Below are 448725 nucleotides of genomic sequence, written 5' to 3'. Positions count from 1 at the left end.
CTGACCAAGCCGAAGGCGCAGCCGCTGTTGACGAGCCCGGTAAACGCTTGACGGCGCAGCATGCGTCCCGCACATATCCGCGCGCCAGTTGACCGGGTGACCGCTGGCGGGTGGGTAACTGCCCGTTGGAGGAAAGTCCGGGCTCCATCGAAACACGGTGGCGGCTAACAGCCGCCGGGGGCGACCCCAGGGAAAGTGCCACAGAAAGCAAACCTCTCCGGCATGCCGGAGGAAGGATGAAAGGGTGCGGTAAGAGCGCACCGGGCTTCTGGCAACAGCGGCCGCACGGTAAACCCCACCGGGAGCAAGACCAAATAGGGATGACGCGGGCTTCATGCCCAGCCTGTTTCGAGGCCAGATCATCCGGGTTGGTTGCACGAGCGCCCTGGCGACAGGCGCCTCAGATGAATGGTCACCACGTCGCGGCAACGCGGCCCTACAGAACCCGGCTTATAGGTCAACTGGCGTTTTCCTCTAAAGCCCCACCGCCTTCTTGAGAATCTCATCGATGCGGGTCTGCCAGCCTGGTCCCTGAGCCTTGAACCGTTCGATCACTTCGGGGCTAAGACGTATCGATACTGGTATTTTCTTCGGCAGACGCTGAACCCCTCTTGTCTTGGGGAAAGATTTCAAGACTTCTTCGGGCAGCACGTCATGGGCCGGTTTGGCTCGGGCGAAGTCCGCTTCAGTCCATTCGGGATTATCGTCGTCAAAGCTCGGGTTTGAAGACATAGCGGTTCATCTCCTTTTCATGGGCACGACGCAGGCTGATTGCACGAACCTCACCACCGCGGGATGTGAAGACGAGGCAGTAGGTCTCACCATCGATTAGACCCCAAGCTCGATATCGGACTTCACCATAATCGAAGCGATTGTCTTCCAAGACCGTCAGGATTTCGAGTTCACCAGCGCGTGCCAGGGAAATCTGATGCTTGACGATGTTTGTCCGATCTTTCTCTTCGTCAAACTCGATTGCCATATTGATTGTATATACAATTTGGCTGAGGGCGTTGCAAGTCTACTGTGGTTGACCGCGGTGCAACTTTCAGGCCGGAAAACCCTTGGGTGGCCACGTCTGTTGTGGAGAGAGAAATGACCGACAAGGAAAAGGATGTTGCCTTTTTGGCGGATGAGTTTGGGCTGACGGCTCGCCGTGCCGCGGCGCTGGTTTCCGGGACGCCGGAGGAGGCGAGCGCCTTGGCCCAGGCGCAGCTCGAGGCGGAGCGGAACAAGGACCCTTATGGCGATGTGCCGGCGCCTGTGTCGCCTGAGGAGCACGAAGTTGAGGGCAATGGCGGCTTGCAGAAGACGGTGGTCCGAAGGCCGAACAAGGCCAGCCGGACCGGGCCCTAAGCCTCGAAGCTGACGAGAACCTGCGTTCCGGGGCCGCTACCGTAGCCAACCTGGGCGCCCAGGCTGATCGCCATGGCCTTTACGATGCGACTGCCGAGGCCCGTGCCCTGGGGTTTGTCGGTGCCGGAAAAGCCAATGCCGTCGTCTTCGACGATCAATTGCACCTGGGTGCCGTCGCGGAACATGCGCACACGGACCTCGCCGGGTTCACTGCCAGTGTAGGCATATTTCATCGCGTTGGTGACGAGTTCGGTGACGATGACGCCCAGTGATGCGACCTTTTCGGTGGGCATGGGAAAGCCCTGGACATCGACGCGCAGGCGGGCCGTTTGCCCTTCGGCCTGGAGCGTGTTTTCCAGTTCGCCGATAAGGCCGTTGAGGTAGTCGCCGGTGTGGACGCTGCGCACGTCCTCTGAGGTATAAAGGTGGCGATGGACGCCGGCTATGGCCTGGATGCGAACCTGGGTCTCGGAAAGGGCGCGCTTGGCTTCGGGGTCTTCGACGGCGTTGCTCTGAAGACCCACCAGGGCCGCCACCATGGCCAAGCTGTTGGCAACGCGGTGGTTGACCTCGCCAAGCAGCAATTCGGCGTGTTCGCGGGCTTCGCGGACTTCCCGCTCGGCCTTGGCTTTGGCGCGGTTGAGGCGGACGTGGTCGATGGCGTGGTCGATGGAGGCGACAAGGAGCTCCATGAACTCTTCGGCGCCCGATTTCGGCACGAAGTCGGTGGCGCCGGATTTGAGCGCCGCCACGGCGATCGCCATTTCCGCAGAGCCGGTGACGTAGACAACGGCCGGCCGATCTTCCAGTGTTTCCATGCCCTTGAGCACGTCGAGGCCGGTGCCGGTGGGGAGGTAATGATCGAGGGCGACGACGTCGAAGGTGGTCGAGCGGATCATTTCGAGGCCAGCTTCGCCGGTTTCGGCATGCGCGAAATCGTAGCCGCGCCGTGCCATGGCCTTTTGCACCAGGCGGGTCAGGCCTGGGTCATCATCGATGTAAAGGACATGGGGCGTGCTGGTGGGCATCGATCTTATTCGGCTTCGGGGATCTGCATCACTGAGAAGAACAGGCCCAACTGCTTGATCGCATTGGCAAAACCGTCATAGTCGACGGGCTTGGTGATATAGACGTTGGCGCCCAGGTCGTAGCAGCGCTGGATCTCGCGCTGGTCGTCGGTGGTGGTGAGGACCACGACCGGCGAGCGCTTGGTGTGCTCGTTGCCTTTGACCTTTTCGAGGATGTCGATGCCGGTCATGTCGGGCAGGTTGAGGTCCAGCAGCACCAGCAGCTGGCGTCCCTTGTTGACCAGACCCGTGCCATCGGGACCAAGCAAGAACGACAGCGCATCGGTGCCGTTGGTGAAGGATACGATCTCGTTGGCGACGCCGGCGCGACGAATGTTCTTTTCGATGAGGCGCGCATGGCCCTCATCGTCTTCGACCATGATGATGGTCACAGGACGGGCGTTGTTCATGCTGCATTTCCCAGATAGCCGCGAAGGTCGCGCGGCAGATTGACGATGAAGGTGGTGCCTTGGCCCAGAGTCGATGTCAACGTAACATCACCGCCCAGACTGCGCACCATTGTGCGCACATGGGCAAGGCCGATGCCTTCGCCCGGGTGATTTTGCGTGCCGGAGCGGCGGAAGAGTTCGAAGACGCGCTCGTGATCCATTTCGGCAATGCCGCGGCCGTTGTCTGCGACTTCGATGACGACGCGATTGCCGGGCAGGTGGCGCGCGCTGATCGAGACGCGTAGGGGACGCGATGGGTCCTGGTACTTGATGGCATTGTCAAGGAGGTTGCCGAGCACCTGTTCGATGGAGAGGCGATCGGTAAAGACCTGGCCGACGCGGATGTCGGTATCGATCTCCCCCTGGCTGTCGGCGACCTGGTGGTGGACGGCGGCGGCGCTGGCTTCGGCGAGTTGCTGAAGGTTGACCGGCTCGGGCTTGAGCTGGCGGCGGCCTTCGCGAGAAATCTTGAGGATGGCGTTGATCAGGCCATCCATCTTGCGCGTGGCGGCGCGGATGAAGGACACCGCTTCCGGCAGATCGGTCAGCGCCGCTTCGCGCGCTTCCACCGCTGTCGGTGTAGCGTCTTCCTTGGGCTGGGCCTCGATATAGGTCTTGACCGCCTGGACGCCGGTTTCGAGCTCGCTGGTAAAGCCCATGATGTTGACCAGCGGCGCGCGCAGGTCGTGGGTCACGATATAGGCGAAACGCTGGATTTCCTCGTTGGCCTTGCCGAGGTCGGCGGTGCGTTCCTTGACCCGTTCTTCGAGCCCGGTGTTGAGCTCTTCCACGGTGCTGCGGGCGCGGGCCAGTTCGCGGGTATAGCTGATGACCGCCCAGAAGGCGCCGGCGACAACGGCGAGGATGACGAGGCCGCCGGCGATCGAGACCCAGCGCAGAAGGTTGAAGGTGCTGCGCTGATTGGCGACGCCCTCGGTCAGCCTCTGGTCGACGGCTTCGATGAACTGATCGAGGAAGCCGCGTATCGCGTCCTGCGTCGCCTTGCCCTCATTGGTATCGACAATGGCGTTGGCCGCGGCAGAATTGCCTTCACGCACGAGATCGATGGTGCGTGCCATCTCGCCGAGTTTTAAGGCCACATCGGTCTTGAGCGTTTCGATATAGGGCTTGGCCTGGGGATAGGGCGCCAGAACCTGATCGAGGGCGATAAGCTGCTCGTCCACCTTGGGCAGGGCACCATTGTAGAGGTCGAGATAGTCCTCGTTCTGCGTCAGCAGAAAGCCGCGCTGGCTGGATTCGATGTCCTGAAGCGTGACGCGTAGATCGACGGCCGCGCGGCGGGCGATGCGGCCCTGGATGACTTCGTCGAAATAGCCCTGGCTGCGCTCGACCAGATAAACATTTGTGCCGATGATGCCGAGAAGAGCCAAAAGCCCGACCAGAAGCAGGAGCGCGGTGGCGCGCACGAAAGTCTGGTTCGTAATCGGCATCAGAGTCCCCGGATTTATTGCCTTCATATCCGATCGGGGCGGCAGGGCAATATCCCATGCGAAAGCCAGCGCACTATTGCTGATGAACAGCGTGGAAACGCATATGGGAAACAGATTCTTAAGCGTCGGCGTGCAGAATCCGGATCGAGTTTAGTAGACCGGTCGGCGGGCCGGGTGGAGTGTTGGCAGATATGGGCAAGTCATCGCTGCCCGAGATGGAGACGCCCGGCGGCCCGCATGTGCCTGTCCTTTTGGACGAGGTGCTCGCCGCCCTTGCGCCCGTGGCCGGCAAGCGCATCGTCGATGGGACCTTTGGGGCGGGTGGCTATTCGCGCGCGCTGCTTGAGGCAGGTGCCCATGTCATCGGCATCGACCGCGATCCGTCGGTGCAGCCGCATGTCGCGGCGCTGTCGGCCGAGTTCGGCGATCGCTTCACCTTTGTTCAGGGTACGTTTTCGGAACTGGATACGCTTGCGTCCGGCCTTGGGCCGATCGATGCGGTAGTGCTCGATATCGGCGTTTCGTCGATGCAGCTGGATCAGGCGGAGCGCGGCTTTTCGTTCATGCGCGACGGGCCGCTCGACATGCGGATGAGCCAGTCGGGGGAAAGTGCCGCCGATCTGGTCAATGGGCTCGAGACGGAAGAGCTCGCCAACCTGCTTTATGCCTTTGGCGAAGAGCGCAAGTCGCGGCGCATTGCCCAGTTCATCGTGGCGGCGCGGGAAACGGCGCCCATAACCACGACGCTGGGCCTCGCGCGGATCATCGAAAAGGCCATCGGGCGCAAGCCAGGCGATGCGCATCCGGCAACGCGGTCGTTCCAGGCCTTGCGCATCGCGGTCAATGGCGAGTTCGACCAACTGGTCGAAGGATTGTTTGCGGCCGAACGGCTGCTGCCTGAAGGCGGAACTCTGGCCGTAGTGAGCTTTCATTCGCTCGAGGACCGGATCGTCAAACGGTTCTTCGATCCCGACAAGGGTGGGCCGGCCGCCTCGCGCCACCTGCCGCAGGCGGTTGTCGAACCGTTGCGGTGGCAAAGAGTGTCGAAGGCAGTCAAATCCGGCGAGGCCGAATTGGCGCGCAACCCACGGGCCCGGTCGGCAGTGTTGCGCAGCGGTGTTCGGACGGCGGAGCCGGCGCGGACCGTTTCCATGCAGGGACTTGGCGTGCCGCAGATCAGGGGCGTTGCATGATCCGCACCATCAATATCGTTCTGGTCTTCGTTTCGGTCGCGATGCTGGCCGGCGTCTATGGGCTCAAGTTCACGATCGAGGGCACGGCTGCGGAGCGCACGGCGCTTTCCGCCAAGATCCACGAACAGGAAGGCGAGCTTTCGCTGCTGCAGGCCGACTGGGCGGTGCTGAACCAGCCCGGCCATGTTGAGCCGATCGTGCGGCGCCATGAGGTGGAGCTTGCCGTCGGGCCGGTGAAGCAGGAGCAGTTCGCCGCCTTCACCGCCATCCCGATGCGCCCGGCGCGCCCGGACACCGCCGCAATGGACGCTCTGTTCCAGGCCGTGGCGGAAGGCATCGATCCGATCGACGCGATCCTTGAACTGGAAGGCATCGAGTAATGGCTATCACCGCCGACGACTTTTCGCCCGCCATCGCGCTCGACGGGGCCCGCAAGCAGCGCGTCAACCTGACCCAGGCGCGCATCCGCTGGATGATCCTGGCACTGTTTCTGGCCTTCGGCCTGATCTGCGGGCGCCTTGTCATGCTCGGGATGGTCGAGACCGACCAGAGCATCGAAGGGCAGACCCGCGACGTCATCCAGGCCAGCCGTCCGCCGATCCTTGATCGCAACGGGCTCGAAATGGCGGTCGATATCCGAGTGCCGTCGCTTTACGCCGAGCCCCGTCGCATCGTCGATGTCGAGGAAGCGGTGCGCAAGCTGCGCACGGTGCTGCCGGACCTCAAGGAAGACTGGCTGCGCAATCGCCTTTCCGGCGACAAGGGGTTCGTCTGGGTGCAACGCGAGCTGACGCCGGCGATCGAAGACGCCGTGATGCAGCTGGGCATTCCCGGCGTCGACTTCATCACCGAGTCCAAGCGCTTCTATCCGGGCATGCGCGAGGCTTCGCATATTTTGGGCTCCACCAACGTGGACAACCAGGGCATTTCCGGCATCGAGCGGCATATGGACACCGAATCCATTGCCCTCTTGCAGGAGCTTGGTCTTGCCCGGGGCGCGGCGCTGACGCCGGTCGAACTTTCGATCGACATGCGCGCGCAGCATGTGATGCATGACCAGGTCGTCGATGCGATGACGCGCTACCAGGCCATCGCGGCGGCGGGCGTGATGATGGATATCCATACCGGCGAGATCATTGCGCTGGCGTCGGTTCCTGATTTCGACCCCAACGATCCTTCCAGCGCCCTGGTCAAGGATACGTTTAATCGCGTGACCTCGGGTATTTTCGAGCCCGGCTCGACCTTCAAGACGGTAACCCTTGCCGGCGCCCTCGACAGCGGCATGGTCAAGCTCACCGATCAGTTCGATGCGCGCTATGGCGTCCGCTTCGGCCGGTTCACCATCGACGATTTCCACGGCAAGCACCGCATCCTCAGCCTGCCAGAAGTGTATAAATACTCGTCCAATATCGGCACCATCCGCGTGATGCAGGCCATGGGCAAGGAAGCGTTTCGCGATTTCCTGAGCACGATGAAGTTCGACAAGCGCGTCGACTTCGAGCTGCCGGAAATGCGCGTGCCAACCGTGCCGGGCAGCTTTTCGGAAGTGGGCGCCGCCACGGCTTCGTTCGGCCACGGCCTTTCCGTATCGCCACTGCATCTGGTCACCGCCTATGCGGCTTTTGCCAATGGCGGCAATTACATCTCGCCCACGCTCTACAAGCGCAGCGTGACCGAGGCGGAGCCGCTTTATGAGCGCGTCATTTCGGAAGATACCAGCGCCTCAATGCGCTACCTGATGCGGCTCAATGCCATTTCCTCGGGTGGTTCGGGGTCGCAGATGAACAAGGCGGCCCTTGGCTACCGCGCAGGCGGCAAGACCGGCACGGCGGAAAAGGTGGTGGATGGCCGCTATTCGTCGAGCAAGGTCACCAACTTCTTCGCCTCGGCCTTCCCGCTCGATAATCCAAAATATGCCATGGTCATCATGGTGGATGAGCCCAAGGCCGAAAACCCGCAGTCGGGCACGACGGCTGGCTGGAATGCCGGCGCAATTACCGGCCGCGTCATCCAGCGGGTTGCGCCCATGCTTGGCATTGCGCCAGATTTCAGCGAAGCGCTGGACCAGCAGATCGTTCCGGCCTCCGTCCGTCAGCTTTATCCAGAAGGATTCTGACTTTCATGTCTATCAGCGTCACTCAGCTGCTCGAAGGCTCCGGCGCCCGTCCGAAAAAGGGACTGGGCGCGGTTTTCGGGCTGAACTCGGACAGCCGGCGGATCGAGCCGGGCGATATCTTCTTCGCGCTGCCCGGCAACAAGGTGCATGGCAACCAGTTCGTGCAAAGCGCGGTGGATCGGGGTGCCTTGGCGGTGGTGACCGACATCGCGCCGCCCGGCGATCCTGGTGTGCCGGTTATCATCGTCAAGGATGTGCGCGCCGCCTATGCGCGGGCAGCAAGCCGGGTGTTTGAGCCGCAGCCGGAAATCCTCGTTGCCGTGACGGGTACCAATGGCAAGACGTCGGTGGCGTCCTTCGTGCGCCAGATCTGGGACCATGCGGGGGTTCCCGGCGCCAGCATCGGTACGCTTGGGATCGAGACCAGCAAGCGCACGATCGAGGGCGCGCTGACGACGCCGGATTCACGCACGTTGCACCAGGCGATGCGGGCGCTGAAGGCCCAGGGCATCGACCATGTGGCGCTGGAAGCCTCGAGCCACGGGCTCGACCAAAGACGCCTCGATGGCACGCATTTCGAGGCCGTGGCCTTTACCAATCTCAGCCGCGACCACCTCGATTACCACAAGGACATGGACGAGTATCGCAGCGCCAAGCTCCGGCTTTTCACCGATCTGCTGGTCGATGGCGGCGCCGCGATCGTCAATGTCGACGATCCCGAGCACGAGCAGTTCATGTTTGCGGCGCTCGGCGCCAGCGCGACGCTGCTGACGGTGGGACGTGAGGGCGCCTATATCGAGATCCTCTCGATCAAGCCGGAAGGCTATGGCCAGCGCGTCGAGGTGCGGCATATCGGCGAGAAGGTCAATTTCCACCTGCCGATCCCGGGCGAGTTCCAGGTTTCGAACGCGCTGATCGCGGCGGCTCTGGCGATGTCGGCGGGCGTGGACAAGGCGGATGCATTCGCTGCGCTGCCCGAGCTCGTGGGCGCACGGGGACGGTTGGAGCTGGTGGCCGAGCACAACGGCGCGGCGATTTTCGTGGACTATTCGCACAAGCCCGAAGCGCTGCGCATGGCCTTGCAGACGCTGCGGCCCTATGTCACCGGCGAGCTCAAGGTCGTGTTCGGTTGCGGCGGTGATCGCGACAAGGGCAAGCGGCCGCAGATGGGCGAGATCGCAAGCGATCTGGCCGATGTGGTGATCGTCACCGACGATAATCCGCGCACCGAAGATGCGGCGACGATCCGTGCCGAGGTGATGGCCGGCGCTAAGGGTGCGCAGGAGATCGGCGATCGCAAGACCGCCATCCGTGAGGCCGTGCGGTCGCTCAAGAAGGGCGATGTGCTGCTGGTCGCGGGCAAGGGTCACGAGACGTACCAGATCATCGGCACGACGAAGTCGCATTTCTCCGACCATGAGGAAGTGCTAGCGGCGGTGAAGGGGTAAGTAGCCCCCACGCGGCCTCCCCGTTAGGCGGGGAGGAGTCTGGCCGGTGCTTGTTCCAAGATCGCGGACAAAATCGATGCGCTCCTCCCCCTTCTGCAGGGGAGGTTGGGTGGGGTTGCCGCCGCACGCTCGAGCGACGTATTGCATCGCATTGCTTCGCGGTCGGACCCCAGCCATGACAAAGCCCCTCTATACGATCGACGACGTTCTTGCGGCTACCGGTGGACGCGCCGAGGGCGTCGTCGCGACGGAGATCAACTCGATCTCGATCGACTCGCGCGAATTGGGGCCCGATGCGTTTCGTCGCCATCAAGGGTGATCGCTTCGATGGGCATGATTTCGTCGACACGGCGCTGGGCAATGGTGCGGTTGCGGCGCTGGTGAGCGAGGGGCGAAGCGCGGGGCCGGGGCGAATTGTTGTCGCCGATGCGCTGGGTGGTCTTCGTGACTTGGCCATTGCGGCACGGGCGCGTAGCCGGGCTTTTATTGTCGGGGTGACGGGAAGTGTCGGCAAGACCACGACCAAGGAGGCGCTGCGAGTGGTCTTCGAGGCTGCGGGCGCGACGCATGCCTCGATCAAGAGCTTCAATAATCACTGGGGCGTGCCGCTGATGCTGGCGCGGCTGCCGCAAGAGGCGCAGTTCGGCGTCTTCGAAATGGGCATGAATGCGCCCGATGAGATCCGGCCGCTCAGCAAACTCGTGCGTCCGCATGTGGCGGTGATCACCAATATCGCGCCGGCGCATCTGGAAAAGCTCGGGAGCCTCGAAGCCATTGCTGCGGCCAAGGCCGAGATCTTCGAGGGGCTGGAGCCGGGAGGCACGGCGGTGCTCAATGCCGATCATCCGCAGATCCAGTTGCTGCTCGACGCGGCCCAGGCGGCCGGCGTCGGCAAGGTCGTGACCTATGGCTTTTCGCGGGGCGTCGATTGGCAGATCGTCGATCCGCAGACGGCGGCGGAGCAGAGTTTTGCGACCGTGCTGCATGAGGGGCAGAGCCACGCCCTGGCGCTGGGTGTGTCCGGGCGGCACATGCTCGCAAATGCCACGGCGGCCCTGGCAGTCGCCAGCATTGCGGGCATCGAACCGGCGGTGGCGCTCAAGGCCTTGGCGGGGTTCGGGGCGCAGCCGGGCAGGGGGCAGCGGACGCTTCTGGGTCCGGCGGACACGCCGCTGCTGCTGATCGACGAGAGTTATAATGCCAATACGGCGTCGATGACGGCGGCATTGGAAGTGTTTGGCAGCATTGCACCATCGGGCAAGAAAGTGCTGGTGCTGGGCGACATGCGCGAACTTGGCGACGAGGCCGATCGACTGCATGCCAGCCTTGCCGGTGCGGTTCAGAGCTCAGGTGCGACGAGCGTGCACCTGGTCGGCAGCCACGTCGCGGCGCTGGCGGAGTCGCTGCCAGCCGGGCTTGTTGCAAGCCGGTCGCAGGGTGTCGAACAAGCTATCGACACGATCATTGCCGACCTTGCTTATGGCGACGCTGTTATGATCAAAGGGTCCAATGGTGTCGGGCTGGCGCGCGTCGTCAGCGCAGTGACCGCCCGGTTCAAAGACAGCTAAGCCCACGAGAGACAAAAGAACAGCATGCTCTATTTTCTCAGCACCCTGGGCGAATCCCTCGCGGCTTTCAACGTCTTCCGCTACATCACCTTCCGCACTGCCGGTGCGGTGGTGACGGCGCTGTTCTTCGTCTTTCTGTTCGGCCCCGGCATGATCGCGCTGTTGCGCGTCAAGCAGGGCCGCGGCCAGCCGATCCGCGAAGACGGTCCGGCGGGTCACCTGCTGACCAAGAAGGGCACGCCGACTATGGGCGGGCTGATGATCCTTTCGGGCACGCTGATCTCGTCGTTGCTCTGGGCCAACCTGTCCAACGGCTATGTCTGGGTCGTGCTGTTCGTTACCGTGAGTTTTGGTGCGATCGGCTTTTATGACGACTATCTCAAGGTCAAGCGCATGAGCCATGCCGGCTTCGGCTCGAGGCAGCGGCTGTTCCTCGAAGCGCTGATCGGTGGCATTGCGGCTTTTGCGATTTCGCAATTGGCGCAAGGGGCTTACGGCACTTCGTTGCTGTTTCCCTTCGTCAAGGACCTGGCGCTCAACCTTGGCTATTTCTACATCCTGTTCGGCGGCTTCGTTGTGGTTGCTGCGGGCAATTCAGTGAACCTTACCGATGGTCTCGATGGCCTTGCCATCGTTCCTGTGATGGTTGCCGCAGCATGTTTCGGCTTCATCGCCTATCTCGTCGGCTCGCAGAATTATGCGGACTACCTGCTGCTGAACTCGGTTCCAGGTACGGCAGAGCTCGCGGTGGTTTGCGGCGCCTTGATCGGCGCGGGTCTCGGCTTTTTGTGGTTTAATGCCCCGCCGGCGCAGATCTTCATGGGCGATACGGGCTCTCTGGCTCTTGGCGGTGCCTTGGGCACCATTGCGGTCGCGACCAAGCATGAGCTGGTGCTGGCGATCATCGGCGGGCTTTTCGTGCTCGAAGCGGTCTCGGTGATCGTCCAGGTCACGTCGTTCCGCCTAACCGGCAAACGGGTGTTCCGAATGGCGCCGATCCACCACCATTTCGAGCATTTGGGGTGGACGGAGTCGCAAGTGGTGATCCGCTTCTGGATCATTTCCTTTGTGCTGGCGCTGATCGGCCTTTCGAGCCTCAAGCTCCGCTAGAGCGGGGTCTTCGCAAAGCCCTTCACGAGGATCGGTCCGGTGGGCCGGCCTGTGGGCGAACCACCGGTGGGCTCCAGCGTGATCTCGTAAAGCTGCCCGCTTTGCGGTGCAGGGAGGTTAGGCCCGGCGAGGCGCATGGTCTGCGGATCCTCGAATATGCCCATCGATATCGGCCCGGTCTCGGGGTCAGGAAGTGTCCAGACCTGATAGACGCGGTCGTCCGGTTTTTGTGCCAGTTCGAGCGGCACAAGGCGAATGCTGTCATCAGCAAAGGCCTCGACGAGAACGGCCGGTTCGGCGCTGCCCTCGGTCAACAGCACGGCGACCATGAGCGGCTGGGGCGCCTGGCCAAAATTGGACCCGGCCAGGTAGCCGATGCTCAAAGCGACGAGCAGGCTGGCGGCGATGCCGGCAAAGCCGCGCCAGCGGTTGTCGTTCGCAGCGCGTGGAGGTGCTGCGGTTACGACGGGAGTGTCCAGCTCGGACGCGATGCGGGCCCAAAGCGCCGGATTGGCGGGCAGGGGCTCTACCGTGTCGTCGAGCTTTCCCAGATGCCCGCGCAGCCGCTCGACGGCCATGCGCAATTCGGGGTCGCTTGCGAGCTGTTGTTCGAAGGCGGCGAGGTCTGCGCCTTCCAGAAGACCCAGCACATAGTCGCCGATGCGTTCGCGATCGCCCTCGGTCATGACAGGCACTCCTGAAGGGCAACGGTGCCGCGGCGAACCCAGGATTTTACCGTGCCGAGCGGCACGTTCATGAACGCGGCGGCTTCGCCATGGTTGAGGCCGGTGACGTAGCACAGGAGCACGGCTTCACGCTTCGACGCATCCAGCATGCCAAGGCAATGACGGAGGGCGTCCTTGATCGAAAGCGCTTCATAGGCCGCACGCGCGTCGGCCTGACGGTCACCGAGTTCGGTCAGTTTCTCGCTGTCCTCGAAATCCATGCGGGCACTGTCGCGCAGAAGGTTCAGGGCCCGGTTTCTGACGATAGTGGTCAGCCAACCGCGGGCCGAACCTTTGCTGCCGTCAAAGCTTGCCGCCTGCCGCCAGACGGTGATGAAGGCTTCCTGTACCACTTCCTCAGCGAGGTCGCGCCGTCTCAGCAAGCGCTGGGCGATGGCGACGAGCCGGCCTGACTCCCCTTCGAACAGGGCAGCAAGCGCCGACCGATTTCCGGTGGCGATTTGGGCAATCAGCTGTTCGGCAGTTTTGGGGTCGGTCATGAGGTGGAACATGGCGGCAATCGTCCTTCATGTCGATTACCCGCGAACGGCCCCGCTCGGATGCGGGGCGAAAATAATTTTGTACCCCCTGCATCCAGACGCATCGGCCCGTGGGTAACCCCTTTGTAAACGCGCCCCGGAGGCGCCCTTCAGAGGAGACGACACATGACTTCTTCTTCCTTGCTCGCGCTGCGTGCTGCCCTGGTTCTCGGCGTTGCCGGCCTTGCTACATCCGCCTATGCCGCGCCGGCGGTTGGCCTTGTCGGCGGCACGACGCTCGTGATGTTCGATACCGAAAGCCTTGAAGTGTCCGGCACGATGGATGTGACCGGCGTTGACGGCCTGGCCGGCATCGACGTTCGCCCTGCCGACAAGCTGCTCTACGGCGTTTCGCTGGCTGGCGAAGTCGTGACCATCGACACTGCAACCGGCGCGGCAACGGTGAAGTCGACGCTTTCGGAAGCGCTGCCCAGCTATGAAGGCGCGATCGTCGACTTCAACCCGATGGCCGACCGTCTGCGCCTGATGGCGACCGACGGCACCAACCACCGCGTCAATGTCGATGACGGCATGGTCACGGTCGATGGTTCGCTCGCCTATGAAGCTGGCGACATGCATGAGGGCGAAGAGCCGGCCATCGTTGCCGCCGCCTACACCAATTCGATCGGCAAGCCCGAGGCCACCAAGATGTTCGACATCGACGCGACCATCGTCGCGCTGATCCAGCAGACCGCTCCCAATGACGGCACGCTTGCCGCCATCGGCAAGCTCGGCATCGATGGCGCGGACAACTATGCCTTCGATATCTCGTCCACCGAAGATCTGACCAACACCGCTTACCTCGTTGCCGGAACGACGCTTTATACCGTTGACCTCGACACCGGCGCTGCCACTTCGGTCGGTGAGATCTCGGGCGTCGACGACGGGCCATCAGCGACATCGCCATCCTGCAGTAATCTCCTCCCTGGTACTGCAGTGCGTCCCCGGGCCAAGCGCCCGGGGATTTTTGTTTTCCACTGGGCGATTCGCAAAACGCAAGCCGGTTGGGAAATCGGTAACCATCGGTCCGGTACAATTCGATCTTGTTTGTATCGAGTTGCCGGGCCGTTTCCGATGATGTTTTCTCGCGCCGAAAAAACGCCTCTGGCTGAATGGTGGTGGTCGATCGACCGCGAACTGCTCGGCGGGCTGATCTTGCTGCTCTGCGCAGGCATGGTGCTGAGCTTTGGCGCAAGCCCGGCGGTGGCCGAGCGTATCGGCGTTGACGAATGGCATTTCGTCATCCGCCACGCCATGTTCTGCGCGCTGGCAGTGCCGGTGATGCTTGCCGCATCGATGCTCAACCACCGGCAAGCGCGATTTGCGGCGCTCGGCACGCTGATCGTCATGGTGGCGCTGCTGTGGGCGACGCTGCGCTTCGGTACCGAGGTCAAGGGTGCCCGCCGCTGGATGAGCTTTGGGGGCCAATCGGTCCAGCCGTCCGAATTCGTCAAGCCTGCCTTTGCGGTGATCGGCGCTTGGCTGTTTTCCGAATACATGATCCATCGCAACGTGCCTGGCCGGCTGATCGCCACTGCCATCATGGGGCTGATCGTTGCAGCGCTTCTGCTGCAGCCCGACCTTGGACAAACGGCGCTGGTGATGGCGACCTGGGCAGTGCTGCTGTTTTTGTCGGGCATTTCTTGGTGGATCATCTTCGGCCTTGCCGGGTCGGCAGGCGGGCTGCTGTTTGGCGCCTATTTCTTCTTTCCGCACTTTGCGCGCCGCATCGATACGTTTCTCAACCCCGATGGCGGCGGCAATACCTACCAGATCGATCGGGCGCTGGATTCGCTCTATGAGGGCGGCTGGTTCGGCCGGGGTCCGGGCGAATCCATTGCCAAGAAGCTTATCCCCGACGCCCATGCCGACTATGTGTTTTCGGCAGCCGCGGGCGAATTCGGCGTCATCTTCTGCATGGGCCTGGTCGGGCTTATCGGCTTTATCGTCATCCGCGCCATGATCTCGGCGCAGCGGCAATCGAGCCTTTTTGCCCGTCTTGCGGCTTCCACCATCGCCGTGCAGTTCGCCATGCAGTCGGGCATCAATCTTGCGGTGAACCTTAACCTCATTCCGCCCAAGGGCATGACCTTGCCGTTCGTTTCGTATGGCGGCACGTCGATGCTCGCCGTGGCCTTCGGGATGGGGCTGATGCTGGCCTTTACCCGCACCAAGCCGGAAGAGCGTTTGACCACCGGCCTTCCCTCGTACCGCAGCGCCGTGGTAGCCCCCGCCGAATGAAAACCTTTGTTTTAATGGCAGGCGGCACGGGGGCATCTCTTCCCGGCCATGGCACTGGCCCAAGAATTGATCCGCCGCGGCCACGCGGTCGAGCTGATGACCGATCATCGCGTCGAAAGCTACGGTGCCGATTTTCCGGCGCGGCAGATCCATATCGTGCCGGCGGCAACGCCTTCGGGCGGCAATCCGCTGAAGATGGCGAGCGCAGGCTTCACTATCCTGCGCGGCGTTGCCAAGGCTCATGGCTTGCTGGGCAAGGTGCGGCCGGATGCGGTGATCGGCTTTGGCGGCTACCCGACCTTTCCGCCATTCATCGCGGCGAGCCTGCGCGGCATTCCGGGCATCCTGCATGAGCAGAATGCGGTGATGGGGCGCGCCAATCGCGCTTTGGCACGGTTCGCCGACATTTTGGCGATGAGTTTTCCCGCGACGCGGTTTGCCGATGGGCAAAACCTCGAAAAGATCGTCACCGGCAATCCGGTACGCGATCGGGTGCGGGCCGTAACGGGCCGGGCCTATCCGGCGCTTGATGACGCAAGTCCCATTCGCCTCGTGGTCACCGGCGGCAGCCAGGGTGCGCGGGCGCTGTCCGACATCGTGCCGGCGGCAATCGCGCTCTTGCCGGATGCGCTGCGGCATCGCCTACAGATCGTGCAGCAGGCGCGTGAAGAGGATATCGACCGGGTGGCCGAGAGCTATCGGCAGTCGCGCACCAATGTTGAGCTGGCGCGCTTTATTCCGGATCTGCCCGAACGCATCGCCGATGCGCATCTGGTGATCGGGCGGGCAGGGGCCTCGACCGTCGCCGAACTGACCGTGCTCGGACGGCCCGCCATCCTGATCCCGCTGCCGGGCTCGCTCGACAGCGACCAGAAGTATAATGCGCTCAATCTCGAACAGGGCGGCGGCGGCTGGGTGGCCGAACAGGCCTCGCTTTCACCGCAATCGCTCGCCACTCGCCTCCATGAGTTGTTGAGTGATCCGGCCGGTCTGAGGCGCGCTGCCGATGCGGCCCGCGCCATGGGCCAGCCCCGCGCCGTCGAAAAACTCGCCGACCTCGCCGAAATGCTTTCGGGCAAAAACACCACTATCGAAGGACGCCCCACAACATGAAGATGCCCCGCAATATCGGCCCGGTCCATTTTATCGGCATCGGCGGCATCGGCATGTCCGGTATTGCCGAAATTCTTCACAACCAGGGCTATACCGTCCAAGGCTCCGACGCTTCGCTCAACCCCAATGTGCAGCGCCTGCGCGATATGGGGATCACGGTCGAAATCGGCCAGAGCGGCGATAATTTGGGCAAGGCCGAGGTCGTGGTCGTGTCGTCGGCGATCAAGAAGGACAATCCGGAGCTGGTCGAAGCGCGCGCGCGCAACCTGCCGATCGTGCGCCGCGCCGAAATGCTGGCCGAAATCATGCGCTTCAAGACGGCAATTGCCATCGGCGGTACGCATGGCAAGACCACGACCACGACGCTGGTCGCGACCCTGCTCGATGCCGGCAATCTCGATCCCACCGTCATCAATGGCGGCATTATCAACGCCTATGGCACCAATGCGCGCCTTGGGGCCGGCGAGTGGATGGTGGTCGAAGCCGACGAGTCCGACGGCACTTTCGTAAAGCTGCCGGCAGACGTGGCGATTGTCACCAATATCGATCCGGAACATCTCGACCACTACGGCAACTTCGAGGGCGTGAAGAACGCCTTCCACCAGTTTGTCGAGAACGTGCCGTTCTATGGCTTTGCCGTCATGTGTCTCGACCATCCGGAAGTGCAGGCGTTGGTGGGTGAGATCAAGGATCGCCGGGTCATCACCTATGGCCGCAATCCGCAGGCCGATGTGCGGCTGATCGATCTCGAAAATCGCGATGGCGTGCAGCATTTCTCGGTCGAGATCCGCGACCGCATTCGCCAGACGCAGCTGCGCATCGATGGGCTCGAATTGCCTATGCCGGGCGTCCACAATGCGCTCAATGCCACGGCTGCCATTGCCGTTGCCGACCAGCTGCATGTGCCGGCCGAAGCCATCCGCAAGGGGCTTAAGGGTTTTACCGGAGTGAAGCGGCGGTTCACCAAGACCGGCGAAGTGGGTGGCGTCACCGTCATCGACGATTACGGCCACCACCCGGTGGAGATTGCGGCGGTGCTGCGCGCTGCCCGGCAGTCGGCGCGGCGCGATGTCGTGGCCGTGGTGCAGCCGCACCGTTATTCGCGCGTCAACGATCTCTTCGACGACTTTGCCGCCTGTTTCAACGATGCCGATACGGTCATCGTCGCGCCGATCTACGCGGCAGGCGAACAGCCGATTGTGGGTGTCACGCATGAAGAGCTGGTCAATCGTATCCGCGCCCGCGGTCACCGCGACGCACGGGTGCTGACCGGGCCTGAGGAGCTGGCGAAGCTTCTGGCGACGCGGGTCGAGGATGGCGACTATGTCGTGTGCCTTGGCGCCGGCAACATCACGCAGTGGGCCGCGGCGTTGCCGGCTGAACTGGGCGCGCTGATCGGCGAGGAGCCAAAATGAGCAAGCACGTCGCCGTCCTCATGGGCGGGTGGAACAATGAGCGCCCCGTCTCCCTAATGACCGGCGCTGGATGCGCTGCGGCCCTGCGCAAAGGCGGGTATGAGGTAACCGAGGTCGATGTCGGTCACGACGTTGCCGAAGTGCTTACTGCGCTCAAGCCTGACGTGGCGTTCAACGCTCTGCACGGTCCTTTCGGGGAAGGCGGCTATATCCAGGGCGTGCTCGAGCTTTTGCAAATCCCCTACACGCATTCGGGCGTGCTGGCGTCGGCGCTGGCCATGAACAAGCACCAGGCCAAGATCATCTTCAAGGCGGCCGGAATTCCGGTGACCGATCACACGATTGTCACCCGGGCCGAGGCAGCACGCGCCCATGTCATGGCGCCGCCCTATGTCATCAAGCCGATCGCCGACGGCTCCAGCTTCGGCGTCTTCATCGTCAAGGCCGATACCAGCCACCCGCCGCAGGAATTGCTGCGGGAAGACTGGACTTCCGGCGAGGAAATGATGGTCGAGCGCTTCATTCCCGGGCGCGAGTTGACCTGCGCGGTGATGGGTGATGTGGCGCTCGGCGTCACCGAGATCGTCACCGATCTGGCCTTCTTCAACTACGAGGCCAAGTACAGCCAGGGTGGCGCCGTCCATGTGCTGCCGGCGCAGGTGAAACCGAAAATTTACGACAAAGTGCAACAATTTAGCTTGGCTGCTCACACAGCTCTCGGCTGTCGCGGACTGACGCGGTGCGATTTCCGCTACAACGACGCGGCAGGCGAGGACGGCGAATTGGTGCTGCTCGAGCTCAATACCCAGCCGGGTATGACTCCGGTGTCCCTGGCGCCAGAACAGGCTGCCCATGCCGGGCATTCCTATGAAGAATTGTGCGCCTGGTTGGTGGAGGACGCGAGTTGCAACAGGTAAAAAGCGAGGCTTTTCTCGCCGGAGCGCGGATGGTCGATCCCCGCGCGCTGCCTGTTCCCGTCCGCGCGCCGCGCAGCCGCCTTGCCAACCGCTGGACCCGCCTTCGGGTGCTGCATGGCGGTCTGGTCCGCCGGGGCCTGATGGTTGCGGCACTGATTGCCGGCGCCGTCGGACTCTATGCCGTCCGCGAGCCGATCGGTGTTACCGCCTCCAATCTCGCTACTGTCGCGCAGGGTAACTTCGCCCAGGCCGGTCTTGCCATCGGCGAGATCTCGCTGCAGGGGCAAACGCTGACCTCCGAGCAGGACATTTTCGATGCGCTCGGGATCCAGCCGCATACGTCTACGCTCTCCTTCGATGTCGAAGCCGCGCGGCAGCGCGTCGCCGAGCTTCCAGCGGTCGACAGCGTCATCGTGCGCAAGACCTATCCGGGTGATGTCGCGGTCGATATCGTCGAGAAGAAGCCGATCGCCCGCTGGCGCGTCGATGGCATCACCTTTGTGATTGATGGCGATGGCGACCAGATCGGCGAAGACGGTGGCGCCTATGGCGACCTGCCGCTGGTGATTGGCGATGGCGCGGCGGACGACGCCCTGGTGATGATCCGCGCCATGGAAAATTTCCCCAGCCTCAAGGACGGCTTGATCGCGATTTCGCGCATCGCCGACCGGCGCTGGGACCTTCTTTACGACACTGGCCTGCGCATCCAGCTTCCGGAGCAGGGCGTGGCGCAGGCCATGACCAAGCTGGTTTCCTACCAGGACCAGTATCAGCTTCTCGACCGTGACATTGCTATCATCGATCTGCGGATCGAGACGGTAGTTGCGGTGCGCCCCAACAAGACCGAAGAACCCGAAGACCCCAAAGAATCATGATGATGGACGCGATGACTTCCCGGCTCCGGCCGGTGCAGCCTGGCAAGACGACGCTGGTGGCGGTGCTCGACATCGGCTCCACCAAGATCTGCTGCGTCATCGCGCGCCTTTCGCCGCGTCCCGAGGGCAAGGCCCTGCGTGGCCGTACACATCAGGCCGAGGTCATCGGCTTTGGCTATGGTCCAGCTTCCGGGGTGAAGAGCGGCGTCGTCACCGACGTGGAGAAGGCCGAGCAGGCGATCCGCAATGTCGTGGGTATGGCCGAGCGTGCGGCCGGGCTGACGCTGGAGTCTGTGCTGGTCAATGTCACCGCTGGCCGTCTCGGCTCGGAAACCTTTTCGGCCGCGGTGTCGCTCGATGGAGAAGAGGTCGAAAAGTCCGACATCGTTCGCGTGCTGCGCGCCGTGAACTCGCGCTCCGTGCGTCCGGAACGCTCGATCGTCCATGCGCTACCGATCGGTTACGCCTTGGACGGGCAGAAAGGCATCCGCGATCCCAAGGGAATGGTCGGCGAAAAGCTCAGCGTCGATGTCGCCGTGGTCAGCGCCGAAACGCTGGCCATGCGCAATCTCGAACTGGTGCTGCACCGCTGCCATCTGCAGATCGAGGCCTTGGTCGCAACGCCTTATGCATCGGGGCTTGCTACGCTGGTCGATGACGAAGCCCAGCTTGGCGTCGCCTGCATCGATTTCGGTGGCGCGACCACCACAGTGTCGGTCTTCAATGACGGCCACATGGTCTATGCCGATGCCATCGCCATCGGCGGTCATCACCTGACGCTCGATATTGCGCGCCAGCTTTCGGTCAGCGTGGCCGATGCCGAGCGCCTCAAGACGCTGCATGGATCGGTCTTGCCGGGTCAGGCGGACGAGCGCGAGATGATTTCGATCCAGCCGGTTGGCGCCTCCCATGACGAAGCGCCTGGACAGATCCCGCGCGCGGTCCTGACCCGCATCATGCGCCCGCGCATCGAAGAAATTCTTACCGCCGTGCGCGATCGCATGCAGGCGACAGGGATGATGGATATCTGCGGTCGCCGTTTTGTGCTGACCGGCGGCGCCAGCGAAATGACCGGCCTTCCCGAAGTTGCCCGCCGTACCCTGGCGCGCAACGTTCGCAACGGCCGTCCCATGGGCATTGCCGGCCTGCCCGAAATGGCAAAGGGCGCAGCCTTTGCAACCGTCGCCGGCATGCTGGTTTATCCCCAGGTCTGCCACCAGGAATATGCCGAGCCGCGCGGCTCGCGAAAATTGACCGGCACCGACGGCTACATCGCCAGGGTCGGAACCTGGCTCCGCACGAGCTTCTAGGATCGAAAGCCGGGTAGAAACCGTTCTTCCGGTAACCCTTCCGGAGAACGACCAATGCTTCGATCATTTCTGATCGGCCTTGTTGCAGGCCAGCGCGGCATCACCCCGTTGGCCACGATCGGCCTTGCGACCTATCGCGGCGAAGTCAACGATGACCTGCCGCTGCAAAAGCTTTTCCACAATCCGGTGGTGACCGCGGGTGCCGTGGCTTTCGCGGCCGCCGAAATGGCCGGCGACAAGATGAAGTCGGCTCCTGATCGCACCATTCCGATCGGGCTTGGCGTCCGCACCATCACCGCGGCCTATGCAGGGGCAGCGCTGGCGCCCCGGGGCCAGCAGGTCAGCGGCGCCGTTGTGGCAGTCGCTGCAGCAATGGTCTCTTCGTATATCGGGCTCGGAATGCGCAAGGCGGCAATGCGACAGGTCGGTCAGACGCCGAGCGGGCTCGTGGAAGATGCGCTCGTCTTCGGCAGTGCCCTTGCCATCACCAATCCGCAGCTGACCGGCACGCAGGGATTGCTCGAACAGCGCTAAATAGCAGTAGACCTCATCCTGAGCCTGTCGATGGGGGAGGTCGTGGCACGATGGGTGAGCCCGACCTCGTGGTTCGACGTGCTCACCATGAGGTTTACCCGGGTGAGAAGGCGTGGCTGGTTAACAAAGGCGTAATCGGTAACCGCTCATTGTCGCATTTTGCGGGAAAGTTAACGCAAAGCGGTCACTTGTTAGGGTGGGGTTAACGAATTGGCCCGTAAATCTTAACCAACCACGCCACTATGAGGCCACCTATGACCATCAACCTCACGATCCCGGATATCCAAGAACTAAAGCCCCGCATCACCGTGTTCGGTTGCGGTGGTGCTGGCGGCAACGCCGTTAACAACATGATCGAATCCGGGCTCGATGGCGTGGATTTCGTTGTCGCCAATACCGACGCCCAGGCTCTGGCGCTGTCCAAGGCGCAGCGCATCATCCAGCTCGGCGTCGGTGTTACCGAAGGCCTCGGCGCTGGTTCGCACCCGGAAGTCGGTCGTGCGGCCGCCGAAGAAAGCTGGGACGAGATCAACGATCACCTTTCCGGCTCGCACATGGTGTTCATCACCGCCGGCATGGGTGGTGGTACCGGTACCGGTGCTGCTCCAGTGGTTGCTCGTGCTGCCCGCGAACAGGGCATCCTGACGGTTGGCGTGGTCACCAAGCCGTTCAACTTTGAGGGCAATCGCCGTGCGCGCCTTGCCGAGGACGGCATCGACGAGCTGCATCGCCATGTCGATACCTTGATCGTCATTCCGAACCAGAACCTCTTCCGCGTCGCCAACGAAAAGACCACCTTTGCCGACGCTTTCGCGATGGCCGACCAGGTGCTGTTCTCGGGCGTCGCCTGCATCACCGACCTCATGGTCAAGGAAGGCCTCATCAACCTCGACTTCGCCGACGTTCGCGCCGTGATGCGCGGCATGGGCAAGGCGATGATGGGCACCGGCGAGGCTTCGGGCGAAGACCGTGCGCGTCACGCCGCGGAAGCTGCGATCGCCAACCCGCTGCTCGACGACGTCTCGATGCAGGGTGCCCGCGGCCTCCTGATCTCGATCACCGGCGGTCCGGACCTGACCCTTTACGAAGTCGACGAAGCGGCAAGCCGCATCCGCGAGGAAGTCGACACCGATTGCAACATCATCCTGGGCGCAACCTACGATCCGAGCCTTACCGGCACGATCCGCGTTTCGGTGGTTGCCACCGGCACCGATGCGACCATGGTCCAAGCAATGGAGCCGGCCAAGCCGCACGCGTCGCGCACCCCTTTATCCGTTAAGCGTCACGTCCCGGTCGAAGCCAGCCGACCAGTCGTGCCGCAGCCGGTGCTAGAGCCGGTCATGATCGAAGTCGAAGAAATCGGCCACCAGGTCGAGGCCGCTGTTGCCGAAGCTTTCGCAGCGCAGCAGGCGATCCCGTCCTATGCCCATGAAGACGACGGCATCCTCGTCGAGCCCTACGTTCCGGCCGCCGAATCCATTGCCGAACCGGAAGAAGCCCCGATCGTCGAAGAGCGTCCGATTCCCAGCGTCTACGTGCCCTCCCATGCTGCTCGCCCCGATGGTCAGCGCCGTATGCCGCGCACCGAGGAGCTTCCGGCTGTTGCGCGCCGGACACAGGAAGCACAGGATCAGCAGGGTGGTGAGCCCCGCAATGCTCGTGCCCTGTTCAAGCGCCTGGCCTCCAATGTCGGCCTGAACCTCGGTCAACCAGCGGTCGAAGCCAAGCCTGAACCGCGTGTTTCGATGGCGGACGATGCCGCTGCTCGAAGCGCAATTGAGGCAGGCGGCGCAAGGACTTCGCGGGTTTCTTCGCCAGTCGAAGGTGCCCGCGGCGCGCTCGACAACCAGGGCCGCGCGCCAGTTGCGCCGGTGCAAAAGGACAGCCTCGAAATCCCGGCCTTCCTGCGCAAGCACGGTTGATCCGCTTCTGACTGCGACATGAACGTTTCTCGGCGCGGCTTCCGCGCCGAGATTTTTTAGCTAACAGATGCGTGAAATACGACTTCGGTAGGGTGTGCCCAGGATGATCAGACTATCGACGCGTCAGCGCACACTCGCCGGTGAAATTTCCTTCTCAGGCTATGGTGTGCACGGCGCGCAGCCGGTGACGCTGACGATGGGGCCGGGCGTTCCCGACAGCGGCTACATGATCCGGCGCGAACTGGGCGACGGTACCTTCTCCAAATCGGTCCAGGTTCATCATTCGCGCGTCACCCGCACGACGCTTTGCACCACGCTCGATCTGGGTGACAGCGTCAGTGTCGCCACCGTTGAACATGTGGTTTCGGCTCTTTCCGGCATGGGCGTCGACAATGCGATGATCACGCTCGACGGCCCCGAATGCCCGATCATGGATGGCTCGGCGCATCCCTTCGCCGAAGCGATCCTCGCCGTCGGCCTCGAAATCCAGCCGGCACAGAAGAAGTTCCTCAAGGTCCTTCGCGCGGTGACCGTGCGCAATAACGATGCCTTTGCGGCGCTCGAGCCCTATAATGGCCGGGCGCTCGACCTCGAAATCGACTTCGACTCCAAGGTCATCGGCCGCCAGCGCATGATCTTCGACTGGACGCCGCGCCGTTATTTCGAAGACGTCGCTCGCGCCCGCACCTTCGGCTTCGTTCGCGATGCCAAGATCCTGCGCCAGGCCGGCTATGCGCTGGGCTCGAGCCTCGACAATTCCATCACCGTTCATGAAGATCGCGTGCTCAATCCTGGCGGCTTGCGCTTCGAAGACGAGTTCGTGCGTCACAAGCTGCTCGACGCCATCGGGGACCTCTCGCTCGCGGGCTTGCCGATCTGGGGCCGCTTCCGCTCCTACAAGGGCGGTCACGCGCTCAACGCTCACGTTTTGGCCGGACTCTTCTCCAGCGAAGCCAATTATGAGATAGTCAACGCTGAAGACCTGACGCTGGAATTCGATACGTTCGACGACCAGCCCGAAGGTCTTGCGGTTCAGCCCTACCTGCGCTCGGTGCGCTGAGCCGAGCCGCTGCGCCACAGTTTTGATCGATTTGCCAACTACGCCGCGCCCATCTGCGGATGATATTGAACGGGGCCGTTTGTGAAGCTTGACGTTGTGAGCCAGTTCGCCAGCCGGTCCGTCCGGTTTGCCCTTATTGGCCTATTTGCCGCCGTGCTGACGGCTTGTTCCGGCGGTGGTCTATTTGGTCCGCCAAAGCTCAAGGAAGAGCCAATCGTTCCGGCCGCCTCGCTTTATCAAAGCGCGCTCGACGATATTGACCGTCAGTATTATCAGACTGCCATCAAGAGCCTCGAAAAGCTCGAACGCCAACATCCGCGCGATCCGCTGACGGAAAAAGGCAAGCTGATGCTGGTGTTTGCCAACTATCGCAGCAACCAGCTCGAAGAGGCAATTCTGGCTGCCGACCGGTTCCTCGCGCTCTACCCCAATGGGAAGGACGTGCCCTATGTCCTTTGGCTCAAGGCCACTGCCTATTTTGCGCAGATCAAGGACATCACCCGCGACCAGCAGTTGTCGCGCGACGCGATCGACACCTATACGCTGCTGATCAACAATTACCCCAAGTCCGAATACGCTGCGGACGCCAAGGAAAAGCTGCTGGTCGCTTATGACCAGCTGGCCGGCAAGGAAATGTCGGTTGGCCGCTATTATCTCGGCAATGGTCAGTATGCCGCCGCCATCAACCGCTTCCGGGAAGTGGTGGAGACCTGGCAGACATCGACCCATATCGAAGAAGCGCTCTATCGCCTGACCGAAGGCTACCTGCTGCTCGGCCTCACCAATGAAGCCATGTCCGCGGCGGCCGTGCTGGGGCACAACTATCCGTCCAGCGACTGGTACAAGCGCAGCTTCGAGCTTTTGGGCAAGCAGGGCCTCGCGCCGCAGCTCAATTCGGGCAGCTGGCTGGCGGCGCATCGCCGCTGATCCTCAGCGACAGGAAATGGAACGGGCCCCGCGGGGCCCTTTCTTTCGGGGATGCGCCTTGCACCCCGTTGCTATTTTGTTCTGCTCCGATATCATGTGTTTGTTTCGGCCGCTGGGCTGACAGACGCATCGGTTAGCCACGGAAGCTACGCGCATGCTCAACGCGCTTTCGGTCCGCAATATCGTTCTTATCGACCAGCTCGACCTAGCGCTCGACAACGGCATGACCGTGCTGACCGGCGAGACTGGCGCGGGCAAGTCGATCCTCCTTGACGCCATGACCCTGGCGCTCGGGGGTAGGGGCGACGCATCGCTGGTCCGGCAGGGGCAGGATAGCGGCCAGGTCGTCGCCGTGCTTGAACTTGCAGCGACGCATCCGGCGCGGGCGCTGTTGCGCGACAATGCCATTCCCGATGATGAAGACGTGATCCTGCGCCGCGTGCAGTTCGCCGACGGGCGGACGCGTGCCTTTATTAACGACCAACCGGTCTCAGCATCGCTGCTGCAAAAAGTCGGCAGCCAGATCGTCGAGATCCATGGCCAGCACGATGATCGTGCCTTGGTCGACGTGGCGACCCACCGTGCAGCGCTCGATGCTTTTGGCGAGCTGGCGAAGCCGGTTGCCGCCGTGCGCGACCTTTGGTCGGCGCTAGTCGAGGTGCAGCAATCGGTTTCGGAGCAGCGGGCGCTGGTGGCCGAAGCCGTGGCGGCGGAAGATTATGCGCGCCATGCCGTCGAGGAACTCGGAAAGCTTAAGCCTGCCCTGGGCGAGGAAACCGAGCTGGCCGAACGGCGGCAGCAGTTGCAGCAGGCGGAAAAGGCGTCGTCCGACGTTGTCGAGATCGACGAGATCCTCAATGGTCCCAATGCGCCTACGCCCGCCCTTGCTTCATTGATGCGCCGGTTGGCGCGCAAGATCGATACCGGCGCAACGCTGTTCCAACCGATCGTCGATGCGCTCGATGCGTCGCTGGTGACGCTGGATCGCACGACGGATGCGCTTGAGGAGCTCAAGCGCGAGATGGCCTTCGATCCGCGCGAACTCGAAGAGGTTGAGGAACGGCTGTTCGCCCTGCGAGCGGCCGCGCGCAAGCATCAAACCACGCCGGATGGCCTGGTCGAAGTTTTGGCAAAATACGACAGCGATCTTGAAACGCTGCAAAGCGGGGAGAGCCGGCTCAAAGCTCTGGAAGCGGAGGAGGCGACGGCGCGGGCGCGCTACAGGGAGGCCGCCGACACTTTGAGCAATGGCCGCAAGAAGGCGGCCAAGGCGCTGAGCAAGGCGGTCGAGGCAGAGTTGCCCGATCTCAAGCTGGGCAATGCCAGGTTCATCGTTGACCACCAGGTCGATGCGGATCGCGTCGCCGCGGCCGGCTTCGACCAGATTGCCTTTCATGTGCAGACCAATCCAGGCACTGCTGCAGGCCCACTGCTCAAGGTGGCGTCGGGTGGCGAGTTGAGCCGCTTTCTTTTGGCACTCAAGGTGGTACTGGCGGATCGCGGTTCGGCGCCGGTGCTGGTGTTCGACGAAATCGACACCGGTGTCGGTGGTGCCGTTGCCGATGCGATCGGCCGCCGGCTAGCGCGCCTGGCCAGCAAGGTGCAGGTTTTGACAGTCACCCATGCGCCACAGGTCGCGGCTCGCGCCAATCGGCACCTCCTCATCGAAAAACAAATGGTCAAGGAGGGCCATTTCATGCGCACCCATGTCAGGCCACTCGATACCGGTGCGCGGCAGGAAGAGGTTGCGCGTATGCTGGCCGGCGCCGAAATCACCGACGAAGCGCGCGCTGCTGCCAGCAAATTGCTGAGCGCGGTGCGATAGGCGAGGCTTGCCGCCAATACTGGCGGGGCCTTATCAGTAGACCTGATCCTGGGCCCGTCGAAGGATGAGGGCGTGGCACAGCCTTTGTGCCTCACCTCGTGGTTCGATAGGCTCACCATGAGGTCCAGGAAGTATCGAGTCTCCCCATGTCCGACCTGTCCCAAACGCCCATTTCCGAACTGACCGAGGACGCGGCCCGCGTGGAGCTCGAGCGGCTTGCGGATGCTATCGCGCGCGCCGATGTGGCCTATCATCAGAATGACGCGCCGGAGATTACCGACGCCGAATACGATGCCCTGCGCATCCGCAATGCCGAGCTCGAAGGCGCTTTTCCGGAACTCGTGCGGACGGATAGCCCCACCGGCAAGGTTGGTTCAGCCCCGGCCGAAGGCTTTTCCAAGGTGCGGCATGCCGTGCCAATGCTGAGCCTTGCCAAGGCCTATACCGATCAGGACGTTCTCGACTTTATCGAGCGTGGACGCCGCTTTTTCCAGAAGGACGAGGGGCTGGATCTCGCCTTTACTGCCGAGCCCAAGATCGATGGCCTCTCCGCCTCGTTGCGCTACGAGAATGGCGTCTTTGTCCAGGGCGCGACGCGTGGCGACGGATCGGTGGGCGAGGATATTACGGCAAATCTGCGGACCATCGCCGACATTCCGCACAAGCTCAAAGGTGCTGGCTGGCCGGAGGTGATCGAAATACGCGGCGAGGTCTATATGACCTATGCCGAATTTCAGGCGCTCAAGGAACGGTCCGCTGCCGCTGGCGGACAGAACTACGTCAATCCGCGCAACACGGCGGCAGGCTCGCTGCGCCAAAAGGACCCGTCGATCACGGCGAGCCGCAACCTCAGGTTCTTTGCCTATGCCTGGGGCTATACGACTGCCGACCCCGCGCCGACCCAGTTCGAGGCGGTGCAGAAATTTGCCGAATGGGGTTCCCGATCAGCCCGCTGATGGTCCGGGCGGCTTCGGCCGAAGAGTTGATCGCTCAATATAAGCTCATCGAAAGCCAGCGCTCCGCACTCGGCTATGACATCGACGGCGTGGTCTACAAGGTCGACCAGCTCGAGCTACAGCGCCGTTGGGGCTTTGTGACTGGCGAGCCGCGCTGGGCAATTGCCCATAAATTCCCGGCCGAACAGGCGACGACCACCGTTCGCGACATCGAGATCCAGGTCGGCCGAACCGGCACCCTGGCGCCGATTGCGCGGCTCGATCCGGTCAGCGTCGGCGGCGTCACCGTGGTCAACGCGACGCTACACAATGAAGACTATATCGCTGGTCGCGACAGCAATGGGCTGCCGATCCGGGACGGTCGAGACATTCGGGTCGGCGACACCGTCACTATCCAGCGCGCCGGTGACGTCATTCCGCAGATCGTCGATGTATTGATCGACAAGCGCCCGGCTGGCACCGAGCCTTTCCACATGCCCGAAACCTGCCCGGTCTGTGGCTCGCCGGCAGTACGCGAGATCAACGAGAAGACCGGCAAGGAAGATTCGCGCCGACGCTGCACCGGCGAACTGTTCTGCCCGGCGCAGGCGGTGGAAAACCTGCGCCACTTCGTATCCCGCGGCGCGATGGACATCGAAGGGCTGGGCGCGGAAAACATCGAGCTCTTGTTCAGCAAGGACCTCGTGAAGACACCGGCAGATATCTTCACGCTCAAAGACCGGCGTGCCGACGTGCAGCGCGCCTTCGCCGAGCGGCGCGAGGAGCAGGCGCGGCAGCGGGAGGCCCTTTCCGGCAAAGCCCGCAAGAATGTTCGAAGCGTCGAGGACCGGAACTATGAAGGGCTCGACAAGCTTTTCGCCGCTATCGACGCGCGGCGCGATCCAGAGCTTGATCGCTTCGTTTTTGCCCTGGGCATTCGTCACATCGGGGAAACGACAGCTTCGGTTCTGGCACGCACCTTCGGGTCCGTCGAAAAGCTGCAGGAGGCGGGACGCGAGATCGCGGTCGCTACCGATCCGATGAGCGTTTTCCCTTCGATCGATGGAATTGGGGCCACCGTGGTCGAAGCGCTGGCCGAGTTTTTCGGCAACGAACGCAACAACGAGGCGCTGGCAAAGCTGCTCGAGCAGGTCAAGCCGAACCCCTACGTGGTGACGATCTCAGCGGATAGCCAGATCGCCGGCAAGACCGTGGTCTTCACCGGCACGCTTGAAAAGATGTCGCGATCCGAAGCCAAGGCCATGGCCGAGCGACTGGGGGCGAAAGTGGCGGGGTCGGTCTCGGCGAAGACCGACATTTTGGTTGCTGGTCCCGGTGCGGGCTCCAAGCTCAAGCAAGCGCAGGAGCACGGGGTTGAAGTGATCAGCGAAGACGAATGGTTCGCGCGGGTGGGCAAATGACGAACGCCATGCGCAGCTTGGTCGCGATCGCGCTGATGCTTTTGGCACTGCCAGCGTTGGCAGGAGAAACCGGCGACGCCGTCATCGCTGCTGCCTATGACGGCAGCCTGGCGCAGGAACGGGATGGGTTTGCCGCCAAATGCGATGCGGACGACAGGGAAGCGTGTTTCGGCGCGGGTCTGGGCGAGCTGAGCTTTGCCTATGAGCGCCTGTCACAATTCCTGTACCGGCATGGCGCGACCGTCCCCGGCAACACGGCGGCAGCCTTGATTTTCGGCATCGGCACCATGGATGCAGGCGATACCGGACCGATCAACCCCGATCCACAGCCGCTAAGCTATGCGGCGCTGCGCGCACGGTGCTCGATGAAACGATCGCCTCGCTCGACACGGCACGCGATTTGTTTGAACAGGCGGGCGAGAGCGGCGACTATGTGATTGTTCTCGATCCGCTTCGCGTCAGGCTCGACGTCGATGGCGACGGCACGACGGGGGCTGACGAAACCTTCGCGCCTTTTGCCGCCGCCCTGTTCGGCAGTGGCGCCGAGGAGTTGACGGCAAAGCAGAAGTCGAAGGGTGTCACCGGCCTTTCCCAAGGTATCGGCTTGGATCGGGCCGATGCGCTTTGGCTCGCCGGCTATAGCCAGGTTGTTGCGGCGCCGCTTGATTGGCTGTTGGCCCATGATTTCCATGCCTTTTATGACGCCTACCTGCATCGGGTTTTTCCCAAGGCAGGGCTGCCCATGGCGGACTATGCTTCGGGCGCGACGCTGTTCATGGACGCGGACAGCGATGCCGGCATCGCCGATCTGATCGCTGGCATCCACATGCTGCGCTTCCCCGTGACCGATAGCGACCGGCTTGCCGGCGTGCTCGATCGGCTCAAGGCCATCCCGGCGCTATCCCGCCGCAACTGGGACGCGATCCTTGCCGAGACTGACGACAATCTGGAACTGGTGCCATCACCCAGCCAGACATCACTTGTGCCGGGGCAGCGGGTCACCCAGGAGATGGTCGACGCCTGGCTCGCAACGCTCGACCGGGTCGACGCCGTGCTTGCCGGCGAGCTCTTGCTGCCGCATTGGCGTTTCCGGCAAGGTTTCGACCTAGCACTTTACTTTGCAGAAGCGACGGAAACCGATCTCGTGCTCATCCTCACGGGGCAGGGCGCCGTGCCGTTCCTGCGCGATGGACCAATCGCCGATGCGCAAGATTTTGCCGATGGCAATCGCGTCTTTGGCGACGATTGGCCGCTCTTTGCCTTATGGTTCAACTAACGTTCGCTCAGGAGCTTCCGATGCGCCTTCTTGCTTTCGCCTCCGTGGCATTTTTTGCCCTCACCGGACTTGCTGCGGCGCAGCCATTCGACACGCCGGAGGCGCTGCTCGAGGCGGTTTACGCACCCTATTTCAGCGGCGAGTTCTCCGAGGATGAAGCCGAGTTTCGGTCTGAGGCTCTGAATGCGCTTTTTGAGGCAGACGCCGAGAACACGCCGGAAGGGGAGATGGGCGCGCTGAGCTTTGACCCCTATATCGATGGGCAGGATTTCGAAATCGCCAACTTTGAGATCGGTGAGCCGGTCATCGATGGCGAAACGGCCACGGTGGATGTGAGCTTCACCAATTTCGGTGAGCCTCGAGCGATCACCTATGACCTGGTGTTCGAGGATGGCAGCTGGAAGATCGACGATCTTGCCGGCGAGAACGATGAATTCTCTTATCGGCTGACCGAAATTTTTGCAGAGGCGGAAGCGCAGTAACACCGCCCATTGTCACCCCGGCGGAGACCGGGGTGACAAACGAAGGTTGGGCACCCTGAGTGCTAGATCGCTGCCGTTGCTTTTTTCAGCCAGTCTTTGGTCTCTCCAGCGACGAGAGGTCCGATCTCCGACCAGACCCGGGCATGAAAGCTGTTGAGCCAGTTGCGTTCCGTTTCCGTCAGCAGATCCATATCGATCAAGCGCGTGTCGATCGGCGCCAGGGTTAGCGTTTCGAACTCGAGGAAGCCGGAGAAGGCTTCTGCTTCCTTGACGACAATCAGGTTTTCGATGCGGATGCCGTATTCGCCGGTCTTGTAGTAGCCAGGCTCGTTGGAGATTACATTGCCGGGCTCGAACGGCGTGGTGTAGCGCGAGGAGATGCCGACCGGCCCCTCGTGTACGCCGAGGAAGGCGCCGACGCCGTGGCCGGTGCCGTGATTATAGGTCACCCCATCTTGCCAGAGATACTGGCGCGCCAGGATATCGATCTGCGCGCCGGTGGTGCCGCGCGGGAAGCGCGCCAACGAGATGGCGATCATGCCCTTGAGGACGCGGGTAAAGCGGTCCTTCTGTTCTGCCGTCGCCGAGCCGGTGAAAAGGGTGCGGGTAATGTCGGTCGTGCCGGACAGATACTGCGCGCCTGAGTCGACCAGCATGATTTCGCCAGCATTGAGGGTGCGATCGGTCTTCTTGGTCACCCGGTAGTGGACGATGGCGCCATTGGGGCCAGCACCGGAAATGGTATCGAAGCTGGCGTCGACGCAGGTTTCTTCCTCGCGGCGGAAAGCTTCGAGCGCCGTGACGATGCCGATCTCGGTCAGCTGACCCTTGGGCGCCTCACCGTCAAACCAATGCAGGAATTTGGCCAGCGCCACGCCGTCGAGCTTGTGCGCTTCGCGCATGCCCGCCAGTTCGGCCTCGTTCTTGATCGACTTCGGGCCCAGCACCGGATCGCGCTTTTCGATGACGCGGGCACCGGCCTGGCGCAGCGTATTGGCAACGGCCGCCGGCGCCGACTGCGGATCGACCAAGACGGCTTTCTGGCCGGAGCCGAGCTTTTCGAGCGCCTTGGCCATGCCGGTGCTCTTGGCCACCTTGGCGATGCCGTCCAAGGCCTTTTCGATCTCGGGGTGATCTTGGCCTTATCGAGATAAAGCGTTGGCAGGCCGGATCTTGGCACGATGGCGAAGCCGAGCACAAACGGCGTATTGGGCACGTCGCGGCCGCGCATGTTGAAGAGCCAGCAGATCGATTCCGGCAGCGTCAGCACCGCAGCGTCGGCGCCCTCCTTGGCGAGAGTGTCCCGCAGATCGGCTATTTTGTCGGAAGAGGTCTTGCCGGCGCGATTGTGGCCCAAAAATTCGATCGGGCTCACCGGAGGGGCAGGGCGGTCCTGCCAGACATGATCGACGAGATTGTCGTGCGGCACGACCTTGGCGTGACCGGCAAGCTTTTCGGTGATGTCGCGGATCTCGCCGGGCGTGTGCAGCCAGGGATCGTAGGCCAGCGTGCCGCCTTTGGGCACGTAGAGCTTGATGTCGGGGCTGACCCCGCCCTGGCCGACCTCATGAACGGTGATCTTGTTGGTGTCGGTCTGCGCCGGCGCCTGGAGCGTGTAGCGGCTGTCGACGAAAAGACCGGCCTTCTTAATGCCGATCACCGCCATGCCAGCCGAGCCGGTAAAACCGGTGAGATAAGCCAGACGCGCTTCGCTGGCGGGCACGGACTCTCCGCGATGCGCATCGGCGCGCGGGACCAGAAAGGCATCGACATGCGCCCATTGCATGGCGGCGCGCAGATCGGCCAGTCGGGGTGCAACCTGGCTCGGGTCGGACTTTTCCTCAAAACTCTGGAATTTTGCGGGTAGGAAGGATGTTTCGGTCATGATTTTTCCTGACGCAAGGCCGGGTTTTGCATGCGCAGCGGGCATGGCTGTCGTGAGTCTCAGGCGCTGGTGTACGCGCGCCCGGACCCTATCTTAAGGGCATGGATCGCGGAGACGAAAAATGAACAAGGACAAGAATTTCTTTCAGCGTGCGTTCGACGCCATCGTCGAGGGCCGCACCCGTCAGGCGGAGCGTTATGTCGCGCAGTACGAGCGTGACCATGGTGCCCGCAACAAGGTGAATAGCCGTTAAGGACGCTGTGCATCTTCGGCATGGCTGGCTTGCCGGCGACCCCCTAACCAAGGTGGCGCGAACAGCCTAGATAGAGGATGTCGGATGGCAATAGACCTGTCCGTCGCATGGAGTGGAAAATGACTGAGAGCAAGAATGGTTTCCGCAGCGCATTGGGTGGCCTTATCGACGCCCGGAGCCGCGAAGCCACCCGCCAGGTCAGCTACCGCATGCAGCACCAGCTGATCGGCGCGGTAACCAAGCGCCCCTGAGGCTGCTGCAGCACTAGCTGACGATCAAGCCCCGATCCCCGAAGCCTGCTTCGGGGATTTTGTTTTTGTGCCGTTTGCTTTCGCTCTCCACAGACGACAGCTTCAGTAGACCTCATCCTGAGCCAGTCGAAGGACGAGGTCGTGGCACTCGATGCTCCACTCGCGCGACCTCGTGGTTCGACAAGCTCACCATGAGGTCTAAGAAGCTGCAGTTTTGAGCTAACGCTTTTCCAGCACCAGCGTTGTCCAGTCCTTGCGCTTGAGGTGATCGCGCAGGGTGAAGCCTGATCGCTGGTAGGCCTCGATCACGCCGTCTGCCTGGGTGTTGAGGATGCCCGAAAGGATGGCAGTGCCACCTGCCTGGGTGATTACGCCCATGCCGGGCGCCAGTTCCACCAACGGGCCGGCAAGAATGTTGGCGACAACGAGGTCGTAAGGCGCGTGCGAAGCGATTGCGGGGTGATCCAGTCCGGTGGCCACCAGTGTCTCGATCAGCTCGCCGACATCGTTGTCGCGCGCATTCTCGATGGTCGTGGTGATGGCGATCGGGTCGATGTCGGTGGCGAGAACTTTTTGCCGGTGCGCTTGGCAAGGGCGATGGCGAGCACGCCGGTGCCGGTGCCGACATCGATCATGTCGCTCGGGCTTTTGCTGGCGAGCACGGCTTCGATGGCTTCGAGGCACCCGGTCGTAGTTTCATGATGACCGGTGCCGAAGGCCTGAGCCGCATCGATGCGCATCGGCGTCAGGCCTTCCGGGATCGGTCTGGTCTCGTGGCTGCCGTAGACGTAGAAACCGCCAGCGGTGACCGGCGCCAGGCCTTCCAGCGACTTGGCGACCCAATTGACTTCCGGGTCGATCGGCTCGACCGAAAATTGCACCGTGCCGCCCAGCACTTGCTGCGCCAGAGCGTTGAAGGCTTCAAGGTCGGGCGGGCTGTCGCAGGCGGCTTCAAATACCCATTCGCCAGTGTCCTCGTTTTCGTGTGCAGAGGCGGTCAGCGCCAGCTCTTCGCGCTCGGCCACGGCGTCGACAAGGGCGTAGGCCTGTTCCTTGGTAAGCGAAACGGAGAGCTGGTCGACGGACATTGGCGGCCTCTGAAATGGTTTGGGCCCATTGGGGCAGGAGAGGCCGCCAAGTCAATGGCTAGAGCTTGACCGCCGTGCCCGACACCGAAACCATCAGCATCGAGCCGTTCTGGCCGACGACCTCGTAATCGATGTCGACGCCGACTACGGCGTCCGCTCCCATGCGCCGGGCTTCTTCGGCGAGCTCGCGATAGGCTTGCTCGCGCGCGCTGCGGAGCGTCGACTCATAAGCACCAGCACGGCCACCGACGATGTCGCGGATGCCGGCGAAAAGGTCCTTGAAGATATTGGCGCCAACGATCACCTCGCCCGTGGCGATGCCGAGATAGTCGCGGATCGGACGGCCTTCGAGCGTGGGCGTGGTCGAGATGATCATGGGTATCCTCCTGTTGGTGCGGAGGATGTGGGAAGGGTTGCGCTTAGTACAAGGGCGCTAGCCCTTCTTAACGAAGCTCTCCAGCACCTTCTTGGTGCCGGCCTTCTCGAACTCGATGGTGAGCTTGTTGCCCTCGATGCTTTTGACGTCGCCATAGCCGAACTTCAGATGAAAGACCCGGTCGCCCAGAGCGTAGCCGCTGGATTGGCCGCCGAGGTCGACGGAGCGGGCCACCAGTTCGCCTTCGATGGTGAGCGGCCCACCGCCCTTGCGCGTGGCCTGCTGCGCGCGGGCCCGTTGCCAGCCGGGCGTTTCATAGACGCTTTCAAACGGGTCGGCCTTGTTGAAGCGGGTAGAGGTACCGCCGCCATAGCCGTAGCCACCGTAGGAGGAGCCGGTCTGGATGACTTCGACAGCGTCCGGTGGCAGTTCATCGAGGAAGCGCGAGGGGCTGCGCTTTGCCATAAGCCGTGGATGCGGCGGTTTTGCGTCGAAGAGATGCGCACGCGCTTGCGGCCGCGCGTGATGCCGACATAGCCGAGCCTGCGTTCTTCCTCGAGACCGGCGCGACCGCTTTCGTCCATTGAGCGCTGGCTGGGAAAGGTGCCATCCTCCCAGCCGGGAAGAAACACGGTTTCGAATTCCAGGCCCTTGGCCGAATGCATGGTCATGATGGAAACGGCGTCGCTGGCGTCGGCGCTGTCGCGGTCCATGACAAGCGAGATGTGTTCCAGAAAGCCGCCCAAGGTCTCGAACTCTTCCATGGAGCGGCTGAGTTCCTTGAGGTTTTCCTTGCGGCCTTCGCTTTCGGCGGATTTGTCGGCCGCCAGCATGTCCATATAGCCGCTTTCCTCCAGGATCTGCTCGACAAGCTGATAGGGCGGCAGGGTTTCGGCGCGGTAGGCCCAGTCGTCGAACTGCGTCACCAGTGCCCGCAATGTCGTGCGCTGCTTGGGTTTGAGGTCCTCGGTCTCGATCATCAGCCGTGTTGCGGTGAGCAGCGGTACGCGCTGGTGCCGCGCGGTTGCGGTCAGCATGTTGACGGTCGAGTCCCCCAGGCCGCGCTTGGGCACATTGATGATGCGCTCGAAGGCGAGGTCATCGGCCGGCTGCGCCACGAGGCGCAGGTAGGCGAGCGCGTCGCGGATTTCCTTGCGCTCATAGAAGCGCGGACCGCCAATGACGCGGTAGTTCAGCCCGAGCGTGATGAAGCGTTCTTCGAATTCGCGCATCTGGAACGAGGCGCGCGCACGAGGATCGCCATGGAGTTCAAACTTTCGCCCTGGCGCTGGTACTGCTCGATCTCTTCGCCGACCGTGCGCGCTTCTTCTTCGCTGTCCCAGACAAAGGTCGCCGAGACCTTTTCGCCGTCCTCGGCGATATCGGTGTGGAGAGTCTTGCCGAGCCGGCCTTCGTTGAAGGCGATCAGGGTTGAGGCTGCCTTGAGGATATTGGCGGTAGACCGATAGTTACGCTCGAGCTTGACCACCTTGGCGCCGGGAAAGTCCTTCTCGAAGCGCAGGATATTGTCGACCTCGGCGCCACGCCAGCCGTAGATCGACTGGTCGTCGTCGCCCACGACGCAGATATTGGCTTCCGGGGCAGGCTTGCCCTGCGCCAGCAGGCGGAGCCAGAGATACTGGGCCGTATTGCTGTCTTGGTACTCGTCGACCAGCATGTATTTCAGCTTGCGGTGATACTCCGCCAGGACCTCCGGATTTTCGCGGAAGAGGCGAATGCATTCGAGCAGCAGGTCGCCAAAATCAGCGGCGTTCAGCACTTTGAGCCGCGCCTGGTAATCGGCGTATAGCCGCAATGCTTTGCCATTGGCAAAGAAGCTGCCTTCGGCGACCGGCACGTCGTTCGGCAACCAGCCGCGGTTTTTCCAGGCGTCCAGCATTCCCGCGAACTGCCGCGCGGGCCACCGCTTTTCGTCGATGTTCTCAGCAGAAAGCAGTTGCTTGATCAGGCGGATCTGGTCGTCGGTATCGAGGATGGTGAACTGCGGCTTGAGGTCGACCAGTTCGGCATGGCGCCGCAAGATGCGGGCCGAAATGGAGTGGAACGTGCCCATCCACGGTAAGCCGTCGAGCGTCCGCACCAGCGCATGAATGCGCTTCTTCATTTCGCTGGCGGCCTTGTTGGTAAAGGTCACCGCAAGAATTTCGCTGCCCCAAGCCCTGCGCTCGTTGAGGAGATGGGCGATGCGGGTCGTCAACACACGGGTCTTGCCCGTCCCTGCACCGGCCAGAACCAGAAGCGGGCCTTCGGTCGTCAATACGGCGTCACGCTGTTCCGGATTGAGCCCAGCCAGATATTCCGGCGCCGGCGCGGCCTGTCGTTTCAGTTGGCTGGTAATCGGACCGCCTTGCGGGCGGTGCAGGGGAAGAGGTTCGGGCATGCGGTGCTTTGTTCCGGGGCCGGCGCCGCGATAGGCGGCATGCCAGACCTTGACGAATCTTGATTTGTTCTCGTTTCAATATAGGGATGGCGAGGGGCCCTGTATAGAAGCGCAGCCGCTCACATGGACGTCACGCGCGATTGGGACCGCGCTGTCAATTCCTGCGGCACCGGCTTGCACAAGGGCTGCAAGTGCATACACTTGCGCCAGGTTCTTAGCATAAACGAACGGCCACAGTGCTTAATCGCATCTACATCATCGTCGGCGTTCTGGCCATCATGGTGCTGGCAGGCGCCTTTATTGCGCCGCGCTTTATCCAGTGGAGCGACTATCGCGACCGCATGGAGGAGCTGGCCACCGGGGTTCTTGGCGCCGATGTTTCGATTCGGGGCAATATTTCGTTTTCGCTGTTGCCGACGCCGCGGCTCGAATTCTCCGACGTCGTGGTCGGAGATATCGAGTCCCCGGCAGCGACCGTCCAGGCCGTGGAAGCCGAGTTCGCCCTGGTCGATTTTCTGCGCGACAATTACACCGTCACCGCCCTCACGCTTAACCAGCCGCAGGTCGAACTGGTGCTCGATGAGAGCGGTTTTTTCAGCAGTGGCATCGACATTGCCGGAGGTGGCGCCGGCGTGGTCCTGAGCCAGGCGCGGATCACCAATGGGCGTGTCCGGCTGACCGATCTGCGATCGGAAGAAGTCTATGCCGCGGAGCGGGTGGACGGCGACTTCCGATTGGCGAGCTTTACCGGACCCTTCCAGTTTCAGGGTTTCGCCGACTATGGCGAGCGCCGCTACGATGTGCGCTTCAGCACGGGTCCGGGCGACGCGGAAGGCATTTCGCGGCTTTCTGCATCCTTGCGGGAAGTGGCCAATGCTTATTCCGTCAGCGCCGAGGGACTTCTTACGGCTGGCATGGCGCCCAAATTTGACGGCACGCTGACCTATCGCCAAGCTCCGCCTGGTGTGGAAGCGGCCGACGATATCCGAGGCGACCTGGTGCTGGAGAGCAAGGTTACTGCGTCGACCGATCGCGCCGTGCTCAGCGGTTTCACCCTGATGCCGGACGAAAACCGCGCTGCGACCCGGCTTACCGGCGCTGCCAGCGTGCAATTCGGCACCCGCAACAGCTTCGATGCCGTGGTCTCGGGCGGGGTTTTGCATTGCCGCCCCGCGATGCCACTGAAATCCCCGGCGAGTTGCCTTATGAATTCGTGCGCTTGCTGAGCGAGGTTTCGGCGCCGCCCCTGCCTCCTATTCCGGGACGGCTGGGTATCGATCTCGCCGAAGCGACGCTGCGCGGCTTTGCCTTGCGCAACGTGCGGATCGACGCCACGACGGATGGCCGTTCCTGGGCCATCGAACAGGCGGTCGCGAACCTTCCCGGCGAGACGGAGCTGCGCGTTTCGGGCACGGTGACGAGCGACGCCGGGAGCGCGGGCTTTGCGGGCGACCTGGCGATGACGTCGCAGCGGCTCGATGCGCTGTCAGCTCTTTGGCGCAAGCCGCAGGACAACAATCCCCTCTTTAACCAACCCGGCAGCCTAAACGGCCGGCTGTTGCTGGCGGGCAATGCCTTCGGGCTGACTGGGGGCGCTTTACCTTCTCGGGCGAGACGCATTCGGTTGAGATGCGGATCGGTTTTGGCGACGAACCGCGCTTTGACGGCAAGGCTACTTTGGGCACGCTGAGCGCCACGCAAACGGCAGCGTTGCAGGCCCTGTTGCCCAATGTGGCCGATACGAGCTTTGGTCATTCCTTCCCGCATGGCAGCGTCAGCCTCGTGGCCGACAGTGTCGATGTCCTAGGCCTGCCGGCGGTCGACCTCGTCGCGGACGCGCAGTGGTCGCCCGAGACTTTTTCCTTCTCCCAGCTGAACGTCGCGGGCTGGGGCGGTCTGAGCGTCGATGGCAAAGCAAGCATCGCCGGAGCGCTGAACGCTCCACGGATCACCGGGTCTGGCGACATCGACGTCTTGGAAGCCGATTCGCCGGCTCTGGAGCTGATCTATGAGGCTGCCGGTCTCCCCTTCGAGTGGCAGCAGGGTCTTGCCGGCGCTTGGCCGGCTGCGCTGCAATTTGTGCTCAGCGATGGCGACACGGGCGCGGCTCAGGTTTTGACCCTGAGCGGGACGTTGGGGGAAGGGGACTTCGATCTGCGTGCCGAGATGGCGGATGGCCTGCCGGCGCTCACGACAGGGGACCTCCGTCTGGTTGCTTCGCTAGAGGGTCAGGCAGACGCCGTGCAGTCACAGTTCGGCTTTGCCGATCGGGTGCTGTTCGATGGTCCGGAGCCGCTGGTTGCGAGCCTCTTTGTGGACGGTAGCGCCACGGAAGGCTTCGAGGGCCGGGTGGCCTTAAGCCAAGGCGGTCAGTCGCTGAGCTATTTCGGCGACCTTGCCGTGGCAGCCGACGGCCAGATCAGTGGTGCGGGAACTTTGGAGGCGCAACTCGACGCCGGCAATGGTCTAGCCGCGCTAGCGGGCGCGGCTGGCGCCAGCCTTGGTGCGGTGGATGCAAGTGCCGCCCTTCGCTTCGATGGCACCACCTCCGTGGTTCTCGACAATATTTCCGCCGTGGTCGGCAACGAAGGTGTGCGCGGCACGCTGACGCTGGGCCGCACCGGCGAAATGCCCAGCTGGTCCGGGTCGCTCGAAACGGATGCGCTGGATGCGGGCGGTCTCGCTGCAGCCTTTTTCGGAACCGAGGCGCTGCTTGGTGTGGCGCCGGAGACCGGACCGTGGCCGGAAGGGCCGCTTGCGGCTGATACAGAGCAGCGCTCATCGCGTGGCGATGTTTCGATCAATGCTGGCAAAGTCACGGCCAATGGCGTTGATGTGTTCGGCCCAACCGAGTTCAGCTATGGCTGGGACGCGGATGCGATCAACCTGCGGAATCTCCAGGCCGACATCGGAGCCGGTACGCTGGCGATGAATGTGACGCTCTGCTGTTCCGGACCGCTCACCGACCGGACCCTTTCGGGTCGGGTGACGCTCGCCGGGGTCGATCTGGATGCGCTGACGCCCGGTCCGCTCGCCAGCGGACTTGCGGGGCTGGTCGATGGTGGCCTCCAGTTCGAAGGCACCGGCGCCAGCTTGGCCGATGTGATGCGCGCCATGACCGGCGAGGGCAACTTCTCCGTTGCCGATTTTGCCGCGACCGGTCTTTCGCCTTCGGTGTTCCCGACAGTCGCGGCCATCGACGACCCGCTCAATACCGATGCCGATACTCTTGAAACTCTGACCGGGCTTGGTCTCTCGCAAGGCGACTTCACCGCCGACCTGGCGCAAGGCGCCTTTACCATTGCCGGTGGGACGGCTCGGCTTGCAAACCTCATCATCGAGGGGCAGGGCGGAGCCTTGCGGGCAGCCTAAACCTCATTCTCGCTCGGCTGGGGCTCGATGGGTCGTTCGTTCTGACACCGCGCGACTATGTGGATCCCAACGGCCTCGTTCAGGCAGATACTGCCCGTATCGTCACAACGATCGGCGGCACGCTGGCTTCTCCTGAAATTAGGGTGGATCTTACTGAAATGGTCGCTGCCATCCAGGTGCGGGCGAACGAGCTTGAGGTCGACCGTCTCGAGGAAGCGCGCATTGCGGACGAGGCGCGGCAGCGGGAGGCGGCCGAGGCGCGCAATCGCCTGATCGCCGAACAGCAGCGCCAACGAGCCGAGGCGGAGGCCGCGCGGATTGCGGCTGAGGAAGCGGCTCGTGCCCTTGAGCTACAACAGCAGCAAGCGCAGGAGCCCCAGCCGACGCCAGCTCCCGCGCCGACGACAACGGTTACGCCCGGTGCCTTCGATTTCCAACCGCAGGTCAACCAGCCGATGGGCAATGGCGTCAATCAGTCGATTTTGAGGGGCACTTGGCTCAGCTTTTGCCCGATACCAGCCGAGCACGGCGAGCCTGACTGCCGACGACAGATTTGCGGTTTCTCGCGTTTCGTCAATTTCGCGGACGAGACCGGCCAAGCTTATGCTTCGTTCGGAGGCCATGGCTTCGAGCCCGCGCCAAAAGTCTGCCTCAAGCGCGATCGAGGTGCGGTGGCCGGCGATGGAGAAGGACCGCTTATCCATGGGTCCCCATGCTGTCAGGGCTTTTTGCGGAAGGCGTCGAGGCTGACGACCTTTTCGCCCGGCTGCTCTGCCGGGGTATCGCTGGTTTCCGCGGCAGCAATCGTGGCCGCATCGGCCGCGGCTTCGCCGTCGTCACGGCCAGCGGTGGCCGGATCGAACTGCAGGCCGAACTGCACGGAGGGGTCGAAGAAGCCCTTGATGGCCGAGAAGGGGATCACCAGAATTTCCGGCTGGCCATTGAAGCTCAAGCCGACTTCGAAGGCGCTCTCGGTGACTTTGAGATCCCAATACTGGTTCTGCAGGACGATGGTCATTTCCTTGTCGTACTGTTTGAGCAGTTCTTCGGAAATGCGTACGCCCGGCGCCCGTGTGGCAAAGGAAATGAAGAAATGGTGGTCGCCGGGCAGGCCCGTCCGCGACACTTCAGCCAAAACCTTGCGCACGACGCCGCGCAGGGCTTCCTGGGCGAGAATGTCGTATCGCAAATAGTCTTCGGCCATGACGCAACTCCTACCGGGTCTTCGATTCCCGAACGGCCCATATCAGCCCTACGTTCCCCAAGATTTCAAGGACAAAGGCGAAGCGGCTGATGGGCTATGAAAGGAAGTGCAGGCTTCTGTTGCCAGGTGCCTGCGAACCCCGCCTGTCGCCCGGCTAGGGGCGGAGGACTTAATTTCCCAATGCTAGCACCGCTTAGGCGGCGAGAGCGACTGGAGCCTTATTGTTGTCATTAGCAACTATAAGTTTCGGACCGATAACGGTGGTACCTCACCGAGCAAAAGCACACTCTTTACGCCCTCGTCGATCCTGTTTCGTCCCCATTGGCTCACCCCTTTCGGGAGGAGATGGTGGAGACGCCGGGTACTGCCCCGGGTCCGATGGGTTTATTACAATGACCGTTTATCGCCATATCCCTTGCGGGCAAGACCTATATAGGTGACCGTTGGACGACATGCAAATGGATGACGACAAAATAGGCTGGACCCCGATCGAGGGGCGAAATTGCGGGGGTTGCACCGCCTGCTGCACCTTTGCGCCCATCCGCGTACCCGAGCTCAAGAAGCCGGCCAATTCGACGTGCCTTCATTGCGTCGAAGGGCAGGGCTGCACGGTCTACGACGTTCGCCCGCAGGTTTGCCGCGGGTTTTATTGCGGCTACTTTTTTCTCGAAGAGCTCGGGCCCGACTGGCATCCCGAGCAAAGCGGCGTCGTGATCCGCTCCGAGGCGATGGAAAACGACACGATCACCATCCTGATCCTCGAGCTGTCGTCCTTCTGGTTTCGGAAGATTTTGCGGGCATGGTCGGCGGCTGGATCAATGCCGGGATCGGCGTCGAGTTCGAGCGGGTCGGACCGCTCGGGCACCTGCCGGCGAAGATGGAAATGAACGACCTTCTTGCCGACGCCATTGCGGCCGGTGACCTCATGGAAATGCAAAAGGTCTTTGCCTGGGCAGTCGCCTATATCGACCAGACCCATCAGTGGGAGCGGGACGAAACCGTGTTCGAAAGCGCGCTGGCCTAGCGGTCGCCGGTCCAGGTCATGCCCATATAGACGCCGCCGCTTTCGAGCTCGTCCAACATCTGTTCAAGGTGTTTGCGCTTGGTCTCCTCGCGCTTGACCTTGTTGATCCACAGCAAATAGTCATTGCGCTGATAGGGTGGCCGGGCGTCGTAATTTTCGCGCAGGCCCCTGGCGTCCAGTGCCTCGCGGACAAAGTCGGGCATATCTTCGCGCTTGCGTAGCGGCCGTAGTTGCGGACTCATCGTAGCTCTCCTATGCCTCCACTGTAGCAGTAGCATGGATCGCTGCTGTCAGTAGCAGAGGCGGTATTAGAGTACCGCGTTGATCGACAGCGGTGCCATGCAACCCTACCTGAAGCTTCTCTCCGATATTCTCGAACACGGCGCCGACAAGTCTGACCGCACCGGCACCGGCACGCGCTCGCTGTTCGGCTACCAGATGCGCTTCGATCTATCGAAGGGCTTTCCGCTGCTGACCACAAAGAAGCTGCATCTTAAATCCATCATCTATGAGTTGCTCTGGTTCATCCGCGGCGAGACCAATGTGCGCTGGCTGCAGGAGCATGGCGTCAAGATCTGGGACGAGTGGGCGGACGAAAACGGCGACCTTGGCCCGGTCTACGGCTCGCAATGGCGTTCGTGGCCGGCCCCGGATGGGCGCAAGATCGACCAACTGGCCAATGTCATCGAGAGCATCAAGACCAAGCCGGACTCGCGCCGTCATATTGTTTCGGCCTGGAACCCTGCCGAAGTCGACGACATGGCGCTGCCGCCCTGCCATTGCCTGTTCCAGTTCTATGTCGCCAACGGCAAGCTCAGCTGCCAACTTTACCAGCGCTCGGCTGACACGTTCCTCGGCGTGCCCTTTAACATCGCGTCCTATGCGCTGCTCACCCATATGGTGGCACAGGTGTGCGATCTCGAGGTCGGCGACTTCGTCCACACCTTTGGCGACGTGCACCTTTACTCCAACCACTTCGAACAGGCGCAACTGCAGCTCACGCGCGAACCGCGTCCCCTGCCCAAGCTGGTGATGAACCCCGAGCGCAAGCGCATTGAGGACTTCGTCTTCGAAGATTTTGCCTTCGAGGGTTACGACCCACATCCGCATATCAAGGCTGCGGTTTCGGTCTAAGGCTCGGGCTGTTTTCTTGACAGCTGATCTTCCGCGCGAGAATCCGGCATGCCATACAAGCGGCTGTTATCTTGGGGGAAACGATCGTGAGACTTTCTGCTTGCCTTGTAGCGTTAAGCCTCCTGCCGGTTCCGGTTCTTGCCAATGACACAACGGCACAACTCGAGGCGGGCGGCCTGGTCTTCGTCAACAACCAGACCATAGAGATGGCGTCCGAGCATCTCTTCGTCTCGCCGTCGCAGATCAAGGTCGTCTACGAGTTCAATAACACCTCCGGCCAGGACCAGCATCTGCTGGTGGCCTTCCCCATGCCCGATGTCGAGGGTGGCCCGGACATGATGACCGACGTGCCGAGCAGCCGGGAAGAAGGGCCGGACCCCAGCAACCTTTTCGGCTTCGAGACGACTTTCGCGGGCGAGCCGGTCGATGCCGAGCTTCATCAATACGCCTTCCGCAACAATGTCGATTATTCCGCCGAGCTCCAAGCTCTTGGCATTCCTTTGGCGCCTTTCGGCGAGCAAACGCAGGATGCGCTCAACGCGCTGCCGGAAGAAGACCTCGCCCAGCTGGCGCATCTCGGGCTTGTGGACAGGATGGAATACGACGCCGGCGACGGGCCGCAGGTTGACCATACGCCAGCCTGGACGCTGCGCTCCACCTATACCTGGGAAGCCACATTCCCGCCCGGTATGTCCGAGGTCGTCCATACTTACACCCCCAGCGTTGGCGGCACAGTGGGCACGACCTTCATGCCGGAGGACGCCAATCCGGACTCCGAGCAGCGCTTTGCCGAGTACCAGAAGCGCTATTGCGTCGACGATGACCTGGTCGCGACGCTCGAAAAGGTGGCGATCCCGTCAGATGGCTGGACCAACTATCCTTATGTCGAAAACTGGATTTCCTATATCTGGTCGACCGGCAACAACTGGGCCGGACCGATCGGCAAGTTTACGCTGACGGTAGACAAGGAAGATCCTAAGGCCCTGGTCTCGTTTTGCGGTGAGAACGTCAAAAAGATCGGCCCCACGACCTTTGAGATGACGGCGACGGACTGGTATCCGCCCTATGACCAGGAACTCGAAATCCTGCTGCTTCGCCCGGTCGATTGGTACGACCAGTGAGCGAAGCACACCTCTCCATCCGTCCCGCGCGGCCAAAAGATGCGGGGTTGATCCTCGATTTCGTGCTGGCGCTAGCCACGTATGAGAACCTTGCGCATGAGGTCGTAGCGACCGAGGCGGACATTGCGCGCGACTTTTTGGCAGCGATCGCAGAGTGTTTGCCGAGATTGCGGAGTGGGAGGGCAAGCCCGTCGGTTTTGCGCTCTGGTTCTATACCTATTCGACATTCCAGGGCCGGCACGGCATCTGGCTCGAAGATCTTTATGTTGATCCGTCGCTACGCGGCAAAGGCATCGGCAAGGCTTTGCTGAAGCACCTTGCTGAGCGCTGCGTCCGCGAAGGGCTTGGGCGGTTCGAATGGTGGGTGCTCGACTGGAACGAGCCGTCCATCCAGTTCTATAAGTCACAGGGCGGGGTGATGCAGGACGAGTGGACCAAGGTGCGGATCGAAGGGCCGACCCTCGCAAAACTCGGTCAGCTCGACGCTTTGTAAATATGTCGAAGTCTCCGCCCACTGTTCGTCGGCAGGGCAGGAGGCGCCGAACCCGGCGCCCAGGCAGAGGACAATAAATGGCAATTCTGATCAGCACGGCCTTCGTTTCGCTCGATGGCGTCATGGAAGCTCCTGGCGGAGAGGCGGGCTATCGCAATAGCGGCTGGACGTTCAACGGCATCGACTTCGTTCCCGAAGCCTACGAGATGAAGGGCGAAGAGCAAGCGGAGGCCACGGCCATGCTGCTGGGCCGCGTCAGCTACCAGGCTTTCAGCCCTGTCTGGCCGGGGATGACGGACGAGTTCCCGCTTTATAACGTGATGCCGAAATACGTCGTCTCATCGACGCTCGAGGACAGCGATCTGGTAGAGAATTGGGGCCCCACCAAGATTTTGCGCAGCCTCGATGACGTTGCCGCCCTCAAGTCCGAACACGAGGGCACGATCAGCATGCACGGCAGCGCCACGCTCGCGCGCAATCTCTCCGACGCCGGCTTGATCGACCGCTACCACCTTCTGGTCTTCCCGACGCTTCTCGGCGCCGGTAAGCGCCTTTTCAGCGAGACAGACAAAGACAAGCAGATGCTGCGCCTTGTCGACAGCAAGTCCTATTCGAACGGCATTCAGAAGCTGGTCTATGACGTCGTCCGCTGATCGCCTGGAGGGCAGCCGCGCTTGAGCATCAAGATTTCCCTCATCGCGGCGGTTGCCCGCAACAATGTCATCGGCGCCAGCCAGTCAATTCCCTGGAGCATTCCGTCGGATTTTGCCTGGTTCAAGCAGACGACCATGGGCAAGCCGATGATCATGGGCCGCAAGCAGTTCGAGACCTTTCCCAAACCCTTGGCCGGGCGGCCGCATATCGTGGTGACCCGCCAGGCGGATTACGCGCCCGAAGGCGTTACCGTGGTTCATACTCTGGGCGATGGGCTGACCGCTGCGCGACAGATGGCCGAGGCGGCGGGCGTGGACGAGATCATGGTCATCGGCGGCGGCGACATATACGCGCAGGCCCTGGAAGACGCTGATTGGCTTTACATCAGCCATGTCGATCTCGCCCCCAGGGGGACGTGGTTTTCCCGCCCATCGACCCCGAAATCTGGCAGATCGTTGCCGAGCCTGAGGTCGTGCCATCGCCCAAGGACGAGGCTGCCTACATTATCAAAGTCTATGAAAGGCTTGCTGCCCGCGCTCATTGATCGCGCGCGCGCCTTGCTTATATATGACCAAGACGAATTTCCCTTAGACACCGAAAGGAATGCGATGCCTTGGGAGAATAATGGTGGCGGAGGCGGCCGCAACAATGGCGGTCCCTGGGGCCAGGCGCCTGGTGGGGGCGGTGGCGGTGGTCCGCGTCGTCCGGGTGGCGGCAACACGCCCAATCTCGAGGACATCCTCAATCGTGGCCGCGACCAGTTCCGCGGCGGCGTTCCCGGCGGTCGCTGGCTGATTATCGGCGGTGCCGTTGTTCTGGGCGCCTTTTGGCTCTTGAATTCGGTCTATACCGTGGCTCCGCAGGAAGTTGGCGTCGAGCTGCGTCTCGGCCAGCCCAAGCCCGAGCTTTCCACGCCTGGTCTGCATTTCCATCTCTGGCCGGTCGAAACCGTCGAGAAGGTCAACGTCACGGTCAACCAGACCACGATCGGCACGACCCCGTCCAATGGCCGCACCGGTGGCGATGACGGGCTGATGCTGTCGGGTGACCAGAACATCGTCGACGTTCGCTTCTCCGTCTTCTGGTCGGTCGTGAACCCGATCGAATACCTTTTCAACGTGCGCGATCCCGAAGACATGGTCCGCAACGCTGCCGAAAGCGCAATGCGCGAAATCGTCGGCCGTCGCCCGGCCAATGACGTCTTCCGCGACGACCAGGCCGGCATTGCCGCCGAAGTCCAGCAGATCACGCAGACCATCCTCGATAGTTATGGCCTTGGCGTCAGCGTCAGCCAGATCTCGATCGAAGGCGCGCAGCCACCGGCCGAAGTCGCCGATGCCTTCAACGAAGTGCAGCGCGCCGAGCAGGATGAGGACCGCGTTCAGGAAGAAGCCCGCTCCTACGCCAACACCCTTTTGGGTGACGCTCGCGGTCAGGCCGCGGCGCAGCGCGAAGAAGCGGCTGCTTATTCCAACCGCGTGGTGCAGGAAGCAACCGGTGAAGCCGAGCGCTTCAACTCGATCTACGCTGAATATGTCAACGCGCCTGAAGTGACGCGCAAGCGTCTGTTCCTGGAAACCATGGAACAGGTGATCGGCTCGTCCGAAAAGGTCTTGATGGAGCAGGGGCTAACGGCCAGGGCGTCGTGCCCTATCTGCCGTTGCCTGAGCTTGGCGCTCGATCCAACGCCACCACCACACCGACGGGGGCGGGGAACTAAGCCATGAACAATCGTCTCTATGTCATTGGCGGCGTCATCCTTGTCGCGCTCTACATTCTTTTCTCGTCGATCTACGTGGTCAACGAGAGGGAGCAGGCCATCGTCACCCGCTTCGGCCAGATCACCTATCCGGCAGGATCCGGGTCTTTACTTCAAGATCCCGACCGATTTCGTCGACAGCGTGCAGATCGTCGAGGACCGTCTGCTGCGTCAGGATATTTCCGACCTGCGCGTGCAGGTTTCGGGCGGTGCCTTCTATGAAGTCGACGCTTTCCTGACCTATCGCATTGCCGATCCGCGCCTCTTCCGCGAACGCGCCCAGGGCTCGCTCGCGGTGGTCGACGATCGTATTGCAACGCGTTTCGCCGCCGTGCTGCGTCAGGTCTATGGTCTGCGCGAATTCAACGCTGCTCTTTCCGAACAGCGCCAGCAGATGATGACCGAAGCGCGCGACCTCATCCGTCCCGATCTCGAGCAGATTGGTATCGAGGTGGTCGACGTTCGCATCCTTCGCACCGATCTTTCGGCCGATGTGTTCGAGCGGACTTACGAGCGTATGCGTGCCGAACGTCTTGCCGAAGCCGCACTGCTTCGGGCGCGCGGTGAAGAACAGGCCCAAAGCCTGCGCGCCATCGCCGAACGTCAGGCTGTCGAAATCGTCGCTGCCGCGACCCGCGATGCCGAAATCATCCGTGGTACGGGCGACGCCGAACGCAACCGGCTGTTTGCTGCGGCCTATGGGCAGGACCAGGAATTCTTCGAGTTCTATCGCTCGATGGAAGCCTATCGGAATGCCTTGATCGATTCGGGCACGACGATGGTCCTGTCGCCGGAAAGCGAATTCTTCCGATACTTCGGCTCCAATGGCGAACTCCCGGCTGCCAGCACGACCTTCAGCACCCCGATCGCTCCGGCACCGGCGCCTGAAACGCCTGCCAGCAGCGACGAGCCGGCGCTTGACGGCTTGGGCATCGAAGAGACGACGCTGCCGAGCGTGACGCTCGATGACGGTACGCCGCTTCAGCCGACGGTCGGGACCGAGGCTCCGGCTCCGGTTGAAGAGCCGGCAGCAACCGCGCCGGCGACAACGGAAGCGCCGCTCCTGGCACCTGCTCAGTAAGCGAAGTGCGATAAAATCGAGGGCCGGTGCAGGAGACTGCACCGGCCCTTTTAATCTAACGCAGAGGATTGTCGCGCTGGCGATCAGCGAACGAAGTCTTCTTCGCTATAGCCTTGAAGATAAAGCAGCGCAGTCAGATCGCCATGATCGATCCTGATGCTGGCGGCCTCTGCCACAGCCAGCTTGGCGTGCAGGGCGACACCGAAACCGGCGGCACCGATCATGTCGAGATCGTTGGCTCCGTCGCCGACGGCCAGGGTCTGGTCCGGCCTCAGCCCGCGTTCTTCCACCAGTGCCAGCAAACGGTTTTTCTTCGTGTTCTTGTCGACGATCGGCTTGCTGACCGTGCCGGTAAGTTGCTCACCATCGAATTCCAGCACGTTGGCAATCGCCTCATCGAAGCCGATCCGCTTGGCGAAGTAATCGGCGAAGAAGGTGAAGCCGCCGGAGACCAGCGATGTATAGGCCCCATAGGCCTTCATCGTGTGCACCAGCGTCCGACCGCCAGGGGTCAGTGTGATAGCCTCGCGCCGGATCTCCTCGATCCTTGACCGGTCGAGCCCCTTCAGCAGCGCCACGCGGGTGTCGAGCGCTTGGGCAAAATCGAGTTCGCCGCGCATGGCGCGATCGGTGATCTCGCTGACCTGGGGCTTGATACCCAAGGCATCTGCCAGTTCGTCGATGCATTCCTGCTCGATCATGGTGGAGTCCATGTCGGCGATCAGCAGCGCCTTGCGGCGGCCTTCGGTCGGCAGCAGATTGGCATCGACTTGACGATTGCCGATGATGTCCCGCGCCAGCTGCAAGGCGTCGCCGGCCCTGGGCTCCATGATATCGCAGGCAATGGAGTGGTTTAGCCAGTTGAGTTCACCGCTCGTCGCTTCTAACACCATGGCGGCGAGCGCGGGATCGAGCTCGGAATCGGCAGGGTTGGCGATCAGGGAAAGAACCGGCATGGCAGCAGCGACTTTCGGGAGATTTTGGTGACGGGCCAAAGGCGTGCGGTGCTGATAGCGGGTCCCACCGCGAGCGGCAAGTCAGCCCTGGCGCTGGCCCGGGCACGCGCCTCGGGCGGGCTGATCGTAAATACCGACGCCGTGCAGGTTTATGATGTTTTGCGCGTCGTCACTGCGCGCCCCGGCGCTGCCGACGAGGCGCTGGCCGAGCACGCTCTGTACGGCACCGTTTCGCCCGCAACGCGCTTTTCAACGGGTGAGTGGCTTCGCGCAGTGCAGGCAATCATTGGTGAGACCGACCCGGATCGAGAGCTGATTTGCGTTGGAGGTACGGGACTTTACTTCGATGCGCTCATAAACGGATTCGCCGACGTGCCGGAAATCTCGCCGGAGATCTTGCGGTCCGTTCAGTCCGAGCTCGAGGCGTCGAGCGAATCTCAACGCATGGCATTGCTGCAGGCGGAGGATCCCGAAACCGCACGCCGCCTCAAGGTCGCCGACCCGCAGCGGGTCATTCGGGCTCTGGCAGTCAAGCGGCAGACCGGGCGGCCGCTGTCGAGCTTTCAGAACGCTCAGCAGCCTGGGCCGATCCGCGACTGGGAGATCGAGCGCATGGTCCTTTGGCCGGAGCGCGATGTGCTGCGCGCTCGCATTGCCCAGCGCTTTTCCGGTATGTTCGAAAACGGGGCGGTCGAAGAGGTCGAGGCGCTTATGTCGCTAAATCTCGATCCATCATTGCCCGCGATGAAGGCCATCGGTGTGCCCGAGATCGGGCAATGGCTCGAAGGAACAATGGCAGAGGACGAGGCGATCGAACGCGCGACCATTGCCACGCATCAATATGCCAAGCGGCAACGGACATGGTTTCGCAACCGCATGGGAGACTGGCCCCGCCTCGGTCTCGCCGGCGCGCCGCTCTAGGCGACCGACTTTGGCTCAAGCAGGCCCAGCTTTTCACGCATGATAAAGCGCGTGCCCAGCAGCAGGGCAACAAAGGCAAGGCCACAGGCAAGGCCGATCCAGATCCCGACGCCACGCAGTTCGAAAACGAACCCGAAGAGATAAGCAATCGGGAGGCCGACGAGCCAATAGCCGCCGATCGCCATCAGCATCGGCACCTTGGTGTCGCTGAGCCCGCGAAGGGAATGCGCTGCGACCACCTGAGCGCCGTCCACGAGTTGGAAAATGCCCGCTACGGCGAGGAAGGATGCCGCCAGACCAAGCGCATTGAGATTGGCTTCCTTATGCGGGTCGAGGAACAGGGTGACGATGGTCGGGCCAAACAGAAGGAACGACAGGGCCGAGATCGCCATGAAACCCGTTCCCAGAATGAACGCCGTCCACCCGGCCTTGCGGATGGCTTCACGATCACCGCGGCCATAGGCGATGCCGACGCGAACCGTTGCGGCAACACCGAGGCCCAGCGGCACCATGAAGGCCATGGACGCGCATTGCAGCGCGATGGCGTGTGCGGCGATCTCGTCGGTGCCAAGCCGTCCCATCAGCAGGGCCGCGGCAGTAAAGAGCCCGACTTCCGCCAACACCGTCAGGCCGATTGGCGTGCCGATGCGGAAGATGTCGCGGAAATAACCCCAGTCCGGTTTCCAGAAGCGGATGAGGATGTGGAAGCGACCGAAACGGCGGTGACGAACAACATAGATCAACATGGCGATAAACATCACGATGTTGGTCGTCAGCGTGGCAATTGCGGCGCCGCGAAGCTCGAGGCGTGGCATGCCGAAATTGCCAAAGATCAACGCATAGGCGATCAGCGCGTTCACCACCACGCCAAGCACCGTGATGAGGAGTATGGCGCGGGTGGCGTTGAAGGCCGAGAGGAACGAGCGCAGCACGATGATGCCGATCGCCGGGAACAGCGACCAGACAACGATATGGACAAAGGTTTCGGCCAGGGCCGTGGCCGCGGGATCCTGGCCCAGAAACCGGTAAAGCGGCTGGATCTGCCAGACGATGGGCAGGAGCAGCACTGCGATCAGGATGCCGGCCCAAAAGCCCTGGCGCACGATACGGCGCACGGCCTTGACGTTTCTTGCCCCGCGCGCCTGCGCCACGAGGGGCGCAACGGCGCCGACAACGCCGATGCCAAAAAGGAGAAAGGGCGTGAAGAAGGTCGTGCCCAGCGTGCCAGCGGCAAGGTAGGCGGGTCCGAGCCAGCCCAGCATGATGACGTCGGTCGTATGCAGCGCGTTTTGCGCCAGCTGCGCAATGACGAGCGGCCAGGCGAGGGCAAAAGTGGCGCGCAACTCCGCGGCCCAGCCAAGCTGGGGCAGGGCAGTCGGCGCGGGGGCCGCCGGCGCGATGGTGTCGGTCATGTCGTCTCTCCCACTCGCGCGCCCGGTCTAGCGAAAGAGAGGGCGCGGGGGAAGCGCGGCGATGCGGGGAGCCGTCGCTCACGATCGCGTTAATAAAGTTAAAACTGTACCGGAACCTTTGCGTGAACGGTGCATTTCCGGATCAGCATCCTTTGGAGGACTACATGCACAAGATCCTGATCATCGCCGCCACCACCCTTTCCCTCGCTGCCTGCACCACCACCCAGCAGGGTGCAACTGTTGGCGCAATTGGCGGCGGCGTTATCGGCGCTGCAGCAACCGGCGGTAGCCTTGTTGGTACGGCAGTTGGCGCTGGCATCGGCGCCGTTGCTGGTGCAGCTGCTGGCAACGTTGTTGGCTATTACGGCGAAAGCCGCGACCGCTGCGTCTACGAAGAGCCCAATGGCAACCGCTACATTGCGGCCTGCCCGCGCGGCTAACACCGAATAGCCGTAGCGCCCCCTGCGGCTCTGCGCCCCCAGGCGCCAGACACCCGACCGCCCCCGGTCGGGTGTTTTATTTTGTCTGAACCGGTGGGACCAGCATCGGCTTGACTTGGAGCAAACAATGCTCTTAACAATGCACCGTCTTATTTTGTGGAGCGGTCCAGTGCGGGCACTCATTCTCGTAGTATGCAGGCGCATCGGCACCGTGGGGTAAAACCCCGCGCGATAGCTGGTGCGCCGAACACAGGTCCCGAAGGGGGCCTTTTTATTGCCTTGTTTCGCGGGTGCGGATGTGAGGCGCAGTGATGGCGAGGCCCCGCTGGGAGGGGCAAAGGACTTAGGGAAGGGCTGTGTAATGGCCGAAAGAATGACCGGCGCGGAAATGGTGATCCAGGCGCTTACGGACCAGGGTGTCGAGCACATCTTCGGCTATCCGGGCGGCGCGGCTTTGCCGATCTATGATGCCATTTTCCAGCAGGATTTCGTTCAGCATATTCTCGTGCGCCACGAACAGGGCGCAACGCATATGGCCGAGGGCTATGCGCGCTCGACCGGCAAGCCCGGTGTCGTGCTGGTGACCTCCGGACCCGGTGCTACCAATGCGGTCACGGGCCTCACCGATGCGCTGCTCGATTCCATCCCCCTCGTCTGCATCACCGCTCAGGTCCCGACGACGCTGATCGGCACCGACGCCTTCCAGGAGTGCGATACGGTCGGCATTACCCGCTCCTGCACCAAGCACAATTATCTGGTGAAGTCGGTCGCCGACCTGCCGCGCATCCTGCACGAAGCGTTCCTGATCGCTACGACCGGCCGTCCGGGCCCAGTGGTGATCGACATTCCCAAGGATGTCCAGTTCGCCATGGGCGACTATTATCGGCCGGACGCCGATACCTTGCGGCACCAGTCTTATCGTCCACAGGTCGATGGCGACCTCAAGGCGATCGAAGCGGCTGTCGACCTCATGCTCAAAGCCGAGCGGCCGATCTTTTACACCGGCGGCGGCGTCATCAATGCGGGTCCAGAAGCATCGGAAAATTTGCGCGAGCTGGCGGAACTGACCGGCTTCCCGGTGACCTCGACGCTCATGGGTCTGGGCGCCTTCCCGGCATCGAACCCGCAGTGGATGGGCATGCTGGGCATGCACGGCACCTACGAGGCCAACCTTGCGATGCATGACTGCGACGTCATGATCAATATCGGCGCGCGCTTCGACGACCGCATCACCGGCCGCATCGACGCCTTCTCACCCAACAGCACCAAGATTCATGTCGATATCGACCCGTCCTCGATCAACAAGGTCGTGCAGGTTCATGTCCCGATCATCGGCGATTGCAACCGCGTGCTCGAGGAGATGATCCGCATCTGGCGGTCCAAGACCAACCAGCCGCGTACCGAAGCCATTGCGCCCTGGTGGAACCAGATCCAGAAGTGGCGCGATGTCGGTTCGCTGAATTTCACGAACTCCGATACCACCATCAAGCCGCAATGGGCGATCCAGCGCCTTTATGAGGCCACCAAGGCCCAGGGCAAGGACGTCTTCATCACCACAGAAGTCGGGCAGCACCAGATGTGGGCGGCGCAGCACTTCCACTTCGACAAGCCCAACCGCTGGATGACCTCGGGCGGCCTTGGCACTATGGGCTATGGCCTGCCGGCCGCGGTCGGCGTGCAGGTGGCGCATCCCGATGCGCTCGTGATCGACATTGCCGGCGAAGCCTCGGTGCAGATGACGATGCAGGAAATGTCGACGGCGGTGCAATATCGCCTGCCGATCAAGATCTTCATTCTCAACAACGAGCGCATGGGCATGGTCCGCCAGTGGCAGGACCTCCTTCACGGCTCGCGCTACGCGCATTCCTATTCGGAATCGCTGCCCGATTTCGTCAAGCTGGCAGAGGCTTACGGCGGCAAGGGCATCCGGTGCGAGAACCCGGCCGAACTCGATGCGGCCATTGCCGAAATGCTCGACTACGATGGTCCGGTGCTGTTCGACGTCATCGTTGAGAAGGACGAAAACTGCCTGCCGATGATCCCGTCTGGCAAGCCACATAACGAGATCATCCTGCCCGACACCGCCAATATCGGGTCCATCATCGACGAAAAGGGACGGCAGCTGGTTTAGGCCGGTTGCGGAGATACGGACATGAACGCACATCTGCAGCCCACCGGCTCGGCCTATTTCCTGACCCAGGAAACCCAGCAGACCGAACGCCACACGCTCTCCGTCCTCGTCGACAACGAGCCTGGCATTCTCGCCCGCGTCGTTGGCCTATTTTCGGCCCGTGGCTACAATATCGAAAGCCTGACCGTCAGCGAGACCGAACACGACAAGCGACTTAGTCGCATCACCGTTGTCGTTGTCGCCACGCAGAAGGTCCTCGTGCAGATCAAGCTGCAGCTCGAGCGCCTTGTGCCGGTGCACAAGGTGCATGACCTCACGGCCGAGGGCTCCTATGTCGAGCGCGAACTGGCGCTGATCAAGGTTCGCGGCACTGGCGATCACCGTGCCGAAACCCTGCGCCTGGCCGATGCTTTCCGCGCGCATATCATCGATGCGACCGTTGAAAGCTTCATCTTCGAGGTGACCGGCAAGCCGGACAAGATCGATAGCTTCATCGCGTTGATGGCGCCGCTCGGCCTCGTCGAAGTGGTCCGCACCGGCCTCGCCGCGATCGGACGTGGCCCGGAAGGCATGTAATGGTGTATGGCAGGTCTCGTTAGCCGCGAGACCTGCCAATGACCCTTCTCTCCGTCAACCTCAATGCCGTCGCCCAGTTGCGCAACCGGCGCGATCTGCCCTGGCCCAGCGTCACCGGTATCGCGCGCGTCGTGCTCGATGCGGGCGCGAGCGGCATCACCATTCATCCGCGGCCCGACGAGCGCCATATAAGGCGCACTGACGTGTTCGAGCTTTCGACGCTGTTGCGGTCCGACTATCCGAATGCCGAGTTCAATATCGAAGGCTATCCCAGCGAAGATTTTCTCGCACTCATCGATCAAGTCGATCCGGAGCAGGTGACGCTGGTGCCGGATGATCCGGCGCAGGCGACGTCCGACCACGGTTGGGATTTCCATGGGCAGGCAGACTTCTTGGCGTCGGTCATCGAGCGCCTGAATAAACCGGGCCGCCGCATCTCCTTGTTCTGCGATCCGGACGCTGGTTCGGCCGGCGTCGCCGCCGCAAAAGCGACCGGTGCCGACAGAATCGAGCTTTTTACCGGACCCTATGGGGCATGTTTCGACGATCCGGCGCGAGCCGAGCGAGAGCTTGCGGCTCTGGCCGAGACAACCGAGGCGGCGCTCGCCATCGGGCTTGGCGTCAATGCAGGGCATGACCTCACGCTTGAAAACCTTCCGGCCTTCCAAGCCAAGGTTCCTGGCGTCGCAGAGGTCTCCATCGGACACGGCATAACCGCCGACGCCCTCTTGATGGGGTTCAGCGAAGCCGTTCGTCGCTATCGTGATGTCCTAGGCGACTTAAACTGACCATCGCTCGTTCTGCGCGAGTGAACAGTGCGTCATTCATCCCGCTTATCAAGCTCAATATGACCTGAGATAAGTTTCTAAAATCATCGAAACTTCAGGTTTCGCCAATACTTACACCAGTGATACCGGGGCACGCGAGTGATCCCGGGCGACAAGCAAGTGCCTTCTTGAGAGAAGGGCCTCCAGGCACATATATCGCCTCAGTTACGTTTTGTTACCAAGGAGGGCATTCCAATGTCCAATCTCAAGATCGGCGTCGTCATCTCGTCTACCCGTGCTACCCGTTTCGGCGACAAGCCGGCGCAGTGGATCCTGGACAAGGCCAATGCCCACGGCGGAATCGACGCCGAACTGCTCGACCTGCGCGACTTCGACCTTCCGTTCTTTGACGAAGCCGCGTCCAACCTCTGGATGCCGTCGAGCGACCCGCGCGCCGTGGCATGGCAGAACAAGCTGGCCGAATTTGACGGCTTCATCTTCGTCATTGCCGAATACAACCGTTCCATTACCGGCGCGCTGAAGAACGCTCTCGACCAGTCCTACAAGGAATGGAACCGCAAGCCGTTCGGCATCGTCGGCTACGGCACGGTTGGTGCTGCCCGCGCTGCAGAACACCTGCGCGGCATCGGCGTCGAACTGCAGATGGTTTCGACCCGCTCGGCCGTCCACATCGGTGGAAGCGACTTCTTCGCCGTTCACCCGCTCGGCCAGCAGAACAAGCCGTTCAGCGAGATCGAAGGCTCGATCGGCCCGTCGGCCAACGACATGCTCGACCAGCTGGTCTGGTGGGGCAACGCGACCAAGTCCGCTCGCTAAGAATTCGAAGACCTCCAAAGCTTCGTTTACCCGGGAGAGGCCGTTCCGAAAGGGGCGGCCTCTTTTGGTTTTGCGAACCAAAATGGCTCCCCGCGTGTTGTGTGTGACTGCCTGCGGGTGTATAGCCCCGCCGGCCTCAAACCAGCGAGAGCCCCAAAGCTCATGACGCGTGCGGATCAGGCCGGCTCTGCTGCCGGCGTCGTTGCGACCCATCAGGCTAGCCACGAAAAGAATAGTCTTCCCCTTCTCACCCTGGGCGCGATCGGGGTTGTTTATGGCGATATCGGCACCAGCCCGATCTATGCCTTCCGGCAGGCGACACATGTTCGCCCCGGTGCGGCCGGTACCGACGTTGAAATTCTTGGCCTTCTGTCACTGATCGTCTGGGCGCTGACGCTGACCGTTGCGGTCAAATACGTTTTCTTCGTTACCCGCGCCGACAACAATGGCGAAGGCGGTACGCTGAGCCTCATGGCGCTTGCGCGCAAGACCTTTACCAAGCCACCAATCTGGATCACCGCGCTTGGCGTCTTGGGTGCGGCGCTGTTCTTCGGCGACGCGATTATCACGCCAGCCATTTCGGTGCTCTCGGCAGTCGAGGGCGTGGAGCTGGTGGCGCCCGGCATGACCCGCTGGGTGGTGCCGATAACGCTTCTGATCATTGTCGGCATCTTTGCCGTCCAGCGCTTCGGCACGGCGAAAGTCGCCAATGTTTTCGGGCCGATTACGGCGGTCTGGTTTCTGACCTTGGGCGTTTCGGGCCTTGTGCAGATCATCAACTATCCAGCCGTGTTGATGGCGCTCAACCCCTTGCTTGGGTTCGGCTTTCTGTTCACCCATTTCGGCATCGCCTTCGTGGTGATGGGCGCGATCTTCCTTGCGGTTACCGGCGCCGAGGCCCTCTACGTCGATCTCGGCCATTTCGGACGCAAGCCGATCGTCATCGCCTGGTTCAGCCTGGTATTTCCGAGCCTGCTGCTGAATTATTTCGGGCAGGGTGCTTTCGTGCTTCTCGAGGGTGTCGAGAATGTCGAGAGTCCGTTCTTCGAAATGCAGCCGGAATGGGCGCTGCTGCCCTTCGTCATTCTTGCGACCATGGCGACGATCATCGCCAGCCAGGCCGTGATCTCGGGAACGTACAGCCTTACGCAGCAGGCGATCGCTCTCAACATGCTGCCGCGCATGGTGGTTCAGCACACTTCGGCGACGCAAAGCGGGCAGATCTACATGCCGCAGATCAACACCATGCTGATGATCGGCGTACTGTTGCTGGTCGCGATTTTTGGAAGTTCGGAAGCTCTATCAAACGCTTACGGTATTGCCGTGTCGGGCGTGATGATCGTTACGCTTTCGCTTCTGATCGTCGTGATGTGGCGGAACTGGAAGTGGCACCCGATCGCGGTGATCGGCTTCGGGCTCCTGTTTGCTGTGATCGATGGCGGTTTCTTTGCCGCGAATGCAGCAAAACTGTTCCAAGGTGGCTGGGTGCCGGCAGTTGTCGCGCTGGCGGTAGCATTATTGATGTGGAGCTGGATGGCGGGGCGGGCGCGTCTCTCCGAAAAAAACGCGACGGGACGAAGTGCCTCTCGAGTTCTTGGTCAACAATCTTTCCAAAAAGAAGCCAACGACTGTGCCGGGTACGGCGATCTTCTTGACATCTGATGTCGAGGGGGCGCCGACGGCGTTGTTGCACTCGCTCAAGCACTACAAGGTCTTGCACGAGCAAAATGTCATCCTGACCGTGCGCACCTCGACTTCGCCGCGCGTGCCGGACGATGAGAAGGTGACGATCGACGCCTATAACGAGCTGTTCTTCCGCGTCGTCGTGACCTTCGGCTTCATGGAAAGTCCTAATATTCCCAAGGCCTTGGCCCTGGCGCGTAAACTGGGATGGAAGTTCGACATCATGTCGACGTCGTTCTTCCTTTCACGCCGTTCGCTGAAGCTTGGGACAAAATCGGGCATGCTGCGCTTCTGGCAGGACCGGCTGTTTATCCGTCTGGCTCGCAATGCCAGCGATGCGACGGAATATTTCCATATCCCCACCGGTCGCGTGGTGGAGATTGGCACTCAGGTCATCATTTAGGGACGTCTAGGAGCCAAGTGTTAGCAGACTGCTAGCACTTGCCGCCTCACTTCGGGATGTCTGGGCAGACATAGGGCACTTGCGCTGGTGCGAAGCGCTGTTCCTCGGCGCCGCCGACCAGTTTGAGGTTCAGCACCAATTCGGCATCGCTGACGGAGGTGATGTCGGCGCTGATGGTCATGCCGTCTTCTTCCCATGAGATTTCGGTGTCGGAAACCTGCTGCCAGGTCGAGAGGCGATAGGTTTCCCAGCAGCTGTCCGAAACCAGGGTGCCGTCGGCGAGGAAGATATGCATGACGCCGGGCAGCGAGTCGGCTGCGCCCTGCATGACCCAGACGCGATTGAGGAGCGGGTTGTCGCCATCGGCATCGCCCGCCTCCTCGACGACCTCTTCGGCGTCCTGCGCCAGGGCGGGGAGGGTGGTGCAGGCGCCGACGCCCCATGCGGTCATCAGCGCCAGAATTGCAGCCTTGGTATCCATCTGCGTCTCTCCCTTTCCCGTGATTTGGGCTTTGACCCAGTTGATCACAAGAGGGACACCCTCATGTCGGCAAAATTGAGATGGTGCAGCGACACTATTGTGCCGCTTGCGCCTTGCTGCGTTCGCTCATGACGCGGTGGTAGTCGGAAACGCGACGCGTCTGGACCGGCCATGGCGTGAAATCGCCGCCGAGAGCGACATTGGCGTGGAGCGGCCAGTTAGGATCGTCGAGGGCGCCGCGTGCCAAGGCGATGAAGTCGGTTTCGCCATTCTCCAGGAAGGCTTCTGCTTCTTCTGGATCGCCCAGCAGTCCGACGGCCATGGTGGGGATGTCGGCACCTTGCTTCACGGCTCGGGCGAAGGGCAGCTGGTAGGCCGGGGCAGCAGAGATGCGGCCCTGGGCGAAGCCGCCGCTCGAACAGTCGATGGCATCGACGCCAAGCGCCTTAAGCTCGCGGGCGAGAACGACACTGTCTTCGACCTGCCAGCCACCAGCGGCATTGTCGCTGACAGAGAGGCGAACGAGCAGCGGCTTGTCGGCTGGCCACACGGCGCGAACCGCTTCGGTGACTTCGAGCACCAGACGCATGCGGTTTTCGCGGCTCCCGCCATATTGGTCGGTACGGTGATTAGCCAGGGGCGAAAGGAACTGATTGAGCAGGTAGCCGTGCGCGGCGTGAATTTCGACCGTATCGAAGCCGGCTCGATCGGCGCGCTCGGCTGCGGCCACGAAACCGTCGATGACGCGGCGGATACCGGCATGGTCGAGCTCGGCCGGTACCTGGAAATCCGGATTGGACGGGTCATTGGACTCGGCGCTCGGCGCAACCGGCTTCCAATGCTCATATCCGAGGGCACGGCGCTGTTCTTCGGTCGCGAGGTGCTCGGGCTTATTCCAGGACACGGAGGTCGAAGCCTTGCGGCCAGCATGGGCGAGTTGGATACCCGCGGCTGCGCCCTGGCTGTGGAGAAAATCGACGATGCGCGCGAGCGGGGCGATGTGTTCGTCCTTCCAAAGGCCAAGGTCGCCATAGGTGATGCGGCCTTCCGGTACGACGCCCGTTGCCTCGAGCAGGACGAGGCCAAAGCCACCCATGCCGAAGCGCCCCAGATGCACGAAGTGCCAGTCGTTGGCAAAACCGTCCTGCGCCGAATATTGGCACATGGGCGCGACGACGGCGCGGTTGCGCAGGGTGAGGCCGCGCAGCGTGGTGGGGCTAAAAGCTTGGACATTGGTATTCCGGGGTAGGTGGGTCTTTGCGCCTACATGGGCCCTTTGCCCTCCATCGGCAAGTGCCGATGAAAAGAGGCTGTCCTGCTCGTGGTGCAAGGGTGGCCTCAGCCGGGCAACATCATCAGCACACGCTGCAGCAATGCCGGATTGGTCCAGAGGAAATAGGCGGCGGCAACGATTGCGGCGAGCACGGCAAAGCCGATGACTTTCTTGAGCACGGAAAACACCAGCCACAGGATGACGACGGCAGCGACACCGAGGCCGATCATGGTGGCGGAGTCAGTTGGCATTGCGCAGGTCCTCGTGTTCACGGGCTAGGTACCGTGTTCGAAGCAAGGAAGTCACCCCTTCCGCGGCAGAGACTTGAAGGATGCCTGCTGAACCGGACGCATGTCTGTTCGTTGTGACGATATGCGTACGCTTTCAACATCAATTTTCCTGGCCCTTATGACCGCCGTGCCTGCTTTCGCGCAGTGTCCGCCAGCTGCCGTCGGGAACACGGCTGACGAAATACGCAGCAACGAGCAGCGCATCGTCTGCCTGCAGCAGCAGTTGGCGGTCGAGACCGAGCGGCGGCAGCTGGGTATCGAGCTTGATCTGCTCAATCAGCGGCTGCGCGATCTGCAGCTGCAGCGGCAATTCGATGTGTTGCCGGCACCGGTGGTGCCGAGATTTTAGCGTGCGCATCGCCACCTACAATATCAACGGCATCAATGGGCGATTGCCGCTGCTGCTCGAATGGCTCGACGCCACCCAGCCAGACGTGGTCTGCCTGCAGGAGCTCAAGGCTCCCGATGAGCGGTTCCCTAGGCGTGAGATCGAAGGTGCGGGCTATGGCGCGATCTGGCATGGGCAAAAGAGCTGGAACGGCGTCGCTATCCTCGCCCGTTACAGCGAGCCGATCGAAACACGCCGCGGACTGCCGGGTGACGATGAAGACTTGCAGTCGCGCTATATCGAGGCCGCGGTCAACGGCGTCCTGATTGGGTGTCTTTACCTGCCGAACGGCAATCCAGCGCCCGGGCCCAAGTTCGACTACAAACTCGGATGGTTCAAGCGCCTAGCCGCGCATGCACAAAGCCTCCTCGATGCAGACCTGCCGGTGGCCCTGGTCGGCGACTATAATGTGATGCCGACCGATCTCGATGTTTATGCGCCCGAACGCTGGCGCGACGACGCGCTGTTCCGGCCCGAAGTGCGCGAGGCCTTTGCCGATCTTGTGGGGCAGGGCTGGACCGATGCGATCAGGACGCTGCATCCACAAGAGCGCATCTATACGTTCTGGAAGTATTGGCGGAATTCGTTCGAGCGCGATGCTGGCCTGCGCATCGACCATTTCCTGCTCAGCCCTGGTTTGGCGAAGCGGCTGAAACGCGGCGGCGTGGATCGAGATTTTCGGGCCCGCGAGGGCGCAAGCGACCACGGTGCTGCGTGGATCGAACTGAACGACGCCTGACCCTCTAAAGAATCCACTTGCCTCTAACCGTACCGCACGGTACGCCAGCGCAACGATGCCGACGCGGTCGGTTGCCGCTGGTTGAGGAAGCGACATGGCGCTGGCCATAAAGGTCAATGAAGAAACGTTCACCCCGCGTCAGCAGGCTGTGCTGACGGCGGCGCTCGACCTTCTGGTCGAGAACGGAGACGGGCTGACCATGACTGCGGTAGCCCGGCGCGCTTCCTGTTCCAAGGAAACGCTCTACAAATGGTTCGGCGATCGCGATGGCCTCTTAACGGCAACCGTGCAGTGGCAGGCCGCCAAGGTGCGCATGCCCTTCGTCGATCGCAGCCACCTCAACGTCAAGGCGCTGCGCATCAGCCTCGAGGCCTTTGCGCGCGATCTGCTGACGACGATCATCGGCGAAGTGTCGATCACCCTCAACCGCACGGCGATCACCCATGCGGCGCAGGAAAAAGACAGTCTGGGCACGATCGTTCTGGAAAACGGACCGCTGGCCATTCGCCGGCGCCTGAAGCCGATCCTTGAAGCCGCACGCGATGCGCGGCTCTTGCGCTTTCCGTCCAGCGAAGACGCCTATCGCACCTTTTTCGGTCTTGTCGTGCGTGACGTGCAGATCCGTCTCCTGCTCGGCGACAAGGCGCTGACCCAATCCAATGCCGAGGCCAACATCGAAGACGATGTGAAGGTCGCGACAGACCAATTCCTGGCCCTCTACGGGACCAAGGCCGCCAACTAGAACAATCGCAAAATCGAGGGAGAACCCCAATGCGCGTTTATTACGATCGTGATGCCGATCTCAACATCATCAAGTCCAAGAAGGTCGCGATTGTCGGCTACGGCAGCCAGGGCCATGCCCATGTGCTGAACCTGCGCGATTCGGGCGTTACCGACGTCGTCGTGGCGCTGCGCCCCGGTTCGCCGTCGGCCAAGAAGGCAGAAGGCGAAGGCCTGCGCGTGATGTCGGTGGCCGACGCTGCCGCCTGGGCCGACGTCATCATGATGCTGACCCCTGACGAGCTTCAGGCCGACATCTACAAGAAGGACATCGAAGCCAATATCCGCGACGGCGCCGCCCTGGCCTTCGCCCATGGCCTCAACGTCCACTTCAACCTCATCGAGCCCAAGTCGACCGTCGACGTGATCATGATCGCGCCCAAGGGCCCGGGCCACACCGTGCGTGGCGAATACCAGAAGGGTGGCGGCGTGCCGTGCCTGATCGCCGTGCACCAGGACGCATCGGGCAATGCCCATGACATCGCACTGGCCTATGCTTCGGGCGTCGGTGGCGGCCGTTCGGGCATCATCGAAACCAACTTCCGCGAAGAATGCGAAACGGACCTGTTCGGCGAGCAGGCCGTGCTCTGCGGTGGTCTGGTCGAACTGATCCGTGCCGGCTTCGAAACGCTGGTGGAAGCCGGCTACGCTCCGGAAATGGCCTACTTCGAGTGCTTGCACGAAGTGAAGCTCATCGTCGACCTGATCTATCAGGGCGGCATCGCCAACATGAACTACTCGATCTCCAACACGGCCGAATGGGGCGAATACGTCACCGGCCCGCGCATCATCACCTCGGAAACCAAGGCCGAGATGAAGCGCGTTCTTCATGACATCCAGTCGGGCAAGTTCACCGCCGAGTGGATGCAGGAAATCAAGGCCGGCGGTTCGCGCTTCAAGGCAACCCGTCGCCTCCATGACGAACACCAGATCGAAGAAGTGGGCACCAAGCTCCGCGACATGATGCCGTGGATCAAGGCTGGGGCACTGGTCGACCGCGCCAAAAACTAAGTTTTGCAATATTTGATCTGGAACGGGGGCTTCGGCCCCCGTTTTGCTTTCCAGCCACAGTATTTCTGCTAGGCTATTCGCAGCGTCTACGGTCCCAACCCTCCATTTGCGAGGCTTTGACTATGACTAAGCGGTTGTGCCTCTACCTGATCAAGCCGTCGCACTATGACGACAAAGGCTATGTCATTCAGTGGAAGCTCTCGCCCATCCCGTCCAATTCGCTGGCATCGGTTTATGGGCTGGTGATCAACGCGCTTGATCAGCAGGCGCTGGGGCCGGACTGGACTGCCGATGTCAAAACCATCGACGAGACCAATACCGAGGTAGACGTTCGCGCCATCATCGCCGATGCGAAGAGTGCCGATGCGGCGCTGATCATGCTGATCGGGGTACAGTCGAACCAGTTTCCGCGTTCGCTGGACCTCGCGCGACCCTTGCTAGCAGCAGGGGTGCCGGTGGCGATCGGCGGCTTCCACGTGTCGGGCGTCATCTCGATGCTCAATGGCGAGGATGCCGACTTCAAGCAGGCTCAGGCCATGGGTATATCGCTGTTTGCCGGCGAGCTCGAAGGGCGGATGGAGCTGGTGCTGGCCGACGCCGTCGCCGGGACGATGAAGCCGCTCTACAATTACATGAACGATCTGCCTGGCATCGAGGATACGCCGGTGCCGTTCATGCCGGCCGAACACGTGTCGCGCACGGCCTATAACCTCACCAGCTTCGATGCAGGGCGTGGCTGTCCCTACCAGTGCTCGTTCTGTACCATCATCAACGTGCAGGGGCGCAAGTCGCGGCGGCGATCTCCCGACGACATCGAAAAGATCATCCGGCTCAACACCAGCCAGGGCGTGCACCGCTATTTCATCACCGACGACAACTTTGCCCGCAACAAGGATTGGGAAGCCATTCTCGACCGGCTGATCCATATGCGGGAAGTCGAGGGGATGAAGTTCAACTTCATCATCCAGGTCGATACGCTTTGCCATCGCATTCCCTGCTTCATCGAAAAATGCTCGCGTGCCGGGGTGACGCGCGTGTTCATCGGGCTCGAAAACGTCAATCCGGCCAATCTCAAGGACGCCAAGAAGCGGCAGAACAAGATCACCGAATATCGGGTCATGCTGCAGCAATGGAAGAAATGGCGGGTGATCACCTATGCCGGCTATATCCTCGGTTTTCCCACCGATACGCCTGAGCGGATCATGCACGACATCGATGTGGTGAAGCGCGAACTGCCGGTCGATATCCTCGAATTTTTCTTCCTGACGCCGTTGCCGGGTTCGGAGGACCACCAGAAGCTGCATCGGGCAGGGGTGGCGATGGACCCCGATCTCAATAAATACGACCTCAACCACTACACCACGGCTCACCCCACGATGAGCAAGGCGCAGTTCGAGAAGGTCTATGCGGATGCGTGGAGCCGCTATTATTCGCTGGACCATGTCGAAACGATCATGAGGCGGGCGGCAGTCTCAAGGATTTCCACGTCCCAGGTGCTGCTGCTTTCGACCTGGTTCATGGGCGCGCTCAAAATCGAGGGCGTGCATCCGCTCGAAGTCGGATGGATCCGGCGCAAGTCGCGGCTCAACCGCCGCTCGGGCATGCCGATCGAGCCGGCAATCCTGTTCTACCCAAAATACTATGCCGAGCTTGGCTGGAAGCTCATGCGCTGGGCGGCGCTTTATGTGCGATTTGGGCTCAAGCAACTCAAGGTCGAGCGCGATCCGAACCGTCATGCCTATACCGACCTAGCCATGTCGCCGGTGGGCGACGGGTCGGAGGAGGATCTCGAACTCTTCAAGACCACCGACGCGGTGGCGTGGCTCGATCAGCAGAAGCGGATCAATGATGCGCAGCACGGCATCAAGGTGCCGGCGGCGGAATAGGGCGCTTCGAATCGGGCTTTAGGTGCTTTAGAGTTTTTCCCGACGCATATGCCATCGCCGGGATCGGGACATGAGCACTGAAGACGACATCGCCCTGGTCAAGCGCCAGGAGCTGGAGCTGGTTTTGCCGGAATTCGACGAGGCGGTGGCCTTTGCGATCGGCGCCTCCGTGCGCGAGCGTGCGCTTCGGGACGGGCTGTCGCTGGTGGTCGATCTTCGTACGTGGGACCGGCAGCTGTTCTTTTCGGCGACGCCGGGCACCAGCTCGGACAATGCCGAATGGGTGCGGCGCAAGATCAATTCGGTTCGGCGCTTCCAGCGGGCTAGCTACCGGCTCGTACTAGAGCGCGGTGAAGCGCCGTTTCCGCCGCAGTCGGGCGCCGATCCGGCCGATTACGTCATTGCCGGCGGCGGCTTTCCGATCCGCGTTCCCGGCGCGGGGATCATCGGAACCCTGACGATTTCGGGCCTTCCGGGTCGCAAGGATCATGGCGTCGCCGTGGATGCGCTTTGCGATCACCTCGGCAAGAGCCGTGCGGACTACGCGCTCAGCGACTGACGCTTGACGGCTGCTTCGGCGAGCCTCAATGCTTCGGCGAATGGGGCGAGTATTTTTATGGCTGAGAAGCTGCGGTATCTGATTTTGGACGTCTTCACGCGGACGCCGCTGACCGGCAATGGCCTTGCGGTCATCCCGAACGCTGCGGGCCTGCTCGACGACGAGATGCAGGCCATCGCCCGCGAGTTCAACCTTTCCGAGACCGTCTTCATCTGCAAGCCGGAAGCCGAGCGCAATACCGCATCGGTCCGCATCTTCACGCCCTATGAGGAACTGCCTTTTGCCGGGCATCCGACGGTCGGCGCTGCCGTCGTTTTGGGACTGCAGGGCAAGGCCACGGCGCTGCGGATCGAGGAAAAGGTCGGGCTGGTGACGGCGCTGTTCGAGCGTATCGATCGCCGCACCGGGGAAGCGCGCTTCACGCTGCCGCGGCTGCCGGCGCGGATCGCCGACCTGCCGGAACGGCTGCCTTTGGCGCAGGCGCTGGGCATCGAGCCCGAAGAGATCGGCTGCGACATGTTCAAGCCGGCGGTGTTCTCGGCGGGCGTGACCTTCCACCTGGTGCCGGTGCGCAGCGCCGCGGTGTTGAAGCGGATCAAGGTCAACCGCGCCATGTGGTCGGACGTGTTCCACCATGACCACAACTCGGCCTATGTCTTTACCCTGACGCCGGAAGAGAGTGACAACGACATCGCCGCCCGCATGTTTGGCATGGGGCTGGGTGAAGATCCGGGCACGGGTTCGGCAGCGGCGGCGCTGATCGGGCTGCTTGCCGAACAGGCCTTGGGCAATGACCAGTCCGACTTCGTGCTGCGGCAAGGACATGAAATGGGCCGGCCGTGCCGCATCAACCTGCAGTTCCGCAAGCAGGAAGGGCTCTTGACCCACGGCGCCATCGGCGGCGAAGCCGTGGTCGTGGCCGAGGGCATGCTCGACCTCGGCGACTAGGGCGAACGGATTTTGCCGGTCCGGTCTTGCAACGACGCGGCGATTGGCGCATTGTTTGCTCAGAGACAAGCGTACCAGAGCGTACTCATGCAGCGCAGCCGCGCCAAAGCCATTGCAATTGCCCAAGCCCAGGTTGCTCAGACCCGGATGGTAATTGCTGCTGGCCTTTTGCTGCTTCCCGCCGCGCTTCTCCTTCTTCTTATCAGCCCCTGATCACCGGCAGCTCGTTTATCGAGCGGGTCGTCAGGGAGTGCGCCACCAACCGAACAGATGAAAATGTCCGGTCCAGCGAGCCATTGCCTCGGGGCCGATAGGGAAGACCAAAATGTCCGCCACTGCCAATTCCAACAAAGAACGCGTCTTTATTTTCGACACCACGCTGCGTGATGGCGAGCAATCGCCAGGTGCCACCATGACGCTGGAAGAAAAAATCCAGGTCGCCGATGCGCTGGACGAAATGGGCGTCGACATCATCGAAGCCGGTTTCCCGATCGCTTCGCAGGGCGACTTCGAGGCCGTTGTCGCCGTTGCCAAGCACGTCAAGAAGGCGCGCGTGGCAGGCCTCGCCCGCGCCATCACTGCCGACATCGACCGGGCAGGGGAGGCGGTGCGCCACGCCCAACAGGGCCGGATCCATACCTTTGTTTCCACCTCGCCGATTCACCTGGCCCACCAGATGAAAAAGACCGAGGACGAGGTCATCGAGATCATCGCCCTCACCGTGGCACAGGCGCGCAACCTGATCGATGACGTCGAATGGTCGGCCATGGACGCGACCCGCACGCCGCTCGAATTCCTGAAGCGCTGCGTCGAAACCGCGATCAAGGCCGGCGCAACGACGATCAACCTGCCCGACACCGTCGGCTATGCCGTGCCGGACGAACATTTCCGCATGTTCAAGACCATTATTGAAAGCGTGCCCGGCGCCGACAAGGCGATCTTTTCCGTCCACTGCCACAATGACCTGGGCATGGCCGTCGCCAACTCGCTGGCCGGCGTTGCCGGTGGTGCGCGGCAAATCGAATGCACGATCAATGGCCTGGGCGAGCGCGCCGGCAATGCGGCGCTCGAAGAAGTGGTGATGGCTCTGCGCACCCGCGGCGATGCTATGCCCTTCTACACCGATATCGAAACGACGCATCTGGCGCGCGCCAGCCGCGTGGTGGCCGCTGCGGCCAATTTCCCGGTGCAGTACAACAAGGCAATCGTGGGCAAGAACGCCTTCGCCCATGAGAGCGGCATCCATCAGGATGGCATGCTCAAGAATGCCGAAACCTATGAGATCATGACCCCGGCTAGCGTCGGCATCAAGGAAACGACCCTGGTCATGGGCAAGCATTCGGGCCGCGCCGCCTTCAAGGACAAGCTGAAGGAATTGGGCTACGAGCTTGGCGACAATGCCTTCCAGGAAGCCTTCCAGCGCTTCAAGGACCTGGCCGATCGAAAGAAGCACGTCTACGACGCCGATATCGTCGCGCTGGTCGATGACGAGGTCGGCTCGGTCGGCGATCGCATCCGCCTCGTCGACATGGAAGTGGTCAGCAAGACCGGTGGCGTGCACAAATGCAACCTGGTTGTCACCATCGATGGCGAGGAAACCGCTGTCTCCTATGAAGGCACCGGCTCGGTGGACGCCATCTTTAACGCCATCAAGGAAGCTGCAGGGCAGTCGCCGCATCTGGTGCTCTACGCCGTCGATGGCGTCACCGGCGGCACCGATGCGCAGGCTTCGGCCCATGTTCGCCTCGAAATGAATGGCCGGATCGCGTCGGGCAATGCGGCTGAGCCTGACACGCTGGTGGCGTCGGCGCGCGCTTACCTCAACGCGCTCAACCGCGTCATGATCGAGCGTGGCGCGGCGGCGCAGGGCGCCCTGGCCGGTTGACGCGCTTTCCGGCGGGTTTGTCGCCCGCCGGCCCTTGCCTATTGCCAGCCAAGCTGGTCTAGCCTGCCTTCAAGAAACGGCGGGCCACAGCATGCTGAGCAAGGCAGAATTTCGCGGCGGGATCCTGGCGCTGGCCGGGATCATGACCGTCGTCTACCTTTTAGTGTCTCTGTCGCCGGGCCTGCCGGGCGAGTTGCTGCTGCAAACCCTGCGCTTCCACCTGATCGTGGTTGGTCTCATGCTCGCGGCGTTGGCGCTGGTCTTCGGCGCACGCTGGCGCGGGCTCATGTTTTTGCTGGTCGTACTGGGCAGTGCCCTTCATGGCGGGCTGATCGTTTGGGATCTTTATGCCCGGCGCACCGACATTGCCGCTGAGCCCGCAGCGCAGTTTCGCTTCCTGAGCTTCAACGTGCTGGCCGGCAATGATCGGGCCGCAGAACTGGTCGAGACGGTGCTGGCCGACCCGCCAGACGTCATGCTGGTGATGGAAACGCCGGGCATCGCTGATTATCTCGACGAGATGGCGGCGGTTTTTCCGTACCGCGCAGGCTGCGCGGATGATGGCTGCGATATTTCGCTCCTGTCGCGCTTCCCGATCGAAGCGTCGCAGGTCGTGGACCTCCCACCGTTTTTTCGGCAGCGGCTCGTCACCGCGCGCGTGACGATCGATGGTCAAGCAGTGACCGTCGCCGGCCTTCACCTCTCGAAACCCTATTTCGACGAGGCGTCCTGGGGCGAGATTTATTACATCCGCCGCGCCCTGCGCGAGATTGAAGGGCCAATGGTCATTGCGGGCGACTTCAACGCTGCGCCATGGTCCGAGCCGGTCGCCTGGTTTACCCGACAGCTCGATCTTGCACCCGGCCCGTGGCCCGCTGCCACCTGGCCGGTGCGCCTCGGGGCACTTGGCGTGCCGATCGACAACATGTTCACCCGCGGCAATGCGCGGCTACTGACCCTGGAGGCCGGCGACAATCTTGGCTCCAACCACCGGCCCCTTTGGGCCGATGTCGCGATTTATGCCGACTGAGCGTCCTGGAGGGCGATCGGCAGCGCTTCAGCGAGGATGTCGAGCTGTCGTTTTGGCCCGGCGCTAATACGGATGTGCTGATCGAGGCCTGGGGTCATGGGCTTGCGGATAAAGACGCCTTGCCGGGCGAGGCCTGCGAGCACTGCGCTCGCGAAGGCGGCATCGCGGCCGCAATCGACCGCAACGAAATTTGTGCCGGAAACGAGGGGGCGCAGACCGTTGGCTTCGGCAATGTCGCCGATTCGCTTCCGCGCATCGGCGATCGCATTCACGGCCTGCCGCAAATAATCCTGATCCGCGAGCGCGGCGAGACCGGCGGCCTGTGCCAGGCGATTGACACCGAAATGATTGCGCACGCGCTCGAAGGCGCGCACCAGGCGGCGATTGCCCATCGCGTAGCCGACGCGGATGCCCGCGAGCCCATAGGCCTTGGAAAAGGTGCGAAGCCACAAAACATTTGGCCGGTCGGTATCGACCTCGGTGACGACGCCGGAGGGAGCGGTTTCGCCATAGGCTTCGTCGAGCAGCAGCAGGCAAGTTTCCGGGAGCGCATTGATGAAGCGCAGCACGTCCTCGGCTGGCCAGAACGACCCCATGGGATTGTCGGGATTGGCGAGATAGACCATCCTTGCGCCGGTCTCGTGGGCTTTGCGCGCCAGGGCCCCTAGGTCTTCATGCACGCCGCTATAGGGCACATAGTGGAAGACGCCGCCAAAGCCGGCGACGTGGTAGTTGAGCGTCGGATAGGCACCCAGCGATGTCACGAATGGATCGCCCGGTGCGATGAAGAGGCGGACGGCAAGCTGCATCAGCCCATCGATGCCTTCGCCGAGCACGACCTCATCCGGCTCGATGCCGACATGTTCGGCAAGGGCGGCACGCAGTTCATAGCCTTCCGGATCAGGATAGGCCCAGACGTCAGCCACAGCGGCGGCAATGGCTGCCTGAACTTTCGGGCTTGGGCCGAAGCCCGACTCGTTGGCGCCGATGCGGGCGCGCAGCGGCACGCCAGAGCGGCGTTGCAGCGCTTCCGGCCCGACAAAGGGCACGGTTTCGGGCAGGCTATCGGCGAGAGCGGTAAAGGGCGGGACGGGCACGAGGGAGCGATCCGGGTTAATCTGAGATCATTCTAGCGAGCCCCGATTTCAATGCCAGCGATAACACCCGCAGTTCTGCACAGCCGCGCGCCAGGCTAAACTCCCGCCGCTGCTGGGCTCCCCGCAAACAAGCCGCACGGGTCGCTTTTGAGATAAATGCCAGCTTCGTCGGCAAGGCCTCTTCTACCATGGCCGTCCACCCTTGGCTGGTCATTCGCATCAGCGATTCCCTAGCGACCAAGACTTCAGGAGATCAGGGTGAACCCAACTTTCGTGCTTGCGCGAGACCATCTGCAGCGCGCAGCGACAATCCTAGGCGGCGTCGATCAGCGTTCGCGGCAGCTGCGACATATTATCGAGCGAACCATCGGCCTGATGGAAGAATACCGGCCCGAACCGCCGCCGCGCCCCAGCAATGTCATTGAGCTCAGCGATTACGATCATTTGCGCCAATGACTTGGCCTATTTGCGAGGCGCTGCCGGGTGCCTCGCAAATTTTGCACATAAAGTTTTTTAGGGCGCTGGACAGCGGGAAATCCGTTGGTTATAGAGGCGCCACTTTGGTAGCCCAAGCACTGGGCGAGTAGCTCAGTTGGTAGAGCAGATGACTCTTAATCATCGGGTCCACGGTTCGAGCCCGTGCTCGCCCACCAAAGTCTCCCCACTTCTTTGATATAAAGATCGGCGCTGACGCTTTTGCGACAGATTGCCGATTTTTCATCTGCCGGTATCCAGCACGTCATGTGCACTTGCCTAGAAGGCCGGTGTCCACCTCGACGTGGATGGCTTTTGGAAGGATTGCGGGATGTCGGAAGACGCTCACCACCATGACCATGACTTGGGTTTTGCCCACGACCTGCCGCGCATGATCGGGCGGCGGCGCTTGCTGACGCTGATGGGCGGCATCGGCCTTGTGTCGCTGACCGGTGGCGCTGCAGCGGCGCTCGAATGCGTCGCGCTGCCTTGGGAAACCGCGGGTCCTTATCCAGCAGACGGCACCAATGTCAAAGACGGGCAGGTGGTCAATGCGCTCACCCAGGACGGGGTAATCCGGCAGGACCTGCGCACCTCCTTTGGCGGACTGACGCCGGTGGCCGATGGCGCCGAACTAAACCTCGAATTGACGCTGCTCGATGCCGACGGATGCACGCCGCTCGAGGGCTATGCGATCTATCTCTGGCATTGCGACACGATCGGGCAATATTCGCTCTATGACACGACGGACGCAAATTACCTGCGCGGTGTCGGTGTGGCCGACGCGGACGGCAAGGTGCGTTTCACCACGATCTTTCCCGGCTGCTATGACGGGCGCTGGCCGCATATGCATTTCGAGGTGTTCGAAAGCGTCGAGGCTGCCATCAGCGGCGAAGCATCGGTTTTGACGGCACAGATCGCGATGCCTGAAGCCGAAAGCGCGGCGCTCTATGCTGCGGACAGCCGCTACAGCAACGGCGCGGAAAATCTGACTCATGTTTCGCTGACGAGCGACATGGTGTTCAGCGACAACAGCGCCGAAGCTTTGGCGCAGCAGACGATGACGGTCGCCGGCGACGCGGCCAGCGGCTATGCCGGGTCCGTGGTTATAGCGGTCGATCGCACTGCGGAGCGCAGCAGTGGCGGCATGCCGGACGGTCCGCCGCCGGATGGTTTTCCGGGCGGCCGCCCTCCGGCACCACCGAGCCGCTGAGGCTGGTCGTCCGTTTAGGGGTGCATCGTGATGTGATTGCCTATAGGCTCATGACATGAAACCACATGTCACCCCCATCGAACGGGCTTTCGAGCTAGCCCGCAGCGGCCAATGCCGGTCGACCACCGAGATCAAAAAGGCCCTCAAGAGCGAAGGCTATGTGATCGAGACCCTCACCGGCGCGACGCTTCTGAAGCAATTGCGCAATACGATTCTGGCGCATGGCGGTGGCGAGGCGATGCACACGCCGCGGTCGTAAACTGTCTTGCCCTTGCCACGATTGGGTGGCATAACAGCATCATACGTTTTCAGCCTAAGTCGGCTGCCTCTGACGGGTTATTCCCGGTCCTTGGCTCACTGATCGAAATGCGAACGTTTGTAGGGCCTCTTGCATGTTGCAGAGGAAAGCGCTCGTTACGCTACGGCTCGAGCTTTTAGGAAATAAAAATGGCTACTCACACTGGCACCGTTAAGTTCTTCAACTCCACCAAGGGCTTCGGCTTCATCACTCCCGAATCCGGCGGCAAGGACCACTTCGTGCACGTTTCGGCTGTGCAGCGTTCGGGCATCGACGGCCTCTACGAAAACGATAAGGTCACCTACGATGTCGAAACCGGTCGCGACGGCCGTGAATCGGCTGTGAACCTGACGCTGACCAAGTAAGCTTTACGCTTCTTGCCAAGTTTTCGAAGGCCGCTCCCCGAGCGGCCTTTTTGTTTTGCCGTCGTTCAACACAATAGCTGCAACTTTTGTCTTGTTTGTTCACGCGGCCTCTTGAAGCGCAAGCAAGCGAGGGCTAGCAGCTTCTCTCAACCATTCTGACACCTCCCCAGGACAATCATGTTCGGTCTCGATCCGAGTTTCCTTTCTTCGCTGCTTCAGGTCATTCTGATCGACCTCGTTCTGGCCGGTGACAATGCCGTGGTTATCGGCCTAGCCGCCGCCGGCTTGCCCGCAGACCTGCGCCGCCGCGCCATCCTCATCGGCATCCTGGCTGCAACGGTGCTGCGCATCGGTTTTGCGCTGATCACGACGCAGCTGCTGTCGCTTGGCGGCGGCCTGCTGATCGCCGGTGGCGTGCTGCTGCTTTACGTCTGCTGGAAGATGTATCGCGAGCTCAGCGTTCCGCACGAGGAAGAAGGCCAGGCCACCGAGGCTCTCTCCGACGCCGACCACAATGCCGATGGCAAGGTCGCCGGCAAGGCGCCGCGCAAGACGCTACGCCAGGCCGTCATCCAGATTATCATCGCCGACGTTTCGATGTCGCTCGACAACGTCCTCGCCGTGGCCGGGGCGGCGCAGCACCATTTCGAAGCGCTGATCTTTGGCCTTGCGCTCTCCGTCGTCATGATGGGCGTTGCCGCGACCTTTATCGCGCGCCTGCTCCATCGCTACCGCTGGATTGCCTGGATTGGTCTGCTGATCATTCTCTTCGTCGCCATCCGCATGACGCTGGAAGGCCTGGGTGCGTTCGTCACCATCCCGGAAATTCCGTTCCTCTACACGCCGCATGCGGTGGGTACTGCCGCCGCCGTTGCGCATTAGCCTTTGGTAACCACGGGACGATGTTGTCGGCATTTGTCCCGTGCCGATAGGAAATTGCTCACCCCACTTCGATAGTTTCCGGCTGAACAAAGCCGGAAACGCGTGATGACTGCCTTTACCGGCCTGGTCTCAGACCCAAGCACCGCAGAGCCTCAGACGCCGGCCCGGTCCGGCGTGTTCTTGGCCGTGCGCAAGGTCGACGGTGCCGAGTTCGACCGGATCGTTTCGGGCTTCGACGGCGTCTGCAAGGAACAGCTTTATCGTTTTGCCGCCATCCGCTGGCCAGGCGTCTTGCTCGAGCCGCGCCTCTTCGAGCTCGACCGCCGCGTAGTCGGTGGCGTGCTGATAATGGTGCAGAAGCTGCCGCTGGTCCTTGGGCAGATCGCCATCGCCAAGTGGGGTCCGATGCAGGCCAACAGCCGAGCCCGCAATGCTGCCGAGCTTTATGCCGGCATGATCGAGGCGCTGGTCGGCGAATATGCCGAGGCTCGTGGCATGATGCTCTCCATCCTGCCGCATGCCTCGGTGACGCCGCAGAACGAGCAGTACCGAATGCTGCGCAGCCGCGGCTTTCGTCCTGGCGCCGCCTTGCCTTACCCCGACCGCTACCTGGTCGATTTGAGGCTGAGCGATGCCGACCAGCGCGCCAGCTTCGACCAGACCTGGCGCCGGCAACTCAAGCGCGCGGAAAAGGCCGAGCTGGTTTTCGAGCGGGCAGGGCCCGGCCAGCTCGGCGAGTTCAAGTCGCTTTATGCGGCAATGACCGACCGCAAGCAATTCCGCGATCATTCAGCCTTTGAAACCATCGACAGCCTGATGGAGCTCGACGAGCCGGCGCGGCCGGAGCTGTTCTTCGTGCGGCATGCGGGCGAGGTTGTCGCCGGCGCCATCATCTTCAAGGCCGGGGAACGAGCCGCCTATCTTTACGGCGCCACCAATGACCAGGCGCTGCCCTTACGCGCCGGCTATTTTCTCCACTGGCAGGTCATCCGCTGGCTGCGCGACCATACGCGCGCCCATTGGTATGACCTTGGCGGCACCGACGGTTATTCGGGCCTCCATCAGTTCAAGAAGGGCATGGTCGGGGAGCGCGGCGTCATTCGCCCGCTGCCGCCGGTGCTGAACTACGCCACGCGACCCATGGCCCGCTGGATCGGCACCGCGGCCCTCGGCGCCCGCGAAGTCGTCAACGACCTTCGCCGCCAGCTCGACGCCCGCCATCCCTCCGGCGTTCATCCCGATCTACCCCGGGAAACACTGGACGACAGCAGATTATGAGCCTTGCACGCCGGCTGCTGTCACAATCAACCATCATCTTCGGCGGCCGCCTCTTCGGGGCCGGCCTGATCTTTCTGGTGCAGGCTTTCATCGCACGCTTCTGGGGTGCCGCGATCCTGGGCGAATACTTGATCATCATGGCCGTGGTGAACCTTGTTTCGACCGTCATGCCGCTCGGTTTCCAGACCGTCAGCACCTATTTTGCGGCAGAATACCGGGCACGCGGCGATCGGCGGCAGTTCACCGCTTTCCTGATGCGCAGCTATGCCCATGTGGCGCTGATGTTCGTGATCCTCTGCCTAGCAGGACCGCTCGCGCTCGAACTTTTCGGGCTGGGCGAAAGCGCGCTTGCCCAGCATTTCATGCCGGTCGCGCTGCTCGGCCTTGCCGCCGCCGTCGTCTATGTCACCGGAAATGTGCTGATCGGCATCAAGCGGCCCTATGCCGGGCTCTTCGCCGATGGCGTCTTCCGCCCGATGATGATGATGACGCTGTTCTTCGTCTGCGCCCTCACCATTGCAAAACCCCAGCAAAGCTTTGGCACCATGCTGTGGGCGGTGGCTTTCGGCTACCTCGCGATCGCCGTGGGCCATTTCACTATTCTGATGCTGTCCCTGTCCCGCGTCGACGACACCGTGCCGGCGCGGCCGGCCGAAGTGTCGCGCTGGTGGCGCTTTGCGACGCCTTGGGTGCTGATCACCATCGCCACGGACTACTTCTTCGACATCGACCTGCTGCTGCTCGCAACGATCTTGCAGCCGGAAGAACTTGCCATATTCGGTGTCTGCACGCGCATCTTCGCACTGGTCTCGTTCGGCGTCTCCGCGGTTTATTTCGTGACCTTTCCCGACATGTTCGAAAGCGAAGCCAAGGCTGATCGCCAGGCGTTTCATCGCAAGGTCGGGGAAGCGAACCTTGCGGCCAGCGTGGTCTCGATCGGCCTCTTCATCATCGTAGCGCTCGGTGCACCCTTTGCACTCAGCATTTTTGGCCATCCTTTACGGCGGGAGCCGGGCCGATGGCGATCCTTTGCCTCGCACTGGTGGTGCGGGCGCTGCTGGGCCCTGCGTCCATGGTGCTCTCTATCCACGATCGCCCCTGGTCGAGCCTGCCGGCGGTGGCGCTGGGCATGGCGACGCTGGTAGTCGGCAATTGGCTTCTGGTGCCGAGCCTGCACCTCACCGGGGCGGCGCTGGCGGCCCTAATCGCCATCACGGTCTGGTCGGTTGGGCTCTGGCTGATCGCCCTGCGACTGGCCAAGATCGATGTTTCGATCCTGCAATGGCTGCGCTCGCGCCGGGCTGCCGTGCCGGCGGAGTGATCAGGCGCCGACGAGGCTCTTGAGCCGGTTCTTCATGCGCTGCAGGCGGCCGACATAGCCGCTGTCATAGGGCACGTCCTGGCGGGTGTAGAACTTTTCGATGAGAAGGTAATCCTCGCCGAAGATGTGCTTTTCCAAGAGCGCCGTCTCCCGATAGCCATAGCGCTTGAGCAGCATGCGGGCGACTTCGTTCTCTGGCCGCACGAAGGTGAAGGCCTTGTGGAAGCGGTTGTTGTTCCAGTGCTCGTCGAATGCGCGCATGCCGAACATGCCGAGCTTGGTCTGCCGATGCGAGGGGAAGACCCAGCTCCAGTAGCGGAAAACCGCGCCGCAATCGGGACCCGAAACCATGGCGCCGCCCGGCACGCCATCGGCGCACATCAGCATGATGTGCCAGGGGTCCATGGCCAGAAGCCCGCGCAAAAGGTCTTGTCCAGCCGTCCGGCCTCGTGGCGCTTGAAGCGCTCGCCATAGTGCGGCGAGGACAGGATGACGTCCTGCAACTCGCGATAAACGAGGTCGATATCGGCGGCAGTCGCGGCGCGGATGGTCATTTCAGCCATGGTCGGCTCCTCGGATATGAGCGCACTTTAAGCGATGGCAGTTAACACCATGCTGCCGTTGCGGTTTGACCCCTTGCGGGTGGCGGTGCCGCTCCTTTAGAAGCATGGGCGGGAGAGACAGGGAGGAAGCCGATGAGCGAGCAGCTCATATTCCAGCCGAGTGCGGCCGCAGTCGCACACACCCATACCAATGCCGAGCAGTATGAAGCGCATTACGAGCGCTCGGTTTCCGATCCGGATGGATTCTGGGCCGAGCAGGCCCGGCGTCTCGACTGGGTAAAGTTTCCCACCAAGATCAAGAACACCTCATTTCAGTATCCCGACATCTCGATCAAGTGGTTCGAGGACGGGGTGCTCAACGTTTCCTACAACTGCATCGACCGCCACCTCGACAAGCGCGGCGATCAGGTCGCCATTCTCTGGGAAGGCGATACGCCGGGCACGCAGGATCTGGTGACCTATCGGCAGCTGCATGAGCGCGTCTGCCGCTATGCCAATGTGCTCAAGGCCAATGGCGTCCAAAAGGGCGATCGCGTCACCATTTACATGCCCATGGTCATCGACACCGCCGTGGCGATGCTGGCCAGCGCCCGCATCGGCGCCGTGCATTCGGTGATCTTCGGCGGTTTTTCTCCGGATTCGATCGCCGGACGCGTTGGCGATTGCGGGTCCAAGATCATCCTCACGGCCGATGAAGGCCGCCGTGGCGGCAAGATCATTCCGCTCAAGAAAGCCGTCGACGAAGCGCTGACCAAGGTCGGTGGCGTCGAAAAGGTCATCGTGGTCAAGGTCACGGGCAACGCCGTGAACATGGAGCCTGGTCGCGACCTTTGGTACCATGACGAAGCTGCCAAGGTTTCGGCTGATTGCCCGCCTGAGCCGATGAATGCCGAAGATCCGCTTTTCATCCTTTATACGTCGGGTTCGACCGGCAAGCCCAAGGGCGTGCTGCACACTACGGGCGGCTATCTGGTCTATGGCTCGCTGACGCATCAGCTGAGCTTCGACTATCGCGACGGCGAAGTGTTCTGGTGCACGGCGGACGTGGGCTGGATCACCGGCCACACCTATATCGTCTACGGACCGCTGGCGAACGGCGCGACGACGCTGATGTTCGAAGGCGTGCCGAGCTACCCCGATGCCAGCCGCTTCTGGCAGGTGGTGGAAAAGCACAAGGTCAACATTTTCCACACAGCGCCGACCGCCATCCGGGCGCTGATGGGTGCTGGCGCCGAATATGCCGACAAATACGACATGCCGACGCTACGCCTCCTGGGCACGGTCGGCGAGCCGATCAACCCCGAAGCCTGGCTCTGGTACTCCAAGCATGTGGGCAAGGATCGTTGCACGGTGGTGGATGCCTGGTGGCAGACCGAGACGGGCGGTCACATGATTGCGCCGTTCCCGGGCGCCGTGCCGACAAAGCCGGGTTCGGCCACCAAGCCGTTCTTCGGCGTCCAGCCGGTGGTGCTGTCTCCCGAGGGCAAGCTTCAGGAGCAGACCAAGGCTGAAGGCGTGCTGGCGATCAAGGACAGCTGGCCGGGGCAGATGCGCACCGTATATGGCGATCACCAGCGTTTCGTCGAAACCTACTTCAGCCAGTACAAAGGCTATTACTTCACCGGCGACGGCTGTCGCCGCGATGAGGATGGCTATTACTGGATTACCGGCCGGGTCGACGACGTGCTCAATGTTTCGGGCCACCGGCTCGGCACAGCCGAGGTCGAAAGTGCCCTTGTCGCCCATCCCAAGGTCTCCGAAGCCGCGGTCGTGGGTTACCCGCACGACATCAAGGGGCAGGGAATCTACTGTTACGTGACGCTGATGGCAGGCGAACAAAGCTCGGACGAGTTGCGGAGCGAGCTCAAGACCTGGGTGCGCAAGGAAATCGGCCCGATCGCAACGCCGGACCTGATCCAATGGGCGCCGGGCCTGCCCAAGACCCGCTCCGGCAAGATCATGCGCCGCATCTTGCGCAAGGTGGCCGAGAACGACTTCGGCGCGCTGGGCGATACCTCGACGCTGGCCGATCCGACGGTCGTGGACGATTTGATCGCCAATCGGCAGAATCGATAGGCAAGAGGCGGGCGGTGATTGAAAGGTCACCGCCCGTTTCGTTGGGCCCAGACTGGTAGACGTGCTCGCTGCCGCGCAAGTGAAGCCTTCGCATCGCGGCGACGGCCCATGCTTCATGATAATGCCGCGATTGATCGAGCAAGGTGCGGCCATCACCAAGACAGGAAATTGCCCGTGCTGCGCTTGCTTGCCATTCCTCTCCTCGCCGCCGTGTTCAGCGTTCCCAGCAGTGCCGCGACTCTGGAGGAAATGGCCGGGCAGATGATCGTCGTCGGCTTCCAGGGTGACAGCGTTGGCGATGCAGGGGTCAAGGCGGTGGCCGGAGAGCTTGAAGCCGGCCGGCTCGGCGGCGTCATGTTCCTCAAGACCAATGTGGCGAGCCTTCCCGCGGTGCGGAAGCTCAACGCACTGTTCCGGAAGGCTTCGCCGACCTTGCCGCCATTCCTGACGCTCGATCAGGAGGGCGGGGCGGTCGAGCGCTTGACCAAGGATGTCGGCTTTGCCGAAATCCCCAATGCCGCAAGGATTGCTGCGGACAATTCGCCGGCAGAAGCCGAAGCGATCTATGCGAAGATGGCACAGGGCGTTGCGGCCGAGGGGTTCTCGGTTAATTTCGGCCCGGTGGCCGATCTTAACACCAATCCCAATAATCAGATCATCGCCAAGTTCGGCCGGTCGTTTTCGGCGGACCCGGACGTGGTCGTTGCCTATGACGAGGCCTTTATCGCGGCCCATCACGGGGCAGGGCTGGTGACGGCTCTCAAGCATTTTCCCGGGCACGGCTCATCGACTGCCGACAGCCACGAGGGCTTTGTCGATATTACCCAGAGCTGGGACGAAGCCGAGCTTGAGCCCTATCGCGCCATGATCGCCGATGGCATGGCGGACATGGTGATGGTGGGCCACCTTTATCACGCCGGCTATGCCGAGGGTGACGAGCAAACACCCTCGTCGCTGTCGCCGCGCTGGATCGATGGCGTGCTGCGCACCGATCTCGGCTTTAACGGCGTGGTCATCAGCGACGATCTCGAAATGGGGGCCATCCGCGATCATTTTACGCTCGAGCAAACCGTGACTAAGGCGGTTCGGGCCGGCATGGACGTCCTGCTCTTCTCCAACACCGCCGACTACCATGCCGGACTATCGCGCGAAATCCTTGCCATCCTCCTCAGCGAAGCCGAGGCCGACCCGCAATTTGCCGCGAGGATCGAGCAGAGCTACGGCCGCATCGTTGCTCTTAAGGCGCGCTTGCAGTAATTGGCTTCTCCCGGCTTGCCCTGTCGGGCCTTGTTTCCACCGCTGGTGGGAACGGTTAAAGTGGGTCCGATAGAGCGGAGGCCGGTTGTACATGGCGGATGATCGAGAGGTCCGGTGCGTCCGGGCGCTGTTCTTGTCCGATGTGCATATGGGCATGCGGCCAATTCGTATCGGCCAGTTGATCGACTTCCTGCGCAGCCATGACGCCGAAACCATCTATCTGGTCGGCGATATCGTCGATGGCTGGCGCCTTGCCAAGGGCTGGCACTGGCCTTCCGAATACAACACGCTGATCGACCTGCTGCTGCAAAAGGCTACTGCCGGGGCGAGGATCATCTATCTGCCCGGTAACCACGACGAGTTCTTGCGCGAGTATCTCGGCACATATTTCGGCGAAGTGCAGCTGGTCGACCGGACTGTGCACACGTCGGCCACGGGCAAGACCTATCTCGTCATCCATGGCGACCAGTTCGACGTGGTGGTGATGAATGCCAAGTGGCTCGCCCATGTAGGGGACTGGGCCTATAACGCAGCGCTTCGCCTCAACCTTGCGGTGAACTGGGTGCGACGGCGCCTGGGCCTTCAATATTGGTCGCTGAGCGCCTGGGCCAAGCAGAAGGTCAAGAACGCCGTGTCCGTTATCGGCCGCTTCGAGGAAGCGCTGGTGCACGAGGCCAAGCAGTCAGGGGTCGATGGCGTCATCTGCGGGCACATCCACCTCGCCGACATGCATGACCGGCTGGGCATCCAATACATCAATACCGGGGACTGGGTGGAGAGCTGTACGGCCGTGGTCGAGAACCATGACGGGCAGTTCGAACTGATCCGCTGGACCGAAATGGTGACCGGCGAGCCACGCCGGATGCGTGCCAAGCGCAGTGCCGCCTAGGCGCGTCGATTGACTCTTGCCACCGCTGGCCAATGGAGTCAGTGAGGGAAACGCGGCGTGCTTCGCGCCGGGAGTTTCTTTTCCATGCCATCGGCCGTTTCGCGCTTGGACAGCCCCGAGCTGCGCGCTTCTATCTATCAATTCATGGTCTATGTCCCGGGCGGCGTGTCCTCTGTGTTTCTGGGCATCTGGCTCAGCCAGCATGGCATCCCGGCAGACCAGATCGGGCTGATCAACGCGCTGCCGACGCTGTGCCTCTTGTTGCTCAATATCGCTGTCGGCCGCATCGCCGATAAGCTTGATGATTGGCGCACGGCGCTGATCTACATTTCCCTTGCCTCGGCCCTGGCACCGCTTCCGCTCTATTTCGTCTCCGAGTTCTGGGGCATCCTGCTGGTCTGGGCACTGTGCAGCACCACGAACGGACTCGTTCCGCCGGTAATCGACGCCGCCACCGTTCGCATGACCCGGCGCAATGGCACTGATTTTGGGGTGATCCGTGCCTGGGCGACCGTGGGTTATGTGTTTGCGGCAGGCGGGCTCGGCCTCTTGCTCAATATGATGGGCTCGGGCGTTTTCATCACGCTCTATGTCGTCACCGTGGTGATCCGGGCCGCCTTGGCTTTCCTGCTGCCGCGGTTTCGGGCACCGACCCAAAAGGTGACACTGGCTGATGCAGCGGTCACGCCGGCAGCGCCGAGCCGGCTCAAGGATAGCCTTCAGCTTTGGTTCATACTCCCCCTCCTGGCCTTCGCGCTGGTCAATTCCAGCAACTCGCTAATCGGCGGTTTTGCCGCTCTCGTCTGGTTCGAAAACGGTATTCCAAGCTACTTTCTAGGCCCTTTGCTCGGTATAGCTGCCGCCGCAGAAGCTGTACTGATGTTCGCCTGGCGCCGCTTCGGCGGCCGTGTTTCAGCCCGCAACATGATCCTCGTCGCCGCCCTCGCCGGCCTTGTGCGCTTCACCATCATGGCCTTCAATCCGCCGGTGGAAGTGCTGTTTTTCACCCAGCTGCTACACGCCTTCAGCTTCGGCATGGGCTATTTCGGCGTCGTTCATTTCATTGCCAACTGGACCAACGAGGCCAATGCCGCCGAAGCACAGGGCTTTGCCAATATGCTCAGCATGGGTGCCGCGATGCTGGCACTGTCGATTTTCGGTGTCCTGGTGGAGTTCTTCGGGACCTACGCCTTCTTCTACTCGACAGCCACGGCGCTCATGGCCGTCGGTTGCGTGTTGTGGTCGCTAAAGCTGCGGCCAGCCAAGGCTTTAATCTAATGCAGCATTCAGCGGGCTGCTGAAACAAAAAGGCCCCGGATTGCTCCGGGGCCTTTTTGTTTGTTTCGCGCCGCCTAAGCCAAGCGACCGCTGGCGTGGGCGAGGGTGGTGTAGACCTTGCCGCGATCGGACAGCAGGTATTCGCGCGTCTCGGCAGCTGGATTGGCGCCAGCAGCGGCGCGCTTCAGAAGCTGCTCGAATTCGCTCATATAGGCCTGGGCCGTGCGCGCAAAATCCGGATCGCGCTGCACGCGACGACGGACTTCATCATAGGTGCTCTGGCCCGTCAGCGAGTAGATGCGGCGGGTAAAGACGTTGGACTCGCCGGCCTGATAGCGCGACCAGGCATCGGCCAGGGCATTGTTGTCGATCGAGCGGATGATCTCTTCGGTGAGGCCCGACAGGCCCTGCGTCTGCGGCTGCGCGCCAGCCTGGTTGGCCGAGGCGTTGCGCAGCACGTCACGCAACCAGCCACCGCCCTCTGGCTGAGGCTGCGGTGCCGTCGCGACTGGGGCAGGGGCCGTCTGTACGGGTGCTGTGACTGGAGCGGCTACAGGGGCCGGCTGCTCGACGGGACGGGTGCGGATCGGGTCGACCAAGGCAGGACGAACCGGCTCGGGACGATAGGTCTCGCGCACCGGCTCCGGCTGACGCTCGACCTGGCGTTCCACCGGACGTTCGACCTGGCGCTGCACTGGCGACTGGTAGGCCGGCGGCTCAGGCTGGCGCGTCGGGGTGCGCTGGGCCGGGCGGCGGTCGATCAGGTCGTGGCTGGCCGGCTGCGCGCGGACGATGGCGTTGAGTTCGCTCAAGGCCTCGATCTGCTCGGCAACGACGCGACGCATGGCAGCGGCGCTGGCGCGGGTTTCTTCGGGCAATTCGTTGACGCCGCGGGCCAGTTCGGCACGCGTGGCTTCAAGCTCGGTGCCGACTTCGCGGGCGGTCTCGCGCATGGCCTTGGCGGTGTCGGCGAAGCGCTGGGTGGCTTCCTCGATGGCGCGCTGCATGTCCTCGACCATGCGCTGCTGAGCGTCCTGCAGTGCCTGGTTGGCACGGCGGCTTTCATTACCGGCGACATCGTTGAACTCGCCCAGCTTGCTGGTGACTTCGCCGCTGGTGTCGTCGAGCGTCTGGCGCAGCTGGCCGGTGGTCTCGTCCAGGGCGCGGCGGAGCTGTCCGGTGTTGCTGCTGATAGCCGTGCGAACGGTGTTGGTCGCTTCCGATACCGTTTCGGTGAGGCTATCGCGCGTATTGTCGATCGCCGAGCGGACCGAATTGGTGGAGTCGGCGATGGTATCGGCGAGGGTCGAGGTCGTCGTGGTCAAGACATCGGTGACGCTGCCGGCGGTCGAAGCAAGCACGTCGCTGACGCGCGATGCGTTTTCTTCCAGAGCGGAATTGATCTGGCCGGTCTGGTCGGACAGCGCCATCCGCACCGATGCGGAGGTCTGGGCGAGGGCGGCGGCAGCGGCTTCGGCGGCGCGCTGGACCGCATTGTCCATCTGCGCGACTTGGCCGTTGAGCGTTGAGGAGAAGCGCTCATTGGTGGTGTAAAGCGCGTCGTTGACGCTGTTGGAGTTGTTCTGCAGAGCTTCAGTGACGGCAAGGCTGTTGTTCTGCAGAGCCTCGGACACCGACGTGCTCGTGTTTTGCAGGAGTCGGTTACGGTCTGGGTCGTGGCCTGAAGGGCTTCGGTGACCGACTGGCCAGTCGACAGCAGAGCTTCATCCATGGCGCGACGGGCACCGATCAGGCGGCGTTCCGTCTCGTTGACGGTGTCGGCGATGGTTTGAGCGAAGAGGCGCATGCGGCCATCGATGTCGTCGGCGCGCGAGGCGAAGCTTTGAGCCAGTGCATCCATGGCGCCGCGGCGGTCTTCGAGGTTGATCAGCGCGTTGCTGCTCGAGGATTCGAGCGCATTGGCAGCCTGGTTGAGACCGGAGGCCTCAGCGTCGAGACGGCCAAGGATCGAACCGAATTCGTCCACCATGGTGCGGATGGTGTTCTGCAGGGCGCCCACATGCTGGGTGACCATCTGGCCGGCCTGTTCGGTCTGGCCCAAGGCTTCGCGCATGGTGTTGGCATAGGTCGCAGTCTGCTGGGCGACGCCGGTTTCGAGTGTGGCAAGGTTCGCGGTCGAGGCGTCGAGCACCCGCTGCAGCAGCAGGTTGCCGTCGTTGAGCTTGTTGAGCGCGTTGGTGACGTCGTTGAGGATGCGCGAGGTCGAAACCGACATGATGGCTTCGGCTTCACGGGAGTTTTCGTTGAGCGCGTCACGCAGGAGGTTGCCGTGGCTGGCAAGAGCGTTCTGCAGTTCGGCCGAACGCTCGGTGACGAGATTGGCGAACTGGTTGGTGCGCTCTTCAACTGTCTGGTTGATGACCGTAAGGCGGCCATCGATGGCATCGACCGCGTTGAGCGCCTTGACCGAGACGATGTCGTCGATGTTGGCGGCTGCAATGCGGATCTGGTCGAGGGCGCTGCGCACAGCGCTGTCCATGCGATTGGCCGTGGTCTCGACATTGTCGGAGATTGCGGCCGTGGCTGCCGTGATGCGGGTGGCGATGGTTTCTTCGATGCGATCGGCGCCTGCTTCCAGATCGGCCATGGACTGGACGATCGAGGTGCTGATCGACGCGTTGAGGGACGCGAGACGCTCGGCGGTGATGTCGGCACGCGCGGTGATGGCCTCGGGAAGGGTGCCGAGGCGCTGATCGACCATCTGGACGATGGTGTTGCGGGCGGCGGTGACACCGGTTTCGATAAGAGCTGCAGCCTGGCGCGCGCTTTCACCGACGCTGGTGCTGGCGCTTTCGATTCGGGCGGTGACGCTGTGCTCGGCATCGGTGATGCGGGCCACGGCGTTGTCGAGGCCGGAGCCGAGGCTTTCGTTGACCTCCGCAACCTTGCCGGCCACGGCGGCTGACATTTCGTCGAGCCGCGACGCAATGGTCTGGCTGACGTCCCGCACCGAGGCTTCGATGCTTTCGCGGGCGCTGCGGCCATGCTGGTCGAGCGTTTCTCCCAGTTCGCTTGTGTGCAGCGAAATGGTTTCGCCGATCGAGGCAGTATGGGTGGAGAGCGTGTCGGAAAGGGCGCGGGTGCGCTCGTCGAGGCGCGACACGAGGGTCACGGCGCGCTCGTCCATCTGGTTAGCGATGTCGCCGGTGCGGGTCTCGAGTTCGAGCGACAGGAAGTTGGCGCGTTCGGAAAGCGTGTCGGCAAGGCGCTGGGTGCGGCTGCCGATCGCCTGGTCGAAAGCCTGGGTGCCGCTGGACAGGGTCTGGCCCAGTTCCTGCGAGCGGACGCGGATGGCTTCGCTGACTTCGGCGCCGCGAAGGCCGAGCGTCTGATCGAGATAGGCCGTGCGCGACGTAATGGCTTCCGAGATTTCCGACGTACGGGCGGCAAGGGCCTGCTCGAGATCAGCGGTGTGGCTGACGATGGCGCCAGCGACCAGGGCAGTGCGCTCGGACAGCGTCTGCTCGAAATCGGCAGTGCGGGCAGCGAGCGTTTCGGTGACCTCGGCGGCGCGAGTGGTCAGTACGTTCTCAAGGCCTGCCGTCTGTGCAGCGATGGCGCCGGCAACAGCAGCGGTCCGGGTCGAAAGGGTCTGCTCGAGACCGAAGGTTTGGGCAGAGATAGCGCCGGCGACCGAGGCGGTGCCTTGAGCGAGGGTCTGTTCCAGCCCGGCGGTTTGCGCAGCAATGGCGTCGGTCACTGCTGCCGTACCGGCAGAGAGGGTCTGGTTGAGGTCGACGGTCCGCGCCGTCAGTGCATCGGCAACGGCCGCTGCGCGCGTCGCAAGGGTTTCCTCGAGCGCTGCGGTATGTGCAAGGATTGCGTCCGACACTTCTGCGCTGCGGGTGGAAAGAGCCTGTTCGAGGTCGGCCGTGCGCGTAAAGATTGCGTCGGAGACTTCTGCCGTCCGGGTCGAGAGGGTTTGTTCGAGCGCTGCGGTGCCGCTCGACAGTGCGTAGGAGACTTCGGCCGCTCGCGATGAGAGCGCCTGGTCCAGGGCCGCGGTGCGGGTCGAGATAGCGTCCGACAATTCAGCGGCGCGGGTGTTGAGGACTTGGTCCAGGCGGCTGGTGCGGCTGTCCAGGTTCTCGGCGATGGCGCCGGTGTGCGTATCGATCTGGTCGACAATCTCCCGCGTGCGGGTGGTGAGGGTCTCGGCCACGGCCTGGGTGCGGGCACCAAGCACTTCGCCCAGCTCGCGCGTGCGTTCGAGAACGATGTCGTTGAAGCGGCCAGATTCCTGGTTAAGTGCCATTTCAAGGACATTGGCGCGGGCGGCAAAGCTCGTGCCCTGCTGATCCAGGCGGGCAACGAGGTTTTCGCCCTTGTCGCCGATGACGTTGTCGAGCGCGTGCAGCTTTTCGTCGAGCAGGCTGGTGATCTCGCTGAGCCGGGCATCGAAGAGGCCCAGCGATTCCTGGCCGGCTCCGGACAGGGTCAAGCGAGCCCGTTCGGAAGTGTCGTCGAGAGCACCGCTGATCTCGATAATTGCCGACTGCATGCGGCTATCGAGGGCGTTGAGCTGGATAGAAACGGATTCGTCGAGCTGGCGCGAAAGGGTCGCGAGCAGCAGTTCTGCCTCGGTGCTGCGAGCGCCGATGTCGTCGGCAACGCGGCCGCCGATGGAGCGGAACGAGGCCACGACTTCGTCGCCGCGCAGTTGCAGCTGGTCGACGAGGGTGGTGCCGCCATCGGTCAGGAGGTTGGAGAGAGCGGCGGTGCGCTCGTCGAGGGCGCTCGAGAGGGTGCCGGTGCGGGCTTCGATCAGCCCGGCAATGGTCTGTGCGCGATCTTCGAACTGGCCGGCCCAGGCGTCGCTGCGGGCGCTGATCTCATGCGTGCGGCTGTCGATCGCAGCGGCGATATTGTCGACATGGCTGTCGAGAGCGCGCGTCAAAAGGCCGATACGGTCTTCGACGCCGCTGTTGAGGTCGGCCGTGCGCGCGTCGAGCGCCCGGGTCATCGCAGCGGTCTGGTCTTCGAACCCCGAGGCAAGGCGATTGGAGCTATCGTCCAGCGCGCCGAGGAAATCGCCGGTGCGGTTTTCGATCAGGTTGACGAAGCTGTCGGCGCGTTCGCTGAAGCCACCGGTCAGCGTGTTGCCGGCGGTTTCAAGCGCGCGGGTCAGATTGCCGCCCGATTCGACGATGGTACCGGCGATACGCTGGCTGATCATGTCGAGGTCGAAGACTAGGCCGGTATGGCTCTCGGTGATGGCTTCGCGGACGCGCTCGGTATTGGTCAGGACGCTTTCGCGCTGGCTGGCCAGTTCGCCGATCAGGGCGCGCATGCGCGACTCGTTGTCGGAATAGGTGCGTTCGAGAGCGGTGACCTCGTTGTGGATCATCACTTCAAGCTCGCCGGCACGCGAAAGGGCGCGTTCAAGCCCGTCACCGAGGGCATTGACTTCGCGGCGAACGGCCTGGCCGACGGAGGCGACCTTGTCGGCAGCAGCCACTTCCGGCTCGGCCAGGCGCATGGCTGCCTGGGTGATCGAGGAGGCGGCGTTGCGCAGGTCGGCGGCACGGCGGAAGAGGGTGGCAACGGCAAAGAAGCCGAGCACCGGCAGGATCATGATGGCGAGCGTGGCCACGAACTCGATCGAGCCGAAGAAGGCGCCGGTGTTGAGCTGGCTGCCAAAGCGCAACCAGGCAACGATGCCGGTGGCGACGATCCAGACGATGGAGAGCAGCAGTGCCAGCCAGGTCGGCGTGGACGAGGAGCGATTCTGAAGGCCGTAAAGAAGCTTGGAGGTCGAGATGCGATCGTCGTTGGCGACCGAGCTTGCCTGCTGCGCGATCTTATCGGCGGCACGAAGCCGTTCCGAGCGGGCCGGCTCGGGCTGGCGACGCTCAGGCTGCTTCTTTTCGGGAGCGGGCTGGGCAGGCTGATCGAGATTGAAAACCGAGTCCTTAAGAGCGTCCTCGACGGCCGAAAAAGCCAGCGCTGCCGGGTCGTTCTGTGGTGTCGGGGTCTTGGCCATACTCTTTACTACTCTCGCGTCGGCACTGCAGCATGGAGGCGGACTTTGGGAGGTGTTGTGGCAGACAAGCCCTTACGGGCCCGACCGTCAAAACAAAACAATTCGATGCAAATGGTCTGCACCGTCCCCCAACCCTCGCCGCCGCGCGCTGGTTCAAAGCCCATTTATACATTCAATTTTATGCAAACCGAACGGTTTCTTACCCAAAGGTTAATTTTCGGGTGGAAACCGTTAAGGATTTGACGGGCAATAAAGGCGGCTCCGTGGCTTAAGATCGTCTTAAACGCTCAGCCCTAAGGTCATCCACAGGCGTGTGTGGAGTACCGAGAATGGCGGAAAGAGCCTTTGCCGAAGTCGCTGTTCAGGATGAAGCCAATAGGCCGATGCGGCCGATCGACCTCGTGCACCTGGCCAAGCAGTGCCTTGGCGACGAAAATCTCGAGCGTGAAATTCTGCGGTTGTTCGAGACGACGCTCAAAACCTATTACGAGCGGCTGACCATAGCGACGGCCTTCGACGATCTTGCCATCAATCTTCATTCCATCAAGGGTGCGGCGTCTGGTGTCGGTGCGTGGTCGGTTGCGGAGCAGGCAAAAGCCATGGAAGCGGAAATGTGCGACGGACGGCCGGTCAAGGCGGAGCGCATCGCCGACCTCGGCATCGCTGTGGAAGAAGTGCGCGACTTCATCAGCCGGATGCTGGCCGATGAAGCCGCGTAAAGATTAGGCCGAGCGGAATACTGCAACGGGCAGGGGCCCGAGCAGGTCGCTTAGGCTTGTGCCTGTCGGTTTTCGTTCGCTGAGGACCGGCGTCCAACCAGCAAGGTCCATGCGCAGGCTTGCAGTGCCGATCTCGTCGGCAAGCCCTAGCCAGGCAACAACCAGAACTTGCTGATTGTCATGCTTGCGGATGAAGGCGAGTGCCCTGTTGTGTGGGTCGTTATCGATTGTGATGGGCTCGTAGCTGCCTTGGGCGAAAAGGTCCGGCAGTTCCTTGCGCAGTTGCAGCAGGCGGTGAATGACGCTGAGCTTGGCGGCGCCAGTCGTCCAATCTGCCAATAGGGCCTCTGGCTCGGCGAGGGTGTTCAGCAGCTTCTCACGTTGATCGAAGTCGACCGGCCGGCGGTTGTCGGGGTCGACCATGCTTTGCTCGTAAAGCTCGGCGCCCTGGTAGATGTCGGGCATGCCGGGCGAGGTTAGTTTGAGCGTCGCGGCAATGAGGCTGTTGCGCAGGGCGAGGGGCCCGAGCTGGTCCGCGAATCCGCGCAGGTCTGCAAATAGCGGTCCCTGGGCATCGAGAAGCGTCGCAATGACGGTGTCCAGCTTGGCTTCGTAGTCCTCGACCGGTGCTGTCCAGCTGGAATTGCGGCGACCTTCGCGGACCGCCTTCATCATCGCGGCCTGGCTGCGGGTTCGGAAGGTCTCGAGGGCCTTGTCCGGGATGCCGGTGGCGAACTCTGCAGGCCAGGCTCCGATGAACTGCTGGAAGATGTAGTAGAGGTCGTTGCGATCGATTTCGCCGACGCCTGCGGCTTCCAGCATGCCGGACCAGCGCTGAACCGCCTGCTCCCACTCGTCCGGTATCAGCGATAGCGCTGCAATGCGGGCGCGCACGTCTTCGCCGCGCTTGGTGTCGTGGCTGGAGCTGGTCAGCATGCCGAGCGGCGCCTGCTCGGCGCGCTGTTGGTTGAAGGTGTGGAAGTGCTCGACACTGGCAGAGAAGCGGTCCGGTTTTTCGCCAACATCGCTGAGGGCCAGCAGACGGTTGTATTGATAAAGTGCCGTGTCCTCGAGACCCTTGGCCATGACCGGGCCGGTATATTGCTGCAGCCGACCCGCCGCTTCGAGAGCCTCCGCCCGATCATAGCCTTCGGCCACGAGGCCGCCGGTGGCGACTTTGCCGATGAAGTCGAAAACGGCCGGGTCGAGGGTCGGCGCCATGACGCGGGCCTGGTCGAGAGTTGCTTCAATGTTTTTGGCATTGCGAGGATCAAGCTCGGAGCCATCCACATAGCTTCGATAGACCTGCATGGAGGCCACGAAGTGCCGCAAGCCATTGCGGATGCTGTTGCGGGTCAGATCCGAGGTGGCGCGGTTTGACTTGGCCAGGGCGCAAAGACGCACGGTCAGCGCGTCCAACTCGGCTGCCATCTCGTAGTCGATGATTTCGAGCTTGGCCTTGCGTTCGAGCTCGTCCAGCGTTTCGGTGCGGCCGGTGAAACCCTCGTAAAGCCTGGTGAGTGGCGCCTCGGCTTTTGGGTTGGTCAGAAGCTGCGCCACGGCATTAGCGAATTCGTAGCCAGTGGTGCCATCGACCTCCCAGTCGGCGCGCAGCGGTTCGTCGTCGGCCAGGATTTTTCGACGACCAGATAGATCGGGCGCGGGCATTTTTGGCGCAGCCGGAGCGCATAGCCCTTGGGATCGTAGAGGCCGTCAATGTGGTCGATACGCAGGCCGTCGACGAGGCCTTCCTCGACCAGCTGGAAGATCAGGCGATGGGCGTGATCGAATACGGCTTCATCTTCGATGCGGATAGCGCCAAGGTCCGAGACGATGAAGAAGCGGCGATAATTGATGTCGTCCGCCGCGACCGAATAGCGGGCGGCACGCCAGTTTTGGCGCTCGATCAGTTTGGCGAAGTCCTCGCGGCCCCCTGCGCTATTGGGGTGGGCAACGATTCTTTCGATTTCGGCTGCGTCGGCTTCTGCAAGCCTTGCCTTCAGGCCCTCGGCCTCTTGGCTGCCCATCATGCCGTCGATCGCGGTGGCAAGGGTTTGCAGCGTGGTCTCGCCGTGCTGCAGGATGTCGCCATAGCTGCGCGGATCGACGGGAAGCTTGTGGGTGTCCTCTGCCCATACGGCGAAGCTGCCCGATTGTTTGTCGAATTTGAGCGCCAAGCGTCCTGTCTCCAGTGCTTCGCCAAAGGCGCAGCCGAGGAAGGGAACGAGGACCTTGTTGTTGAGCGACGGTTCGGAGGGCGCCCAGTTGACGTCGAACCAGGTGGCATACTGGCTGTCACGGCCCCATTCGAGCAGATCGAGCCAGTAGGGATTGTCGGCTCCGCCGACGCCCATATGATTGGGCACGATATCGAGAATGATGCCGATGCCCTGCTGCTTAAGCTTTCCGGCCATGCGGCGGAAGTCTTCTATGCTGCCGAGCTCGGGATTGATGATCGTGTGATCGACGGTGTCGTAGCCATGGGTGCTGCCGGCGCGCGCCTTGAGTATCGGCGAAAGGTAGGCATGGCTGATGCCGAGTTTGCCCAGATATTCGGCGATCTGCTCCACATGAGCGAAGGTGAAATCCTTGTTGAGCTGGAGACGGTAGCTGGCGCGCGGCTGAGGCTTGGGCATTGGGCGTCCTGAGAGAGTTGGGCGCCTCGTTAATTCGACGCCGGTCGGTCGGTTCCCGAGGGGCTGGTTTGACCAGGCCTTGGCCAGAGCTTATAGAGCGCCCATATCAAACCGGTCCCGCGGCGCCCTTTGCGTCGGCACTGAGATTCTTGCAGTTTCCATGTCCATGATAAACGTTGCCGAGGCTGCGCCCCGGTCCACAGCCGAGCCGTTTCGTTTGCGTCGCACCTTTGCGATCATCTCGCACCCTGACGCCGGCAAGACGACGCTGACCGAGCGCTTGCTCGCCGCTGCTGGCGCCATCCAGCAGGCCGGCGCCGTGCGCGGCAAGGCAGGGCAGCGTTCGACCCGTTCGGACTGGATGGAAATGGAGCAGCAGCGCGGCATTTCCATCACCTCCTCGGTGATGACCTTCGACTATGACGGGCTGACGCTTAACCTCCTCGATACGCCGGGCCACTCGGACTTTTCCGAGGACACGTATCGCACGCTGACGGCGGTGGACGCAGCGATCATGGTGATCGACGCGGCCAAGGGCATTGAGTCGCAGACGCTGAAGCTCTTCGAGGTCTGCCGACTGCGCGACATTCCGATCATCACCTTCATCAACAAGGTTGACCGCGAAGGCCTAGCGCCGCTTGACCTGATCGATGAAATCCAGAGCAAGCTGGCGCTCGACCTGACGCCGGTGCTTTGGCCGATCGGGCAGGGCGTCGATTTCTCCGGCTATATTGACCTTATCGAGAAGCGCGTGGTGACGCCGCAGGGTAAGACGCTGGCCGAGTTCGAGGCGCTGGAAGACCTGCTCGATGTGTCCGAGCTTGCCGACAATCCCGTGTTCATGACGGCGCTCGAGACGCTCGAAATGGCGCAGGCCATGTTGCCGGAATTCGATCTCGAGACCTTTCACGAGGGGCATCTGAGCCCGGTCTTGTTCGGCTCGGCGCTTAAGGGCGTGTCGGTGGCCGAGCTCCTGCGCACGCTTGGCGACTGGGGTCCGGAGCCGCGGCCGCAGCCGGCGCTGCCCGCTCCGATCGCGCCGGAGGAGAAGAAGGTTACGGGCTTCGTTTTCAAGGTGCAGGCGAATATGGACGCCAATCACCGTGACCGCATCGCCTTCGTGCGGCTGTGCTCGGGTAAGTTCGAGCGCGGCATGCGGCTCAAGAACGTGCGCTCGGGCAAGGACATGGCGGTCTCGAATCCGATGTTCTTTTTCGGCAACAATCGCGAGTTGGCCGAGGAAGCTGTGGCTGGTGATATTGTCGGCATTCCCAATCACGGCACGCTGTCGGTGGGGGACACGCTGACCGAAGGCGCCAATATCAATGTGACGGGCATCCCGAACTTTGCGCCGGAAATCATCCGCCGCGTACGGCTGACGGACCACATGAAGACCAAGCAGATGAGCAAGGCGCTGTCCGATCTCGCCGAAGAGGGCGTGACGCAGGTGTTTCGCCGCATGGTCGGCGCAGACTGGATCGTTGGGGTCGTCGGTCAACTGCAGCTCGAGGTTCTGGCGTCGCGCGTTGCCAAGGAATATGGCGTGCCTATCACCTTCGAGACGCTGGGCTATGAAGTGGCGCGCTGGGTCGAGAGCGACGATCCGGAGGAACTGAAGCGCTTCATCGCGGCGCAGAAGGTCAACATGGCCGAAGACCGGACGGAGGCTCCGGTGTTTCTGGCGCAGAATGCGTGGTGGGCAGACCGGGCGAAGCAGGATTGGCCCAAGATCCGGTTCCTGACGACCAAGGAACGGCATTGAGCGCGTCTCATCGCATCGGCGAGTTCGTGGAGGCGGTTTGCGCGGCATTTGCCGACGGGTCGCTGATAAAGCTCAAGCTTGGCGGCTATCATGGTGGGGAAGCCGATCTTAAATCGGTGGAAGCGCGTAAGGTGTCGATCAAGGCCGGCGAGCGCTTAAGCTTTGTGTTTCGCTACAAAACGCGGGACATCACCAAGAACCTGACGATCGACGAAGCGGCATCTCTTCTTTCCTCGGGTCTCGCTGATGCCTGGCGCAGTGCTCGGCTCGAAACGACGGCTTTTGACCTGCAGTTCGAGCGGCAGGGTGACAAGCTGCGGATCAAGCGCATCGAAGTTGAGGGCCGCCAAGCTGTCGAAGCCACGCATGACCGTGCCAAGAACCGGGCGCTGACCGATACGGCAAAGCCGTGGCTGCATGCTCTGGGCATCACCGGCAAGGACGGGAAGGTCCGCAGCGATGCGCAGGATAAGTTTCGACAGATCAACAAGATGGTCGAAATCTTTGCGTCTCTGATTCAGGCGATCAAGGCGGAAAAGCCGCGCGTGCTCGATATGGGCGCGGGCAAAGGGTATCTCGATTTCGCGCTGGCGGAACATCTCGGCGGCAAGGTCGAGCTTGTAGGCGTCGAGCTGCGGCGGGCTCTGGTTGAGGACGGGAACCGGCTGGCGTCGCAAAGCGGCTTTGGCGATCTTCGTTTCGTCCCCGGTTCGATCCTCGACTATGATGCCAGTGGTGCGGACGCAGTTATTGCGCTCCATGCCTGCGACACGGCAACCGACGACGCGATCTTCCAAGGTATCAAGGCCGGGGCGGAGCTGATTGCGGTCGCCCCCTGCTGCCACAAGCAGATCCGGCGGCAGATCGAGGCGGGCAAGCCGGCGGACGAACTCGACTTCCTGCTACGGCATGGGACTTTTCTGGAAAAGCAGGCGGAGATGGTGACCGATGGGCTGCGGGCGCTGCTGCTGGAAGCCAGTGGCTATCGCACCAAGGTCTTTGAGTTCGTGTCCGACGCACATACGCCAAAGAACAATCTGATCGTGGCGCAAAAGGGTGGGGCCGGGTCGCGGCAGGCGGCGCTCGACAAGATTGCCGCGGTGAAGACACTTTTCGGCATCGATAAGCATTATCTCGAAGGCCTGCTCGGCCTCTGACCATCAACCTTTAGGCTCCTTCATGACCAAGATCACCTTCATCACGGCCAGCGACGAACGCATCGAAACCGTTGCGGAGAACGGCTCGACGGTGATGGAAACCGCGATCATGAATGCGGTGCCGGGCATTATCGCCGAATGCGGTGGCGCCTGCACCTGCGCGACGTGCCACGTCTATATTGAGCCCGAGTGGCGCGAGGTGGTGGGAGGGCCGTCGAACATGGAGGAGGACATGCTCGATTTTGCCTTCGACGTCGAGGATTCGAGCCGTTTGTCGTGCCAGATCAAGGTGCGGGATGCGCTGGATGGGCTTGTGGTGCGGGTGCCGAAGCGCCAGGGCTAGCGCCGCTGTTGCGCGGGATATGACTTGGACGGAATTTTTTGCCGACGCGCCGCGGCAGGGGGAATATAGACGCTATTAGGGCGCAAGGCATTGTTGCCACAGGCGGATTTGCGTAGGTTCCCCCATCTCTGACCGTAGGACACCATGAGACTTCTCAACACCTTTCCGTTGAGCTTCAAAGTCAAGGGCAAGCGTATCATCATCGTCGGCGGCGACGATGAGGCCCTGAACAAGGTCCGGTTGGTTGCTAAGACTACTGCTCAGATAGAGATTTATTCACAGCACATCGAGGCCGACTTCTCGGGGGTCCAGGCTATCGTCCATGAACGAAGTCTGAACGCATCGGACGTAGTGGGGGCTGCGCTCGTCTTCGTTGCCGAGGAAAGTGCCAGTGGCGAGCTGGCCAAGAGCGAAGCGCGACGGTTGGGCATTCCGCTCAACGTCGTCGACGTTCCGGCCGAGTGCGATTTTTATACGCCGTCGATCGTCGATCGTGCGCCGCTGACCGTCGCGATTTCGACAGAAGGCGATGCCCCGGTGCTGGCGCGGCTGGTGCGGGCGCAGATCGAGGCGCTGCTTGCTCCAGGGCTGGGCAAAATCGCAGGTCTTGCCGGTGGGTTACGCCACAAGGTTGAGAGCCTGATTCACGATGGTGCGGCGCGGCGGCGCTTTTATGAGGATCTGGTCGGCCGGCCCCATGTCGATGCCGAAGCGCTCCTGATGCAGCATGTCGAACATGGCGCGGGGCAGGGCGTGGTTTGGCTGATCGGCGCCGGACCGGGTGCTGAGGATCTGCTGACGCTGCGCGCGCAGCGCTTGCTGCAGCAGGCCGATGTGATCGTTCATGACCAGCTCGTGCCGTCTGCCGTGGTGCAGATGGGGCGGCGCGATGCCGAGCAGATTTGCGTCGGGAAAGCGCGGGGGCATCATTCGTTTTCGCAGGCGCAGATCAATACGCTGATCGTTAGGCTCGCGGGCGAGGGCAAACGCGTGGCGCGGCTCAAGTCGGGCGATCCGATGGTGTTCGGGAGGGCTGGCGAAGAGATCGAAGCTTTGCGCAAAGCCGGGCTGCAGTATGAGATCGTGCCGGGCGTCAGCGCGGCGCTGGCGGCTGCGGCCGATACGGCAACGCCGGTGACGCTGCGGGCGGTGTCGAGCGGCTTCGTGATGGCGACGGCGCATGGCGCTGACGACAGCGATATCGTCCATTGGGCCGCCTTGGCGCAGTCAGGCCTGACGCTGGCGCTTTACATGGGCAAGGCCATTGCTGCCGAAGTTGCCGGACGCCTCGTCGAGCATGGTGCGCCGGCCGACCTGCCGATCGGCATCGTGGTCAATGCCGGGCGCATGAACAGCACGAGCTATGCCGGAACGCTGGGCGGGCTCGCTTCCGGTGCGGTCGATTTCGTCGATGGTCCCGCCGTCATTCTGGTTGGCCGGGCGGTCGCTCATGGCGACTGGGCCAATGCTGCGGCGGTGGCCGCCGAAAATTTTAGGGTCGCTTAATGGAAATTCTTACCGGCAACGAGCTGATCTCGGGCGCCACGGTTTACCTCGACGGCAGCAACAATTGGGTCGAGGACCTTCAGGCTGCGCGCCTGTTTGCCAAGGAAGAGACGGTGGAGCGCGATGCCGCGCTGGCCGCCACCAAGGCGACGGGGCGGGTTATCAGCCTCGAAATCGAAGAAGTTGAACAGGCCGGCGGCACGATCGTGCCCAAGCGCCTGCGCGAACGCATCAGGGCGGCGGGCCCCACCGCTCCCCTTACTCTCAATGGGCAGGCGTACGACCGCCAGCATCTGGAAGACGACGGGCATGTATCGATATGACGAGTTTGACGCGGCCTTTGTCATGGGCCGCACTGCGCAGTTTGCCGACCAGGTCAAACGACGCATTTCAGGCGAACTGAGCGAAGACCAGTTCCGGCCACTGCGGCTGATGAATGGGCTTTATCTGCAGTTGCACGCCTATATGCTGCGCATTGCCGTGCCCTATGGCACGCTGTCGAGCAAGCAGATGCGAAAGCTTGCTCATATCGCGCGGACCTATGACCGCGGCTATGGCCACTTCACGACGCGGCAGAACATTCAGTTTAACTGGCCCAAGCTCAAGGACATTCCGGTCATTCTTGAAGAGCTGGCGAGCGTCGAGATGCACGCGATCCAGACGTCGGGCAACTGCATCCGTAACGTGACGACCGACCAGTTTGCCGGTGCGGCCGCAGACGAGATCATCGATCCGCGCCCGGTGGCCGAAATTATCCGGCAGTGGTCGAGCCTTCATCCTGAATTTTCCTACCTGCCGCGCAAATTCAAGATTGCGATTACCGGCTCGCCGAACGATCGCGCGGCTATCCGCTTCCACGATATCGGCCTGCAGGCCGCAGTGAACGCGTCGGGCGAAACCGGCTGGGAGGTTTGGGTCGGTGGTGGGCTAGGCCGCACGCCGATGATCGCCAAGCTGATCAACAGCTTCGTGCCGCATGAACACCTGTTGGCTTATCTTGAAAGCATCATGCGGGTTTACAACCGCTATGGCCGTCGGGACAACAAGTACAAGGCGCGCATCAAGATCCTGGTTCATGAGGAAGGGCTGGAGTCGATCAAGGGGCAGGTGGAAGCCGAGTTCGCCGAAGTGCGCGGCGGCGTGCTGACGTTGCCACAGGAAGAGCTCGACCGGATCACCGCCTATTTCGCGCCGCCCGATTTCGCCGATCGATCGGACGACAAGATCGATGTGGCCTACGAGTCGATCATCGATCCGGCGTTTGGCCGCTGGCTCGACAACAACCTGCATCCGCATCGCGTGTCCGGTTACTCATCGGTTACGGTTTCGCTGAAGCCGGTTGGCGGCGCGCCGGGCGATGCGACCGATGTGCAGATGGATGTCGTGGCGGACTTGGCCGAGCAGTTCTCATACGATGAGTTGCGCGTGACGCATGAGCAGAACCTGGTCTTGCCGCATGTGGCGGTCAGGGACCTGCGCGCCGTCTACGACGTGCTGGTGGCCAACGGGCTGGCCGAGGGCAACAACAACCTCATCACCGACATGATTTGCTGCCCGGGGCTCGACTTCTGCGCTTTGGCGAATGCCCGCTCGATCCCGATCGCGCAGGAGATTTCGCACAAGTTTGCTTCACCTGAGCGGCAAAAGCAGATCGGCGATCTCAAGATCAAGATTTCCGGCTGCATCAATGCCTGTGGGCACCACCATGTGGGCCATATCGGTATCTTGGGTGTCGAGAAGAAGGGCGGCGAGCTCTACCAGATTACGCTGGGTGGCGACGCCACCGAGCATGCCTCGGTGGGCAAGATCATCGGGCCGGGCTTCGAGGCGGACCAGGTGCCGGGCGCGATCGAGAAACTCGTCGATTTCTATATCGCGCAGCGGCAGGGCGAGGGGGAGACATTCCTCGAGGCTTATCGCCGTTTGGGCGAAGCTCCGTTCAAGGAGGCCCTCTATGGGACTGCCTAAACTCGCACCAGCTCAGGCGGCGCATGACAAGCTCAAGGCACTGGGGATCCTGGCGCTCAATGGCATGTTCGATGAAATGGATGCCGTTGGCGTGCTGCGCTATGCTGTGAGCGATGTGCTGCCAGGGGATCTGGCGATCGTCTCGTCCTTTGGCGCCGACTCGGCGGTGTTGCTCCATATGGTGGCGCAGGTCGATCCGTCGATGCCGGTCTACTTCCTCGAAACGGGCAAGCATTTCCGCGAGACGCTGGACTATGTCGAAACGCTGAAGCGCCAGTTCGGGCTGATCAACGTCCATGCCATTCATCCGAACCCCAATGACGTGGCGCGCTTCGACCCCAATGGCGATCTTTGGGAAACCGATCCGGACTCCTGCTGCCATATCCGCAAGACCGAGCCGCTGGAGCCGGTGACCGAGCAATATGGTGGCTGGGTGACGGGGCGCAAGCGCTACCAGACGGTGGAACGTGGCGTGCTGCCGCATTTCGAGCTGACGAGCGACGATCGCATAAAGGTCAATCCGCTAGCCTATTTTTCCGACGCCGACGTCATCGAATACCGCCAGAAGCATAACTTGCCCGAGCATCCGCTCTATGCCAAAGGCTACAAGTCCATTGGCTGCGCGCCCTGCACCTCGATCGTTGCCGAGGGCGAAGATCCGCGCGCCGGACGGTGGCGCGGTCTTAACAAGAAAGAGTGCGGCATCCATTACGATTTCAGTGGAGCGATCGCCAACCCGATGACTGCCGCCAACCGCCACACGCTCTGGAAAGATGGCGCCTTCATCGCCGACCCGTTCCGTGACTGGGAAGAGGGCACCAACCCGTCCGAAGCGCGCTATGTGCATGTGCCGCTGCCGGTGTTTTTGGCCAATCGCGCCGAGTTCCTGGCGAACCCGCACCCGCTTGGCCTGCTGGTGTCACCCGGAGAGAAGATCGAGGATGCGGAAGCCAACCTTTCGCGCTTCGCATCGATCGCCATCCGCTTCCCGGCTTTCTCGGACGGGCGCGGATATTCGACGGCGCGGCTTTTGGCCGAGCGCTACAAGTTCGCCGGCGAGGTCAGGGCTGTGGGCGATGTACTGCAGGATCAGATTCCGCTGATGCGCCGTTGCGGCTTCAACGCTTTGGTGGTGGTTCATGAGCCGACCCGGCAGGCGCTGATCGAAAACCGCTTGCCGGAAGTGGCCGTGTTCTACCAGCCGGTCGGCGTTACCGAAATCCCGCTGGGCACGCGCCCCTTTCTTCGCCGCGTCTCCTGATATAATCGGATCGCACTAGTCATATTTCGCCGCAGGGCACCGGTCCTGCGGTCAACGGATTGAGATTGAATGAGCACTGAGATCACCACCGACGTCGTCGTCATCGGCGCGGGCCCCTGCGGTCTGTTCGCGGCTTTCGAACTCGGCCTGCTCGATATCAAATGCCACTTCATCGATATTCTCGACCGCGCGGGCGGGCAGTGTGCCGAGCTTTACCCGGAAAAGCCGATCTATGACATCCCGGGGTTCCCCGTGGTGACCGGCCAGCAGCTGACCGATAACCTCATGGCGCAGATCGCGCCGTTTTCGCCCGAATTTCACTTCTCGCGCATGGTCAATTCGCTGGAAAAGCTCGAAGACGGCACGTTCAAGCTGCAGACCGATGCGGACGAGACCTTCTACACCAAGGTCGTTGTAATCGCGGCTGGCGGCGGCTCGTTCCAGCCCAAGCGTCCGCCGGTGCCGGAGATCGAGCAGTTCGAGAACAAGTCGGTGTTTTATGCCGTCCGCAAGATGGACGACTTCAAGGACCAGGACGTGGTGATCGTCGGGGGTGGCGACTCGGCGCTGGACTGGACGTTGAACCTCGAGCCGATCGTGCGGACGCTGACGCTGGTGCATCGCCGCGACGCGTTCAAGGCGGCGCCGGCTTCGGTCAACAAGATGAAGGAACTGGTGGCGGACGGGAAGGTCAACTTCCAGCTCGGCCAGGTGGCCAAGCTCGATGGCGAGAACGGCCAGATCAACCACGTTCATCTCACCACCGATGCGGGCGATCTGTCCATCCCGGCGACGCGACTTTTGCCGTTCTTTGGGCTCACCATGAAGCTCGGTCCGGTGGCTGACTGGGGGTTGGAGCTGAACGACAACACGATCGTCGTCGATACGGAAAAGTTCGAGACCTCGGTGCCCGGCATCTTTGCCATCGGCGACATCAACTATTATCCGGGCAAGCTCAAGCTGATCCTCTCCGGCTTCCATGAAGCCGCGCTGATGGCGCAGGCGGCGAAGGCCATCATTTCGCCGGGTGAGCGGGTGGTGTTCCAGTATACCACGAGCTCGACCAAGCTGCAGAAGAAGCTCGGGGTCGCTTGAGGGCTTACCACACACTCGATTGTCACCCCGGCGAAGGCCGGGGCCCATCTTGAGATCTCAGGATGGAGCCCCGCCTTCGCGGGGATGACAGCCGGTGGTATTGGGAGCGATGTGCCTTGCAGTCACATGGCAACAACGCTATCCCCATCGCGCTGTTGAGGAGCGCCTTATGATGAGATCAATGTCACGGACCAGGCTGGCGAAAAGCATGAGCTCGAGGGGCTCGAGGGCTGGCGCGTGATGGAGGTCATTCGCGACTGGGGCTCAACATCAAGGCCGAGTGCGGCGGGGCGCTGAGCTGCGCGACGTGCCATGTCTATGTCGATGGCGACTGGCTCGACGCGGTGGGCGCACCGAGCGACGAGGAAGAAGACATGCTCGACAGCGTCGGGGACGTCAAATCCAACTCGCGGCTGTCGTGCCAGATCTTGTGCTCTGACGCCCTGGACGGGCTGGCGCTCACGCTGGCGCCGAGTGCTGCCAAGGACTGATGTGATCGCGATCTTAGCTGCGTATTAAAACCTATGGACGCAGAATGGGGACATTTCGCTTTTTCCCATACTAACATAGGTTAAGTCATGGCGTCCGTCTCCTGCCAGGCCTGCAAAGACGGGCAAGAATTTCCCGTCGCCTTCACCATGGCGTTCCAGCCGATTGTCGACGTCGTCGCCCACGAGATCTGGGGCTACGAGGCGCTGGTACGCGGCACCGAGGGGCAGGGGGCCTATTCGATCCTCTCCGAAGTGACCGAAGCCAACCGCTACGTGTTCGACCAGGCCTGCCGGGTCAAGGCGATCGAGCTGGCGGGGACCAAGCTGCCGGCGTCGTCCATGGCTCGGCTGTCGATCAACTTCATGCCCAATGCCGTTTACGAGCCGCGTGCCTGTATCCGCGCGACGCTGGCTGCTGCCGCCAAGACGCAGTTCAACCCGCGGCGGTTGATGTTCGAGTTCACCGAGAACGAGCGCATGAGCGATGCCGATCATGTGGCCAATATCGTTGCCGAATATAAGCGCATGGGCTTCATGACTGCACTGGACGATTTCGGCGCCGGCTATGCGGGGCTCGGGCTGCTGGCAAAATTCCAGCCCAACCTCATCAAGATCGACATGGAATTGCTGCGCGGCATCGATAGCTCGGCGGCACGGCAGGCGATCATCGCGGGCATCGTCGGCATCGCGCAGCAGCTCGATATCGTGGTGCTGGCCGAGGGTGTCGAGACCGAGGCCGAGATGATGACGCTCAAGGCTGCGGGGATTGCGCTGTTCCAGGGCTATTATTTTGCCAAGCCGCAGCTCGAGAGCTTTGTCGGCATGGAGCAGATGCGCCTTGCGGCCTAGCTATTTGGCGGCGTCCTGCGTGACCTTGACCAGTTCGGGGATGAAATCCCGGACTGTGGGTTGCGGCATTGTGTCGAAGGGCAGGGGGCGGACGACGCGCATAGCGGCGATGCCGACGCGGACGGTCATGAGGCCGTTGACGACGCCTTCGCCGAGGCGGGCGGAGAGTTTGGCGGCAAGGCCCTGGCCGACCAGTTGCTCGACGATGCCATCGGTGAGGACGAGGCCGCCGGTTACGGCCAGATGCGCAAGCACGGAGCCGGCGAGGCGCCAGAAGCCGAAGAAGCCGGGGCGAGCGCCATAAAGCGCAGCGATGGCGCCGGCGAGGCGGACGCTTTCGTAGATGACGAAGGCGACGTCGATCAGCGCGCGCGGCGAGACGGCGGTGACGAGGGCAACGCGACGGGCAGAGGCGGCGGTCAAGGCTTTGGCGCAGGCGTCGAGGGGCGCCATCAGGGTGCGCTCGGCGAGAGTGATGACTTCAGTGCCGTCGAAGAGGTTGGGCAGGTGACCTGTCAACGTTTCGCGGGCGCGAGCGAGATCGGCGCGACCGGCATAGATGGTGGTGAGCTGATCGGTGACGGTGCCTGCACGCTTGCGGTCATTGTCGATGCTAGCGCGGGCGGCTTCCTCCTTGAGGCTGTCGAGGACACGGAGGCGGCGCAGCGCGAAGATTTCGCGAGCGACGAGGGCAATGACGGCCAGGACGAATAGGCCGAGGACGGCGAGCCCGAGGATGCCCAAGTACTCGTTGGTGGCGAAGAGATCGCGGATGAGGCGATCGGCTGCGAGACCGAGAGCGGCGGAGACCAAGATGCCGCCAGTGGTCCACAGGAGCTTGCCAAAGCCGCCCATGCGGCGGGGCGGGGGCGCGACGAGGTCAGGTTCCGCTTCCGGTTCAAAGACGGTTTCGACGATCTCGGCGCGGTCGGGCGTGAAGGCGCGCGGGGCGCGCGTTGCTTCAGCGGGCTCGGAGACGGTGCCGGTAGGGCGGGCGATCGGCTTCATGCCATCCAGTCTCCGATGAGGTAATCGAGCGCTCGGTCAAGCCGGATATGCGGCAGGACGATATCGCCGGTCGCGATGCGCTCGAGCCGCTGTGGCGGTGCGAAGCGGAGGAAGTTGAGCGCTACGGGGGTGCCGTCTTCGAAAACTGAATCCGGGCGTTCCGGCAAGTCACCGGGAAACAATGCGATTTCGGTTTTACCATCGTAGGTCTGGCCTTCCAGCGTCTCGCCTGCGAGTGGCGTGCCGATCAGGGTGGGCAGGGTTTGCCCGCCCTCGCGGATCGTGCCTTCGCTGGTGGCACGAATGCCGGAGATCGCCATGGATTCAGCTTCCGCACCGGCGAAGCGGGCGCGCTTGCTGGCGCTGGCGACGAGGCGATTGAGAATGGCCTCCAGCCGGTCGTGACTGGTGTGATGCACGTGATCGGCCTTGGTCGCGGCAAAGAGGATGCGGTCGATACGACGGGAGAAGGGGCGGAGCAGGGGATTGGCTTCGCCCTGGCGGAAGCAGGCAAGCACCGAGGTCAGCGCCGTCTCGAGGTCGGCAACGGCGGCTGGGCCGGTGTTAAGCGCACGCAGCGTATCGACCAGCACCACCTGCCGGTCGAGGCGGGCAAAATGGTCGCGGAAGAAGGGGCGCACGACGCGGTCCTTATAGGCCTCGAAGCGGTTTTCGAGCATGGCATAAAGGCTGCCATGGCGTGCGGCGGCAAGCGGAAGCGGGGCGAAGGTCAACGCCGGGGAGCCTTCGAGATCGCCGGGCAGAAGAAAGCGGCCGGGCGGTAGCGTGGAGAGCGCGCCGTGTTCGCGGCTGCGGCGAAGATAGGTGGTGAATGCCAGGGCCAGCCGCTCGGCATCAGGATCGGTGGCGGGCTTGGTGGCGTCGGTCTTTTCCAGCTCGCGCAGGAAGTCTTCAGCTTCGGCAGCGTGGCCGGGCTGGCCAGCGCGATCCAGCGCCTCGGCGCTCCATTCGGCAAAGGAAAGGCCAAGCAGGGGCAGGTCGAGCAGCCATTCGCCGGGATAGTCGACAATGTCGAGGTTGAGCGTTGCCGGTCCGCGCATGCCGGACCACCACTTGGCGGACTGGAAGCGAAGCACGATCCGCAACTGCGAAATGCGGCGGGTGCCTTCGGGCCAGGTGGGTGGGTTGGCGGTGAGCGAGGCCAAGTGCTGCTCATACGCGAAGCGCGGGATGGTAGCGTCGGGATATTCGGCGAGCCGGGCCCCGATGAAGCGGCCTTCGGCGAGCGGCGCGAAACCGGGCAAGCGGCCTTGAGTAAGCAGGTTATGGACCAGGGCGGTGATGAAGATGGTCTTGCCGGCGCGGCTGAGGCCAGTGACGCCCAGACGCAGGGTAGGGGTCAGGAGGCCGGTGGCGCTGTCAGCGAGGTTGGCGAGGGCAATGCCGAATTCGTCGGCGATGGTCGTCGGCGGGTTGGGCACGTGGTGTCCTCTGTTACCCCTTCAACGTAGGGACTAGGTCAGGCTTTGCAAAGGGTCAGCACCCAGCATCCGTCTATCTCTGCACGTCACCCTCGGGCTTGACCCGAGGGCGTTGCACTGACTCAAGGCAGCAGGTGTAGTGCCCTCGGGTCAAGCCGGAGGGTGACGATCAAGGGTGGGATGATCAAATGTGCCACGCCCTCGTCCTTCGAGGCTTCGCTGCGCTTCGCACCTCAGGATGAGGGCTACTGAAGCTGCTAACCTGAGGAGCGCCCGATCTCTTCCAAGCGATAGGGCGTGGTTTGGTAGATCTCGTTGATCCAGTTCTGGAACAACAAGTGGGCGTGACTGCGCCAGCGGTTTTCGGGGTCCGCGCTGGTGTCGCCATTGGGGAAGAGGTTGACGGGGGAGGCGTGTCGAGGCCTGCGGCCCGGTCGCGCTCGTATTCGTCGGCAAGCGAGCGGTTGTCGTATTCGAGATGGTTGAGAAAATAGACGGCGCGGTCGTCCTTCTCGCCCAGCATGCAGACGCCAACGTCAGGATTGTCGATCATGACTTCGAGATTGTCGCCCAGGGTGGTGCGATCGATGTCGTTGTAGCGCGAGACGGGGACCATGGGGCTATCGGAGAGGCCGCGCAGATAGGGCGAGCGCGGGGCAGTGATCCGGTGCCGGAAGACGCCGAAGGCCTTTTTGTCCATGCGGTAGCGTTTAGCGCCGTGGAAATGGTGCAGCGCCGCCTGGGCCCCCAGCAGATGAACATGGTGTGGTGCACATTGGTGCGCGTCCACTCCATGATTTCCAGCATTTCCGGCCAATAGCGAACGTCCTCGAATGGAATGTTGGCAATCGGCGCACCGGTGACGATGAAGCCGTCGAACTTGCGCTCCTTCACCTCGGCCCAGGTCTGGTAGAAGGTCTTGAGGTAATCCTCGGAGGTGTTCTTGGACTGATGGTCCGAGACGCGCACCAGGGTCAGGTTGATCTGGAGCGGCGTGGCGCCGATCAACCGGGAGAACTGGGTTTCGGTGCGCTCCTTGTTGGGCATCAGGTTAAGAAGGCCGAACTCGAGCGGGCGGATGTCCTGACGCGATGCGCGAGAGGAATCCATGACATAGACGCCCTCTTGTTCGAGCGTCTTACGGGCGGGCAGATTGTCGGGAATTCTGATAGGCATGATGGAGCCTTAGCTGGGGAAAGCGAGAAAGCGATTCAAGCAGGCGCGAACCTCGAAAGGCCGCGCTAGCGCATTCGCTTCTCGATCGACGCCGCCATCAGGTCGACGAACTCATCCCCATCGCGGACAGTGGCGAGGTCGGAGGCTTCGACCACATAGCCGAACTTATCGGCCAATGCCTGGTAGCGTGGCAGGCGATCATGCAGCAGGGCTTCAAAACCCCAGGCGCCGAAGCCAGCCGGGTCGACATCGCAATCGTCGATGATGCCGTTGATCAGTTTGTACTCGGCCCATTTCTCGACCAGAAAGGGCGGGCGGTAATACATGGGCTTGGGCGCCTGCTTGAAGCGCTTCACCAGTTCGCTCGCGTCCTTTTCGGTGCCGCGAATGTAGAGCAGGGCGGTGTGGGCCGTCAGCGTCGAAACCACTGGGTCGTCCGGATCGGCGTGATCGATGACTTCGATCAGCGACCCGCCGGTATCGGCGATGAAATCGTCGTAGCCGTAGAGTGTCTTGGCGCGCTCGATGAAATAGGGGACGTCGCGCAGGGCGGCGATCTCCGCGACGCGATGCTGCTCCTGCCGGCGCTGATATTCGGCAAGCGGCAGGCCGCCGCGATTGGTGTCGCCGGGCGTGCCGAGATAGGTCGAGAGCGGGTCGAGATTGTCGAAGGTGATGTTGGACGAGATATAGATCGAGTCGGTGCGCAGAAGCTGGGCCAGGAACGGCACCTTCATCGCTTCGCGCTTAAAATTGTCGACGATGAACTCGCCCATGTAGCGCGTGCCGATGCGGTAATCGGCGGAGTAGTGGAACCAGCTATTGGCGCGCAGCATGTTGGAGAGCCGCGTCTTGCCAACGCCGGCCATGCCGAACACGGTCACCGCGCGGCGCTTGGCTTTGACGAACTCATCGACGCTGGAAAACAGCATTAGTCTGCCCCTGTGGTGGCCGTCGATTTACTGCATGCGCCAGCGCTTCACAAGCGAGCGGCAGAAACTGCCGGGTGGGTGGAGTGTTTTGCCGCTGACTACCGAGACATCTTGCCGCTATTGCTAAAAACGCAATGATATCAATGCGCTGAAATCTGGCACTCCATTTGCATCGTTGCTCCCGAACACGCCTCAGGGGCGAATTGGGTTTTCGGGAGTTTGAGATGGGTATCTATGGGGCTCTTTCCAGCGCGGTGACCGGCCTAAGGGCGCAGTCCCATGCCTTGGAAAACATTTCGGGCAATATCGCGAACTCGCAGACCACCGGCTACAAGCGGATGGAAACGAGCTTCGTCGACCTGATCCCCGATGCTCCGCTCAAGGCGCAGGTGCCGGGCGCGGTGCTGGCGCAGTCGCGCGGCACCAACAATATCCAGGGCGATATCCAGACCTCGTCCAACGAGACCTTTATCGCGCTCAACACCAACGGCTTCTTCGTGGTTGAGCCCAAGGTCGGCCAGTCGGACGGCAACTCGGTGTTTGCCGGCTCCAACTACTTCACCCGCCGCGGCGATTTCGAAATCGACAAGGATGGTCTGCTGGTCAACGGCGCGGGCTATTACCTCAAGGGTCTGCCGATCGATCCGGCCACCGGCAATATTTCCGGCTCGGTGCCGAGCGTCATCAAGCTGTCCAACGCCTTCCTGCCGGCCAACGTCACCAAGACGATCAACTACCAGGCCAACCTGCCGCAGCTGCCCAAGACGGCCAACTACAGGCGACTGTTCCGAACAGCGAAATGCTGCAGCCGTGGACGTTCTCGAACGTGTCGGGCACGCCGCAGGTGCCCAACCGCACCGGCACCAACGTCATAACGTCGCTGTCCCCGCAGCCGCCGCGGGCGAGCGGCGATACGTTTGTCGGTACGGCGGATGCGCGCACCGTCATCAACGATGGCGACGTGCTGGCTTTCGGCATCGGCGGGCAAACCTATAATTTGCGGTTCGACACGGATGCAAGCCCGTCGCAGGTGGTTTCGCTCTATGATGCGACCCCTGGCGATGCGACGACTGCCGCGACGACGACCATCTCCATTGCCGAAGGCGACCTGGCAGCCTGCGGCGCAGCGGGTCCTTGGTCATCGGCACCACGACCGTGCCTTTTGCCGCTCCCACGCCGGCAACATCGGCCGGGTTGAAGAGTGCAATCGAGGCTGCCATTCCCGGTTCGACAGCGACCTACGACTCGGCGACCGGCCGGATGTCCGTGGCTTACCCCGTCGGCGTGCGTACCGCGGACGCGGCCGCCAGCGGCACGGGCACGACGGTCAATGCCAATGGCGACGTCAACACGGCGCTGGCGTCGATGCAGACCGAGTTGCGGGCGCTCACCGGCAACAATGACCTGACGGTCAAGCTGCGCAACGGCAAGATGGAAGTCTTCACCGGCGCCGCAAGCAGCGCAACCTTCTCGCTGGCCAGCACGCGAGCGGCAGGCACGGCGGCAGGCCAGATCTTCGGGCTTCCGAACGGCTCTTATTCCACTGCCGCGATCAACAGCGCCAATGTGGCCGACACGCCGGCCGATCTTCTGGTGCAGAACGGGCAGACCATGACGGTCACCGTCGGCGGCACCACGCGCAACTATCGCTTTGATACCGATGGCAGCGTGACGCCGGGTACCAACGAAGTCGAGATCAATGCCGGCGGCACGGTCGCGCAGATGCTCGCCGCCATCGAGGCCGATCTCCAGGCCAATGGCGGCGTGGGTGCCTCTGGCGCCCGGGTGCGTCTCGAGGGTGGTTCGATCAAGATCGACTTCGGCGACAACCATTATTATCCCGCAACCATCAGCGGCACCGCTGCGTCGGCCATGGGCATCAACGGCACGTTCGGCGCTGCTACCGGCAAGGTTGGCAACATCACCGCTGCCGATGCCGACAAGTTCGTGGCCCAGTCCATCTCGGGCGGCGCCATCACCGTCTATGCCTCCAATGGCGCGCCGGTGAACGTGCAGATGCGCTGGGCCAAGGTCGACAGTGCGGCGACTGGCGGCGCTGATACCTGGAACCTGTTCTACCTCTCCGACAGCACGGCCACGGGTGCAGCGACCGCCTGGACCAATACGGGGATGAACTACCAGTTCGACTCGAACGGATCGATGGTGGGCACCGGGACGGGCAGCAATGTCATCAACAATCTCACCGTCAACGGCGTTCATATCGGGGAGGTCGAGCTCAAGCACGACACCAATGGCGTGTCTCAGTTCGCCGACGTCAACGGCACGGTGACGGTCTCGACGCTCAACCAGAACGGCTATGGCGCCGGCGAATTCCTGTCGGTGGCGATCACCGATAGCGGGCGCGTGGTGGCGACCTATTCGAATGGCGAGCGCATCGAAATGGCGCAGGTGACGACGGCGCAGTTCAACGGCGTCAATTCGCTGAAGCGCCTCGATGGCGGCGTCTACCAGACGACTTCGGAGTCGGGTGAGCCGATCTTCGATCTTTCCGGATCGGGCATTATCGGTGGCGCGCTCGAAGCTTCCAACACCGACATTTCGGACGAGTTCACCAAGCTCATCATCACCCAGCAGGCCTATTCGGCCGGCACCCGCATCGTCTCGACCGCCGACGAGATGCTGCAGGAAGCACTGAACATGGTTCGCTAAGCGCATCAGGTCAGCGGCCCGGGAGACTTCCGGGCCGTCCAAGGCGAAGAGGGCCGCTGAATGGGTCTGGTTACATCATTATCCAACGCTGTATCGGGATTGCGGGTCAACCAGGACTCGATCTCGATCCTGTCGCGCAACGTCGCCAATTCGGGCACACCGGGCTATCACCGGCAGTCGCTCAATGTCATCGACTACAACTCGACCAACAGCACCTATGCGCGCTCGGCCGGCGTCGATCGCGCGTTCAGTCAGAGCCTTCAGACTTATTACAACCGGCAGGTGTCGGACACGGCATCGGCGAGCGTCAGCGCGACCTATCTCAACAAGCTGCAGGGTGTTTTGGGAAAGCCGGGATCGGCCGGTTCGCTGGACAGCATGTTCGGCAGCTTCAAGAATTCGCTGCAGGCGCTGGCCACCAGCCCGGACGATTATTCGGCTCGCGCCACCGTGGTCGCCTCGGCGCAATCGATGGCGCAGCGGCTCAACGAACTTTCCGGCGTGATCCAAGGGCTGCGGCAGGAAACCGAAACCCGCATCGCCAACAACGTCACCGATGCCAATGCCATGCTGGTGTCGCTCGACGAGGTGAACAAGCGCATGCTCGATCTGGGCATGACGGACACGGCGCGCGCCAGCCTCCTCGACCAGCGCGACCGGCTTGTGGCTTCGGTCGCCGAAGTGATCGACGTCCAGGCCAATTACCGGGCTGATGGCACCGTTGCCTTGCTGACGCGATCGGGGGTGGGACTGCTCGATAGCGGCGTGTCGACGTTCAAGTTCACCACCGCCGGTTCGCTTTCGGCGACATCGCAGGCCAGCCTGTCGACGGGCGAGAGCAAGGTCGGGACGCTGACGTTGACGACGCCTTCCGGGCTTTCCATCGATCTCGTGCAGCAGGGCGTGTTGCAGGGCGGCGAGCTTGCCGGGCTGGTGACCTTGCGCGACAAGACACTGGTCGAGGCGCAGAACCAGCTCGACGAGATTGCCGCCGGCATGGCGACCGCTTTTTCCACCATCACGACGCCGGGCAGTGCCGTGACGAACGGCGCCGGCGCCAAGGGCCTTGTTGCCGATGTCAGCAGCCTGCAGCCCGGCAACGACATGCTGCTGAATTATTCCGTTAACGGCGTCGAGCAGCGCGTGCGGGTCGTCAACAGCACCAATGGCCAGGATTATGTCGACGCCAGCGGCCAGCGCGTGATCTCGGTCGATCTCAGCGACGCATCGGCGGCAGCGGCGGTGTTGCAGAGCAAGCTGCCGAACCTTGCGGTGAGCAGCCCATCGGCCGGCAAGATCGCGGTGCTCGCCGGTGGCGGCGGCACGATCGAGGTGACCAAGCTCACGACCCGCAGCACGGCGACGGCTACTCAGGCCGGCGCCTTGGCACTGCCGATGTTTTTGGATGGTGGTTCGGCCTTTACCAACAATCTCGATGGCACGCCGCCACAAAAGCTCGGCTTTGCTGCCCGGATCGCCATCAATCCGGCCATTCTCAGTGACAACCGCGCTTTGGTGCAAACCGATATCGGCCAAACGCTGGGGGATGCCAAGCGGCCCGAATATATCCTCGACCAGCTCAAATCGATGAACTTCGTGTCTGGCGCGGCACCGGCCAGCAATGGCAGCCGCTATCAGCTCAATGGCACGGTCGAACAGATGATCGACCAGGTGCTGAATTACCAGGGCACGACGATCGGCAGCGCCATTACTCAGCAGCAGAACCGGCAGCTGACGCTCGACACCATCTCCACGCAGATGGAGAGCGAATATGGCGTCAATGTCGACGATGAAATGGCGCGGCTGACCGAGCTGCAGAGCGCCTATGCCGCCAATGCGCGCGTCATCTCGGTGGTCAAGGAACTGCTCGACGCCCTCTTCGCTTCGACCTGACGGGAACGCTTCTCATGATCGTCAATAAGTCCATGTTCCCGCTGCAGACCGGGTTTTCGGTCATCTCCAAGATGCAGAACCAGTTCGCCACGCTGCAGATGCAGCTTGGGACCGGGCAGAAAGCGCAAACGCTGGCCGATATGGGTCGCGACCTGCCAGTGTCGCTATCGGTGCGTTCGCGCCTGTCGACAATTGAGGGGTACACGGCCAATATCGAGCAGGTGAACTTGCGGCTGTCGTTTCTCGACAATGCGCTGAGCCGTTTCGACAAGATCGAGGGCGAGGCGCGCAATTCGTCTGTGCCCGGCCAATACGGCACCAACAACATCAACATGGCTACGGCGCCGGAGCTTTCAAAATCGCGGCTCGACGAAGTCGTCACCATGCTCAATGGCGATATTGCCGGCCGCTATATCTTTGGCGGCAAGGTGACCGACAAAGCGCCGTTGCCGACCACGGCGGAGCTTCTTGACGGGGCCGGGGGTAGGGCGGGCTTCAAGACCGTGGTCAATGAGCGCAAGGCGGCGGATGCCGGCTCTGACGAATTTGGACGGCTCGATACGGCGATCGACACGACAGACCCACTGAGCGTCGTCGTCAACCTGGCCGAAGACGGCAATCACCCGTTCGGCTTCAAGCTTTCGACCATTTCGACGGTTGGCACGGGCATCGGCAATAGCGCCGACTTCAACAGCTCGCCGGCCAAGATCGACTTTACTTTCACCACTCCTCCGGCCGCAGGTGACAGCGTCACGCTCGGGTTCACCCTGCCGGATGGCACGGAAACGCAGATTACACTGCGGGCTGTGACGACCGCGAAATCGCCTCCTGCTACAGATGAATTCGTGATCGGCGCCGATGCCACTGCAACGGCAGGCGCGTTCAAGGCGGCGCTTGAGGGAAGCCTGCAGAAGTCGACGGCCAGCGAAATGGCGGCGGCTTCCACCTTTGCCGCTTCCGAGAACTTCTTCAATGCCGCGGGCGAGCCAGTGTTGCGCGTGGCGGGCAATGACCCGTTCAACGCCACCTCCCTGCGGGTGGCTAGCAAGACCGACACGGTGATGTGGTATAGCGGCGAAAGCCCAGCCATCTCAGCAACGGGCATGGGCCGGCTGACGTCGGAACGCAATGGCGCCGTGGTGACGCTGACGGAAAATGTGCCCGTGTCGCAGCAGCATGGCTTTCAGATCACCAATGCCACGACCGCTTCGGCCAATGTGGGCGGTGTTTCGCGGGCGTTGACCAGCGGCGATCCGGCAAATGTTGCCGTTACCTTCGGCGCCACTGCCGCTGCTGGCGACAAAGTCACGCTCACCCTGAGCGAACCCGGCGGCAAGCAGCGAGAGATTACGCTGACGGCGGTCGCCGGTACGGCCGGGCCGGGTCAGTTTTCCCTCGGTGTCACACCGGAAGCGACGGCCGAAAACTTCAACAAAGCCATGCAGCGTTCGATTACCGAGGCCGCGACCGACGCGCAGGGCAATCCGCGCCAGTCGGTCAGTTCGGCGATCGAAGATGCCGGTCGCGTCAACTATGGCATGCAGGCCAATGAAGCCGGATATTTGCGGATGGTGCGCTCGCTAGCGTCCATGAGTGTCGAGACCTATCCCGAACTCACCGGCACCAGCGACCCTAACTCTGCCGACCTCTATCCCGCCAAGGCACGCTTCGACGCCATGGCGGCCCGGCAGCAGTCGCAACTGTCCGAGGGGCGCAACAATGAAAAGGGATCTATCGAACTGGTGACGATGGAACTCGGGATCGCGCGCGCCTCGCTCGAGTCTGCCGGCAAGCGCCACGAGAACTACAAGAGCCAGCTAGACAACCTGCTCAGCGACGTCGAAACGGTGAGCAAGGAAGACGTCGCCATGGAAATCCTGGCTTTGCAGACAAGGCTGACGGCGAGCTACCAGGTGACCTCGATGGTGAGCCAGCTGAGCCTCGTCAACTTCCTCCGCTAAGAGGATAGAAAGGTCCCAAGAAAAAGCCCCCGCAGTGCGGGGCCTTTGTTTTTTGCTCAGTTGCCGCGGAGACCGGCGGCGAGCTGGCGGTTGATGTTGATCAACGGGTCCAGCCGGTTGGGCGCAACGGGATCGAGGAGGATTTCGCGGGTCTCGTTGAGGATGAACATGCCCAGGTTCGCGATGTTCTGGCGCACCGGCGCGCTCAGCGGATTGTCCTCGCGCGTGACCGAGGACATGAAGATGGTCCAGAGCTTGCGATTGAAGGTCAGGCCAGTGCGCAGGACCTCGAAGTCCGCAGGCCAGTTGTCGCGCAGGTTCTGCATCGTGGCAGCCGATTTGATCAGCAAAGCCGCTTCGCGATCGCGCGGGGTTTCAACTGTTTTCGCTGTCGCCTGATAGGCTACCGCCGCCTGATGCTGCATGGTCTAGAAGGTCCTGTTCATAGGCAATCAGCTCACGTGCTGACCTCAATGCCTTGTACAATGACCCCGTTAAGATGTCGTTATTTATGCGGTCAATAATGGCCAAAGACGAGGGAACCGCGGCGATAAAGTCGTTCACCAGCGCGAAGTACTGCTCCTTCATCGCCCCGATATCTTCAGCAATATACATGAGCTGGACGGCCAGATAGACGCGCTTGGCGGGGGTGTCGGCAGTGTCGGGCGTGAGGATGTCCTTCTCGCGCAGGATAGGCGAATTGCCATCGATGAAGAGCCGCGCGCGCTGATCGCCATTGGTGACGATGCAGTTGCCGAGCAACAGTTTTTCGCCCGGCTTCAGTTCCACCTTGAGTGCCATCCGAATCCCCTTTGTCCCGCGCTTTAACTCCGCCTTGTAGAAGGGAAGGGGGCAAGAAAAAAGGCGGGCCGCATGGACCCGCCTTTCTCATTAGTTTTTGGCGCCGATTAACGGAGCAGCTGCAGCACCGACTGGTCGGCCTGGTTGGCCATCGACAGGGTCGACGAAGCCAGCGACTGACGGGTCTGGAGAGCCATCATGTTGGCAGCTTCCTGGTTCATGTCGGCCAGGGTGAGGTTGCCAGCACCGGTTTCGAGCGTGTTGATCATGGACTTGGTGAAGTCCTGACGGTTCTGAACGATCGAGAGGTTCGAACCGAAGGCCGAAGCCTGCGAACGGACCGAGTTCAGAGCACCCTTGATCTGCTCGATGAAGGCATCGATGCCTTCGTCGGTGTCGAGATCCTTGGCCGTGAGGCTGGTCGCAATTTCCAAGTTGCTGGAGTTGATTGCACGAGCGCCCTTGGACTGGATGTCGATTGCCGACGTGCCGGTTTCGTTGAAGGTGATCTTGAGGTTGTCGCCGCGCAGCAGGTTAATACCGTTGAACGAGGCGTCGTCTGCAAGCTTGTCGAGGGTGTCGCGCAGGTCGTTGAACTGCTTGGACAGGTCCGAACGCACCGAGTTGCCAGCAATGTCGCCCGTCGAGTTCGAGCCGTTGAGCTTGCCATCACCGATGCCGGCAAGTTCAAGCTTCTGGGTCGAGAGATTCTCGATGCGCAGCTTGCCATTGTCGTTGGACGCGCGGATCTTGCCCTTGAGATCGTTGCTGGCGTTGATGTCGCTGACCAGCTGATCAACGGTCTTGACTGCGGCTGCCGTACCGGTGGAAGCGACCGACAGGTTGCCGGCAGCGAAGCCCAGCGAGGTCGCCAGAGCACCGCCGGTGACGCTGATGGCCGAACCGCCTGCGCTGTTGAACACAAGCTGACCGCTCGTACCATCAGCGGTGACGCCAGTCAGGCCAGCACCAGCGTTGGAAGCGTTGATTTCTGCAGCGATGGTGGCCGCAGTGGCGGTATAGGCCGGCGAGCCGTTGGTCGAGGTCAACGGCGTGGTGCCGAAGGCGCTGGCCGCGGCGGTACCCGTCAGGGTGATGTCGGCGCCGGATGCCAGCGAAAGCTGGAGCTGGCCGCCGGTCGTGCCAACGGTCAGACCAGTGATCGAAAGAGCATCGATCTGGGTCTTGATGCTGGCGGCGCTGACGACGACAGCGGGGCTGCCATCGACAGATGCGGTGTTGCCAGCGCCGAAGCCAAGAGCCGCTGCGGTGCCGCTGACGTTGCCTGCAGCGTCAGCGACGGTGATGCCGTTGCCAGAAGCGCTGGAAAGTTCGAGCGTTCCGCCGTTGTTGGTAGCCAGAGTGCCCGTGCCGCCAGCATTGGTGAAGGCGGTATTGATGGCAAGGGCCACAGCATCGGCGTCATCACCGTTCGCGACGGTGACTGTGAACGGATTGCCGCTGTTGAAGGTGCCGCCAAGATCGATGGTGATATCGCCATCGTTGGTGTTGTCGATGGTCGCCACAGCACCGCTGCCATCCAGAGTGCTCGCAACAGCGTTCTGCGAAGCCGGGATGGTGATGTTGGCAGAGCCGTTGATGGAGAGCGTGCCACCTGCAAAGTTGGTGAAGCTAGCACCAGCGCCATCAAGAGTGGTTGCCTGAAGCGTCGAATTGCCGGTCAGTGCGACGGTCTGACCGTTTACCTGAAGGTTGCCACCGGCAAAGTTCGTGAGGTTGGCACCCGTGCCGGTGAGGGCGGTTGCTGCACCGCTACCTGCCAAGGAGTTCAGTGCGATATTGACCGGGGTCGCGCCGACTGCGCCACCGCTGAACGACAGGTTCTTGAGAGCGGTCGTGCCGATCGCCGTGCTGTCAATGGTATAGGACTGGGTCTGGAAGGACTTGTCCTGGCGGGCCTGACGCAGGGTCGACTGCATCGACTCAAGGTTCTTGGTGATGGCGGTGAGGCCATTGTTGGCGGCTTCGATGGTCTTGATGCCGTTGGCCATCGAGTCCATGAGCTGGTTCAGGTCGCCGGCGCGGCTATTCAGCGAAGAGGCGGTAAAGAAGTTGGTCGGGTTATCCAGAGCGGTGTTGACCTTGTTACCGGTCGACAGGCGGTCCGACGTCTTGGCCATCAGCGACGCCGTATTCTGCAGCGAGCTGAGGTTGGAGCGGACGGCTTTGGAAAGATTGATATCTACCATTTGCAAGTTCCCTTTCTAGGATACTCGAGCGTGTTTGACGCCTCTTCTGAGACTGATGGCAGATTGATCGGGGGCGAATAAAAATCCGTTAATTTGAGCACCGGGTTGCAACAGGTCTGGCGCTTTTTTAGGCGGGGTTAACGGGTGGTAAGAGACGCGGGCTCTTAGACTTCGAGGTCGCGCAGGCGCAGCTCGGAAATGTCGGTATGGCTGCGGGTGTAAATCTCGCCAGGCGTTTGGGGCGCGGGCGCCTGGTCGCTGGATAGGATCGCGGCAAAGAAAGGGGCTTCGGAGTTTGCAGGCTCATAGGCCGGATCGGCGGCAGACGGGCGTCGATGGTCGTCTTGGAACTCTGCCGTGTCGGTGTCGACCGGGTAAGGCGCCGTAATGCGGTCAGGGGCGAGGGCGCGCTGGGCTGACATGGTGGCAGCATTCGTGTTTGGCGCGGCGGCGGCAATGAGTGGCGTCGTGAACAGCATGGCAGCGTCCCTTCATAGACGTATGCCATGCAAGACTAGCGCGATGTCTTGCCCCGTTCGTTCCCTAGAAGCGGAACATTTTATTCAAATTTGAGGTCACAGGGCCCGGTTAATCGCGATGCCCTTGGCGGAAGACGCGGGGTCGGCGGTGACGCGGCCGGCTTTGCCGTAGGTCTTGGTGCGGTTGTTCTGGCCGACCATGCGGGCGACGTCGGTGAGGACGTCTTCGGTGACGGTTCTTGCGGTGGCGAGGACGCGCAGGTTTTCCGCCATCTGGGTGGCGAGGCTTTCGTGGCCGGCGCGGAGACGGTCCATGAGCTGGGGCGCTTCGGCGACGAGGCGCTTGGTCTCGCGCTGGATGGCGCGGGCGAAGGTCACGTATTCCTGGGCGAGGCGGGTCTTTTCAGGGGTGAGTTCGCTCGCTTGTCGCAGGTGGCCGGCGCGCAGGAGCATGGTTTCCTGGTTCATGACGTTGACGAGGGAGGCCAGGGCCGTTTCGGCACGCGAGCAGAGATCGCCGGCAGGGAGGGTATCGAGGGCGGCGAGGCGGGCGGCTGCGGTCATTTATAGGCTCCGGACGCGGGAGAGAACATGGATTTGCTGGTGTTGGCGGCTTCCTGGAGGGCAAGCATTTCGCCCATCAGCTGATCGGCAAGGCCAATGCCGCCGTTCTGCGCCATCGAGTTGGCGAGCTGTTCCGATTGCATGCCGCGCCAGGTGTCTTCGCCAAAGCCGCCGCCGAAACTCTCGTCATCGGTCTTGATGCCGGAGAACATTTCCTTGGTCAGCATGTTGAGGAAGACGCCTTCAAGCTCTTCGGCCTGCTGGCGGATGCGCAAGGTCTGCTGCGGGGTGACGGAGCTAACGGTGTTCATCAAAGGACCTCGATCTCGGCCTGGAGGGCGCCGGCAGCCTTGATGGACTGGAGGATGGCGATGAGGTCGCGGGGCGAGATGCCCAGCGCGTTGAGGCCATCGACCAGCTGCTGGAGGGTCACGGATTCCTCGATGACTTCGAGCGCAGTGGCGGACTCGTTGACGTTGAGGTTAGTGCTGGGCTGTTGAGCGGTGACGCCGAGGCTCAACGGATTGGGCTGCACGACGGTGGGGTTCTCAGCGATGGTGACGGTGAGGTTCGATTGGGCGACGGCGACGCTCGAGACGCGGACGTCCTTACCCATGACGATGATGCCAGAATTTTCGTCGATGACGATCTTGGCGGGCTGGTCGGTCTGGACGATGAGCTGTTCGATGTCGGTGAGGAGATCGACGATATTGCCGTTAAAGCCGCGGGGCAGGGTGAGGCGGACGGTAGCCGGGTCTTCGGGGACGGCCGTGGGGACACCGATGAAGTCGTTGACGGCTAGGGCAATGCGGCGCGCGGTGGTGAGATCGGGATTGCGCAATGCGAGGCGGAGGGAGCTTTGCGAGCCGAGGTGGAACTCGATCTCGCGCTCGATCAGGGCACCGGAGGAGATGCGGCCGGTGGTGGGGACGCCGGAAATGACGGTGGCGGCATCGCCTTCGGCCTTAAAGCCATTGATCAGCACTGGACCCTGGGCGATGGCGTAGACTTCGCCATCGGCGCCGAGCAGGGGGTAACGAGGAGGGTGCCGCCCTGGAGACTGTCGCTGTCGCCGAGGGCGGCGACGGAAACGTCCATGCGGGAGCCCTGGGTGGCGAAGGGGCGAAGGTTAGCGGTGACCATGACGGCCGCGACATTGGCGGTGCGGACGTTTTCGCCCGCGGTGTTAACGCCAGGCGTTCAAGCATCGACTGCAGCGATTGCTTGGTGAAGGGCGAATTGTTGAGGCTGTCCCCGGTGCCGTTGAGGCCGACCACGAGGCCGTAGCCGACGAGCTGGTTTTCACGAACGCCTTCGAAATCGACAATGTCCTTGATGCGCGCCGGAGCGGCGGTGGCCGTGGACAGCGGCGTCAGCAGAAGTGCAGCGCTCAAGGTGGCAGCGAACAGCGATCGGAACAGGCGGTTTGGCATGGGTATCCCCGTTTGCCGAAAGACAATGCGAGAAGCGTGCCAGGTTGCTAATTGCATGTTAGTGCTCGTTTTTATTGATCGGCTCGCTTGGTCCTCATAATAGCCCTGCAGTTCTTGCCGGGTCGGTTAAGCGCTTGTTAACCAGGATGGGCAGATTTTGCCGGTGTCCAGTCCAGCTCAGTGAGTCCGTTCGTGCGCATCGATGGCCCTAACCGAACCGGCGGCGTCGCGAGCCGCGCTGCCGCGGGCAAGGCAGGCAGCGGACCGGCCTTCGTGCCGGCTGGCGGTGCTGCGCCAGCGCGGGTGGCGAGTGCGGTGCCGGTAAGTGCATTGACGGGGCTCGATGCGATCCTGGCGCTACAGACGGTCGGCGATTTCCGCGAGAGCCGCCGCAAGTCGGTGAAGCGCGGCACCGTGCTGCTCGATCTCCTTGAAGACATGAAGGCCGACCTATTGGTGGGCAAGGCTTCTCCGGACCGGCTGGGAGCGATGATTACGCAACTGTCGGCCCTGCGCGAGCGAAGCGAGCCAAGTCTCGATGCCGTTCTGGATGACATAGAACTCCGGGTGCGGGTGGAGCTAGCGAAACATGGGCATTATCTTCCGCTTTGAAGCAGAGGGGATAAGTGCTCCAGGGCTTCATCAAATTGTTGTCAGTCTTCGTTATGCGCCTGCTGCGCAATGGTCCTGCCGTGTTAAGCAGCGCCGCGCTGTGTGCTTGCCCAAGGGAGGGCAGGCGCATATATAGCGCGCCAAGGGCGCATGGGAGATGAGTCTGCTGATGTCTTCAGTTGAGGTTACCGACTATCGGCCCAGCGACAACGAGCCGTTCATGAACCCGCGGCAGCGGGAATACTTCCGGAACAAGCTGTTGTCCTGGAAAGACGAGATTTTGCGGGAAAGCCGCCTGACGCTCGAGAACCTTCAGGAAGAGTCGCAGAACCATCCGGACATGGCGGATCGGGCCAGTTCGGAAAGCGATCGCTCGCTTGAACTGCGTACCCGCGACCGGCAGCGCAAGCTCATCGCCAAGATCGACAGTGCGCTCAAGCGCATTGACGATGGCACTTACGGCTATTGCGAAGAGACCGGCGACCCCATCGGCATTGCGCGTCTCGACGCGCGCCCGACGGCAACGCTGAGCCTTGAGGCGCAGGAGCTGCATGAGCGGCGCGAAAAGGTTTATCGCGACGAATAAGCGCTTTCGCATTTGAAATGAAAAAGCCCGCATCGCTGCGGGCTTTTTTTTACATCCTGGACGCGTTGCGATCATAGACCTCCTGGATTTCGGGGGTCATGATCTCGTCGAAGGCTTCGGTGCCGTAGACGGGGCGGACGTCGATGTCGCTGTCTGAAAACATCGGATTGGGGCAGCGTTTCACCCATCCGACGGCCTCGTCCATGTCGCGCACTTCCCAGATCCAGTATCCAGCAACCAGTTCCTTGGTTTCCGGGAACGGGCCATCGATCACCGAGCGGTTCGAGCCGCTGAAATGGATGCGCTTGGCGAACTTGGAGGGCTGCAGCCCGTCGCCGCCAAGCATGATGCCGGCATTGATCAGCTGCTCATTGTACTTGGTCATGGCTTCGAGCAGTTCGGTCGTGGGCAGACGGCCTTGTTCGCTGTCCGCGGTGGCTTTGACGAATACGACGACACGCATGTCTTTCTCCTGTTTGGGGAAGGCTGGATCGCCTTCATGAGACGAAGACGAGTGGCCGAAATCGGCTTCGACATTTATTTTCCGTAGCGCTGCCGGAGATGGTTCTTGAAGTGGTCGGCGTTGAGCGGCTCGCCCGTCGCGCGGGTGATGAGGTCGGGTGTCGAGAAGCGGGAGGCCTGGGTCCAGACGCGATCGGCACGCCATTGATTGATGGCGGTGAAGTGGCCGGCGCGCATCTGCTCGCCCATATCGGGCAAGTCCTTCTTCATGGCCGCGCCGAGCTGGGCGGCGATCATGGCGCCCAGGGTGTAGCTGGGGAAGTAGCCGAAGGCGCCGCCCGGCCAATGGACGTCCTGCATCGGGCCGTCCTTGGGATCGTCCTTGGTCGAAATACCCAGATACTCAGTCATCTTGGCGTCCCAGGCTTCGGGGATCTGGCTGACTTCGAGCTTGCCGGTGACGAGATCCTGTTCGAGTTCGTAGCGGAGAATGACGTGGAGCGGGTAGGTGACTTCGTCGGCATCGACGCGGATGAAGCCGCGTTCGACGAAGTTGACCTCGTTGAGCACGTCGGCGATGTCCCATCCGGGGATCGCCTCTTTGCCCAGATATTGGCTGACCTGCGGCAGCATGAAGTGCCAGAAGTCCGGGCTACGGGCGAGCTGCATCTCGACGAAGAGCGACTGCGATTCATGCATGCCCATGCCGCGCGCCTTGCCGAGCGGCCAGTGCGACCAGTCTTTCGGCAGGCCCTGCTCATAGAGCGCATGGCCGGTTTCGTGCAACACGCCCATGAGCGAGGACAGGAATTCGTCGGTGCGGTAGCGCGTCGTCATGCGCACATCGGTGGGCACGCCGCCGCAGAAGGGGTGATGCGAGACGGCGAGCGAGCCATGCGTGAAGTCGAAGCCCACGGCGCGCATGGCGGCAAGGCCAAGTTCGCGCTGGCGTTCGATCGGGTAGGGGCCGTTGAGGGTCTTGCGCGGGTGGCGGGCAAGGCGTTCTTCCTGCACCGCGAGCGCTTCGGGGACGAAGGTTTTGAGGAAGCTCTTGAGATCATCGAAGACGAGGTCGATGTCGGCGGTGCGGTTGCCAGGATCATAATGATCCATCAGCGCGTCATAGGGGGCAAGGCCTGTGGCTTCGGCGCGGAGGGCCGCTTCTTCGCGCACCAGGGCGACGACGCCTTCCAGCGCCGGCAGGAAACTGTCCCAATCGCCCTTGGCGCGCAGGTCGCGCCAGAGCTGTTCGGAGCGCATGGTGGCCGCAGTGCGGCGCTGCACGAAGTCGGTGGGCAGGCAGGTGGCGTTGACATAGGCGCGCTCGAGTTCGTTGAGCGCGAGGCCCTGATCTTCACTCAGGTCTTCGTTGCGGGCTGCGTCGATCCAGTCGCGGATTTCGGGCGCCGTGGCCTGGGCGTGGTACATGCCGGCCAGGTTGGACATGGCCTCGGCGCGCTTTTCGCCTCCGCCCACCGCCATGTGGGTGGCCTCGTCGGCGCCCAGGATCGAAAGCGCATGTTCGAGGGCTTCGAGGCGGCGGCCGAGGTCATCGAGTTTTTGGAAGGACATAAGTGGCTCCGAGAGTACTGGAGACTGGTGTCCCATAGCGCGCAACGGCGAGCAAGCGTGCCGCTATGCCGCCCGGCCTTGCGGCGTCGCGGTTACACGGTGAGAAGCGGCTTTCGCCCCGAAAGGGGGTATAGTGAAGAGGCGAAAGCCGCTTCGCACGAGCGGGATTTTTTGCGCACGCCTCGGGCGGTCCACCCATTTGTGGCGGCAATTGTTTGGTTCTGAGGCGGGTGCGCGAGTTCCCATTTCCTCAAATCCGCACGCTTACCTGACCGGCGTCGGCATCCACGCACTCTCTCAGGCGACCCCGAAAGACCCGTCTCCCCGCCCGATGCTTCGTCGGCACCGCGTGTGTGGCAGGGATGAGGGGAGAATAGCCGAAGGTTTTGGGGGTGGGGATAAGGGGGTAGATCGGAGCTGTGGAGAGGCCGACACCCCCTTCCGAGCTGCGCTAAGGCGCGGGGCGCCTAAGCTTCGCTTGCCTTCCCCTCAAGGGGGAAGGTGAAGGCGGTGGATGGGGCGCTATTTGGCGACACACTCGATGCCCACCTTCCCCCTCAGAGGGGAAGGCAAGCAGAACTTGGCGACGGAGGAGCCTAGCGGCGCTCGGAAGGGGTGCCTTCTTTCCTCCCCCGCGAGCGGGGGAGGAAAGAAAGAAGGCGCAGCCCGGGGAGGCTGCGCCTGGGGACCTGCCGGGGAGCAGGGAGATTAAAACGGCAGGATGGCGTCCATGGCTTGCTGGCCGTAGCGGGGTTGCTGGACGTCGGTGATCTGGCCGCGGCCGCCGTAGGAGATGCGGGCTTCGGCGATCTTGGTGGAGGGGACGGTGTTGTTGGCCTGGATGTCGGAAGGGCGGACGATGCCGGCGACGATGAGATCGCGGACTTCGAAATTGACGCGCACTTCCTGGCGGCCTTCGATGACGAGATTGCCGTTGGGGAGGACCTGGGTGACCACGGCGGCGACCGACGTTTCGAGGCTTTCGGCGCGGTTGACCGAGCCGTTGCCGCGATCGTTCATGCCGCTGTCAAACTGGATGGCAGCCGAGGGGTCGATGTTGAGATCGGTTTCGGCAGTGGCGCTGGTGAGGGCTGCGCCGAAAATGCCGCCCATGCCGGCAGTGTTGCTGGAGGCGCGGCTCCGGTTGGTCTGGTTGTTGATCTTGGCGCTGTCGTCGATGGTGACCATGACGGTGAGGATGTCGCCAATGCGATGGGCGCGCTCGTCCTTGAAGAAGCCCTTGGCCGAAGTGCGGTAAAGCGAATTGGGCTGATAGGTATCGGCGATGGGCTCGGGCATGGGCATGCGCACGGGCTGGTAGCCGGCGGTGGTGGTGGGGTCGGCGATGGCGGTCAGCACTGGGGCCTGGCCGACGCTGGCGAGGCGATCGGTGGTGTTGCAGCCGGCGAGTGCGGCGGCAAGGATCAGGACGGTGGCGAGTTTTGCGATGGTCATGTGATTTGTCCTGACTAGAGGCCGGCGACGGTCATGGGGGCGGTGGAGACTTCCACGGTGCCGGGAGCGATGGCGGTGGCGCTGATCACGCGCTTGGAAACGAGGTTGAGCACTTGCACGGAGCCGCCTGCGGCAGCGCCGCTGACGGCCTGGCCCTTGACGGTGAGGGTCAGTGGGCCCTGGCGGTAAAAGATGGTGACGAGGTCGTTCTTGCTGACGGTCATCGGGGTCGAAACGTCGGTGGGGCGCAAGAGCATGCCTTCGCGGCTCTGGCGGTTGAGCGCCATGCCGATCAGCTGGTCGACATTGGCAATGCCCTGGGCATCGGCCTGCTGGACGGAAACGGGACGCATGACGACGTGCTCGGGGCGCAGCACGGTGCCGGCGGGGAGGTTGGCAGCGAGGTGGGGCGCCTCGATGCTGATGGCGATGGAACCGGTCAGATCGAGGGGGCGATCAAAACCGGCGACGGTGAAGCGGGCGGAAAAAGTGCCGTTGCCGGGGAGGTAACGGAGATTGTCGAGACGGGCGGGGGAGTCGGTCGCCTCGGCCTGCATGGCCTCTACGGGGGTGGTGAAGAGCATATCCGCGCTCATGCCCTGGCCGAGGATGCCACGATGACGAAGGTCATCGGCGATGAGGGTCGAGAGCAGGTCCTCGTCGACGAGGGTTGAAGCGCGGGAGACGCGCACTTCGGTAAGGCCATTGACCTCGAACTGGGTGAGGCCGACGCGGGCGGTGGCGGAGCGGACGGCGGCGACATCGACATTGCCGGTGGTGCCGGGGAGGGGCGCGCGGAACAGGGGCTGTTCGGCCAAGGTGCCGGCATCGTCGAACATGTCGCCGACGGTAACGACCGCGTCGCTGACGAGAATTTCGGCGCGCAGGGTCGGGGCGGCATAGACGCTGCCGGACAGGGCGAAGGCGAGAGCGGCGGTGATGGTGCGGATGATCATGGCGGTGGTCCTCAACGCAGCTGGCTCGTGGCCTGCATCATCTGGTCGGCGCCGGAAATGACGCGGGCGTTCATTTCGTAGGCGCGCTGCGCGGCAATGAGGTCGGCGATTTCGGTGACCGAATTGACGTTGGCCATTTCGAGGTAGTTCTGCAGCAGGTCGCCGGTGCCATCCGAATTGGGGACGCCGACCTGCGGCGCACCGCTGGCGGCGGTTTCGAGGAAGAGGTTGTCGCCCATCGACTCGAGGCCGGACTTGTTGGTGAAGCGGGCAAGCTGCAGCTGGCCGAGCTGGGTGGGGGCAGAGTCGGTGCCGATAAAGGCTTCCACCGTGCCATCGGGGGCGATGGAGATGCCTCGGGCATCGCCCGGGACGGTGATGCCGGGATCGACGGTGTAGCCGACGGAATTGACCAGCGTGCCCTCGGCCGAGCGCTCGAAGGAGCCGTCGCGGGTATAGGCGGTGCGGCCATCGGGCAGCTGGATCTGGAAGAAGCCTTCGCCGCGGATGGCGACGTCGAGTTCGCGCTCGGTCATTGAGACAGTGCCTTGGCTCATGACGCGCGGGGTCGAGACAGTGCGCACGCCGGAACCGATTTCGAGGCCGGCGGGGACCTGGCTGCCCTGGTCGGAGGTCTGGGCGCCGGCGCGGGTTACCTGCTGGTAGAGAAGATCCTGGAACTCTGCGCGCTGCCGCTTGAATCCGGTGGTGCGCATGTTGGCGATGTTGTTGGAAATGACTTCGACATTGCGTTCCTGGGCGCTCATGCCGGTCGATGCGATATAGAGAGCTTTCATGGCCGATCCCCGAGGTTAGGCGTTCGCGTCGCCGAGACGCTGGATGGCAGTGCGGCGCAGGTCGTCCTGCTTGCTGGTCAGCGAAGCGATGGATTCGTAGGCGCGGGTGACGCGGATGAGTTCGGCCATTTCGGCGACGCCGGAAACGTTGGAGCGCTCGACATAGCCCTGCATGACCTGGCTCCCGGTAGCGGCGACGGGGTGCCACCGGCAAAGAGGTTCTGGCCTTCGCGGGTCAGTTCCTGGGCATTGGCGAATTCGACGATGCGCAGCCGGCCCTTGGCGCCTTCGCTCGAAGAAATCGAGCCATCGGCGCCGATGGCAATGCCGGTTTCTTCGGGGCCGAACTGGATCGGGCCGCCGGTGCCGAGAACCGGGTTGCCGGACTGGTCGACCAGGGTGCCGGTATTGCTGATGCCGAAGGATCCGGCGCGGGTCCAGCGCTCGCCGGCGGCGGTCTGGACGGCGAAGAAGCCGTCGCCGTTAATGGCAACGTCGAGGTCGTTGCCGGTCTGCTGGGCGGTGCCGGAGGAGAGATCGTGGATGGTGGCCCAGTCCTGCACATAGGAGAGCGGCTGGTCCATGGTGGGGAAGGTGCGGTCGCGGGCGACCGGCATGGTGTATTCTTCGAACAGGATCTGTTCGGCCTTGAAACCGGTCGTGTTGATGTTGGCGACGTTGTGGGCGACCACATCCATCTGCCGCTGCAAGGCGATCTGGCGGCTGAGGCCGATTAGCTGCGCATTCTCGATCATGACAATCCCCGTGTCAGGCTTCGAGACTGCCTGCTTCCCCAAGCCGGCCGCCTCGCCAGTTTACTTTGCAGAAACCATGCCAAGGTGGATGATTGAGCGGAAACAATGCCTTAGCTGTCAGTGCTTTTCGGCGTCGGGTGGGGCGGTTTGAACGTGGCGGCAAAAGCTGCCCGGCAAAAACTGCCGGTTTGGCCTAGATCTTAACGAGCCGTTAACCATCCAAGCCTTAGCTGGATGGGAGCCGGAATCGTCCGGATTGGTGGGTGTTTGCCTATGGCGGCGGAAGCGGAAGTCGGATCGGAAGCACCGGCCAAGAAGGGCATCCCCAAGCTCTTCCTGATCATCGGCGCTGCGGCCGTGGTCGTTTTGCTGGGCGGCGCTGGTCTCTTTTTCATGATGTCGTCTTCGGGCTCCGCCGAGGCTGCGGCGACGGATGGGCATAGCGGCGACGCAGCCGCGGTGCATGACACGTTCATTTTCAACCTGCCGCCGATGATGGTGAATTTGAATTCGACCGAGGGGCAGACGCCGGCTTTCATGAAGCTGACCGTCGCGTTGGAAGTGGCTGACGAGCACATGATGACCGAGATCCAGCCACGCCTGCCCAAGGTCGTGGATGCGTTTCAGGTCTATATGCGCGAGCTGCGCAAGAGCGACCTCGAAGGCTCTGCCGGCATTTATCGGCTCAAGGAAGAGCTGCTGCGGCGCGTGAACCTCTCGATCTATCCGGCGCAGGTGGAAAGCGTGCTGTTCAAGGAAATCCTGGTGCAGTGATGGCCGGCCCCAGCGATCTCGATAAACTTAGCGACGATTGGGGGCTCGACGACCTCGACACCACTTCGGGGAGCGCCGAGGCGTCCGAGGAAGATCTTGCCGCCGCGGCTGCTGCCGAATGGGCGGCAATGCTTGAGGGTGGCGATGGCGGGGAGGATGGCGGTCCCGACCGCGTGCTCAACCAGGACGAGATCGATAGCCTTCTCGGCTTCGATGCTAGCGCGGCCGGCAATGTCGAGCTGACGGGTGTCCAGGCGCTGATCAATTCGGCGCTGGTGAGCTACGAACGCCTGCCAATGCTGGAAATCGTCTTCGACCGCCTGGTGCGGTTGGCGACGACGTCCTTGCGCAATTTCACCTCCGATAATGTCGAAGTCACGATGGACTCGATCTCCTCGGTGCGGTTCGGTGACTACCTCAATTCCATTCCGCTGCCGGCCATTCTTTCGGTGATCAAGGCCGAGGAGTGGGAGAATTACGGGCTGCTGACGGTCGACAGCAATCTCATCTATTCGATGATCGACGTGCTGCTGGGCGGGCGCCGTGTCGGTGGCAATATCCGCGTCGAGGGCCGGCCCTATACGACGATCGAGATGGCGCTGGCGCGCAAGATGATCGAGATCATCCTCGAGGATACCCATCGCGCTTTCGAGCCGGTGACGCAGATCAATTTCCGGCTCGAGCGCATGGAGACCAATCCGCGTTTTGCTGCGATCTCAAGGCCGGGCAATGCGGCGATCCTGATCGAGCTGCGGATCGAGATGGATGATCGCGGCGGCAAGATCGAGATCCTGCTGCCCTATGCGACGATCGAGCCGATCCGCGAACAGCTGCTGCAGATGTTCATGGGTGAAAAGTTCGGCCGCGACCCGATCTGGGAAGGCCATCTTGCCACCGAAATCTACCAGGCCGATGTCGAGATCGAAGCGGTGCTGCACGAGCAGGAATTGCCGCTGGCAAAACTGCTCAACCTCACGCCCGGGCAGACGGTGATGTTCGATCGCGGACCGTCCGATCCGATCCGGCTGCGCTGCGGCGATGTGGAACTCACCGAGGCCATTATGGGCCATATCGGCAATCATGTTTCGGTGCGCGTGACGCGCCCGCTCAACCCGCCCAAGGTCACCATGGCGGCCTTCGAGGCAATCGACGAAACGATGGAAGGACGATGATGTTCGGGCTGCCGCTTGGATTTCTTATTGAAGGCGCCGTGGCCGTTCTCTTGGCCATGACAATCGGTTATTGCGTCCTGCTCAACGCCCGTCTCAAGCGCCTGCATCAGGACAAGGACGTGCTGCGGCAGATGGTGGCCGACCTCGTCAGCGCCACCAACCTTGCCAACCAGGCGATCAAGGAACTGAAGTCGACTGCGGTCGAAGCCGACCTCAGCCTTACGGCGCGGCTCGACGAAGCCGAGCGTTTCGGGATCGAACTGGCCAACCACGTCAATGCCGGCACCGTACTGATGGAGCGCATCGCGCGCATTACCAGCGTGGCGCGGCACAGCCAGGCCATCGAGCCGGTGGAAGAGCCCAATAAGGTGCGGTCGGCGCTCGAACAGCTTTCCGCCCGTGTGCGCAACCGTGAGGCCGCCGCGTGAAAAACATTCGCCTGCTGCCTGTCGTCATCATGGCTGTCGCAGCCCTTCTGGTTCTCAAGACCATTGGGCTCGTGACCGATGGCGGCTATGTGCTGACAGGCGTCCAGGTGGCGCGCGCCGCAGGCGGCGGAAGCGCTCCCGCGCCAGCGGCAGAGGGTGGCGAAGCACCGACGCTGCCGGGCGAACACACAATCGAAGAAACAACGCCGACGCTCGACGATGCGACGGCGACCGTGGGCGACACCAAGGCCGGTGGCGGACATGGTGCGCCAGCGGCCGAGGGCGAGGGTGAAGAGGCCCATGCCGATGAGGCGATTGCGCCGGTCAGCAACAGCGTCGAAGTGGCTAATGAATGCGCCCCCAAGCCGGTGCTGGCAGAGGGCGAAGAGCCGAGCGAAGATGGCGAGCTGACTGTCGTGCCGGGCGACTGCCCGCCATTGCAGGATGCCCTGCCGCAGATCCTCAGCAATGGTCAGGTTTCCCCGCTTGGCGCCGGTGATACGGCCTTGACCGAGCAGGCCTTGCTGGAGCGGCTGTCCACCCGCCGCGGCGAGCTCGAAAACTATGAGCAGGACCTGGCGATGCGTGCATCGCTGGTCGAGGCCGCGGAAGCCCGGATCGAGGAGCGCCAGCAGACGCTGCAAGGCATCGAGGACCAGATCGCTTCGCTCGTCGAGCAGCGCAAGGAGATGGAAGAAGGCCAGTTTGCCGGCATTGTCGCCATGTATGAGACGATGAAGCCAAAGGACGCGGCCAAGATCTTCAACGCGCTCGATATCGAGGTGCTGCTGCGCGTCGCCAAGATGATGAGCCCGCGCAAGATGGCGCCGATCCTGGCGGAAATGGATACGGTGCGGGCGCAGGAGCTGACCGTGCGCATGGCTTCGGCAAGCCAGGACCCACTGGACAGCATGGCACCCGAGGATCTTGCGGCACTGCCGCAGATCGTGGGGCAGTAGGGTTTAGGGGCGTTAAACCCCCACCCGGCCTCCCCCTTAAGGAGGGGGAGGAGTCGCATCGTGGCTGTGGCTAGATTTGTGATTGGTCACCGGCCAAGCTCCTCCCCCTCCTCAAGGGGAGGTTGGGTGGGGGTGTTCGTTTCCCTTTAGCACCACGTTAAGTCCGGCTCGTTAGGGTAGGCGCGTAAGCGTTGTAACCCTCGCGTTCTTGAGGACTTGGTGCCGGATGGCGCCGCCTGTGGACGCGTCTTATTTTGCGTCGGGCGGGCAGAAGGCCGGTGAAGACTGCGATAGAGGCAGGGTTGCTGCGGACTAGAACAGTCCTTGCAGCAACCGCATTGGCCAGCATGCTGGCGCTGATTGCGCCTGCCATCGCGCAGGAGCAGGGGGGCAGCTGTTCGCCACCCAGGAGGACGGCTATGGCCGGCTGATCCTGAGCTTTCCATCGCTCGATGCGCTGCCGCCTTACCAAATGAAGATCGAAAACGGCGTTTTGTCGGTGGTGTTCAAGGACCCCATCGACATGGTGTTGCCCGATGTCGCCACCACGATGCCGAACTATCTTTCGGTGGCGCGGCTCGATCCGGACCGGCGCGGATTGCGGATCGGCCTCAAGTCCGGGTTCAACTTCAATCGCATCGAGGCGGGCGAGAAGCTTTTTATCGACCTGCTGCCGACCAGCTGGCAGGGCATGCCGCCGGCTCTGCCGCAGGACATTATCGACGAGCTGGCCGGAGCGCGCACGCGTCGCGGCGATCGCGGCGGAACAGGATCGCAAGGCGCGGCTTGCGGCAGAACTCGACCCCAAGGTCAGTGTCCGCATCGGACGCAACGCGACGTTCCTTCGCCTTCAGTTCGACTGGTCGGTACCGACCGAGGGCAAGTTCAACCAGGAGGGCGAGCTGGGGGCCATCGCCTTCGAATGGCCGGTCGGCATGGACCTGACGCCGCTATTAAGTGACCTGCCGGCGGAGATCGTTTCGGTGCAGACCGGCTCGTCGCCGGACGGTGCCGTCGCGACCTTTATGTTCGCCGAGGGCGTTGAGCCGCGCTTTTATGAAGTGACGCCGAGCCAATATGTGCTCGATGTCGACATTGCCGGAACGGGCTTGCCGGAGCTTTTGCCAGCGGAGCTGGAGGCGACTGCGGCGGCGGAAGCGGAGCATGCCGAGCCCCATGCAGAGCCGGAAGTCACCAAGCTTCGCCCCGCTGCGGCCGAGACGATCACGCCGTTCGTTTCGGTGCTCGGGAGCACGGTGCGGTTGGTGTTCCCCTTTGACCAGGACACGCCGGCGGCGGTGTTCCGCCGTGGCGATACGGTCTGGATGGTGTTCGACACGGTCAGCGGCATCGAAAAGCCGGCCGATACTTCGGCGCTCGATCCCATCGCGTCCGAGTTTGCGGTAATCTCGTCGGGCGACACACAGGTGGTTCGGCTCGATCTTTCCGCTGACCGGCTTGCCACGATCGGCTCGGAGGGCATGGCCTGGGTCTTGTCGCTGGGCGACATGATGCTGTCGCCGACGGAGCCAATGACGCTGAGCCGCCGCCGCGACATCGAGGGTTCGTTCGAAATGGTCGCCGATATCGCACGGCCCGGGCGCATCCATGATTTTCGCGATCCGCTGGTCGGCGACATGCTGCAGGTGGTGACAGCCTATCCGCCGGCGCGCGGCGTGACGCGCACGCTCGATTATGTCGATTTTACCGCCTTGCGCAGCGTCCATGGCCTGGTGCTGAAGCCTAAATCGAGCGGGCTGGATGTGGCGATAGAAAGCCCGCTGGCGGTGATTTCGAGCACCGGGGGCTCACGGTTTCGGCGATCGATGCGCTGCGCAATGTGGGCACCGAAGCGCTCGAGGCATCGCGGGCCGGGTTCATCGATCTCCGAGCGCTCGAGGAACTCGATCCCAAGGCGTTCACCGAGCATCGCGATGGACTGGAAAAGCTGGCGGCTTCAGGCGAGGGCAGGGAGCGTGACCTGGCGCGGCTCGATCTGGCACAATACTATGTCGCGAACCGTTTTGGCTTCGAGGCGCTTGGCGTGCTAGACGTGCTCGGGGCCGACCTCAAGGCACAGGACCTCACGCGGCAGATCCGGTCGACCGAGGCGATTGCCAATGTTCTGTCCGGCCGGCCGCGCGATGCCCTTAACACGCTCAATGCCGCATCGCTCAACCAGGATGTGGACGCGCTGTTCTGGCGCACCATCGCGCGGGCCGATGTCTCGGATTATCGGGGCGCCCGGCTAGACGCCATGGAAGCGCGCAGCGTTGCCGACAGCTATCCGCAGTGGGCGCGTAATCGCTTCCGATTGGCCGGGGCGCGCGGCGCGGTGGAAGCGGGCGATGCGGGGCTGGCGGAAAGCCTGCTCGACCAGGTGGAATACGCAAGCCTGGGGGTCGAGGATGCCTCGCTTTACCAGCTGTTGTCAGCGCGCGTCGACGACGTTGCCGGTCGCACGCAGGAGGCGATGGACACCTATGGTCAGGTGATCACCGCCGAAGTGCGCCCGACACGGGCGGAGGCGGTTTATCGCACGCTGCTGTTGCTCGACAAGGAAGGGCGGCTGGACCTCGCCAAGGCGACGCAGACGCTTTCGGCGGAGACGCTGTTGTGGCGCGGCGATGCCTTGGAAGCGGATATGCAGACGCTCCTGGCGCAGCTTTATTTCCGCAATGGCGATTACCGGCTGGGCTTCGAGACGGTCAAGGCGGCGGTGTCGAATTATCCGGAAAGCCCGCCGGTCAATGCCTTGCGCGACCAGGCGCAGGCGATGTTCGGCGATCTTTTCCTGAACGGTATGGCGGATGCAATTTCGCCGGTGGAAGCGCTGGGCATCTATTATGATTTCCAGCATCTGACCCCGCCGGGGCGCGAGGCGACGAGATGATCCGTAACCTGGCGCGGCGGCTGGTGCGCATGGACCTGCTGCCGCAGGCGGCGGAGCTTTTGCAGTATCAGTTGGACAATCGCCTGCGCGGGGTGGCTCGGACGCAGATCGCGGCGGACCTCGCGGTCATTTACCTGGCCGATCGCAAGCCGCATGATGCGATCCGCGTCCTTAACGCGACGCAGCTGCCGGGCATTCCGGAATCGCTGGCGCGGCAGCGGCGGATTCTCGAAGCGCGGGCGATGATCGATGGCGGGCGCGATCAGTTGGCGCTGGACTTGATCAGCACCATGGATGGGCAGGACGTGGCTCTCCTGCGCATCGACGCCAATTGGAAGGCGCGGCGCTATTCGCAGGCTGGCGAGATGATCGAGGCGCTTTATGCCAATGGGCAAGAGGGGCAGCCGCTCGACCGGCCGACGCGCATGAACCTGATCAAGGCGGCGGTGGGCTATGTGCTGGCCAGCGACAGTTTCGGGCTGTCGCGGCTGCGGGCGAAATTCGGCGAGCAGATGGTGAATTCTGCGGAGTGGCCGATGTTCGACTTCGTCACCGGGCCGATCCAGACCACGAGCCTCGAATTCAAGAAGGTGGCGGCCGAAGTGGCGGCGCAGGATAGTCTCGAGGCGTTTCTCGCATCGTACCGCCAGGCCTATGCCGGCGAGGGCGCGCTGGCGCCGCTCAATGCGACGGAGCCCAATGCCGAAGTGGCGTCGCTCTAGCTAACGAAGCTGCGGACGAGGGAGCCGGCGACGAGGTACCAGCCGTCGACGAGGACGAAGAAGATCAGCTTGAAGGGCAGGGAGATGACGACCGGGGGCAGCATCATCATGCCCATGCTCATCAGCACCGAGGCCACGACCATGTCGATGACGACAAAGGGCAGGAAGAGCAGGAAACCGATCTCGAAGGCGCGGCGGAGCTCGGAGATGATGAAGGCCGGGATCAGGAGCTGCAGCTCGATGGATTCAGGGTCGGCGGGCGGCTCGGCTTCGGTGAGGTCGTAAAAGAGTTCGAGGTCGCGGTCGCGCACATTGGCGCGCATGAATTCGTGCAGGGGCGCGGCACCCAACTCAAACGCCTCGGCGAACTCGATTTCACCTGCCATCAAAGGCGCGATGGCCTGGTCATAGCTTTGCTGCAGAGTGGGCTGCATGATGAAGAGGGTGAGGAACAGCGCCAGCGAGATCATCACCGAATTGGGCGGCGCGGTCTGAAGGCCTATGGCTGTGCGCAGGAGCGAGAGCACGACGACGATGCGGGTGAAGCTCGTCACCATGACGAGGATCGAGGGCGCGAGCGAGAGGAGTGTGATCAGCCCGATGAGCTGGATCGCGCGCTCGGTCAGCGTCGTGTCGTCGCCAAAATCGATGGAAAGATCTTGCGCCTGGGCGCCGGCGGCCAGTGCGAGAAGCAGGCCTCCGGCGATGGCAATGGGCAGGCCGCGGCGGGCCCAGCGCTTAAGGCGCGCGCGATCAGCGGCGATGGGCTTCGGTGCTGCTGTCGTGTCCAAACGCGGTGCTTTCAGCCGGATTGCTGCCGACCTCTTTAACTGAGTCGGAAGCCTGAACGGCTGAAATGTCGGTGTTTTGCCCCATCAGCGTCGGATCCTGCTGGGTCACCGGGCGCAGGAGGCCGGTGTGACGGAGCGAGACACGGGTCTTGCGGTCGCCGGTATGGCCGGCCTGCTGGAGCGCTTCGAGCACGGTACCGGGCGCAGCCTTCATGGCTGGCGCCGCGGGTTCAGCCATGACCGGGGGTGCCTTGGGGGCGGGGCGGTTGACCGGGACGGACGGGATGGGACGGCGGGTCGCGACGGGTTGTTCCTCGATGACCGGGATGCCGGTTTCGATCACGACATCCTGCGGGCCGCCGGTGAGGATCAGGTGTTCGACTTCGTCGCGGCGGATGATCACCAGCTGGCGCTTCTGGTCCAGTGCCAGCGTGTCGACCACGAGCAGGCGGCGATTGCGGCCGCGGACGGCGTTGCCGGACATGTTGAAGACGAACTTGAGGAGCCAGACGCCGAGAACGATCAGGACGAGCACGGCGCCGAGCGCGAAAAGCACGGTCAGAATGGTGTTGCCGCTGCCGCCAAAAAGGCTGGTGATGAATTGCACTGGCCGAAAACTCCCGCTGCGTTCCGTCGCGAACGCCCTATAACCGATCGAAGCGGCGCTTGCCACCGCCCGAATCTCTTGCGGCACTTATTGCCTAGTTCATGGCACAATTGTGCAAAATGCGAGAGCGGCAGCAGCGGTAACCGGGGTCCGTTAACAGTCCATTAACCACGACCCGGCAAGATTTGCCCAGCGCGTCCTGCGCGGTGGGAGTCGGGCCATGGGCCTCATGGACATGCCGGTGTTTTCGGCGCTGAGCGACAAGATGCGCTGGCATCAGACGCGGCAGGGCCTGCTTGCCGAAAACGTCGCCAATGCCGAGACGCCCGGATATCGCGGCCGCGACCTCGCCCAGTACGATTTTGCCGACCGCCTGCAGGCGATGAGCTCGGCCAGCGTTTCGACGACGGCGACGCAGCCGATGCATTTTTCCATCAGCTCGGGCGATGGCTCTTTTGGGGCGCAAGCCATGGCCAATTTCGAACTGACGCCGGAAGGCAATGGCATCACGCTCGAAGACGAGATGATGAAAGTCACCACCAACATGATGGACTACCAGGCTGCGACTTCGCTTTACCAGAAGTCGGTCCGCATCCTGCGCGTCGCCATGGGCAAGAACGTTTAGGGCGTAAGAGATGGACTTTAATTCCTCGCTCCGGATCGCCGCGACCGGCATGCATGCGCAGACGGCGCGCATGCGGGTGATCGCCGAAAACATTGCCAATGCGGATTCTGCTGGCAAGGCGCCGGGCGACGAGCCCTACCGCCGGCGCGTGCCGACCTTCCAATCGCATTTCGATGCCGAGGTGGGTGGCCGCGTGGTCGAGATCGGCAAGCTTGCCAATGACATGAGCGACTTCACGTCGCGCTATGAGCCGGGCCATCCGGCCGCTGACGAAAGCGGCTATGTGCAATATCCTAACGTCAACACGCTGATCGAAACCGTGGACATGCGCGAAGCGCAGCGCTCCTACGAAGCCAATCTCAACGTGGTGACCGTGACGCGGCAGATGCTCGGGCGCACGCTCGACCTTTGCGCGGCTAATTTCGAGGACCTGATCCATGGCCATTTCGACCCCGTTCAACGCCGCCACCAACGCTTATAATAGCGCCAGCCGCCTGATGAACCAGGCGGCAAAGCCCAATACGGACCTCACGGCGAAAGCCTCGGGCGGCAACTTCGCCGACATTCTGGCACAGAACGTCCAGGGTGTCGTCGACCAGGGCAAGGCCTCGGACGCCATGGCGATGGACATGGTGAGCGGCAAGGCCAATGTAGTCGACATGGTGACGGCGCTGACCGAGACCGAAATGGCGATCGAGAGCATGGTGACGCTGCGCGACCGGGTGATCACGGCGTATGAAGAAATTATGCGGATGCCGATTTAAAATTTGGGGTTCTTCTGTTCCTCCCCTAGAGGCGGAGGATAGCGACGCTAGGACCCTTAGGTCAGTAGCAAAGCTTGGTGGGGTGGGGCTGCGAAGTCCATTCCCGGGGCCCCACCCCACCCTCATTCCCTCCCCTCCAGGGGAGGGAGGCGATAGAGCCGATGCCCTGTTGGACTATTTTCCCGACTACGGTGTGCCTGACCTCGTGGTTCGACAAGCTCACCATGAGGTCTCTGGGAGTTCGTGGTAGGACTTTGTTAGTGATTCCTTCGGACCTGACCCTATGACCGGCGCAGAAGTGCTCGATATTGCTAGCCAGGGCATCTGGACGCTGTTGATCGTTTCGGCGCCTATGATGATCGTCGGGCTGGTGGTTGGCGTCGTCGTCGCGCTGTTCCAGGCGCTGACGCAGATCCAGGAACAGACGCTGGTCTTCGTGCCCAAGATCGTCGCTATCTTCATCACCATGCTGCTGACCCTGCCGTTCTGCGGCGCGGTGATGGCGGGCTACATGAACCAGGTGGTCGATATGATCATCGTCGGTGGCTAGAGGTGACGCTCAGCCTTGATTGGCTGCCGGCCACCGCTTTTACCTACATCATCTTGTTCGTGCGCATCGGCGCCATCCTGATGCTGATGCCGGCTCTGGGCGAGCAGACCATTCCGGCGCGCATGCGGCTTGGCTTTGCCCTGGCCTTTACACTGGTCGTATTTCCGCTCCTGAGCGGCATCATGCCGGCAATGCCTGAGGATCTTGGCGGCATGGCGGGGCTGATGTTCCACGAGCTGGCGGTGGGGCTGATCATCGGCGCCATCGTGCGCATCACCGTAATGGCGACGCAGGTGGCCGGGGCGATCGTCGCGTTCCAGGTCGGGCTCAGCGGCGCGCTTGCCTCCGATCCGACGCAGGCGGGGGTGCAATCGGCGATCTTTGCGAGCTTTCTGTCATTTTTAGGCGTGACGCTGATCTTTGCCACGGACCTCCACCACATGGCGCTGGCTGCGGTCTATGACAGCTATATGGTGTTTTCGCCCACCGATCCGCTGATGTTCGAAGATGCCATGCAGATGGCGGTGCGGACGGTGGCGGGCGCCTTTGCCGTCGGCGTTCAAATGTCGGCGCCGTTTATCGTCTTCGGGTTGGTCTTCAACCTCGGGGCAGGAATCCTTGCCAAGCTGATGCCGCAGCTGCAGGTTTATTTCGTGCTCATGCCCGCCAATATCATCGTGGGCATCCTGCTGTTTGCCGTGCTCCTGATGATGATGATGGGCTGGTATCTCACGGCCTTTGAGAGCCATCTTGCTATGTGGCGAGGGTAATTCATGTCCGACGAAGCCCCGGAACAGGAATCAAAAACAGAAGACCCCTCCCAAAAGAAGCTGGAGGATGCCCATAAGAAGGGCGATGTGGCCAAGAGCCAGGAGGTGACTGCCTGGTTCATGCTGTTGGGGTCGGCTATCGTCTTTGCCGCCATGTCGCCCTGGGGGGGGGAGGAGCTCGGGGCGTCGCTCAGGCTGATCCTGCTCAATGCCGATCAGTTCGATGTGGAGGGCGCGGGCTTCGGCAGTTTCTTCAACGGGCTGGCCTTCACGGTTGTTGGGCTCGTGCTGGCGCCGCTGGTCGTGCTGATGATCTGCGGCGTGCTGGCAAACCTGGTGCAGCATCGGCCGGTCTGGTCGTTCGAGCCGGTGACGCCGAAATTTTCGAAAGTCTCGCCGCTTGCCGGCTTCAAGCGGCTGTTTTCGATGGAGGCGCTGGTCAATTTCGGCAAGGGCCTTGCCAAGATCGGCGTGGTCGGGACCGTGGTGTTCATGGTGTGCTGGCCCGAACGCGACCGGCTGGACACGATGATGACCGCCGATCCGGTGGCGATCCTGATGGATTTCCAGGAGCTTGGGGTCAAGATCTTCATCGCCGTCTTGATCGTCGTCACGGCCATTGCTGCGGCTGACTTCTTTTATGTCCGCCAGAAATGGTGGAAGCGGCAGATGATGACGGTCCAGGAGACCAAGGAAGAATACAAGCAGCAGGAAGGCGATCCGCATGTCAAAGGCAAGCTGCGCCAGATGCGGCAGGAGCGGTCGCGCAAGCGCATGATGGCTGCCGTGCCAGACGCGACCGTAGTGATCACCAACCCGACCCACTTTGCCGTCGCGCTCAAATACGACAAGGACATGGCCGCGCCCAAATGCGTTGCCAAGGGCGCCGACGCCGTGGCGCTGCGCATCCGCGCCCTGGCGACCGAGAACGACGTGCCGATCGTCGAGAACCCGCCTTTGGCGCGCGCGCTCTTTGCCGCCATGGACATCGACGACACTATTCCCAATGAGCACTTCAAGGCTGTGGCTGAGGTCATCGGCTTCGTGATGCGGTTGAAGCAGGGCAAGGCTGGGGGCTGGCGACCGAGCGCTTAAATCACCTCCTAGACCTCATGGTGAGCCTGTCGAACCACGAGGTCGCAGCCACTGAGGTCGGGGTGCCCGACCTCGTCCTTCGAAAAGCTCAGGATGAGGTCTTCGTGGGTTGGAGACTTAGTCAAAGCTCGGCGGTGGCCATAGATCGGCTGTCGAAAATCCTGCTTCACACTCCCCCCGGGGCGGTCCATTTGCTAGACCTCTTTTGATGTCCCGATTCGGGACGAGCCCGCGCGCTGGAGCTGAACACGATGGCATCGACGCCGCTCGGCGAGGATAATTACCCCGAACCCGTTTTCAACGCGGGGCGCGGCGGCGCAGGCCTGTGGCGCGTCGTGCTTCTGGCGGCAGTGCTGATCATTGCCGCGGTGGTGTTTTCCATGTTTGGGGAGCAGATCCCGACCGAGCTGGTGATGACCTTTGTCGGCCTTTTGGCCGTGTCTGGCGTGTTCTTTCTGTTCGGGCTTGCCGCGGGATTGTTCCGCTTTGCCTCGACCGAGGATCAGCGCACGATCAGCCATGCCGTGGTCGACAGCCTGCCTTTTGGGGCGGTGATCGCCGATCGCGATGGCAAGATTTCCTATGTGAACAATCAGTACGGCAATTTTTCCGGGGCTATCACCAATGGCGTCCCGGTGAGCGTGCCGCGGCTCTTTGCCGGCTATGCCGATGCGGGCGAGGCCATCTACCGGCTGTCGCGCGCCGCCAAGGATGGCCGCAGCGCCATCGAAGATATCCGCGTGCCTGGCGGGCTGGGCGGATCGCAGGCCGAGGCGGGCAGGGTGTTCTGGTATCGCGTTTCGGTGCGGCCGCTGCCGCAGACGGATGACGCGCGCACGCCGCTGGTTGCCTGGTCGGTCGAGGACATTACCCGCGACCGCGAAAGCAATGAGAGTGCCTTTCGCGACCTGCAGCGGGCGATCGACTATCTCGATCACTCGCCGTCCGGCTTCTTTTCCGCCGACGCACAGGGCCGCATCCAGTATCTCAATTCGACCCTGGCCGATTGGCTGGGCTATGACCTGGCCGAGTTCAATGCCGGGCAGCTTGAAATGCGCGACATCGTGCGCGGCGATGGCGCATCGCTGTTGATGCGGGGCAGGGGCGACGGCGAGATCCGCACAGAGATTATCGACATCGACCTGGTGCGCCGCAACGGCACCGCCTTGCCGGTGCGCCTGCTGCATCGCGCGGCGCGTCTTGCCGATGGCGAACTGGGCGAAACCCGGACCCTGGTGCTCGATCGCTCCAGCGCGCCGGACACGGAAGAAGAGCTGCGGGCTGCCGAAGTGCGCTTTTCACGCTTTTTCAACGACACGCCCTTTGCGATCGCGACGCTGGACGGGCAGGGGCGGATCGTGCGCACCAATGCGCCGTTTGGCCGGATCTTCCGCTGGTCGGGCGAAAGCAAGAGCCTTGAAATGCGGCCGATCCACGAGTTGATCGGCGAGGCCAGCCATGAGCGGCTCAAGCGCGCGTTGGCCGATGCTTCAGCGCAGCGCTCCGAGGTCGAGCCGGTCGATGCGGTGCTGAGCGTCGAGGGCGATCATGCGGTGCGGCTCTATATTTCCGCCTCCGAGACCAGCGCCGGCTCGCCGGAGCAAATCAATGTCTACGCGCTCGACATGACCGACCAGCGCAAGCTCGAAGCGCAGTTCGCGCAATCGCAGAAGATGCAGGCGGTGGGTCAGCTCGCCGGCGGAGTGGCACACGATTTCAACAATCTGCTGACCGCCATCATCGGCTTTTCGGATCTACTGCTTTTGAAGCACAAGCCGGGCGATCCGTCCTTCAACGAACTGATGCAGATCAAGCAGAACGCCAATCGCGCCGCGGGCCTGACCCGGCAGCTACTGGCTTTCTCCCGCCGACAGACGCTGCGCCCGCAGGTGCTGGAACTGCCGCTGATCGTCGATGACTGACGGTGCTGCTCAAGCGCATGATCGGCGAGAAGAACACGCTTTCGGTCGAACATGGCCGCAATATCTGGCCGGTACGCGCCGACGTGGTGCAGCTCGAACAGGTGATCATCAACCTCGTGGTCAATGCACGCGACGCCATGCCCAATGGCGGCTCGATCCTGATCCGCACGGCCAATGTCACCGAGGGGGAAGCGGCAAGCCTGAAGTTCGATGGCATGACGCCGGCGGACTATGTGCTGATCGACGTGGAAGATACCGGCACGGGCATGAGCCCGGAGATCATTCAGAAGATCTTCGAGCCGTTTTTTACCACCAAGGAACTGGGTAAGGGCACGGGCCTTGGGCTTTCGACGGTCTATGGGATCGTCAAGCAGACCGAGGGTTTCATCTACCCGGTCTCGACCGTCGGCGTCGGCACGACCTTCAAGATTTTCCTGCCGCGCTATGTGCCCACCGTCGAAGAGGTCAATGCCAAGGCGCTGGCCGCGGCGGCGCCGGTCAAGGACCTCACGGGGCAGGAGCGAATACTCCTGGTCGAGGACGAGGAAAGCGTGCGGGCTTTCTCTGCGCGGGCGCTCAAGGCGACCGGCTATGAAGTGTTCGAGGCCGATAGCGGTGAGGACGCGCTCTTCGTGCTCGAGGATCTCGACTACAAGGTCGACCTCATCATCTCCGACGTGGTGATGCCGGAGATGGACGGCCCGACCATGCTCAAGGCCATCCGCGGCAAGATGACCAATCTTAAGATCATCTTCGTTTCCGGCTATGCCGAGGAAAGCGTGCGCCGCGACATCGAGGACGACCAGAGCGTCGATTTCCTGCCCAAGCCCTATTCGCTCGACCAGATCAATTCCAAGGTCAAGGAAGTGCTGCAGCGGCAGGACAAGGAGCACTAGGGTGACCGCGCATCCGCGCTTCGAGGGCTCGAACGAGCGCAATGTGCTGGGCGAGCCGCTGCAGCCCTGCTCGACCGATCCGCTGACCGGGTTCTTCCGCACCGGCTATTGCGCGGCAGGGCCGGACAGCGCGGCGGTACACCTGGTCTGCATCGAGGCGACGGCCGCGTTTCTCGATTTTTCGAAAAGCGTCGGCAATGACCTCTCGACGTCGCGCCCGGAATTCGGTTTTCCCGGGCTGGTTGCGGGCAATCGCTGGTGCCTCGTGGCGATGCGGTGGGCGCAGGCGCATGAGGCGGGCAAGGCGCCGCGGGTTTACCTGCGGGCCACCAACCAGGCCGTGCTCGGCTATGTTCCGCTCGACGTGCTCAAGGCTTACGCGCTCGACCTGAACTAGGGCGCAAAGAAAAGGGCCGCTTTCGCGACCCTTTGTCCTTAGTAGAGCCCGCTGACCAGGACGGGTTTGTCGGCCTCGATCCGTACCGGATTGCGCAGCGGCAGGCCGAATTGGCTTTCCTCGATCTCGAAGACATCGTCGGGCTTGGTGGAGATGCCATCGGCAAAGCTCAGCGTTGCGGTGCCGAAGCAGTGCACATGCACGTCGCCGGGCTGGCAGAAGAGGTCGTATTTGAAGTGGTGGTATTCGAGATTGGCGATGGTGTGGCTCATATTGTCCTCGCCGGAGAGGAACGGCTTTTCCCAAAGCACTTCTCCGCCGCGGCGGATGCGCGACATGCCCTCGATGTGGCGCGGCAGATCGCCGACGCGCAGTTCCGGACCGAAGGAGCAGGCGCGTAGCTTCGAATGGGCGAGGAAGAGGTAGTTGACGCGCTCGGTGACGTGGTCGGAGAACTCATTGGCCAGCGCAAAGCCGAGGCGGCGCGGCTTGCCATTGGCGTCGATGAGGTAAATGCCGGCAATTTCTGGCTCCTCGCCAGCATCGAGCGCAAAGGCGGGCGAGGGGATGGGGTGTCCGGGGCGGGCGACGATGTGACCATTGCCCTTGTAGAACCATTCGGGCTGGACGCCGGTTTCGCCGGCCGCAGGCTTGCCGCCTTCGAGGCCCATGCGGAACATCTTCATGCTATCGGTGAGTTCGGTCGCCGGCTTATCGGTCTTGTGCATGGCGTCGCGGGTCGCGGCGGAGCCAAGGTGGGTGAGGCCGGTGCCGGTGACGTGGAGGTGCGCCGGATCGGGATGATCGATGGGGAAAGCAGCCGGCTCTCGGCGAGGAGGGCTGCCTTGTCGACGCTGGCCCCGAGGCCGCGGGCGGCAACGATCTCGGCCAGCGTATTGGTGCCGGAAATGGCAGCCTGCGCCAGATCATAGACCGAGCTTACCCCGGTGACGACGCGCGTTTCGCCATCTTGCGTGACCGCTACGGCACGGTTGCCGGCCTCGTCGGTAAACTGGATCAGGTGCACTTGAGGGTCCTCGCTTGGCGCTGGCTTTGCCCCGCATAAAGCGCATCGGCAGCAATGCTGTCCAGCTAAAAATCATACTTTTGGTTCGGCGTCGCGCGAGCTTCGAATCGGAAGCGATCATTGCCTGAGATTTGCACCGGCGAGCACAGAATTCCGCTTGACGGAGGCGAAACAAAATGAGAACAAATACAGCACAGACATTGCACATAAGCCGCGCTGGTCATCTCGTTGCAAAAGCCATCGAGAGCGTGAAATAAGGAGAGAGCATTATGGCAGCTTCGCCGCTTCGCGTTGTTGAAGGTGGATCGATGGATAAGGACAAGGCTCTTTCGGCGGCACTCAGCCAGATCGAGCGCAATTTCGGCAAGGGCTCGATCATGCGCCTTGGCGAAGCCTCTTCGATTGAGGTGGAATCGATCTCGACCGGCTCGCTCGGTCTCGACATTGCCCTCGGCATTGGCGGCCTTCCCAAGGGTCGTATCGTCGAGATTTTTGGGCCGGAATCTTCAGGTAAGACCACGCTCGCGCTCCACGTGATTGCGGAAGCCCAGAAGGCTGGCGGCATCTGTGCCTTTGTGGACGCCGAGCATGCCCTGGATCCGATCTATGCCCGCAAGCTGGGCGTCAATGTCGATGACCTCCTGATCTCCCAGCCGGATGCTGGCGAGCAGGCGCTAAATCACCGATACGCTGGTGCGCTCCGGCGCCATCGACGTGCTCGTGGTCGACTCGGTTGCAGCGCTCACCCCGCGCGCCGAACTCGAAGGCGAAATGGGCGATGCGCTGCCCGGCCTTCAGGCGCGGCTCATGAGCCAGGCCATGCGCAAGCTGACCTCCTCGATTTCGAAGTCCAAGTGCCTCGTCATCTTCATCAACCAGATCCGCATGAAGATCGGCGTGATGTATGGCTCGCCCGAAACGACGACGGGCGGCAATGCGCTAAAATTCTACGCTTCTGTTCGTCTCGACATCCGCCGTATCGGCGCACTCAAGGACCGCGAGGAAATCGTCGGCAACCAGACCCGCGTCAAAGTGGTCAAGAACAAGCTTGCGCCGCCGTTCCGCCAGGTCGAATTCGACATCATGTATGGCGAAGGCATTTCCAAGACCGGCGAATTGCTCGATCTGGGCGTCAAATCCGGGATCGTCGAGAAGTCGGGTGCCTGGTTCTCCTGGGATTCGCAGCGCCTGGGGCAGGGGCGTGAGAATTCCCGCCAGTTCCTCAAGGACAATCCGGAGATTGCCGCCACGATCGAACAAGGCGTGCGCGAAAGCTCGGGCCTCCTCGGCGAAGTGCTGCTGGTTGCCGGTGGCGACGATACGAGCGACGAATAAGCCTCCAAAGATCCCATGCATCTTCCCCCGCTCCGGCGGGGGTTTTTATTGGTGGCGAGATGGGTGTGCAGCGCGCCCGACAGCTCAGAAAAAATATGCCCGCTCCGGAAGCCAGGTTGTGGAACGTGCTGCGTGAACTTGGTTCGCACCACCACTTCAGGCGACGGGTGCAGATCGGGCCGTATTATGCGGACTTTCTCTGCCACCGGGCGAAGCTCGTGATCGAAGTGGATGGCGACTCACACTTCGTCGAGGATGGTCCAGAATATGACCGCGTGAAGTCAGAGTGTTTTGCACAAGATGGATTTCGCGTTCTTCGTTTTACCAATGACGAGGTGATGAAGAATCTTGAGGGGGTAACTGCTAGCATCGTTGCTGAACTGACGCCCCCACCCTTGATCCCTCCCCACGAGGGGGAGGGAGACGATGAACATCAGCCATCTTTCAAACTTTCAATTTGGGCCGGGGCCGACCAACTTGCGCCTCCCTCCCCCCCTTGTGGGGAGGGAATGAGGGTGGGGGTATTTCGTCCTCGTACTCGATACCGGATTCCCATATCCCCCGCTTTACACCTCTCCCGCCACCACGTTAAAAAGCCCCGTTTTTCCTACCTGGACGTCACGCGCGTCCTCGCCCACGAAAGTCCTTGCATGATCAGCGTCAACGACCTCCGTTCGAGCTTTACCGGCTACTTTGCCCTCAACGGGCATGAGGCCGTGCCGTCGAGCCCGCTGGTGCCGCGCAACGATCCGACGCTGATGTTCACCAATGCGGGCATGGTGCAGTTCAAGAACGTCTTTACCGGCGTCGAAAAGCGTCCCTACTCGACAGCGACCACGGCGCAAAAGTGTGTGCGCGCCGGCGGCAAGCATAACGATCTCGACAATGTGGGCTTTACCGCGCGCCACCACACCTTCTTCGAGATGCTCGGCAATTTCTCGTTCGGCGATTATTTCAAGGAACGCGCCATCGAGCTGGCCTGGAACCTCCTCACCAAGGAGTGGGAACTGCCGCGCGACAAGCTGATGGTCACCATCTACCAGGATGACGATGAGGCCATGGCGCTCTGGAAGAAGGTCGCCGGCCTGTCCGAGGATCGCATCGTGCGGCTCGGTGCCAAGTCCAACTTCTGGCAGATGGGCGATACCGGTCCCTGCGGCCCATGCTCGGAAATCTTTTATGACCATGGCGACAAGGTCTGGGGTGGTCCGCCGGGTTCGCCCGACGAAGATGGCGATCGCTGGATCGAAATCTGGAACCTCGTCTTCATGCAGTTCGAGCAGCATGCCGACGGCTCACGCACCGGACTGCCGCGGCCGTCGATCGATACCGGCATGGGGCTCGAGCGTGTCGCGGCCGTGATGCAGGGCGTGCACGACAATTACGACATCGATCTCTTCAAGGCGCTGATTGCCGCTGCCGCCAATGCCACCAATTCCGACGTGGCCGGCCCGGGCAATCGCAGCTTGCGCGTCATCGCCGATCACCTGCGCTCGATGAGCTTCCTGATCGCCGAGGGCGTGCTGCCCTCCAATGAAGGCCGTGGCTACGTGCTGCGTCGCATCATGCGCCGCGCCATGCGTCACGCGACCTTGCTCGGTGCGAGCGAGCCGACGATCTTCAAGCTCGTACCGACGCTGGTGCGCGAGATGGGCCAGGCCTATCCCGAGCTCAGCCGCGGCGAAGCCATGATCACCGAAACAGTGCGTCTCGAAGAGGGCCGGTTCCTCAAGACGCTCGGCCGTGGTCTTCAGGTTCTCGAAGCCGAGACGGCAGGCCTTGGCGAAGGCGCGACGCTGAGCGGCGACACCGCCTTCAAGCTCCATGACACTTACGGTTTCCCGCTCGACCTGACGCAGGATGCCCTTCGTTCGCGCGGCATCAGCGTCGACCAGGCGGGCTTCGACGCCGCGATGGCGCAGCAAAAGGCCGAAGCGCGGAAAAACTGGGCCGGCTCGGGCGAAGCGGCGGCGGACACGGTCTGGTACGGCCTTGCCGACAAGCTCGGACCCACCGAGTTCCTGGGCTACGAAACCGAAACCGCGGAAGCCGAGATCAAGGCCCTGCTGGTGGACGGCGCCGAAGTGCAGTCGATCGAGGCGGGACAGGAAGGTCTCGTCGTCGTCAACCAGACGCCGTTCTATGGCGAAAGCGGCGGCCAGGTCGGCGATACCGGCGTGATCACGGCCGAGGGCACGCGGGCCGACGTCACCGACACCAACAAGTTCCACGGCGTCTTTGCCCATAAGGTCAAGGTCAACGAGGGGTCGTTAAAGGTCGGCCAGGCGGTCGAGCTCGTGGTCGATCACGATCGTCGCTCGTCCATCCGCGCCAACCACTCGGCGACGCATTTGCTGCACGAGGCGCTGCGCCTGGTGCTGGGCGACCATGTCGCGCAGAAGGGGTCCCTGGTTTCGGCGGACCGGTTGCGCTTCGACTTCGTCCATACCAAGCCGATCTCCAGCCAGGAAATGGCCGAGATCGAAGACATTGCCAACAGCATCATTCTCCAGAATACCCCTGTCGAGACACGGCTGATGGGTGTCGAGGAAGCCAAGAAATCCGGCGCTCGCGCGCTGTTCGGCGAAAAGTACGGTGACGAGGTCCGCGTGGTTTCGATGGGCGAGCCCACCGGCAACGGGCTGGGCTGGTCGGTCGAGCTTTGCGGCGGCACCCATGTGCGCCGCACTGGCGATATCGGCCTCGTTTCAATCGTCGGCGAAAGCGCCGTTGCGGCCGGCGTGCGCCGCGTCGAGGCGCTGACCGGAAAGGCGGCGCGTCATCGCGGCAATACCAATGTGGCAATCGTTTCTTCTGCTGCAGGTCTTCTGCGCTCCGGCACGCAGGAAGTGCTCGAGCGGATCGAGGCACTGCAGGAACAGCTCAAGCGCAACGAACGCGCCCTCGCAGATGCGCGCCAGAAGCTGGCGCTCGGTGGTGGCGGCGAGGCTGGCAGCGCTGGCGAAACCGTCAACGGCGTGACCTTTGTCGGCCGCGTGGTCGAGGGCGTCGCCGCCAAGGACATCAAGAGCGTTGTCGATGCCGAAAAGAAGCGCATCGGTTCGGGCGTCGTGGTGCTGGTGCTCAAGGGCGAGGACGGCAAGGGCACGGTGGCCATCGGCGTGACCGACGATCTCACCGGCAAATACGCTGCCGGCACGCTGATCAAGTCGGCGACCGCAGCGCTTGGCGGGCAGGGCGGCGGGGGCCGGCCGGATATGGCCCAGGGCGGCGGTCCGGATGGCGCCAAGGCCAATGAGGCAATCGCAGCCATCCGCGAGCTGCTCTAAACATCAAGCCCCGCTTCGGCGGGGCTTTTTCATTCAGCACGACGCACTCGTCGCAAAGAAATGCCCCCGACTTTCATCGGGGGCACGCTTTGTCGTCGCGTAGATCAGGCTTCCTGGATGGCCGAGAGCTTCCAGTCGCCGCGGACCTGTCGGACGAAGGTCCAGAGTTCCTTGGCTTCTTCGAGCACCTCCGGATCGCCGGCGACGACGCGGTCGCTGGTGCGTTCCACCGACCAGTCGCGCAGTTGATAACGCATGGCGACGGTGGCGTATTCCGTGTTGCCCTCGCGCCAGCTTTCCGAAACATCGCCCTGGAGAAGCTTGATGTCGGAGAGGCGGTTGATCTGGCCGCGGCTGGCATTGGAGGCCAGTTCTTCGGCGAGAAACCCCATCATCTCGGGCGTCGTCACCTGGCGCAGGGCGGCGTAGTCCTCACGGCCATAGGCGGTCTGGATGTGGCCCAGCATCTGCTCGAAAGTGTCGAGGTCCTTGTTGGTGATGCCGAGTTCGTCAGGGTTCTTGGGTTGCGCAGGGGTGCGGGTGGCGCTGCCGCCGCCGAAATTGGGCATCGGTCGCGTGGCGTTGGCTTCGCGGCCCATATAGGGCGCACCATTGGCGGTGGCCGGCCGATTAGTGCCGCGCACGAGGCGCATGACCAGCCAGATGGCGCCGCCAATCAGAAGGGCCTGGAACAAGAGGCTCATGAAGCCGCCGATGCCGCCAAAGCCCGTGCCCAGGAGGAGGCCGAAGAGGCCGCCGAGCATCAGTCCGCGGAAGAGCGAGCCGCCAAAGCCGTTGAAGAAGCCACCGCGCGGCTGCGCCGTCTGCTGGGCGGGCGTGCGCGCGGCAGTGCCCGGCTGGGATGGGGTCATGGTACGATTGATTGGCGCTGCGGGGCCGGGGATGGTCTGCGTCGAGGCAGGCGGAGCAAAGGTGCGGCCGCCGCGGCTGCCGAAGCCACCGCGCGCACGTGCCTCGGCATAGTCCACGGCCGCCATGGAAAAGATGACCACAAAGACCGACAACAGGCTGGCCAGTTTGAAGCCGCGATTTCTGAACATGGGGCACTCCTCGAAAGATGCGCCAAATATGGTGTGTTTTTGCTGCGGATTAAGAGCCGAAATGCGGATTTCTCTGCGGCTAATGGTGGCGGCGGGCAGGGGTTCCGGGGTTGTGGGGAAGTTGAGATGACCCCCACCCAGCCTCCCCCTTTTGGAGGGGGAGGAGTTCGGCTGGTGATTGTCATAAATCGTGGTTTGGCTGCGATGGGGCTCCTCCCCCTTCTGCAGGGGAGGTTGGGTGGGGGTGAGCCTTCTCAGAGCACCCTAGAGCAGGCCTAACACTCAGCACATGCGCAAACAAAAACGGCGCCCGAGGGCGCCGTTTCTTATCGACAGAGGCGAGGCTTATGCCATGGCCTTTTGCAGGTTCTGGTCGATGGCGTCGAGGAAGCCGAGGGTGGAGAGCCAGGGCTGTTCGGGGCCGACGAGGAGGGAGAGGTCCTTGGTCATCTTGCCTTCTTCGATCGTGTCGACTGTGACCTTTTCGAGCGTTGCGGCGAACTTGGCGAGTTCGGCATTGTCGTCGAGCTTGGCGCGGTGGGCAAGGCCACGGGTCCAGGCGAAGATCGAGGCGGTGGAATTGGTCGAGGTTTCCTTGCCCTGCTGGTGCTGGCGGTAATGACGGGTCACCGTGCCGTGGGCGGCTTCGGCCTCGACGATCTTGCCATCGGGGGTTGCCAAAACCGAGGTCATGAGGCCGAGCGAGCCAAAGCCCTGGGCGACGATGTCGGACTGGACGTCGCCGTCGTAGTTCTTGCAGGCCCAGACGTAGCCGCCGCTCCACTTGAGGGCGGAGGCGACCATGTCGTCGATGAGGCGGTGCTCGTACCAGATTTTCTTGGCTTCGAACTGTTCCTTGAACTCGGCCTCGTAGATCTCCTGGAAGATGTCCTTGAAGCGGCCGTCATAAGCCTTGAGGATGGTGTTCTTGGTCGAGAGGTAGACCGGGACGCCGCGGGCGAGGCCGTAGTTGAAGCTCGAATAGGCGAAGTCGCGGATCGAGTCGTCGAGGTTGTACATGGCCATGGCGACGCCCGAGCCGGGGGCCCGGAACACTTCGTGCTCGATGACCTGGCCATCTTCGCCGGTGAACTTGATGGTCAGCGTGCCTTTGCCGGGGAAGGTGAAATCGGTGGCACGATACTGATCGCCAAAAGCGTGGCGGCCGACGATGATCGGCTGGGTCCAGCCGGGAACGAGGCGCGGCACGTTCTTGCAGATGATGGGCTCACGGAAGATCACGCCACCCAGGATGTTGCGGATGGTGCCGTTGGGCGACTTCCACATCTTCTTGAGGCCGAATTCTTCGACGCGCTGCTCGTCCGGGGTGATGGTGGCGCACTTGATTCCGACGCCGTACTGCTTGATGGCGTTGGCGGAATCGATCGTCACCTGGTCATTGGTGGCGTCGCGGTTTTCGACCGAGAGGTCATAGTACTTGATGTCGAGATCAAGGTAGGGGTGGATGAGCTTGTCCTTGATCGCCTGCCAGATGATGCGGGTCATCTCATCGCCGTCGAGATCGACGACCGGGTTGGCGACTTTGATCTTGCTCATCGAAAACTCCCTGAATGCGTGGCCTTTGCCATGTCGGTCGCCCGTATAGCATTGCAGGGCAAAAGCGCAAAGGCGGGCTCGGCATGGGGGCTTGCCGAGGGCGTGTTACTTTGCCGGCAGCGTCCGGACGAAGGCGCGGGCGAGGTCGATCCATTCGCCGAGGGCGGATTCGTCTTCGATGGCATCGCCGCTGACGAGGACGAAGCCGCTCATTTGCCGGCCGGACATGTCCATGATGTTGGCGCCTTCGCGGCGCAGGGCTGATGCCATGCCGTCCTTGCCAGTGCGCACCAGCAGCGATCCGTCCTTGAGCGGAGCGACCAGCATGTTGCCGTCGAGCATGAAGCAGCGGCCGCCAAACATTTTCTGTTCGCGAATGTTTTTGCCGCGAGGCAGCAGGTCGCGGACGCGGTCTGCGAGTTCCTCGGACGCCATGCTCATCACGATTTCTCCGGCCGGTAGGTGTAGTAGCGGGGAATTTGCTCTGCGATAAGGTCCCAGTCTGGATGCGAGCGGGCAAAGATCAGCTGGTTGGGCGAGAACCAGTCGTTCTGACCGGCAAGGAGGCCAGCCGGAACGATGCGCAGGTCTGGTGCGCGTGACGAATGGGCGAGGAGGGTGGTGCCGCAACCGGAACAGAAGTGACGTGTGAAGGTCGCGCCCGAATCCGCTGGTCGCTCGAAACTTTTGGTAATGCCGCTGAGTGCGGTGCTGCTGGCGGGCATGAGCACGACGGAGGAATGGCCGCTGCCGGAAACCTTCTGGCAGTTCTCGCAGCTGCATTGAAACATTGAGACGGCTTTGCCCGTGACCCGCAGCGTGACGGCGCCGCAGTCGCAACGGGCAGTGAGGTCGAGTTCTGGTCTGGGCATGGTGGAAGGCTGACATGAAGGCTGGGCTGGAGCAAGCGGCTTGCCAACGGCGTTAGGAGGGGCAAAGCTGTTGCCACTCTGAACGGGAACGCCATGGCCATTCGACCGGACTATCCGCTAACCACGGAACGGCTGCGCCTGCGTCCGTTCACGCGCGGCGATGTCGATGCAGTCCATAGCTATCGCAGCCGTCCAGACGTGGCCCGCTATCTCTTCGACGCCCCGCTCAGCCGCGAAGATTGCGCGCTTGCGGTGCAGCAAAGAACGACGCAGTTGCACCTCGACCAGGAGGGTGACCGGATCATCCTGGCCGTCGAGTCCCAGGCGGATGGCGTGCTTTTGGGCGAGATCTCGCTGATCTGGCGATCATCGGAGGCGCGGCAGGGCGAAGTGGGCTGGATTTTTCACCCGGCCTATCAGGGCAAGGGCTTTGCCAGCGAAGCGGCGCGGCGATTGATCCATCTTGCTTTCGAGAATGGCGAATTCCATCGCCTCTATGCCCGGTGCGATGCGGGCAATGTTGCATCCTGGCGCCTGATGGAGCGGCTGGGCATGCGCCGGGAGGCGCATTTCCGGGAGCATGCGGTGTTCAAGGGCGAGTGGGACGAGGAGTTCTATTACGCGATCCTCCTGCGCGAGTGGCAGGCTCGACAGGCGGGGTAAGATATTCCCGGCTGGTGACGGAACTTAGATGCTTTGGTGTCGTTCGGGCACGTGGGCTGAATACCGTCCAGCTGGGAGCGCTTACCATTATGTCATCTTTTTCTTTGCCAATTGCCACCGACCGCCTGCAACTTCGCCCCTTTGAGCGCGGTGATGTCGAAGCCGTTGCCGCCTATCACACATTGCCTGCCGCCCAGCGTTATGCCCTGCGCCAGTCCCGTTATTCTTCCGATGTCGCCGATGTCGTCGGCGCGATGCGCAACCAGGTTTCCCTGCAGCGTCCCGGCGATACCCTATCCCTTGCCATGGTGCGTAAGGGCGACAATCAGCTGATCGGCCAGGTCTGCCTGATCTGGTCGGATGCGACCTCCGGTCAGGGCGAAGTGCGGTTCATGTTGCACCCGGCCTATTCTGGTCAGGGCTATCTGACCGAAGCGCTGAGGACGATCTTCAATCTGGCCTTCGACGAGTTCCGCATTCATCGCCTGACCGTTCGTTGCGATGGCCGCAGCCACCATTCCATCAAGCTGATGCAGACGCTCGGCATGCGCCTTGAGGCGCATTATCGCGAACATGCGCTGTTCCAGGGTGAGTGGGACGAAGAGCTGCATTTTGCTATTCTCGATCGCGAATGGCGCCCGTCGACGAAAGTGGTCGATTTCCGCCGCCGCAGCGCAACGCCCGATTTGCCCCGCGCCGCCATTTGAGCTATGCCGCCGCGGTCTCCTTAAGGATCGCGGCACATGGCAGGCACCGATAGTTCGCAACCCATATCGCTGGCGCCCACGCCGGCGATTATTCTTTGTGAGCCGCAACTTGGCGAAAATATCGGCTCGGCTGCGCGCGCCATGGCCAATTTCGGGCTTTGGGATTTGCGCCTGGTGCGGCCGCGCGATGGCTGGCCCAATGAAAAGGCGATCGCTGCGGCGTCTCGCGCCGACCATGTGCTCGAGCGCGTTCGCGTCTTCGAGACGCTTGAAGAGGCGATCGGCGACTTGACGCTGGTTTATGCCACCACGGCCCGCTCGCGCGACATGCAGAAGGAAGTGTTGGGGCCGGAGGAAGCGTCCACCAATATGGCGGCGCATATTGCTGGCGGGCAGGGCGCCGGGCTGCTGTTCGGCCGCGAACGCTGGGGCCTGCTCAACGACGAAGTTGCCATGGCCGATGCCATTGTCACCCTGCCGGTCGAGGCGGCCTTCGCCTCGCTCAACATCGCGCAGGCCGTGCTGTTGATGGCCTACGAATTCCGACGCACCAGCGCGGAGGGCAGGGCGCTGCCGTTCAGCGAAGGGCTGGCCGAGCCGGCGCCGCGTTCGGAGCTGGTGGGGCTCTTCGAGCATCTGGAAGGCGTGCTCGATCAATCCGGATTTTTCACGACGCCGGACAAGCGTCCCAGCATGGTCAACAATCTGCGCACCGCTCTGACCCGCGGGCGCTTTACCGCCCAGGAAATCCGCACCCTGCGCGGCGTTATTTCATCGATCGATCGCCGCCACGAGCGACCCAACCCCAATCGGCAGAAGCCGGCAAAAGACCCCCAATGAGCACCGCAGTCCCCGCCGACAAGTCACGCATCGCGTTCAGCTATGTCGGTTTCCGCTTCTTCTGGCTGACGACGCTTCTGGTCAGCTTTGCCGTCCAGATCATGTCGGTTTCGATCGCCTACCAGATCTATGAAGTGACGCGCGAACCGCTGCTGGTGGGCCTTGTGGGGCTCTGCCTGTTCCTGCCGGCGCTGCTTTTGATCCTGGTCACCGGCTTGACCGCGGACCGCTTCAACCGGCGCCGCATCATGGCGATCTGCCTTTGCGTCGAACTCGCCTGCGCCATCGGCTTTCTCCTTTTCACGGAGGCTGAGGCGCATGAGGTGTGGCCGATCTTCGGCATCCTCATCGTGCTGGGCACGGCGCGCGCTTTCTGGGGCCCGGCGGCACAATCGCTGGCGCCGAACCTCGTGCCGCCCGAAGCGCTCAGCAATGCCATCACCGTCAATGCTTCGGCTTGGCAGTTCGCGTCTATCGCCGGCCCTGCGGTGGGTGGCGTGCTCTACACCTTCGGCGCCCCTGTGCCCTTCGGCATTGGCGCGGGTCTCCTGGCACTGGCGGTGGTCACCGTTCTCCTGATCCCGGCGCCGCCCAAGCGTGAGTCGACACAGGCGACCAGCATGGAAACGCTGCTTGGTGGCTTTCGATATATCTTCTCCAACAAGGTGGTGCTGGGTGCCATTTCGCTCGACATGTTTGCCGTGCTGATGGGCGGCGCGGTGGCGATGCTGCCGATCTATGCCACCGACATTCTTCATGGTGGCTCGATCGCCAATGGCCTCCTGCGGGCATCGCCGGGTATCGGCGCCATTGCCATGGCGCTGTTTTTGACGCGCTTCCCGATCCGCAATTTTGCAGGCCGCATTCTCTTCATCTTCGTCGCGCTGTTCGGTGCGTTTACGGTGGTCTTCGGCTTTTCGACCTCCATTTGGCTGTCGATCCCGGCGCTGGCGCTGGTCGGCGCGTCCGACATGGTCAGCGTCACCATCCGCGAGACCATCATGCAACTCTGGACGCCCGAAGAGGTCCGCGGCCGCGTCAATGCGGTCAATTCGGTGTTTATCGGCGCGTCCAACGAGCTCGGTGAGTTCCGGGCCGGCACGGTGGCGCATTTCGTGGGGCCCGTCGCGGCCGTGGTGATCGGGGGTTCGGTGCGATCGCCGTGGCCGGGATCTGGAGCGTCATCTTCCCGGGGCTGCGCGAACAGCGCTCGCTCGACCACAAGATGGTGGCCGACGGCACGGCGGAAACGCTAGCGCCGGCGGAAAAGCCTTCCGGCGCTTGACTTCGGCGGGCGCGGGTTTTAAGACGCGCCCACCTATTCCGGCCGATCGGCCCATAGGCGCACCCGGGATTTCGATAAGAAGTCTGTCGGTCATCCGCAAGGATGGCAGAGGAGGGCGCGATCCATTTAACGTCTAAAAGGATACGCGATGACAAAGCGCATTTCTGCCAAGCACAAAATCGACCGCCGTCTTGGCGAAAACATCTGGGGCCGTCCCGCCTCGCCGCTGAACAACCGTGCCTATGGCCCCGGCCAGCATGGTCAGCGCCGCAAGGGCAAGCTTTCGGACTACGGTCTGCAGCTGCGCGCCAAGCAGAAGCTCAAGGGCTATTACGGTTCGGTCACCGAGAAGGCGTTCAAGCGCCTCTACACCGAAGCTGCCCGCGTCAAGGGTGATACCGGCGAGAACCTGATCGGCCTGCTCGAATCGCGCCTCGACGCGATCGTCTACCGCGCCAAATTCGTGGCCACGGTGTTTGCGGCCCGCCAGTTCGTTTCTCATGGCCACGTCCTGGTCAACGGCAAGCGCGTCAACATCCCGTCCTACCAGGTCAAGATCGGCGACAAGATCGAAGTGCGCGAGCGCTCCAAGCAGCTGACCGTCGTTCTCGAAGCCACCCAGCTGGCCGAGCGTGACGTTCCGGATTATGTGGAAGCCGATCACTCCAAGATGACCGCCACCTTCGTGCGCGTCCCGGCCCTCGCCGACGTGCCGTATCCGGTCCAGATGGAACCGAACCTCGTCGTCGAATTCTATTCGCGCTAAGCCAAACGGGCTTTGAAATCGGAAAGGGCCGTCCCTCGGGGCGGCCCTTTTGTTTTGCCGCACAGCTTCCGTTTCTCAAAGCGCTTGCTCTGCGAAAAACGTCACGCAAAGCGTTGCAACTGGGATTTGGGAGGGGTGCCCCCTCCCACGTTGGCAAACTAAATCGTCGCTTCGTCGCCCAGTTGCTCTTTGATGGGTTCCTGGTCCCTGGGGATGAAGCTCTCGAAGCGGTGTAGACGCATGTAGATGGACTGCAGTTCGACGATGGTGGTCCATGACCGGGCGAAGAACTGGAACGAGGTTGCCACCTCGCCAAAAGCGTTCTGAACCTGCTGGTAGATGCCCAGCGTAATGGTACCCGCCAGGATCGACGGCGAGAGCGTTAGCAGCGGGACATAGCCGGCAACCTGGAGGTAGGCGTAACGCGCCAGGTTGAAGTAGGTGTAGTGGAAGTAGAGGCGGTAGTAGTTCTTCTGCACATTGGCGAAGAGCTCGCGGAAGCTGGGCGGGTCTGCACGGGTCTCTTGGTCTTCGCCGTAGACCAGTTCCTTGCGTAGCGCGGCTTCGACCTTCTGGTTTTCGAAGTTTAGGCCGGGCAGGCGAATGCCGACGATCCAGAGCAGGGCGGTGCCGAAGGCGGCAACCACGAGCGCGACCCATACTAGGCTGCCCGGCACCTGGCCGATAATTGGCACTTCGCTGACTGATTGGCTTAGCCGCCAAAGGATGGGCAGAAACACCACGAGCGACAGAAGCGAGCCGAGGAAGCTCGTGCCCAGATCTTCGACGATCGAGGCAAAGCGCATCGTATCCTCCTGCACACGTTGCGCGGCGCCTTCGACTTTTCGCAGCGAGGGCCAGTATTGCATGTAGTAGGAGGTCATCGCCTTTCGCCAACGGAACACATAGTGCGAGTTGAAGAAGGCAAAGAGCACAAGGAAGATGATGTTGGGCAGAAGGACGAGGAACAGCGTCCAGACGTAAGGGTAGAAGGTATCGGGAGAAACCGAGCCCGGCTCGCTCAAAGCCTGCTGCAGGATGTCGAAGAACTGCCCCTGCCAATCGTTCAGGAAGGCGGCTAGCTGAACCTGGCTGTAGACGGCGAGGAACAGTGCCGAGCTGCCGACGACACTCCACCAATACCATTGATTGCGCTTGTAGAAGTACCAGAAGGCGCAGAAGGCTGCGGTGCAGAGGAGGATGTACCAATATTCCCAAATGCGCGGACCATTCAGGAAGCGAGCCTCCGCGGCCTCGCAATTGGCGGCGGCAACTGCGGTGGCCGCCGGCTCGGGAACTGCGGCCTGCTCAGTCGCAACGGCAGGGGCGCTCGGGTCGGTCGATGTGGGCCCGCCTTCGGGCGCTGGAAGCGCATCGGGCGCCGGAGCGACCGGTGTTTCGGCCGCGGGGATCTGGTCGGGCGCGCAGATTGCCGGCGCAAGGAAACGGTCGATGCTGATAACCGAGCGCACCGGATTGCCGGCGAACTGGAAGATCAGCGTCGTCAGCAGCATCCAGAGCAGCGCCGAGGAGAAGAATTCTTTGGGGGAGGGGAAGAATGAGCGAAACACCGGGAGACTCCAGGGTGCCGTGAGAGATCGTCATCTAACTGTGACAGCACGGTTTAAACAAGGACGGGAAGTTAAGCTTTGGTAAGGTTGTGCACGCCCGCTTTTGCTTTCCAACCGCGGGTGGCGGCGGTATCAGCAACGCAAGCAGATCTAGAGAAAGTTTCGCCATGAGCACGGTGATGGAAGCCCCTGCCGCACAAGTCGATGACAGCGAGGCCGGCGCCCATCCGATTTTTGCTAATGCGCCGCGCTCGGTCGAGTTCAACAAGCTGCGCAAGCGCCTGATCCGCAATACCCGCGAGGTGCTGGAAAAGTTCGCCATGGTGAAGCCCGGCGACAAATGGCTGATCGCGCTTTCGGGCGGCAAGGATAGTTATGGGCTCCTGGCGCTGCTGCTCGATCTCAAATGGCGCGGATTGCTGCCGGTAGAGCTCCTCGCCTGCAATCTCGATCAGGGGCAGCCCAATTTTCCCAAGCACATCCTACCGCAGTTTTTGACGGGCCTGGGGATCGAACACCGGATCGAGTACCAGGACACCTATTCAATCGTCACGGACAAGCTGCCAGCGGGCGCCACCTACTGCTCGCTCTGTTCGCGCCTGCGCCGCGGCAACCTTTATCGGATCGCCCGCGAAGAGGGCTGCACGGCACTGGTGCTTGGTCACCATCGGGACGACAGCCTCGAAACGTTTTTCATGAACATGTTTCATGGCGGCAAGCTCGCGGCCATGCCGGCAAAGCTGGTCAATGATGAAGGTGACCTTCAGGTTTTGCGGCCGCTGATCTATTGCGCCGAAGAAGACCTGCAGCGGTTTTCGGATGCCATGGCATTCCCGATTATTCCTTGCGACCTTTGCGGATCGCAGGATGGGCTTGAGCGTAATGCGATGAAGGCGATGCTGACCGATATCGAAAAGCGCATGCCGGGCCGCAAGGACGTGATGATCCGCGCCTTGGGCAACATCAATCCAAGCCACATGCTGGATCCCAAACTCTTCGATTTTGCGGGACTGACGACGGCGCCGCGCAGCGTCGTCTGAGTACTTGTCGAAGTCGGTGCCGCTCGATCGTCTTGTTGTGAGCAGCGCCAGTTAGGGAGCCTCCGATGTCCTTTCAAGCCTATCTCGATGCGGTCGAAACCAAGACCGGCAAGACGCCGCGCGAGATCGTCGATCTGGCAAAGGCCAAGGGCTTCGACGATCCCAAGATCAAGGCCGGCGAGATCCTCGAATGGCTCAAGGCCGATTTTGGCCTCGGCCGCGGGCACGGCATGGCGATCGTGCATGTGATAAAAAACGGCCCCGAGATCGATGCCAAGCATGTGGGAACCAGCGGCGTGCATCGGGACGAGAGCACTATGCTTTGGCTAGACGGGATAGCAAGCAAGCCACGATAACGGCGCTTGCCACGACTCATAAGTCTGTGCTTATCTGTTCGACATGAACGAAGCCGAACTTTTCCGCGTCCTTTCGGACCCAACCCGCCGCGCCATCCTCGAACGCCTGTCCGGCGCCGAGCTGACGGCCACCGACTTGCGCGAGGGCTTTGACATTTCGCAGCCGGCGATGAGCCAGCATTTGGCGGTGTTGCGTGGGGCGGGGCTGGTGCAGGAGCGGCGCGAGGGGCGGTACGCGCATTACCGGATCGATCCGGAAGGCTTTGCTCCGCTTCATTCGTGGCTGGCGCGCTATCGCGACTTTTGGCCGAGCCGCATCGAGAAACTCAAGGACCTTCTAAGGGAGATGGACCAATGAGCGACACGCCCGAACTGGTCTTTGAAACCGATTTGGAGGCGCCGCCGGAAAAGTCTGGCGCGCGCTGACCGTCCCCGAATATCTCGAGCGCTGGCTGCAAAAGCCGGATGACGCCAAGCTCACCTTGGTGGCGTCAAAAGATAGGGCGGAACTGACCTATCGGCTCTCGGAACCAGACAATGAGAGCCTCGTCACCTTCGAGATCGAAGGTAACGGATCTGGCGGCACGTTTTTCCGCCTCACCCATGCTCCGGCCGCGGCCAACAGCAACGAGCCGTTGCCCGAAACGCTGATGCTCGCCGCCTAAGGCACCATCAATCATCAACAGTCAGGAGGTCGCCGATGCGCGACATGATGCAACTCGTCCCTATGGTGGTCGAGCAATCGAGCCGTGGCGAACGGAGCTTCGATATCTACTCGCGACTTTTGCGGGAGCGGATCATCTTTCTCAACGGGCAGATCGAGGACTCCATGGCGAGCCTGGTCTGCGCCCAGCTCTTGTTTTTAGAATCCGAAAGTCCCGGTAAGCCTATATATTTGTACATCAATTCGCCCGGCGGCGTCGTGACGGCGGCGCTTTCGATGTACGATACAATGCAGTTCATCAAGGCGCCGGTCGGCACGCTTTGCATGGGCATGGCCGCTTCGGCCGCAACTTTGATCCTAGCGGCTGGGGCGCCTGGGCACCGGGCATCGCTGCCCAATACTTCGATCATGCTGCATCAGCCATCCGGCGGGTACCAGGGCAAGGTCACAGACATCATGATCCATGCCGAAGAGTCGATGCGGCTCAAGCGGCTGACCAATGGCATCTACGCGAAACATTGCGGACGGACGTACGAAGAGGTGGAACTGGCTCTGGAGCGAGATCGCTTCATGGCGCCGGAAGAAGCGCTTGGCTGGGGTCTCGTCGACCACATCTATCAGGACCGGTCCCAGCTGGAATTGCCGGGACCGGCCGGAGCTTAGTGCGCGGCCATCGCGGGTTCGGCGCTTTCAGCATAGCTTTCGCCGACGCCGAAGAGGCGACCTTTTTCGGCAATGAGAATGCAGATTAGGGTCAGCACACCCATGGTGAAGTAGCCGGTGGCGACCGGAACCACGGTGCCGTCGAACATCTGACCCGTATAGGAGCCGATCAGCGCGCCACCGACGGTCTGGATGAAGCCGAAGACCGCGGCAGCCGTGCCGGCGACCTTGCCCAAGGGCTCCATCGAGAGCGAGTTCATGTTGGATGCGGCCCAGCCGAAGCAGAACATGATGGTGGCCAGAAGCGTGAAGAACAGCCAGAGCGGCAGCATGTCGAGCATGGCGAGCGTCAGCCAGATGGCTGAGCCGAGGGTGAAGACCAGCATGGCGCCATGCGACAGCCGCCGCATGCCGAAGCGCCGCACCACGCGGGAATTGGTGAAGGACGATATGGCCATCAGGCCCGCTACGGCGGCGAAGGCGACGGGGAAGTAGACACCAAGGCCATAAATATCGACGTAGATCTGCTGCGCCGAGGTGATGAAGCCAAAGAGCGCGCCGAACAGGAACATGCCGGCAAGGCCGTAGAAGAAGGCGACGCGATTGGTGAAGACGATGCGGAAGCCTTCAAAGACGCCGCCGATGCTGAGCGGGCGACGCTGATCATCGGTCAGGGTTTCGGGCAGGCGGAAGAAGGTCCAGAGCCAGAAGGCGGCTGCCAGGAGACCCATGAAGAGGAAGATCGTCTGCCACGGACCGGTGAGCAGCAGGATCTGGCCGATGCCGGGTGCAATGATCGGAATGGCCATGAAGACCATGAAGGTCAGCGACATGACTTCGGCCATTTCGCGGCCCGAATACCGATCGCGGACGACGGCGGTGGTGATGACGCGGACGCTGGCCGCTCCCATGCCCTGAATGAAGCGAAGCACCAGAAGCAGGGTAAAATCCTGAACGAAAGCGGCGGCAACAGCGGCGACGATATAGAGGCCGACGCCCCAGAGCATGGGCGCCCGGCGACCGAAGCGGTCGGTCAGCGGGCCGAAGGCGAGGACGGCGATGCCCATGCCCAGCATGTAGGAGGAGACGACGAACTGGCGTTCGTTCTCGTTGGCGACGCCGAGGGCTTCGCCCATATAGGGCAGGGCAGGCAGCATGACGTCGATGGCCAGCGCATTGAGGGCCATCAATGCCGCCATAAGGGCAATGAATTCAGGTCGCGAGAGCACTCGCGTCAAGTGATTGGACATGATTGAAACTCGAAAGGGCCGAGGAGGGCGGCCAAAAGACAGGGCGGACCATGAACCGCTCGCCCTGCTTTGGCAACCCGTTTATCGGTAAAAGCCGATAGAAGTTAAGCAGGCTTCAGTCCAAAGCGATCGTCGCTGCGCTCATTGATCGGAATGTGGATGGCGGCCGAGGCAAGGCCGAGGATGATGCCCAGATACCAGACCAGATCGTAAGCGCCGGTCAGGTCATAGACATAGCCGCCGAGCCATACGCCGACGAACGAGCCGAGCTGGTGGCTGAAGAAGGCGATGCCATAGAGCATGCCCATATAGCGCGGGCCGAAGAACAGGGTGACGAGGCCGGCGGTGAGCGGAACGGTGGAGAGCCAGAGAAGGCCCATGGCGGCGGCGAAGGTATAGGCGGTGAGCTCGCTGACCGGGAACAGGAGGAAGGCGCCAATGGCGAGAGCGCGCAGGAAGTAGATGGCGGCCAGAAGCAGCTGCTTGGGAAGCCGGCTGCCGAGCCAGCCTGAGAGCAGCGAGCCGGCGATGTTGAAGAGGCCAATGACGGCGATGGTCCAGCTGCCCACTTCGGGCGAGAGGCCGCATTGCACCAGATAGGCCGGCATGTGGACGTTGATGAAGGCAAGGTGGAAGCCGCAGACGAAAAAGCCGATCACCAGCAGCCGGTAGGAGCCATAGCCCCAGGCCTTCGATAGTGCTTCCATGAAGGGGAGATCGGCATGGCCGGGCGCCGACATGGTGCGGCCGCGGAGCAGGGCGGAGAGGGGGATGATGAGGAGGAGGATTGCCGCGATCCAGACCAGCGCCATCTGCCAGCCGAAAGCGGAGATGAAGCCCTGGCCGAGCGGCGCGAAAATGAACTGTCCAGCCGAGGAGGCGGCGGTGGCGATGCCGAAAACGAAGCTGCGCTTTTCTGGGGGCACGACGCGGCCGAAGGCGGCCATGACGAGTCCAAAGGAGGCAATGCCGATGCCGACGCCGGTGACGATGCCGGCTGTCATGGTCATGGTCAGCGTATCGGGCGAAAAGGCCATGCCGAGAACGCCGAGCGCATAGACGACGCCACCGAAGGCGAGGACGCGACCGGTGCCGTAGCGATCGGCAAAGCCGCCCGCAAAAGGCTGGGCGATGCCCCAAGCGAGGTTCTGGATGGCCATAGCCATGCCCCATTGCTCGCGGCTCAGCCCCAGATCTTCGGTAATCGGCAGGGTGAAGAGGCCAAAGGAACCGCGGGTGCCAAAGCCGATGGCTGCGATGATGCAGCCGGCAATGATGATCAGCGGCAGGGGAACGGCGGGGCGGGCAGCAACGGTGCTCATGGCAGAGGTCTCGAAAGGGAATCGAAACTTACGCCTGCGACATCATCACGCAAAGCGATTTTGCTGAATGCTCTCCATCAACAACGGTGATGGATTGACCTTTGCGTCTATGGAGGCGAGACACTGCGCCAAACAGAGTTTGCCGATGATCCGCCATATCGTTTTCTTCACCGCAAAGTCGCCCGAGCATGTCGACGCCATTTGCGATGGACTGTCCCTGCTGGCAGAAATCCCGTTGAGCCTACGGTTCGAGGTGAGCCGCAATAGCCGCGTCGACCTTTATGGCAACGAGATCGACGTCGTGGTCTATGGCGAATTTGCCGACCAGGCGGCGCTGGATGCCTACAAGGCGCATCCGAACTATGACGAGGCGACGCGGCGGGTGCGGCCGTTGCGCGACATTCGTTACGCGGCCGATATCGTCGTGCCGGAATAGAGAAAAGGCCCCGCTCTTGCGAGCAGGGCCTGTACTGTGATGTTTCTGGCTCAGGCGGTCTGTTTGACCGGGATGCCGGCCTGCTGCATGTGCGTCTGCAATTCGCCGGCCTGGAACATTTCGCGGACGATGTCGGCACCGCCGATGAATTCGCCCTTGACGTAAAGCTGGGGGATGGTCGGCCAGTTGGTATAGGCCTTGATGCCGTCACGCAGTTCGGGGCTTTCAAGCACATTGGCGCTGTCGTAGTCGACGCCGAGGTAGCCCAGGATCTGCACGACCTGGCCCGAGAAGCCGCATTGCGGGAAGTCCGGGGTGCCCTTCATGAACAGGAACACGTCGTTGTTCTTTACCTTGTCGTCGATGAAGGCGTGGATGTCGGTCATGGCGGAGCCTTTCAAAATGTCCGGGTTCAAGGGCCGGCTGAAATCGCCCATTAAATAGGTCACGACAGAGGCATTGTCGAGATAAGGGCGTGCCGTCTCACTTGGTCTTGTGCGGCATGGCGCCCAAGCCATTCAGCACTTCGGGCGGGATGCCGAGGTCGCGAATGACATCGGTGTGGCGGCGGAAGCCGATGAGTTCGCGCTGGACGAAATAGGCCCAGACGGCTTCGCGGGCTTCGGCAAGAAAGTGGTCGCGATTGGTGCCGGCGTCGAGGCCGGCGATGGCTTTGATCACGCGCTGTTCGGCAGCGCCGAGAGAGTTGGCGCGCTCGCCCATTATCCGTGTTCGAGCGCGTTGGTGCCGGCTTCGGGCCGCACCATGCGGATGAGATCAAGCGAGTCGCGCAAGCCGGCCATCAGTCAGGGACTGCCGTTTGCAGAGCCAGGGCGTGAAGCGCGCCACCCATGTCGCCCTGGAGGCTATCGTAGACAAGCTTGTGCTGCTGGACGCGGGTTTTGCCGCGGAACTGCTCGGACTTTACGGTCGCCGCCCAATGATCGCCATCGCCGGCGAGGTCGCGAATTTCGATCTCGGCATCGGGCAGCGCAGCCTTGATGCGGCGCTCGATTTCGGTGGCGTCCATTGCCATAGCATACTCCCGGTGGTCTGCCGGCGAGCCGGCCTATGCCTCTGATATGGCACGCAGAGGGGCGGCCTTCAACCACGCCGCTACTGCGCGGCCGGCTGCTCAGGTTCCACCACCGTCACGCCAATGCAGCATTCGGCATCGGCGCGGGTCGAGAAATTGGCGACGATGAAATCGACAAGGGGGCGGGCCTGTTCGGCCTGGTCGGCGGCAAAGAGGCAGTCGAGCACGTAGCCGCGGCCGGAGGCGACGGTTTCGGTGTGCACGAGGGTCAGCGGCAGGCCCATGGCCGAGTCGGTGCTGGTACCTTCATAGGTCAGCGCTGCAGCGTCCTGGTATTGCACGGTGCCTTTGCTGGCGACGGCGAAACCGGGCAGGGTATCGCCCCAGGCAGCGGCCACTTCGGCGTTGTCGAGATCGGCGAGGGCGCCGTCCACGGTCCAGGACGTATCCTCGACGGGGACCACGCGCATGTCGCATTGGAGCGGCGCATCGGGATGGTTGAGCGTCACCGGATCAGCGCCGCCGCCGTTGGCCTGCAGCGCTGCGGGGTAGATCAGGGTATAGGGCAGGTCCTGAAACACGGAGCGGGTGATCGAGACTTCCTGCGCAAGGGCAAGGACAGGCGCGAGCAGCATGCCGCCGGCGGCCAGACCGGCCAAAACTCGATTGTGCTTCATCATTTTCTCCTAAAGGTCCGCCGCAAACGAGCAAAGCACGTCAAAGAGCGGCGAACATAAGGCGAAGCTGGGCGCTGCCGGATCAGCCCTTCATATAGTTGGGGAACCAGCCTTCGTGGGCCGCGCGAAGGTCGGAGAGGGCGACGGCAGAAGCGTCGCCAAGCTTGACTGTCGTGCCGCCGGTATTGCCGATCCATGGCGCCTGGATGCCGAGGCTTTCGGCCTCGCGCCAGAGGGCCATGATTTCGTCGCCCTGCGGATCAAGGTTGAGGGTCACAAGGTAGCGGCCCTGGTCTTCACCGAAGAAAGTGCGGATCGGATCGAAGCCGGTTACTTCGGTGACTTCGGCGCCGATGTCGCCGGCAAGCGCCATTTCCGCCAGAGCGACGCCGAGGCCGCCGTCGGAGAGATCATGGCAGGCGGTGACGACGCCGGAGCGGATCAGCTTGCGGACGAAGTCGCCAGTCTTGCGCTCGGCCGCGAGGTCGACATGCGGGGCGTCGCCATCACGGCGATCGAAGAGATCGCGCAGGTAGATGGACTGGCCAAGATGGGTGCCGCGTTCAGCCGGGCCGCCGATCAGAAGGATGGGCTGGTTTTCGGCAACAAAGCCGATGCCGACGCTTTTTCCCATTCGGGCAGCAAGCCGACGCCGCCGATGGTGGGAGTCGGCAGGATGCCGCGGCCATTGGTTTCGTTGTAGAGCGAGACATTGCCCGAAACGATCGGGAAATCGAGGGCGCGGCAGGCCGCGCCGATGCCTTCGATAGCCTTGACGAACTGGCCCATGATTTCCGGGCGTTCGGGATTGCCGAAGTTGAGGTTGTCGGTCGCCGCCAGCGGTTCGGCACCGGTGGCGGTGAGGTTGCGCCAGGCTTCCGCCACGGCCTGCTTGCCGCCTTCGAAGGGGTTGGCTTCGCAGTAGCGCGGGTTGACGTCTGAGGTGAAGGCGAGGCCCTTGGTCCGTGGCCTTCGACGCGGATGACGCCGGCGTCGCCGCCCGGACGCTGCATCGAATTGCCCTGGATCAGGGTGTCATACTGCTCGTAGACCCAGCGGCGGGACGAGCAATGATGACCGCCGACGAGCTTGAGCAGAGCTTCGGCAACGTCCATCTGCGGTACGTCCGTAGCCGACAGGCCGGCCGGGATCTTGGGCTCGGTCCAAGGGCGATCGTATTCGGGCGCTGCGTCGCCAAGATCCTTGATCGGCAGATTGGCGACTTCCTCGCCCTGCCAGAAGACGCGGAAGCGCAGGTCGTCGGTGGTCTTGCCGACGGTGGCGAAATCGAGCTCCCACTTTTCGAACACCGCGCGGGCCTGCGGTTCCTTCTCCGGATGAAGGACCATGAGCATGCGCTCCTGGGACTCGGAGAGCATCATCTCATAGGCGGTCATCTGCGTTTCGCGGACCGGGACCTTGTCGAGATCGAGTTCGATGCCGAGGTCGCCCTTGGCGCCCATTTCCACGGCCGAGCAGGTGAGACCAGCGGCGCCCATGTCCTGGATGGCGATAACGGCACCGGTGGCCATGAGCTCAAGGCAGGCTTCGAGCAGGCGCTTCTCGGTAAAGGGGTCGCCGACCTGAACAGTGGGGCGCTTTTCCTCGATGTCGTCGCCGAATTCGGCGGATGCCATGGTGGCACCGCCAACGCCGTCGCGGCCAGTCTTGGCGCCGAGATAAACGACGGGCAGGCCGACGCCTTCGGCCTTGGAATAGAAGATCTTGTCCGTGTCAGCGAGGCCGGCAGCGAAGGCGTTGACGAGGTTGTTGCCGTTGTAGCGGGCGTCGAATTCGACCTCGCCGCCCACTGTGGGCACGCCGAAGGCATTGCCGTAGCCGCCGACGCCGGCGACGACGCCATTGACGAGGTGGCGGGTTTTTTCGTGGCTCGGATCGCCGAAGCGAAGGGCGTTCATCGCGGCGACGGGGCGGGCGCCCATGGTGAAGACGTCGCGCAAAATCCCGCCGACGCCGGTTGCCGCGCCCTGGTAAGGCTCGATGAAACTCGGGTGGTTGTGGGACTCCATCTTGAAGACAATGGCCTGGCCGTCGCCGATATCGACGACGCCGGCATTTTCGCCCGGCCCTGAATGACGCGCGGACCGCTGGTGGGCAGTGTGCGCAGCCATTTCTTGGAGCTCTTATAGGAGCAGTGCTCGTTCCACATGGCTGAGAAGATGCCGAGCTCGGTATAGGTCGGCTCGCGTCCGATGAGGTCGAGGATTTTCTGATACTCGTCCGGCTTGAGGCCGTGGCTGGCGACGAGGTCAGGCGTGATGGCAGGATCGGAGCGAAGGGTCATTGAGCGATTGTCCGGGAATAGCGGGCAAGGAATTTGTCGGCGGCGATGACGGCAAGGCTGAGCGCGGCGAGGAAGACCGTCATGTAGAGGGCGTTGACGGCGACCGGGCCGTAGCCGAGTTCAACAGCGTTGAGAATGGGATAGGGGTACTCTTGCAGCCATGCGCCGCGCGCCATGGCGTAGAAGAAGTAGATCAGGGTCGGCAGCAGCATGAGGGGCAGGTTGGCCCAGCGAAGAACACCGTGCCTCTGCGTTGCGACCCACCAGACGAGATAAAGCAGCGGCGCGGCATAGTGGAGTATGGCATCGGCCATGAACCAGAAGCCATGGAGGTCGCTAAGATAGCGCAGGACAAAATAGACGTAGAGCCCGACAAGCGCGATATTGGCCGCCATCGCGCCGCGCACCAAGGGCGCGCGGAAGAGGTCGAGCCAGCGGGCAGAAGTCACCTCGGAGAGGTAGATCAGGACCAGAACGATATTGGTCAGAATGGTATAGTAGGCGAAGAGGACGCCCAGGGCGCCGGGCAGGTCGCGGCCATTGGCCAGCATGTCGCTGACCGAGAGCGTGAACTGGAGGGCCAGACCGGCGAGGCCGAGCAGCAATCCCGCCCATGTCAGCGCCGGTTCGAGCATCAAGCCCTCATGCTACCTGCTTGAGGGCCGAGACGAAGAGCGCCCTGCCATCGCTGCCGCCATGGGCAGCCTCGATCAGGTTTTCGGGATGCGGCATGAGGCCGAGCACGTTCTTGGCTTCGTTGAAGACACCGGCGATGTCGTTCATCGAGCCGTTCGGGTTGGTGCCTTCGGCATATCGGAAGGCGACACGGCCTTCGCCTTCGATGCGGGCCAGCGTTTCCGGATCGGCGAAATAGTTGCCATCATGGTGGGCGACGGGGCAGCGGATGATCTGGCCGTTGGTGTAGCCGCTGGTGAAGGCGGTTTCCGCATTGGCGACTTCGAGTTTGACTTCGCGGCAGACGAATTTGAGCGACGTGTTGCGCATCAGGGCGCCGGGCAGTAGGCCAGCTTCGATCAGGATCTGGAAGCCGTTGCACACGCCAAGGACATTGACGCCACGCGCAGCCCGTTCGCGCACCTTGTCCATGATGGGGAGCGTGCGGCGATGGCGCCGCAGCGCAGATAATCGCCATAGGAAAAGCCGCCCGGGATGACGATGAGGTCCGCATCGGGGATGTCGGCATCCTGATGCCAGACGACGCTGGGCTTTTCGCCGCTGATCTTGGTCAGCGCGGCGATCATGTCCCGGTCGCGATTAAGGCCCGGAAATACGATGACGGCGGCCTTCATCGGTCAATCCTCATATCTGTCTGGGTGCTTGGCGTCCTTGTGGTGAGTCTTCGGCAAAAGGCAAGTCTCGGATGCGACCGGCCCTGGCTTTGTTTATTCGGCGGGCACGGCCACGCCCGGTGCGGCGCGTTGGGTCCCTGGCAGGTGCGCCCAGGCGGGGCGTTCGAAGAGGAAGCGTCCGATGCCGGTGCGCTGCACCAGCCACCACAGGATCAGCGGCGTGCCGACCGCGACGATCATGGTGAGGAGGCTGAGAAGGTTCGGCTCATCGATGCCGACCCGCAGTAGGATCGTGCGCGCGACGCCCATGGGCAGCACGAAGGCGACATAGATGACCAGCGATTTGGAGCCGAGCCAACGCAGCCAGGCCATGGAGGGCAGCTTGCTCAAAAGGGCTGCGGCAACGCAGATCGCCGCGGCGCCGGCGAGGCCCAGGGCCAGATGCAGGCCGGGCAGGGCGCCCCAGCCCATCTGGATGTGGACCGGATCCATGCGGAAGCCGGGCGAGAAGACCATTGTGGCGTTGACAACTGCCCAGGTGGCGAGGAGCGCAAGCGCTGCTTTGACGTGGTTTGAAGACCAGTCGGCCAGGCGGAAGAGCTGTGGCGCGAAGACGAGGCCGGCATAGAAATAAACGAAGTACTCGGCGAACTGGTCGACGAGGTAGCTGCCGGTGTGAATATCGGCCATCTGCAGCAGGGCGGCGATGGCAAGAACGGTCCAGTGGGAGGCGCGCAGATCGTGCAGCAGCTTGCCGACCAGTCCGAAGACGGCGAGCATATAGATGAACCAGAGGACGCCATAGGGTTCAACGATCGCCGATAGGAGCGATGCGCCGGCGCCGGCCGGGTCGCGGGCCAGCAGCGCTTCCTTGAAGACGATGTGGATCACGGCCCAGAGCACGTAGAAATAAAGGTAGTGCACGACGCGGCGGTCGGCATAGGCGGCCCAAGGCCGGGAGATCACTGCGCCAAGGAAAAGCCCGGACAGCAGGAAGAATTCGGGCATGCGGAAGGGCATGGCGAAGGCAATGGTCCAATGGAGGAAGCCGATCTGCCCGGTGTCCTCGCCCACGCTCGCGGCGCAATACATGATGACCACAAGAAAGATCGACAGGCCCTTGGCCATGTCCACCCAATCCAGCCGCTGCCCAGTGTTTTGCATGATGGCCTCCCAGTTGGCGCATCTTAGCGCGGAAGGGTGCATGACCATGCTAACGGCCGCTGGTGTGCGGCGACTAATTCGCCGGCTGGTAAGCGCGTTGCTAAGCTACAAGGTAAATTATGTTAAGCCGATAGTCTGGCAACCCATCAGCCGTTTTCGCGCGCATCCCAGGGTGCGAGTCGGAAATTAGCCAAGATGCCGGGCGCAAGCCGATGCGTGTGGCGCTTCCTGTGATGAAGGCGCCGAAGCGTCAATCAGACGGGAACGGATGCGTAGGCTGCGAAAAGCAGGCCGAGGGAGGCGACGAACATGACCGAGAGAGCAAGAGTTTTGCGCATAGAAATACCGTCCTGCGCTCTTTCTGAGCGCGATATTTTATATAGCCCGGAGGCGTTAATTAGAGATTTCGATCGCGTAGTTTTCGATCACGGTGTTGGCGAGGAGCTTATCGCACATCGCTGTGATCTGGGAACGCGCGGACTCCACGTCGGTTCCGTCTAGCTCCAGGTCGAAGACCTTCCCCTGTCGCACTTCTGCAACACCTGAAAAGCCGAGGCTGGAGAGCGAGCCTTCGATAGCCTGGCCCTGAGGGTCAAGCACACCATTCTTGAGTGTGACGACGACGCGCGCTTTCATGAAAAAAAGTCCCCGCAAGCTACTGAACGAGACGCGGACCGGTGGTCAGCGCGTTGTCGTTTTCGACCAGGATGCCGAGGCGTTGGGCTACTTCGCGATAGCTTTCGACCAGCCCGCCCAGACCTTCGCGGAAGCGATCCTTGTCGAGCTTGTTGCGGGTCTTGATATCCCACAGGCGGCAATTGTCGGGGCTGATTTCGTCGGCCAGAACGATGCGCATCAGGTCGCCTTCGTAGAGGCGGCCGACTTCGATTTTGAAGTCGACGAGCTGGATGCCGACGCCCATGAAAAGGCCGGTGAGGAAATCGTTGATCCGGACGGCGAGGCTCATGATGTCATCGAGCTCGGCCGGAGTGGCCCAGCCGAAGGCGGTGATGTGCTCCTCGGAGACCATCGGGTCGCCGAGTGCATCGTCCTTGTAGGAGAACTCGATGATCGAGCGAGGCAAACGGGTGCCTGGCTCAAGACCGAGGCGCTTGACCAGCGAGCCGGCGGCGACATTGCGCACGATGATCTCGAGCGGGATGATCTCGACTTCCTTGATCAGCTGCTCGCGCATGTTGACGCGGCGGATGAAGTGGGTGGGAATGCCCAGATCGTTGAGCTTGGAGAAGATGAACTCGGAAATCCGGTTGTTCAGCACACCCTTGCCGTCGATCACTTCATGCTTGGCGCCGTTGCCGGCGGTGGCATCGTCCTTGAAGTACTGGACCAGCGTGCCCGGCTCAGGACCCTCGAACAGGATCTTGGCCTTGCCCTCGTAGATTTTGCGTCGACGGTTCATGGGGAATCCGCTGCCAGGGGAAGGAGGGGTGAATTGGCCGCTTCATGCGCCAGAATGGGCGGCAAAAGCAAGGGCATTTCGGCCACACTCGCGCCATAGCTACGAGGTCGCACCAGCTGTGGAGCCGTTGATTTGGCCCACCGAACACCCTATGTCCAAAGCGACTGCCGGAACCGGCACGCTAACCATATGGGAGAGACCATGAGCGGGTTCGACGATCGCAAGAAGGGCCAGGAAGCCAAGTTCGCCTTCGACGCGGAAAAGAAGTTCAAGGCGGAAGCGCGCCGCAACAAGCTTCTGGGCATCTGGGCCGCCGAGCTGATGGACCTCTCGCCCGAAGAAGCCAAGGGCTATGCCGCACAGGTGATCGCCTCGGACTTCGAAGAGGCTGGCGATGAAGACGTGTTCCGTAAGGTCTCGGGTGACCTCAAGGCCAAGGGCGTCAATGTCGGCGACGACATGATTCGCCAGAAGATGGCGAGCCTGGTGCATATTGCCAACGAGCAGATCGCCAACGAAGGCTGAGCTGCTTCGCTAGCCTAAAGAATTTGGGGAGCCGCGAGGCTCCCCTTTGTTTTATCCGAGGTCGACGCTCGTTACGTCATGAGCAGAGCCATTGCTGCGCCAGTGCACGGTGACCTTATCACCCGCTTTCAGGTCTGGCGCCTTGAAGTCGAGGGGCATGTAATACCAGCTGCCGTCAGCAAGCTCGATCGAGCGGGCCGTGGTGTTGAAGAACTTGATCACTCCGGACGTTGTCTGCTCGCCCTGTGCGGTAGCAGCGGGAGCTGCGGTAGCGGCAAAAGACGCGGCCGGTGCGGCGGCAAGCAGGGCGATAGCAAGGGGAACGATGAATTTGCGCATGATGACGTCTCCATGAGACATGCCGGGCCGATGCGCGGCCCTATCCGCTGATCTTCAAGGGTCGTCGCGTCGCGGCTCGTTCGATCCGCCGGCGGCTCCTGATCAGCCATCTCGGTATGAGCCTGCCGAAATGCCTTCTCAAGTTAAGAAGATTTAATTCCGCCACCGCAGAATTTTGCCATTTTCCGGAGCAGCGAAACCGTCAAATCCGCTGCATCAGGCGCGGGTGAACATCAGGAGGCCTTCGGGCCAGGGGCCGTGGCCGGATTCGACGTTGATGTGGCCTGCTTCGCCGGCTTGGTGGAAGTCAGAGCCCCAGCAATTGGCAAATTCCACGGCGCGCTCGAGCGTAACGTAGGGGTCGTTGCTGGAGGCGACAACCATGGAGGGGAAGGGCAGCGGGTCGCGCGGGATGGGGCGGAAGACGTAAGTGGCTTCGGGCGCTGCGGGGCTGAGCTCGACATCGGTGGGAGCGACAAGGAAGGCGCCGCGGACGTTGTCGGGCAGGCGCGGGGCAGCGTGGACGGCGGCAGACACCGAGGTCGAATGCGCGACCAGCACGATGGGCCGCGTCGTGAGACGGCATGCCGCGATGATGGTCTCGATCCAGTCGTCGGCTTCAGGCTCCCACCACTCGGCCTGTTCAACGATGGCGGCGGTAGCCATTTTTTTGGCCCAGCGCGTCTGCCAATGTCCCGGCTTGATACCGCCGAGACCCGGCAGGATCAGAATGTCGGCTTCCGAAATCCTCATGCGCCAAAGACCCGGCCGAAGATCGTGTCGACATGTTTAAGGTGGTAAACGTCGTCGAACATGTCGTCGATTTGCGCATCGCTCAGAGTCACTTGCGGATCGTCCTTGAGATTTTGCGCAAAGAGGCCGGCGCGGTCACCGCGGTGTTCCCAGACCTTCATGGCATTGCGCTGGACGGCGGCGTAGCTGTCCTCGCGGCTGTAGCCGGCCTGGGTCAGCGCGAGCAGGACGCGTTGGGAGTTATGCAAACCGCCGAGCAGGTCGAGGTTCTTGCGCATGTTTTCGGGGTAGACGACGAGCTTGTCGATGACGCCGGTGAGGCGGGCGAGGGCGAAGTCCAGGGTGATGGTGGCGTCGGGGCCGATCATGCGCTCGACCGAGGAGTGCGAGATGTCGCGCTCGTGCCAGAGAGCGACATTTTCGAGCGCCGGGGTGACCATGCCGCGGACAAGGCGGGCTAGACCAGTGAGGTTTTCGGTCAGCACCGGGTTGCGCTTGTGCGGCATGGCCGAAGAACCCTTCTGCCCGGGCGAGAAAAATTCTTCCGCTTCCAACACTTCGGTTCGCTGCAGGTGGCGAATTTCGACGGCGACGCGTTCGATGGACGAGGCCACGACGCCGAGGGTGGCGAAGAACATGGCGTGGCGGTCGCGCGGGATGATCTGGGTGGAGACCGGTTCAACCGAAAGGCCAAGCTTTTCGGCAACATACGCTTCGACCTGCGGGTCGATATTGGCAAAAGTGCCGATAGCGCCGGAAATAGCAGCGGTGGCGATCTCGTCGCGGGCAGCGACCAGGCGGGCGCGGTTGCGGGCGAACTCGGCATAGGCTTCGGCGAGCTTGACGCCGAAGGTCGTGGGCTCGGCATGGATGCCATGGGAGCGGCCGATGGTGATGGTGTTCTTGTGCTCGAGAGCTCGGCGCTTAAGGGCGTCGAGGAGGGCGTCAACATCGGCGATGAGGATATCGGCGGCGTTCTTGAGCTGGACCGAGAGAGTGGTGTCGAGGATATCGGACGAGGTCATGCCCTGGTGGACGAAGCGGGCTTCGGGGCCGACGATCTCGGAGAGATGGGTTAGGAAGGCAATGACGTCGTGCTTGGTGGTGCGCTCGATTTCGTCGATGCGGTCGACGTCGAAATGGTAGTCGCCGAATTCCGCCTTGCGGGCGTTCATCACGTCCCAGATGTGCTGGGCGCTTTCCTTTGGGACGACGCCGAGCTCTGCCAGTTTGCTGGTGGCGTGGGCCTCGATCTCGAACCAGATGGCGAAGCGGCTTTCGGCCGACCAGTTGGCGACCATTTCGGGGCGGGAATAGCGCGGGATCATGGGTTTAGCCTAAACAGTTCGAGAGGTTGCGGCATCGCGGATGGCAGCGATGCGGGCGGCATAGGTGGCGGGATCGTTGCCGGCGAAAATGGCGGAGCCGGCGACCAAAACATTCGCGCCAGCCTCCCTAAGTGCTAGCGCATTGCTAGCACTCACCCCGCCGTCGACCTCGAGATCAACACTTCTTCCGCCGATCAGTGCATTTGCCTGACGCACTTTATCAAGGCTCGCGGGAATGAAGCTCTGGCCGCCAAAACCAGGGTTGACGCTCATGATCAGGACGAGATCGACATCGTCGATGATGTGTTGGATGGCGGAGACGGGGGTCGCGGGATTGATGGCGACGCCGGCTTTCTTGCCGAGGCCACGAATGGCTTGGAGCGAGCGATGAAGATGGGGACCGGCTTCGGCATGCACAGTGATGATGTCGGCGCCGCCCTTGGCGAAATCGGCGAGATAGGCGTCGGTGGGCGCGATCATCAGGTGGCAGTCGAAGACCTTGTCGGTCACGCCGCGCACCGCCTTCATGATCGGGGCGCCGAAGCTGATGTTGGGGACGAAGTGGCCGTCCATGACGTCGATGTGGATATAGTCAGCGCCCGCCTCGGCAATGGCCCGCACTTCGTCACCCAACCGCGCGAAGTCGGCGGAGAGGATCGAGGGCGCGATGCGGAAGGGGCGGCTGGACATGGGGCACCTCGGCCGGAGGGGATAGGGGTGCTCTAGCGCGCGACAGAGCAGGGGGCAAGGCTTGGCGCGTGTCGGCACCGGCCCTATGGTGCGAGCTGCAGGAGAAATCGATGCCGAGTTTCAAGAGCCGGACGATCAGTGTCACCATCAATCGCGACTGGCAGGAGGTTTATGCTTTTGCGTGCGATCCCGCCAACATGACGCAATGGGCGGCCGGGCTCGGCAATGACTTTGCGCCAGAGGGCGACTATTGGGTGGCCCGGCAGGAAGGCAATGCCATTCGCATCCATTTTTGCCCGATCAATCCGTTTGGCGTGATCGACCACGACGTTCATGTGGGCGACGCAGTGGTGCATGTGGCGAGCCGCGTCATGCCCAATGGGGATGGCGCGGAGGTAACGTTCCTGCTGCTGCAGGAGCGTAGCATGACCGACGCCGAGTTCGAGCGCGATGCGGGGATGGTCCAGAAGGATCTCGATACGCTCAAGGCTATCCTCGAGCGCTAGGCTCACAAGCATGCGATGCGACGAGCGGGCTCATTGCCTTACGCGCTCCAGGCGTTACACAGAGCCGGTTCAAGGAGCGTCATCCTCGTGGAATTCTCGCTGCCATTGGTGCTCGGCGCCGGTGTTCTTAGTTTTCTAAGCCCCTGCGTGCTGCCGCTGGTGCCGCCCTATCTCACCTATATGAGTGGCGCGAGCTATGACCAGCTGCGCGCGGAGGCGGGCTCGCCGGGCAAGCTGACGGCGCGGGTGGCGGTGACGTCGCTGTTTTTCATCCTCGGTTTTTCGGTGGTGTTCGTCACGCTGGGCGCAACGGCGACGGCTTTCGGCCAGGTTTTTCGGCAGCTGCTGCCGATCCTGACGCCGGTGGCGGGTATCGTCATCATTGCGATGGGGCTGCATTTTCTGGGCGTGTTCCGCATTGGTCTTCTGGATCGACAGCTGCGCCATAATGGTCCGGGTGTCGCCTCCGGTCCGGGAGGCGGGTTCCTCCTGGGCCTCGCTTTCGCGGTGGGCTGGACGCCGTGTATCGGGCCGGTGTTGGCTGCTATCCTGTCGGTGGCGGCAAGTCGCGACACAGCTTGGGAAGGTGCGTCGCTGCTGGGGCTTTATTCTCTTGGGCTTGGAATTCCGTTTTTCCTTGCCGGCATCGCGATCGGGCCGTTCCTTACCTTCTTCCAAGGCTTCAAGAAGCATCTGGGCGTGGTGGAAAAGGTGATGGGCGGGTTGCTGATCGTGACCGGCGTGCTGTTCCTGACCGGCAATTTTACCCGGATCTCGTTCTGGTTCCTCGAGACCTTTCCGGTGCTGGCAACCTTCGGGTAACCCTCATCGGGTTTGTGCGCAGAAGCGCCGCGTTTCCAGGGAACTTTTTCAGCTCTGATTTACCCCTCGCACTGATGATCGGCAGCGATCTCGGGCGAGGACGTTGAGAGTGGCAGTTTTTGGAGGCCGTTGCACGGGCAACGGGAAGCTTCGTCGAGCCGCTCGTTACGACGCGATCGCGGGCCGAGATCACGGTCCGGGTCACGCGCCGGATCGAAGAGGTCGAGCAGGTCTGGCGCGGCCTTTCCGTCGGGCCCATCGAGTCGCCGGGCCAGAGCTACGACTTCATCCGGCACTGGGTAAGCAACCGCGGCATCTCTGAGGAAGATCAGTGCTATGTGGTTGGCGAGGTGGATGGGCAGGCCGTCGCCATCCTGCCGCTGCACCGCAAGCGCATGTTCGGGCTGCACGTTTATACCTGGTTTCCGGGCTCGCAGGTCGGCTGCTATGCGCCGGTAGCGGATGCGGAGCGTCTGGCTGGGATGGGCGCAAGTGGCCTGGCGAACCTCTGGCGCGCGATGACGCGCAAGCTCGGTGGCGCCGATCTTCTGTTTTTGCGGTCCATGCCAGCGGAGGTTGGTGGGCACAAGGGGCTCTTCGATCAGCTCGGAACGAGTTTGACGACGGAGACGCTTTTCCGTGCGGCTTTTTCATCTTGGGAGCAGGCGGACAGCGAGCAGCGCAGCCGCAGCCGCCGCAAGCATGATCGGCAGCAGGGCGATCGGCTGGTCGCGCTGGGCAAGGTCGAGTTCGAAGAGGTGACCGATCCGGCAGTAGCGTATCAGGCGGTGGACGTCATGTTCCGCCAGCGCTCGGCGCGGTTCAAGGCGCAGAATATTCGCGATCCGTTTGTTTGTGACGGGCTGATCAGCTTTTACCGCGATGCGCTCTGCCCGGGTTCAGGCATCGACGTGCGCATCCACACGCTGCGGCTCGACGGCGATATCGTCGCCGTACGCTACAACATTGTCCATGGCGAACGCATGTTCTGCCTCATCTCGTCGATGGCGGCATGCGAGCGGCTGCAGACGGGGTCGCCCGGTAAGCAGAACCTGTTGCGGGTCATGCAGACGGTGTTCGATCGGGGTATGCGCGTCTTCGACATGGGCGCCGGATTCACCGACGAGAAGCGCCACTGGTGTAATGTGCAGGTGCCGCTGCGCCAGCATTATGTGGCGCTGACGCCCCTTGGCTTTGCTGTAGGCGTGGCGCATCGACAGTATCTGGCGCTGCGGGTGAAAGCGAAGGCGAGTGCGGGGCTGAAGCCGAGGTTGCGGCAGTTGTCGCAACGAATCGACCATCTGCTTGGCCGCGACAAGCCGAAATCAGATCAGCTTTAGCCCGCGAAGCGAGGCGTGGCCGCTTTTGCCGACGATGATGTGGTCGTGCAGGACGATGCCGAGCGGCTTGGCGATGTCGGCGATCTCGCGGGTCATCCGAATATCGGCGGAGGACGGGGCAGGGTCGCCGGAGGGGTGATTGTGCACCAGGATCAGCGCCGTCGCCGAGAGTTCGAGCGAGCGCTTGATCACCTCGCGCGGATAGACGGGGGTGTGGTCGACGGTGCCAACCTGCTGCACTTCATCGGCGATCAGGCGGTTCTTCTTATCGAGAAAGAGGATGCGGAACTGCTCGACGGTTTCGAAGGCCATCTGGCTGCGGAAGTAGTCGAGCAGTTGCGACCATGAGGCCAGGATCGGCTTGTCGTCGGCGATGCCTTCGCGAGCGAAACGGGCGGCGACGGACTGGATGACCTTGAGGTTTGCGGCGGAGCTGGCGCTGAGGCCGGGGAACTTTGAGAGCCGGACGTGGCTGGCCGAAAAGACCGCCGAAAAGGAACCGAATTCGCGCAGCAGGGCTTTGGCGAGGGGCTTGGTGTCCTTGTAGGGAATGGCCAGGAACAGCACCATTTCGAGTAGCTCATAATCCTCGAAGGCCTCGCCACCGGCTTTGAGGAACCGCTGGCGAACGCGTTCGCGGTGGCCCTTGTGATCATCGACCGGTTTGGGTGTGGTTACCGCTTCGACGTCGTCGTCCAAGGGCTGGAAAGGCGCCTCGCCGAGCTGGTCGGGGCGCTTGGGCATCAGGCGGCAGCTCGGGCAGCGAGGGGGTTGAAGAGGCTCGCCGGGGAGGTCGTGAAGATCTCGCAGCCGGTTTCGGTGATGCCGATCGAGTGTTCGCACTGGCTTGAAAGCGTGCGATCACGAGTCACCGCGGTCCAGCCATCGGAGAGAATTTTGACGTGCGGGCGGCCGAGATTGATCATCGGTTCGATGGTGAAGATCATGCCGGGCTTGAGAGGAACGCCCGTGCCGGCGGTGCCGAAATGGAGAATGTTGGGCTCGTCGTGGAAGAGGCGGCCGAGGCCGTGGCCGACGAAGTCGCGGACGACGCTCATGCGCTCGCCTTCGGCAACGGCCTGGATGGCGGCGCCGATATCGCCGGTGGTGGCTCCGGGCTTGGCCGCGGCAATGCCGGCGTCGAGGCTTTGATAGGTGACTTCGATCAGCCGCTCGGCTTTGCGCGAGATTTCGCCGACGGGATACATGCGGCTCGAATCGCCGTGCCAGCCATCGACGACGAGGGTCAGGTCGATATTGACGATATCGCCTTCCCGCAGCGGCCGCTCGTCGGGGATACCGTGGCAGACGACATGATTGATCGAGGTGCAGAGGGCGTGGCGGTAGCCCTTGTAGAAAATGGTGGCCGGGACGGCGCCATGATCGCGCGCAAATTCATGGGCGATCTGGTCCAGCTTGGCGGTGGGAACGCCGGGCTCGACGAACTCGGTCAAAATATCGAGCGCCTGGGCGGTGAGCGCGCTGGCCTTGCGCATGCCGGCAAAGCCTTCTTCGCCGTGGATCGGGATCACTCCCGAAGTGCGGCGGGCGCGGCTGGATGCGTCGACATAGGTAATCATGAGCAGTCTCCTCCCGGCAAAATAGGGGAGCGGGCGCCGATTGGAAGAGCAAGCTCGCTTGACTTGGGCCTTGCCCGCAAGGCATCGGTGGGCAACCCCAAGGAAAGCTCTCATGACCCAGCCAGAAACCCGCGTCACCGCCGGAATGATCGTCATTGGCGACGAAATTCTTTCGGGCCGGACCAAGGACGTCAATATCGGCGCTGTGGCCGATTTCTGTACCGATCTGGGGATCGATCTCACTGAAGTGCGGGTGGTGTCCGACGAGATGGACCACATCGTCGAAGCGGTAAATGCGCTGCGCAGCCGCTACACTTATGTGTTTACCTCGGGCGGCATCGGGCCGACGCATGACGACATCACCGCCGACGCCATCGCGCAGGCCTTTGGCGTGGCGCTGCCGATCAATGCGCAGGCGCGCGCCATGCTGGAGGCGCGCTGGCAGCAGACCGGCACTGAGGTCAACGAGGCGCGCTTGCGGATGGCCCGCATTCCGGAAGGCGCGGACCTCATCGTCAACTCGGTTTCGGCCGCGCCGGGCTTCCGCATCGGCAATGTGCATGTGATGGCCGGGGTGCCGGTGATCATGCGGGCAATGCTCGAAGCGCTGGCGCCAACGCTTCAGGGTGGCAAGAAGGTGTCGTCGGTGAGCATTAAGTGCGCGGTTGGCGAGGGGACGCTCGGTGGACCTTTGGCGGCGCTGCAGGCAGAGTTTCCAGACGTAAAGATGGGCTCCTATCCGCAGATGGGCCGCGACAAGGTGATGGTCGAACTTGTGCTGCGTTCGTCGGACGAGGCGCGGCTTGCCCAGGCCAGTGCGGCGGTGCGGGCGATGGTTGTGGATATCCACCAAAAGGCAGGGGTTGCCCTGCCGCAAGAATAACTGGCGTTTTGGCCCAGTTTTGCTAAGCACGGCGCCTTGTTTCCCAGGAGTACTCCCTTGAGCAATCCAAGCCAGAAGTCGTTTCCCGTCACCTGGGACCAGTTTCACCGCGATAGCCGTGCGCTCGCTTGGCGCCTGGCCGGGCTGGGGACCTTCGATGCCGTGGTCGCGATCGCCCGTGGTGGGCTGGTGCCGGCGGCGATCGTTGCGCGTGAGCTCAACATCCGCACGGTGGAGACGGTGGCCTGCAAGAGCTACGATCACCAGAGTCAGAGCGGCATCAAGGTGCTCAAGGAAATCAGCCAGCCGGTGCTCGATCTCTCGGCCAAGGGCGGCAAGATTCTGATCGTCGACGATCTGGTGGATACCGGGAACACGGCGCGTGTCGTGCGCGACATGTTGCCGGGGGCGCATTTTGCCACCGTCTACGCCAAGCCCAAGGGGCGCGACCTCGTCGACACCTTCATCACCGAAGTGAGCCAGGACACCTGGATCTTCTTCCCGTGGGACCTCGACGTCGCCTATGTGGCCCCGATTTCGGGCGGTACCGACTAAAGGAACCGCGCGGCGCGCCAAGGATTGGATGGGCAAAGAGGAGCTTTGCCATGTCCAACAAGGGCAATATCACCACGACCGAACACGATCCGCACCCGTCCGATGAGGGCGGGTATGACGAGATGGCGCCGGACGGGCGCAAGCCAAAGCACGACATCTATCCCAATGATGCCATTCACGATGGCAAGCAGCGGCAGAACCAGGGCAATCAGCAGCCGGAGACATCCGGGAAATGAATATCGCCAATCTGCAGCTTGAGGGGGCTCTACCTTGCCCTTGCCTCAATCAACGACTTGCTGGTGCAAAAGGGCGTCGTGTCGCGCGAAGAGTTGGACATGGCCTTGCGCAAGGCGGAGCAGACGGCGCTCGGCGATTACCGCACGGAAGAGCTGAGTTCGGCGCAGCGCGATGCAGTGGCGTTTGCGCCGCGACTGCTGGCGATTGCCAACCAGAGCGGGACCGGGGTGCCGGACTTTTCCGAGCTGGCGAGGCTGGTCGGGGAGACCAAGGACAAGTACCCCGACCAGGTTTGATCTCTAGAACTCGGACCAGTCCTTGAGCGCCGTATTGCCGGCGCTGCGCCACTGGCGGGCGGAGCGAATAACGGGCTGATGGCGCACAGGCGGCGTGTCCTGCTGGACGGTGAAAACTTCGACGATGCGGTCGAGTTCGCCGGCCTGTCCTTCGGTTTGCTCGATGGCGGCATTGGTTTCCTGCACCAGTGCCGCATTGTCCTGCGTCATCTGGTCCATCTGGCGGACGGCGGCCGTGACTTCGGCCAGAGCGCCGGACTGTTCCTTGCTGGCGGTTGCGATGCCGTCGATCAGGCTCGTGTTTTCGCGCACATCGTCGAGCATGGCGGTGATGCGATCGGCGGCGCTGGAGAGGAGGCGCGAGCCGGTGGCGACTTCGCTCGACGAGCGCTCGATCAGGCCCTTGACCTCCGAAGACGCCGTGGCGGCCGATTGTGCGAGGCGGCGAACTTCGACCGCCACGACGGCAAAACCCTTGCCGGCATCGCCAGCGCGGGCGGCTTCCACAGAAGCGTTGAGGGCAAGCAGATTGGTCTGGAAGGCGATGTCGTCGATGACGCCGACGATGTTAGAGATCTTGGCCGAAGAGGTCGAGATGCGCTCCATGGCCTGCCGCGCTTCTTCCATAACGGCGCCGCTTTCTTCGGCGGTGGTGGACACGGCGCGAGCCTTGCCGCGGGCAGCTTCGGCGCGCTGAGCGTTTTGGCTGACCGTGGTGGCCAACTGCTCCATGGCAGCGCTGGTTTCCTCGATCGCCGCTGCCTGGCGCGTGGTGCGCTCGGCCAGATCGTTGGTGCCCGTCAAGATTTCGCCGGTGGCCGACCGGAGAGCGCCGGAGGACTGACGAAGGCTGGTGACGATTTCGGCAAAGCGCTGGATGGTGTGATTAAAGGCAGCGCGGACCTGCTCGAGTTCGCCTTCGAACTGGGTATCGATCTTGGCCTGGAGATTCCCACCCGCGAGCCGTTCGAGACCGGCGCCGAGCAGGTTTACCGCCATTTTGCGTGCGGTGATGTCGGTTGCGTATTTGACGATCTTGAAGACGCGGCCCTTGGCGTCGAAGATTGGATTATAGGTTGCCTGGATCCAGACTTCGCGGCCACCCTTGCCGACGCGGCGATATTCTGCGGCCTGGAATTCGCCGCGACCGAGCGCTGCCCAGAAGCTTCGGTAGTCGGGACTTGCAGCCTCCTCAGACTGGACGAAGATGCGATGGTGCTGTCCGAGAATTTCGTCGGCGCGATAGCCCATGGCGCTGCAAAAATTCTCGTTGGCGCAGAGAATTTCACCGCTGGTGGAAAATTCGATGACTGCCTGTGAACGCGATATGGCCTCGAGCCGGCTGGCAGCATCGGCAGCGGCGAGCTTCTGGGCCGTAATATTGCTGGCAAGCTTGACGATCCGCACCGGCTTGCCGTCCTGGCCGAAGACCGGATTGTAGCTGGCCTGGATCCAGACTTCGCTACCGTCCTTGCCGAGGCGACGGAACTCGCCGGACTGGAAGGCGCCCGCTGCCAGCTCTTCCCAGAACTGACGATAGGCGGGGAGGGAGACCTCCGCCGGGTCAACGAAGAGGCGGTGATGCTGGCCGACGATTTCGTCGATCTCGTAGCCCATGACCGAGAGAAAATTTGCATTGGCATGCAAGATCGTGCCGTCGGGCGAAAACTCGATCATTGCCTGCGATTGCGAGATGGCGTCGAGAAGCGACTGGTTCTGCTCTGCAACGATGCGGCGGGTGGAATTGAAAAGGCGAATGGTCACGTCGGCCTCGAGTTAAGTTCGCAAATCATATCAAAGCGTGGTGTCCGAGAGCTTAGCGCCGCGTCGAATTATCATCGTCGCGCTGCCGAAAAGCAGGCAACTGGCACCCCAATCGCTTCTTTCTGCTCATGACGCTGAGGTGAATTGTTTCACCAGACGCCCGGTCCGTAAAATTTCGGATAATGCGACTGATCCACTCCGTGTTTTGCAATCGTAGTCAGTGAAACTTCAAAGCAGGGTCCTGTCGTATCTGACCAGGCATGTCGCGGCCGCGGCGTGAGGATCTTCCGGAATAGACGACGATGAACGAACGTATGGCTCGCCAGCCAGAGGACTGGCTGAGACTTGCCGAAACCGCGCTGCATATCGGCTTTTGGACCTGGACCGTGGGAGATGGACGCCTCAACTGCTCGCCCGGTTTTTTCGAGCTGGTAGGCGTCAATCCTGCCGGCGTGCAGCTCGATCCGACCTTTATCGAACAGCTCGTGCACCCCAAGGACCGGCTCAAGGTCGAAGACGCCAACGAGCTCGCTACCGACTGCCGGCAGGCCGACCGACGCTTCCGGGTGATCCGCCCCGATGGTCAGTTGCGGCATCTCCGTAGCCAGGCACGCAGTTTTTTCGATCGCGAGGGATCGGTCACAAGAGTGGTGGCCGTGGCTGCCGACGTTTCCGACGGGCAGGCGATCAAGAGCCGGAACGGCAACCTCACGGCTCTGCTCTATAACCTTGCCAAACTGATGGACGCCGCCTTCTGGATCGCCGACGGGGAGGGAAGGTTGATCGAACGCTTCAGCGTCGACGAGCAGATCGAGTTGATGCGTAAAGACGGGCTTGGCGTTAGCTGGCGCGACATCATCCACCCTGACGATCTAAAGCGGGCTCCCGATAACTGGCGCGACGCCGTCGCGCACAATCGCTCCTTCCGTTTCGACGGCCGTATGCTGATGAGCGACGGCCAGTATCGGGCGCTACACGCGGCCGGGCTGCCGCTCGCGCCGGAGCTTTCGACCGATCCTTTCTGGGGAGGCTTTGCCGCAGCGGAGAGCCACTATGTGTCGCCGCCGACTGCGTCCAGCGAAAGCGGGCTGCAGGTGTTGAGTGCCGGGCAGATCAGGGCTTGCCGCGCGTTACTGAACTGGACCGCAGAAATCCTCGCCGCCAAGGCCAGCATTTCGCTTTCCACCGTTCGGCGGCTCGAAGGAAACGAGATGTCGCAAGGGCAGGGCGACAGCATGCGGCTTGTCATCCTGGCGTTCCGTGAAGCAGGGCTCAAGATCTGGCGTGGCGACGACGGACGCTTCTGCGTCACGGACACAAACTGATTGCCGGAGCTTTTGACGGACCTTGTTCGTTGCTGGTTAAGCAATGGAGGTCTGCCATGATGAAGCGGGTACTTGCAGCCGGACTTATCAGCCTCGTTTTGGCGGGCACGAGCATGGCGCAGACCGGCGCGGGCTGGTCGCGGTTCGAGGATGCGGAAACCGGATTTTCGGTGGATCTGCCATTCGGACTGTTCCAGTTATCGCCCACCGAGGACGGGCAATCCCGGCTTTTCCTCGAGACCGATGGCGATGGGCAGATCAATCTTTATCAGGGAGATGCTGCCGGGCTGACACTCGATGATTTTGCAGACCGTCTCTCTGCCGACGATCCGAACCGGGAGATCACCTATCGCGCCGAAGGCGAATCCTGGTTCGTGCTTTCAGGGTTCTCGCACTCGGAAATCGAAGGCGTCGAGCCGCTGATCTTTTACACCAAGGTTTTGCTTTCGCGGGATGGCCAGCGCTTTTCGGGCTTCGAGGTCAGCTATCCGTCGTCGGACAAGGTGCGTTATGACGCGATCATCGAGCGCATCGAAGACAGTTTTTCCCGTCCGCGCTAGGCTTGGTGCGGGCGGCGGGAATCGAACCCGCACGGCATAGCCGAGGGATTTTAAGTCCCTTGTGTCTACCAGTTTCACCACGCCCGCTTGGCTCGGTAGCCCGTGTTTGTCACAAGCTCTCTCGCAACACAATTGTGCCTGCCGATTCTTTGTTGGAGCCTTCATGATCGAACGTATCGAAACCGGGATTGCCCCTTCTTCCGCGCCGATCAACGATGCCGTTCGTGCCGGCAAGCACCTGTGGCTCGTTGCCATCGCCGAAGATCCGGTGAGCGGCGAGATCGTCGCGGGCGGGATCGAGGAGCAGACGCGGCGGTGTCTCGATAATCTGCAGATCGCGCTCGAGGCTGCGGGTGGGACGCTGCGCAATCTCGTGATGGTGCAGATCTTTCTCGTCGATAGCGCCGATGCGCCGGGCATGAATGCGGTTTATCGCGAATACCTTACAGTTCAGCCCTACCCGGTACGGGCTACGGTTGTCGTCAAGGAGCTGTTGGCCAAGAAGCTTCGGATCGAGATCACAGCAACGGCGGTGCTCGACTGATGCTGCTGAAGCGGGAGCTTTTGGAAGAGATCAAGGCCGGCAAGGTGGACCTGATCTTTCGGCGCTGGAACCGGCCAACGGTAAGGGCCGGGGGACGCTCAAGACCAAGGTTGGGCTTTTATCCATCGAGTCGGTGACCGACATGAGCCCGGACGATGTAACTGAGACGGACGCGCAACGGGCCGGTTTTGCCGACGTCGCTGACTTTCAGCGCTGGCTCGCGACCATGAAGGAGGGGGCGCTGTTTCAGCGGATCGAAGTCGGCTACCTGGGTGAAAGCGACTAGAACGGGTCCGGCGCGACGAAGGTGGTGAATTGTTCGGTCGTGGGGTGGGTGAAGCCCAGTTCGGCGGCATGGAGTTGCAGCCGGTCGGCGGCCAGGAACTCCGCTTCTTCGGCATAAAATGCATCTCCCAGAATCACATGGCCGATGGCTTTCATGTGGACCCTGAGCTGATGGGTGCGTCCGGTGAGTGGCACGAGGCGCATGCGGGTGGCGTTGTCCTCGCGCTCCAGCACCTGCCATTGGGTCTGCGACGGGCGGCCATGGTCGAAGTCGACGCGCTGGCGCGGCTTGTTGAGCCAGTCGGTGGCGAGGGGAAGATCGACAAGGCCGCTATCCTCGGCGACGATCCCGGCGACGCGGACGAGATAGCTTTTGGTGGTCTTTCGATGCTCGAACTGAGAGCCGATGCGGCCATGCGCGCGCTTGTTGAGCGCGAGGACAAGAACGCCAGACGTGTCTTTGTCGAGCCGATGGCACATGCCGGCAGTGGGCCAGGTCTGGCGCGCGCGATATTCGATGCAATCCCATAGGCTCGGGTCTTTGCCGGGGACGCTCAGCAAGCCGCTCTGCTTGTTGACCACCAGGATATCGTCGTCGACGTGGAGGACGTCGAGATAGGGCTCCATTGGTGGCTGGTAGTCATGGAGCGTGGGCATGGGCGGCATGGGTGGTAAACTAACCTGTGATATGTCTTTTGGGAACGTCAGCGCGCCCGCCTCGTTCTTCTGTCAGACTTCTAACAAAGGAGACTGAAATGCATAAGGACGAAGCAAAAGGCGCCGGAAAGCAGGCCATGGGTTCTCTCAAGGATGCCGCTGGCGGTCTGACCGGTAACGAACGTCTGCAGGCCGAAGGCAAGGCAGACAAGGCCGAAGGCAAAATCCAGCAAAAGGTCGGCGAAGTCAAAGACGCTGCCCGCGACGCACTGAAGCACTAAGCTTCCGCATCGCACAAAAATAGGCCGTCCTTCGGGGCGGCCTTTTTATTTGTTCTGGATGATGACATCGAGGCGTGCCTAAGCTCTGCGTTATCCAACTGGGTTGAAGTATGTCGTTTGCATTTAAGTCGCGGTCCCGCGCGGGGCATCAGGTGCGGGCCATTGCCGGAGAACAGATCGAAAAGGCCCTGGCCTCCGCGCAAGGAGGGGGTGACTTCGACAAGACCGTTCATGGCCTGCGGCGGCGCTGCAAGAAGGTGCGCGGTTTGCTCCGGCTGGTGCAGCCCAACTTTGCGGATTTCAAGAAAGAAAACGCGGCTCTGCGCGACGCAGCCAACCTTTTGGGCGGAGCGCGGGATGCGGGGGTCATGGTCGAGACGCTTGATGGTCTCACCATCGCAGGACACAGTCAGGCTGCCCGGGAATATCTCGTGGCGCGGGCGAAACGAAGCGAGGCGGCGAGCAAAACCGACAATCCGCTCGAGCAGTTTGCCGAGATTTTCGAAAAGATCGGTGATCGCGCCAAGGAGTGGACCTTCGACACCAATGACTTCGATCTTGTGGGCGACGGGTTGGAGAAGACCTACCGACAATTCTTGCGGGACTTCGACTTGGCTGAGGGCGAGCAGACCGCGACGGCGATGCACGAGTGGCGCAAGCAGGCGAAATACCACTGGTACCATGTGACGCTGCTCGCCAAGTCTGCGGCTGATCTCTTGGCGCCACGGGCCAAGGCGCTCGATCACTTGGGCGAATATCTGGGGGATCACCACAATCTGGCGGTGTTGACGGATGTGCTGAACGCCGCAGAAGAAGACCTGGGCGATCTCGGTCCGATCCTTGTTGCCGTGGCCAAGAGGCAGGAAGAGCTGGGCGAGCAAGCGTTTGCGCTTGGGCACCAGCTTGCGGCCGAAAAGCCGGGTGCACTGCGGAAACGCTTCGAGAGCTACTGGTCGCTGCTGCCGGAAAAAGGGTAAAGCATGGGCACCGAAATCGAACGCAAGTTCCTGGTCTGCAATAATGATTGGCGCAAAGCTGCCAATGAAGGTCGGTCGATCCGGCAGGGCTATCTGTCGTCCAATGCCAAGGCGACGGTTCGCGTGCGGACTTGGGACGACGAGAAGGCGGCGATAACGCTCAAGGGCAAATCGGTAGGCGCTACTCGGGCAGAGTTCGAATACGAAATCCCGATCGAGGACGCCCGCGAACTGCTGGAGCTGTCGCGACCTCATACGATCGAAAAGCGCCGCCATGAGCTTGAGTTCGGCGGCCTCACTTGGGAGATCGATGTGTTCGAAGGTCGGCACGAGGGCCTGATCATCGCCGAGGTCGAGCTCGAGCATGAGGATCAGGCGATCAAGATTCCCTCGTGGATCGGCGAGGAAGTGACGCTCGACGATCGCTACTACAATGCCAGCCTGTCGCGCAGCGATGGCGTTCCGCCTCGTGAGCCTCAAGCATCCTAGAATGCGGATCGCCTAGCGGTCTGCCGCGTTGCTTGCTCGGGTCTGGGAGGCAGCGATGAACGTCTTGGGCGAAGATCTTCTTCACCTTGTGACCCGCGCCATCGAATGGTGCGGGATCCTGGTCATCGTGTTGGGCATAGTGCTTGCGACATGGCGCTATGTTCAGCGCAGCCGGAGCGGCAAGGCCGAGGACCATAGTCTGCGGCACTACAGGGCTGATGTCGGGCGCGGCATTCTTCTGGGGCTCGAGTTTTTAGTGGCGGCCGACATCATTGCGACCGTTGCCATCGAACCGACGCTCAAAAGCCTTGCCGTGCTTGCCGGCATCATCGTCATCCGAACTTTTTGAGCCTGTCGCTGGAAGTGGAAATCACTGGCCGCTGGCCGTGGCGACAGGATCCGGAAGAAGTCGAGGATCGGCGCGAGGCGCGGTGATCACTGCCAGCGCTTGAACGTCCGCAGGTGGTCCTGCGAGGCGGTGACCGTGCGCACGATCTTGTCCACGGGATCGGTGACGGGCACGACGAGGACGTGCTCGGTGGCGGGGTCGGGTACTTCCAGCGTCGCGAACTGGCTGTCGAGGAGGCTCGTGGGCATGTATTCGTGCTTGCGGCGGGCCATGCGCTCGCCGATCACGTCGCGCGAACCTTCGAGATAAACAAAGAGTACCGGCTCGCCGGCTTCCCGGGTGATGAAGTCGCGATAGCTTTTACGCAGGGCCGAGCACGCGCCGACGGCGACGCCCTTGCGGTCTGCCGCTTCCTTGAGCGCGGCGGAGAGGGCCGTAAGCCACGGCCAGCGGTCGTCGTCGGTCAGCGGCGTGCCCGCGCGCATTTTTTCGACATTGGCCTCGGGATGGTACTTGTCGCCATCGAGGAAGGGCGCATGAAGCGCGCGGCCAAGTGCGGCCCCGACGGTGGACTTGCCGGACGAGCTCACGCCCATGACGATGATGATGCGAGCCGGGTCAGACCGTGGCTGTGAAGGCGCCGTCGACATAGAGGATGTGTCCGTTGACGAAACTGGAAGCGTCGGAAGCAAGGAAAATGGCTGGGGGCCAAGCTCTTCGACCTCGCCCCATCGGCCCATGGGCGTGCGCTTTTCGACCCAGGCGTTGAAGTCCTGGTCGGCGATCAGTGCGGCGTTGAGGTCGGTGCGAAAATAGCCCGGCGCGATGGCATTGACGTTGAGGCCCTTGCCGGCCCAATCGGCCGCCATGCCACGCGTCAGATTGGCTATGGCTGCCTTGGCGGCGCCATAGGGGGCGACCGAGGGGCGGGCGTGGTCGGTCAGGATCGAGCAGATGTTGATGATCTTGCCACGTCCGCGGGCGATCATGCCCTGCGCGACGGCCTGGCTGACGCTGAAGGTGGCGGTGACATGGGTGGACATCATCCGCTCGAAATCGTCGTGGCGGAAGGTTTCGAGCGGGCCGCGGATCTGCATGCCGGCATTGTTGATGAGGATATCGATAGGCCCTATCTCGCCTTCGCAGTGCCGCACGGCTTCGCCGACGCTTTCAGGGCTGGTGACGTCGAAGGCCAGCGCCGCAACCTCGTATCCGGTTTCGGCGAGATCGGCGGCGGCGGCGCCCAAGGCTTTGCCGTCACGGGCGTTGAGCACCACGGCGGCACCGGCGCCGGCCAGAGCCCGGGCCATGGCGAGGCCCAGGCCACGGCTCGAACCGGTGATCAGGGCGCGCTTGCCGCCAAGATCGAAGGGGATTTGCCGTTCATGCCGTTCTCCTCGTCCTCTCTCTTCTAGCCAGCGCCGAAGCCGCACCGCAACCCTTGGCCGCGCTTCCATACCAGCAAGCCGAATTGGTCGAAAATTGCCCGATCCGGTCTTTCCACTGTTACGACTTTATGGTCATTGTCCCCGCCAAGCACTATGCACAAGGCGCATGGCCTGCGCGGACATTTTCGAAGAGGATTGCTTGATGGCGACTGCGGATATCGGCCTGATCGGCCTGGCGGTGATGGGTTCGAACCTGGCACTGAACATTGCCGAAAAAGGCTACACCGTTGCCGTGCACAACCGGTCGCCCGGCCGTATCGACGAATTCGTCAGCGAGGCCAAGGCGCAGGGCCTCGATGGCAATACGATCCCGAAATACGACCTTGCTGACTTCGTGCAGTCGGTAAAGGCGCCACGCTCGATCATCATCATGGTCAAGGCCGGCAAGCCGGTCGACGACATGATCGAGCAGCTTTTGCCCCATCTCGAGCCGGGCGATGCGATCATCGAATGCGGCAACTCGCTTTATACCGACACGCAGCGCCGCTTCGATTATCTCAAGCCCAAGAATATCGGCTATCTCGGCGTCGGCGTGTCTGGCGGCGAAGAAGAAGGCGCGCGCCATGGTCCGTCCATCATGGTGGGTGGTTCCAAGGAGCAGTGGCACAATGCGGAAGCGGTGCTGACCGCCATCGCTGCCCAGTTCAACGGCGAAAGCTGCTGCGCCTATCTCGGCGAGGGCGGGGCGGGCCATTTCGTCAAGATGATCCATAACGGCATCGAATATGGCGACATGCAGATGATCGCCGAAGTCTATGGCGTGATGCGTGATGGCCTCGGCATGACCGCTTCGGAATGCGGCGACGTGTTCAAGAAGTGGAACGAGGGTCCGCTCAACTCGTATCTCATCGAGATCACCGGCCATGTGCTGCATGCCGTGGATGCCGATACCAAGAAGCCGCTTGTCGACCTGATCCTCGACAAGGCCGGCCAGAAGGGCACCGGCGTGTGGTCGGCGATCGTGGCGCAGCAGATGGGTGTGCCGGCGACGGCCATCGAAGGCGCCGTGGCAGCGCGCTCTATCTCGTCGCGCAAGGCAGAGCGCGTGGCAGCCGAAGGCATCTATGGCAGGCCCAACCGTGTGCGCAGCGACGTGACGCTGGACGATCTCGAAAAGGCGCTGCTGGCCGGCAAGATCGTTTCCTATGCACAGGGCTTTGCGGTGATTGCAAAGGCTTCGGAAGAGTTCGGCTGGTCCTTGCCGCTGGCGACGATCGCAAAGATTTGGCGCGCCGGCTGCATTATCCGCTCGCGCTTCCTCGACCAGATGGCTTCGGCCTATAGCAAGGGCGACGCGTCCAACCTTCTGATCGTGCCCGATTTCGTCGCCATCATGAAGGACGCTCATCCCAGCCTGCGCAAGGTCGTGGCCGGTGCCGCTATGGGCGAATTCCCGATGGTCTGCCTTTCGGCCGCGCTCAGCTATTTCGACAGCTATCGTCAGGCACAGGGCACGGCCAACCTGATCCAGGGGCAGCGCGACTTTTTCGGCGCGCATGGTTTCGAGATCGAGGGCCGCGGCGGCGACCTGCACGGCACCTGGCCGAGCACGTTGCAGAACAAGGCTGCGGCTCCTGTGGTGGAGGAGTAGGGCTGGCTCAGCCCACTGAGGTAACCGCACATTCGATTGTCACCCCGGCGAAGGCCGGGGCCCATCTCGAGATCTCAGGATGGTCCCCGCCTACGCGGGGATGACATCGAGGGTGGGGAACGGCTGGTGCTAAAGATCCAGCGTCAGCTGCGGCTCGGGTTCTTCATCGGTCGTGGCGGATAGTCCGTTGAGAAATGCCCGTGCCTGCATCCCGATGAGGCCGCGCTGACGGTCATCCATGCGATCGAGATTGCGATAGGGCATGGCAAGCCGCCGATTGCCGCCGAGCTTGGGGCGGTTTTCGATGAGAAAATGCCAGTACAGCAAGGTGAAGGGGCAGGCGCGTTCGCCTTCCTTGATCTTGGGGCTGTAAAAACAATTGCCGCAATAGTCGGACATGCGGTTGATGTAGGCGCCCGAGGCCACATAGGGCTTAGAGGCCAAGAGGCCGCCATCGGCGAACATGACCATGCCGTGGACATTGGGCAGTTCGACCCAGTCGAAGGCGTCGATATAGACGGCGAGGTACCAGTATTCGATCTGGGCCGGCTCGATGCCGGCGAGCAGGGCGAAGTTGCCGGTGACCATCAGGCGCTGGATGTGGTGGGCGTAGGCGTGGCGGCTGGTGTCGCCGATCGCCTGGGCCATGCAGTTCATGCGCGTATTACCGGACCAGTAGAACCAGGGCAGGTCGCGATGCGCTTCTAGTTCATTGGTCTGCGCGTATTCAGGCATCTTCAGCCAATAGACGCCGCGGATATATTCACGCCAGCCGATGATCTGGCGGATGAAGCCTTCCACAGCGTTAAGCGGTGCATGGCCTTCGAGATAGGCGCGCTCGGCGGCAGCGCAGACTTCGGCGGCGGTGAGGAGGCCGACATTGAGGTAAGGCGAGACCAGACCGTGATGGAGGAAGGGCTCTCCGGTCTTCATCGCATCCTGATAGGTGCCGAAACCGGGCAGGGCCTCGGCGATGAAATGATCAAGGGCGTCGAGGGCCCCGCTACGGGTAACGGCCCACTCGAAGGGTTCGAGGTCGCCGAAATTCTTACCGTAACGGCTGCGAACGAGGTCGATGACTTCGCGCGTGGTCGTGTCCGGTTCCAAGCGGAGCCGCTTTGGGGGCTGGTAGTCGGGCGGCAGCGACTCGCGGTTGTCGACGTCAAAATTCCATTGGCCACCGTCGGGCGACTCGCCCTGCATGAGGAAGCCGGTCAGACGCCGCATCTCGCGGTAGAAGAACTCCATGCGCAGCGACTTGCGATCGCCGGCCCAGCTGGCGAAGCGATCATGGCTGCACACGAAGCGGTCGTCTTCGCGGATGTCGACAGGAATGCCGAGCCGCTCCGACCAACCGTTCATTATGTCGCGAACGCGAAACGCACCGGGTTCGGTGACGACGACGCCGGCGACCCGGTGGCGGGCAAGGGCGCGAGCAAGTTCGCCTTCAAGGTGCTGCGTGTTTCCTTCAGCGTCGAGGCGGACATAATCGACGCGGATGCCTTCGGCGCGCAACTCTTCGGCGAAGTGGCGCATGGCGGAGTAGATGAAGACGAGCTTTTGCTTGTGGAAGCCAACCACTGTCGACTCGCTGCCGACCTCAGCCATGAGGACGACGTCGATCGCGGGGTCGATGTCCCGCAGCGCCGCGACGGATCGGGAAAGATGGTCGCCGAGGATGAAGCGGAGCTTTGCCATGAAGGCACTACGCTCCGTCGCGGCTAGCAGTTCAGTCGACCAGCGACTGGAACATCACATAGCTGTCCACATAGCCGTGAACGGGATGGTTGAAGGCCTTCGGCAGGGTGCCGACGATCCGGAAGCCGAGCTTTTGCCAGAGTGCGACGGCCCCGGTATTGGTCGAGACCACGTGGTTGAACTGGATGGCGCGAAAGCCGCGCTCGCGGGCGCGCTCCAGCGAATGGAAGCACATGGATTTTGCGACACCCTTGCCGCGCGCCTTGGGTTGGTCATGTAGCCGCAATTGGCGACGTGGGCGCCGCCGCCGCGCTGGTTGTGCTGGAGGTAGTAGGTGCCGACCACCGCGCCATCGAGTTCGGCGACGAAGACCTCGTGGGCGGGCATGAACCAGTAGGCCGCGACCGCCGCTTCATCGAGATCGGTGTCGATGGCGTAGGTTTCGCCGGCAGCGAGAACCGGGGCGACGATGGCGAGGATGTCGGCGTGGTCCGCCTCAGCGGCGGGACGAATTGTGATCATCGTCTTCGATCGGCGGCACGCGCACCTGGCCTGGAGGCGGCACTTCGGGGGCGTGGGGGTGGTTGGCGATGGATGGGCGCCGGCCGAGCTCGAAGCGCCAGGAGGCCACGGCGAAAAGGATCAGCGCGGCGAGGACGCTAGCGCTGGCGGCGAGGAAGGGGGCGCCCGGGAAGTAGCTGGCAGCGCCTGGCTCGGTGGTGAAGTGGTAGAAGATCTGGGTTGCCGCGAGTGGTCCGATGATGGTCGCCAGGGAGCTCGCGGCATTGACCGCGCCCTGCAGCTCGCCCTGTGAGTTGTCTGGCACCTGGCGCGACAGAACGCCGTTGATGGCCGGTGGCGCAAGGCCGCTAACGGTGCCTACAAGGATCGATAGGTAAAGCATGTAGACGTCGGCTGAAAAGGCGACGCCGGCGAAGGCGGCGATTGCGGCGAGGAGGCCGATCATGCCGACGGCGGGTTCGCCGATGCCCTTGGATAGGGGACCGGCAAGAACGGCCTGGCTGATGGCAAAGCCCAGGCCGAAGGCGCCCAGCGTGCGGCCGATGGTCGAAGAGGTCCAGTTGAACATTTCGACGGTGAAATAGGAGAAGACCGTCGGAAGAGCCTGCGTCGCAAGCTGCAGGAAGAACAGGACGCCCAGCAGCCAGAGCACGGAGGGGTATTTGCGCAGCGCCATGACCGCGCCGAGTGGATTGGCGCGGCGGATATCGAACTTGCGGCGCGAGGCTTTCGGCAGGCTTTCGGGCAGTACGAACCAACCGAAGAGGAAGTTGGCAAAGGCGAGGCCGGCCGCGGCGTAGAAGGGCACGCGCGGGCCGAATTCGCCCAGTTCGCCGCCGATGACAGGGCCGATGATGAAGCCGAGGCCGAAGGCTGCGCCGATTAGGCCGAAGCGGTGGGTGCGCTTATGAGGCGGAGTTATATCGGCCATGTAGGCCGTGGCCGTCGCGAGGGCTGCGCCAGCGATGCCGGCAATTATGCGGCCGATGAAGAGGTACCAGACGAAGGGCGCAATCGACATCATCAGGTAGTCGAAGGTGAGGCCGAGCAGCGAGATCAGCAGGACCGGGCGGCGGCCGTAACGGTCGGATAGATTGCCGAGAACGGGCGAAAACACGAACTGCATGAACGCATAGGCGAAGACGAGATAGCCGCCGATCACTGCGGCTTGCGCCACGCTGCCGCCCGTCAGGTCTTCAAGCAGCTCGGGCAGAACCGGAACGATGATGCCGACGCCGATCATGTCGATCAGGATCGTGATCAGGATGCAGGTCAGGGTCAGTCGGGAACGCGTCGCAGCTTGCATGCGGTGCTTCGAGCCTTCTTCTTGTCGCGCCCGTCAGAGGGCTGCAATTGACACAGGCTTGCCCGCCAAAGCAAGGGGCGAGGCCGGCCGCGCCTTCACGAGAACGAGCCTTCGGCGAGCGCCTTGTGCTCGTAGATCCACCCCAGACGATCGAGATGGGCGCGTTGGCCCTGCATGGACATGACCGTGTCGCGCGCCAGGCTTAACGGCCAGGGCAGGTGGAAGATGCGCCCGTTCTGTGCCGAAAGCGCGGCAACGCGCCGGACGCGGTCCTGGCGGAGCGCGGCAAATTGGCGGAAGGCGTCTTCGGCGTGTTGGGAGTTCACCAGAAGCGGGGCCAGCACCGCGGCGTCTTCGATGCCCATGGCGGCGCCCTGGGCCTGGAAGGGCACCATGGCGTGCGCGGCATCTCCGAGAAGACCGATGTTGCCGGTGAACCAGGTGCTGGTCGCGACGGTGTAGAGCGGCCATGGGGTCCAGTTAGCGCCAGCCATGTCGAGGATCTCTTCGACGATTGGGCCCGGTCGTAGCGGCTTCGGCTGAGTGCTTTCGTCAGGCTTGGCGGGCATGAACAGGGCCAGATTGGCTTGGCCGCGATGCGGTAGCGGATAGCAGACGAGGTGGAAGCCGGTGCCGAAGAAGACGGAAACGCGACTGGGGTGGATCTGGCCGGCAACGGCCTTCAAGGGCACGAGGGTGCGCCAGGCGATGCGGTGCTGAAATTGCGCTGGCGGGCCGCCGAGCACGTCGCGGCGCGTGCGGGAATGGACGCCATCGGCGCCGATAAAGGCGTCGGCACGGGTGGTGCGGCTTTGGCCGTCCGCTTCGTCGATGGCCACGGTGACGCCGCGGGCGTGGGAGACGACGTCCCACCGACGGACACCGAAGACGATGTCGATATTGGCGAAGCGCCGGCAGGCTTTATAGAGGAGGTCGGCGAGGTCGGCGCGGTGCATGACGGCATAGGGCGAGCCGAAACGCTGCCGCACGATGGGGCCGAGTTCCATGCTGAGTAGGGGACGTCGTGCGCCCTGGCGGTAGACGTCGAGCGCTTCGGGCTCGAGGCTGAGGCGGGTCAGCGATTCATCGAGTCCGAGTTGACCGAGCACGAACCGCGCGTTGGGACTGATCTGGAGGCCGGCACCAAACTCTTGCAGCGTCTGGCTTTTTCGAGGACAACGACGGTCGCGCCCCATTTGGCGAGGGCGAGCGCGAGGGTCAGGCCGGAGATTCCAGCGCCGGCGATGATGAAGGAGCGGCCCTCGGCGGGCATGGTCAGACTCAGGCGGCGCGGGGCTCGAAGACTGCGGAGGCGGGGTTGGAATGACCAGCACCGAGCTCAGTTTTATAGACGTAAAGCGTTGAGCAATAAGGACAAACGATCTCGCTATCCTTGCCCATGTCGAGGAAGACATGGGGGTGATCAAAGGGGGCAGGGCGCCGACGCACTGGAATTCCTTGGAGCCAACTTCGATGGCGCGGAGGCCTTCGGTGTTGTGGAAGTGCGGAGTCGTGCCGTGGGCCATGGAGGGTCCTGGAGGGTCTTGATGAATGCGTTCTGAACATAGCCAAAGGGATCGCCCAAGAAAAGCGCAAAGGCCTTGCTTTTGTCACCGGGAGCCGCAAAACCCAGACAAGCAACCAGCGGAGCGATCATGCCCAGCTTCACCACTTCAGGCCTCGAACTTGCCTACGAGACCCATGGCTTGGGCGAACCGATTCTTCTGATCCATGGCTTTGCGTCGAGCGGGAAAGTCAACTGGATCGATACGGGTTGGGTGGAGACGCTGACGGGCGCGGGCTATATGGCGATCACGCTCGACAATCGCGGCCATGGGCAATCGGCGAAGCCGCACGATCCGGAGCTTTATTATCCAACGCAAATGGCTGGCGATGCGCTGGTGCTCCTGGATCATCTGGGGATCGAGCGGGCCGGGGTGATCGGTTATTCGATGGGCGCGCGCATTGCCGCTTTCCTTGCCTATGATCACCCGGAGCGGGTGGCCGCGATGGTGTTGGGCGGCATGGGCGTCAATCTCATCAATGGGCTGACCGACGGCAATGACATCATTGCCGGTTTGCGGGCGCCGGGGCTGGCCGATCTGACGCATCCGACGGCGCGGCAATTCCGCATTTTTGCCGATCACACGGGCTCGGATCGGGAGGCGCTGGCGGCTTGCATGGAAACCTCGCGTCAGCCAATGGCGCGCGCCGATGTGCGGCGCATCGCCGTGCCGGTACTGGTGGCGGTGGGCGAGGCCGACGAAATGGCGGGCCGGCCAGAGCCCTTGGCGGAAATTTTGCCGGAAGGCGAGGCCTATCTCATCCCCAAGCGCGACCATATGCGGGCGACCGGGGACAAGCTTTTCAAGGCTGCGGCGCTGGAGTTTTTGAGCAGGACATTTCCGCCTCGTTCAATTTCGTGAACCAAATGCTCAGCAGAGGCTTTGTTTGGAAGAACGATCTGCCTTATATCGGTGTTTCTCGATAAACGCGGAGTCTGGCGAGATGAGCGGCAATGCCAAGAAGTCGGTGCAGATCCAATCGGTAGATCCGGTATGGGAAGCCGTGCGCGCCGGGGCTCGCCAGATCCTCGACAACGAGCCGTCCCTGGCCAACCTCGTTTTGTCCACGGTTCTCAATCACGACAGTTTCGAGGAAGCGCTGGCCCATCGCTTAGCTGCGCGGCTCGATCATGAAGACGTTTCTGCCGACCTCATTCGCCAGGCCTTTGCCGAGACGCTGCGTGACGATCCCGAGATCGGCATCGCGGCCCGTGTCGATCTGGCGGCGACCATGGAGCGCGATCCGGCCTGCCATCGCGCCGTCGAGCCGCTGCTTTACTTCAAGGGTTACCAGGCAATCCAGACGCATCGCTTCGCCCATGCCATGGTCAAGGCCGGTCGACGCGATTTTGCGCTTTATCTTCAGAGCCGGTCGAGCCAGGTGTTCCAGGTCGACATCAACCCCGCCGTTCCCATGGGGAAGGGCATCATGCTCGATCACGGCACCGGCCTCGTTATCGGGGAGACTGCGGTTGTGGGCGACAATGTCTCGATGCTGCAGAGCGTGACGCTGGGCGGCACGGGCAAGTCGGATCAGGATCGTCACCCCAAGATCGGCAATGGCGTGCTGATCGGCGCGGGTGCGAAAGTGCTCGGCAATATCAAGGTCGGCGATTGCTCGCGCATCGGGGCCGGTTCGGTCGTGCTCAAGGAAGTGCCGCCGCGGGTGACGGTGGCCGGGGTTCCGGCCAAGGTCATCGGTGAAGCCGGCTGTGCGCAGCCTGCCCTGGTCATGGACCAGATGGTGCTCGTTTACGATCAAGTCAGCTAGGATCTGCCCACCTTCATCTGATGGCGGCCTGCACGTTTGGCGTGAGCGGAGATGCATCTCTATTGGTTCGAAACGAACGCAAGGGGGCTCTGCGGCGTTTTACCGGATAAGACCGGTGCGCAGGGGTTGCCAGCCTTGGTCGAGGCACTAGATTGCCGGCACCCCGAACAGCCAAGGAATGTGCTCGTGAACCATCCCGAGATCATCAAGCTTCAGAAATTTTTGCAGCAGAAGTTCAACAACAAGAACATCGACGTGCGTCCGCGTGCCAAGCTCAACGACTCCGTCGAGGTGTTTTTGGGTGACGAGTCGATCGGCCTGATCCATGCCGACGATGAAGACGGCGACAAGTCCTATATCTTCAACATGTCGATCCTCGATATCGACCTCGAAGATATCGACTGATCAGAGCGCGCCGATCTGGCCCAACCAAAGGGCCAGTTCGTCATCGAAGCGGCGCCAGTCGGCCAGCGCCGTGGAGTCGAACTTGAGCACAGCGGCAATGCCGCTTTGCAGGTGAATGGTGCGCAGGCAGCTGTCGGGAAGGCTGGGATCGACCTCGATCGCGCACTTGGCGACAAAGGGATTGGGCGAGAGCGCGTCGTACCAGACGGTTTCGCCTTCATAGCCTTCCCGCGCCATCATGGGCTTGCCCACCAGCCCCGGATAGCCTTCCCTCGTTCCAGAACCAAATTGATGCAGGTAAACGCGATCCAGCAATTCGCTGCTGGCGCTTGCGCGGCTGCGTGGCAGAAGGGTGACTTCGACCGGTAGCGGCTTGGCGTCGGCAGAGAGATCGAGATTGAACCTAAGATCGACCTGGCTGGCAAAGCCGCCCTTGATCTGCTCGCCATAGCGGAACCAATTGGCCGGAATGTTGAGCTCGCGACCGCCGATCGTCTGCTGCACGAGGTTTGCGTCTGCGAGCTGGGGCTCAACGAGGCCGCCGGAGCGTCCTGCCTGGTCGATGACGTAGGCAAAGCCGACAGCCACAAGCAGAACCAGCAGCGTCAACCCTGCAAGATTGTAGGGGATGCCGGCGCCGTATGAACGGCTATCTGCCTCTGTGGAAAAGCTCATGACCGAATTAACCAAGCTTTGTTCGCGGGGATGACAGCCATTAGGGCAGCCAATATGCTTAACAAATCGTAAAGAGTTTGGGTCGGGCTACGGCTGGCGAGGGATTGATCATGAGCAAGGAATTGCTGTTGGCGGCGTTCTTGATCGGCGTGGGTCTGTGTCTTTCGGGCGCGGGGACGCACTTTTACCAGTGGCGCACCAAGCAGCAGGCGATGCTGCGGCTGGACGGCAAGACAACGCTGGGCGCCTTTGGGCACCTGGTGATGAGCTTTGTGTGCGGGCCCTACATCATGCTGCAGGTCGGCTGGCGCCAGGAAAAAGATGGCACGCTATCGATGACGTCGGTCTTGATCTCGGCCGTTGTCGCTTTTGGCTGGGCCTTCATCACCGGTCTTTTGTTCTTGAGCCTTTATGTATCGCTGCCGCTCTAAATAGCGCGGCCGGCGCTGCTTTCGCAGGCCGGCCTTGCTCTTCAGACCCCTATCAGGGGCGGGGTCCGGAACTGGTCAGTTGGTGCTGGCGGTGGCGACCACGGTGTCGCGGCTGTCGAGCATGTCGACCCACTGGCCGGCGTCGGACTGCGACTGGCGCTTGATGAACTTGTAGGGCGTGTCACTCCACAGATCGATCGAGCCAACCTGGTTGTCGAGAACGAGGTCGCCGCGGTCGGTGCGGGCGATCAGGACGGCATGGCCATTGCCATTGGCTTCCTTGACCACGGCGATCATCAGGGTGGAGGGTGCCAGCCGGCAGCGATCAGGTCGCGGCGCTTGATCAGTGCAAAATCTTCGCAATCGCCGTAGCCGTTCGGGTAGGTCCAGAATTCGGCCGTCTGGTAGAGCTGCTCGTCGGTGACGGGGACGATGGTCTGGTTGTAGTAGGCGTTGATCGAGACCAGCTGCTGCCAGGTGGTGTCGTCGAGCGCCGTTGCCGGGACGACCTTATCGTTGCGCTGGCATTCTGCCGGACGGGACTTGCAGAATTCGAGATGGCCGACGGGGATGGAGGTCGGCGTTTCGGCATCTGGATATAGGCGACGTTGGTGAAGTCGTTTGCCGTGGCCGGGGCCGCGAGCGCCAGAAGCGCGCTGCACACCATCGCCGCCAGCCAGTTCTTGTTGATTGCCATTCGTCGTCTCCCTGATGGAGACCACGTTAGGCGGCGCGGCTTAGGCGGTTCGGAAAACTAAGCGCCAAGTTTTATGCGAATTGTATCAAGTGTTTTCAGGCGGCGTTTACCACGCCGGTCTGGCTAGTTCATGCGCAGGTTTTGCTGCACCACGGTCAGCATTTCCTGGGCCGAAGCGAACTCGACGGCGACGCCATTCTGGAAGTGACGAACCACGCGGGCGCGCATGCGACCTAGGGTGATCGGCGTGCCCATGGCCGGGCGGACATCGAGCTCGACGGCGGCGCCGGAAAGCGAAATATCGATGATCTTGCAATTGTAGCGGCGGCCATCGTCGAGCACGACGGTGGAGTGACGAATGTCCGGGACGACGCGTTCGTGGCGGCGATCCTCGGGCAGGTTGAGCAGATCCTTGTTGGCGAGCCAGGTGAGCTGCGCCGCCATCTTGTCGCGCTTGCGGGCGGAAGCGGCGATATCCATGAGGAAGCCGCCTTCAACCTGGCTCAAAATCGTGCCCTCGATGCGGCCGAGATGGTCGAGATAGGCGATGACCTTTTCGCCCACAATGCCGGCGACCGGGGCAATGACCAGCGCGTCGCCGGGCGACATGGACAGGACTTGGCAGGGGAATTCGCGGCGATCGGCCAGCATGTAGCGGCCGAGAATGGAGACGTTGACGCGCTGGAAGCGACGTTCGCTCGCCGGGCTCAGCGAGAAGGCAGAGTTGAGGGGCGCGGCGATATCGTCACTCAGCATGCGTCAACCTGTTCCACGCCCTGCAAAAACTTACAGCGACGTTACAGGGTTTTGGTTAATACATAGTGAGAACAGGTCTTGCAAAGCGCCCCAAAAGCTCCGCCCGAAAGTTTTAGGTTCGTCCACCATCAATGACGGCAAGATGGGCATATCGGCGGGCCGAGCGACCGAAAACTGTGGTCGGGAGGGCCATGGGCGCGCCGCCGCCATGGGCGAAGGCAACGTCGTTGACGACGCTGGAAACCACTTCGCGCACGTTGTCTTCGGCCGCGATCTCGTCCGGCCAGATCAGCCGCAACCCGGTGATGCGCTGTTCGATCACCGGCTGGACACCCAGCCAATAGGGCTCGTCGAGCGCCGACATGGAGCCGAGGACGCGGGTATGGGTCGAGCCATTGTGCCGAAGCGGCATCAGGATGGTTTCGAAGCTGACCTTGGTGTGGAGGGCAGTGGTGCCCTGGAAGGTCACGAGCGCGACGGCATGATCTTCGGTGACGGCGCGGATCAGCGTCTCGATGGCGTCGCTGTCGCGGTCATGCCAGAGCGCGGAAAAAGAGCGGCCCTTGAGCTCGCGGCAATAGGCGGTGCAAAGGTGCGACCCTGCCAGACGGAAGCTGAACTTGTCGGCATCGTCGAGCTCGAGGATAAAGGTGTTCGCAAGCGCTTCACGAATGCGGGTCGGGTCGATGTCGCGGCGATCGGGCGCGCTGCGGGAACCCCGAATCGTGTTCCAATAGGTGTAGAGCGTCTTGGTGCTCGGCATCTGCATGGGTAAGTCCGCTTTTGGTGATCCGGAGACCTCCCCTGAGGTCCGCCCGCGACGCAGTGACAATCGCAAAAGGCGGGACGGAAAGCCCGCTTAAAGAATAGTTAAGGTTAACGCCTGTGGCGATTTGTGGACAAGTTAACGCCAAAGCCCGCAGCGCCGCCGTTTGAGGACATTACGCATGAGTGAAGAAGCGCAAACGCCGACGCCGCCGCAGCCTCCGGCGCATGAGCCGGTGTTTCTCCTGCCCGCGGCGGTCACCGGCCTTGCGGGGCTGATGGTGTTGATTCACCTGGCATCAACCCTTGTTCTTAACGAAGAGGGTCTGATCGAGCTCCTCTACTGGTTCGCGTTCCAACCCTATCGCTTCGTGCTGGCGGGGGAGGACATCAGCTATGCCCTGCCGCTGATCTGGTCGCCGGTGACGCATGCGCTTCTGCATGGCGGATGGGATCACCTGCTGATCAACGTCGCGTGGCTCGTGATCTTTGCGACGCCGCTGACCCGCCGCTATGGGGCAGGGCCGATGCTGGCGATCTTTGCGGTGTCTTCGATCGCGGGGGCGGGCTTTTTCGCGGTGACGACGCTTTATGACGGTGTCTACCTGATCGGCGCCTCGGGCGGGGTCGCGGGGCTGACGGGGGCGGCGATCCGCTTCATCTTCCAGCCGGTGGTCGTGGCCCGCCATCCCGAAACCGGGCAGCCGGTGGTTTTGGGGCGGCGGCTTGCCAGCATCAGGGAAGTGTTCGTGCATCCCTCGTCGCGCTGGTTCGCGCTGATCTGGCTCTTACTCAACGCGGCGGTGCCTTTGATCCCCATGATCACCGGCGCGGCGATCAATGTCGCCTGGCAGGCGCATCTTGGCGGCTTTGCCGCGGGCTTTTTCCTGGTGCCGATCTTTGAACGGCGTCAGGAGCCGTAGACGGCTTTGGGATCAAAGAGGCGGGGCAGGCCGGTGTCTTCGAGCCTGGCTTCGCCCGCGTCGACGGTAACGCGGCGGTAAAAGCAGCTCTTGCGGCCGGTGTGGCAGGCGGCGCCGCGGCCGGTCTGACGCACGGTCATCACTAGACAATCCTGGTCGCAATCGGTGCGGAGCTCGACCACTTCCTGCAGCTCGCCGGAGGTTTCGCCCTTTTTCCAGATCGACTGGCGGGAGCGGGACCAGTAGTGCGCGATGCCGGTCTCGAGCGTCAGCGAGAGAGTTTCGCCGTTCATATGGGCGACCATCAGCACGTCGTTGCTGCCGGCTTCGACGGTGACCACGGTGATGAGGCCGTTGGCATCGAAGCGCGGAGCGAAGGCGGTGCCTTCTTCGAGCGCCGCGTGGTCGAGCGATGTGGGATCGGTGAAGGCGATGGTCATGGAAGCGTCAGCGCACCATGGCGAAGAAGCGGTCCTGCTCGACGCGGTCTTCGGCGAAGACGCCGGTGAAGCGGTGGGTAACGGTCTTGACGTCGTGGGCGCGCACGCCGCGCATGGTCATGCACATATGCTCGGCTTCGAGCATGACGGCAGCGCCGCGCGGCCCGAGGTTTTCGTTGATGGCGTCGATGATCTGCGCGGTCATGGTTTCCTGCGTCTGGAGGCGCCGGGCATAGACTTCGACGAGGCGGGCGAGCTTGGAAAGCCCAACTACGCCGTCATGCGGGAGGTAGGCGATGTGGGCCTTGCCGAAGAAGGGCACCATGTGGTGCTCGCAATGGGCGTAGAAGGGAATGCCCTTAACGAGGACGAGATCGTCATAGCCGCCGACTTCCTTGAAGGTCTTGGAAAGGACGTCCTTGGCGCTGAGATCGTAGCCGGCAAAGAGTTCGCCATAGGCCTTGGTGACGCGGGCAGGGGTGTCGAGCAGGCCCTCGCGGCGCGGATCATCGCCGGCCCAGGCAATCAGGGTGCGCACCGCGGCCTCGGCCTCCTCGCGGGTCGGGCGGGGCGCTGGATCGTTGGCGGGCGTAATCGATTTGGGGGCGTTCACTCGGGCGTCCATTCGGTCAAGCTCCTTGCCTGCAACCGGTACTCACTACGCGACGAATGGCGCGCTGGATCTTCGACGGGGTCTTACCCTGACAGCAGAAACGAGAGCTCCTATATATGAGCGGAGCAGTTGCGGAACAAGAAACAGAATTGTCGGCGCCATGGAGCTAAGCGATCTCTATTCCGAGAAGATCCTGGATCTGGCGGGAAATGCCCCCAGCCGGGGCGGCTTGCGGCGCCGGACGCGAGTGCGCGCAAGGTCAGCCGGGTCTGTGGGTCGCTGATCGAGGTCGATGTGGTCGTTCGCGGCGGGATCATCACCGCCTATGGGCACGATGTTTCGGCCTGTGCACTGGGGCAGACCTCGGCGGCGATCGTGGCGCAGCAGATCGTCGGAACGCCGGTCGCCGAGTTCGTCGAGGTTCGCGACGCCATGCAGGCGATGCTCAAGGGCGATGGTGTGCCGCCGACGGGCAGGTGGGATGATCTCAAATATCTCGAGCCGGTGCGGGGCTATCCCAATCGACACATGTCGACCATGCTCGTCTTCGATGCCGTGGCTGCCGCGCTGGAAAAGATCGAGTCGCAGCAGGAAGTTGCGACGGCGGGCTGATGCAAAGAGTCATCGATCTTTTCTGGCGTGCGGTTGACCTGCCGTTCAAGTCCGTCGCCGTCGTGTTGATCACGGGCTATCGCTACTCGCTGTCGATGTTCATGGGGCGGACCTGCCGGCACGCGCCCAGTTGCTCGGAATTCACGCGCGACGCCATCTGGCGGTTTGGGTTCTGGCCTGGCGGCTGGATGGGACTGGCGCGCGTCGTGCGCTGCCGGCCGGGCGGCACGCATGGCTATGATCCGGTGCCGGAAGTGCTGCCGGATGCGGGCAGATGGTGGCGGCCGTGGGGATATGGGCGGTGGGCTTAGTGCCACGACCTCGTGGTTCGAGGCTGCGCTGACGCTCTGCACCTCACCATGAGGTCTACTCTTATGCCCGCATGGCTTCGGGCTGGCATGGAATGTAAATCATGCTATTCAGGCCGCCTCATAGCTCTTTAGCTTTTCTGGAGTTTCCAAAATGTCGATCAAGGTGACGTTCCCCGATGGTGCTGCTCGCGACTATACGCGCGGCACTACCGGCACCGAGATCGTGGAGGGAATCTCGAAGTCGCTGGCCAAGAAGACGGTGGCGATGAAGTGGAACGGCGTCTTGTCCGATCTTTCGGACGCGCTCGACGCCGATGGCAAGATCGAGTTCGTGACGCGCGACAGCGGCTCCAAGGATGTGCTTGAGCTGATCCGGCACGATGCCGCGCACGTCCTGGCGGAAGCGGTGCAGGAGCTTTGGCCCGATACGCAGGTGACGATCGGTCCGGTGATCGACAATGGCTTTTACTACGACTTCTACCGTCCGGACGGGCCGTTCACGGAAGACGAGCTGCGCACGATTGAAAAGAAGATGAGCGAAATTGTCGATCGCGGTGCGGCATTTACCAAGGAAGTTTGGAGCCGCGACCAGGCCAAGGCCTGGTTTGCAGCCAAGGGCGAGGCTTTCAAGGTCGAGCTGGTCGACGCCATTCCGGCTGACCAGTCGATCAAGATGTATGCGCAGGGGCAGTGGAAGGATCTCTGCCGCGGGCCCCATATGCGCAGCGTCAAGGATGTCGGCCAGGCTTTCAAGCTGACCAAGGTTGCCGGCGCCTATTGGCGTGGCGACAGCAATCGCGAAGTGCTGAGCCGCATCTACGGCACGGCTTTCCCGAGCAAGGAAGAACTCGACGCGCATCTTTACATGATGGAAGAGGCCGAAAAGCGCGACCACCGCAAGCTGGGCCGCGAGATGGACCTCTTCCACATGCAGGAGGAGGCGCCTGGCCAGGTGTTCTGGCACCCCAATGGCTGGAGTATCTATGTTGCGCTGCAGGACTATATGCGGCGCATGCAGCGCGCCGATGGTTATGTCGAGGTGAACACGCCGCAGGTCGTCAGCCGCAAGCTCTGGGAAGCTTCGGGGCACTGGGACAATTACCAGGAGAACATGTTTATCGTCGAAGTGGACGAGGAACATGCCAAGACCAAAACGGTCAATGCGCTGAAACCCATGAACTGCCCCTGCCACGTGCAGGTGTTCAACCATGGCCTCAAATCCTATCGCGACCTGCCGCTACGCATGGCCGAGTTCGGCTCCTGCAACCGCTATGAGCCGTCGGGCGCCCTCCATGGCATCATGCGCGTGCGCGGATTCACTCAGGACGACGCTCATATCTTCTGCACGGCAGACCAGATCGAAGCTGAAACCAAGAAGTTCATCGACTTTCTGGCGCATGTTTATGCCGACATGGGTTTTACCGACTGGCGCATCAAGCTCTCGACGCGCCCGGAAAAGCGCATCGGTTCGGAAGATAGCTGGGATCGGGTCGAGGCCGCGCTCGGCAATGCCTGCAAGGCAGCCGGCTACGATTATACCATCTTCCCCGGTGAAGGCGCCTTTTATGGCCCCAAGCTCGAATTCGTTTTGACCGACGCGATCGGCCGCGACTGGCAGTGCGGAACGCTGCAGGTCGATCCGAACCTGCCGGAGCGGCTGGGCGCGGAATATGTAGGCGCGGACGGCGCCAAGCACCATCCGATCATGCTGCACCGTGCGGTGCTTGGCAGCTTCGAGCGCTTCATCGGTATCCTCATCGAAAACAGCTCGGGCAAACTGCCCTTCTGGCTGGCGCCGCGGCAGGTCGTCGTCGCGACCATCGTTTCGGAAGCGGACGAGTATGCGGAAAAGCTTGTGCGCCAATTGCGCGACGCCGGCATCCGCGCCGAGATCGATACGCGCAACGAGAAGATCAACTACAAGGTGCGCGAGCATTCCGTCGGCAAGGTGCCGCTGATGTTCGTGGTCGGCAAGCGCGAGGCCGAGGAGGGCACCGTGTCGGTCCGCCGTCTCGGCACCGAAGGCCAGCAGGTGCAGCCCTTCATGGACGCGCTGGTGTCGCTGATGGCCGAAGCGACCCCGCCGGACCTTCGCGACGCGGCCAAGAAGGCCGCTTGATGCCGCAACGTCCGTCCAATCGCGAGATGAAGGCGCTCTATCATCTGGGCGAGGACAATGTCCTTGGCCCAGATGACTTCAAGGATATCGGCGAAAAGACCTTTGCCGGCATGCTGAAGAAGAAGTGGGTGGAAGAGGCCGGTCCGGGCAAGTTCCGGACCACCGAAAAGGGCCGCGTCATCCATGATGAGGAAGTGTACTTCACCGGGCGCTGGAAGCGATGAAAGACCCCCACCCAACCTCCCCCTTTAGAAGGGGGGAGGAGTGTGCCGGTGGGAGTGGATGGGTGGTGCCACTAGCACGATAGGTTCCTCCCCCTTCTTCAGGGGAGGGTAGGTGGGGGTCCTGTGGCAGAACCGATTTTCATCACGCGGACTGTGTTCATCGATCCCTCTGAGATCGATGAAAGCTTCGTGCGGGGTTCGGGGCCGGGCGGGCAGAATGTCAACAAGGTCGCGAGCGCCGTGCAGTTGCGCTTCGATCTTTGGAATTCCCCCAACATTCCTGAGCCGATGAAGCGGCGGGTGGCGGCTCTGGCGGGTAGCCGGATGACCAAGGAGGGGTGATCGTCATCACCTCCAATTCGCACCGCGACCAGCCGCTCAATCGCGCCGAGGCACTGGCGCGCCTGGTGGCTTTGCTGAAGGAAGGCGCGTATCCGCCAAAGCCGCGCATCGCAACGCGGCCGACGCTGGCCTCCAGCAGCGGCGCCTCCTGGGCAAGTCCATCCGCTCCGATATCAAGCGCCACCGCAGCGGGCCGGTGGGCGAAGACTGATCACGAAAAGAGGGTGCCATGTCGGCCAATAGTCTAAAATTCGGCACTAGCGGGTTGCGCGGTCTTTCGGTCGAGCTCGAGGGGCAAGCGGCGCGGCGATATACAAGGGCCTTTATCGAGCATCTGCGAAAGCATGATCTGCTTGGCAGTGGCAAGGTTTTCATCGGCCGCGACTTTCGTCCGTCGAGCCCCGCGATCGCTCGCGATTGTGCGATTGCCATCGCCGCCGAAGGCTTGCAGCCGGTCGATTGCGGCACTCTGCCGACACCGGCGCTGGCGCTTCACGCCATGGCAGCAGACAGTGCTTCCATCATGGTCACAGGCAGCCACATTCCCGCTGACCGCAATGGGCTCAAATTCTATCGGCCGGACGGCGAGATCAGCAAGGATGACGAAGCCGGCATCCTGGCAGCGTTGCGGGACCAGCCCGTCGCCGATCGGGAGTTCGACATTGCGGACGAGGCACAGGCAGCGCTTGAGCGCTATGTGGCGCGTTATCAGGCCCTTTTGCCAGATGGCGAACTCAGCGGCTTCAAGATCGGTGTGTTCGAGCATTCGACGGTCGCGCGGGATCTTCTCCATTCGCTGCTCCGCCATTTTGGTGCCGAGACGGTGAGCCTCGGGCGTATCGATGGTTTCGTGCCCGTGGATACCGAAGCCTTTTCCGACGCTGTGTTCGAGCCGCTGCCCCATTGGCTGGCCGAGCATCAGCTCGATGCGATCGTGTCCGCCGATGGCGATGGCGACCGACCGCTGCTGATGGACGGGCGCGGCGCCTTCGTGCGGGGCGACGTCCTGGGTCTTTTGACGGCGCGCTTTTTGGGCGCTGAGACCGTGGTGACGCCGGTCACGTCCAATTCGGGCATCGAGCGCACGGGTTCGTTTGCCCAGGTGATCCGCACCAGGGTCGGCTCGCCTTATGTCGTGGCCGCCATGTCCGGAGCCGACAGCGCCGTTGTCGGTTTTGAGGCCAATGGGGGCACGTTTATCGGCAAAGGTGTTGTTGCGGCGGGAGCATCCTTGCCCGAATTGGCGACGCGCGATGCCGTTCTGCCGATCCTCGCGGTGCTCGGGCTTGCGGCGCGCGACGGCAAAGCTCTCGACGTGATCGTTTCGGAACTGCCTCTCCAGCATGCTCTGTCCGATCGCCTGCAAAATGTTCCAAGCGACCGCAGCGCGGCGTTTTTGAGCCGTCTCACGGACAACGCTGATTATGCAGCTAAGCTCTTTGCGCCGTATGGCATCGAGAAGATGGCCAATATCGACGGGCTGCAGGTCACGACGGCAGAAGGCGACATGGTGCATTTCCGGGCGTCCGGGAATGCGCCCGAGTTGCGGTGCTATGTGGAAGGGTCAAGCCCCGAAAAAGCGCAGGAGCTTTTGGCATGGGGCCTCAAGACCGCGGCAGCTGAGGTTGCCTGACACGCACTCAGTAATTCTCGCCCAAGTGGCTCGGGGCATTCAGTAAACCTTACAATTGACGCCTAGGTTGGCGCAGACTTTACTCCGTTAAGACATTGTTAATCTTCTTGCACGGCCCGAAGGCCTTGCCGGCAGTACAACGCTTGACGGATGTTGGACCATGACGCTGTTCGACTATGCGCTGCCGGAGAATGCGATCGGGCGAGACCGCCTTGGTGTGGCAGGCGGCGATAGCCAAAGCGGCCTGACTTTATTGCTCGGCCAGCCGGTCGTGCTTCGAGCAAAGCCTTGGGCATTGCTTGCTAAGAGGCTCGTGGACATCGCCGGAGCGGGCGCGGGACTGGTTTTACTGTCGCCCGCGCTGGTTGCGATCGCTGTGGCCGTAAAGGTCACGAGCCCCGGGCCAGTGCTGCTGGCGCAGACGCGGGAGGGGTGGGGCGGGCGCTTGTTCTCGATGTATAAGTTCCGCACCATGTATGCGGATCGCTGCGACTTGGCGGGTACTACGCAACCGGCGGGGATGACCCCAGGATCACAACGATTGGATATCTGTTGCGGCGGACCAGCATGGATGAGTTGCCGCAATTGCTGAACGTTCTTCTTGGCCAGATGTCCCTGGTGGGGCCGCGTCCGCATGTGCCTGAGATGCTCGCGGGCGACGTGCTCTATGCCGAGCTTGTGCCCGAATATACCCAGCGTCACGCGGCAAAGCCCGGGCTTACGGGCTGGGCGCAAGCGAACGGGTTTCGGGGATCGACCAGGGAAAGAAGCCGTGCCATCGCCCGCGTGCATCACGACCTGGCCTATATTCAGAACTGGAGCCTGGCGCTGGATTTCAGGATCATGGCGCGAACGCTTGTCCGCGAGTTCACCTATGCCAGCGGAAGCTGATCCAGAGGTTCGCTATCCGAGTTCCTGCGAGTAGTAGTGCGCATAGTGCCGGTGCCAGGACGATGCGGCGATTTCTTGTCGGTTGAGTACAGGGATCAGCACATTGCGCTCGTCGATGGCACTGTCGAGCGCCAACAGCGACTTGCGAACGTCCTGCTGGCTGGTGGACGCCCATTGGACAAGCAGGATAACGGCGTCCGCCTTGCGGGCGATGTAGAGGCCGTCGACGACCGGGCCCAGGGGCGGCGTATCGAGTATGACGATGTCGAAGGCTTGCGCGGCGCCGGCGATGAGTTTGTCGAAATTGCGGCTGGTGACAAGCTGATCGGTTGCACCGGCTGAACGGTGGGAGCCGAGGAGTGCCAGCAGCTTGGTGTCCTCGTCCTGACCATGGCGCTTTTCAGCGCGGTGCCGGGGTCCTGGGCAGCTAGGGCGTCGATCAGTCCACGAGAGGGCGCCAGGCCCAGATGTTCGTGGAGGCCGGGGCGACGGAGATCGCAATCGACCAAAAGCGTGTTGCGGCCGGAGAGGGCATAGGATTGCGCCAGCGCCAGCGCGGCACTGGTCTTGCCTTCGCCCGGAACCGTCGAGGTGACGACAACGACAGGCGCCCGGTCCTGACCGTTGATGTTCTTTTTGGCTAGCTGGTGGTCGATATTGGTGCGAATCCGCCGGATGGATTCCGAGAAGGCCGACAGGGGCGCTTCAAGCACGAGATCGGAGACGCTGTTGTGGCTCGAGGGCGTCTTGGCGCGCGGGATGGTCAGCGCCATGTTGGTCTTTGCCAGCGCTGCCAACTGCTCGTCGGTGGTGATGCCGCCGATGAAGTGTTCGTAGATGAAGGCGACGCCGATCCCGAGGGCGAGCCCAGAGAGAGCCACAAGGATCAGCGACAGGCCGGTATTGGGAAAGCTGGCATGGGCCGGTCGCAGGGCAGGCGAAACGACGCGACTGTCGGCGAGCTGCATCGTGGCTTCCGCCTGCAATTGCTGCGAGCGGGCCTGCAGCTGGTCATATTGCTGTCGCGCCAGCTCGGCCTGTTGCTGCAGGTCGTAGATTTCGGCAAGCGTATTGGAGGAAAGATCGGAGGCGAGGATGGCGCGCTGCAGCGCCTGCAGCTGGGCGGCCTCGTCGGCCTGGATTTGCTGCAGGGCGGCGCGCTTGTCTTCGATCAGGGTCGATGCACGGGCCTGAAGCTCAAGATCGGTGAGCGTTGGGTCAGCCAATGTATTTGCGATCCTCGCATAGTCGCCGCTGGCCAGTGCGGTTTGTAGGGTCGCTTGCTCGGCTGCGGCGGCCATGCGCAGCGCGCCGAGGCGATCGACTTCGCTTCTGATGCTCGAGAGTTCCGGATTGCCGGTCTGCTCGATAATGGTCGCAAGGTTGTCGCCGACATAGCGATCGAACGAACCGTCGGAAGCGATCACCGCCTGCCGTGCGGCGCCCAGCTGGTGCAGAACAAGGTCGCGGGCGTCGATGGTGCTTTGCACCTTCGCGGAAAGTTGGGTCTCGATGTAGGCGGCCGCGACAGCGTTGGCGAGGAGAGATGCTTGATCGGCGTTCTCGGAAGCGACGGAAATCGAGAGCAAAAAGGTGCCCCGATTGCGTTCGACGCTGACCATGCGCGACAGCTTGGCGAGCGCTTCCTGTTGCGCTCCCTCCGGCGTGTTGTTTGCCGGTTCAAGAAGGCGGAGAAATCCGAGCAACTGAGAGAGGGTGCCGGAGCCGGCTCGGAATTCTGGATTGTTGACGAGGTCATGTTCTTCGATGACGGTCAGCAGGACATTGTCGGATTTGGCCAGCAGGACTTCGCCCTCAATGCGGGCATCGACGGCGTTCGACGCGCCGACCTGCGCCTGCGGGTCGAGCAAGTTCTTGTCGGCCGGATCCACCATAACCAAAGCCGTAGCCGTGTAGATCGGCGTCATGGTGAGGATGACCGAGCCCGCAACAAGCAATGTTGCAAGAAAGACGATAATAATCAGGCGAACCTGTCGCTGCAGGAAGCCGAACGCTGAACGAAGGTCAATCTCGCCACCCATATTGACCGCTCCCAGTCACCCAAGGCCGATGTTAGCGCTTGTACGTAGCTTGGCAATGGAGAGGCGGAAATATTGTTAAGCCGACGACTGCTACACAATATACGTACGCAAAAATTTCGTCGTGACGAGGTATTGCAGACAGCGAGATTTTGAGATGCACTAACCCTTACGGATGAATACGTGGGGGCACGTGTTGGGGAACAATCGGGTCGCGCTGATTACCGGAATTACCGGTCAGGATGGCGCTTATCTAGCGCAGCTCTTGCTCAACAAGGGTTATACCGTTCATGGCGTGAAACGAAGATCTTCTTCGTTTAACACTGGCCGCATCGAGCAGATCTATCAGGATCCGCACGAAGATAATCAGCAATTCACGCTGCATTACGGCGACCTGACCGACTCCACCAACATGATCCGCATCGTTCAGGACACGCAGCCTGACGAAATCTATAACCTTGCGGCGCAGAGCCATGTTCAAGTCAGCTTCGAAACGCCTGAATATACGGCCAATGTCGACGGCATCGGGACGTTGCGCTTGCTGGAGGCCATCCGCATCCTCGGCATGACCGACAAGGCCCGCTTCTACCAGGCTTCGACGTCCGAGCTTTACGGCATGGCGCAACAGGTGCCGCAGACTGAGACGACGCCATTCTATCCGCGTTCGCCTTATGCTGCTGCCAAGCTTTATGCCTATTGGATCACAGTCAATTATCGCGAGGCCTACGGGATACATGCCTCGAACGGCATCCTGTTCAACCATGAGAGCCCATTGCGGGGCGAGACCTTCGTGACGCGTAAGATCACGCGCGCTGTTGCCGCCATTCATCGCGGGCGCCAGGAGACGCTGTTCCTCGGCAATCTCGATGCCAAGCGCGACTGGGGTCATGCGCGAGAGTATGTCGAGGGCATGTGGCGCATGCTGCAGCAGGACAAGCCCGACGATTACGTTTTGGCGACAGGAGAGGCGACTTCGGTGCGCAACTTCGCAACATGGGCGTTCGAGGATGTCGGCATCCCTCTTGAGTGGCGCGGCGAGGGGGTCGAAGAGCGCGGGATCGATGCGCGAACGGGAAAGTGCCTCGTTGAGGTAGACCCTCGATATTTCAGACCGACCGAAGTGGACATGATCGTGGGCGATGCGAGTAAGGCGCGCGAGCGGCTCGGATGGTCGCATGCGACCAGTGCGCGCACGCTGGCGGCCGAAATGGTGCAAGAAGACCTGCGACTTCTGGATGCTGCGTGATGTTTGACCTTTCCGGCAGACGCATCTGGATCACTGGGCACCGCGGCATGGTCGGAAGTGCGCTGGTCCGGCGGCTTGAGCGCGAAAACTGCGAGATCGTGACGACCGAGCGATCCGAGATCGACCTGAGGCAGCAGCAGCAGGTCGAGGATTTCGTTTCCGGAGCCAGGCTCGACGGGGTGATCGTGGCAGCGGGCAGGGTCGGCGGCATTGCCGCGAACGACCGCGCGCCGGCCGACTTCTTGTACGACAACCTGATGATCGAGGCCAATGTCATCCACGCGGCGCATCGGGCCAATGTCCGAAAGCTGCTTTTTCTTGGTTCGTCCTGCATCTATCCAAAATATGCATCGCAGCCGATCGCCGAGGATGCCCTGCTGACCGGCGCGCTTGAGCCGACCAACGAATGGTACGCCTTGGCAAAGATCGCGGGCGTCAAACTCTGCCAGGCCTATCGGAAGCAGCATGGCGCAGATTTCATTTCGGCCATGCCGACAAACCTTTATGGCCCCGGAGACAATTTCGACCTCGACAGTGGTCATGTCCTGCCGGCGCTGATCCGGAAGGCGCATCTTGCCAAGATTGAAAATAAGGCGAGCCTGACGATCTGGGGAGCGGCGCGCCGCATCGAGAATTCCTCCATGTCGATGACTGCGCCGATGCGCTGGTTTTGTTGCTGAAGACTTATTCCGGCGCGGATCCGGTCAATGTCGGCTCGGGCGAGGACCTTTCCATTCTGGAGCTAACCAGGCTTATTTGCGAAGTGGTGGGGTATCGGGGCGCGATCGAACATGACCTATCCAAGCCGGACGGAACGCCACGGAAGCTGCTTGATGTCGCGAAGCTGAAGCGCGCTGGTTGGGCGCCGGGCATTGCGCTGCGCGAGGGGATCGAGGCGACTTATCGCTGGTTTTGCGAGAGCCAACCTCAGGTGCGGGCAGCATGAAGATCCTGGTGCACGGTCTCAACTATGCACCGGAACACGTTGGCATTGCTGTTTATACGACGGGCATGGCCGAAGCCCTGGCGGGCATGGGCCATGAGGTTCGTGTAGTTGCGGGGCAGCCCTATTATCCAGCCTGGCGCAGCATGTATGGATACGGCTTTCGGTTTTCACAATCGACGGAAGCAGGTGTCCGCATTACGCGGGTGCCACATTATATTCCCGCGCGGCCGACGGGTGCGAGGCGCGTGTTGCATCATCTCAGCTTTGCGCTGAGCTGCTTTTTTCCGCTGCTTTGGTTGAGCCTGGTCTGGCGGCCGCAGGTCGTGATCGGCGTGGCGCCGTCGCTTCTTGCGGCGCCACTGGCAAGGCTCGCAGCCGCCGCTGCTGGGGCCGGGTCTTGGTTGCATGTCCAGGATTTCGAGCTTGAGGCGGCACTGGCGACAGGATTGCTGAGGCCGACCGGGTTGCTGAAGCGGATGGCATTTGCATTCGAGCGCCTTGTGCTGTGCAGCTTTGAAACCGTCAGCACGATCTCACCACAAATGTGCAAGCTCTTGATCCGCAAAGGTGTCGAGGTGGATCGCGTCGTTGAGTTTCGCAACTGGGCGGATGTCGATGCGGTCCGGCCGTTATCGGGACCCTCGCGCTACCGCGAGGAGTGGGGGATAGCGACGCCTTCTGTGGCGCTTTACTCCGGTAATATCGCCAACAAGCAGGGTGCCGAGATCGTCGTCGAAGCGGCGCGGCTGCTACGGCATAAATTCGACCTGTGCTTCGTGATCTGCGGGGAAGGACCGGCCCGAGCGGATCTGGAAGCGCGGGCACAAGGGCTGCCGAACATCCAGTTTCGCGACTTGCAGCCAAAAGAGTGGCTCAACGAGTTGATGGGCCTTGCCAGCGTGCATCTCTTGCCGCAACGGGCCGAGGCGGCCGATCTGGTCTTGCCTTCGAAGCTCACCAATATGCTCGCATCGGGGCGACCGGTTGTAGTGACCGCGGCGTCAGGCACGGGGCTTGCCAGCGAGGTAGAAGGGTGTGGCCTGGTGACGCCGCCCGGCGACGCAGTCGCGTTTGCAGCGGCAATCGAACGGCTGCTCGATGATGCGGTGCTTTATTCGGAACTGTCGGTTGCGGCACGCAACCGAGCGGTGGTCCGGTGGGGCGGGCAGGCGATCCTGGCCGGCTTCGAAGCGCGCCTCAGCGAAGGGCAACTCGATGCGGCAGAACTGGCGCGCTGATGGGTGCCGTAGCCAGGAGGATCGCGCAAGGGACAGCGGCAAACCTGCTGGGCAAATTTTGGGTCTTGGCATTGCAGTTGCTGATGCTGCCGGCGCTGACCCGACTTTGGGGCGCCGAGCTTTATGGTGTGTGGCTGCTCCTCACCACGATCCCGACCTATCTGGCGCTCAGCGAAGCAGGGCTGGGCACGGTGGCTGCGGTGGATTTGACGCGGAAGTTTGTGAGTGGCGATCAAGCAGGGGCGCTGCAACTGGTGCAGAGCCTGTGGAGCCTTATGACCGCGGTGTCGGTTGGGCTTGGAATCGTCATCGCCTCCATCAGCGCCGTGATGGTGTTCGGTCATACGGTCCATTTCGAGGCGATAGGCCCCGGAGCCGTGTTCGCCGCCATAGTGTTCATCGCTCTTTATGCACTGATCGTCGTGCAGATGGTGGTTTTGAACATCGTTTACCGCGCCACAAATCAATACGCCTTGGGGACTTTTCTGCTCGATGCGGCAACGCCGGTCGAGGGCGTGGTGGTGCTCTGCCTCGCGTGGTCCGGTCAGGATATCGCGGTGGCGTCGCTTGGCATGCTGGTGGTCCGGGCGCTGTTTGGGGCGGTCTATTTTATCTGCCTGCGGCCTAGGACGCGCTGGCTGAAACTGGGTGTCCAGCAGGCTCAATGGTCGAGCATTCGGCCGCTATTGCGACCGTCCGCGGCCGCCTTTTCGCTGATCGGCGCCAATGCTGTGATTTTGCAGGGCATGATCGTGGTGCTCGGAGTCACCGGCGGAGCGATGGTTGTGGCGGTCTTTGCGGCGAGCCGGACGATCAGCCGGGTGCCCTTGCAGCTTGCCAATCTGGTGAGCCGAGCCAGCGTGCCTGAACTGACGCGGGCGCAAGCCATGGGTCATGGGCTGAGCCACCGGCTACTCGTCGTCAACATCGGTGCCGCCTTGGCAGTGTCCGTGCCAAGCGCTTTAGCCCTGACTGTTTTTGGTCCGGCGCTTCTCGACTGGGTGTCAGCTGGCGCGCTTGGGGCCGACGCAGCACTGTTTGCTTGGCTCGGCGCTGGTGCCGTTGCAGGAGCGCTCTGGACGTCGGCGAGTAGCGCCTTGGTTGCGAGCAATGAGCTGGGGCGGTTTGCTTATTGGTATCTTGCGGCCTGTCTTGGTGCGACCGGCTATGTGTTTGTCAGCGATACGGCTGACGTCGAGCTTGCGGCGATAGCAGTGCTGGTGGCGGAGTTGGTTGCTCTTGCTGCCGTCGCCATCAGGTTTTGGCCGGTCGCTTCGCTTCGGCCGCTCCGGCGGGTGCGGACGTGAGGCAAGGCCGGGGACTAGATATTCGCCTGGCGGGGTTTGTGGGCTTCCTCGATGGTGTTTCACCGCTTGGCTATTTGCTGGGCTCCGATCCGCTTGCCATTCAGATCTTGGCGCTTGGGACCAAGCTGGTTTTGGCGCTCACGTTTTTACGGTTCGTGCGCGTCAGTTCGGCGGTCCTGCTGGTCGCTTCCATCTTGCTAGCCATGACGTTGACCGGTGCGCTCACCGACGCGGCGCATGGTCAGTTTTCGGCCGTTGCCACGCTTCGGTATCTCGCCTTTACCGTGTCGCTTTTGCTCACCCTGGCGCTGGTGGGGCGCGAACATGTTGCGGCTTACTGCCGATATCTGGTCGTCACGCCGCTTCTGGTCGCTGCTTGTCACATTGCACTCGCGCATCTGGGGGCACTGGCGAGCAATGGCAGTCGCGTTTTTTACGTGGGTGGAGGGCATCCCAATCTGGGCGGCGAGATTGCTGCCGCGGCAGCATTTGCTGCGGCAGTGGCGTTCCGGCCGCGCTTGGCCTTGCTGATCCTGGCAGTGTTTTTCTACAGCGCCTTGCTGATGCAGGCGCGGGCGGCCTTGATCGTCATCGCGTTGATCGGGATTGTTGTGGTCGCCAAGGTCATGGTGACCGGCTGGTCGAAAAACTGGCTTGCCCTAGTTTTGGTGCAGGCGCCGCTGCTGGGCGCCATTGTTCTGATTGCCAATTGGACGTTCGTCACGTCTCTCCTAGACGCAGTTTTGCTGATTGACGATCCAAGCCGCGGCGTCGAGTCCGGCGCGGTGGGGCGGTATCAGCAATGGGCGCTGGGCTGGGAGCTCTTCGCACAGTCGCCGCTTTTCGGGACCGGGCTCGCGGTCTTCGAGAGCGGCGGGGTCGATAGTCCGCACAATGCGTTTCTGTTCGGGCTCAGCCAGCATGGGATCTTGTCCATCGCCTTCTGGGCGGTGATCGCGCGGGCGCTGATCCGCTGTTTGAAGGTGGATCCTTGGTTTGCGGCGATGGCGCTGAGCTTTGCCGTGCTGTTGATGCTTAATGACCGCTTCATCAACCTCAACCAGTATCCGTTCTGCTTTTTTGCGCTGGTGTTGATCGTTGGTGGGAGCAAGAGGGGAGCGCCGCTTTCAGCCCCGTCGACGAGGCTGGTGCCGGCATGACAAGCGGCTGGGAACTGCATCTTTGGCAGCCGGAGCTGTCGCCGCATCTTTTGCCGCTTTACCGGGCGTTGCGGGTGCAGCCGGAGGTGGGGCTCGTCACCTACATCTATGACCGGGCGCTTGGCGCGGAGCGCGCGCAGCTGGGATGGAGCGTCGAGCAGGAGGCGGAGGATCGGCTGTTCAACCCTGTTGGGATGAGCGAAGTCGAAGAGCTGGTCCGGGGGTCGAGTGCGCAGAGCGTGCACATTTTTACCGGCATGCACTGGGTGCCCGCGATCGTCCAAGGCATCAAAATGTGCATCAAGCATGGGCGGCGCTTTGGCTTGATGCACGAGCCGCGCGTGCTCGAAGGCTGGAAGGGCAAGCTGCGGGTGGCGCATTCCTGGGCCAGCGAGCGGCATCTGCGTAGAAATGCCGGGTTTGTTCTTGCCGTGGGACGGCATGGGCCGCGGTGGTTTCGACTGACGGGTTTTGGCCAGAGGCGCATTTTTGATTTTGCGTATTTTCTGCCGGTCCCGGAGGTGGAAGCGCGTTCACGCGGGTCTTTGCCGCGGATCGGTTTTGCTGGTCGGCTGGAGCGGGCAAAAGGGTTGCCTCTCTGTCTTGATGCGATCGATCAGGTGAAAACCGCGGCCGATTGGCATGTGTTTGGTTCTGGGAAACTGGCGGAGATGGCACGCGAGCGTTTGGCGGCGCTGGGGGAGCGTGGGCATTTTCACGGGGCGGTGCCCATGCGCGAGATGGCGCAGCATCTTGCCGATCTCGACGTGCTGGTGCTGCCATCGCTGACCACGGACGATGGCTGGGGGCGGTGATCAGCGAGGCGCTGATGGCTGGCACGGCGGTGGTTTGTTCTGACCGCGTCGGTGCATCGATGTGCGTTCTGGGGCCGCAGCAGGGGGAGTGGTGGGCCAACTGTCTGGGGCAGGGCTGGCCTTGGCGATCGAGAGAGTCTTGGCGAGCGATCTGGGGCAGGAGGCGCGGGCGAGGCGGCGGGCATGGGCAGTGCAGCGGCTCAGTGCCGAGGCCGGGGCGGAGTATCTGCTGAGGATTCTGGATCATGTTTATGCCGGTAGTGCCCGGCCAAAGAGTTTTGTTGCGTGATGAAGTCCATTGTACCGGCGCCGATGGTGGTTTCGAAAAGGACCATCGAGCAGTGTCGAGACAGCATCGATGCGCCCTGGAAGCGGGTTGTGCGCCGGGTGGTCAACGCTTGCTCGGCTTGGCTTTTTGGCTTGGAGGTGGGTGAGGGTTTTCAGCTTGGGCTCGGGACGCGCGTACCGCGTGGCAGCCGGTTGGGGCTGTTCGGCTATATTGGACGCGGCTTTTCTGCATCGGGTCCGGTCTGCGTCGGGGATCTCACCATGATTTCGACCGAGGTTTCGATCGTCGGTAACGACCATGGCACGGACGATCCTTGTGTGCCGATCCGGCTGGCATTCCGGCGGCAGCAATTAGTCACGATGATCGGTGCCGACGTCTGGATTGGACATCGCGCTATTCTTCGCTCCGGCATAAGGGTGGGGCGAGGCGCTGTGATCGGCGCGGGTGCGGTGGTCACGAAGGACGTGCCGCCTTATGCGGTCTTGGGTGGCAGTCCGGCTCGCGTCCTGCGCTTCCGTTTCGATGATGCGGCGCAGCGCCAGTGTGACCTCGACGTCTTTGGGTTCGCAGATGCCTGAAGCGGCCAGCTTTTCGCTGCGGCATCGGCTCTTGCGCGCAGCCTTCATGCTGACTTGGCTGGTGCTGGCGCGGTGGACACCGCCGACGATGCGAAAGTGGCGCAACCTGATCCTCAGGCTTTTCGGTGCGCATATTCACCCGAGCGCGCAGGTCTATGGCAGTGCACAGGTCTGGTATCCGCCAAATCTCAGCATGGCGGCCGAAAGCACGCTGGGACCCAGGGTCATTTGTTACTGCATGGCGCCGGTGAGCATCGCAGAGCGGGCCGTGATTTCGCAGCGCAGTCATCTTTGCGCGGGGACGCATGATATCGACGATCCCGATTTTCTTCTGCGCACGCTGCCGATCAGCATTGGCGCTGAGGCCTGGATTGCGGCAGAGGCTTTTGTCGGCCCGGGCGTCACGGTCGGCGCGCGTGCCGTGCTCGGGGCACGTGGGGTCACCGTAAAGGACCTCGAGGCGGGGGCGTCTATGCCGGCAATCCGGCGCGCTTGATCCGCAGGCGCAAGGCGAAAAGCGCATGACGGTCTCGGTTGCCGTGATCATCTTGACGCTTAACGAGGCAGAGCACGTTGCCCGGGCGATCCAGAGCATCATTCCGTTTGCTTCCAGCATCTATGTCGTCGACTCTGGGTCTACGGACGGAACGGTGGAACTGGCGCGGGAGAGTGGCGCGCAGGTTGTTGACCATCCCTTTGTCAATCAGGCGAAGCAGTTTCAGTGGGCGCTGGATCATCTTTATATCGCGGAAGACTGGGTGCTGCGGCTTGATGCTGATGAGATCATCGAGACCGATCTAGCCGAGCGAATAGGCCGTGAGCTCCCGGCCTTGCCCGCGGAGGTGACGGGTGTCACCTTTGATCGCAAGCACATCTTCATGGGCCGCTGGATCCGGCATGGCGGACGCTACCCGCTGACAATGTTGCGGTTGTTTCGGCGCGGCTGTGGACGCATCGAGCAAAGATGGATGGACGAGCACATTGTGGTCGACGCTGGCCGCGTCGTGCATTTTGCAGGCGGCTTTGCCGACCATAATCTTAAAGACCTGACTGCCTTTACGGACAAGCACAACCGATATGCCACGCGGGAGGCGGCTGATGTGCTGTTGCAGAGGTTTGGGCTTCGGCCAGAGGATCGAGCCATGCACCACGGGGGCACGTCGCGCCAGGCGCAGCTGACGCGCTGGATCAAGGAACGCTTCTATAACCGGCTGCCGTTTGCGGTTTCAGCAACTGGCTACTTCTTGTTGCGCTATGTCGGGCAGGGCGGCTTCCTGGATGGGAGGGAAGGCCTGATCTACCATTTCCTCCAGGGCTACTGGTATCGCTTCCTGGTGGGGGCAAAGGTGCTGGAGTTCGACCGGGCGCTGCAAAATTGCACAGACGCCCCGAGCCTGTTGGCGCGTCTGCGGGAGGTTACCGGCTTGGACCTTTGATTTACCAGCCGCGCGCGATCGTCGCCGCGTGGAAGGCTTGAGCGATCACCGCTTGGCCCAATGCGTTGAGATGGAACTGGTCGGATCGGAGCGAGCGCGGCGGTATTCCGGCTGCTACGTCTTCGAGGTCACCCGCTGAACCATTGTGCGCCGCTAACAACGCTGTACGCAGATCGACGAAGCGGTTGCCGTATTGGGCCCAGAGGTCGGCATTGAGACCGGAGATGATGGCGAAGTTTTCACTCTCCGGTCCTTCGCCTGCTCCGTTCACGATCGAACCGACAAGGTAGCGGCTGTGACCGAGGTGCACGACCATGGCAGCAATGTCGGCCTTGATGATGTCCGGCGCCGAGACGTTGTTGCGGCCAACCCAGATCCAGGCCGTGTGCTGCCGGTAGTCTCGGGCGGCGTCAGGGGTGAAGAGGCTGCCGGGTGGGACGGGAAGCGCTGGACCTTGGGTCGTCCGTCTAAAGGTGACGACGCCGGCGTCATATTCGAGTTGACCGTCTACGCCCGACACGGACCCGGCAAGACGGAGCCCACCATCGGCCCAAGGGCCCTGGCTGTTGAGAGGTGTCACGGAAAGCGCGGTGCCGCTGACGGTAGGATCACCCGGCTGATAATTTCGGAAGATCTTGACGTTTGCGAGTTCGAGCACGCCGCTGAGATCGCCTGTGCTGAGCACGATAAAGCCGAGCTCGATCAGGCCACCGTCCTTGTTGTCGGTAACCACCGCCTCGAACGAATAGCTACCGGGTGCCGTGATGGTCAGTTGCGGGCTGCCCGGCTGGGTCCAACTGCCAAAAAGAGTCCCAACCTGCAGCTGTCCGATACCTGTCATCTCGACGATGTCGAATTCCACGCGCAGGGTGTGGCCAAGGACAAGGGGCCCGATCTTCACCTGTGGACCTGCGAGGAAGAAGTTGGGAGACGTGTTGACGAGGTTTGCACGCAATGTACCGCCCGCGCTGCTGAGCGGCACGGCTGCGCCGGTGGCGCTGAAAGCCGACCATTCTGCCGGTACGCTGCCGGACGCGAAGTCCCAGGACAGGTCGGGTATTGCGGTCAACAAGGCGGGGATCTCATTGCCCTGAAGCGTGATCAAGATCGGAATACCGCCTTGGCGCGCAGCGACCTCGGTCGATGTTTGTCCGCCTACGGCCTGCTCAATAATCGATCGCGGCGGATCGAACAGGGCTGCGGCAAGGGACGGGTAGCCATATGTCATGCTGTCGCCCCAGGCGACGATCGGACTGGGTGTCGATGCATGACCCAGTTTGGTGCGGGTGGCGACGCTGATCGCGCCGCCTGCCGCCAGTGTGAAGCCACCGCCGAGCCCCAGCATCAATACAGTCCGACGATCGAGGAGGCGGTGGTGGCCGTCAGAACCTTGACGGCGCGGATCGGCAGCAGGGCGCCGTCCGGCAGGTTGTGAAAGCTGATCTCGCCGCCCCACTTCATCTCCACGCGCAACAGACCACCGGTGCCGACATAGAGTGCGCGGCAAGTGGTGGGCAATTGGTTAGCGTCGTCAGGGATGACTGCGAAGGCGCCGGAGGCCGGGGCCTCAAGGCCACTGGCCTGGTTGTCGAAGGGATCGGACATGTTCTGCTCCTGCAAAGATTGTGCAGGAGCAGAATGGCTTGGCGAAAAAGCGTGGGAATAAGCGGGATAAGTGCGCGGTCAGGCGCGGCCGAATTCGTCCTCGATGCGGATGATGTCGTCTTCGCCGAGGTAGGAGCCGGTCTGCACTTCGATCAGCTCCAGCTCGATTTTGCCGGGATTGGCCAAACGGTGGGTGCAGCCGAGCGGCAGGTAGATCGACTGATTTTCCGAGAGGATGGTGTTGACGCCATCGACGGTGACCTCGGCCGTGCCGCGCACCACGACCCAGTGCTCGGCGCGGTGGTGATGCTTTTGGAGGCTCAGTTTCTTGCCGGGCTTGACGAAGAGGCGCTTGACCTGGAAGCGGTCGCCATTGAGCACGGAGGCATAGCCGCCCCAGGGCCGGTAGGCGGTACGGTGGATTTCGGTCAGCGTGGTGGTGGCTTTGTCGGCACGGAGGCGCTTGACCATCTCGCCGACCTTTTGCGCTTCTGACAGGCGGCCGACGAAGATTGCGTCATTGGTGGCAATGACGGCGACGTCTTCGAGGCCGTGCACCGCGACATGCGCGTGATCGCTGATCACGAGCGAACTGGACACGTCAGAGAGGGTCACGGCGCCTTGCACGACGTTGCCGGCTTCATCGCCATTGCCGCTTTTCCACACGGCGTCCCAGCTGCCAAGGTCAGACCACGGGAATTCGACTGCAACGACGGCGGCGCGATCCGTTTTTTCAAAGATCGCGTAGTCGACCGAAATATTGGGCGCCTGGGCGAAGGACGCTTCTTCGAGCCGGACAAAATCGAGGTCTTCGCGGGCGGCGCGGACCGATTCTTGCGCGGCGCGGTGCGTTTCGGGTGCCAGGCGTTCGGCTTCGTTGAGGAAGGTGCCGGCGCCGAGCATGAACATGCCGGAGTTCCAGAAGTAGCCGCCTTCGTCCAGCATTTGCGTCGCACGTGCCGCGTCGGGCTTTTCGATGAAGCGTTCGACACGCTGGGCGCTACCGCCGACCGTTGCATTGGACTTGATATAGCCAAAGCCGGTCTCGGCATGACCGGGCTTGATGCCGAAGGTGACGAGCTGGCCGGTGGCTGCAGCGCGAATGGCTTCGTCGACAGCGATCCAATAGCCAGCGTCAGCGTCGACTTCGTGGTCGGACGGCAGGACGTGGAGCAGGGCATCGGCGCCAAAGCGCGACGCGACAAAGGCAGCGCTGGCGGCGATTGCGACCGCAGTGTTGCGCGCCACCGGCTCAAGCAGGACGCTGGTCAAGGGAATACCGAGCTCGGCGGCCTGTTCGCCGACAAGGAAGCGATATTCGGAATTGGTGATGACGACGGCCGGCGCGTAGCGATCGTTGTTGACGCGTTCGAGCGTGCGCTGGAACAGGCTTGTGGGTCCCATGAGCGGAAGAAATTGCTTGGGACGCGCCGCGCGCGACATCGGCCAAAGCCTTGTGCCCTGGCCGCCGGCAAGGATGAGGGGGACAGTGACAGGGGTCATGCTTTGGCGTCTCCGGGCATCGATCGGATGCTGTTGCTATACACAAGCTTCGATGCGGAATCGCTTGGTAGCAATGGTTTTTGGTGAGGTCCCGAAGGACCTCACCAGGCGCGAATTTATTTCGCCACGGCCGAGATATTGACCTTGTTGAGAATGCTGGTCGGATTGGTCTCGGCTTCCATGAAGTCGACCATGCCCAAGCCTGGCTCTTCCTTGGCATCGAGGCCGATTTCCAGGGTCTTCGCGGTGCCGGCGATGAAGGCGCCGACGGCATCACCCAGCTTTGCGGCGTCGGCGACACCGGCAAGGAGGCTGATCATCGTGCCCTTGGCGAGGTCGGCATAGATCGGGCGAAGGGTTGCGACATCGCCGCCCTGGTCCGCGGCCACGGCTGCGAGGACAATGTCGGCGAGGCCGGCATCCACGACGGTGAGGTCGAGGGATTTCACCGCGACGCCCATGGCGGCGATCAGCGCTGCATCATCGTCGAGGGCGAAAAGATCGGCGGTGGTGTTGGCGAGCGTGCCCACAAGCTTGACGGTGGCAAGATCGGCGCCGGTCACCGACACTTCCTGGATCTCGATGGTGGAGGCAGCTTCGTCCCAGGCGGCAGCAACGCGAAAGCCCGCGTCGATTTCGGTTAGGCCCAGCGCGCGCAGCTGAGTCAGCGTTTCGTCGGCGCTATCTTCCGGCAATTGTGCCTGGATGTTGTCGGCAGACATTTCAGCAGTGGTTGGAATGCCGTTGAGGTAGCTGCCCAGCGTCAGGTCGAAAGCGCCGACATCGGCCTGGATGCGGGCGCCTTCAGTTTCTTCGTCGGCAACGTCGATGTTGAAGCCGGCGAAGGACAGGCCTTCGAAGGCCGGAATGAGGCCGCGCATGTTTGCTTCGAACCAGGCGTTGTCGACATCGTCGGGTGCGCTTTCGAGCGTCGCGATGACGCCGGTCAGGTCCGTCGGCTTTATGGTGACGTTCTGGAGGCTCATCGTGCCGTCGTCTTCGACCGAAATGTCGAGGCCGTCCATGGAGATGCCGGGATAGATGCCGGGCGACATGGCGTCCATGGTCATGCCAGCGATCGAGAAGCTGATATTCTCGTCTTGGTCATCGACGCCATCGCAGGAGATGCCGCCGAAGGTAATTTCGGAGGTCTGGAAGGCGGTGAGGAGGTCGGCATACATGCGCATCAAGCTGCCGACGTCGGCGGGGGCGACGTTTTCCGGGTCTTCTTCGAGACGTTCGGCGATGCTCACCAATTCAAAGAACGAGGTCTGGAGCGGGCGTGCCTTGAACTCGGCGCCGGCGACGGGGCCGAAGGTGCAGTCGAGATCGTCGGCGGATAGAGTGCCGCCTTCGGCTTCGAAGTCGGTGTAGATGGTTTGGAGGTCGGTCTGCGCGCTGGCGTCGACGAGGCCATAGATGCCGAGGACGCCGCCGATGTCGAACTCGGAGGCAGAGAGCGTGCCGAAGGTGAAGTCGCCGTCGTCGGACACCATGTCGATGCCGGAAAGACTTACGCCGCCGGCGACGCCGTCGACGACGTCTTCGAGAACGAGGTCATTGAGGGTGATGGTGGCGGTGAAGCTTTCTTCGCCGGTCTGGTCACCGGTGACGGTGATTTTGATCTCGGGAACGGTGATGCTGGTGGCCGTGAGGCCGGCCAGAGCTTCGGCGTTTTCAGCGACTTCGCCGCTGAGGACTGCGGTGAGCGTGGCATCGTCGACATTGGAGTCGACGGCATCGATTGTGGGGATCGAGACGGCGTAGCTGACGTCGACTTCAGACGTTTCGGCTGCGGGCTTGGCCTTGGTCTTTTCCTTGGCGACGATGGGCAATGCGGGCAGGGCGACGCTCAGGAGGCAGGCTCCGGCGAGGGCAGAGAGGCGACGAGCAGTGGGTGACTTCAAAAGCACGACATTCTCCATTTTGATCCAAGGCCGCCGGTCAGGCGCCGTCGATTTTGCGGTAGTTCAGTAGATGGTTGAGAGCACTTCGATTTCGCGCGGGCTGCCCGCCTGTATCTGGACTTCGCGGTTGTAGACCTGGTCGCCCAGTTTTGCCAAAACGAGGTATTCGCCTTCGGCAAGGACGGTGGCGGGAAAGGCGCCGCGCTCGCTGAAGACGGTGGCGCCGTCGGAGGTCTTGACCGTCCATTCGACGTCGGCAATGGCCTCGCCACCTTCCTCGGAAACCAGCTTGAACGAGACTTCGCTGGCATGGTGGTAAAGCGTGGCTTCGGTCAATTCGCCCGGCTCGACCCGAAGATCGGCGCGGACGGTGGCATTGATGCTGCCGAAGCGGGAGATGATGTGGTAGGTGCCGGCGTTAAGGGTGATGATCTCGTTGGCGGGCAGGTCGGCGGCGACCATGACGCGATTGGCTTCCGGGCCGGCGGTCATGATGTCGAACTTGAGCAGCGCGGGCGAGATCGGAATATCGCCGGCGACGGCGGAATTGAGCCGAAGGCCGCCGGCTTCGAGAACGATGTCCTTCTGGTTCTGGCCCGGCATGACAGACATGGTCTCGCTGAGCTGGGCGTTGCCGTAAGAAACGTGGACATTGTACTCGCCGGGGGCAATTTCATCTCTGCGATGCCGGTGTCGGCCTTGGCAACAAGTGCCATCTCGCCAGTGGCATCGGGTGTGCTTTCGAACACGCGCCAGACAAGGCCATTGGTGATGGCGGGACCATCGGGCGTGATGTGGGCGGTGAGCGTTACCGGCTGCGGAACGCTGGTCAGCGCGGCAATGGCTTCGGTCGCCTCGGTGCTCTGCGCGCCAGAGTTTGAAGGCGATGCTTCCCTGTCCGGACGGGGGCGAGGCAGGGGCGGAATCTCGTCGTTTTCCTGCGCCGTCACTAGGGTCAAGGACGGCGTGATGAAGGTGGTGAAGGCGAGGCCAAGGAGCAGGGCCAGTAATCTTGCCAAACGCATGCAGTCTCCCAGACATCGGCGGCCTTCGGGCGATTGCCGAGGCAGACACGCAAAGCTCTGTCATAAAGCTGACGGTTTTTGAACAGTGCTTGTTGTCCTTGGCAGTATTTTGACGAGGCCACTGGCCGGAAAATCGATCGGCCTGTATGGCTGGCGACCACAAGGAGACGCCCATGGCCGTCAATGTTACTTTGCGTGACCATCTGCTGACCCGCCGCTCGACGGGGATCGCCTTTTTGGGGGAGCCCGGTCCGACGGCAGAGGAGCTGCAGACGCTGCTGACGATTGCGACGCGCGTTCCCGACCATGGCAAGATCACGCCGTGGCGGCTTGTAATCGTCGAGGGCGAGGCGCGGCGGCAGGCGGGCGAGAAGCTTGCCGAGATCGCGGCGCGGAATACGCCCGGGCTCGATGAGGCGAGCCTCGAGGTCGAGCGGCAGCGTTTTCTTCCGGCGCCTTTGACCATCGCCGTCATCTCATCGCCGCAGGACCATCCCAAGGTGCCGGAATTCGAGCAATTGCTGTCGGCCGGCAATGTCGCCTTCAACCTTCTGCATGGTGCTGCGGCGCTGGGATTTGGCGCCTCCTGGGTGACGCGGTGGTATGCCTTCGACGCGGCGGCTGGGGAAATGCTGGGGGTTCGTCCGGGCGAGCGGATCGTCGCCTTTGTGCATATCGGGACCGCCAAGACCGCGCTCGAGGACCGTCCGCGGCCGGCGCTCGGAGACGTCGTGAGCTATTGGCAGCCTTAGGTCGCGCATTGGTCAACAGACCCGCCGGGCCGTGCGTGCTAGGGTGGCCAGGCCTGATTCGATAACGAAGTCCGCCGATGGGTGTGCAGCCTATTTCAGTTCCGCAGAGCGTTGCGAACGCTTTGACCGCTGCGGGCGATCGCAGCGGCGTCGATTTCAGCTATCTGCTGCAAACGGCGATGCGGGAAAGCAGCCTCAATCCGGGCGCGCGGGCAAGCACGTCTTCTGCCGTTGGTCTCTTCCAGTTTCTGGAAAGCACCTGGCTACAGGTGATGAAGCAGGATGGGCCTCGGCTGGGCTATGGCAATTATGCCGACCGCATCGAGGTGACGTCGAGCGGCGACTATGTGGTGCGCGATGCCGGGGTAAAGGCGCAGATCCTCAAGCTGCGCGAAGATCCTCAAATTGCCGCCGATCTGGCTGCCGCCTTTACCCGTGAAAACGGCGAATACCTGCGCAACAGCTTTGGTCGCATGCCGAGCCCCGGCGAGCTTTATATTGCGCACTTTTTGGGTGCCCAGGGCGCCGAGAAGATGTTTCGGGCGGGTCTGCAAAATCCGGATCAGGTGGCGGTCAACCTTTTTCCGCGGCAGGCGGAGGCCAACCGGTCGATCTTCTACGACCAGTCAGGACATGCCCGCACCATTCGGCAGGTTTATCAGGTGCTTGTGGCCAAGCATGAAGGCGCGACCTCGCCGTTTGCGGTGCAGCAGATGACGGGGAAGGGGCGACGACGGTGCGCGAGGCGGAGCCGCCCCTGCCATCCCGGTTTTCGCAGGAGAATATGTCTTTTACCGGATTGTTTCGGACCGAGCCGGAAGCTCTGGATGGCGAGGCGGGAGCGGGTGAAGCGGCAAGCCCGTTCTTTACCCAGCTCTATAGCCAGTAGCGTTTGGAGACCGAGATGCAGCCCAGGGCAATTTCCGACAAGATGCTAGCTCTGCCACGCGGCTGGATCGTGCTTGGTCTTGCATCGGCAGGTTGGGTCGCGGTGGCGTTGCTTTGGCAGGCGCTACAATTGGTGGTGTCGACCCTCGCGGGCTGACAGCTTTTTATGGTGAACCGTTCCTTAAACACTCCCCGGTAGGCTTGCTCCAGTTGAGTGGAGTAGCGTGATGATCGGGTACCAGGCGTTTGCGGATCTTTCGCAATCGAGCGACAGCAATGAACGCGGACATGCCGCTCATCTTGCCGCCCGCGCCTATCTCGACCACCGGGGCCTGCCGATGAACATGCCGCTCTTTACGCCGCGCTGATCGGCTTTCTCGATGATCCCTCGGTCAAGGTTCGCGCTGCGCTGGCCTATGGCCTCCTCCATTCGAGCGAAGCGCCGCGCCCGATCATCGTCGCCATGCTGGGCGACAGCCCGATCATCTCGCGTGCCGTGCTGCAATATTCCCCGCTTCTGGTCGATGCGGACCTCTTGCCGATCGTGCGCAGCGGGGACGTCTCTGCGCTTACCGCCATTGCCGAAAGACCAAGTCTCAGCCTCCGCCTGGTGGCGGCGCTCGTGGCGCGCGACGAGGACGCGATGACCCTTGCCCTGTTGCGCCGTCCGGACGTGCCGTTCGGCGCGACACTGCTCGAGAGCCTGGCAAGGGCAAAGGGCGAGGATGCCAAGATGCGCGGGGCGATGTTGTCGCGCGCGGACCTGCCCGCCGCGGCGCGGCTGGTGTTGGTGCGTTGCGCGACCGCCAGCCTGCGCGAATGCCGTATGGTCAAGGGTGCGCTGGCCCCGGAGCGGCTTGAACGGGTGCTGCGGGATGGCGCCGACAATGCGTTGACCATTATCGGCGAAACGGCCAGCGACGACTCCCAGTTCGTCGATGGCTTGGTGGGCAGCGACCAGCTCAACACCCGCCTGCTGCTTCAGGCCATGGTGACCGGGCATGTGATGTTCTTTTCCGCCTGCCTTGCGTCGCTGGCGCAGCTATCGCGCGAGAAGGTATTCGTGCTGCTTGAAAACGGCAGCCGTCCGGCGCTCAACGCGCTCTTTATCCGTTGCGGGCTAGAGCCGGCGATCAGCCGGCTTCTGGTGCGGCTGATCATGCTGGCGCGCACCGCCGATCTCTCCGACGATGTTGCCGCGCGCCACTATGTGGTTACGGCGCTGACCGAGGAGCTGATCGCCGAATACGATGGCGACATCCCGCCTGAACTTGAAGAAGCTTTTGCCTATCTCAGCGCACAGAACGTCACTCTGGCGCGCCAGGCAGCGCGCGGCGTGATGCGGGCTTTTGCGGAAACCAGCCGCGGGTTGCTCAGGGTGCCGCAGGTGGAAGCCGAGCCACAGCTGCAGCTGCCCGCAGCCTAGAAGCGGAACTGCTCGCTGAGGACGCGTTCCTCAAGGCTCGTGCCGGGATCGAACAGCAGCGTCACCCGATGGGTGCGGTCTTCCGAAACCGTGACTTCGCGTACATTCTGAAATTCGACATTGTCGGCCACGGCGCTGACCGGACGCTTGTCGGCTTCGCGGGTGATGAACTTGACCGTGGCACGGTTGGAGAGGATCGCGCCGCGCCATCGCCGGGGCCGGAAGGGCGAGATCGGCGTCAGTGCCAAAAGCTCAGCCTCGATCGGCAGAATGGGACCGTGCGCGGAAAGATTATAGGCGGTGGAGCCAGCAGGCGTTGCCAGCAGCGCGCCGTCGCAGATCAGTTCGTCGAGCCGCACGGCATCGTCGACCAGGATCTGCAGCTTGGCAGCCTGATAGGTCGAGCGGAAAAGCGAAACCTCATTGATCGCGAGGGCCGACTGGGTACGGCCGCAAGCATCGAGCACCGTCATCGACAGGGGGTAGATATGGGTGCGCTGGGCTTGGGCGAGTCGCTGTTCCAGCCCGTCCTCGCTAAACTCGTTCATCAAAAAACCGACCGAGCCAAAATTCATGCCATAGGTCGGCACGCTGCGGCCCATGACGCGGTGCAGGGTCTGCAGCATTAGCCCATCGCCGCCCAAGGCAACGACCAGGTCGGCTTCATCGACCTCGCAGCTGCCATAGCGGGCGCGCAGGCGGTCGGCCGCATTGTTGGCGGCCGCGGTATTGTTGGTCACAAAGCAAATTCTGGGGTCTGCCAAGCGCGCCGCCTCCAAGGACTGCGCTTGCCTAGCAGGGCGGCCGGCAAGCGTCCATCCTGCGGACGTCGATCTTGGGAAAATGCCACAGCCATTGGGCACTTAGCGGACGGTGCTGCATTGATTTGCCATGAGCAAGAACTGCGACAATGTCCTTCACACGCCAGACGGCCGCTACATCGTGGTGCGAGGTCGGTTGTGGCGGACCAGCAATCCCGATCTCGGCGAAACCGAGCGGCAGCGATTGGTGCATGATCTGATGGATGCGCGGCGCCGGGTGAGGTCCGAGGATCCGGATGCAAAGGCTGCGGCGCGCCGTGATGTCGATCGGGCAAAGCATGGCCTGGGCGAGCGCGGGCCGGTCTGGTGGACGGACGGGGCACCTGATTATAATCGGCACTTGGCCAGGAACACGCCTTATGCCGCGTGGTTTGCCGCAGTGTCGGAGGACGGGTAGCGTGGTGATCAGGGACGAATATCGCACCGATTTTCCCATGGTGATGGACAGTGCGGTTGTTTCGGTGCGTGGCGAGTTCAATCCCGAGACGAGCGCACTCTGGAACGGCTGGGTCTCGGCCAATGTCGCGCTCCATAACGGCGCCGATTTTGATTTTGCGTTCTGGCGCCTGTTGGTTGGAGGCCAGCTTGAGGTGACGAGTTTTGATCACCAGACTGAGTTGGGAGGGCCACCGATCGACGTCATTGCCGAGCTCAGCGCGGCGCTGACGGGGCGGATCTGTCGTCGCGCCGAGCTGGATGTGGCCACCGGCGATCTGAAGCTGGTGTTCGACGACGGGGTAGAGCTTCAAGGTTTGCGGCTGCGAAGATTGTACGAGGACTGGGAGGCGAGGAGCGTCGGCGGAATGTCCTACTGGTCCAATATGATCCGGGAGAAATGACCGATGGGCGCGTTTGATGAGCGAGCCAGGGCGTTTGCCGCCGCGGCGCATGGATCGATTGGCCAGCTTCGGAAATATACGGGCGAGCCTTATATCGTCCATCCGATCGCCGTGGCCGAGATCGTGCGGACGGTGCCGCATAGCGAGGAGATGATCGCGGCGGCGTTTTTGCATGATGTGGTCGAGGATACGCCGGTAACGATCGAGGAAATCGCGGCGGAGTTCGGGCCGGTTGTTGCCGACCTAGTCAGTTGGCTGACGGATGTGTCAAAGCCCGAGGACGGCAATCGGCGGACGCGCAAACATATGGACCTGTTGCATACGGCCAAGGCGCCGGCCGCGGCCAAGACGATTAAGCTGGCGGATCTGATCGACAATACCAAAAGCATTGCCCGGCATGATCCTAGCTTCTGGAGCGTTTACCGGCGCGAGAAGATGGCGCTGCTCGAAGCGCTGAAAGAGGGCGACGCAGCGCTTTGGAAAGAGGCTGCGTCGCAAACAAGGCGTTAGCGCTTGTTGGTCTGGGCGTGCTCGACATCGTAGGGCATGTCGGGGGTCTTGATCTCCCCGGTGAGCTTTTCGCGCAGTTTGGCAACTTCGGCATCGCTCACCTCGATGGGCTTGCTGCTGTCGTCGGGCAGGCCGGCGCCGGTTTGCGCGATGGTTTCGTCGCGGGGGCGGTCATTGAGGCCGTTACTGATCTTGGCGGTCATGCTGATCTCCTCTCGGATCAGGTGGAAATGCTGAGGATATGGCTCTCGAAGGCGACAAAATCGCCTTCCACCGGCGTGCCCTGATCGACCAGGGTGCGCTCGCCGCTGATGCGCAGGAAGCCCTCTTCGATCACCTGTTCGATGATCTCGTCGAGTTCGCGATCATCGCTGAAGCCGATGCTGGTGCCGTTGCTGAGGGTGAGTTGATAGTCAGGCATGGGCTGCTGCTCCTTGTTCCGAGCAGCCTCAACGCCTCAACCGGCAAAAGGTGCGGGTGTAAGATTGTATTACAAACTTTACCTGCTGGAATGGCCCGGCTAGGGTCGATCGCAGGCATCAAGCTCAGGGATCGACATGGCCAAAGTGGATATCGCGTTCGACACTTACTACGACTACGAAGCAATGACGGGGCACTTGCAGGCGTTGGCGGCGGCCTATCCGGAGCTGGCGAAGCTGAGCTCGATCGGTAAGTCGCATCGGGGGCGCGATGTCTGGCTGATGGAGATCACCAATCCCAAGACCGGCCCGGGAACGGAGAAGCCGGGCTTTTACATCGACGCGCAGATCCATGCCGAGGAACATGCCACGAGCGCAACGGCGCTTTATGGCATCTGGTACATGCTGACCAATTACGGGACGGACGAGGAGGTGACGCGGCTGCTCGACGCGCAGGTGTTCTATGTCATTCCGCGCATCAATCCGGATGGGGCGGAACTGTCGCTGCAGGAGCCCTATCACCCCTGGTGCGGCAATGGGCGGTACCTGCCGGGCGAGGATCGGATCGAGGGTTTGATCCCGCAGGACGTCAATGGCGATGGCTATATCGTCAACATGCGCGTGCCCGACCCGACGGGCGAGTGGAAGAAGTCGGAGCGCGATCCGCGGCTCATGGTGCAGCGCGAGCCGGGGGAAGAGGGCGGAGAATATTTCCGCGTTTATCCCGAGGGGCTGATCCGCAATTTCGACGGCGTGCATGTCAAGATCGAGCAGCAGCAAGACGGCAACATGAACCGCAACTTCCCCATCAATTGGTCACCCCGGGAATATGGCAGCGGCGATTATCCGTTCTCGGAGCCCGAGGCCATGGCCATGGGGCGGCTGGTGCTCGATCATCCCAATATCTGCGGCATGTGTGCCTACCATACGCATGGCGGCATCATCCTGCGGCCGTCGATGCTCAAATACGATGCGGAAATGAGCCCGCGCGACCTGGCGCTCTATAAGGACATCGGCGGCGTCGGCACGCGGCTCACCGGCTATCCGGTGATTTCGACCTATGAGGATTTTACGCCGGACAAGACCAAAGGCCGGCATGGGAGCCTCAAGGACTGGGTTTATGAAGAACTGGGCATCATCTGCTTTTCGACCGAGCTCTGGGACATGGAGCGGACGGCGGGCGTCGACAAAAAGGGCTATATGAACCTTGGCCCGCGCGATGCCGATACGCAGCAGAAGGTCTTCGACTGGGTGCTGGACAATGTCGGCGACAAGGGGTTCCGCGACTGGGAAGCCTTCGATCATCCCCAGCTTGGACCGGTGGAAGTGGGCGGTATGGTTTATATCTGGAGCTACCGCAATCCGCCGGGCAAGCTGCTTGAAGAGATCTGCCACAACAATACGCTCTTCAACCTGCGCCATGCCGCGGCGGCACCGCAGGTCAAGATCGACAAGTTCGAGGTGGAAGCGCTGGGGGCTGACCTGTTCAAGGTTTCGGCCGTCGTCGCCAATCACGGCTATTTGCCGACCAACCTTTCGGACGTGGCGGTGGAGAACAAGGTGGCAAAGCCGGTGACGATCTCGCTCGATCTCGAAAATGCCAAGCTGATCATCAATCCGCAGACGCAGGATCTCGGCAACCTTGCCGGGCGCAATGAACGCAAGTTCACCTATTCGAACTGGGGACCGCAGTGGTCGCCGACGGCCAAGCCGGTGGAATGGCTGGTGAAGGCGACAGGGCCGGGCGCCAAGGTGACGGCAGTCGCGGTCTCGCAAAAGGGCGGTACGCATCGGGTCAGCCACGAGCTGGCATAAAAGCAAAAGGGCCGGTGCGAACCGGCCCTTTTCATTTCGAGAGCTGCTGGTTAATTCAGCGACGCGGTCCAGACCTCGATGGCTTCATCGCGGCGCGGGGTCCAGTCGATGCGGTTGGAGATGCCGTAGAAGTCGGGCTGGAAGTAAAGGAAGATCCATGGCGCGTCGTCGTGGAAGATCTTGAGCATTTCGTCGACGATCTTGCGCTCTTCGGCGGTGTCACGCACGCCCGAGAGGCTGTCCCAGCGCTTCTGCCATTCCTCGTTGTACCAGTTGCCGGTGTTAACCGGGGCGTCACGCGAGGGGAAGAGCGACATGTCGTAGATGGCGCTCCAGGTGGCGCCGCCCTGGCCGATGAAGAACATGGGACCAGCGCGATGCTCGCGGGCCATGGGTGAAAACACCGTCATGTCCATGAGGTCATTGGTGGTCTCGACGCCGATGTCGCCAAGATACTGGGCGATGGCCTGCTGCACCTGGCCGTCCTGGAGGTAACGGCCTTGCGGACCCTGCATCTGGACGGAAAAGCGGACGCCGTCGCCGCCGCGCGGATAGCCGGCGGCGTCGAGCATGGCTTCGGCCTGGTCCGGATCATAGGGGTAGGGCTCGATCGTCGGATCGCCGAGATTGGCCGGGCCGTTGGCGCGGACGCAATCGGTGCCCAAGAGCTGTTTGCAGATGGTGGGGACATCGACGGCCATGTTGAGGGCGCGGCGGACTTCGACATTCTTGATCGCGTCGCCAGCCGGGGTGCCGTCGAAGGCGCCGGAGAAGTTGAAGCCAGCGAACATGCGGCGGGTACCGGCGACGGAGACCACCGTTGCCTGATCGGTGGCATTGACGGTTTCCATCTGATCGGGCGGGATATTGACGGCGATATCGACCTGGCCCGCCAGCAATTCGGCGGTTCGGGTGCTGGATTCCGGAATGACGCGGAAGATGACGTTTTCGAATGGGACGTCGCCCATGGTCCAGTTTTCGTTGCGCGTGAGGACGACACGGTCGGCGCGCACCCACTCGACAAGCTTATAGGGACCCGAGGCCACGGGGAGACGGCCGCTTCCTCAACGCTGAGCTTTTCGTAGCTGTCTTTGCAGTGGATCAGGATCTTGGCGACCATGCCGGGAACGGTGGACGAATAGCCCTTGACCTGCATGACGGCCGTGGTCGGGTCGTCAGCACGGGCGCCGACAAAGCCGATGGAGGAATAAACGAAGCCCGGCGTATGGCCGATGAAGGCATTGGCGGGGTCAGCGGCGCGGGTAAAGGTATAGGCGACGTCCTCAGCGTCCAGCGTTTCGCCATCTTCGCATTTGAGGCCTTCCTTGATCTTGAAGCTGATCTCGGTGCCTTCGTCGTTCCATTCCCAGCTTTCAGCGAAATTGGGCACGATTTCGCCCTCGGGTGTCACGCTGAGCAATGTCCCCCAGAGTGCGTTGGCAATGTTGAGCGAGGCGGACTGGTTGAGCATGTCCGGCTCAAGCGATTCGACATCCACCGATTGTGCGACGACGAGCGTATCGGCGTCCTGAGCGAAGGACGGCACTGACGAGATGGCCAGCGCGATTGCGCAAAGGCTGACAGTTTTAAGCATACGAATTCCCTTTCAAGTTCCCCAAAGGCGAAAACGACAAGACTGTATATTTGAAGATTGTATTACAAGGGCATTGATGCAGCGGGGCTTGGTGCTGTCAAGATAGGCGTTTGGCCCGGCATGCCTAAAAGCGCGCCGCCGTCTAAAATTGTATTCTTGTGTTACAAGGTTGGTTGTCGCAGGTTGTCGCCAGCAAGGAGTTTGCCATGACCCGCGAGATCGTCCTCACCAGTCCGCCCGATGTTTTTCCGGCCGCCAATTACGAACATGTCTCCATCGCTGGCGACTTCGCCTATGTGGCTGGCCAGGTCGCCCGCGACGAGAATGGCCAATGGGTGGGCATTGGCGATGCGGGTGCACAAGCCGCGCAGGTCTACCGCAATATTGGCCGCATCCTGGCCCATATCGGCGCGACGCCCAGGGACGTGGTCAAGATCATGGTGTTTCTCACCGACCGCAATGACTCGGCCGCGATCAGCACAGAGCGCAAGAAGTTTTTCGGCGACCACCGTCCGCCGCATAGCGGCATCATTATCGGCGGCCTCGGTTCGCCCGAGGTGAAGGTGGAAGTCGAGGTGATCGCCTATCTGCCGCAGAAGAAATGACCGGCGTCAGCTTCTACAATCACCCGCGGCTCTACCAGCGCGACAAGGCTGCAATCGATGCTGCAATCGCGCGGGTCATCGCCAGCGGACGCTTCGACTGGGGCGACGAAGTTCCGGCATTCGAAGAAGAGTTCGCAGCCTGGAACGGGGCCAGCCATGCCGTGGCCGTTGCGTCCGGAACTGCAGCGCTCAAGATTGCGCTCCTGGCGCTCGGGATCGGGCCGGGTGACGAGATCATTACCGTTGCCAACACCGACATCGGCTCATCGTCCTCGATCCACCATGCCGGGGCGACGCCGATCTGGGTCGACATCAATCCGGTCAGCCGCAACATGGATGTGGAGGCGCTTGGCGCAGCCATCACGCCGCGCACAAGAGCGATCCTGCCGGTGGATCTTTATGGGCACCCGGCGAACATGATCGCCATCATGGCGGTGGCTGAGGAGCATGGGCTCAAGGTCGTAGAGGATGCTTGTCTCGCTCTAGGTGCGACGATCGGAGGGGTGAAGCTCGGGACGCTGGCGCATGCGACCTGCTTCAGCTTTGCGCCATCCAAGCATCTGGGAAGTTTCGGCAGCGGCGGCGCAGTGCTGACCGAAGACGCCGAGCTGGCGGAGCGGATGCGCAAGATTTCCGCCTACGGGCAGGAGCGCAGCCGGCACTATGCGATGCATGGCGCCGGGATGGGCGGATTGCACCACGAGACGCATGGCCTCAACGAACGGCTGGCGGAGATGCAAGCGGCAATCCTGCGCGCCAAGCTGCCGCATCTCGATGGCACGATCGCCGAGCGGCGAGCGCAGGCGCGGCGTTATGCCGAGGGTCTGGCAGGTCTGGGGCTCGATTTGCCGCAGACGCTGCTGGGCTATGAGCATTCCTGGCGCAACTATGTGATCGAGAGCGATGACCGGCTTGGGCTGGCGGAGCGACTGCGGTCGATGGGCATCCCGACAAACCTCACCTATGCGCCACCGCTGCATCTGCAGCCGGTATTCGCCGATCGCGCTATGGGGCGTGGCGATTTGCCGGTGACCGAACGCTTTTGCGATCGACTGCTGGGCCTGCCGATCGGGCCGCAACTAAGCATGGACGAGATCGATCTTGTGATCGCCGCGGTGCGAAAGGCCGTGGCCTAGGCGCGGCCGCCATCGACGCTGAGGATCTGGCCGGAAATCCAGCCGGCAAGATCGGACGATAGGAACATGACGGCGTTGGCAATGTCCTCCGGCGTACCGAGCCTCCGCATATGCGTGCCTTCAATCAGCCGCTGCTGCCCGGCTTCGCCGTAGCTTTCCCATTGCCGCTGCGTAGCGGGATTGGACAGGACGAAGCCGGGGGCGACGCTGTTAACGGTGATGCCATGGGGGCCAAGTTCGAGGGCCAGCTGTTTGGTGAGGCCGACCAAAGCGTGCTTGGCGGCGCTATAGGCTTGGATGCCGGTGAGGCTGGGTCGTAAACCAGCACCGGATGAAATGGTGACGATGCGGCCCGCGCCTTGCGCTTTCATGAGCGGCGCCACGGCCTGGGTGCAGAAGAAGGCGGCATCGACATTGGCCTCGAAGAGCTGTCGCCAGACGTCCTCGCCGACATTTTCCAGTGGCTGGGCGACCTGACCACGGACGCCTCCGGCGGCGGTGACGAGGATGTCGATTTTGCCGAAGTCACGGCCAATCTCGCCGATGATTTCGCCGACCCGGGCCTGGTCGCTGAGGTCCAGCGCATCGACGCGGGCAGCGCCGGCCTCGCGGGCGCTTTCGAGGCCAGCAGCATCGAGATCAAGGGCGGCGACCTTGGCACCGGAAGCCGAGAGGAAAGCAACGATGGCGCTGCCGATGCCTTGCGCGGCACCGGTGACAATGGCGGTCTTGCCGGAAAAATCGAACGTCGCGCTCATTTGGCCCATCCGTCTTCGATCAGCGCGCGCGTTTCGGCTATGGCAACGTCCCAGATGGCGTCCATTTCCTCATCCGGCCGCTGATAATGGCCGCCGAAATTGCCGTCGCCGAGCATGGCCTTGGCGGCCTCGGAGCCGACGGTCTTGAGCTTGTCGAGATCGGCCATCGGCTTTTGCGTGCTGGGCATGCCGATATTGGGGAGGCGCGTCCAGGCAAAATTCTCCATCCAGGAGGCGTGTGAGGCGACAGGGTCTATGGCCTGTACCTTTCCCATCGTGGCCGGCGCGCTCCACCAATTGTGCCAGCGCACGCGGCAATCGGGATGGCTGTTGAGCCATTCGAGAGCGGCGGTCTGGCCGGGGCTGTTGCCGCCATGGCCATTGACGAAGAGAAAGCGGCGGAAGCCCGTGGTGGCGAGGCTATCGAGCATGTCGGTGATGATGCGAGCATAGGTGTCCATGCGTAGCGAGACGCTGCCAGGATAGTTGGCAAAGTATGGCGTGATGCCATAGGCCAGCACCGGAAAGACCGGCACGCCAAGCGGTGCGGCGGCGTCGACCGCGACTTTTTCGGAGAGAATCGAGTCGACGGCGTTGGACAAAAAGGCGTGCTGCTCGGTCGAGCCCAAGGGGATGATGGCGCGGTCGTCGGAGCGCAGATAGGCCTCGACCTGCATCCAGTTCATGTCGGAAATTTTCAAAAGATGCTGTCCTTGTGGAGGCCGCGGCGCGCTTGACTCAGGCGCCGGTTTTTGAATGATTGTAATACAAGGTCCGGCAGCTGCGTCGCCGAAGCAAGCGAAAAGTGCGGTCTGGACGTTTTAAGCAAAGCAATCAGCGAGCGTATCGAGATGGCATGCCTTGTCATTCATGGCGGTGCGGGGACCATCCCGCGCGCAAGTTTAACGCCGGAGGGTCACCAGGCGGCGCGCGACGGTTTGCGCGACGCGCTGCGGGCCGGGTGGGCGGTTCTTGGTCAGGGCGGGTTGGCGCTCGATGCGGTTCAGGCGGCCGTGGTGGCGCTCGAAAATCATCCAAGTTTCAATGCCGGGCATGGGGCCGTGCTTAACGCTGCCGGGGAGCATGAGCTCGATGCGGCGATCATGGATGGTCGCGACCGCCGAGCCGGGGCGGTGGCTTCAGCGCGGTACATCCGCAATCCGGTTCTGGCGGCGCGGCGGGTGATGGAGGCGAGCGACTGCGTGTTGGTGTCGGCAACGGGGGCCGATGAGTTTGCGCGCGAGCAGGGGCTCGACATGGTAGAGCAATCCTATTTTACCACACCGCTGCGGCAGCAGCACTGGCAGCGGGCGCATGAGGAAAAGGCGGGGCTCCTCAAGCGCGAGCGGACGGAGGCGGAAAAGCACGGCACGGTGGGCGCGGTTGCGCTGGACGATCTCGGCAACCTCGCCGCGGCGACGTCGACGGGCGGCTATACCTACAAGAGGGTCGGCCGGGTGGGCGATGCGCCGGTGATCGGTGCGGGGACCTACGCGGCCAATGACGTGGTGGCGGTGTCGTGCACGGGGCTGGGCGAGTTGTTTATTCGGCGGGGAACAGCGCAAGATATTGCGGCCCGCATCCTCTATCGCGGGGATGACTTGTCGAGTGCCGCGGCGGCGGCGATTGCGGATCTGACGGCGGATGGCGCCGGGGCAGGATTGATCGCGGTGGATGCGGCCGGCGCTATGGCAATGCCGCACAATACCGAGGGGATGTATCGGGGGTCGGTGACGGCGGACGGGGTTCTGAGCGTTGGAATTTACTCCGATGATTTCGCCGCGGTGGAAACCATCGGTTGAGGCGGCAGCGTGCTGAACTTGTGTGTTACCGGCACAATGTTGTAGGAGCCGGTGAAGTGTCGGTGGATGATGCGCTTAGTTTTCGGCGCGACAAAGCAAGCAAGTCACTGTTGTCTCTCAAGTCGGTCTGTCTCGGAGAATGAGCGTGTACGGCGATTCTGTTCCGTTTGAGCTGCCACAGCCCAAGCGTATCTCCTTGTCCGAAAGTGTTGCCGACACCATTGCCGAAGCGATTGCGACGCGGATCATTTCGCCGGGCGAGCGCATCGTCGAGACGTCGCTGGTGGAAAAGCTCGGAGTCAGCCGGGTGCCGATCCGCGAGGCGCTCAAGGTGCTGCATGCGCAGGGCATCATCAGCGGCGGCGGGCATCGCGGCTATCGGGTTGCGGCCTTTGGCGCCGACGTGACGCAGCAGATCATGGAAGTTCGGCTCAGCCTTGAATCCTTCCTCCTGCGCGATGCCATCGAGAACTGGCGCAAGGGCAAGGGTGCGCCGCGCGACCTCGAACAGTTCATCGACAAGATGCGGGTCTCGGCCAAGGGAGGCAGCCTGCGCAACTCGCTTATCGCCGACCTCGAATTTCACCGGGCCATTCGCAATGCCGCCGACAATCCGATCGTCGGCACGCTGTGGGATACGATCGCGCGGCATGTGCTGATAATCTTCAACTTCGAGCGCTTCCGTGATGAGGATCTCGATGCAAGTGCGCGCCAGCATGAAGAGTTTCTGAGCTGGATCGAGGCGCAGGTGGCGGCTCCCGAGACCGCATTTGCCGACATTCAGATGGCACTCGAAAACCACATGCTGCTGATCGCGCGCACCAAGCGCCATAGCCCGGTGTCGATCGCACCCTAGCTTGCGGAAACGCACAAGAACGCCGTTGCTTCATTGTATACTGTATGACAAGGTTTGTGCGCCGATGCACAGTCGGCGCGATCCTTTCTCGCAGTGACACGGACTTTTCATGTACCGCATTGGCGTCGACGTTGGTGGCACGTTCACCGATTTCACCTTGCTCGATGAAACGAGCGGACAGATCCACTTCTACAAAACCCCATCCACGCCGCACGACCCGTCCGAGGCGATCGAGAACGGCCTGAGGGGCATGCTGGAGGGGCTGAGCTTCGACGCTGCCGAAGTCACCTATCTGGGCCATGGCACGACGGTGGCCACCAATATCGTCATTGAGCGTCGCGGCGCGCGCACGGGGCTGGTGACCACGAAGGGGTTCCGCGATGTGCTCGAACTGGGTCGGCAGGCACGGCCGTCGATCTACGATTACCGGGTGGAAAAGCCGCCGGTGCTGATCCCTCGCGATCGGCGCGTGGAGGTGGTGGAGCGCATCGGGCCCGCAGGCGAGGTGCTGACAGAACTCGACGAGGCTTCGCTTGAGGGAGCGGTTCGCAGGCTGGCGGAGATGGGCGTTGAAAGCGTCGCGATCTGCTTCCTCCATAGCTACCGACGGCCAGAGCACGAGGCGCGGGCGCGAGCCGTGGTCGAGGCGATCCTGCCGGACGCCTACATCACGTTGTCCTCGGAAATCTTGCCGGAATTTCGGGAATTCGAGCGCATGTCGACCGTGGCGGTCAATGCGTTTGTCGGACCGAAAATGGGGGCGTATCTCGAGAAGTTCAGGGGCCGGGTGCGCGATGTCGGCATTCCGGTCGAGCCCTATACGATCCATTCAAATGGCGGGCTGATGTCGGCTGACACGGTCTATGCCAATCCGGTGCGCACCTGCGTTTCGGGGCCGGCTGCCGGCGTGGTCGGCGCAGCCGAGATCGGTCGCACGGCTGGATTGCCAAACCTTATTACCTTCGATGTGGGTGGAACGTCGACCGACGTGTCGCTGATCGCGGATGCAACGCCGCTTTTTACCTCGGCGCGCCTTGTGGCGGGTTATCCGGTCAAGACGCCGATGCTGGATATTCATGTGATCGGCGCGGGCGGGGGTTCGATTGCGGCGATCGATGATGCGGGTTCGATGAAGGTTGGCCCGCGCTCGGCGGGGGCGGCGCCGGGGCCGGTGGCCTATGGCCGTGGGGAACGGAGCCGACGATCACGGACGCCAATCTCTGCCTCGGCCGGCTTGATGCGGGAACGCTTCTTGGCGGCCGCATGCAGATCGATCTGGAAGCGGCGCGCAATGTTATTCGCGAAACCATTGCCGGGCCGCTGGGCCTGTCGCTGGAAGAGGCGGCGCATGGCATCATCCAGATCGCCAATGCCAATATGAGCCGGGCGATCCGATCGGTGTCAGTCGAAAAAGGCTATGACATGGGCGAGTTCGCGCTCTGTGCCTTTGGTGGCGCGGGGCCGCTTCATGCAGCCGAAGTTGCCGTAGAATGCGGACTGCCGCGCATCCTCATCCCGCGCGAGCCGGGCACGCTTTGCGCACGCGGCATGCTGTTGACCGATCTGAGCTCGGACTATGTGCGCAGCTTTTTTGCCGATTCGACCGCCGAAAACCTCAGCCAAGTGCTGGCACTCTTCGACGCGATGACGGCGGACGGGCAGGCATGGCTCGACAAGGAAGAGGTGCCGGCTGAAAACCGGCGCTTCAAGCGCGTGCTCGATGCTCGCTATCGTGGGCAGAATTTCGAAGTAAAGGTCGATTGCGACGGGCTTGGTCCCGACGATCTGGCCGAGTTCGAAGAGCGTTTCCACGCTGCGCACACCAAGGAATATGGCTACGATATCCGCCACCGCGCCATTCAGTTCGTGTCGGCGCGACTGCAGGCGATCGGCGATGTGCCGAAGGCGCCGCAGGCGGAAGTTGTGGGCGGGGCAAGCCTCGATGAGGCAAAGATCGGGTCGCGGCAGGTGTATTTCGATGCCCGGAACGGCTGGGTCGAGACACCGATCTACGACCGTGGCGCCTTGCCAGCCAATGTGGATTTCGCCGGACCCGCCATCATCAATGAAATGAGCGCGACTTCGCTGATCCTGCCGGGCCAGACGGTCCGTGCCGATCGCTGGGGCAATCTAATCGTGAGCACCAACCAATGACAACCGATACCATTGCCGATGCCATCCAGATGGAGGTGTTCTCCAACCGCCTCCTCGCCATTGCCGAGGATATGGGCTCGATCCTGATCCGCTCGTCCTTTTCGTCCAATATCAAGGAGCGGCGGGACTGCTCGACGGCGTTGTTCGATGCCAAGGGCCGTCTGATCACCCAGGCCGATCATATTCCGATCCATCTTGGGGCCATGATCGGGGCAGTCGAGGCGATGCTCAAGCGCTATCCGCTCGAGACGATGCAGCCGGGCGATGCCTATATCGCCAATGATCCCTATCTTGCCGGTGGGAGCCATCTGCCGGATATTTCGATCATTACGCCGGTGCATCACGACGGCGAGGTTCGCTTCTTTTGCGGCAACATCGCGCACCACGCCGATGTCGGCGGCAAGACACCGGGATCGACGTCCGGCACGTCGCGCTCGATCTTTGAGGAAGGCATTCGCCTGCCAATCATCCGCATCGCGCGGAGCGGGGAAATTGACGAGGACCTACTCGAGCTGATCGCGCACAATACCCGTGACCCTGAGGAGCGGCTGCTCGATCTTCGGACGCAGATCGGCACCAATGTGCGCGGCGGCGCCATGCTGGTGCAATTGATCGAGCGCATGGGCTGGCCCGCGGTGGAGCAGGCCGTCGAGGATATCCTCACCTATACGCGGCGGCGGTTGCGCAACCGGGTCGCGGCACTGCCGGATGGCGTTTATCGCTTCGAGCGCGCCATGGACGACGACGGTTTTCCAGGCGAACCTGTGCCGATCGTCTGCACGGCGACGATTGCCGGTGACAGCCTGTCGTTCGACTTTGACGGCTCGGGACCGCAGGCCCGCGGCGCCATCAACCTGCCGGACAGCGCGCTCAAGGCTTCGATCTATTATTGCGTAAAGGCCGTGCTGGATCCGGGCCTGATGCCGAACCAGGGCATTATCGACCCGATCGGGATCACGGCGCCCCCGGAACGATCGTCAACCCCAAGGCGCCGGCTGCAGTCGCCGGTCGCGCCGTAACCTCCAATCGGCTCTGTGGTGCCGTGTTCGGAGCCCTCTACCAGGCGATGCCGGAAGAGCGCGTCATGGCGTCCTGCAATGATTCAACGTCGGCCGTTTCGGTGTCTGGATGGCACGAAGGGCGGCAGGCGACCTATGTCTATCCCGAAAGCATGGGCGGCGGCGCGGGCGCCTTTGCCGATCGCGACGGGATGGATGCGGTGCATGTCCATACGGTCAACTCCACCAATCTCCCGGCCGAAGCGCTGGAACTGGAATATCCGCTGCTGCTCGAGGAATATTGCCTTGTGCCGGATAGCGGCGGCGCCGGTCGGCATCGCGGGGGCATGGGCATGGCGCGGCAGATCCGGGTGCGCGAGGATAACACGACGTTTTCGGCGCGGTCTGACGCCCACATCGTTCCGGCTCCTGGCGTTGCGGGCGGCAAGTCTTCGAATGTGACGCGTATTCTCCGCAATCCCCGAACAGCGGGCGAAGAGGCGCTGCACTCAAAGGCTTCTGGGCTGATCCTCAACAAGGGGGAGACGCTGCGCGTCGAGACGCTTGGCGGCGGTGGATTTGGCGATCCGGGTGAGCGCCCCTTGTCTGCCTTGGCGCAGGACCTGCGGGAAGAAAAGATCACGAAAGCGGCGGCTGAACGCGACTATGGCGCAGACCGCGTACGCGAGGCGCTGGCCTTGGGAGAAACAGCATGAGACTTGAGGGCATGGTCGCCGTCATCACCGGCGGGGCCGGCGGCATGGGACGGGACACGGCGATGTTGTTCGCCCGCGAAGGTGCGTCGGTCATGGTCGGCGACGTTGATGCGGAAGGCGGAGCCAAGCTCGCCGCAGAGGCGCAGGCGAGCAATTTCAAGCTCAGCTTCCTGCGAACCGATGTTTCGAAAGAAGCCGATGTCGCGGCGCTGATCGCCAAGGCGGAAGCGGACCATGGCAAGCTCGATACGATCTTCAACAATGCCGGTATCGAGCAGCCAGTGACCCCATCTGACGAGGTGAGCGAAGCGCTGTTCGAGCGTGTTATCGACATCAATCTCAAGGGCACGTTCTTCGGTTGCAAGCATGCCATCCCGGCGCTGCTGCGCAATGGCGGCGGCACGATCGTCAACAATTCCTCGGTTTCTGCCTTCGCCAATGTTGGTGGCAACTTGAGCTATGCGGCATCGAAGGGCGCGATCATGTCGATGACCCGCGTCATCGCGATCGAATATGCGGCGCGGAACATTCGGTGCAATGCCATCAATCCCGGCGTCATCGACACAGGCATGAACCAGCGCAACCTCGAAAAGGCGGTAGACAAGGAAGCGCTCGAACAGAAGTGGCGCTCGATTACGCCGCTCGGCCGCATGGGCACGGGCGAGGAGATCGGGGAAGCGGTGCTGTATCTGGCGTCTAAGCAATCGTCCTTCGTGACCGGCATCGGGCTCGTCATCGACGGCGGAAGGATCGCGACATGAAGCTTGCGGGCAAGATTGCGGTGGTGACAGGCGCTGCGCGCGGCCTTGGCCGTGCCGTGGCGCGGCTTTATGCGCAGGAGGGCGCCAATGTCTTCGCTCTCGACATGCTGGGCGAGGAAGTGGCGACGCTTGCCGAAGAGGCGGGCGACATCCGGCCGCGCCGAATGGATGTGACGGATGCCGACGATGTGGCTACCACCATGGCAGCGATCGAAGCGGAAGCGGGCCGGATCGACATTCTGGTCAACAATGCCGGCATCATCTTCTTCAAGCCGGTGGAAGAAGTCAGCGTCGCCGACTGGGACCGGCTGATGGCGGTCAACCTGCGCGGACCGTTCCTTTGCACGCGTGCGGTGGCGACGGGCATGAAGGCGCGTCGAGCAGGGGCGATCATCAACGTTTCGAGCAATGCGGGCGTGGTCGGTGGGCTGGACGAAACGACCTATTGTGCGTCGAAGTTCGGGCTCGAAGGGCTGTCGCGATCGTTGTCGCAGGAGTTTACGCCGTTCAACGTGTCGGTGAACACGATCACGCCGGGGCATCCGATGCATACGGCGATGAGCGAGGTCACCTATAGCGAAGAAACGCGCAAGATCTGGAAGGATCCGATGGAGCTGGCGCCGGCTTTCGTGCATCTGGCGCTGCAGGATGCCAGCGGCATCAACGACCAGCGCATCCGCGCCTGGGACATGGTGCAGGAGCTTGCCCGCGCATAAAAATGCCTCCGAACCTTGAGGGTGCGGAGGCCAGTGGGGGACAGGAGCCGGGATGAGGCGGCGGGTCGATGACCCGCCGTTTTCGTTCAAAGCGTGTGTGTACGCCGATGGGTGCCGCCCTTTTCGGACTGGCTGGTGACGGTGATAGTGCTGCCCTGCGGCGCGCGCACCAGCCACTCGACAGGCTTGCCGTTGGCGGTCCATTGCTGGCCCCAAGGGGACCAGGGATAGAGCCGCTCGTTGCGGCCGGCGAGGTTGCCGAGATCGGCTGTCTGCGGGTTCATCACCAGTTCGCCGCCGTCGACGACGATCGAGACGGTGACAGGCTTTGCGACCTTATTGGCGACGGCGACGTCGGAGAGGTTGGACGGCAGGTAGCCGTGGTTGGAGACGACGGCGCGGACCTTGTAGAGATCGGTGCCGACCGCCGTTACGCCGATCTCGTCGACCTTGACCTGCGGGGCCGCTGCGGCGTGCTTGAGGTTAAAGAGGATGTTCTGGCGAACCATGTCCTCGAGCAGGCTGCCCGGCGGATTGCGGTAGCTCCAAATATTGACCATGCCGCCGATCTCGATCTTGCCGAGTTGCGGGTGGTCGAAGGGCTTCCAGTCGCGCCAGCCTTTTTCGGCCATGTTGGCCTTGACGTAGTCGTAGACCTTTTGCTGGACCTCTTCGTTGCGCGGGTAGAGGTTGTAATAGCCTTCCTTGGGGACGCCGGCGGTGCGTTCGAGATCCCAAAGCTCGGTGCCAAAGGAGATGATGCCCATCTCCTCATAGGTCCAGTCCATGAGGCCGCCGCGGCGGACGACGGATTTGTCCGGCGTGAATTCCTCGTAGATCGAGACCGTGGGATAGCCGGTGAGCTCGGTGCCGACCTTGCCGATTTCCTTATAGAGGTTGATGTCGCGCGCGCTCATGGCGGTGTCGGGCTTGGTCATCGACGGCCTGAGGATGATGCCGCCGTGGGTGTGGTAGGCGCACATGCCGCAGATATTGGGATGGTCGAGGATGAACTTGGCCATGCCAAAGGCTTCGGGCTCGGAGAGCGGATGGATGCCGGCGCCATATTCCTGGGGTGACCAGTGGGTGGGGAAGTTGCGGTTCATGTTGCCGTCGAAGGGCTTTTCGACGGGGACGTTGACGCCATCGAAATTGCGCACCGTGCCCTCGGGATAAAGGCGGTAGTATTGGCCGCCTTCTTCGCCCGGCTTGCGCTGGACCATAATGTCCGGATTGGTGGCGCTTTTTTCCACTCGCCCTTACTGTCGGGGACGCGCATCCAGACGATATAGCCATCGCCGTCGATGTCCTCGGGGATCAGGCCTTCGAGGCGGTCGGCGCCGGGCATGAAGCGGCCATTACCACACCAGTTGTAGTAGGGCGGGACAAGCGAGAGTTCGGCGCCATCGGGGTTGATGCGCGGCAGGATGTAGAAGACCTGGCTGTCGACGAGGCGGGTGGCTTCCTCGTCTTCGCCGTACTTGGTCAGAAGGTGAAAGACGGCATAAAGAGCGGCGGCGGAGGTGGCGTGTTCCTCGGCGTGGATCTGGCCGTCAATGTAATAGCCGGGCTTTTCGGCAGCAGGGCCGGTCTTGGGATTGCTGATCTCGATGAGCCAGACGTCGCGACCCTGGAAGCTCTTGGCCAGCGAGGTCATGGTGGCAAGATGCGGGTATGCGGCGACCAGGGCGCGGAGGCGCTCGGTCATTTCGTCATACGTGTAATAGCGGTCGAATTTGACGTCGAGGTCGGTCATCGAAAAATCCTGGTCGGCAATGGTTTAGGGCGCCGTGCGAATGCAGGCTGCGAACTGGCCCGGTGTCACTTCCTTGAGCACGGGCACGATCTTGGCGCAGTCGGGAATCGCCATGGGGCAACGGGTGCGGAAGACGCAGCCGGAAGGGGGTTGATCGGGCTGGGAATATCGCCCTTGAGGATGATGCGCTCTTTCTTGGCGTGAATGTCGGGGCTGGGGACGGCCGAGAGCAAGGCTTTGGTGTAGGGGTGGTTGGGCGCGCGGTAGAGCGTGCGCGTCGGGGCGATCTCCATGATGCGGCCCAGATACATCACGATGACGCGGTCGCTGATGTGCTCGACCACGGCAAGATCGTGGGCGATGAAGAGCATCGTCAGGTTGAACTTGGTCTTGAGGTCGTCGAGCAGGTTGACGACCTGAGCCTGGATCGAGACGTCGAGGGCCGAGACGGGTTCGTCGGCGACGATGAAATCGGGCTCCACGGCCAGGGCGCGGGCGATGCCGATGCGCTGGCGCTGACCGCCCGAGAATTCATGCGGGAAGCGGTCGAGGTAGTCGCCGCTGAGGCCCACCTGTTCGAGCAGTGCGACGATGCGGTCTTCGCGTTCGGAGGGTGGAACGACGTTGTGCATTGCCAGTGCGTGGCCGAGGACGGTGCGGATTTTCTCGCGCGGGTTGAGGCTGGCGTAGGGATCCTGGAAGACGATCTGCATGCGCTTGCGGTAGCGGCGCATCTCGGGCTTGGGGAGCTTGGCGATGTCGGCGCCGTCGAAGTCGATGGAGCCGCTGGTGGGTTCGGCAAGGCGCAGCACAGTGCGGCCGACGGTGGTCTTTCCGGATCCGGATTCGCCGACAAGGCCGACGACCTCGCCGCGCAACACGTCGAAGCTGACGTCATCGACGGCTTTGACATTGTTGACGACGCGGTTGAGCACGCCGCCGCTGATGGGGAAGTACTTCTTGAGGTTTTGCACCTGCAGCAGCACGTCGCGCGCTTTGGGGGCAGTGGTGTCCATCACGGCGCTCATGCGGTGGCCTTTGTCTTGAGGTCCAGTTCTTTCCAGCGAACGCAGCGCACGCTGCGGCCATTGCCGACATCTTCGAGCGGCGGTTCGGCTAGGGCGCAGCGTTCTTCGGCGAAGGCGCAGCGGGTGCGGAAGCGGCAGCCGCTCGGCAGCTTGGTGAGGAGCGGCACATAGCCGGGAATGGTCTGCAACCGGACCTTTTCCTCGGACTCGCCCATGCGGGGGATCGATTGCATCAGACCGGAGGTGTAGGGCATCAGCGGTTTGGTGAAGATTTCCTCGACCGTGCCGGTTTCGACGACCTGGCCGGCATACATGACGACCACGCGATTGGCCATTTCCGCCACGACGCCGAGGTCGTGGGTGATAAAGACGATGGCCATGCCCAGCTTCTGCTGGAGATTGCGCATGAGGTCGAGGATCTGCGCCTGGATGGTCACGTCGAGCGCGGTGGTGGGCTCATCGGCGATCAGCACGCTGGGTTCGCAGGAGAGAGCCATGGCGATCATGGCGCGCTGGCGCATGCCGCCGCTCATCTGATGCGGATATTGATTGGCGCGTTTGGCGGGTTCGGGAATGCCGACGAGCTCGAGCATTTCCACGGCGCGCTTGTGGGCGTCGGTTTTGTTCAGCTTGTCATGCTGCATCACCACTTCGGCGATCTGCCTGCCGATGGTGTGGACCGGATTGAGGCTGGTCATCGGCTCCTGGAAGATCATGCCGATGTCATTGCCGCGAACGGCGCGCATCTCGCGATCGGTGAGGCTGACCAGATCCTTGCCGCGCAGGCGGATCGTGCCACGGGAAATGCGTCCGACCTTTTGGGCAGGAGCCGCATGATCGAGAGGCTGGTTACGGATTTGCCCGACCCGGATTCGCCGACGATGGCCAGAGTTTCGCCGGCCCGGACGACGAAGTTGACGCCGTCAACGGCGCGGACATCCTGGCCTTCCCCGACGATGAAGGAGGTTTGCAGGTCATCCACTTCGAGCAGGGGTGGCTCGTTGCTGAGCGTCTGGGTCATTTGGGGGCCTCCGACGGGAATGGTCATGGGGTCAGGCACTCAAGCGGGAATCGGCGGGGGTGGCGGCCGCGGGCGGGCTCACATAGTGGCCCCAGCCTGCACGACCTTCTATGCCACCATCGTAGACAGTCTGGCCGGCGACAATGGTGCGCTGGATGCGGCCCTGGAACTCGGCGCCGTAGTAAAGCTGGGCGACGTCGCGGGCGAAGGTGAGCAGTGTTTCGGGGCTGATCTTGGTCTTGGCGTTCATGTCGACGAGGATCAGGTCGGCATCGGCACCGACCGCAATATGGCCCTTGCTCGGCAGGTTGAAGCGCTTGGCGCCGTTGCCGCTCAAAAGAGCCATGGCTTTTTCCATGCTGATCCTGCCTCGCGCAACCGCGTCGAGCATAGAAGGGACCAGCACTTCGGAGCCGGGCGAACCGGGAGGCGCCGTGACCATGTTGCCCGCGCCGCCGACCTTTTCCGCATAGGAGAAAGCGGCATGGTCGGTGGTTACATGGGTAATGATGCCATCGGCGATCGCCTGCCAGAGCGCGTCCTGATCGGCCTGAAGCCGCACGGGCGGGTTGATCTTGGCGAAGACGCCGGCGCGGCGGACGTCCTCATGGGTGCGGAACAGATAATGCGGGCAGGTCTCGGCGGAAAAGTCCGATGTGCCCGCAAAGCGACGCAGGACGTCGACGGTCAGTGCGCTGGTGACATGGGCGATGTGGAGCTTGGCGCCTGCTTCGATGTTCATCAGCAGCAGCTTGGCGACGGCGACCGCTTCACAGATGGCGGGGCGAGAGGCCAAGTGGCTGTCGATATTGGCCAGGTCGGCATCGATCATATCGGCCTCGGCCAGCGCCAGCAGTTGCGCGCTTTCGGCATGGACGACGATGGGCAGGTTGGTCTTGGCGACAGCCTTGAGAGCCCGCATCTGGTCGGCTTCATCGGGGAAGGACAGGCCGAAGAATTCGTCGTCGCGTCCGGCGGGGGCGGGGGTGGTGAAGATCTTGTAGGCGACGATGCCACCGGCAGCCATGGCCTGGACGCTTGTGTCGGTCAGATCGCCCGGAGCGGCATAGAGGCCGAAATTGATGAAGGCGTGCTCGGCGAAGTGGGCGCGGCGGATCTCTACGCGCTCTGCCGTGTTGCAGCAGGGCTTTGAGATGGGCATTTCAAACAGCGTGGTAATTCCACCTGCGGCTGCAGCCTGCGTCTCGCTTTCCACCGTGCCGCGATCGGGGTAGGCCGGTGCACGAATATGGAAGTGGATGTCGATGGCGCCGGGCAGAAGGTGCTGCCCGGTCGCATCGATGGTTTGCTCTGAAACACCCTCACCGCGCGGGAGGAGAGCCGCGAACGAGCCGCCTGCGAGGGCGACGTCCACCGGGCGGAGTCCCTCAGGGGTGAGGACTTCGGCATTGCGGATGATGGTATCGTAATCGGCCACTATTTGAGCCCCAATTCCGTAAGAGCCTTGGCGACACCGTCAAGGTTGGTGAGATGCATGCTGGCGTAGTTGGGCGCGAGAACCACGCCGTGGCCGCCGGCGCGATAGGTCGCCATGACCGAACGGTAGGCGATGTCGGGCGTCATCTTGGCAGTTTCGGACTTGGTGCGCGGGGCGTCGACGCCGAGGCCCATGAAGACCTTGGCTTTGCCGTTGACGCCTTTGACGGCGTCCGCGCACTGGCCGAAGACATAGGTGTCCGGGTCCATGCCCGCAGCTATGACATTGGCGTAAGGCGCCTCGCTAAGTCCCAGGACCTTATAGAGAACTGCCGTCGCCTCGTCGGGCGAGAAGTCCCGCAGGATGGTCTTCTGGAAGAAGCCGAGCTCCTTGGTAAACACCTCGCCAGCTTGGTGCTGGTAGGTGATCGGTTTGACCCAATCGGCATACATAGTCTGCTCTTCCCAAGGCCACTGCGCGCGGCGGAAGATGTTGAAATGGTTGCGGTTCCAGACGTTGAGGCCGAAGCTCAAGCCCGGCTTGCACCACTTGACCAAGCCGTAGAGTTCTCGGTCCAAGTCCTTGTTGCGTTCGAGCCAGAACTTTTCCCAGATCAAGGCTTCGGGATTGGCGAGCAAGGTGCGGATGAACGTGATGAAGGCGCCGTCGGCGAATTCCTTGCCCGAGGCGGCTTCCTGCATGAAGTCGTAGAGGTTGAGGAGCGCGCGGCGGCAGGCCTCGACATCGATGCCGCGTTCCATGGCCTCACGACGGGCATGGGTCGAGAAATCGCCTGGGGCGCCGCCCTGGATCAGCGTATCGAGCGGCGAATTTCGCTCGTTGCACCACATGACGCCGTCGATGTCGTAATTGCGAACCTGATCCTCGACCATGGAGAGGATCCAATTGCGATAATCGGGATGGCTGGTCGATGGATCGCTGCCGAGGCGGCCGAAGATGTCGACTTCCATGGCCTGGGCGAGGTTCGGGATGTCGACGGTGTTGGTCGAACCGTGGCCTGTATATTTGAAGAAGGGCTCCATCAGTTCGATGAAGACCTTCATGCCCCGCTCGTGTGCGGGGGCGATGACCATGTCGAGGATGTCCTTGCCTTCGAACTCAGGGTCCTTGGCGCGATAGTCCTTGATGAAGGTGCCGTTGTAATAGGCGGGATCGGGCTGGAAGTAGGCGCCGCCCTTCATGGCGAAGGGTTCGGGCACGCCGTGGTCGGGCCAGCCATCGAGCTTGTAGGAGATTGAGCGCCCGGTCTTGAGGCCAAGCCAGGACACCGTGCCCAGCATCAGGACGTTGACGCCGACGCGATCCTTGAGAATGTCGAGGACGTTTTCGACGCCCTCGTCGATGAAGTTGATCGGGCTGACCTGGATGCCGACGAACTTTTCGGCGGGGTTGGGCTTGTCGGTCATGCGGCGGCTTTCGCGTGCTTGGCGATAAAGCCCTTCATGCGCTCGACGGCATCCTTGATCTTGTCGAGCGGCTGCAGGAACGACATGCGGATGTAGCTGGGGTCATGGTCGCCGAACATGGTGCCGGGGAAGAGCATGACGCCGGTTTCGCGCAGAAGTTTTTCGCAGAATTCGGGCGTCGACATGCCGGTGCCGGCAACGTTGATATAGACGTAGAAGGCGCCGCCGGGCTTGCCGTAGGTGAGGCCCATTTCGTCGAGCGCGGGAAGCAAGTAGTCGCGGCGCGCCTTGTATTCCTCGATCATAACATCGATCGGCTCCTGCGGTCCTTTGAGGGCAGCTAGAGCGGCATATTGGCTGATGGTCGAGGTGTTGATCGAAAGCGTGTGACGGGTGTCGGTGACGCGGGAGATGAAGTCGGCGGGGGCGGCCATGTAGCCGACGCGCCAACCGGTCATGGCATAGGTCTTGGAGAAGCCATTGAGCGTGATGGTACGATCCTTCATGCCCGGGAGCGAAGCGATCGAAAGGTGCTCGAAGCCGTCATAGATGATCTTGGCATAGATCTCGTCGGAGACGATGACGAGGTCATGCTTGATGGCAAGCTCAGCGATGCCGCGGATGACGTCGGGCGGAGTGACGGCGCCGGTCGGATTGTTGGGCGAGACCAGTACGAACATCTTGGTCTTGGGCGTGATGCGCTTTTCAATCTCGGCGAGATCGAGGGCAAAGTCGTCCTTCTGGAAAGTCGGGACCGGGACGGGTACGCCGCCGGCGAGATTGACCGCCATGTCATAGGTGGTGAAGCGCGGGGAGGTGATCAGCACTTCGTCGCCGGGCTGAATCAGCGCCAGCATGATCAGGGTGATCGATTCCTGGACGCCCGCAGTGACGGCGATGTCGTCGGCGGAGTAATCGAGGTCGTATTCCTTGTTGAGGTGCTCGGCGATAGCGGCGCGCAGCGGCGGGATGCCGTGCGGGCCGGTATAGTGGTGCTGGTTCTCGTCGAGAGCCTTCTTGCCCGCTTCCACGATATGCGCCGGCGTATGGAAATCGGGGTCGCCGCGGCCCATGGCGATGACATTGGTCATGTTGGCGGCAATGCCGAGCATCTTGGTCCGGAACGAGCCGTCGTCCTCGGTGATGCGGTTGGCCATGTGGTCGTTCAGAAAGCTCATCAGTGCATCCTCTTCCCGGCGATAAAGGTCATCATGACGCGTTCGAGCGCGAACAGATCCTCATCGGGTTTGCCGTCGACGACGATCAGGTCGGCTTCCTTGCCGACTTCGACCGTGCCGATCTTGTGGTCCAGTTTCGAAAGCTGGGCGCCCCGAATGGTGATGGCGCGCAGTGCATCGAGGCGATTGGGGCAGACGCCGACTTCGACCATGAAATCGAGTTCGGGCGCGATCTGGTCATGCTCGACAGCGGGGCTGCCGGCATCGGTGCCGAAGACGATCGGCACGCCGGCCTTGGAGGCACGCACGAGGCCATCGAAGCGGGTCTTGTCGCCGACCGCCTTTTGACGCTCGAGGATCTTCCACTCGGGAATGCCGAAAGCGCGGGCGATATCGGGCTTCGCCTGCATGACTAGGGCCGAAAAGGTGGTGACGATCGGGATCTTCTTGTCGAGGAGGATCTGGATGGTTTCGTCGCTCATCGAGCCGCCATGCTCGACGCAATCGACGCCGAACTCGGCAACGCGGCGGATGCAGGCATCGTAGGTGGCGTGGGCGGTGACCGGCAGGCGGTTGCGGTGGGCTTCGTCGATGACGGCTTCGAGCTCGGCATCGGTGAATTCGAGCGTATCGTGGCAGGCCATGATCTTGATGAGATCGGCGCCGCCCTTGACCTGGTCGCGCACGGCCCGGCGCATTTCGTCGGCGCCCGAGGCCTCGCGGCAGACCCAATAGGTGTGGCCGCCGGTCTGGATGATGGACTCACCCGAGACGAGGAGGCGTGGGCCGGGGAAGAAGCCCTGGGCGACGGCCTGCTTGGCGAAGAGGTTGGCGTTGTGGACGCCTAGGTCGCGAACCAAAGTGACGCCAGCGCGCAAGGACTTCAGCATATTACCGGCGGCCTTATAGGCGCGGATTTCGGGGCTGTCATACATGGACTGCCAGCTCAGTTCGTGCACGCCGTCCCAGGCGAGGTGGCCATGCGACTGGATGAGGCCGGGCATGATGGTCTTGCCGCCGGTGTCGGTCACCGTGCCGCTGGGCGTGCCCATATCGGAGCGTGGACCGACGCGGGTGATCTTGCCGCCGGCGACTTCGACGAAGCCGTCCTCGATCACCTCGTCGCCCACAGCCGTGATGATGCGGCCGAGGAGGACCTGGTCGACCGGCTTGAGGTCGAACATGGGCTTGGTGATCTTGGTATATTTCCAGGCGGCGGGTTCGGGCATGTCTCTTATTCTCTTGGGCTAGAGCGCGATGACGCGCTGATCGATCGGGTTGTCCGCCAGGAAGCGGCTCGGAATTTCAACTTCGGTCTGGTGGACGAGCATGGTGTTGATGGTGCGGTAGCCATCGCGGCCAGGGCGGTAGACGCCGGGCTCGTTGGAAAAGACCATGCCTGAGGCAACTTCGGTCATGTCGCCGGGGGCGAGCCATGGAGCTTCGTGACCTTCGAGGCCCATGCCGTGGCCAATGCGGTGGCGGATGGCATCACCCAGATCGGCGGCCTTAAGCGCATCGAGGGCCGCTTCATTGACGTCCTGGCAGCGGGCGCCGGGTCTGAGGGTGGCGACGGCGGCGTCGTTGCAGGCTTCCATGGCCAGCATGACGCGGCGCTGTTCGGCACTCACGTCGCCGACGATCAGGGTGACGCCGCTTTCGGCGTGGTAGCCACCGAGGCTGCAGCCGACGCCGGAAATCAGGGTGTCGCCGGGCTGGGGCTTGCGGGACCCGGTGGAGCCATGGGGCAGGCGGCGCGGGGGCCGGAATGGACGGACGCGGTGATGTTGAGCTTGGTGCCAGCGAAGGCGGCGCCATAGTCGCGCTTGAGAGTGGCGAGGGCGAAGCCGGTGGAGTCGGCGAGGAGGTCGAGTTCGGTGCCGCCCTGGCTGATGATCGCGCCGGCCTCGGCCTTGAGGCGCAAGAGGCTGAGATCGGCATAAAGGGCGGCGATGCGGGTCAGCTCGAGTTCAGCCGCGTTCTTGCGGAAGCGGAGGGGCGCGGCGAGGTCTTCGAGAACAAGTTCATCGACAAGGGTGTTGAGCGGCGCGATCTGGCGGGCGTCGAGGGTGTCGATGGCGATGCGGCTGGCCTTGGACTGGCAGACCATCCAGACGACGGGATGTACGAGGCCGGGAAATTCTTCATAGATGCCGAGGGTGACGCCCTGGACCGGCTCGGCATTTTCGAGTTCGAGCAGCGGCACGAAGAGCTTGGCATCGCCTTCGACCGGAACGTAGAGGCCGATGGGGCGCTCGTTGACCGAGAAATTGAAGCCGCAGGCGTAAAAGACATTGGCTGGCGACAGCAGCAGAACGCCATCGAGGCCACCCGCGGCAGCGGCGTGGCGCAGGCCGTTGCGGACGGTCAGGCGAAATTCCTCGCCCATCGGCCTGATCGGTTTGACGATGGGCGTGGGCAGGGTCACAGCCGCTGCTCCTCGTAGGGACCGAGCACGGCGATCTTGGCAGAGAGGCCGAGTTCACGGCCCAGCGCCTGAAGATCGGCCAGCACTTCGTCGTCGAGTGGCACGCCGCCGGCCGATTTCTTGGCGACGCGGCGGGCTTCCTGTTCGCCGGGGATAAGCACTTCGGAAAAGCCCGGGCGGGTCTGGCGGGATTTGACCATTTCGGCAAACTCACCCATGCGCGCCTTGAACTGTTCAAGCGGCATGAACCATTCGATGTCGATGGCGGTGAGCGAGTGGGAGACGTCGAGCTTGCCCTGGTCGGCATAGGGGTGAGGCCAAAGCCGCCGCCACCGATGACGCCGGTCAGAACGTCGGTCATGAAGGCGAGGCCGTAGCCCTTGTATTCGCCGATAGCGAGGAGGGGGCCTTTCATGGCGGCGTCGGGATCGTCGGTAATTTCGCCCTCGGGCGTCAGCGCCCAGTCCAGCGGCATCTTTTTGCCTTCGCGCGAGTGCCAGAGCATCATGCCCTTGCCGGCGGTGGTAAGGGCAAAGTCCATAACCGCGGGAAAACCGAGATTGGTGGGGGCGGCTATGCCCCAGGGATTGGTGCCGACGGCGCCTTCGCGTGCACCCCATGGTGCCATTTCAGGGCCGGCATTGGTATAGGCGATGCCGATGCAACCCGCTTCCATGGCCTGGCAGGCATGGACGGCGGAAGAGCCATAATGCGTCGAGTTGCGAACGATGACCTGGCCAATGCCGGAGATTTTGGATTTTTCGATCGCGAGCTTCATGGCCTTGGCAGCAGCGACGGTGCCGATGCCATTGTGGGCATCGACGAGCGCGAGAGCCGGGCTCTCCTTGACGATCTCGAACGGTGCGCGCGGGTCGACAAGCTTTTCGCCGATGCGTTCCTGGTAGCGGCGCAGACGGCGGACGCCCTGGCCATGGCCGGGATGGAAGCGCAGCTCGGAAAAGATCAGCGCATCGGCAAAGAGCTTGGCGTCTTCGCCGGTGAGGCCGAGAGCTTCAAAGCCCTCGGTCATGAAGCGCTCAAGGCTCGGCTTATCGACATTGGTCAGGAGATGGCCACGGGTATCAGGCCTCGAGCTTGAGAAGAGAGGCGATGTTGGCCGAAGGGTCGGCATAGGCGCCGAGTTCGCCCTTGGGGGCGGTCATGATGACGGTCATGCCGGGGCCATAGCCGGAGCGCGGGCCGTCGGTCTGGCCGACAATGCCAATGCTCATGGCGCCGCGGAGGTAGCCGTGATTGTAGCGGCTATCGGTGTTTTCGATGGCGACGACGTCGCCGAGCTTGAGCTGATCGAGGCCGGCTTCGGCCAACGCTGCCTTGTCGGTCGATTGCATGTGGAGGCTGCCGCCTTCGCTGGTGAGGCCAGCGCCGGCGCCGACGAGGAAAGCCGGGACGGTAGCAACCACGCCGAACTTGAGGATGCCGTTTTCGACCTTGCTGGGCAGGGCCTTGAGCAGGTCCGGCGAGAGACCCTTGCAGTTGATTGCCTCGTGGCCGGTGATCGAGAGGCCGGTGCCGTAGGACTTGACCAGGATCTGGTCGCCGACGGCCATTTTCTTTCGGACGTTCTTGGGGAAGTGGACGATGACCTGTTCGGAAAAGCGCCCCGACTTGCCGGTAACGACGCCCTTGGCGCCCTGCGCCTGGCCGGTCATCACGGTTGCGGTGTTGCCGAGGCAGGCAAAGACGTTGAGGCCACGATTCTTGAGATCGTCGCTGCCACGGATGGAGACGCCGGGATGGATGCAGTCCGCAGCCCAGCCGAAAGCGCGATCGCCGACGGACACATTGTAGACGATGCCGCCCCAGGCGGGCAGCAGGAACGGCGTGCCATCGGCGGCGAGGCGATAAGGCTCGGCGGGGAGGCCCGGAAAACCGGGATGGGCGATGGCGCCGCCGACGGAGACGGCAACCAGATCGGCTTCGTTGAACGCGATGCTCATTTGGCGGCTCCGATGCGGAAATAGTTGGAAATGTTGGCGGTAGGGTCGATCTCGAATTCGATGCCGCCCTCGGCGCAGCTCATCAGCGTCATGATGCCAGGGCCGTGGCCAGTCATGATCGAGTCGCCATGGATGCAGATGGCGATGGAGACGGCGCCCTCGCGGTAGGAGCGTCCGAAGTGATGATCGGCGTGGCGGATGGCGATGATGTCACCGAGCCGCATTTGGTCGATGCCCAGATCTGCCATCAGCGCGCGGTCGCCGCTCATCAGGTCCTGGTCAACATATTCGGAGTTGAGCTCGGCGCCGGAACCCATGATTTCGATCGGCAGCTCGATGGCGACCGGCAGCTTCAGCGCGCCATTGCCGGCGCGGGAGAGGCGCAGGGCTTGGAGCAGCTTGGGGCTGGTCTTCTTGAATTCGACCTGCGGGAATTCATTGAGCGCAATGCCGCGGCCGATGGCCTCGATCTGGATCTGGTCGCCGATGTTGAGCATGTCGTTGACGTCGTCGGGGAAGGCGACGAGGAGGCGGGCGTGCTCGCCGGTGACGGTCCCCTTGGCGCCCTTCGCGAGGCCGGTCATGACCGTGGCCTCGTTGCCGACGCAGCTGAGGTAATGCAGCGCCATATCCGACTTTTCATCGGGATGGGCGATGGAAACGCCGGGTTCGACATGGTCGCCGGCCCAGCCGAACGCGCGGTCGCCGACGGAGGCATTGTAGGTCACGCCGAACATGCCGGGCAGGATCACGCCCTTGCCGTCCGGGTAGTGCGTGTAGTGGCCCGGACGCAGGGATGGCGTGCTCACATAGCCGCAGACGGCCATGGCCACGAGGGCTTCTGAATTGGAGGTCAGGCCCCCAGATCGGTGCTCATTTCCACGCTTCCACTATTTTCGACGCCCCGTTTTTCCGTCGCTTGACATCCACCAGATTCCCTGTCCAACATTAGCTCGTTAGATTGTCGACAATCTGATGAACGACAAATGTGCATACCGAACGGGCGTCGTCAAGCACCCGATCAACAAAGCGGCAAAATCAGCCGGGTAGAACGAGAAAGATTGCTATATCAATGAGTTACGCGCAGCTTATGGAAACTGTGGGGCAGGTGAACGACCTGCTCAACGCTCAGTCGATCCTGAGCTGGGACTCGCGCACCATGATGCCTCACGGCGGGCATGAGACCCGCGGAAAGCAGCTGGCGACGCTGTCCGTGATGACCCGTGACCTCCTGGTTTCGGACAAGACGCGCAGCCAGTTGGACAAGGCAGAGGCAGAAGTTGCCGCAATGCCGAACGAAGCTGTGGAAAAGGTGATGGTCGCGCAGGTTCGCGAAGCCATCGACTGGCATGTCGCCATCCCCGCCGAGCTCACCCGCAAGCGTGCAGAGCTAGGATCAAATGGTCACGCCATCTGGGCCAAGGCGCGTGCCGAAAGCGATTTTAGCCAGTTCATTCCCATTCTCGAGCAGACCGTCGAGCTCAATCGCCAGATGGCCGAAGCGATCGGCTATGAAGAGCATCCCTATGATGCCCTGATGTACCGCTTCGAGCCCGGCGAGACCGTTGCAACCTTGAAGCCGTTGTTCGATCGGCTGCGTGAAGCGCTGATCCCGCTGGTCAAGGCGATCGGGGAAAAGGAACAGCCGCGCTTCGATTTTCTCGAGCGCTTCTATCCGGTCGACAAGCAGCACGAATTTGCGCTGTCGATGGCGCAAAAGGTTGGCTACGACCTCAATCGCGGTCGCCTCGACACCACGCTGCACCCGTTCGAAGTCTCGTTCACGCGCAACGACGTCCGCATCACCACCCGCTTTAATGAGCGTTATATGGCGGCGAGCCTGTTCGGGGCGCTGCATGAAAGCCGGTCACGCGCTTTATGAGCAGGGCGTCGACCCCGCCTATACCCGTACCCCATTCGCTACCGATCTCGTGGGCCTTTATGCCGTGGGTGGTGTGTCGTTCGGCGCTCATGAATCGCAGTCGCGCCTCTGGGAAAACCAGGTCGGCCGCAGCCGCGAGTTCTGGCAGGTCAACTTTGCCGAAGCGCAGAAATTTTATCCCGATCAACTCGCCGACGTTACGGCGGAGGAATTCTTCCGCGCCGTCAACCGCAGCCGGCCGGGCTTTATCCGCGTCGAAGCGGACGAACTGACCTACGATTTCCACGTCATGCTGCGCACCGACATCGAGGCGGCTCTGATCGACGGCTCGCTCAAGGTCAAGGACCTACCGGAAGCCTGGAACGCAAAGATCAAAGAATATCTGGGCCTCGACGTTCCCGACGACGCGCATGGGGCGCTGCAGGACGTGCACTGGTCTTCAGGCCAGATCGGGACCTTCTGCAACTACACGATCGGCAAATGTCATGGCCGGCCAGCTCTTCGAAACAGCCAGCAAGGACGCTGCCATTGCCGACGGTCTGGCGACCGGCAATTACGAGCCGCTGCGGGCTTATATGGTGGAGAACGTGCACCAGCACGGCCGCCGCTTCACGCGCGACGAGCTGCTGGTCAAGGCAACGGGGCGCAAGCTCGATCCCGAGCCCTACATTGCCTACCTCACCGGCAAATACAGCGAACTTTACAGCCTCTAGGGGAGGAGAGGATCATGGAAGCTTCAGCACTGCATGCCAATCGTCTGGCCGATCGCGTCAAGCTCAAGGACGCCCATATCATAACCAAGATGACCGACATTGCGGCCGGTCTCAGCGATGTCATCAAGCTCGGCCGGGGTGATCCCGACCTCGACACGCCGGCCCATATCGTCAAGGCCGGGCAGGATGCCCTTGGTCGCGGCGAAACGCACTACGGTCACCCGCTGGGGCTGCCGGCGCTGCGCGAGGCGATCGCCAAGAACATCAAGGAGCATGGGGAGCCGACTATGCGCTCGACGAGATCGTGGTGACGCCCGGCGGGCAGCATGCGATGTTCGTGATCGCCTTGGCGTTGCTTAATCCGGGCGACGAAATCCTCGTGCCGTGCCCTGGCTACAATCCTTATGGCCAGGCCGCCGAATTGGCCGATGCCAAGGTCGTCAACATCCGCATGAGCATGGAGACCAACTTCACGCTCACCGCCGAAATGGTGAAGGCGGCGATCACCCCGAAGTCGCGCGTGCTGGTGTTGATCAACCCCAACAATCCGACCGGCACGGTGACGGCGCCGGACGAAGTTGAAAAGATCGCCAAGCTTGCCATCGAGCACGACCTCATCGTCATCTCCGACGAAATCTATGCGCGCCTGACCTACGGCAACCAGCGCATCCAGCCGGTGGCCTCGCTGCCGGGCATGCGTGAGCGCACGATCACGCTCTCCGGATTCTCCAAGGCCTATGCCATGACCGGCTGGCGCATCGGCTATTTCGCCGGTCCACGAGAGCTGATCGTCGCCATGGCCGAGATCAACCATGCCTTTGCGATCTCGGTCGCGTCGGTCAGCCAGTATGCGGCGCTGGCCGCACTGACCGGTCCGCAGGATTGCGTCGAAGAGATGCGCAAGACCTATGACGAGCGGCGCAAGGCGCTGTGCGAAGGGCTCGATGCCCTGGGCATTCCCTATGCCGAGCCGCAGGGCGCGTTCTACGTCTATGCCGATGTCGCCAGCACGGGCCTCCCGGCCAGCGAGTTCTGCGAGCGGCTGCTCGCCGAGGGCCGGGTGCTGATGTATCCGGGCACGATCTATGGCGACTATCGCGATGACTATGTCCGCATGTCGCTGACCCAGCCGGTAGAACGCATCCGCGAAGCCATGGGCCGCATCCAAACCGTCGTCAATGCCATCCGCGAAGAGCGCAAAGCGCCAGCCGCCTAGGAGCCATCATGTCCGTTTCTACCAATCCCAACGTTCTTTCGATCAAGCACATGGCCTTCGGCGTCAAGGATGCCAAGAAGGCGCTCGAGGCCTATTCGAAGTTCCTCGACGTGCCGACCGAAACGACGATCACGGACTTTCCAAAGTCCAAGAACAGGGTCGCCCTGTTTCAGCTTGGCGGCATCGAATACCAGCTCTGCCAGTCGCTTGAAGAAGGCGGGCGCTTCGACGCCTGGATGAAGCAGCGCGGCGGCGCTGAAGGGCTGCACCACATCTGCTACGCCGTCGACAACATCGACAAGGCGCTTGAGCACGCCAAGGCGCAGGGCGCCGACCTGCGCATCTGCCAAGCATGCGGCGTCTATGGTTCGCATCCGCATCCGGAAGGGTTCGTGGCTTTCCTCGACAACGATGCCGGCGGCATCGAGATCGAGTTCATGCAGGTCTACACGCCTGAAGAACTCGAAAAGTACAACGCCTTCAAGGGAATCTAAGCGGCATGTCTGAAGCCAAAACCATCACCGTCGGTACGGCGATCGCAGCTCCCGGCACCATCGTGCGCGGCATCATTCCGGTTACCGAACTGGCCGGTGGCAGCAAGGTCGAGATCCCCGTGGTCATCGTCAACGGCGTCAATCCGGGCCCGGTGTTCTGGGTCGATGGCGCCATCCATGGCGACGAGCCGGAAGGGCCGATGGCCTGCGGCATCGCGCTCAAGGAAGTCGATCCGGCACAGCTTTCGGGCACGCTGGTCATGGTGCCGGTGCTCAACGTCATGGCCTTCGAGAACAGCAATCGCGGCAATCCGCTCGATACGTTCTCGTTCGACATGAACCGCATCTATCCCGGCCGTGCCAACGGCTATCTCAGCGAGCGCATCGCCTGGGCGCATTCGGAATGGATGAGCAAGGTCGCGGACCTTGAAATCTCGATCCATTCGGGCGGCGCGCACTCGTTCCTCGCCAAGGCGATCTTCGTCGATGAAACGCCGGAATCGGTCGAGCTGGCCATGGCCATGGGCGATGGCTGGGGCTGCATCATGAGCAACTTTGCCCAAGGGATCGCCCATGGCGCAGATGAAGGAAATCGGCAAGACGGGCATCACCGTCGAGCTTGGCGGCCGCTCCGCCACATCGCCGGAAAAGTTCGCCGAAGTCGCTCGTCACCTGGCGGACTCGATCATCAACATCCTGCGCCACTACAAGATGTATCCGGGCAAGGCGACCTATCCCAAGGACGCAACGCGCGGCCAGCAGGAGGCAATGCTTGCACCGGCCTCGGGCATCTTCGTGCCGACGCCGGGCGTCGATTTCCTCAAGCCGATGAAGAAGGGCGACAGCCTCGCCAAGATCATCAACATCTTCGGCGACGAGCTCGCGCATCTCGTGGCGCCTGCCGACGGCATGTTCTTCGGGTTGCGGGCGCTGCCCAATGTCAACACCGGCGACTGGTGCTGCTTCTTCAACAAGGTGGAAGGACCGCGTGACTGGCAGCCGCAAGGCTAACGGGCACAGGGGGCAGAAACGATGCGCGACTTCGTAGGCTACGCAGACAGACCGCCGACCATACGCTGGCCCAACAATGCCGGCGTGGCGGTCAACTTCGTGCTCAATTACGAAGAGGGCTCCGAGTACTCCATCGGCAATGGCGATGGGCGTTCGGAGACGGCGCTGATTGAGGTCAATGCCGCACGGGTTCCGGCCGGGAGCCGGGACCTGGCCTCGGAAAGCATGTATGAATATGGGTCTCGCGTCGGCTTCTGGCGCATTGCCCGGTTGTTCCAGGAACGGCAGCTGCCGCTGACGATTTTTGCCGCTGCATTGGCTCTGGAACATAATCCCAACGTGGCGCAGGCGATCGGGGCGAGCGACTGGGACATCGTCGCGCATGGCTATCGCTGGATCGAGCACTACCACCTCGATGAAGCGACCGAGCGTGAGCATATCGCCAAGGCGTTTTCCAGCATCCAGCAGAGCACGGGGCGGGCGCCCAGCGGCTGGTATTGCCGCTATAGCCCGAGCGAACATACGCGGCGGCTTGTGGTCGAGCATGGCGGGTATGGCTACGACAGCGACGCCTATAATGACGAAGTTCCCTATTGGACCGATGTAGACGGCACCGCTCACCTTGTCGTGCCCTATACCCTGGTCACCAATGACGCCAAGCTCCTGGCCGGGGGCGGCATCGAGACCGCGGGCGATTATGCGCAGTTCCTGATCGACAGTTTCGATGTGCTGGCCGCCGAAGGGCAAACGACGCCGCGCATGATGTCGGTCGGCATGCATCCGCGGGTGCTGGGCCATCCTGGCCGCATCGCCGGGCTGATCAAGTTCCTCAATCACCTGGCGGGCCGGGACGATGTCTGGATCGCTCGGCGCGCTGACATTGCGGATCATTGGCGGGCGGCCATGCCGGCAAAGGTGTTGGCGGCATGATCGAGATCATCGAAACCTTCGCGCCATCCGATTTTGATGCTTTTGGCAGCATGATCGATCGCCCTGCGGAAGCCGGACAGCGCCAGTTCTATTCGGACTGGCTGGGCGGGCAGGGGCTTGCCCCGGTGTTCCACGTCAACAACGTGCCGCAGGCGAGCCTGCCGTTTACGCTGACCAAGCTCGAGCGGCATCCGCATGCGGCGCAATGCTTCGTGCCGCTCGATGTCAGCCGCTATCTGGTCAGCGTCGCGCCGTCGCTGCCCGATGGGGCGCCAGACGTTGCGGGCATGAAGACGTTTCTGATGCCGGGTACTGTTGGTGTCATCTACGCGCAGGGTGTGTGGCATGCCGGCGCCAGCGTGCTCGATCGCGCCGGGGCCTTTGCCGTCTTGATGTGGCGCGGCGCCAATGACGACGATGTTTTCGTCGACATCGAACCCACCCAGATTATCTCCCGAGGACCGCGCGTATGACCCGCACCCCCAAGCTTTTGTGCCGGCCATTACGCCGTTCAAGCCCGATCTCTCCGTCGATGCGGAACGCTTTATCGCTAACTCAAAGGCGCTACTCGACGATGGCGCCGATGGCCTTGCGCCCTTCGGCACGACCAGCGAAGCAAATTCCCTGAGCGTCGGCGAGCGGATCAAGCTGCTGGATGCCCTGATCGACAGCGGCGTCGCTGCGGATCGACTGATCCCGGGCACCGGTTGTGCCGCGCTCCCGGACAGCATCGCGCTCACCAAGCATGCCGTGTCGCGTGGCGTACTGGGCACGCTGACCTTGTCGCCATTTTACTACAAGGGCGTGCCGGAAGACGGGCTGGTCGATAGCTTTACCGCCATTATCGACGCTGTCGGCGACAGCAGGCTCAAGATCTATCTCTACCATATCCCGCAGATGACCGGCGTGCCGGTCACCCTGACGCTGATCGAAAAGCTGATGGCCAAGCATCCTGGGGTGTTTGTCGGGCTCAAGGACTCTTCCGGTAACTGGGAGAATACCCATTCGGTCATCAAGGCATTTCCCGAGCTCGACACCTATTCGGCATCCGAAGCGCTGATCCCGCAGAATGTGGCGGCTGGTGGCGCCGGGTGCATCAGTGCTTCGGCCAATGTCAACGCACGCAACATCGTGGCGCTGATGCGCGCGTTGGGGACGAACGAAGAGGCGGGCATCGCTGCAGGCGTCACCGAAGTGCGCAAGATTTTCGAGGGCCTGCCGCTGATTCCAGCCATCAAGGCCGCAGCGGCGCGCCGACACAGTGACCCGGCCTACGCCATCGTGCGGCCACCTTTTGTCAAGCTCTCCGACGAGCATGCGGCGCAGATCGAACGTGCGACCGCGCTTGCCACGGGTGGAGCGCGCTAGATGATGAGCCAGCCGCAGACCAGCGACATCGCCCGTATCGAAAACGTGCCGCTGCGCGTGTCTGTGGCCGACATCATCCGCCAGGCCATCATCAATGGATCGATGCGGCCGGGATCGCCGGTCGTCGAAATGGCTCTGGCGGAGCAGCTCAAGGTATCGCGGGCGCCGGTGCGCGAGGCGATCCAGATTCTTGAGGCGGACGGTTTGATCGAGAGCGAGCCCTACAAGGGCAAGCGGGTCAAAACGCTGACGCTCAAGGAAGTCGAGGAGGTTTATAGCCTTCGCGAGCAGTTCGAGGCCTTCGCCATCCGCCGCGTCGTCGAGCGGGAGGTGGATGTTTCGGAGCTGCGGGTGCATTCGGACGCAATGTTTGCGGCAGCGGAGCGCAACGACCTGGCAGCACTGAACGATGCGGACGAGGCGTTTCACCGCACGCTGATCCGGCTGGCCGACCACGGCCTGGTGCTGAGCTTTTGGGAGCATCTATACCTACGCATTCGGCAGATCATGGCGCTGCGCAACAGCGCCAACCGTGACCTCAGGGCGGTGGCGAAGAACCATCCGCCGATCATTGAGGCGATCGAAAAGCGAGACATGATCCTCGCCATCTCGCTGATCTCCGACCACACGCGCTCCGCGGCCCAGATTGCGCCGGAAGAACTGGGGCTGGCGCCATGAGCCGCACGGTTCTCATCACGGGGGCCGGCGGCTTTGTCGGCTCGCATATGGCGGAAGGCTTCGCCGCAATGGGTGACGCGGTGATCGCGCTCGATGCCGCTTTCGATTCGCGGACTCGAAAAAGACTGGCGGGGGTTGAGCTGATCGAGGCGCCGGTTTCGGCAGACGTGCTGCCCTATGATCGGACCGTCGATCTTGTTATTCACGGCGCTGCGATCACGACGCCACCCGAAGAGTTCGGAATGTCGGCGGAGCAGCACGTCGCGGCCAATGTCGCGATGCTGGAAGATGCGCTGGCACTTGCCGTGGGGCATGGGGCTTCCGACTTTGTGTTCATGTCATCCTCGGGCGTGTTCTCGGTCGATGATGGTGAAGGCGTGCAGCTGGAAAGCACGGTTCCGACTGCGACCATGCCTTATGCGGCGGCGAAGCGGGCAGGGGAAAGTGCTACTGCTGCGGCAGGGTCGACGACGCTGCGCGCGATCTCGATCCGGCTCGGACCGATCTATGGGCCACATGAGGCCAGCCGCGGAACGCGCAAGATCGTGTCGCAGGTTCGGCGTTGGCTGGACCGCGTCGAAAGCGGCGAGCCGATCATCGTGCAGATGCCAGAGGAGTGCCGCGACTGGACCTTTGCACCCGATCTTCCACGTGCGCTCGATGCGCTGCTGGCCCAGGAGCCGAAGGTTTCGGGCGTCGTGCATCTGACTTCGGCGGAAATCGTCTCCAACCTGGCACTGGCCGAGATGATTGCAGGCCTTGTCGATGGTGCCCGGGTCGACGTCGCGCCGCTCGGCCAAGCGCCACGGCTGCCGATCAGCAGCGATCGCGTCGACCTTCAAGCGCTTTATGCCTGGACGCCGCTGCGCGACGGACTTGCCGCCATCCGTAACATCGAGGTGGCCCGATGAGCCCTCTCCGCATCATCCTGGTGGGCCTGGGTGCCCGCGCGCAATTCTGGATGCGGGTGATCCGCGAGAACCCGGATTGTACCATCGTCGGGTTGGTTGATCCGTCGGAAGCGGCACGCGAGCGTGCATTGGCGCAATGGCCCGATGCCAAAGCATCGGCTGATGTCAGCCTTATTGGGCAGATCGAAGCCGATGCCGTCTTGCTGGCGACGCCCCGGGCGGTCGCGAGGCACAGATGGAAGCGGCTTGCGCAGCGCGCTTGCCAATCCTGGCCGAGAAGCCCCTGGCTGACAGCGTCGAGCTTGCCGCCCGCTATGTAGAGATGGCGGAAGACGCCGGCGTGCCGCTGATGGTGGGCCTCAACTTCCGGTTCCTGCCGGTCACGCAGGAAGCTATGCGGCTGATGGACCAAACGGTGGGTGCGCCCGAATTTGCCCGTTTCACCTACGAGCGCTGGCGCGATGGCTGGAGGCCGAACTTCAACAAGTATCCGCTGACCATGGACCAGCCGATGCTGTGGGAGCAGTCGATCCACCACTTCGACCTCATGCGCTATGTCTACAAATCCGAGCCGGTGGCGGTCTTCGGCAAGACCTTCAACCCGAGTTGGTCGATGTATCGAGACGACGCCAATGTCTCGGCGCTGATCACGTTCGCCAATGGCGTCACCGTCAACTACCAGGGCCTGTGGCAGTCCAATTGGCAGGCACCAGGTTTCCAGTGGCGCAGCGAATGCGCCAAGGGCGTCGTGATCCAGAACGATCAGTTCGGCGACCTCAACTATGCCCTTCATGGCGATGTCGCGCTGACCAGCGTGCCGCTACCGCCCTACGAGCAATGGATCAATGACGCGATCGCCTTGCTCGCCGCTTTTGTCGCCGCCCTGCGCGGCACGGCACCTTTGCTGTGCTCGGGATGCGACCACCTCAATTCGCTTCGCATGGTTCAAGCCTGCATACTTTCCGCGCAACAGGGCCAAGCGATTAATCCGGCTGATCTCAATACGCATGCGAAGCGAGAGATCGGCCAAACCCAGCAGTCTGAACTCCAGCAAAGGACGTCCCTATCATGACCGTGAGACACATTCTCATGGCAGGCACGGCGGCGCTTATCTTGCCGCTCGCTTCCGCCTACGCCGCCCCGCCTGAAGACACGCTGGTCGTTGGCATTTCCGCCGATGCCTCGACCTTCGACCCTGCCGCGATCAGCAGCCGCGACAATTCGAACATTGCCAAGCACATCTTCGGCACGCTCTATGAAATCACGCCCGAAGGCGACATCGTTCCGCAAATGGCGGAATCCTATGTCGAGGCTGAAGACGGCCTGAGCTACACCTATACGCTCAAGCCCGACCTCACCTGCGAAGACGGCGAAGTTCTCAACGCAGAAGACGTGGCCTATTCGTTCAACCGCGCTGCCGATCCGGCCAACGCCTTCACCGGCAACACGCCTGGCTTCGTTTACTCCTCGATCGGCTTTAACGGTGCCGAGGTGGTCAGCGACAACGAGGTCAAGATCAACCTCACCAAGAAGAACCCGGTGTCCTTCGGCCTCATCGCCGAAGTGTTCATTCACTGCAAGGACAGCTACGAGGCGATGAGCCTTGAAGATGCTGCCGCTACGCCGGTCGCTTCGGGCTCCTACCGCCTGGCCTCCTGGGACCGCGGATCGCAGGTTGTGCTCGAAAAGATCAAGGATCCGGGCAATTTCGAGAACATCATTTGGCGCATCATTCCAGAAGCCTCGACCCGGTCGGCTGAACTGATCGCGGGCAATGTCGACATCATCACCAATGTCGCCCCCGACCAGCTCGATGCCGTCAACAATTCCGGCACTGCCGCGGTCAAGTCCGTGCAGGGCACTCGCCGCATCTATGTCGGCTTCAACATGCGCGAAGACTTCGCAACGGGTTCGGAAGGTGGCGCTGCCATCCAGAAGACCGACGTTCGCGTGGCGCTTCAGTATGCGGTCGACGTCGAAGCCATCTGCGCCCAGCTCCTCAACTTCGAGTGCACCCGCGCAACCGGCCTCGTCAATCCCCCAACGCCAATGCCTCGCTTGAGCCTTATCCCTACGATCCCGACAAGGCTGAGGAACTGCTCGACGCTGCCGGCTATCCGCGCGGCGAAGACGGCACCCGTTTCGAGATCACCTTCCAGGCTCCGCGTGGCCGTTACCTCAACGACGCCAACGTGGCTCTCGCCATCGGCCAGTATCTCGACGATATCGGCGTGAAGACCAATGTCGAACTGCTTGAATGGGCCTCGGTCTATGTGCCGATGCTGTCCGGGCATGACATGGGTCCGATGTTCTTCCTCGGCTCGGGTGGTGGCACCTGGAGCGCGCTCTATGACATGGCCGACCTTTCGGCAGTCGATGCGGGCACCAACTACACCGAGTGGAAGAACCCCGACTGGTTCTCCGGCTGGGAAGAGATCGCTGCCGCCACGACCGAAGAAGAGCGCCGCGTCGTCATCGATCGCATGCTCGAGGTCTTCTACAACGATCCGCCGTGGCTGATGCTCTACTTCCAGCCGGACTTCTACGGCGTTTCCAACCGCGTGACCTTCGAGCCGCGCCGTGACGAGAAGGTCTATCTCTTCGACACCGCTCTAGCGCAGTAACGCCCACCCGGCACGCAGGGTTTGGAGAAGCCCTGCGTGCCGGAAAAGCCGGCAGGAACAGGCTGGCGATAAAGAGTGCTTCCGGGAGGTCAACGAGGGAATGACCATGAAAACACTGTCACGTTTGGCGCTTGCCGCGGCACTGGGTGCCGCTCTGACGACCACCACGCTGGCTGCTCCCCCGACAACACCATTGTCGTGGGCCTGAGCGCCGATGCTTCCACCTTCGATCCGGCGCAGATTTCGAGCCGCGACAATGCCAATATCGCCAAGCATATTTTCGCGACGCTGTTCCAGGTGAACTTCGAGGGCGAGGTGCAGCCTTATCTCGTCGACGAAACCGCCGTCAGCGAAGACGGGCTTTCCTATACGTTTACGCTCAAGCCTGACCTGACCTGCGAAGACGGCGAACCGCTGACCGCAGAAGACGTGGCTTATTCGTTCAATCGCCCGGCCGACAAGGCCAGCGCCTTTACCGGCAACACGCCGGGCTTCGTCTACACGACGCTGGGCTTCAAATCGGCCGAGGTGGTCGACGACCTCAACGTCAAGGTCAACCTCACCGCCAAGACCACGCTGGCGCTGGGCATGATGGCGCAGGTCTATATTCACTGCAAAGACAGCTACGAGGCCATGACGGTCGAAGAGGCCGCCAGCAATCCCGTCGGCTCGGGTTCCTACCGCGTGGCCTCCTGGGATCGCGGCTCACAGATCGTGCTCGAAAAGGTCAAGGATCCGGGCACGTTCGACACCATCATCTGGCGCATCATTCCGGAAGCGTCGACCCGCACGGCAGAGCTCATCGCTGGCAATGTCGACATCATCACCAATGTCGCACCCGACCAGATCGATGCCATCAACAATTCCGGTTCGGCGACGGTCGAGCAGGTCGATGGCACCCGCCGCATGCAGGTTGGCTTCAACCTTGGCAAGGGTGTCGAGGGCATGCCGGGCGCCAAGGAGATCCAGGACCCCAAGGTGCGGTTTGCCATGCAGTATGCAGTGGACGTCCCGGGCATCTGCAGCCAGCTCCTGGGCACCGAATGCACGCGCATGACGAGCCTCGTCAATCCGCCCAATGGCAATCCCGACCTCGAGCCTATACCCTATGATCCGGACATGGCCGAGCAGCTGCTCGACGAAGCCGGTTACCCGCGCGGGGAAAACGGCGTGCGCTTCTCCATCCGCCTCCAGGGTCCACGTGGCCGCTATCTCAATGACGCCAACGTGGTGCAGGCCATTGGCCAGTATCTCAACGATGTGGGCATCGAGACGGAGGTCGAGCTCCTAGAATGGGCATCGGTCTATTCGCCGCTGCTGCGCACCAAGGAGATGGGTCCGCTGTTCTTCCTGGGGCAGGGCGGCGTTACCTGGAACCCGCTCTACGACATGAGCCTGTTCTCGACCCCCGATGGCGCCACCAACTACCAGAGCTGGACCGACCAGCGCTGGTTCGATGACTGGAAGCTCGCCATCGACGCCGACACGGTCGAGGAAGCGCGTCCGGTGATCAACCGCATGCTCAAGCTCTTCTACGACGAAGGCCCGTGGCTGCAGCTTTACTTCCAGCCCGACTTCTACGGCGTCTCCAACCGCATCGACTGGAAGCCGCGTCGCGACGAAGAGATCGAGCTCTTTGCTGCCAAGCTAAAATAATCTCCCTGGATGCGCCGCCCGGCGTGGCGCATCCTCCCTCTTTCTAGATGGGCCGACCGCCAATGTGGACCTTTATTCTCCGGCGCCTCCTGCAAAGCGCCATCGTCATCATCGGGGTAACGCTCATCACGTTTACGGCGCTGCAGATGAGTGGCGACCCGACTTATCTTTATGTCAGCGAGCGCGCGACGGCTGAGGAAATCCAGCGCACCCGCGAGGCGCTCGGTTTCGACCGGCCTTTGCCGGAGCAATACCTGACCTTCCTTGGCAACCTGCTTCAGGGCGACTTCGGCAATTCGCTGTCCTACAAGCGCCCGGCCATTGAAGCGGTGATGGATGCGCTGCCGGCGACGCTGGAGCTCACGATCTTTGCCATGATGCTGGCGATCATCGTTGCCATTCCGCTCGGTGTCGTTGCCTCCCTCAATCGCGGCAGCGCGACGGACGGCTCGGTGATGACCATGGCCATGCTGGGGCAATCGATCCCCAGTTTCTGGCTCGGCATCATGATGATCATGTTCTTTGGCCTGCAGCTGCGCATTCTGCCGATTTCGGGGCATGTGCCCTTCATCATGCCGCTGATCCAGGGCGATTTCGTTCGCGCCTTCACCAACCTGCCGCAGACGCTCTACTACCTGATCATGCCCGGCTTTGCCGTGGCCTTCTATTCTATCTCGCGCAATGCGCGCCTCGTGCGCTCGTCGATGCTAGAAGTTCTGGGCCAGGATTTCGTCCGCACCGCGCGCTCGAAAGGCATCAGCGAACGGGCCGTGGTGATCCACCATGCGCTGCGCAATGCCTGGCTCCCTGTGGTGACCATGATCGGTCTCGAATTCGGTTTCCTGATCGGCGGCGTCGTCGTGGTGGAAATCGTCTTCTCCTGGCCTGGTCTTGGGCGCCTCGTGTTCAACGCCATCAACCAGCGCGACATCCCTGTGGTTCAGGCGGCGGTCGTCGTCCTTGCCATGGTGTTTATCGCCCTCAATCTCATCGTCGATCTGATCTACGCCCGGATCGACCCTCGCGTGAAACTTTAAGGGAGGCCGGCATGTCGGTAGAAACTATCCCGTCGGCGCCCCTCAAGGTTCGTCCCATGTCGCATCGCCGCCGCGAAATCCGGCGCGCGTTCCGGTCCATGGTGCAGGCGAAGTGGCCGCTTCTCGCACTGTTCGTGCTGCTGCTTGTGGTCTTTGCCGGCATTTTCGGGCCGTGGATTTCGCCGCTCGATCCCAATCGGCAGGACATCATGATGCGCCTCGCTGATCCGTTGACCGAGGGACGGCGCAACGCCTTTTTCCTGCTCGGTACCGATGGTCTGGGGCGTGACGTCCTCTCGCGTCTGCTCTATGGCGCGCGGATTTCGCTCCTTGTCGGCGTCTGCGCCATCATGGTCGGTGGAACGATCGGCGTCGTTGCCGGACTCGTTGCCGGCTATTTTGGCGGTTGGATCGACGACGTCATCATGCGCCTGGGCGACATCCAGCTGGCCTTCCCCTTCATTCTTCTAGCCATCATGTTTCTCGTGATCCTGGGACCGGGCGTGATGAACATCATCATCGTGCTCGGCGTCGGACAGTGGGTGACCTATGCCCGTATCGTGCGCGCGCAGACCTTGTCCTTGCGCGAAAAGGAGTATGTGGAGGCGGCGCGTGCGCTTGGCGACAGCACCTTCCTCATCATCTTCCGCACGATCCTGCCCAATATCATTGCGCCTCTCACCGTGATCGCCTCCTTTAACGTGGCATCGGTGATCCTTTCGGAAGCATCGCTTTCGTTCCTTGGGCTTGGCGTTCCGCCCAGCGTGCCCACTTGGGGCGCGATGCTGGCCGATAGCCGCGATCAGCTCATGGCCAACAAGTGGTGGCTGGCCTTCTTCCCGGGCATTGCGATCGTTCTGACCGTTTTGTCCTTCAACATCCTGGGCGACTGGCTGCGCGATTTTCTCGACCCCGTCTCAAGACCATGGCCTAATTCTCCAACCAAAGAGCAAGAACAATGAAAGTTGGTATTGTTGGCGCGAGCTTTGCCCGCGCCGCCTATCTCCCCCGCCCTGCGTCATGTCGACGGGGCCGAAGTGGTCGCACTGGCTTCGAGCCGGCTCGACAGCGCCAAGTCGGCGGCGGACGAATTCGGTGTGCCGGCTGCCTATGACGACTGGCAGGAAATGCTGGACAAGCATTCGCCCGACCTCGTGCTGATCGCGACGCCAACGGACCTTCACGCGCCTATAACGCTCGCGGCACTGGAGCAGGGTGCGCATGTGCTCTGCGAAAAGCCGACGGCGATGGATGCGGCGGAGGCATCGGCCATGCTCGATAAGGCCGAAGCACTAGGCCGCGTCCACATGATCGACCACGAGCTGCGCTTCAACCCTAACCGCGCCAAGGTCGCCGAGATGATCTCCAATGGCGATCTGGGCGAGATCCGGCACGTCAACATCGCCAATATCGGCGCTTCCTGGGCCGACCCGGCGAGCCGTCCGAAGGGCGACTGGTGGAGCCTTGCCGAACATGGCGGCGGCCGCTTGGGCGCGAATGGCAGCCACCAGGTCGACATGGTGCGCTGGTGGCTGGGGCCCGTGGCCTCCGTCGTCGGGCAGGCGCTGACGGTCATTCCCGATCGTCTCGACAAGAAAACCGGCGAGCCTTGGACGGCAACGGCCGATGATCTTTCGTATTTTACGCTCCAGATGCAAAGCGGGGCGCTGGCGCAGATCTTCATGAGTGGCGTGGCCGCAAACAATATCGGCAATCTCACGCAGGTCTTCGGCTCCAAGGGTTCGATCATTCTCGACAATGACGACGAGAAGCTGATGTTCGCCAAGGCGGGCGGAAGCTTTGAAGACATTACCGCGTCCGATCCCAATGCTGCGCTGCCGGGCCTCAACAAAGGCATCTGGAACGTCTCGGTGGTCGCAGCGCTGCGCGAGCTGACCGCTGCCATTGCCGAAGGCCGCAAATTGCGCGCCGGCGCGACGTTCTTCGATGGCCTGGCAAACCAGCGCGTGCTGGACGCCGTCAAGCAGTCCACCTCGACCCGGGCGTGGGTCGATCTGCCGGCAGAACGGACATGACGCGACCGCTTTCGGAGCAGCGCGTCATCATCACAGGCGCCGGGCAGGGGCTGGGCGCCGCCATCGCGCGGCGGTTGGCAGCTTGTGGCGCCAGCCTTGCGCTCATGGATTATGACGCTGTTTCGTTGGCCGAGACGACGCGCCAATGCGGTCCCAAGGCGATCGCCATCGAGGTCGACCTTTCCGACCGGGCGCAAACCAGCGTCGCAATCGCCAAGACCTTCGGGCAGCTGGGTCGTATCAATACGGTCATCCACAACGCGGCGATCCTCCGTCCCACGGCGTTTGCCGATGAGAGCTTCGAGCTTTTTCCGAACGTTCAATGTCGGGCTACAGGCCGGTTTCCAGCTGGCGAGCGCCGTTTGGGACAGCATGGCAAGGCATGGCGGCGGAGCTATCGTCTTTGTTTCGTCGCGCTCCGGCATCGAAGGCTTTGCCGACGAGTCCGCCTATTGCGCCGCAAAGCATGCGCTCGAGGGCCTGGCGAAGTCGCTGGCAATGGAGGGCGAAGCCCTCGGCATCACCGTCAATACCGTCACGCCCGGCATGTTCATGAAGACGCCGATGTCGGACCGGAATTATTCCGAAGAACTTAAGCAGAAGTGGGTTGAGCCTGATCTCCTCGCTCCAGCTTTTACCCTGCTCGCCGAGCAGCGCCTCCGTCATCAGAACGGTCTGCGGCTCGACGCCTGGCAATTATCGCAGGACCAGGAACTCGTCGCGGGCTGAGTCTCGCCTCCTGCAAGTTCTCGCGAACCTTGTGAAAGTGCCTCTCTGAGCAGCCTAAATTAACCTAAGTTACTCGGCTCTGACAGATGTTGAACTTTATCGTCGTTTGACGTTGCAAACGATTGCGTAACAGGCGAAGCGTAATAAGTTCGCGAACGGCTGTTAAGGCCGAATATTTTAATTTTGTCCCTGGGAGGGGCCCTGAATGACTACGGCTCCTTTGCTGCTCGTCGTGGAGGACGAAGCACTGCTCCATCTTGCTCTCGAGGACGAGCTTGCAGACGCGGGTTATGCGACCATGGTGTTGTCCAATGGTGCTGCCGCCATAAGGGAGCTCAAGGCCGATGCCAGCCGCTTCCGGGCCCTGGTGACGGACATCCGGCTGGGGACGGGTCCGAATGGCTGGGAAGTCGCCCATGTCGGGCGCGAACTTTGCCCAACATTGCCGGTCCTCTACATGTCCGGGGACAGCGCTGGCGAGTGGGCAGCGAACGGCGTTCCGAGCAGCGTCATGTTGTCAAAGCCGTTTGCCATGGCGCAGCTCGTGGTCGCTGTCTCGCAGTTGATCACGCAATCGGACACATCGTCCTTGGTGTCCTGACGACATTCACGGTGCACGCATCCCATGCTAATGAATGTGGGCGCGTATGATGTAGAAGAACCTATAGGGGTGTGAGGGAGCATGCAGCGCTGTGCCTGAATACCTAGCACGTCGCGCGACTGCGGCAGACAGCGATTTCCGCAGCCTTATCGACATTGCCCCGGTGATGATCTGGGTCGCGAACCTGGATGGATCCTGTACCTTCCTCAGCAGGTCCTGGACCACCTTTACAGGCCAGGTGCTGGCCGACGGTTTGGGTGAAGGCTGGCTGACGCTGATCCATGCCGAAGACCAGCCGGGCGTCGTCAACTCCTTTGTTCGTGCTCGGGAGTATGGCCAACCGTATCAAACCGAATATCGGGTGAGGACCAAGGATGGAGAATATCGCTGGGTGCTAGACTCGGCCTCGCCCATCAAAGGGCCTAGCGGGGCCCTGCAGGGATATATCGGATCCATCGTCGACAATCAGTCGCGCAAGGCTGCCGAGCTGGCGCGCGACCGGTCGGATCGTCGTCTCAACATTGCGCTCCAGGCTTCCGGCATCGGCATTTGGGAATGGAATGTCGCTCACAATCAATTCGAATTTTCTCAACGCGCTCGAGGCATCTTCGGTTTTACCGAGGGGGACGTCACCTTCGAGCGACTGAAACAGGTCATCGTTCCCGCCGACCTGCCGGAGGTTTTGCGGCTCTCGGCGGCAGCCCTTGATCCCAAAGTGCGCTCCAAGGAGACCTATCGGTACCGGATCGTGCGGGAAACCGATGCGGAGTTGCGGTGGATCGAGGCTCATGGCGAGGCCCTGTTTGCAACCACGAACGGGGAAGATCGCGCTGAAACCTATATCGGGACTTTTGAAGACATCACCGTCGAGGAGGAGCGCGATCGAACGCTCAAGGAAGAGTCGGTTCGTCTAGCGCTGGCGCTGGATGCCGCTCAACTCGCGGTCTGGGAACTCGATATTCTCAACGACCGCATCGCGCCGTCGCCCATGCTCAATGTCCTGTACGGTTTTGCGCCGGACGCGACGCCCACGGTGGAAGAACTTCGCTCTCGCTATGCTCCGGGTGAGCGAGAACGTCTCGAAGAATTGGGCCGTCAGGCGGCAGAGCGGGGAGACGATCGCATCCGGGTCGAAGTCAAGCATGTGATGCCGGACGGGTCGATCAAGTGGCTTTTGATCCAAGCGCAGACGGCCGCGCCAACACCCGAAGGCGGGCCACGGGCGATCGGCGTCGTCATGGACGTGACCGAACGCAAACTTCATGAAGAAAAACTTGCCGTGGCTGCACGCGAGATGCAGCACCGGATCAAGAATTCGCTGGCCCTCGTGCAAAGCCTCGTTCAGCAGTCGTTTCGCCGGGATCGGAGTGTCGATGAAGGCAAGGAAGCCTTCAATTCAAGACTGCGCGCCTATGTGGGCGTAACGGAGCTTCTGTCCGGAGAGCGGAAAGGCGAGGCCACGCTTTCCCAGCTCCTGGGTCAGGCGCTTGCGCCGTTCCGCGAGACCACTGCCAGCTCTTTCGTTCTGGATGGGCCGGACGTTACGCTTTCCGAGCGGGCTGCGTTTGGCCTGGGCTTGGCGATCCACGAACTTGCCACCAACGCGACCAAGTATGGGTCGCTCAGTGTGGACGAGGGCCTAGTGTCGATCACCTGGGCAGTCGCGGCGCATCAGCTGCATCTGGTTTGGCGCGAGAGTGGAGGTCCGCCTTTGCTTGAGCCGACAAGCCGGGGTTTGGGACAAAACTGCTGCAGGGCGCAGTCCTGCAAGGTGGCGAGGGCAGTGCGGAGCTTGTCTTCCATCCCGATGGCATCGCCTTCGAGGTCACGCTGCCGATCGGCTAGTGGCCGGAAGTCGTCGCTGCAAAAGCGACGCCGCTTAGCTCTCGCGATCTTCCACCTTGTACGGCACGCGAGCGACGACGACGCGCCCTTCGTCCTCGATCTCGAACTCGCCGCGCACGGGTTCATCCGCCAACGTTACAGCACCCTGCGCTGCAAAGGCCGCTTCTTCCAAAGCCGCGTTAAGCGAGTCGAGCTTGATGCCGTCGATATCCATCTCACGTGTTCCATCGTCGGTCCGATGATTAAAAAAGAACCTGGGCATCTTGATTGTCTCCGCTGCAACTTCTCACGAACGAGAAAGGAGCGGTGCCAGTTCCGAAGATCGGCGTTCTAAACCATTGGTATGGTACACACCCTTCGGCGGAATCTCGGGGTGGTCAACGATAGTTTTGCGAGCACGGGCAAGGTACTGGAGAACAACAGCACGGTCCACCGTCCACTGCAAGATGGACGTTTCCCAAGCGATAATTTGGTTGGTGAGTCCTCTTTGGTGTCCATCGGATCAGGTCAACCTCGTTTGCCTGGGTGAGCTTAGCCAAGTGGCGGAGGGCAAGCCTCTCGCCCCACTGCACCCAGGTTGGTCGAGGTCAAAGTCCAAGCAGAATTCTGAAATCGAGCTGTACCCGTGCCCAGTCGTGTGTTCGAACGTGCTATCGGTCTCAAAATAGCCGTGCTCGATGACGATTGCCTTGGTGACGACCGGGCGAGCGACATCGGCGCGCTGAGGTCGCGCCGCGTGTTTTTGCCATCGCTGCACTCAAGGAGAAAGCATTCGTGATTGGCAGCGATGACTTGAAGTGAACGCCATTCCACCGGATGCGAGCCAGCGGCGTGACGCCGTACTCGTGGGTTGCTATCTTCGAATAACTAAAATGATCGTGCATCAATTGCTCCCGTAAGAGGAAGCTTTGGCGTGGGGCTTGCGCGAACGAGGCTAGGCTGACGAACCACTGACTGTCTGAGCGCCAAGCACCTGGACCGGACGTCTAAGCCTTCATCAGCCAAATAGTGTTCGATCTAGAGCCCGAAATCGATGAGGTCGGCAAGCTTGAGGCGGTGCTGAACGGGCATGGCAATGCCAGCTGCGCCAGAGGTTCTACGCCGTCGAATATTCGTCTCGGATGATCCGCTCTCCGCCGTGCTGTATTAGACCCAGGCGATGGCGCTATCCGACGATGGCAATACGCTGAATATGGAGAGGGCGGTCGAGCTGCTGGCGCCGAGTTAAGTGGCGCAAAACGGCAACAACTGGGCTGACCTTCCGCCGCAGCCACATTTACGCCTTGTTAATCCACCGTGCGAAGCGCATGACATGCCATCGTTGAGGGGTCTCATATGCGCAAGTTTCTTATTTCGATGGCCGCGCTCAGCGCTGCGATCGTCCCGGCTGCTGCAGCCGATCTATATCTGCCAGCACCAGAGGAGGTAATGGGTTACGGTCCTCCTGCCGTGAGCGGCATCAACGGCAAGGCTGAAATCCTTGGCGGTTTCCGCGATTTCGATGGCGAGGACAGCTTTATCGGCGCGATCGGCGGTACCGTGTCCATTCCTGTTGGCCACAGCTTCGGTGTCCAGCTCGATGCTGCGGCTTCAATCAGCGATGACGACACCGCAGTCGGTGGCGTGATCCACGCCTTTATGCGCGATCCTTCGTCGTACCTTATCGGCATCACCGCAGGTGTCGTCCGTACTGACAGCGGCAATATCCTGAGCGCTGTCGGCGCTGAAGGCGAGCTCTATCTTGACCGCGTCTCGCTTGAAGCTTGGGCTGGTTATGCCCGCCTAGACTATAATGATGATTTCGCCATCGATGATCTGGACGGCGGCTTTTTCATTGGCGACGTCGCCTGGTATGCCAATGACAACTGGCGTCTGGCGATCGGCGGCTCCTACATCCTCGAAGAGGCTTCGCTTAACTTGTCGACGGAGTACCAGTTCGATACGCTGCCGTTCTCGGTCACTGGTCAAGTGAGCTTTGCCAAGGGCGACAACATCACGGCAACCGTCGGCCTTCGCGGCTACTTCGGCGCTCCCACTGATCGCAGCCTTATCGAACGTCACCGGCAGGACGATCCTCGGAACCGGGGTCTGGAGCTGATTGGCGAGACTTCTAGTCAGATCTTCGAAACTCCGGCAGAGGTTTCAGAGCCACCAATTGAGGAACCCGAGTTTCCACCTGTACCAGAGTGTCCTCCAGGCTCGACCTTGCCATTCCCTGCCTGTTTTCCTCTGCCTCCGCTGTAACCAATCAATTCGTGTCGGTTAACAAAGGCCCGCCTCTGGCGGGCCTTTTTATACCTATCATTAATAGAGGCCGCCATGGCCTTTCCAAACGTGGAGGCGGTTCTTTTGACGACAAGCCAAACGATCTGGTTGGCATGCGCTGCTTAGCGTCCCAGGCGAGACGCCCGTCTGAAGAAACGACCTAGTCATGTGATTGTGGCGACGATTGCCACAATTCGCGAACGCGTCTATCAGCGATGTATTGATGGGGAAATTCATGAAACTAGTTCTTACGTCGGCGGCGGTTTTTATCGCTCTTGCCAGTTCAGTAAATGCTCAGCCGATAGAGTATGTTCGCGTTTGCCCGATTTACGGCAGCGGCTTCTTTTACATCCCGGGCACAGAGCGCTGCATCAAGCCAGAAACTGGCGAGATCCGTTACGAGACAGCAAATGGTACCGTGTATGAGCTTTCAGCGTTAGCACAGGACGCAGAAGCCGCCCAAACGGCGGCTAACCGCGGATTGGAAGGCGCGGCAATAGCTTTGACTATGCCAGAAGCTTCAGTAGCGGCTGGAAAGCAATTTGCTGCCGCGGTCAATGTGGGTGGCTTTGACGGCAAGGCCGCTGTGGCCGGTAGCATGGCTTATCAGGCGACAGACGCACTGACTTTAAATGGCGGTGTCGGCCTTGGGCTGCAATACGGCACTGTCGGCGCTAAGGGTGGCGTCAACTTTTCCTGGTAGGTGGTCCCGGTGTACTTAAGATCAATCCTGCTGGGCATATGTGCCGTCACGTTGGCTTCAGCATCTGGCTATGCCGCTCCAGTCGAGTATGTCAGGGTCTGCGATATCTTTGGCGCCGGCTTTTACTATGTTCCCGGCACCGAAACCTGTCTTAATGCAGCCACTGGTCAAACCAGGATAGCGACCGCGGGTGGGACGATTGTGGCAGACAGCGCGCTCAAGGCCGAAATTGACCAGGCTATGGAAGATGCGCAGCGGGCGCTGGAGGGCGTCGCGGTGGCCCTGGCCATGCCGACGGCGAGGGTTGCCTCTGGCAAAACATACGGCGCAGCATTCAACTTGGCCGTCTTTGAGGGAAAGGTTGCTGTCGGTGCGGGAGCGGCGATGAAGATCGACGACACCTTTAGCCTTGATGGGGCTGCAGCGATTGGCCTCCAGCATGGCACTGTCGGCGTAAAGCTTGGGTTGACCGGACGCTGGTAGAGCAAAATCGAAGCGACTTGGCTCGTCGTTGAGTGAAAGCAGGGCTAGGTAGATGATTGAACAGCGACGATGGGTCAAGAAAGCATTTCGCTATCCTCGGCAACGTTAAACGCAATCTGTAGTCGCAAATTTTCATATGCCCCGCTTTTGCGGGGCTTTTTCTTTCAGCAAGATGGAGGCCATCATGGCCAAGAACAACTTCGCGGCGGGATTGCGGAGCTTGCGCATGAGCGTGGCTATGTTGACCATCCGTCCGATCCGGACGGTGCAACCAATCTGGGGACTACGCACGAGACGCTGGATCAATAATGCAAATTCTGCGGAATCAAATCCAGCAATGTTGAAAGCCGTGAGGCTAACATGCTTGCCCGCCCCCAAACGGATGCGATCGAGGACCTCAAAAGGCTATTACCGCGTCACTAGATCAACTGTTTCTCGTCGCTGCCAAATGAACTGGGCAGATGACGTTCTATCCTAATTGCCATTACTCGCTTTGGCGGCGATCACCGGACGGTCAGCGCCTAAGCGTGCAATGCTTGTACCTGCGTGCTCACACGCAGATATAGACGTTTAGAGTGAAGTAAACGTTTTATCGCGCAGTCTCGGCTATTGAACGAAAGAGATCTCAGAAGGAAATCTTCGCCTTTAAGAACGGTCCATGAGACCAGATGCCTTCTGCATCACCGCCAGGAAAATTGCTAACATCGCTAAAGTGTTCGCCACGGTACCCAATGGTTACAGTCGCATTGTTGGCAATGTGGTAGTCGAGGCCAATAGACGTTTCCAGATTGACCACGGTCTCCGAAACTTCGCTTTCGGTGGTAGCCGGACCGCCACCTGTGTCAATTGTTGTCGTTTGTTTGGCTGTGCCGAAAATAACGGCCCCCGCAACTGATCCTGATACACCGAACGGTGTGTCGCTGAAACGCTTCGCAAGATCTAGGCCGAGGCGAGGGCCGATGCCAAAGAATTTGCTATCTATGGCTGCGCTGTTGTCAAAAGCGCCGGCCTTGTCCTCGGTCGCCGAAAATGAATTGTCAGCGTACATCCCTCTGGCGCCGCCAAAGATTCGAACATCAAGGTTGTCGTCAAGCTCAGGAGCGTAGCCTACCTCTACATCCATCGTTGTGATGTCTAAGTCAGTCGATATGACGCCGTCATTGCCGGGGATTGTAATGTTGAAAGGGGGCCCGGAATTGCGAATGAGCCGTCTGGCTCGCTGTACTCACCACTACCAGGGGAAAGAGATGTCATCGAGAAACCAGCGCCGATATCCCAATTGGTATCGACAGGTACGCCCACGAACAGCGAGCCAAATCCACCGTTCATGTTGCTGAGATTGAAAGTGTCTGCTGTTGTCTGACCAAGCACAAAAGCTTCTGCACCAGAATTTTTGCTTAGGGCTAGCGCCCCGGTGGCCTCGATAGATATGCGGTGATCTTGGCCAAGCGTCGGCACTGCAGTCATAATTGTCGCGATTGAAGCGGCAAGAGCGATAAGGCGTTCGATTTTCATCTGCGTCCCCTAGATGTTGCCAATACATGCCACGCGCTAGAACTTTTCGCCAGACCTCTAGAATGGCGGAGTTAAGGTAAGTCTGTCCTGTTGCAGAAATGCTTACAGATTCATCACAGAACTTTTTCTTCCAACAGCAAGCACACCAGTCTCTCGCTTGAAGTAGGTGCGCTTGCCTTTGTTGGCATCACGTGCAGCTCTGATAAGCGACCTGGTCAGCGAAGGGTCAGAAGTTATGACAACTGTGAGTGCAACAGCATCTGTAGGGCGATTAAATATAGGTGTTAAAGGACCATCGTCCTGTGACCATGTCCTTGCGATATCTGCATCCGTTGGCAGCCAACCGAGGTAGCCACAGAGGCGCTTTTCTCTGATCGTCGCGAAATGGTGCTGGTGGCGAAGCTGCATCCTAATCGCCGCGCTTATCTTGCCGAGTTCGTACAGCATGAACGGTTCTGACTTCGAGAGGAGGTCCAGCACGAGGCCCAACGACTCGAACGAATTCGGAAGCTGTACGACCTGAAAGTCTGCGGACATGAAAGCTCCTGCAAATAGGGCCGTTATAGCGGTTTTTGAAGCCCTACGGAACAGTTAGGTAAAACTGTTATAGGTTATTTGTTCCTTGTTTGTTCATGTTTTAGAATTCGGCAACTTGCCACTCCGGCACGGGCACAACGCCGAGCCGAAACAAGTTAGAAAAATCATGTTCATTAACGTGGCCGTCGCGCTGGGGTTCGTCGGCCGGCCCTTGGATTGCCCCCGCTGTTGAATTCTTGGTTAGAAATGTGCTTCTCATTAACAGCGTGTAAGCGTAAGCATTTTCAACCGGCTGTGCTTGCTGGGATTAACGGAAACAGGCTTTAAGTTGTCGAGACTTGTCGTGTCCCAAGAGACCGTCTCTCCGCTCCGAAATGTCAGGACCAGCGGGTTTTCGCCGGACACCGAATAGGTTCCAATAGGTACCCGGCCCAGGATAGAGATGCTGGTCATCCTCACGCCATCCAGTTCCAATTTCAGGTTCGCATCTGAACAAGTTTGACCGTTGGCGGCCCAGATACCCGTATGGGGATATGTAGGCGCAAGCCCAGCAACACCAGTAACAGCCGTTGGAGTGCCGGCCAGAGACAGGTGTAAGGCTAGAACACTTACACCCAAAAGAGTCGCACAAGCCCCTGCAACTAACCAAGTCAGCCACTTAGGTTGCTGAGACGAAGGTGGCGCCACGCTTAGTGAGGCCAACCCTTTCCTGCCAAACGTTGCCGGCCTTGCCTTTTGCATCCGTCTCGCCTCCATACTCTGACCGAGTAGTTAGGCACGTCGGCCTTAGAAAGTGTGAATTATTAAGAGCAATATATGGCGAGCGCAGTGAGTCGGCTGCAATCGTGATTCACTGCAGTGGTAGTTGATCATTTAAAATGACCCTACAAGACCAACTGTTCAACAAGGCGGTAAACTGAAACGAAATCGTCAAATCGCGCGACACGGAATAATCCCCAGTGAGCAGCTAATTTTTTGATCGTTGCAAGGGGTTCGATGGTGCCGGCAGCAGGGTTCGAACCCGCGACCCCCTGATTACAAATCAGGTGCTCTACCAACTGAGCTATACCGGCATGGGCTGGGCTGTAGCATTGTTGGGTGACAGGCGGCAACCTTCGGGCTGGCGGTTGTCCAGAACTTTTATTCTGCTGTAGGGCGCCGAGACGCATCAGGGCGTGGCTCCAACGCACAGCAATTGGAGAGCTTTCGCAAGAGCGGCAAAGTCGCCGCACAAATTTGCCCCAAGCCCTTGTAACTCTAGCGTTTCCGGCACTTTCGGGGTTGCCGGAAGCCGGTGGGCGGGGCTACCTACGGCCAGTTTTTGCGAGGCTCGGACCGTGCACGCCAATCGTCTCACTCACCTTCAGGCTCTTGAGGCCGAAAGCATCGAAATCTTGCGCGAAGTGGCCGCGAGCTTCGAGCGGCCGGTGATGATGTATTCGATCGGCAAGGATTCGAGCGTGCTGCTGCATCTGGCGCGCAAGGCGTTTTTTCCGAGCAAGATCCCGTTCCCGCTGCTCCATGTCGACACTACCTTCAAGTTCAAGGAAATGATCGCGTTTCGCGATCAGACGGCCAAGGATTATGGTTTCGAGTTGATCGTGCATACGAACCAGGACGGCGTGCGCGATGGCATCAATCCGTTCGATCATGGCTCATCGCGCTATACCGACATCATGAAGACGCAGGCGCTGCGGCAGGCACTCAATGCCGGCAAGTATGATGCGGCGATCGGCGGAGCGCGGCGCGACGAGGAGAAGTCGCGGGCCAAGGAGCGCATTTTTTCCCACCGCAACGCCAACCATGCGTGGGACCCGAAAAATCAGCGGCCAGAGCTTTGGCGCACGTTCAACACGCGGCTCAATCCGCGCGAAAGCATGCGCGTGTTCCCGATCTCCAATTGGACCGAGCTCGATGTCTGGACCTATATTTACTCCGAGCAAATCCCGATTACGCCACTTTATTTCGCCCGGCCGCGGCCGGTAGTCGAGCGCTCCGGTACGCTGATCATGGTGGATGACGAGCGGCTGCCGCTCGCGCCGGGTGAGACGCCGCGGGAGGAAGTGGTGCGTTTCCGCACGCTCGGCTGCTATCCACTGACCGGCGCGATCCGCTCGGACGCGGCTGATCTGCCATCGATCATCATGGAAATGCAGGCGTCCCGCACTTCGGAGCGCGAGGGGCGGCTGATCGACAGCGACAGCGTCGGCTCGATGGAAAAGAAAAAGCAGGAAGGCTATTTCTGATGAGCGCAGCGATGGCTACGCCCGATACCGATCTCGACCTTTGGCTTGCACAGCAGACCGACAAGTCGCTGCTGCGCTTCATGACCTGCGGCAGCGTCGATGACGGCAAGTCGACGCTGATCGGACGGCTGCTCTATGACAGCCAGCAGGTGCTCGACGACCAGTTGGCGAGCCTCAAGAAAGAGTCGCACAATCGCACCGTAGGCGATGAAGGCATTGACTTCTCCCTGCTGGTCGATGGCCTGACGGCCGAGCGCGAACAGGGCATCACCATCGATGTTGCCTATCGTTTTTCTCGACCGACAAGCGCAAGTTCATCGTCGCCGATACGCCAGGCCATGAGCAATATACCCGCAACATGGCGACCGGTGCGTCGAATTCCGAATTGGCGCTGGTGCTGATCGATGCGCGCAAGGGTGTGCTGACGCAGACGCGGCGGCATTCGTTCATCCTGTCGTTGATCGGGGTGAAGCATGTGGTGCTGGTTGTCAACAAGATCGACCTTGTGGACTACGATCAGTCCGTGTTCGACCGCATCGTGGCCGAGTATCGCGCCTTTGCTGAACCGCTGGGTTTCAAAACCTTGGAGGCAATTCCTGTCTCTGCGCTGCGCGGGGACAATATTCTTGCGACCAGCGAACGGATGCCTTGGTATCGCAGTACGGCTTTGGTGCCTTACCTCGAAGGCATCGACGTGGCCGAGGATCGGACGTCGGAAAAGTTTCGCTTTCCGGTACAGTGGGTTAACCGGCCGAACCTCGATTTCCGGGGCTTTTCCGGAACCGTGGCTTCTGGGACCGTAAAGGTTGGCGACGAGGTGCTTATCGCGTCATCGCGCAAGCCGGCGGCCGTAAGAAGCATCGTCACCATGGATGGTGAGCTTGAGCGGGCGATTGCCGGGCAGGCCGTGACGCTGGTGCTGGATCGTGAAGTGGATGTCTCCCGGGGCGATGTGCTGTCGCATGCGGGTGAGACGCCGGAATATTCCAATCAGTTTCAAGCGCGCCTCGTCTGGATGAACGACGATCCGGCCTTTCCGGGCCGGTCGTACCTGCTCAAGATCGGCGCGCAGACGGTGCCGGCGACGATCACGGATCTCAAATACCGGACCAACGTCAACACGCTTGAGCACACGGCGGCGACCAAGGTCGACCTCAATGAGGTGGCGACCGTCACCATCGCGACCGACAAGCCGATCGCCTTCGACCCTTATACAGCCAATGCGCTGACGGGCGGGTTCATTCTCGTCGATCGACTGAGCAACGCCACGCTGGGGGCAGGGACGATCGAGTTCGGCCTGCGCCGGGCGCAGAACCTGACCTATCAGAGCTTCGACGTAAACCGCGATGTGCGGGCCCGGATGAAAGGGCAGGCGCCGCGTATCGTCTGGTTCACCGGGCTTTCGGGTTCGGGAAAGTCGTCGATCGCCAACATTCTCGAGCAGCGACTGACGGCCGAGGGGCGGCACGCCTATATCCTCGATGGCGACAATGTCCGGCATGGGCTCAACAAGGACCTGGGCTTTACCGAAGCCGCGCGGGTCGAGAATATTCGTCGCGTCGCCGAAGTCGCCAAGCTCATGGCCGATGCCGGGCTGATCGTACTCGTGTCGTTCATCTCGCCCTTCGAGAATGAACGGCGGTTGGCGCGCGAGATTGCCGGCGATATCGACTTTACCGAAGTCTATGTCGACACACCGCTCGAAGTCTGCGAAGCGCGCGACCCCAAGGGGCTCTACAAGCGGGCCCGGGCGGGCGAGATCAAGAACTTCACGGGGATCGACTCGCCGTTCGAAGCTCCGACCGATGCGGAAGTGGTGCTGCATGGCGCCGACGCGGAGCCTGCGGCTCTGGCGGCGAAGCTAAAAGACTGGCTTGAGCTCTAGCCAGAATGCTTATTGGAGCCAACGGCTTGGCCGAACGTTCATGTGCTGCCGGCGCACGGCCGGCAGTTCGAAAGCGTCGTCATGTTCCGGTCCCGAAAGTCTGAAGCGCACGGCCGCTCCTCCAATCCCGCAAAGCAGGAAGAGCCGCGCAAGCGGAGCCGTCTCCTTGATCGATTGATGCCGCGGCATGCCGCTTTCGTCGTCGGCTTGATCCTGGGTGTCGTGACCTTTGCGGTGACGTTTTTCATCACGCCGCAGAATTCGGTGAGCCTTGGCGCCAACGGGCTCTTTATTGGGTTCCTCTTCGTTACCTTTCTCAAGATGCCGCATCTGACGGCAGACTATCTGCGCAAGCACGCTAGGGAGGAGGATACGCCGCTTGTCGGCATTTTCCTGATCGTGCTGCTGGTGCTGGTAGCGTCGCTGGTATCGCTGTTTCTGGCGCTCAGTGGCGGCCAATCGCCGGACCCGTTCGAGGTGGCTGACAGCGTCACATCCGTAATCCTGGGATGGTTCACCGTCCAGGCCATGGGCGCGTTGCACTACGCCTACGAGTACTATCAGGTGGACGAAGCACCAGAGGGCGAAGAGGTCACAGGTGGCCTCGACTTCCAGGGCGACGACGACCCGGACGGCTTCGACTTCGTCTATTTTTCCTACACGGTGGGTACGTCGGTCGCGACATCGGATACGAAAATCCTGACGCACAAGATGCGGCGGCTCGTGACCGTGCATCTGGTGTTCTCGCATCTTTTTAACACCATCATCCTTGCAGCAGCGGTCAACGTGCTGATCAGCCTTGGGGGTGGCGGCGGCTAGCGGTTGCGGGATTGGCGGCGTCCATGGCATCTACAGGTCAAACGACCAGGAGAATCCCATGAAGACCCGCGCCGCCGTCGCTTTTGCCGCTGGCAAGCCGCTCGAAATCGTTGAGGTGGATCTGGAGGGCCCCAAGGCCGGCGAGGTCCTGATCGAAATCAAGGCGACCGGCATCTGCCACACCGATGATTTCACCCTCAGTGGCGCCGACCCGGAGGGTCTGTTCCCGTCCATTCTCGGCCATGAGGGCGCAGGTGTGGTCGTGGATGTCGGGCCGGGCGTGACCTCGCTCAAGAAGGGCGATCATGTCATCCCGCTCTACACGCCTGAATGCCGCGAATGCTATTCCTGCCGGTCGGGCAAGACCAACCTTTGCACCGCCATTCGCGCGACGCAGGGGCAGGGGCTGATGCCGGACGGCACCTCGCGCTTCAGCTTCGAAGGCAAGCCGATCTTCCACTATATGGGCTGCTCGACCTTTTCGAACCACACCGTGCTGCCCGAAATCGCGGTGGCCAAGATCGATGCCTCGGCGGCCTTCGACAAGGTCTGCTATGTCGGCTGCGGCGTCACCACGGGCATTGGCGCGGTGATCAACACGGCCAAGGTCGAGATCGGCGCCACGGCTGTCGTGTTCGGGCTCGGTGGCATCGGCCTCAATGTCATTCAGGGTCTGCGGCTGGCGGGCGCGGACATGATCATCGGCGTCGACATCAACAATGCCAAGAAAGAGTGGGGCGAAAGGTTGGGGATGACGCATTTCGTCAACCCTACGGAAATCGACGGTGACGTCGTCCCCTATATCGTCAACATGACCAAACGGCGGGGCGACCTGATCGGCGGCGCCGACTACACGTTCGACTGCACCGGTAACACCACGGTTATGCGTCAGGCGCTTGAATGCAGCCATCGCGGCTGGGGCAAGTCGGTGGTGATCGGTGTTGCCGGGGCGGGCAAGGAAATCTCGACCCGCCCGTTCCAGCTGGTCACCGGTCGGACCTGGATGGGCACCGCCTTCGGTGGCGCCAAGGGCCGCACTGATGTGCCCAAGATCGTGGACTGGTATCTCGATGGCAAGATCGAAATCGACCCGATGATCACCCACACGCTGCGGCTCGAAGACATCAACAAGGGTTTTGACATGATGCATTCGGGCGAGAGCATTCGGAGCGTGGTGGTTTACTGAGGCGACCCCCACCCGGCCTCCCCCGTAAGGCGGGGGAGGAGCGGCATCGAGTTAGCTTCGGGTCTTCGACCTCCACCAGCGGTGCTCCTCCCCCGACTAACGGGGAGGCCGGGTGGGGGTCATTCATTGAATGAGCGAAATGCGTCCCACCATCTTTGTCGATGCCGATGCCTGTCCCGTGAAGGACGAAGCCAAGCGGGTGGCGGAGCGGCTTGGTTTGGTTGTCGTCTTTGTCAGCAATGGCGGGGTGCGGCCGTCGCGCGATCCGATGGTCAAGGTTGTGGTGGTGCCGGCGGGTGCTGATGCTGCGGACGACTGGATCGTTGATGAGGCGCAGCCCAACGACATAGTTCTAACCGCCGACATTCCGCTGGCGAGCCGGGCAATCGACAAGGGCTGCCATGTGCTGGGTTTCACCGGCAAGCCGTTTACGCCGGCCTCGATCGGAATGGCCTTGGCGATGCGTGACCTCAAGCAACACCTGCGCGAAACCGGCGAGATCAGCGGCTTTAATTCAGGCTATCGACCTGCCGACCGCTCGGCCTTCCTTGCCGCTCTCGACACTCTCGGTCGAAAGGCTATCGCCGCAGCGGGTAAGTAGTTCTTAACCGATCGGGAGCGGAATATTAACCACAACCGTAAATAGTCGAGCACAGTTGTTGATGTGTTTCGGGTGCTGTTGTGCGGTTGTTGCGTACGCTTCTTCTTGCCGGCGTTTTGGCGGCAACGGTGACCGGCTGCTCGAGGCCTGTAAGTCCAACGGACACGGCGTCTCCCAGTCTCATGTCCTATCACGACAGCGGTGCTGAGCTGCGGCTTGACGCAAATATGTCGGCCATGCCCCGTCACATACCTTCCACCGGCGCCTCGGCCGGGCGTACACTGGCGGTGGCCTCCACGTCCGAGATCATCCTTCGCCCTCGCGAGGTGATCCTGACCTTCGATGACGGGCCGCGCGCTGGCAAGACGCCGGCCATCCTCGACACGTTGGAAGAGTACGGCGTCAAGGCAACCTTCCTGATGCTGGGCTCGGCCGCCAAGGCCAATCCGAAGCTTGCTCGCGAGGTCGCGGAGCGCGGCCATACGGTCGGCAGCCATACCTATGATCATATCGATCTCAACACCGTCAGCCGCCAGGAAGCGCTGAACGAGATTGCACGCGGCGAACAGGCCGTGGCCGACGCTTTGGGTGGCGCCGGGCAGGCGCTCTCGCCCTTTTTCCGCTTCCCCTACCTGTCGCAGACCGGCTTTTGCGCACCAACCTTCTCACCGGCAATATCGTGGTCCTCGATGTCGATATCGACAGCAAGGACTATTACAAAGACAGCCCCGAGACCGTGGCGGCGCGAACGCTGGATCGGCTCGATGCCCGTGGCAGCGGCATCATCCTCTTCCACGACATTCATCAGCGCACGGTCGACATGTTGCCGGGCTTTTTGGCCGAGCTTGAGGCGCGTGGCTATTCGGTCGTCCGGCTCGCGCCCAAGAACTTGGGTCTATTCGACCGCGACGTGATCACGGCGCAGGCGGACGTGCTCGAGGGGCGGTAGCGGCTTCTTCGCCAAGACGCGCCAGATAGTCGCGCAGCAGCGTAGCCCGACGTGGGCGAAAGCTTTCGCCGGTGCTGGAGAGAGCACTGATCCGCGCCAGGTGGAACATGCGGAAGTCGTTGCGGAGGCAACACCAGGCCAGGGCGGTCAGGACGCGGTCGGTGTAGACGATGGCGAGCGGCAGGATGCGGCGTTCGCTCCAAGCGCCGCCCTTGTCCTCATAGTGGATGTCGAGCGCCTGCTCTTCCAGCACGCCTCGCGAACCGCTTCGACATTGCCGATTTCGGTGTAGCGGGCATCGGGCCGGTAGACTTGGGAAATGGCATGAAACAGCTGCTGCTCTCGACCGTCCGGTAACGTAGCCGCTACCTTTGCCAGAACGGAAGCAGCGGCCTTGGCGAGTGCCGGATCGCCCATATGGCTGACTTCGGCAAGGCCCAGTGCGATGGCCTCGATCTCGGTGCGATCGAAGGTTTGCGGCGGCAGCGCATAGTCTTCAACAAGCCGATAGCCATAGCCGCGTTCGCCTTCGATGCGGGCGCCGGCCGCGCGCAGGCTCTCGATGTCGCGATACAGCGAACGCAAGGAGACATCCATCTCCGCGGCAAGGCGCGACGCGGTGATGGGTGGAGCCATCATGCGCATGGCTTGCAGCAGGCGGAACAGGCGATCGGAGCGGGACATGTCCAACTGTCGGAAACTGGCAGTTGGGGAGGTTTATACCAGATGCATCACCGGCGCCAACAGGAGCATCCCACATGGCCATCACCACCACCACGCACCTCAACTTTCGCGGCCAGGCTCGCGAGGCTTTGAGCTATTACCGGTCCGTCTTCGGCGGCGAAGTCAGCCTATTCACCTATGAGCAGGCGCAGCGCGCGAAGAGCCCGGCCGAAAACGAGTTGATCACCTGGGGGCAGGTGTTGTCCGACGCCGGCTTCCACGTCATGGCCTATGACGTGCAGCCGGAGCGGGACTGGTCGCCGGGCACGATCCCGTTCTTTGTTTCGGTGCGCGGCCAGGATGCCGCTGAAATCCAGGGCTACTGGGACAAGCTGGTCGAGGGTTCGACGGTTGTCGAGCCGATCGGTCCGGCCGGCTGGTCGCCGCTCTACGGCATGGTCAAGGACCGGTTCGGGGTGACCTGGGTGCTCGACGTCGAGGTGGCCTACGCCGGCTGAGCTAGCGGAAGAGGACCTGCTCGATCATCGGATTGCGGAACTTGCCGTCCGGATCGAGCCGGTTCGCCAGAGCCACGAAGTCTGCGTGCCTGGGATAAAGCGCGCGGATTGCATCAGCTTCGATGGTGAAGACCTTGGCCCAATGCGGGCGCGGACGGAATGGGGCAAGGGCCTGTTCGACTGCCTTGACGGCGGCAATGGTGGCTTCCCATTCCGGCTTCCAGGTGAAGTGAAAGCCGATCGTGTCCTGACCATAGGCCGTGCTGAGCCAGAACTGGTCGGCTGCAACGGAACGGACTTCGGAGATGAAGAGGGCGCCGGAAAACTGGTCCTGCGCCGCGTGGAGGGCCTTAAAGGCAGCCTTTGCGTCCTCGCGGGCGACGAAGCATTCGGACTGGATCTCGGCGCCGGCCGAGGCTTTCTGCTCGATAGGAAAGTGAAAAAGGCGCTGATACCAGGGGCCGACGACGCCCAGCTGCACAGTGCTGGTGCTGCCGTCGAAATCGGGGATGGGGTGGAAAGCCCGATCAGCAGCGCGGGCACCGAGAAGCTCCGCCGATGGTTCGTCGCCTGAGCCCAGCGCCTTAACCCAGACCTGGTCGATAATTTCGCCCTGCCAGCGGGTAAAGAGGCTGACGCTATAGGCGCGCGACATCAGCGCGTCGAAATGGGTTTCGATCGCGGCGACGGGCAGGTCGAGATAAACGTTCTGGCGGATGTCGAAGGTGGGGATCAGCTCGAGCGTGATTTCCGAAACGACGCCGAGGGCACCGAGGCTGACGACAACGCCGTCGAAGTCGTCATCGCCGCGGCGGTAGGACACGATCTCGCCCGAGGCCGTGACGAGCTTCAGCGCGATCACGGAGGCGGCAAGGTTCTGGTTGGCATCGCCCGAGCCATGCGTCGCCGTGCAGACCGCACCGACCACGGTGATGTGGGGCAGGGAGGCGACGTTGCCCAGCGCATATCCGGCTTCGTGCAGAGCCGCAGCGATGTCGGCATAGGTGGCGCCGCCATCGACGGTGACGGTGTGCGCCGCGCGGTCGATGCGGATGACGCGCTCGAGGTTCGTTAGCGAGACGAGAGTGTCGTCAGTATCGGCGATGCGGTTGAAGGAGTGGCCAGAGCCGAGGACGCGGATCTTGGTGGCGCCGCGGACGATGTCCTGCAACTCAGCCACGCTGCGCGGCCGTGCGATCCTAGCCGGAGTGAAGGTGATGTTGCCGGCCCAATTGCGCAGCGGCTCGCTCATTCCTCGTCGTCCTCGACATCGGTAAGATAAACGGAAAATTCGAGGTCGATGCCGTACTGCGCGATCGCGGCGGCGGCATGGGCGGGGAGGCGCGCCGACATGGATTCGCCTTCGGCCGGGTAATCGAAAGCAATGTCGAGCACGGCGCGGCCGATGCGACGATCGGCCAGCATGGCGGCAATGGTCGCGCCGGAGCGGTCGGCGATTTCGAGGATGGCGCGGACCGGGTTATCGGCGGAGACGTCGATCTGGGCATAAAAGCTGTTGTCGGCGTCTTCGGGCTCGTAGCGAATGCTGAGTTGCTTCAGCGCAATGTCGAGTTCGGCCTGAGGCAGGGTGACGCCGGACAGGCGGAGGGCCATGGCGAAGGGCTCGAACGTGCTCATGACTGGCGCCCGGCTGTTGCCGCGAAGAGCGCGATGGCAGCGGCGTTGGAAACATTGAGAGACTTGATCGGGCCGGGCATGTCGAGCCTGACCATCTCGTCGCAGAGTTCGCGGGTGCGCTGGCGCAGGCCCTTGCCTTCGGCGCCCATGACGACGGCCATGGGGGTCGAGTCGGTGCGCGGGCGGAGGGTGGTTTCGGCTTCGGAATCAAAGCCGAGGACGGTCATGCCGCGCGCCTTGAGCTTTTCCAGCGCGTCGCCGAGATTGCGCACTTCGATCATCGGCACGAGGTCGAGCGCGCCCGAGGCGGCCTTTGCCATGACGCCGGTTTCGCGGGGCGAATGGCGGGCCGTGGTGATCACCGCATCAGCGCCGAAGGCGCATGCAGTGCGCAGGATTGCGCCGACATTGTGCGGATCGGTCAGCTGGTCGAGCACGACGACGAGCTTGGGATTTTCGATATCGTCGAGGCCAAAGCGGCTCACCGGATCGACCTCGAGCGCCACGCCTTGGTGCACGGCTTCGCCCCCGAGCAGGCGATCGAGCTCCTTGGGCGTCGTTTCGGTAACTTTGACGTTGCCGATTTCGCCCAGTTCTTTAAGCCGGTTCAGGGCGTTTGGCGTTGCTAGCAGGGCCTTCTTGATGCGGCCGCGATTGTCTAGCGCGGCACGCACCGTGTGGATGCCATAAAGGTATACCGGACCGGTATCGGGATCGTATTTTGGCTTGGGCGGAAACTTGTTGAAGCTCATGGCCGAGCGGTAGCGCTAACCGCTTCGATCCGCAAGCAGTCCCGCGCCTTTACTCTCTGCAAACCACGCCTTCAACCTGCCCGAAACTGGGTCATCCAAACGCCGTTGCACTCCCGGGAGTAAAGAGGGGGCTCTGGTGGACGAGATAGACGATCTCGACGCAAGGTTGCGGAAGTCGGTGCTGAGGCTGCGCGCGTGGCGCTGGATGTCTCGCATCACCGAAAATCCGAATGAGGTCGCAGCGCTGCTTTCGACGGAGGCGCGGTTTCTGATCGATCTCGGTCGCGAGCATCCTTCGCGGGCCAAGGAGATCGGCAGGCTCATCGTCGCTTATCATAACATGATCGTTGTTATGCAGCGCGCGGGCAGGGGAACAGGCCTGCCCTCACGGCAGGACCGATGCAGCCGCGTGAATTTTGTGGATGGTCAACAGCCTAGGTAGTCACCCTGAGCAATGTGGTTTGCAAAATGCCAGGGCGATTAGGTTTCGGTTAACTTGCCTTAAAGTATTCTGAAGCCGCCAATAAAGGCAGAAGGCCGGTTGTAGAGAGTAGGCCAATATCCGGGGTCGGTCTCGTATGCACGGTCGAAAGCTGAGTGATTCTTGGAAGCAAAGTCGCGTGGCGAAAACTGCTGCGGCGATCGCCGTTGCCGCAGTGCTGGCTGGCTGTGCCTCGACCAAGGAATTGCCCCCGAGCGAACCGCAGCTCGTGCGCGCCTCGAGTGCGGTGATCATCCCGCCACCGGGTGGTCCGGCTATCGTCAGCGTCGTCTCGACGACTTTCACCAACGCCGTGCGCCAGGACATTTTTCTGCCACCAATGCCCGCACGGCCGGCGAAAACAAGATGTCGGTCATCTCGTTTGCGGGCAAGGGCAGCGATGGCAGTGAATCCGGGCTACGGGACATTCCCTTTACCCAGGTCAACCTCACCGAGGAGGCGCTGGCCGCTTGGCCCAACACGGGCATGGCCGTGTCGCCGTTCTTTGTCCAGAATGCCTATGGTCCATTCGGCTATGCCATCGGCAAGCCGGGCAATGGCGACACCTGCATCTATGCCTGGCAGCGGATTGCGCCGGCATTGAAGCCATCCGGGGCAATCGACCGCGGCGCCGTCACCATTCGCCTGCAGCTTTGCCAGCAGGGCGCCAGCGAACAGCAGCTGGTCGAGGTGATGTACAAGCTACGGCTCGACGCCAGCCTCTTCCCGCCCGGACGCGCGCCGCTGGCGATCGGCGCCATCAATGCGCCGATCCGTCCGGTCGGGGCGGGAGGCTTTGCCGAGGTCATCCCGACGGCGGCACCGGTCGCCGCTCCTGCCGCCCGACCGCGCGCAGCGACGGTCCGCGCTGTGGCCACGCCTGCGGTGACAACGACACCGGCAGTGGTCGTTCCGACACCAGCGGCTGGCGCGCCGATTGTTCCCCCGCCTCCGGCTAGCGGCTCATCCTCGACGACGCCGAGCGGTCCCATTGTGCCGCGGCCGCCCGCAACATCGTCCGTCATCGTCCCGGCTCCGCCGAGCAGCGCGAATTAGGAGGCCACAATCAATAAGGTCCTGACCATTCTCGCCTGGCTCGTCATTTCCGTGGCGATCTTCCTGCTGATCACCATCCCAGTGAGCGTCCAGGTACATCTGGTCATGGCGGTCATGCTGCTTTTGGCGATGACGGTGATCAAGACGCTGCGGCTCGAAGGCAATTGGCGGCTGCTGTTGCTGACCTTCGGCACGATCATCGTTTTGCGCTATGCTTATTGGCGCACCACGAGCACCCTGCCGCCGCTCGACCAGTGGGTCGATTTCACCTTCGGCTTTATCCTCTATCTGGCCGAAATGTACTGCATCGTGATGCTGTTTCTCAGCCTCTTTGTGGTCATCAATCCCATTCCGCCACGGCCATCGAAGCGGCTGGCAAAAGACCAGCCGGTGCCCTTCGTCGACGTCTATATCCCGACCTATAACGAGGATTACGACCTTCTCGCCGGCACTCTGGCCGCGGCCAAGGCGATGGACTATCCGGAAGACCGCTTCACCGTCTGGCTTCTGGACGATGGCGGCACCGAGGCCAAGCGCAACCACTCTGACCCCGAGACCGCGGCGGTGGCACAAGAGCGCTACGAGCAACTGCAGCAGCTTTGCGCCGAGCTTGACTGCCGCTACCTGACCCGCGCGCTCAACGAGCATGCCAAGGCTGGCAATCTCAACAACGGGCTGGCCAATTCTACCGGCGAATTCGTCGCCGTGTTCGACGCCGATCATGCCCCGGCGCGCGATTTCCTTCAGGAAACGGTGCCCTATATGGGCGAGGACCCCAAGCTCTTCCTGGTGCAGACGCCGCACTTCTTTCTCAACCCCGATCCGCTAGAGCGGAACCTGCGCACCTTCGAGGTGATGCCTTCGGAAAACGAGATGTTTTATGGCGTCATCCAGCGGGGCCTGGATCGCTGGAATGCCGCCTTCTTCTGCGGTTCGGCGGCTTTGTTGCGGCGCGAGGCGTTGCAGGTCACCGGTGGCTTTGCCGGGCGGTCGATTACCGAGGATTGCGAAACGGCGATTGAACTCCATAGCCGCGGCTGGAACTCGGTCTATGTCGACAAGCCGCTGGTAGCGGGGCTGCAGCCGGCGACATTTTCGAGCTTTATCGGCCAGCGTACTCGCTGGGCGCAGGGCATGATGCAGATCATGCTGTTCAGCTTTCCGCTGTTCAAGCCCGGCCTCAAGCTCGTGCAGCGGCTGGCCTATATGAGTTCGGTGATGTTCTGGCTGTTTCCATTGCCGCGCATCATCTTTCTCCTCGCCCCGTTCTGCTACCTGTTTTTCGATCTCCAGATCTTCACAGCTTCCGGGGGCGAGTTCGCGGCCTATACGCTGACCTATGTGGTGGTGAACCTGGTCATGCAGAATTCGCTGTTCGGGCGCTGGCGCTGGCCATGGATTTCCGAGCTCTACGAATACATCCAGTCGGTCCACCTTTTCGGCGCGCTGGTCTCGGTGGCGCGCAATCCGACTAAGCCGACCTTCAAGGTGACGGCCAAGGACGAGAACGTCGACGTCTCTCGCCTATCGGAGCTATCGCGGCCGTTTTATCTCATCTTCCTGCTGCTGATCGTTGCGGTGCTGATGACCGTCTTCAAGATCGGCGCCGAGCCCTACCAGGCCGAAGTTACCATGGTGGTGGGCGGCTGGAATATCTTCAACCTGATCCTGGCCGGTTGCGCGCTGGGCGTTGTGTCGGAGCGGCGCGAAATTCGCGCCAGCCGCCGCGTCAATGTCGAGCGTCGTTGCGAAGTGCAAGGCGCAGACGGCACCTGGCAGAAGGGCCTGATTACTAATGTTTCGAGCGGCGGCATTGGCATTCGCGTCGGTTCCACCGTGGGCCTGACGCGAAGCATGCCGGCAAAGGTGCGGTTTTCGCCGCTGTCGGACACCCGCGGTCATAACGAGCTGTCGGTCTACATCCAGTCCACCTCAACCGAGGGCAAGGGCAGCGTGCTCGGCTGCCGCTACATGACCGAAAAGGGACAGGATTATCGCCTTATCGCCGACCTTCTTTATGCCAACTCATCCAACTGGCAGCAGCGGCAGCGGTCGCGCCAGGTCAATATCGGCATCATCCGGGGCACGCTCCGCTTCCTTGGCATCGCCCTCTACCAGACGGGGCGCGGTCTTGGATATTTCCTGCGCTTCGGCGCGGCAAAGGCGCAGTCCAATGAATAGGCGCTTTCTATCCATCGCATCCCTCTTGGCTACCGCTTCGCTGCCGGCCATGGCGCAGACACCACTGCCGTTCGACATGTCGCCGGAAAGCGATCTGGTCATTCCGGTGCCGGTTGCGCCGACGCCCACTCCGCAGCCGGCTGCTGTGGCGCCGGCGCCGGTCGTGGCTCCCACCTTTACGCGCTTCGTTTTGCCCGATCAGCAGATGCGGCTCGAAGGCGAAGAGGCGAGCCGTGCGGTCGTGGTCTACCTGACCGAAGAGCAGGCCGGGGCGGCTGCAAGGCTCGAGTTCTCCTATCTCAATGCCTTGGTAGTCGCGCCGGAAGTCTCGGCCTTGGCCGTTCGCATCAATGGCACCGAGATTGCACGGCAACCCATCGCCTCGTCCGCTTCGCCGTCGCCTATTTCGGTCGCGTTGCCCGCAGGGCTGCTGCGCGCCGGGGCCAATATCGTCGATTTCCGCGCCACCCAGCGCCACCGCACCGACTGCTCGGTGGGGTCCACATACGAGCTCTGGACGGAACTGGAGGAAGGCTCGGCGCGCCTGGTGTTCGATGCGCCAGCGTCCGGTCGCGTTACCCGGCTTGCCGACCTTGCCGCTGTGGGCGTCGATCAGGAGGGCAATACCAGGGTGCGCCTTTTGCAGGGCGCAGCCAACGATCCGCAGGCCGCCACTGCGGGGCTGCAATTGGCACAGCAGCTTGCCCTGGCGCTTCGGGTCGCCGAGCTTCAGATCGAAACCACGACGGCCTTGAGCAGCGCTTACGACCCCGGTGTTCTGGACGTGGTCATGATGCCGGCGAGTGCCCTGCCGGCCCAGTTTGCTTCGGCGCAGGCGCAGGCTTCGGCCGGTCCCCTGGCGGCGCTAGTTCCGACGGCAAATGGCGCCAATGTGCTGCTGGTATCGGGCCCCGACTGGGCTGCCGTCCGGCGGGCGGGCGACGCGCTCTTGGCAAGCGCCCCGCTGACGCCACAAGCGCCGCGCATCGACCTGCCGACACCGCACCCGATGATGTTGGGCGGGCAGTCGGTGAGCATTGCCGATCTCGGCGTTGAGACCATGGAGTTCAACGGCCGCCGGTATTACAGCCAGCTGCAATTCGAGCTGCCCTACGATTTTTACGCCTACCGTTATGGCGAGCTCGAACTGGTGCTCGACGCCGCCTATTCGAGCGACGTGCTGCCGGGCAGCGAGATCGATATCTACACCAATGGCAAGATTGCCTCGGCCACGCCGCTGTTGCGGACCGATGGCGGGCTTTTGCGCGACACGGTCATTCGCATTCCGATGACTAATCTTCGTCCAGGCCGCAACGAGGTCGCGGTCTCGGTCAACCTTCAGGCGCAAAGCGACAGCGTCTGCAGCCCCGGCTGGACCGGCCAAGCGCCGAACCGCTTCGTGCTTTCGAGCACCAGCCAGTTGCGCTTTCCGGACTATGCGCGCGCCGCAGCCATGCCCGACCTTCTGGTGACGGCCGGGTCGGGATGGCCTTATACGGGCACGCAACCCTCGCCGATCGTGGTTGGCAACGGAACCGACAGCTTGGTCAGCGCCATGCTGATGCTGTCCCGCGTTGCCGCAGCCTCAGGTCGGGTGCTGCCGGTGGATGTCGTGTCGCCTAACGAGCTTTCGCCGGAGCGCAATGCCTTGGTGGTGATGCCGCTCGGCGAGATGAGCCCGCCGGTGCTCTCCGCATCCGGCGTTGCTCCGGCTGCCGCGGCTGTCGCGCCTGCGGGAGACACGGTGTTGGATCAATTTGCCACCGAAGCACCGCCGCCGATCTGGTCGGGGCCGGTCAACTGGCTGGCCGAGCGCGTCGGCCTCGAGCCGGATGATCTGCGCATCCTTCCTGTGGCTGACACGCTTTATTCGGCAGCTCCTGGCGCGGTGGTCATGTCGCAGGTTCGGCGGCCGGAAGGCGGCATCTGGACCGTTTTGACAGGTGCTGACGCGCAGGCGATGCGCGAGGGCGCCGGGCGCCTGGTCATCACCGAGAACTGGCGCAGCATTGCGGGCCGCATCAGCGCCATTGCACCCACCGACCAGGGGGTGACGGTGGTGCAGGCCAACAACATGACGCTGGTGGAAACGCAGCCGTTTTCACTGCTCAACCTTCGGCTGATCGCCGCTAACTGGTTCTCAGGCAATATCCTCTACTTTGCCGCTGCAATTGCCGCCGGTGCCGTTCTCCTCATGCTTGCAAGCTCGTTTGTCCTTACCCAGCTCGGACGCCGCTCATGATGGCGCGTGTTTCCCTCGCGGCTGTGCTTTTGGCAGGATTGTCCATCATGCCGACCTTTGCGCAATCGGTGATCAACGCCAGTGAATGGCAGGCCTATCGCGATGCCTTTGTCGAGGGCACAGGCCGGGTCGTCGACGTCGCCAATGGCGGCATCAGCCATAGCGAGGGGCAGGGCTATGGCCTTTGGCTTGCCGTGCTGGCCGAGGATCGTCCGTCTTTCGAGCGCATTTTGAGCTTCACCCGCACCGAGCTGATGCTGCGCGACGATGGATTGGCGGCCTGGCGCTGGGAGCCGGACAGCCAGCCGCATGTACCCGATACGAATAATGCGACCGATGGCGACATGCTGATCGCCTATGCGCTTTACCAGGCGGGTGCGCTATGGACCGACAGCAGCTATACCGAGCAGGCGACAACGATGGTTCGCACCGTCGGGCGGAGCATGCTGGTGCAGGCGGATGGGCTTACCGCTATCCTGCCGGGAGCGCTGGGCTTTGAGGGAGATGGGCAGGGGCCCGTGCTCAATCTATCCTATTGGATTTTCGAGGCTCTGCCCGTATTTGCTCAGATCGATCCGGAAATCGACTGGGACGGCGTCTATCAGACCGGTCTCGAAATCGCGCGCCGTGCGGCCGTGTCCAAGGCGGGCATCCCGCCTGACTGGCTGGTGCTCGACGCCGGTGGAATGGAGCCGGCCCCGAATTTCGAGCCGGAATTCGGCTACAACAATATTCGCATCCCGTTCTATATGATGCGCGCCGATATCGATCCGGCCTATCTCGGGCCCTATCGCCGCAATGCGGATGCGGCGGGGCTCTACAAGATCAATGTGCGCTCCGGAGCGCGGATCGAGCCCATTGGCGAGCCTGGCTATCGCCTGATCCAGGCAGCAATGGAATGCATTGCTACGGGGAATGCCGTGCCGGAAGACCTGCGCACGATGTCGCCAACGTCCTATTATGCTGCGACGTTGCAGCTGTTGTTGCTCGACCATCTGCGCCGCAGCCATGCGGACTGCGTGGGAGGCACCGGCTGATGCGCGCGCTTCCTGTTATCGTACTGCTTTTGGCCACTGGCTTCGGCGTTTACTGGGTCGCAGGCGCTGGGGCTGCGCCGTCGATGTTCGATACGCCACAGCCATCGCTTGTGGCCCAGGCACCGGCTGCCACTGCACCTGTGCAAACGACGCTCGATACGCCTGCGGTCCAACCGTTGCAGCCGGGGCCGTCTACCACGGCTCCAACCACCGCTGCGTCGCCGGTCGTGGACGAGACGGCTCTGCGCTATTTCGCCCAGCAGGGGATACGGAACGGCTGCAGCAGGAAATTGCACGCCTACGCGCACTCTATCCCGACTGGCAGCCACCGGCTGATCCTCTCGCCGATGACTTCGTGCCCGATCAAAGCATCTCGCCATCTGGGAGCTGTTCAACAAGGGCGACTTTGCCGGTGCTCGGGCAGCCATTGCCGAAAAGCAGCAGGCCGATCCATCCTTCGTGCCGTCCGAAGACCTGCTGCGCAGCCTGACCTTGGGCGAGGCTGGCGAGCGGCTGCGCAATGCCTCGGACGCGAAAGCCTATGACACGGTGATCTCGATCGCGGCAAATGCGCCCGAGCTTCTCACCTGCAACAATGTCGATTTCCTGTGGCGCCTGGCCGAAGCCTTTGCGCTCAAGGACAACGCCACTCGTGCCGTCGATACCTATAGCTACGTCCTGACCAATTGCACGGACACGGCCGAGCGCTACGCGACGATGCAGAAGGCGATCGACCTGCTGGATCGCGACGCACTAGATCCGCTTTTTGCGCTGGAAAAGACCGATGCGGCTGGCGTAGCGGAATTTGCCGTCCTGCGGCTCGATCTCGCTCGCCGCTCTGTCGCTGCCGGGCTGGAGGAGGGCGGCACGCCACCGCCAGCCGAAGATGTGGCACTGTTCGAAGCCGAGGCCGAGCGCAGTGGGTCGGGCGAGGATCTGCGGCTCCTCGGTTACTACCAGCTGGAGCGCAATAGAACAAACGAGGCCCGGCGCCTGTTTGAGCGTGCGCTCGAAGCCGACCCGTCTGCAGAGTCGGCCCAGGCGCTCGGCGTGGCACTTTTGCAGTTGCGCGACGGCAAGACGGCTGAAGCGACCTTGGCGGACTATCGCGACGACAGCGAAGAGCTGACGGCGCTCTATCTCGATGCCGCGGCAGCATATCTTGCTACTCAACCGCGGGTGGTGATCCCCGAAGAAACGCTCGGCCGTATCGTCGACACCGTTATGGGTGCGCGCGATGCCAATGCTGCCCAGGAGCTGGGCTGGTACGCGTATAATTTCGATCAGCCGCAAACGGCGGTCGAGTGGTTCGGCCTGGCGCTCGATTGGCAGGCGGATCTCGAGCCGGCGGCCTATGGCATGATGGTGGCATCCAATGCCTTGGGCGACGCGACGACCGTTGAAACGATCCGCACGCAATGGGCTGGTCGGTCGACGCGTATCGCCGAGTTCGGCCGGACCGCTCAGGTCACCTCAACGACCACTGTTACCGCCGCATCCCCGCCGCTGCCGGAGCCGCGCCCGGTTCGCCCACAGGAAGCGGTTCGCCAGACGCGACAGGTGGTCGAAGTCAGGGAAGTAGCGGCTCCCGTCGCGCAACCAGCACGGGCCGCTCCGGCACAGGCTTCATCGTCACGGGCGGCTAGTTGCGCCAGCTATGTGCCGGCGATGAGCCTTTCTCCCGGTGGCGCGCTCAACCATGCCTGGTGCCTCATGGACCTCAATCGCCCGGCTCAGGCCATCGATCACTTCGGAAGGGCGCTGCATTCAGGCTCGGAAGCGACGCGCAGCGATGCCGCTTATGGGCAATCGCTGGCCTATATTCGGCTCGGCCTGCCGGACGAAGCGGCTGTGGCAGCGGCTTCTGCGCCACTGAACGATCGGCGTGCCATCGAGCTCGAAACGGCGATCCTGACGCAGCAAGCAACCAGTGCCTACGATATCGGCGACTATCGTCGCGCCCTCGATCTTCTCGACCGCCGTGCCGTCTATGCGGCTGAGCGGAACGACCTTCTTACCTTGCGCGCCTGGAGCTACTACCACCTGCGCCGCTTTGGCGACTCAAAGCGCATCTTCCAGGCGGTTGCCGATACCGGTTATGGCGATGCCGTCGCAGGCTTGCAGGCGGCTAACGCGGCCCTCCAGGCTTCGAACAACTAACAGTCGCCGCCATCGGCAGCACTGTCGACAGTGCTTGGATCATTATCCTTTATCTATGCTGAGTGTTGGCAACATCCGCGTCTAAACAAGTATGGTGAACTCACCCTTAACTTTGACCGTGGCAGGGTACGTATCAGTACGATGGAGTTACTGATGGTTGCTCGACTGCCTCTGGGGCTTGCCGCCTTTACCCTTGCTGCCGCTTCTGCATCAGCGGCTGATTGGGGTTACCCCGATCCTTGGGCAAAGTCCTCAACTCAAATCCAAATCATGGATGAGTTGGCTACATCAGCCGATGGCACTGTTCGGCTCCGTGCGAGCCTGGGCGCTACCTACCTTCAGGCTGATGAGTTCGTTTATTTTGGCGACTACCGGGTCAGTAAATTGACCTGGCAGAGTGCCGCTCCCACCCTCCGGGGCAGCCTGTCGGTGGACCTAGGTTACGGCCTGAGCGTCGCGGCAGAAGGCGGGGTGGCGCTCGAAGGCGTTTCGCACATGGTCGACTACGACTGGCTGGCAGGCGACGATACTCCCGAGAACTGGACGCACCGGTCTGAACATCCCGATACCAACCTGGCGCACTTTCTGACTGGCGCGGCGACGATCGGCTACGAACTGGCGCATGTCAGCGACGCCGTAGTGCGGATGCATGGTGGGTTCCGGTATACGGATGTGAAGTGGGACGCGTTCGGGGGCTCGTACGTCTACAGCTCCGGCCCCGGTTTTCGTGATCTGGCGGGCACCTTCCCGCCCGGCGAGCCCGCTATTTCATACCGCCAGCAATTGCCGGAATTCTTCCTCGGCTTCGACGGCGAGCAATATTACGGTAAGCTCCGCGTCGGCGGACTGATGCGTGGCGGGCTTGTCGTGGGCACAGTGACTACAGATGACCACTGGATGCGTGACCTTCGATTCACGGACAACATCTACGTTCAGCCCGCCGTAGAGCTGGGACTCGATGCTGGATACGCGTTCGCACCCAATGCTGAACTCACACTGGCTGGCCGCGCGAAGCACATATTCGAGCAGCGTGGCGACACCGCAATTTTCGATACGGTCAGCGGGGTAACGCTGTTCAGCACCAATAGCGCGGCTGCTTCCTTCACCCAGTTGGATCTGACCGCAGGCTTACGCGCCAAGTTCTAAGTTGCGAGCTGGCGCTCAGTTCAACCCATAGATCTTGAATAGCTGACCGCTGAGAGGTCGGCCATTTTGCACTGATTTTCCTGAGGATTTCGAAGCCGCTAAGGCGGGGGTGGTGGAGGGGACTGGATTCGAACCAGTGTAGCCTGAGGCGTCAGATTTACAGTCTGATGGATTTAACCACTCTCCCACCCCTCCACATTTTTGAGGCAGGAAGCGAATGCTTTTGCGTTCGTCGGGGCGGTTTATGGTGGGCTGTCGCAAAGGTGTCAACACCCAAGATTCACATGCCCAAAAGAAAGTGCCGAAGCCTTTCTTTTCTCGTCCTTGATGCCGGCTGCTCTTGCCAGTGGCGCATGGATCGCGCTAAGCGACTGGAACGGTTTCGCCCCGATGGGCGGGTATAGCTCAATGGTAGAGCAGCAGCCTTCCAAGCTGAATACGCGGGTTCGATTCCCGCTACCCGCTCCAAATCTTCCCAAAAATAATGGCCTGATTGCTCGCGCCTCGATGTGGCAGTCAATCGATCCCGACCAACGGCTCTAAGCGTAGAGCGCGGATGAAACGTCGTTGGGCGAGGACTGGGGGACGAATTTTATGAAAGTTGGCCGGAGCAACGCTCTACGACCGAGTGCCTGGCAGGGGCTGGGGGACTCGAACCCACGACCCTCGGTTTTGGAGACCGATGCTCTACCAACTGAGCTAAACCCCTTCAGGCGAGGCCGTGTCTAATCGTAAAGGCCAAAGGACGCAAGAGGCGGTTGCGGCGTTTTCAAACCTTAACCGGTGAAGGCAAGGCCCAGTGACTGGCTTGCCTGCCAAACGACGCGAAATGGCTCCATGCGATTGCCGAACAGCAGATAGCCGCCGCTACCGATCCTGACGTCGCTTTCTAGCCGAATACGCACGCCGCCGATCGATTGATCAACCAGCCGGGCCGGCACGCGATCGAGACCGTCGTTGGAAACAACGACAGCGTGGAGATCGGTGGGGGTGCGGATGGCTTGTCGGCGGTCGTCGTTCATTCTTTTCCCGTCGCGCGAGTCGCCCGAACAAGACGCTAACGCTTTGGCTGGCATTTTAAGTTCTGTAGTCAGTCCCCAGCGGGAGTGCATGGGCCGGGGACCAACTCTGGAAGGTCGCAGCTAGGCAGTGCTGCAGCGGTAAAACGGGCAGCTGGGCCCCCGGTTCCTTCACAGGTGGGGCTTACCCTGGGGCACCGCAAGCAACGGCAAGGCAGTTTCAGCGTTACTGGCGAGCATGGAGGAAGAAGATGAGCGAGCGCCATTTCATCGTTTATCTAAGAGACTCGTCTTGGCAGTACAGCTATCGCGGCAGCGTCACCGCGCCGTTCAAGACACGCGAAGAGGCGATCGAGTCGGCGATCGCGGACGCCCGCGAGCAGAACGACCCCAATATCGAAGTGGTGGTGCAGGATGCTGACATGCGCACCGAAACCGTCTGGCGACCGGAAGGCTCCTGAGCGCAAGCGTTAACATTTTTAACGAAGCGGAACCCGGTCGAGGCTGAGCGCATTGGCGGAGACTACGGAGGAACCATCATGAACCTGCATTGGACTAATCTCACCGCTTCGCAGCGCCAGGCTTTGATGATGCTCTGCTCAAACGGGCCATCGACACTGCCTGACGAACTGGGCGAGCAGTTGTGCAATCTCGGTCTGGCTGAGCGCACTGCCTCCAGCAGCTATTGCGTTAGCGCTCTGGGCGCGACGGTGCCGCCAGCAACGCTGAACTAACCGCAACGTTGCGATTACTGGTCGGACTATTCGGCCGCCACCGGCAATTTGTCGATGTGGCGGCTTTTTAGTTTGTTGAGCTGGTGGGCGGCATGAGAGAGCAGGGCGGTCCGCACCTGTTCATGCGGGACCTGACCACAGTCCGCCTTGACCTTGAGGTCCAGGGAATACTCGGTGACGTTGCCGAGCAGATATTCACGGATGCGGACGCGCACGGCGCCGGTTATGCGATTAGCAATGGCCTGGTGCGGGCCGAAATGCAGCAATTGGCAACCAATGACCTCGAACGACATCGCCCCCTCCAGAGCTTGCCACGTTTTGGGCACATTTCATCCAAAGCCGAACACAATGTTTCGCGCAAGAGAAATCCGCCGCGTCGGAACCTATGCTTAACGAATTTTTTACGCTTTCGATTTGGAGCGTCCGGTTGATTCCTTTTTGAGTGGCTGTTGCAATATCGATCCAAAGCCTCTAGATAGCCGGTCTCTAGCCGTGCGGGCAGCTGCGCGGCCTTTGGTTTTGCACCAAGATACTCGAGTAGATTTGCCCATGGCCCGCACGAACCCAGTCCAGTTTCTTCAGCAGGTTCGCACGGAAGTCAGTAAGGTCACCTGGCCGGGCCGGAACGAAGTGGTGATTTCCACCATCATGGTTCTGGTTCTCGTTCTTCTGGCCAGCCTGTTCTTCCTGATCGCCGATCAGGTCATTTCGTTTCTCGTGAGCTTGATGCTCTCGATCCGCTAGTCGGTTCATTTATCTAGATTTTGGGAGCGGCGACCCGTCCATGGCCAAGCGCTGGTACATCGTTCAGGCTTACTCGAACTTCGAGCGCAAGGTGGCGGAAGACATCCGCCAGAAGGTTGCGCAGAAGAAGCTCGAACACCTGTTTGAAGACGTGATCGTGCCGACCGAAAAGGTCGTCGAGATCCGCCGCGGCCGCAAGGTCGATGCCGAGCGCAAGTTCTTCCCGGGCTATGTGCTGGTGAAGATGGACATGACCGACGAGGCGTTCCATCTGATCAAGAACACGCCCAAGGTTACCGGTTTCCTCGGTGCGGACAACAAGCCGATGCCGATCTCGGAGCGCGAGGCCATGTCGATCCTGCAGCAGGTGCAGGAAGGCGTGGATCATCCCAAGCCTTCCGTCAGCTTCGAAGTCGGCGAGAACGTCCGCGTGTCGGATGGTCCCTTCGCCAGCTTCAACGGCGTCGTCGAAGAGGTGGACGAGGAACGCTCGCGCCTTAAGGTCGAGGTCTCGATTTTCGGTCGCCCCACTCCGGTGGAGCTCGAATACGGTCAGGTCGAAAAGGTCTGATCCAGTCGTTGCGTAAGCACGACCACTGAAGACTTCCGGCGCAAGCCGGAACCGCGGAGCGATCCGCGGGAAAACCGTGGAAGGGGATGGTGCTTTGCCAAGCGCCAGGAAACCGAACCACGGCTCAACTGCCCTCCGGGGCAAACAGAGGATAGAAAATGGCAAAGAAAGTTACCGGCTACGTCAAGCTGCAGGTTGCTGCAGGTTCGGCTACCCCGTCTCCCCCGATCGGCCCGGCTCTCGGTCAGCGCGGTCTCAACATCATGGAATTCTGCAAGGCCTTCAACGCGGCCACGCAGGAAATCGAAAAGGGTGCTCCCATCCCGGTCGTGATCACGGCTTATGCGGACAAGAGCTTCACCTTCGTGATGAAGCAGCCGCCCGTCACCTACTTCATCAAGAAGGCCGTCAACCTCAAGTCCGGCTCCAAGCTTCCGGGCAAGGATTCGGCTGGCACGATCACGCAGGCACAGCTGCGCGAAATCGCCGAAAAGAAGATGGTTGATCTTAACGCCGACAACATCGATGCCGCGATTTCGATGATTGCAGGCTCCGCCCGTTCCATGGGCATCCAGGTCGAGGGTTGATAGATGGCTGGCAAGAAGACTGTTAAGGCCCGCGAAGGCATCGACCGCAACAAGCTCTACGGCCTCGAAGATGCCGTGAAGATGGTCAAGGCCCGCGCCTCCGCCAAGTTCGACGAAACCGTCGAAATCGCGATGAACCTCGGCGTCGACCCGCGTCACGCCGACCAGATGGTCCGCGGCGTCGTGTCCCTGCCCAACGGCACCGGCAAGACCGTTCGCGTCGCCGTGTTCGCCCGTGGCGCCAAGGCTGACGAAGCCCGCGCTGCCGGCGCTGACATCGTCGGTGCGGAAGACCTGCTGGAAACCATCCAGGGCGGCAAGCTCGATTTTGATCGCTGCATCGCTACCCCGGACATGATGCCGCTGGTCGGCCGTCTCGGTAAGATCCTCGGGCCGCGCAACCTGATGCCGAACCCCAAGGTCGGCACCGTGACCATGGACGTTAAGGGCGCTGTCGGCGCTGCCAAGGGCGGCGCTGTTGAATACCGCGTCGAAAAGGCCGGTATCATCCATGCCGGTGTCGGCAAGGTGTCTTTCACCGAAGACGCTCTGCTGCAGAACATCAAGGCCTTCACCGACGCCGTCGTGAAGTCCAAGCCGGCTGGTGCCAAGGGCACCTATGTCAAGCGCGTTTCGGTCAGCTCCACCATGGGCCCAGGCGTGCATGTCGAGCCCGGTACGGCTCTCTAAAAGAATTCCGGGCGGTTCGCCGTCCGGTCTCGTCACCTTCGGGTGACGTTAAGTCCTGTCCCAGACTGCCGGTCGGCCCCAAGCCGTTAATTCCATCCGGAGCCAGCAATAGACGGGGTGAAGACCCAGGCATTCCGAGCCGAATGGCTCGAGGTGTTTCGGTTCGAACCTAAGCCAGTTGCCCCCAGGGGCACTCGGTTGGCAGGCACTAACCGTTGTTTCCCTTCCCGCAAGGGCAGGGGGCAGCAATTGGCAATGGCCCGGTTCGACTATGCCGGGCTCAATGTGGAGACTAGCAGTGGAAAGAGCGGAAAAGCGTGAGCTTGTCGCATCGCTTCAGACTGCCCTTGCGGGCGCTGGATCGATCGTCCTTGCGCAAAATACCGGTCTGACCGTGGCAAACCTGGAGTCGCTTCGCCGTGAGGTGAAGGGCGCCGGTGGTCACGTCAAGATCGCTAAGAACCGTCTTGCCAAGCTTGCTCTGAAAGACACCGATCACGCGGACATCTCGGACCTGTTTACCGGTCCGATCGTCATCGCCTATGCGGAAGACCCCATGACTGCGCCCAAGCTGGCGCAGAAGTTTGCCGACAAGAACGCCAAGTATGTCGTTCTCGGCGGCGTCATGGGCAAGACCGCACTCGACGCCAACAGCGTCAAGGCCCTGTCGACCATGCCCTCGCTCGATGAACTGCGCGCCACGCTCGCCGGGATGCTCAAGCAGCCCGCAACGCGTATCGCGTCCGTCATCGTCGCTCCGGCTGGCGGTATCGCGCGTGTTCTGGCCGCTCATGCGGAAAAGAGCAACGAAGCAGCGTAACCTCCTGGTCCTTCGGGACCGGTTTGAACTGAACATCTTAAAAGAGAGATTTATCAAATGGCTGATCTCGCCAAACTCGTTGACGACCTGTCTGCCCTGACCGTCCTGGAAGCTTCCGAGCTGTCCAAGATGCTGGAAGAAAAGTGGGGCGTTTCCGCCGCCGCTCCGGTTGCAGCCGCCCCCGCCGCCGGCGGTGGTGCTGCCGCTCCGGCCGCTGAAGAAAAGACCGAATTCGACGTGATCCTCGCCTCCTTCGGCGACAACAAGATCAACGTCATCAAGGAAGTCCGTGCCATCACCGGCCTGGGTCTCGGCGAAGCCAAGGCTCTGGTTGAAGGCGCTCCGAAGGCCGTCAAGGAAGGCGCGTCGAAGGCTGAAGCCGAAGACATCAAGAAGAAGCTTGAAGCTGCCGGCGCCAAGGTCGACCTCAAGTAATTTCAGGTTCTGCCTTGATTTAGGCGAGATGGCGCTTTATGTGCCATCTCGCTTTCCCGTTTCTTGCGGGACGATTCGCCGGACCGATTGGATGGGTTAGGCGACAATTTGCGGAAATATATGACGATTTTGGATGTCGCAGGCAGCTTGAAGCCTCTGATGACCTCGCCGTGGGCTTGCCTGCGAGCGGGGATTTAGTCGCTTTTCACGCTGGTGTGATCCTGCCTCTTCGGACCGGAGGCGAGATCGGCGGCATCGGTTTGGTCCGATGAATTGACTGCCAGGCATATATCCCGAGCGCCGACGGCTGATAGTCGGGTCTTTGGATATCTGCCTCCGAGACAAATGCGCGTCCGAGAAAAGGTTCTCCCTGCCTTTTCGTTCCGGACGACATAACGAAAACAGGAGCTTTCATGGCTACCACGTTCAACGGCCGCCGCAAGGTACGCAAGTCCTTCGGTACGATCCGCGAAGTCACGGAGATGCCAAACCTGATCGAAGTCCAAAAGGCTTCCTATGATCAGTTCCTTCTGGTCGACGAGCCCAAGGGCGGCCGTCCGGATGAAGGTCTTCAGTCCGTGTTCCGCTCGGTGTTCCCGATCACCGACTTCTCGAACACGGCAAGCCTTGAATTCGTGCGCTACGAATTCGAGCAGCCCAAGTATGACATCGACGAGTGCCGTGCGCGCGACATCACGTTTGCTGCCCCGCTCAAGGTCACGCTGCGGCTGATCGTGTTCGAAGTGGACGAGGAGACCGGCGCCCGCTCGGTCAAGGACATTAAGGAGCAGGACGTCTACATGGGCGACATGCCCTTCATGACGTCGAACGGCACCTTTATCGTCAACGGCACCGAGCGCGTGATCGTCTCGCAGATGCACCGTTCGCCCGGTGTGTTCTTCGACCACGACAAGGGCAAGACCCACTCGTCCGGCAAGCTGCTGTTTGCCGGCCGTATCATCCCGTACCGCGGTTCCTGGCTCGATATCGAATTTGACGCCAAGGACATCGTCTATGCGCGTATCGATCGCCGTCGCAAGATCCCGGTGACCTCGCTTCTCAAGGCGCTCGGCATGGATGCCGAGGAAATCCTCGACACCTATTACACGACGCTGAACTACGAAAAGTCCGACAAGGGCTGGCGCGTGCCTTACGACGCCGAGAAGTGGAAGGGCGCAAAGCCGACCCACGATCTCGTCGATGCCAAGACCGGCGACGTCGTTCATGAAGGTGGCAAGAAGCTCTCCGCTCGTCAGGCTAAGAAGCTTGCCGAAGAAGGCCTCACCCACTTGCTGGCCGTCGACGAAGACCTTTACGGCATGTATGTCGCGCAGGACCTCGTCAACCTCAAGACTGGCGAGATCTATGCCGAAGCCGGCGACGAGCTCGACGAAAAGCTGCTGACCAAGCTAGTTGGCCTAGGCTTTGACGAGCTGCCGATCCTCGACATCGATCACATCACTATCGGCGCCTATATCCGCAATACGTTGGCCGTGGACAAGAACGAGAGCCGTGAAGACGCTCTCTTCGATATCTACCGCGTCATGCGTCCCGGTGAACCGCCGACTGTCGACACTGCCGAAGCCATGTTCCAGTCGCTGTTCTTCGACAGCGAGCGCTATGACCTGTCCGCTGTGGGTCGCGTCAAGATGAACATGCGCCTCGAGCTCGATGCGCCCGACACCATGCGTACCCTGCGCAAGGAAGACATCGTCGAAGTCGTCCGCACCCTGGTCGACCTGCGCGATGGCCGTGGCGAAATCGACGACATCGACAACCTCGGCAACCGCCGCGTTCGCTCCGTGGGCGAACTTATGGAAAACTCCTACCGCCTTGGCCTGCTCCGGATGGAGCGTGCCATCAAGGAGCGCATGAGCTCGGTCGAAATCGACACGGTCATGCCGCAGGACCTGATCAACGCCAAGCCGGCTGCGGCCGCCGTGCGCGAGTTCTTCGGCTCGTCGCAGCTGTCGCAGTTCATGGACCAGACAAACCCGCTGTCGGAAATCACCCACAAGCGCCGTCTTTCGGCTCTTGGACCGGGTGGTCTCACCCGTGAGCGTGCAGGCTTTGAAGTCCGCGACGTGCATCCGACGCATTACGGCCGTATCTGCCCGATCGAGACGCCGGAAGGCCCGAACATCGGTCTGATCAACTCGCTCTCGACCTTTGCGCGCGTCAACAAGTACGGTTTCATCGAAACCCCTTACCGCAAGATCGTCGACGGCAAGCTCAGCGATGAAGTGGTCTACCTCTCCGCCATGGAAGAGGCCAAGCACTACGTCGCCCAGGCCAACGTCACCTTCACCAAGGATGGCGAGCTTGAGAACGACCTCGTGGTTGCCCGCCATGCCGGCGACAACGGCCTGACGCCCAAGGAAAACGTCGACCTGATGGACGTTTCCCCCAAGCAGATGGTGTCGGTTGCTGCCTCGCTGATCCCGTTCCTTGAAAACGACGACGCCAACCGCGCCCTCATGGGTTCGAACATGCAGCGTCAGGCCGTGCCGCTGCTGCGTGCCGAGGCTCCATTTGTGGGCACCGGCATGGAGTCGGTCGTGGCGCGTGACTCTGGCGCCGCCATCGTCGCCAAGCGTACCGGTATCGTCGACCAGGTGGACGCAACGCGTATCGTTATCCGTGCAACGGAAGAAAACGATGCGTCGCGTTCGGGCGTCGACATCTACAACCTGATGAAGTTCCAGCGCTCCAACCAGTCGACCTGTATCAATCAGCGTCCGCTGGTCGTTGTTGGCGACCACATCAACCAGGGCGACATCATCGCCGATGGTCCGTCGACTGAACTGGGCGATCTCGCCCTCGGCCGCAACGTGCTCGTCGCCTTCATGCCCTGGAACGGCTACAACTTCGAAGACTCCATTCTGCTGAGCGAAAAGATCGCGATGCAGGACGTCTTCACCTCGATCCACATCGAGGAATATGAAGTGATGGCTCGCGACACCAAGCTTGGTCCGGAAGAAATCACGCGCGACATTCCGAACGTTTCGGAAGAAGCCCTGAAGAACCTCGACGAAGCCGGAATCGTGCATATCGGTGCCGAAGTTCAGCCGGGCGACATCCTCGTTGGCAAGATTACCCCCAAGGGTGAATCGCCGATGACGCCGGAAGAAAAGCTCCTCCGCGCCATCTTCGGTGAAAAGGCTTCGGACGTCCGCGATACCTCGCTGCGCGTGCCCCGGGCGACGCCGGTACGGTCGTGGAAGTGCGTGTCTTTAACCGACATGGCATCGACAAGGACGAGCGCGCCATGGCCATCGAGCGCGAGGAAATCGAGCGCTTGGCCAAGGACCGCGACGACGAGCAGTCGATCCTTGATCGCAACGTCTATGCCCGTCTCAAGGAAATGCTGTTCGGCAAGGCCGCCACGGCTGGCCCGAAGGGCTATGTCGTCGGCACCAAGCTCAATGACTCGATCTTTGAAGGTCAGCCGCGTTCGAAGTGGTGGCAGTTCGCCATCGAGGACGATAAGGTCATGACCGAGATGGAAGCTCTTCATGCTCAGTATGAAGAGAGCCGTCGTCTGCTCGAGCAGCGCTTCATCGACAAGGTGGACAAGCTGCAGCGCGGTGATGAACTTCCGCCGGGCGTGATGAAGATGGTCAAGGTCTTCATCGCTACCAAGCGCAAGATCCAGCCAGGCGACAAGATGGCCGGCCGTCACGGCAACAAGGGCGTTGTTTCTCGCATCGTTCCGGTCGAAGACATGCCGTATCTCGAAGACGGTACGTCGGTCGACATCGTGCTCAACCCGCTGGGCGTGCCATCGCGCATGAACGTGGGCCAGATCCTCGAAACGCACCTTGGCTGGGCTTGCGCCGGCATGGGTAAGCGTATCGACGAGATGGTTCGCCAGTACCATGCCAAGGGCGACCTCAAGCCGCTCCGTGCCGAGATCAAGGAACTGTTCGCCAACGACAATTCCATCTCCGATCTCGACGACGACGGCATGATCCGCCTCGGCGAACACCTCTCCAAGGGTGTTCCGATCGCGACGCCGGTGTTCGACGGTGCCAAGGAAGCCGATATCGTCGACATGCTGGAACGGGCAGGGCTCAAGCCATCGGGTCAGTCGACCGTCTATGATGGTCGTACCGGTGAGCAGTTCGACCGCCAGGTGACCGTGGGCTATATCTATATGCTCAAGCTCGATCACCTCGTGGACAACAAGATCCACGCGCGTTCCATCGGCCCGTACTCGCTCGTTACCCAGCAGCCGCTGGGCGGCAAGGCGCAGTTCGGTGGCCAGCGCTTCGGCGAAATGGAAGTGTGGGCACTCGAGGCGTATGGCGCTGCTTATACGCTGCAGGAAATGCTCACCATCAAGTCGGACGACGTCACCGGCCGTACCAAGGTCTACGAGTCGATCGTTCGCGGCGACGACACGTTCGAGCCGGGCATCCCGGAAAGCTTCAACGTTCTGGTCAAGGAAATCCGGTCGCTCGGGCTCAATGTCGAGCTTGAGAACCGTGAGTTCGAAGAGAACGCCCGAGCTGAAGCGGAGCTCGCACCTCCTCAGGAAGCGGCGGAATAATCCGGCACTTCCTACCCCCATTCACTTCCTGAGGGAGCGGGCCTTGCCCCTCCCGACGGAAAGAGGAGAGAATTGATGAACCATCATTCCCACGTCATGGACCCGTTCAACCCGTCGGTTCCGGTGCAGACCTTCGATCAGATGAAGATCTCGATCGCGTCTCCGGAGAAGATTTTGAGCTGGTCTTACGGCGAGATCAAAAAGCCCGAGACCATCAACTATCGTACGTTCAAGCCGGAACGCGATGGTCTCTTCTGCGCGCGCATCTTTGGCCCCGTGAAGGACTACGAGTGCCTGTGCGGCAAGTACAAGCGCATGAAGTTCAAGGGCGTCATCTGCGAAAAGTGCGGCGTTGAAGTCACCCTTAGCCGCGTTCGTCGCGAGCGCATGGGTCATATCGAACTCGCCGCTCCGGTTGCGCATATCTGGTTCCTCAAGTCGCTGCCGAGCCGCATCGCCCTGCTGCTCGACATGACGCTCAAGGATATCGAACGCATTCTCTACTTTGAGAACTATGTCGTTCTCGATCCCGGCCTGACCCCGTTCACGCAGAACGAGCTCCTGACCGAAGAGCAGTTCCTCGACGCCCAGGATGAATATGGCGCCGATACCTTCACCGCCAAGATCGGCGCTGAAGCGATCCGCGATATCCTCCTCAACCTCGATCTCGAAAAGATCGCGGCTGACCTGCGCGTGGAAATCGCCGAGTCTACCACCGAGCTGAAGCCCAAGAAGCTGGCCAAGCGCCTCAAGATCGTCGAGCAGTTCATCGTTTCGGGCAACAAGCCCGAATGGATGATCATGACCGTCATTCCGGTGATCCCGCCGGAACTGCGTCCGCTCGTTCCGCTGGATGGCGGCCGCTTTGCGACCTCCGATCTCAACGACCTCTACCGTCGCGTGATCAACCGCAACAACCGCCTCAAGCGCCTGATCGAACTCCGCGCCCCGGACATCATCATCCGCAACGAAAAGCGCATGCTGCAGGAAGCTGTGGACGCGCTCTTCGACAACGGCCGCCGTGGCCGCACCATTACCGGTGCGAACAAGCGTCCGCTGAAGTCGCTTTCCGACATGCTCAAGGGCAAGCAGGGCCGCTTCCGCCAGAACCTCCTTGGCAAGCGCGTCGATTATTCTGGCCGTTCGGTGATTACCGTGGGTCCGAACCTCAAGCTGCACCAGTGCGGTCTTCCCAAGAAGATGGCGCTCGAGCTCTTCAAGCCCTTCATCTATTCGCGCCTTGAAGCCAAGGGCTTCAGCTCGACCGTGAAGCAGGCCAAGAAGCTTGTCGAAAAGGAAAAGCCCGAAGTCTGGGATATCCTCGACGAAGTCATCCGTGAGCACCCGGTTCTGCTGAACCGCGCGCCCACGCTGCACCGTCTTGGCATCCAGGCTTTCGAGCCGATCCTGATCGAAGGCAAGGCGATCCGTCTCCATCCGCTCGTCTGCTCGGCCTTCAACGCCGACTTCGACGGTGACCAGATGGCCGTGCACGTTCCGCTGTCGCTCGAAGCGCAGCTGGAAGCGCGCGTCTTGATGATGTCGACCAACAACATCCTTCATCCTGCCAACGGCCAGCCGATCATCGTGCCGAGCCAGGACATCGTGCTGGGTCTTTACTATCTTTCGCTGATGAATGATGGCGAGCCGGGCGAAGGCATGGCGTTCGCGTCCTATGCTGAACTCGAGCACGCGATCGACAACAACGTCGTCACCCTGCACACCAAGATCAAGGCACGCGTGCCCGCTTGGGATGCCGACGGCAAGAAGACCACCGAGATCGTGGAAACGACCCCGGGCCGCATGCTCATTGGTCAGATCCTGCCGCAGAACCCGGCAGTGCCGTTTGCCACGGCAAACCAGCTGATGACCAAGAAGATGATCTCCAAGATGATCGACACCGTGTATCGCGGTTGCGGCCAGAAGGAGACGGTCATCTTCTGTGACCGCGTCATGCAGCTTGGCTTCAAGAATGCCTGCGATGCCGGTATTTCGTTCGGCAAGGACGACATGGTCATCCCGGCCGCCAAGTACACGCTGGTCGACCAGACCCGCAAGCAGGTTGAAGAATTCGAGCAGCAGTACAATGACGGCCTGATCACCCAGGGCGAAAAGTACAACAAGGTCGTGGACGCCTGGGCCAAGTGCGGCGACGCCGTCGCTGAAAAGATGATGGAAGCCATCCGCACCGTTCAGGTCGACCAGGAGACCGGCCGTCAGAAGCCGATCAACTCGGTCTACATGATGAGCCACTCCGGTGCTCGTGGTTCACCGGCACAGATGAAGCAGCTTGCCGGCATGCGCGGCCTCATGGCCAAGCCGGACGGCTCGATCATCGAAACGCCGATCACCGCGAACTTCAAGGAAGGCCTTAACGTGCTGGAGTATTTCAACTCCACCCACGGTGCCCGCAAGGGTCTGGCCGACACCGCCTTGAAGACTGCAAACTCGGGTTATCTGACGCGCCGTCTCGTCGACGTCGCCCAGGACGCAATCATCATCACCGAAGATTGCGGCACCGAGCGCGGCCTGACCATGGAGCCCATCGTCGATGCCGGCCAGATCGTTGCTTCGATCGGCCAGCGCGTTCTCGGCCGTACCACGGCTGACGATGTGTTCCACCCGCTTACCGGCGACCTTATCGCTCCCAAGGGCACGCTGCTCGAGGAAAAGCATGTCGACGTGATCGAAGAGGCTCGCATCCAGTCGATCCGCATCCGCTCGCCGCTGGTCTGCGACCTGCGCCAGGGGTGCTGTGCCGCTTGCTACGGCCGTGATCTTGCTCGCGGTACGCCGGTCAATATCGGTGAAGCTGTGGGCGTTATCGCCGCACAGTCGATCGGTGAACCGGGCACCCAGCTCACCATGCGTACGTTCCACATCGGTGGTACGGCTCAGGTGGTCGACAGCTCGTTCCTCGAATCCGGTGCCGAAGGCAAGGTCGAGATTCGCAACCCGAACCTCGCCGACGTCGAAGGTGGCCGCCAGGTCGTCATGGCTCGTAACGTTTCCATCGCCATCGTCGACGGCGAAGGCAAGGAACGTGCGACGCACAAAGTGACCTACGGCTCCAAGCTCCTGGTCAAGGAAGGCGACACCGTCCGCCGTGGCCAGCGCCTGGCTGAATGGGACCCCTACACCCGTCCGATCCTGGCGGAAGTGGAAGGCGAAGTGCTGTTCGAAGACCTGGTCGATGGTGCTTCCGTTGCGGAAAACACCGATGAAGCCACCGGCTTCACCAAGCGTGTTGTTATCGACTGGCGCGGCAACCAGCGTGGGGAAAACCTCAAGCCGGCTCTCGCGATCGCTCGTGGCGGCTCGGTTGCCAAGGTCGAACGTGGCGGCGACGCCCGTTACCTCCTTTCCGTCGACGCGGTTATTGCCGTCGAGCCGGGTGAGAAGGTTGCCCCGGGTGACGTGCTGGCTCGTATTCCGCTGGAATCGGCCAAGACCAAGGACATCACCGGCGGTCTGCCGCGTGTGGCCGAACTGTTCGAAGCCCGCCGTCCGAAGGACCACGCCATCATCGCTGAGATCGATGGTACGATCCGCTTCGGCCGCGACTACAAGAACAAGCGTCGCGTCATCATCGAGCCGACCGAAGAGGGTGCTGAACCCGTTGAGTACCTGATCCCCAAGGGCAAGCCGTTCCACCTCCAGGAAGGCGACGCCATTGAAAAGGGCGAGTATATCCTAGACGGCAACCCGGCTCCGCACGACATCCTTGCCATCAAGGGCGTCGAGGAACTGGCACGCTACCTCGTCAACGAGATCCAGGAAGTCTACCGCCTCCAGGGCGTGTTGATTAACGATAAGCATATCGAAGTTATCGTTCGTCAGATGCTGCAGAAGGTGGAGATCGTGGTTCCGGGCGACTCCGGCCTGCTCAAGGACGAGCAGTTGGACAAGCTGGACTTCGACGAGCTTAACGATGCGCTGATTGCCGAAGGCAAGAAGCCGGCGACTGCCAACCCGGTGCTGCTCGGCATCACCAAGGCATCGCTGCAGACGCGTTCGTTCATCTCGGCGGCGTCGTTCCAGGAAACCACCCGCGTGCTCACCGAGGCTGCTGTCTCGGGCAAGGCGGACTTGCTGGAAGGCCTCAAGGAAAACGTCATCGTCGGCCGCCTTATCCCGGCCGGTACCGGTGCCGGTATCTCCTCGGCCAAGATGATCGCCACCAAGCGCGACGACCTGATCCTCGACGAGCGCCGCCGCCAGGCGAACACCGTCAAGATCGCAGCGCCTGCCGCCGAATAAGCTGCAAGGCAACAAGAGTAGAGAAGGGGCCCGAACGGGCCCCTTTTTTATTTGCGCAATGAGACCTCATCCTAAGCCCGTCGAAGGACGAGGTCGGGAACGCTCACCCTCCACTAGCTCGACCTCTTGGTTCGACAAGCTCACCATGAGGTCTTTTTTCAACTTATGGGCGTAGTCCCAGGAATGCAGTCAGCTCTCTTGCCGCAGCGCTGCCAGCACGGTTGGCGCCGATGGTGGAAGCGGAAGGACCATAGCCGACCAGATGCACGCGCGGGTCTTTGGCCACCTGCGTGGCGAGGCGGCCGGTCATGGTGATGCCGCCACTCGGCTCCCGGAGCTGCAGCGGCGCTAGGTGATCGAGCGCACTTTGAAAGCCCGTGCACCAGAGGATGACGTCGACATCGAGCCTTGTCCCATCCTCCCAGCGGACGCCGGCCGGCAGGATTTCGCTGAACATGGGCAGCCGGTTGAGGGCGCCGCGTTCGCGCATGGCGACAATAGCAGGCGTGACCGGCAGGCCCGTGACCGACACCACCGCCCGTGGCGGCAGGCCGGCGCGGACGCGTTCCTCGACCATGGCGACGGCCTGACGTCCTGCTTCCTGATCAAACGGGGCTTCGCGGAACCGCGGCGGCGTTCGGGTGACCCAGGTCGTGCGCGTCACCTGCGAGATTTCGTCGAGCAGTTGAATGGCCGAGATGCCGCCGCCGACCACGAGGACATGCTTGCCTCCGAAGATGTCGGCCGAGACATAATCTTTGGTATGGAGCTGGATGCCGCCAAAACTCTCGGCTCCAGGGTAGGGTGGGATATAGGGCTTTTCCCAAGTGCCCGTGGCGTTGATGATGCCTCGAGCGGAAAACAAGCCCCGGTCGCTTTCAATCCTCAGCCGCTCGCCGCGGTCGCAGACTACGCTGACCCTGGCTGGCCGCAGCACGTTGAGCCCGAAATGCTCTTCGTAGGCGGCAAAGTAGTGCGGCACCGCGACCGATGCCCTGACGCTTTCGTCACCGGCAAAGTCGCCAAAGCCCATGCCGGGAAGGTCATGGACACGATTGACGGTGGTCAGGGTCAGTGAGGACCAACGATGCTGCCAGGCGCCACCCGGATGCGCGTCGGCGTCGAGCACCAGAAAGTCGCGACCGGGATCGAGGCCCAGCTGTTTGAGGTGATAAGCGGCACTGAGGCCAGCCTGGCCGGCGCCGATCACGACGATTGGGAGCTTGAGGGCAGGGCGAACAGATTGGGTCGTCAAGGAAGGCTCCGGGTCGCGCCCGAAGCCTTATCATGAAACTGCTCAGAACAGCTGGTTGTTGTCTTCCGGCTTTGGCAGGGTCTTGCCATCCTCGCGATCCATGCGGTCGATCTGGTTGACCTCGTCGGCCGAGAGCACAAATTCCCAGACATCGAAGTTCTCGGCGGCGCGTTCCGGTTTGCTCGATTTTGGCAGCACGATCAGGTTCTGCTGAAGATGCCAGCGGATGATCACCTGGGCCGGCGTCTTGTTATGCCGCTCGGCAATCTCAACGATCGCTTCGTTTTCGAAAAGGCCGGTGTCCTGGCCACCGAGGGCTATAGCACTCGATCTGGATGTCGCGGTCACGGTGGAACTCGCGGATGTCGCGCTGCTGATAGGCAGGGTGCAGCTCGAGCTGGTTCACCGCTGGCGTCACACCAGTCTCGTCGACGATGCGCTGAATGTGTTCGGGCAGAAAGTTGGAAACGCCGATCGACTTCACCTTGCCCTGTTTCTGAGCCTCGACAAAGGCCGCCCAGGTTTCGGCGTAGCGATCGTGCTTGGGGGCGGGCCAGTGGATCAGGAAGAGATCGAGATGGTCGAGCTTGAGACGCTGCAGCGACTCATCGAGCGAGCGCAGCGCGCTGTCATAACCCTGATGGCCGTTGCGCAGCTTGGAGGTAATGAAGAGCTCGTCGCGCCCAACGCTTGACTGGCGGATGGCCTCGCCGACGCCACCTTCGTTGCTGTATCCCTGCGCGGTATCGATATGGCGGTATCCAGCATCGATCGCGGCACCCACCACGCGTGGCGCATCCGACTCTTCGAGCCGCCAAACGCCAAAGCCAAGCTGCGGAATGGAGTTGCCGTCGTTGAGGGGAATGGCGGGTGTGTCAGTCATGAACCTGTCTCCAAGGGATGTGGCCGACTAACGGCGCAGCCCCGAACTGGCTCCATTTGCTTTTCCGGTTCAGGTGGCTCTATCCTTAAGGCGCGGAGGCAGAGCCATGAAGTTCACGACGACGATCCTGCTCGATGGCAACAATACCGGTATCGTCGTGCCCGACGCGGTGCTCGCCGAGCTTGGTGGCGGCAAACGCCCCGCGGTCAACGTCACGATCGGCAAGCTGACCTATCGGTCCACCGTGGCGCAGATGGGCGGCAAGAACCTTGTTTCACTGAGCGCAGCGCGGCGGGCCGAGTCGGGTGTTGCTGGCGGCGATACGGTGGAAATCGAGCTCACACTCGATTCCACGCCGCGGGAAGTGGATGTGCCGGAGGATCTGGCCTCCATCCTGACCACCGAACCGGATGCGAAAGCTTTCTTCGACAGCTTGTCGTTCAGCAACAAGTCTAAACACGTTCTCTCCATCACCGAAGCCAAGACGGCGGAGACACGCAAGCGCCGGGTCGAGAAGGCGATGGAGATGCTGCGCGCCGGCAAGAAGTAGGGTAGGGCCAGTGCCGAACGGATTTGGAATGAACCGTCCAGTCGTCTTCAGGGCTGATATGGCCGAAACGCAAGGCTCTGCCTCGATTTATTCACGAAAGAATCCTTGACGGGGCGAGTCATCGGCTCTAAACAGCGCCTACCTAAGCGGTCGGTCGTGATTGTCACACCGGGTCCCTGCCACCTAGCGCGGGAATCCAGGACACTCAAACACACTGTCGGGTAACTAGACGACGTAAATCCTTGTGCGCATGACTGCTGCCTTTGCGGGCGGGTGGTCCGCTGCAACTGAGGCGCCGCCGTATCCCTTCGTGGGTCGGGCGAGCGCCGCTTTGGTTTGCTTGTGTAGACCGCCGAAGCGCTCTTTTGAGTGCGAAACGTAAGAACTGGTGCTTTCAGCACCTAAATTTGGACAATGGAAAGAGCGCAATGCCCACCATTAATCAGCTGATCCGCAAGCCACGCGCCAGCAAGCAAAGCGGAACAAGGTTCCGGCCATGGAAGCGAACCCGCAAAAGCGCGGCGTATGCTCCCGTGTGTATACCACGACCCCGAAGAAGCCGAACTCGGCTCTGCGCAAGGTGGCCAAGGTTCGCCTGACCAACCAGCGCGAAGTGATTTCGTATATCCCGGGCGAAGGTCACAACCTTCAGGAGCACTCCGTCGTGCTCATCCGCGGCGGCCGCGTTCGCGACTTGCCGGGTGTCCGCTATCACGTGCTCCGCGGCGTCCTCGATACGCAGAGCGTGAAGGATCGCAAGCAGCGTCGTTCCAAGTACGGCGCGAAGCGTCCGAAGTAAGGAGATCGAGATATGTCCCGTCGTCACCGCGCAGAAAAACGCGACGTTATTCCTGATCCCAAGTTCGGCGATCTGGTCGTCACCAAGTTCATGAATTCCCTGATGAAGGACGGCAAGAAGTCTGCTGCCGAATCCATCGTCTATGGCGCTTTCGACATCGTCGAGAGCAAGACCAAGCAGGATCCGATCACCGTCTTCCACGGCGCCCTGGACAATATCCGTCCGGCTGTCGAAGTGCGTTCCCGCCGCGTCGGTGGTGCAACGTATCAGGTTCCGGTCGAAGTTCGTCAGGACCGTCAGCAGGCTCTGGCCATCCGCTGGCTCATCGAATCTGCGCGCAAGCGCGGCGAGAACACCATGCGTGAACGCCTCTCGGGCGAGCTCATGGATGCGATGAATGGCCGTGGTCAGGCCGTCAAGAAGCGCGAAGATACGCACCGTATGGCTGATGCCAACCGTGCCTTCTCGCACTACCGCTGGTAGTAGGAGCGCCCCATGGCACGCGATTACCCAATCAATCTCTATCGTAACTTCGGCATCATGGCTCACATCGATGCTGGCAAGACGACCACGACCGAACGCATCCTCTACTACACCGGCAAGTCCCATAAGATCGGCGAAGTCCATGACGGCGCTGCCACCATGGACTGGATGGAGCAGGAGCAGGAACGCGGCATCACGATCACGTCCGCTGCGACCACGACCTTCTGGAAGGGTCGCGATGGCACGATGCACCGCTTCAACATCATCGACACTCCCGGCCACGTGGACTTCACCATCGAAGTCGAACGTTCGCTGCGCGTGCTCGACGGTGCCGTTGCTCTGCTCGACGCCAATGCCGGCGTCGAACCGCAGACCGAAACCGTCTGGCGCCAGGCCGACAAGTACAACGTCCCGCGTCTGATCTTCGTCAACAAGATGGACAAGATCGGTGCCGACTTCTACCGCTGCGTCGAGATGATCGGTTCGCGCCTTGGCGCCCGTGCCGTTCCCGTGCAGCTGCCGATCGGTGCCGAGAACGAGTTCAAGGGCGTCGTCGACCTGATCGAGATGAACGCTCTCGTCTGGCGTAACGAAGAACTGGGTGCCCAGTGGGACGTCGTCGAGATCCCGGAAGATCTCAAGGATCGTGCTGCTGAATACCGCGAGAAGATGATCGAAGCCGCCGTCAACTCGACGACGACGCGATGGAAGCTTACTTGAACGGCGACCTGCCGAACAACGACACCATCCGTCGCCTGCTGCGTCGTGGCGTCATCGACACCAAGTTCTTCCTCGTGTTCGCTGGCTCGGCGTTCAAGAACAAGGGCGTGCAGCCCCTGCTCGACGGCGTCATCGATTTCCTGCCCGCTCCGGGCGACGTTCCGGCCATCCAGGGCATCGATGCCCGTACGGAAGAGCCGATCGAGCGTCACGCGGACGACAGCGAACCCCTGGCCATGCTGGCATTCAAGATCGCCAACGACCCGCACATGGGTACGCTGACCTTCTGCCGCATCTACTCGGGCAAGCTCGAGCAGGGCATGATGCTGGAAAACACCGTCAAGGAAAAGCGCGAGCGCGTTGGTCGTCTGTTCCAGATGCACGCCAACAGCCGCGAGCAGATCACGGAGGCTTATGCCGGCGACATCGTCGCCATCGTGGGCCTCAAGGACACCACCACTGGTGACACGCTCTGCCCGTCGAACGCTCAGGTTATCCTTGAACGTATGGTGTTTCCGGAGCCGGTGATCGACATCTCGGTGGAACCGAAGTCCAAGGCCGACCAGGAAAAGATGGGCCTCGCCCTCAACCGCTTGGCTGCCGAAGATCCGACCTTCCGCGTCAAGACCGACGAAGAATCCGGCCAGACCATCATCTCGGGCATGGGCGAACTTCACCTCGACATCCTCGTCGACCGCATGCGTCGCGAGTTCAAGGTCGAGGCCAATATCGGCCAGCCGCAGGTGGCTTACCGCGAAACGATCACCAAGTCGGCTCAGGTGGATTATACCCACAAGAAGCAGTCCGGTGGTTCGGGCCAGTTCGCCCGCGTCAAGCTCACCGTCGAGCCGTCCGAAGTCGGCAAGGGTCTTGAGTTCGTGAATGCCGTCGTCGGTGGTTCGGTCCCCAAGGAATACGTCCCGGGCGTCGAAAAGGGCGTCAAGTCGGTGATGTCGGCTGGTCCGCTGATTGGCTTCCCGATCGTGGACGTCAAGGTCACCCTGACCGAAGGCGCCTACCACGACGTGGACTCCTCCGTGCTGGCATTCGAAATCGCTGGCCGTGCTGGTTTCAACGAAGGTCTGCGCAAGGCATCTCCCAAGATCCTTGAGCCGATCATGAAGGTTGAAGTTGTCACGCCGGAAGACTACATGGGCGACGTCATCGGCGATCTCAACTCGCGTCGTGGTCAGATCCAGGGCACTGAAAGCCGTGGCATCCTCCAGGTCGTGAATGCTTTCGTACCGCTCGCGAACATGTTCGGCTACGTGAACTCGCTGCGCTCCATGAGCCAGGGTCGTGCACAGTATTCGATGACGTTCGACCACTACGAGCAGGTACCGCAGGCGGTCGCCGACGAAGTCCAGGCCAAGTACGCCTAACAACAGCGCAAGCTAAGAAACTCAACTGTAAGTCGGCCTTTGCGCTGACGAATTGGAGAAAAGCGATGGGCAAAGAAAAGTTCGCTCGCAACAAGCCGCACTGCAACATCGGCACCATCGGTCACGTTGACCATGGCAAGACCTCGCTGACTGCAGCAATCACCAAGGTTCTGGCTGAGACCGGCGGCGCTACCTTCAAGGCGTATGACCAGATCGACGCTGCTCCGGAAGAAAAAGCCCGCGGCATCACCATCAACACCGCTCACGTCGAGTACGAGACGACCAACCGTCACTACGCTCACGTCGACTGCCCCGGCCACGCCGACTATGTGAAGAACATGATCACCGGTGCTGCCCAGATGGACGGCGCGATCCTGGTCGTGTCGGCTGCCGACGGCCCGATGCCGCAGACTCGCGAGCACATCCTGCTCGCCCGTCAGGTTGGTGTTCCGGCTCTCGTCGTGTTCCTCAACAAGTGCGACATGGTCGACGATCCGGAACTGCTCGAGCTCGTTGAACTCGAAGTTCGCGAACTGCTGTCGTCCTACGAATTCCCGGGCGATGACATTCCGATCATCAAGGGTTCGGCTCTGGCCGCTCTCGAAAACTCGGATGCCAAGCTCGGCCACGACGCCGTTCTCGAGCTGATGGCTGCCGTTGACTCGTACATCCCGCAGCCGGAACGTCCGGTTGACCAGCCGTTCCTCCTGCCGATCGAAGACGTGTTCTCGATCTCGGGTCGCGGTACCGTGGTCACCGGCCGTGTCGAACGCGGTATCGTCAAGGTTGGCGAAGAAGTCGAAATCGTCGGCATCAAGGCAACCCAGAAGACCACCGTGACCGGTGTCGAAATGTTCCGCAAGCTGCTCGACTCGGGTGAAGCTGGCGACAACATCGGCGCTCTGATCCGCGGTATCGATCGCACTCAGGTTGAGCGCGGCCAGGTTCTCTGCAAGCCCGGTTCCGTGACCCCGCACACCGACTTCGTTGCTGAGGCCTATATCCTCACCAAGGAAGAAGGCGGCCGTCACACTCCGTTCTTCGGCAACTACCGTCCGCAGTTCTACTTCCGCACCACCGACGTGACCGGCATCGTGACGCTGCCGGAAGGCACCGAGATGGTCATGCCGGGCGACAACATCAACATGAACGTCCAGCTCATCGTTCCGATCGCCATGGAAGAGAAGCTCCGCTTCGCTATCCGTGAAGGTGGCCGCACCGTCGGCGCCGGCGTCGTCGCGAAGATCCTGAAGTAAAACGTCCACCAGACATTCGCGGCGCGCGATAAAGCGCGCCGCGATCCATTTTGTCAGGATTTGAGAAGATGAACGGTCAGAATATTCGCATCCGCCTCAAGGCGTTTGACCATCGCGTGCTCGACGCCTCGACGCGCGAGATCGTGTCGACGGCCAAGCGTACGGGTGCGCAGGTGCGCGGGCCGATCCCGCTGCCGACCCACATCGACAAGTTCACGGTCAACCGTTCGCCGCACATCGACAAGAAGTCGCGCGAGCAGTTCGAGATCCGGACCCACAAGCGTCTTCTGGACATTGTGGACCCGACTCCCAGACGGTCGATGCACTGATGAAGCTTGATCTTGCTGCCGGCGTAGACGTCGAAATCAAGCTCTAAACAAACAAGTATCCGCGCCTGCCGCCAAAAGGGTCCTCTGAAACCATGACCCGGCAGAGCGCCAAAAGAAGGTAAGAACCGATGCGTTCTGGATTGATCGCACAGAAGCTGGGGATGACCCGCATCTTCACAGAGGACGGCTCGCACGTTCCTGTGACGGTGTTGAGTCTGGAAAACTGCCAGGTGGTAGGCCAGCGTAGCGTTGAGCGGGACGGCTATGTCGCCCTGCAGCTCGGCGCAGGCCAGGCCAAGGCCAAGAACGTCAGCAAGGCCGAGCGCGGCCAGTATGCTGTCGCCAAGGTAGAGCCCAAGCGTCACGTGGTGGAATTCCGCGTCGATGAGGACAACCTCATCGAAGTTGGTGCGACCTTCAAGGCCGACCACTTTGCCGAAGGCCAGCTGGTCGACGTGACCGGCACTTCCATCGGTAAGGGTTTTGCCGGCGGTATGAAGCGCTGGAATTTCGGTGGTCTGCGTGCCTCGCACGGTGTGTCCGTGTCGCACCGCTCGATCGGTTCTACCGGTGGCCGTCAGGACCCGGGTAAGACCTTCAAGAACAAGAAGATGCCGGGCCATATGGGTGATCGCCGTATCACCACGCAGAACGTCAAGGTCGTCAAGACCGACGTGGAGCGTGGCCTGATCCTGATCCAGGGTTCGGTCCCGGGTGCCAAGGGCGCCTGGATCATGATCAAGGACGCCGTCAAGAAGCCGGCTCCCGCGAACTTGACCCTGCCGGGCTCGTTCGAGGCCGCTGCTGCGGGAGAAGCGAAGTAAATGGAACTCCAGGTAACCAATCTCGACGGCACGTCTGCCGGCTCGATCGAACTGAAGGACGACGTGTTCGGCCTTGAAGTTCGTCCCGACATTCTGCACCGCATGGTTCGCTACCAGCAGCTTAAGGCTATGGCTGGCACGCATGACGTGAAGAACCGCTCCGAAGGCGCTGCCACGGGCAAGAAGTTCAAGAAGCAGAAGGGTGGCGGCGCACGTCACGGCGACCGCAAGGCTCCCCAGTTCCGTGGTGGTGGCCGTGCATTCGGTCCGACCCCGCGCAGCCATGCGATCGATCTTCCCAAGAAGGTTCGCGTCCTTGCTCTCAAGCATGCGCTCTCGTCCAAGGCCAAGTCCGGCTCGCTGATCGTCATCGACAGCGTCGCCCAGACCGAAGCCAAGACCGCGGCTCTGCGGACCACGTTCGGCAAGCTGGCATGGGCCAACGCGCTGATCATCGATGGTGCGACCGTCGACCAGAACTTTGCTCTGGCGGCCCGCAACATTCCCCATATCGACGTGCTGCCGATCCAGGGCATCAATGTCGTTTCGATCCTCAAGCGCGACAAGCTCGTGCTGACCAAGGCAGCGCTGGAAGCGCTCGAAGCGAGGTTCGCATGAACAAGCTTGCCGCATACGACATCATCCGCAGCCCGGTCGTGACTGAAAAGTCGACCATGGCCTCGGAAGCAAACCAGGTCGTTTTCGACGTGGCGATCGATGCCAACAAGACCGACATCAAGGCCGCCATCGAGCAGCTCTTTTCGGTCAAGGTCAAGGCAGTGAATACCCTCGTCCGCAAGGGCAAGGTGAAGCGCTTCCGTGGTCGGATTGGTACGCGCAACGACGTCAAGAAGGCGATCGTCACCCTCGTCGACGGTCAGTCGATCGATATCTCGACCGGCCTCTAAGGGATAAGAGACAGCAAAATGGCTCTAAAAACTTACAATCCCACCTCCGAAGGCCGTCGTACGCTCGTCACGACTGATCGTTCGGAACTCTGGAAGGGCTCGCCGGTCAAGTCGCTGACCGTCGGTCTCACCAAGTCCGGTGGTCGCAACAACACTGGCCGCATCACCTCCTACCATCGTGGTGGTGGTCACAAGCGCTCGTACCGCATGGTCGACTTCAAGCGCGTCAAGTTCGATGCCGTCGGGACCGTTGAACGTCTCGAATACGATCCGAACCGCACCGCCTGGATCGCCTTGATCAAGTACGAAGACGGCGAGCTGGCCTATATCGTGGCTCCGCAGCGTCTTGCTGCCGGTGACAAGGTGATCTCCTCGCTCAACGGCGCGGACGTCAAGCCGGGCAACGCGATGCCGCTGGAACGCATGCCGGTCGGCACTATCGTGCACAACATCGAGCTCAAGCCCCGCAAGGGCGGCCAGGTCGCTCGTTCTGCCGGTGCCTATGCCCAGTATGTCGGTCGTGACCAGGGTTGGGCGATCCTTCGCCTCAACTCGGGCGAACAGCGCCGCGTCCATGGTTCGTGCCTCGCCACCGTCGGTGCCGTGTCCAACCAGGACCACGCCAACACCTCGATGGGCAAGGCCGGCCGCAATCGCTGGCTGGGCAAGAAGCCGGTCAACCGCGGCGTCACCATGAACCCGGTCGACCACCCCCATGGTGGTGGTGAAGGCCGTACCTCTGGTGGCCGTCACCCGGTTTCCCCGTGGGGCAAGCCGACCAAGGGCAAGCGCACGCGCAGCAACAAGGCTACGGACCAGTTTATCGTTCGCAGCCGTCACTTGAAGAAGGGCAGGTAAAAACATGACCCGTTCGATTTGGAAGGGGCCGTTTGTTGACGGCTATCTGCTCAAGAAGGCCGAAAAGGCCCAGTCCTCTGGCCGCAACGATGTGGTCAAGATCTGGTCTCGCCGTTCGACCATCCTGCCGCAGTTCGTTGGTATCACCTTCGGCGTCCACAATGGCCAGAAGCACATTCCGGTCAGCGTCACCGAAGAAATGATCGGCCACAAGTTCGGCGAATTCGCTCCGACCCGTACCTATTACGGGCACGCGGCCGACAAGAAGGCCAAGAGGAAGTAAGATGGGCAAGCCAAAAACTGAGCGCGCTCTCAAGGATAACGAGGCTAAGGCTGTTCTGCGCATGCTGCGCATCAGCCCTCAGAAGCTGAACCTCGTCGCGCAGTTGATCCGTGGCAAGAAGGTCGAGCGGGCTCTTGCCGACCTCGAATTCAGCCACAAGCGCATCTCTGGCCAGGTGAAGAAGGTGCTCGAGAGCGCCATCGCCAATGCCGAGAACAACCATGGCCTGGACACCGACGCCCTCGTCGTTGCCGAAGCCTTTGTCGGCAATTCGCTGGTGATGAAGCGCTTCATGGCTCGTGGCCGCGGCAAGTCTGCCCGCGTCGAAAAGCCATTCTCGCATCTGACGATCATCGTCCGGCAAGTTGAGGAGGCCGCATAATGGGCCAGAAGATCAATCCAATCGGCTTCCGCCTGGGCATCAACCGCACCTGGGACAGCCGCTGGTTCGCCAACAAGGGCGAATACGGTTCGCTGCTGCAAGAAGACCTCAAGATCCGCACCATGCTGATGCAGGATCTCAAGGCTGCCGCGGTCTCCAAGATCGTCATCGAGCGTCCGCACCGCAAGTGCCGCGTGTCGATCCACACCGCCCGTCCAGGCATCGTGATCGGCAAGAAGGGCGCTGACATCGACAAGATCCGCGCCAAGGTGAAGAAGTTCACCGACAGCGAAGTGCACATCAACATCGTTGAAGTGCGCAAGCCGGAAACCGATGCGACGCTGGTTGCTCAGGGCATCGCCCAGCAGCTGGAACGCCGCGTGGCCTTCCGTCGCGCCATGAAGCGCGCCGTGCAGACCGCGATCCGCATGGGCGCCGGTGGTATCCGCGTCAACGTTGGTGGCCGCCTCGGTGGTGCCGACATCGCTCGTACCGAATGGTACCGCGAAGGCCGCGTGCCGCTGCACACCCTGCGTGCCGACATCGACTACGGCACTGCCGAAGCCGAAACCACGTACGGCATCATCGGCATCAAGGTCTGGATCTTCAAGGGCGAAGTCCTTGAGCACGATCCGTCCGCCCATGAGCGCCGTGCTACCGAGGGCAGCGAAGGCGGCCAGCGTAACGATCGTGACCGCGAACCGCGTCGTGAACGCGGCGACCGCGACCGCGAACGCGCATAAGAAGGTTAGTTCATTATGCTGCAACCTAAAAAGACCAAGTTCCGTAAGGCCCATAAGGGCCGCATCCATGGCCTGGCCAAGGGTGGTACGGATCTCGCCTTCGGCCAGTACGCACTCAAGGCCACCGAGCCGGAACGTGTTACTGCCCGTCAGATCGAAGCCGCGCGTCGCGCGATCACTCGCGAAATGAAGCGTCAGGGCCGCGTGTGGATCCGGATTTTCCCGGATCTGCCAGTCTCCAAGAAGCCTACCGAAGTCCGTATGGGTAAGGGTAAGGGCTCGGTGGAATACTGGGCAGCGCGTGTAAAGCCCGGCCGCATCGTTTTTGAGATTGACGGCGTACCCGAAGACGTTGCAAAGGAGGCCCTTCGCCTCGGAGCAATGAAGTTGCCGATCACCACGCGTATTGTCACGCGTATTGCCGACTAAGGAACACGAGTATGAAAGCCAGTGATGTGCGGGCCAAGACCGCAGACGAACTGAATGATCAGCTCGTCGACCTGAAGAAAGAACAGTTCAACCTGCGTTTCCAGCGCGCTACCCAGCAGTTGGAAAAGCCGGCTCGAGTGAAGGAAGTCCGCCGCGACATCGCGCGGATCAAGACCATCCTCGGCCAAAAGAACGCAGCTAAGTAAGGAAAAATCCATGCCAAAGCGCGTTCTGCAGGGGACTGTCGTCTCCGACGCCAATGACAAGACCATCGTGGTCCGTGTCGAGCGCCGTTTCACCCATCCGCTTCTCAAGAAGACCGTGCGTCGTTCCAAGAAGTATCACGCTCACGACGAGAACAATCTGGCCAAGGTCGGCCAGACCGTGTGGATCGAGGAAACCGCGCCGATCAGCAAGAACAAGCGCTGGACCCTGGTCCAGGACAACGCTTCGTCTGCGCAATCCGCGTAAGAGAAACAATTCAGGTCGGCGCGCCGGATGACGGTCGCAGCCGATAAACTAGAAGGCATCCAGTCATGATCCAGATGCAGTCCAATCTCGATGTCGCCGACAATTCCGGCGCCAAGCGAGTCATGTGCATCAAGGTGCTGGGCGGTTCGCATCGCAAGTACGCCTCGGTCGGCGACGTTATCGTCGTTTCGGTCAAGGACGCTATTCCGCGCGGCCGCGTTAAGAAGGGCCAAGTGATGAAGGCCGTGGTGGTTCGCACCGCAACCGACATCCGTCGCCCCGATGGCACCGTCATCCGTTTCGACAAGAACGCCGCCGTTCTTCTGAACAATCAGAAAGAGCCGATCGGCACCCGTATCTTCGGACCAGTTCCGCGCGAACTCCGCGCCAAGAACCACATGAAGATCATTTCGCTCGCTCCTGAGGTGCTGTAATGGCCGCCAAGATCAAGAAGGGCGACAAAGTGGTCGTCCTGGCCGGCAAGGACAAGGGCAAGACCGGTCAGGTCCTCTCTGTCATTCCGTCCGAAACCAAGGCGCTGGTCCAGGGTATCAACCTTGTCCGCCGCCACCAGAAGCAGACTGCCTCGCAGGATGCCGGCATCTTCACCAAAGAAGCGCCGATCCATCTGTCGAACTTGGCCGTCGCCGATGCCAATGGCAAGCCCAGCCGCGTCGGTTTCTCGATTGTCGACGGCGTGAAGTCGCGCGTCGCCAAGACCACCGGAGATAAGATCGATGGCTGAGACCGCTTACGTTCCGCGTCTCCGGACCGAATACGACAACAAGATCAAGGCCGCACTGCGTGAGCAGTTCAGCTACCAGAACGTCATGGAATTGCCGCGTCTGGAAAAGATCGTCCTCAACATGGGCGTTGGCGAAGCCGTCAACGACACCAAGAAGGTGAAGTCGGCTGCCGACGAGCTGCAGAAGATCGCTGGCCAGAAGCCGGTTATCACGCATGCCCGCAAGTCGATCGCAGGCTTCAAGGTCCGCGAGAATATGCCGCTCGGCGTCAAGGTGACGCTGCGCAAGACCCGCATGTACGAATTCCTGGACCGCCTGGTAACGATCGCCCTGCCGCGCGTCCGCGACTTCCGCGGCCTTAACCCGAACGCGTTCGACGGCCGTGGCAACTACGCCATGGGCCTCAAGGAACACATCGTTTTCCCTGAAATCAACTACGATCAGATCGATCAGGTTTGGGGCATGGACATCGTGATCTGCACGACGGCCAAGAACGACGATGAGGCGCGTGCGCTTCTCAAGGCTTTCAACTTCCCGTTCCGCCAGTAAGCGGGCAGGGGAAGGATAAAGGATCAGGAAATGGCAAAGACCAGCTCCATCGAAAAGAACAAGAAGCGCGCCGCTCTGGCCAAGCAGTATGCCGACAAGCGCGCAGCGCTCAAGGCTACCATCAAGAGCCAGGACACTCCCATCGAGGAACGCTTCAAGGCCGGCCTCAAGCTGGCTGAATTGCCGCGCAACTCGGCCAAGGTTCGCATTCGCAACCGTTGCGAAGTGTCGGGCCGCCCGCGTGGTTACTATCGCAAGCTCAAGATGAGCCGTATCGCTCTGCGTCAGCTGGGCAACCTGGGCATGATCCCGGGCCTCGTTAAGTCGAGCTGGTAAGGAGATCATCAGATGAGTTTTTCCGATCCCATCGGCGATATGCTGACCCGCATCCGCAACGCTCAGGAGCGTCGCAAGAATTCCGTTACGACTCCGGCTTCGACCCTTCGCGGTCGCGTGCTGGACGTTCTCCAGTCCGAGGGTTTCATCCGCGGCTACTCGGAGACCAAGTTCGAGAACGGTGCTGCCGAATACGAAATCGAACTCAAGTATTCGGAAAATGAAGGCGTGATCCGCACCATCGAGCGCGTTTCCCGTCCCGGCCGCCGCGTTTATGCGTCGGTGAAGAATATCCCGCAGGTTGCCAATGGCCTGGGTGTCTCGATCCTCTCCACCCCCAAGGGTGTGATGGCCGACCACGAAGCCAAGGCTGCCAATGTGGGTGGCGAGGTACTCTGCCGCGTCTTCTAAGGCGCGGCAAGACGATGACTCAAGGATAGATTATGTCACGTACTGGCAAGAAACCGGTGGCCCCGGTAAGCGGCGTTGCGGTAACGATCAATGATCGTACCGTCTCGGCCAAGGGCCCAAAGGGCGAGCTCAGCATCGTTCTGATGGATGAGGTCAATGTCGAGCAGGGGGACAATGGCGTGTCCATTACCCCGGCCAACGACACCCGTGAAGCTCGGGCCGCCTGGGGTACCACCCGCGCGCTGATCCAGAACATGGTCACCGGTGTGAGCGCCGGCTATGAAAAGCGTCTGGCCATCCAGGGCGTTGGTTACCGCGCTGCGATGCAGGGCAAGGACGTCAAGCTCTCGCTCGGTTTCAGCCATGAAGTGGTGTATCAGGCTCCGCAGGGGATCACCCTTGCCGTTCCGGCCCCGACGGAAATCGTCGTCACCGGCATCGACAAGCAGCAGGTTGGCCAAGTTGCGGCCGAGATCCGCAGCTGGCGTCCCCCGAGCCCTATAAGGGTAAGGGCGTGCGTTACGCCGGCGAGCAGGTCTTCCGCAAAGAAGGCAAGAAGAAGTAAGGAGCGCCGGAAATGGCAATTTCTGCAAAGGGTGCGGATCGCCGCAAGGCCCGTGTCCGCAAGGCGCTCAAGGCTCGTGCCTTTGGTCGTCCCCGTCTGTCGGTTTTCCGTTCGGACAAGAATATCTACGCCCAGATCATCGACGACGCGAATGGCCGTACGCTGGCAGCCGCTTCGACCCTCGAGAAGGACTTCAAGAGTTCTACCTCGAACGGCGCAACCACCGAAGCTGCAGCTGCCATTGGCAAGCTGATCGCCGAGCGTGGCCAGCAGGCCGGGGTTGGCGAGGTCGTGTTCGACCGTGGCGCCTACATCTATCACGGCCGTGTTAAGGCCCTTGCAGACGCTGCCCGTGAGGGCGGTCTGCAGTTCTAACCCGGCGAGGAAAAGATAAAATGAGCAGAGACGTACAAGAGCGCGAAAGCGAGTTCGTCGATCGCCTGGTTCACATCAACCGTGTGGCCAAGGTTGTGAAGGGCGGCAAGCGCTTTGGTTTCGCAGCCCTCGTCGTTGTTGGTGACCAGAAGGGTCGCGTCGGCTTCGGCCACGGCAAGGCCCGCGAAGTTCCAGAAGCGATCCGCAAGGCAACCGAACAGGCCAAGCGCCAGATGATCCGCGTGCCGCTGCGCGACGCCCGGACCCTGCACCACGACATCACCGGCCGCCACGGCGCCGGCAAGGTCGTGCTGCGTGCAGCCGTTCCCGGTACCGGCATCATCGCCGGTGGTCCAATGCGCGCCGTGTTCGAGACCCTTGGCATCAACGACATCGTTGCCAAGTCGACCGGTACCTCGAACCCCTACAACATGGTCCGCGCCACTTTCGACGCTCTCAAGAACGTCGATAGCCCGCGCTCGGTGGCTGCCCGTCGCGGCCTTAAGGTTTCGAACTGCAGGCTCGCCGCGGCGAAGCTGCCGTCGAAGCCTGATAGGGCCCTGGAGAACTATTATGGCTGATGGCAAGACCATTACCGTGCAGCAGATCGGTTCGCCGATCGCCGCGAGAAGAGCCAGCGCGCGACCCTAATCGGTCTCGGGCTCAACAAGATGAACAAGCAGCGTGAGCTGGTTGATACGCCCGAAGTTCGCGGCATGATCAACAAGATCCCGCACCTCGTCCGCGTCGTCGGCGAGTAAGGGAGCTATCATGACCCGTTTGAATGAACTCCGGGACAATCCCGGTTCCTCCAAGACCCGCGTTCGCGTGGGTCGCGGTATCGGTTCGGGCGTCGGCAAGACCGGTGGCCGCGGCGGCAAGGGCCAGACGGCTCGTGCCGGTGTCGCGATCAACGGCTTTGAAGGCGGCCAGATGCCGCTCCACATGCGTATGCCGAAGCGTGGCTTCAATGCTTGGAATCCGAAGGATTTCAATGAAGTCCGCATCGACCGCCTGCAGGCCTATATCGACAGCGGCAAGCTCGACACCAGCGGTGTCGTCGATGCCGCGGCCATGGTTGCAGCCGGCCTGATCCGTCGTCCCAAGGATGGCGTGCGTCTGATCGGCTCCGAAGGCTTCTCGGCCAAGAACGTTTCGTTCAACGTCGACTATGCCACCAAGGGCGCTGCCGCTGCTATTGAAGCTGCCGGTGGCAAGCTCGACCTCATCCCGGTCAAAGAGACCTGGAAGAAGACCCCCTACGCCAAGTAATCCACTCGGCAGGACGTACCCGACCTAAAGGTTGGGTGCGTCTTTTTGGTTTGTTGCGCCGGGGTTGCAGTCCCATATGCTCCTCGTGCGCTCCGAGCGCACCTGGCCTTCAAGGCATCGGGCGGGCAGTGGCAACCGGTTTTCCGCTCCGCACGATGCGCAATAAATGACTGGGGCGGCGTCCCGCGTTCGATCCGAACGATGCCGGTCCTGGCCATAGGAGCGATATATGGCGTCCGCAGCCGAACAGCTGGCACGTAATCTTTCTTTCTCGACCTTTTCGAAGGCGAAAGCCCTTCAGCAGCGCATCTGGTTCACACTGGGCGCGCTGCTTGTTTATCGTTTGGGCACCTTCATTCCGGTTCCGGGCATCGATCCCGACGCTTTCCGCGCGACGTTCGAGCAGTCGCAGCAGGGCATCATCGGCATGTTCAACATGTTCTCCGGTGGTGCGGTCGAGCGTATGGCGATCTTCGCCCTCAACCTCATTCCCTACATCACCGCCTCGATCGTGGTGCAGGTGATCGCTACGGCATCGCCGCGCCTCGAAGCCCTCAAGAAAGAGGGTGAAGCAGGTCGCCGCAAGATGAACCAGTATACCCGTTACCTCGCGGTCGTGTTCTGTATGGTTCAGGCCTATGGCATTGCCGTGGGTCTGGAAGGCAGCCAGGGCGTGGTTCTCAACCCCGGCTGGTTCTTCCGCATCTCGACCGTGATCACGCTTGTCGGCGGCACCATGTTCCTGATGTGGCTGGGTGAGCAGATCACCGCCCGTGGCGTCGGCAACGGTATTTCGCTGATCATCTTTGCCGGCATCGTGGCCAACCTGCCGTCCACCGTTGCGCAGACCCTCGAACTCAGCCGGACCGGGGCGCTGCCAGCCTTTGCAGGCATCGGCATGATCCTTCTGGCCCTAATCGTTATCGCGGTCATCGTGTTCTTTGAACGCGCCCAGCGCCGCTTGCTGATCCAGTATCCGAAGCGCCAGGTCGGCAACAAGATGTTCCAGGGCGAAAGCTCGCATCTGCCGCTCAAGCTCAACACCTCGGGCGTTATCCCGGTGATCTTCGGCTCTTCGCTTCTGCTGCTGCCGGCGACCATTGCGTCTTTTGCCGCGCAGGGCAATGCGCCGGGCTGGCTGACCACCGTGACGGCGCTCCTTGGCCGTGGGCAGCCGCTTTATCTGGCGCTCTTTGCCTTCCTCATCATCTTCTTTGCCTTCTTCTACACGGCCATTGTCTTCAACCCGACCGAAACGGCTGACAACCTCAAGCGCTCCGGCGGCTTTATTCCGGGCATTCGTCCGGGTGAGCGCACGGCGCAGCACATCGACTATGTGTTGACGCGCATCACCGTTGTGGGTGCCTTGTACCTGACCTTCGTGGCGCTGATTCCGGAAGTTATGTTCAGCCAGCTGGCCGTCAGCCAGTTTATTGGCGGCACGTCGCTCCTGATCATGGTGACGGTGACTTTGGACACCATCACGCAGATCCAGAGCCATCTGGTCGCGCAGCAGTATGAAGGGCTCTTGAAGAAGTCCCGTCTTGGTGGAGGCAAGCGTCGATGAGATTGATCCTGTTGGGCCCGCCGGGGGCGGGGAAGGGCACCCAGGCCAAGATCTTGGTGGAAGCCTATGGCATCCCCCAACTGTCGACCGGTGACATCCTCCGGTCGGCCATCGCCGACCAGACCCAGCTTGGCCTCGAGGCCAAGGCGATCATGGATCGGGGTGATCTCGTTTCCGACGCCATCGTCAATGGCATCGTCTCCGAACGCCTCGATGCTGAAGACTGCAAGCCAGGCTTCATCCTCGACGGCTTCCCGCGCACCATCGCGCAGGCCGAAGCCCTCGACGGCATGCTGGCGGACAAGGGCGTTGCGCTCGACGCCGTCATCGAGCTCAAGGCGGATGCCGACGAGCTCGTGCGCCGCGTCATCCAGCGTTCCAAGGACAGCAACCGTCCGGACGACAATCCGGACGTGATCCGCAAGCGCCTCGATGTCTACCAGAGCAGCACGGCTCCGCTGGTCGACTATTATGGTCGCCAGAACTTGGTCAAAACTGTCGACGGCATGTCGCCCGTCGAAGAAGTCACCGACGCAATCAAGTCCGCGCTCGGCAAGTAATTCGAGCCGTGCAGGGGCTGTTGACTCTGCTCGGTTCTATCCTTAAAGAACCGCACCAGTCTCATGGATCATTGGGCTGGATTCGGTTCTCCCTTAGTTGGGGGTCGAAATCCGGTCCCTTGTTGTTTAAAGGCACCCGCCGCGATGGCGCGTGTGAATGAAGGAGAGCAGACGTGGCTCGTATTGCTGGCGTCAACATCCCGACGAATAAGCGCGTGGTCATCGCGCTGCAGTATATTCACGGGATCGGCGACAAGTTCGCCAAGGATATCACCGAGAAGGTCGGTATTCCGGCCGAGCGCCGTGTCAATGAACTGACCGACGCCGAAGTCATCCAGATCCGTGAAGCCATCGACCGCGACTACGTCGTGGAAGGCGATCTTCGCCGCAACGTGGCGATGAACATCAAGCGCCTGATGGATCTTGGTAACTACCGTGGCCTGCGCCACCGCCGTGGCCTTCCGGTCCGCGGTCAGCGCACCCACACCAATGCCCGCACCCGCAAGGGTCCGGCCAAGCCGATCGCCGGCAAGAAGAAGTAATCTCTGTTTCCCGCAGACGCGGGGCAGGTGTTTGATTGGAAGGGCGGGGCAAGCTTTTTGGCTTGCACCGTTTCTTCCGTGGTGGAGCTGCTGGCATTACGGCAGCGCCGATACCCATCGAGGAAATGAATGGCTAAGACTGATACCGCGCGCGTCAAGCGCAAGGAACGCAAGAACATTACGTCTGGCGTTGCCCACGTGAACGCTTCGTTCAACAACACCATGGTCACCATCGCCGACATGCAGGGCAACACGATTTCGTGGTCGTCCTCGGGCGTCATGGGCTTCAAGGGCTCGCGCAAGTCGACCCCTATGCTGCTCAGGTTGCTGCCGAAGATGCTGCCAAGAAGGCGCAGGAACACGGCATGAAGACCCTTGAGGTCGAAGTTCGCGGTCCGGGTTCAGGCCGTGAGTCTGCTCTGCGTGCTCTCCAGGCCGCTGGCTTCAACGTCACCTCGATCCGCGACGTCACGTCGATCCCGCACAATGGCTGCCGTCCGCGCAAGCGGCGCCGCGTCTAATCTAGACCATTGGATACCTCCCGGCTTCGCGGCCGGGAGTCCTATTGTGTTTGCGGCGGAGCGGCCTTTGCGGTCGCTAATTTGAAAGGACATACCGTGACGATCCAGAGGAACTGGCAGGAACTTATCAAGCCGACCAAGCTGGACTTTGTTTCGGGCAGCGATAACGCGCGCGTGGCCTCGGTGGTTGCCGAGCCGCTTGAGCGCGGATACGGGCTTACCCTTGGTAACGCCCTGCGTCGCGTGCTGCTGTCGTCGCTCCAGGGCGCGGCAGTGACGGCAATCCAGATTGACGGCATTCTGCATGAATTCTCGTCTCTCCCGGGCGTGCGCGAGGACATCACCGACCTCGTTCTCAACGTCAAGGAAATCGCGCTCAAGATGGGCGGCGAAGGCCCCAAGCGCCTGACCCTCTCCAAGCAGGGCCCGGCTTCGGTCACTGCCGGCGACATCAAGGTCTCCGGCGATATCGAAGTGCTCAACCCCGATCTCGTCATCTGCCATCTCGATGATGGTGCCGAGATCAATATCGAGTTCACCGTCAATACCGGCAAGGGCTATGTCCCGGCCGAGAAAAACCGTCCTGAAGACGCGCCGATCGGTTACATCCCGGTCGACTCGCTGTTCTCGCCGGTTCGTCGCGTGAGCTACAAGGTCGATGCCACCCGTGCCGGTGAATCGCTCGACAAGGACAAGTTGACCCTTCAGGTCGAAACCAATGGCGCGATCTCGCCGGAAGATGCCGTGGCCTATGCCGCGCGTATTCTCCAGGATCAGCTGTCGGTCTTCGTTAACTTCGAAGAGCCCACCAAGGAAAAGGCCCAGGACTCGGTTCCTGAACTGGCCTTCAACCCGGCGCTGCTCAAGAAGGTCGACGAACTCGAACTGTCGGTCCGCTCGGCCAACTGCCTCAAGAACGACAACATCGTTTACATCGGCGACCTGATCCAGAAGACGGAAGCCGAGATGCTGCGGACCCCCAATTTCGGCCGCAAGTCGCTCAACGAAATCAAGGAGGTCCTGGCACAGATGGGGCTTCATCTCGGAATGGACGTCAACAACTGGCCGCCCGAGAATATTGATGACCTCGCCAAGCGCTACGAAGATCATTACTGATCCGGCGCCGCCCAAGACCTTTAGGAGATAACCCATGCGACACGGTAATCGCGGCCGCAAACTCAGCCGTACCGCTTCCCACCGCAAGGCCATGTTCGCCAACATGTCCGCCGCGCTGATCAAGCACGAACAGATCGTCACCACGCTTCCCAAGGCCAAGGACCTCCGTCCGATCGTCGAGAAGCTCATCACCCTCGGCAAGCGCGGCGACCTCCATGCCCGCCGCCAGGCCATTTCGCAGATCCGCGACGAAGGTCAGGTGCAGAAGCTTTTCGCCGTGCTCGGCCCGCGCTATGCCGAACGCCAGGGCGGCTATATCCGCATCCTCAAGGCAGGCTTCCGCTATGGCGACAACGCCCCGCTGGCCGTGATCGAATTCGTCGATCGCGACGTCGATGCCAAGGGCCAGGACTCTGGTCCGGTCTTCACGCGTGACGATGAAGATGAAGCCGCAGCAGCGTAAGCTTGTTGTGACGCTATGATTTGAGGCGGTCGCGGGTTATCCCGGGGCCGCCTTTTTGTTTGGGGGAACATGATGGGCAAGATCCTGGTCACCGGTGCCTCCGGCTTTGTAGCCAAGCACCTCATCAGCCAGCTGCTCGAGGCTGGATACGAGGTCCGCGGCACAGTACGCGGGCAGGCCAAGGTGCCGGGCATCTGGGCCGCGGTAGATGCCTTGGCGCCCGGCATGGCTGGTCAGCTGGAGCTCGTTGAGGCAGACCTTCTCGGCGACAGGGGTTGGGCGGAAGCCATGGTCGGCGTCGATGCCGTCATGCATGTTGCTGCGGCCATTCTCGGCGTCGAGCCCAAGGATCCCGATATTGTCGTGAGGCCAGCGGTAGAGGGCACCGAGCGGGTTTTGCGCTTCGCCCATGCTGCCGGCGTCAAGCGGGTAATCATGACCTCATCGATTGCCACGGTAGGCTATGGGCATGGCCACGTAAGCGGCAAACGGATCTACACCGAAGCGCATTTCACCGATCTTGCCGCCATGCGGCACTCTTGGTCCTATTGCATGGGCAAGACCAAGGCGGAGCGCGCCGCCTGGGCCTTTGCCGAGGTGAACGGGATGGAACTAACAACCATCCATCCAGGTGCCATTCTTGGGCCTGCTATCGACCCTGAAGCCTCGATTTCTCTGGGCATGGTCACCGGCCTCCTGGACGGCTCGACCCCAGCCATGCCGCGCATCGGTTTTGCCATCAGCGACGTCCGTGACGTCGCTGCCATGCATCTCGCGGCGCTGCAAAAGCCCGAAAGCATCGGCCAGCGCTATCTCTGCACAAGCCCATTCACGCGCTATGACGAAGTCGCCGCGATCCTGCGCAGCGCATATTCCGATCGCCCGATCACGGTAAAATCCGTGCCCGACTGGATCATCCGTCTGATGGTGCCGTTCAACGGCACGATCCGTCAGATCATCAACGACATAGGCAACGAGAAGCATTTCGACGGCAGCAAGGGCGAGCGTTTGCTCGGTCGGCCCTATCGCACGCCAGAAGAAGCAGTGCTGAGCGCAGCGGAAAGTGCGCTGCGCTTCCACATCGTCAAATCGCTTCCAGCGAAGCCGGCGAGCTAGACGAACTGAAGTTCCGCTGGTCCTTCATAAAACTGTCATCTAAAGTGCAGAGATGACCGATTTGGCCGCGCTCGACCCCTATCTGCCTGACATCCGTATGCGGCTGCATCTTGATCGGCTGCCTGCCTCGAGAGGACACACCAGTCGTGTGCTTCTCAGCGAGCGTCAGGCCTTGGGGTCTATGTTCTCCGCCTATCGCCGTGTCGGGCGCAAGGTTGAGACAGCGCTCGATAATCCATTCTCCAAACCAATGACAGTCCGGCACATTGCCGAGAGCCTTGATGCTTTCAGCCCGGCCAACCGTGCCGCGTTCCTCCAATACGTGCAGTTGCTGGAGCACTCGAAGGCGCCACGGTGGGTTTTGCCGGTCTATGACCTTGGCATGGACGGAATGTTCCTGATGGATGGCAATCATCGTGCCGTCGCGCTCTACATGAGTGATAAGCCATTTGAGGTCGAGCTCCTGGTGCTCCATGCCCCTGTCGACCGGCGCATCCTGATTGCCCTCAAATATTGGGATGGAGGCCTCGCTCGGCTCTGGCAGCGGCGCTGACTTGATAAACAGATTGCCGGGACATGCCCGGCAATTTTTCGTTCTGAATTGATCGACGGTTCGCCTTACTCCGGCGCCACGTCCTTGCCCGTATAAACCTCATCCACCCAGTACTGATCGCGGCGCACGAAGCCGTTGAACGGCGTCAACGAGGCCTGGGTATAGGCACCCATGAGGCCGAATTCGATCCAGTCGTCCTCGTCGATATCGGCCGGCAGGGTGAAGACCTGGGGCAGCACGTCGTAGCTGTCGCAGGTGGGGCCCCAGACGGTGAATTCGGAGAATTCCTGGTCATTGTCGTGGATGCGCGGACCACGCCACACTCGCACCGGCGGAGTGAAATGCATGAACTTGACTTCCATCAGCGCGCCATAGGCGCCGTCGTTGACATAAACCGATTGGCCGCCGCGCTGGTGCTTGACGCGCAGCAGCAGTGAGGTCGAAGACGTCACGAGCGCCCGGCCTGGCTCGATGATCAGCTCCGGCTTGTTCTTCTCACCGAAGTGGTCGTGCACGGCTTGCCCGATGGTCTCGAAATAATAGATCATCGGCGGCGCTTCGCTGGTCGGGTAGGGGGCCGGATAGCCGCCGCCGATATTAAGGCGCTTAAGTTCGATGCCGCTCTCTTCGACGATGCGCGATGCCGCCGCGATATGCCGCTCATAGGCATAGGCGTCTTCACACTGCGAGCCGACATGGAAGCAGAGGCTGGGCGTATAGCCCATCTTTTCGACAGCGGTGACGATTTCGGCAGCGCCCTGTTCCATGACGCCGAACTTGATGCCGAAGTCATAGGACTTGAGCGCCTTGCCGGCCTTGAAGCGGGTGGTCACTTCCACGTCGCGCGAGGGCGACACCACGGCGGCAAGCTGGTCAAGCTGCTGCGGGTGGTCGATGGTAAAGGAGCGTACGCCGAACTCTTCATAGGCGCGTTCGATCTCGCGCTTGTTCTTGATCGGATTGTTGTAGTGCATCACGGCGCCGGGTGCATAATCGCGCACCAGCTCCATTTCGGTGTTGGACGCCACGTCGAATGCCGTCAGCCCTTCCTTGTGCAACTGCGCAATGATGTGCGGTGAAGGGTTGCACTTGACCGCGTAAGTCAGCAGCCCGTCAAAGCCCTTCTTGAACACCTTGACCGCCTTGTGGAACTCCCGTTCCGAAAACAGGAACGACGGAAAATCCGGCTGTTCGGCAGCGATCAGCGCAGAGGTATTGGCGTAGACGGTTTTCGGCTCGTCAGTCATTGGACAACTGGCCTTTCGGGCTCAGGAAAAAGCGGAAAAGTGAGCGCTGCATATAGGGTCGCATGACCCCTCATGCAAACGATTATTTCTGAGCTGAACCAACACGCTAGAAGCGTCATTTTCGTGACAGAATCCGAGCGCTCTGGTCCCCGAACAGGAGCTGCGCGACGCAGCTCGCAGATTGAATCGGTCTTGAGCCTCATGTCTTTGCGTGTGCTTGTTTTTCGCTTCTCGCCCTGATCGCCCTAGCCATCGGCGGCACCTTCGCCCTGGCCCCGTGGGACGGAGCAAGGCCAGCCGTGGCACAGATCGAAATGGCGCCGGCGCCGGATGCGGAGCGGGTCGCACCACAAAGTGATGCGCAGGTACAGCTAAGCTTTGCCCCGATCGTCCAGGCCGCCGCGCCATCGGTTGTCAATGTCTATGCGACGCGCATCGAACAGCAGGCAGCATCGCAATTCGCGAACGACCCGTTCTTCTCCCGCTTTTTCGGCCAGCAGTTCCAGAGCCGGCCGCGGGAGTCGCAATCGCTTGGCTCCGGCGTGATCGTCGATGCCTCGGGCGTCATTCTCACCAACCGCCACGTCATCGAAGGCGCTACCGACGTGCGCATTGCGCTACATGACGGGCGCGAAATGGCGGTCGATGTGGTCATCGAGGACGAGCAGACCGACCTCGCCGTGCTGCGCGTGCGCGAGCCCGGCGACGCGACGTTCCCCGCCATCACCTTTGCCAATAGCGACGCGCTTCTGGTCGGTGACCTGGTCCTCGCCATCGGCAATCCCTTTGGTGTTGGCCAGACCGTCACCAGCGGCATCGTCTCCGGCCTCGCGCGCACGGGCGTCGAATCCACCGACTACGAATTCTTCATTCAGACCGATGCGGCCATCAATCCGGGCAATTCCGGCGGCGCCTTGGTCGACATGTCCGGGCACTTGGTCGGCATCAATACCGCTATTTACTCGCAAACCGGCGGATCGGTCGGCATCGGCTTTGCCATTCCGGCCAACATGGCGCAGCTCGTTGCCGAAGCCGGCGTCACGGGCGGCGCTATCGTCCGCCCATGGTTTGGCGCCAAGATGCAGGCGGTGACGTCCGACATCGCCCAAAGCCTTGGCATGCTGGCCCCGCACGGCGCCATGATCACCGAGGTCGCACCGGGCGGCCCCGCAGAGCGCGCCGGCTTCCGCTCCGGCGACGTCGTCCTTTCAGTCGACGGGCAGCGGATCGATGACCCCAGCGCTTTCAACTTCCGCCTTGCCACCCGCCCGGTCGGCGAGACGGCTCAGCTCGAGCGTCTGCGCGGGAGTGAAACGGACACGGTCGCGTTCACCGTGGAAGCGGCGTCGCAGCCGGCGGACAGTGCCATCGCCACGATCAGTGCCGACTCGCGTTTCGATGGCCTTACCGTCCGCCAGCTCGATCCGGCGCTTAGCGAAGCCAAGGGCCTGCCTTATGACGCCAAGGGCGTAATCGTCACGGCGATCGAACCCGGCTCGGCAGCCGAGGCCATGGGCCTGCAGCTCGACGACGTGATCCTTGCGCTCAACGACCAGGATATCGGCGATGCGGCCAGCTTCAGCCAGCTTGCCTCGCAACGCGTCCGCACCTGGCAGATCATCCTGCAGCGCGATGGCCGCGTCAGCCGGGCAATCGTCAGTGGGGTGATGCAGAGCTGAAGCGCCTCTGGTAAGGAGAGGTCATGTCCGACCTCTTCGCCGCCGATCCGTCCGAAACCGACCGCGCCCGTCCTCTCGCCGACCAGCTGCGGCCCAAGACGCTCGACGAGGTCATCGGCCAAACCCACCTTCTGGGCGAAGGCGGCACGCTGCGGCGCATGCTCTCGTCTGGCCGTCTCGGCTCGCTGATCCTTTGGGGCCCGCCGGGTACCGGCAAGACCACGGTGGCGCGACTCCTCGCCGACCAGATCGATTTCAGCTTCGTCCAGATATCGGCGATCTTTTCCGGCGTCGCCGAGCTCAAAAAGGTCTTCGAGAAAGCGCGCTTCGAGCGCCTGTCCGGTCACCGTACGCTCCTTTTCGTCGACGAAATCCATCGCTTCAATCGCGCCCAGCAGGATAGCTTTTTGCCGGTGATGGAAGACGGCACCGTGACCCTGATCGGCGCCACCACCGAAAACCCATCCTTCGAGCTAAACGCCGCTCTTCTGTCGCGCAGCCAGGTATTGCGCTTTGAGTCGCTGAACCTTGAAGACCTCGCCAAGCTGCTCGATCGGGCAGAAACTCTTCTCGGCGACAAGTTGCCCCTCACCGACGAAGCGCGATCAACGCTTTTGACGCTCGCTGACGGCGATGGACGCGCCCTTTTGGGCTTGGTCGAGGAGGTGCTGGCCTCGGCGTCGCCGGATGAGGTGCTGGACGCCAACAGCCTTCTCACAGTCGTGCAGCGTCGGGCGCCGATTTATGACAAGGCGCAGGATGGCCACTACAATCTGATCTCGGCGCTGCACAAAACCATTCGTGGCTCGGACCCGGACGCAGCGCTCTATTATTTCGCGCGCATGCTCGATGCCGGCGAAGATCCGCTATTCCTCGCCCGCCGCCTGATCCGCATGGCGTCGGAAGACATCGGCCTTGCCGATCCGCAGGCGCTGAACCTCGCCGTTGCCGCCCGCGACGCCTACCAGATGCTGGGTTCGCCCGAAGGCGAACTGTCGCTGGCGCAGGTCGTGGTCTACCTGGCGCTGGCGCCCAAATCCAACGCCGTCTACACAGCCTATAAGGCCGCAGTTTCCCTGGCGAAGTCGACCGGCTCGCCCATGCCGCCAATGGTCATTCTCAACGCCCCGACCAAGCTGATGAAGGGCGAGGGTTATGGCGGCGGCTATATCTATGACCATGATACGCCCGATGCTTTCTCCGGCCAGGAATACTTTCCCGAAAAGCTCGGGCGGCAAAAGTTCTACCAGCCGGTGGAACGTGGCTTCGAGCGTGACCTCAAGAAACGCGTCGACTATTTCGAGCGCTTGAGAGCGGCAAAGCGCGAGGCTGAAGACTGATGCCCGCCGTCTTGCTCGTCGGCCTTGGCGGCGCGCTGGGTGCGATGGCGCGCTATGGCTTTGGCAGTGTTGTCAGCCGGTTCTGGCAAAACTCGTTCCCGCTGGCCATTCTCCTGATCAACATCATCGGGGCCGTCGCCATGGGCATCACCATGGGTCTTCTCACCCGCGTCATGCCCGCCTGGCAGGAAGAAGCGCGCTTGTTCCTTGCCGTCGGCATCCTGGGCGGCTTCACCACCTTCTCGTCCTTCTCGCTCGATACAGTGGTGCTGCTCGAGCGCGGCCAGTGGGCGCAGGCATTGCTCTATGTCGGCTTGTCGGTTGTGGTTTGCGTTGCGGGCCTATATCTCGGGCTTCTGATGACACGAGGCGGAACGGCATGAGCGGCGTCCAACATAGAACAGTCGGTGCGGATGACGATGGCATGCGCCTCGATCGCTGGTTTGCGCGGCATTTCCCGCAGCTGGGCTTTGCCCGCCTGCAAAAGCTGATCCGCAATGGCGAGGTCAAGGTCGACAAGGCCAAGGTCGAAACCAGCACGCGGTTGAGCCACGGCCAGACGGTTCGCATCCCACCGATCGACGATCCGGACACGGTTCGCGAGTTCAAGGTGAACCAGGACGATGTCAACTTCCTCAAGGACCTGATCCTTTATGAGGATGATGACCTCTACGTCTTCAACAAGCCGCATGGCCTCGCGGTGCAGGGCGGCAGCGGCACGACCCGCCACATGGACGGGCTGCTCAAGAACCTGCCCAACAAGCAGGGCGAGGCACCACGCCTGGTCCACCGTCTCGATCGCGATACGTCGGGCTGCCTCGTCGTCGCCAAGACCGCTGCGGCAGCCAAGCATTTCGGCTCCGTGTTCCGCTCGCGCTCGGCCCGCAAGATCTATTGGGCGCTGGTCGCCGGCAATCCGACGCCGCGGCAGGGCGAGATTTCCTGTTTCCTTGCCAAGCAGCAGACCACGGATGGCGAGCAGATGGTGGTGGTGCGCAATGGCGCGCCCGGCGCCGTGCACTCCTTCAGCTATTATTCGACCACCGATACGGCCAGCCGCCGCTTTGCCTGGGTGACACTGAAGCCGGTCACCGGCCGCACGCATCAGCTGCGCGTGCACATGGCGCAACTCGGCACGCCGATCATCGGCGATCCGCGTTACTTCAACATCGAGAATTGGCAGGCAGCACCCGGTCTGGGCGAGGGGCTACACCTCCACGCCCGCCGCATTGCCATCCCGCTGCGCAACGGCAAGAAGATCGACGTTTCGGCGCCCTTGCCCGAGCATATGCGGCAAAGCTGGGACGCCCTTGGCTTCGACGCTGACCGCTTTGACGTGCAGAATACCGATCCCGAGGAGGGCTGAGCCATGCGCGACCAACTCGAGGACGCCCAAAAGCACATCAATGATGGCTATGGCCGTGCGCAGCACCTCAACAAGGTCGAGCTGCCCAAGCGCTTCTACAAGGCGGTCGATGTCGCCCGCAGCGCCGAAGGATTTTCGGTGACGCTGGACGGCCGGCAGGTGCGGACGCCGGGCAAGAAGGTTCCGGTGATCGTGCCGGCCCTCAGCGTGGCGCAGACCATGGCGGAGGAGTGGGCGGCACAGGGCGAGTTCATCGATCCGGCGACCATGCCCATGGTGCGGCTCGTCAATTCGGCGGTCGAAAGCGGGGCGGAGATGATCCCCGAATTTCGGGCCGAGGTCATCAAATTCGCCGGCAACGACCTGCTGCTTTATCGCGCCGATACCCCCAGGACCTCGTTGATGAACAGGAACGCGTCTGGGACGGCGCGCTGGTCAAGGTGGCGCGCCAGTTCGACGTGGCCTTCCAACCCACCATCGGCATCATTCACCAACCGCAGCCGGCCAAGACGCTGGAAAAGCTCGACCAGGCTCTTGAAGGGCAGGGGCTGCTGCCGCTGACGGCGTTGGTCTCGATCACGGGCCTCACCGGTTCCGGCATCCTCGCCCTGGCGCTGCTGCACAAGCTGATGACGCCGGATGAGGTTTGGACTGCGGCCCATATCGACGAAGATCATCAGGTCCGGCTTTGGGGCGAGGACGAGGAAGCCATGGAGCGCCGGGCTAAGCGCCGCGTCGAGTTCGACATTGCGGTGGCCGTCGTTCACCCGGTCAATGCAGGCTAAGCAGCCACTCCGCCGTTTGCGGTGAGATTTCACGCAGCGGCTCGAGCACGAAGTCGCGTTCGTGCGCGAAACGATGCGGCAAGGTGAGCTTTGCCGTATCCATCTCCAGCCGCTCGTAGGCAATGAGGTCGATGTCGATCAGGCGCGGGCCCCAGACTTCGTGCCGGACGCGGCCCATGTCGCGCTCGATATCGAGGCAGGCATGCAGCAGGTCGATCGGCGGCAAGTCGGTCTCGATCTCGGCGGCCATGTTGGCGAAGTCGGGCTGATCGGTCTTGCCCCAGGCCTTGGTGCGGATGATTGCAGACTGCGACACGACCTCAATATGCTCGTGATCCGCAAGCAGACCCATCGCCTCCGCCAGCTGCGCGGGTGGATCGCCGATATTGGCGCCAAGGCTGAGCCAGGCACGCGCCATCAGGCGGGCCGAACGCGGTGCAGTTCGATTGCTGCTTCGCCGCGCACCATGGCGATGGGCGCCTCGGGCTTGCGGACCCGAACGATGACCCAGTCGATATCGTCGAAGGCGGCAAAAAGCGCGTCGACGATGTTTTGTGCCACGGCCTCGATCAGATGCATGCGCCGCGTCTCGAAAGCGGTCTTTACCGTGTCGTATATCGCCGCATAGCTGACGGTCGAGCCGATGGCATCGGTCTGCGCCGGGCCGGAAAGATCGACGCCGCATTGCAGGTCGATGAAGAAGCGCTGGCCCAGCGATTTTTCTTCCGAGAACAGGCCGTGATAACCATAGAAGCCAAGGTCGCTGAGGATGATGCGGTCGCCGCTGAAGGGGGTCATGCTTGGCCTTCCCGTTTGGGCGGACCATACAGCGTTGCCTGCGCGACGCGAAGGGCATCGGCATTGGCTTTGACATCATGCACGCGAAAGATGTGCCCGCCGCGTTCGTAGCCCTGGACGGTCGTGGCGATGGTGCCAGGCAGGCGATCGGCCGGCTCGTTGTCGAGTAGCTTGCCGATCATCGACTTGCGCGAGGTGCCGACAAGCAAGGCGTGTTCGGGGAAAGCCTGAGTCAGATCAGCCAGTTGTCGCAGGATGCTGTAGTTTTGAGTCAGGGTTTTGGTGAAGCCAAACCCCGGGTCTAAAACGAGCGACGGCACACCGGCAGCGTCTGCGATTTCGATAGTCCGGCGGAACCACGACACCATGGCGGGCAGGGGCTCGGTCGCTGCCGTCCAGCTCTTGTCCCAGTGCATCGCGATGACCGGCGCCCCGCACACGGCGGCGATCTCTGCCATTTCGGGCGCACCCTGCAGGCCGGTGACGTCATTGATGATGTCGGCGCCCGCTTCGATGGCCTGATGCGCAACCAGCGGTTTCATGGTGTCGATCGAGATCGGGGCCGCAATGTCTGCGGCGCGGATGGCGTCGATCACTGGCAGAACCCGGTCTAGCTCCTCCTGCACGCCGACAGGTTCGGCACCCGGGCGCGTACTCTCCCCGCCAATGTCGAGAATATCGGCACCTTCCGCTAGCATGAGCCGAGCATGCGCAACGGCTGCCGCCAAATGGTCGTGTTGGCCGCCGTCCGAAAAACTATCGGGCGTGACATTAAGTATTCCCATGACGAGGGCACGGGCCCCCAGCGTCAGCGGTGGGCGGCGTCGCAGGGGGATGGTGTGGCTTGTGTGCATGAGCGGTTCAGGCGTGCTGGCGGCTTTCCAGCACACTCTTGATCAGAAGCGTCGCAACGGCAATCAGCGTCAGCGTCGAGGCGGCAGCAAAGGCGCCGGTAACGTTGAAGTCGTTGAACAGGAGATTGATCTGGAGCGGCAGGGTATTGGTCTGGCCGCGAATGGTGCCGGAGACCACCGAGACAGCGCCAAATTCGCCCATTACCCGCGCATTGGTTAGCACGGCGCCATAGACCAGCGCCCAGCGGATATTGGGCAGCGTTACCAGCCAGAACATCTGCCAGCCATTTGCGCCCAGTGACAGCGCGGCTTCCTCGTCCTCGGTGCCCTGCTGGCTCATCAGCGGGATGAGTTCGCGGGCGGCAAAGGGTGCGGTTACGAAGAGGCTGACCAGGATAATGGCCAGCGGCGTGAACATCACCTGGATGCCGGCAGTTTGTAGCGCCGGACCGAACAGGCCCTGCGCGCCGTAGAGGAAGAGGTATGTGACACCGGCGACGATCGGGCTCATCGCGGCCGGCAGCTCGATTGCTGAAATCAGCAACTGGCGGCCGCGGAAGCGGAAGCGCGTCACCAGCCAGGCCAGCGCCGCTCCGACGGCAATGTTGATGGGCACAACGACGATGGCAGTCAGCACGGTTAGCCAGATGGCGTGGAGCGTGTTGCGTTCGAATATGTTGGCGAAATAGACCGCTGCACCCTCGCGAAAGGCGAAAGCAAAGATCAGCGCGATCGGCACTGCGAGGACGAGTGCTGCGAAGACGAAGGCAAGGCCGATGAGGACGATTTCGCCGGCTGGGTGCGCGGGCTTTGCCATCACGCCGCCCTTTCCACATAGCGCGTTTGCCAGGCCGCCAGCGCATTGGTGGCGATCAGCGTGAGCAGCGCGACCAGCAGCAGCACGAAGGCCAGGGCTGCGGCGGCCTCGTAGTTGTATTCGTCGAGACGGATGAAGATCAGCAGCGAGACGATCTCGGTCAGGCCAGGCAGGTTACCGGCGATGAAGACGACGGCGCCGAATTCGCCGAGCGAGCGGGCGAAGGAAAGCACGCAGCCGCCAATGAATGCGGGAAGGATGGTGGGCCAGATGATGCGGGTAAAAATCTGCCAGCGCGTCGCGCCCAGCGTGCGCGCCGCGGCTTCCAGCGCTTCATCCACCTCTTCAAGCACCGGCTGCACGGCTCGGACGACAAAAGGGATCGAGGTGAAGGTCATCGCCGCGATGATACCGGCCTGAGTATAGTTGACCTTGATGCCGTTGGGTTCGAGCCACTGCCCGTACCAGCCGGTATTGGCGAAGAGCGTGACCAGCACGAGCCCCGCCACGGCGGTGGGAAGGGCGAAGGGGAAGTCGATCAGCGCATCGAGAAAGCGGCGGCCAGGGAAGCGGTAGCGGGTCAGCACCCAGGCAAAGAGCAGGCCGACGACGCCATTGATCACGGTCGCGATCAGGGCGGAACTGAAGGTGATGCGATATGCAGCCAAGGCGCGGTTGGAGCTGATGATGCGCCAGAACTCTTCCCAGCCCATGCCGGCGATTTTCAGTAGCATGGCGGCGATGGGCAGGAGAATGATGAGCGTAATGTAGAACAGCGAGACGCCCATGGTCAGGCCGAAACCGGGAAGCAGGTGTTTGCTGCGGGCCATTGTTGAAGCGTCCTACCGGCTTGATGCCTAGATCTAGCGCCTCCCACCCCTTGAGGAGGAGGGGAATGAGGGTGGGGTGGGGCCACGCACGCTGCACCGCGTCCGTGGCCCCACCCCACCCAGCTTCTATTTTGGCCTGGCGGCCTCGTTTCGCTACCCTCGCCTCAAAGGGAGGGAGCGCACACTGATAGTTCCTGCGCTTACTGGTTGATGAAGACCTTGTCGAGAAGGCCACCATCGGCGAAGTGCTCGCTGGCGACCTGGTCCCAGCCGCCGAATTCGTCTTCGACGGTGACGAGGCGGATTTCGGGGAAGGTTTCGGCGTGCGCAGCAGCGACGGTCTCTTCTTGCACGCGGTGGAAGTTCTGCGCTGCGACTTCCTGGCCTTCCGGCGTGAAGAGGAAGTCGAGATAGGCCTTGGCAACATCACGGCTGCCGCGGGCGTCGACGACCTTATCGACAATGGCGACCGGGAATTCGGAGAGGAAGCTGACCGAAGGGGTGACCGGCTGGTATTGGTCGTCGCCCAGGAGCTTGGTGACGGCCAGCGTTTCGGCTTCGAAGGTCACCAGCACGTCGCCGAGCTGGCGCTCGGTGAAGGCGGTGGTAGCAGCACGGCCGCCGGTCTCGAAGACCGGGACATTGCTGAAGAGCTTGGTGAGGTAGGCTTCGACCTGCGCTTCGTCGCCGGCATATTCCTCATTCGCCCAGGCGCGGGCGGCGAGATAGGTATAGCGGCCATTGCCCGAGGTTTTCGGGTTCGGGAAGATTACCTGCACGCCTTCGGAGGCCAGATCACCCCAGTCATTGATGTTCTTGGGGTTACCGACGCGGACCAGGAAGGACGGGAATGAGTAGAACGGCGCGGCATTGTTGGGAAATTCGGTCTGCCAGTCGTCGGACACGAAGCCGCCTTCGACCAGGCGCTCGACGTCGGTCACCTGGTTGAAGGTCACGACATCGGCCTGGAGCCCTTCGAGGATGGCGCGGGCCTGGGCCGAGGAGCCGGCATGGGACTGGTTGACGGTGACGGTCGCGCCCGACGCGGTGTAGGCGGCGTTTTCGGCGTCGAACAGCTCGCGCGCGATATCGTAGGAGGCGTTGAGAATGTCGGTTGGCTGCGCCACTACCGGCGTTGCGGCAAGAGCGAGTGCGGCGAAGGCCGGGACGAAGAGCTTGTTCATGGTGACGCTGGTCCATCGGAGGAGTCGAGTTGTCGACGTTGATGCGATGGGCGAGGTCGAGCGTAAAGCGCTAAAAGCCTGCACTGGATGAGTAATTTACCGGCACAATGAGCGCTGGAAAGACGTACTGTTCAAGGCGCCGATGACGCCAACTTCTTCCGGCGGGAGTTCCGGCCGCCGTGAAGCGGCCGGGTCGTCTTGCTTACCGGCGCACCGCGCGGGCAATGGCGATGATGATGCAGGCGCCAATGAAACCTGCAATCAGGTAGCCCAGCCAGCCGCCGAAATTGACCCCCAGGAGGCCAAACAGAAGGCTGGCGAGAATGGCGCCAACAATGCCGAGCAGGATGTTCATCAGAACACCGCCGCCGGACTTCATGAACATGCTGGCAAGCCAACCGGCGACACCGCCGATAATGATTGCGGCCAGCCAACCTACACCGTCAAAACCCATTTTCGTTCCCTCCTCGGAAATTGAGTCTTCCGACAAGGGGAGCGTGGCACAGATTGGTGAAAAGGCAAGCTGGGTCGCTATTTGAGGCGGCGGTTCTAGCGACCGAGCGGCATGCGGAAAGTGAAGCGGGTCTGTTCCTCGTCGGAGTGCACCTCCAGCATACCGCCATGAGCCTTGGCGATCTGGCTGGCAATGTAGAGGCCGAGGCCGAGACCTTGCATGCTGGGCCGCACTTCGCCGCGATAGAAGGGCTGGAACAGGCGCTTCATGGCTTCGGGCGAGATCGGGTCGCCGCCATTGCTGATGGTGAGCTCGAAATCGTCGGCCGCAGTCGTCGCCGTGACCACGATCGGCGCCGACACGGTGCCATGAGTGATGGCGTTGCCGAGCAGGTTCGAGAACATCTGCGCCATGCGGGCATGATCGACCGCGACCGGCTTGGTGATGTCGAACCGCGTAACGATCTGGCGGTCGGGATGGGCCGCTTTGATTTCGTTGATGACCTGGGCGAGGATGGTTTCGGCCTTGGCATCGGGCGAACGGTCGACATGGATGCCGCCACCCAGTCGTCCACGGGCAAAGTCCAGGACATTGTCGATGAGGCCACTCATGCGCAGCACGCTTTCGCTCATTAGGCGAAGCACGCGCTCGGACTTGGAGTCCGTGACCTGACCGGCGAGGACACGGCGGCCGCCTTCGATCGCGGCCAGCGGGTTGCGCAGGTCGTGGCCCAAAACGGCGATGAATTGCTCGCGCAGTTCGGCGGCATTCTCCGCGTCCAGCAGGCTGGCCTGGCTCGTCGCCAGATCGAAGCGGGAATTGTCGAGATCGGCATTGGCTTGGGTCAGGTCGCTGCGCGACTGGTCCAGCTCGCGCGAGGCGTCGAGGTGAAATGAGATCAGATCGGCAAAAAGCCGGAACATCTCAAGAGCTTCGGAGGGCTTTTTCGGCTTTGGGTCGATGGCGCAAAGCGTGCCGAAAATACTGCCATCCGGCAGGGTGATCGGCACGGCGATGTAGCTCTGCAGACCATAGATCGCTGGCGTGTGGTGGCTTGCGTAAACCGGATCGCTGGCGACTTCATCGATGACGACGGAGCCGCGCAGGTTTTTGACGTCCTGGCACAGGGTCGTCGCGATCGGCAATTCATCGCCGGCTTTCAGGCCGAAATCGATGGTGTCGAGAACGCTGCAAGCGATCCAGCGGTCAGCAGTAACCCGGGCCACCACAAGGAAGCCCATGCCAGTGGCCTTGGCCAAAACCTGCAGGATAACCGGGATAGCCGGGATCCGCTGGATGGCCGCCACGTCGTCAAGAATCTCGTCCAACCTAAGCCCCGAAGCATCGTCCGCGCCACGCTATAGGCGGCGCGGACAAAAGTCACATCACTCCGTGCGCAGCGGCGGAGGTCTGCTTAGTTCAGTGCGGGCGTGGCGAACAGATCGTATTCGTCGTTATCGGTCACCGTGACCGACACGATGTCGCCGATCTTGATGCCGGTGGCATTCGATACGATGACATTGCCGTCGATTTCGGGCGCGTCCCACTTGGAACGGGCAATGACGCGGTTTTCTTCCGGACGGACGTCGTCGACGATGACGTCGATGGTGCGGCCGACCTTCTGCTGCAGGCGGTGGAACGACACGTCCTGCGCCACTTCCATCAACTGGGCGAAGCGCTCGTCCTTGACCTCTTCGGGCACGACGCCGTCGAGTTCATTGGCCGGAGCGCCGGTGACGGGCTCGTATTTGAAGCAGCCGGCGCGATCGATCTCGGCTTCTTCCAGCCAATCGAGCAAGAATTCGAAATCTTCTTCGGTTTCGCCGGGATAGCCGACGATGAAGTTGGAGCGGATGGCGAGATCGGGGCAGATGTCGCGCCACTTCTTGATCCGGTCCAGGGTCTTTTCCTGGTTGGCCGGGCGGCGCATCGACTTCAGCACGTTTGGCGACGCATGCTGGAAGGGAATGTCGAGATAGGGCAGGACTAGGCCCTCGGCCATCAGTTCGATGACCTGGTCGACATGGGGGTAGGGGTAGACATAGTGGAGGCGGGTCCAGGCGCCCATCTGCCCCAGTTCCTTGGCCAGGTCGTAGAACTTGGCCTTGACCTCGCGGCCGCGGTATTTGCTCGTTGCGAACTTGACGTCGACGCCATAGGCGCTGGTGTCCTGCGAGATCACCAGCAGTTCCTTGACGCCGGAGCGGATCAGTCCTTCGGCCTCGCCCAGAATGCCGGCAGCGGGGCGCGAGACAAGATCGCCGCGGATTTGCGGAATGATGCAGAAGGAGCAGCGATTGTTGCAGCCTTCGGAAATCTTGAGATAGGCATAGTGGCGTGGGGTGAGCTTGAGGCCGCTTTCCGGCACGAGGTCGACAAAGCGGTTCGGCACCGGCGGCAGGTGCTGGTGCACGGCCGACACCACGCTCTCGTACTGATGCGGACCGGTAATGGCGAGCACCGAGGGGTGGGTCTCGCGGATCAGGCCTTCCTCGACGCCAAGGCAACCCGTAACGATGACGCGACCGTTCTCGTTAAGCGCTTCGCCGATCGCCTCGAGCGATTCCTGCTTGGCACTGTCGAGGAAACCGCAGGTGTTGACGAGAACGATGTCGGCCCCCGTAGTCGCGGCTGAACGAATAGCCCTGCGAGCGCAGGGTCGTCATGATACGCTCGCTGTCGACCAGCGCCTTGGGGCAGCCGAGGCTGACGAGTCCGATTTTTGGCGCCTGGTTCATGCGCGTACGACGTTCCGAAAATGGGGAAAGGTTGGCGCGTCATACAGAAAGTCTGACGGTTACGCAATGTGACCGTCTCATCAAGGATGGCGGAGCAGACCTTCGCGCAGCGGGAAGCGCAGGCGCTTGAATGTTGCGTTTAGCGAACAGTGCATCCCGATTTTAGCCAATTCCAAGCACTTTGCGGATATCACAGGTTAGTTCAGCGTCGATTCCAGACGCGCATCATGGAGCATTCCTTTGTTCGATCGTCTCTCCGCATACGCGCCGCAGGCCCTCGCCGTGCTGCGCATCGTCGCCGCGCTTCTGTTTATCGAGCATGGCACGCAGAAGCTGTTTGGCTTCCCCGTTCCTGCCATGGGCCCGACCGAGGGCCTGATGCTGGTTGCCGGCATTATCGAGCTGGTGGCAGGTCTCTTGATCTTTATCGGCTTCTTCACCCGTCCGGCTGCCTTCATCGCTTCGGGCATGATGGCCGTCGCTTACTTCATGGTCCACTTCCCGATGAACTTCTGGCCGGTGGGCAATGGCGGCGATGCTGCCGCGCTCTTCTGCTTCGTGTTCCTCTACCTGGTTTTTGCCGGCCCGGGCGCCTGGAGCATCAACAAGAAGTAAGCTTTTTCAGCTCCTCTTGAAAAACGAAGGCCGCCTCATCGGGCGGCCTTTTTGTTTCAGGTGATCGAATTCGGCGGCGTTCGCTTGGCAGTCCGGCGCGGCTTGAAGGTTTCGCCGGGCTGGGTCGAAGGCTCGCGCAGCGTATCGCCGGTCGAATAGGGCACCGGGTCGGTCGCCTCGCTCAGATATTCATCGGCTTCGGCATAGTCGCTCTCGTCGCCCGCCTCGGCCAGATCGCGAATGGCGTCGCGGACTTCATCGAGCAGCGAAGCCGACAGCCGCGTGCGCTGGACGGTGTCGCCCGTCGCTTCATGCGACTTGAACCAGACGAGCAGCGCCTCGCAGAGGATGCGCAGGCCGACAAAGCTCAACAGGCCAAAGACCAGGATTTCGAGAATGCCCCAGAGCCCGTCGCCAAAGCCATAGCCGAAGCGGAAGAAGAAGTGGCTGATGGCCCAAAGGAGGATGCCGGCGAGGCCAAGGGCGTAAAAGATCGGCACCAGTTTGGGCGACAAAATCGCATCGAGCCGGAACAAGGTTTGCCGCGTGAGCAGGCGCTTCAAATCATCCAATGTCATCGCAAGATCCTCGATTCCGACAGGTGTGCAAATTGGGCGGCTCAGGCGCCGATGGCAAGACTGGATCGCGCCCGTTCGGTTGGTCCGAACAGGGCTTCGAAACGGCGGCGCAGCACGGAATCGACTTCGGGCAAGGTCAGCAGCAGGCCGAGATCCTCGAACGAGGTGATGCCCTGGTCGCTGATGCCACAGGGCACGATGCCGTCATAGTGGCTGAGATCGGGTGCGACGTTGATGGCGATGCCGTGGAAGGTGATCCACTTGCGCACCCGGACGCCGATCGCAGCGATCTTGTCCTCGCGGCCAAGACCCTTGTCGGGCCGGGCCACCCAGACGCCGACGCGTCCTTCGCGCCGGCCGGCGGTGATGTTGTGCGCGGCTAGCGTATCGATGACCCATTGCTCGAGACCCTGGACGAGGCAACGGATATCGCGGCCGCGCTGGGTGAGGTCGAGCATCACATAGGCCACGCGCTGGCCGGGGCCGTGATAGGTATATTGCCCGCCCCGGCCGGCCGGATAGACCGGAAAGCGCGGGTTGAGCAGGTCTTCGGGTTGCGCCGACGTGCCAGCAGTATAAAGCGGCGGATGCTCCAACAGCCAAACAGCCTCCGGCGCCTCGCCTGCGGCAATGGCGGCAACGCGCTCGTCCATCATGGCCAGCGCCTGCTCATAGTCGAGGGTCACGTCAAAAATGCGCCACTCGACGACCTTGCCGTCTTCGCGCAACAGTTTGGACCGATTTTGGCACGCTTCGTTCACTGCCGTTAACACTTCCATAACCACGACTGCCCGACTGTGGAGCCCATCGAATCCGCCTTTTGGCACCAAGGCCCAGCCCCTTATCTATGAGCACCCTGGACAATATTGAAGTCGATATCACCGTGGAACTCGGCGCCACCACCATGCCGATCCACCACCTGCTGCGCATGGGCCGCGGCGCGGTGATCGAACTGGACGCCACCGAGCACGATCCGCTGCGCATCTATGCCAACAGCACCCTGATCGCGCAGGGGGAAGTCAATGTCGAAGAGGGGCATTTGAGGGTGGTGGTCACGGAAAAGGTATTGCGGCTCGGCTAAGCTGGAAAGTCACCCCTCCCGAGCGCCGCTAAGGTGCTAGGCACCTAAGCTCTGCTAGCCCTCCCCTCTGAGGGGGAGGGTAGGCTGCACTCTCTTCACAAACTCGGCGCTCACCTTCCCCCTCAGAGGGGAAGGCAAGCGGAGCTTAGCCGCAGGCTTAGCGAAGCTCGGAAGGGGGTGCCTTTCTTCTCTCTCCACAACCTCAGACGATTTCCCGATTTAACCGCTTGAGGTTACGAACGAGCTTTGCTACATCCCCACTCGCTCCGGCGCCTTCGGGTTCCGGCGTTCTACCTGACACGTGCGGTCGTGGCGGAATTGGTAGACGCGCAGCGTTGAGGTCGCTGTATCGCAAGATGTGGAAGTTCGAGTCTTCTCGACCGCACCAGTCACCTGAGTGACGAACAAGAAGCTGCCGCAAGGCGGCTTTTTTGTTGTCTGGCTTTAGGTGGCGCCAGCCTCCTTTACGTCGAGCTTTGGCGATTTAAAGCCCATGGCGATCCAGGCGGCGAGCAGCTTGCCGTAAAAGCCCGCGGTGGTCATGCGCCTGCCGGGAGCGAATCGTCGAGCTTGGTGCCGTCAGGCACGTCAGCTGTTTGCGTGCGAATCTGCATCGCCGGGCGAGTCGCGTCGGGCCAGAGGCTGGCGTAGAGACTGAGCCAATGGCCGCCCTGAAATTCCACGAAGACCGGCGTGTTGCAGCAGGTGGTGACGGTGCGCCGCGTCGGGGCTTTGTCCGAAAGCCGATAGGCGCGGAGCAGGGAGGTGCCGTCTGGGAAGCGGACGCGGTCCTTGCGGTAAAGCACATAGGGCGTGCCGCCATTGGGCGCTTGAATTGGTGTCGTCGTAGGAAGCCGGCCGGCTGCCGTGCGGCAGGAGTTGCAATGGCACTCGGCTGTGATGAAGGGTTCGCCGCTAAGTTCGACGTGGAAGCGGCCACATTGGCAGGCGAGGGTGGTCGTTTGGCGCAAGGTCTTTCCTTTCAGCGATCGTCACTGCGACGAGCGAGGTCGACCCAGTCAGACATCGGCTTGCTTACTTTCGCAGCCGTTCCGGTGCCTTGAATGTCCAGGCGTCTTCGAGCTTGAGCGCCAGTTCCTCGTCGCTGATCTGGTCGAGCCGGACGAGCACCGCGTCGTATCCAACATAATGATCGGTCTCGAAAAAGATCTCGGGCGAGATTTCCATCAACAACACCTTTTGGTCCACCGGGCACTGCAACACGGCCGTCGTGTCGTCCAGCATGCGCACGAAGGCATTTCCGGCGACCTTGAGGGCAGGGGTCGAGTAGCTCGTCGACTGCTCCACCTCCCGCAGCCCCCGCGCCTCGGCGAGCCGTGCTATGCGGGCAAAATGCTGGTCGGCCATGGCCTTCTCCCGATTGGCAAAAAGCGACCGGCCCAGTCTGGCGCATCGGGCGGTGATTGGCTACAGCTTGCTTCGCCCCCGAAACCAATGCGACACGCAAAGGGCTCCCAAATGAGCGACGACTTCGACATGGCGACCGGCCCGGAAGCCGGGATGGACGATGGCGCCTTCCGCACGGCGGAGGGGCGGATTAGCCTGCTTTGGCTCGAGCGCCTGCGTGCTTATCTCGAAGCTGGCCGCGACGAGGACGTCGCGCTGGTCATGGAGCCGCTGCACAGCGCCGATATCGGCGACGTGCTCGAACAGCTCGAGCCTGCCGAGCGCATTGCCCTCGTGGTCATGCTCGGTGATCGCTTCGACTATTCGGCACTGACCGAGGTCGACGAAAGCATTCGCCTCGAGATCATGGAGGCGCTGCCCAACGCCGAAATCGCCCGCGGCGTTGCCGAACTCAGCAATGACGATGCGGTGTTTCTGCTCGAGGATCTCGAGCCGGAAGACCAGCACGAAATTTTGTCGGCACTGCCGACTTTCGAGCGGCTGAAGCTCAAGCGCAGCCTCGATTTTCCCGAGGATTCCGCCGGGCGGCGGATGCAGACCGATTTCATTGCCATCCCCCATTCTGGACGGTGGGACAGACGATCGACTACCTTCGGGCCGAACAGGATCTGCCTGAGGAATTCTACCAGATCTACGTGGTGGACGCCGGCTACAAGGTCCTGGGAACGCTGCCGCTCGACAAGTTCCTGCGCACGCCGCGCTCGGTCAAGATCGACACGATCATGAACACCACCTTCGTCCTGGTGAAGGCCGAAGAAGACCAGGAAGAAGCCGCGCGCAGCTTTGAGCGCTACGACTTGGTGGAAGTGGGCGTGGTCGATGAGAGCGGCCGTCTGGTGGGCGTGCTCACCATCGACGACATCGTCGACGTGATCCAGGAAGAAGCCGAAGAAGACATCCGCCTCATGGCGGGCGTGGGCGACGAAGACGTGTCCGACACCACGGTTGACACCGTGAAAAGCCGCGCGCCGTGGCTGGCGGTCAATCTGGTCACCGCCGTGCTCGTTTCCTACGTGATCGGGCTCTTCAACGCCACGATCGAGCAGATGGTAGCGCTGGCGGTCCTGATGCCGATCGTGGCCTCCATGGGCGGCAATGCCGGGGCGCAGACCATGACCGTGACGGTGCGCGCACTGGCCACCCGCGAAATCGAAGGCGGTCGCGTGCGGCGCCTGATCCGCCGCGAAATGGTTGTGGGCATTTTCAACGGCGCCATTTTCGCGATCCTGATCGGGCTGATCACCTGGCTGCGGTTCACCAATGCTGGCCTTGGCGTGGTGATCGGAATGGCCATGGTCATCAACATGATCGTGGCCGGGACCTTCGGCATTTTGATCCCGCTGACGCTCGACAAGCTCAAGGCAGACCCGGCGATCGCCTCGGCCGTGTTCGTCACCACCGTCACCGACGTCGTCGGTTTCTTTGCCTTCCTCGGCATTGCAGGCCTTTGGTTCGGCCTGTTCTAGCCGAGTTTTCCACCGTTACGGGTGTTGCAGATTGGGCGCTTGCTTCCTAATTGACCTCTCGTTAACGTTTTGGAACCGGTCAGCCTCGTTGCGGATTTCTAGGCTGATCGAGTGGCTGCAAGGAGCGAGCGATGCGAACTCAACCGAAGGCCAATATCTGGCACACTGTGAGTTGGACTGCTGTTTGCCTCATGTCCATGGGGCTGGTTGTTTCCGTGATAGCCGGCGGCTAATGCCCGCCAGAAGACGGTGAATACAAGAAGGGCGCTCAACGGCTGGGCGCCCTTCGTCTTGAACGCTAGGACATTCGATGAAGCTCTTGATCGGGAATCGCAATTACTCCACCTGGTCGCTGCGCCCCTGGCTGGTGCTGCGCCACTTCGACATTCCGTTCGAAGACGAGGTTCTGCAGCTTTCGGGCGAAGGCTGGCGCGAAACGCTGGCAAAGCGCTCGCCCACCGGCAAGGTGCCTGTGCTGATCGATGGCGATCTCGTGGTCTACGAAACGCTGGCGATCATCGAATATCTGGCCGATGTCTTTCCGGAAAAGCAGATATGGCCGGCGGATCGATATGACCGCGCCCTGGCACGCGCCGCTGCGTCCGAGATGCATGCCGGCTTTACGGCACTGCGCAATCACGCGCCGATGAACCTGCGGGCCTCGCATCCCGGTAAGGTCGATGCCGATGCGGTGCGCAAGGATCTCCATCGCGTCGAAACGCTCTGGGGCGAGTTGCTGACGCGGTCGGGCGGGCCTTACCTCTTCGCCGAGTTCACCGCTGCCGATGCGATGTATGCGCCCTTGGCGACGCGGCTCCGTACCTATGACCTTCCTGTTTCGGACACAGCGGCGCGCTATGTCGAGGCAATCTATGCCCTGCCGGCCTTTCAGGATTGGCTGAGCCAGGCACTGCAGGAGCCATGGGTCGTCGATGATGACGAGATCGACGTGATCCAGGGCCGCGTGGCGCCGGGAACCATCGCATGATCCATATGGTCAAGCTCTGCGTCGGCGTCGCCAGCGTCGAGGAGCTCGAAAGCTATCGTGATGAACGTGCGCATTGGTGGGACGCCGATTACGGCGAGGACGTGCATGTGCACCGCACCCGCATGATGCCCAAACGCCGCGAAGAGATGGAAGGCGCGGCCTCGATCTATTGGGTCATGTCCGGCCAGATCGTCTGCCGCCAGCCAATCCTGCGGCTGACCAAGTTCACCGATGCCGAGGGCAAGGATTATTGCGACATCGTCATGTCGCGCGACATGATCCGCACCGTCCCATACCCCAAGCGCCCCTTCCAGGGCTGGCGCTATCTCCGCGCCGAAGACGCACCGCCCGATGTGGGCGCCAACGAGAACGGCAATTCGATGGAGATCGCGGCGGAACTGGAACGGATGGGGCTGCTATAGGCTCCACTCTTGTGGCTCCACCCCACCCTCAATCCCTCCCCCTCAAGGGTAGGGAGGCGATGAACATCGGCCGTTGCTGAATTGATGGATCAGCTCCTGCGCATCCCTCCCCTTGAGGGGGAGGGAACGAGGGTGGGGTGGGGGCGCTTGCGCTGGCTACTCCGCCGCCCGCGTCGCATAATGCGGACGTCGGTCCATCACTTCCTTCAAGAAGTGTCCCGTATGCGAGCCCTTGACGGCCGCGACCTCTTCCGGCGTGCCCATGGCGACGACCTGGCCGCCGCCATCGCCGCCTTCGGGGCCCATGTCGATGATCCAGTCGGCGGTCTTGATCACTTCGAGATTGTGCTCGATGACGATCACGGTGTTGCCGCCGTCGACCAGCTCATGCAGCACTTCGAGCAGCTTGGCCACGTCGTGGAAGTGAAGACCTGTGGTTGGCTCGTCCAACATATAGAGCGTGCGCCCGGTAGCGCGCTTGGAGAGCTCCTTGGAAAGCTTGACGCGCTGCGCCTCGCCGCCCGAAAGCGTCGTCGCTGGTTGGCCGACCTTCACATAGCCGAGGCCCACGCGCTGCAGCGTGGCGAACTTGTCGCGGATCACCGGCACGGCCGAAAAGAATTCGCATCCCTCGTCAATGGTCATGTCAAGGATGTCGCTGATCGACTTGCCCTTGAACTGCACTTCCAGCGTTTCGCGGTTGTAGCGCTTGCCCTTGCAGACGTCGCAGGTGACGTAGACGTCCGGCAAAAAGTGCATTTCGATCTTGAGGACGCCGTCGCCCTCGCACTTTTCACAACGGCCGCCCTTGACGTTGAAGCTGAAGCGACCTGGGCCATAGCCGCGCGCCTTGGCCTCGGGCAGGCTCGCGAACCACTCGCGCAGTGGCGTGAAGGCGCCGGTGTAGGTCGCCGGATTGGAACGCGGGGTGCGTCCAATCGGCGACTGGTCGATGTCGATGACCTTGTCGAGGAATTCGAGCCCGGTCAGCGCCTCATGGGGGGCAGGAACGACGCGCGCGCCGTTCAGCCGGCGAGCTATGGCCTGGTACATGGTGTCGATCATCAGCGTCGACTTGCCGCCGCCCGACACACCGGTAATGGCAACGAACATGCCGAGCGGGATGTCGACCGAGACGTTCTTGAGGTTGTTGCCGGTGGCGCCGCGGATCGACAGCGACTTGCCCTTCTTGCCCTCGCGGCGTTCCGCCGGCACCTGAATGCCCATGCGGCCGGAAAGGTATTTGCCGGTCAGCGAGTCGGGGTGCTTGAGGATGTCCTGCGGCGTGCCTTCGGCGACGATATGGCCGCCATTGACGCCTGCACCGGGGCCGATATCGAGCACATAGTCGGCCGTCAAAATCGCGTCCTCGTCGTGCTCGACGACGATCACGGTATTGCCGAGGTCGCGCAGGCGCTGCAGGGTTTCGAGCAGGCGGGCATTGTCGCGCTGATGGAGGCCGATGGAAGGCTCGTCCAGCACGTAGAGCACGCCGGTCAGGCCTGAGCCAATCTGCGACGCGAGGCGAATACGCTGCGATTCACCGCCCGACAGCGTCCCGGAATTGCGCGACATGGACAGATATTCAAGGCCCACATCATTCAGGAAGTTCAGGCGCTCGCGAATTTCCTTGAGGATGCGCTCGCCGATCTGCGACTGCGTCGGCGTCAGCTTGTCGGAAAGATCGACGAACCATTTGCTCGCCACCTTGATCGACATGTCGCTGACCTGGCCGACATGCAGCCCGTCGATCTTGACCGCCAATGACTCGGGCTTGAGGCGATAGCCGCCGCAGGCGAGGCACGGCTTGGCCGACATATACTTCTCGATCTCTTCGCGCATGCCGGCGCTTTCGGTTTCCTTGTAGCGGCGCTCAAGGTTACCGATCACGCCCTCGAAGGGCTTGCTGGTCTTGTACTGGCGCAGGCCGTCGTCATAGACGAAATCGACCGCGGTCTTGCCGGTGCCATAAAGCACGGCGTGCTGGACCTCGAAGGGCAGCTCGTTCCAGGCCGTGCCTGTCGAGGCGCCAAAGCTCTTCACCACCGCCTGCAGGGTCTGCTGGTAATAGGGCGCGCTGGTCTTGCTCCAAGGCAGGATGGCTCCGTCGCGCAGCGACAGCGACCCGTCGGGGACGATCTGGTCGGGATCGATCTTCTGCTCGGTGCCGAGGCCATCGCAGACCGGGCAAGCGCCGAACGGGTTGTTGAACGAAAACAGCCGCGGCTCAATTTCGGCGATGGTGAAGCCGGAAACCGGACAGGCAAACTTTTCCGAGAAGGTGATCTGGCGCGGCGTGCCATCCTCGTTCTTCTCGTCAGCCAATTCGACCAGGGCAATGCCCTCGGCCAGCTTCAGCGCGGTCTCAAAACTTTCGGCCAGGCGGCCGGAAATATCGGGTGACACGACCACGCGGTCGACCACGACTTCGATGTCGTGCTTGAACTTCTTGTCGAGGGCAGGAGCGTCCTCGATCTCGTGGTATTCGCCATCGATCTTGACGCGCTGAAAACCCTTGCGCATCAGGTCGGCCAATTCCTTCTTGAACTCGCCCTTGCGGCCGCGCGCGATCGGCGCGAGCAGATAAAGCCGCGTGCCTTCCGGCAGTTCGAGCGTGCGATCCACCATCTGCGACACGGTCTGCGACTCGATCGGCAGGCCTGTGGCCGGGGAATAAGGAATACCGACGCGGGCATAAAGCAAGCGCAGGTAGTCATAGATTTCGGTGACGGTGCCGACGGTCGAGCGCGGATTGCGCGAAGTCGTCTTCTGCTCGATGGAGATGGCCGGCGAGAGCCCCTCGATGTGTTCCACATCGGGCTTCTGCATCATTTCCAGAAACTGACGCGCATAGGCCGAGAGCGACTCCACATAGCGGCGCTGGCCCTCGGCATAGATGGTGTCGAATGCCAGGGACGACTTGCCCGAGCCGGAAAGCCCCGTCATCACGATCAGGCTGTCGCGCGGCAGCTTGACGTCGATGCCCTTGAGATTGTGCTCGCGGGCACCGCGCACGATGATTTCGCGGTTCTGGCTGGCGGAAGGCTTCATCATATCAGTCCATGGCTCGGGGCACCGTTTGGGTGCGACGGCAAGAGGATCGGGGCTTGGCTTCGGGAGAACCCGACACATAGGAGCCGCAACGGTCACGCGCAAGCCGCGCCACAGCATAGCGGTCCACGGCGTCGCTCACAACTTCGCTGGTGAACACAACCAGAACGATGCGGAGTCGGTCAAGCTGCCGCAGGGCATATGCTGACAAAGCCTGTCAGCAGCACGCCATTGACTCCCGTTAACACTTGGAACAAAGATAGAACAACGATCCTGTTTACAAACCAAGTCAGCAGGAGCAGCCATCATCGCCAGGTTGTATGGTGGCCGCCTTAGTAAGTGAGCGTTCCCGCCATGAGCCGGGGACTGAATAGGAGAAGGCCATGGCTGGCAGCGTGAACAAGGTTATCCTGGTCGGCAATCTGGGCAATGACCCGGAAGTGCGGAACCTGCCGAGCGGCGGCAAGGTCGTGAACCTGTCGGTCGCGACATCGGAAAACTGGAAAGACAAGAATACCGGCGAACGCCGCGAAAAGACCGAGTGGCACCGCGTGGTGATCTTCTCGGAAGGCCTCGCTCGCGTCGCCGAAAGCTATCTGCGCAAGGGCTCCAAGGTCTATATCGAGGGCCAGCTGCAGACCCGCAAATGGCAGGACCAGTCGGGCGCCGACAAATATTCCACCGAGATCGTGCTGCAGGGCTTCAACTCGAACCTGACGCTGCTCGATGGCCGCGGCGATGGCGAAGGTGGCGGCGGTGGTTCGGGTGGTGGCGGTTACGGCAATGAAGGCGGCGGCTTCCGCGGCGTGCGCGACCAGGGCGGCGGCGGGCGCCGGCCGTCAGCCAACGCCCCGGCCTTCGAGCCCGGTGGCATGGACGACGACATTCCGTTCTGAGACGGAGTTGGAAAGGGGCGGCTTGGCCGCCCTTTTTGTTTGCGGCATGGAGGGGGACATGGCGATGGAAGAGACGGCAGGAGGCTCACTCAGCGGCGGCTGCCAATGCGGGGCGGTGCGGTTCTCGTGCACAATGGCGCCGCAGAACGTCCATGTTTGTCACTGCCGCATGTGTCAGAAGGCGGTGGGCGGACCCTTCGCGGTGATCTGTCCCGTGCTCAAGCATGCGTTTTTCGTGACCCGCGGCGAGATCTCGTGGTTCCGCAGTTCCCAACTCGCCCGCCGCGGCTTCTGCCGCGATTGCGGCACGCCGATGATCTTCGACTATCCAGACTACCCCGATATCGGGCTCCTGGTCGGTTGCTTTGACAACCCCAGTCTTGTTCCCCCGGTCGTGCAGTATGGCAACGAAAGCCGCGTTGCCTGGTATGGAGGACTGGCGCATTTGCCGGGAGAGTCGGCGACCTATTCGGTGGATCCCAATGGCTATCTCCCGCTGATCCGGGCCTCCAACCGGCAACACCCCGACCACGATACGGAGGTCTGGCCGCCCGCCGCGTGAGCTTTTTAGCCACGCTCACGGCCAGCCTACGTCTTGGCTTATTTCGAGTTGGCTTACTTCGAGAACGGCACTTCGGCGCGCAGACTGTCGCCGGATTCCGCATAGACCACATCGAATGCCACCTGGATGGCTTCGGGGCTGAGCTTGATCTGCGCAGTGATGTTAAGGTCCTTGCCTTCCTCGTCCTGCTCGCGTTCGCGCAGGTTGAAGGTCAGCGTCGAGCCGCGCTTCTGGCCCACGGCGACGCCGGAGAAGGTGGCATTGGACGTCATCGCCGCTTCGAAGCGCTTGTTGGCATCGACATAGGCCAGCGTGCCAGCGATGGAGAGGGTCGTGCCGGCCAGGGTGCATCGGCCGCTATAGTTGACCTTGTCCTGGTTGCCGTCGCTCAGCGACAGGCGGCAGACGATGGTCTCTTTTTCGGCGCCGGTCACGACGCCGCGGCCGCGCCACTCACCGACATAGGATTTTAGCAGCGCCACGTCAGCCGGCGCAGCCATGGCCGGCGCCGCCGCGCCAGCGGAAAACACGAACGCTGCCAAGGCGAAGGCGCGGGTCATCGGTCCGAAAGTGGTCATTGGCTTTGCGCCTCCAAAAAGCAAACAAGCCCCCGGCTGTTCAGCGACTCTCGCATAACAAATTCAACGGGGCGTTGCGCAGGGATTCTCCTGAAAGTGAACGATCGGCGACACCTGTTCAGGTGGGCCGTGTCGCCGGCCCGCCGGTGGTGTGAGTGTCGGCCGTCGGATCGTCTGGCGTCGGGTCTTCGTCGGCCATGCGAACGCCGATCTTGCCGAGCGGATGGAAGAACTTGCCACCTGCCGCCAGGAGCGCCGGCAGGATGAAAAGATCGCCGATCACCGCAAAGGCCAATGTCGAGACAAAGAGCGTTCCAAACAGCGCCACCTGCGGCAGCTCGGAGAAGGTGACGATGATGACACCGGCGCAAAGGATGATGGTCGTGGCGACTATGGCGCCCCCGATCCGCTCCAGCGTGTGCTTGACGGCGTCGAGATGCGCCAGTCCCTCGTCTCGCCGCGAGTGGAGATAGTGCGAAAGGAAATGCACGGTATCGTCCACCGCCACACCGAAGGCGATGGTGAGCGCAATCACCGTCGTGAGTTGCAGGCCTTGGCCAGTAAAGTAAAGCCACGTCTCGGTGCCCAGCACCGGGAAGAGGTTGGGAATGGCCGAAGCCAGCGCCACGCGGAAGCTTTGGAAGGCGAAGCCGATGAGTCCAAGATTGACCAAAACCGAAATGGTGAGATCGAGCTGGAGGCCGCGCACGATGTCATCGGTCGCAAAGGTGGTGAGGATGCGGAAGCCGCCGACCTCGGCATCGGTGATGCCGGCGGCGCGCAGGTCGGACTGCAGGTCAGAGACCAGTTGCTTTAACACACCGGACTCGATGATCGTGGGCATGAAGCCGGTGACAAGACCTTGCGAGCCATCGTCGGTAACGAACCGCTGCTTCATGAACGGACCGACAGCCTCGAATACCTCTTCGCGGGTAAAACCATTGTCGGTGTAATTGGTCATGCTGGCCGCAGAGATGACCTTGTTCTCGCCCAGCCGCGCCTCGACGATCTCATGCACCTTGCGGATTTTTTCAAAATCCTGCGGGCCGACATTGGGGTCCATCTCAGTCAGCGGCACGCGCACATAGAGCGGGGCAACGCCGCCGACGCCGCTGTCGATCTCCTCCGCCGCCGTCAGCGCCGTGGAGTTGGTCGCAACAAAATCCTCGAAGGAAAAACGCGGCTGGATCAGCGCGTAGGGGATCAGCAGCAGCACGGTGACGACGATGGCGGCGATCGACACCGGGCGGCCGAACCTGCTGGCGATGAACCAGGCCAGGGGCAGGGGGCAGTCAGCACCATGCTCGACTTGGGTGGCGCCTTGAAACCCATGCGCACGGCAAATTTCAGCAGCAGCGGCAAGAACGTCATCAGGCACACGAACAGCAACAAGGTGCCGATAGCGCCGGCCATCGAAAATTCGCGAATACCCTGGCCGGGGGTGAGCGACAGCGAGGCAAAGCTCACGAAGGTGGTGAGCATGGTCAGCGCCGCCGCGGGGCCGACGAGCTTGACCGTGGCATCGACTGCCTTGTTGGGCTCCATGCCGTCCCGCCAGAAGGCTAGCCAGTTGAAGACGAAGAACATGGATTCGGCGAAGGAGATCACCAGCACGAGGGTCGTGACGATGATGGTAAGAAAGGAGAAGGAGCCGAAGGTGAGGAGAATGATCCCCATCGACCACATGACCGCAAGAAACGGCGTCGCGGCGACGATGATGGCACCGAAAAAGGAGCGCAGCGCGAGGAGGGCAATGATGGAGCCGAGCCCGAAACCCCAGACGGTGAACTTGACCTGGTCGTCGACCGCCGCGTTGAGCATTTCCGAGCTCCAGACCGGCGGGCCGGTCAGCTCGATCTGCACGTCTTCGGTCTGGTAGGGGGCGATGGTCTCGCGCAGGTTGGCGATCATCGCCTTGGCGCCATCCTGGCGCACCTTTTCCTGATTGGGGAACATGATCAGCACCACGCCGCTGAGGTCGGGCGTGATCAGGTTGCGCATCATCGGATCGTTCTGCTGCAGGTTCATCAGCGCCATGGCGACCTCGTCGGCCGTCAGCATGCCCTCGGGCACGGCGGGCACGGAGCCGCCGTCGGCCGTGGGCTGGCGCATGGTGAAGGGCGACATGGTGCCCACGGCATAGTCGCTGAGCTCGAGATCGAAGGCGAGGTTACGCACCTGCTCGATCACGTCAGGATCGGCGAGGCGGGGCGAGTTGACGAGAACGTAGATATCGTTCTCGAACGTGCCAAAGGTTTCCGACAGATGTTCGTAGGCGTCGTAATATTGGCCGGAATGGGCATAGACGCGCAGCAGGTCGCCGTCGACATTGGCGCGCGGGATCTGGCTGAAGGCAAGGATCGAGAAGGCGAGGATTGCGAGCGCCACGAGGCGCGGAAACCGCAGGGTCGTCAGGCCAATATATTCAAGGCCGAAGCCGATGGAGCGCTTGTGGGTAACGCGGTCCAGAGCCCGCTTCAAAAAAGAACCAGAAGACACCTAAACCCACTCGCAAATGAGGCGACAATCCGGCGGGGTTCTAAGGTTTTGCGCGGATTGCGTCCAGCACCGGCAAAACAAATCTATGTCTGGTCAAGCAAAAGGGACCCGCCTGTTGCAGCGGGTCCCCGAATTATTAGCCGGCAAGGGCGGCTTTGTTGGCGGTAAGGAAAGCTTCGAGGCTTTCGGGCTCGCGGCCGGTCAACTGCTTGACCGCATCGGTTACCACGGCATGGTGGCCCTGGGCAGCGTCGAGATCGAAGGCGACAAGAAGCTGGGCCATGAAGCTCGGCACGCCTGCCGCCTGAAGGCCACCCAACAATTGCTCACCGGTGAGGGTCACTGCGGTCACCTGCTTGCCTGTGAGCTTGGTATAGAGCGCGGCGACTTCGGCCTGTTGCACGGGTGCTGGGCCGGTGATGTCGAGGATCTGCTTTCCCGTAGCGGTCAGCAGCGCGCCGGCCGCAGCACGGGCCGCATCGGCGCGGGTTACGTAGTTGCGGCCCTTGCCGCCCGTGGCCTCGAAGAGCTGGCCGCTGGCAAGAGCGGAACCGGCGCCAACGATGGTCATGTCGGCATAGATGTGGTTGCGCAGCAGGGTGAAGTCGAGGCCGGAAGCAGCGATTGCCACTTCGGTCCAGTAATGATCGGCAATGCCGCCGGCATCCGCGTTGGGACGGGCGTTTGGCGCAGACGTGTAGGCGAGGTAGCTAACCCCGGCAGCCTTGGCGGCGGCAATGGCAGCGCTCTGCTGCTCGGTGCGGTTTGCCGCAACAGTGCTGATGATCAGCGCCCGATCGACGCCGGCGAAGGCCGACTGGAGCGAGGCGGCGTCGTCAAAATCGAGGCGGCGTACGTCGACGCCGCGGTCGGCAAAGCCGGCAAGTGCTGCGGTGTCGCGCGTGCCCGCGACGATGTGCTTGGCGCCACGGGCAAGCAGCTCTTCGACGACGATGCGGCCGAGATTGCCGTTGGCGCCGGTAACGAGCAGGGTGGAATTGCTGAAGTCGGTCATAGTCTCATCCAATCTTGGCTGCATCGACGCTTGTCTCGCCGGAACCGGGAGAGTAAGTATCGAAAAGAGAGTGTCTATCTAGGCTGCCGTCGAGGCAAAGAAAAGGAGGCACCTTTTCGGCAATACGTTACCTGGAGGTAAGTGCATGTTTGAAGGTCAAGACACCGCCGCAATCTACGTTGCGCGCTGGAATGAAGCCGTGCTTGCGCCCGCTGCTGGACCTTGCCCGGTGCGCGACGTGCTCGACAAGATCGGCGACAAGTGGAGCATGCTCCTGGTGATGACGCTTGCAGCCGGTCCCAAGCGCTTCAACCAGCTGCATCGCGAAGTACCCGACATTTCGCAGAAGATGCTGACGCAAACCCTGCGTGACCTGCAGCGCGACGGCCTTGTCGCCCGCCAGGTTTTCGACACAAAACCGCCTTCGGTCGAATACCGGCTGACGGATCTCGGCCAGTCGCTGATCGTGCCCTTCGGTACCCTGATCGAATGGGCCAACAAGAGCATTCCCAAGATCGAGGCCTCGCGCAGCAATTTCGACCAGGTGAGCTAGCTCGGAAACACCCGGTGCTGGCGCAGGCCGGCAGGGGAGACCGCCTGCTTGCGCTGGCGCTCCGCCGCCTTGCATGTGCGAATGATCCCGCGCACCCGGCGCAGAACCCCGACGCCAATGCCCTCGAGCTTGAGCAAGTCGGAGCCGTCCATCTTGTCAATTTCGCCCAGCGACTTAAGGCCCGCAACCTGAAGCCGCTTGCCGATTCCATCGACATCGCGAAGATCGATGACGGCGATATCCTGCCAGGTCTGAACGCCGCGCAGCCAGGCGCGATAGGTGTCTGCCATCTACTTCTTCTCTTGCCGCAGCCGTCCGAGTTCAAGCACCCTGGAGCCCGAAGGTTTCACAGGAGGTGCCCATGGATCACGCGACGCCCAATCTGCCCTCAGCCGATTTCGACCGCACCGAGCGCTTCTACGCGGCCCTGGGCTTCGCCCGCAGCTGGCGTGACGAGGGCTGGATGATCCTCAAACGCGGGACGGTTTCGCTCGAGTTCTTTTCGCATCCCGATGTCGATCCTGCGACAAGCTGGTTCAGCTGCTGCCTTCGGCTCGACGATCTCGATACGTTCTACCAGACCTGCCTCGTTGCGGGCATCGCCGACACGCGCACCGGCTGGCCACGTGTGCATTCCCCGCGCGTTGAAGCTTGGGGCGGACGCGTCGGCGCGCTGATTGACGAGGATGGAACGCTTCTGCGCCTGATCGGCAATGAGGAGCGCTGATTCACAGCTTTTCCGCCACAAATTAGCATTCTGGCGCGAAATGACCTATCTATGTGTCACGAAAACCAACGTAGAATCACAACGTGACAGATACGCCTGACGACGTGAGCGGCGGGAGCCTTCCGCCTTCCGATATCGCCCCGATCTTTATCACCGACGAGATGCGCAAGAGCTACCTCGATTACGCCATGAGCGTGATCGTGAGCCGCGCGCTGCCCGACGTGCGCGACGGCCTCAAGCCCGTGCACCGGCGTATTCTCTTTTCGATGAGCGAGAACGGCTACGAGTACAACAAGCCGTTCCGCAAGTCGGCCCGCGTCGTCGGCGACGTTATCGGTAAGTACCATCCGCATGGCGATGGCGCCGTCTACATGGCGCTGGTGCGCATGGCCCAGGAATTTTCCATGGGCGAGATGCTGGTCGAAGGCCAGGGCAATTTCGGCTCGGTCGATGGCGATATGCCCGCAGCTATGCGCTACACCGAAGTGCGCATGCAGCGCATCACCAATTCGCTGCTCGACGACCTCGACAAGGATACCGTCAATTTTCGCGAGAACTATGACGGCTCTGAGCAGGAGCCGACGGTTCTGCCGGCGCGCTTTCCCAATATGCTCGTCAATGGCGGCGGCGGCATCGCTGTCGGCATGGCGACCAATATCCCGACACACAATCTGACCGAAACCATCAACGCCGCGCTTGCCGTGCTCGATAACCCCTCGATCCTGACCGAAGAGCTGATCGAATTCCTGCCGGGTCCTGATTTCCCAACCGGCGGCGTGATCCTCGGCCGGGCCGGCATTCGCCAGGCCTACGAGACCGGCCGCGGCTCGATTGTCGTGCGCGGGCGCTCGACCATCGAGGAAGTGCGCAAGGAACGCGAAGCCATCGTCATCACCGAGATCCCATATCAGGTGAACAAGGCGGCGATGGTCGAAAAGATCGCCGAGCTCGTGCGCGAAAAGCGTATCGAAGGCATTGCCGACCTGCGCGACGAATCCTCCCGCGAGGGCATGCGCATCGTTGTCGAGATCAAGCGCGATGCCTTGCCGGACGTGGTGCTGAACCAACTTTATCGTTTCACCGCGCTCCAGTCCTCCTTCGGCTGCAACTTCGTTGCGCTCAATGGCGGCAAGCCGGAGCTGATGAACCTCAAGCAGATTCTGGACGCCTTTATCGCCTTCCGCGAGGAAGTGGTGACGCGGCGCGCGCGGTTCCTCCTTAACAAGGCGCGCGACCGCGCCCATGTCCTGGTCGGCCTTGCCGTTGCCGTCGCTAATATTGATGAGGTCATTGCCCTGATCCGCACCGCGCCCGATCCGGCGACGGCGCGCGAGCAGCTGATGACCCGCCGTTGGCCCGCCGCCGATGTGGCGCCGCTCATCGCCCTCATCGACGATCCGCGTCACCGCATCAACGAGGACGGCACGTTTAACCTGTCCGAGGAACAGGCACGCGCCATCCTCGAACTGCGTCTCGCTCGCCTGACCGCGCTGGGCCGCGACGAAATCGGTGACGAACTGAATGGCCTCGGCGCCGAGATCGAGGACTATCTCGATATCCTCAGCTCGCGCGATCGCGTCCGCGACATCATCCGCACCGAGCTCGAGGAAATTCGCGACCAGTTCGGCACCCCGCGCCGCACGGAAATCTCGGATAACGCTGCCGATTTTGAAGATGAAGACCTCATCGCCCGCGAGGACATGGTCGTTACCGTCAGCCATGCCGGCTACATCAAGCGCGTGCCGCTATCGACCTATCGGGCGCAGAACCGTGGCGGCAAGGGCCGCTCCGGCATGTCGACGCGCGAGGAAGATTTTGTTTCGCGCCTCTTCGTCGCCAATACCCATACGCCGGTGCTGTTCTTCACCAGCCGCGGCATTGCATACAAGCTCAAGGTCTGGCGGCTGCCCTTGTCCGCAGCCAATGCCAAGGGCAAGGCGCTGATCAATATTCTGCCGCTCGAACAGGGCGAGCGCATCACCTCGATCATGCCGCTGCCGGAGGATGAAGCCTCCTGGGGCAATCTCGACATCATGTTCGCGACGACGCGCGGCACCGTGCGCCGCAACTCGCTCGCCGACTTCGTCGAAGTGCGCCAGAACGGCAAGATCGCGATGAAGCTGGACGAGGGCGACGAGATCGTCGGCGTCGAGACCTGCACGGTCAACAACGACCTATTGTTGACTACCGCACTCGGCCAGGCCATCCGCTTCCGCGTCGACGACGTGCGCCTATTCAAGGGCCGCGACTCGATGGGCGTGCGCGGCATTCAGCTGGCCGACAAGGACAAGGTGATCTCCATGGCGGTGATCAACCATTCCGACGCCGATGCCGAACAGCGCGCGGCCTACCTCAAGATGAGCCGGGCAATGCGCGGCGAGGTCGAGGAAGCCGGGGCAGGCGACGAAGGCGATGTGGTCGCCGGCGAACTTAGCCAGGAACGCTATGCGCAGATGGGCGCCTCCGAGCAGTTCATCCTGACCATTTCGGAAAACGGCTATGGCAAGCGCACCTCGAGCCACGAATACCGGATCACCGGCCGCGGCGGTAAAGGCATCGTCGCCATGGCGGTCAACAAGCGCAATGGCAACCTGATTGCGTCCTTCCCGGTGGAAGAAACCGACCAGATCATGCTGATCAGCAATGGCGGCCAGACCATCCGCCTGCCGGTGGGTGGCGACAAGCCGATCGGCATCAAGGGTCGCTCCACCCAGGGCGTCACGATCTTCGATACGGCCGAGGGCGAGAAGGTGGTTTCCGTCGAACGGATCAGCGAGCCGGAGGGCGATGAGCCCGGCGATATCGCCCCCGAAGGGGGCGAACCGATCGCACCGGCCGGGGAATAAAAAAGGGGCGCTCAGGCGCCCCTTTCGTTTGTTTTTGAAGCGGGATCAGGCGGTCTTGCCGTCTTCTTCCTCTTCAAAGGTCACGGCGACATCGCCATTGGCGGAGAGCCGGACTTTGTCGCCTTCGACTTCGGCCACGAGGCCGAGCGAGATATAGTGATGGTGGCCTTCATGGCTGCCTTCGCCGCTGTCCTTCTTGGTCAGCTTGATGCGATCGCCTTCGACATGGTCGACAGTGCCGACATGCACGCCGTCCGCGCCGATCACTTCGGCATGTTCCTTGATCTGATCTGCAATGGCCATTCTGGTCTCCATGGTTGTGCGGAGATAACGCACGAACCCGCCTTTGGGTGCCGCCCCCTTTCTTTCTGCGAACGGGAAGAAAGGCACCCCCTTCCGAGCGCCGCTAGGCTCGTTCCTCGCCAAGCTCTGCTTGCCTTCCCCTCTGAGGGGAAGGTGAGGCCGGTAAGTGTCAAAAGAAGGTGCCACGTACTCAGTCCCACCTTCCCCCTCAGGGGGAAGGCAAGCGCAGCTTAGCCGCTAGGCTTAGCGAAGCTCGGAAGGGGGTGTCGGAGCCTCCACATTCCCGATCTATCCCTCTTATCCCCACACCCAAGCCCCCGTGCCATTCTCCCCATATCCCCGCCACACACGCGGTACCGACGAAGTGCCGGGCGGGGAGACGGGCCGTCCGGGGTCGCCTGGAGGGATGCGTGGATGCCGACACCGGCCAGGTGAGCGTGCGGTTTTGGGGAAATGGGAACTCGCGCACCCGCCTCGAAATCAAGCAATCGCCGTCACCATTGGGTGGGCTGCTCGAGGCGTGCGCACAAAATCCCGATCGTGCGAAGCGGCTTTCGCCTCTTCACTTCCCAAACTCTTCGAGGCGAAAGCCGCTTCCCACCGTGTTCGAACCGGAAGCCCATGGGCTGCCCGGACACTTCGCACGCCTGCGAATCCTTAACGTCGGCCAACCTCTCCTAACGAAACGCTAACCACTATGCCGGTCTCCCCCACTATCATCGTTATCATCCCTGGACGAGAACAAACATGGAACGTATAAGAACATTATAGCAACAAGGGAGATCAAGATGCTGGATTTCATCAAGGACGCTGCCGCCTTCGTTACCCTCAGCGCCTTCACCATTGGCTCACTGACCTGGATGGATCTGCTGACCCACCTCGCGTGATCGTCTGTGGATTGATCGCGGCGCGGTTTGACCCGGCGCGCTCAGTCCAACAGAGTCGGATCAGGAGATCTTCATGCGCGGCCCCGGCTTTATCCATCTACACGTCCACTCTGCCTTCTCCCTGCTCGAAGGCGCGGTGCAGCTCGAAACGATTCTGAAGCTTGCCGCCGAAGACAAACAGCCGGCGCTCGGCATTGCCGACACCAACAATCTATTCGGCGCGCTGGAATTTTCCGAGAAGGCGACCAAAAAGGCATCCAGCCACTGATCGGCGTCGAGCTTGCCGTCGATTTTGCCGCTGCCGAGGAGCGGATCAGCGAACGCGGCCATGCGGCCTGGACCGGCAAGTCTTCGATCGTGTTGATGGCGCAGTCGGAAGGCGGCTTTGCCAATCTCTCGCGCCTCGTCTCCCGCGCCTATATGGAGAGCGATGATGGGCTGGCTCGCGCCAAGCTCGACTGGATGACGCCGGATGCCTTGACTGGCCTCATCTGTCTCTCGGGCGGCCCGGAAGGCGCCATCGACATGCCCTTCGCTCATGGGCAGGATGCCAATGCCGTCCGCCGCCTCGATCGGCTGGCAGACCTTTTCGGCGACCGCTTCTATATAGAGCTGCAGCGACATGGCCGTCCTCAGGAGGCCGCGGTCGAGCCGCGCCTTGTCGATTACGCATATCGCAAGGGCATTCCGCTGGTCGCGACCAACGAGCCCTTTTTCAAGACCGCCAAGGAATTCGAAGCGCACGACGCTCTGCTCGCCATTGCCGGTGGGTCGGTGCTGGCGCAGACCGAGCGCCGCAAGCTCAACGATCAGTATTTCTTCAAGACGCGCGCCGAGATGGTCGAGCTGTTTTCCGATCTCCCGGAAGCGCTCGACTCAACGATCGAGATCGCCAAGCGAGTCGCCTTCCGGCCGCGCACCCGCGGGCCCATCCTGCCCAAATTCGCCGCCGGCTCGCACGATACCGAAGACGAAGTCGTGGCCGCCGAAGCCGCCGAGCTGCGCCGCATTGCGGTCGAGGGGCTCGACAAGCGCATCGCGACCACCGGCATCGCTCCGGGCAAGACCGAGATCGAATATCGCGAGCGGCTCGATTTCGAGCTCAAAGTCATCGAGAAGATGAAATTTCCCGGCTACTTCCTGATCGTGGCCGACTTCATTCAATGGTCCAAGGCCCATGACATTCCCGTCGGCCCGGGCCGTGGCTCGGGTGCCGGTTCGCTTGTGGCCTACGCCACCACCATCACCGACCTCGATCCCCTTCGTTACAACCTGCTGTTCGAGCGCTTCCTAAATCCGGAACGTATCTCGATGCCGGACTTCGACATCGACTTCTGCCAGGACCGGCGCGAAGAAGTCATCGACTACGTCCAGGACAAATACGGCACGAGCCAAGTCGCGCAGATCATCACCTTCGGAACGCTGCAGGCGCGCGCCGTTTTGCGCGACGTCGGCCGCGTGCTGCAGATGCCCTATGGCCAGGTTGATCGCATCTGCAAGCTCGTGCCCGCCAATCCGGCCGACCCCTGGTCGATCGAGCGCACCATGAATGAGGTTCCGCAGTTCAAGCAGATGGCGGAGGATGACGAGACCGTCGCCCAGCTCGTCGAGATCGCCAAGTCGCTCGAGGGGCTATTCCGCCACGCCTCGACCCATGCCGCCGGCATCGTCATCGGCGATCGGCCGCTGCAGGAACTGCTGCCGCTCTATCGCGACCCGCGCTCCGACATGCCGGTTACGCAATACAACCTCAAATGGGTCGAGCCCGCGGGTCTGGTGAAGTTCGACTTCCTCGGTCTTAAGACCCTGACCACTATCCGCTACGCTGTCGACATGGTCAAAAAGCGTGGTGTCGAGCTCGATATCGACGCGATCCCGATCGAGGACGCGGCGACCTATAAGCTCTACGCCCGTGGCGATACCTACGGCATCTTCCAGTTTGAATCCGCCGGCATGCGCCGCGCCCTGATGGATCTCAAGCCTGACCGCATTGAAGATCTGATCGCCATGAATGCGCTCTATCGGCCGGGCCCGATGGACAATATCCCTAGCTTCGTTGATCGAAAGCACGGCCGCGAAGATGTGGCCTATCCCCATCCGACGCTTTCCACCGTCCTCGACGAGACTTATGGCATTATCGTCTACCAGGAGCAGGTGATGCAGATCGCCCAGCTCCTATCCGGCTATTCCCTTGGCGAAGCCGACATGCTCCGCCGCGCGATGGGCAAGAAGGATCGCGCCGAAATGGACCGCCAGCGCGTCCGTTTCCGGGAGGGTTCGGCAAAGGAGGGTGTTAAGGAGTCGCTCGCTGACGAAATCTTCGACCTCCTGGCCAAGTTCGCCAATTACGGCTTCAACAAATCCCACGCCGCCGCCTATGCCTGGGTGAGCTACCAGACGGCCTATCTCAAGGAACATTTCCCGCACGAATTCTACGCCGCCTCGATGACCCTCGACATGGCACAGACCGACAAGCTGTCCGACTTCCGCCGCGAGGCAGGCAAGAAGGGCATTGACGTCGTGGCGCCCTGCGTCAACACCTCGGAAGTGGTCTTTTCGGTCAAGGATGACCGCATTCATTATGGCCTGTCGGCCGTAAAGGGCGTCGGCCGGGCCATGGCCGAGCATATCGTCGAAGTGCGGGGCGATAAGCCATTCAAGGATCTCGGCGACTTTGCCCATCGCGTCGATCCGCGCGTCCTCAACAAGCGCACGCTCGAAACCCTGGTCAATGCTGGTGCCTTCGATGCCCTGGTGCCGCGTCGCGAAGTGGCCTTTGCCGCGGTGGAATCAGTGATTGGCACCGCCCAAGCGCTGACCAGCGAACGTAACGAGGGCCAATGGAACATGTTCGCTTCGGCAGAGCCCGAACCCTTCCGCCTGCCCACCGGTGTTGCCGCCTGGAATTCCACCGAGCGCGCCGACCGCGAGCTGGCCGCTATCGGCTTTCACCTGTCGGCGCATCCGCTCGATGCCTATGCCGATCTCTTCGAAAAGCTCCGTGTCCAGCGCTGGAGTGATTTCGAGCGGGCCGTGAAGGACGGCGCCGGGGCAGGGCGCCTAGCCGGCACGATCGCATCCCGTAACGATCGGCGAACGCGTAAAGGCACGCCGATGATGATCCTGACCCTGTCGGATCAAAGCGGTACCTTTGAGTGCATCGCCTTTTCGGAGCAGATCACCCAGTTCGGCTCGATCCTGCAGCCGGGCAATTCGGTCATTCTGGAAGTTGGCGCCCAGGAGCGCGCCGAAGGCATCAGCCTCATGCTTAATGGCGCCAAGCCCATCGAAGGGGCCGCCGAAAGCATCAATCGCCAACTCACCATCTTCATGGCTGACACCAAGGCGCTGGCGCCCACCAGTGCCCAGCTCAAGCGCGGCGGCAATGGCACGGTCAACTTCGTGGTCATCCGCGAAGGCGGCGCCAAGGAATACGAGATTGAGCTGCCGGGCAAATACAATGTCACCGCCGAGGTGGCGGGTGGTATAAAGGCACTGGAAGGGGTGACCGACGTCCGTTTCGCGTAACCAGGCGCTTACCGAACATAAACGCAGGAGAGGCGAGCCGGCCAGCCCATCCTCTCCTGCTTGAGGGCTTTCACCCCTGTCCCCACGTCATTGGCGCGGGTCTATGCCTGATTAATGTAAGTCGGTTTGCGGCAGTTCCGTGACGCGTTAACGATTGTGGCGGCGCCTCACGGCACTGTGTCTGCCGCAGGCTCGGGCATGGTGGGTTGCCAAAACGGGAGCCTTCCCCTATATCGCCCCTGCGTTCGGCATCGTGCCGCACGTGATTTCACACATGAAGCAGGCTTTCCCCCGCGGAAATCCATCCGGTGGCGGTTCGTCCGTCGCAAGGCTTCGTGGAGGCATCAACCGGTAAAGGAGCAGCCCATCATGGCACTGCCAGAATTCTCCATGCGTCAGCTTCTCGAAGCTGGCGTGCACTTCGGCCACCAGAAGCACCGCTGGAACCCGAAGATGGAACGCCACATTTTCGGCGTTCGCAACGACATTCACATCCTCGACCTGTCGCAGACCGTCCCGGCTCTGCAGCGCGCTCTTCAGCTCGTCAGCGACACCGTCGCCGATGGCGGCCGCGTCCTCTTCGTCGGCACCAAGCGCCAGGCTGCCCCGCTCGTTGCCGACGCTGCCAAGCAGTCGGCACAATACTATGTCAACTCGCGTTGGCTCGGTGGCACGCTGACCAACTGGCAGACCATTTCGAACTCCATCTCGCGTCTGCGCGAACTGGAATCGATGAGCGACGCCGACCTGGCGCTCCGCACCAAGAAAGAGCGCCTGATGATGTCCCGTGAACAGGAACGCCTCGAGCGCGACCTGGGCGGCATCAAGGACATGGGCAACGTTCCGAGCCTCCTGTTCGTGATCGACACCAACAAGGAAGCGAACGCCATCAAGGAAGCCCGTCGCCTCGGCATTCCGGTGATCGCCATCGTCGACACCAACTCCGATCCGGACACCGTCGACTACGCCATTCCTGGCAACGACGACGCCTCGCGTGCCCTCGAGCTTTATGTCTCGCTGATCTCGCGCGCTGCCCTTGACGGCATCGGCCGCTCTTCGAGCGCTCTCGGCACCGATCTTGGCGCTTCCTCGGAAGCTCCGGCTGAAGATCTGCCGGCCGAAGGCGAAGCCGCCGTCAACTAACTTTCGTCAAGGCGTGCCTTCCTGCGGAGGCACGCCGCGTCCGCCTGCCGGACTATCCCCTACACACACGTGGCTCCGCGAGGGGCCGCCAAGAGGTGAACCCATGGAAATCACTGCTGCAATGGTCAAGCAGCTCCGCGAGTCGACTGGCGTGGGCATGATGGACTGCAAGAAGGCTCTGGCCGAAACCAATGGCGACATGGAAGCTGCGGTCGATTGGCTGCGCACCCGTGGCCTCGCCAAGGCCGCCAAGAAGGCGGATCGCGTCGCCGCTGAGGGCCTCGTCGGTGTCGCAACCGCCGGCACCAAGGCTGCTGTCGTCGAAGTCAACTCGGAAACCGATTTCGTTGCCCGCAACGAGCAGTTCCAAAACATCGTCGGCTCGGTTGCCAAGCTTGCCCTCGACGCCGATGGCGACGTCGTCAAGCTCGGCGAAATGCCGTTCCCCGGCACGGGCCACTCGGTTTCCGCCGAGCTCACCGAAGCCATCGCTAAGATCGGCGAGAACATGAACCTGCGCCGCACCAAGACCGTCTCGGTCTCGGATGGCGTCGTGGAAAGCTACATCCACAATGCGGTCAAGTCCGGCATGGGCAAGATCGGCATTCTGGTGGCGCTGGAATCGACCGGCGACAAGGCTGCTGCTCTCTCCGCCCTCGGCAAGCAGCTTGCCATGCACATCGCTGCTGCGCAGCCGCAGGCTATTTCGCCTGACGAACTGGACCAGGACGTTGTTGCCCGCGAGCGCGCCATCATCCTCGAGCAGGTCAAGGAATCGGGCAAGCCCGCCGAGATCGCCGACAAGATGGTCGAAGGCCGCATGCGCAAGTATTTCGAGGAAGTAACGCTCCTCAGCCAGGTGTTCGTGATCGACGGCGAGACCAAGGTCGCCGACGCCATCAAGAATGCGGAAAAGGATGTCGGCGCGCCGATCAAGCTGACCCAGTTCGTGCGTTATGCCCTGGGCGAAGGCATCGAGAAGGTCGAGACCGACTTTGCTGCCGAAGTCGCTGCTACCGCTGGCGTCAAGTAAGCTTTTTGCAGGCGGGCCTCCGGGCCCGCTTGCTGCTCTTTTATCCCCAGGGATAAAATCGAGCGCTACTATCTCTTCTTTTCTTATGCATCTTCGCCTTCTGTTGAGGGTTGATTTGCCATAGGGTCGGCCGGTCTCCGGAGTCGGCGGCCTTCCAAGCATTTTCTAAGGGGTTTGCCGATGCCGTCTGCCTATAAGCGCATACTGCTCAAAGTTTCGGGCGAGGCGCTGGCGGGAGACAATTCCTTCGGCATCGAACCGCCTTTTCTCCAGGGCATTGCCAAGCAGATCGCCGACGTGGCGCGCACCGGAACGCAGGTCGCCATCGTCGTTGGCGGCGGCAACATCTTCCGCGGCATGGCAGGTGCAGCGGATGGCACCGATCGCGTCACCGCCGATCTCATGGGCATGCTGGGCACCATGATCAATGCCCTGGCCCTCAGTAATGCCATCAGCCGGCAAGGCATGAAGTCCAAGCCCTTCAGTGCGGCTACCATGCCCTCCGTTGCCGATACCTTCACGGCGCGCGATGCCAAGCAGGCGCTCGAGGAAGGCTTCGTTGTCGTCCTGGGTGGTGGCACCGGCAATCCGTTCTTCACCACCGATACGGCCGCAACGCTTCGCGCCATCGAGCTCGAATGCGACGTGGTGCTCAAGGGTACCAAGGTCGACGGCGTCTATACGGCCGATCCGATGAAGGACCCGACCGCGACGCGCTACACAGCCGTCAGCTATGACGAAGTCATCAGCCAAAATCTCAAGGTCATGGACACGGCCGCATTCGCGCTTGCCCGCGACAACGCCATGCCGATAATCGTATATGCACTCGATGACAAAGCGGGCTTGTCGGGTGTTCTGGAGGGCAGGGGCCTTTCGACGCGCGTCGGCAATCCGCTTTAACGAACACACCTGCTGGCACATCAAGCCGGCAAGCGACTGGAAGGAGACTGGCCATGGCCTACAATCTCAACGATCTCAAGCAGCGCATGCAAAGACCATCGCTTCGCTCAAGGATGAACTGGGCGGCCTTCGCACCGGTCGTGCCAGTGCGACCCTTCTAGAGCCGGTGACGGTTGATGCCTATGGGTCGCGCACGCCACTGAGCCAGGTCGCGACGGTCACCGTTCCCGAGCCGCGCATGCTGTCTGTACAGGTCTGGGATCGCTCGCTGGCCAATGCCGTGGAAAAGGCGATCCGTGATAGCGGCCTTGGCCTTAATCCAATGGGCGAAGGGCAGATCATCCGCGTGCCGCTGCCGGAGCTCAACGAGCAGCGCCGCAAGGAACTTTCCAAGGTCGCGCACAATTACGCCGAAGCCGCCCGCGTTGCCGTTCGCCATATCCGTCGCGACGGCATGGACGCCTTGAAAAAGGCGGAGAAGGACGGCGACATGAGCCAGGACGACGTCAAGAAGCAGTCCGAGCTTGTGCAGAAGGCCACCGATGAAATGGTAAGCGAGATCGACACCATTGTGGCACAGAAGGAAAAGGAGATCATGCAGGTCTAAGACGGCCCGCTGATCTCGCGCCGGGAGGGCGTCGATGGCCGGGGAACCCGCCACCAGTTTGAAGCCTGACACAGGCAGCGGACTTCGCATTCCGCTGCACCTTGGCGTCATCATGGATGGCAATGGCCGCTGGGCCAAGATGCGCGGCAAGCGACGCACCGAAGGCCATGTCGAGGGCGTTAAGACCCTCCGCAACCTCGTCGAGCTTTGCATCAACTACGGCGTTGGCACCCTGACGGTTTTCAGTTTCTCGTCGGAGAACTGGACCCGTCCACCAGACGAAATCTCCTTTATCTTCAATCTGCTGCGGCGCTTCGTGGCGTCCGATCTGCAGCGATTGATCCGCAACAATGTGCGCGTCCGCATCATCGGCACTCGCCGGGGTCTCGAACCTTCCTTGGTGCGGCTGATCGATGATGCCGAGGCCAAGACCGCGCACAATACCGGCCTCAACCTCGTTGTCGCGTTCAACTACGGCAGCAAGGCCGAGATCGCTGAGGCTGCCCGCCATCTTGCGCGCGAAGTTGCCGCCGGTCGGCTGTCGCCGGAAGCGATCGATGAAGCGGCCATCGGCAATGCTCTCTTCACCGCCGGACTCCCGATCCCGATCTGATCATCCGCACCAGCGGCGAGCAGCGGCTGTCCAATTTCCTCCTCTGGCAGGCTGCTTATGCCGAGTTCGTCTTCGTCGAGGAACACTGGCCCGATTTCGACGAGGCAACGTTCAGGCGGGTGCTGGAGACGTTCTCGACGAGAGAGCGGCGCTTCGGCGGTGTAGAGGCGGTCGGACGGTGAGCGCGCCACAGGGCCAATCTCCCGAGCCAATCTCCGCCGCCCGCCGCTCCTGGTCGGATGTCGGAACACGCCTGGCTTCCGCGGCGGTCCTCGTGGCACTGACGGTCGCAGCCTTGTATTTCGGCGGCTACTTCTTTGCGGCCGTGGTGGGTGCGGTCTATGCCGGCGCTTATCGCGAATGGGAGACCATGGTCTCCCGCGCACCGCTGACGCCGCGGGGCATGGTCATCATCGGCCTGGTTGCTATTTCCGGGTTGCTGTACCCGGTCTTCGGCTTGGCGGGGCTGGCTGCTGCCATAGCGGTTGCGCTCGTGGTCGCGGCAACCATGGGGCGGGAAGATTTTTGTGGCGGGCCGCAGGCATCCTGTTGTTCGGCCTGCTGATTCTGGCTTGCTGCTGATCCGCAACACCTCCACGGCAGGCATCTGGGCCGGGGTTTATCTCGGCGTCGTCGTGTGGATGACGGATTCGGCTGCCTTTTTCACCGGGCGTCAGATCGGTGGAGAAAAGCTTGCTCCAGAGATTTCTCCTTCCAAGACCTGGTCCGGTGCGCTGGGCGGGCTCGCACTCGGCACCGGAGCGGGGCTGATCGCGTGGACCGTCCTGACCGATTCCCCGATCTGGATCGGCCTGGCCCTGTCCTGCGCCATCAGCATTTTGGGCCAAGCTGGCGATCTCACCGAAAGCGCCATCAAGCGCCACTTCCGCATCAAGGATAGCGGTGATCTTATCCCCGGTCATGGCGGGCTGATGGATCGTCTCGATAGCCTCACATTTGGCGTCTTCGTGGTGGTAATCGTTGGTCTCTTGCATGCCGGCTTCGGCTCGGTAGCTGAAGGCCTGCTTTATTGGTAGCGCTGCTCCGGTCCGGGCTGCGCCAGTGTCTGGACTGTCGATGATCGATTTCGCCTATTGGCTGCTTTCCTATGTCGTGCCGTTTCTTGCGGTACTGACCGTCATCGTCTTCGTGCACGAGATGGGCCATTATCTGGTGGCACGCTGGAATGGTGTAGCGATCCAGACATTTTCGATCGGCTTCGGGCGGGAATTGGTCGGCTGGAACGACCGCCATGGCACGCGCTGGCGCATTTCGGCCATTCCGCTCGGCGGCTATGTTCGGTTCCTGGGCGACATGAACGAAGCCAGCGTCCCGGATCCTGAAGCCTCAGCCAAGATCGATCCGGCCCTTGCGCCGCGCCTCTTCGTCAACAAGTCCGTGTGGCAACGGATTGCTGTGGTCGCCGCGGGACCCATCGCCAATGTCATCCTGACCTTCTTGATCCTTTACGCGCTGCTGCTCGGCTATGGCCGCTATTCCCCCCGGTCATCGGCGAGGTTTTGCCAGAATCGGTCGCGGCCACCGCCGGTATCGAAAGCGGCGATCGCATCCTTGCTGTGGACGGTTATGCCGTTCGTGGCTTTGAGGATTTCCAGCGCTATGTCGCGACCAGCCCGGAGCGGCAGGTCGCCGTGGAACTGGAGCGCGACGGCGCCTCCCAGACGCTGACGCTGGTGCCCGAAGCCGTCGATGTAGAGGATCGTTTCGGCAACAACCAGCGCATTGGCCGCATCGGTGTCACCCGCGATGTGTCGGAAACCGATGTGACGCTTTATCGGCCGGGTCCGCTCGAAGCCATCGGCATGACCGTCCAGGAGATTCGCTTCATCATCCAGCGCACGGCGGCTTTTCTCGGCGACTTCTTCGTCGGCCGCGGCGATGTCGAGCAACTGGGCGGCCCGGTCAAGGTCGCAAAGGTTTCCGGCGAGGTGGCAACCCTTGGCATCGTCGCTTTGATCAACCTGATGGCGCTCTTGTCGCTCAACATCGGCATCTTCAACCTCCTGCCGGTGCCGATGCTCGACGGCGGACATCTCCTCTACTACCTGATCGAAGCCGTCCGCGGGCGACCCCTCAGCATGAGGACACAGGAGATCGGCTTCCGTTTCGGGTTTGCGCTGGTGATGGGGCTGATGGTATTCACCTTGTTCAATGACACGGTTTTCGCGCATTTCGGCATCTTGCGCTAACCCCTTGTTAACCTTGGTTCGCGAGGTGTTGCACGAATACCAACGGACCAAGGAATTGCTAACCGCGTCGACAAAGGCGCCTTGTTCCTGGTTAAAAAAAGTAAAACACTCCAATGGAGTTAGCTTGGGGGAGCGCTGTGCATGGCGATTCCCTGGGCCGGTCGCAGAAGGCAAACAACAATATGACTCACCCCACCAAGCTGCTGCGTGGCGCGGTTTCCGCGATCGCCCTTCTGGGCGCGGCCCCGATGGTTGCAGGCGTGCCTGTTCTTGGCGTCGTGGCAGTTCAGGCTCAGGAGCAGTTGGTTGCTTCGGTGCTGTTCGAGGGCAATCGCCGCTTCTCGGACGCTGACCTTCTCAAGATGGTCGATGTCTCCGCCTCTGGCGTCTACACCCAGCAGCGTCTCAACGCTGACATCGAAAGCATTCGTCAGGCCTATGATAGCGAAGGCTTCATGTCGGTCGGCGTCACCGCTCGCACCGAAGCCGTGGCGGATGGTCGTGTCCGCGTGATCTTCACAGTCAACGAAGGCGATCGCGCCGGTATCGCGGCCATCAACTTCACGGGCAACAATGCCATCGGCTCCAACAATCTCAAGGGCGCGATCCTCACCAAGGAATCGGGCATTCTGAGCTGGCTGCTGCGCGATGACATGTACAACGAGCAGAAGCTTGCAGCCGACCGCGAGTTGGTTCGTCGCTACTATGCCAATCGCGGCTATCCGGACGTGCAGGTCAATTCTGTGGCCGAGTATGATCCTACCCGTAACGGCTACTTCATCAACTTCACGGTGAACGAAGGCCAGCGCTACGATTTCGGAAATGTCGGTATCGAAACCAGCATCGACGGTCTCAACACCGATGTGCTGCAGCAGCACGGTTCGCACCGGGCAGGGTCGCACCTACTCGATGCAGGACCTGCAGGCCACGATCGAAGACATGGCCTACGAAGCCACGGCTCAGGGTTATTCCTTCGCCGACGTCCGTGCCCGTCTCGACCGCGATGTTGCCACCGGCAAGTTCAACGTCACCTATCTCGTCGATGAAGGTGCTCGTGTTTACGTCGAGCGCATCAACATCACCGGCAATGAGAAGACGCGCGACTTCGTTATTCGTCGTGAGCTGAACTTCTCCGAAGGCGACCCCTTCAACCGCTCCATGGTCATCCGGGGCCGTACGGCCATCCAGGCTCTCGATTACTTCTCCAGCGTCAACGTGACGACCGGTCCGGGTTCTGCGCCCGACAAGATCGTGCTCAACATCAATGTCGAGGAAAAGTCGACTGGTGAATACGGTGCGACGGCCGGTTACTCGACCAGCGACGGCATCCTGGGCGAAGTCTCGCTGACCGAACGCAACTTCCTTGGTCGCGGCCAATACCTGCGTGCTGCCATCGGCGCCTCGCAGAGCGGCCGTACCTTCGACTTCTCCTTCACCGAACCCCGCTTCATGGGCCTCAAGGTGGCGGCAGGCGTCGACGCGTACCACCGCATCTACGAAGAGACCGACAGCAGCTTCTACGGTGCTCAGTCGACCGGTGGTCAGCTCCGTCTTGGCGTGCCGCTCACCAGCTCGCTCAATGCCAGCTTCTTCGGTGGCTATGAGCGCAAGGTGATCACGGACAATACGGGTCCGATCTCGCAGTTCGTGGCCGATGGTCAGGAATTCAACAAGGCGTTCATCGGCTATACGCTGACCTGGAATGGCCTCGATGACATCAAGAACCCGACCGAGGGTCTCTATGCGACCTTCAGCCAGCAATACATTGGCTGGGATCACAACCTGATCAAGTCGGAAGCGCGTGGCCGTTACTTCGTGCCTCTGATCCAGGATAGCGGCATCGTTGCCAGCGTCCGTGGTCAGGCCGGCATGATCAACAGCCTCGATGGCGAAGGCGTCAACGTCGTTGAAGCCTTCTCGCCCGGCTCCCAGCTGGTGCGTGGCTTTGAAGGTCGTGGCTTTGGCCCGCGGACGGCCGCTGGCGAGTTCATCGGCACCACGATGTTTGCTGGTATCTCGGCTGAAATCGAGTTCCCGATCCCCGGCCTGCCGGAAAACTACGGCCTGTCCGGTGCGGTGTTTGCCGATGCTGGTTGGGTGGGTGATGCCAGCGAGATCCTCAATGGCGGCCTTCAGACTGCGACCAGCAACGACCAGCCGCTCCGCACGTCGGTCGGTGCATCGCTGATCTGGGATTCACCGTTCGGTCCGCTGCGTGGCGACGTTGCGCAGACGCTCAACAAGTCGACGGACGATCGGACGCAGCTGTTCCAGTTCACCATCTCGACCTTGCTCTAATAAGAGCAGCGTGACAGACTTTTAGAGCCGCGGGGCGGTAGCGCCGCGGCTCTGGTATTTTGAGTGGCTTTATGGTCGACACCCGATTTCATCGCTTTGCCGGCCCTATCGCCCTCGGTAACCTGCTGGCACAGGTCGGGCAGCCCGATCTTGTTTCGCAGCTGGCAAACCCAGACCTAGTCATTAAAGGTGTGGCCGAGCTCGATCTGGCGGGGCCTAATGAAATCGGTCTTGCTGCCCAGCCTAGCTATATCGAGGAACTGCGCCGCAGCACCGCTGGTGTCGTGGTGGTATCGGCGGCGTTGCGCGAGGCCGTGCCGGAAGCCAGCGTCGCTGTGGTTGCCGACAAGCCGCACAACCTCTTCGCCGACCTCCTCGACTTCCTTTATCCCGACAGCACCCGCAACATCATTGCTGGCACACGCGAAGACCTTGGCGAGAAGCTGATCGAGCGCGACGTTACGATCGGCGCCAATGTTGTCATTGGTGCAGGCGTCGAAATCGGTCGCGGTACGGTCATTGGCGCTAACACGGTCATTGGCCCGGGCGTGACCATCGGGCGCAACTGCACGATCGCTGCCAACTGCAGCATCGATTGCGCGCACCTTGGCAACGAAGTGGTGCTTCATTCCGGTGTCAGGATCGGTACGGAGGGCTTTGGCTGGCTCGACCTCGGGCGTGGCAACCGGAAGATTCCTCAGCTCGGCCGCGTCATCGTTCAGGATCGTGTCGAGATCGGCGCCAACAGCACTGTGGATCGTGGCGCGCTTGGCGACACCGTGATCGGCGACGGAACCAAGATCGATAACCTCGTCCAGATCGGCCACAACTGCCGCATCGGTCGCAACTGCCTGATCGCGGCCATGAGCGGCTTGTCAGGCTCGACCGTTTTGGGCGACGGCGTTCTGGTCGGCGGCGGGGTCGGCACGTCCGGACACATGTCCATCGGTTCTGGCTCGGTGGTCCATGGCCGTGCCGCAGTGACCAAGGACTGGCCGGCCGGCTCCAAGCTTGCTGGCGCGCCGGCGCAAGATATAAGAGACTTCTGGCGTGAAATCGCCGTGATGCGGAAACTGTCCAAGGGGGAAAAGCGGGGATGACCGAGACCATCGCCAAGGCGACTGAACTTGATGCCATGAGCATCGGCGAGATTCTTGAGGCGCTTCCACACCGCTATCCCTTCTTGATGATCGACCGCATCGTCGACATCGACACCGACGAGTCTGCCGTCGGCATCAAGAACGTCACCTATAACGAGCCGATCTTCCTCGGCCATTTTCCGGGCAATCCGATTTTCCCGGGTGTGCTGATCATCGAAGGCATGGCACAAACCGCTGGCGCCATCGTCATCAAGCACGACGCTGACAAGGGCGGGAAAAACATCGTCCTGATGCTCGGTGTCGACAAGGCCAAGTTCCGCAAGCCGGCCGGTCCGGGCGACAAGATCGAGTTCCACATTGCCAAGATTCAGCGCCGCCGCAATGTCGGCCGCTACCAGGCGACCGCAAAGGTCGACGGCAACATCATTGCCGAAGCGGAAATCACCGCAATGATCGTGCCGGCCGAATCTTGAGCGACGCGAGTATCCATCCGACGGCGATCGTCTCGGAAAGCGCGCGGCTCGGGAGCAGCGTTCGCATCGGGCCCTACAGCATCGTCGGTCCTAATGTCGTTCTCGGCGATGACGTCGAGCTCGTCTCCCACGCTGTCGTCGAAGGCAATACGGTCATCGGCAAGGGCACGCGGATCTTCCCCTTCGCGTCGGTTGGCCACGAGCCGCAGGACCTCAAATTCCACGGCGAGGACTCGCGCCTCGAGATCGGTGAACGCTGCACGATCCGTGAAAGCGTCACTATCAACCCTGGTACGCAAAATGGCGGCATGCTGACCAAGATCGGCAATGACTGCCTGATCATGGCAAATGCCCATGTTGCCCATGACGCAATCGTGGGTAACAATGTCATCATGGCCAATTACGTTGGCATTGCCGGCCACGCGTTCACGTCGGCGACAATGTCATTTTTGGCGGCACTTGCGTGATCCACCAGTTCAGCCGCATTGGCTCGCATGCCTTTATCGGCGCGCAATCCATGGTCGACGGCGACGTCATTCCTTACGGCATGGCAATCGGCAATCGCGCTCACCTCACGGGTCTTAATCTTGTTGGCCTGAAGCGTCGCGGTTTCGAACGCGAGTCGATCCATCGCCTGCGCGCTGCCTACCGCCAGATTTTTGCGAGCGAGGGCACTTTGCGCGAGCGGGTGGAAGACGCAGCGGAGCTGTTCAAAGACGATTTCCTGGTGCAGGACGTCGTCCGTTTCATTGCCGAGGCCAGTGATCGCCCCATCCTTCTGCCGCGCAACGGGCAAGAAGCCGAATAGGGCGCAATGAGCACGCCGCTGCGCCTCTTCATCCTGGCCGGCGAACCCTCCGGCGATCGCATCGCGGCTGATCTCGTCAGGCGGTTGAAACAGCGCGTTCCACTCGAGCTTTCTGGCGTGGGCGGAGACGAATTGCAGGGGCAGGGGCTCCATCCGCTCTTTCCTATGTCGGACCTGGCGGTGATGGGCGTTACCGACGTCCTTCTGAACCTGCCGCGATTGCTGTGGCGCCTGGAGCAAGCGGCGCGCGCCATCCTGCGGGCGCAACCGGACATTGTCGTGCTCGTGGATGCTCAGGATTTTTCCAAGCTCCTCGCTCGGCGCCTGCGCTCAAGAGGCTATAGCAAGCCGCTCATCCTCTATGTCGCGCCCTCGGTCTGGGCTCGAAATCCGGAACGGGCAGCAAGGCTAAAGCCGCTCTTCGATGCCGTTTTCGCCGTCCTTCCTTTCGAGCCGTCGGTCATGGAGCGTCTTGGGGGCCACCAACCGTCTATGTTGGCCATCCCTCTTTGGGGGAGAGTTCGAAAACCGGCGAGGTCCACGATAGCGGACCGCTGATCTTGCTTCCCGGCAGCCGGGGAGGGGAACTGCGGCGTCATTTGCCCATCATGAGGGAACTGGCACTGGAGCTCGCTAAACAGCCGAATGTCACCGAGCTGGTGCTGCCAACTCTGCCCAGTTTGCGGGCCCGACTTACCCAGGAAATCCAGAGCTGGCCGACGGCGGTGACCTTGGTAGACGATCGTGTAAAGCGACAGCAGCTTTACAGCAAAGCCATAGCGGCCGTCTGCGTTTCAGGCACGGTGACGCTGGAACTGGCTATGGCCCGCGTGCCAATGGCCGTTATCTACGCCCTCGACGCTCATCAGGCGCGTGTCTTCGAGAGGCTTGGAAAGCCGGCCGTTTCGTTGCCCAATATCATCCTTGGCAGAAACGTGGTGCCGGAGCTGGTGTCTCGCGATCTGTCGAGTGAAATGGTCGGAACCACTTTGCTCGATCTCATCGGCAACAAAAAAGCCCGCCAGGCACAAGTGGATGCCTTTAGCGAGCTTGCAGAACTTATGGAGGCGGGGCAGCCGCCGCATGGGAAGGAGGACCCAGCTGAGCAGATCCTCTCCCTTTGGCGCAATCAGCGGTTGTTGATCGGCTCGTAGTCGCGGGCCGTGGCGCCGTTGTAGAGCTGGCGCGGACGGCCGATCTTCTTTTGCGGATCGCCGATCATTTCCTTCCACTGCGAAATCCAGCCCACCGTACGGGCCACGGCAAAGAGCACCGTGAACATGGATGTCGGGAAGCCGATCGCGTCGAGGATCACGCCAGAATAGAAGTCGACGTTCGGGTAGAGCTTGCGATCGATGAAGTACTGATCTTCAAGCGCGATACGCTCGAGTTCCTGGGCCACCTGGAGGGTTGGGTTGTTCTCGACGCCTAGAATGCTCAGCACTTCCTTGGCGGTCTGCTGCATGACCTTGGCGCGCGGATCGAAGTTTTTATAGACCCGGTGCCCAAAGCCCATAAGGCGGAACGGATCGTTCTTGTCCTTGGCGCGGGCGATGAACTCGGGGATGCGATCGACGGTGCCGATCTCGCGCAGCATGTTGAGCGCGGCTTCGTTGGCGCCGCCATGTGCCGGACCCCAAAGGCAAGCGACGCCTGCAGCGATACAGGCGAATGGATTGGCATCCGAGGAGCCGGAGAGACGCACCGTCGAGGTCGACGCATTCTGCTCATGATCTGCATGGAGCGTGAAGATCAGGTCCATAGCGCGGGCGATCTTGGGATCGACCTTGTATTCCTCGGCGGGCACCGAGAAGCACATGTGCAGGAAGTTTGATGCGTAATCGAGGTCGTTGCGTGGATAAACGAAGGGCTGGCCGACCGAGTATTTGTATGCCATGGCCGCAATGGTCGGCATCTTGGCGATCATGCGGATCGAGGCGATCTCGCGCTGCTGCGGATCGTTGATGTCGGTCGAGTCATGGTAAAATGCCGCCATGGCGCCGACCACGCCGGTCATGATGGCCATCGGATGCGCGTCGCGACGGAAGCCACGGTAGAAATAGTGCATCTGTTCGTGCACCATGGTGTGGCGCGTCACCAGCTGCTCGAATTCCTTGAACGCCTTGGCGTCGGGGAGTTCGCCATACAGCAGCAAATAGCAAACTTCGAGATAGTTGGAGCTCTCGGCCAGCTGCTCGATGGGATAGCCGCGATAAAGCAATTCGCCCTTGTCGCCGTCGATATAGGTGATCGCGCTGTCGCAAGCGGCAGTCGAGGTAAAGCCCGGGTCATAAGTGAACAGCCCCGTTTTGGCGTAAAGCGAACGGATGTCCATCACTTCTGGACCCACCGATCCGCTCAGGATCGGGAATTCATGTGTCTGGTCACCGATGACGAGTTTGGCGACTTTATCGGTCATTAGGCTCTCCTCGATTTGCCCCGGGCGCCGAGGGAAGGGACAGACTTGTCCGGGCGCCGGCCGGCGCTAGGAAAGCGCCGATTATCGATGTGAGAGGTATCAGGTCTTGGCCACACCAAGCAACCAATAGGTAAGTACGACTTATCTATCGGCCACGCGGCGGCATGTGCTGTTTCCGTTGTCAGGCGGCGGTCTGGTCGCCGAGTCGAGCGAGGCTTTCATCGCGCCCGATCAGCACCATGACCTCGAAAATACCCGGAGAAACGGTGCGTCCGGTCAGCGCAGCGCGCAGCGGCTGCGCCAGCTTGCCGAGCTTGAGGCCCTTTTCTTCAGCCAAGGCACGCATGGCCGTGTCGATCGCCGGAACTGACCATTCAGCAAGGCCCCCTAACGTTTCGGCAACGCTGCGGAGCACGGCCCGGCTCTCTTCAGTCAGCAAAGCTGCGGCGGCGGCGTCCGGCTGGATGGGTCGCACGGCATAGATGAACTGCGCAAGGTCGATCAGCTCCAGCACCGTCTTGGCGCGGGGCTGAAGCTCGGGCAGGGCGGCAAGAACGGTGTCCATGTTGGCGGTGAGGCCTTGGACATCGACGTCGCGTCCCACTTCACGGGCGGTGTCGACCATGATGGCGTAAAGGTAGTCCGGCTTGGCCTCGCGAATGTAGTGGCCGTTGATGTTTTCGAGTTTGACGAAGTCGAACCGCGCCGCACCCTTGTTGAGCGCTTCGAGGCTAAACCACTCGACGAGCTGATCGGTCGAGAAGATTTCTTCGTCGCCATGGCTCCAGCCAAGACGCGCAAGATAGTTGCGGAGCGCTTCGGGCAGGTATCCCATCTGCCGATAGGCTTCGACCCCCAAGGCACCATGGCGCTTTGAAAGCTTGGCGCCATCCGGACCGTGGATCAGCGGAATATGCGCCATCTCCGGCACGGTCCAGCCCATGGCATTGTAGATGACGATCTGGCGGGCCGCGTTGGTGAGGTGGTCGTCGCCGCGAATGATATGGGTGACGCCCATGTCGTGGTCGTCGACCACCACGGCATGCATATAGGTCGGCGTGCCGTCCGAGCGGAGGATGATGAAGTCGTCGAGGTTTTCAGTCTTGAAGACCACGTCGCCCTGCACGTGATCCTTGACCACGATCTCGCCCGACAGCGGAGCCTTGATGCGAATGACCGGGGACACGCCTTCCGGCGCTTCGGAGGGGTCGCGGTCGCGCCAAAAACCGTTGTATCGCGGCGGCTTACCGGCGGCGCGCGCTTCTTCCCGCATCTGGTCGAGTTCCTGCGGCGAGCAGTAGCAGTAATAAGCGTGGCCGATCTTGACCAGTTCGTGCGCCACTTCGGCATGCCGGGCAGCGCGGCCAAATTGGCTGATGGGCTCGCCGTCCCATTCCAGGCCCAACCATTTCAGGCCGTCGATCAGCGCCGTGACAGCAGCTTCGGTGGAGCGCTCGCGATCGGTGTCTTCGATACGGAGCAGCATCTTGCCGCCCTGGTTCTGCGCAAATGCCCAGTTGAACAAAGCCGTACGGGCGCCACCGATATGGAGGTACCCAGTGGGAGACGGGGCAAAGCGGGTGACGACCTGAGACATAGAAAACCGGGGATATGAGGATGGGCGGGCCGTGTGTAGCATAGGCGGGGGTGAGCGCAAGGGCGGGGGCATGCGTGACGTCAGGTGAGCAGACATTGGAGGGTGCGGCCTGCAGGGCGCGTCGACAATGGCCGCCCAATGCCGTGGCCGCGTCGCCAGTCTGGAGCCTGCCCCGAAGTTTTTGCCAGGCGCTCCTCAAGGCAACGGACAATCGCCGGCTTTTTGTTCTGCTGCCGTTCAGCCTTATCGCCGGACTAACGATCTATGCCGTGCTCCCCAATGAGCCTGCTCCGGAACTGTTTGCGCTTGGCACGGCGCTGACGCTGGGGACCTTGGCGCTTTCTCTCTGGCAGCGGTCATTGAGCCAGCTCCGATGGGCCACGCAGCTCGCGGCGCTCTGGCTCGGCTTCTGCCTGCTGCCGATCCATGCCGCCTTGTTTGGCACATCCATGCTCGCCTACCCGGCCTATGGCATTTACGAGGCGCAGGTTGACGAGATCATTTCCTCGGATGGCGAGGAGCGGCGCCTCGTGGCCTCCGGTCTTCTACCAATCGGCGACTCGCGCCCTGTCGATATCCGCCGCGCGCGGTTGCTCTTGCCTGCCGATGTCGATCTGCAACCTGGCGACCGAATGCGGGCCGAACTTCGGCTGGCTCCCATTCCCGGACCTATATTGCCTGGGGCGCATGATAGCCAGTTTCACGCCTACTTTATCGGCATCGGTGCCTATGGTTCCGCTATTGGCTCTGTGGAGCGGATCGTGGAAGGGGAGGCAGCCAATCTGGGCCGGCAGGTGCAAGCGTTGCGCGACCGCATCGCGGCGCGCATCGATGCGGTGCTCGACGACGACACTGCCGCAATCGGCAAGGCCATGGTCGTCGGCGACCAGAGCGGCATCAGCGACGAAATCCGAGATGTGATGGCTGCGTCGGGCCTCGCTCACATCTATTCCATCTCCGGCCTTCACCTGTCGATCGTCGCCGGAGGCGTGTTCTGGCTGGTTCGCCTGTTGCTGGCGTCAATACCGCTGCTGGTGAGTTGGCCGGCAAAGCACATCGCCGCGGTCGCGGGCATCATTGCAGCGTTTCTCTACCTGCTGCTGGCAGGCGGCGTAGACAACGTGCCGGCATTCCGGTCGACGCTGATGCTGGCTCTGATCTTTGGTGCCGTGCTTGCAGGCCGCCGGGCATTGACCATGCGCAATGTTGCGATCGCGGCGATCTTGATCATCTTGATCGACCCGGCCAGCGTCTTCCGCCCCAGCTTTCAGCTGTCGTTTGCCGCCGTGGTCGGGCTGATCGGCATTTATGAAATGCCTCAGCGCTGGGGAAATGCTGCGACTGGCGGCGTTGGCCGGATTGTTCGGACCGTAGTCGCTACGGGCTGGACGAGTCTTATCGCGGGCGCGGCTACGCTTCTGTTTTCGGCGTATCATTTCCAGCAAACATCGCCGCTCAGCGTCGTGGGCAATGTGCTGGCCCTGCCTTTCGTTGGGCTGGTGATCATGCCCTTTGGCGCTCTTTCCGTGCTGCTGATGCCGTTTAACCTCGAAGCACCGGCTTTACTGCTCATGGGGTGGGGTATCGACCGGATGGTCGATGTTGCTGAGCTCGTGGCCGGTTGGAGCGCGGGCATAACCGGTAACCCGCTACTTTCCGGTTGGACGATTGTCTGTGGCCTTGGCGCCCTCGCGTGGTTTTCCTTTTTGAAAACCGGTGGCGCCTACTGGGTCCGGCTGTGGCGGCTGCGCTTATCCTTACCTTGGGTTTCGATTCACGTCCCGACGTCCTGATCTCGGACACGACGCAAGCCGTTGCGGTTCGGGATGGAGACGGCATGGCGCTGGCGACGGGCCGGACGGGAAGTTTTGCTGTCGATGTCTGGAGCCAAAACTACCAGACGGAGATCGCCGCGGTGCATAGCGGCGTGCGGTGCGACAGTCTTGGCTGCATCGTAGAGACGCCGGATTATTCGATAGCGATCGTTGCGAATGCTGCGGCCTTTGCCGAGGATTGTGGCGCGCATGACCTGGTGATTGCCCGCGTCTATGCACCGGAAAATTGCAATCCGGATGGTGTCTATATCGGTCCGTCCGAACTGCTACGGCGGAGTGCACTGGCTGCATTGGGACACAAATGCCGGGCGGTTCGACGTTCGCCCGGCTATCCCCAATTCTACCCGGCCTTGGCGAGTTTCGCCACGGTGACCCCCGCCGCAGCAATATCTGCGCCGCCGACAACATAGGCGGTTTCGTCATCCGCCTTGGTCAGCACTTGGGCTGTTGCACCGTAGTTGACATAGATGCGGAAGCCGCCGCGCACGCGGCAGCGAACGCCTGCCGGAATGGTGAGGACCGGTATGTTGGCCTCGGCGATGAGGTAGTCGGCGACCCGCTGCATCAGGGCCCGATCGCCGCTGGCGGTGAGGTAGAAGACCTTGCCCTGCGAGACCAGCACGGGCACGCCTTCGACGTCCTCGATGATGATTTCGGCACCGCCCTCGGTCTTTTCGCGCCAGAGGCGGGCCGAGCCGCCGCCCTTTACCGGCACTTCGATGCCAGGGGAAGGCTATCGACGCGCGCGACCTTGAGGTCGAGCAGGTTTTGCGGAAGATCGGGTCCAAGCCGCGCGGGGAAAGAGAAATTCTGCGTCTTCGATCCCGTCCGCGGGCCGAGCAGCAGATGTCCATCGAAATTGCTGATCGCTTCGCGCAATTCATCGGTCCAGGCGAAAAGACCCGGGATGGCAACGATGTCGAAGCCGTCGAAGGTCTTGGTCTTGGGGGACAGGATTTCAACGTCGAGCCCGTGCTTGCGGAAGGTGGCGTAGAGCGCCCGCACATGCGTGCCGTGCTTGAAGCCGGCTGCTTGCGGCTGGACATCCCAAGCCCATTCGCTCTGATAGTCGAAGACAAGCGCAATGCGGCCCTTGGCAGCCGTGCCGCCAATACCGGTGGCGGCAAGTTCTTCGGCGACCTGCTTGGCCTCGAAGTATGCGGGAGCCGGCTCGCGATCGGGACGATGCAGGCCCGCATGCATTTGTTCTTGTGCAAAGGGTGCCTGACGCCAGCGGAAGTAGGAGACCACTTCCGCACCGTGTGCAAAGGCCTCCCATGCCCAAAGACGTGCCATGCCGGGCAGGGGATCGGGGTTGGCTTGCGCCCAATTTACCGGGCCGGGCTGCTGTTCCATGATCCACCAGCGGCCATGGCCGACAGTGCGATAATGATCGTGATGAAATGCGGCGTTGTCCGGATCGCCCTGGCGCAGATAAGCGCGCTTGGTTTCTTCCGGTTCGTCGCTCACCGCCAGATGGCCGATCGGATAGGAGTCCCAGCTGGCGACATCGAGGGTTTCGGCCACGTCATAATGGTCGAACTCGGTGTAGCGGCTCATGAAATTGTGGATCACCGGAAGGTCGGGACGCGCGGCCTTGAGGATGTCGTACTGAACCTTGTTGAAGGCCGCGACCTGGTCTGAGCTATAGCGCCGGAAGTCGAGATCGTGGATCGGCAGGACTTCGGTGACAGTCAGGTTTGGCAGCTCGATCTGATCGAACCTATTGTAGTCCATCGACCAGAACACCGTGCCCCACGCTTCGTTCAGCGCCTCGATCGTCCCGTACTTGTGTTCCAGCCAGAGCCGGAAGCCGTCCAAGGCGGCCGGAGAATAGGAATAGGTAGTGCCGTGGCAGCCATATTCGTTGTCGGTCTGCCAGCCGCCGAGGGCAGGGTGGCCGCTCAAGGCATCGGACAGGATGCGCGTGATGCGAGCGGACTCTTCGCGATAGCCGAGATGGGAGAAGTCGTAGTGGCGGCGTGAGCCAAAGCCCTTTCGCCGGCCCTGTCCGTCAACTGCGAGCATGTCCGGATGCTTGTCGATCATCCAGCGGGGAGGCGTTGCGGTGGGTGTGCCGACGATGACTTGGAGGCCGTGACGGCCAAGCACATCCATCGCTCGGATCATCCAGTCGAGCTGCAGGTCGCCTGGTGTCGGCTCGAGTTTCGACCAAGCAAACTCGCCGATCCGCACGACCTTGATGCCGACCTCGGCCATGCATGCGGCGTCGATTTCCCACCAGTCCTCGGGCCAGTGTTCAGGGTAGTAGCAGACGCCGATCGCGGGGTTCATTTGGGTCAACTCAGAGTTTGATCTTGGCTTCCGGCAAGCCGGCAACATCGAGGTCGATAAAGAAGATGCCGCCGGCGACCTTTTCCTCGGCCAGCTGTTCAGGCGACAGGTTTTTGTTGGCGGTGGTTAGAAACAGGCGCTTCAAGTCAGGGCCGCCGAAAGCGGGGCAGGTGACTTGGCTGACCGGAACGTCGATAGTGCGATCGACGCTGCCATCAGGAGAGAAGCGAATGACACATGAGCCGCCCCAACGGGCGTTCCACAGGTAACCTTCACTGTCGACCACGGCACCGTCCGGATGTCCGGGTAGATCCGAAGTATCGGCAAACAGCGTCCAGTCGCCGAGCGGCAGGCCGGTTTGCGGGTCGGTTTCGCGGGTCAGGATGCGACTGGTCGGGGTGTCGGTCCAATAGGCGCGGCGACCATCAGCAGTGAAGCTCGTCGCGTTCGGAATGGCGGCATCGGCGATATCCGCTGCAGCTTGCCGGCCAGGTAATGGTAGACGGCGCCGTCCTTTGGGCCTTCGTCCTTGACCATGGTGCCGATCCAGAAGGCGCCCGATGGATGAACGCGGCTGTCATTGCCGCGATTGGTTGGCACGTCGCGCTCGAGATCAAAGAAGTGCTCGACGGCGCCGGACTGCAGGTCGAGACGCTTGAGGCCGGTTTCGCCGACGAGCACCAAGGTGTCACGATCGACGATGGCGATGGCGGCCATCATCTCGTCAAAAGCCCAGCTTTGCTGGATTTCGCCATCGGCAGAAGCGGCAAAGAGCTCCTTGTTGTTGATGTCGACCCAGAAGAGTTGCTGGCGTTCGACGTGCCAGACCGGGCCTTCACCAAGCGCGCATTGGCTGTCCACAAGAAGCTGCGCAGTCTGGGTCATTGCGGACGTCCTTTGTCATATGCCGCCACGGCAAGCGCCGCGCGCTCGGCGACGTCGTCGGCGCTCATGCCGGGCTTGAAGATATAGGTGCCGAGGCCGAAGCCGGCGCAGCCGACGTCGAAGAACTCATGGAAATTGTCGGGGTTTGCCCCACCGACGGCGTAGAGTGGCAGGGCAGGCGGCAGCACTGCCTTCATTGCCCTGATGCCCTTGGCGCCAAGCACTTCGGCCGGAAAGAATTTAAGGCCGGTGGCACCGGCACGAATAGCGGCGAAGGCATCGGTGGGGGAAAAGACGCCGGGGTAGGATTTCAGCCCAAGCCGCGCTGTTTCGCCAATAACAGCCGGGTTGGTGTCGGGCGAGACGATGAAGGTGCCACCGGCACTCGCCACGGCGCGCACATCTTCTTCGGTGAGCACCGTGCCAGCGCCGATCTCGGCACGACCGCCAAGCGCTGACGCGGCGCGACCGATGCTGTCGACAGCGTCGGGAGAGTTGAGTGGCACCTCGATGAGAGTGATGCCTGCATCGACCAGCACTGTGCAGATCGGCACGGCTTCCTCGGGCGTGATGCCGCGCAGGATCGCGATGATATGGCGATGATCCATTGTCATTTCCTAGTTTGCCGCAGCTCGCGCGGCTTTAAGTCCGGCCAGCACGACATCGGTCGCATCCACCGGCTGCCCTTTGACTCCGGCCATGTTCAGAACCCGTTCATAGAGCCTGGCCAGGCCTGCCGATCCGATCAGCGGCACTGCATCCGTGCCGATCCGGTTACGGTTCGCCGCAATATCCGTCCCAATCAGAAGGCCGGAAAGGTACCCGGCGCACCAATCCGGTCCGCGGCCGGCAAGCAAGGATGCTGCTCGAACACGGAACAGCTGGCCCAATAGGTCTGCAGGCTTTGACAGCCCATCTTCGGCACCGGCGCTGAAGCCTTCATCCCGCGCAGGCCCATCGAGCGGACCGTTGAGCGAATGGCGGAGCACGGAGTGCGTCTTGAGAAGTTCGAACATTTCGCCGGTCATTGCGGTCGAGAAGTGCTCGATCCGGGTGCCGTGCAACAGCGCCCATTTCGAATGCGTCCCAGGCATGCAGACCAACCCGTCATAGCCAGGCATCAGCGACGCGAGCCCGAGCAACTGGGTTTCCTCGCCCCGCATGACGTTTTCACCACCCTGGCGCTGGCACACGCCGGGGAGAATAGACACGCGTAAGCCGGAGCTGGGCATCGCGGGGTGCACTGCTCCGGCTGCCAGGCCACGCAGATCCGTAGGGGCGTCGAGGTATGGTGCTTCGAGCCAACCCTGGCGCGCACCAGCCATGCCGCAAATCAGAACGTCTGCCGCTGAGCCTCCCACGCCGAGTTCGGTCGCTACTGCATCAAGGGCTGCAGGGAAGTCGGCTGGCGAGAGCTTGCCCATGCCTCTGTCTGAAGTCGAAGACGAGGCGACATCACCGTTATGGTCCACGGCCCAGGCGCGCAAATTGGAAGTGCCCCAATCCACCGCAATCCATGCGACATTGTCCGTCAATCTTGTTCCTCACCTCAGCGCAGCAGATGCGGCGCGACCCTAAGCGGCAAGGATTGATTATGCCAGTGCGATTCCCTGCCTGCTCGACCACCGCTTAGCGTGAAGCGGATATTGGTGCCGCCACTCCGGTAAGATTGGCCGCTACAGAAATCAGATCGACGCAAAACAATTGTATGATTTTTTGCTCCAAGCGCATTCCCTCTGCCGTTCATCGTGCTAAAACGATCCTCAGAAGGCCCCTCGTGTTCGCGTTGCGGACCAGTAAGGATAATGAAGATGACTGCAGAGAACGGCGGCACCGCCGGCCGCAAGCTACGCTCGCGTGCGTGGTTCGATAACCCCGACAATCCTGACATGACCGCGCTTTATCTCGAGCGCTACATGAACTACGGCGTGTCGCGCGAGGAACTGCAGTCCGGCAAGCCGATCATCGGCATTGCCCAAACCGGCTCGGACCTTAGCCCCTGCAACCGCCACCACATGGTGCTCGCCGAGCGCGTGCGCGAAGGCATCCGTGAAGCTGGCGGCATCGCCATTGAATTTCCGGTCCACCCGATCCAGGAAACCGGCAAGCGCCCGACTGCTGGACTCGACCGCAATCTGGCCTATCTCGGCCTTGTGGAAGTGCTTTACGGCTATCCGCTCGATGGTGTCGTGCTGACGATCGGTTGCGACAAGACCACTCCAGCCATGCTGATGGGCGCGGCGACCGTCAACATACCCGCTATCGCACTGTCGGTTGGCCCGATGCTCAATGGCTGGCACAAGGGCGAACGGACAGGTTCGGGCACGATCGTGTGGAAGGCACGCCAGATGATGGCGGCTGGCGAGATCGACTATCCCAAGTTCATCGAACTCGTGGCTTCGTCGGCGCCGTCGACAGGCTATTGCAACACGATGGGCACGGCTTCGACCATGAACTCGCTTGCCGAAGCGCTGGGCATGCAGTTACCCGGCTCGGCCGCTATCCCGGCGCCCTATCGCGATCGTCAGGAAATGGCATATCGCACCGGCCAGCGCGCCGTGCAAATGGTGCACGAGGACCTCAAGCCCTCCGATATCCTCACTAAGGAAAACTTCCTAAACGCCATCGTCGTCAACTCGGCGATCGGCGGCTCTACCAATGCGCCGATCCACATCAATGCGATCGCCCGCCACATCGGTGTCGACCTTAACATCGATGAATGGCAGGAGCACGGGCACAAGGTGCCGCTGCTGGTGAACCTGCAGCCCGCCGGCGAATATCTCGGTGAGGACTACTACCATGCAGGTGGCGTGCCTGCAGTGGTCAACGAGCTGATGAAGCAGGGCCTGATCCACGAGAACGCCCCCACCGTCAACGGCAAGACCATCGGCGAGAATTGCCGCTCGACCACCATCGAGGACGATAAGGTCATCCGTCACTTCGACAACCCGTTGAAGGCCGAAGCCGGCTTCCTCGTGCTGCGCGGCAACCTCTTCGACAATGCGATCATGAAGACCAGCGTTATCTCGGCGGAGTTCCGCGAGCGCTACCTTTCGGATCCGGTGCATCCCGGCATGTTCGAGGGCAAGGCCGTGGTGTTCGACGGTCCCGAGGACTACCACCATCGCATCGACGATCCGTCGCTCGAGATCGACGAAAATACTCTTCTATTCATGCGCGGCGCCGGTCCGATCGGCTATCCGGGTGCTGCCGAAGTCGTCAATATGCGGCCGCCTGACTACCTCATCAAGAAGGGCATTCATTCGCTTGCCTGTATCGGGGACGGCCGCCAGTCCGGCACGTCCGGATCGCCGTCGATCCTCAACGCATCGCCGGAAGCGGCGGCAGGCGGCAACCTTGCCATCCTGCGCACCGGTGATCGTGTTCGCATCGACCTTAACAAGGGCGACGCCAACATTCTGATCTCGGACGAAGAAATTGCGTCGCGTCGCGCCGCGCTTGAAGCGGACGGTGGCTACAAGTTCCCACGCCATCAGACGCCATGGCAGGAAATCCAGCGCAATCTGGTGGACCAACTGGGCAGCGGCGCCGTCTTGCGGCCGGCCGTCAACTACCAGCGCATTGCCCAGACCGAAGGCATTCCGCGCGATAATCACTGATCGACAGGATGGCTGCCGAGCATCTTGGCAGCCATCGACCATCACAGAAGCGAACAAGCTCTAGGCTCACCCGCCGAGCCATGCTAGATCGCTGGCAATTCGCCAACTTTCGGAATCGTGACGTGGCCAAACCCGGTATCAAGCAGTTCCTGACCGAAATTTTTTCCTGGTGGAGCGGCAATACCTGGGGCACGCGCCTTTGGGTGAAGCGCTTCGGCGCCTATGTCGGCTCGGACGAGTTCGGAAATCGCTACTACCAGGACAAGAAGGCGAACAGACGCTATGTGACCTACAACGGTCCAGCGGACGCTTCCGCTGTTCCGCCGGGCTGGCGCGGATGGCTGCATCACACGCATGACGTGGTGCCGACAGACAGTGCTTACGTCGCGCGCGACTGGCAGAAGCCCCACGTCGCCAATCAGACCGGCACGGCAAACGCTTATCGTCCTGATGGCAGCTTGCTCAACAAGGGCGAACGTCCGCGTGTGTCCGGCGACTACGAAGCCTGGTCGCCGGAATAAGGCCGGGCCTTTGGTCTCGATATTCAAGCTTTTGATGCGGCCGCTGGTGGCAGCGGCTGTGTTAGCCTCTGCTTCACCAGCAATGGCGCAGCCGGTGGCCAATCCGGTGGCTACTTTTGCCGGTCTCGACAAGATCACGGGCCGCATTACCCGCTTCGACGTCTATATTGACGAGACCGTTCTCTTCGGGGCGCTCGAGATGACGCCTCGCGCCTGCTACGATCGGCCCGCGAGCGACACGCTTCAGCGGTCTTCTGTTTTCCTTGAAGTGGACCAGCGCAGCCTCGACGGCTCCGCCGACCGCATATTCACTGGCTGGATGTTTGCCGATGCGCCGGCGCTCAACGCAGTGGACCACGCGGTCTATGATGTGTGGCTGATTGAGTGTAAAACCTCGACCAACGTTCCACCGCCTGATCAGCGCTAACTGATTAACCTATTTTATTGTTGGCTTCCCAGCATCTGATTCGCTCCGCAGTGCATTAACGCGCTGGCACGCCTGCTCCGCTGTGGAGTTGGGCGCCCGGGCAAGCCAAGGAGCTAACATGCCGGCACGTTTTACGACCCTCAACAATGCAATCAGCAAGGGCCTTTCGTCGATGGCTGCCAAGAGCGCAGTCAGCCAGATCGAATACTGGGAAGAGCAGCTCAAGGATGTCGATGTCACCGGCGTCAAGGGCATCCAGGGCGATCTTCATTCGCTCAAAAGCAAGCTGACGGCCGACACAATCGATGGCGAAGCCGTCAAGAAGGTGCTCGCTTCGCTTGCCGAGAAGACCAAGAACATCAGCGGCCGCGTGGAAGACCAGAAGGTTTCCGAACAGCTGGCCGGCGTCGCCGAAGGCCTGGAACAGGCCTGATCGGGATCGATGCCCGCCTCGCTGGTCGAGGCGGGCGGCGCCCGAATAATTTAGCGGAGCCGTGTCAAAGCAATCCGATCCCGCTCGTCTTGTCTCGCAATAGCTATGATGCCGACGAGGAGGACGATCGATGTTGACGCTGCCAAAGATCACGGAGCGGACGGCCCAAGCCTATATCTATGTGCCGTTCACGGTGCCAATGAACGAGATGCAGAGACCTGCGAATGAGGGTTTTCCGCAGATCTTCGCTTTTATCAAACAGCACAGGCTCAAGCCTGTCGGCGAAGCCTTCTACAACTACCGGCGCATCGATATGTCGTCCACGCTCGATGTCGAAGCCGGCATCGCCGTCGAAGTCGCAGGTCCGGACGGCGGCTCGGTTCGCAACGGCATCCTGCCGGCAGGGCGGTTTGTGGAGCTGAGCTATACCGGGCATCCTGATCAACTGATAACAGTTACCGGCATGCTGATTGGCTGGCTCAAGGAGACGGGCCAAAAACTCGATGTCGAGGAGAGGGCTGATGGCGATCACTTCGCCTGCCGGCTCGAGATTTATCAAAGTGATCCAGCAGAGGTGCCGGACATGAACGACTGGGTGACAACCCTGGCGTTCAAGCTCGCCTAAAACAGCTCGTCGAGGGCGCAGTAGAAGCGGTATTGCGCCTCGTCCCATTCAGCGCCATAGGCGGCAAGAAACGGGGCGATATGTGCTTCGCCGATGTTGAAAATGATCGATCGGCAAGCGAGGGCGAGATCTTGCCAGACACCGGCAGTGCCAACCCGGCCACAGTCGATGAAGCCTGAAAAGCGACCGTCGAGCGCCATGATGTTGGGTGTCGAAGCATCGCCATGAGTGACGATCTGAATTCCCTCTGCGGGACGGTTGGCGTAAAGCCAGTCCAGCACTTGCTGTGCGGGCCAGCCTGCACGTTCGTCGTCGAAGTCGGTTTCGTCGACCAGGCCGGCGTCAACACGCAGCTTCGCTGCGGCGAGGCGAGCGTCCATGCTGTGGTCAAAGGGGCACTGGCGTGGGTCGAGCGCGTGGATGCGCTTTAGTGCCTGGGCAAAGATGCGGACAAATTCTGCCGGCCCGCTCGTATAGTGCGTCAGGTCCTCACCGGGCACGGCCGGCATCAGCAGCCAATGCCGACCTTCTGCTTTCAGCGCTTCAACCACGCGCGGTGCCTTGAAGCCCATGCGGGTCAGCCAATTCAGCCGCTCAATCTCGCCGGGCAATTCGGCATGTGGTCCGGCAGGCTCGGACTTCAGAAAGACCGAAGTCTCGGCGCTAAGCTCGATGCGCCATACCGAGGCGCCGGACTCGCCGATGGCAATCTCGTCCATCGGGCGCTCGGCCAGGCTGGCCAGTGCTGGGGGCAGGGTAAAGTTCATTGATTCTTGTCCCAGGCGTGCCAATCGGCAGACAGCAAAGTGGCGCGGCTTAGGCGATCTTCGTATTCGGCGCGTGGTATTTCGATCCCGCCGAGCGAGGCCAGGTGATCGGTCACGAACTGAGTGTCGAGCAACTGGAAGCCGCCGACGTTCAGCCGCTCCACGAGATGCGCCATGGCCATTTTGGAGGCGTCGGTACGGCGGTGGAACATCGACTCGCCGAAGAATGCCGCGCCGATCGCCAAGCCATAGAGGCCGCCGACCAGTTCCGGGCCGTCCCAGACTTCAACCGTGTGTGCAAAGCCGCGACGGAAAAGTTCGCCGTAAACCGAGCGAATGGTCCTGTTGATCCAGGTTGTGTGACGGTCCTCGCCGACGGTTGCGCAACCTTCGATGATGCCGTCCCAATCCGTGTCGACGCGGATCGCCCAGCGGCTTTTGCGCAAAGCTTTGCGCAGGCTTTTCGACGTGTGAAAACCATCGAGCGGCATAATCCCGCGCATTTCGGGGCTGACCCAGAAGAGGTCTTCGTCTGCGGCATCCTCAGCCATGGGGAAGATGCCGGCGCGGTAGGCGCGCAGGATCAGTTCAGGCGTGATTTCGACGGCGAATGGGTCGGGGCGGGACATGGGAAAGAGATACGGGGCGCCGACGCGCCCTCAATGTTCAGACCTTGTTGTTGGCCAGATAGTTTTCCAGCCAATGGATGTCATAGTTGCCGCTGATGATGTCCGGCTCCTTGATGAGGCGCTGGAACAAGGGCAGGGTGGTCTTGACGCCATCGATGACGAACTCGTCCACGGCTCGACGCAGGCGTTGCAGGCACTCTTCGCGCGTACGCCCGTAGACGATCAACTTGCCGATCAGCGAGTCGTAGTAGGGCGGAATCTTGTAGCCCTGGTAGACTGCGGAGTCGACGCGGATGCCAACGCCGCCTGCCGGGTGGTAGAAGGTAATAGTGCCGGGCGATGGCGCGAAGGTCTGCGGATCTTCGGCATTGATGCGCACTTCAATGGCATGACCGACAAAGTTGACCTTGTCTTGCGTCATCGACAGCGTTTCGCCCGAGGCGACGCGGATCTGTTCGTAGACGATGTCGATGCCGGTAATGCGCTCGGTGACGGGGTGCTCCACCTGCAGGCGGGTGTTCATCTCGATGAAATAGAACTCGCCATTTTCGTATAGGAACTCGATGGTCCCGGCGCCGGAATACTGGAGCTTACGCATTGCGGCGGCACAGATTCCGCCAATGCGATCGCGTTCTTCCACGGTGATGGTTGGACCGCCGGCTTCTTCCCAGACCTTCTGGTGGCGGCGCTGTAGGGAGCAGTCCCGAACCCCCAGATGAACGGCATTGCCCTTGCCGTCGCCGAGAACCTGAACCTCGATGTGACGCGGCTTGCCGAGGTACTTTTCCATATAAACGGAATCATTGCCGAAGGCGGCCTTGGCCTCACTGCGGGCGGTCGACCAGGCTTCGAGCAGGTCGCCTTCCGACTTGGCGACCTTCATGCCGCGACCACCGCCGCCGGCAGTCGCCTTGATCAGGACGGGGTAGCCGATCCCCTTGGCGGTCGAGAGTGCTTCTTCCTCAGTGTCGACGGCACCGGCAGAACCGGGAACGACAGGGATGCCGAGCTCCACAGCCGTCTTCTTGGCCGTGATCTTGTCGCCCATGATCTCGATATGGTGCGCCGAAGGGCCGATGAAGGTGACCTTGTGCTCGGTCAGGATCTTGGCGAAGCGGGCGTTCTCGGAGAGGAAACCATAGCCGGGGTGAACGGCGTCAGCCCCGGTGATTTCGCAGGCCGCGAGGATCGACGGAATGTTGAGGTAGCTGTCCTTGGCGGCATTCGGGCCGATGCAGACCGATTCGTCGGCAAGGCGAACATGCATGGCATTGGCGTCGGCGGTGGAGTGCACCGCGACGGTCTGGATGCCGAGTTCTTTGCAGGCGCGCAGAATGCGAAGCGCGATTTCGCCGCGATTGGCGATCAGGACTTTCTGAAACACGAGAAGCCCTCCTTATTCGATAACGACGAGCGGCTCGCCATATTCGACCGGCTGGGCATCGTCGACGAGGATGCGCGTGACGGTGCCGGAGCGATGCGCCGGGATCTGGTTCATGGTCTTCATCGCCTCGATGATGAGGACCGTCTGGCCTTCCGTCACCTTGCTGCCGACTTCAGTGAATGTCGGCTTGCCCGGTTCGGGCGAGCGATAGGCGGTGCCGACCATGGGCGAAGTCAGTGTGCCGGGATTGGAGGCAAGATCTTCTGCCTTGGCGGGAGCGGCGGCCACTGAGCCGGCGGGTGCGCTGGGTGTTGCCGGTGCGGCGGGCGCTGCAGGAGGCGCCATATAGTGCATCGGCGCAGGCGCATAAGCGGGCGCTTCATTGGGGTAGGAACGCGTGACGCGGACCCGGAGGTCTTCCTGCTCGATTTCAATCTCGGCAAGGTTTTCCTTGTTCAAGAGTTCGGCAATGGCACGGATCAAGTCCTGATCCACTTGCGATGACTTGGTCATTCTGTCGGTCTCCCGGCTTCGCGTCGAAGCGATATTTCAGTTTTTGGGCCAAGGCTTCGAGGGCTAGTTTATACCCCAAGGAGCCGAAGCCGCAAATAACGCCATAGGCGACCGACGACACATAGGAGTGGTGCCGGAACGCTTCGCGTTGGTGAATATTGGAAAGATGAACCTCGGCAACCGGCAGGTCCGCAGCGCGCAGGGCGTCGTGGATGGCGACCGAAGTATGGGAATAGGCTGCCGGATTGATCAGGATGGCGTCGGCCGTGCCTCGGGCCTCCTGTATCCAGGTGACCAATTCGCCTTCATGGTTTGACTGGCGAAAGTCGAGGTCGACGTTAAGCGCTTCTGCCGTAGCCCGGCACATGATCTCGATGTCCTTGAGCGTCTCGAACCCATAGGTCTGCGGCTCGCGCGTGCCGAGCAGATTCAGGTTCGGGCCATTGAGGACGAGAACGCGGTTAGCCATGATCAAACCTTGTGCACTGGCAGTTTCGGCCAGTGCAAGGGCGGTTACACGAAATGCACCGGAAAGGCTAGAGACGCCCGCGCCTTAGCTGCATTGTGACTTGCCGCATTCGCGCATGTCGGCAATGCGGGAGCGCAGTTCGTCGGCGCCGATCGCCCCCGGGATGATCTCGTCGCCAATGATGTAGGTGGGCGTGCCGGTGATGCCGAGCGCCTGGGCGATTTCATAGGATTTCTGGATCGATTGGGCCACGGAAGGCTCGCCCATGCGCAGTTCCAGATCGATCTGGCTCAGGCCGAGATCGGCAGCTGCAGTGAGCGCGGTTTCCTTGTCCACCTTGCCACGGCTCGAAAAAAGCGCCTCGTGGAACTGCCAATAATCGACGTCTTCCTGACCGACCAGGACGGCAACGCGCGCCGCATCAATCGACTCGTTGGAGAGGATCGGAAACTCCTTGAGGACAACTTTGAGATTGGGATCCTCAGCGAGAAGAGCAGCCATGTCGGGGAGGGCCGAGCGGCAATAGCCGCAGTTATAGTCGAAAAATTCGACCAGCGTGACGTCGCCTTCGGGGTTGCCGAGAACGACATCGGTCGGTGATTCGAAGATGGCCGTACGGTACTCTGCCATTGCCGCGCGGGTCGTTTCTGCCGCTTCCGAGCGCATGGTCGTTTCCAGCGCATCGGACATGCGCTGGAGAAGTTTTGGGTCGCTCAGGAGGTAGCTTTCGATCATCGGGTTGATCACTGCCGGATCGATCTCGGCAGTGGCGACAGGCGCGGGCTCTGCGGCAGCAGCCTGTTCTGCCAGAACCTGCTCTACGATGTTTCGAACTGCGACAGTGTCGGTCGAGGGCTCTGGCCTGTTCAGCACCGAAAAGCCCAAAGCACCGGCAAATATGCCGGCCAGGGCAGCAAGAACGATGGACAGGCGATTCATCAACAGGCTCCAAACACAGTCGCGGCCTTTTAGCAGACCTTCTTCATCCTAGCAGCCAGTTCTGAATGGGCGCTTCGTCAGGATTTCAATTGTAGTTGAGGTCGAAACATCGCTGGGCTAGTCCGGGCATGACGACGGAGACAGTATGACCGACACACAAGATGGAATCAGGCCATTCCTGGCTATGGATATCCTCAAGCGCGCCAAAGTTCTCGAAAGCGAGGGCCGCAGCATCTGCCACCTCGAGATCGGTGAGCCGGGCCAGCCTCCGGCGCCGGGCGTGATCGATGCAGTCGCCAAGGCACTGCCGTCGCCGCAGGGCTATACCAATGCCAAGGGGCTGCTCGAGCTGCGCCGGCGGTTGTCGCGGTACTATGCCGAACAGCATGGCGTCGATGTTGACCCCGACCTGATCATGGCGACGATGGGCTCGTCGTCCGGTTTCATCCTCGCATTTCACGCGGCCTTCCGGCCTGGTGCAAAGATTGCAATTACCCGGCCAGGCTATCCAGCTTACGTGAACACCTTGGCCGGGCTGGGATTTGGCGTCGTCGAGATACCTGTTCACGCCGCCCACGGTTGGCATCTTACGGGAGCAGAGATCGCCGCGGCACATGCGCGGCAGCCGTTCGAGGGCCTGCTGTTTGCGAGCCCGGCAAATCCGACGGGGGCGTCGGTGGACCGGGCCGGCATGGCCGATATCGTCGAGACCTGTGCGCGCCTCGGCGTTACATTTATCTCCGACGAAATATACCACGGGCTCGATTATCGCGGACCTTCCGTCAGCGCCCTTGAGCTAACGCGCGATGCGATCGTCATCAACAGTTTTTCGAAATATTACTGCATGACGGGATGGCGGATCGGCTGGATGGTGCTGCCGGAGGCATTGATCCGCCGCGCCGAGATCCTGCAGCAAAACCTCTTCATCTCCGCACCGACCCTTAGCCAGATTGCGGCCACTGCGGCGCTCGATGAGCGCGACTATTCGGAGGCGCAGAAGGCAAGCTATGCGCAAAACCGGGCGGTGTTAAGCGGCGGCTTGCGGGAACTTGGCTTCGATCTGCCGAGCCCTGGCGATGGTGCATTCTATGCCTATGCCGGCATCAGCCGCTTCTCGAACGACTCGTTGGCGTTCTGCGAAACCATGCTTGAGCGTGCAGGTGTCGCTTCCGCCCCGGGCGTCGATTTCGATCGGGTGGATGGCAATGGCTTTATCCGCTTCAGCTATGCCGGAACACGGCAGAGCATCGAAGAGGGGCTTGAGCGGTTGAGGGTGTTCCTGGCCGCTGGCGGCTAAGCTACGCGGTGCTTGAGAAAAGTGCCCAAGGCAATTGCGAGCCAGCCGGCCATCATCAGGAAGCCGCCGATCGGGGCAGACATCGGAAAAAGGCCATGTCCCGCAAATTGCCGGGTCAGCAGGTCTCCGGCAAACATTGCTGTGCCGATGACAAGGAGAACTGCCGCGGCTGTGGCCGTGCGCAATATGGGCCAAGCGGCATAAATGGCGATCAGCGCTGGGGCGTGGGCGAGGCACATGGCGGAAGCGCTGGCTAGCAGCCTTGGATCGGCACCATGCGATGCGGCAGCGGCCATGGCGACGCCTGCCAGACCGAACAAACCGGCGGCAAAGAGGGTGATTGAGCGGAGCATGATGGCCATTCGCATTTTCTTCGCGAAAGAGAAGGGCGGCCCGGAGGCCGCCCTCATTGTACTAGCCTAGGCCCAGGCGGCGCTGCCACCAGCCGGCTTTTTTCTTCGGTGGCTCTTCGCCTTCAGCCGGGCCCTCAGCCGCAGGCGCAGCGCTAGAAGACACGACGACGCCTTCAGGCGGAAGTTCCTTCCTGACGCGGCGCGGACGAGATGCGGCCTCTTCAGTTGAAGCCTCTCCAACTTCGGGAGTTTCGACGATCGGCTGCGCCGCCGGCGCTTCTTCTGCCGCTGCATCAGCTGAAACAGGCTCTGCAATTGCAGCCTCGGAAGCCGCTTCCGCAGCTTCCGCCTTGGGTTTTCGGGCCCGTGGCTTGCGCTTGGGCTTTTCTTCCGCAGTCGGTTCTTCAGCCGTGATGGCTTCTACCGGGGTGGTCTCGGCAGGAGTCGATTCTTCGGTCTCGACAACCTTCTTGCGGCGGCTGCGCTTCGGCTTTTCGACCGGCGCCGGTTCGGCAGCGGCTTCCTCTTCGACCACGGAAGCCGGGTTCAGCTCGACATGATCCACAATCGCGTCTGGCGAGGCGTCGGCTGATTCGGCCAACTCTTTCGTAAGAAGCGGGTGCGGCGACCGCACCACCGTTGTCTTCGCGGCGATTGCGACGTCCGCCACGGCGGCCACGGCGACGGCGACGGCGGTTTTCACCATCGGCGTCACTCTCGCCGACAGGAGCTTCCTCACCTTCGTCCGCGTCAGTGGCTTCGCCAGCTTCCGCCGGTTCGCCTTCGCCTTCAGCCGCGACCTGCGGCTGTGGACGTTCGCCACCGCGGTCACCACCGCGGCGACGGCGACGGCGGCGACGACGGCCGTTGCCTTCGCCTTCGTTCGCATCAGCAGTACGCGCTTCCGCTTCTTCGCCCTCTTCGGCTTCTGCCTCGACTTCGACGTCTTCTTCTTCGTCCTCGATGACGTCTTCGATCACGGCGCTATCGACGCGAACGTGGGCCGCGGCGCGCTGGTCGGCATAGGCCATGACGCGGGCTTCGCCCTTTTCGATCGTGAACTGGTGGCCCGTCACGGTGCTGTCGGCGGTGATGGTGATCGAGAGCTGATTGCGCGCTTCGAGCATCGACAACGTGTCGCGCTTGTAGTTGAGGATGTAGAGCGCGACTTCAACCGGCACGCGCACGTTGATCGACTGACCCTGCTTGCGCAACACGTGGTCTTCAATGTGGCGCATGATCATCAGCGCCAGACTTTCGGTGGAGCGCACGAGGCCGGTGCCGTCGCAGATCGGGCACTTGTGAGTCGAGCTTTCGACCACGCCGAAGCGAATGCGCTGGCGGCTCATTTCCATGAGGCCGAAGTGGGAAATGCGGCCGACCTGAATGCGGGCGCGATCGTCCTTGAGGCAATCCTTGAGCTTGCGCTCGACTGCACGGTTGGAGCGGTTTTCCATCATATCGATGAAGTCGATGACGATGAGGCCGGCAAGGTCACGCAAGCGAAGCTGGCGGGCAACTTCGTCGGCGGCTTCCAGGTTGGTCTGGAGCGCCGTGTCCTCGATATTGTGCTCCTTGGTGGAACGGCCAGAGTTCACGTCAATCGAGACCAGCGCCTCGGTTGGGTTGATGACAATGTAACCGCCGGAGGGCAGGGTGACCGTCGGCGAGAACATCGAGTCGAGCTGCGCTTCGATGCCGTATTTGGAAAAGAGCGGCTGATCATCCTTGTAGAGCACCACGTTTTTGGCGTGGCTCGGCATGATCATCTTCATGAAGTCTTTGGCTTCGCGGAAGGCGTCTTCGCCGGCCACGTACACTTCATCGATGTCCTTGTTGTAAAGGTCGCGGATGGTCCGCTTGATCAGCGAGCCTTCCTCGTAGACGAGGCATGGCGCCGAGCTTTGCAGCGTCAGCGTGCGCACCGATTCCCAGAGGCGCATCAGGTATTCGAAGTCGCGCTTGACCTCGGCCTTGGTGCGCGAGGCACCGGCCGTGCGCAGAATGACGCCCATGCCCTGCGGCACTTCAAGGTCGGACGTGATTTCCTTGAGGCGCTTGCGATCGGCAGCGTTGGTGATCTTGCGCGAAATGCCACCACCGCGAGCGGTGTTGGGCATAAGCACCGAATAGCGGCCGGCGAGCGAGAGGTAGGTCGTCAGGGCTGCGCCTTTGTTGCCGCGCTCTTCCTTGACCACCTGTACCAGCATGACCTGGCGGCGCTTGATGACCTCCTGGATCTTGTACTGATGGCGGCGCTGCTGGCTGGAGCGGCGACGTTCCGGCACTTCCTCGAGCGCATCGGCTCCGCCGATCGATTCCACCGGTTCGGAGTTGGCAGGGGCCTGCTCGATGTGGCTTTCTTCGCCATCGGCAGCCTCGGCGTCGGGCTCTTCACTGCTGGCTTCAGCCGGAGCAGGAGCCTCTTCGGCTTCTTCGTGATGCTCGTCCTCGTGCTCTTCTTCGCGCAGCAAGGCTTCGCGGTCGGCCACGGGAATCTGGTAATAGTCTGGGTGGATTTCGCTGAAAGCGAGGAAGCCGTGGCGGTTGCCGCCATATTCCACAAAGGCCGCCTGCAGCGACGGCTCAACGCGCGTTACCTTTGCAAGATAGATATTGCCCCGCAATTGCTGACGCTGGGCCGACTCGAAGTCGAATTCCTCAATGCGGTTACCGGCGGTAACGACAATCCGTGTTTCTTCCGGGTGGATGGCATCCACCAGCATTCTTTGGTCGCCATAATGAACTCCGCGCACCCGCGCGCCCACAAGGGACGCCGAATAGGCGGCATCCTGGGTGTGGCGCATTGCGGGGCGAATTGGTTGAGAGATGATGGGCGCGAACCTGTCACGTTCAGCGCTCGGGTATTGACGGTCACGGCCGGCATCGAAGGCGAAACAAAACGGCAATCGACTGCTTCGATCGCATCGCGCTTTGTTCGTCTGCGGGCCATATGACCTCTTCCATTTGGATGGCTGACGCTACTCGAGCCACCGTCCGGCTCGTTGGGAGCCGAAATTCTTCGTCGCAGGCGCTGAACCGCAACTATCGTTCCGAACTTCGGGCCTAAGCCACTCCGTCCGATCTGCGCCATGCCATAGAGAGCGACGAGATGCCCTGAAAACGATCATGGCGCACACGCGCCTTGCCTTATAAGCGTGTAGGAAAGTTGCGCCAGATTGGCAACAGGAAAGTCAAAAGGGCAGTGCGCACACGGATTTGCGGCAGGCTTTATTGGCCGGGACCGCAAATCATCGCATAAGGCGCATTCGCCGAAGAATCGCCGCAAGGTGACGGCAAAGCTGATCAGAGATTTCGGGGACCGGTCCAAGCTTGGCCAAGCACATATCCATTCGCCTTGCACTGACGCTCTGCGCCACGTTGTTTTTGTCCGCTTCGGCGTTGGGCCAGGAGGCGGCGCCAGCGTCGGAAGTTCCCGCAATTGTGGCGCAGCTGGCGGCCCTGCCGCCTCTGCCCAATGTGATCGACGCGCGTGTCACGGCCACGGCGGATCGCGCCCGACTGGTGATCGATCTGGCCGCCAAGACTGAATATTCCTTCGTGTCGCTCAGTGGGCCTGACAGGCTTTCGATCGATGTCAGGGCAGGGACCTTTTCGGTTGCGCCTGAAGGCGTGCCTTCCGGTGAAGGCCTGGTCTCGGCTTACACGATCGAGCAAGCTGCGGCCGACCGGGTGCGCACGACGCTGACGCTTTCGTCTCCGGCGCAGGTGCAGCAGGCCTATGTGCTGGACCCGTTCGAGGGGCAGCCGGCGCGGCTTGTCGTCGACATCATTCCGGCGACGGCTGAAGAGTTCGCGACCAATGTCGAGCGCGACCAGGCGGCTACCGCGACGGTCGTGACGGCGGAGCAGACGCCGCCGGGTGGTTCGGAACTGCCTGCCGATACAAGGCCTTTGGTGGTGATCGATCCGGGGCATGGTGGGATCGACAGCGGTGCCGAGACGGCGCAGGGGGTCAAGGAGAAGGATATCGTTCTCGCCTTCTCGCTGCGGCTGCAGGAGTTGCTGGTCGAGTCCGGTCGATTCGATGTCGCCCTGACCCGTGAGGACGACACTTATCTGCGGCTTGAGGAGCGCGTCGCGCTCGCGCGGACCAACAAAGCTGACATCTTTATCTCCGTTCATGCTGACAGTTTCCAACAGCCGGAGATCCGAGGTGCTTCCGTCTATACCCGCGACGAGAATGCCACCGACGTGCTCGACAAAGTCCTAGCCGATACCGAGAACAAGTCGGATGTGATCGCGGGCTTTACAGTGCCGCTGATGGCGCCGGAGGTGGTCGACATCCTGCTCGACCTGATGCGGCGAGAAATGCGGGTTCAGTCGTTCCAGGCGGCCCAGTCGATCGTGCACCAACTGGAGCCGAGCGTCGCGCTGCGGCGCTTCCCGGTGCGACAGGCAGACTTCTTCGTGCTTCAGGCGCCGGACGTGCCATCGGTGTTGGTGGAACTTGGTTTTCTCTCCAATGCCGACGACATAACCAACCTGATGCAATCAGATTGGCGCGACCGCACTGCGGAAGCGATCGCGCGGGGTATCTCCACTTATTTCGACAGTCTCGAGGGAGAGCCGTGAGCTTCCTTGATCAAGCCAATGTAATCCGCCCGTCAGTTCGCTTCTGGTATGATTCTGGGTGGCTGCACCTTCTGCGGCCAGAGGTATGCGTCTAGATGTTTCGTTTGCTCGGTTGGCTGTTCGGTTTTGGCATGTTCGTGGCGCTGGGTGGTGTTGCGGCAGCCGCGGTGTATTTGATCACCGTAATGGCACAGCTGCCGGACTATACCGTGCTCAAGGACTATCAGCCGCCGGTGACGACGCGCGTTCACGCCGCTGACGGAACATTGCTTGCCGAATACGCGCGCGAGCGCCGGCTGTTCCAGCCGGTCGAAACGGTGCCACCGCTGCTCGTGAATGCTTTTCTTTCGGCGGAAGATAAGGATTTCTACAAGCATAGCGGCATCGCCGTCGACGGTATTGTCCGTGCCCTGCGCGACAATCTCATGGCGCGGATGGATGGCGACAGCTCGATCCAGGGCGGCGGCTCGTCAATTACGCAACAGGTCGCCAAGAACTTTCTGCTCAGCTCGGAGCAGACCTGGGACCGCAAGATCCAAGAAGCGATCCTGGCGCTGCGCATCGAGTCGACCTTCACCAAGGACAAAATTCTCGAACTCTATCTCAACGAAATTTTTCTGGGGCTGAACTCGTATGGCGTCGCAGCTGCGGCCTTGAACTACTTCGACAAGGCGCTTTATCAGCTCACCTTGCCTGAGGCCGCCTATATCGCCGCGCTCCCCAAAGGGCCGAACAATTACCATCCGTTCCGCCGCACCGAGCAAGCGATCGAGCGACGGAACTGGGTGATCGATCGTATGGTCGAGAATGGCTATGTGAGCTACGAAGAAGCTTCGCTCGCCAAGCAGGAGCCGCTCAACGTCATTCCGCGTGCCGCAGGCAGCCAGCTTTATTCGGCGGAGTATTTTACCGAGGAAGTGCGCCGCGAGTTGGCCAAGCTCTATGGCGAAGACCAGCTTTATGGCGGTGGGCTCTCCGTTCGCACGACGCTCGAGCCGCGCCTCCAGGAATATGCGCGCCGCGCCTTGATGGATGGCTTGATCAGCTATGATCACGGTCGCGGCTTCCGTGGACCGGTCGCGAGCGTTGAGCTCGGCGAGGACTGGGGCGCTGCGGTCACCACCGTCCAGCCGCTGAGCGACGTTCCCGAATGGCAGCTGGCCGTTGTGCTGGAGGTGGGCAACAACTCGGCTCGCATTGGGCTTCGCCCGGAAAGCGATGTGGATGGCCGCAGTTCGTCTTCGCGTGTCGAAGGCACGTTGTCGGGCCCCGAGATCAAATGGGTTTCGCAGCCGGTCCAGAGCCTCCTCAAGGTTGGCGACGTTGTGTACGTCTCTCCGGTGGACGGCAAGGACGGAATTTACACGCTGGAACAGGTGCCTGAGGTTGAAGGCGCGCTGGTAGCCATGGATCCCCGCACGGGCCGTGTCCTGGCCATGGTTGGTGGCTTCTCTTTTGCCGAAAGCGAGTTCAACCGCGCCACGCAGGCTCTGCGGCAGCCCGGGTCATCGTTCAAGCCCTTCGTTTATGCAGCGGCTCTCGACAATGGCTATACGCCGGCGTCGGTCGTGCTCGACGCACCGGTGGAAGTGCGCATGGCTGACGGTTCGGTGTGGCGTCCGGAGAACTATGCCCAAGAGTTTTATGGTCCACAGACGCTGCGCCGCGGTATCGAGCGCAGCCGTAACGTCATGACGGTGCGCCTGGCACGAGAGATCGGCATGCCGTTGATTGCTGATTATGCCCGGCTTTTCGGCATATACGACGACATGCAGCCGGTTCTCGCCATGTCGCTGGGTGCCGGTGAAACCACCGCAATGCGCATGACCTCGGCCTATGCAACGATCGCCAATGGCGGTCGAAAGATCCAGCCGACGCTCATCGACCGCATCCAGGACCGTTATGGCAAGACCGTGTATCGCCACGACGAGCGTGTCTGCGATGGCTGCGTCGCGACGGACTGGCATGGCCAGGGCGAGCCACGAATCATTGACAATCGCCAGCAGGTTTTGGATCCGATGACGGCCTACCAGATTACGTCGATGATGGAAGGCGTGGTCCAGCGCGGCACCGGTACGGCTGCTAAGTCGCTGAACCGTCCGGTGGCCGGCAAGACCGGCACGACCAACGATTATAAGGACGCCTGGTTCGTGGGCTTCACGCCCGAAATGGCGGTCGGCGTTTATGTCGGCTACGACCAGCCGCGGTCCATGGGTTCGGCCTCGACCGGCGGCGGCATGGCTGTGCCGATCTTCACCGAATTCATGGCGAAGGCGCTCCAAGGCAAGCCGGCGACGCCGTTCAACGTGCCCTCTGGCATGCAGACGGCCTGGATCAATCCGAATACCGGTGTCGAGGCTTACCAGGGCGAATCTGCAATTGCCGAGGCATTCAAGCCGGGTACCGGGCCGAACTCGATGACGTCGGTAATCGGCCTCGACGTAGCCTCGTTCGACCAGATGCAGCGCGAGCAGATGATGCAGCAGCAGTATGGCGCTGGCTACATGACCCAGCCCACCGGCAACGGAACTTTCCTCGGCTTTCAGTGACATAAATCGGTTGCTTGACTTCCGGTCGCAAGCTCTCGCATGTCTTGGCCAACATCATAGGGAGAACACTGATGTTTAGCCGACTGACTCTGCCCCTTGGCGCTGCTGCCATGGCTTTGAGCCTACTTGCCACCGCCCCGATTGCCGTGGCGCAGGATACCGCGACTTTCGCGCCTGCCAAGCTGATCGTTTCCTCCGCCGACGGCGAGGAACTCGAATATACAGTCGGCGATGCATCCTTCTATGTCTCGACTATCGAAGGCTATGACGACGTTCCGTCCTCGATCGACTTCTCGCTGTCGCTTTCAGCGATCACGCCGATCAACGCCGACCTATTGGAATGGACGTCGCAGACGGAAGGCAAGGACAAGAACGAGACCCGCACGATCACCATTATCGGCACCGATGGTTCGGAAGCGGGCGAAGAAGTCACCTATGAGATCACCGACGCCAAGGTGACTTCGGTGTCGTTCTCGCAGTCGACCTATGGCGCACCAAGTGTAGCGCTGTCGTTGACGGCCGGTTCGCTGACGATAAACGGCGTGTTGATGAACTAAGACAAACAGCGCCTGCCGAAGAGATGCCCTCGGCAGGCGTTTACCCTTCGCTAACCATGTTCAGCGATCTGCCGGAGCAGAAGCGGCATCAGACACATTGTTTTTGCATCAAATGCGAGGCAAGCAATGTCCCTTACAACCCAAGAAATGCCGGACCAGTTCGTCGCCGAATTCCTCGATCTGGCTGAGTCTGCCAATGTCCATTTTGACCTCGTCAATGGACGTCTGGTGATGCGCGCGGCCAATCCTGTCGATGCGATCTGGCGCCCGTGCCGGCACCTGCTCGATGAAATCGGTGCCGAGCGAATCCTCGCCTATCTCCAAGCCAAGCAGCGCCTCGCGGCTTGAGCTCAGTCCGCGACGCCATCGGGCAGGGTGCCTGCTTTGAAGAGCACGACCGGCTCGTCGTAGGTGTCAGCTTCGACGTCCACATTGGCGCAATAGGCCCAGACGCCGACACGTGAGGGCGCGATCCGCTCGGCTGCGGCAATCGCCTTCTCGGCGCTTTTATACTGCTGTGGCGCGTCGGGCTCTACGGCGCGACCTTTCTGCCGGAAACCTTGCGCATAGAACAGAGTCGGCATGGTCCGTCCTTATGGGTGACCGGCGGCACAGAGCACATCATTGAAATGAATGGTGCCCCCGCCGGACTCGAACCGGCACGTCTTGCGACGGAGGATTTTGAGTCCTCTGCGTCTACCATTCCGCCAGAGGGGCACGGCTAGGGTGTTAGCCGAGAGTGCTGATCCGCGCAACTGGTCTCGACCGGTTTTAGGCGCCGAGCCACAGACGCATCAGGTAGACGGCGAGAACGCCGCTGGCCATGGCGGCAAAGAGGTTTCTGGTAATGATGAAGACGAGGCCTGTGGCCAGGGCGGCCACGAGTTCGGCTGGGCTGCCGGTGGCGATCGCGGGCGCGACGAGTGCCGCGAGCACGGCGCCGGGAATGTGACGGAGCCAGGCGGCGGCAAAGCCTTGGGTCGGCAAGCGATCGGCAAGGAGCAGGCCGCTGGCCTTGATGGCGATGGTCACCAGCGCCATTCCGATGATGGCGGCGAGCGCCTCAGAACTGGTGAGCATGCTTGCGCGTCTCCAATGCTGCGCCGACGAGGCTACCGGCAAGTCCTCCCACCAGGATGTGCCAGCTGCCGTCGACGAGGCGAGAGGTCAAGATGGCGGCAAGTGCTGCGACCAGCCAGGGAATGAGATCGGAGCGGCCTTTCCACATGCCCAGCAATAGGGCCAGGAACGTGGCGGTGAAGGCAAAATCGAGACCCCAGCGGGCTGGGTCGTCGATGGCCGATCCCAGCCCATAGCCAATGAGATTGGTGCTCATCCAGGAGATCCAGGCGAGGGCGCCGCCGCCCATCAGGAATGCGACGGAGCCACCGCCGCGCTGCATGGCAGCGACGGTCATGGCCCAGTTTTCGTCGGTGACGAGATACATGCTGAGCGCACCGCGCCAGACGCCTTTTTTGGGGTATAGCGGGCGCAGGGTTGCGGTCAGCAGCAGGTAGCGAAGGTTGACGATCAAAGTGGCGATGACGATGGGGCCGATGGGCAGGGTGGCGGGTGTCGCGGTCCATAGATCGAGTGCAACGAACTGCGCGGAGCCGGCGAAAACAAGGCCGCTCATCAGCACCGCCTCGGTCAAGGTCAGCCCAGCGCCGCGGGCCAGAACGCCCCAGACGAGGCCGTATGCGGCGACTGAAATGGCCACGGGAAGACAGGCGCGGGCGCCGGCTAGAAACTGACTGCGTCGGGAATCAAAGGGGTTTGCGGCTTGCGTCATGAGCGTTGTCTAGCATGGCAACCGGAGCGTTCCAGCGCGATTGACGTGCTGGAAAGTGGAGCGTAGAGCAGCCATGTCATTGCCAAGCCTCCAGCGCCCGTCCAGCCGGCACCTCTTTTTGAAGGTGTGAAAAGGTCCCTTTGGGGCCATCCGCATGACACCCTTTTTGAGGTCCTGGAGCCCTTCTATGAACGACACATTAACAAGGCCGCTGTGGCAGCGGTTCAGCTTCTTTCTGATCCCGCTGATGGCTTCGAACATTCTTCAGGCGCTGTCGGGCACGGTCAATTCGATCTATGTCGGCCAGATGATCGGCGTCGAGGCGCTGGCGGCGACGGCGACGTTTTTCCCGATCATGTTCTTCCTCATGAGCTTCATCATCGGGCTTTCGGCCGGGTCGACGATTTTGATTGGCCAGGCCTGGGGCGCGCGTAATGTCGACAAGGTCAAGGAAGTGGCCGGGACGACGTTGGTGGCAACCCTGGTGCTCGGTTTGATCGTGGCGATCGCCGGCGGGATCTGGACCGAGCAGATCATGAATGTGCTGGGAGCGCCGGACAATATCCGCGAGCTTTCGGTGGGCTATGCGCGGATCGTCTTGATCGGTATGCCGGGCTTTTTCCTGTTTCTCGTCGTGACCTCGGTCCTGCGCGGCGTGGGCGATACGGTGACGCCGCTGTTCTCGCTGATCATGTCCATGGTCGTCAGTCTTCTCGTGACGCCGGCGCTGATCCAGGGCTGGTTAGGTTTGCCGCAGCTTGGCGTGCGCGCCGCTGCGGTCGCGATGATTGCCGGCTTCATGACCGTGCTGATTTTCCTCTTCATCTATATGCGCGCGCGGAAAATGCCGCTGGCACCCGATCGGGTGCTGCTCGGGGCAATGCTGCGGCCGGATCTGAAACTGCTTGGGCTGATCCTCAAGCTCGGCGTACCGGCGGGGCTGCAGATGGTAATTTCGTCCATCGCCGGTATCGTGGTCGTGGGGCTGGTCAACCGCTTCGGCTCGGATGCGACGGCGGCCTATGGGGCGCTGGGGCAGGTGATGAGCTATGTGCAGTTTCCGGCCATGTCGATCGGTATTGCGGCCTCGATCTTTGCGGCGCAGGCAATCGGCGCGCGCAATGAAGAACAGCTGCAGGCGATCACGCGGACGGCGCTGGTGCTCAATCTCGTCATCACCGGCGGGCTGATCGTTCTTGCCTATCTTTTCAGCCAGCACGTGGTGGCGCTCTTTATCACCGATCCGGCGGTGATCGACCTCGCCGAGACGCTGCTCCATGTGGTGCTGTGGAGCATCCTGTTCTTTGGGTGGAGCGTGGTCTTTTCCGGCATCATGCGGGCCAGCGGCACGGTCTATGCGCCAATGCTGTTGTCGCTTGCCTGTATTCTCCTGATCGAGCTCCCCGGCGCGGTCTGGCTCAGCCAGACGGGGCTTGGACTTTCCGGCATCTGGGTCGCTTATGCGGCGAGCTTCGTGATGATGCTGGTGTTGCAGGCGAGCTGGTATCAGTTCGTCTGGAAGCGGAAAAAGATCGTGGCGCTCGTTTGAGCGCCACGTCTTTATTTCCCTAAGGTCAGCTGGATGGCGCGCTTGCCGCCCGGCGCGAAGACATCGAGCTCGACCCGGACCGGCTCCTGCGCCATGCGGCGGGTGCGGGCGGATAGGGTCATGACGACGGCGAGAAGGTCGCCGACGGAGCGCTGCTGCCGCGGCAGCATGCGTTCGGTGATACCGGCCAGTGCGCGATTGCGCGCCCTCATGTCCGGCGAGGCGAGCGGCGAGCGGCCAAAAAGTTGGCGAGCTCGACCAGAGCATTACGGTCACTCATTGGGCTACTCCATACACAAGCACCAATGGGGCTTCCCCTGGAGGATCGCGACAAACACACGTCGCTTTCCCTATGTACCGGCGCTGCGAATTGCCCCCGCAGCGCCGGGTCGTCTTTGTCAGCCCTGCATAGCGAGGCAGGAGAGGTTCTGGTCCTTGAGACGGCTGCACATGGCGTTGGCGTCATCGCGATCGCCGAAGCCGACGAAACGGGCACGATAGAAGGTCTGGCCGTTCTTTTCGAAGCGCTCGACATAGGAGCGGAAGTCACCAAGACTACCGACCTTGCCCGCCGCATCGGAGAGCATGGAGCGGGCACTGTCTTCGGACGGGCCGGCACCGATCTGGACGATCCAGCCGCTGATCGGGGTGGCTTGGGAGACGGAGTTTGTCTGCGTCACGTCGAAGCCGAGCGGGGCGGAAGGCGCGGTCTGGCCAAGTGCCGATGGCGGGGCGCCGAGATTGTAGGTCTCGCTCAGCCATGCGCCGATGACGTCTTGGCTGGGATAGGCAGGCGCAGCCTGGGTCGGTGCGGCAAGTGCGGTCACGGCCTCGGCAGCCGACGGGATCGGGGCGGGCATTGCAGCAGGCGCGATGGCGGCGGCCACGGCAACCTGAGGCTGGGCCGGCTGTGCCTGCGGCTGGGAGCCATTGGAGGCGACCAAGGCTGCGAGGCGGAAGTCGGGCATCGGCGTCGGCATGGCAAAGGTGGGCTTGCGCGGCTGTGCCAGGGCGAACTGCGTCGTGCTCTGGCGGCCCGGCTGCGGCACCATGGCCTGCTGCAGGTAATCGCCGCGACGGCCCTTGGGCAGGTAGTTGGCGACGAGCTGGCGAACTTTTTCGTCACGCGAAGCGGCCGAGTTGAAGCCGAAGGCGACGACGACGATGTGGCGATTGTCCTTGCGGGCGGCGGTCAGCAGGTTCGAGCCGGCAGCGTTGATGTAGCCGGTCTTGATGCCGTCGACCGCGCCCATATAGCCCAGCACGCGGTTGTGGTTGCCATAGGTCTTGCCGTTGTAGCGGAAGGACGTGGTCTGGAAGAATTCGTAGTAGTTCGGGAAGTGCTGGTAGATGGCGATGCCAAGGATCGCCTGGTCGCGCACCGTGGTGGTCTGGCCGCCATCGGGGAGACCCGAGGCGTTGCGGTAGGTGGTGCTGGACATGCCCATGGCACGGGCCGTGGCGGTCATGCGCTCGGCAAATTTGCTTTCCGAACCGGAAATATGCTCGGCGATGACGCGGGCCATGTCATTGGCCGAAAGGGTGACCAGCGACTTGATGGCGTCTTCGACCGCGATGGTCGAGCCGGCGCGCAGGCCGAGCTTTGTGGGAACGGCGGAAGCGGCGTGGCGCGAGACAGTCATCTTGCTCGAAAGGCTGAGATTTCCAGCCTGTAACTCCTGGAACAGGACGTAAAGCGTCATCACCTTGGCAACCGATGCCGGGTAGCGCTTGGAGTCGGCATTGTCCTCGTAGAGGATTTCGCCGGACTTCGCGTCCACCACGATGCCAGCATATTTGCGCAGATTTTCAATGGCTTGCGTCGGAGCGGCAGCAGCAAGGCTGACGGTGAACACAAGGAAGAAGGCAGCAGCGGCGCGAGAAAGAGTGCGCCAGGGGTCTTCGCCAGGGAAATCACCCGGAACTCCAATTTACTGATCGGACGCTTCTGCATCCGTACGCAACAAGTGACTGAGATCGCCGGGGAGCCCTCCAACCCTGACGATCGACCTGTCGCAAGCTACCCGGCTGCCGTTACGAATTTGTAAAATGCGAAGGATTTTTTGGGGAGAATGTGGAGACCAGGACACTTCACGTGATTGTTGATCGTGCTGGAACCGCACTTGCCGGCCATCGGTTAGCAGACTGCTAACATTTGGAGGGACAAATGACGGCTCGGATCGATCCTCGCGCGGCCTTGGGCGCTCTTGCGCTCGCGCAGCCACTTGCCACCCAGTTTTACCGTGTCGCGAGCACGGCACAGAGTGAAGAGGAGGGCGAGGTCGCCACCTATACCGGTCCGGTCACACCTGCCGATGGCGCCTTCGCAATCTGGGTGCCGCTCTTTGCCTCCACCATGATTTTCAGCGTCGGCCTGGCGCGGCCCGACTATCGCGAGCATCCGAACCTTCAGCATGTGGAGGAACTGGCGTCGGGTGCGTTTCTAGCCGATGCGCTGTGGAGCGTGCATGCCCAGACGCGTGGACTGGGCTGGGCCAGTTTCGGGATCATCGGTGCGGCAGCAACGAGCGCCGTTTCGGCCTTGATCGTTGCGGCACGCGGCATGCCCGGCTCGAAGGGCATGCGGTTCGCAGCAGACTGGATCGGCGGGCTTGCCGGATGGTTGACCGTGGCGCTGTTCGCCAATCTTGAGGCGACTTTCAATCGGGAAGGCAAACGCCTGGAGCCGGCGCACGAAGAGGATCGCGCGGCGGTGCTGGTTGCGGGAGCAGGGGTGGCGGCCAGTGTGGTAGCACTGGCGAGCCGCGGCAACCTTTCCTATGCGGGTGTTGCGCTTTGGGGCCTGGGCGGCATTGCGCTGAGGGCGCAGCGCGAAAAGCGGCAAAAGGTATTGCTGGCGGCACTCTCGAGCGCAGCGGCGCTCGGCGCTGCAACGGCGGTCGCGCGGGCCCAGCAGCCCCGGTTCTATCGCACTCACACTTTCGGGAAGCGATAGGCCTTAACAGCGCGTGTTTTTTGCCTACATAATGGGTCCAGCCACGCTGCTTCGTTTCCTTCCGCGACAGTCGACCCAATGATCAAGACTCCCTCAATTTCTCCCGCTTTCCTGCCGCTTGCGACCGAGCAAGGCGCGCCTCTGCGCCCCCACGCCGGCCCGCAGGACGACGACGGCGGACGCCGCGGCGGCGGTGACGACAGCGATTTCGAATCCGGGACGGTGACCAAAACGCGTCCCAAAACCAAGCGCCCGAACCTTTACCGGGTGCTGCTCCTCAACGACGACTACACGCCGATGGAATTCGTCGTTCTGGTCTTGCAGGACGTCTTCAACAAGTCACGCGAAGACGCTCTCCAGATCATGCTGCATGTTCACCAAAAGGGGGTCGGTGAGTGCGGCGTATATCCATATGAAGTGGCCGAGACCAAGGTCACCCGCGTCATGGATACGGCACGCAAGAACCAGCATCCGCTGCAATGCGTGATGGAAAAACAGTAGGAACATCATATGCCCTCATTTTCGCGCGGACTCGAAAAGGCCCTGCACCAGGCGATGAACCTGGCCCGTGAGCGCAATCATGAGTTCGCCACGCTCGAACATCTGCTTCTGGCGCTGACCGACGACCGCGAAACGATCGCCGTCTTGACCGGATGCGATGTCGACATCGACGCGCTCAAGAGCGATCTCGAAGACTTCATCAATGAAGAACTGGACACCCTGGTCGTGCAGAACGGCCAAGATGCGCGCCCGACCGCTGCATTCCAGCGCGTCATTCAGCGCGCGGTGATCCACGTTCAATCCTCGGGCCGTGAAGAAGTGACCGGTGCAAACGTGCTGGTTGCGATTTTTGCGGAACGCGAAAGCCATGCCGCTTATTTCCTCGAACAGCAGGACATGAGCCGGCTCGACGCCGTCAATTTCATCAGTCACGGGATCACCAAATCGGGTCCCAGCGAGGAACGCAAAGTGCGTGGTGCCGAAGACGGTGAAGGCGGTGCCGAGGGTGGCGCCGAAGGCAAGAAGAGCTCGGCGCTGGCCGACTTTTGCGTCAACCTCAACGAGAAGGCAAAGGCCGGCAAGATCGACCCGCTGATCGGGCGCGATGCCGAGCTGCGCCGCACTATCCAGGTGCTGTGCCGCCGCTCCAAGAACAACCCGCTCTACGTGGGTGACGCCGGCGTCGGCAAGACGGCCATCGCGGAAGGTCTTGCCCGCAAGATTATTGAAGGCGATGTGCCCGAAGTGCTCAAGGAAGCGGTCATCTACTCGCTCGACATGGGCTCGCTCCTCGCCGGCACGCGCTATCGCGGCGACTTCGAAGAGCGCCTTAAGCAGGTGATGAAGGAACTCGAAAAGCAGCCCAATGCCGTGCTGTTCATCGACGAAATCCACACCATGATCGGCGCTGGCGCGACCTCAGGCGGTGCGCTCGATGCGTCGAACCTCCTCAAGCCCGCTCTGGCTTCCGGGGCGATCCGCTGCATCGGCTCCACCACTTACAAGGAATATCGCCAGTTCTTCGAAAAGGACCGCGCGCTGGTTCGTCGCTTCCAGAAGATCGACGTCAACGAGCCAAGCGTTCCGGATGCGATCGAGATCATCAAGGGACTGCGTCCTTATTTCGAGGACTTCCACAAGATCAAGTATACCGATGAAGCGCTTACCGCAGCTGTTGAGTTGAGCGCGCGCTATATCAATGATCGGAAGCTTCCCGACAAGGCGATCGACGTGATCGACGAGACGGGCGCGAGCCAGAAGCTTCTGGCAGAGGACGAGCGCAAGGAAATCATCGACGTCGAGGATATCGAAGCGACGATTGCGACCATCGCGCGCATCCCGCCAAAGTCGGTTTCCAAGTCCGATGCCGAACTGCTGTCGAGCCTTGAAACCAGCCTTAAGACGGTGGTGTTCGGTCAGGACGCGGCGATCACGGCCCTGTCTTCGGCGATCAAGCTGGCGCGTGCCGGCTTGCGCGAACCGGAAAAGCCGATCGGCTCCTACCTCTTCACCGGCCCGACCGGCGTGGGCAAGACCGAAGTCGCAAAGCAGCTCGCCGATACGCTCGGCGTGGAACTGCTGCGGTTCGACATGTCCGAATATATGGAGCGTCACACGATCAGCCGTTTGATCGGTGCCCCTCCGGGCTATGTCGGCTTCGACCAGGGCGGTTTGCTGACCGATGGCGTCGACCAGAACCCGCATTGCGTGGTGCTGCTCGACGAAATTGAGAAGGCTCACCCGGATCTCTACAACATCCTGTTGCAGGTGATGGACCACGGCAAGCTCACCGATCACAACGGCAAGGCGGTCGATTTCCGCAATGTTATTTTGATTATGACGTCCAACGTGGGTGCTGCAGAGCTCGCTCGTTCGCCGATCGGCTTTGGCCGCAAGCGCGAGCAGGGGGACGACGAAGAGGCGATCAACCGCACCTTCTCGCCCGAGTTCCGCAACCGTCTCGATGCGATCATCTCGTTCGCACCGCTGCCACGCGAAGTCGTACGTCGCGTGGTCGAGAAGTTCGTGCTGCAGCTCGAGGGCCAATTGGCCGAACGCGGCGTCACGATCAACCTCACGCCGGAAGCGGCCGATTGGCTGGCCGAGCATGGCTATGACGAACGCATGGGTGCGCGCCCGCTGGGCCGCGTGATCCAGGAGCACGTCAAGAAGCCGCTGGCCGACCAGGTGTTGTTTGGCGAGCTGGTGAATGGTGGCAATGTCACCGTGGCCGTGGTGGGCGAGGGGAGCGAGGCAAAGCTGGAATTGGTGGCGACGCCGCCGCGCCCGGCCAAGCCCAAGGCGCTGCCCAAGCCGAAGAAGCCCAAGGCGACTGCCGACAAGGAATAAGAAAAGGCCCGGAGCGATCCGGGCCTTTTTCTTTGCGTGGCGGCAGGAAATTTGTCGAAGCTGGGCGGTGGTGCTCGTCTTGATGGTAAGCGATCACCTTCGATCAGGAGAAAAGACATGCGTTATTTCATGAGCATCATTCCACCCGCCGATCTCAAGCCGGAGGACGTTCCGCAGAGCCTCATGGATGCGATGGGGCCGTGGATGGAAAGGACGCTTGGGGAGGGGAGTCTGGTTTCGACCGGCGGGTTGAAGCCGGTGAAAGAGGGGAAGCGGCTCTCGGGGCAGGGCGGTAGCGTAGCGGTGACCGATGGGCCCTATGCCGAGGCCAAGGAGATCATCGGCGGCTATGCTGTACTTGAGGCTGTGGATCTCGAGGCGGCGACGGCGCTGGCAAGGGAGTTCCTGCAGCTGCATATCGATAATGGGCTGACCGGTGTGGCTCTGGAGGTGCGTGAGATCGCTGGCGGGGTGAATTACTGATCCGCAGCCGCTGTCCTGACGTTGTGATTGTAAGCACCACGTCAGGATAGAACATGACAAGAAAAATTCTCGTTTCGGGCGCCAGCATTGCCGGCTGTGCGGCAGCGTGGTGGCTGACCAGTTTCGGCTTCGATGTGGTCGTGGTCGAAAAAGCCTCAGAGTTTCGGGATGGCGGGCAGAATATCGACGTGCGTGGTGCCGGGCGCGAAGTGCTCATGCGCATGGGGCTGGAGGATGCGGCGCTCGCTGCGGGTACGGGCGAAGAGGGCACCGCCTGGGTGCGAGAGGATGGCAGCGTGGTTGCCGAATTCGGCCAGACCGAGGATGGGTCGGACGGGCCGACGGCGGAGATGGAGATCCTGCGCGGCGATCTTGCGCGGCTGCTGTTCGATCGCAGCAAGGATCGGGCCGAGTACCGGTTCAGTGACACGATCAAATCCATCGAGCAGACCGAGCAAGGGGCACGGGTCGTGTTCGAGAGCGGAGACACGGACGCGTTCGACCTTGTGGTCGTCGCCGAGGGTGTTGGTTCTCCGACGCGCGAATTGGTCTTTCCGGGTGAGAACGAGCCGCGCTGGCTCGATATGAGCATCGCCTATTTTACCATCCCGCGCACGCCGGACGATGACAAGCTTTGGCGCTGGTATCACACGACCGGCGGCCGCGGGGTGTCGCTGCGGCCGGACCGAAATGGAACGACGCGGGCCATGCTTTCCGTGCAGAGGCCGACCGAGGGCGAGCAGGATTGGCCGGTCGAGCGGCAGAAGGCGTGGCTGCACGAGGAGTTCGGTGACGCAGGCTGGGAGTCCGAACGCGTGCTTGCGGGCATGGACGCGACGAATGACTTCTATTTCGATGCCTTGCGACAGGTGCAGATGCCACGGTGGTCCAATGGCCGCGTGGTCCTGACCGGCGACGCAGCCTGGTGCGTGACGCCAATGGGCGGGGTGGGCGCGACGCTGGCTGTTGTCGGCGCCTATATCCTCGCTGGTGAGCTGTCGCAGACCGATGATATCGGGACGGCTCTCCGCAGCTATGACGAGCATCTGCGCGACTTTGTCGAGAATGCGCAGAAGATCCCCAAGATCGCGCCACGGCTCGCCAATCCGCATAGCGAATTCGGCTTGGCAGTGCTGCACGGCACGCTGAAGCTTGCGAGCGCGCCGGGTGTCCGCGACGTCTTTGCCAAGGTTCTTGGCGGCAAGTCGAAGGATATCGAGTTGCCGGACTACGGGGCGTAGCAGCGCTGCACTCGCCCACATCGTGGTTCGAGGCTTCGCTGCGCTTCGCACCTCACCATGAGGTTCAGCAGCTAGAGCGCCGCGGCGATGGCCTTGGCGAGGGCGGCGAGGTCTTGTGCGTCGGCCTGTCCGCCGCCATGGCTGGCCAGCGGAGTGCCCTCGTAAGCGGGGATGATGTGGAAGTGGAGGTGGAAGACCGTCTGGCCAGCCGTTGCTTCGTTGAACTGGGCAAGGCGGATACCGTCGGCGCCGGTCGCGGTCTGGACGGCCTTGGCGACGCGCTGAACGAGGGGGATGACGGCAGCAAGATCTGCCGGATCGGCATCGAGGAGGTTACGCGATGACGCCTTGGGGATGACCAGGGTGTGGCCGCGAGACTGGGGGAAGATGTCCATCATGACGAGGGCGGTATCGTCCTCGTAGACCTTGTGGGCCGGAATTTCGCCGCGGAGAATTTTGGCGAAGATGTTGGTCGGGTCGTAGGTCATGGCGGCTCCGGTCTTTACATCTTCTCTACGTCTTCACACCCTCGATGTCATCCCGGCCTGGAGCCGGGGTGACAGCCGGTGGTGTGACACCCCCACCTAGCTCTGCTACGGCCCGATGGGCCTAGCGGCGCTACCTCCCCCATCGAGGGGGAGGTAGAAGAGGGTCATTGCCGCTCGCCTTTGCGGAAGGGCGTGTAGGTTTCGAGGGTTTCCTGCTGCTGCTCGATGGCGGGGCGTTCGTCTTCGAGGTAGTCGGCGACGGCGCGGCGCAGGCCGGGGTGAGCAATCCAGTGGATGGAATGGGTGAGGACGGGCTCGTAGCCGCGGGCAAGCTTGTGCTCGCCCTGTGCGCCGGCTTCGACGGTCTTGAGGCCGTGGGCGATGGCGTAGTCGATGGCCTGGTAGTAGCAGACTTCGAAGTGGAGGAAGGGGACGTCGCGGGTGGCGCCCCAGTTGCGGCCGTAGAGGGTGTCAACGCCGCGGAAGTTGATGGCGCCGGCGATCGGAGTGGGGCCGTCATGGGCCAGCATCAGGACGACGCGATCGGCCATGTATTCGCCAAGGAGCGAAAAGAAGCGGCGGTTGAGGTATGGGCGGCCCCATTTGCGGGCGCCGGTATCTTCGTAGAACTCGAAGAAGGCGTCCCAGTGCTGTTCCTCGATCTCCTTGCCCGTGAGCCAGCGGACGGTAAGACCATCAGCAAGGGCGTCTCGGCGTTCGCGGCGGATAACCTTGCGCTTGCGCGAGGCGAGGGTTTCGAGGAAGTCGTCAAAGGACTTGAAATCGTGGTTGTGCCAGTGGAACTGGGTGTCGACGCGACGGAGCCAGTCGATCGAACCGGCCAGTTCGGCTTCCGCTTCGGGCACGAAGGTGAGGTGGATAGAGGAGGCGTCGGTCCGGGTGGCGAGCTGCTGGGCGGTCTGGAGCAAGGCGGCCTGGGCTTCGAGGCTTCCGGAGGGGACCAGGAGCTTGGGGGCGGTTGCCGGGGTGAAGGGCACCGAGCCCTGAAGCTTGGGGTAGTAGTGGCCGCCGGCGCGCTCGAGGGCATTGGCCCAGCCATGGTCGAAGACGTATTCGCCCATGGAATGGGATTTGAGGAAAAGCGGCAGGAGGCCGACGGGCTTGTCGTCCTGTGCCAGCAGAATGTGCTGGGGCTGCCAGCCCGTCTTGCCGGTGGCGCAGCCGGACTCCTCGAGCGCGCGGAAAAAGGCGTGGTCGAGGAAGGGATTGTCCGGGACGCCGTCCGTCGACGGCACAAGGCTGTTCCACACCGCGGCCGGGATCGAGGCCGTGGTGGGATGGATGGTCGCCGTGTAGTCGGTGGACACGATGGCGCGCCTAGACCTCGACCACCGCTTCGATCTCGACTGCGGCGCCGAGGGGCAGGGCGGTGACGCCGAAAGCGGCGCGGGCATGCTTGCCCTTGTCACCCAAAACGCCGACCAAAAGGTTGGAAGCGCCGTTGGCGACGAGATGCTGCTCGGTGAATTCGTGGGTCGAGGCGACAAGAACGGTAAGCTTGATCACCTTCTTGATCTCGTGGAGTGGCACGCCCGCCATGTGCACGATCTGGGCAAGGATGTTGACGGCGCAGAGTTCGGCCGCGTTGCCACCCTGGACGACGTTCATGTTGTCGCCAAGGCGGCCCTGGACCACGCCTTGCTCATTGCTGGAAATCTGTCCGGACACATAGAGCAGGTTGCCGGTGCGGCTGACCGGAACGTAGCTTGCCACCGGCGCCTTGGGGGCGGGGAGCTCGTAGCCATATTCGCGGAGCTTTTCGATCGGGTCGGTCATCTGAACTTGCTTTCCAGGTCTTCTGCTTCTTCTTCGGAAGCCGGAGCCGACTGGGTGTCGGGCCGGCTGGTATAGAGCTTGCCGCGCACTACGGCGGCACGGCCAAATCGCGAGCGGACACTGTCCATGGCGCGTTCCGCGGCGGCCTTGCGCGCGACGAGCGGCTCGAGGAGATCGACGGGGTCGAACCCATCGGCCGCTTCAAGGCCCGAGACGCCAATGCCGATCAGCCGGAACGGCGTGCCATCTGCCTCGCGCTGCAGGAGGCTCATGCCAGCCTCGTAGAGAACGTTGGCAAGCTGTGTCGGCATCATCAGGTGTCGCGCGCGGGTGCGCAACCGAAATCCCGATGTTTTGAGCTTGAGGGTCACGGTGTCGCCGACGACGATCTTTGCCTTGAGACGCTCCGACAGGCGCTCGGTGCATTTTAAAAGTTCGGTCGAGAGGTCTTCGAGCGTCGCAATGTCGGTGTTGAAGGTCGTTTCGGACGAGATGGACTTCATCTCGCTGTCGACAGAAACCTTGCGGGCATCCTGGCCTTGCGAAAGGCGCGCCAGACGCGAGCCGGCCTCGCCATAAAGCTTCATGAGGCGGATTGGATCTTCGTCCTGCAATTGGCCGATGGTGTGATAGCCGTCCTTCTTGAGGGTTTCAGAAAAGACCTTGCCGACACCATAGATAAGGCTGATCGGCTTGGGTGCAAGGAAGGTGAGGGTTTCCGCCTTGCCGATCACGGCGAAACCGCGCGGCTTGTCGAGATCGGAAGCGACCTTGGCAAGAAACTTGTTGTGGCTAAGGCCCACCGAGATAGTGACGCCGATTTCCTCGGCGATGGTCTTGGCAAAACGCGCGAGGCTTAAGGCAGGGGGCGCCTTGTGGACGCGCTCCGTGCCGGTGAGATCGAGAAAGGCTTCGTCGATGGAGATGGGCTCGACCAGCGGGGTCAGCGCGTCCATGTGGCGCCGGATCTGGCGGCTGACATCGACATATTTTTGCATGTTCGGCTTGATGATCACCGCATCGGGGCACAGCTCGCGGGCCTTGAACATGGGCATGGCGGAGCGGACGCCGGACTGGCGCGCGATATAGCAACAGGTCGAGACAACACCGCGCGCGCCACCGCCGATGATCAACGGCTTGTCGCGGAGGCTCGGATCGTCGCGCTTTTCAACCGAGGCGTAAAGGCGTCGCAATCGACATGGGCGATCGATAGGGCAAAGAGCTCGTCGTGGCTGCGCAGGCGCGGGGAGCCGCAGGCGGGGCAACGGTTTGGCACCGTCCCGCTGGTTTCCCACTTGAGGCAGTCCCGGCAGAGCCAGTCCACGTGTCTAGAACTCCGTGCGGTTGATCCGATGCCAGACGCGCATGAAGGCTTCCGGCGTGATGTTTTGATTGGCGCAGAGGGCGAGCAGAATCGGCTCGTTGGAGGCAAAGTAGTCGATGAGGCCGTGTTGCATGCGCTCGGTGCCAATCGCCGCGCGCAGGCTCTGCGGATCAAGGCCGGCATTCTGCATGAATCCGAGGAGTTCTTCAGGATTTTCCGAGAGGTAGCCAAGGCATGCGTCAGCCAGATGGCTGATATCGGGCTCGGAACGGTTTGGAACGGGCAAGGCCCTGCCTCATTTGATGTTTTGTAACGGATTAATGGTAGCCGAGATGGCGGAGGAAGCGAAGGTCAGTGCGGCGCATGACCAGCTTTTTCGGACGGCATAGCCGCCCAAGCGAGGTATGATGCCCAAGACAGTGATGATCGTGGAAGACAATGAGCTCAATATGAAGCTCTTTAACGATCTGCTCGAATCGCGCGGCTACACCGTTATCCAGACCCGCAACGGCATGGAAGCGCTGGATCTGGCGCGTGCGCATATGCCCGATCTCATTCTCATGGACATCCAGTTGCCGGAGGTGTCAGGCCTTGTGGTCACCAAGTGGCTCAAGGACGATGAGCAGCTTGCCCATATTCCGGTGATCGCCGTCACCGCCTTTGCGATGAAGGGCGATGAGGAGAGGATCCTCCAGGGCGGCTGCGAGGGCTATATTTCCAAGCCCATCTCGGTATCTCACTTTCTGGAAACCATTGCCCACTACATTGGCCCGGCCTGAGGCGCACCTGGGAGTTTCGCAGGAAAAGTGGGTCCCCCTTTTCCGGTTCGAGAAACGGCTCATTGAGTACCGCGCCTGATGTGAGGTGCTGGTGTGACTGCGCGCGTTTTGATCGTCGATGATATCCCGACCAATGTTCGCCTGCTCGAGGCCCGTCTCACAGCGGAATATTACGAGGTTCTGACGGCAACGTCCGGGGCGCAGGCGCTCGAAATCTGCGAGACGCAGGATGTCGATATCGTCCTTCTCGATGTGATGATGCCGGAAATGGACGGGTTCGAGGTTTGCCAGCGGCTCAAGGCAAGCCCGCGGACGCACCATGTGCCGGTTCTGATGATCACCGCGCTCGACCAGCCGTCGGACCGCGTGCGCGGTCTTGAGGTGGGCGCGGACGATTTTCTCACCAAGCCGGTGGACGACACGCAGCTGATGGCGCGTGTAAAGAGCCTCGTGCGGCTCAAGTCGCTGACCGATGAATTGCGGGCCCGTGCGTTGACCGGGCAGCAGATCGCCATCGAGGACGCGCTGCGGGCGATGGACACGATTTCGGCTAGTGGCGGCTCGATCCTGATCATCGACACCGATCTGCGGCATGCCGAGCGGGTCAAGGGCTATCTCTCCGCAGAGCACAGCGTCGACATCCTGACGCAGCCATCGGATGCAGTGTTCCAAGTGGCGGGCGCCAATTACGAGCTGGCGCTGGTCAGCATGTCGATGGATGATTTCGATCCGCTGCGGGTGTGTTCGCAGATCCGGACGCTCGATCATACGCGGACGCTGCCGATCATTTTGATGGCGGACGAGGGGGACAAGCCGCGCGTGGTGCGGGCGCTGGACCTGGGGGTCAACGATTTCATCAGCCGGCCGGTGGAGCGCAACGAGCTTTCGGCGCGGGTGCGGACGCAGATCCGGCGCAATCGCTATGCGCTCGAGCTGCGGCAGAGCGTCACCAACACGATGGCGCTGGCGGTGACCGACGAGCTCACCGGGCTCTACAATCGCCGCTATTTCGACCGGCACCTCAACGTCATGCTCGGCAAGGCGCAGGAGCAGAGCCGGGACATGGCGCTGATGATCCTCGATATCGACCACTTCAAGTCGGTCAACGACAATCACGGGCATGATGTCGGCGACATCGTGCTGCGCGAATTTGCGGCGCGCATGAAGCGCAATATCCGTGGCGTCGACCTCGCCTGCCGCATGGGTGGCGAGGAGTTCGTGGTGCTGATGCCCGATACCGATACGTTCCAGGCGGAAGCGGTGGCCGAGCGCGTGCGCCAGGCGATCGCCGAAAAGCCGTTCGACGTGGGGACGGCGCGGCCGCTGACGGTGACGGTGTCAGTGGGCGTGTCGCTCAACGAGACGCTGACGGATTCGCCGGAGAGCATGCTGAAGCGGGCGGACGTCGCGCTTTATCGCGCCAAGCGCGAGGGGCGTAACCGGGTGATCTTCGACGCGGCGTGAGCGATCGATAAAGCTGCGTCTATTAGGGTTAGCCGTTATAATTAACAAAGGGTTGCGGTTGGCGGAAACGCCTGGGCCGCCTAGGGTCTTTTCAGCGAGCCGAAACACTTCGGTTACGCAAGTTCCCTACGGCATTCGCTCAGGTCCGCCGCAACTCCTGAGCCTCCCGTAGGGCGGTTGGTCCGGATGCGGACAGAGTGGCCTCTTCGACATGCCGCTCCGGACCAGCCACTCTTCATTCAGAAGCATCGCGAACCTTAGATGTGGTGCTGTCACGCACTCGATTGTCGCCCCGGCAAAGACCGGGGTCTTTCCTGAGATCTCAGGATGGGCCCCGGGTCAAGCCCGGGGTGACAGCTGGTGGGTGAGGCGTCAACGCGCCAAACGAAAACCCCGCAATTGCTTGCGGGGTTTTGCTGTTCGGAACAGGAAGCGCCAGATTACTTGATCTTGGCTTCCTTGAATTCGACGTGCTTGCGAACGACCGGGTCGTACTTCTTGAATGCCAGCTTTTCGGTCTGGGTACGGGCGTTCTTCTTGGTCACATAGAAAAAGCCGGTGTCGGCCGTCGAGACGAGCTTGATCTTGATGGTGGCGGCTTTTGCCATTTGGGTGGTCCTTCACAAAGCGAAAGGCGCCGCACGGAGGGCAGCGCCGGAATTTGGGCGCAACCTACGGATTTGCGCCCCGTTGTCAAGTCGATAGCAGCGCGCAAGGAGAGCCGACATGATCCCGCCCCTCGAATTGATGAGCAAATTGGGCCTTAAATCCGGCGACAAGCTCTGGCTGATCAATGCACCGCGCGAAATGGCAGAGGAACTGGCTGCCGGCGCCGAGGTCGAGATGGTGCACGAGAAGGACGAGTATAATGGCGTCATCGCCTATGTCGCTTCTGCCGAGGAGCTCGATCTTCTGGCGCCGCGAATCCTTAGCGAACTGCCCGAAGATGGCCTGCTCTGGATTTCAGTCGCCGGAAACGACTGGGACGCCCTGACCAAAGCTGGCTGGCGTCCCACGGAAAAGATCGACATCGGCGACCAGCGCTCGCTGCAGCGCTTTGCGCGCTAGGACTGCTTGGAGCGGTTGGCACCGAAGTCATACATGCGGTTGGCCCATTGGAGGCCGACAATGGCGCCCTTGATCGGCTGCAGCATCAGGAGCGGCAGGATAATAGCCAGTGGGATCATCGATATGATGTAGGTCATCGGCTCGACGCGATAGGCCATGTCCATATGCATCATGATGGCGATGATGATGTGGCCCGCGATGGTGATGGCGATATAGGGCGGGAAATCATCGGCGCGATGATGGTTGAGCTCTTCGCCACAGACGTCGCACTGGTCGACGACCTTTAGGAAAGCGCGGAACATCTTGCCCTTGCCGCAATGGGGACAGCGGCAGAGCGTGCCGCGCCACATGGCTTGGGCGACGCTGCGCTGTTCGAGAATATGGGTCTCAGTCATGAGTTACCTCTTTCTCCGGCCAAAGCCTTTCGAGGCCTTTGGACCGAAACTCTTAGGTGCACCTCGCGGCGGTCGTCTTCCAGATGGCGGATTGCCGCGTTTGCCTTCCGACAGGAGCTCGAAGCGCAACGCGCCAGCTACCGGAGCCGCTTCCAGTAGCCGGACCTCAACGCGGTCGCCCAGGGTAAAGGTTTCACCGCTCCGTTCGCCGATCATGGACTGGCGTTCCTCGACATAGCGGTAGAAGTCCTGGCCCAGGGTCGAGGCCGGGATGAAGCCATCGGCGCCGGTTTCGAGCAGGCGCACGAAAAGGCCAGATTTGGTGACGCCGGAAATGCGGCCGAGGAATTTGGCGCCGATGCGCTCGGCCAAAAACTGGGCTAGCAGGCGATCCGAGGTTTCGCGTTCGGCCAGCATGGCCCGGCGCTCAGTGGCCGAGATATGCTGGGCAATGCCGGGGAGTTTTTGCGCTTCCTGCTCGGTCAGGCCGTCCTCGCCGAAGCCCAGGACCTTGACCAAGGCGCGGTGCACGATGAGATCGGCGTAGCGGCGAATGGGCGAGGTGAAGTGCGCGTAGCGGTCGAGATTGAGACCGAAATGGCCATAGTTCTCGGCTGAATATTCGGCCTGCGCTTGGCTGCGCAGCACCATTTCGCTGACTTGCTCTATGTTATTGGCCTTGCGCGCCTGGCTCAGGATGCCGTTGAAATCCGAGGCGCGGACGCTGTCGGATTTCTTGACCGCGATATCGAGCGAACCAAGGAAGTCACGCAGCGCCTGAAGCTTTTCGGACGAAGGCTCGTCGTGGACGCGATAGAGCAGCTCGCTGCGTTTGGCTTCCAGCGTTTCGGCCGCGGCGACGTTGGCGGCGATCATCATTTCCTCGATGAGCCGATGCGCATCGAGCCGTTCGGGAACGTGGATGTCGCGAACCATGCCCTTATCGTCGAGCAGGATCTTGCGCTCGGGCAGATCGAGATCGAGCGGGCCACGCTTGTCGCGGGCGGCGCTCATAGCGGCATAGGCGTCCCAGAGCGGGCGAAGGATCGGCTCGAGCAGGGGGCCGGTCTTGTCGTCGGGATTGCCGTCGATGGCAGCCTGGGCCTGCTGGTAGCTGAGCTTGGCAGCGGAGCGCATCAGGATGCGATGAAAACTGTGGCTGCGCTTTTTGCCATCGGCACCGAGAACCATGCGCACGGCGAGGGCGGCGCGGGGCTCGCCTTCCTTGAGCGAACAGAGTTCATTGGAGATGCGCTCGGGCAGCATCGGGACAACGCGATCCGGGAAGTAGACCGAATTGCCGCGGAGATAGGCTTCGCGATCGAGCGCTGTGCCGGGGCGGACATAGGCGGCGACATCGGCGATGGCGACGGTGACGATGAAGCCGCCGGGATTCTTTTCGTCTTCGTCGGGCGCGGCATGGACGGCGTCGTCGTGGTCCTTGGCATCGAACGGGTCGATGGTGATCAGCGGCAGGTCGCGCCAATCCTCGCGGCCCTTGAGGGAAGCTTCCTTGGCCTCCTCGGCTTCGCGCAGGACGCTGGCCGGCCATTTGTGCGGGATTTCGAGATTGTGAATCGCGATCAGCGAGATGGCGCCCTCGGACTTAGGGTTGCCGATGACCGAGGTGACGCGAGCGCGCGGGATCATCAGGCGGCCGGAGAGCTTGACCTCGACCTCCACCAGATCGCCGTCTTTGGCATCGCCGAGATCGCCGACCGGAATGCGCATTTCCTTCTGCTTGCGATCGACGGGAATGAGTCGGGCGCCTTCGTTGTCGGTGCGAACGATGCCGATATGGGCGCGACGGGGCTTGTCGAGCACCTTCATCGGCTTGGCGGTGTAGTCGGGGATCGCCTCGTCGCCGGCATCGATGCGGGCAAGAATGCGATCGCCGGGCGCGGGGGCGACGCGGGATTTGCTGTCGACGAGCACCCGGACGCGCGGCTTTTCGCCTTCCTCATCGTTCCACTGCGCCGGATAGGCGTGGAGATGATCGGGATCGGCGTCGCCTGGGATGTCGAGCACAGTGACATGGGGCAGGGCGGCAGTGCGGCGCAGGGCCTTGCGGGTGCGGGCGATAACGCCTTCGCCCTCAAGCTCGGCCAGCATCGCCTTGAACGGACGGCGCAAGTCGCCGCGGATGCCGAGCACCTTGGCCAGATCGCGCTTGCCCTTGATGTTTTCTTCGTCGGCTAGGGCTTCGAGCACCTGCTCGCGACTTGGCAAAAGTTCGGCCGCGGTGAGGCGCGGGCGCTTAGGGCCGGACGTGTTTTTGTTTTTTGCTGGTTTGGCCATGATTTTCGTCAGGTTTCGGGATTGCTCTTTATGTAGGTCACCGCAGGGGTTTTGCCAAATCGCCCCTTGTCGCTCCGGCCCTTAGGACGATAGTTGTTGAGCCAACGTCGCTTACGGGGATGCGTTCATGCCGACCGATATTTTGCCGCTGATCCTGGCGCTGGTGCTGGGATATTTGTGCGGCTCGGTGCCTTTCGGGCTGATCCTGACCGGCGCTGCCGGTCTTGGTGATATCCGCTCGATCGGCTCGGGCAATATCGGGGCGACCAATGTCTTGCGTACCGGCAACAAGACGCTGGCAGCGGCGACGCTGGTGCTGGACGCGCTCAAGGCGGCGGTTGCGATCCTCGTGGCGCGGTATTTCTGGGGCGACGATGCGGCGATGCTTGCCGCTGTCGGCGCGTTTTTCGGCCACTGCTTTCCGGTGTGGCTCGGTTTCAAGGGCGGCAAGGGCGTTGCGGTGATGATCGGTTCGCTGCTGTCGCTGAGCTGGCCCGTGGGGCTGATCTTTTGCGCGGTGTGGCTGCTGATCGGCTTTACCCGGAAGATCTCGTCGCTGGCGGCGCTGACCGCCGCGGCGACGGCGCCGATCTTCACCTATGTCTTTAACGACAATATCTGGCTGACCTTTACGGTGGCAGCGCTGGCGCTGTTGCTGTTCTACCAGCACCGCGAGAACATTTCCCGGCTGATCAAGGGCACCGAGCCCACCATCGGTGGCAAGAAGGCGGCCTGATGCTTTCCGGTGGTGGTCAGGCGCTGACTGCCGCCGAACGCGTCGCCTGGCTGCGGCTGATCCGCAGCGACAATGTCGGCCCCGTGACGTTCCGTCAGCTCTTGAGCCGGTTCGGTTCGGCGGCCGCGGCGATCGAGGCCCTGCCCGAGCTCAGCCGCAAGGCGGGCAGGGGCGTCACGGTCACTCCGCAAGCCAAGGCCGAAGACGAGATCGCCGGGCTCGAGCGCTACGGCGCGCGGCTGGTGGCGCAAAGCGAACCCGATTACCCACCGCACCTTCATCATATTCCGGCCGCGCCGCCGCTGATCACCATGGCAGGGGGCGAGCGGCTCGACTGGCAGCGCACGGTCGGCATCGTCGGGGCGCGGAATGCCTCCACCGCCGGCGTGAAGATGACGCGGTTGCTGGCAACGGATCTGGGCGAGCGGGGCTATACGGTGGTCTCCGGACTGGCGCGCGGCATCGACACGGCCGCGCATCGGGCGAGCCTCAGCACCGGCACCATAGCCGTGCTGGCGGGCGGGTTCGACAAGATCTATCCGGACGAGAATATCCCGCTGGCGCATGACATCCTCGATAATGGCGGGGCGCTGCTGACGGAAATGCCGCTGGGCTGGGAGCCGCGAGCGCGGGACTTTCCGCGGCGCAACCGGCTGGTTTCGGGATTGTCGCTGGGGATCGTCGTGGTCGAGGCGGCCAAACGCTCGGGCTCGCTGATTACAGCGCGGCTTGCGCTCGAGCAGAATCGCGATGTGTTTGCCGTGCCTGGTTCGCCGCTCGATCCACGCGCCGAAGGCGGTAATGCACTGATCCAGCAGGGGCGCGGCTGATCACCTGCGCCGAGGACATCATCGAGGTGCTGGGCAGCGCTGATCCGGCGCGGATGGCGCTGTTCGATGCGGAGTGGCAGCCGGACGAAATCGGCGCAATGCCTGCGGAAGATGACCGGGCTCGGCTGTTAGAGGCTTTGTCGAACACGCCGGTCGAGGTCGATGAGCTGATCGGGGCCACGGGGATCGGGCCTTCGGCGATGCAGATGCTTTTGCTGGAGCTCGATATTGCCGGGCGGATCGAGTGGTCGAGCGGGCAGCTGGTGGCGTTGAGGTATGAGTGAGGGGACCGAGAAGACCTCATGGTGAGCTTGTCGAACCACGAGGTCGGGCATTGGATTGTGCCACGACCTCGTCCTTCGACAGGCTCAGGATGAGGTCTACTGAAGGGTCAGAGGAAAACGGGCTCTTCGTGTAGGTCCACGCTAAAGCGACTGCGTACTTGGGCTTTGACGTGTTCTGCCAGCGCCCGGATATCGGCTTGCTCACCGCCGCCGTGGTTGACGAGGACCAGGGCGTGGCGTTCGGAGATCCCGACCTTGCCCATGCGAAAACCCTTGAGGCCGCTTTTTCGATCAGCCAGCCGGCGGAGAGCTTGGTGCGGCCATCGGCTTGGGGGAAGTTCGGGGCGGTCGGAAATTCCGCCAGGACTGGCTGCGCGGCTTCGACCGACATGATTGGGTTCTGGAAGAAGGAGCCGGCATTGGGGGTGACGCGCCAATCGGGAAGCTTGCTTTGGCGGAGGGCGATGACGCGGTCCATGACCAGTCGCGGCGTGATTTCCGCGGCTTCGGCGAGATCCGAAAGGCCCGCGAAGCCAAGGTTCGGCGACCAGGCTTTTGGCAGGCGCAGGCGGACGGAGGTCACGACATAGCGGTCGGGCTCTTCCTTGAAGACGCTGTGCCGGTAGGCAAAGTGGCAGGCGGCGCGGTCGAACTGCACCGTGTCGCCGGTATGCCGGTCGAAGGCGGTTAGGCTGTCGAAAGTGTCAGCGAGCTCGGCGCCATAGGCACCGATATTCTGCACCGGCGCAGCGCCGATGGTGCCGGGGATGAGGGCGAGGTTTTCGAGGCCGCCGAAACCCTGTTCGACGGTAAAGCTGACGACCTCGTGCCAGCTTTCGCCTGCGGCGGCATCGACCAAAATATCGTCGCCATCGTCGATGATGGCGCGGCCCTTGTTTGCGAGCAGGGCGGTGATGCCATCAAAATGCAGTGCGAGGACGACATTGCTGCCGCCGCCGAGCACGCGCACGGGATGGCCTGAGGCGAAGAGCGCTGGGAGCTGCGCGGCGTCGGTGATTTCGATGCCGGAGCGCGACTGCGCCCGAAGGGCGAGCGTGTTGCGGAGGGTAAGGTCGAAATCCGGAATCAGGGCGAGGGGAGTGTCGGTCATCACGGCTCTTATCTCCATTGTTCGGGCCCTCTCGGCAAGCGTCACGTCAGGGTGGCCCGTTGACAGTCCTATTCGGCTTCACCATGTTGCGGCCTCTTCGAACAGCGTTGCGGAACATTCCCCCATGAAGGTCGTCGTCGTTGAAAGTCCGGCTAAAGCCAAGACAATCAACAAGTATCTCGGCAAGGACTATGAGGTCTTGGCCAGCTTCGGCCATATCCGCGACCTGCCGGCCAAGGACGGTTCGGTGCGTCCGGACGAAGATTTCGCCATGTCATGGGAAGTTGATACGGCGTCCAAGAAGCGCGTGACGGACATCGCCAATGCGCTCAAAGGCGCCGATGGGCTGATCCTCGCGACCGACCCCGATCGTGAGGGAGAGGCGATTTCCTGGCATATTCTTGATGTGTTGCGGGCCAAGAAGGCGCTCAAGAAAGACACGCCAGTGCAGCGCGTCGTGTTCAACGCCATCACCAAGGACGCGGTGACCGCGGCCATGGCCAAGCCGCGCGACATCGACATGCCGCTGGTCGACGCCTATCTGGCGCGCCGAGCGCTCGATTATCTCGTGGGCTTCACGCTCTCGCCGATCCTGTGGCGCAAGCTGCCCGGCTCGCGCTCGGCTGGCCGCGTGCAGTCCGTGGCGCTGCGGCTTGTTTCCGAGCGCGAAGCGGAGATCGAGAAGTTCAAGCCGGAAGAATATTGGAGCGTCGAGGCGCAGCTGGCGCAGGGCGGCAAGAGTTTCCTCGCGCGTCTTTTCGCCGTCGATGGAAAGAAGACCGACAAGCTCGATATAAAGACCGGCGAAGATGCCGGTGCGCTCAAGGCGCTGATCGAGGGCGGGCAGTTCAATGTCGCCAATGTCGAAAAGAAGCCGACCAAGCGCAATCCCTATGCGCCGTTCACGACGTCGAGCCTGCAACAGGATGCTTCGTCGCGCCTCGGCCTTTCGCCCAATCGCACGATGCAGATCGCCCAGCGACTCTACGAGGACGGGCTCATTACCTATATGCGTACCGACGCCGTGCAGATGGCGCCGGAGGGCATTTCGATGGCCCGCTCGGTGATCGGCAAGTATTTCGGCGAGGAGTATCTGCCGGAAAAGGCGCGCATCTACCAGACCAAGGCCAAGAATGCGCAGGAAGCGCACGAGGCCATCCGCCCGACGGACATGTTCAAGCGGCCCGAGCAGCTCAACCTCGATGCCGACCAAGCCAAGCTTTATGGCCTGATCTGGCGCCGCACGCTGGCCTCGCAGATGAAATCGGCCGAGATCGATCGGACTACGGTGGACATCGCCGTCAATGTGCCGGGCCGTGCCGTGACGCTGCGCGCGACCGGATCGGTCGTGACCTTCCCCGGCTTCCTCAAGCTTTATGGCGTCGAGGTGAAGTCGGACGAGGATACCGAGGACGAAGACGATCGCGAGCTGCCGCCGCTCAATGTCGGCGACAAGCCGGACCTCAGAAAGGTCGAGATCGAGCAGCATTTCACCCAGCCGCCGTCACGCTTCACCGAGGCCAGCCTCATCAAGAAGATGGAAGAGCTCGGCATTGGCCGTCCCTCGACCTATGCGGCGACGCTGACGACGCTCAAGGACCGCGACTATGTGCGGCTTGAGGGCAAGGCGCTGCATCCGGAAGATCGCGGCCGCATCGTCACCTCGTTTCTTGAGTCGTTCTTTACCCGCTATGTGGAATACGGCTTTACGGCGGGCCTCGAAGAAAAGCTCGACCAGGTTTCGGCTGGCGAGCTCGACTACAAGGTGCTGCTGCGTGATTTCTGGAAGGATTTCACGCAGGCGACGGAGGAGATCAAGGACCTGCGCGTGTCCGAGGTCCTCGACGCGCTCAACGATCTTTTGGAAGACCACATTTTCCCACCGAAGGCGGACGGGTCCGATCGTCGCCGGTGCCCGACCTGCGGCACCGGTACGCTGTCGCTGAAGCTCGGCAAGTTCGGCGCGCTTATCGGCTGCTCGAACTATCCCGAGTGCAAGCACACGACGCAGCTGTCAGATGCGGCCAACGGCAATTCCTCTCAGGCTGCGGCCGGCGACGGGGTGCTCGGCACCGATCCGGAAACCGGCGAAGAGGTGCATCTCAAGTCCGGTCGCTTCGGGCCATACGTGCAGCTCGGTGACGGCAAGGAGCCAAAGCGCTCGTCACTGCCCAAGGGCTGGGAGGCGGCGACGCTGACGCTGGAGAAGGCGCTGCAACTTTTGTCGCTGCCGCGAGAAGTGGGTCTTCATCCGGAGTCGGGGCTGCCCATTTCGGCGGGTCTCGGGCGCTATGGTCCGTTCATTCTGCATGACGGCAAATATGCCAATCTGCCGGACGTGGAAGAGGTATTCACCGTCGGCATCAACCGCGCGGTTGACCTTATTGCGCAAAAGGCAGCCGGTGGCTTCCAGCGCGCCAGTGCTTCGGCGATCAAGACCTTCGACTATGACGACGGCCCGATCAAGATCGCGAATGGCCGCTTCGGTCCCTATGCGCAGCTGGGCAAGGTCTATGCAAATATTCCGAAGGACATCAAGCCTGAGGACATCACGCTCGAGCAGGCTGTCGCGCTGATCACCGCCAAGATCGAGGCAGGCGGCGGCAAGAAGAAGGCACCGGCGAAAAAGGCTGCGGCCAAGAAGCCGGCGGCAAAGACTGCGGCTGCGGCGAAGAAGCCGGCTGCGGTCAAGAAGGCACCGGTGAAGAAGGCCGCGGCGAAGAAGATCGTCGATAGTGAGGATGTGCCGTTTTAGGCGGCACTTCTCATGAGACCTCATGGTGAACTTGTCGAACCACGAGGTCGGGCGCGCGGAAGCCAGTGGCTGCGACCTCGTCCTTCGACAAGCTCAGGATGAGGTCTAGGGAGCTCAGTATTAGGTCTTCGGCGTGATGGTGGTCTTTGCCAGACTTGGCAAGCTCTCATAGTCTGCGGCGATCAGCGCTTTCTTTTTGCGCCTGCTCCAACCTTTGATCTGGCGTTCACGGTTGATCGCGTCCAATGCGCTGGCGAACTCTTCCGCGCATTTTAGCACGACGGGACCGCGTGTGGACGAACCTTCCACCACGCCCGCGTTGTGCTCCCACAGGCGTTGCTCGGGGTGCTTACGCGTGAGCCCTGTGTAGTATGATCCGTCGCTGCCTTCGAGGATGTAGACGTAGAAGGGCATCGTGCCTGCGACCTCGTGGTTCGACAGGCTCACCATGAGGTCTAGGGGCTAACGGTGCAATGGTCGGCTAATCTACCCGATCGTTCGTTCGATCAGCTTCAGCCAGTTGCCTAGCGCGATTTTTTTGACCAGCGTTTCGCCGTAGCCTTTGTCGAGCAGGGCGCGCAGCAGGTTTTGGGTGCCGCGGACGTCGCCGATGGCGTTGGGGATGCGGGCGCCGTCGAAATCGCTGCCCAGCGCCACGCCGTCTTCGCCCAGAGCTTCGAGGAGGGCGTCGACATGGCGGACCATAAGTTCGATCGGCGTGTCGGCGTCGAACTTGCCGTCTTCGCGCAGGAAGCCGGTGGCGTAGTTTAGGCCGACGACGCCGCCGGAGTCGCGGATGGCGGCGAGTTGCCAATCGACCAGGTTGCGGGTGCCCGGCGAAATGGCGTGAACGTTGGAATGGGTGGCGACCAGCGGCTTGGTGGAGATGGCTGCGACGTCGCGGAAGCCGGCGGCGTTAAGGTGGCTGAGGTCAATCATTACGCCATGCTTGTCGCAAAGGCGGACGAGTTCCTTGCCGGCGTCGCTGAGCCCCGGGCCTATATCGGGATCTGCATTGTGGCGGAAGGGAACGCCGGTGCCGAAGGCGTT

428 protein-coding genes, 8 tRNA genes, 2 other RNA genes and 63 pseudogenes (2 of these 501 only partly in view) are annotated in these 448725 nt (G+C 61.9%); 314 read left to right on the top strand and 187 right to left on the bottom strand.

The annotated features are described in order from the left end of the window. Both G5575_RS20395 and rnpB read left to right on the top strand, forming a co-directional pair. Positions 1–51: the 3' portion of a J domain-containing protein gene (locus G5575_RS20395; protein ID WP_328765965.1), read on the top strand. The gene continues 129 nt to the left of window position 1, outside the view; 51 of the gene's 180 nt are visible here — the last part of the coding sequence; its start codon lies off the left edge, out of view; its stop codon occupies positions 49–51. A gap of 33 nt (positions 52–84) precedes the next feature. Continuing rightward, an RNA gene (gene rnpB, locus G5575_RS10690) (RNase P RNA component class A) lies at positions 85–469 on the top strand. A gap of 5 nt (positions 470–474) precedes the next feature. On the opposite strand, the gene G5575_RS10685 is transcribed toward rnpB, so the two are convergent. Beyond that, positions 475–732, bottom strand: coding sequence for a BrnA antitoxin family protein (locus G5575_RS10685; protein WP_164534299.1), 258 nt, complete (start codon positions 730–732; stop codon positions 475–477). Beyond that, positions 710–979 (bottom strand): BrnT family toxin, encoded by a 270-nt coding sequence (locus G5575_RS10680; RefSeq protein WP_164534298.1) that lies wholly within the window; start codon positions 977–979, stop codon positions 710–712. The genes G5575_RS10685 and G5575_RS10680 overlap by 23 nt, the downstream gene beginning before the upstream one ends. A 113-nt stretch (positions 980–1092) precedes the next feature. Here G5575_RS10680 and G5575_RS10675 point away from each other — a divergent pair, with 113 nt between their 5' ends. Further along, positions 1093–1353 carry a hypothetical protein gene (locus tag G5575_RS10675; protein ID WP_164534297.1) on the top strand — a complete coding sequence of 87 codons (261 nt, stop codon included), beginning with the start codon at positions 1093–1095 and terminating at the stop codon, positions 1351–1353. Here G5575_RS10675 and G5575_RS10670 read toward each other — a convergent pair. Genes G5575_RS10670 through G5575_RS10660 form a run of 3 tightly spaced genes read right to left on the bottom strand, consistent with a single transcriptional unit; the run spans position 1350 to position 4320 of the window. Beyond that, on the bottom strand, positions 1350–2381 hold the full coding sequence (locus G5575_RS10670) for a histidine kinase dimerization/phosphoacceptor domain -containing protein (RefSeq protein WP_164534296.1): 1032 nt from the start codon (positions 2379–2381) through the stop codon (positions 1350–1352). The two genes, G5575_RS10675 and G5575_RS10670, sit on opposite strands and share 4 nt — an antisense overlap. 5 nt (positions 2382–2386) lie before the next feature. Further along, on the bottom strand, positions 2387–2830 hold the full coding sequence (locus G5575_RS10665; RefSeq protein ID WP_164534295.1) for a response regulator: 444 nt from the start codon (positions 2828–2830) through the stop codon (positions 2387–2389). Further along, the gene (locus G5575_RS10660; RefSeq protein ID WP_164534294.1) at positions 2827–4320 is read right to left on the bottom strand and encodes a sensor histidine kinase; all 1494 of its coding nucleotides are present in this window, start codon (positions 4318–4320) and stop codon (positions 2827–2829) included. The genes G5575_RS10665 and G5575_RS10660 overlap by 4 nt, the downstream gene beginning before the upstream one ends. A 191-nt stretch (positions 4321–4511) precedes the next feature. On the opposite strand from G5575_RS10660, the gene rsmH reads away from it, so the two are divergent. The 7 genes from rsmH to mraY all read left to right on the top strand — a co-directional run bounded on the left by rsmH (position 4512) and on the right by mraY (position 11755). Further along, entirely contained in the window at positions 4512–5513 is a 1002-nt protein-coding gene (gene rsmH, locus G5575_RS10655; protein ID WP_211198443.1) for a 16S rRNA (cytosine(1402)-N(4))-methyltransferase RsmH, read from the top strand. After that, on the top strand, positions 5510–5893 hold the full coding sequence (gene ftsL, locus G5575_RS10650) for a cell division protein FtsL (RefSeq protein WP_164534293.1): 384 nt from the start codon (positions 5510–5512) through the stop codon (positions 5891–5893). Before rsmH ends, ftsL begins: the two co-directional genes overlap by 4 nt. Then, positions 5893–7629 (top strand): peptidoglycan D,D-transpeptidase FtsI family protein, encoded by a 1737-nt coding sequence (locus G5575_RS10645; RefSeq protein ID WP_164534292.1) that lies wholly within the window; start codon positions 5893–5895, stop codon positions 7627–7629. The genes ftsL and G5575_RS10645 overlap by 1 nt, the downstream gene beginning before the upstream one ends. Positions 7630–7634: 5 nt before the next feature. After that, complete coding sequence (locus tag G5575_RS10640) at positions 7635–9077, top strand: UDP-N-acetylmuramoyl-L-alanyl-D-glutamate--2,6-diaminopimelate ligase (RefSeq protein ID WP_164534291.1); 1443 nt, start codon at positions 7635–7637, stop codon at positions 9075–9077. A gap of 175 nt (positions 9078–9252) precedes the next feature. Next, complete coding sequence (locus G5575_RS10635; protein WP_164534290.1) at positions 9253–9396, top strand: hypothetical protein; 144 nt, start codon at positions 9253–9255, stop codon at positions 9394–9396. After that, positions 9371–10645, top strand: coding sequence for a UDP-N-acetylmuramoyl-tripeptide--D-alanyl-D-alanine ligase (locus G5575_RS10630; RefSeq protein WP_164534289.1), 1275 nt, complete (start codon positions 9371–9373; stop codon positions 10643–10645). The genes G5575_RS10635 and G5575_RS10630 overlap by 26 nt, the downstream gene beginning before the upstream one ends. Positions 10646–10669: 24 nt before the next feature. Continuing rightward, the gene (mraY, locus tag G5575_RS10625) at positions 10670–11755 is read left to right on the top strand and encodes a phospho-N-acetylmuramoyl-pentapeptide-transferase (protein WP_164534288.1); all 1086 of its coding nucleotides are present in this window, start codon (positions 10670–10672) and stop codon (positions 11753–11755) included. On the opposite strand, the gene G5575_RS10620 is transcribed toward mraY, so the two are convergent. Beyond that, on the bottom strand, positions 11752–12441 hold the full coding sequence (locus tag G5575_RS10620; RefSeq protein WP_164534287.1) for an anti-sigma factor: 690 nt from the start codon (positions 12439–12441) through the stop codon (positions 11752–11754). The two genes, mraY and G5575_RS10620, sit on opposite strands and share 4 nt — an antisense overlap. After that, entirely contained in the window at positions 12438–12992 is a 555-nt protein-coding gene (locus tag G5575_RS10615; protein ID WP_235935921.1) for a sigma-70 family RNA polymerase sigma factor, read from the bottom strand. Before G5575_RS10615 ends, G5575_RS10620 begins: the two co-directional genes overlap by 4 nt. Positions 12993–13145: 153 nt before the next feature. Here G5575_RS10615 and G5575_RS21755 point away from each other — a divergent pair, with 153 nt between their 5' ends. The 15 genes and pseudogenes from G5575_RS21755 (at position 13146) to G5575_RS10540 (ending at position 31272) form a co-directional block, all read left to right on the top strand. Further along, positions 13146–15260, top strand: a complete 2115-nt coding sequence (locus G5575_RS21755) for a DUF4394 domain-containing protein (protein ID WP_164534286.1) — start codon at positions 13146–13148, stop codon at positions 15258–15260. A 48-nt stretch (positions 15261–15308) separates the two neighbouring features. Further along, complete coding sequence (gene murG, locus G5575_RS10605; RefSeq protein WP_328765963.1) at positions 15309–16373, top strand: undecaprenyldiphospho-muramoylpentapeptide beta-N-acetylglucosaminyltransferase; 1065 nt, start codon at positions 15309–15311, stop codon at positions 16371–16373. Continuing rightward, entirely contained in the window at positions 16370–17788 is a 1419-nt protein-coding gene (gene murC, locus G5575_RS10600; protein ID WP_164534285.1) for a UDP-N-acetylmuramate--L-alanine ligase, read from the top strand. Before murG ends, murC begins: the two co-directional genes overlap by 4 nt. Continuing rightward, a complete protein-coding gene (locus G5575_RS10595; RefSeq protein ID WP_164534284.1) occupies positions 17785–18705 on the top strand; it encodes a D-alanine--D-alanine ligase in 921 nt (306 codons plus the stop codon). The genes murC and G5575_RS10595 overlap by 4 nt, the downstream gene beginning before the upstream one ends. 29 nt (positions 18706–18734) lie before the next feature. Further along, positions 18735–19580 (top strand): cell division protein FtsQ/DivIB, encoded by an 846-nt coding sequence (locus G5575_RS10590; RefSeq protein ID WP_164534283.1) that lies wholly within the window; start codon positions 18735–18737, stop codon positions 19578–19580. 2 nt (positions 19581–19582) lie between these two features. Further along, positions 19583–20890: a cell division protein FtsA gene (ftsA, locus tag G5575_RS10585; protein ID WP_235935920.1), complete on the top strand. Its 1308-nt coding sequence runs from the start codon at positions 19583–19585 to the stop codon at positions 20888–20890. A gap of 54 nt (positions 20891–20944) precedes the next feature. Next, positions 20945–21424 (top strand): DUF4126 family protein, encoded by a 480-nt coding sequence (locus G5575_RS10580; RefSeq protein WP_164534281.1) that lies wholly within the window; start codon positions 20945–20947, stop codon positions 21422–21424. A 254-nt stretch (positions 21425–21678) separates the two neighbouring features. Then, a complete protein-coding gene (gene ftsZ / locus G5575_RS10575; RefSeq protein ID WP_164534280.1) occupies positions 21679–23346 on the top strand; it encodes a cell division protein FtsZ in 1668 nt (555 codons plus the stop codon). Between the two features lie 103 nt (positions 23347–23449). Beyond that, a complete protein-coding gene (lpxC, locus tag G5575_RS10570; protein WP_164534279.1) occupies positions 23450–24406 on the top strand; it encodes a UDP-3-O-acyl-N-acetylglucosamine deacetylase in 957 nt (318 codons plus the stop codon). Positions 24407–24487: 81 nt separating this feature from the next. Further along, positions 24488–25333 carry an outer membrane protein assembly factor BamD gene (locus G5575_RS10565; RefSeq protein ID WP_164534278.1) on the top strand — a complete coding sequence of 282 codons (846 nt, stop codon included), beginning with the start codon at positions 24488–24490 and terminating at the stop codon, positions 25331–25333. 154 nt (positions 25334–25487) lie between these two features. Continuing rightward, entirely contained in the window at positions 25488–27158 is a 1671-nt protein-coding gene (gene recN / locus G5575_RS10560; protein ID WP_164534277.1) for a DNA repair protein RecN, read from the top strand. Between the two features lie 146 nt (positions 27159–27304). Continuing rightward, positions 27305–29514: pseudogene (ligA, locus tag G5575_RS10555) on the top strand (NAD-dependent DNA ligase LigA). Positions 29515–29522: 8 nt separating this feature from the next. After that, positions 29523–29951: a hypothetical protein gene (locus tag G5575_RS10550; protein WP_164534276.1), complete on the top strand. Its 429-nt coding sequence runs from the start codon at positions 29523–29525 to the stop codon at positions 29949–29951. Continuing rightward, positions 29873–30790, top strand: a complete 918-nt coding sequence (locus G5575_RS10545) for a hypothetical protein (protein ID WP_164534275.1) — start codon at positions 29873–29875, stop codon at positions 30788–30790. Before G5575_RS10550 ends, G5575_RS10545 begins: the two co-directional genes overlap by 79 nt. A gap of 20 nt (positions 30791–30810) precedes the next feature. Further along, positions 30811–31272, top strand: coding sequence for a DUF3828 domain-containing protein (locus G5575_RS10540; RefSeq protein ID WP_164534274.1), 462 nt, complete (start codon positions 30811–30813; stop codon positions 31270–31272). Positions 31273–31334: 62 nt separating this feature from the next. Here the strand turns inward: G5575_RS10540 and G5575_RS21750 are convergent, their stop codons facing one another. Beyond that, the gene (locus G5575_RS21750) at positions 31335–32384 is read right to left on the bottom strand and encodes an aminopeptidase family protein P (protein WP_328765962.1); all 1050 of its coding nucleotides are present in this window, start codon (positions 32382–32384) and stop codon (positions 31335–31337) included. A gap of 71 nt (positions 32385–32455) precedes the next feature. Then, positions 32456–33058: pseudogene (locus G5575_RS21745) on the bottom strand (aminopeptidase P family N-terminal domain-containing protein); the annotation flags it as partial. A gap of 220 nt (positions 33059–33278) precedes the next feature. On the opposite strand from G5575_RS21745, the gene G5575_RS21120 reads away from it, so the two are divergent. Both G5575_RS21120 and G5575_RS21115 read left to right on the top strand, forming a co-directional pair. Then, positions 33279–33410, top strand: coding sequence for a hypothetical protein (locus G5575_RS21120; protein WP_268904411.1), 132 nt, complete (start codon positions 33279–33281; stop codon positions 33408–33410). A gap of 119 nt (positions 33411–33529) precedes the next feature. Continuing rightward, complete coding sequence (locus G5575_RS21115; protein ID WP_267911604.1) at positions 33530–33661, top strand: hypothetical protein; 132 nt, start codon at positions 33530–33532, stop codon at positions 33659–33661. Between the two features lie 219 nt (positions 33662–33880). Here G5575_RS21115 and G5575_RS21110 read toward each other — a convergent pair whose 3' ends face one another. From G5575_RS21110 to G5575_RS10515, 4 genes and pseudogenes are all read right to left on the bottom strand, one after another. Then, positions 33881–34189: a 50S ribosomal protein L11 methyltransferase gene (locus G5575_RS21110; protein ID WP_328766096.1), complete on the bottom strand. Its 309-nt coding sequence runs from the start codon at positions 34187–34189 to the stop codon at positions 33881–33883. Continuing rightward, positions 34153–34749, bottom strand: a complete 597-nt coding sequence (locus G5575_RS20380; RefSeq protein WP_164534272.1) for a 50S ribosomal protein L11 methyltransferase — start codon at positions 34747–34749, stop codon at positions 34153–34155. The genes G5575_RS21110 and G5575_RS20380 overlap by 37 nt, the downstream gene beginning before the upstream one ends. Positions 34750–34807: 58 nt before the next feature. Beyond that, a complete protein-coding gene (locus G5575_RS10520; RefSeq protein WP_164534271.1) occupies positions 34808–35125 on the bottom strand; it encodes a heavy metal-binding domain-containing protein in 318 nt (105 codons plus the stop codon). Positions 35126–35182: 57 nt separating this feature from the next. Then, positions 35183–37526: pseudogene (locus G5575_RS10515) on the bottom strand (ATP-dependent helicase). A gap of 236 nt (positions 37527–37762) precedes the next feature. Between G5575_RS10515 and G5575_RS10510 the strand changes: the two are divergent. The 3 genes from G5575_RS10510 to G5575_RS10500 are packed head-to-tail and all read left to right on the top strand — an operon-like array spanning position 37763 to position 40898. Beyond that, positions 37763–38752, top strand: a complete 990-nt coding sequence (locus G5575_RS10510; protein ID WP_164534270.1) for an AsmA family protein — start codon at positions 37763–37765, stop codon at positions 38750–38752. Beyond that, positions 38746–39216, top strand: a complete 471-nt coding sequence (locus G5575_RS10505) for a hypothetical protein (RefSeq protein ID WP_164534269.1) — start codon at positions 38746–38748, stop codon at positions 39214–39216. The genes G5575_RS10510 and G5575_RS10505 overlap by 7 nt, the downstream gene beginning before the upstream one ends. Then, positions 39156–40898, top strand: coding sequence for an AsmA-like C-terminal region-containing protein (locus G5575_RS10500; protein ID WP_164534268.1), 1743 nt, complete (start codon positions 39156–39158; stop codon positions 40896–40898). The genes G5575_RS10505 and G5575_RS10500 overlap by 61 nt, the downstream gene beginning before the upstream one ends. Here the strand turns inward: G5575_RS10500 and G5575_RS10495 are convergent. From G5575_RS10495 to ssrA, 4 genes are all read right to left on the bottom strand, one after another. Then, positions 40895–41191 (bottom strand): hypothetical protein, encoded by a 297-nt coding sequence (locus G5575_RS10495; protein ID WP_164534267.1) that lies wholly within the window; start codon positions 41189–41191, stop codon positions 40895–40897. The genes G5575_RS10500 and G5575_RS10495 overlap by 4 nt on opposite strands. A 57-nt stretch (positions 41192–41248) precedes the next feature. After that, positions 41249–41602: a ribbon-helix-helix domain-containing protein gene (locus G5575_RS10490; protein ID WP_164534266.1), complete on the bottom strand. Its 354-nt coding sequence runs from the start codon at positions 41600–41602 to the stop codon at positions 41249–41251. Positions 41603–41616: 14 nt separating this feature from the next. Continuing rightward, a complete protein-coding gene (locus tag G5575_RS10485) occupies positions 41617–42102 on the bottom strand; it encodes an SspB family protein (RefSeq protein WP_164534265.1) in 486 nt (161 codons plus the stop codon). 105 nt (positions 42103–42207) lie between these two features. Then, positions 42208–42564: a transfer-messenger RNA gene (ssrA, locus tag G5575_RS10480) on the bottom strand. Here ssrA and G5575_RS10475 point away from each other — a divergent pair. Then, positions 42561–42989, top strand: a complete 429-nt coding sequence (locus G5575_RS10475) for a hypothetical protein (protein ID WP_164534264.1) — start codon at positions 42561–42563, stop codon at positions 42987–42989. The two genes, ssrA and G5575_RS10475, sit on opposite strands and share 4 nt — an antisense overlap. Further along, entirely contained in the window at positions 42986–43126 is a 141-nt protein-coding gene (locus G5575_RS10470) for a hypothetical protein (RefSeq protein ID WP_164534263.1), read from the top strand. The genes G5575_RS10475 and G5575_RS10470 overlap by 4 nt, the downstream gene beginning before the upstream one ends. Here the strand turns inward: G5575_RS10470 and G5575_RS10465 are convergent. Then, positions 43123–43368 carry a YdeI/OmpD-associated family protein gene (locus G5575_RS10465; RefSeq protein WP_164534262.1) on the bottom strand — a complete coding sequence of 82 codons (246 nt, stop codon included), beginning with the start codon at positions 43366–43368 and terminating at the stop codon, positions 43123–43125. The two genes, G5575_RS10470 and G5575_RS10465, sit on opposite strands and share 4 nt — an antisense overlap. Positions 43369–43465: 97 nt before the next feature. Here G5575_RS10465 and G5575_RS10460 point away from each other — a divergent pair, with 97 nt between their 5' ends. The 7 genes and pseudogenes from G5575_RS10460 to hflC all read left to right on the top strand — a co-directional run. Further along, a complete protein-coding gene (locus tag G5575_RS10460) occupies positions 43466–44260 on the top strand; it encodes a thymidylate synthase (protein WP_164534261.1) in 795 nt (264 codons plus the stop codon). 86 nt (positions 44261–44346) lie between these two features. Next, entirely contained in the window at positions 44347–45381 is a 1035-nt protein-coding gene (locus G5575_RS10455; protein WP_164534260.1) for a DUF4424 domain-containing protein, read from the top strand. Then, positions 45378–45874: pseudogene (locus G5575_RS10450) on the top strand (N-acetyltransferase family protein). The gene G5575_RS10455 and the pseudogene G5575_RS10450 overlap by 4 nt, the downstream one beginning before the upstream one ends. Before the next feature lie 77 nt (positions 45875–45951). Continuing rightward, positions 45952–46527 carry a dihydrofolate reductase family protein gene (locus tag G5575_RS10445; RefSeq protein ID WP_164534259.1) on the top strand — a complete coding sequence of 192 codons (576 nt, stop codon included), beginning with the start codon at positions 45952–45954 and terminating at the stop codon, positions 46525–46527. 21 nt (positions 46528–46548) lie between these two features. Beyond that, positions 46549–46890: pseudogene (locus G5575_RS10440) on the top strand (dihydrofolate reductase); the annotation flags it as partial. Between the two features lie 246 nt (positions 46891–47136). Beyond that, a pseudogene (gene hflK, locus G5575_RS10435) lies at positions 47137–48248 on the top strand (FtsH protease activity modulator HflK). Positions 48249–48251: 3 nt separating this feature from the next. After that, positions 48252–49146: pseudogene (gene hflC, locus G5575_RS10430) on the top strand (protease modulator HflC); the annotation flags it as partial. A 305-nt stretch (positions 49147–49451) separates the two neighbouring features. On the opposite strand, the gene serB reads toward hflC, so the two are convergent. Beyond that, a complete protein-coding gene (serB, locus tag G5575_RS10425; RefSeq protein WP_164534258.1) occupies positions 49452–50324 on the bottom strand; it encodes a phosphoserine phosphatase SerB in 873 nt (290 codons plus the stop codon). A gap of 27 nt (positions 50325–50351) precedes the next feature. Here serB and miaA point away from each other — a divergent pair, with 27 nt between their 5' ends. Then, entirely contained in the window at positions 50352–51245 is an 894-nt protein-coding gene (miaA, locus tag G5575_RS10420) for a tRNA (adenosine(37)-N6)-dimethylallyltransferase MiaA (RefSeq protein ID WP_328765961.1), read from the top strand. Here the strand turns inward: miaA and G5575_RS10415 are convergent. Beyond that, entirely contained in the window at positions 51242–52657 is a 1416-nt protein-coding gene (locus G5575_RS10415) for an MATE family efflux transporter (RefSeq protein ID WP_164534257.1), read from the bottom strand. The two genes, miaA and G5575_RS10415, sit on opposite strands and share 4 nt — an antisense overlap. 164 nt (positions 52658–52821) lie before the next feature. Between G5575_RS10415 and G5575_RS10410 the strand changes: the two genes are divergently transcribed. The 6 genes and pseudogenes from G5575_RS10410 to G5575_RS10385 all read left to right on the top strand — a co-directional run bounded on the left by G5575_RS10410 (position 52822) and on the right by G5575_RS10385 (position 59494). Next, the gene (locus G5575_RS10410) at positions 52822–53097 is read left to right on the top strand and encodes a hypothetical protein (RefSeq protein WP_164534256.1); all 276 of its coding nucleotides are present in this window, start codon (positions 52822–52824) and stop codon (positions 53095–53097) included. A gap of 361 nt (positions 53098–53458) precedes the next feature. Further along, positions 53459–55228: an acetolactate synthase 3 large subunit gene (locus G5575_RS10405; protein ID WP_164534255.1), complete on the top strand. Its 1770-nt coding sequence runs from the start codon at positions 53459–53461 to the stop codon at positions 55226–55228. Between the two features lie 21 nt (positions 55229–55249). Continuing rightward, a complete protein-coding gene (ilvN, locus tag G5575_RS10400) occupies positions 55250–55804 on the top strand; it encodes an acetolactate synthase small subunit (RefSeq protein ID WP_164534254.1) in 555 nt (184 codons plus the stop codon). Positions 55805–55842: 38 nt separating this feature from the next. Continuing rightward, a complete protein-coding gene (locus G5575_RS10395; protein WP_407924853.1) occupies positions 55843–56592 on the top strand; it encodes a pyridoxine 5'-phosphate synthase in 750 nt (249 codons plus the stop codon). Between the two features lie 234 nt (positions 56593–56826). After that, entirely contained in the window at positions 56827–57408 is a 582-nt protein-coding gene (locus tag G5575_RS10390) for an NADPH-dependent FMN reductase (RefSeq protein WP_164534253.1), read from the top strand. Positions 57409–57570: 162 nt separating this feature from the next. Then, positions 57571–59494, top strand: a pseudogene (locus tag G5575_RS10385) (potassium transporter Kup). 46 nt (positions 59495–59540) lie between these two features. Here the strand turns inward: G5575_RS10385 and G5575_RS10380 are convergent. The 4 genes from G5575_RS10380 to G5575_RS10365 all read right to left on the bottom strand — a co-directional run bounded on the left by G5575_RS10380 (position 59541) and on the right by G5575_RS10365 (position 61902). Continuing rightward, entirely contained in the window at positions 59541–59975 is a 435-nt protein-coding gene (locus tag G5575_RS10380; RefSeq protein ID WP_164534252.1) for a hypothetical protein, read from the bottom strand. 94 nt (positions 59976–60069) lie between these two features. Continuing rightward, on the bottom strand, positions 60070–61305 hold the full coding sequence (locus tag G5575_RS10375; RefSeq protein WP_235935917.1) for an NADH:flavin oxidoreductase/NADH oxidase: 1236 nt from the start codon (positions 61303–61305) through the stop codon (positions 60070–60072). Between the two features lie 8 nt (positions 61306–61313). Beyond that, complete coding sequence (locus G5575_RS10370; protein WP_164534251.1) at positions 61314–61499, bottom strand: hypothetical protein; 186 nt, start codon at positions 61497–61499, stop codon at positions 61314–61316. A 139-nt stretch (positions 61500–61638) separates the two neighbouring features. Next, positions 61639–61902 (bottom strand): hypothetical protein, encoded by a 264-nt coding sequence (locus G5575_RS10365; protein WP_164533781.1) that lies wholly within the window; start codon positions 61900–61902, stop codon positions 61639–61641. Here G5575_RS10365 and xth point away from each other — a divergent pair. The 8 genes from xth to G5575_RS10325 all read left to right on the top strand — a co-directional run bounded on the left by xth (position 61889) and on the right by G5575_RS10325 (position 70764). Continuing rightward, positions 61889–62665, top strand: a complete 777-nt coding sequence (gene xth / locus G5575_RS10360; RefSeq protein WP_328765960.1) for an exodeoxyribonuclease III — start codon at positions 61889–61891, stop codon at positions 62663–62665. The two genes, G5575_RS10365 and xth, sit on opposite strands and share 14 nt — an antisense overlap. A gap of 94 nt (positions 62666–62759) precedes the next feature. Beyond that, entirely contained in the window at positions 62760–63407 is a 648-nt protein-coding gene (locus G5575_RS10355; RefSeq protein ID WP_164534249.1) for a TetR/AcrR family transcriptional regulator, read from the top strand. Positions 63408–63436: 29 nt separating this feature from the next. After that, positions 63437–64456 (top strand): ketol-acid reductoisomerase, encoded by a 1020-nt coding sequence (gene ilvC / locus G5575_RS10350; protein ID WP_164534248.1) that lies wholly within the window; start codon positions 63437–63439, stop codon positions 64454–64456. A 122-nt stretch (positions 64457–64578) separates the two neighbouring features. Next, positions 64579–66342 carry a B12-binding domain-containing radical SAM protein gene (locus G5575_RS10345; protein ID WP_164534247.1) on the top strand — a complete coding sequence of 588 codons (1764 nt, stop codon included), beginning with the start codon at positions 64579–64581 and terminating at the stop codon, positions 66340–66342. 70 nt (positions 66343–66412) lie between these two features. Next, positions 66413–66901: a heme-degrading domain-containing protein gene (locus G5575_RS10340; protein ID WP_164534246.1), complete on the top strand. Its 489-nt coding sequence runs from the start codon at positions 66413–66415 to the stop codon at positions 66899–66901. A 57-nt stretch (positions 66902–66958) separates the two neighbouring features. Next, entirely contained in the window at positions 66959–67849 is an 891-nt protein-coding gene (locus G5575_RS10335; RefSeq protein WP_164534245.1) for a PhzF family phenazine biosynthesis protein, read from the top strand. Between the two features lie 325 nt (positions 67850–68174). Continuing rightward, on the top strand, positions 68175–69734 hold the full coding sequence (locus G5575_RS10330; RefSeq protein ID WP_164534244.1) for a 2-isopropylmalate synthase: 1560 nt from the start codon (positions 68175–68177) through the stop codon (positions 69732–69734). 91 nt (positions 69735–69825) lie between these two features. Beyond that, positions 69826–70764: an endonuclease/exonuclease/phosphatase family protein gene (locus G5575_RS10325; RefSeq protein WP_164534243.1), complete on the top strand. Its 939-nt coding sequence runs from the start codon at positions 69826–69828 to the stop codon at positions 70762–70764. Here the strand turns inward: G5575_RS10325 and G5575_RS10320 are convergent. Both G5575_RS10320 and G5575_RS21105 read right to left on the bottom strand, forming a co-directional pair. After that, positions 70752–71861, bottom strand: a complete 1110-nt coding sequence (locus G5575_RS10320) for a pyridoxal phosphate-dependent aminotransferase (protein WP_164534242.1) — start codon at positions 71859–71861, stop codon at positions 70752–70754. The two genes, G5575_RS10325 and G5575_RS10320, sit on opposite strands and share 13 nt — an antisense overlap. Positions 71862–72173: 312 nt before the next feature. After that, complete coding sequence (locus tag G5575_RS21105; RefSeq protein WP_268904410.1) at positions 72174–72305, bottom strand: hypothetical protein; 132 nt, start codon at positions 72303–72305, stop codon at positions 72174–72176. A 133-nt stretch (positions 72306–72438) separates the two neighbouring features. Between G5575_RS21105 and G5575_RS10315 the strand changes: the two genes are divergently transcribed. The 8 genes from G5575_RS10315 to G5575_RS10285 all read left to right on the top strand — a co-directional run bounded on the left by G5575_RS10315 (position 72439) and on the right by G5575_RS10285 (position 77692). Continuing rightward, a tRNA-Lys gene (locus G5575_RS10315) sits at positions 72439–72514 on the top strand. A 152-nt stretch (positions 72515–72666) separates the two neighbouring features. After that, the gene (locus G5575_RS10310) at positions 72667–73548 is read left to right on the top strand and encodes a dioxygenase family protein (RefSeq protein WP_164534241.1); all 882 of its coding nucleotides are present in this window, start codon (positions 72667–72669) and stop codon (positions 73546–73548) included. A gap of 55 nt (positions 73549–73603) precedes the next feature. Next, the gene (locus G5575_RS10305) at positions 73604–73807 is read left to right on the top strand and encodes a hypothetical protein (protein WP_164534240.1); all 204 of its coding nucleotides are present in this window, start codon (positions 73604–73606) and stop codon (positions 73805–73807) included. 188 nt (positions 73808–73995) lie between these two features. Then, complete coding sequence (locus tag G5575_RS10300; protein WP_164534239.1) at positions 73996–74211, top strand: cold-shock protein; 216 nt, start codon at positions 73996–73998, stop codon at positions 74209–74211. 177 nt (positions 74212–74388) lie between these two features. Then, the gene (locus G5575_RS10295; protein WP_164534238.1) at positions 74389–75093 is read left to right on the top strand and encodes a YjbE family putative metal transport protein; all 705 of its coding nucleotides are present in this window, start codon (positions 74389–74391) and stop codon (positions 75091–75093) included. Positions 75094–75198: 105 nt separating this feature from the next. Next, entirely contained in the window at positions 75199–76371 is a 1173-nt protein-coding gene (locus G5575_RS10290; RefSeq protein WP_164534237.1) for a lipid II:glycine glycyltransferase FemX, read from the top strand. Continuing rightward, positions 76368–77516 (top strand): lipopolysaccharide biosynthesis protein, encoded by a 1149-nt coding sequence (locus tag G5575_RS20375; RefSeq protein ID WP_235935916.1) that lies wholly within the window; start codon positions 76368–76370, stop codon positions 77514–77516. The genes G5575_RS10290 and G5575_RS20375 overlap by 4 nt, the downstream gene beginning before the upstream one ends. Then, positions 77501–77692, top strand: a complete 192-nt coding sequence (locus tag G5575_RS10285; protein ID WP_456236460.1) for a hypothetical protein — start codon at positions 77501–77503, stop codon at positions 77690–77692. The genes G5575_RS20375 and G5575_RS10285 overlap by 16 nt, the downstream gene beginning before the upstream one ends. Here the strand turns inward: G5575_RS10285 and G5575_RS10280 are convergent, their stop codons facing one another. Continuing rightward, entirely contained in the window at positions 77693–78097 is a 405-nt protein-coding gene (locus G5575_RS10280; protein WP_164534235.1) for a hypothetical protein, read from the bottom strand. Next, positions 78073–78255, bottom strand: coding sequence for a hypothetical protein (locus G5575_RS10275; protein WP_164534234.1), 183 nt, complete (start codon positions 78253–78255; stop codon positions 78073–78075). The genes G5575_RS10280 and G5575_RS10275 overlap by 25 nt, the downstream gene beginning before the upstream one ends. 132 nt (positions 78256–78387) lie before the next feature. On the opposite strand from G5575_RS10275, the gene acs reads away from it, so the two are divergent. The 4 genes from acs (at position 78388) to G5575_RS10255 (ending at position 83755) form a co-directional block, all read left to right on the top strand. Beyond that, complete coding sequence (gene acs / locus G5575_RS10270; protein WP_164534233.1) at positions 78388–80331, top strand: acetate--CoA ligase; 1944 nt, start codon at positions 78388–78390, stop codon at positions 80329–80331. Between the two features lie 174 nt (positions 80332–80505). Beyond that, positions 80506–81588, top strand: coding sequence for a glycoside hydrolase family 3 protein (locus G5575_RS10265; RefSeq protein WP_164534232.1), 1083 nt, complete (start codon positions 80506–80508; stop codon positions 81586–81588). A gap of 91 nt (positions 81589–81679) precedes the next feature. Further along, positions 81680–82477, top strand: coding sequence for a UDP-2,3-diacylglucosamine diphosphatase (locus tag G5575_RS10260; protein WP_164534231.1), 798 nt, complete (start codon positions 81680–81682; stop codon positions 82475–82477). A gap of 84 nt (positions 82478–82561) precedes the next feature. Further along, positions 82562–83755: an MFS transporter gene (locus G5575_RS10255; protein WP_164534230.1), complete on the top strand. Its 1194-nt coding sequence runs from the start codon at positions 82562–82564 to the stop codon at positions 83753–83755. 1321 nt (positions 83756–85076) lie between these two features. Here G5575_RS10255 and G5575_RS10250 read toward each other — a convergent pair. Continuing rightward, positions 85077–89759: an apolipoprotein A1/A4/E family protein gene (locus tag G5575_RS10250; RefSeq protein WP_164534229.1), complete on the bottom strand. Its 4683-nt coding sequence runs from the start codon at positions 89757–89759 to the stop codon at positions 85077–85079. A 329-nt stretch (positions 89760–90088) separates the two neighbouring features. Between G5575_RS10250 and G5575_RS10245 the strand changes: the two genes are divergently transcribed. Beyond that, positions 90089–90478, top strand: coding sequence for an Hpt domain-containing protein (locus G5575_RS10245; RefSeq protein WP_164534228.1), 390 nt, complete (start codon positions 90089–90091; stop codon positions 90476–90478). A gap of 1544 nt (positions 90479–92022) precedes the next feature. Here the strand turns inward: G5575_RS10245 and G5575_RS10240 are convergent. Further along, positions 92023–93114: an alpha-amylase family glycosyl hydrolase gene (locus G5575_RS10240; RefSeq protein WP_164534227.1), complete on the bottom strand. Its 1092-nt coding sequence runs from the start codon at positions 93112–93114 to the stop codon at positions 92023–92025. A gap of 166 nt (positions 93115–93280) precedes the next feature. On the opposite strand from G5575_RS10240, the gene G5575_RS10235 reads away from it, so the two are divergent. The 10 genes and pseudogenes from G5575_RS10235 to G5575_RS10190 all read left to right on the top strand — a co-directional run bounded on the left by G5575_RS10235 (position 93281) and on the right by G5575_RS10190 (position 103546). Continuing rightward, positions 93281–94876 carry a peptide chain release factor 3 gene (locus tag G5575_RS10235; RefSeq protein WP_164534738.1) on the top strand — a complete coding sequence of 532 codons (1596 nt, stop codon included), beginning with the start codon at positions 93281–93283 and terminating at the stop codon, positions 94874–94876. Beyond that, positions 94873–96033, top strand: a complete 1161-nt coding sequence (locus tag G5575_RS10230; RefSeq protein WP_164534226.1) for a class I SAM-dependent methyltransferase — start codon at positions 94873–94875, stop codon at positions 96031–96033. Before G5575_RS10235 ends, G5575_RS10230 begins: the two co-directional genes overlap by 4 nt. A gap of 22 nt (positions 96034–96055) precedes the next feature. Next, on the top strand, positions 96056–96376 hold the full coding sequence (locus G5575_RS10225; RefSeq protein ID WP_164534225.1) for a 2Fe-2S iron-sulfur cluster-binding protein: 321 nt from the start codon (positions 96056–96058) through the stop codon (positions 96374–96376). 144 nt (positions 96377–96520) lie between these two features. Beyond that, positions 96521–97882, top strand: coding sequence for a siroheme synthase CysG (gene cysG / locus G5575_RS10220; protein WP_164534224.1), 1362 nt, complete (start codon positions 96521–96523; stop codon positions 97880–97882). Next, a complete protein-coding gene (locus G5575_RS10215; protein WP_164534223.1) occupies positions 97882–98205 on the top strand; it encodes a DUF2849 domain-containing protein in 324 nt (107 codons plus the stop codon). Before cysG ends, G5575_RS10215 begins: the two co-directional genes overlap by 1 nt. Continuing rightward, entirely contained in the window at positions 98192–99850 is a 1659-nt protein-coding gene (locus G5575_RS10210) for a nitrite/sulfite reductase (RefSeq protein ID WP_164534222.1), read from the top strand. Before G5575_RS10215 ends, G5575_RS10210 begins: the two co-directional genes overlap by 14 nt. Continuing rightward, positions 99837–101111, top strand: a complete 1275-nt coding sequence (locus tag G5575_RS10205; protein WP_164534221.1) for a phosphoadenylyl-sulfate reductase — start codon at positions 99837–99839, stop codon at positions 101109–101111. The genes G5575_RS10210 and G5575_RS10205 overlap by 14 nt, the downstream gene beginning before the upstream one ends. A 69-nt stretch (positions 101112–101180) precedes the next feature. Then, the gene (locus tag G5575_RS10200) at positions 101181–102206 is read left to right on the top strand and encodes an NAD(P)/FAD-dependent oxidoreductase (RefSeq protein ID WP_164534220.1); all 1026 of its coding nucleotides are present in this window, start codon (positions 101181–101183) and stop codon (positions 102204–102206) included. Positions 102207–102383: 177 nt separating this feature from the next. Continuing rightward, positions 102384–102697, top strand: a pseudogene (locus tag G5575_RS10195) (2Fe-2S iron-sulfur cluster-binding protein). An 87-nt stretch (positions 102698–102784) separates the two neighbouring features. Further along, entirely contained in the window at positions 102785–103546 is a 762-nt protein-coding gene (locus tag G5575_RS10190; RefSeq protein ID WP_164534219.1) for an EAL domain-containing protein, read from the top strand. On the opposite strand, the gene G5575_RS10185 is transcribed toward G5575_RS10190, so the two are convergent. From G5575_RS10185 to G5575_RS10170, 4 genes and pseudogenes are all read right to left on the bottom strand, one after another. Further along, positions 103547–104554: a YcjF family protein gene (locus tag G5575_RS10185; RefSeq protein ID WP_164534218.1), complete on the bottom strand. Its 1008-nt coding sequence runs from the start codon at positions 104552–104554 to the stop codon at positions 103547–103549. Next, entirely contained in the window at positions 104551–105996 is a 1446-nt protein-coding gene (locus G5575_RS10180; protein WP_164534217.1) for a YcjX family GTP-binding protein, read from the bottom strand. The genes G5575_RS10185 and G5575_RS10180 overlap by 4 nt, the downstream gene beginning before the upstream one ends. Positions 105997–106253: 257 nt before the next feature. Continuing rightward, positions 106254–107172 (bottom strand): annotated as a pseudogene (locus G5575_RS10175) (homoserine O-succinyltransferase). Between the two features lie 65 nt (positions 107173–107237). After that, a complete protein-coding gene (locus tag G5575_RS10170; RefSeq protein WP_164534216.1) occupies positions 107238–108104 on the bottom strand; it encodes an ATPase in 867 nt (288 codons plus the stop codon). 224 nt (positions 108105–108328) lie between these two features. Between G5575_RS10170 and G5575_RS10165 the strand changes: the two genes are divergently transcribed. The 5 genes from G5575_RS10165 to G5575_RS10145 all read left to right on the top strand — a co-directional run bounded on the left by G5575_RS10165 (position 108329) and on the right by G5575_RS10145 (position 114628). Beyond that, complete coding sequence (locus tag G5575_RS10165) at positions 108329–108979, top strand: flagellar hook-basal body complex protein (RefSeq protein ID WP_164534215.1); 651 nt, start codon at positions 108329–108331, stop codon at positions 108977–108979. Next, a complete protein-coding gene (locus G5575_RS10160) occupies positions 108931–109302 on the top strand; it encodes a hypothetical protein (protein ID WP_164534214.1) in 372 nt (123 codons plus the stop codon). The genes G5575_RS10165 and G5575_RS10160 overlap by 49 nt, the downstream gene beginning before the upstream one ends. 62 nt (positions 109303–109364) lie before the next feature. Continuing rightward, the gene (locus tag G5575_RS10155) at positions 109365–110774 is read left to right on the top strand and encodes a flagellar hook-basal body complex protein (protein WP_164534213.1); all 1410 of its coding nucleotides are present in this window, start codon (positions 109365–109367) and stop codon (positions 110772–110774) included. 60 nt (positions 110775–110834) lie between these two features. Then, positions 110835–112667, top strand: coding sequence for a flagellar hook-associated protein FlgK (flgK, locus tag G5575_RS10150; RefSeq protein WP_164534212.1), 1833 nt, complete (start codon positions 110835–110837; stop codon positions 112665–112667). Positions 112668–112681: 14 nt separating this feature from the next. Beyond that, positions 112682–114628 carry a hypothetical protein gene (locus G5575_RS10145; protein ID WP_164534211.1) on the top strand — a complete coding sequence of 649 codons (1947 nt, stop codon included), beginning with the start codon at positions 112682–112684 and terminating at the stop codon, positions 114626–114628. Positions 114629–114684: 56 nt separating this feature from the next. Here G5575_RS10145 and flaF read toward each other — a convergent pair whose 3' ends face one another. The 7 genes and pseudogenes from flaF to G5575_RS10110 all read right to left on the bottom strand — a co-directional run bounded on the left by flaF (position 114685) and on the right by G5575_RS10110 (position 120115). Beyond that, complete coding sequence (gene flaF / locus G5575_RS10140) at positions 114685–115053, bottom strand: flagellar biosynthesis regulator FlaF (protein WP_164534210.1); 369 nt, start codon at positions 115051–115053, stop codon at positions 114685–114687. Then, positions 115004–115429 (bottom strand): flagellar biosynthesis repressor FlbT, encoded by a 426-nt coding sequence (flbT, locus tag G5575_RS10135; RefSeq protein WP_164534209.1) that lies wholly within the window; start codon positions 115427–115429, stop codon positions 115004–115006. The genes flaF and flbT overlap by 50 nt, the downstream gene beginning before the upstream one ends. 107 nt (positions 115430–115536) lie before the next feature. Next, positions 115537–117639 carry a flagellin N-terminal helical domain-containing protein gene (locus G5575_RS10130; protein WP_164534208.1) on the bottom strand — a complete coding sequence of 701 codons (2103 nt, stop codon included), beginning with the start codon at positions 117637–117639 and terminating at the stop codon, positions 115537–115539. A gap of 164 nt (positions 117640–117803) precedes the next feature. Continuing rightward, on the bottom strand, positions 117804–118118 hold the full coding sequence (locus G5575_RS10125; RefSeq protein WP_164534207.1) for a hypothetical protein: 315 nt from the start codon (positions 118116–118118) through the stop codon (positions 117804–117806). Between the two features lie 96 nt (positions 118119–118214). Further along, positions 118215–118682, bottom strand: a complete 468-nt coding sequence (locus G5575_RS10120; protein ID WP_164534206.1) for a flagellar protein FlgN — start codon at positions 118680–118682, stop codon at positions 118215–118217. Continuing rightward, positions 118679–118993 (bottom strand): rod-binding protein, encoded by a 315-nt coding sequence (locus G5575_RS10115; protein ID WP_164534205.1) that lies wholly within the window; start codon positions 118991–118993, stop codon positions 118679–118681. Before G5575_RS10115 ends, G5575_RS10120 begins: the two co-directional genes overlap by 4 nt. Further along, positions 118993–120115, bottom strand: a pseudogene (locus G5575_RS10110) (flagellar basal body P-ring protein FlgI). Before G5575_RS10110 ends, G5575_RS10115 begins: the two are co-directional and overlap by 1 nt. 192 nt (positions 120116–120307) lie before the next feature. On the opposite strand from G5575_RS10110, the gene G5575_RS10105 reads away from it, so the two are divergent. After that, positions 120308–120727, top strand: a complete 420-nt coding sequence (locus G5575_RS10105; RefSeq protein WP_164534204.1) for a flagellar assembly protein FliX — start codon at positions 120308–120310, stop codon at positions 120725–120727. Positions 120728–120896: 169 nt separating this feature from the next. Further along, positions 120897–121313, top strand: coding sequence for an RNA polymerase-binding protein DksA (gene dksA / locus G5575_RS10100; protein WP_164534203.1), 417 nt, complete (start codon positions 120897–120899; stop codon positions 121311–121313). 49 nt (positions 121314–121362) lie between these two features. Here dksA and G5575_RS10095 read toward each other — a convergent pair whose 3' ends face one another. The 6 genes and pseudogenes from G5575_RS10095 to flgF all read right to left on the bottom strand — a co-directional run bounded on the left by G5575_RS10095 (position 121363) and on the right by flgF (position 127307). Then, a complete protein-coding gene (locus G5575_RS10095; protein ID WP_164534202.1) occupies positions 121363–121776 on the bottom strand; it encodes a YciI family protein in 414 nt (137 codons plus the stop codon). Between the two features lie 74 nt (positions 121777–121850). Beyond that, positions 121851–123347: a carboxypeptidase M32 gene (locus G5575_RS10090; protein WP_164534201.1), complete on the bottom strand. Its 1497-nt coding sequence runs from the start codon at positions 123345–123347 to the stop codon at positions 121851–121853. 708 nt (positions 123348–124055) lie between these two features. Next, positions 124056–124802: a flagellar basal body L-ring protein FlgH gene (gene flgH / locus G5575_RS10085; protein ID WP_164534200.1), complete on the bottom strand. Its 747-nt coding sequence runs from the start codon at positions 124800–124802 to the stop codon at positions 124056–124058. A 14-nt stretch (positions 124803–124816) separates the two neighbouring features. After that, entirely contained in the window at positions 124817–125758 is a 942-nt protein-coding gene (gene flgA / locus G5575_RS10080) for a flagellar basal body P-ring formation chaperone FlgA (protein WP_164534199.1), read from the bottom strand. Between the two features lie 11 nt (positions 125759–125769). Further along, on the bottom strand, positions 125770–126555 hold the full coding sequence (flgG, locus tag G5575_RS10075) for a flagellar basal-body rod protein FlgG (protein WP_164534198.1): 786 nt from the start codon (positions 126553–126555) through the stop codon (positions 125770–125772). A gap of 15 nt (positions 126556–126570) precedes the next feature. After that, positions 126571–127307 (bottom strand): annotated as a pseudogene (gene flgF, locus G5575_RS10070) (flagellar basal-body rod protein FlgF). Between the two features lie 276 nt (positions 127308–127583). On the opposite strand from flgF, the gene G5575_RS10065 reads away from it, so the two are divergent. From G5575_RS10065 to G5575_RS10030, 8 genes are all read left to right on the top strand, one after another. Next, on the top strand, positions 127584–128084 hold the full coding sequence (locus G5575_RS10065; protein ID WP_164534197.1) for a flagellar basal body-associated FliL family protein: 501 nt from the start codon (positions 127584–127586) through the stop codon (positions 128082–128084). Continuing rightward, a complete protein-coding gene (gene fliM / locus G5575_RS10060; protein ID WP_164534196.1) occupies positions 128084–129256 on the top strand; it encodes a flagellar motor switch protein FliM in 1173 nt (390 codons plus the stop codon). Before G5575_RS10065 ends, fliM begins: the two co-directional genes overlap by 1 nt. Continuing rightward, entirely contained in the window at positions 129253–129684 is a 432-nt protein-coding gene (locus tag G5575_RS10055; protein WP_164534195.1) for a DUF6468 domain-containing protein, read from the top strand. Before fliM ends, G5575_RS10055 begins: the two co-directional genes overlap by 4 nt. Continuing rightward, on the top strand, positions 129681–130643 hold the full coding sequence (locus tag G5575_RS10050) for a MotE family protein (RefSeq protein WP_164534194.1): 963 nt from the start codon (positions 129681–129683) through the stop codon (positions 130641–130643). Before G5575_RS10055 ends, G5575_RS10050 begins: the two co-directional genes overlap by 4 nt. 472 nt (positions 130644–131115) lie before the next feature. Beyond that, positions 131116–131604 carry a hypothetical protein gene (locus G5575_RS10045; RefSeq protein WP_164534193.1) on the top strand — a complete coding sequence of 163 codons (489 nt, stop codon included), beginning with the start codon at positions 131116–131118 and terminating at the stop codon, positions 131602–131604. After that, entirely contained in the window at positions 131579–132694 is a 1116-nt protein-coding gene (locus G5575_RS10040; RefSeq protein ID WP_164534192.1) for a hypothetical protein, read from the top strand. The genes G5575_RS10045 and G5575_RS10040 overlap by 26 nt, the downstream gene beginning before the upstream one ends. Next, complete coding sequence (locus tag G5575_RS10035) at positions 132688–133536, top strand: tetratricopeptide repeat protein (RefSeq protein WP_164534191.1); 849 nt, start codon at positions 132688–132690, stop codon at positions 133534–133536. Before G5575_RS10040 ends, G5575_RS10035 begins: the two co-directional genes overlap by 7 nt. Further along, entirely contained in the window at positions 133533–134258 is a 726-nt protein-coding gene (locus G5575_RS10030) for a hypothetical protein (protein WP_164534190.1), read from the top strand. The genes G5575_RS10035 and G5575_RS10030 overlap by 4 nt, the downstream gene beginning before the upstream one ends. On the opposite strand, the gene fliP is transcribed toward G5575_RS10030, so the two are convergent. Together fliP and G5575_RS10020 are read right to left on the bottom strand one after the other, a co-directional pair. Further along, positions 134255–134977: a flagellar type III secretion system pore protein FliP gene (fliP, locus tag G5575_RS10025; RefSeq protein WP_164534737.1), complete on the bottom strand. Its 723-nt coding sequence runs from the start codon at positions 134975–134977 to the stop codon at positions 134255–134257. The two genes, G5575_RS10030 and fliP, sit on opposite strands and share 4 nt — an antisense overlap. A 34-nt stretch (positions 134978–135011) precedes the next feature. Next, on the bottom strand, positions 135012–135656 hold the full coding sequence (locus tag G5575_RS10020) for a flagellar biosynthetic protein FliO (RefSeq protein ID WP_164534189.1): 645 nt from the start codon (positions 135654–135656) through the stop codon (positions 135012–135014). A 220-nt stretch (positions 135657–135876) separates the two neighbouring features. Between G5575_RS10020 and flgB the strand changes: the two genes are divergently transcribed. From flgB to G5575_RS09980, 9 genes are all read left to right on the top strand, one after another. After that, complete coding sequence (gene flgB, locus G5575_RS10015) at positions 135877–136281, top strand: flagellar basal body rod protein FlgB (RefSeq protein ID WP_164534188.1); 405 nt, start codon at positions 135877–135879, stop codon at positions 136279–136281. 10 nt (positions 136282–136291) lie between these two features. Continuing rightward, entirely contained in the window at positions 136292–136762 is a 471-nt protein-coding gene (gene flgC / locus G5575_RS10010) for a flagellar basal body rod protein FlgC (protein ID WP_164534187.1), read from the top strand. Then, complete coding sequence (locus G5575_RS10005; protein WP_207633101.1) at positions 136719–137045, top strand: flagellar hook-basal body complex protein FliE; 327 nt, start codon at positions 136719–136721, stop codon at positions 137043–137045. Before flgC ends, G5575_RS10005 begins: the two co-directional genes overlap by 44 nt. 283 nt (positions 137046–137328) lie before the next feature. Continuing rightward, the gene (fliQ, locus tag G5575_RS10000; protein WP_164534186.1) at positions 137329–137595 is read left to right on the top strand and encodes a flagellar biosynthesis protein FliQ; all 267 of its coding nucleotides are present in this window, start codon (positions 137329–137331) and stop codon (positions 137593–137595) included. A 2-nt stretch (positions 137596–137597) separates the two neighbouring features. Then, a complete protein-coding gene (gene fliR, locus G5575_RS09995) occupies positions 137598–138365 on the top strand; it encodes a flagellar biosynthetic protein FliR (RefSeq protein ID WP_164534185.1) in 768 nt (255 codons plus the stop codon). Between the two features lie 3 nt (positions 138366–138368). Next, positions 138369–139460 carry a flagellar biosynthesis protein FlhB gene (gene flhB / locus G5575_RS09990; RefSeq protein WP_164534184.1) on the top strand — a complete coding sequence of 364 codons (1092 nt, stop codon included), beginning with the start codon at positions 138369–138371 and terminating at the stop codon, positions 139458–139460. Positions 139461–139711: 251 nt separating this feature from the next. Next, entirely contained in the window at positions 139712–141382 is a 1671-nt protein-coding gene (locus G5575_RS09985; protein WP_235935913.1) for a PAS domain-containing protein, read from the top strand. Positions 141383–141384: 2 nt separating this feature from the next. Next, the gene (locus tag G5575_RS20370) at positions 141385–142278 is read left to right on the top strand and encodes a response regulator (protein WP_328765957.1); all 894 of its coding nucleotides are present in this window, start codon (positions 141385–141387) and stop codon (positions 142276–142278) included. Between the two features lies 1 nt (position 142279). After that, a complete protein-coding gene (locus tag G5575_RS09980) occupies positions 142280–142675 on the top strand; it encodes a DUF2237 family protein (RefSeq protein WP_165700255.1) in 396 nt (131 codons plus the stop codon). A gap of 38 nt (positions 142676–142713) precedes the next feature. Here G5575_RS09980 and araD1 read toward each other — a convergent pair. Beyond that, a pseudogene (gene araD1 / locus G5575_RS09975) lies at positions 142714–143702 on the bottom strand (AraD1 family protein). A 269-nt stretch (positions 143703–143971) separates the two neighbouring features. Here araD1 and recA point away from each other — a divergent pair. The 3 genes and pseudogenes from recA (at position 143972) to alaS (ending at position 148327) form a co-directional block, all read left to right on the top strand. Further along, positions 143972–145037 (top strand): annotated as a pseudogene (gene recA / locus G5575_RS09970) (recombinase RecA). Between the two features lie 59 nt (positions 145038–145096). Further along, positions 145097–145408, top strand: a pseudogene (locus G5575_RS22230) (endonuclease domain-containing protein); the annotation flags it as partial. Positions 145409–145687: 279 nt separating this feature from the next. Beyond that, positions 145688–148327, top strand: coding sequence for an alanine--tRNA ligase (gene alaS, locus G5575_RS09965; protein ID WP_165700258.1), 2640 nt, complete (start codon positions 145688–145690; stop codon positions 148325–148327). 104 nt (positions 148328–148431) lie between these two features. Here alaS and G5575_RS09960 read toward each other — a convergent pair whose 3' ends face one another. The 4 genes from G5575_RS09960 to G5575_RS09945 form a co-directional block, all read right to left on the bottom strand. Beyond that, entirely contained in the window at positions 148432–149388 is a 957-nt protein-coding gene (locus tag G5575_RS09960; RefSeq protein ID WP_164534181.1) for a TIM44-like domain-containing protein, read from the bottom strand. A gap of 345 nt (positions 149389–149733) precedes the next feature. Beyond that, on the bottom strand, positions 149734–150945 hold the full coding sequence (locus G5575_RS09955; RefSeq protein ID WP_164534180.1) for an NADP-dependent isocitrate dehydrogenase: 1212 nt from the start codon (positions 150943–150945) through the stop codon (positions 149734–149736). Between the two features lie 105 nt (positions 150946–151050). Continuing rightward, positions 151051–151386, bottom strand: a complete 336-nt coding sequence (locus G5575_RS09950) for a TfoX/Sxy family protein (protein ID WP_164534179.1) — start codon at positions 151384–151386, stop codon at positions 151051–151053. After that, on the bottom strand, positions 151386–151817 hold the full coding sequence (locus tag G5575_RS09945; protein ID WP_164534178.1) for a GFA family protein: 432 nt from the start codon (positions 151815–151817) through the stop codon (positions 151386–151388). The genes G5575_RS09950 and G5575_RS09945 overlap by 1 nt, the downstream gene beginning before the upstream one ends. Before the next feature lie 93 nt (positions 151818–151910). Here G5575_RS09945 and G5575_RS09940 point away from each other — a divergent pair, with 93 nt between their 5' ends. The 5 genes and pseudogenes from G5575_RS09940 (at position 151911) to rpsD (ending at position 156078) form a co-directional block, all read left to right on the top strand. After that, positions 151911–152480: a GNAT family N-acetyltransferase gene (locus G5575_RS09940; RefSeq protein WP_164534177.1), complete on the top strand. Its 570-nt coding sequence runs from the start codon at positions 151911–151913 to the stop codon at positions 152478–152480. A gap of 89 nt (positions 152481–152569) precedes the next feature. Further along, positions 152570–153187: a GNAT family N-acetyltransferase gene (locus G5575_RS09935; RefSeq protein ID WP_164534176.1), complete on the top strand. Its 618-nt coding sequence runs from the start codon at positions 152570–152572 to the stop codon at positions 153185–153187. A gap of 36 nt (positions 153188–153223) precedes the next feature. Beyond that, on the top strand, positions 153224–154027 hold the full coding sequence (locus G5575_RS09930) for an RNA methyltransferase (RefSeq protein ID WP_164534175.1): 804 nt from the start codon (positions 153224–153226) through the stop codon (positions 154025–154027). After that, positions 154024–155312, top strand: a pseudogene (locus tag G5575_RS09925) (MFS transporter). The gene G5575_RS09930 and the pseudogene G5575_RS09925 overlap by 4 nt, the downstream one beginning before the upstream one ends. A 148-nt stretch (positions 155313–155460) precedes the next feature. Continuing rightward, the gene (gene rpsD / locus G5575_RS09920) at positions 155461–156078 is read left to right on the top strand and encodes a 30S ribosomal protein S4 (protein WP_164534174.1); all 618 of its coding nucleotides are present in this window, start codon (positions 155461–155463) and stop codon (positions 156076–156078) included. Between the two features lie 158 nt (positions 156079–156236). Here rpsD and G5575_RS09915 read toward each other — a convergent pair whose 3' ends face one another. Next, positions 156237–157649, bottom strand: coding sequence for an SbmA/BacA-like family transporter (locus G5575_RS09915; protein WP_164534173.1), 1413 nt, complete (start codon positions 157647–157649; stop codon positions 156237–156239). Positions 157650–157828: 179 nt separating this feature from the next. Between G5575_RS09915 and ttcA the strand changes: the two genes are divergently transcribed. The 5 genes from ttcA (at position 157829) to G5575_RS09890 (ending at position 160372) form a co-directional block, all read left to right on the top strand. Continuing rightward, positions 157829–158689, top strand: coding sequence for a tRNA 2-thiocytidine(32) synthetase TtcA (gene ttcA / locus G5575_RS09910; RefSeq protein ID WP_164534735.1), 861 nt, complete (start codon positions 157829–157831; stop codon positions 158687–158689). Between the two features lie 65 nt (positions 158690–158754). Next, positions 158755–159045: a DUF4287 domain-containing protein gene (locus tag G5575_RS09905; protein ID WP_164534172.1), complete on the top strand. Its 291-nt coding sequence runs from the start codon at positions 158755–158757 to the stop codon at positions 159043–159045. 43 nt (positions 159046–159088) lie between these two features. Beyond that, complete coding sequence (locus tag G5575_RS09900) at positions 159089–159403, top strand: ArsR/SmtB family transcription factor (protein ID WP_164534171.1); 315 nt, start codon at positions 159089–159091, stop codon at positions 159401–159403. Positions 159404–159530: 127 nt separating this feature from the next. Further along, positions 159531–159710, top strand: coding sequence for a hypothetical protein (locus G5575_RS20365; protein ID WP_235935911.1), 180 nt, complete (start codon positions 159531–159533; stop codon positions 159708–159710). Positions 159711–159745: 35 nt separating this feature from the next. Next, on the top strand, positions 159746–160372 hold the full coding sequence (locus G5575_RS09890) for an ATP-dependent Clp protease proteolytic subunit (protein WP_164534170.1): 627 nt from the start codon (positions 159746–159748) through the stop codon (positions 160370–160372). Here the strand turns inward: G5575_RS09890 and G5575_RS09885 are convergent. Together G5575_RS09885 and G5575_RS09880 are read right to left on the bottom strand one after the other, a co-directional pair. Further along, a complete protein-coding gene (locus G5575_RS09885; protein ID WP_164534169.1) occupies positions 160369–161622 on the bottom strand; it encodes a multidrug effflux MFS transporter in 1254 nt (417 codons plus the stop codon). The genes G5575_RS09890 and G5575_RS09885 overlap by 4 nt on opposite strands. Positions 161623–161726: 104 nt before the next feature. Continuing rightward, positions 161727–162944, bottom strand: coding sequence for an MFS transporter (locus tag G5575_RS09880; RefSeq protein WP_164534168.1), 1218 nt, complete (start codon positions 162942–162944; stop codon positions 161727–161729). Between the two features lie 145 nt (positions 162945–163089). Here G5575_RS09880 and G5575_RS09875 point away from each other — a divergent pair, with 145 nt between their 5' ends. Further along, entirely contained in the window at positions 163090–163380 is a 291-nt protein-coding gene (locus G5575_RS09875; protein ID WP_164534167.1) for a Dabb family protein, read from the top strand. Positions 163381–163430: 50 nt separating this feature from the next. Here G5575_RS09875 and grxD read toward each other — a convergent pair whose 3' ends face one another. The 11 genes and pseudogenes from grxD to purC all read right to left on the bottom strand — a co-directional run bounded on the left by grxD (position 163431) and on the right by purC (position 171292). Beyond that, the gene (grxD, locus tag G5575_RS09870) at positions 163431–163766 is read right to left on the bottom strand and encodes a Grx4 family monothiol glutaredoxin (RefSeq protein ID WP_164534166.1); all 336 of its coding nucleotides are present in this window, start codon (positions 163764–163766) and stop codon (positions 163431–163433) included. 97 nt (positions 163767–163863) lie between these two features. Next, positions 163864–164147 (bottom strand): annotated as a pseudogene (locus tag G5575_RS09865) (DUF6665 family protein). 35 nt (positions 164148–164182) lie between these two features. Next, positions 164183–164416: a BolA/IbaG family iron-sulfur metabolism protein gene (locus G5575_RS09860; protein ID WP_164534164.1), complete on the bottom strand. Its 234-nt coding sequence runs from the start codon at positions 164414–164416 to the stop codon at positions 164183–164185. An 80-nt stretch (positions 164417–164496) separates the two neighbouring features. After that, entirely contained in the window at positions 164497–165093 is a 597-nt protein-coding gene (locus G5575_RS09855; RefSeq protein WP_164534163.1) for a hypothetical protein, read from the bottom strand. An 82-nt stretch (positions 165094–165175) separates the two neighbouring features. After that, positions 165176–165727, bottom strand: a complete 552-nt coding sequence (locus G5575_RS22225; RefSeq protein ID WP_407924852.1) for an AIR synthase-related protein — start codon at positions 165725–165727, stop codon at positions 165176–165178. Beyond that, positions 165723–167398, bottom strand: a pseudogene (gene purL / locus G5575_RS09850) (phosphoribosylformylglycinamidine synthase subunit PurL); the annotation flags it as partial. The gene G5575_RS22225 and the pseudogene purL, both read right to left, overlap by 5 nt. Further along, complete coding sequence (locus G5575_RS09845) at positions 167395–168033, bottom strand: Pr6Pr family membrane protein (protein ID WP_164534162.1); 639 nt, start codon at positions 168031–168033, stop codon at positions 167395–167397. The pseudogene purL and the gene G5575_RS09845, both read right to left, overlap by 4 nt. 7 nt (positions 168034–168040) lie before the next feature. Then, positions 168041–168708 (bottom strand): annotated as a pseudogene (purQ, locus tag G5575_RS09840) (phosphoribosylformylglycinamidine synthase subunit PurQ). Positions 168709–168801: 93 nt separating this feature from the next. Next, positions 168802–169872, bottom strand: a complete 1071-nt coding sequence (locus G5575_RS09835) for an acyltransferase family protein (protein WP_164534161.1) — start codon at positions 169870–169872, stop codon at positions 168802–168804. 393 nt (positions 169873–170265) lie between these two features. Further along, entirely contained in the window at positions 170266–170508 is a 243-nt protein-coding gene (purS, locus tag G5575_RS09830; RefSeq protein ID WP_164534160.1) for a phosphoribosylformylglycinamidine synthase subunit PurS, read from the bottom strand. 19 nt (positions 170509–170527) lie between these two features. Then, a complete protein-coding gene (gene purC / locus G5575_RS09825) occupies positions 170528–171292 on the bottom strand; it encodes a phosphoribosylaminoimidazolesuccinocarboxamide synthase (protein WP_164534159.1) in 765 nt (254 codons plus the stop codon). A gap of 201 nt (positions 171293–171493) precedes the next feature. Between purC and G5575_RS09820 the strand changes: the two genes are divergently transcribed. Next, on the top strand, positions 171494–171817 hold the full coding sequence (locus G5575_RS09820) for a DUF1476 domain-containing protein (RefSeq protein ID WP_207633100.1): 324 nt from the start codon (positions 171494–171496) through the stop codon (positions 171815–171817). 51 nt (positions 171818–171868) lie between these two features. On the opposite strand, the gene G5575_RS09815 is transcribed toward G5575_RS09820, so the two are convergent. The 4 genes from G5575_RS09815 to rpe form a co-directional block, all read right to left on the bottom strand. Next, entirely contained in the window at positions 171869–172156 is a 288-nt protein-coding gene (locus G5575_RS09815) for a DUF1344 domain-containing protein (RefSeq protein ID WP_164534157.1), read from the bottom strand. 216 nt (positions 172157–172372) lie between these two features. Then, entirely contained in the window at positions 172373–172909 is a 537-nt protein-coding gene (locus G5575_RS09810) for an RBBP9/YdeN family alpha/beta hydrolase (protein ID WP_164534156.1), read from the bottom strand. Continuing rightward, a complete protein-coding gene (gene purB, locus G5575_RS09805) occupies positions 172906–174237 on the bottom strand; it encodes an adenylosuccinate lyase (protein WP_164534155.1) in 1332 nt (443 codons plus the stop codon). The genes G5575_RS09810 and purB overlap by 4 nt, the downstream gene beginning before the upstream one ends. A 9-nt stretch (positions 174238–174246) precedes the next feature. Then, complete coding sequence (gene rpe, locus G5575_RS09800) at positions 174247–174927, bottom strand: ribulose-phosphate 3-epimerase (RefSeq protein ID WP_164534154.1); 681 nt, start codon at positions 174925–174927, stop codon at positions 174247–174249. Between the two features lie 110 nt (positions 174928–175037). Here rpe and G5575_RS09795 point away from each other — a divergent pair, with 110 nt between their 5' ends. The 3 genes from G5575_RS09795 (at position 175038) to G5575_RS09785 (ending at position 177595) form a co-directional block, all read left to right on the top strand. Further along, complete coding sequence (locus tag G5575_RS09795) at positions 175038–175433, top strand: SRPBCC family protein (protein WP_164534153.1); 396 nt, start codon at positions 175038–175040, stop codon at positions 175431–175433. Positions 175434–175520: 87 nt separating this feature from the next. Next, on the top strand, positions 175521–176255 hold the full coding sequence (locus G5575_RS09790) for a cytochrome c biogenesis CcdA family protein (protein WP_325166897.1): 735 nt from the start codon (positions 175521–175523) through the stop codon (positions 176253–176255). A gap of 119 nt (positions 176256–176374) precedes the next feature. Continuing rightward, on the top strand, positions 176375–177595 hold the full coding sequence (locus tag G5575_RS09785) for a GNAT family N-acetyltransferase (protein WP_164534151.1): 1221 nt from the start codon (positions 176375–176377) through the stop codon (positions 177593–177595). Here the strand turns inward: G5575_RS09785 and radC are convergent. Further along, entirely contained in the window at positions 177581–178339 is a 759-nt protein-coding gene (radC, locus tag G5575_RS09780; RefSeq protein WP_164534150.1) for a RadC family protein, read from the bottom strand. The genes G5575_RS09785 and radC overlap by 15 nt on opposite strands. Further along, positions 178339–179175 (bottom strand): type I methionyl aminopeptidase, encoded by an 837-nt coding sequence (map, locus tag G5575_RS09775; RefSeq protein ID WP_164534149.1) that lies wholly within the window; start codon positions 179173–179175, stop codon positions 178339–178341. Before map ends, radC begins: the two co-directional genes overlap by 1 nt. Positions 179176–179287: 112 nt before the next feature. Here map and G5575_RS09770 point away from each other — a divergent pair, with 112 nt between their 5' ends. The 4 genes and pseudogenes from G5575_RS09770 to G5575_RS09755 all read left to right on the top strand — a co-directional run bounded on the left by G5575_RS09770 (position 179288) and on the right by G5575_RS09755 (position 181146). Next, positions 179288–180058: a competence/damage-inducible protein A gene (locus G5575_RS09770; protein ID WP_164534148.1), complete on the top strand. Its 771-nt coding sequence runs from the start codon at positions 179288–179290 to the stop codon at positions 180056–180058. Between the two features lie 57 nt (positions 180059–180115). Next, positions 180116–180613 (top strand): xanthine phosphoribosyltransferase, encoded by a 498-nt coding sequence (gene gpt, locus G5575_RS09765; protein ID WP_164534147.1) that lies wholly within the window; start codon positions 180116–180118, stop codon positions 180611–180613. Positions 180614–180663: 50 nt separating this feature from the next. Next, entirely contained in the window at positions 180664–180849 is a 186-nt protein-coding gene (locus tag G5575_RS09760; RefSeq protein ID WP_164534146.1) for a hypothetical protein, read from the top strand. Beyond that, positions 180846–181146: pseudogene (locus G5575_RS09755) on the top strand (hypothetical protein). The gene G5575_RS09760 and the pseudogene G5575_RS09755 overlap by 4 nt, the downstream one beginning before the upstream one ends. 3 nt (positions 181147–181149) lie before the next feature. On the opposite strand, the gene G5575_RS21740 reads toward G5575_RS09755, so the two are convergent. Then, positions 181150–182910, bottom strand: a complete 1761-nt coding sequence (locus tag G5575_RS21740; RefSeq protein WP_328765955.1) for a methyl-accepting chemotaxis protein — start codon at positions 182908–182910, stop codon at positions 181150–181152. A gap of 302 nt (positions 182911–183212) precedes the next feature. Here G5575_RS21740 and G5575_RS09745 point away from each other — a divergent pair, with 302 nt between their 5' ends. Then, positions 183213–184235 (top strand): PAS domain-containing protein, encoded by a 1023-nt coding sequence (locus tag G5575_RS09745; RefSeq protein WP_164534145.1) that lies wholly within the window; start codon positions 183213–183215, stop codon positions 184233–184235. 56 nt (positions 184236–184291) lie between these two features. Beyond that, positions 184292–184795, top strand: a complete 504-nt coding sequence (locus G5575_RS09740; protein WP_164534144.1) for a hypothetical protein — start codon at positions 184292–184294, stop codon at positions 184793–184795. Positions 184796–184798: 3 nt separating this feature from the next. Here the strand turns inward: G5575_RS09740 and G5575_RS09735 are convergent. Continuing rightward, positions 184799–184882, bottom strand: a tRNA-Leu gene (locus G5575_RS09735). 76 nt (positions 184883–184958) lie between these two features. Between G5575_RS09735 and G5575_RS09730 the strand changes: the two genes are divergently transcribed. Continuing rightward, a complete protein-coding gene (locus G5575_RS09730) occupies positions 184959–185339 on the top strand; it encodes a RidA family protein (RefSeq protein ID WP_164534143.1) in 381 nt (126 codons plus the stop codon). A 142-nt stretch (positions 185340–185481) separates the two neighbouring features. Further along, positions 185482–185625 carry a hypothetical protein gene (locus G5575_RS09725; RefSeq protein WP_164534142.1) on the top strand — a complete coding sequence of 48 codons (144 nt, stop codon included), beginning with the start codon at positions 185482–185484 and terminating at the stop codon, positions 185623–185625. On the opposite strand, the gene G5575_RS09720 is transcribed toward G5575_RS09725, so the two are convergent. Beyond that, positions 185622–186290, bottom strand: coding sequence for an RluA family pseudouridine synthase (locus tag G5575_RS09720; protein WP_207633099.1), 669 nt, complete (start codon positions 186288–186290; stop codon positions 185622–185624). The two genes, G5575_RS09725 and G5575_RS09720, sit on opposite strands and share 4 nt — an antisense overlap. A gap of 89 nt (positions 186291–186379) precedes the next feature. Here G5575_RS09720 and G5575_RS09715 point away from each other — a divergent pair, with 89 nt between their 5' ends. The 4 genes from G5575_RS09715 (at position 186380) to G5575_RS09700 (ending at position 188377) form a co-directional block, all read left to right on the top strand. Continuing rightward, entirely contained in the window at positions 186380–186562 is a 183-nt protein-coding gene (locus G5575_RS09715) for a CsbD family protein (RefSeq protein ID WP_164534141.1), read from the top strand. 110 nt (positions 186563–186672) lie between these two features. Continuing rightward, a complete protein-coding gene (locus G5575_RS09710; RefSeq protein ID WP_164534140.1) occupies positions 186673–187539 on the top strand; it encodes a CHAD domain-containing protein in 867 nt (288 codons plus the stop codon). 3 nt (positions 187540–187542) lie between these two features. After that, a complete protein-coding gene (locus G5575_RS09705; RefSeq protein WP_164534139.1) occupies positions 187543–188028 on the top strand; it encodes a CYTH domain-containing protein in 486 nt (161 codons plus the stop codon). 55 nt (positions 188029–188083) lie between these two features. Then, positions 188084–188377 carry a DUF1622 domain-containing protein gene (locus G5575_RS09700; protein ID WP_235935910.1) on the top strand — a complete coding sequence of 98 codons (294 nt, stop codon included), beginning with the start codon at positions 188084–188086 and terminating at the stop codon, positions 188375–188377. 86 nt (positions 188378–188463) lie between these two features. On the opposite strand, the gene G5575_RS09695 is transcribed toward G5575_RS09700, so the two are convergent. Beyond that, the gene (locus tag G5575_RS09695) at positions 188464–188973 is read right to left on the bottom strand and encodes a gluconokinase (RefSeq protein ID WP_235935976.1); all 510 of its coding nucleotides are present in this window, start codon (positions 188971–188973) and stop codon (positions 188464–188466) included. A gap of 22 nt (positions 188974–188995) precedes the next feature. Next, positions 188996–189834, bottom strand: a pseudogene (locus G5575_RS09690) (SDR family oxidoreductase). Between the two features lie 133 nt (positions 189835–189967). Between G5575_RS09690 and gndA the strand changes: the two are divergent. Continuing rightward, entirely contained in the window at positions 189968–191416 is a 1449-nt protein-coding gene (gene gndA / locus G5575_RS09685; RefSeq protein ID WP_164534137.1) for an NADP-dependent phosphogluconate dehydrogenase, read from the top strand. A gap of 129 nt (positions 191417–191545) precedes the next feature. Here the strand turns inward: gndA and G5575_RS09680 are convergent, their stop codons facing one another. The 6 genes and pseudogenes from G5575_RS09680 to G5575_RS09655 all read right to left on the bottom strand — a co-directional run bounded on the left by G5575_RS09680 (position 191546) and on the right by G5575_RS09655 (position 196468). After that, positions 191546–193114, bottom strand: coding sequence for a cryptochrome/photolyase family protein (locus G5575_RS09680; protein WP_164534136.1), 1569 nt, complete (start codon positions 193112–193114; stop codon positions 191546–191548). Between the two features lie 31 nt (positions 193115–193145). Further along, a pseudogene (locus tag G5575_RS09675) lies at positions 193146–193636 on the bottom strand (N-acetyltransferase family protein). Continuing rightward, positions 193611–194942: a TCR/Tet family MFS transporter gene (locus G5575_RS09670; RefSeq protein WP_164534135.1), complete on the bottom strand. Its 1332-nt coding sequence runs from the start codon at positions 194940–194942 to the stop codon at positions 193611–193613. Before G5575_RS09670 ends, G5575_RS09675 begins: the two are co-directional and overlap by 26 nt. 95 nt (positions 194943–195037) lie before the next feature. After that, complete coding sequence (locus G5575_RS09665) at positions 195038–196051, bottom strand: FAD-dependent monooxygenase (RefSeq protein ID WP_164534134.1); 1014 nt, start codon at positions 196049–196051, stop codon at positions 195038–195040. Then, positions 196018–196215, bottom strand: coding sequence for an FAD-dependent oxidoreductase (locus G5575_RS09660; RefSeq protein WP_164534133.1), 198 nt, complete (start codon positions 196213–196215; stop codon positions 196018–196020). The genes G5575_RS09665 and G5575_RS09660 overlap by 34 nt, the downstream gene beginning before the upstream one ends. An 8-nt stretch (positions 196216–196223) precedes the next feature. Beyond that, positions 196224–196468 (bottom strand): annotated as a pseudogene (locus tag G5575_RS09655) (zinc-finger domain-containing protein). Positions 196469–196597: 129 nt separating this feature from the next. Between G5575_RS09655 and G5575_RS09650 the strand changes: the two are divergent. The 3 genes from G5575_RS09650 to G5575_RS20360 all read left to right on the top strand — a co-directional run bounded on the left by G5575_RS09650 (position 196598) and on the right by G5575_RS20360 (position 198683). After that, positions 196598–197368: an alpha/beta fold hydrolase gene (locus tag G5575_RS09650; protein ID WP_164534132.1), complete on the top strand. Its 771-nt coding sequence runs from the start codon at positions 196598–196600 to the stop codon at positions 197366–197368. 82 nt (positions 197369–197450) lie between these two features. Further along, positions 197451–198278, top strand: a complete 828-nt coding sequence (cysE, locus tag G5575_RS09645) for a serine O-acetyltransferase (protein WP_164534131.1) — start codon at positions 197451–197453, stop codon at positions 198276–198278. 186 nt (positions 198279–198464) lie between these two features. Then, positions 198465–198683: a DUF3126 family protein gene (locus G5575_RS20360; RefSeq protein WP_164534130.1), complete on the top strand. Its 219-nt coding sequence runs from the start codon at positions 198465–198467 to the stop codon at positions 198681–198683. Here the strand turns inward: G5575_RS20360 and G5575_RS09635 are convergent, their stop codons facing one another. Beyond that, positions 198684–199358 carry a hypothetical protein gene (locus G5575_RS09635; protein WP_164534129.1) on the bottom strand — a complete coding sequence of 225 codons (675 nt, stop codon included), beginning with the start codon at positions 199356–199358 and terminating at the stop codon, positions 198684–198686. It lies immediately after the preceding gene. Positions 199359–199468: 110 nt separating this feature from the next. Between G5575_RS09635 and G5575_RS09630 the strand changes: the two genes are divergently transcribed. Next, positions 199469–199789 carry a DUF6949 family protein gene (locus tag G5575_RS09630; RefSeq protein WP_164534128.1) on the top strand — a complete coding sequence of 107 codons (321 nt, stop codon included), beginning with the start codon at positions 199469–199471 and terminating at the stop codon, positions 199787–199789. A gap of 75 nt (positions 199790–199864) precedes the next feature. Here the strand turns inward: G5575_RS09630 and G5575_RS09625 are convergent. From G5575_RS09625 to G5575_RS09615, 3 genes and pseudogenes are all read right to left on the bottom strand, one after another. Next, a pseudogene (locus G5575_RS09625) lies at positions 199865–200451 on the bottom strand (transglutaminase-like cysteine peptidase). Between the two features lie 158 nt (positions 200452–200609). Continuing rightward, on the bottom strand, positions 200610–201242 hold the full coding sequence (locus tag G5575_RS09620) for a PilZ domain-containing protein (RefSeq protein WP_164534127.1): 633 nt from the start codon (positions 201240–201242) through the stop codon (positions 200610–200612). Positions 201243–201354: 112 nt separating this feature from the next. Beyond that, positions 201355–202011, bottom strand: a complete 657-nt coding sequence (locus tag G5575_RS09615; protein ID WP_164534126.1) for a PAS domain-containing protein — start codon at positions 202009–202011, stop codon at positions 201355–201357. A gap of 178 nt (positions 202012–202189) precedes the next feature. Here G5575_RS09615 and G5575_RS09610 point away from each other — a divergent pair, with 178 nt between their 5' ends. Continuing rightward, positions 202190–202930: a rhomboid family intramembrane serine protease gene (locus tag G5575_RS09610; protein ID WP_164534125.1), complete on the top strand. Its 741-nt coding sequence runs from the start codon at positions 202190–202192 to the stop codon at positions 202928–202930. Here the strand turns inward: G5575_RS09610 and hisI are convergent. Next, a complete protein-coding gene (hisI, locus tag G5575_RS09605; RefSeq protein WP_164534124.1) occupies positions 202918–203370 on the bottom strand; it encodes a phosphoribosyl-AMP cyclohydrolase in 453 nt (150 codons plus the stop codon). The two genes, G5575_RS09610 and hisI, sit on opposite strands and share 13 nt — an antisense overlap. Before the next feature lie 7 nt (positions 203371–203377). Continuing rightward, complete coding sequence (gene folE / locus G5575_RS09600) at positions 203378–203995, bottom strand: GTP cyclohydrolase I FolE (RefSeq protein WP_164534123.1); 618 nt, start codon at positions 203993–203995, stop codon at positions 203378–203380. 282 nt (positions 203996–204277) lie between these two features. Between folE and G5575_RS09595 the strand changes: the two genes are divergently transcribed. The 8 genes and pseudogenes from G5575_RS09595 (at position 204278) to G5575_RS21085 (ending at position 210115) form a co-directional block, all read left to right on the top strand. Further along, positions 204278–204595: an iron-sulfur cluster assembly scaffold protein gene (locus tag G5575_RS09595; protein ID WP_328765954.1), complete on the top strand. Its 318-nt coding sequence runs from the start codon at positions 204278–204280 to the stop codon at positions 204593–204595. Beyond that, entirely contained in the window at positions 204595–204906 is a 312-nt protein-coding gene (gene yidD / locus G5575_RS09590) for a membrane protein insertion efficiency factor YidD (protein WP_164534122.1), read from the top strand. The genes G5575_RS09595 and yidD overlap by 1 nt, the downstream gene beginning before the upstream one ends. A gap of 151 nt (positions 204907–205057) precedes the next feature. Then, positions 205058–207025: a threonine--tRNA ligase gene (gene thrS, locus G5575_RS09585; RefSeq protein WP_164534121.1), complete on the top strand. Its 1968-nt coding sequence runs from the start codon at positions 205058–205060 to the stop codon at positions 207023–207025. Further along, positions 207025–207249 carry a hypothetical protein gene (locus G5575_RS09580; RefSeq protein WP_164534120.1) on the top strand — a complete coding sequence of 75 codons (225 nt, stop codon included), beginning with the start codon at positions 207025–207027 and terminating at the stop codon, positions 207247–207249. Before thrS ends, G5575_RS09580 begins: the two co-directional genes overlap by 1 nt. 123 nt (positions 207250–207372) lie before the next feature. Continuing rightward, positions 207373–207802, top strand: a pseudogene (gene arfB / locus G5575_RS09575) (alternative ribosome rescue aminoacyl-tRNA hydrolase ArfB). Positions 207803–207820: 18 nt separating this feature from the next. After that, positions 207821–209224, top strand: a complete 1404-nt coding sequence (locus G5575_RS09570; protein ID WP_164534119.1) for a phosphomannomutase — start codon at positions 207821–207823, stop codon at positions 209222–209224. Positions 209225–209384: 160 nt separating this feature from the next. After that, a complete protein-coding gene (locus tag G5575_RS21090) occupies positions 209385–209816 on the top strand; it encodes a sugar transferase (protein ID WP_268904409.1) in 432 nt (143 codons plus the stop codon). Continuing rightward, on the top strand, positions 209792–210115 hold the full coding sequence (locus G5575_RS21085) for a sugar transferase (RefSeq protein WP_268904408.1): 324 nt from the start codon (positions 209792–209794) through the stop codon (positions 210113–210115). The genes G5575_RS21090 and G5575_RS21085 overlap by 25 nt, the downstream gene beginning before the upstream one ends. A 95-nt stretch (positions 210116–210210) precedes the next feature. On the opposite strand, the gene G5575_RS09560 is transcribed toward G5575_RS21085, so the two are convergent. Beyond that, the gene (locus G5575_RS09560; RefSeq protein ID WP_164534118.1) at positions 210211–212157 is read right to left on the bottom strand and encodes a GumC family protein; all 1947 of its coding nucleotides are present in this window, start codon (positions 212155–212157) and stop codon (positions 210211–210213) included. Positions 212158–212329: 172 nt separating this feature from the next. On the opposite strand from G5575_RS09560, the gene gmd reads away from it, so the two are divergent. The 9 genes and pseudogenes from gmd to G5575_RS09515 all read left to right on the top strand — a co-directional run bounded on the left by gmd (position 212330) and on the right by G5575_RS09515 (position 221169). Continuing rightward, the gene (gene gmd, locus G5575_RS09555; RefSeq protein ID WP_164534117.1) at positions 212330–213400 is read left to right on the top strand and encodes a GDP-mannose 4,6-dehydratase; all 1071 of its coding nucleotides are present in this window, start codon (positions 212330–212332) and stop codon (positions 213398–213400) included. Beyond that, positions 213400–214346: pseudogene (fcl, locus tag G5575_RS09550) on the top strand (GDP-L-fucose synthase). The gene gmd and the pseudogene fcl overlap by 1 nt, the downstream one beginning before the upstream one ends. Continuing rightward, complete coding sequence (locus G5575_RS09545) at positions 214343–215584, top strand: WcaI family glycosyltransferase (protein ID WP_164534116.1); 1242 nt, start codon at positions 214343–214345, stop codon at positions 215582–215584. The pseudogene fcl and the gene G5575_RS09545 overlap by 4 nt, the downstream one beginning before the upstream one ends. Continuing rightward, a complete protein-coding gene (locus G5575_RS09540; RefSeq protein WP_164534115.1) occupies positions 215584–216891 on the top strand; it encodes a lipopolysaccharide biosynthesis protein in 1308 nt (435 codons plus the stop codon). The genes G5575_RS09545 and G5575_RS09540 overlap by 1 nt, the downstream gene beginning before the upstream one ends. Positions 216892–216929: 38 nt before the next feature. Further along, positions 216930–218051, top strand: coding sequence for an O-antigen ligase family protein (locus G5575_RS21080; RefSeq protein WP_164534114.1), 1122 nt, complete (start codon positions 216930–216932; stop codon positions 218049–218051). Beyond that, a complete protein-coding gene (locus tag G5575_RS09530) occupies positions 218048–218866 on the top strand; it encodes a glycosyltransferase (RefSeq protein WP_164534113.1) in 819 nt (272 codons plus the stop codon). The genes G5575_RS21080 and G5575_RS09530 overlap by 4 nt, the downstream gene beginning before the upstream one ends. 645 nt (positions 218867–219511) lie before the next feature. Beyond that, a pseudogene (locus G5575_RS22220) lies at positions 219512–219682 on the top strand (DapH/DapD/GlmU-related protein); the annotation flags it as partial. Positions 219683–219725: 43 nt separating this feature from the next. Then, positions 219726–220229 carry an LbetaH domain-containing protein gene (locus tag G5575_RS09520; protein ID WP_207633097.1) on the top strand — a complete coding sequence of 168 codons (504 nt, stop codon included), beginning with the start codon at positions 219726–219728 and terminating at the stop codon, positions 220227–220229. Positions 220230–220254: 25 nt separating this feature from the next. Beyond that, positions 220255–221169 carry a glycosyltransferase family 2 protein gene (locus tag G5575_RS09515; RefSeq protein ID WP_164534111.1) on the top strand — a complete coding sequence of 305 codons (915 nt, stop codon included), beginning with the start codon at positions 220255–220257 and terminating at the stop codon, positions 221167–221169. A gap of 1 nt (position 221170) precedes the next feature. Here G5575_RS09515 and G5575_RS09510 read toward each other — a convergent pair whose 3' ends face one another. The 5 genes from G5575_RS09510 to G5575_RS09490 all read right to left on the bottom strand — a co-directional run bounded on the left by G5575_RS09510 (position 221171) and on the right by G5575_RS09490 (position 226796). Further along, entirely contained in the window at positions 221171–222514 is a 1344-nt protein-coding gene (locus tag G5575_RS09510; RefSeq protein ID WP_164534110.1) for a hypothetical protein, read from the bottom strand. Continuing rightward, complete coding sequence (locus tag G5575_RS09505) at positions 222514–222774, bottom strand: spike base protein, RCAP_Rcc01079 family (protein ID WP_164534109.1); 261 nt, start codon at positions 222772–222774, stop codon at positions 222514–222516. The genes G5575_RS09510 and G5575_RS09505 overlap by 1 nt, the downstream gene beginning before the upstream one ends. A 78-nt stretch (positions 222775–222852) precedes the next feature. Continuing rightward, positions 222853–224277, bottom strand: a complete 1425-nt coding sequence (locus tag G5575_RS09500; protein ID WP_164534108.1) for a mannose-1-phosphate guanylyltransferase/mannose-6-phosphate isomerase — start codon at positions 224275–224277, stop codon at positions 222853–222855. A gap of 116 nt (positions 224278–224393) precedes the next feature. Continuing rightward, positions 224394–226190, bottom strand: coding sequence for a hypothetical protein (locus tag G5575_RS09495; RefSeq protein WP_164534107.1), 1797 nt, complete (start codon positions 226188–226190; stop codon positions 224394–224396). Between the two features lie 57 nt (positions 226191–226247). Further along, entirely contained in the window at positions 226248–226796 is a 549-nt protein-coding gene (locus G5575_RS09490) for a hypothetical protein (protein ID WP_164534106.1), read from the bottom strand. Positions 226797–227382: 586 nt separating this feature from the next. On the opposite strand from G5575_RS09490, the gene G5575_RS09485 reads away from it, so the two are divergent. The 4 genes from G5575_RS09485 to G5575_RS09470 all read left to right on the top strand — a co-directional run bounded on the left by G5575_RS09485 (position 227383) and on the right by G5575_RS09470 (position 230275). Continuing rightward, positions 227383–227961 carry a nitroreductase family protein gene (locus G5575_RS09485; protein ID WP_164534105.1) on the top strand — a complete coding sequence of 193 codons (579 nt, stop codon included), beginning with the start codon at positions 227383–227385 and terminating at the stop codon, positions 227959–227961. 77 nt (positions 227962–228038) lie between these two features. Next, on the top strand, positions 228039–228899 hold the full coding sequence (locus G5575_RS09480; RefSeq protein WP_164534104.1) for a transglycosylase SLT domain-containing protein: 861 nt from the start codon (positions 228039–228041) through the stop codon (positions 228897–228899). A 177-nt stretch (positions 228900–229076) separates the two neighbouring features. After that, on the top strand, positions 229077–229217 hold the full coding sequence (locus G5575_RS09475; protein ID WP_164534103.1) for a hypothetical protein: 141 nt from the start codon (positions 229077–229079) through the stop codon (positions 229215–229217). Positions 229218–229312: 95 nt separating this feature from the next. Then, entirely contained in the window at positions 229313–230275 is a 963-nt protein-coding gene (locus G5575_RS09470) for a DUF2336 domain-containing protein (RefSeq protein ID WP_164534102.1), read from the top strand. Here G5575_RS09470 and G5575_RS09465 read toward each other — a convergent pair. Continuing rightward, positions 230272–231054, bottom strand: coding sequence for an NAD kinase (locus G5575_RS09465; protein ID WP_164534101.1), 783 nt, complete (start codon positions 231052–231054; stop codon positions 230272–230274). The two genes, G5575_RS09470 and G5575_RS09465, sit on opposite strands and share 4 nt — an antisense overlap. A gap of 112 nt (positions 231055–231166) precedes the next feature. On the opposite strand from G5575_RS09465, the gene G5575_RS09460 reads away from it, so the two are divergent. The 3 genes from G5575_RS09460 to G5575_RS09450 are packed head-to-tail and all read left to right on the top strand — an operon-like array spanning position 231167 to position 232445. Then, a complete protein-coding gene (locus G5575_RS09460; protein WP_164534100.1) occupies positions 231167–231493 on the top strand; it encodes a hypothetical protein in 327 nt (108 codons plus the stop codon). 4 nt (positions 231494–231497) lie between these two features. Beyond that, the gene (locus tag G5575_RS09455; RefSeq protein ID WP_164534099.1) at positions 231498–231935 is read left to right on the top strand and encodes a hypothetical protein; all 438 of its coding nucleotides are present in this window, start codon (positions 231498–231500) and stop codon (positions 231933–231935) included. A 3-nt stretch (positions 231936–231938) separates the two neighbouring features. After that, the gene (locus G5575_RS09450) at positions 231939–232445 is read left to right on the top strand and encodes an HD domain-containing protein (protein WP_164534098.1); all 507 of its coding nucleotides are present in this window, start codon (positions 231939–231941) and stop codon (positions 232443–232445) included. Here the strand turns inward: G5575_RS09450 and G5575_RS09445 are convergent. Continuing rightward, the gene (locus G5575_RS09445; RefSeq protein ID WP_164534097.1) at positions 232442–232648 is read right to left on the bottom strand and encodes a hypothetical protein; all 207 of its coding nucleotides are present in this window, start codon (positions 232646–232648) and stop codon (positions 232442–232444) included. The two genes, G5575_RS09450 and G5575_RS09445, sit on opposite strands and share 4 nt — an antisense overlap. A gap of 17 nt (positions 232649–232665) precedes the next feature. Beyond that, positions 232666–232866 (bottom strand): hypothetical protein, encoded by a 201-nt coding sequence (locus tag G5575_RS09440; RefSeq protein ID WP_164534096.1) that lies wholly within the window; start codon positions 232864–232866, stop codon positions 232666–232668. A gap of 136 nt (positions 232867–233002) precedes the next feature. On the opposite strand from G5575_RS09440, the gene G5575_RS09435 reads away from it, so the two are divergent. Further along, entirely contained in the window at positions 233003–234679 is a 1677-nt protein-coding gene (locus G5575_RS09435; protein ID WP_164534095.1) for a M14 family metallopeptidase, read from the top strand. 50 nt (positions 234680–234729) lie between these two features. Here G5575_RS09435 and G5575_RS19370 read toward each other — a convergent pair whose 3' ends face one another. Both G5575_RS19370 and G5575_RS22215 read right to left on the bottom strand, forming a co-directional pair. Continuing rightward, positions 234730–235725: an ABC transporter substrate-binding protein gene (locus G5575_RS19370; RefSeq protein ID WP_164534094.1), complete on the bottom strand. Its 996-nt coding sequence runs from the start codon at positions 235723–235725 to the stop codon at positions 234730–234732. Positions 235726–235826: 101 nt separating this feature from the next. Next, a pseudogene (locus tag G5575_RS22215) lies at positions 235827–236150 on the bottom strand (ABC transporter substrate-binding protein); the annotation flags it as partial. Positions 236151–236479: 329 nt separating this feature from the next. Here G5575_RS22215 and G5575_RS09420 point away from each other — a divergent pair. Beyond that, complete coding sequence (locus tag G5575_RS09420) at positions 236480–236878, top strand: RidA family protein (protein WP_164534093.1); 399 nt, start codon at positions 236480–236482, stop codon at positions 236876–236878. Next, the gene (locus tag G5575_RS09415; RefSeq protein WP_164534092.1) at positions 236875–238014 is read left to right on the top strand and encodes a DegT/DnrJ/EryC1/StrS family aminotransferase; all 1140 of its coding nucleotides are present in this window, start codon (positions 236875–236877) and stop codon (positions 238012–238014) included. The genes G5575_RS09420 and G5575_RS09415 overlap by 4 nt, the downstream gene beginning before the upstream one ends. On the opposite strand, the gene G5575_RS09410 is transcribed toward G5575_RS09415, so the two are convergent. Together G5575_RS09410 and G5575_RS09405 are read right to left on the bottom strand one after the other, a co-directional pair. After that, complete coding sequence (locus G5575_RS09410) at positions 238011–238772, bottom strand: SDR family NAD(P)-dependent oxidoreductase (RefSeq protein ID WP_164534091.1); 762 nt, start codon at positions 238770–238772, stop codon at positions 238011–238013. The genes G5575_RS09415 and G5575_RS09410 overlap by 4 nt on opposite strands. Beyond that, a complete protein-coding gene (locus G5575_RS09405; protein ID WP_164534090.1) occupies positions 238769–239473 on the bottom strand; it encodes a creatininase family protein in 705 nt (234 codons plus the stop codon). The genes G5575_RS09410 and G5575_RS09405 overlap by 4 nt, the downstream gene beginning before the upstream one ends. A 144-nt stretch (positions 239474–239617) precedes the next feature. On the opposite strand from G5575_RS09405, the gene G5575_RS09400 reads away from it, so the two are divergent. The 7 genes and pseudogenes from G5575_RS09400 (at position 239618) to G5575_RS09375 (ending at position 246775) form a co-directional block, all read left to right on the top strand. Then, on the top strand, positions 239618–240574 hold the full coding sequence (locus G5575_RS09400) for an isoaspartyl peptidase/L-asparaginase family protein (protein WP_407924859.1): 957 nt from the start codon (positions 239618–239620) through the stop codon (positions 240572–240574). 145 nt (positions 240575–240719) lie between these two features. Continuing rightward, positions 240720–241430: a GntR family transcriptional regulator gene (locus G5575_RS09395; RefSeq protein ID WP_164534088.1), complete on the top strand. Its 711-nt coding sequence runs from the start codon at positions 240720–240722 to the stop codon at positions 241428–241430. Between the two features lie 109 nt (positions 241431–241539). Next, positions 241540–242945: pseudogene (locus G5575_RS20350) on the top strand (hydantoinase/oxoprolinase family protein); the annotation flags it as partial. A 33-nt stretch (positions 242946–242978) separates the two neighbouring features. Continuing rightward, on the top strand, positions 242979–243584 hold the full coding sequence (locus G5575_RS22210) for a hydantoinase/oxoprolinase family protein (RefSeq protein WP_407924858.1): 606 nt from the start codon (positions 242979–242981) through the stop codon (positions 243582–243584). Further along, positions 243581–245298, top strand: a pseudogene (locus tag G5575_RS22205) (hydantoinase B/oxoprolinase family protein). The gene G5575_RS22210 and the pseudogene G5575_RS22205 overlap by 4 nt, the downstream one beginning before the upstream one ends. After that, entirely contained in the window at positions 245295–246059 is a 765-nt protein-coding gene (locus tag G5575_RS09380) for an SDR family NAD(P)-dependent oxidoreductase (protein WP_164534087.1), read from the top strand. The pseudogene G5575_RS22205 and the gene G5575_RS09380 overlap by 4 nt, the downstream one beginning before the upstream one ends. Continuing rightward, positions 246056–246775 carry an SDR family NAD(P)-dependent oxidoreductase gene (locus tag G5575_RS09375; RefSeq protein ID WP_164534086.1) on the top strand — a complete coding sequence of 240 codons (720 nt, stop codon included), beginning with the start codon at positions 246056–246058 and terminating at the stop codon, positions 246773–246775. Before G5575_RS09380 ends, G5575_RS09375 begins: the two co-directional genes overlap by 4 nt. Before the next feature lie 86 nt (positions 246776–246861). Here G5575_RS09375 and G5575_RS09370 read toward each other — a convergent pair whose 3' ends face one another. The 15 genes and pseudogenes from G5575_RS09370 to G5575_RS09320 form a co-directional block, all read right to left on the bottom strand. Next, entirely contained in the window at positions 246862–247881 is a 1020-nt protein-coding gene (locus tag G5575_RS09370; RefSeq protein WP_235935971.1) for a M14 family zinc carboxypeptidase, read from the bottom strand. Continuing rightward, entirely contained in the window at positions 247878–248531 is a 654-nt protein-coding gene (locus G5575_RS20325; RefSeq protein WP_235935907.1) for a M14 family zinc carboxypeptidase, read from the bottom strand. Before G5575_RS20325 ends, G5575_RS09370 begins: the two co-directional genes overlap by 4 nt. A 24-nt stretch (positions 248532–248555) precedes the next feature. Further along, positions 248556–248770 (bottom strand): annotated as a pseudogene (locus tag G5575_RS22200) (oligopeptide/dipeptide ABC transporter ATP-binding protein); the annotation flags it as partial. After that, a pseudogene (locus tag G5575_RS09365) lies at positions 248747–249547 on the bottom strand (ABC transporter ATP-binding protein); the annotation flags it as partial. The pseudogenes G5575_RS22200 and G5575_RS09365, both read right to left, overlap by 24 nt. Positions 249548–249555: 8 nt before the next feature. Then, a pseudogene (locus tag G5575_RS09360) lies at positions 249556–250580 on the bottom strand (ABC transporter ATP-binding protein). 31 nt (positions 250581–250611) lie between these two features. After that, entirely contained in the window at positions 250612–252018 is a 1407-nt protein-coding gene (locus G5575_RS09355; protein ID WP_164534085.1) for a dihydroorotase, read from the bottom strand. Further along, a complete protein-coding gene (locus G5575_RS09350) occupies positions 252018–253445 on the bottom strand; it encodes an alpha-amylase family protein (RefSeq protein WP_164534084.1) in 1428 nt (475 codons plus the stop codon). Before G5575_RS09350 ends, G5575_RS09355 begins: the two co-directional genes overlap by 1 nt. Next, on the bottom strand, positions 253442–254623 hold the full coding sequence (locus tag G5575_RS09345; RefSeq protein WP_164534083.1) for a pyridoxal phosphate-dependent aminotransferase: 1182 nt from the start codon (positions 254621–254623) through the stop codon (positions 253442–253444). Before G5575_RS09345 ends, G5575_RS09350 begins: the two co-directional genes overlap by 4 nt. Next, complete coding sequence (locus tag G5575_RS09340; RefSeq protein ID WP_164534082.1) at positions 254623–255852, bottom strand: amidohydrolase family protein; 1230 nt, start codon at positions 255850–255852, stop codon at positions 254623–254625. Before G5575_RS09340 ends, G5575_RS09345 begins: the two co-directional genes overlap by 1 nt. A gap of 18 nt (positions 255853–255870) precedes the next feature. Beyond that, complete coding sequence (locus G5575_RS19365) at positions 255871–256323, bottom strand: M24 family metallopeptidase (RefSeq protein WP_328766085.1); 453 nt, start codon at positions 256321–256323, stop codon at positions 255871–255873. Then, positions 256323–257051 carry an aminopeptidase P family N-terminal domain-containing protein gene (locus tag G5575_RS19360; protein WP_207633092.1) on the bottom strand — a complete coding sequence of 243 codons (729 nt, stop codon included), beginning with the start codon at positions 257049–257051 and terminating at the stop codon, positions 256323–256325. Before G5575_RS19360 ends, G5575_RS19365 begins: the two co-directional genes overlap by 1 nt. Further along, the gene (locus tag G5575_RS21725; RefSeq protein ID WP_328765952.1) at positions 257048–257296 is read right to left on the bottom strand and encodes an Ldh family oxidoreductase; all 249 of its coding nucleotides are present in this window, start codon (positions 257294–257296) and stop codon (positions 257048–257050) included. Before G5575_RS21725 ends, G5575_RS19360 begins: the two co-directional genes overlap by 4 nt. A gap of 113 nt (positions 257297–257409) precedes the next feature. Next, a pseudogene (locus tag G5575_RS22195) lies at positions 257410–258081 on the bottom strand (Ldh family oxidoreductase); the annotation flags it as partial. 52 nt (positions 258082–258133) lie between these two features. Then, on the bottom strand, positions 258134–259012 hold the full coding sequence (locus G5575_RS09325; RefSeq protein ID WP_164534081.1) for a DUF4438 domain-containing protein: 879 nt from the start codon (positions 259010–259012) through the stop codon (positions 258134–258136). After that, positions 259009–259839: a DUF4438 domain-containing protein gene (locus G5575_RS09320; RefSeq protein ID WP_164534732.1), complete on the bottom strand. Its 831-nt coding sequence runs from the start codon at positions 259837–259839 to the stop codon at positions 259009–259011. Before G5575_RS09320 ends, G5575_RS09325 begins: the two co-directional genes overlap by 4 nt. Positions 259840–260084: 245 nt before the next feature. Here G5575_RS09320 and G5575_RS20315 point away from each other — a divergent pair. The 25 genes and pseudogenes from G5575_RS20315 to G5575_RS21705 form a co-directional block, all read left to right on the top strand. Next, a pseudogene (locus tag G5575_RS20315) lies at positions 260085–261321 on the top strand (carboxypeptidase M32); the annotation flags it as partial. Positions 261322–261621: 300 nt separating this feature from the next. Continuing rightward, positions 261622–261918, top strand: a complete 297-nt coding sequence (locus G5575_RS21715; protein ID WP_207633089.1) for an aminotransferase class I/II-fold pyridoxal phosphate-dependent enzyme — start codon at positions 261622–261624, stop codon at positions 261916–261918. Then, positions 261915–262823 carry a pyridoxal phosphate-dependent aminotransferase gene (locus G5575_RS09310; RefSeq protein WP_207633088.1) on the top strand — a complete coding sequence of 303 codons (909 nt, stop codon included), beginning with the start codon at positions 261915–261917 and terminating at the stop codon, positions 262821–262823. The genes G5575_RS21715 and G5575_RS09310 overlap by 4 nt, the downstream gene beginning before the upstream one ends. Before the next feature lie 8 nt (positions 262824–262831). Further along, a complete protein-coding gene (locus G5575_RS09305) occupies positions 262832–263317 on the top strand; it encodes a VOC family protein (protein ID WP_164534080.1) in 486 nt (161 codons plus the stop codon). Between the two features lie 5 nt (positions 263318–263322). Then, a pseudogene (locus G5575_RS22190) lies at positions 263323–263778 on the top strand (succinylglutamate desuccinylase/aspartoacylase family protein); the annotation flags it as partial. A 112-nt stretch (positions 263779–263890) separates the two neighbouring features. Further along, entirely contained in the window at positions 263891–264328 is a 438-nt protein-coding gene (locus tag G5575_RS19335; RefSeq protein WP_207633087.1) for a succinylglutamate desuccinylase/aspartoacylase family protein, read from the top strand. Between the two features lie 21 nt (positions 264329–264349). After that, the gene (locus G5575_RS09295; protein ID WP_164534079.1) at positions 264350–265258 is read left to right on the top strand and encodes an allantoinase PuuE; all 909 of its coding nucleotides are present in this window, start codon (positions 264350–264352) and stop codon (positions 265256–265258) included. Continuing rightward, positions 265255–265731, top strand: a complete 477-nt coding sequence (locus G5575_RS09290) for an ureidoglycolate lyase (RefSeq protein ID WP_164534078.1) — start codon at positions 265255–265257, stop codon at positions 265729–265731. Before G5575_RS09295 ends, G5575_RS09290 begins: the two co-directional genes overlap by 4 nt. Positions 265732–265750: 19 nt before the next feature. Further along, positions 265751–266626 (top strand): dihydrodipicolinate synthase family protein, encoded by an 876-nt coding sequence (locus G5575_RS09285; RefSeq protein WP_207633086.1) that lies wholly within the window; start codon positions 265751–265753, stop codon positions 266624–266626. Between the two features lie 3 nt (positions 266627–266629). Beyond that, positions 266630–267304, top strand: coding sequence for a GntR family transcriptional regulator (locus G5575_RS09280; protein WP_235935905.1), 675 nt, complete (start codon positions 266630–266632; stop codon positions 267302–267304). Next, complete coding sequence (locus G5575_RS09275; protein ID WP_164534076.1) at positions 267301–268215, top strand: NAD-dependent epimerase/dehydratase family protein; 915 nt, start codon at positions 267301–267303, stop codon at positions 268213–268215. Before G5575_RS09280 ends, G5575_RS09275 begins: the two co-directional genes overlap by 4 nt. Then, positions 268212–268535: a Gfo/Idh/MocA family oxidoreductase gene (locus G5575_RS19330; RefSeq protein WP_207633085.1), complete on the top strand. Its 324-nt coding sequence runs from the start codon at positions 268212–268214 to the stop codon at positions 268533–268535. The genes G5575_RS09275 and G5575_RS19330 overlap by 4 nt, the downstream gene beginning before the upstream one ends. Then, positions 268475–269287: a Gfo/Idh/MocA family protein gene (locus G5575_RS09270; RefSeq protein WP_207633084.1), complete on the top strand. Its 813-nt coding sequence runs from the start codon at positions 268475–268477 to the stop codon at positions 269285–269287. The genes G5575_RS19330 and G5575_RS09270 overlap by 61 nt, the downstream gene beginning before the upstream one ends. Further along, a pseudogene (locus tag G5575_RS22185) lies at positions 269284–270839 on the top strand (ABC transporter substrate-binding protein). Before G5575_RS09270 ends, G5575_RS22185 begins: the two are co-directional and overlap by 4 nt. 198 nt (positions 270840–271037) lie before the next feature. Next, a complete protein-coding gene (locus G5575_RS09260; RefSeq protein WP_328765948.1) occupies positions 271038–272495 on the top strand; it encodes an ABC transporter substrate-binding protein in 1458 nt (485 codons plus the stop codon). Positions 272496–272557: 62 nt separating this feature from the next. After that, positions 272558–273532: an ABC transporter permease gene (locus G5575_RS09255; RefSeq protein WP_164534074.1), complete on the top strand. Its 975-nt coding sequence runs from the start codon at positions 272558–272560 to the stop codon at positions 273530–273532. Positions 273533–273543: 11 nt separating this feature from the next. Then, positions 273544–274494, top strand: a complete 951-nt coding sequence (locus G5575_RS09250) for an ABC transporter permease (RefSeq protein ID WP_235935904.1) — start codon at positions 273544–273546, stop codon at positions 274492–274494. A gap of 24 nt (positions 274495–274518) precedes the next feature. Then, entirely contained in the window at positions 274519–275568 is a 1050-nt protein-coding gene (locus G5575_RS09245) for a Gfo/Idh/MocA family protein (protein WP_207633083.1), read from the top strand. Further along, positions 275565–276297: pseudogene (locus G5575_RS22180) on the top strand (SDR family NAD(P)-dependent oxidoreductase). The gene G5575_RS09245 and the pseudogene G5575_RS22180 overlap by 4 nt, the downstream one beginning before the upstream one ends. Before the next feature lie 205 nt (positions 276298–276502). Then, on the top strand, positions 276503–276898 hold the full coding sequence (locus tag G5575_RS09235; RefSeq protein ID WP_164534073.1) for a response regulator: 396 nt from the start codon (positions 276503–276505) through the stop codon (positions 276896–276898). A 91-nt stretch (positions 276899–276989) separates the two neighbouring features. Then, on the top strand, positions 276990–279077 hold the full coding sequence (locus G5575_RS21710; protein WP_164534072.1) for a PAS domain-containing protein: 2088 nt from the start codon (positions 276990–276992) through the stop codon (positions 279075–279077). A gap of 1001 nt (positions 279078–280078) precedes the next feature. Further along, complete coding sequence (locus G5575_RS09225) at positions 280079–280987, top strand: TonB-dependent receptor (protein WP_164534071.1); 909 nt, start codon at positions 280079–280081, stop codon at positions 280985–280987. Between the two features lie 256 nt (positions 280988–281243). Then, the gene (locus G5575_RS09220) at positions 281244–281711 is read left to right on the top strand and encodes a YadA C-terminal domain-containing protein (RefSeq protein ID WP_235935902.1); all 468 of its coding nucleotides are present in this window, start codon (positions 281244–281246) and stop codon (positions 281709–281711) included. Between the two features lie 51 nt (positions 281712–281762). After that, positions 281763–282194, top strand: coding sequence for a porin (locus G5575_RS09215; protein WP_235935900.1), 432 nt, complete (start codon positions 281763–281765; stop codon positions 282192–282194). Between the two features lie 69 nt (positions 282195–282263). Further along, the gene (locus G5575_RS21705) at positions 282264–282503 is read left to right on the top strand and encodes a glycosyl hydrolase 108 family protein (RefSeq protein WP_328765947.1); all 240 of its coding nucleotides are present in this window, start codon (positions 282264–282266) and stop codon (positions 282501–282503) included. A 316-nt stretch (positions 282504–282819) separates the two neighbouring features. Here G5575_RS21705 and G5575_RS09205 read toward each other — a convergent pair whose 3' ends face one another. From G5575_RS09205 to G5575_RS09190, 4 genes are all read right to left on the bottom strand, one after another. Further along, on the bottom strand, positions 282820–283317 hold the full coding sequence (locus G5575_RS09205; protein WP_164534068.1) for an Lpg1974 family pore-forming outer membrane protein: 498 nt from the start codon (positions 283315–283317) through the stop codon (positions 282820–282822). 11 nt (positions 283318–283328) lie between these two features. Next, the gene (locus G5575_RS09200) at positions 283329–283709 is read right to left on the bottom strand and encodes a hypothetical protein (RefSeq protein ID WP_164534067.1); all 381 of its coding nucleotides are present in this window, start codon (positions 283707–283709) and stop codon (positions 283329–283331) included. 102 nt (positions 283710–283811) lie between these two features. Then, positions 283812–284246, bottom strand: a complete 435-nt coding sequence (locus G5575_RS09195; RefSeq protein ID WP_164534066.1) for a hypothetical protein — start codon at positions 284244–284246, stop codon at positions 283812–283814. A 997-nt stretch (positions 284247–285243) separates the two neighbouring features. Further along, positions 285244–285319 (bottom strand) — tRNA-Thr (locus G5575_RS09190). A 264-nt stretch (positions 285320–285583) separates the two neighbouring features. Here G5575_RS09190 and cysD point away from each other — a divergent pair. The 7 genes and pseudogenes from cysD (at position 285584) to G5575_RS20275 (ending at position 291932) form a co-directional block, all read left to right on the top strand. After that, the gene (gene cysD / locus G5575_RS09185) at positions 285584–286492 is read left to right on the top strand and encodes a sulfate adenylyltransferase subunit CysD (protein ID WP_328765946.1); all 909 of its coding nucleotides are present in this window, start codon (positions 285584–285586) and stop codon (positions 286490–286492) included. After that, positions 286492–288377 (top strand): annotated as a pseudogene (gene cysN, locus G5575_RS09180) (sulfate adenylyltransferase subunit CysN). Before cysD ends, cysN begins: the two are co-directional and overlap by 1 nt. A gap of 42 nt (positions 288378–288419) precedes the next feature. After that, entirely contained in the window at positions 288420–289196 is a 777-nt protein-coding gene (locus G5575_RS09175) for a DUF1345 domain-containing protein (RefSeq protein ID WP_164534064.1), read from the top strand. Between the two features lie 58 nt (positions 289197–289254). Beyond that, entirely contained in the window at positions 289255–290382 is a 1128-nt protein-coding gene (locus G5575_RS09170) for an S-(hydroxymethyl)glutathione dehydrogenase/class III alcohol dehydrogenase (RefSeq protein WP_164534063.1), read from the top strand. Between the two features lie 130 nt (positions 290383–290512). After that, positions 290513–290983 (top strand): YaiI/YqxD family protein, encoded by a 471-nt coding sequence (locus G5575_RS09165; protein WP_164534062.1) that lies wholly within the window; start codon positions 290513–290515, stop codon positions 290981–290983. A gap of 182 nt (positions 290984–291165) precedes the next feature. Beyond that, positions 291166–291612: pseudogene (locus G5575_RS22170) on the top strand (polysaccharide deacetylase family protein); the annotation flags it as partial. 20 nt (positions 291613–291632) lie between these two features. Next, complete coding sequence (locus G5575_RS20275; RefSeq protein ID WP_235935898.1) at positions 291633–291932, top strand: polysaccharide deacetylase family protein; 300 nt, start codon at positions 291633–291635, stop codon at positions 291930–291932. Here G5575_RS20275 and G5575_RS09155 read toward each other — a convergent pair. Then, a pseudogene (locus G5575_RS09155) lies at positions 291898–292616 on the bottom strand (helix-turn-helix transcriptional regulator). The gene G5575_RS20275 and the pseudogene G5575_RS09155 overlap by 35 nt on opposite strands. 74 nt (positions 292617–292690) lie before the next feature. Here G5575_RS09155 and G5575_RS09150 point away from each other — a divergent pair. Continuing rightward, positions 292691–293113 (top strand): VOC family protein, encoded by a 423-nt coding sequence (locus G5575_RS09150; RefSeq protein ID WP_164534060.1) that lies wholly within the window; start codon positions 292691–292693, stop codon positions 293111–293113. Between the two features lies 1 nt (position 293114). Here G5575_RS09150 and G5575_RS09145 read toward each other — a convergent pair whose 3' ends face one another. Genes G5575_RS09145 through rlmB form a run of 3 tightly spaced genes read right to left on the bottom strand, consistent with a single transcriptional unit; the run spans position 293115 to position 295503 of the window. Beyond that, entirely contained in the window at positions 293115–294365 is a 1251-nt protein-coding gene (locus G5575_RS09145; RefSeq protein ID WP_164534059.1) for an FAD-binding protein, read from the bottom strand. Beyond that, positions 294362–294751, bottom strand: coding sequence for a hypothetical protein (locus G5575_RS09140; RefSeq protein WP_164534058.1), 390 nt, complete (start codon positions 294749–294751; stop codon positions 294362–294364). Before G5575_RS09140 ends, G5575_RS09145 begins: the two co-directional genes overlap by 4 nt. Then, positions 294748–295503 carry a 23S rRNA (guanosine(2251)-2'-O)-methyltransferase RlmB gene (gene rlmB / locus G5575_RS09135; RefSeq protein WP_164534057.1) on the bottom strand — a complete coding sequence of 252 codons (756 nt, stop codon included), beginning with the start codon at positions 295501–295503 and terminating at the stop codon, positions 294748–294750. Before rlmB ends, G5575_RS09140 begins: the two co-directional genes overlap by 4 nt. Positions 295504–295639: 136 nt before the next feature. On the opposite strand from rlmB, the gene G5575_RS09130 reads away from it, so the two are divergent. From G5575_RS09130 to G5575_RS09095, 7 genes and pseudogenes are all read left to right on the top strand, one after another. Next, entirely contained in the window at positions 295640–295945 is a 306-nt protein-coding gene (locus G5575_RS09130; protein WP_164534056.1) for a hypothetical protein, read from the top strand. 136 nt (positions 295946–296081) lie between these two features. Then, positions 296082–297040, top strand: a pseudogene (bcsN, locus tag G5575_RS09120) (cellulose biosynthesis protein BcsN). Positions 297041–297049: 9 nt separating this feature from the next. Beyond that, positions 297050–299221 (top strand): UDP-forming cellulose synthase catalytic subunit, encoded by a 2172-nt coding sequence (gene bcsA / locus G5575_RS09115; RefSeq protein ID WP_164534729.1) that lies wholly within the window; start codon positions 297050–297052, stop codon positions 299219–299221. Next, entirely contained in the window at positions 299214–301463 is a 2250-nt protein-coding gene (locus G5575_RS09110) for a cellulose biosynthesis cyclic di-GMP-binding regulatory protein BcsB (RefSeq protein WP_164534053.1), read from the top strand. The genes bcsA and G5575_RS09110 overlap by 8 nt, the downstream gene beginning before the upstream one ends. Beyond that, the gene (locus tag G5575_RS09105; protein ID WP_207633079.1) at positions 301460–302500 is read left to right on the top strand and encodes a glycosyl hydrolase family 8; all 1041 of its coding nucleotides are present in this window, start codon (positions 301460–301462) and stop codon (positions 302498–302500) included. The genes G5575_RS09110 and G5575_RS09105 overlap by 4 nt, the downstream gene beginning before the upstream one ends. A 459-nt stretch (positions 302501–302959) precedes the next feature. Beyond that, entirely contained in the window at positions 302960–304660 is a 1701-nt protein-coding gene (locus tag G5575_RS09100) for a cellulose synthase (RefSeq protein ID WP_164534051.1), read from the top strand. A 153-nt stretch (positions 304661–304813) separates the two neighbouring features. Continuing rightward, positions 304814–305806, top strand: coding sequence for an omptin family outer membrane protease (locus tag G5575_RS09095; RefSeq protein WP_164534050.1), 993 nt, complete (start codon positions 304814–304816; stop codon positions 305804–305806). Between the two features lie 110 nt (positions 305807–305916). Here G5575_RS09095 and G5575_RS09090 read toward each other — a convergent pair. Further along, a tRNA-Tyr gene (locus tag G5575_RS09090) sits at positions 305917–306001 on the bottom strand. Positions 306002–306200: 199 nt separating this feature from the next. Between G5575_RS09090 and G5575_RS09085 the strand changes: the two genes are divergently transcribed. Next, positions 306201–306274: transfer RNA gene (locus G5575_RS09085), tRNA-Gly, on the top strand. Between the two features lie 165 nt (positions 306275–306439). Here G5575_RS09085 and G5575_RS09080 read toward each other — a convergent pair. Both G5575_RS09080 and G5575_RS09075 read right to left on the bottom strand, forming a co-directional pair. Further along, a tRNA-Trp gene (locus G5575_RS09080) sits at positions 306440–306515 on the bottom strand. 67 nt (positions 306516–306582) lie between these two features. Continuing rightward, complete coding sequence (locus tag G5575_RS09075) at positions 306583–306828, bottom strand: PilZ domain-containing protein (protein ID WP_164534049.1); 246 nt, start codon at positions 306826–306828, stop codon at positions 306583–306585. A gap of 248 nt (positions 306829–307076) precedes the next feature. Between G5575_RS09075 and G5575_RS09070 the strand changes: the two genes are divergently transcribed. Both G5575_RS09070 and G5575_RS09065 read left to right on the top strand, forming a co-directional pair. Beyond that, positions 307077–307286: a DUF2188 domain-containing protein gene (locus G5575_RS09070; RefSeq protein WP_164534048.1), complete on the top strand. Its 210-nt coding sequence runs from the start codon at positions 307077–307079 to the stop codon at positions 307284–307286. Positions 307287–307364: 78 nt separating this feature from the next. Further along, on the top strand, positions 307365–307559 hold the full coding sequence (locus G5575_RS09065; RefSeq protein WP_164534047.1) for a hypothetical protein: 195 nt from the start codon (positions 307365–307367) through the stop codon (positions 307557–307559). A gap of 26 nt (positions 307560–307585) precedes the next feature. On the opposite strand, the gene G5575_RS09060 is transcribed toward G5575_RS09065, so the two are convergent. After that, complete coding sequence (locus tag G5575_RS09060; protein ID WP_164534046.1) at positions 307586–307852, bottom strand: hypothetical protein; 267 nt, start codon at positions 307850–307852, stop codon at positions 307586–307588. Between the two features lie 256 nt (positions 307853–308108). On the opposite strand from G5575_RS09060, the gene secE reads away from it, so the two are divergent. The 8 genes and pseudogenes from secE to rpoC all read left to right on the top strand — a co-directional run bounded on the left by secE (position 308109) and on the right by rpoC (position 320218). Beyond that, positions 308109–308303 (top strand): preprotein translocase subunit SecE, encoded by a 195-nt coding sequence (gene secE / locus G5575_RS09055; RefSeq protein ID WP_164534045.1) that lies wholly within the window; start codon positions 308109–308111, stop codon positions 308301–308303. A 40-nt stretch (positions 308304–308343) separates the two neighbouring features. Further along, positions 308344–308874 carry a transcription termination/antitermination protein NusG gene (nusG, locus tag G5575_RS09050; RefSeq protein ID WP_164534044.1) on the top strand — a complete coding sequence of 177 codons (531 nt, stop codon included), beginning with the start codon at positions 308344–308346 and terminating at the stop codon, positions 308872–308874. A 158-nt stretch (positions 308875–309032) separates the two neighbouring features. Next, positions 309033–309461, top strand: coding sequence for a 50S ribosomal protein L11 (rplK, locus tag G5575_RS09045; protein ID WP_164534043.1), 429 nt, complete (start codon positions 309033–309035; stop codon positions 309459–309461). Positions 309462–309464: 3 nt separating this feature from the next. Beyond that, positions 309465–310151, top strand: coding sequence for a 50S ribosomal protein L1 (gene rplA / locus G5575_RS09040; protein WP_164534042.1), 687 nt, complete (start codon positions 309465–309467; stop codon positions 310149–310151). A gap of 298 nt (positions 310152–310449) precedes the next feature. Next, entirely contained in the window at positions 310450–310971 is a 522-nt protein-coding gene (rplJ, locus tag G5575_RS09035) for a 50S ribosomal protein L10 (protein ID WP_164534041.1), read from the top strand. 57 nt (positions 310972–311028) lie between these two features. Then, entirely contained in the window at positions 311029–311406 is a 378-nt protein-coding gene (gene rplL, locus G5575_RS09030; protein WP_164534040.1) for a 50S ribosomal protein L7/L12, read from the top strand. Between the two features lie 413 nt (positions 311407–311819). Then, positions 311820–315958 (top strand): annotated as a pseudogene (gene rpoB / locus G5575_RS09025) (DNA-directed RNA polymerase subunit beta). A 75-nt stretch (positions 315959–316033) separates the two neighbouring features. Further along, complete coding sequence (rpoC, locus tag G5575_RS09020) at positions 316034–320218, top strand: DNA-directed RNA polymerase subunit beta' (protein WP_164534039.1); 4185 nt, start codon at positions 316034–316036, stop codon at positions 320216–320218. Positions 320219–320381: 163 nt separating this feature from the next. Here the strand turns inward: rpoC and G5575_RS09015 are convergent, their stop codons facing one another. Next, on the bottom strand, positions 320382–321473 hold the full coding sequence (locus G5575_RS09015; RefSeq protein ID WP_164534038.1) for an NAD(P)-binding domain-containing protein: 1092 nt from the start codon (positions 321471–321473) through the stop codon (positions 320382–320384). A gap of 42 nt (positions 321474–321515) precedes the next feature. After that, a pseudogene (locus G5575_RS09010) lies at positions 321516–322356 on the bottom strand (aldo/keto reductase). A 106-nt stretch (positions 322357–322462) separates the two neighbouring features. On the opposite strand from G5575_RS09010, the gene G5575_RS09005 reads away from it, so the two are divergent. The 34 genes and pseudogenes from G5575_RS09005 to G5575_RS08840 all read left to right on the top strand — a co-directional run bounded on the left by G5575_RS09005 (position 322463) and on the right by G5575_RS08840 (position 343465). Further along, positions 322463–322906 (top strand): YdeI/OmpD-associated family protein, encoded by a 444-nt coding sequence (locus tag G5575_RS09005; protein WP_164534037.1) that lies wholly within the window; start codon positions 322463–322465, stop codon positions 322904–322906. Between the two features lie 428 nt (positions 322907–323334). After that, a pseudogene (gene rpsL / locus G5575_RS09000) lies at positions 323335–323705 on the top strand (30S ribosomal protein S12). Between the two features lie 12 nt (positions 323706–323717). Then, positions 323718–324188 (top strand): 30S ribosomal protein S7, encoded by a 471-nt coding sequence (gene rpsG / locus G5575_RS08995; protein WP_164534036.1) that lies wholly within the window; start codon positions 323718–323720, stop codon positions 324186–324188. Between the two features lie 12 nt (positions 324189–324200). Beyond that, positions 324201–326290 (top strand): annotated as a pseudogene (fusA, locus tag G5575_RS08990) (elongation factor G). Positions 326291–326355: 65 nt separating this feature from the next. Next, a complete protein-coding gene (gene tuf, locus G5575_RS08985) occupies positions 326356–327546 on the top strand; it encodes an elongation factor Tu (RefSeq protein ID WP_164534035.1) in 1191 nt (396 codons plus the stop codon). 68 nt (positions 327547–327614) lie between these two features. Continuing rightward, positions 327615–327922, top strand: a pseudogene (rpsJ, locus tag G5575_RS08980) (30S ribosomal protein S10). Positions 327923–328003: 81 nt separating this feature from the next. Further along, on the top strand, positions 328004–328699 hold the full coding sequence (gene rplC / locus G5575_RS08975; protein ID WP_164534034.1) for a 50S ribosomal protein L3: 696 nt from the start codon (positions 328004–328006) through the stop codon (positions 328697–328699). After that, positions 328700–329317, top strand: a complete 618-nt coding sequence (rplD, locus tag G5575_RS08970; protein ID WP_164534033.1) for a 50S ribosomal protein L4 — start codon at positions 328700–328702, stop codon at positions 329315–329317. Further along, positions 329314–329607, top strand: a complete 294-nt coding sequence (locus G5575_RS08965) for a 50S ribosomal protein L23 (RefSeq protein ID WP_164534032.1) — start codon at positions 329314–329316, stop codon at positions 329605–329607. Before rplD ends, G5575_RS08965 begins: the two co-directional genes overlap by 4 nt. Before the next feature lie 18 nt (positions 329608–329625). Beyond that, on the top strand, positions 329626–330465 hold the full coding sequence (gene rplB, locus G5575_RS08960) for a 50S ribosomal protein L2 (RefSeq protein ID WP_164534031.1): 840 nt from the start codon (positions 329626–329628) through the stop codon (positions 330463–330465). Between the two features lie 4 nt (positions 330466–330469). After that, positions 330470–330748 carry a 30S ribosomal protein S19 gene (rpsS, locus tag G5575_RS08955; RefSeq protein ID WP_067453327.1) on the top strand — a complete coding sequence of 93 codons (279 nt, stop codon included), beginning with the start codon at positions 330470–330472 and terminating at the stop codon, positions 330746–330748. A gap of 1 nt (position 330749) precedes the next feature. Beyond that, positions 330750–331130, top strand: coding sequence for a 50S ribosomal protein L22 (gene rplV / locus G5575_RS08950; RefSeq protein WP_164534030.1), 381 nt, complete (start codon positions 330750–330752; stop codon positions 331128–331130). Continuing rightward, positions 331130–331873, top strand: a complete 744-nt coding sequence (gene rpsC, locus G5575_RS08945; RefSeq protein ID WP_164534029.1) for a 30S ribosomal protein S3 — start codon at positions 331130–331132, stop codon at positions 331871–331873. The genes rplV and rpsC overlap by 1 nt, the downstream gene beginning before the upstream one ends. A 15-nt stretch (positions 331874–331888) precedes the next feature. Then, positions 331889–332302, top strand: a complete 414-nt coding sequence (rplP, locus tag G5575_RS08940; RefSeq protein ID WP_164534028.1) for a 50S ribosomal protein L16 — start codon at positions 331889–331891, stop codon at positions 332300–332302. Positions 332303–332313: 11 nt separating this feature from the next. Further along, complete coding sequence (gene rpmC / locus G5575_RS08935) at positions 332314–332508, top strand: 50S ribosomal protein L29 (protein WP_164534027.1); 195 nt, start codon at positions 332314–332316, stop codon at positions 332506–332508. 10 nt (positions 332509–332518) lie between these two features. Continuing rightward, complete coding sequence (rpsQ, locus tag G5575_RS08930; RefSeq protein WP_164534026.1) at positions 332519–332773, top strand: 30S ribosomal protein S17; 255 nt, start codon at positions 332519–332521, stop codon at positions 332771–332773. Positions 332774–332838: 65 nt separating this feature from the next. Then, positions 332839–333207 carry a 50S ribosomal protein L14 gene (rplN, locus tag G5575_RS08925; protein ID WP_067453346.1) on the top strand — a complete coding sequence of 123 codons (369 nt, stop codon included), beginning with the start codon at positions 332839–332841 and terminating at the stop codon, positions 333205–333207. Continuing rightward, positions 333207–333518 carry a 50S ribosomal protein L24 gene (gene rplX, locus G5575_RS08920; RefSeq protein ID WP_164534025.1) on the top strand — a complete coding sequence of 104 codons (312 nt, stop codon included), beginning with the start codon at positions 333207–333209 and terminating at the stop codon, positions 333516–333518. Before rplN ends, rplX begins: the two co-directional genes overlap by 1 nt. Continuing rightward, on the top strand, positions 333511–334068 hold the full coding sequence (gene rplE, locus G5575_RS08915; protein ID WP_164534024.1) for a 50S ribosomal protein L5: 558 nt from the start codon (positions 333511–333513) through the stop codon (positions 334066–334068). The genes rplX and rplE overlap by 8 nt, the downstream gene beginning before the upstream one ends. A gap of 30 nt (positions 334069–334098) precedes the next feature. Further along, positions 334099–334404, top strand: a complete 306-nt coding sequence (gene rpsN, locus G5575_RS08910) for a 30S ribosomal protein S14 (RefSeq protein ID WP_164534023.1) — start codon at positions 334099–334101, stop codon at positions 334402–334404. A gap of 12 nt (positions 334405–334416) precedes the next feature. Beyond that, on the top strand, positions 334417–334815 hold the full coding sequence (gene rpsH / locus G5575_RS08905; RefSeq protein WP_126151775.1) for a 30S ribosomal protein S8: 399 nt from the start codon (positions 334417–334419) through the stop codon (positions 334813–334815). Between the two features lie 32 nt (positions 334816–334847). Continuing rightward, positions 334848–335380: pseudogene (gene rplF / locus G5575_RS08900) on the top strand (50S ribosomal protein L6). A gap of 12 nt (positions 335381–335392) precedes the next feature. Next, a complete protein-coding gene (gene rplR, locus G5575_RS08895; protein WP_164534022.1) occupies positions 335393–335755 on the top strand; it encodes a 50S ribosomal protein L18 in 363 nt (120 codons plus the stop codon). Between the two features lie 20 nt (positions 335756–335775). Continuing rightward, positions 335776–336308 (top strand): annotated as a pseudogene (rpsE, locus tag G5575_RS08890) (30S ribosomal protein S5). 20 nt (positions 336309–336328) lie between these two features. Beyond that, a pseudogene (gene rpmD, locus G5575_RS08885) lies at positions 336329–336516 on the top strand (50S ribosomal protein L30). Positions 336517–336526: 10 nt separating this feature from the next. After that, positions 336527–337027 carry a 50S ribosomal protein L15 gene (gene rplO, locus G5575_RS08880; RefSeq protein WP_164534020.1) on the top strand — a complete coding sequence of 167 codons (501 nt, stop codon included), beginning with the start codon at positions 336527–336529 and terminating at the stop codon, positions 337025–337027. 229 nt (positions 337028–337256) lie between these two features. Continuing rightward, complete coding sequence (gene secY, locus G5575_RS08875; protein ID WP_164534019.1) at positions 337257–338594, top strand: preprotein translocase subunit SecY; 1338 nt, start codon at positions 337257–337259, stop codon at positions 338592–338594. Beyond that, on the top strand, positions 338591–339154 hold the full coding sequence (locus G5575_RS08870; protein ID WP_164534018.1) for an adenylate kinase: 564 nt from the start codon (positions 338591–338593) through the stop codon (positions 339152–339154). Before secY ends, G5575_RS08870 begins: the two co-directional genes overlap by 4 nt. Before the next feature lie 173 nt (positions 339155–339327). After that, on the top strand, positions 339328–339696 hold the full coding sequence (gene rpsM, locus G5575_RS08865; RefSeq protein WP_164534017.1) for a 30S ribosomal protein S13: 369 nt from the start codon (positions 339328–339330) through the stop codon (positions 339694–339696). A gap of 129 nt (positions 339697–339825) precedes the next feature. Next, a pseudogene (rpsK, locus tag G5575_RS20265) lies at positions 339826–340217 on the top strand (30S ribosomal protein S11). A gap of 81 nt (positions 340218–340298) precedes the next feature. Beyond that, entirely contained in the window at positions 340299–341333 is a 1035-nt protein-coding gene (locus tag G5575_RS08855; RefSeq protein ID WP_207633077.1) for a DNA-directed RNA polymerase subunit alpha, read from the top strand. A 34-nt stretch (positions 341334–341367) separates the two neighbouring features. Further along, positions 341368–341796, top strand: coding sequence for a 50S ribosomal protein L17 (rplQ, locus tag G5575_RS08850; protein ID WP_164534015.1), 429 nt, complete (start codon positions 341368–341370; stop codon positions 341794–341796). A gap of 72 nt (positions 341797–341868) precedes the next feature. Beyond that, positions 341869–342912, top strand: a complete 1044-nt coding sequence (locus tag G5575_RS08845) for an NAD-dependent epimerase/dehydratase family protein (protein ID WP_164534014.1) — start codon at positions 341869–341871, stop codon at positions 342910–342912. A gap of 52 nt (positions 342913–342964) precedes the next feature. Next, the gene (locus tag G5575_RS08840) at positions 342965–343465 is read left to right on the top strand and encodes a hypothetical protein (protein WP_164534013.1); all 501 of its coding nucleotides are present in this window, start codon (positions 342965–342967) and stop codon (positions 343463–343465) included. Between the two features lie 65 nt (positions 343466–343530). Here G5575_RS08840 and G5575_RS08835 read toward each other — a convergent pair whose 3' ends face one another. After that, a complete protein-coding gene (locus G5575_RS08835; RefSeq protein WP_164534012.1) occupies positions 343531–344712 on the bottom strand; it encodes a type III PLP-dependent enzyme domain-containing protein in 1182 nt (393 codons plus the stop codon). 299 nt (positions 344713–345011) lie between these two features. Between G5575_RS08835 and G5575_RS08830 the strand changes: the two genes are divergently transcribed. Genes G5575_RS08830 through G5575_RS08805 form a run of 6 tightly spaced genes read left to right on the top strand, consistent with a single transcriptional unit; the run spans position 345012 to position 349882 of the window. Next, the gene (locus tag G5575_RS08830; protein WP_328765942.1) at positions 345012–346391 is read left to right on the top strand and encodes a Do family serine endopeptidase; all 1380 of its coding nucleotides are present in this window, start codon (positions 345012–345014) and stop codon (positions 346389–346391) included. Positions 346392–346414: 23 nt separating this feature from the next. After that, on the top strand, positions 346415–347731 hold the full coding sequence (locus tag G5575_RS08825) for a replication-associated recombination protein A (RefSeq protein WP_164534011.1): 1317 nt from the start codon (positions 346415–346417) through the stop codon (positions 347729–347731). Further along, positions 347731–348114, top strand: coding sequence for a fluoride efflux transporter CrcB (gene crcB / locus G5575_RS08820; protein ID WP_164534010.1), 384 nt, complete (start codon positions 347731–347733; stop codon positions 348112–348114). Before G5575_RS08825 ends, crcB begins: the two co-directional genes overlap by 1 nt. Continuing rightward, positions 348111–349097 (top strand): RluA family pseudouridine synthase, encoded by a 987-nt coding sequence (locus tag G5575_RS08815; protein ID WP_164534009.1) that lies wholly within the window; start codon positions 348111–348113, stop codon positions 349095–349097. Before crcB ends, G5575_RS08815 begins: the two co-directional genes overlap by 4 nt. Positions 349098–349100: 3 nt before the next feature. After that, complete coding sequence (locus G5575_RS08810; RefSeq protein WP_164534008.1) at positions 349101–349658, top strand: ATP12 family protein; 558 nt, start codon at positions 349101–349103, stop codon at positions 349656–349658. A gap of 5 nt (positions 349659–349663) precedes the next feature. After that, positions 349664–349882 (top strand): ATP12 family chaperone protein, encoded by a 219-nt coding sequence (locus G5575_RS08805; RefSeq protein WP_164534007.1) that lies wholly within the window; start codon positions 349664–349666, stop codon positions 349880–349882. Here the strand turns inward: G5575_RS08805 and folK are convergent. The 9 genes and pseudogenes from folK to rimO form a co-directional block, all read right to left on the bottom strand. Further along, the gene (gene folK, locus G5575_RS08800; protein WP_164534006.1) at positions 349869–350300 is read right to left on the bottom strand and encodes a 2-amino-4-hydroxy-6-hydroxymethyldihydropteridine diphosphokinase; all 432 of its coding nucleotides are present in this window, start codon (positions 350298–350300) and stop codon (positions 349869–349871) included. The two genes, G5575_RS08805 and folK, sit on opposite strands and share 14 nt — an antisense overlap. Next, a complete protein-coding gene (folB, locus tag G5575_RS08795) occupies positions 350300–350680 on the bottom strand; it encodes a dihydroneopterin aldolase (protein ID WP_164534005.1) in 381 nt (126 codons plus the stop codon). The genes folK and folB overlap by 1 nt, the downstream gene beginning before the upstream one ends. Continuing rightward, positions 350677–351534: a dihydropteroate synthase gene (folP, locus tag G5575_RS08790; protein ID WP_164534004.1), complete on the bottom strand. Its 858-nt coding sequence runs from the start codon at positions 351532–351534 to the stop codon at positions 350677–350679. Before folP ends, folB begins: the two co-directional genes overlap by 4 nt. A gap of 7 nt (positions 351535–351541) precedes the next feature. Further along, positions 351542–352351 carry a sulfate ABC transporter permease subunit CysW gene (gene cysW / locus G5575_RS08785; RefSeq protein WP_164534003.1) on the bottom strand — a complete coding sequence of 270 codons (810 nt, stop codon included), beginning with the start codon at positions 352349–352351 and terminating at the stop codon, positions 351542–351544. Beyond that, positions 352351–353181, bottom strand: a complete 831-nt coding sequence (gene cysT / locus G5575_RS08780) for a sulfate ABC transporter permease subunit CysT (RefSeq protein WP_164534002.1) — start codon at positions 353179–353181, stop codon at positions 352351–352353. The genes cysW and cysT overlap by 1 nt, the downstream gene beginning before the upstream one ends. A gap of 200 nt (positions 353182–353381) precedes the next feature. Further along, complete coding sequence (locus G5575_RS08775) at positions 353382–354365, bottom strand: sulfate ABC transporter substrate-binding protein (RefSeq protein ID WP_164534001.1); 984 nt, start codon at positions 354363–354365, stop codon at positions 353382–353384. Between the two features lie 202 nt (positions 354366–354567). Further along, positions 354568–354819, bottom strand: a complete 252-nt coding sequence (locus G5575_RS08770) for a GlsB/YeaQ/YmgE family stress response membrane protein (protein WP_164534000.1) — start codon at positions 354817–354819, stop codon at positions 354568–354570. Between the two features lie 95 nt (positions 354820–354914). After that, positions 354915–356147, bottom strand: coding sequence for a GAF domain-containing sensor histidine kinase (locus G5575_RS08765; protein WP_164533999.1), 1233 nt, complete (start codon positions 356145–356147; stop codon positions 354915–354917). 86 nt (positions 356148–356233) lie between these two features. Next, positions 356234–357557: pseudogene (gene rimO, locus G5575_RS08760) on the bottom strand (30S ribosomal protein S12 methylthiotransferase RimO). A 234-nt stretch (positions 357558–357791) separates the two neighbouring features. On the opposite strand from rimO, the gene G5575_RS08755 reads away from it, so the two are divergent. Further along, positions 357792–358172, top strand: coding sequence for a DoxX family protein (locus G5575_RS08755; RefSeq protein ID WP_164534727.1), 381 nt, complete (start codon positions 357792–357794; stop codon positions 358170–358172). A gap of 56 nt (positions 358173–358228) precedes the next feature. Here the strand turns inward: G5575_RS08755 and G5575_RS08750 are convergent, their stop codons facing one another. Further along, positions 358229–358750, bottom strand: a complete 522-nt coding sequence (locus G5575_RS08750) for a DUF4282 domain-containing protein (protein WP_164533998.1) — start codon at positions 358748–358750, stop codon at positions 358229–358231. A gap of 41 nt (positions 358751–358791) precedes the next feature. Continuing rightward, complete coding sequence (gene lipB, locus G5575_RS08745) at positions 358792–359511, bottom strand: lipoyl(octanoyl) transferase LipB (RefSeq protein WP_328765941.1); 720 nt, start codon at positions 359509–359511, stop codon at positions 358792–358794. Positions 359512–359597: 86 nt separating this feature from the next. Between lipB and G5575_RS08740 the strand changes: the two genes are divergently transcribed. Together G5575_RS08740 and G5575_RS08735 are read left to right on the top strand one after the other, a co-directional pair. Next, entirely contained in the window at positions 359598–359831 is a 234-nt protein-coding gene (locus G5575_RS08740; protein ID WP_164533996.1) for a FliM/FliN family flagellar motor switch protein, read from the top strand. A gap of 303 nt (positions 359832–360134) precedes the next feature. Next, positions 360135–360219 (top strand) — tRNA-Leu (locus G5575_RS08735). Between the two features lie 151 nt (positions 360220–360370). On the opposite strand, the gene G5575_RS08730 is transcribed toward G5575_RS08735, so the two are convergent. Next, positions 360371–360802, bottom strand: coding sequence for a GFA family protein (locus G5575_RS08730; protein WP_235935894.1), 432 nt, complete (start codon positions 360800–360802; stop codon positions 360371–360373). 64 nt (positions 360803–360866) lie between these two features. Beyond that, entirely contained in the window at positions 360867–361199 is a 333-nt protein-coding gene (locus tag G5575_RS08725; RefSeq protein WP_164533995.1) for an MmcQ/YjbR family DNA-binding protein, read from the bottom strand. A 111-nt stretch (positions 361200–361310) separates the two neighbouring features. Between G5575_RS08725 and mgtE the strand changes: the two are divergent. From mgtE to G5575_RS08710, 3 genes and pseudogenes are all read left to right on the top strand, one after another. After that, positions 361311–362725: pseudogene (gene mgtE, locus G5575_RS08720) on the top strand (magnesium transporter). A gap of 310 nt (positions 362726–363035) precedes the next feature. Beyond that, positions 363036–363713 (top strand): glutathione S-transferase family protein, encoded by a 678-nt coding sequence (locus tag G5575_RS08715; protein ID WP_164533994.1) that lies wholly within the window; start codon positions 363036–363038, stop codon positions 363711–363713. Then, on the top strand, positions 363710–364135 hold the full coding sequence (locus tag G5575_RS08710) for a DUF1489 family protein (RefSeq protein WP_207633075.1): 426 nt from the start codon (positions 363710–363712) through the stop codon (positions 364133–364135). Before G5575_RS08715 ends, G5575_RS08710 begins: the two co-directional genes overlap by 4 nt. A 156-nt stretch (positions 364136–364291) precedes the next feature. On the opposite strand, the gene uvrA is transcribed toward G5575_RS08710, so the two are convergent. Next, positions 364292–367186 carry an excinuclease ABC subunit UvrA gene (uvrA, locus tag G5575_RS08705; protein WP_164533993.1) on the bottom strand — a complete coding sequence of 965 codons (2895 nt, stop codon included), beginning with the start codon at positions 367184–367186 and terminating at the stop codon, positions 364292–364294. Positions 367187–367569: 383 nt separating this feature from the next. Here uvrA and ssb point away from each other — a divergent pair, with 383 nt between their 5' ends. Both ssb and G5575_RS08695 read left to right on the top strand, forming a co-directional pair. Next, positions 367570–368082 (top strand): single-stranded DNA-binding protein, encoded by a 513-nt coding sequence (gene ssb, locus G5575_RS08700; protein WP_164533992.1) that lies wholly within the window; start codon positions 367570–367572, stop codon positions 368080–368082. A gap of 58 nt (positions 368083–368140) precedes the next feature. Further along, positions 368141–368644, top strand: a complete 504-nt coding sequence (locus G5575_RS08695; RefSeq protein WP_235935891.1) for a GFA family protein — start codon at positions 368141–368143, stop codon at positions 368642–368644. Positions 368645–368697: 53 nt separating this feature from the next. Here the strand turns inward: G5575_RS08695 and G5575_RS08690 are convergent, their stop codons facing one another. From G5575_RS08690 to G5575_RS08675, 4 genes are all read right to left on the bottom strand, one after another. Beyond that, positions 368698–369222 carry a hypothetical protein gene (locus tag G5575_RS08690; protein WP_164533991.1) on the bottom strand — a complete coding sequence of 175 codons (525 nt, stop codon included), beginning with the start codon at positions 369220–369222 and terminating at the stop codon, positions 368698–368700. 118 nt (positions 369223–369340) lie between these two features. Further along, complete coding sequence (locus tag G5575_RS21695) at positions 369341–370465, bottom strand: MMPL family transporter (RefSeq protein ID WP_164533990.1); 1125 nt, start codon at positions 370463–370465, stop codon at positions 369341–369343. Next, entirely contained in the window at positions 370426–371703 is a 1278-nt protein-coding gene (locus G5575_RS08680; RefSeq protein ID WP_164533989.1) for an MMPL family transporter, read from the bottom strand. The genes G5575_RS21695 and G5575_RS08680 overlap by 40 nt, the downstream gene beginning before the upstream one ends. A 154-nt stretch (positions 371704–371857) precedes the next feature. Further along, the gene (locus tag G5575_RS08675; protein ID WP_164533988.1) at positions 371858–372736 is read right to left on the bottom strand and encodes an NAD(P)H-binding protein; all 879 of its coding nucleotides are present in this window, start codon (positions 372734–372736) and stop codon (positions 371858–371860) included. Positions 372737–372881: 145 nt separating this feature from the next. Here G5575_RS08675 and G5575_RS08670 point away from each other — a divergent pair, with 145 nt between their 5' ends. Next, positions 372882–373289: a winged helix-turn-helix transcriptional regulator gene (locus G5575_RS08670; RefSeq protein WP_164533987.1), complete on the top strand. Its 408-nt coding sequence runs from the start codon at positions 372882–372884 to the stop codon at positions 373287–373289. Here the strand turns inward: G5575_RS08670 and G5575_RS08665 are convergent. Beyond that, complete coding sequence (locus G5575_RS08665) at positions 373286–373579, bottom strand: hypothetical protein (protein ID WP_164533986.1); 294 nt, start codon at positions 373577–373579, stop codon at positions 373286–373288. The two genes, G5575_RS08670 and G5575_RS08665, sit on opposite strands and share 4 nt — an antisense overlap. Positions 373580–373650: 71 nt before the next feature. Between G5575_RS08665 and G5575_RS08660 the strand changes: the two genes are divergently transcribed. After that, a complete protein-coding gene (locus G5575_RS08660) occupies positions 373651–374016 on the top strand; it encodes a bleomycin resistance protein (protein ID WP_164533985.1) in 366 nt (121 codons plus the stop codon). 83 nt (positions 374017–374099) lie between these two features. Further along, positions 374100–376862 carry a DNA gyrase subunit A gene (gene gyrA / locus G5575_RS08655; RefSeq protein WP_164533984.1) on the top strand — a complete coding sequence of 921 codons (2763 nt, stop codon included), beginning with the start codon at positions 374100–374102 and terminating at the stop codon, positions 376860–376862. Between the two features lie 45 nt (positions 376863–376907). Here the strand turns inward: gyrA and G5575_RS08650 are convergent, their stop codons facing one another. Beyond that, positions 376908–377165: a DUF2171 domain-containing protein gene (locus G5575_RS08650; RefSeq protein ID WP_164533983.1), complete on the bottom strand. Its 258-nt coding sequence runs from the start codon at positions 377163–377165 to the stop codon at positions 376908–376910. Positions 377166–378125: 960 nt separating this feature from the next. Here G5575_RS08650 and dnaE point away from each other — a divergent pair. From dnaE to G5575_RS21055, 17 genes and pseudogenes are all read left to right on the top strand, one after another. Further along, positions 378126–381580 (top strand): annotated as a pseudogene (gene dnaE / locus G5575_RS08645) (DNA polymerase III subunit alpha). Between the two features lie 369 nt (positions 381581–381949). Then, positions 381950–382723, top strand: coding sequence for a 30S ribosomal protein S2 (gene rpsB, locus G5575_RS08640; RefSeq protein WP_164533982.1), 774 nt, complete (start codon positions 381950–381952; stop codon positions 382721–382723). A 103-nt stretch (positions 382724–382826) separates the two neighbouring features. Beyond that, a complete protein-coding gene (gene tsf / locus G5575_RS08635) occupies positions 382827–383756 on the top strand; it encodes a translation elongation factor Ts (RefSeq protein ID WP_164533981.1) in 930 nt (309 codons plus the stop codon). A gap of 180 nt (positions 383757–383936) precedes the next feature. Then, positions 383937–384656 (top strand): UMP kinase, encoded by a 720-nt coding sequence (pyrH, locus tag G5575_RS08630; protein ID WP_164533980.1) that lies wholly within the window; start codon positions 383937–383939, stop codon positions 384654–384656. Positions 384657–384709: 53 nt separating this feature from the next. Further along, a pseudogene (gene frr, locus G5575_RS08625) lies at positions 384710–385263 on the top strand (ribosome recycling factor). A gap of 34 nt (positions 385264–385297) precedes the next feature. Beyond that, positions 385298–386058, top strand: a pseudogene (locus tag G5575_RS08620) (isoprenyl transferase). Next, positions 386055–386441: a phosphatidate cytidylyltransferase gene (locus tag G5575_RS08615; protein WP_164533979.1), complete on the top strand. Its 387-nt coding sequence runs from the start codon at positions 386055–386057 to the stop codon at positions 386439–386441. Before G5575_RS08620 ends, G5575_RS08615 begins: the two are co-directional and overlap by 4 nt. 7 nt (positions 386442–386448) lie before the next feature. Next, positions 386449–386913, top strand: a complete 465-nt coding sequence (locus G5575_RS08610) for a phosphatidate cytidylyltransferase (protein ID WP_164533978.1) — start codon at positions 386449–386451, stop codon at positions 386911–386913. 40 nt (positions 386914–386953) lie between these two features. Beyond that, positions 386954–387307, top strand: a pseudogene (locus tag G5575_RS21690) (site-2 protease family protein); the annotation flags it as partial. Next, positions 387277–388086, top strand: a complete 810-nt coding sequence (rseP, locus tag G5575_RS08605) for an RIP metalloprotease RseP (protein WP_328765940.1) — start codon at positions 387277–387279, stop codon at positions 388084–388086. The pseudogene G5575_RS21690 and the gene rseP, both read left to right, overlap by 31 nt. Positions 388087–388268: 182 nt before the next feature. Further along, the gene (locus tag G5575_RS21685; RefSeq protein WP_164533977.1) at positions 388269–389132 is read left to right on the top strand and encodes a POTRA domain-containing protein; all 864 of its coding nucleotides are present in this window, start codon (positions 388269–388271) and stop codon (positions 389130–389132) included. Continuing rightward, entirely contained in the window at positions 389017–390384 is a 1368-nt protein-coding gene (gene bamA, locus G5575_RS20250; protein ID WP_328766079.1) for an outer membrane protein assembly factor BamA, read from the top strand. Before G5575_RS21685 ends, bamA begins: the two co-directional genes overlap by 116 nt. Positions 390385–390455: 71 nt before the next feature. Then, positions 390456–391484, top strand: coding sequence for a UDP-3-O-(3-hydroxymyristoyl)glucosamine N-acyltransferase (gene lpxD, locus G5575_RS08590; RefSeq protein ID WP_164533975.1), 1029 nt, complete (start codon positions 390456–390458; stop codon positions 391482–391484). Beyond that, positions 391481–391957, top strand: coding sequence for a 3-hydroxyacyl-ACP dehydratase FabZ (gene fabZ / locus G5575_RS08585; RefSeq protein WP_164533974.1), 477 nt, complete (start codon positions 391481–391483; stop codon positions 391955–391957). The genes lpxD and fabZ overlap by 4 nt, the downstream gene beginning before the upstream one ends. After that, positions 391954–392765 (top strand): annotated as a pseudogene (lpxA, locus tag G5575_RS22165) (acyl-ACP--UDP-N-acetylglucosamine O-acyltransferase). Before fabZ ends, lpxA begins: the two are co-directional and overlap by 4 nt. Before the next feature lie 6 nt (positions 392766–392771). Further along, a complete protein-coding gene (locus G5575_RS21060; RefSeq protein ID WP_164533973.1) occupies positions 392772–393323 on the top strand; it encodes a glycosyltransferase family protein in 552 nt (183 codons plus the stop codon). Then, positions 393275–393919 carry a glycosyltransferase family protein gene (locus tag G5575_RS21055; protein ID WP_164533972.1) on the top strand — a complete coding sequence of 215 codons (645 nt, stop codon included), beginning with the start codon at positions 393275–393277 and terminating at the stop codon, positions 393917–393919. Before G5575_RS21060 ends, G5575_RS21055 begins: the two co-directional genes overlap by 49 nt. Here the strand turns inward: G5575_RS21055 and gltA are convergent. Together gltA and gltX are read right to left on the bottom strand one after the other, a co-directional pair. Then, positions 393895–395184 (bottom strand): citrate synthase, encoded by a 1290-nt coding sequence (gltA, locus tag G5575_RS08565; protein ID WP_164533971.1) that lies wholly within the window; start codon positions 395182–395184, stop codon positions 393895–393897. The genes G5575_RS21055 and gltA overlap by 25 nt on opposite strands. 181 nt (positions 395185–395365) lie before the next feature. After that, positions 395366–396781 carry a glutamate--tRNA ligase gene (gene gltX, locus G5575_RS08560; protein WP_164533970.1) on the bottom strand — a complete coding sequence of 472 codons (1416 nt, stop codon included), beginning with the start codon at positions 396779–396781 and terminating at the stop codon, positions 395366–395368. A gap of 143 nt (positions 396782–396924) precedes the next feature. On the opposite strand from gltX, the gene G5575_RS21670 reads away from it, so the two are divergent. Continuing rightward, entirely contained in the window at positions 396925–398574 is a 1650-nt protein-coding gene (locus tag G5575_RS21670; protein ID WP_164533969.1) for a ComEC/Rec2 family competence protein, read from the top strand. A 44-nt stretch (positions 398575–398618) separates the two neighbouring features. Then, positions 398619–399026 (top strand): hypothetical protein, encoded by a 408-nt coding sequence (locus tag G5575_RS08550; RefSeq protein WP_164533968.1) that lies wholly within the window; start codon positions 398619–398621, stop codon positions 399024–399026. Here G5575_RS08550 and G5575_RS19320 read toward each other — a convergent pair. The 5 genes and pseudogenes from G5575_RS19320 to G5575_RS08525 form a co-directional block, all read right to left on the bottom strand. Further along, positions 398957–399331: a hypothetical protein gene (locus G5575_RS19320; RefSeq protein WP_207633074.1), complete on the bottom strand. Its 375-nt coding sequence runs from the start codon at positions 399329–399331 to the stop codon at positions 398957–398959. The genes G5575_RS08550 and G5575_RS19320 overlap by 70 nt on opposite strands. Then, positions 399322–400911 (bottom strand): beta-galactosidase, encoded by a 1590-nt coding sequence (locus tag G5575_RS08545; protein ID WP_207633073.1) that lies wholly within the window; start codon positions 400909–400911, stop codon positions 399322–399324. Before G5575_RS08545 ends, G5575_RS19320 begins: the two co-directional genes overlap by 10 nt. A 10-nt stretch (positions 400912–400921) precedes the next feature. After that, positions 400922–401796, bottom strand: a pseudogene (locus G5575_RS20235) (SMP-30/gluconolactonase/LRE family protein). Continuing rightward, a complete protein-coding gene (locus tag G5575_RS08530) occupies positions 401793–402404 on the bottom strand; it encodes a 2-dehydro-3-deoxy-6-phosphogalactonate aldolase (RefSeq protein ID WP_211198442.1) in 612 nt (203 codons plus the stop codon). Before G5575_RS08530 ends, G5575_RS20235 begins: the two are co-directional and overlap by 4 nt. Before the next feature lie 9 nt (positions 402405–402413). Next, positions 402414–403331: a 2-dehydro-3-deoxygalactonokinase gene (locus tag G5575_RS08525; protein ID WP_207633072.1), complete on the bottom strand. Its 918-nt coding sequence runs from the start codon at positions 403329–403331 to the stop codon at positions 402414–402416. A gap of 276 nt (positions 403332–403607) precedes the next feature. Between G5575_RS08525 and G5575_RS08520 the strand changes: the two genes are divergently transcribed. From G5575_RS08520 to G5575_RS08500, 5 genes are all read left to right on the top strand, one after another. Further along, complete coding sequence (locus G5575_RS08520) at positions 403608–405416, top strand: IlvD/Edd family dehydratase (RefSeq protein WP_164533964.1); 1809 nt, start codon at positions 403608–403610, stop codon at positions 405414–405416. A gap of 137 nt (positions 405417–405553) precedes the next feature. Beyond that, entirely contained in the window at positions 405554–405937 is a 384-nt protein-coding gene (locus tag G5575_RS08515) for an NADH:ubiquinone oxidoreductase subunit NDUFA12 (protein ID WP_164534723.1), read from the top strand. A 34-nt stretch (positions 405938–405971) separates the two neighbouring features. Then, on the top strand, positions 405972–406364 hold the full coding sequence (locus G5575_RS08510; RefSeq protein WP_164533963.1) for a DUF2155 domain-containing protein: 393 nt from the start codon (positions 405972–405974) through the stop codon (positions 406362–406364). Between the two features lie 118 nt (positions 406365–406482). Continuing rightward, a complete protein-coding gene (locus tag G5575_RS08505) occupies positions 406483–406797 on the top strand; it encodes a hypothetical protein (RefSeq protein WP_164533962.1) in 315 nt (104 codons plus the stop codon). A 133-nt stretch (positions 406798–406930) separates the two neighbouring features. Continuing rightward, positions 406931–407422, top strand: coding sequence for a GyrI-like domain-containing protein (locus G5575_RS08500; RefSeq protein WP_164533961.1), 492 nt, complete (start codon positions 406931–406933; stop codon positions 407420–407422). Here G5575_RS08500 and G5575_RS08495 read toward each other — a convergent pair. From G5575_RS08495 to G5575_RS08470, 6 genes and pseudogenes are all read right to left on the bottom strand, one after another. Then, positions 407419–408189 carry an APH(3') family aminoglycoside O-phosphotransferase gene (locus G5575_RS08495; protein WP_164533960.1) on the bottom strand — a complete coding sequence of 257 codons (771 nt, stop codon included), beginning with the start codon at positions 408187–408189 and terminating at the stop codon, positions 407419–407421. The genes G5575_RS08500 and G5575_RS08495 overlap by 4 nt on opposite strands. Further along, positions 408186–408818, bottom strand: a complete 633-nt coding sequence (gene aat / locus G5575_RS08490; RefSeq protein ID WP_164533959.1) for a leucyl/phenylalanyl-tRNA--protein transferase — start codon at positions 408816–408818, stop codon at positions 408186–408188. Before aat ends, G5575_RS08495 begins: the two co-directional genes overlap by 4 nt. Positions 408819–408855: 37 nt before the next feature. After that, entirely contained in the window at positions 408856–410202 is a 1347-nt protein-coding gene (gene accC / locus G5575_RS08485) for an acetyl-CoA carboxylase biotin carboxylase subunit (protein WP_164533958.1), read from the bottom strand. A gap of 12 nt (positions 410203–410214) precedes the next feature. Next, positions 410215–410715: an acetyl-CoA carboxylase biotin carboxyl carrier protein gene (gene accB, locus G5575_RS08480; protein ID WP_164533957.1), complete on the bottom strand. Its 501-nt coding sequence runs from the start codon at positions 410713–410715 to the stop codon at positions 410215–410217. A gap of 43 nt (positions 410716–410758) precedes the next feature. Further along, a pseudogene (gene aroQ / locus G5575_RS08475) lies at positions 410759–411184 on the bottom strand (type II 3-dehydroquinate dehydratase); the annotation flags it as partial. A gap of 84 nt (positions 411185–411268) precedes the next feature. Next, positions 411269–412123, bottom strand: coding sequence for a DsbA family protein (locus G5575_RS08470; RefSeq protein WP_164533955.1), 855 nt, complete (start codon positions 412121–412123; stop codon positions 411269–411271). Between the two features lie 145 nt (positions 412124–412268). Here G5575_RS08470 and G5575_RS08465 point away from each other — a divergent pair, with 145 nt between their 5' ends. Beyond that, entirely contained in the window at positions 412269–413420 is a 1152-nt protein-coding gene (locus G5575_RS08465; RefSeq protein WP_207633070.1) for a pyridoxal phosphate-dependent aminotransferase, read from the top strand. Here the strand turns inward: G5575_RS08465 and G5575_RS08460 are convergent. Further along, the gene (locus G5575_RS08460; RefSeq protein ID WP_235935889.1) at positions 413417–413782 is read right to left on the bottom strand and encodes a DUF423 domain-containing protein; all 366 of its coding nucleotides are present in this window, start codon (positions 413780–413782) and stop codon (positions 413417–413419) included. The two genes, G5575_RS08465 and G5575_RS08460, sit on opposite strands and share 4 nt — an antisense overlap. A 395-nt stretch (positions 413783–414177) precedes the next feature. Continuing rightward, on the bottom strand, positions 414178–416580 hold the full coding sequence (locus G5575_RS08455; protein ID WP_211198441.1) for an Rne/Rng family ribonuclease: 2403 nt from the start codon (positions 416578–416580) through the stop codon (positions 414178–414180). 526 nt (positions 416581–417106) lie between these two features. Here G5575_RS08455 and G5575_RS08450 point away from each other — a divergent pair. The 4 genes from G5575_RS08450 (at position 417107) to G5575_RS08435 (ending at position 421823) form a co-directional block, all read left to right on the top strand. Beyond that, on the top strand, positions 417107–418369 hold the full coding sequence (locus G5575_RS08450; RefSeq protein WP_164533953.1) for an N-acetylmuramoyl-L-alanine amidase: 1263 nt from the start codon (positions 417107–417109) through the stop codon (positions 418367–418369). 95 nt (positions 418370–418464) lie between these two features. Further along, positions 418465–420918 (top strand): penicillin-binding protein 1A, encoded by a 2454-nt coding sequence (locus tag G5575_RS08445; RefSeq protein ID WP_164533952.1) that lies wholly within the window; start codon positions 418465–418467, stop codon positions 420916–420918. Between the two features lie 71 nt (positions 420919–420989). Next, positions 420990–421475, top strand: a complete 486-nt coding sequence (locus G5575_RS08440; RefSeq protein WP_164533951.1) for a hypothetical protein — start codon at positions 420990–420992, stop codon at positions 421473–421475. Between the two features lie 126 nt (positions 421476–421601). Continuing rightward, on the top strand, positions 421602–421823 hold the full coding sequence (locus tag G5575_RS08435) for a hypothetical protein (RefSeq protein ID WP_164533950.1): 222 nt from the start codon (positions 421602–421604) through the stop codon (positions 421821–421823). A 2-nt stretch (positions 421824–421825) separates the two neighbouring features. On the opposite strand, the gene G5575_RS08430 is transcribed toward G5575_RS08435, so the two are convergent. The 4 genes from G5575_RS08430 to G5575_RS08415 all read right to left on the bottom strand — a co-directional run bounded on the left by G5575_RS08430 (position 421826) and on the right by G5575_RS08415 (position 423267). Then, positions 421826–422059, bottom strand: a complete 234-nt coding sequence (locus tag G5575_RS08430) for a hypothetical protein (protein WP_164533949.1) — start codon at positions 422057–422059, stop codon at positions 421826–421828. Between the two features lie 50 nt (positions 422060–422109). After that, positions 422110–422192, bottom strand: a tRNA-Leu gene (locus tag G5575_RS08425). Positions 422193–422246: 54 nt separating this feature from the next. Further along, positions 422247–422555 carry an AzlD family protein gene (locus tag G5575_RS08420; RefSeq protein WP_164533948.1) on the bottom strand — a complete coding sequence of 103 codons (309 nt, stop codon included), beginning with the start codon at positions 422553–422555 and terminating at the stop codon, positions 422247–422249. After that, positions 422539–423267: an AzlC family ABC transporter permease gene (locus G5575_RS08415; protein ID WP_164533947.1), complete on the bottom strand. Its 729-nt coding sequence runs from the start codon at positions 423265–423267 to the stop codon at positions 422539–422541. Before G5575_RS08415 ends, G5575_RS08420 begins: the two co-directional genes overlap by 17 nt. 187 nt (positions 423268–423454) lie before the next feature. Between G5575_RS08415 and G5575_RS08410 the strand changes: the two genes are divergently transcribed. Further along, on the top strand, positions 423455–424816 hold the full coding sequence (locus G5575_RS08410) for an MATE family efflux transporter (RefSeq protein ID WP_164533946.1): 1362 nt from the start codon (positions 423455–423457) through the stop codon (positions 424814–424816). Positions 424817–424827: 11 nt separating this feature from the next. Here G5575_RS08410 and G5575_RS08405 read toward each other — a convergent pair whose 3' ends face one another. Together G5575_RS08405 and G5575_RS08400 are read right to left on the bottom strand one after the other, a co-directional pair. Continuing rightward, positions 424828–425028 carry a hypothetical protein gene (locus G5575_RS08405; RefSeq protein WP_164533945.1) on the bottom strand — a complete coding sequence of 67 codons (201 nt, stop codon included), beginning with the start codon at positions 425026–425028 and terminating at the stop codon, positions 424828–424830. Between the two features lie 186 nt (positions 425029–425214). Then, a complete protein-coding gene (locus tag G5575_RS08400) occupies positions 425215–426672 on the bottom strand; it encodes an SPOR domain-containing protein (protein WP_164533944.1) in 1458 nt (485 codons plus the stop codon). Between the two features lie 311 nt (positions 426673–426983). On the opposite strand from G5575_RS08400, the gene G5575_RS08395 reads away from it, so the two are divergent. The 5 genes from G5575_RS08395 (at position 426984) to G5575_RS08375 (ending at position 432346) form a co-directional block, all read left to right on the top strand. Beyond that, a complete protein-coding gene (locus G5575_RS08395) occupies positions 426984–427772 on the top strand; it encodes a hypothetical protein (protein ID WP_164533943.1) in 789 nt (262 codons plus the stop codon). A 78-nt stretch (positions 427773–427850) separates the two neighbouring features. After that, positions 427851–428273 carry an ATP-dependent Clp protease adapter ClpS gene (gene clpS, locus G5575_RS08390; RefSeq protein ID WP_164533942.1) on the top strand — a complete coding sequence of 141 codons (423 nt, stop codon included), beginning with the start codon at positions 427851–427853 and terminating at the stop codon, positions 428271–428273. Positions 428274–428282: 9 nt separating this feature from the next. Further along, positions 428283–430622, top strand: a complete 2340-nt coding sequence (gene clpA / locus G5575_RS08385; RefSeq protein WP_164533941.1) for an ATP-dependent Clp protease ATP-binding subunit ClpA — start codon at positions 428283–428285, stop codon at positions 430620–430622. Between the two features lie 117 nt (positions 430623–430739). Continuing rightward, complete coding sequence (locus G5575_RS08380) at positions 430740–431105, top strand: YciI family protein (RefSeq protein ID WP_164533940.1); 366 nt, start codon at positions 430740–430742, stop codon at positions 431103–431105. A 53-nt stretch (positions 431106–431158) separates the two neighbouring features. Next, complete coding sequence (locus tag G5575_RS08375; RefSeq protein ID WP_164533939.1) at positions 431159–432346, top strand: FAD-dependent monooxygenase; 1188 nt, start codon at positions 431159–431161, stop codon at positions 432344–432346. Between the two features lie 71 nt (positions 432347–432417). Here the strand turns inward: G5575_RS08375 and G5575_RS08370 are convergent, their stop codons facing one another. The 5 genes and pseudogenes from G5575_RS08370 to G5575_RS08350 form a co-directional block, all read right to left on the bottom strand. Next, positions 432418–432834 (bottom strand): HIT family protein, encoded by a 417-nt coding sequence (locus tag G5575_RS08370; RefSeq protein ID WP_164533938.1) that lies wholly within the window; start codon positions 432832–432834, stop codon positions 432418–432420. Between the two features lie 164 nt (positions 432835–432998). Continuing rightward, a complete protein-coding gene (locus G5575_RS08365) occupies positions 432999–434162 on the bottom strand; it encodes a GNAT family N-acetyltransferase (RefSeq protein ID WP_407924851.1) in 1164 nt (387 codons plus the stop codon). 10 nt (positions 434163–434172) lie between these two features. After that, on the bottom strand, positions 434173–434631 hold the full coding sequence (locus tag G5575_RS08360) for a RidA family protein (protein ID WP_164533936.1): 459 nt from the start codon (positions 434629–434631) through the stop codon (positions 434173–434175). Continuing rightward, positions 434628–435985 (bottom strand): annotated as a pseudogene (locus G5575_RS08355) (DNA polymerase IV). Before G5575_RS08355 ends, G5575_RS08360 begins: the two are co-directional and overlap by 4 nt. After that, positions 435960–436241 carry a DUF3572 family protein gene (locus G5575_RS08350; protein ID WP_164533935.1) on the bottom strand — a complete coding sequence of 94 codons (282 nt, stop codon included), beginning with the start codon at positions 436239–436241 and terminating at the stop codon, positions 435960–435962. The pseudogene G5575_RS08355 and the gene G5575_RS08350 overlap by 26 nt, the downstream one beginning before the upstream one ends. Before the next feature lie 121 nt (positions 436242–436362). Here G5575_RS08350 and G5575_RS08345 point away from each other — a divergent pair, with 121 nt between their 5' ends. Both G5575_RS08345 and G5575_RS08340 read left to right on the top strand, forming a co-directional pair. Then, positions 436363–436734 carry a response regulator gene (locus tag G5575_RS08345; RefSeq protein ID WP_164533934.1) on the top strand — a complete coding sequence of 124 codons (372 nt, stop codon included), beginning with the start codon at positions 436363–436365 and terminating at the stop codon, positions 436732–436734. A 93-nt stretch (positions 436735–436827) separates the two neighbouring features. Continuing rightward, positions 436828–438198, top strand: a complete 1371-nt coding sequence (locus tag G5575_RS08340; protein WP_164533933.1) for a PleD family two-component system response regulator — start codon at positions 436828–436830, stop codon at positions 438196–438198. A gap of 440 nt (positions 438199–438638) precedes the next feature. Here G5575_RS08340 and rpmG read toward each other — a convergent pair whose 3' ends face one another. Then, positions 438639–438806 carry a 50S ribosomal protein L33 gene (rpmG, locus tag G5575_RS08335; RefSeq protein WP_046104197.1) on the bottom strand — a complete coding sequence of 56 codons (168 nt, stop codon included), beginning with the start codon at positions 438804–438806 and terminating at the stop codon, positions 438639–438641. A gap of 118 nt (positions 438807–438924) precedes the next feature. On the opposite strand from rpmG, the gene G5575_RS08330 reads away from it, so the two are divergent. Beyond that, positions 438925–439266 carry a hypothetical protein gene (locus G5575_RS08330; protein WP_164533932.1) on the top strand — a complete coding sequence of 114 codons (342 nt, stop codon included), beginning with the start codon at positions 438925–438927 and terminating at the stop codon, positions 439264–439266. On the opposite strand, the gene G5575_RS08325 is transcribed toward G5575_RS08330, so the two are convergent. Next, entirely contained in the window at positions 439263–439661 is a 399-nt protein-coding gene (locus G5575_RS08325; protein WP_164533931.1) for a DUF983 domain-containing protein, read from the bottom strand. The genes G5575_RS08330 and G5575_RS08325 overlap by 4 nt on opposite strands. A gap of 3 nt (positions 439662–439664) precedes the next feature. After that, complete coding sequence (gene rnr, locus G5575_RS08320; RefSeq protein ID WP_164533930.1) at positions 439665–441959, bottom strand: ribonuclease R; 2295 nt, start codon at positions 441957–441959, stop codon at positions 439665–439667. A gap of 127 nt (positions 441960–442086) precedes the next feature. Between rnr and plsY the strand changes: the two genes are divergently transcribed. Together plsY and dprA are read left to right on the top strand one after the other, a co-directional pair. Then, positions 442087–442695: a glycerol-3-phosphate 1-O-acyltransferase PlsY gene (gene plsY / locus G5575_RS08315; protein WP_164533929.1), complete on the top strand. Its 609-nt coding sequence runs from the start codon at positions 442087–442089 to the stop codon at positions 442693–442695. Continuing rightward, a pseudogene (gene dprA / locus G5575_RS08310) lies at positions 442695–443809 on the top strand (DNA-processing protein DprA). Before plsY ends, dprA begins: the two are co-directional and overlap by 1 nt. Before the next feature lie 107 nt (positions 443810–443916). Here the strand turns inward: dprA and G5575_RS22160 are convergent. Both G5575_RS22160 and murB read right to left on the bottom strand, forming a co-directional pair. Continuing rightward, positions 443917–444072, bottom strand: a complete 156-nt coding sequence (locus G5575_RS22160) for a hypothetical protein (RefSeq protein WP_407924856.1) — start codon at positions 444070–444072, stop codon at positions 443917–443919. Between the two features lie 74 nt (positions 444073–444146). Continuing rightward, positions 444147–444920, bottom strand: a pseudogene (gene murB / locus G5575_RS08305) (UDP-N-acetylmuramate dehydrogenase); the annotation flags it as partial. A 124-nt stretch (positions 444921–445044) separates the two neighbouring features. Here murB and topA point away from each other — a divergent pair. Then, positions 445045–447675: a type I DNA topoisomerase gene (topA, locus tag G5575_RS08300; RefSeq protein WP_164533927.1), complete on the top strand. Its 2631-nt coding sequence runs from the start codon at positions 445045–445047 to the stop codon at positions 447673–447675. 120 nt (positions 447676–447795) lie between these two features. Here the strand turns inward: topA and G5575_RS08295 are convergent, their stop codons facing one another. Continuing rightward, on the bottom strand, positions 447796–448089 hold the full coding sequence (locus tag G5575_RS08295) for a GIY-YIG nuclease family protein (protein WP_164534720.1): 294 nt from the start codon (positions 448087–448089) through the stop codon (positions 447796–447798). Between the two features lie 72 nt (positions 448090–448161). After that, on the bottom strand, positions 448162–448725 hold the 3' portion of the coding sequence (locus G5575_RS08290) for a dipeptidase (protein WP_164533926.1). 480 nt of this gene lie beyond the right edge of the window; 564 of the gene's 1044 nt are visible here — the last part of the coding sequence; the start codon falls outside the window, past its right edge; its stop codon occupies positions 448162–448164.

The organism is Devosia aurantiaca (genome assembly GCF_011058215.1).
Taxonomy (GTDB): domain Bacteria; phylum Pseudomonadota; class Alphaproteobacteria; order Rhizobiales; family Devosiaceae; genus Devosia; species Devosia aurantiaca.
Note: the sequence above shows the minus strand (reverse complement) of the source record. Positions and strands in the feature narration are given on the sequence as shown.

What these genes read in the sequence shown, in the direction of transcription:
- G5575_RS10335 (WP_164534245.1), top strand. Translation starts at nt 66,959, where the DNA reads ATGGCTGAGAAGCTGCGGTATCTGATTTTGGACGTCTTCACGCGGACG.
- G5575_RS09935 (WP_164534176.1), top strand. Translation starts at nt 152,570, where the DNA reads ATGTCATCTTTTTCTTTGCCAATTGCCACCGACCGCCTGCAACTTCGC.
- G5575_RS09140 (WP_164534058.1), bottom strand. Translation starts at nt 294,751, where the DNA reads ATGAGCACGTTCGAGCCCTTCGCCATGGCCCTCCGCCTGTCCGGCGTC.
- G5575_RS09620 (WP_164534127.1), bottom strand. Translation starts at nt 201,242, where the DNA reads ATGCTGAGTGACGATATCGCCGCGCCCCTCAACTCTGCCTTCTCGCTG.
- G5575_RS09380 (WP_164534087.1), top strand. Translation starts at nt 245,295, where the DNA reads ATGAGACTTGAGGGCATGGTCGCCGTCATCACCGGCGGGGCCGGCGGC.
- G5575_RS09065 (WP_164534047.1), top strand. Translation starts at nt 307,365, where the DNA reads ATGAACCTGCATTGGACTAATCTCACCGCTTCGCAGCGCCAGGCTTTG.
- G5575_RS09530 (WP_164534113.1), top strand. Translation starts at nt 218,048, where the DNA reads ATGACAAGCGGCTGGGAACTGCATCTTTGGCAGCCGGAGCTGTCGCCG.
- G5575_RS10200 (WP_164534220.1), top strand. Translation starts at nt 101,181, where the DNA reads ATGAGCACTGAGATCACCACCGACGTCGTCGTCATCGGCGCGGGCCCC.
- G5575_RS08465 (WP_207633070.1), top strand. Translation starts at nt 412,269, where the DNA reads ATGACCGACACACAAGATGGAATCAGGCCATTCCTGGCTATGGATATC.
- G5575_RS09795 (WP_164534153.1), top strand. Translation starts at nt 175,038, where the DNA reads ATGCCGAGTTTCAAGAGCCGGACGATCAGTGTCACCATCAATCGCGAC.
- G5575_RS09610 (WP_164534125.1), top strand. Translation starts at nt 202,190, where the DNA reads ATGAGTGAAGAAGCGCAAACGCCGACGCCGCCGCAGCCTCCGGCGCAT.
- G5575_RS09835 (WP_164534161.1), bottom strand. Translation starts at nt 169,872, where the DNA reads ATGCAAAACACTGGGCAGCGGCTGGATTGGGTGGACATGGCCAAGGGC.
- G5575_RS21115 (WP_267911604.1), top strand. Translation starts at nt 33,530, where the DNA reads ATGACTGAGAGCAAGAATGGTTTCCGCAGCGCATTGGGTGGCCTTATC.
- G5575_RS09930 (WP_164534175.1), top strand. Translation starts at nt 153,224, where the DNA reads ATGGCAGGCACCGATAGTTCGCAACCCATATCGCTGGCGCCCACGCCG.
- G5575_RS09470 (WP_164534102.1), top strand. Translation starts at nt 229,313, where the DNA reads ATGCTGGGCGACAGCCCGATCATCTCGCGTGCCGTGCTGCAATATTCC.
- G5575_RS20325 (WP_235935907.1), bottom strand. Translation starts at nt 248,531, where the DNA reads ATGACCGACCTCGACGTCAAATTCGACCGCTATTACACGTATGACGAA.
- G5575_RS09670 (WP_164534135.1), bottom strand. Translation starts at nt 194,942, where the DNA reads ATGCAAGCTGCGACGCGTTCCCGACTGACCCTGACCTGCATCCTGATC.
- G5575_RS10115 (WP_164534205.1), bottom strand. Translation starts at nt 118,993, where the DNA reads ATGAACACCGTTAGCTCCGTCACCCCGCAGCAGACCTTGCGCATCCGC.
- acs (WP_164534233.1), top strand. Translation starts at nt 78,388, where the DNA reads ATGAGCGAGCAGCTCATATTCCAGCCGAGTGCGGCCGCAGTCGCACAC.
- rpmC (WP_164534027.1), top strand. Translation starts at nt 332,314, where the DNA reads ATGAAAGCCAGTGATGTGCGGGCCAAGACCGCAGACGAACTGAATGAT.
- G5575_RS08435 (WP_164533950.1), top strand. Translation starts at nt 421,602, where the DNA reads ATGTCCCTTACAACCCAAGAAATGCCGGACCAGTTCGTCGCCGAATTC.
- G5575_RS10310 (WP_164534241.1), top strand. Translation starts at nt 72,667, where the DNA reads ATGTCGGAAGACGCTCACCACCATGACCATGACTTGGGTTTTGCCCAC.
- G5575_RS09715 (WP_164534141.1), top strand. Translation starts at nt 186,380, where the DNA reads ATGCATAAGGACGAAGCAAAAGGCGCCGGAAAGCAGGCCATGGGTTCT.
- G5575_RS09985 (WP_235935913.1), top strand. Translation starts at nt 139,712, where the DNA reads ATGGCATCGACGCCGCTCGGCGAGGATAATTACCCCGAACCCGTTTTC.
- ilvC (WP_164534248.1), top strand. Translation starts at nt 63,437, where the DNA reads ATGCGCGTTTATTACGATCGTGATGCCGATCTCAACATCATCAAGTCC.
- G5575_RS09855 (WP_164534163.1), bottom strand. Translation starts at nt 165,093, where the DNA reads ATGAAGCACAATCGAGTTTTGGCCGGTCTGGCCGCCGGCGGCATGCTG.
- G5575_RS09615 (WP_164534126.1), bottom strand. Translation starts at nt 202,011, where the DNA reads ATGCAGATGCCGAGCACCAAGACGCTCTACACCTATTGGAACACGATT.
- grxD (WP_164534166.1), bottom strand. Translation starts at nt 163,766, where the DNA reads ATGACCGACATCCACGCCTTCATCGACGACAAGGTAAAGAACAACGAC.
- G5575_RS10390 (WP_164534253.1), top strand. Translation starts at nt 56,827, where the DNA reads ATGTCCAATCTCAAGATCGGCGTCGTCATCTCGTCTACCCGTGCTACC.
- cysG (WP_164534224.1), top strand. Translation starts at nt 96,521, where the DNA reads ATGAGACTTCTCAACACCTTTCCGTTGAGCTTCAAAGTCAAGGGCAAG.
- dksA (WP_164534203.1), top strand. Translation starts at nt 120,897, where the DNA reads ATGTCTTCAGTTGAGGTTACCGACTATCGGCCCAGCGACAACGAGCCG.
- folE (WP_164534123.1), bottom strand. Translation starts at nt 203,995, where the DNA reads ATGGACGCCCGAGTGAACGCCCCCAAATCGATTACGCCCGCCAACGAT.
- G5575_RS10260 (WP_164534231.1), top strand. Translation starts at nt 81,680, where the DNA reads ATGGCGGATGATCGAGAGGTCCGGTGCGTCCGGGCGCTGTTCTTGTCC.
- G5575_RS08375 (WP_164533939.1), top strand. Translation starts at nt 431,159, where the DNA reads ATGACAAGAAAAATTCTCGTTTCGGGCGCCAGCATTGCCGGCTGTGCG.
- G5575_RS09880 (WP_164534168.1), bottom strand. Translation starts at nt 162,944, where the DNA reads ATGAGCACCGTTGCTGCCCGCCCCGCCGTTCCCCTGCCGCTGATCATC.
- rplR (WP_164534022.1), top strand. Translation starts at nt 335,393, where the DNA reads ATGGCAATTTCTGCAAAGGGTGCGGATCGCCGCAAGGCCCGTGTCCGC.
- G5575_RS10295 (WP_164534238.1), top strand. Translation starts at nt 74,389, where the DNA reads ATGTTCGGTCTCGATCCGAGTTTCCTTTCTTCGCTGCTTCAGGTCATT.
- G5575_RS08495 (WP_164533960.1), bottom strand. Translation starts at nt 408,189, where the DNA reads ATGAACTTTACCCTGCCCCCAGCACTGGCCAGCCTGGCCGAGCGCCCG.
- accB (WP_164533957.1), bottom strand. Translation starts at nt 410,715, where the DNA reads ATGACCAAGTCATCGCAAGTGGATCAGGACTTGATCCGTGCCATTGCC.
- G5575_RS22225 (WP_407924852.1), bottom strand. Translation starts at nt 165,727, where the DNA reads ATGGGAAAAAGCGTCGGCATCGGCTTTGTTGCCGAAAACCAGCCCATC.
- G5575_RS08675 (WP_164533988.1), bottom strand. Translation starts at nt 372,736, where the DNA reads ATGACCGACTTCAGCAATTCCACCCTGCTCGTTACCGGCGCCAACGGC.
- flgK (WP_164534212.1), top strand. Translation starts at nt 110,835, where the DNA reads ATGGGTCTGGTTACATCATTATCCAACGCTGTATCGGGATTGCGGGTC.
- rpsQ (WP_164534026.1), top strand. Translation starts at nt 332,519, where the DNA reads ATGCCAAAGCGCGTTCTGCAGGGGACTGTCGTCTCCGACGCCAATGAC.
- G5575_RS08460 (WP_235935889.1), bottom strand. Translation starts at nt 413,782, where the DNA reads ATGGCCATCATGCTCCGCTCAATCACCCTCTTTGCCGCCGGTTTGTTC.
- G5575_RS09225 (WP_164534071.1), top strand. Translation starts at nt 280,079, where the DNA reads ATGCGCAAGTTTCTTATTTCGATGGCCGCGCTCAGCGCTGCGATCGTC.
- lpxD (WP_164533975.1), top strand. Translation starts at nt 390,456, where the DNA reads ATGGTCGACACCCGATTTCATCGCTTTGCCGGCCCTATCGCCCTCGGT.
- G5575_RS10065 (WP_164534197.1), top strand. Translation starts at nt 127,584, where the DNA reads ATGGCGGCGGAAGCGGAAGTCGGATCGGAAGCACCGGCCAAGAAGGGC.
- G5575_RS09370 (WP_235935971.1), bottom strand. Translation starts at nt 247,881, where the DNA reads ATGAACCGCAACTTCCCCACCCACTGGTCACCCCAGGAATATGGCGCC.
- ttcA (WP_164534735.1), top strand. Translation starts at nt 157,829, where the DNA reads ATGGAAGCCCCTGCCGCACAAGTCGATGACAGCGAGGCCGGCGCCCAT.
- rplN (WP_067453346.1), top strand. Translation starts at nt 332,839, where the DNA reads ATGATCCAGATGCAGTCCAATCTCGATGTCGCCGACAATTCCGGCGCC.
- G5575_RS09545 (WP_164534116.1), top strand. Translation starts at nt 214,343, where the DNA reads ATGAAGATCCTGGTGCACGGTCTCAACTATGCACCGGAACACGTTGGC.
- G5575_RS21060 (WP_164533973.1), top strand. Translation starts at nt 392,772, where the DNA reads ATGAGCACGCCGCTGCGCCTCTTCATCCTGGCCGGCGAACCCTCCGGC.
- folP (WP_164534004.1), bottom strand. Translation starts at nt 351,534, where the DNA reads ATGCACACAAGCCACACCATCCCCCTGCGACGCCGCCCACCGCTGACG.
- G5575_RS09145 (WP_164534059.1), bottom strand. Translation starts at nt 294,365, where the DNA reads ATGAGCGAGCCGCTGCGCAATTGGGCCGGCAACATCACCTTCACTCCG.
- G5575_RS21120 (WP_268904411.1), top strand. Translation starts at nt 33,279, where the DNA reads ATGAACAAGGACAAGAATTTCTTTCAGCGTGCGTTCGACGCCATCGTC.
- G5575_RS10205 (WP_164534221.1), top strand. Translation starts at nt 99,837, where the DNA reads ATGGGACTGCCTAAACTCGCACCAGCTCAGGCGGCGCATGACAAGCTC.
- G5575_RS08660 (WP_164533985.1), top strand. Translation starts at nt 373,651, where the DNA reads ATGGATCACGCGACGCCCAATCTGCCCTCAGCCGATTTCGACCGCACC.
- G5575_RS09075 (WP_164534049.1), bottom strand. Translation starts at nt 306,828, where the DNA reads ATGAACGACGACCGCCGACAAGCCATCCGCACCCCCACCGATCTCCAC.
- G5575_RS10540 (WP_164534274.1), top strand. Translation starts at nt 30,811, where the DNA reads ATGCGCCTTCTTGCTTTCGCCTCCGTGGCATTTTTTGCCCTCACCGGA.
- yidD (WP_164534122.1), top strand. Translation starts at nt 204,595, where the DNA reads ATGCAAAGAGTCATCGATCTTTTCTGGCGTGCGGTTGACCTGCCGTTC.
- secE (WP_164534045.1), top strand. Translation starts at nt 308,109, where the DNA reads ATGGCCCGCACGAACCCAGTCCAGTTTCTTCAGCAGGTTCGCACGGAA.
- G5575_RS08815 (WP_164534009.1), top strand. Translation starts at nt 348,111, where the DNA reads ATGAGCGGCGTCCAACATAGAACAGTCGGTGCGGATGACGATGGCATG.
- G5575_RS10460 (WP_164534261.1), top strand. Translation starts at nt 43,466, where the DNA reads ATGCAACCCTACCTGAAGCTTCTCTCCGATATTCTCGAACACGGCGCC.
- recN (WP_164534277.1), top strand. Translation starts at nt 25,488, where the DNA reads ATGCTCAACGCGCTTTCGGTCCGCAATATCGTTCTTATCGACCAGCTC.
- G5575_RS10185 (WP_164534218.1), bottom strand. Translation starts at nt 104,554, where the DNA reads ATGAAGCCGATCGCCCGCCCTACCGGCACCGTCTCCGAGCCCGCTGAA.
- G5575_RS09510 (WP_164534110.1), bottom strand. Translation starts at nt 222,514, where the DNA reads ATGCTGGGGCTCGGCGGTGGCTTCACACTGGCGGCAGGCGGCGCGATC.
- hisI (WP_164534124.1), bottom strand. Translation starts at nt 203,370, where the DNA reads ATGACCATCGCCTTCACCGATCCCACATCGCTCGACCACGCGGCGCTC.
- G5575_RS08415 (WP_164533947.1), bottom strand. Translation starts at nt 423,267, where the DNA reads ATGACGCAAGCCGCAAACCCCTTTGATTCCCGACGCAGTCAGTTTCTA.
- rpsS (WP_067453327.1), top strand. Translation starts at nt 330,470, where the DNA reads ATGACCCGTTCGATTTGGAAGGGGCCGTTTGTTGACGGCTATCTGCTC.
- rpe (WP_164534154.1), bottom strand. Translation starts at nt 174,927, where the DNA reads ATGTCCAGCCGCCCCTTCCGCATCGCGCCCTCGATCCTCTCCGCCGAC.
- flgG (WP_164534198.1), bottom strand. Translation starts at nt 126,555, where the DNA reads ATGAAAGCTCTCTATATCGCATCGACCGGCATGAGCGCCCAGGAACGC.
- G5575_RS08505 (WP_164533962.1), top strand. Translation starts at nt 406,483, where the DNA reads ATGCCGGCACGTTTTACGACCCTCAACAATGCAATCAGCAAGGGCCTT.
- mraY (WP_164534288.1), top strand. Translation starts at nt 10,670, where the DNA reads ATGCTCTATTTTCTCAGCACCCTGGGCGAATCCCTCGCGGCTTTCAAC.
- rlmB (WP_164534057.1), bottom strand. Translation starts at nt 295,503, where the DNA reads ATGAGCTTCAACAAGTTTCCGCCCAAGCCAAAATACGATCCCGATACC.
- G5575_RS09200 (WP_164534067.1), bottom strand. Translation starts at nt 283,709, where the DNA reads ATGAAAATCGAACGCCTTATCGCTCTTGCCGCTTCAATCGCGACAATT.
- G5575_RS08825 (WP_164534011.1), top strand. Translation starts at nt 346,415, where the DNA reads ATGTCCGACCTCTTCGCCGCCGATCCGTCCGAAACCGACCGCGCCCGT.
- G5575_RS10155 (WP_164534213.1), top strand. Translation starts at nt 109,365, where the DNA reads ATGTCCGTGGCTTACCCCGTCGGCGTGCGTACCGCGGACGCGGCCGCC.
- G5575_RS10040 (WP_164534192.1), top strand. Translation starts at nt 131,579, where the DNA reads ATGGACCTGACGCCGCTATTAAGTGACCTGCCGGCGGAGATCGTTTCG.
- G5575_RS09005 (WP_164534037.1), top strand. Translation starts at nt 322,463, where the DNA reads ATGAAGTTCACGACGACGATCCTGCTCGATGGCAACAATACCGGTATC.
- G5575_RS09485 (WP_164534105.1), top strand. Translation starts at nt 227,383, where the DNA reads ATGGCCGTCAATGTTACTTTGCGTGACCATCTGCTGACCCGCCGCTCG.
- rpsG (WP_164534036.1), top strand. Translation starts at nt 323,718, where the DNA reads ATGTCCCGTCGTCACCGCGCAGAAAAACGCGACGTTATTCCTGATCCC.
- ilvN (WP_164534254.1), top strand. Translation starts at nt 55,250, where the DNA reads ATGAACGCACATCTGCAGCCCACCGGCTCGGCCTATTTCCTGACCCAG.
- ftsA (WP_235935920.1), top strand. Translation starts at nt 19,583, where the DNA reads ATGGACGCGATGACTTCCCGGCTCCGGCCGGTGCAGCCTGGCAAGACG.
- rplB (WP_164534031.1), top strand. Translation starts at nt 329,626, where the DNA reads ATGGCTCTAAAAACTTACAATCCCACCTCCGAAGGCCGTCGTACGCTC.
- murG (WP_328765963.1), top strand. Translation starts at nt 15,309, where the DNA reads ATGGCACTGGCCCAAGAATTGATCCGCCGCGGCCACGCGGTCGAGCTG.
- clpA (WP_164533941.1), top strand. Translation starts at nt 428,283, where the DNA reads ATGCCCTCATTTTCGCGCGGACTCGAAAAGGCCCTGCACCAGGCGATG.
- G5575_RS08550 (WP_164533968.1), top strand. Translation starts at nt 398,619, where the DNA reads ATGGCGCTGGCGACGGGCCGGACGGGAAGTTTTGCTGTCGATGTCTGG.
- G5575_RS08775 (WP_164534001.1), bottom strand. Translation starts at nt 354,365, where the DNA reads ATGAACAAGCTCTTCGTCCCGGCCTTCGCCGCACTCGCTCTTGCCGCA.
- G5575_RS09435 (WP_164534095.1), top strand. Translation starts at nt 233,003, where the DNA reads ATGGCCAAAGTGGATATCGCGTTCGACACTTACTACGACTACGAAGCA.
- G5575_RS10005 (WP_207633101.1), top strand. Translation starts at nt 136,719, where the DNA reads ATGGCCATTTCGACCCCGTTCAACGCCGCCACCAACGCTTATAATAGC.
- G5575_RS09440 (WP_164534096.1), bottom strand. Translation starts at nt 232,866, where the DNA reads ATGCCTGACTATCAACTCACCCTCAGCAACGGCACCAGCATCGGCTTC.
- gndA (WP_164534137.1), top strand. Translation starts at nt 189,968, where the DNA reads ATGGCGACTGCGGATATCGGCCTGATCGGCCTGGCGGTGATGGGTTCG.
- G5575_RS10120 (WP_164534206.1), bottom strand. Translation starts at nt 118,682, where the DNA reads ATGACCGCAGCCGCCCGCCTCGCCGCCCTCGATACCCTCCCTGCCGGC.
- G5575_RS08665 (WP_164533986.1), bottom strand. Translation starts at nt 373,579, where the DNA reads ATGGCAGACACCTATCGCGCCTGGCTGCGCGGCGTTCAGACCTGGCAG.
- rplQ (WP_164534015.1), top strand. Translation starts at nt 341,368, where the DNA reads ATGCGACACGGTAATCGCGGCCGCAAACTCAGCCGTACCGCTTCCCAC.
- G5575_RS09730 (WP_164534143.1), top strand. Translation starts at nt 184,959, where the DNA reads ATGATCGAACGTATCGAAACCGGGATTGCCCCTTCTTCCGCGCCGATC.
- G5575_RS10345 (WP_164534247.1), top strand. Translation starts at nt 64,579, where the DNA reads ATGACTAAGCGGTTGTGCCTCTACCTGATCAAGCCGTCGCACTATGAC.
- G5575_RS21685 (WP_164533977.1), top strand. Translation starts at nt 388,269, where the DNA reads ATGACTCACCCCACCAAGCTGCTGCGTGGCGCGGTTTCCGCGATCGCC.
- G5575_RS09950 (WP_164534179.1), bottom strand. Translation starts at nt 151,386, where the DNA reads ATGAGCATGGCGTCCGAGGAACTCGCAGACCGCGTCCGCGACCTGCTG.
- G5575_RS09540 (WP_164534115.1), top strand. Translation starts at nt 215,584, where the DNA reads ATGGGTGCCGTAGCCAGGAGGATCGCGCAAGGGACAGCGGCAAACCTG.
- G5575_RS10355 (WP_164534249.1), top strand. Translation starts at nt 62,760, where the DNA reads ATGGCGCTGGCCATAAAGGTCAATGAAGAAACGTTCACCCCGCGTCAG.
- G5575_RS10615 (WP_235935921.1), bottom strand. Translation starts at nt 12,992, where the DNA reads ATGTTCCACCTCATGACCGACCCCAAAACTGCCGAACAGCTGATTGCC.
- G5575_RS10340 (WP_164534246.1), top strand. Translation starts at nt 66,413, where the DNA reads ATGAGCACTGAAGACGACATCGCCCTGGTCAAGCGCCAGGAGCTGGAG.
- G5575_RS09490 (WP_164534106.1), bottom strand. Translation starts at nt 226,796, where the DNA reads ATGTCTGTCATGCCGGGCCAGAACCAGAAGGACATCGTTCTCGAAGCC.
- G5575_RS09500 (WP_164534108.1), bottom strand. Translation starts at nt 224,277, where the DNA reads ATGACCCCTGTCACTGTCCCCCTCATCCTTGCCGGCGGCCAGGGCACA.
- G5575_RS09940 (WP_164534177.1), top strand. Translation starts at nt 151,911, where the DNA reads ATGGCCATTCGACCGGACTATCCGCTAACCACGGAACGGCTGCGCCTG.
- murC (WP_164534285.1), top strand. Translation starts at nt 16,370, where the DNA reads ATGAAGATGCCCCGCAATATCGGCCCGGTCCATTTTATCGGCATCGGC.
- G5575_RS10630 (WP_164534289.1), top strand. Translation starts at nt 9,371, where the DNA reads ATGCGTTTCGTCGCCATCAAGGGTGATCGCTTCGATGGGCATGATTTC.
- G5575_RS21105 (WP_268904410.1), bottom strand. Translation starts at nt 72,305, where the DNA reads ATGATCGTAATCGCTGAGCTCAATGACATTGCTGGGGCGCGGCGGCGG.
- G5575_RS10240 (WP_164534227.1), bottom strand. Translation starts at nt 93,114, where the DNA reads ATGCCCAAGCCTCAGCCGCGCGCCAGCTACCGTCTCCAGCTCAACAAG.
- crcB (WP_164534010.1), top strand. Translation starts at nt 347,731, where the DNA reads ATGCCCGCCGTCTTGCTCGTCGGCCTTGGCGGCGCGCTGGGTGCGATG.
- G5575_RS09105 (WP_207633079.1), top strand. Translation starts at nt 301,460, where the DNA reads ATGATGGCGCGTGTTTCCCTCGCGGCTGTGCTTTTGGCAGGATTGTCC.
- G5575_RS08870 (WP_164534018.1), top strand. Translation starts at nt 338,591, where the DNA reads ATGAGATTGATCCTGTTGGGCCCGCCGGGGGCGGGGAAGGGCACCCAG.
- G5575_RS10640 (WP_164534291.1), top strand. Translation starts at nt 7,635, where the DNA reads ATGTCTATCAGCGTCACTCAGCTGCTCGAAGGCTCCGGCGCCCGTCCG.
- G5575_RS08380 (WP_164533940.1), top strand. Translation starts at nt 430,740, where the DNA reads ATGCGTTATTTCATGAGCATCATTCCACCCGCCGATCTCAAGCCGGAG.
- G5575_RS09450 (WP_164534098.1), top strand. Translation starts at nt 231,939, where the DNA reads ATGGGCGCGTTTGATGAGCGAGCCAGGGCGTTTGCCGCCGCGGCGCAT.
- uvrA (WP_164533993.1), bottom strand. Translation starts at nt 367,186, where the DNA reads ATGAAGCCTTCCGCCAGCCAGAACCGCGAAATCATCGTGCGCGGTGCC.
- lpxC (WP_164534279.1), top strand. Translation starts at nt 23,450, where the DNA reads ATGATCAGACTATCGACGCGTCAGCGCACACTCGCCGGTGAAATTTCC.
- G5575_RS09700 (WP_235935910.1), top strand. Translation starts at nt 188,084, where the DNA reads ATGAACGTCTTGGGCGAAGATCTTCTTCACCTTGTGACCCGCGCCATC.
- G5575_RS08325 (WP_164533931.1), bottom strand. Translation starts at nt 439,661, where the DNA reads ATGACTGAGACCCATATTCTCGAACAGCGCAGCGTCGCCCAAGCCATG.
- G5575_RS09205 (WP_164534068.1), bottom strand. Translation starts at nt 283,317, where the DNA reads ATGGATGTAGAGGTAGGCTACGCTCCTGAGCTTGACGACAACCTTGAT.
- flaF (WP_164534210.1), bottom strand. Translation starts at nt 115,053, where the DNA reads ATGCAGCATCAGGCGGCGGTAGCCTATCAGGCGACAGCGAAAACAGTT.
- pyrH (WP_164533980.1), top strand. Translation starts at nt 383,937, where the DNA reads ATGCCGTCTGCCTATAAGCGCATACTGCTCAAAGTTTCGGGCGAGGCG.
- G5575_RS09900 (WP_164534171.1), top strand. Translation starts at nt 159,089, where the DNA reads ATGAACGAAGCCGAACTTTTCCGCGTCCTTTCGGACCCAACCCGCCGC.
- G5575_RS09345 (WP_164534083.1), bottom strand. Translation starts at nt 254,623, where the DNA reads ATGAGCTTTCTGAACGACCACATGGCCAACCGCATCACCGAGGACGAC.
- G5575_RS09905 (WP_164534172.1), top strand. Translation starts at nt 158,755, where the DNA reads ATGTCCTTTCAAGCCTATCTCGATGCGGTCGAAACCAAGACCGGCAAG.
- G5575_RS09445 (WP_164534097.1), bottom strand. Translation starts at nt 232,648, where the DNA reads ATGACCGCCAAGATCAGTAACGGCCTCAATGACCGCCCCCGCGACGAA.
- G5575_RS10055 (WP_164534195.1), top strand. Translation starts at nt 129,253, where the DNA reads ATGATGTTCGGGCTGCCGCTTGGATTTCTTATTGAAGGCGCCGTGGCC.
- G5575_RS08770 (WP_164534000.1), bottom strand. Translation starts at nt 354,819, where the DNA reads ATGGGTTTTGACGGTGTAGGTTGGCTGGCCGCAATCATTATCGGCGGT.
- G5575_RS10395 (WP_407924853.1), top strand. Translation starts at nt 55,843, where the DNA reads ATGACCCTTCTCTCCGTCAACCTCAATGCCGTCGCCCAGTTGCGCAAC.
- G5575_RS22160 (WP_407924856.1), bottom strand. Translation starts at nt 444,072, where the DNA reads ATGGGCAAGGTCGGGATCTCCGAACGCCACGCCCTGGTCCTCGTCAAC.
- tsf (WP_164533981.1), top strand. Translation starts at nt 382,827, where the DNA reads ATGGAAATCACTGCTGCAATGGTCAAGCAGCTCCGCGAGTCGACTGGC.
- G5575_RS10580 (WP_164534281.1), top strand. Translation starts at nt 20,945, where the DNA reads ATGCTTCGATCATTTCTGATCGGCCTTGTTGCAGGCCAGCGCGGCATC.
- rpsD (WP_164534174.1), top strand. Translation starts at nt 155,461, where the DNA reads ATGACAAAGCGCATTTCTGCCAAGCACAAAATCGACCGCCGTCTTGGC.
- G5575_RS09515 (WP_164534111.1), top strand. Translation starts at nt 220,255, where the DNA reads ATGACGGTCTCGGTTGCCGTGATCATCTTGACGCTTAACGAGGCAGAG.
- G5575_RS10660 (WP_164534294.1), bottom strand. Translation starts at nt 4,320, where the DNA reads ATGCCGATTACGAACCAGACTTTCGTGCGCGCCACCGCGCTCCTGCTT.
- G5575_RS09650 (WP_164534132.1), top strand. Translation starts at nt 196,598, where the DNA reads ATGCCCAGCTTCACCACTTCAGGCCTCGAACTTGCCTACGAGACCCAT.
- G5575_RS10285 (WP_456236460.1), top strand. Translation starts at nt 77,501, where the DNA reads ATGGCGACGCTGGTAGTCGGCAATTGGCTTCTGGTGCCGAGCCTGCAC.
- G5575_RS08965 (WP_164534032.1), top strand. Translation starts at nt 329,314, where the DNA reads ATGAACAAGCTTGCCGCATACGACATCATCCGCAGCCCGGTCGTGACT.
- thrS (WP_164534121.1), top strand. Translation starts at nt 205,058, where the DNA reads ATGTCGATCAAGGTGACGTTCCCCGATGGTGCTGCTCGCGACTATACG.
- G5575_RS08395 (WP_164533943.1), top strand. Translation starts at nt 426,984, where the DNA reads ATGACGGCTCGGATCGATCCTCGCGCGGCCTTGGGCGCTCTTGCGCTC.
- G5575_RS09170 (WP_164534063.1), top strand. Translation starts at nt 289,255, where the DNA reads ATGAAGACCCGCGCCGCCGTCGCTTTTGCCGCTGGCAAGCCGCTCGAA.
- gltA (WP_164533971.1), bottom strand. Translation starts at nt 395,184, where the DNA reads ATGACCGATAAAGTCGCCAAACTCGTCATCGGTGACCAGACACATGAA.
- G5575_RS09630 (WP_164534128.1), top strand. Translation starts at nt 199,469, where the DNA reads ATGAGCAAGGAATTGCTGTTGGCGGCGTTCTTGATCGGCGTGGGTCTG.
- G5575_RS09325 (WP_164534081.1), bottom strand. Translation starts at nt 259,012, where the DNA reads ATGAGCATCGCGTTCAACGAAGCCGATCTGGTTGCCGTCTCCGTCGGC.
- G5575_RS21725 (WP_328765952.1), bottom strand. Translation starts at nt 257,296, where the DNA reads ATGCCGCTTGAACAGTTCAAGGCGCGCATGGGTGAGTTTGCCGAAATG.
- rplP (WP_164534028.1), top strand. Translation starts at nt 331,889, where the DNA reads ATGCTGCAACCTAAAAAGACCAAGTTCCGTAAGGCCCATAAGGGCCGC.
- rplO (WP_164534020.1), top strand. Translation starts at nt 336,527, where the DNA reads ATGACCCGTTTGAATGAACTCCGGGACAATCCCGGTTCCTCCAAGACC.
- G5575_RS10485 (WP_164534265.1), bottom strand. Translation starts at nt 42,102, where the DNA reads ATGGCCGAAGACTATTTGCGATACGACATTCTCGCCCAGGAAGCCCTG.
- G5575_RS09885 (WP_164534169.1), bottom strand. Translation starts at nt 161,622, where the DNA reads ATGTCCAATCACTTGACGCGAGTGCTCTCGCGACCTGAATTCATTGCC.
- G5575_RS10250 (WP_164534229.1), bottom strand. Translation starts at nt 89,759, where the DNA reads ATGGCCAAGACCCCGACACCACAGAACGACCCGGCAGCGCTGGCTTTT.
- G5575_RS09745 (WP_164534145.1), top strand. Translation starts at nt 183,213, where the DNA reads ATGAACGAACGTATGGCTCGCCAGCCAGAGGACTGGCTGAGACTTGCC.
- G5575_RS09295 (WP_164534079.1), top strand. Translation starts at nt 264,350, where the DNA reads ATGCGCGACTTCGTAGGCTACGCAGACAGACCGCCGACCATACGCTGG.
- G5575_RS10255 (WP_164534230.1), top strand. Translation starts at nt 82,562, where the DNA reads ATGCCATCGGCCGTTTCGCGCTTGGACAGCCCCGAGCTGCGCGCTTCT.
- G5575_RS09695 (WP_235935976.1), bottom strand. Translation starts at nt 188,973, where the DNA reads ATGGGCGTGAGCTCGTCCGGCAAGTCCACCGTCGGGGCCGCACTTGGC.
- rplE (WP_164534024.1), top strand. Translation starts at nt 333,511, where the DNA reads ATGGCTGAGACCGCTTACGTTCCGCGTCTCCGGACCGAATACGACAAC.
- G5575_RS10145 (WP_164534211.1), top strand. Translation starts at nt 112,682, where the DNA reads ATGATCGTCAATAAGTCCATGTTCCCGCTGCAGACCGGGTTTTCGGTC.
- G5575_RS09350 (WP_164534084.1), bottom strand. Translation starts at nt 253,445, where the DNA reads ATGACCGACAAGCCCAACCCCGCCGAAAAGTTCGTCGGCATCCAGGTC.
- G5575_RS10590 (WP_164534283.1), top strand. Translation starts at nt 18,735, where the DNA reads ATGGTCGATCCCCGCGCGCTGCCTGTTCCCGTCCGCGCGCCGCGCAGC.
- G5575_RS08370 (WP_164533938.1), bottom strand. Translation starts at nt 432,834, where the DNA reads ATGACCTACGACCCGACCAACATCTTCGCCAAAATTCTCCGCGGCGAA.
- rpsH (WP_126151775.1), top strand. Translation starts at nt 334,417, where the DNA reads ATGAGTTTTTCCGATCCCATCGGCGATATGCTGACCCGCATCCGCAAC.
- G5575_RS09960 (WP_164534181.1), bottom strand. Translation starts at nt 149,388, where the DNA reads ATGTTCAGAAATCGCGGCTTCAAACTGGCCAGCCTGTTGTCGGTCTTT.
- G5575_RS09810 (WP_164534156.1), bottom strand. Translation starts at nt 172,909, where the DNA reads ATGAGGATTTCGGAAGCCGACATTCTGATCCTGCCGGGTCTCGGCGGT.
- G5575_RS10645 (WP_164534292.1), top strand. Translation starts at nt 5,893, where the DNA reads ATGGCTATCACCGCCGACGACTTTTCGCCCGCCATCGCGCTCGACGGG.
- G5575_RS09955 (WP_164534180.1), bottom strand. Translation starts at nt 150,945, where the DNA reads ATGAGCAAGATCAAAGTCGCCAACCCGGTCGTCGATCTCGACGGCGAT.
- G5575_RS08710 (WP_207633075.1), top strand. Translation starts at nt 363,710, where the DNA reads ATGATCCATATGGTCAAGCTCTGCGTCGGCGTCGCCAGCGTCGAGGAG.
- rplL (WP_164534040.1), top strand. Translation starts at nt 311,029, where the DNA reads ATGGCTGATCTCGCCAAACTCGTTGACGACCTGTCTGCCCTGACCGTC.
- G5575_RS10280 (WP_164534235.1), bottom strand. Translation starts at nt 78,097, where the DNA reads ATGGACCCCTGGCACATCATGCTGATGTGCGCCGATGGCGTGCCGGGC.
- G5575_RS09740 (WP_164534144.1), top strand. Translation starts at nt 184,292, where the DNA reads ATGATGAAGCGGGTACTTGCAGCCGGACTTATCAGCCTCGTTTTGGCG.
- G5575_RS10210 (WP_164534222.1), top strand. Translation starts at nt 98,192, where the DNA reads ATGTATCGATATGACGAGTTTGACGCGGCCTTTGTCATGGGCCGCACT.
- folB (WP_164534005.1), bottom strand. Translation starts at nt 350,680, where the DNA reads ATGACCCCCTTCAGCGGCGACCGCATCATCCTCAGCGACCTTGGCTTC.
- G5575_RS09875 (WP_164534167.1), top strand. Translation starts at nt 163,090, where the DNA reads ATGATCCGCCATATCGTTTTCTTCACCGCAAAGTCGCCCGAGCATGTC.
- G5575_RS09720 (WP_207633099.1), bottom strand. Translation starts at nt 186,290, where the DNA reads ATGCCGCCCATGCCCACGCTCCATGACTACCAGCCACCAATGGAGCCC.
- G5575_RS09860 (WP_164534164.1), bottom strand. Translation starts at nt 164,416, where the DNA reads ATGGCAATGGACGCCACCGAAATCGAGCGCCGCATCAAGGCTGCGCTG.
- fliQ (WP_164534186.1), top strand. Translation starts at nt 137,329, where the DNA reads ATGACCGGCGCAGAAGTGCTCGATATTGCTAGCCAGGGCATCTGGACG.
- G5575_RS09560 (WP_164534118.1), bottom strand. Translation starts at nt 212,157, where the DNA reads ATGGGTGGCGAGATTGACCTTCGTTCAGCGTTCGGCTTCCTGCAGCGA.
- ftsL (WP_164534293.1), top strand. Translation starts at nt 5,510, where the DNA reads ATGATCCGCACCATCAATATCGTTCTGGTCTTCGTTTCGGTCGCGATG.
- G5575_RS08725 (WP_164533995.1), bottom strand. Translation starts at nt 361,199, where the DNA reads ATGGCCGACCAGCATTTTGCCCGCATAGCACGGCTCGCCGAGGCGCGG.
- G5575_RS08845 (WP_164534014.1), top strand. Translation starts at nt 341,869, where the DNA reads ATGGGCAAGATCCTGGTCACCGGTGCCTCCGGCTTTGTAGCCAAGCAC.
- G5575_RS09890 (WP_164534170.1), top strand. Translation starts at nt 159,746, where the DNA reads ATGCGCGACATGATGCAACTCGTCCCTATGGTGGTCGAGCAATCGAGC.
- rnr (WP_164533930.1), bottom strand. Translation starts at nt 441,959, where the DNA reads ATGGCCAAACCAGCAAAAAACAAAAACACGTCCGGCCCTAAGCGCCCG.
- G5575_RS10325 (WP_164534243.1), top strand. Translation starts at nt 69,826, where the DNA reads ATGCTGAGCAAGGCAGAATTTCGCGGCGGGATCCTGGCGCTGGCCGGG.
- G5575_RS09815 (WP_164534157.1), bottom strand. Translation starts at nt 172,156, where the DNA reads ATGCGCAAATTCATCGTTCCCCTTGCTATCGCCCTGCTTGCCGCCGCA.
- rsmH (WP_211198443.1), top strand. Translation starts at nt 4,512, where the DNA reads ATGGGCAAGTCATCGCTGCCCGAGATGGAGACGCCCGGCGGCCCGCAT.
- G5575_RS10475 (WP_164534264.1), top strand. Translation starts at nt 42,561, where the DNA reads ATGGATGACGACAAAATAGGCTGGACCCCGATCGAGGGGCGAAATTGC.
- G5575_RS19335 (WP_207633087.1), top strand. Translation starts at nt 263,891, where the DNA reads ATGGCGCAGATGAAGGAAATCGGCAAGACGGGCATCACCGTCGAGCTT.
- G5575_RS09290 (WP_164534078.1), top strand. Translation starts at nt 265,255, where the DNA reads ATGATCGAGATCATCGAAACCTTCGCGCCATCCGATTTTGATGCTTTT.
- G5575_RS08295 (WP_164534720.1), bottom strand. Translation starts at nt 448,089, where the DNA reads ATGCCCTTCTACGTCTACATCCTCGAAGGCAGCGACGGATCATACTAC.
- G5575_RS09235 (WP_164534073.1), top strand. Translation starts at nt 276,503, where the DNA reads ATGACTACGGCTCCTTTGCTGCTCGTCGTGGAGGACGAAGCACTGCTC.
- G5575_RS09635 (WP_164534129.1), bottom strand. Translation starts at nt 199,358, where the DNA reads ATGAGCTTTTCCACAGAGGCAGATAGCCGTTCATACGGCGCCGGCATC.
- G5575_RS22210 (WP_407924858.1), top strand. Translation starts at nt 242,979, where the DNA reads ATGCTGTTGACCGATCTGAGCTCGGACTATGTGCGCAGCTTTTTTGCC.
- G5575_RS08470 (WP_164533955.1), bottom strand. Translation starts at nt 412,123, where the DNA reads ATGAATCGCCTGTCCATCGTTCTTGCTGCCCTGGCCGGCATATTTGCC.
- G5575_RS08530 (WP_211198442.1), bottom strand. Translation starts at nt 402,404, where the DNA reads ATGGATCATCGCCATATCATCGCGATCCTGCGCGGCATCACGCCCGAG.
- G5575_RS09255 (WP_164534074.1), top strand. Translation starts at nt 272,558, where the DNA reads ATGTGGACCTTTATTCTCCGGCGCCTCCTGCAAAGCGCCATCGTCATC.
- rpsB (WP_164533982.1), top strand. Translation starts at nt 381,950, where the DNA reads ATGGCACTGCCAGAATTCTCCATGCGTCAGCTTCTCGAAGCTGGCGTG.
- G5575_RS09680 (WP_164534136.1), bottom strand. Translation starts at nt 193,114, where the DNA reads ATGGCAAAGCTCCGCTTCATCCTCGGCGACCATCTTTCCCGATCCGTC.
- gltX (WP_164533970.1), bottom strand. Translation starts at nt 396,781, where the DNA reads ATGTCTCAGGTCGTCACCCGCTTTGCCCCGTCTCCCACTGGGTACCTC.
- flgB (WP_164534188.1), top strand. Translation starts at nt 135,877, where the DNA reads ATGGGCCTCATGGACATGCCGGTGTTTTCGGCGCTGAGCGACAAGATG.
- G5575_RS08650 (WP_164533983.1), bottom strand. Translation starts at nt 377,165, where the DNA reads ATGGCCATTGCAGATCAGATCAAGGAACATGCCGAAGTGATCGGCGCG.
- G5575_RS10550 (WP_164534276.1), top strand. Translation starts at nt 29,523, where the DNA reads ATGCGCAGCTTGGTCGCGATCGCGCTGATGCTTTTGGCACTGCCAGCG.
- rplK (WP_164534043.1), top strand. Translation starts at nt 309,033, where the DNA reads ATGGCAAAGAAAGTTACCGGCTACGTCAAGCTGCAGGTTGCTGCAGGT.
- G5575_RS10410 (WP_164534256.1), top strand. Translation starts at nt 52,822, where the DNA reads ATGCACAAGATCCTGATCATCGCCGCCACCACCCTTTCCCTCGCTGCC.
- G5575_RS09340 (WP_164534082.1), bottom strand. Translation starts at nt 255,852, where the DNA reads ATGCCCGAACCCGCCGCCTGGAAATATACCAAGATCACCAAGCCCATG.
- G5575_RS09710 (WP_164534140.1), top strand. Translation starts at nt 186,673, where the DNA reads ATGTCGTTTGCATTTAAGTCGCGGTCCCGCGCGGGGCATCAGGTGCGG.
- G5575_RS10090 (WP_164534201.1), bottom strand. Translation starts at nt 123,347, where the DNA reads ATGTCCTTCCAAAAACTCGATGACCTCGGCCGCCGCCTCGAAGCCCTC.
- rplA (WP_164534042.1), top strand. Translation starts at nt 309,465, where the DNA reads ATGGCTGGCAAGAAGACTGTTAAGGCCCGCGAAGGCATCGACCGCAAC.
- G5575_RS10370 (WP_164534251.1), bottom strand. Translation starts at nt 61,499, where the DNA reads ATGCCAACTGACTCCGCCACCATGATCGGCCTCGGTGTCGCTGCCGTC.
- ssb (WP_164533992.1), top strand. Translation starts at nt 367,570, where the DNA reads ATGGCTGGCAGCGTGAACAAGGTTATCCTGGTCGGCAATCTGGGCAAT.
- G5575_RS10675 (WP_164534297.1), top strand. Translation starts at nt 1,093, where the DNA reads ATGACCGACAAGGAAAAGGATGTTGCCTTTTTGGCGGATGAGTTTGGG.
- G5575_RS08715 (WP_164533994.1), top strand. Translation starts at nt 363,036, where the DNA reads ATGAAGCTCTTGATCGGGAATCGCAATTACTCCACCTGGTCGCTGCGC.
- G5575_RS09060 (WP_164534046.1), bottom strand. Translation starts at nt 307,852, where the DNA reads ATGTCGTTCGAGGTCATTGGTTGCCAATTGCTGCATTTCGGCCCGCAC.
- G5575_RS09760 (WP_164534146.1), top strand. Translation starts at nt 180,664, where the DNA reads ATGTCCAACAAGGGCAATATCACCACGACCGAACACGATCCGCACCCG.
- G5575_RS09410 (WP_164534091.1), bottom strand. Translation starts at nt 238,772, where the DNA reads ATGAGCGCGACGTTCGATTTTTCCGGCAAGACCGCCATTGTCACCGGT.
- G5575_RS10125 (WP_164534207.1), bottom strand. Translation starts at nt 118,118, where the DNA reads ATGCTGTTCACGACGCCACTCATTGCCGCCGCCGCGCCAAACACGAAT.
- G5575_RS21705 (WP_328765947.1), top strand. Translation starts at nt 282,264, where the DNA reads ATGGGTCAAGAAAGCATTTCGCTATCCTCGGCAACGTTAAACGCAATC.
- fabZ (WP_164533974.1), top strand. Translation starts at nt 391,481, where the DNA reads ATGACCGAGACCATCGCCAAGGCGACTGAACTTGATGCCATGAGCATC.
- G5575_RS08410 (WP_164533946.1), top strand. Translation starts at nt 423,455, where the DNA reads ATGAACGACACATTAACAAGGCCGCTGTGGCAGCGGTTCAGCTTCTTT.
- G5575_RS10275 (WP_164534234.1), bottom strand. Translation starts at nt 78,255, where the DNA reads ATGGCTGAAATGACCATCCGCGCCGCGACTGCCGCCGATATCGACCTC.
- G5575_RS10225 (WP_164534225.1), top strand. Translation starts at nt 96,056, where the DNA reads ATGACCAAGATCACCTTCATCACGGCCAGCGACGAACGCATCGAAACC.
- G5575_RS09415 (WP_164534092.1), top strand. Translation starts at nt 236,875, where the DNA reads ATGACCGGCGTCAGCTTCTACAATCACCCGCGGCTCTACCAGCGCGAC.
- G5575_RS10670 (WP_164534296.1), bottom strand. Translation starts at nt 2,381, where the DNA reads ATGCCCACCAGCACGCCCCATGTCCTTTACATCGATGATGACCCAGGC.
- G5575_RS21755 (WP_164534286.1), top strand. Translation starts at nt 13,146, where the DNA reads ATGACTTCTTCTTCCTTGCTCGCGCTGCGTGCTGCCCTGGTTCTCGGC.
- G5575_RS08445 (WP_164533952.1), top strand. Translation starts at nt 418,465, where the DNA reads ATGTTTCGTTTGCTCGGTTGGCTGTTCGGTTTTGGCATGTTCGTGGCG.
- G5575_RS09475 (WP_164534103.1), top strand. Translation starts at nt 229,077, where the DNA reads ATGATCGGGTACCAGGCGTTTGCGGATCTTTCGCAATCGAGCGACAGC.
- rpoC (WP_164534039.1), top strand. Translation starts at nt 316,034, where the DNA reads ATGAACCATCATTCCCACGTCATGGACCCGTTCAACCCGTCGGTTCCG.
- G5575_RS10305 (WP_164534240.1), top strand. Translation starts at nt 73,604, where the DNA reads ATGAAACCACATGTCACCCCCATCGAACGGGCTTTCGAGCTAGCCCGC.
- G5575_RS09480 (WP_164534104.1), top strand. Translation starts at nt 228,039, where the DNA reads ATGGGTGTGCAGCCTATTTCAGTTCCGCAGAGCGTTGCGAACGCTTTG.
- G5575_RS09375 (WP_164534086.1), top strand. Translation starts at nt 246,056, where the DNA reads ATGAAGCTTGCGGGCAAGATTGCGGTGGTGACAGGCGCTGCGCGCGGC.
- rplX (WP_164534025.1), top strand. Translation starts at nt 333,207, where the DNA reads ATGGCCGCCAAGATCAAGAAGGGCGACAAAGTGGTCGTCCTGGCCGGC.
- G5575_RS09280 (WP_235935905.1), top strand. Translation starts at nt 266,630, where the DNA reads ATGAGCCAGCCGCAGACCAGCGACATCGCCCGTATCGAAAACGTGCCG.
- G5575_RS09820 (WP_207633100.1), top strand. Translation starts at nt 171,494, where the DNA reads ATGAGCGGGTTCGACGATCGCAAGAAGGGCCAGGAAGCCAAGTTCGCC.
- G5575_RS10405 (WP_164534255.1), top strand. Translation starts at nt 53,459, where the DNA reads ATGGCCGAAAGAATGACCGGCGCGGAAATGGTGATCCAGGCGCTTACG.
- G5575_RS09165 (WP_164534062.1), top strand. Translation starts at nt 290,513, where the DNA reads ATGAGCGAAATGCGTCCCACCATCTTTGTCGATGCCGATGCCTGTCCC.
- G5575_RS10445 (WP_164534259.1), top strand. Translation starts at nt 45,952, where the DNA reads ATGGCAATTCTGATCAGCACGGCCTTCGTTTCGCTCGATGGCGTCATG.
- G5575_RS21715 (WP_207633089.1), top strand. Translation starts at nt 261,622, where the DNA reads ATGGAAGCTTCAGCACTGCATGCCAATCGTCTGGCCGATCGCGTCAAG.
- purS (WP_164534160.1), bottom strand. Translation starts at nt 170,508, where the DNA reads ATGAAAGCGCGCGTCGTCGTCACACTCAAGAATGGTGTGCTTGACCCT.
- G5575_RS09095 (WP_164534050.1), top strand. Translation starts at nt 304,814, where the DNA reads ATGGTTGCTCGACTGCCTCTGGGGCTTGCCGCCTTTACCCTTGCTGCC.
- flgA (WP_164534199.1), bottom strand. Translation starts at nt 125,758, where the DNA reads ATGATCATCCGCACCATCACCGCCGCTCTCGCCTTCGCCCTGTCCGGC.
- fliM (WP_164534196.1), top strand. Translation starts at nt 128,084, where the DNA reads ATGGCCGGCCCCAGCGATCTCGATAAACTTAGCGACGATTGGGGGCTC.
- G5575_RS08420 (WP_164533948.1), bottom strand. Translation starts at nt 422,555, where the DNA reads ATGCTCACCAGTTCTGAGGCGCTCGCCGCCATCATCGGAATGGCGCTG.
- G5575_RS09420 (WP_164534093.1), top strand. Translation starts at nt 236,480, where the DNA reads ATGACCCGCGAGATCGTCCTCACCAGTCCGCCCGATGTTTTTCCGGCC.
- G5575_RS10470 (WP_164534263.1), top strand. Translation starts at nt 42,986, where the DNA reads ATGAACGACCTTCTTGCCGACGCCATTGCGGCCGGTGACCTCATGGAA.
- gmd (WP_164534117.1), top strand. Translation starts at nt 212,330, where the DNA reads ATGAATACGTGGGGGCACGTGTTGGGGAACAATCGGGTCGCGCTGATT.
- G5575_RS10190 (WP_164534219.1), top strand. Translation starts at nt 102,785, where the DNA reads ATGGCGTCCGTCTCCTGCCAGGCCTGCAAAGACGGGCAAGAATTTCCC.
- G5575_RS08330 (WP_164533932.1), top strand. Translation starts at nt 438,925, where the DNA reads ATGATCCCGCCCCTCGAATTGATGAGCAAATTGGGCCTTAAATCCGGC.
- purC (WP_164534159.1), bottom strand. Translation starts at nt 171,292, where the DNA reads ATGAACCGTCGACGCAAAATCTACGAGGGCAAGGCCAAGATCCTGTTC.
- rpmG (WP_046104197.1), bottom strand. Translation starts at nt 438,806, where the DNA reads ATGGCAAAAGCCGCCACCATCAAGATCAAGCTCGTCTCGACGGCCGAC.
- G5575_RS10300 (WP_164534239.1), top strand. Translation starts at nt 73,996, where the DNA reads ATGGCTACTCACACTGGCACCGTTAAGTTCTTCAACTCCACCAAGGGC.
- folK (WP_164534006.1), bottom strand. Translation starts at nt 350,300, where the DNA reads ATGGCGCGTGCCTGGCTCAGCCTTGGCGCCAATATCGGCGATCCACCC.
- G5575_RS10290 (WP_164534237.1), top strand. Translation starts at nt 75,199, where the DNA reads ATGACTGCCTTTACCGGCCTGGTCTCAGACCCAAGCACCGCAGAGCCT.
- G5575_RS10170 (WP_164534216.1), bottom strand. Translation starts at nt 108,104, where the DNA reads ATGCTGTTTTCCAGCGTCGATGAGTTCGTCAAAGCCAAGCGCCGCGCG.
- topA (WP_164533927.1), top strand. Translation starts at nt 445,045, where the DNA reads ATGAAGGTCGTCGTCGTTGAAAGTCCGGCTAAAGCCAAGACAATCAAC.
- G5575_RS21085 (WP_268904408.1), top strand. Translation starts at nt 209,792, where the DNA reads ATGGATGAGTTGCCGCAATTGCTGAACGTTCTTCTTGGCCAGATGTCC.
- G5575_RS09250 (WP_235935904.1), top strand. Translation starts at nt 273,544, where the DNA reads ATGTCGGTAGAAACTATCCCGTCGGCGCCCCTCAAGGTTCGTCCCATG.
- flbT (WP_164534209.1), bottom strand. Translation starts at nt 115,429, where the DNA reads ATGGCACTCAAGGTGGAACTGAAGCCGGGCGAAAAACTGTTGCTCGGC.
- G5575_RS10490 (WP_164534266.1), bottom strand. Translation starts at nt 41,602, where the DNA reads ATGGATAAGCGGTCCTTCTCCATCGCCGGCCACCGCACCTCGATCGCG.
- G5575_RS09505 (WP_164534109.1), bottom strand. Translation starts at nt 222,774, where the DNA reads ATGTCCGATCCCTTCGACAACCAGGCCAGTGGCCTTGAGGCCCCGGCC.
- rpsC (WP_164534029.1), top strand. Translation starts at nt 331,130, where the DNA reads ATGGGCCAGAAGATCAATCCAATCGGCTTCCGCCTGGGCATCAACCGC.
- G5575_RS08430 (WP_164533949.1), bottom strand. Translation starts at nt 422,059, where the DNA reads ATGCCGACTCTGTTCTATGCGCAAGGTTTCCGGCAGAAAGGTCGCGCC.
- G5575_RS10130 (WP_164534208.1), bottom strand. Translation starts at nt 117,639, where the DNA reads ATGGTAGATATCAATCTTTCCAAAGCCGTCCGCTCCAACCTCAGCTCG.
- plsY (WP_164533929.1), top strand. Translation starts at nt 442,087, where the DNA reads ATGCCGACCGATATTTTGCCGCTGATCCTGGCGCTGGTGCTGGGATAT.
- radC (WP_164534150.1), bottom strand. Translation starts at nt 178,339, where the DNA reads ATGCCCAAGCGCCCCGACCAGCTCGGCGAGGCGCCTTTCCAGCCCTTG.
- G5575_RS10595 (WP_164534284.1), top strand. Translation starts at nt 17,785, where the DNA reads ATGAGCAAGCACGTCGCCGTCCTCATGGGCGGGTGGAACAATGAGCGC.
- G5575_RS08455 (WP_211198441.1), bottom strand. Translation starts at nt 416,580, where the DNA reads ATGCGCCACACCCAGGATGCCGCCTATTCGGCGTCCCTTGTGGGCGCG.
- G5575_RS10045 (WP_164534193.1), top strand. Translation starts at nt 131,116, where the DNA reads ATGAAGATCGAAAACGGCGTTTTGTCGGTGGTGTTCAAGGACCCCATC.
- G5575_RS08405 (WP_164533945.1), bottom strand. Translation starts at nt 425,028, where the DNA reads ATGAGGGCGCGCAATCGCGCACTGGCCGGTATCACCGAACGCATGCTG.
- G5575_RS08835 (WP_164534012.1), bottom strand. Translation starts at nt 344,712, where the DNA reads ATGACTGACGAGCCGAAAACCGTCTACGCCAATACCTCTGCGCTGATC.
- G5575_RS10030 (WP_164534190.1), top strand. Translation starts at nt 133,533, where the DNA reads ATGATCCGTAACCTGGCGCGGCGGCTGGTGCGCATGGACCTGCTGCCG.
- G5575_RS21090 (WP_268904409.1), top strand. Translation starts at nt 209,385, where the DNA reads ATGACGCTGTTCGACTATGCGCTGCCGGAGAATGCGATCGGGCGAGAC.
- serB (WP_164534258.1), bottom strand. Translation starts at nt 50,324, where the DNA reads ATGCCGGTTCTTTCCCTGATCGCCAACCCTGCCGATTCCGAGCTCGAT.
- G5575_RS08520 (WP_164533964.1), top strand. Translation starts at nt 403,608, where the DNA reads ATGACTGCAGAGAACGGCGGCACCGCCGGCCGCAAGCTACGCTCGCGT.
- flgH (WP_164534200.1), bottom strand. Translation starts at nt 124,802, where the DNA reads ATGACCATCGCAAAACTCGCCACCGTCCTGATCCTTGCCGCCGCACTC.
- flgC (WP_164534187.1), top strand. Translation starts at nt 136,292, where the DNA reads ATGGACTTTAATTCCTCGCTCCGGATCGCCGCGACCGGCATGCATGCG.
- G5575_RS08690 (WP_164533991.1), bottom strand. Translation starts at nt 369,222, where the DNA reads ATGACCACTTTCGGACCGATGACCCGCGCCTTCGCCTTGGCAGCGTTC.
- G5575_RS20375 (WP_235935916.1), top strand. Translation starts at nt 76,368, where the DNA reads ATGAGCCTTGCACGCCGGCTGCTGTCACAATCAACCATCATCTTCGGC.
- G5575_RS08545 (WP_207633073.1), bottom strand. Translation starts at nt 400,911, where the DNA reads ATGAACCCCGCGATCGGCGTCTGCTACTACCCTGAACACTGGCCCGAG.
- G5575_RS10245 (WP_164534228.1), top strand. Translation starts at nt 90,089, where the DNA reads ATGGCGGAAAGAGCCTTTGCCGAAGTCGCTGTTCAGGATGAAGCCAAT.
- G5575_RS09705 (WP_164534139.1), top strand. Translation starts at nt 187,543, where the DNA reads ATGGGCACCGAAATCGAACGCAAGTTCCTGGTCTGCAATAATGATTGG.
- G5575_RS10665 (WP_164534295.1), bottom strand. Translation starts at nt 2,830, where the DNA reads ATGAACAACGCCCGTCCTGTGACCATCATCATGGTCGAAGACGATGAG.
- G5575_RS10520 (WP_164534271.1), bottom strand. Translation starts at nt 35,125, where the DNA reads ATGATCATCTCGACCACGCCCACGCTCGAAGGCCGTCCGATCCGCGAC.
- map (WP_164534149.1), bottom strand. Translation starts at nt 179,175, where the DNA reads ATGATTACCTATGTCGACGCATCCAGCCGCGCCCGCCGCACTTCGGGA.
- G5575_RS08740 (WP_164533996.1), top strand. Translation starts at nt 359,598, where the DNA reads ATGAGCACCCTGGACAATATTGAAGTCGATATCACCGTGGAACTCGGC.
- nusG (WP_164534044.1), top strand. Translation starts at nt 308,344, where the DNA reads ATGGCCAAGCGCTGGTACATCGTTCAGGCTTACTCGAACTTCGAGCGC.
- G5575_RS08345 (WP_164533934.1), top strand. Translation starts at nt 436,363, where the DNA reads ATGCCCAAGACAGTGATGATCGTGGAAGACAATGAGCTCAATATGAAG.
- G5575_RS09275 (WP_164534076.1), top strand. Translation starts at nt 267,301, where the DNA reads ATGAGCCGCACGGTTCTCATCACGGGGGCCGGCGGCTTTGTCGGCTCG.
- G5575_RS10095 (WP_164534202.1), bottom strand. Translation starts at nt 121,776, where the DNA reads ATGCGTGTCGTCGTATTCGTCAAAGCCACCGCGGACAGCGAACAAGGC.
- G5575_RS08510 (WP_164533963.1), top strand. Translation starts at nt 405,972, where the DNA reads ATGCGGCCGCTGGTGGCAGCGGCTGTGTTAGCCTCTGCTTCACCAGCA.
- G5575_RS10215 (WP_164534223.1), top strand. Translation starts at nt 97,882, where the DNA reads ATGGAAATTCTTACCGGCAACGAGCTGATCTCGGGCGCCACGGTTTAC.
- G5575_RS10330 (WP_164534244.1), top strand. Translation starts at nt 68,175, where the DNA reads ATGTCCGCCACTGCCAATTCCAACAAAGAACGCGTCTTTATTTTCGAC.
- G5575_RS09945 (WP_164534178.1), bottom strand. Translation starts at nt 151,817, where the DNA reads ATGCCCAGACCAGAACTCGACCTCACTGCCCGTTGCGACTGCGGCGCC.
- G5575_RS08360 (WP_164533936.1), bottom strand. Translation starts at nt 434,631, where the DNA reads ATGACCGACCCGATCGAAAAGCTCCGCGAATATGGCTACGAGCTCCCC.
- G5575_RS09725 (WP_164534142.1), top strand. Translation starts at nt 185,482, where the DNA reads ATGAGCCCGGACGATGTAACTGAGACGGACGCGCAACGGGCCGGTTTT.
- alaS (WP_165700258.1), top strand. Translation starts at nt 145,688, where the DNA reads ATGATCAGCGTCAACGACCTCCGTTCGAGCTTTACCGGCTACTTTGCC.
- G5575_RS10380 (WP_164534252.1), bottom strand. Translation starts at nt 59,975, where the DNA reads ATGGATACCAAGGCTGCAATTCTGGCGCTGATGACCGCATGGGGCGTC.
- G5575_RS09220 (WP_235935902.1), top strand. Translation starts at nt 281,244, where the DNA reads ATGAAACTAGTTCTTACGTCGGCGGCGGTTTTTATCGCTCTTGCCAGT.
- aat (WP_164533959.1), bottom strand. Translation starts at nt 408,818, where the DNA reads ATGTCCCGCCCCGACCCATTCGCCGTCGAAATCACGCCTGAACTGATC.
- tuf (WP_164534035.1), top strand. Translation starts at nt 326,356, where the DNA reads ATGGGCAAAGAAAAGTTCGCTCGCAACAAGCCGCACTGCAACATCGGC.
- G5575_RS09520 (WP_207633097.1), top strand. Translation starts at nt 219,726, where the DNA reads ATGCCTGAAGCGGCCAGCTTTTCGCTGCGGCATCGGCTCTTGCGCGCA.
- ftsZ (WP_164534280.1), top strand. Translation starts at nt 21,679, where the DNA reads ATGACCATCAACCTCACGATCCCGGATATCCAAGAACTAAAGCCCCGC.
- G5575_RS10465 (WP_164534262.1), bottom strand. Translation starts at nt 43,368, where the DNA reads ATGAGTCCGCAACTACGGCCGCTACGCAAGCGCGAAGATATGCCCGAC.
- G5575_RS10165 (WP_164534215.1), top strand. Translation starts at nt 108,329, where the DNA reads ATGGGTATCTATGGGGCTCTTTCCAGCGCGGTGACCGGCCTAAGGGCG.
- rpsN (WP_164534023.1), top strand. Translation starts at nt 334,099, where the DNA reads ATGGCAAAGACCAGCTCCATCGAAAAGAACAAGAAGCGCGCCGCTCTG.
- G5575_RS08810 (WP_164534008.1), top strand. Translation starts at nt 349,101, where the DNA reads ATGCGCGACCAACTCGAGGACGCCCAAAAGCACATCAATGATGGCTAT.
- G5575_RS09580 (WP_164534120.1), top strand. Translation starts at nt 207,025, where the DNA reads ATGCCGCAACGTCCGTCCAATCGCGAGATGAAGGCGCTCTATCATCTG.
- G5575_RS10680 (WP_164534298.1), bottom strand. Translation starts at nt 979, where the DNA reads ATGGCAATCGAGTTTGACGAAGAGAAAGATCGGACAAACATCGTCAAG.
- G5575_RS09570 (WP_164534119.1), top strand. Translation starts at nt 207,821, where the DNA reads ATGTCGGCCAATAGTCTAAAATTCGGCACTAGCGGGTTGCGCGGTCTT.
- G5575_RS20380 (WP_164534272.1), bottom strand. Translation starts at nt 34,749, where the DNA reads ATGTCCGTCGACCAGCTCTCCGTTTCGCTTACCAAGGAACAGGCCTAC.
- G5575_RS10235 (WP_164534738.1), top strand. Translation starts at nt 93,281, where the DNA reads ATGATAAACGTTGCCGAGGCTGCGCCCCGGTCCACAGCCGAGCCGTTT.
- G5575_RS10415 (WP_164534257.1), bottom strand. Translation starts at nt 52,657, where the DNA reads ATGACCGACACCATCGCGCCGGCGGCCCCCGCGCCGACTGCCCTGCCC.
- G5575_RS09320 (WP_164534732.1), bottom strand. Translation starts at nt 259,839, where the DNA reads ATGGCCGTCTGCGGCTATGTGAGCACGCCATCCCTGCGTCCGGGCCAC.
- rplC (WP_164534034.1), top strand. Translation starts at nt 328,004, where the DNA reads ATGCGTTCTGGATTGATCGCACAGAAGCTGGGGATGACCCGCATCTTC.
- cysE (WP_164534131.1), top strand. Translation starts at nt 197,451, where the DNA reads ATGAGCGGCAATGCCAAGAAGTCGGTGCAGATCCAATCGGTAGATCCG.
- G5575_RS09460 (WP_164534100.1), top strand. Translation starts at nt 231,167, where the DNA reads ATGAGCAAGAACTGCGACAATGTCCTTCACACGCCAGACGGCCGCTAC.
- G5575_RS09770 (WP_164534148.1), top strand. Translation starts at nt 179,288, where the DNA reads ATGACCCAGCCAGAAACCCGCGTCACCGCCGGAATGATCGTCATTGGC.
- G5575_RS08670 (WP_164533987.1), top strand. Translation starts at nt 372,882, where the DNA reads ATGTTTGAAGGTCAAGACACCGCCGCAATCTACGTTGCGCGCTGGAAT.
- purB (WP_164534155.1), bottom strand. Translation starts at nt 174,237, where the DNA reads ATGATCCCGCGCTATTCCCGCCCCGAAATGGTCGCCAACTGGTCGGCC.
- G5575_RS08750 (WP_164533998.1), bottom strand. Translation starts at nt 358,750, where the DNA reads ATGACATTGGATGATTTGAAGCGCCTGCTCACGCGGCAAACCTTGTTC.
- flhB (WP_164534184.1), top strand. Translation starts at nt 138,369, where the DNA reads ATGTCCGACGAAGCCCCGGAACAGGAATCAAAAACAGAAGACCCCTCC.
- rplV (WP_164534030.1), top strand. Translation starts at nt 330,750, where the DNA reads ATGGGCAAGCCAAAAACTGAGCGCGCTCTCAAGGATAACGAGGCTAAG.
- cysW (WP_164534003.1), bottom strand. Translation starts at nt 352,351, where the DNA reads ATGGCAAAGCCCGCGCACCCAGCCGGCGAAATCGTCCTCATCGGCCTT.
- G5575_RS09195 (WP_164534066.1), bottom strand. Translation starts at nt 284,246, where the DNA reads ATGTCCGCAGACTTTCAGGTCGTACAGCTTCCGAATTCGTTCGAGTCG.
- G5575_RS08440 (WP_164533951.1), top strand. Translation starts at nt 420,990, where the DNA reads ATGTTTAGCCGACTGACTCTGCCCCTTGGCGCTGCTGCCATGGCTTTG.
- G5575_RS08840 (WP_164534013.1), top strand. Translation starts at nt 342,965, where the DNA reads ATGACCGATTTGGCCGCGCTCGACCCCTATCTGCCTGACATCCGTATG.
- rplD (WP_164534033.1), top strand. Translation starts at nt 328,700, where the DNA reads ATGGAACTCCAGGTAACCAATCTCGACGGCACGTCTGCCGGCTCGATC.
- G5575_RS10500 (WP_164534268.1), top strand. Translation starts at nt 39,156, where the DNA reads ATGCGGATCGGTTTTGGCGACGAACCGCGCTTTGACGGCAAGGCTACT.
- cysT (WP_164534002.1), bottom strand. Translation starts at nt 353,181, where the DNA reads ATGGCCCGCAGCAAACACCTGCTTCCCGGTTTCGGCCTGACCATGGGC.
- G5575_RS09150 (WP_164534060.1), top strand. Translation starts at nt 292,691, where the DNA reads ATGGCCATCACCACCACCACGCACCTCAACTTTCGCGGCCAGGCTCGC.
- G5575_RS09070 (WP_164534048.1), top strand. Translation starts at nt 307,077, where the DNA reads ATGAGCGAGCGCCATTTCATCGTTTATCTAAGAGACTCGTCTTGGCAG.
- G5575_RS09110 (WP_164534053.1), top strand. Translation starts at nt 299,214, where the DNA reads ATGAATAGGCGCTTTCTATCCATCGCATCCCTCTTGGCTACCGCTTCG.
- G5575_RS10635 (WP_164534290.1), top strand. Translation starts at nt 9,253, where the DNA reads ATGACAAAGCCCCTCTATACGATCGACGACGTTCTTGCGGCTACCGGT.
- G5575_RS09845 (WP_164534162.1), bottom strand. Translation starts at nt 168,033, where the DNA reads ATGCTCGAACCGGCGCTGACATGGGCGGGATTGCTGCTCGGCCTCGCC.
- G5575_RS19330 (WP_207633085.1), top strand. Translation starts at nt 268,212, where the DNA reads ATGAGCCCTCTCCGCATCATCCTGGTGGGCCTGGGTGCCCGCGCGCAA.
- G5575_RS10620 (WP_164534287.1), bottom strand. Translation starts at nt 12,441, where the DNA reads ATGACCGAGGGCGATCGCGAACGCATCGGCGACTATGTGCTGGGTCTT.
- G5575_RS09660 (WP_164534133.1), bottom strand. Translation starts at nt 196,215, where the DNA reads ATGCCCGCCGAGGGCCGCTCCTTCATCATCGCCGGCGCTGGAATCTCC.
- secY (WP_164534019.1), top strand. Translation starts at nt 337,257, where the DNA reads ATGGCGTCCGCAGCCGAACAGCTGGCACGTAATCTTTCTTTCTCGACC.
- G5575_RS09305 (WP_164534080.1), top strand. Translation starts at nt 262,832, where the DNA reads ATGTCCGTTTCTACCAATCCCAACGTTCTTTCGATCAAGCACATGGCC.
- G5575_RS08695 (WP_235935891.1), top strand. Translation starts at nt 368,141, where the DNA reads ATGGCGATGGAAGAGACGGCAGGAGGCTCACTCAGCGGCGGCTGCCAA.
- G5575_RS10685 (WP_164534299.1), bottom strand. Translation starts at nt 732, where the DNA reads ATGTCTTCAAACCCGAGCTTTGACGACGATAATCCCGAATGGACTGAA.
- clpS (WP_164533942.1), top strand. Translation starts at nt 427,851, where the DNA reads ATGATCAAGACTCCCTCAATTTCTCCCGCTTTCCTGCCGCTTGCGACC.